Source organism: Nitrospira sp., from assembly GCA_029194535.1.
In the GTDB taxonomy this organism is placed as follows: domain Bacteria; phylum Nitrospirota; class Nitrospiria; order Nitrospirales; family Nitrospiraceae; genus Nitrospira_C.
The window spans coordinates 690,449-1,151,821 of record JARFXR010000001.1 but is presented as its reverse complement, the minus strand read 5'-3'; the positions used below and the strand labels follow the sequence as shown (position 1 = coordinate 1,151,821).

Below are 461,373 nucleotides of genomic sequence, written 5' to 3'. Positions count from 1 at the left end.
CCGTGGCCAGAGCGACCAAGTCCAGCAGAGATTCCAACGATATCCCGGCCGCTCCATAACGGGACTGGTATGCCTCGGCCACCTTGTAGGCCAAGGCAGCAGAGCAAAGCCCGCGAAACGGATATTGAGCGTCCACCCGATGCGGATTCATGACCGCGACGGCCGGCGGCATCCGCTCATCCGTCTGATGATGGTCCGTCACAATGACGTCCAGTCCCAGTTCCATTGCCAATGCAAGCTCTCGATGAGAGGTGGTACCGCAATCGGACGTGACAAGCAGCGAAATACCTCCGGCGTGCAACTGCCGTACTGCTTCCATATTGAGCCCATACCCCTCACGCAGGCGATGAGGTACATACGCGCGAACCCGGGCGCCCAAAGCGCCGAAGAACGAAAGATACAGGCTGGTGGCGGTCATCCCATCAACATCGTAATCCCCATAAAAGCAGATCTGCTCGTGATCGACCACCGCTCGCCGCAGACGTTCAACTGCCTGTTCCATGTCTGGGATGAGATACGGATCGTGGGAAGGCTGATGGGACATCCAGGAAGCGGCTTCGTCAGGGGTCGTCACTCCCCTCGCAACGAGCAGCGAGGCGGTCGCAGACGATATCGACAGAGCCTGTGCCAGGATCTCACGATGAATGGGATCGATTTCGCGGAAAACCCAGAGCTTGGACTTCATACCACCCTCGAGTAGGAGCCCGAGCCTAAGGAGACGTAACTGGTCGGATTTTAAGCGGATAGTATAAGGTCATCTCCGCTTTGTCAAACCGCAGACACGGAGTTCTGGACCAGTGTTGCGTCAGGGAGGAGGATTCTGGAAGCAGAATGAACGGCGGGAGAGGGAGGGCTTCGCAATCGCCCTCACTCCCCTCCCTTCTGTACGTAGTTCTTGACGAATTCTTCCGCGTTTTTCTCGAGGACGTCGTCGATCTCGTCGACCAACTTGTCGATGTCTTCCTTCAATTTCTTTCCCGCTTCGACGACTTTCGGATTGGCCTTGACCTCCTCCTTCGCCTGCGGGTCTCTCCGCTGCTCTTGCTTACGCTCTTGTTTCTCCATGCGAGCACCTCCCGTACAACTGGGGCCGTCTCGTGGATCCACCTCTGGTCCGCGTCTTCACCTTACTCCAGGCGATTTGAGCGCGTCAAGCCGAGTGCAAAAATGCGAAGGGCCTTGTGTCGGACATTCGTCCGCCCCGGTCCCGAGCAGCGCAGAGCAGACTACCGGACGATCAGCGAAACAATGAGCAGCGCCACGATGTTGATGACCTTGATCATCGGATTAATGGCCGGTCCAGCGGTATCCTTGTACGGATCTCCCACCGTATCGCCCGTGACCGCCGCCTTATGTGTATCGGTGCCTTTCTTTCCCTGCTCTTCGATGAACTTCTTCGCGTTGTCCCAGGCTCCGCCGCCGCTGGTCATGGAGATCGCGACGAACAACCCGGTCACGATGCTGCCGACGAGCACGCCGCCGAGCGCCTGCGGGCCCAGAATCACGCCGACGAGGATGGGGGACACAACCGGAATCAATCCCGGCACCATCATTTTCTTGATCGCCGCCTGAGTCACGATGTCCACGCAGGTGCCGTATTCCGGTTTTCCGGTGCCTTCCATGATCCCCTTGATCGTCCTGAACTGCCGGCGAACTTCCTCCACCACCAGACCAGCCGCTTGCCCGACGGCCTTCATGCAGAGCGATCCGAAGATGAACGGCAGCATCCCGCCCAGGAACAATCCGACCAGGACGGAAGGATCGGAGAGGTCGAAGGTGCTTGCTCCGCTCCCCTTTCCCGCTTCGCGCGCGTATTCGGCAAAGAGAACCACCGCCGCGAGACCGGCCGATCCGATCGCGTAGCCCTTCGTGACCGCCTTCGTCGTGTTGCCGACGGCGTCCAATGGATCCGTGATGTTCCGCACTTCTTTGCCGAGATGGGCCATTTCCGCGATCCCGCCCGCGTTGTCGGTGATCGGACCGAACGCATCGATCGCCACAACGATCCCGGCCATCGACAGCATCGATACGGCAGCCACGGCGACGCCGTACAACCCCCCCGAGGCCGCGCCGCCGCAAATCCAGTAGCTGCCCAAAATCGCCGCGCCGATGACGACGACGGGCCAGGCGGTGGCCTGCATCCCGACGGCCAGACCGGCAATGATGTTGGTCGCATGCCCTGTTTCGCTGGCCTTCGCGATATCCTTGACCGGCGCATAACTCTTGGACGTGTAGTAGTCGGTGATGAACACCAACGCCAGAGTGACGACCAAGCCCATCAAGGCTGCGAGGTAGTAATTGACGCCGCCGACTCCACCCACGCCGTCCATGATGCTCGAGGTGATGGGAAAGAACGCCACCGCTGCGATCCCGCCCGCGACGAAGAGCCCCTTGTAAAGAGCGGGCATGATCTCCCCACTCGATCCCACCCGCACGAAGAGAATGCCGATGATCGTGGCAAAGATCGTCACGCCGCCGAGCGCCAGCGGATAGAGGATCGGGGCGCTCTGCCCCTTGAACAGCGTGAACGCGAGGACCATGGCCGCCACTGTCGTGACGGCGTATGTTTCAAACAGATCCGCCGCCATCCCGGCGCAGTCCCCCACGTTGTCACCGACGTTGTCTGCAATGACCGCCGGATTCCTCGGGTCATCTTCCGGAATCCCCGCCTCCACCTTCCCTACAAGGTCCGCTCCCACATCCGCGGCTTTCGTATAGATACCTCCGCCGACGCGGGCGAAGACCGAGATCAAACTGCCGCCGAAGCCCAGGCTGAGCAGCGCATGGATCGCTTTTTCCTGACCGGCAATCGAATGTGCGATGGTATAGAAACCCGTGATGGCAAGCAGTCCCAATCCGATCAGCAGGAGGCCCGTAACGGCGCCGCCGCGAAACGCCACGGTCAAGGCCGCGTTCATCCCGTCGTGCGCGGCCTGCGCCGTGCGCACATTCGCCCGGACGGCGATGATCATGCCTACGTACCCGGCCAACGCCGACGCACCGGCCCCGACCAGAAATCCCATGGCCGTCAACAGACCGAATTTATCGGACACCGCTCCCGCTCCGGCCAGCACGACGAACAACACAGCCGCCACAACGGCGACCGTTCGGTACTGCCGGTTCATATAGGCGCCGGCGCCTTCCTGAATGGCTTTGGCGATCTCCTGCATCTTGGCGTTGCCGGCGTTCAGTTTGAAGACCCACATCGCAAGGTACAAGCCATAGGCGATGCCGGCCACCGCCGCAACTACTGCAAACGTTACAATCGCTGAATCGCTCACGGGATGCCTCCTGGTGGTTAAGCGACGCTTATATGTCACACGGTGACCCGTGGCTTCAACCCAACGAAAGTACGGAAATCAGAAGGGGAAACCGCGGAGTGGTGTGATACGCCCTTAGCGAAGCTGCGAGTCCGAAAAGTCGGGCCATTCTATAGACATGCGACAGAAGGATCAAGAGGGAATGGCGGGATCCGCCGGCTAGGCAATACGCGCGCAGTGTGATAGATACCCTCCAAAATTCCCGTGCTGCCGCACCGGACCAATGACGAGGATACGGCCCTACAGACTTGGCTTCTTCATTGCAGCCAGCCTCCTGGTCTTGACAGTGTCCGGTTGCCTCTCCCCTATTGCGCTCAACCGGGCCGTCGTCGCCTATGACGAGGCGGTCACTGACACGGTATCCAAGCAATTGCTGATCAACATCGCCCGAGCGCACCATCACCAACCCATCCATTTCACGGGCGTCTCCAACATCGCCGCCACTTTTGATTTTCGATTCAGTGCCGGCGCAACCCCGGCCCTCACGGGCGAGGCCAGCCGAGCCATCATGCCGGTCTTCGGAGGATCGGTCGCGGAAAACCCGACCATCAGCATCGCCCCGATCGAAGGCGAAGAGTTCACCAAGCGGCTGCTGACGCCCTTTCAAGAAAGCAAGTTCTTGCTCCTCCTGCGTCAAGGGGTGGATATCGACCTGCTCCTGAGGCTGATGGCCAAGGAACTCCGCGTGAAACAAGGGGGCGAGGATATCGCCTACCGCAATAACCCGACCGATCGGGCCGGTTATGAAATGTTCAGAAAAGCGGTCCTCCATCTGTCGGCTATTCAGGACGCCAATCGGCTCTATGCCGAATCCCTGGTCTTCGAACGGGTATGGACGATCCCGGCCGAGTCCGTGACGGCCGAAGGCTTCAAAGCGTTGGAGCAGGAATATCTCCTCACTTACCATGCGGATGAAAAAACCTATACCCTCCGCAAGCCGGTATCCGGGCGAGTCCTGATTACCAACTACGATCCGGATACGCTCTCCGCAGAGCAGCGGACGGCCTTTCATGAGACAGCCGAACAACACCTGTCGAATGACGTCTCATTCGACATACGACCGGGACACTTCGGCGGCGAGTGGCCGTTGCAGGGAGAGTTCCGCCTGCGGAGTTTCAACGCCATGTTGAATTTCCTCGGGGCGTCGGTGGAGGAAGAATTCGAATACCAGGTCGAACAAGACCCTCGCACCCCCGAGGTGGCGGAGAATCCTGTCAAAACCATGGATCTGCTCGTCCAAGAGGCTTCGCCCCAAGGCGCCGACCTGAGCGTCTATTCACATGGACGGCATTACGCCGTCAATGCCACAGGCCCTCAAGGCAGGTGGAACCGAGAAGCCTTCAAGTTGCTGTTTCAGCTGTTCCAGATGACGGTGACCGAAATACCACGCCGAGACTTGCCCATCACCATCGCCAAGTAGACGCGGTTCCGGGATACACCCTCACTCCCTAACGATAATCGTGACTTTCAATGGCTGATGTGGGGAAGGTCTCCAGCACAAGCAGACGACAAAAATTTCGGACCGGATGCCGGGCTCGAAGAAATTGTGCAACGAGTTCCTGAAAGAATGCGACCGTCATGGCTTCACTGCTGCGCGAGAAAACATCCTTTTGGGCACATCAAATGCGAAGCGCAGTTGAACCGCCCAATACTCCTGGATCAACGTGCCCGGTGTGTCCAATGGCATGTCCTGTTCGCGATAGACGCTGATTTCGTAGTTATCTTTGAACCGAAAGGCTAGGCCCACGATCCAATCCAATTCTGTGGGCCTGAGTTTGTTGCTCAATTCGCGGTCCGTAAAGAAGTTCGTATCGCCATACAGCACGACTTTGTTCTGGTACAAATCCAGGTCGACATGAGCCACATACCGGAACAGCGCCAGGCCGGTATTGTCGGGCCGGGCAAAGTAGTTGCTGTTGTGAAACAACCAGCCAAATCCCATGTATGCGTTCAATTTCTGGTTCGGGAAGTGCCGCCGCCACCAGGAGAAATCATCGACGGCGTGGAGATTACCGGTCGCTAACACATCGGCATAAATCTGCTTGAGGCCGCTCCTGTCCAGCGGGGCATCACGCTCATACTGGATACGCCAACCCCAGCGATCGATGAGGCCCGTCAGGGCATAGGTCATATCCCACTCCGTGAGGATGATCCAACCATTCTTGCGATCGGAAAAGAAATTCTGATCTGTATAAAAGGTGAGGTACTGCTTATAGAGGTCCATCTCAAGATGACCCATATACCGCATCCCAACAAGGCCTGTATTGTCGGGGCGGGCGGCAAATGTTGGGTTCACGACAAAAGGGGCGACGAGCAGGTACCCTCCGAATAAGGTTTCTTCAGCCTCGCGGACCTCCTTGCCTTCCTCGCCCTGTGTCTCCATGGAAGGCAGGGGACGACCGTATTTCTCCAGGGCATGAACGGAAAGAGCGCACAGCATCTCGGCAAGCAGCATCAACAAGAAACACCTCAGCTGCAGGCCACAGTCTGGGATTGTTCCGGAACGGGCGACAGGTGTCCGTCGACCGGATCGCGGGGAGTCGAGTATGTGAATCGAATGCGTCATGACGAGGCTCCTTCTCCCGGTCCCTTGCGGACCACTGGAGCCGTTGTCACGCGTCTAAAGCAAGCTCAGAGGGCGTATTGACAAGATTCCGATTGGGTCTCGCAGGTCGGTGATCAATGAGATCGGTTAATTGTCTACTACCGTCGCTCTCCATGTCTGGGCCTCTCAGTCTGATTGCGGCGGATTGTCTAGATGCATTCGTTGTTCGCGGCCTGGGGCTGCGCGATCACGACTCTGTTTCAGCTTGGCTTCTACCGAATGAGGAGCACTCTGTCAAGCGCCTTGGCTTCGCGCTTGGATCTACCGGAAACAGCTTTCAAAAATCGCCTCGCAATCATCGTCTTCGGTTCCCGCTTTTTGAGGAACTGTTCGGAATTCTACTCCCGTAACTTCCTCGTGCTCGATCAGCAGGCTGGCCCAGCAGCCGTGGTGCTCCCCGGACGTACTGCCCTTCAAAAATGGGCGCGACTCCTCGAACATGGGTGCTTCCTTGTAATAGCGCAGGATGACACCCTTGCCATATTGAGCCTGCCTAATCGGTATTCCCGCACATTGAAGAATGCTGGCTTGGGATTTCCCGATCAGGCGTTGTGCCATTGGATTGCTGCTCGGTTCCAGTGGCGTCGACGCGCATCCGCCTGAGAGCAGAAGAAAAAGAGCGCTTGCGTAGAGGATATACACAAGCCGTCAGCCTACAGCATCTACATCGGAGAGACAACGTCCCTGCCTCAGCGAGCAGGCTTTGCTGTGCTACAGGGGGAACTAGCACTCATGTTCGTTGCCGGATCGGAAGGACTTTGCTATAGTCTCGCCCGGAGGCAGATCAGTGGGGCTCGAACCCAATTACATCGTGGTCGATGGTCAGACCTTCAGCAAAGCGAAGCTGGGATTGGACAATCACGTCTACAAGAACTGCCAGATCGATGATTGCGACTTGTACTACAGCGGAGGACAATACGAACTGATCGACACCCACATCACGAATTCACGGTTGATTCTGAACCATCCTGCCAAGGGAATCTATCACGCACTCCAGATCTTTAAGATGAAATCGCCTGGGTCCCGCATCATCTTCGAATAGAACTATCCCGCTCAACATCTTCACCATTCGACCTCTCCAGCAGGTACCGATCCCTCGTCGACCTGCTCCAGTGGAGATTTCACCGCACGAACGACAACCCGCTCATACACAGGCCGGACCATCACGGACCGGGGAGCGAGGAATGAAACGAGCGGACCTGCTACTTGTTGATCGGAATGTTGTCAGTTCTCGTGACGATCTCGATCGGCTGAAAGACAGGGTCCGAGGGACCCTTGGAAGACTCGGCCTCGATTCGTTGAAGGAAGGGAGCCGGTCCGGTAACCGGCGCATAACTCAATGTTGTCTCGACGTCGAACGTCTTGGTTTCTTTCGGCGTGGGGAACGTAAAGGTTTCGACACGCAATTCTTCCGGCTTCAGCACGGTGTCCTCGACGACCTTCACGGCGTCGAAATCAAACTGGGTCTTTTCGCCCTTTACGTTCTGATAGACCCGACCATAGATCCGCTTGTCGGAAAAGACAGTCTTGAGGTTCTTCCCCTTGATGGCAAGATCGAGAACCACGCTCGCCCAAGCGGGATGAGTCGTCGGAAGGTTGTGGGGCACCAGACTCTGAACCTTCACGGTCACCGTCGTCTTGTCGCCCTCGACTTTCGTTTCCACATCCAGTTTCGCCGCTTCCTGCCGAAGCTTCCCGATCCTGCCGGGGAACGTATGGTTCGCCACGGTCCGCTTCTTCTCGCCGTTGGCCGATTCTCCGGTCTGCTCGGGCATGTGACAGGACTGGCATTCCTTCCCGGATTTGACGGCCTTGCTCTGATCCCAATTCCCCAGCAGATCGTTCGCTTTTCCGAGGTTGGCGGCCGACGGCACCGCCTGATGACAGTTCAGGCAAAGGTCTGATTTTCTGAACAGTCCCAGTTCCATGGATTGGTGCGCCAAGTTCGGCGCAAAGTCTTTGTATGGGCCGTAGAGGGTCTTACTGCCCGGTGCTTCATACTTCGGCTCCGGCGGATGCTTGGCGCGATCCACCTGTTTGATTAGATGGCACTGCGCGCACGCGACACCGTCCAGTTGCGGATCGCCCGATTTGACCTGATCGATGAAGAGCTGAGTGTGGTCCTGAAACTCACGGACGTGGGGGGCGTGGCACCGGAAACAGAGCGCCTTGTCTTTTCCCTCCGGTGAAGCGAGAAACGCATCGAGTGTGGCCCGGAAAGCAGGCGAATGGATGGATCGGGAGAGCGGTGATGTCTCCCATTCCTCGAACACGCGCTCATGGCAGCGTTTGCACTTGTTGGAATTCGGGAACGCTTTCTCGATCAGAGCCTGAGACTTCGCGTCCTGAGCGAGCGTACGGTCCTCCACAATTCCCAACCAGGCAGCGGCCAGCGCGACGAGCAAGACCGTCAGAGTCGCCTTCCCCCTCATCAAGGTGCGCAATGTCGTATGTATCCGTTGCCCGACCATTCTAGAGATTCTTGGCCCGATAGGTCAGCATGCGTGGCTGTGTATATTCATCGAGGATTTTCGTCGCTGTCTCCCGCTCCTTGTCCCCGCCAAGCGTGGCCAGGTATTTCGCTTTCAGTTCGGGTGGGGGGCTCGGAATCAATCCGTAGCTCAGCACCGCCTCGATCAAGGCCGGGCTTCCTCCTGTGGGTACTGCGAGGGAAAACGGCACCTTTCTGGTGTTCCCGCCCTTGATGAAGGGATCGGGGATGGGGCCGCGGAGGATTTTGTCGTAACTTAATCCGAACCGTTTCGTTTCCGTCGCCAACACCGCACCACGAGCGTCTTTCACGATAATCTCGAGAAGGAATTGCTTGAGGACCGGATCGCCGTCCGGAAAACTGTGGGGAAGACTTCCCACTTTGACCAACACCGTTCCTTCCACCGCGGCCGACGATTTGGCGGTTTCGATATCGATCCGCGGCATCCATTCTGCCTGCAGATTGCGGTTCTTCAACAGGATGCCGGGAATGACCACGCCACGGAACCAGTGACGGCCGATCGAACGCGTCATCGCCCCGCGTTTCGACGTGGAACTACCCGTCGAAGGCTCCATGTGGCAGTCCTGGCAAATCGTACCTTGAAGGATCTCTCCGGGAAGATTCTTCTGCGTGACGTCCTTGACCTTGTCGAAATGGCAAGACGCACAGAAATTCGCCCCTCGGTAGAGTTCCGATTGGATTGCCGGATGAACTAGGTTCTCCTCGGGATCCGCATAGGGACCGTACATGGTCTTGCCCGGTTCGATGGCGAACGTCGGAGGTGGCGAAGGGGTCGTTTGGACGGACTTGATGAGGTGGCAGGATGCGCAGCCTATGCCCTCAATCTGTGGTTTGCCGGCCAGAACCTGCGTCACCATTTTTTCCGCATGCTGAGGAAACACGGTGGTCGACGGCACATGGCACGACAAGCAACGCGTACGCTCCTCGGCCGTTGGATTTGTTTGAATCCATATGCCCAATACGGTACGGAACACCGGCGATTCAAGTGACGTCCCGTGCAGGAGAGCCGCATCCACCCGGCCGAAGGTTTTGAGGTCCGGCGTCTGCTCCCGCGCGCCCTTCCACTCTTCATAGTGGCGGTCATGGCACTGTTTGCAATCCTCGGACCGGATGAAGATTTTCTCGATCTCGGCAATCCAATCGCCGGAGACCTGCCCGTCCGCTTTCTGGGCGATGGCACGATCGTGAAAGAGACCGATCAGGCCGATCGCCAGGAACAAGAATCCCGCGGTGATGATCCGATGTCTGACTCGCACGGTCCGACCTTCCTAGTCTCTCTTGCAACCCACGAAGTGGAAGTTCACTCCCCAGCCGACCGGATCACCGGGATCCGCCGGCTCATACGTCCCTACCGTAAAGTTGCATTCCCTCATGGCCTTTTTGATCGCTCGCCCGAACTCCAGCATATTCTTGATCTCGGTCTTGTCGATCTCCTTGATGACCGACCGCACCTTGATTCCTGCATAATCGGCCCGCGAATTTCCGATGACCTCAAACACCGCGACGCCCTGGGGCCGCTGCAACTTCAATTCCTTCTGAATCTCTTCGTCGACTTCGCCGACCACGACCCCGAACTCTTCTCCGAGTTTGGCAGCCTCCTCCTCCGTCATGGGAGTCTGATCGATCGCGTGAACCGGCGACACCGCCAAACTTCCCATCAGCCCTCCCCACAACCCGGCACACAGAAAAAAGGCCCTCCAGGGACGAAGGGCCTTTGTACGCGCTTTCATACGGTTGCGGTCTCTCCCCTCAACAGCCGTTCACGGACGAATCCGTCCGGTTCGCCCCCTCAAAGATTCGCGACAGGATCGATCGACAACTGAAACCAGGGAGCCACTGCCTTCTGACCGTTCCGCTCCTTGTTCTCACCGTTCCACACCGCAAAGGAGACGGTCTGAACCCGCCCGGGAATCAATTTGGCTTCGTTCTCCTGTTCCTCACTCACCAGCGGTCTCCGCATGACGACGTGCCAGACTCCATCCTTCCAGAGGGCTTTGCCCTGCACGCGACCCTGCTTCTCCTTAGTGGTCAACGTACTGAACCCCCCTCCGATGAGATCCTCCACCGATGACACACGTCGCGGGATCACTTCGAACGTTCTGACTCCCTCTCGCTGCTTGTCCGGATTCCTGGCCGCTCGGCGATCGATATCGCTCTGCCAGTCGGCTTTCCAGTGCCAGATGTTGATGTAGTGATCGAGTTGGCCCATGCAGAAAAAGGCCGGCGCGTCTCCCAATGGAAGACCGATCGCCACGCCGTCACGGAAGGTGCCCGGTGTGAGTCGGTCATTTTTGGTGTTATCCTGCCATTCCAGAAGAAAGGCAAGGTCGGTGCCGTTATGGATGGCTCGAACCGTCAAAGCCCGGGCCGTCGGCTCAGGCCACACCGGCCTTGTGATGATCTGACCGCTCAGCGGCAACGTCATAGGGGAGACTTTTGCCCATGCGGCATCCTCGGGAGTCGAGGGGAGAGATCCCTGCGCATAATGCGCCCGGATGACCATCCCCTCGGAACTGACCAAGGGAATCCCCAGTCCTCCGAGGACCCCAGCCATGACGAGGATGGAAGAGAATATCGCCAGAAGAGAACGGGAAGGCGTCTTCGTCGTCATGCGTCCCATGAAAGGCCCTCGGATGACCGACGCAACCGGGCTCGACGATGCCACAATACCATACCTTTCCGACGAGACCAATCCGGATGCGTTCGGTCTTCCTAACGAAGCCGCACGCGACGAATCTTGTTTTCCCCGCGCTCACAGATATAGAGATGGCCGCGTGAATCCAGGGCGAGCCCAACGGGAGAATTCACGACCGCGTCCACGCCGAGGAGCCCGTCGCCGTGTTTCGGTCCCCCGGCCGCCTCCTTCGCCACGAACCGTGCGGCGCCGCAGCCACCCATGTTCTTGTCCTCGTACCCGCTGTCGCCGTTGCCGGCGACGGTGGTGATGACGCCGGTGGCCGCATCCACCCGGCGGACACGATGGTTCATGGTGTCGGAGACATACAGATTGTCCTGCTCATCCAGCACGACGGCCTCGGGAGCATGCAGCATCGCGCGCACCGCCGGCTTCTCGTCTCCGTCATAGCCGTACCGGCAGACGCCGGCCACGGTCGAAATGACGCCCGTCTGCCGGTCGATCTTCCGCACACGATTGCTTCCCTTGTCGACGATGATCACGTGCCCCCTGCTGTCAACGCTGATGCCGACCACGTCATAGAGACGCGCGTCCAAGGCCGGACGTCCGTCGTCCAGATACATGGACATATCCAACCCGTCTGAACACACGGGCATCAGCCATCCGTGATCGTCGCTGAAGTCGATTCCGATGGCGTCTCCGGACAGTACGACGAGATTCCTGGCGACCAACGGCTGCTCGCGCGCATCGTCCTCCGTCGTCCAGCTTCCCGCAATCGTGGTCACCATGCCCGAGGAGGGATCGTACCGGCGGATTCGGTGAGCCTGGGTATCCGCGATGTACAGGACATCGTCCTTGTCGAACGCGATGGCGGCCGGCCAGGTCAGATTCACATCCAAGGCCGGGCCGTCCCCGTTAAAGCCATGCTGTCCCGTTCCGATGATCGTCGTAATGATCCCCGTATCATGGGTGATTTTTCTGATGCGATTGCTGCCGGAGTCGCAGACGTAGAGGTCGTTGTGTGAATCGAACGCAACGTCAAGAGGCAAATACAGCCCCGCTTCTCCGCAGAGGCCTTCATCGCCACTGTAACAGGTTTCTCCGATTCCGGCGAAGTTGTGAAGGGTGCCTTCCTGGAGATCGACGCGCCGAATTCGGTCGGAACCGGATTCGGCGAAATAGAGCCAGCGCTCGTCCCGGTCCACGGCGGCGTGATGCGGCAGTGGAATACCGGCCTTCACCGCGCGCTTACCGTCTCCGGTGCTGCGAGCCTTCCCGTTGCCGGCAAACGTTTCGATATAGCCCGGTGTAAGCTGAACTTCCGCTTCCATCTTCAGTGCGGCGCCCCCTTTGTCCTACGCGTGGGAAACCGGCTGCGGAGCCGGTTGATCCGCCACGGGTGCCTGAGCAGGCGCCGACGGAATGGCTTGCTGTGAAGCCGCAGCCTGTTGCTGAGCCGCCTGAGCTTCCGCTTCAATCGCGTCCGCCTCGTGGACGGACTTCTTGAACCCCTTGATGGCTTTCCCGAGCCCTTCTCCCAACTGCGGGAGCTTTCCGGCACCGAAGATGATCAACACGATGCAGAGGATGAGGATCAACTCTGTGAAACCAAGACTCCCAAACATGGCGTGCTCCTCCGTATAGATGTGTCAGGACGGGCTGCTTTCCTTGCTCCGTTTTGCAAACCGCTCTTTCAAACGCTGGCGGGCCTGCTCAGCCTGCTCGAACATCTTACACTTATCGTACACGCTGATGAGATTGTAGTACGCCAGCGGCTCGTCGGCATTCTGCTCGACCGCATCCTCCATGACCTTGATGGCCAAATCAGATTTCTTGTGATTCAACGCCAGCTCCATCAGCTTGAAACTCGCCTCCAGATGTTTTGGGTCCAACTCAAGCGTGCGCAGATAACATTGAATGGCCATATCAATCGTATTGTAGTCAGACACTTGGGGATTATCGAGCTCCACATAAACCCCCGCCAGATTGTACCAGGCGATGGGGTCGTCGGGCGTGATCTCCACGAGGCGCTCGTAATACCCCTTGGCTTCCATGTACTTCTTCTTGTCCGCATAGACTCGCCCGAGATTGAAGAGCGCCAGCACATCATACTGGAACACGTCAAGGGCGTGCCTGAATTCGGTCTCCGCCTCGTCGGACATGTTCTTGGTCGCATAGATCGTTCCCAGATTCGAGTAATACATGGCCAGAGACCGATTCATTTCGGCGCGCAGCCCTTCCGCCATTTCGATGGATTTCTTGACCTCCACAAGCGCATCGTCGAGACGCCCCTTGCTGAAATACAGCTCACCTAGCCGGCACCGGGCCTGAAAATCGTCAGGCTCTGTGGTCAACAGCTTCTCGATTTCGGAGATTTCTTCGTCCGGGTTCAACGGCTGGTCGTTTGGCTCGACCGCCGCGCGGCTCTGCTGCGCCTGTGCACTCGTATCATCGCTCATGTGAAGTTCCCACCTGTCCTCAACCGTTCGTTAAATATGATCCCCCGCCAGCCGGTCAGGACTGCCCAGCATGGGCGCTCCGACCGAGGACGAGGCTTCCAGCGGCTCCCGTCGATACCGATCCATCGTCAACAACATGACACCAAGCACGACCATCAACGTCAGATTCGAATAGAGCAACGCATAACCCGCGATGAACATCAGTGCCAGACCATAGCCGGCAAGCCTTCCCATGGTCAACAGCCGGATCACGGTGTAGGACCAGCAGAGAAGCCCGGCCATATACAGTGCGAACGGCAGGTAAAAGGTGTATCCCATTCCAAACTGGAAAATCCACCCGATGCCGTCGGCACCCTTGCGGATGTTGCTGGCCATGACGGGATCGTATCGACTGAGAAGGTAATCCAAGAAGAGCATGCCCGTGAAAATGCATCCGGCTGTCCCCCAAAAACAGATGGCCCGACGACGTTGATGCTGGTTCCGAGAGCGAAAGGACAATCCGCGGCCGTAGGCTCCGTAGACCAGGATGCTGGCCAGCACCATCAGAGCCTCCCCGCCGCGGTGAAATTCGTAGACGAAGGGGGGAGCCGCTACGGTGCCAAGAAAACTGTAGAAGGTGGAGACCATCTGATAATACAGCCAGCCCGAAATTCCAAGCAGATACACCACCCCCAAGACCCGTTGAGACCAATCGTGATGGGTCATGAGGTACTCCGCCATCAACAACACGATCGCCGTCAACGCAATCAGATTGTAGATGGCCGACCCGATCATCGTCGGTGGAACAAACAGGAACCCCACCGTCAAGAGCAGGAGCAGCGCCACGCAGGGTACCGTCGCTTTGTTCAAACCGCTCCAGCCGCGACTGGCAAGCCGATTCGTCAGTCCGAGGATCAGCCCCAAGAACAAGAGAATCGCCACGGCATTCAGAAGCCACTGCCCGATCTCCGTCAGTGCCGTAAAGGTGGGAATGATCCATTGATGGTCGGCCGCCAACTTGCTGAGGTGCATGCCCAGACGGGACACCAGGCGATAGAGAATCAACTCCAGGAAGGACACCAAGAGCACGAGCTTGATCGTGTATTGAAAGAGAAGCGGTTGATCGCTCAGCTTCCCGGCCATGCGCTCCATAGTTCTCGTCGAAACCGTCACGACCACGCCCCGCGTCCAGCGTAAAAATTATACCGACTTGAAAAAACCCGGTCGGCGACGCCCGTCGCTACGAACGCGCGACCGTCGCCCGCTCCGTTTCCGATTTGGCCCGGGCGATATACAGAAGACCATCGGCCATCGAGTAGTTGAACGGCAACTCACACACGACTTCGCTGATTTTTTCGTACACGTGCTGATAGAGTCGCTCCGCTTGGTCCGGGGTCATGCCTTCCTGCACCTCATAGAAGAATCCCAGACTCAGGTCTTCCGCAGACGGCCGCATGATCCGTCGAATGCCGTATCCGCCGGGATCACTCATGATGGGAGCTTCTTTCTCAAGGTCGAAGAGACAAGGCTGACACGAGAACCCGTAGGAGTCGTGCAGCTTCTGGTTGTCGACGATGAAGTTCATCGTCTCCAGCGCTTCCTCCTCCTTCTCGGTCGGGAAACCCACGATGATGTAACAGTGGACGGCGATGCCGAGATCCACGCAGTCGTCCGTAATACGCCGGACCCATTCCTGCTGGATGCCTTTTTTCATGAAATCCATGATCCGCTGATTGAAGGACTCCAGTCCGAAGACGATCTTCAGGCAGCCCGCATCCCGCATGGAGGTCAAGAGTTCACGCGAGAGATGCTTTTCAAATCTCATCTCACACGTCCACTTGATCTCCAGCCGTCGGTCGATCATCTGTTGGCACAGCCGCTTGGTCGGCGACAAGGCGAAGCACTCATCGGTAAAAAAGAATCGCCGGACTCCATACCGCTGCTTAAGCCACTCCAACTCCTCAATCGTCCTGCCCGGGTCCTTTTGGCGGAAGTTCTGGTGATCGAGCGTGAGCGCGCAGAAGGCGCAATCCTTGTAGTAGCAGCCCCGTGAAAACTGGACGGGCAGCACCGGCTCGGGCGAAAGATATCGGCCGAGGGGAAATCCGTCGTAATTGGGAGCCGGCAGCTGATTGACATTTTCAGAATAGAACGGCTGGTTGACGATGACCCTGTCGTTCTGACGATAGATCAGGTTGGGCACCTTGCTGAAATCCTTCTTCCCGGCCATTTGATTGACCAATTCCAGCAGGGCCGTCTCGCCTTCGAAGACGACGATGTCGTCGGTGATCTCGAATAGGCTCGGACAACGGCGCAGATTGTCGACCAGTCGGGTGAAAATGCTCCCCCCGATTGTGACATGAATATCGGGAGCCGCTTCCTTAATTAAGCGGCAGAGCGTCAACCCGGGAATGATCTGCGACGTAGCGGTGATCGACACACCGACGAGCTCCGGATGGTCCCCCACAATCGACGGAATGAAGCGTTCCCGGAACAACGCGACGTACGGGTTCTGCTGTTCGTCACGGATGACCTTCATCAGGTCCTTTGATGAATAAATGGAATAGGTGCTGAATTGGTTGTCCACGACAGTAAGTCTGGTCGGAAAATACAGAGTGGAAAGCACTTCCAGCCACTTGTCGATCAGAAACAGGCTCTCCCGGTATTCCTCCAGGTCATAGAAGCCTTCGCCGCGGAGGGTCGCTTTTGCCGACTCGATGCGATCGACAATGTAGGGAAACCGATCGAGCGATTCCACGACTCTCGCCAGATGTTCCGCGCTGCCAGGACCCGTCTCTCCTTGGTGCTCACGCTCAAGCGCGTTTTTCTTATCGATCAGACCTTGATAGAGTTCCACGCCGTAGGCCTGCGTCACGATGTCATCGAGCAGCTCGATCCCGAGGTCACGCTGCGAGACATGTGGAACACCGGCTTGGGTCAGAAACCCGGTGAGTGAAGGGAGACTCAGATACGGTTGGGAGGGATGCCAAGTCGGAGGGAAAAGCAAAGAGACTTTCATAGGAAATCTCTACCCGACGTACTTGAAAAATAAGACGAATTTAGATGGAAATGATCGTATTTTATACACTCCGCCGCGGCCGAAAAGCAACCCTGATCACGTCGAGATTCCCGAGTCCGAGCCATGTGAGGCTCGCTCTACAATCCATCTCGGGAAAAGAAAGGCCCCGATTCAGATCACCATGGTGATCCCCGAACCGGGGCCTTCCTCTACTCTCGCCGCAGGTTCGGCCGAACTGCCGAATGCGGTGATCTTCTTACCTACAACTTACGGAAGCTTGAGCGTAAACCACGTGGAGAGCGCCTTCATGCCGTTACGCTCGATGTTGTTGCCGTCCCACACCGCGAACGCGATAGGAACGGACATGCCCGCCTTGAACTGGGTGTCGTTAGCATCACCCGTTTCCAGGGTGCGCTTCACCACGACACGCCAGGTTGGACCACTGTAGCCGCCGCCCTTGACGGATCCGGCCGGCTCCCACACGCCGTTTCCAATGACATCCTGATGGGCTTGCGTCGTCAGCGTGCTGAATCCGTTGGCGTTCAGGTCTTCCACCGAACTCACGCGCAACGTCGGATCGGACATGATGTTGCCCGACCAGATTCCGGGATTGAAGGGACCAAGGCTGCGCCCGATCCGATCCGGATAGGTCACACCGCCCGCCGGTTCTTCAAAGTAGTAATCCCAGAAGATCCCGGGGTATTGATCGTCCACGTCCCAAATACCCGCGCTGTCCTTCCCGAGATCCTTTTGCCATTCCGCATTCCACCGCCAGATGTTGGTGGTTCCACCGGACTGGCCCATGCACTGGAACGGCGGCGCGCCCGAGGTATTGACCGGGAACATGATCGCCACCTGATCGCGGAAATCCTGAGGACCGATCGTCGTGTCGTTCTTGGTCTGATCGTTCCACTCAACCCGCAATCCGAGCTCCTTACCGTTCGTCATGGACTTCACGAACACCGACTTGACGGAAATATTCGGATGCATCGGCGTCGTGATCAACTGCCCGCTCAACGGCACAATCACACCAGGCACGCTCTCCCACAACGGGTTCGCACCATCCATCGGGATGGGGCCCTTCACCGCCTTGGCCGGAATCGTAACCGGCTGGCTGACAGCCAAGGGTACCTGCCCAATCGTCAGCATCACGCCCACGATCAGGGCAGAGAGAAGAATGCCAAACACCACAGACTTGTTGTGTGTCTGCACTACTCTCATGGACTATGCCCTCCTCTCAAGTAAGTGATTAAAAACTGTGACCCAAATGACTCCCGAGAAACGGAAATAATAACACCGGACATGAATGCGGATATTACGCAGTCCCGACGGGTCCCCCCTCCTCTTTGTTTTTGTTCTTCTCCCCCTGATCCATGAAATCCTGTGCACCGGTCTCATTCAACAACAGGCTGAGCTCATTCCCCTGGTCTTGCGCGCCGCATTCGTACGTCTGCCCTTCCGGAGCGTTGAACGTCGCAGGCCGATAATCCGTTTCTGAATAGGGTTGAGGAGTCACGCCGAGAAAGGCGGATTCGAAATCCATCCAGTCCGCGGTCATATCGGCAACCAGCTTGAAGAGCCCGGAATCGGCTTTCTTGACCAACATCCGGCAAAACAACGGAACCCACCGTCCGATGTGGTTCTTGACGAACTTCTTCTGCGCCTCCACGACGATCTGAGTTTTATCCGTTCCATCGTGGCAACGCGAATAGGACTCCTTGTACGCCAGAAAATGCATAAACTCAAACTCAACGCTCAAATGGTCGAGTCGTTCGTGAATGTCCTTCGATAATTCCACGCCGAAAGCTTTGTAAAAGCCTGCGATGTCACCCATGACGTGGGACTGCGCAAACACGTGGTCGTTACCGAAAAGGGTCTCGTAGGGCGGGCAGTCCAAGGTGATCACATTGCTGAAGACTCGGCGATGCTCTGATTGCAGATCGGTCAGATGCCAATTCACACATTCCGACGCAACCAGCTTCTCCAGCTGATCAAACTGCTTTTTCAATGCATTCAACTTCTGCTTCGCGCGATCGCCGTCGATGCCGTCAAGCGCCTTCTCTAAGGCCTCGACAGCCGCTCGACCATCCTCGACAAATTCGCCGCATTGCACGTAGTCGAGAAATTCGTCGTCTTCCGGGTACAACAGGCTCCAGGAGACGAGAAGGTAAATCTTGCTGCGATTGAGAGCACGTTCGACGGCGGGAGAGTCTTTGATCGGCGTCGGGGTCGAGATGACGGCAGTTCCGGAGGCGGAAACATTTGGTACCGGCTGTTTACTCGTCATATGAGAATCAGCTCCTCGGTGTGACCTTGTACCGTGGCCTAGATTTTCCGGCATATGCGGTCAAACCCCTGGCACAAGCTCGGGTATGATAGGTAATGGCTCGGGTGATGTCAAGCACGTTCTCCTATTCACATGGACGAAACTTAACCATCTGAAATACCGAAATTTTCGCACAGGCTCCTTCGGTCGACCTCGTGCTCCCCTCCCCCTACGACAGGCTAGGAGTCTGTCCGAGTAATCCTTCGTGGCGAGGCGAAGGAGCTGCCGGCAGATGAGCGGCGCATGGCTCGAAAAAACCGAAAGCGTATTGGCTGGAATACGTTGAGGATTTTTTCGGGCCGAGAACGATGCAGATACCTGCAGATCGTTTACCGCAGTAGAATGGCATGACTCGGGCAGACTCCTATGCCTAGGTGCCGGACAGCAGCCTGAAGGGCGTCACTCGAATCGCAATGTGATCATTGACCGTTTTACAGACTTGCTCACAGAGACCACACCCGACACACCTCTCTTCTGAGACCAGCAACCGCTGTCCATCAAAGTCCATGGACAACGCCTCGGTGGGGCATTTCGAGGCGCACGCATGGCAGCCTTGCGCCGCGGTGCATAGACGATGGGCGACAACCGCCATCCCCATTTGTACATGGTCCCGATCAGGGACCGACACGAGGGCCTCCGTCCCACAGGCCGCGGTACAGGGGAAATCTTCGCAGAGGAAACAGGGCGTCTGGTCAGGAAAGATGATCGGCGTCCCATCCTCCTGATGAAAGACGATGGCGCCGTGCGGACAAGCTTTCGCACAATCGCCGCATTGTGTGCATCGATCCAGAAACAGCGGTTCAGCAACCGCTCCCGGCGGGCGCAACCAATCGGTTCTTGGAGCCGCGGCGGGTTTTTCGGGAAGGACCTCGGCATGCTTGGAGTACTCTCGCGCGGCCTTGGCGACGGACAGCACAGAGTCCTTGAGAAAGTCCCGACGACCATATTTGGGATCAGTAGCCATTGAAAAGCAGACTGAGGTTCATCTCGACCGGAGCCTCAGCCTTCTTTACATCACGCCGTCAGCCCGAAGCTTGTACACTTCTACGCACCGATCACAGGCGCCGAATTCGACGTCCCATCCCGGATGATTCTCTCGGATGAAATCCAACACGTAGGTTTCGATTTTACTTCCCAGATCCTCCACCCACGAATACGTCGGAAAACGACAGAGCGGACAAGGGAACCCGGGCATCAACATGACCTTGTTTTCGGTTTCCGGCACTTCCCCGCCTTCGACATCCACCGCACGATCCATCACCCGCAGAGTATCCGTCGCCATCTCGATCAGTTCGGAATGGGTGAAGAACCCTGTTTGCCACAAACCCTCGAACACAGATTTCAATTGAGGGGCCGGAATCTTTCGATACCAAGACCGGAATTCCTTGAAGCGATCCTCTTTCCGGAGCATCGGCTCCTTGCCCACCGCCATCAGCCGACTGTCGACGCTCAAGCTCCACAGCACACGATACCGCTGGAGAATCAACGTTTCCTCTCCGGGGTTCTGACCGACCTTCGTATCGGGGTCATAACTAAATTGCGGGCTCAGCATGTCCGAAATATGCATCAATTCATGCCGGCAGTAGCGGGTGAGCGCGGGATCGTAGAACCGACGGGGAATGAGCTTGATGCCGACCCCCTTCAACCCTTTCTCCTCAAACTGCTTGGCTAATTCGTGTTCGACGGAGCCCCACTTGCGAAGAATGTCGACGCCTTCCTGGTCCTCTTTGAGCACGCCCTTGACCAGGACGATCCCGACCTGATCCTTGAGAACCGGGTATTCATCGAAGGCGTCCCTGATGATGTCGGAAAAGCCCCACGTCCCGAACAAGTATTGATACAGCTTCTTGAATTCGCTCTCGCGATCGTCCAGCGTGAACTTCTCGTAGATCGGATCCGCCAGCTCATGGAATTCCTTATAATAGGTGGGATCTCCTTCCCGTTCGGTCTTCTCCACGAAGGAATCGATAACTTCCTGCAACAGGGCCGGCTGAAAGCGAAGTTCCATAGGGTTCCCCAATCTCGAAGTGAGCGTTGACCGCGGCTTGACTTGACGACCGGGCTTCTCTTACGATCGACAATGTTGAAAGGGAAATTATACTGACCTAAAACGACGATTTGCAATCGAGCCGGCCGCCGCCGGCCCACGAATCAACCCCATCACGATCGGGTATTCTCATGGCTGAACAAAGTCCTGTTTCGACGGTTCCGGCGCCGACATCACAGCATCCCAACATCGACTTCTTGGAATATTGGACCACGGGAGCCAGAGAGGTGAAAACCTTCCGGGGACACTCCCACGGAATTTGGTCCGTCGCCTTTGCCCCTGATGCACTCACGTTGGCCAGCGCCGGTGTGGACCGTCTCGTCCGCATCTGGGACATCGAAACCGGACGGCTCCTTCGTTCCCTGCGCGGCCACACCAATGACATCAGGGCCGTGGCCTTCACGCCGGACGGGCAGACATTGGCGACCGGAAGCGAAGACCGGACGATCAGACTGTGGAACCCCAAGACCGGTGAACCGCTGAAGCTCCTCTTCAGTCGATACGATCACAATGTCTGCAGTCTGTCCCTCTCGCCGGACGGCTTGATGCTGGCGCGCGGCAGCCATAACAAGGACATCAAGATTTGGGAAGTGACGACCGGAACCGAACTGATGACCCTGCTGGGTAAGGATCAGTTCGATCACCATTGGTCGGTCTGTGTGGCCTTTTCTCCCGACGGCATCCACCTGGCCAGCGGGACGGACATCGGCAAGATCAAGATTTGGGAAGTCTTGCCGAGCGGGGAGGAAAAAGTCCTGCATAACGGGCACTGGAAAGAGGACGAAGAAGACTGCACCGAAACACGCGGATACTTCATCGAAGATGATGGTGGATTTCAGAAACCGATGGACTACTGGATCGGGGCCATGACGTTCACTCCGGACGGCAAATATCTGATCACAGGCAGCCGGGACCAGACGATCAAGATATTCGAAGTTCCGCAGGGTCTCGAACGCCGGATACTCCGGGGACATACGAGCTGGGTGCGAACGCTGGTGGTGACGCCGGACGGTAAGGTGCTCATCAGCGGAGGCGACGACAATACGATCCGATTCTGGGATCTGGCGACGGGCCGTTGCTTCAGAACTATCAAGACACATACAGGCGCCGTTCGCTGCGTCGCCCTGTCTCCAGACGGGCTCAAGCTGGCCAGCGCGTCATGGGATCGGACGGTGAAGCTGTGGGAAGGCGGCGCGGAACCCCAGGAATAAGGTTCGCGGGTCCTGTCGCGCTGAACAGCCCTACCGTGCTCGCACCCACGCCCGGTGTGGGGTCCCCCGCTATGCGCGATGGGGCACCCCGTTCACTGCTCCACCCGCAGGATATTTCCTGAGTTGCGACCAGTCAGCCCGTCTTCCCTGATCTCCACCTGAAAGGAAAAAAGACGACAGGCCGTTTGAAAGCCTGTCGCCGTTCTGTTTCACCACAAATACAGCCGGGCATGCGTCTCAAGCAGAGACAGTCGATCCGTCCACTAGCTGAGAGACATCGGAAACCTTCTTTGCCACCGCATACCGCCATCGCCCATAAGTCCCATCCGCATTGACTGCAGTAACCCATCGCTCAGCCGCCGCCCGTTTGACCTCTTCGAGCGGATCGTACTCCTTGGTTTCCAAGATCAGATAGCTCACCGATTCGGCATTCAGTCGAACAATAAAGTCCGGCACATAATCGTGCATCTGGCCATTGTGCAGGTAGGGAATCGCAAAACCGAGGCCGGAATTCTTGACGAAGGCATCGACCGCTTTGCTCTTGTCCAGGTAAGAGGCGGCTGACTGTTCCATTGCTTCGTGTCGGCAACCACACAGTTGAGGTGGATTCCACAACCTCGAGCTGTTCGCCTGGACTAGGCCCCGCATACAGCCGGCGTGTGGCTATGCTACGTCTCCCCTTCGCCCTCTGCCTCACCTTTGCCGGAGGGAATCCCGTAGCGTCTGCATTTCTCCAAGAGGGCCTTACGGGAGAGACCGAGGATCTTTGACGCGGCGGTTCGGTTACCCTCGACACGCCCCAGCACGGACATAATGTGGCTCTTCTCGAACTCTTCCCGAGCGGCGGACAGGGACGTGAGCGGTGCATCTTTGGCCTTGCCCCCAGCCGATAGTCCTTCCTGACAGAAGCCGCAGGATTCCTGCGGCACCCCTCCTGTGAACGGACAAGACGGAAACTCGCAAAGATCGGCGGGTTGGATCATCTCATGGTCGCGACCGGATGCCACGCCCCGTTCAATGATCTTTTCCAGTTCCCGCACGTTGCCGGGAAATGAATACCGCAGCAGGAGATCGCGAGCTGAAGGTGAAAGGCCGTTACACTTCTTGTTCGTCCGGACCGAGCAGGCTTGGAGGAGGTGCTCCGCGATGACCATGATGTCCTCCGAACGCTGCCTCAGCGGAGGCAGGACGACCTGCGCCGCGCCGAGCCATCGATACAGATCCTCGCGGAAGCGCCCCTTCTCGACTTCCTGGGCCAGATCGACGCGCGTGGCTCCGACGAGACGGACGTCTACCTCGATCGACTCGCGGCCTCCCACACGTTCGAATTGTCGTTCCTGCAGCAGCCGAAGCAACTTGTCCTGAATACCGAGCGGGATCTCACCGATCTCGTCAAGAAACACTGTCCCTCTGTGCGCCAGTTCGAAACGTCCTCTTCGCTGCCGAGACGCTCCCGCGAACGCGCCTTTTTCATACCCGAAGAGCTCGGCCTCGAGCACGGCGTCCGACAACGCACCGCAACTGACCTTGATCAACGGATGATGATTGCGGGGGCTGTTCTGGTGAATAGCGTTGGCGAGCAATTCCTTTCCTGTTCCGCTTTCTCCCATAATCAGAATGGGCGAATTCGACCCCGCCGCCGTCCTGACCTGGTCCAATACCGCCCGCATCCGGCTGCTGGTCCCGAGGATTCCACCGAACCAGAACGTGTCATCGGGAATCTCTTTGAACTCCTCAGTTTCACGGCGAAGCCTGACGACCCGTCCAACCCGCTCGACGATGAGCAGCAGTTCATCCATCTGGAACGGCTTGGTGATGTAGTCGAACGCGCCGAGTTTCATGGCTCCTACGGCGGTTTCAACCGATCCATGCGCGGTGATGACAACGACTTCGGTCTCCGGCGCCGTTTCCTTTGTCGCCTTGAGAACCGCCAAGCCGTCGGCGCCTGGCAGTCGCAAGTCCGTGATGACGAGGTCAAATGTCTTCTGGCGGAGCACCTCGATCCCTTCCGTTCCTGTAGCGGCCGCGCGAACTTCGTACCCCACGGCCTCCATGGCATCCACCATCGAGAGACGCATGAGCGGCTCGTCGTCCACCAGCAAGATGGTCAACCCCTTCATAACGCCCTTTCCACGAGCGAGCGATCCCTCGACAAGGGCAGGCAGAGCGTGAAGGTCGTTCCCCTGCCCACTTCACTCTCTACGTGTATTTTTCCTCCGTGACGCTCGATGATGCCCAAACTGACGGATAATCCCAGTCCCGTACCCTCTCCCTCGCCTTTCGTCGTAAAGAAGGGGTCAAAGATGCGAGGCAGCACGCTCGGGGCGATTCCCGATCCCGTATCAGACACCTCGACCAGGCACACCCCTTCCGCGACGGAGGTGCGAATCGTCAACATCCCGCCGCCCTTCATCGCCTGGACGGCGTTGAGAACCAGATTCATGAGTACCTGCTCAATCATATGCCGGTCGATCATCAGATTCGGCAGCGCGGAACCGAGCACCGTTTCCAAGACGATGCGATTGGACGCGAACAGATGGTTCGTGAGCACCAGGACTCGTTCGACCACCTGATTGATGTCCGTCAAGCTGAATTCCGGGTCGTGCTGCTGGGAAAAATCGAGCAACTGCCGGACGATCTTCTGCACCCGTCGCACGCCGTCCTCCATCGACGCCCAGTATTCCTCCTGTCGGGCCGGCGAGAGCGCGCCTTTGCGCAGGTTGTACAGACAGTTCAGAATTCCGGCGAGAGGATTGTTGATTTCATGCGCCACTCCGGCCGCCAATTTTCCCACCGAAGCCAGCTTCTCAGAGTTACGGATCTGCTGTTCGAGACGCTTGGTTTCCGTCATATCTCGCGCGATGCCGAGCACGCCGAGAATTTCGCCGTCGGCCCCATGAAGCGGCGACACGCTGACCGTCACCGTGCGCGCCTCCCCCAAGCGGGTCACCACCTCGACTTCGTAGACTTGCTTCGCGCCGATGTCCAGTGTGTTCTTCAACCGACGTCCCCGATGTCGCCTCGAGAGCAGCGACAGGTAGGGCCGTCCCAGCAGATCGTCCTTCCGATACCCCCACACGGTGACCTTGCTGTTGACATATGTGAACCGTTGGTCCGTATCGAGCGTATAGATCACGTCGTTGGCATTCTCGAGCAGATTCTCCAAGTACTGTTTGGTCTGTTCGATCTCCCTGGTCCGCTCCTTGACCTTGATTTCGAGCTCTTCCCGATAGGTCTGCAGCTGCCGCTCAAGTTTCTTTCTGTCGGTTATATCCCGCAATTGCACCATGACCAACAGCTGATCGGGAGTTCCGACTTGAATCAGATCCATTTCTACCGGAGTTTCCACGCCGGCGGCGTTGTACACCGTGATCTCCTGGGTGGGAGCCTTTTGCTGACCCGTGTTGATGTCGTCCAGCCACAGTCGCAGAGGCTCTCGATAGGCCTCGAGTGCAACCTCCAAAATGCTGCGCCCGACGATGTACGGCTCCGCATACCCGAGCGCCTGCTCCTCGCGCTTGTTGACCGAGACGATCGTGCCGCTGGGGTCCACCATGAACACCGAGTCGGCGACGAGATCGAAGAGGGCCTTGTACCGGGCCTGAGAGGCAACCAGCTGCTTGGTGCGTTCGGTCACGGCCTGTTCGAGCTTCGACGTATATTGTTGAAGCTCCTGTTCAAGGCGGTGCCGTTCGGTGACGTCGCGCACGAACGCACGAGAATGCACGAGTCCGCCTCGCTCCTGATCGAACAAGGCGGTCGCATGGATCTCCACATCGATCGGACGTCCGTCCTTGGCCAACAAGACCGTTTCCATCGTCGTCTGCCCCTGCGAAACCAGCCGTTCGAGGTATTGTAACACTCGGGTAGCCTGCCCTTGCGGGACCAGATCCCAGAGCTTCATCGCCAGCATTTCATCCAAGTGATAACCCAACTTGTCCAATCCCGTCTTGTTGACGTGAACAAATTGTCCGCTCCGATCCAACTGATAGATCATCTCCGGTGAGTGCTCGATGAGGTCGCGATACTTTTCCTCCAGCCTGCGGACTTCCACTACCCGCTGCTCGACTTGACCGAATGACCGTTGTAGGTTCTCGGCCATCTCATTGAAGGCGCCGGCCAACCCTTCGATTTCGTCTCCCGTCTTCAGTACCAATCGCTGTTCCAGGCGGCCGCTGCCGAGTTCTCTCGCGCCCTCATGCAACAGCTTAATCGGCCTGGCGATCCGCCTGGCCACCACTAAGCCCGTTCCCCACAGCACCGCCAACACGACCAACCCGTACAGCAGAACCTTGGCGACAAGATCGGCGAGGGGGGCGAAGGTTTCTCTTGGGTCTTGGCGGATGACGGTAATCCACTGTTTCCCTCCGATGCTGCCGGGCGCGAGCCGATCACTGAACCGAACAGGAGCGAATCCGATCAAGGCATCGCGGCTCCCATGAGAATCATCGGACGCCACGGCCCAGCCGGCCTTGAGCATCTGGAGCGTCTGGATGAGTTCGGGTTTCACGGTATGCTCTTCCGGGGAGAGAATCGGGCAAATCAGCGGAACGCCGTCCGAACTGAACAACATGGCGTGCCCTGTCGCGCCGATGGAGACCTCGGCGATGGAATGGAACAGGGTATCCCGCCGCAACAAAATCGTAATGGCTCCGATGACCGTCCGTTGTTGATCGTCAATGATGGGAGCTGCGACGACGACGACATGAGTCCCGAAGGAAGGGTCGAAGGCAATGTCGCCGACGTAGGGTTGACGGGTCCCGCTTTTCACCAGGGCCTGCCACCAGCCGGTCTTGCCGTAAAAGTACTCCACCTGGGGAATGGAGCTGACGACCAGCGCCCCCTGCACGTCGGTGACCAGAATACCCACATAATCGGCTTTTCGGATGTCGTGCCACCGGATCAGATAGTTGGTCACGATTCGATTGATGAAGAGCGGAAATTCGCTCCGCTTGTCCCGCTGCTTCCACCGCTGCTGCCAATCCTTGATGACCTCCTGGATCTGTTGCGCGTCCTTTCCCTCGTACGTCCGATTGGCTTCCGCCACCGCCGTGCGCAGGAAGGGAGTCGTCGCCAGCTGTTGCGCCTCGTTCATGCCGCGGCTGACATGCATTTCAATCCGGCGGGCCGCTTCGACGGCGACTTCCTTGAAGCTGGTCCCGCTGGTCTCGCGCAGGGCGCGGCGTTCTTCCAGGTAGGTCAACACGAGCAGGATGGTGAGAGGCAGAAGTCCGACCATCACGATCGCCGTGATGATCTTATGCTGGAGACTGTGGGATCGACTCCAGAATTTCATGAACGTGTCTGCCTATGCGAGAGACCGCCCGACTCTGCCCGCAGGGCAGCCGGTTCACTATCGCTCAAACCTAGGCGCGTTTGAGTAAGCGCCCCGTCGTCCCCGGCCACAGGAGCAACAGGGGGCTGGCGACAAAGATCGACGAGTATGTTCCGAAGATCACCCCCCACAACAGCGCCAGGGAGAAATCGTGCAACACCTCTCCGCCGGCGACGGTCAGGGGAATCAGGACCAACACTACAGTGAGACTGGTCACGATCGTGCGGCTCAACACCTGGTTGATGGCATTGTTGATCATTACTTCTTCACTGTCCCGACGCCGCATCCGAAGATTCTCGCGAATGCGGTCGAAGACCACGACCGTGTCGGTCAGCGAATAGCCCGCCAAGGTCAAGAGGGCCGTCACGACCAACAGCGTGATCTCTTTGTCGAGCAGATAGAATGCCCCCAGAACGGCCAGCACGTCGTGGAACGTCGCCAGGGCCGCCGCCACCCCGAACCGCAGTTCAAAGCGGGCGGCAACGTAGAGGATAATGCCGGCAAACGACACGAGCACCGCGATCAACGCATCTTCCTGCAGCTTCTTGCCGATGGTGGGTCCGATTTCCGTGCTGGAATCCACCACAAAGGTGTTCCCTGGAAACTCCTTCGAAAAGACCGCCACGACGCGCTCCGCCGTTTTCTGTTCCAACGTCGTGGAAGCCTTCACCCGGATCAGCAACTTGTTGTCCTGGCCGAATTCTTGTAGCTCGGCATCTCCCAACCCATTCGTCTCCAGCGCGTTCCGGGCTTCGTCGATCTTGATCGGCTGCTGGAATTTCAGCTGCACCGCCGTGCCGCCGGCAAAGTCGATGCCCAGGTTGGCCGCACCGCGGCTGATTTGAATGATCGCCAGTATTCCCAGCACAACCATGATACCGGAGAACAGGAACGAGATGTTCCGCTTGCCCATGAAATCGAAGTTCGTCTTTCCCAAGATTTCCAGCATGCAGGCTCCTTCGACCTAAATACTCAACTGATCGACCTTGCGGCGTTGATTGACGATGTCAAAGATGACCTTGGTCCCGACCAAGGCCGTAAAGAGATTGATGGCGATGCCGAGACAGAGGGTGACGGCGAAGCCCTTGATCGGACCGGTGCCGAAAAGGAACAGTGCGACTCCCGTAATCAACGTCGTGACGTGGGAATCGACGATGGTGAGCAATGCCTTCTCGTAGCCGCCGTCGACTGCAAGCCGGACCGCTTTCCCCGATCGAAGTTCTTCGCGGATCCGCTCGAAGATCAACACATTCGAATCGACCCCCATCCCGATCGTGAGCACGATGCCGGCAATCCCCGGCAGCGTCAATGTGGCCGTCAATGCAGACAACGCCCCCATCAGGCAGATCAGGTTCAAGATCAACGCCACGTCCGCGATGAGACCGGACAGCCGGTAGTAGACGATCATGAAGATCATGACGATCGCCCCGGCCACCAACGTCGCCTTGATGCCCTTTTCGATCGAATCCCGGCCGAGTGACGGACCGACCGTCAGATCTTGAACGATCTTCAGCGGCGCCGGCAAGGCGCCGGCCCGAAGCACGATGGCGAGGTCATTGGCCTCTTGCGTCGAAAAAGTTCCGGTAATCTGCGCGCGCCCACCGGAGATCCGCTCCTGAATCACAGGAGCGGAATAGATGGTGTTGTCGAGCACCACCGCCATCCGCTTTTTCACATTGTCGCCTGTGATGCGCTCAAACTCACGCCCGCCCTTGGCATCGAACGTGATGGAGACGTACGGATCGTTGAATTGCCCGATCGACACACGCGCGTCGCTCAGCACGTCGCCCGTCAGCATGACCCGTTTCTTGACCAAATACGGAATGCGGTACTCCCGTCCCGTGTCCTTATCGATCGCCCGCTCAAAGAGGATCTGATCGCCCTCCGGCAACTTGCCCTCGAACTGTTTGAGCACCTCGGCTTCTTTATCCTTCGGCACCCTGGCAGGCAGATCCAATCTGATTTGGCTGTCCTCGTCCAACATCTTGAATTCGAGCAACGCGGTTTCCTTGATCAGATCCTTGGCGCGTTTCGGCTCCTTGACCCCGGGCAGTTGGACCACGATCTGCTTCAAGCCCTGCCGTTGCACGATCGGTTCGGCCACGCCGAATTGATCGATGCGATTGCGGATGGTCTCGAGGGCTTGATTGACCGCGGAATCCTTAATGCGCTTGATCTCCGACTCCCGAAGCTCCCACACCAGCGTGTTGGCCGACCCTGCCGAGTCCTTCTCCGCAAAGGTCGGAAAGTCGTCGATCAATTTTTGGATCTGAGCTTTCAGGTCGGCATTCTGGAATTGGATGGTGATGTCGGTCGGACTCGTACGCTTGACCGACTCCGCCGGAATTTTCTTGTCCACCAGAAGGTCCTGCAGCGACGTCAGCGACCGGTCGACCGCAATTTCGACCGCCCGATCCTCGTCGACTTCCATCACCATGTGGATACCGCCCTGGAGATCCAACCCGAGGGTGATGCCCTTGTTGGGCAACAGGGTTTTCAACCATCCCGGCAACCCTTGATACACATCCGGAACCGACGGCACGAACGCAACCACCGAAGCGATCACGACCAGCGCCAACAACGTCAACCGCCCGCTCACTTTCTTCATCGTGTCTCTTGTCCCCTTGATGCTTGAGCCTACGACTCTTTCTCGTCATCATCGGCGCGCAGCCGCGCAATGTGTTCCCGCTGAATCTTGACCTTGGTGTTGTCGGCAATTTGCAGTGTCACCGTCTCCTTGCTCAGATTCGCCACAACCCCCCAGACGCCGGAGGACGTGATGACCCGGTCGCCTTTCTTCAGGGCTTCCAACATGGCTCGTTGCTGCTTCTGTTTTTTCTGCTGCGGCAACACCAGCAGGAAATAAAAGATGACAAACACCAACACGAACGGAACGAGCGACAAGATGGTGCTCGCGCCGCTCCCCCCTCCGGCAGTCCCTTGAGCCCATGCAACGGATGCCATCAACATAAACGAGTCTGCTCCTCTCTGCGCCGAGCCCTCCCGGCCTCGTGGCCGCCGTTGGCCTCCGTCGCGCCGACGAATTCCGAGGGGGCCTCTGCCCGCATACGGTAAAACGTGTCCCGAAAATCCCTGAACGTTCCATTGGCGATGGACGCGCGCATCCGGCGCATGAAATCGGAAAAATACCAGAGGTTGTGCATCGTATTGAGACGCGAGGCCAACATCTCTTTGACGTTGTACAAATGATGCAGATAGGCGCGCGAATATCGTGCGCAGACCGGACAGGCGCAGTCGGAATCGATCGGCCGCTCATCCCGCGCGTATCTGGCTTGCTTGATGGATACGCGCCCGAACTCGGTGAACAGCCATCCGGTCCTCCCATGACGAGACGGAATGACGCAATCGAACAGATCGATACCACGCGCCACCCCTTCGATGAGATTTTCCGGCATGCCGACTCCCATCAAGTAGCGAGGCTTCCCGGAGGGAAGCTCGGGAGCCGATATGTCCAACATCCGATACATCTCTTCTTTGGGTTCACCGACGGACAGCCCTCCGATGGCATAGCCGTCGAAATCGAGTGCGACAATCTCACGCGCGGACTTCCGGCGAAGCTCGGAATCCAGCCCCCCTTGGATGATGCCGAAGAGGGCCTGGTCCGTTCTCCGTCGGCTGTTCTGACATCGTCCGGCCCACAGCGTGGTTCGCCGCACCGAGTCCGTCAAGGTGTCTCGGTCAGCGGGCAACGCCACACACTGATCGAAGGCCATGATGATGTCGGCCCCAAGATCCTCTTGAATTTCAATGGCGGATTCCGGAGTGATGCCATGCGTCGATCCGTCCAGGTGCGATCGAAAAGTCACGCCCTCGTCCGTGATCCGGCACAGCCCGGCCAAGCTGAAGATCTGAAAACCACCGCTGTCGGTTAGAATGGCTCCTGGCCAGCCGGTGAACCGGTGCAAGCCGCCGAGATCCGAAATCACCTTGTGTCCGGGCCGCAGGTACAGATGGTAGGCGTTGTTCAGAAACAATTGAAAGCCCAGTTGCCGCAGTTCTTGAGGATCGATCCCCTTGACCGGCCCCAATGTACCGACAGGCATGAAGGCAGGCGTCTCGATTCGGGCATGGGGAGTCGTCAGCACACCCAACCTTGCAAACCCGCTCTGAGCTGTCCGAATCAGTGTGAATTCCATGCTGTTGCCGGCCTGACTCTCAGTTACATATGGTCCGGCGCGGAGATTCCAAGCAGCGACAGGCCGTTCCGGAGCACTTGCTGTACGCCCGCCATCAAGGCCAGGCGCGCGGCCGTCCGTTCGGAGTCGACGAGCTCCCGTTGCGTTTCTTTTTCTGACGTCACGGCCACGGAATCGCCGTCCACAGCCTCTTTGTCGGCAGCCGGTGGAAGAATCCGATGCTTGTTATAGAATCCGTGAAGCAGGCCCGCCAGCTGCTGCAAATAATAGGTGAGCCGATGGGGTTCGTACGACAGGGCACTGGCGTGAACGACGGAAGGAAATGCCGAGAGCTTGCGGATCAATGCAAGTTCATCCGGGTCGGTCAACACTCCCAAGTCGGTCCGGCCCGGCAGGGGGCGATCGATGCCGCGCGCCTTGGATACCCGCCAGAGGCTGGAGATTCTGGCATGAGCGTATTGTACATAGTAGACGGGATTCTCGGCTGACCGTTGCTTGGCCAGTTCCAGGTCGAAATCGAGATGCGTCTTGGAATCCCGCATGAGGAAATAGAACTTCGCCGCATCGGTTCCCACTTCATCGATGACATCCCGAAGGGTGATGAACTCACCGGTGCGCTTCGACATCTTCACTTCCACGTCGCCGCGCAGAAGCTTGACGAGCTGCACGAGAACGACTTGGAGTCGCTCTTTCGGATGCCCGTAGGCTTGCATCACGGCCTGCATGCGGGAAATGTACCCATGGTGGTCCGCCCCCCACACATCGATCAACAAATCATATCCTCGCTGCAGCTTGTCCCAATGATAGGCGATGTCGGATGCAAGATAGGTATACTCTCCGTCTTGTTTCTTGACGACGCGGTCCTTCTCGTCTCCAAATCGAGAGGATCGAAACCACCAGGCTCCGTCCTGCTCGAACAACAGTTGTCGAGACTTCAGGTCATCCAACACCCGTTCGACGGCATTGGAGGACAGGAGAGATGCCTCACTGAACCACGACTGGAATTCGATACCGAACGCAAGCAGATCGTGTCGAATCACACTCAGCAGGTCATCGAGAGCGAAGCGGCGGCATCGCTCTCCTAGATCGTCGCCCCCCTGACTTTCGTCGGAGGACTCCCGGCGCTGCCGCAGTCGCTCCGCCACGGCGGTGATATAGGCACCGTGATACCCGTCGACCGGGAAGTCCGCCGGACGGCCGCTCAATTCTTGATAGCGGGCATAGACCGATTCGCCCAGGAGTTTTGTCTGACGACCCGCATCGTTGATGTAGTATTCGCTGACGACATCGTATCCGACGGCGTCCAGCAGATTGGCAACGGCTTGCCCAACCGCCGCTCCACGACCATGTCCGACGTGCAAGGGACCGGTCGGATTCGCGCTTACAAATTCGATGAGGATTCGTCGCCTGCCGCCTGAATTGCTTCGCCCATAGCCGTCACCCTGAGCTTCAATCTCGCGTAACACTTCCTGCCAAACGGCCGGCTTCACCGTGAGGTTGAGAAAACCCGGCTGGACGATTTCGACACGATCGAATAATCGGTCGTCCTGCGCCAATTCTTCGACAATGATCCGGGCGATATCGTGCGGGCTTCGTTGTTCAGAGGAGGCGAGCGACATGGCCACGGTCGAAGCGAGATCCCCCCACTCCGGACGCTTGGGCGCGTCCAGGCTTAGAACAGGCCAGGATTCCGTCCTCAGCAGCCCTTTTTTCTTCGCTCCGTTCAGAGCGCCAAGCAACGCGCTGGTGACTTTGTGCAGCACCACACCCTGAGACACCCAATCGCTCCTAAGTCCTTAGCATTGAAAGAGAAAATTAGCCTGTCACTCTATCACACGACCTGTTCGGAGACAAGGCGCTTCGTGAGGATTTTCGAGGGGTTGCGGCGAGCCAGCCGCTGCCGGCAGATATCCAATAGGGTACGCGGCGAGATGCCCAGACACGGTCGTTCGACACAGCGGCTGACTGCGTCCCAAGCACGACATCGACAGGCATCGGCCCTCACAGCGGTCACATGACTCCCGAGGGGGGACCATCGTTCCGTCATGGTGGGACCGAAGAGGGCTATAGTTTCCACTCCGAGCGATGCCGACAGATGGCTGACTCCGGAATCATGTCCCACGAGGAGATCGGTCGCCGCCAGCACACCGGCGAGCGATCCCAGACTCAGATCCCGCACTATCATGACTCGTTCCTTCAGGAGGCGCATCACTTCGACGACCGGTATGTGATCGGCCGGTCCCTCCAGCAAGGCAAGGCTCCATCCCTCCTGTCTCAGACTGTCAATCACCTCGGCAAGTATCTCCGGCTTGGCGCATTTCAACGGACTTCCGCTTCCGGGATGGAGCAGAATGATTTCTCGATCGGGATCTATGCCAGCCTCGCGAAACCGTGCGCGCCCAAGTTCGAGGAGACGGTGAGGTAACTGCAGCGCACCAGGCCGCGAATACTCTTTCGACGCTTCACCCAACGCTTCCAGAAATCGATCGCTCTGATGGGCCGAAGACAGTACATCGGAAAAGGGCGAGCAGACCGTGACGTTTCCCTGTACGTATCTCCTGAGAACTCCTTCCAGGATCCCTCCTTCATCGCCGACCCAGGCGACGGCCAGATCGCATCTCCTCAACCAACCCCAGATCTCGCTTCCCGCCTCGACGGAGCCGCCGAACAACTGGCCGAAGCGGAATCCCCGTGCCGACATCCATCCATCGATGACACCACAATCTCTCAGCAACTCCCCGATCTCATCGTTGGCACAGAGCAAGAATTCATGACCGGGGAATTTTCTGCGGAGGAAGCCGATGGCAGGCAAGGCGAGCAGCACGTCCCCCAAGGCTCCGGGATGAATCATGACGACGCTTCGTATCACGGTTGGCCAGGACGATTCCGAAGTCGGTCGGCCGCGAAGATCGACCTGGCCAATTCAAGATCGGCCGGCGTGTTGATGTTTAGGAACGCTCGCCCGTCGGGGTCGATCAACTTCAAGTCCTCCGAGGTGACTGTATGGGGTTTCAGCTCGGGATGTTCGAGCAGTCTGTGAATCCGCAGGTTTCTCGCTGCCATCATGGATTCCATGACCGGCAGGCACCGCCGCCCGTACAGCGCGTGCATGGGATGCCGCCCATTGTGCAGATTCGCCATCACGATGTCCGCCTCGCTCTTGAGATCGACAAAGTATCGGACGGTCTCCTGATTAAAAAAGGGCATGTCGCAAGCGACCACGAAAACCCGGCTCGTTCGGGCATGTCTCAATCCCGTGTAAAGTCCCCCGAGACTCCCGCAATCAGCCACGAGATCACGGGCGACTGGAACGATGGACCGAAGCTCGGGACTGTCTTGCGCAATCACGATCATGACGTCCTGAAAGACCGAACGGAGGATGTCGAGGCTTCGCTCCAGCAGGGTGCGTGTACCGATCTCGATAAACCGCTTGTCTTCTCCCATTCTCCGGCTTATTCCGCCGGCGAGCAGGATACCAGCGACATCGGTGATCATAGGAGGTCATCTCGGCAGGCTAAAAAACAAAGAGGGGGTGGGTCTCCCCACCCCCTCTAAACGTTGACCTCTCTCCAGCGATTAGAGGGTCTTCCCTTTCCTCTTGTTTGCCCGCCGCGTCATCACCCACCCTTCCAGCAGTACGATTCCAAACGCAATAACGGCTGGATAGATATAGGTCTCTCGCGGAATCGGAGGATTCAGGAACGTATAGAAGAAAGCCGAGACGGCCATCTTACGTCCTGCATCCCCATTGTGTCCGTCCCAGGCAAAAAACACCGTGGGAACATATTGGCCGACCTCAAAGAACGTATCCTCATCGTAGTCCTGATCCTTCTTATTACCCAGGGGACGTTGGATCATGACGTACCACCGACCATTTTTCCACTCAGCCTTGAGGACCTTAAGACTTTCCTCATAGGTATCGCGCTCTTCAAAATCCTTGTCCCACCCCGTTCCCTTGAACGCTCGGATAGACCCATCCGCTTCCCACTTGACGATATCGACCGGGAACTGGTCGTTCGTCCCGAACAGGTAGCGCGGCTTGATCGGAGCTGGCAGCTCCTTCCACTTCACCGGATGCTCAATCGCGATGGCATCGTTGTACACTTTGTAGTTATTCTGATTGGCTGCAATAGACCCTTCCTCACCAGTTTTGGGATCCTGCTCCTTAACATCGATGTTCACCTGCGTGGGAGCCCAAGGCAGCTTGCCTTCCGCAACGCTCTTGGTCCGATCGTCCCACTCCAGCAAATACACGAGTGACTTATCGTTGTACAGAGCCCGCACCCAAATATCGTCGATCCGATTGACGAAGTTCCGAGGCTTGTGGGTGATCTGTCCACCCATCGCGACATACCGGCGAGGGGCCTTCTGCCACGCTTCATTCTCAAGATCGGCCGGAATCTCCCCTTCGACGAGATTAGCAGGCACAACGAAATTGATCTTCGGCTTGTCGGTCAGAGGATCGATCGGGAGCGGATTGCCTTCGGCATCCCGCTCACATAACGAATTCACAAAATTCGCAATGTCCCACCGCTCATCGACCGTGGTGTTATCCGCGAATGACGGCATCGGAGTCCCGTTCACTCCGGTAGAGAAAGTTCGGAAAATGTTCTTCACGTTGTAGGGATCCTGCCGGCTGCCGCGGAAGTTCCAACACTTGTGCCAGTCCGCAGGCTGAATGGAAAAGCCCCAGTCGTCTTTCAGATTGAACGCGTTTCCGTCACCTCGTCCTTCCGTTCCGTGACATTCAATGCACTTCCTTTCGACAACCAGCTCGGAGCCACGCTTCACGCTCTCTGCGTTCGCCGGTTTGGCCTTCAGCTCAGTGAGCTGTAGGATCGTCTGCGTCTCCGACTGTTTGTCCGTGAACTTCCGATCCTTTACGAGTTGAGTTGTGACGAAGGAGAGCACCTGAAGTCGCTGTTCCTCGGTGAGGATACCTTCCCACGAGGGCATGGCCGAACCGGGGAGGCCGTGCGTGACGGTCTCAAACAAATCGTTTTGACCTGCTATGGGCTTCTTTGCGTCGAACAAGGGGAGCTCGCCGCTCGCCGTGTGACGAATCTTAAAGGTGCCTTGATTGAAATTGCGAGGACGAGGCCACAGACGGTCTGCACCAGGGCCATCACCCGCTCCATCGACTCCGTGACACCACACACACTTTGTAAAGTAGACCCGCTTTCCCGCTTCGATCATCTCGGCGGAGGGTTCTGGGGCGAGGTCCCCCTTCTTGAATCCCTCCGGTAGCCCTTCGGCCCCGACTACCGGAATGCCGATCTGCCCGGAAGTCAGGATGATGCCGAAGGCGGCAGCGGCAGCCACTCCTAGCTTCTGACTTGCACTCTTTCTCATGTTTATCCTCTTCATCTAAGTCCAGGTTATCGAAAAAGCCTTCGGCCTATTAGTCCCACGTACGGGGATAGTAACCGGTATGCCAATATTCGAAGAGAATGACCTTCCAAATTTCGTCGACGGTCAGGTGCTGCTCCCAGGGCGGCATGACGGATGCCCAGGGGAAGCCTTCGTTCGGCAACCCGATTCCGCCTTTTGATACACGCCAGAAAATGAAGGTCTCCTGGAGCTGGGCAATGGTGCCCGGATCTGTGAAATTGGCCGGAATTGGGTTGAAGGCAAAGGCATGAAGCCCGCGGCCGTTCAGATTATCCCCGTGACAGAAGTGACAATTTTGGAAGAAGATTTCTCCACCCTCGCGGACATACTTGAGGTAGCCTTGCGCGTTCTGGTCCCAAGGATTGGCGTTCGGCTTCATGAGCCGGCCCATACCCTGTTCCACGATGTTGGCATTGGTATATTCCTGATCGTACTTGCCTTCAGGATTCACTCGGTAGGGATTCTGAGAGGTCTGCAGTACATACGTCTTCCCGTGCACCTTGGTGCTGGCCGGAGGAGCCGGATGCACAGTCCGAAGCTCGATCGGCTCTTCGGATTTTGGCACCATGGCATTGTAGGAAAATCCGCCTATCAGGATCGGCAACAGAATCAGATAGGCATAGCGCAACAGCTTGTTCATACCCGTCTGCGCATCCATCACGTTCATGATCGGCTGTTTGAATTTCTTCCAGTCCTCCTCGTTCGACGACATCCACATGAACACCGCCACGAGCGACACGGTCCCGTACATGGCCCTCACGCTGAACGGAATGGGCGGATAGACTCGGAACTTCAGATACAGCAAAATAAACGCCCAGAAGGCGATTCCCTGCCAGAACCGCGGGATGCCCATCCCCATCGCACTGAGCATATAACTGAGTCCCGCGAAGCTGCCCACGAAGATCGCCAACTCCGTGATCATCTGCATGGGCATATAGCCCTCAACCAAGCGCACGGTGTTCGACGGGACGACGTCGAAAATCATCCCGACCAGCAGGAGGAGTCCGATGACCCCAACCAGCGCACCGACGGACATCAAAGCTTTCATGGGTTAACTCCCTCTTAGTCTTCGAACGATAAACCGCAACAATTAGGAAATCTTGGGTGGCGGTGCTCCCGCCTTCACCTGCGACAGGTAGTCGACAATCTTCTTCAGCGCCCCCGCGCTGAGCTTCTGGCCGAAAACCTTCGGCATCAGGTTGTCCGGGAATCCCTTCACCACGTAGGTGCTGGGCTCGACGATCGATTCCATGATGTACTCGGGAGTGCTGTGCGCGGCGCCCTTGTAGCCAGGATCTTTGATTCTGGTCGGTGCGTTCGTCCCCTCTTCAAGCTTGGGTCCCTGGGTACCGGTGGCACCGGGTATACCAGGAATCGTGTGACAGACGACGCACTGCGCCTTGGCAAAAATCTGGTCTACCGGTTCGGACCCGTCGGCCAATAACGCGCTTGCGGCCGCCGGCTTGTCCTCTTGCATTTTCGGACGCTCAGCTTCCGGAATGAACTTCTCATAGGACTTGGTGATTTCCTCAAAAGAAGGCGACTCACGTCCTTCACGGACATATAACCACGTATCCACGGCCGCCAGTTCAGGCAGCGAGAGCGAGATCGGTGGCTTGTGAATCTTGGGCATCGGGCTCTCTTTGTCGTTGGTTCCCTTCACACCGTACCCTGCAACGACATAGCAACTGGGGCATGAATGAGACTCGGCAATGTACTCCTGGCCATTCTCCGCTGTTCCCGATCCGGGAAAGGCTTCTTTATCCGCATACTCCCGCTTAGAAGGATTGCCCTTGGAATACTTCGGGTCTTCAAGTCGCTCTTTGCCCGCACGCTCCGGAAGACCGAGAAGGTTAGGCGCCCGTTCACCCAACATTCCCGCATGGAATGCATGGCACAGAGGACATTGTCCCTTACCGATCGCACCCTGGACCTTGTTCTGACCGATGCCTCCGAAAATGATCTTCTCGCCCTCGTCGGCCAACTGCTGAGGTGTCATCGAACTAAAGTCCAACTTCTCTTCCTTGGGAGGAAATCCTCCTTCTACTTGAGGCAACCAGTTTCCGTACCCGGAGAGGAAGGCCGCCACGAAGAACATGAATCCACCGATCTTCAGCAACGCAGCAAGATTGGTGAAATACAGAGCCATCACAAACGTCGTCGCCGTGATCATGACGAGGGAGACCGGCAACAACCGATTCTCTCCGTAAAAATTGTTCTTGTAATTCGCGATCGCGATGAACATTAAGAACGCGGCGACGATGCCGATAAAAGTCTTGAATACCGCCCGCTTCTTTGCCGCGGGATCGGGGATGGAGACCTGGAAGTAAATGAGCAGCCCGACGAGAATGGCCAGGACCATCCACCCCATCGAAAGGGCCTCGTTAATCAGATTACCCACAGTTGTAACCTCCTGCGGCTACACCGGAGGGAGGCAGCGGACGATGCGCTGCCCCCCTCAGCGAGCCTAAACTGAGTAAGATGGTTAGTGGCTGCCCGCCGGCTGCGGCGCGCTTCCCGGAACTCCAGCCTTGGCTTCAACCGGTACCTTCTTCGCCGCCAAGCTACCGAGCCAAAAGACGAAGAGGATACTGATCCAGAAAAACAGCACATTGAACGAAATCATGTTGGCGGCAAAACCCACCGTATGTGTATAGGCCCAAGGGGAGTTATCGCGCATAATCTCGTTGACGTGCCAGAAGAGGCGGACGGAAGAGCGGATGTAGCCCATCAGTCCCATCATCCAGGTGAACGCGGTTGCCAGCATGATCAACGCGTACTGGGATCGCGCAGAGATCTTGCCCCACTCGATCGGCCCCATCTGCTTGGCTCCCTTCATCATCACACTGTTCAGCGCGAACATGAAGAACAGACAGGACAACGTCGTGGCCACCTGAGGTACCGACAGGCCGACGCGCACGTTGGCCGGAATGTAGTACCCATAGATCGCCAACCAAACGATGTTGACGTACGCACACGCGAAGAACACGCCCATGAAAATGTTGCCGAACTTCGCCCAGGAAACCGTCGAAACTTTGTTGCCACGCATGTACCAGACGAAGCTCAAGACGGTCGTGGTGATGATGACATTGATACCACCGTTTTTCGCCGACATGACACCGTAGTTACCCAACACGGGATGCTGTTGACCACCCATCGCTTTAAGCTCCGCGGGCGTCATGACCATCGTGTGCGGAGTGATGAACACCAAAAACCCGACCGCGAGCAGAAATACGAGATACTTGATGTATCGCTGATATTTTTCGGCCCCTCGCATCCGACCCATCGCCTGCCACAGATAGTAGTTGGTGCTCAGGAATAGAATGCCGATCATGGTCGCCTGAATGATGAACAGCCACGCCAACAGGCCGCCCATGAGCGTAATGCCCATTTGCTGCCGATACGCATACACTTCGCGCATGAGCCAGTAGCCGGCGAAGGGCAGCGGGATCAGGAACGCCACGCCGAGGGCCATCGCGATATAACCCATCCAGTCATAGTGAGCGCGGTCTTCCTCGGTTTTGGCAGCCAGGAACTTATAGGCCGCGTAGGCCGCAACGACACCCCCGCCGAAAGCCATGTTGCCAAGAATTCGATGCACGTTAAGCGGGTTCCACAGAGCGGTATGGATCACGTGCCAGATGTTACCGAGGAAGCGACCCTGTTCGTCGACACCGGCAGGTGACATCATGAAGCCGATCCAAGAATTGGCCAGGAACATGAGCAATGTGCCGATAACGTTCAGAATGACGGACATGCTCAAGTGGATCCACTTGAGAAATCCTTCCTTCATCTTGTCCCAGCCATAATAGTAAATGTAGAGCGTTCCACTCTCGGCCACGAACATCAGTGCGTAGATGTGCATGACAGGACGGAAGATACTGGAGAGGTAACCGAAAAATGCCGGATAGAGAGTCAAGAACGTGAAGATCAAGATGCCGCCCAAAATCGCCGTCAACGAATAGGCCGTCAAACTGATCTTGATGAAGTCATAGGCAAGTTGATCGTAGCGCTTTGCAAGTGCCTTGTCCTTCGTCACCACCCCCATGAACTCGATGACCATACAGAAGATCGGAACAGCTAAGACGAAGCTGCCATAGTAGAGATGTTGCTGATTCGCGAACCAGAGCAACACGCGGCTTTCGAAATTGTACCGCGGATAGTCCTTCGGACCATCTGTCGTCTTGGGTGCCGGAGCGCCGACCACAATACCTTCGGTCTTGTAGTAGACATCGCGTCCCTTCTCGACCTTGTCCCCCTCCTTCTTTGCCCCGTCGGCCGCTGGAGCCTCTTCACCGGATGCCGGTGTCGGCAGCGACATGACGATGGGAAACAGGAGGAGGCCAACCATCGCGCACAGCGCCATGATTGAAAATACTTTCTTTCGGGTTGCAAGACCCATGGGATACCTCCTTGATGCAATACAACAAAGACTCATGGCAAAGTTCCAGACATTCACGGAATCGCAGTGAGAACCCTACTTGCGGAACAGATACCAGTAGTCCAAACCCTGCATGTCCATCAGAAAATGATCGACCAAGGTGAAATAGGCAACGCAGATGATTAACGAAATCACACCGTAAACGATTGCCTGACCCATTTGTTATCTCCTCCTCAACTCGAGAACGCGTTCAGGGATTGCTCACGTCGAATTGCCCTGGCTCAGCAGGGGCACTGGATACCGGCAAACCAGTAAAAGAACCACAAACCAACCGCACAGGTGACGTAGAAAATCATCTTGCCGATCTTCACCTTGATCTCGCTGTCCGCAGTTGCCGTTGCCATTGGTTCTCCTTCTCCAGACTAGAAATGGTAGGGTGAGTGCGTGCATTCAGGCATTATCTTGACACGAGCATATGCGTGTGTTATTCAAATTTTGTCGTTGGGCGCGAAAAAACAGGGAAAATCATGACGAAGAACTCGAAAGTGTTCGACATTATAGTTTTGGCAGGTATGGTTGTCAATATAATTTTGGCCGTCTTTCTGATCCTCTACTACTTCGATTTCCTTTAATTCTTTCCGCTAGTTCCATCATTTTTTCCAGCTGTTTTCTGGTCCGAAATCGCGCACCGAAATCCGATAGTCTCATCACGAAAGTCCGGCACCATCTTGCTTCGGCTGGTAATACGCAAGTCGTGGCCTGTGGTCGTATAGGCCCCCCCTCGCAAGACACGATAGGTGCCATATTCCGGGCTCCTGGGATTCTGCTGAGAAGAATCTTGGTAATACGTCTCCGCATACCAGTCCTCCACCCACTCCATCACGTTTCCGGCGCCGTCCATGACCCCATATGGGCTCTTGTCCAAGGAGAAGGATCCTACCCGTGCTGACACGTCATACCCGTCATTCACCCTTGCCCAGTTGGCTCCGTTCGGCTGCTCACGATCGCCCCATGGCCAGAGCCGTCCGTCGGTTCCCCGCATAGCCTTTTCCCATTCCGCTTCAGTCGGCAATCGCTTGCCCTTCCAACGACAATATTCGCCTGCATCATCCCAGGAGACGTACACGACCGGCTGATTGGTCCCGCGCATCTTGCCGATGCTCTTGGCATAACGCGAAGGCGGTCCAGCTTTACGATGACCCGTGGCCGCCACGAACTGCTGGTACTGATAGTTTGTAACTTCGTAGCGATCGATCTTGAAGCCATCCAGCGCGATCGTGCGCTGAGGCAACTCGTCAAATCCCCCGTCCGTCGTTCCTCTCAAGAACGGCCCGGCGGGAATTGCGACCATGTCTTCGCCGATGGGATCTTCCTTGGCATCGACCTCCAACGGCTCAGGAGTCGACTCAGTCTGAAGAGAGGAATCTTCTAACGGCGTTAGAGATGTCCCGCGAAGAATGCCCATAATGGGCAATGCAGCAAAGGCAATCACGGTGAGCAGGAAGGCGACCTTGAATTTGGTTTCGAGCATGTCCGGGGCTATGACGCCGACGAGTTTCCTCCGGCCTCGGCATCGCTGGCGCAACGAATACCGATCGTGATGTCGGTCCGCCAGTGTTTGGCGGCGAAGCGTTTCGACAATCTCGTATTATGTTCGGTTTCTCTCCATGACCCCCCACGGACGACTTTCAAATCTCCGCTTTCTGGCCCCTTGGGATCTCGATACGGGGATTTCTTGTAATACTTCTCATCATAGGTGTCGGCGACCCATTCCGCCACGTTGCCTGTCATATCGTGCAGACCATAGGGACTTCGGCCCGCATCAAACGAACCGGGCGGCGCCAAATACCGATACCCGTCTTCACTTCCGTCCACATTGGCCCGCCCCGTGACGAAGGCCTCTCCCCATGGATACTTTCGCTTACCTTCCCCGCGCCCTGCCTTCTCCCATTCCGCTTCGCTCGGCAACCGTTTCCCTGCCCATTTGCAGTACGCATAGGCGTCGTCCCAGGACACGCTCATCGCGGCGAACTCTGGTTTCAGCAGCTTCGACTGATCGTCTTCGAACACTTCGATCCTCGGCATCGGCCGTCTTGTCATTTTAGCGAAGCGGGCATATTCGTCTTGCGTGACCTCCTTGCGATCAAGGTAGAATCCCTTCAGGAACACCTGGTGCTCCGGAGCCTCGTCTGGATCTCCATCGTTACTCCCCATGGAAAACGGTCCCTCGGGGATGTGCACCATCTCCCGTCCTTCATCACCGATTCTCGTCTTGTACATGGAGTAGTCCTGTGTCGGGCCGGCGCTCTCAGTCGGCCGACTTTCAGTCTTAATAGACTGAGCCAGTTCTTTCATCTTATAGGCCTTATTCGACTCCCAGAGCATCATGCCGATCATGAGCGCGAAGGAGCCGAACACGAAAATGATCGATCCAATGAGCACGCCTCTGTTTTCCATGGTGCTTCGCTTCCCTTCGCTCGAGGTTTACGCTCATGTGGAGGGTTCGACAGGTTCAGGCACGCTCTTCCTGGCTGCGCGAATATCGAGGAGCATGGAGATTTGAACTCCGAGGAACCCGCCCATTGCCGCCCCTGCCCCAGCCCCAACCCAGATGCGGTCGGTACCGGCGACCACCCAGGCCAATGCGCCCCCCAACACGGTGCCGATTAGAATGCTGACGAGAAATCTGCGCCCGCCGAGAAACCCGATCACACTCCCGAGCGCGAGACCCAACCCAATGGCCACCGGCATTAGGCTACCCCCCATGATGAATCCGATCAGGGTCCCCACGGTTCCCATGACGGACATGCCGAATGCGATATCGAAAACCTTTTGGTTTGCCATCGGAATGCTCCGGCCGGTTTTCATCGCGGGTATCAGCGCGAAGACCTATTTTGCTACGCTGGCGGTCATTGGTCCGAAATCGATTTCGACCCCTGGACCTGCGATGACCGAAATTCCCCACGCCTTGGGGGCTGGTTCATGCTGGTGAATCCGCTTAAAATCATCATACACATTGACCTTCTCCTCGAACCACTGTCCGATATCCTTGGTCCCGCTTTGCACGACGATCTCCGATCCGCTGAACATCCCGCCTTCAGTCAGCGTCCCTTCCGCCTTTGTCGCACTCCACACATACTTCGTAAAGACGGGAATGAACAGGAGGTCCGTATCCAACGACGCATAAATGGCCGCCAACGGTTCCGCTCCGGTTGCAGCCTTATTCAAGCGCCAGCGCCAGGTAAGCACCGGGTACGCCTTGGGATCCCAGTCGATTTTCTTCTTCTTAATTCGCTGCCCCGCATCTTTGGCCGACAAATAAGTGGATCCATTTTCCGTTTGCACCTTATAGGCATCGCGACCTTTGGACTGGCTCCGCTGGCTTTCATGATCCCAATTCGAGGGGAACCCGTCGGCGTCCTTGGCCTGGAAATCCTCCAGTACCAATGTCTGGCCGAGCCCGACGGCGGAACCCTGCGCGATCACCAGACCGCCGAACAACAAAGCGAGCATCAACCTCATGCGGAACTTCCCTTCTGCCAGATGGTAGTCCATCGTCTCCATCACCCCTCCTGAGAAGGAATGGGAGCCAGTGTCGGCGATTTCTCTTCGTCAAACTCTTCTCCGAACGCTTCCCGTTGACCGCGCTGACACATCCAGAACAGGGCAAACACGGCCCCCCAAAACACCACCATGTTGAGCGTGACCATTTTCGCCGCAAACTCGAGATCCGGGGTGAACGCCCACGGTGACACATCGGCCATCACGTCGGTTACATGCCATGACAAGCGTCCTGATGAACGGATGTAGCCCATGAGGCCCATCACCCACGTGAACGCCGCTGCCAGCCCGAAGAGGCCGACCATGCCGCGGACCGGAATCTTGCCCCATTGAACCGGTCCATGGACGATCGCATGCTTGAGCATGGCGCGGTTGATCAACACGGACGCAAGAATCACGGTCAGGGTCGTCGCGGCCTGTGGGGCCGATAGACCAACGCGTATTTTCGCCGGCAGATAGAAGCCGTACAGTGAAAGCCAAATCACATTGATGAACCCCACCGCAAACAGCAGGCCAATCACGATATTTCCCGCATTGACCCAGGAAACGGTCATCGTACGATTGGCCCGTCGGTAGTACAGAAAGCTGAGCGTTGTAAGAAGAATCAGGACGTTGATCGCACCGTTCTTGGCCGACATGACGCCATAATTCCCGACAACGGGATGCTGGGCTCCTCCCATAGCCTTGAGTTCGCCCGCCGACATCAAGACGGTATGGGGCGTCAACCACACGAAAAGCGCGAGCGTCAGCGCACCGAGCAAAATCTGATAGTAGGGCTGATACCGCTCCCCTCCTTTGATCCGGGCCATGCCCTGCCAGATGTAGTAGTTCACACCCAGAAAGAGCGCGCCGATGAGGAGCGCCTGCACGACGAACAACCAGGTGAGCAACCCGCCCATCATCGTTACGCCCATACTTTGGCTGAAGGCATAGACGGAGCGCATCAGCCAGTAGCCGGCGATCGGCATGGGAAGCAAGGCGCAGACGGTGACGAAGAGAAAGATGTAGCCGACCCAATCGAAGTACGCCCGCTCTCCGTCGGTCTTGCTCGTGAAGAACCGATAGCACGCGTAGGCGAGCACGACGGCTCCTCCGGACATGATGTCCGCGAGGAATCGATGGACATTCAGAGGATTCCACAATGCGGAATGCAAGAGGTGCCAGCCATTGCCCAAGAACCGTCCCGCCGAATCGACCCCGGCCGGTGCCATCATGAATGCGGACCAGGCATTGGCCAGCAACAGCAGAGCGGTCCCGAATATATTCGTCAGAATGCCGATTGCCGCATGGACCCATTTCAACCCCGGCTCCGCCATCCGATTCCAACTGTAGTAATAGAGAATCAGCAACAGTGATTCGCCGAGGAAGACAATGGCATAGGCGGGCATGAAATCCTTGAAGGTTCCCCCCATGTACTTCATGAAACTCGGGTAGAACCAGATGAACAGGCCCAGCATGAGGCTTCCGACCACGGCCGTAACCGACAGGGCCAAGAGCGCGACCTTGGCCAAGTCCCTTGCCAACCCGTCGTACCGGAGCGACGAGGAAGGATTTTTCGTAATGAGTCCGATGAATTCGAGCAAGGCGCAGAACAAGGGCAGCGCGAGAACGAATCCTCCGAAATAGGTGTGCTGTTGCGTCACAAACCACACCAGCAATCGACTGTCCATCGAACCGATCCGTGAGTAGACCGTCTCGTGAGGCGTCGGAGCCGGCGGCCCTTGCGGCACACCCTCCGTCTTGAAATAGATATCGGCGCCGCCATCAGCCGCCGCCGGGGGAGTTATGCCCACCCACCCCCCTGCGACAGTGAGAAGACCGATGAAGAACAGCGGCATTACCACGCGTAGAAAGCTTGTCGTTGAACCAACCATCGCGTCAGACCTTTGATGTTGATGACGCGGCCAAACGGCCGCCCGCGCCGGACTTTCCCAATATGCCCATGACAAACGGACAGCGGAGCATCGCCGTACTGACCTCTGGAGCCAATTGATCCTCGATATGGCGCCGATGGCCCAAGTAATAACCGTACAAGCCCATGAGCGCGGCAACCATTCCACCACCCGCCGCCGCGTACCATGTTGGAACACCCGGCTCTCTCGCCACAAAGATGACGACGCCTGCGGCGACCAGATAGTAGGTAGAAGCGAAGGCCATACCGGGCCACCACCAGTACTTCAGCGACTCGCTGGCCTTGGTGGACAGCAAACCGGACGTCCATGGCACCTGCGGTCGCATTCCGCTGAAATAGGCGCACAACGCGATCGTCCCTCCGACAAGGGTCACTGCAGCCAACTGCACCATCACGACGGCCTGCTGCGTGTGCATAAGATGGCCGAGCGAGGCGCCGAGAGCACCGGCGATCAAACCTGTCGCAGCCCAGGATGCCCACGGTGCGGATCGGGAACCGACCAATTCCCGGAGAGAGGCCCCGTTCGGAAAGGTGGCGAAGGGACGCCCCATCAGCAACATGCTCCTGACATGACCGATCTCAAAAGCATCGCGAGCCACGGCGGTGGAGGGAATGATCATCGCCATCATCGCCGGTCCGTCCGGATGTTGCAGATAGTCGTATCCCACGAGCCAGAGCAACGCGAGGACCAAAAGGGACAGCTGTACGGCATAGACAAAGCCGATCCAACCGGCTATCCAACTCAGCAGAACTGCTCCGTCCTGTGCACTCATCCTCCGCCAGTCGCAGGCGCGGCCGACCCGATAGGCAATCAGGGCGGTCGCGAGTCCCAACAGGCCGCTGAGCAGGAGCAGTACCCATGGCTCGGACATCGGGAGGACGTGCTTAGCCAGTCGGTGGCACACGAAAGCGACCATCCCCGGCACAAACATCACGATCCGCTTTTTCTTGCGGATCGTGTCCTCCGTCACGGCAAGACTGAGACTGGGCAAAACCCGTAATGCCATCCGATGCAACATGATCTTCTTATCGAACGTCCTTTGCCGCGCCCATTCCAAAGTAGCGGGCTTTCACTTCTTCCATCAGCGCGACCGTGATACGGGTGGTCCCCCGTTCCGCTGCGGTCCGTTCCAACTCGATTCTCGCCATTGCGCGGACGGCGGACGGCACGTTTTCCAATCGACGTTCGGCCTCCGGCTCCCATTCAATCCGTTCACCGCTCAGTGGTCCCAACAGCCTGTCGTAGGTGACCACCCGTTCAGGACCGACACACAAACATCGCTCGACGTCATCCCGGATCAGCCCCGCCAGGTAAGGCGGCATGCGCTCCAACCGATGGAGCGCCTCGTCCGTCCACATCATCCGATCGACCAGGCCTCCGGACTCGCCCGCCGGCACCTCAATCCCGACCCTCAGACCACAACCCCGGCATTCCGAACGTACAAACCATTGTGGCGAGCCGTTGTCGCCGACCCGCTCCTCAATGCCCTCAGTATGCATCCAGCGCCCACAGCCGCAGGTCATCATGAACCGACTCCAGCGCTGAGTAATGCGTGCTGAGTCCTGAGAGCAGATGTGCACCGAAGACATTTCGTACCTTCACAAGAGTCAGTGCGCAAGGCTTGGATCTCGGCACGTTCTTCGATCAACTCAGCACTCAGCACCAAGGACCCCGCACTTCGTCGAATCATCCGATCTTCCCCGGATAGAGAATGTAGAGCATCGTGTAGGTGAAGCTGCCGGTCATGAACAAGATGCAATAGATGATCATCGTAAAGCGTCCGAGCGCGCGATGACGGCGTGCGCCGTTCGGCCAAATCCGTTGAATGGTTGTTTCAATGCCAAGCACAAGAGCCACGAGGATCAAGAACCCTAAGTACACCTCCAGCTTTCGCATGGAAAATCCGGCTGTGGCACCCCGTAGACCGAAAGCCAGCAACACCAGGATTGTCGTCGCTCCCATAATCGTCCCAATCCGTTTCCACGTCGTTACAAGCGGAGATTCGCTCAGTTGCCGTCGGTTTCCGGCAAACATCTGTGTACGGAACCCGAGAATGATCATGTAAATCGCCATGACGAGGCCGATGATCACCAAGATGATATGAACGACAAGAACCGGAATGAACACATGGTCGTACAACGCTTGCGAGCCGCCGAAGCCTTCCTTGCCCTCCACGGCCAAGACACCGAGTTGTCGGAAGAGGTAATAGGCAATGAAGAAGGACAACATGGCCACCATACCGCCCAGCATCAACCAATGATGCGCATCGGCTTGCCGCTTCTTCGCTTGAAACCACCCGATCACAAACAGTCCAGTGAACAGGGTCGCCATGAGTTGGCTCAAGTCCGCCCCGATGGTAGCGTGAGTGCCGAGAAAACCGGGATCTTTCAACCAATCCATGTGTGCCCTACCCGTGACCTTTCGTACCCAGCACGACGGCAGTCCGCTCCAACTCCGTCGCGGAGACAAACCCGGCGCGGGTCATCCAATCGATGGCATCGGCAACTCTATAGCAGCCGCCCTGCTGGGTATTGATGAGAATATGCACCGCGAAGGCGGTAGTCCAAGCCGGTCCCGTTCCCGTCTCGTTGAGGAAGCGATCTTTGATGATCAGACGCCCGCCCGGTGCCAAATGCCGGAGGACCTTGCTCACCAAGGCCTCATTCGTCTCGAACGATTGATAGTGGAGAATGTCGGACATCAGGACGACATCATACGGCCCGCCGAAGTCGTCCGAATTGAAATTGCCCGCGCGCAACGCAATCCTCGATTCGAGACCCGCCTCTTTGATGGTTTTTTCCGTCAGGCGCAACGTCGCCGGCAAATCGAAGACGGTGGCGGACACGTCCGGGTACACACGACAGAATGCGATGGCATTGGTCCCCGCTCCTCCTCCCAAATCAAGCAGGCGAATCGCACCCGTCAACTTCAAGCGCTTGGCAAAGTCAGGCCCACTTTGGCTGCCGATTCGATGGAGCACGGCCAGCACGTTGCCGCCGAGTTCCGGATCGGTTTCGAACAGGTGTCGGTCGACGGAACGCTGTCCGGTCCGGATCGTCTGTTCGAGCTTTCCCCAATTCTCCCATTCGGCATCATGGAGGAGCAGCAGATGCCCGACAAAGTCGGGCGAATGCCGAACAAGGTGTTTTGAGGTGACGTAAGAATTGCCGTAAAGTTCCCCCTCCTTGGTCAGCAATCTCATGGCTACCAGGGCGTTCAGCAAGAGCGAGAGCGTGGGTTCGTGGGCTTCGATGCGGGCAGCAATCTCACTGCCCGTTTTTTTCTTACCGTCCAACGCGGTAAAAAGGTCGAGGCGAACCGCCGTGAGCAGAATCTTGGTCTCCCAGTAGTAGCCGAGTTGAAAGATTTCCGCGAGCGAGAGTTCTCGTGACACACCAATCTCCTCCCTCAGCTTGCCCTTGCAGGATATTCAAAAGACAGGCCGCCGGATTCCACTGTCCTGCATGGAAAATACCGTTGGAAGACCGCATCTTACCTAGATCGAAAATGCAAACGCAAGGCAGGGATACCGCGACATACCGCGCGAATCGCGCAAAAACACGAAGGGCAGCGGAAACATCCGCTGCCCTTCACCATCGACGAGGTAGCCGTCGAGAACCCGTTCGAATTACTTGAGTTCGGCCTTCAGATTCGCCGTCCCGCCTTCCGGAACTTCGATCTCGAACTCCACCTTCTTGCCCTTACCGACGAACGGATGCCAGGCTGTGACTTTGTGCTTACCGGCCGGCACATCCTTGAGCTCAAACGAACCGTCTTCCTTCACCACGGCATAATGCGCATTCGACACGGGAAGGAAGAAGGACTGCATGAACTCATGTTGGTCGCACTGCAGCCGATAGTAGCCTTCCTTCTCGGCACCACCGCGGAAGGTCACCGGCTTGTCGAGTTTGTCGCCCTTCTTGGCAAGACCGATGTTGAAACCGGTCGCCGACGTCGAGCCCTTCACCGTGAAGCTATGGGGATTGTGCAGCACACCGGCCGTCGACTTGGGATCATCCGGATCCGCATCGGTATTTTCAACCTTGAAGGGGCGATTGTTCACAACCACGCCGCTGAACGGCAGAAATTCGCAGAAGGCCGCGGTGACTTCAGCTCCCGCGAACCCATCCATGAAGGCCTTGTCTTCAATATCGGTGACCGCCACGACGGCGTTCTTCAATCCGCCATCCTTGCCGACCTCGATGGTCTTCAGGAACCGCTTGTCCCCGTCCATCAAGGTCTTATTGGGATGCTTCGGACAGAACTTGGGGTTCGGGAACTTCGAGAAGAGAAACTCCTTCTGCTCGGATTTCCCGGCATAGGTGACCTTGCCGGCGATGGTGCCACCGGCAAATGAGGTGACAGGCGTCGCGATAAATGCGACGGCTGCCACACCGAACACGACTGATAACGCACTCTTCATGGGACTGCCTCCTTGTGATTAAGAATTCCGGGTTCCTGGCTCGCGTTTCCCTGTATCTTCCACCGGCCTACTGAGAGAAACGTGCTGACCGTTTCCTCCCTGGTTACCTCGATAGGTGAGATGCGGGCAAGGCTGGTCTTGGACCCACATGTATATAAAATTTTGCAGTACGCTGTCAATTGCCGCCAACCGGCTGAAAACCACCCTTCGGGGCCCGCGAACCTTGTAGCAATCGGAGGATGGCTCCTCCGGCGGTCGTTCGAACCGCTTCGTTCTGGTCCCGCAAGGCCTCCTTCATGAGAGGAAGCATCGAAGGGTCGCTGAGGCGTCCCAGCGATCGCATGGCCACAATTTTTGGCCCCGGCAGCGGATCCGCCGCCAAACTCTCAAGATACGATAACGCCCCGGCAGCATTGGGTTTCGTCGCCTTACCCAAGGCATGGGCAGCCGCAGCCCTCGCGCCTGTGTCGCTTTGCTGAACCAGCCCCCTCACTGTCGGCGCCACATTCTCAAATGGTTGGCCGAGTTGAAGCAGGGCGGCGGCGGCCGCGGCGCGCACGGAAAATGCCCCGTCCTGGAGCGCCTGATTGAGAGCCGGCACCGAAGCCTTGTCAGCCAGATCAGCCAGCGCGGATGCCGCCGCCTCGCGGACGGCTGATACTGGATCACGCAGGAGTCGTTGAATATCTTCGCGCGCCTCTCGCCGTCCCAGGTGCCCAAGCCCCCTGGCCGCCGCACCCCGGACAGACGGCTGCTTGTAGGTCAGGGACTCCACCATGATCGGCACCGCGCGGGGATCTTTCGCATCGGCCATCACCCGGATCGCTTCTGCCCGATCTTCCGGATTGACGGCGTCCGACGCTCGGCGCAAGGAGTCCCACGCGTCCTTGCGCCCGTGCCGCAGGAGAGCTCCGAATGCCGCAATCCTGACGGTGGGCAACTCGTCCTTCGAAGCCGTTTCCAGCAGCGGAACCACCGACGGATCTGTGCTGTGCCCGAGAGCCTTCACCACACGGGCCTTGACGAGCCCGGCCTGATCGTCAAGTGCCCTCCGCAATTTCTGCGAACTCCGCCCGGCTTCGGTCCGGCTCAATCCTTCCACGGCCAGCATGCGCACGGGCCCCGACCCGTCACTGAGCCCGTCCTCAAAGTACGGAATGACCTCCTCCGAGTCGACCTCCTTCAACGCTGTAAATGCGGCCCCGCGCATCTGCTCTCGCATGTCCTTCAACATCACGGTAATGAACCCCAAGGCGACATCCCGAAGGAGAGGAATCTCATCCTGGTTCGTGGACCGCTCCAGCCGGTCATACTCCTCCAACGCTTCCTTGGGATTGCTCAGTTTCAGCAGCGATCGAACTTTGAGCCGGCGAATGTCGGACGTCGCGGATGATGGGCCGTCCAACTTGGCGATCTCATCCAGCACTTTCTGGTATTCCCGCCTGTCGTACGATCGTTGGAGATCACTCGGGACAGCGGCGAGAACCGCAGGGTGATCCACCGTTGCCCCCGCCCCCATCGCGATCACGAGAGCGGTCGCCGCCCATATCCGATTCACCGTTTCGGTCATCTGATGCCTCCGGAATTCACACACCTGTCAACCCTGCCGCTTCGGCGCCGTACCGACGGTGCGCTTCCGATATCCCGGCGGCTCGTCGAAGTAGAAAGCGGGTTGCGGCGATAACCGGATCCGTTCATATTCAAACGACCAATCGCGATCTCGGCTCACCAATTTCAGGACGATGCCGGTTTCCACATCCACCCACTCGTAGAATCGTTCGGCCCGGCCGTCCCGTTCCGTTCGGATTTCATACAGCCGCGTCGGACGCCCTGCCGTGGTCGCATCGCCCACCAGCATTCGTTCCCGCTCCCCCACCAATTCAGATTGTACCGGGAGCACGTCATCAGAACTCAGTGGCATGACCAACAGCTCTTTTTGTTGCGCGAGAACGTACCAAGCCTCTCCCAAGTCGAGTCTAATGATCTCAATCGCCGCGTAGCCGTGGTCGGTGCGAACGGCGTACTTGTACTCCAACCGCAGCCGGTTCCCTTTTGAGAAGATCTGCGCCTGATGCCGTTTGCCGTTCACCTGCCTGATGAGACTTCCGGAAAAATCAGGAATACCGGGCGGGGGTTCTGGCTGGGCCGAACCGACCGGACCTGCAACACACAGAACCATCGTAAGCGCGAGGCCAGGGCATCTCCTCCTCCGTAGATACGCGCCCCGCGCGAGCACTGTCCGGCGAATCAGAGAAGTGGCCGTTCGGAGCGGCGTTCTGGCTCTGCCCGACAACCAGGCTCTCCATCGCGATCCGGCCGCGCGGCACTTCCCGCTGTCTTGCACGATCATCCGAGAGGGTCTACAAGCCCGAGGTTACCGATCAACAACGTGCCCCAATGCATCGATCCCGGCAGGTGAGCGTGGTCATTGAATCCGTCTCGGCTAGTGCTGGTGTTCGACAAGCGGGTTGATCTCCACGGAATAGCCGAGCGATTCCGGTCCGAAACGGGGGTTGTGCATGACCTTATAGGAAGTGCGATTCCCTTTGGGCGCCGGCAGGGACAGATGTTCAACGACCGTGCCGTCCGCTTGCACGGTCACCATCTTCGCGGTGCCGGGCCCCGTCTGCGGATGCCACACAACCAGTTGATACGTGCCGGGAGGAACGTCTCCGATCGTGAACTTCCCATTACCGTCCGTCAACGTGTAATAGGGATTGTTCACCGCCATGGCCCAACTCTCCATGTAGGCATGAAACCCACATTGCATGTAAAACGTCCTGCGCCCCCTGTTGAGATACACCGGTCCGACGAGAGACTTGCCGGGGGCATGATTGTGGATGGCATGGAGATCACCGCGACGGTGCTGGTGATTCATGACCAACGGCGTATTAAACAGGACTCGGGCCCCAGCCTCGATGGAGGTCTCGTATCCTTGAATGTCGTGCATCACTGGATCCATGTTGATCACTTCGACAGCATGCCCATTGCGCACGATCGTCATGAAGGGTTTGAACATGCAGTCGCGCGCCTCGATCAATGGTACGGAGACCTCAAAGGGTTTACCGGCCTCCACACCTTCCAGCAAGACAATCGCATCCTTCAGCCCGTTGTTCTCGCCCACGACGAAGTCGTACAGCAGCCGCCATCCCTGCCCGTTGGAGATGCGTCCGCAGTAGGCCGGGTCCGGAAAGGTGATGAGGTTGAACCCCTTCGGCTCGGGAACCGGTCCGTCGAGGACCACCGTGCCCTCGATGGTTCCCGCATGCTGCACGTCAACGACGTCATAGGAAAAGCCGAGGCCAGCAGGCCAACCGCACAGGACCCCCAAACTTGCGAACAGCACACCTGCGAATCGGTGTCGCATCATCATTCCCCTTTCTCCCTGGCGTCCGATCATTCAGGGGACCTGCAGCTCAAGCGTGGGCCGGATGTCGACCGCCTTCCCCAACGCTTGCAGCCCGAAGTGCGGGTTCTCCTCGATTTCGTGCGCGCTTCGCCGTCCCTTGGGGGATTCGAACAGAAAATCGGCCTGCACCGTCTCCTTCGCGGAAACTGTGATCTTCTTCTCCAATACGGTCCCGACGCCTGGATGCCATGCCGTCAGCACATACTCCCCGGCCGGCACGTCGGCCAATGAAAACGTGCCGTCTGTTCCAGTCACGTGATAATAGGGGTTCTCGATGGCCAGCCCCCAGCTTTCCATGTACGCATGGAATCCGCACTGCATGACGAAAAACTTCCGGCCTTTCGTCATGTGAATCGTCTCCTTCACCGGTTCACCGGCGAGATGCTCATGGGAATCGGCTCCAACCTTGCGCTTATGATGAGGATTCATGGGGAGCGGAGTGTTGAACAGCACACGGGGACCCAGATGAGACGTCTCGTAGGCCTGGATATCGTGCATCACCGGATCCATGTTCATGATGATCACATCCGCCCGATCCTGGACCACCGTCACAAACGGGAGAAACCGGCAATCTCTGGCCTCGATCGTTTGAGGTTCGAACTTGAACGGTTTCCCCTTTGCGACGTCAGACAGCCACACGACAACGTCCTTGAGCCCTCCGTCGGCCGCCACATCAAATTCCTTCAGAATACGCCAGCCCGTTCCGGTTGAAATCCGACCGCAATAGACGGGATCGGGAAATGTGATCAAGTTGAATCCCTTGGGCGTGGCTTTCCCCGCGGTAATCCGGATCTTCCCTGCGACGGTACCTCCATCGACGACCGGCACCTCTTCGTAAGCCCAAGCGAAGGAGGCCCCGATCGTCAGCCACCACCAGAGCCCTAGCAGCGCAACCCGTTTCATTCCAGCCTCCAGAAAGATGAGTCCTTTGACGCTGATGATACAGCGAGAGCCAGGTAACAACTTTTCCATCGTACCAAAAGGCCTCACCAAAGAAAAAGGGGGAGGCTCTACAGCCTCCCCCACATCCAACTGCAGAGGAACTGAACCACACGGGTCTTGCCTGAAAGGCAAGACCCGTGTGGGATTCGGTTCTTATTTCGTCGCGACCGGAATGGCGTGCGCTGCCTGTTCCAGCGATGCACTCTTCATCCCGGCACCGGCACCGGCCAACGGCAACAACCTCTGGTCGCCGGACGGCAACACGCGGAGGTAGCCCCACTGACCGGACTGGGAGTACGGCAACCGTTGGTTGCTGTACACGTAGTCCCCGGGCAGGCGATAGGGTCCGCCCGCCGACGACACGAACGCATCCAGCACTTCCGAACCGGAGAACTCGACCACGCTGATTTGGTCGGCGCCCCGCATGAAGGGCTCAATCGGCCATTCATGTTTCTCGATGCTGAACATGCCGTTCTGTTCGTTATTGGCTCCGATGACATGGATCCGAACAGGATCTCCGGCATGTGACTCGATGATCGGAGTCGCAGGATCTTCCGGCTTGTCCACTTTGCAGGGCTGGAAGACCTTGCCCAGGGAACAGCCTTGCTCCTCGCGATACTTATAGGGCTCCGACCGATAGTTGATGCCCGTGAGGCCCGCAACGTTCTGCACATACGGCATAAAGCTCGTGCCGATGATGTTGTCTTCGTCCTGGAAGAACAGGGCGACGTCGCGATAGTTTGCCCTCATCTCATTGCCCGGCACGGTACGATCAATGATCACGTCCGCCGCCCAGGCATTCTTGTTCGTCAGATCGGCGCCGGTCTTGGGATCCCGATACTTGGAACCCTTCGGACCGACTACGATCGCCCCGAACAGACCGTTGCGAGGATTGGTCATAACGTTGCCCCAGTCCCAGACCAGGGACGTGGTCTCGCCGTTGAACGGATCCGCGTAGTAGGTGTAGGTCCGCTCTCCGCCGGCGGCGATCGTCTGATCGCCGGGGTTGTTGCCGACATTGGCGCCCATCGAATCCTTCGGGTCAAAGACCAACCCGATGGCCGAGAAAGACGCCTTGCTGCCCTTCATCTTGTTCTTCAGATTGACCTTCACGCAATCGCCGACATTGACGCGGAGCGTCAGCGGCATCGGTTGCGCTTCTCCGGACACCTTGGCGACATCTTCCTCCAAGGCATAGATCTTAGCCTCGGGATTGGTGATCTGAATCTTTCGCTCGAAGTCTACCTCGATCGACTCGGGCGCCTTCGCGTTGAATTTCATGGACGGATAATCCATCGCCACGACGTTGAACGTCTTGACCGGCGCATCGGCCGGGCAAACCGGTAACGCCTTCGGAATCTCGCCCTTGACCGAGAAGCCGGCCGGCAGTTTCTTCAGATCAGCCTGCTCCTTGTCGTACACGCGAATGATGCCCCAACCGCCTTCGGAGAACTTCGAGGACCGGCCGTTAAAGTGAATGTAGTCTCCGGCCAGGTGCCGCGGGCCACCCGCTTCCGGCACGACCAGGTCGTACCGCTCGGCGATCCCGATATGGATCGAGTTCTTACGGTTCGCATCCGACGCATAACGCTCCGACCAGAAGGTGTGACCGGAGAGGGTCCAGGTCATCGTCTCGTTCATGAGCGTATGCAACAGCCTGAACACCATCGTATCTCCCGTATAGGCGCGCAGCAGCGGCGTATACGGATCCCCGTGAATCTGGCTGTTGAACGCCTGCGACACATCGGGGTTGGTCGCCAACCGCTGAGCGATCGGACCCGCACGGAAGTTCAAGCCGCTTCCCGTGGTGTGGGTTCCGCCGTTCAGGAACGGCATCGGCGTCATGTACAGTTTCTCCGGCATCATGAACGAGACGGTCTTGCCCGCCTCCAGCGCTACTTCGACCGGCTGACCCGGCGGATTGCCCGCCGTCACGATGTTCACGGTATGCGGCACCGTATCGTGCACTTGCACCATCAGTTCACGGAAGCTGTTATTCACACCGTGTCCCACCGGCTCGTTGGTATGGATGTCGGCAATCGGGCCGCTCCAGACAAGCTTCCCGGTCTTGGGATCGTGATACGTCGAGCCGACCGGCTCGGCGATAAACGTGCCGAATCCGCCGTGCGGCCACGTGGTCGCGCCGAACGCGTGATCATGCCAGAACACGGTCCCCACGTCCGCATCGACCCAGAACCGCTGCCGGACGAATTCCACCGTCACGATATCGTTCGCCGGATGATCGTTCTTGAGTCCCTTGGCCAGCGTAATGGTGTTGCCGTTGATGGCCTTGATGCGGGAAACCTCGTTGCCTTTCACATTGTCGGCGCCCACGAGAATCAGAATGCCCACATGGTACTGCTTAGCATTCTTCACCGTGAGGGTGGTCGTCCCCTTTTTGGCGGCGGCCGATAACACGGTGTTCATCGGGGCCGGAAGGCCCTTGGCGTTTTTCTTTTCCAGCATCGTGAACGGGCGCACGGACTGTTCATAGGAGAAGCCCGTGATCACGCCGTCCGATGCCTGGTTGTCGAACTGCAGAAAGTGCCAGTGAGTATTGATCTTCGAGGACTGGAAATTCGTGTAGTCGTCGTCGTCCCACTCGCTGGTCAACGTCCAGTCCACGCAATCGTAGATGTTGCCGCGAACGACCAGCGGATACTTCAAGTCGTCGTTCGCCCTGATTGCCGCTTCTTCTTCGTGGAGCACGTAGATCAACCCGTTCGGATCCACGACCGGCGGCTCCTTCCCCTGAGCCTTGGCGATCTTGATGGGCAGCTTAATGAAATGGACGTTGTAGTTCTTGCGTCCAGCGTTGACCGGACAGAGACTCCAGTTGCCATTTTCACCCGGCACCGCTTGATCGACACTTTCATCGCCGCCGGCATCCCGGCGGATCATCTCCAACCAGGGCGCCCCGACATGGTTCGGCGAGAACATGACGCGCTTGCCGAAATGGGGGGTCAGATGGGGCCACGCCACTTTTCCCGTCAGCGGTTCGAACATGATCGGATGCCGCTTGCCGGGATGGGTGGATTTATACTTTGGGTTATCGGTCGTGCTCTCCTTTTCGCTCATGGCACGAGTGCCTTCCCAGATCCAATCGAGCACGGTCGCATCGTAGGAGACGATCTGGCCCTTCTCGTCATCCTTGTGCCCGGGCTTCCCGGCCGTGGGGAGCTGCATTTCAACCCAATCCTTGATCGTAATCGTGGCCGGATTCCCCTTCCAGTTGCTCTTCCCCTTGTCCACGATCTTGAACTGACTGCCGAACCAATCGACGGTCTGGCCGATGAGCTTGTCGGACGAGATCGGAGTCTTGATGCGGCCCTTGCGATCGGGGAGTTCGCGCAAATCCGGCATGACATCGTTGCGCAAATCCCCCTGCTGGATCGTGTTGTACACACGCCAGTAACCCCACATCCCTGCCACATAATGATGTGCCACGTGACAATGGAAGAGGAAGTCGCCGGCGAGCTGCTGGCAGAGCCCTGATCCGCACTCCGTCTCCAGGTCAAGAGCCTCTGACGGGCCGATGACTTCGACATCGACGCGATCGGTCTTATGGCGGATCACCGGATACTTGACCGGTCCGTTGACGGCCGTGGCCCAAAGATTCATATCGTCGATCGCCCGCGGGCTGCGCGGCCACCGAATCGTTCCTCCGTGCGGGTGGTGGCTATGGAACACCTCCGAACCGCCGTGGACCAGCCGGAACTTCGCGGGATCGCCCATATAGGAGCGGGGAATCGTCGGGGATGGATCGCCGAAAGTGTAGGAGCTATACCCCATGGACTCGTCTTCGAAACCAAAATATTCGTGCTGCACATGCATGTTGTTGATGCCGAAGGGCTCGCTGCGATAGTTGATCGCCCGACCGCCCGGACGGTAGGCGTCGGTCAAGGGGTCGCGCTGAGGAAGGAAGTCGCCCTTCTTGTTGACCGGCCGAAACGCCTCGTCACCGACCTCGTGGTAGATCAGCACGAACTCGCGGAAGTCCGGCCCGGTGCCGTTTTGGATCATGACCTGCCAACCGCTGTTGGCAGGCGTCGCGTCTCCGGAGCCCAGCGCCTCGAGGTAGTTCGATCCTCTCGGCTCGACCACGAATGCGCCGAACATGCCCATGACGGTCAATTCGCGATCCTGGCTGAAGGTATGGAACTGGCGGACGCCTTCCTGTGTGCTGGGATGGATATACCACTCAAAATCGACGCTCTTCTTTTCATCGACGATCGTGTCGGGATTGGTCGTCGTCGCCGCGGCACCCGTGGCGCTCACGACCATGCTGGATCCGTGAATGTGCAGGCTGACCGGCCCCCCTCCCTCTTCCAGCTTGTTGGCCAACTTGATCTTGACACAGTCGCCCTGATTGCCGCGAATGACGAGCGGTTGAATCCATTGCGCCTGCACGCCAGGAATGACGGCGCCCGGATCGAAGCCCTCCTTTTCACGAGCTTCTTTGTTCTTGTTCTCTTCCGCCCGGACCTTGTCGAGATTCTCCTCCAGGACATACATATACCCAGGATAAAAATCGAGCCATTGGTTGAGCGTAATCTCGACGTTGATCGCTGACACGTTATACTGCTTGACCGGCGCAGTCGCGGGACACTTTCCACCTCCGGTCGTAGAAACCGGCTCCACTCGTGGATCGGAAACCAGGAGCATGTCCTGACCACCGGCTCCATACTGGTGCATCATGGACGTGGTATTGTACATGCCCGTGTTGATCCCCTGAATCTGCGGGTCTTGAGCCAGATGTTCCATGACGCGCTGATGCTGCTGCTCGACCATTGCGGCCCGATCTCCCTTCCCGGACATCGTGTCTTCGACAATGGTCTGTCCCTTCAGCTGCTCCGCCCACGCGGGAAGCTGATGATTCATCGCGACGTGCGACGGGGAACTCTCAGCGGACGCGAGCGGGACCCAGAGTAGGGTCGCGGCTGCCATTGCGCCGAGAATGCGGGTAGGAACACGAACCTCTTGTTGATGAGGAAACATGGACCGGCCTCCTTGGTGTTGAATGAGTGATGCAAAACGGGGAACTCATTGAGGAAGAACCAAACCTGCGTGTCACAATCAAACCAGATTCAATTTCGCGATAATCGTATCGTATGACCGCTATTGATAGCGAAATGTACTGAACTTGATAATCTCTGTCAACCCCTGCATTTTTCACATGAATCGTCGCACGTGACGGTCGATCTTCTTTCTGTCAAGACGACTTTGGTGACATGTGGCGAGTCCGCCGCGGCGATACACGAGTGCTCGCGCCCCGATGATGGTTTCCTTCGCCCGGCTCTGCGTTTATGAGATAATCACTCCATGATTCTCAAACGTTGGTTGGTGGGTGATCCGCTCAAGACAGCTCAGGCCGCTCACGAGCGTCTTTCCAAGACTATCGCCCTAGCGGTCTTCTCCTCCAACGCGATTTCCTCCGTCGCCTATGCGACGGAGGAAATTCTGTTGGTCCTGATTCTTGCCGGTTCCGCCGCACTGGTCTGGTCCATCCCCGTCAGTCTCGCAATTCTGTTCCTCGTGATCGTGCTCACGATTTCCTATCGTCAGATTATCTATGAATATCCCGAGGGAGGCGGCGCCTACATCGTCGCTCGATCCAATCTCGGTGATATGCCCGCCCTGATCGCCGCCGCAGCCCTCATGATCGACTACGTACTGACAGTCGCGGTCAGCGTGGCAGCCGGTGTCGCCGCTATCACGTCTGCGATTCCAAGCCTGTATGCCCATCGCGCCGCTCTGGGACTAACGGCGATCCTGTTCATCGTGGTGGTGAATCTCAGAGGAGTGCGAGAGTCGGGCAAGTTCTTTGCCGTCCCGACCTATTCCGCCATCGGGGCCTTGGGACTCTTGGTACTCATCGGCACCATCCAATCCTTGGCCGGCTCAGATCCCTCCAGATTGTCCGGCTCGACCCCCACGACCAGCGGGGGTAGCCTTGAGAATCTCACCGTCTTTCTAATCCTGCGCTCCTTTGCCGCAGGCTGCGCAGCGGTCACCGGAATGGAGGTGATCTCGAACGGAGTCAAAGCCTTCCGGCATCCTGAATCGAAGAATGCCGCGACGACCATGGTGTGGATGTCGGGCATTCTGGCGTCGCTCTTCATAGGTATCAGCTGGCTGGCCTACCATTACGGCATCACGGCGAATGATCACGAAACGGTCGTCTCGCAACTCGCTCGTCTGACATTCGGCACGGGAGTGATCTATTACACCATTCAAGTCGGTACCATGCTGCTCTTGGTGTTGGCCGCCAACAGCGCGTTTGCCGGGTTTCCTCATTTATCTTCAATCCTGGCGCGGGACGGCTTCATGCCCCATCAGATGGCAACCTTCGGCGATCGCTTGGTCTTCTCCAACGGGATCATCATCCTGGGATTCTTCGCGTGCCTCCTGCTCGTGATCTTTCAGGGTGACACTCACGCGCTGATCCCCCTGTATGCCATCGGGGTGTTCGTATCCTTCACCCTTTCTCAAGCCGGTATGGTCCGGCGATGGCTGATCAAGAAGGGCCACCACTGGCGCAAGAAATTGATCGTCAACGGGGTCGGCGCAGTTGCGACAGGCATCGCCACGGTCATCATCGCCAGCACAAAGTTCATACAAGGCGCATGGATCGTCTTTCTCCTCGTGGCCCTGCTGATCATGATGTTTCGGGGCATACGCTCCCATTACCAAGCCGTGGCCGACCAGGTGATGTTGTCCCGCGACGCACGGCCGCCTCGGCCGCGCCGCAACCTTGTCCTGATTCCCATCGGCGCGGTGAACAAGGCTGTGGTCCGCGCAGTCGACTATGCCAGGAGCCGGGGCGGTGAAGTCCGCGCCGTCTTGATCGATGTCGATAAGGAGGAGACGGCTCTCGTGGAAATCAAATGGGCCCAGTGGGGATGCGGCGTGCCGCTGGTCGTCCTGCCGTCGCCCTATCGGTCGATTCTCCGCGCGCTTCTGGACTATGTCGAAGAGAATCTTGACAAAGATCCCGACTGTTGGATTACCGTGGTGTTGCCGGAGATTCTTCCTGCCCGCTGGTGGCAGAACATCCTGCACAATCAGCGGGCGCTACTGCTCAAAGCCTCGCTTCTGTTCAGAGACCGCGTCATCTTGACCGACGTGCCCTTTCACCTGACGAGGTGACCATGAAACCTGAATCGCCGACCGCCGGCCGCGACAGGATCCGGCCCGTCCCCCTCACAGTCGTGGCAGCCCTCGCCTTCATCTTCGCGACAGACCCGGTCCATGCCTTCAAGATCAGGGAGCCGGCGGAAGGAACCAAATTGACGGCGGGACGGACCATCGTCGCCCACGTGGATCTGGGAAACGACATCGGCATCATCAAGGTGCGTTACTACTGGTATCGAGAACAAGATGAAACGTTGGTGCAGCAAGACGAGCTCGATTCGAGTTCCTCGAAATCCGGGGCGAAGATCTCGGTGGACAAGTTTCTTCAGAAGGATTCGGTGGTCGGCGGCGCGGTTGTGGCGGTACCGGTCCTCGTCTCGACAGGAGATCAGGACCCCGCATTTGGAGGAGCGCTGAAGGTCCCGCCTGAGGCGATCGGTCCCATGCGGCTGCTGGCGGTGGCCGAGATCTCGCGCGGACGCCTTGGCACGAGGTCGGTTTTCGATGAGATCATCGTCACTGTCGAGCCGGGAGCAGCCCTTCAGAATATCGATTTTGAGACCGAGAAGCCGCTGCTCCTCGGGCGAGAAGGTCAATTGGCAACCTATGGACAGGTGGACGTACTCGGCAAAATCTTCGAACTCCCGGTCGTGGGGGAGTTCGCCGACGGAATCACCAGACCCTTGAGTACGCCGACCAGCGGCACGACCTATCAGTCATCGAACGACAAGGTCATCCGGGTGGTGCAGGACGGCATGCTCAAGATCGTGGGGAACGGCAAGACCGTGCTCACGGTGAAGAACAGGGACAAGGAAGCCTCGCTCGATGTGACCGTCGCGGTCGGTGATGAACCGAACGAGCCGCCGGTGGCCGATGCGGGTGCGAACCGTACCGTCAAGTCGGGTGCCAAGATCGAATTGAACGGCTTGAGCAGCCGCGACCCCGAGGGAGAAGCGCTCTTCTATTCTTGGAGTCAGGTCCGTGGGGCAAAAGTCCCGCTCCTCGACCTCAATATGCCAAAAGCGTCGTTCGTCGCCCCGTTTGTCTCGGAGCCTAAACTCTTCCGCTTCCGGCTGCGCGTGACGGATAAGAAAGGGGCAGATAGTTTGCCGGCTTATGTGGACGTGACGGTGGAACCTTAGCGAGCAGCGCGGATGTGATGTCACAATGCGCAAATATGTTGCGGGACCTGTCGTCGATCATCGCTCGTCCTCGCACCCCGCCCGGTGTGGGGACCCCGCTGCGGGCGAGCGATTGATCGACACCACCCGCAACAAGAGATAAAAACTTGGCACCTTGTCCCCCGAGCCACCCACTAATTGACGCTCGTATCTTTCGGGCATTCCAAGCCATGCGTATCAGGGTATGTCGCCCGTGAATTCGCAAATCGCCAGCAGACTTGGAGTGAGAGCAAAGAAAGACAACTCCACTTCGCTGTCGGCTGTCGACCGCTCTGCGACATACAGAAAACCGCATGTCTCAGTCGCGAACTCCCTGCGGATTCGTTGGCTGACCTTTTTGAGCAGTCTGGAGCATAAGAAACTGTTCTGCCAATTTGCCTGATACTACCAGCTCGCCGGCTCTCAGCATATTGCTTCTTATAAAGCTCTCCCCTAAACCGATTTATTAAGCAACCTCTCTCTGTTACGCCCCTCCCTGAGAGATTTGAATCATGCCGTTGGGATCTCCAGAAAATCCTCCTAAGATTCAGGTTACTCCAAAAGAGATCGCGTTCGCCTTCATAGATTTCATAGTCAAGGGTGGCAACGCCAAGGTCGACCAAAATGAAGCACTAGCATCTCTGCCTGAAGGTGATCGGGAAAGTATCCGATATGAGTCGATGCTGCTCATAGGCTGGATCAATGAGTACGCAACCTGGGATTTGTTCCGTAACGAGCCTGAGCAGAATGCGATTCTTACTGTCTACTATTCTTTTATAGACGCCTTAGCTCAAAAGGACCCCACATGGCATACCTTTGACAGTGAACTACGGAAACGAATTCCTGTATATGCCGCGGCAGCAAGAGATGGTTTGCAGAAATCGCAATTTGAGCAAGTGGGCTGGGAGTTTGCACGTTTTTGCGGCCACCCTGACGACACTCTGTTCCAAGTAACTGGAACGATGGAGTTTGTGACCAATTGTGCCGCCACTCTTAAATTTCTAAGTGGCCTGAACGTCGCGGGATAACTACGTAGAGAAAGCTTTCATGCGTTTGGCTGTTACTGATCCGTTGAAGAATAACCTGGAGGAGACTGTTGCGCGTGAATTCTTGCTCGCTACTGGCAGCCCTTACAAAGTCCTTCGCGCTGGGCTTCCTCCTGAACCAGATCAACTGTGTGAACACCGGAAAACAGGCAGGCAAGTAGGCATTGAAGTTGTCTCAGTCTACTACGATCAGGATCACGCAAAATCTGTTTGGATGCAGGCCAGAGAGAGAAGCACCTTATCATACGCAATAAACCGAAAGGATTCCGTTGAAAATGTTCGTCTCCTGGCAGAATCACTCCGAAGAATTCGGGCCAAGAGCAAGAAACGCTACAGTGTCAACGGTCACCTCGTGCTTGTCGTGTTTACATACCGTCAACGCCTCTACCTTTGCACTGTAGAAAAAAGGCTTACAACGCTTCGTCTACCCTCAAATCATCCATTCGATGAGATTTGCATTATGTCACAGCACGCAGAGGTCTATCGTCTTTTCCCCAGCAACTGCTGGCTGCTCCGGTAACCGTTAAGCAAAGGAGCCGATCATGGCAATGCTCACGATCTCCCTTTCTGATGAAGAAGTGCGCCGACTGGAAGAAAGAATTGAGCAAACGTGAGGGTTTGGCCGTCGAATAGATGGTCCGCCTCGGCATCAGCGACTTCATCGGCCAACCCGACGAATCGTTCCGTTCTGCCGCTAAGCGGGTGATGGAGAAGAACGCTGAACTCTACCGTCGTCTCTCGTGACACAGAGAGAAACTGATTACAGCTGTAGCAGCCGTGCGCCGTGGATGAGCGTCACGATCGTCACGGTGTCTCCATCCACTCGGTACACCACCCTGTAGTTCCCGACGATGAGTTCCCGATAAATGCCGCGTTTATCTTCTGGAACTTTCCGGCCTGATTCGGGAAATTGTCCTAATTGTTCAACGCGCTGCTGGATGTGCAATCCGAAGGTTTGAGCGTAGCCTGGGGAATCCGCTTTGATGAAGGCCACCAACGCCCTGAGGTCGTCGCGCGCAACAGCTGACCAGACTATGCGAGCCATCCCGCCAGCTCGCGCATGACATCCTCATGCGGGATCACGTGCCCGCGATCCACAGCCTCTTGGCCGGCCTTGATTTTTTGAAGCACGTACAAGTGATACTGAATGTCTTCGAGAGTCGCTTCTTCCGGCAACTGTTCGAGGAGTTTGAGAACGGCCTCTTTCTCTCCCATGCGTCACCTTACCGCAAAATCGTACAGGTAGGTGTCGTGCTCGACACTGACATCGGCAAACCCGCTGGCTCCGATCCCTGCCAGGGACAAGAGAGCTTTTTTCTGACGCGCAACCAGCTTCTGCAAGCTTGGCCGCTGGGAGCGCCTGCTCCGTTTCACTGAGCGTTTCTGCTTGCCACGACGTATCATGATTCCCAACCGTAGGCTTTCAAGCCCACTCTACCATTACTGCCGCACTCACCGTCAATTCATATCTCTCGATTACCGCCTCGATAGAGCTTCCAAGGCAGGACGGTAACGCTCAATAAAGCGTTCAACCTGCCGAGCAAAAGTTTCTCCGATTTTCCCCTTCACCTTGTCCAATGAATCGTCGGTGGACATTCTTTGCTTACGCTTTTTCGCTTTGCTCTTCATTGTTTGCTAGCCGCTTGAGCATCGGTCCGTATCTTTTTCCGCAGCTCTTTGGCGATCAACTTGATCCGCCTGCATCCTACTCCAACCTTGGTTTTTGGTTTGTCTGATTTCTTCTTCATACTGGTGTAATCAGAGCGAGAACATCGCGCTTTACTCGACCGCACCGGACCGTTGGTGTGGCGGGCGTGGCGGAGTTTGTTGATGTGGCAGCAGATTTATACGGCCGGCCTCATTCGTTTGCCCTTCCCAAACCTTTTTAATATACTGAAATCAGCCTTGAGCGCCCAGTCCTCCATATGGAGTTGATCATGCCAACCGTAACAGTTTCTCTCTCGGACGAAGAAATGCGCCGGCTGGAGCATCTGAGCAAACGTGAGGGTTTGACCGTCGAACAGATGGTCCGCCTCGGCATCAATGACTTCATCGATCAACCCGACGATTCATTTCGCGCTGCCGCCAAACGGGTGATGGAAAAGAACGTCGAGCTTTACCGTCGCCTCTCGTGACCCGCTATCTTTCCTTCGCCGAAGTTTTAGATCTTCACAGGTCCGTGATTGATCGCTGGGGCGGCGCCACCGGAATTCGTCACCTCGGTGCGCTGGAATCTGCCTTGGCTCAACCACGTCAGAGCTTTGCCGGACAAGACCTGTATCCCGATATCATCACCAAAGCAGCAGCCCTTTGTTTCTCACTGGTCCTCAACCATCCTTTCATCGATGGCAACAAGAGAATCGGCCACGCGGCGATGGAAACATTCCTGATGATCAACGGCTATGAGCTTGGTGCCCCTGTCGACGAGCAAGAGCGCGTGATGTTGGACTTAGCTGCAGGCAACCTTTTGCGAAACGTCTTTGTGGAATGGGTGAGGCAACACACGGTGCCCACCGCAAAATAATCGTTTTCCCCAGACCCAATCTAAACCTTCCCCAATCGCACCGGGCCGTACGTTTGACGGGCTTGTTGAAGTTCTTTGATGTGTTTGCGAAGAGCCGGACCGAATCTTGATGTGAGCACTTCGTTCCGATGTCGAGCGATGCGTTGTTCAGCCTTGGTGAGTGCTTCTTCTAGTTGTCGCACGAGCCGGGCGCCGGAGCCGGTGAGCCACTTGAGATGCCGCCCGGCATAGTCGAGATCCTGCATCGAGTACCGGACCGACTCGATTTCTTCGAGGCAGCGGAATCGCGCGCGCATTAAATCACGTGCTGTCAATCCTGCCGCTCGCCACGCAGCCTCGCGCCTTTCACCGAATGTTGAGAGACGCTCGAACAGCACCGCACCCATCGTGAATGTGAATGTGGCGTGCAGGATCCCACGGATCGGCCGCAGGCTGCGCCGCCACGGCGAGTAGAAGATCTGCTGGTTGCGGTCGCCGCGGTACATGACGTGCTTGCGCAGCAATAGGTTTAGATGGTGATGGCTGTTTTCGTGAATCAGATCGTCGATCAAGTCCAGATTGTCGCGGTCGAAACAATTGATGAAGGACAGCCCCGGGCGGTGGCGATAGCTGAAGCTCACGACACCTTTGGCGTGTAGGGGGATCACCCGTGAGGTGAGCAAGGCCAGAACCGCGTGACCTTCCGGCCATGCGCGCCGGATTGTCTGCCAGGCTCGACCGATCCGCTTCACCTGACGAGGATATGTCAATCTCACTGCCTGAGGTTGACGCGCCCTGTCATAGCGCAACGTCGGGCCGACGATGGGAGGCCGTTGCCGCGCGTCGGTCGCCGTGACCGCCGCTCTTTTTGTCCAGTGCCACTCGACATGATCGTCCTGGAGCGTGCAGATGGGGAAACGTTTCCCCTTCTTGAGGACGACTCTTCCTTGGTCGACCTCGAATGTGACGGGCCGCGCGGCCCGGCGCACGGCGCGAACTGCGGAGGGAGGAGTGACCAATGCATCTCCCTCTGTGCCGTTCGGAACGGTCCACGCCGGCTCCGCCCGCTCAAAATGTTGATTCAAGGTTCCCTGCACCTCCCAGGGGTCCATTCTCTGTTGTCTGGTCCACTGAATCGCCCATCGAGGGTCGAAGAACAACGACTCCTGCGTCACCTCGCCCGCCAATCTCGCACAGAGCCATTGCAGTCTGATGCGTAATCGTTTCGGCTGCCTGTGTCCATGTGGAAACAGTTCGTCCAGATAGCTGTTTTCGAAAAACTTTAGTTCACATTCGGCAAAGAGTTGTTGGGCGAAGTCACGCGGATCTCGTTCCTTGCCGATTTGTTGAAGGAGGTCCAGAAAATACACCAGATCGTTGAGCGTCTCGATCCATCCCACGACTTTCCAGTTACAAAACGCGCGGTCTTCAAACGTATGGGCTACAAAATGGAAGTAGCCCACCGGCAGACCGAGCTGCTTTGACAGCCGAGCATAGTCGACGACGAGGTCTCGGCATAAATCCAAGAGCAGCCGTTTCATGGATCGCCGGAATTCACTCTGCAGACTGGAAAGTGCGACGGCGTCGAACAATGGCGTGGTCACGCGGAATCTCCGTAAGACAACGCGTGACTCTACCCAACCCTGGAACGATCGTGCAAGAACATGGGACTGGACGACAAGGGCAGGAAGGTGCCGCCCCCATCCCAGCTAAGCAGGCTGTTTAGCGGAGCGCAACATGATCGGCGAGAGATCCTTGTCCCTCAGCCAGGAATCCCGGATACCGTGATGCTGTTGAATCAGTTGATCGATGATGTTTCCGCACGACACGCAACGCCAACCCTTCATCCACATTGGAATACTGCTCTCCTGCATGTCGATCAAATCGTCAGGGACCATGAGTCCTTCACATCTCGTGCAATGCATAGCCTGCCTCCCTCATGGATGACCGATGTACACCAAGTTCCTCGTGCGGGCCATCGCCCGCACACCAGGGCACGACATCGCGCAGTACCATGAACCGTAAGCAATCAAGATGCCACGCACATACTCGACAAACTTGCCAGTTTTTCCGGCCGATCGTAGAGTGCCACATCTGAAGTTGTACCGATCAGTCTGTCGGGCAACCGATTTCGTCCCTTAGGGATCCTTGGCGAGAAAACGTCGACACGAGGGATTCCACATACGTCTGGGCCTGCGCGGCCGGATCTGACAAACTGAAGGATATTTCCTGCAGAATACACCGGCGATAGGCCACCATGTCCCTGACTGATCTAGAGATCACCCACGTCCTCGCAGAGATTGAGGCTGCCGTCGGCACGGGCTGGATCCAGCGGGTCTCCCAGCCGAGCGTCTCCACACTCGTGTTTGAAATCCGCGTGCCGGGGCGGACTCATCGGCTGTTGGTGTCTTGTCAACCGGAATGCGCGCGGCTTCATCTCGTCACGAGGCCGTTGCGAAATCCGCCGAGTCCGCCGGCATTTTGCCAGTACCTTCGGGCACATGTTCAGGGAGCCCGTATCGACGGATTCCGGCAGATTTCCGGCGACCGAATCGTTGAATGGCGGCTGACGACCAAGGCAGGGCCTCGCACGCTGCTGTGCGAGCTCACCGGACGGCGAGCCAATCTGTACCTGTTGGACCCCGAAGGCACGATTCTCAAGGACCTCTCTGGGGATCGCGTATTGATCGGCACACGCTATCGTCCGCCGGACAGACCTGACCGGACTGGGCATGATCAAGCTTCTCGGTTTCCTCTATACGACCCGACCGGGAACCGTTCTGTCTCCGCCGCCATCGAACGGCACTATCAGGATCGTGATTCCGCCGCGGTGCTGGACCAAGTCAAAGGCGCACGTCGGCGTGTGCTGAAGAAGACCATTCAGAAAACACAGCGCCGTAACGAAGCCTGGCAAGAAGACCTGGCCAAGGCGACCCGGTTCCGGGAGTACGCCCGCTACGGGGAATTGCTGAAGGCTAATCTGGGCATGATCAGGAAGGGAATGGACGAGATCCTGGTGATCGACTATTTCGACTCCACGATGCCGGAGATCTCCCTTCCGCTGGACGGGACGAAATCCGCCCAGGGGAATATGGAAGATTACTTCCGCAAGCACCGCAAGTATCTGACGGCGCAACAGGAGCTGCCGCCTCGCATTGCGCAGGCGGAACGAGACCTCGTGGTGTTGCGACGGGAACTTCTGGAGATCGAACAGGGAACCTGGTCTCCGCCGGTCGCCCCACCCATCCATGGAACGTTCCGCCCAAGCCGGCGTGACGGAACCGGGCAGACGGATCAACGTCGCGGGCCGTTCAGGCGGTTCATCTCGACCGACGGTCTCCCTATTCTGGTGGGACGGAACGCCCGGGAAAACGATGAGCTGACGTTCGGCTTGGCGAACAGCGATGACCTATGGCTGCACGCCCGTGGAGTTCCCGGCTCCCATGTAGTCGTGCGATTGGAGAAGGGGAAGGACGCCCCCCCCGCCACCGTACTGGACGCGGCAACATTGGCTCTCCTGTACAGCGACCTCAAGAAAAGCGCCAAAGGCGAGGTGATCTATACAAGACGGAAGTGGGTCAGGAAAGCAAAGAACCAGGCTCCCGGAGCGGTTTTCGTCACGCGAGAGCAGTCGCTGACGGTCCGCTTGGACCCAGCGAGACTTGCGAACCTGAAGGACCGGAGCCAGGAGAACGCCTAGCTCCAAATCCTCTTTTCGTAGGGTTTCCACATTCTCTGGGCTATCCTGAGCCGTACAGCCGCAGCGGGTCAGACCAGGGAGTTCACCATGCCCACCTTCGATGCCAAGAGACAGACCGCGCTCGTCGTTGACGATGACCCCGGCGTCCTCACCCTGTGCCGTACACTCTTGGAACAGGCAGGATTATCCGTCCTGCCGGCCGCAGGAAGCTCGGAAGCGTTGAAAATCTGCAAACACCATCCCGGTACCATCGACATCCTGGTGACCGATCTGGTGCTTCCGCCTCCGGAGTTCTCATTTGCGTCGGGAGCCAATGAGTTTCCTCATGTTCACGGCCATGAACTCGCCGTACGCGCCCTCAGCATGCGTGACAATCTCCGTATTGTCCTGATGTCGGGGAACATCGAAAAGGACCTGACCGGTTACGGCATCAGGAAAGGCTCCTTGCCCTTCATTTCCAAACCTTTCGACAATCTCGAGATGGTCGATCTGGTCCGCCGCACCCTGTTGGAAGCACCGCCGACCAGGGAATCGCTGTTGCACGAGAATCAGGACAAGGCCAAAGAAGCGGACGAATGGTTCGACTGATCAGGCGACGGACCCATCACTGAGTCGGTAGCGGTCGACGGACCATCGATTCAAGCCGGAGTTGCCGGGGAGGCGGGCGATCGTCTAACCGGACAAGCAAGAAGGGGGCTGCCGTCAAACGACAGCAGCCCCCTTCTCATCGACACGTACGATCGGTCTTATCGCTTACCAGCGATCGCGCTTTCCACCGCCACCGCTCCGGCCGCCTCCGAACCCACCACGACCTCCTCCACCTCCGCCGGCACGAGGCTCTTGAGGACGCGCTTCATTCACCGTCAGGGTCCGGCCTCCCATTTCTGATCCGTTGAGCGCAGTGATCGCGGCCTGGGCTTCCGAATCCGAGGACATCTCGACAAACCCGAACCCGCGGGACTGTCCCGTGAACTTGTCCGTAATGATCCGTGCCGAGGCCACGCCACCGTGCACCGCGAACAGATCGCTCAACTGCTGCTCGGTTGCCGAATAGGGCAACCCACCGACGTAAATCTTCGAACCCATGTGGGGTTCCTCCTTATGAAAATGATGACATTGTCTTGAACACGAGCAACGGGGAAGGAGCGGGCCGAAGGCGCGAAGATTGTGGCGACTTGGGTCTGACTTCCGACGAAATTCCCGGGCAAGGCAACATCAAAGTGGCGGGTCTCCTTCTATTGAACCCCCTTCACCGCGAGACCCGTACGAATGAAGTGGGGGCAACCCTAGCACAGGGTCTGGTGGATTACAACCAAGGACCGATCCAGACCTCCCCCGCAGTAGCCGGGACCGTGGGAACAAATCGGCCATCCCCAGGGGACTACTCCCCTATCCGGACCAAAGAGCCTTGAACCTTACAATAGGCAAAGGTCCTGTAAAATAGGATGATCATGCCCGCGAGCATGCCCGCATTGAGACCACAGGCCCAGATCAAGTTGGCCAGCGGAGAGCCTGAACCGCTCAATACCGCTCGCATGCCTTCGAACACGTGGGCCGCCGGATTGACCCAGGCTACGGCCTTGAGCCAGGCCGGCAGCACGTCGAGCGGGTAGAAGACGCAAGAAATCGGCTGGAAGAGAAAGACCATACTCCAGGCGAGCACCTCCGCCTCCTGCCCGAATCGCATGATCAATGAAGTCGTGAAGACTCCGATGCTCCATCCGGTCACGACCAGGTTGACGACAAACGGGAAGAGCCACAGCCCTATGACCATGACGTTGTAGTCGTAAAACAGCCAGGCGCAGATGCCCATGACGATGGACACGCAGGTGACCTTGAAGATGCTCATCGCGATCGTCGCCGCCAGAAACTCCGCTGGCGTCAGGGGGCTCGCAAAGAGATTCATGAGATTCCGAGCCCAGAGTTCCTCCAGAAACGAAATGGTGATCCCCTGTTGTGACCGGAACAGCATGTCCCAGAGAATCAGCGCGCCGAGGAAAAACGTCACGAAGCCAGGCACTTGAGGTTGGTATTTTGCCAAATATAGCGTGATGAACCCCCAGATCACCAAATCCAGGAACGGCCAATAAAAAATCTCCATGATGCGGGGTAAGCTTCGTCGGTACAGATACAGGTGGCGCGACACCAAGGCGCCGATCCGATGGAGTTTCATCATCCGCACCCTCCGGCATCGCCCGGTTCATGCTCATGACCGCACCCACCGCAGTCCCGATGTTCCGCCAGCAGTTCTTCCATGAGATGGCGCATGCCGGCGAGCATATGAGTCCCGGCACGCTGACCGTCCGGAGCCTTGCGAAGCCCAAGCCCAATGACGAGCAGCGGCATGGCCAGCAGCCCCGGAGCGAATGTCTGAGTTTCTTTGACGCCTCCTCTGCTCCACAACAGACCTGCGCCCAACAGCAACGGCAGCCCAACCACAAGGGCACTATTGGCGACGACACGCCAGGTACAGGTCCCGCGCGTCAGGCCGATCAATCCGATGACCAACCAGAAGAGCCCCCAACACAAACTTAACCCGAGCCCTCCGACCATCGTGCCGACGGCGAAATCTAGGACTGCGTCCACCACCTCGCTCCCCTCGCTGATTCAGCGCGACTCGCGCGCAATCTTCAGAAAGACTTCCTCGAGATCGGCTTCGCCGAACCGCGCCACGATTTCCTGAGCCGTCCCTTCCGCGACGATCTTTCCTCGCTGCAGAAAAATAATCCGGTCGGACATGTGCTCCATCTCACGCATATTGTGCGATGTATACAGGATGCTGAGACCGGATGATCGGCGCTCTTCCTTCAATAGCGCGCGGATCTTGTGGGCGATGTCGGGATCGAGGCTGGCCGTAGGTTCATCCAGAAACAGTATTTTCGGCTCGGTCAGGAACGCTTTGGCCAAGGTCAACCTGGTCATCTGTCCGGACGAGAGCTTCCGCGTCACTTTCCGGCGAATGTCTTCCATCTCGAATTTCTTCACGACGTCGTCCACCCGCCGTTCGATGTCGGTGAGGCCGTAGAGTCTGGCCACGACCCACAGATTCTCCTCAACCGTCAGGGCCAGCGGCATGGAAATATAGGTGGAGGAGAAGTTGACCTGCTGGAGGATCTGTTCGCGATGGGACGCCAATTCCATGCCGAACATGTGGATGAAGCCGGCCGTCGGTGTGATCAGCCCCAGCAACATCTGCATCGTAGTGGTTTTCCCCGCGCCGTTCGGACCGAGCAGGCCCAGGATTTCACCCGGCCTCATGCTGAAAGAGATGTCCTGCACGGCGGTGAACTCACCGAATTGCTTTCGGAGCCTGGTGACGCTCAGAACCGGCGGGATCATCATGCGCTGACGAATCCGTCTAAAATGAGAGGAAGGTCTTGAGCTTGTCCGGTAAGTGACATGTCTCGCACTTTCGATCCAGCACCTTGCCCTGATGATCGGCTTTGCCGTCGTGACATCGGAAACAGTCCTTGAGCGCCCGTGCTCGGAGATACGACCCTTCCGGATGGTCCGGAAGCCAGGGCTGACTGTCGGCCGACACGTGACCGCGAGGAACCACAATCGGGTACCCTTTGATCGGCCGTTCGTGGACGATCCCCGAGTGGCAAGTGGTACAGCCTTCTCCTCGGCCCTGGATCCGGAACGCCTCCATATGCTTCCGATGATTCATGACCAACCCGACGTCCTGGACCGGCGGGGGCAGATCCCGAGGCGCCACCTCCGATACCCGGAGAATGTTGCGATGGCACCCCAGACACACATCGGAATCGACCGAGGCCTTCAGATTGTGGGAATCGGTCGGCGTACCGAACGCAGAAATGAATAGATCCTTCGTTCCCGCCCAGGCCTTGTCGTGCATCCAGCCTTCTATCCCAGGCCGCACATGACAGGCCACGCAGGTGACCTCCCTATGGGATGATGCCACCCAACTGTCGTACGACGGCGCGATGTTGTGGCAACTTGCGCAAAATTTCGGATGGTTGGTCAGGGGAACGGCCACTCCGCCCAGCGCCAAGGCACCGACGACAAGTGCCAATATGATGACCGGCTTAGGCCTCCAGCTCATGCGCCGTGCGTGGTCGCCGCAAAGGGAACCGCTTTATGATGAGCGCAGCCACTCCGGAGATGTCGTTGAGATCAAAGGTGGGGACACCCACATCAACAGGCTTGTCGGAGACGACGGCGAGCAGGCCCTCCTGCGAAATGGGTATCTCTCCGATTTGCTCGCGGACGATCACGATTTTCGGATGCCCCTCGTGCTTCCATCCCTCGGCAAGGACGAGATCGTAGGACTCGTTCAGGAACCGCCCACGCACGTCCTCGACCGTCAATTGATCGGAGACATCGGCAAACATTGCCATACTCCCTTTCGACAAGATGATGACGCTGCTGGCCCCGGCCTGTTTGTGTCTCCAGCTGTCTTTCCCTTCCGTGTCGAGATCGAACCCATGGCCTGCATGCTTGACTGTCGCGATCTTGTACCCGGCCCGGACCAGTTCGGGGATGATCCGCTCGATGAACGTGGTCTTGCCGCTGTTCGATTTTCCGACGAAACATACGATAGGCGCGGCCATGGTGGAAAATCCTCTCAGCAACAGGACTGCCGGTGAGGACCGCCGGACGCGTACACGGCATGACCGGCCCAACCTTGATCGCTCAGCAGTTGCACGGATACGGGATCTCCCGGATTGAGTCGCTCCACATCCATCGGAACGTCGATCAGGCAATTGGCCTTGACCATGGAGGTCAGAATGCCGGATCCCTGGTCTCCCGTCGTCCAGACCTTGAAAACGCCGTCCTCATTCGTCAGCATCCCTCTGAGGAAATGACGTCGATCCGTTCGTTTGGAGAACTTCTCTTGGAACAAGGCCCGCACCATGGGACGTCCGTAGCTTCGATGGCCGCCCATTTTGAGCATCGCCGGGCGGACCAGTTGCTCGAACGTGACCATGGAAGACACCGGATTCCCCGGCAGCCCAAACGCGAGCTTACCCTGAATCTTTCCGAAGGCCAACGGCTGCCCCGGCTTGATCGCCAACTTCCAGAAATTCATCGCCGCGCCGAGGTCCTGGAACACGGCTTTGGTGAAATCATAGTCGCCCATCGACACACCGCCGGACAGCACCAGGATATCGGCCGTCAGCCCGTGGGAAATTTTTTCCTTCAGCGCGGCGGGGTTGTCCTTGGCGATCCCGAGCAGGAAGGGAATGCCTCCGGCGTCCTGCACCGCCGCGGCAATGCCGTAGCTGTTGGAATTGATAATCTTCTCTTCGCTGTACCGCTCGTCCAGGTCGGCCAGCTCGTCTCCGGTCGAGAGAATCGCCACCCTGGGCCGTTGATGGACGAAGACGAACGACTTGGCGAGGATGGCCAGCATACCCGCTTCGCCGGGCCGCACGGCGGTGCCTTTGGCGATGATCCGCTCGCCTTTCTTGACATCCTCCCCTTGCGGACGGATGTTCGAGCCCTTGGGCTCGGGTTTGAAGACCCTGACGGAATCGGGAGTATGTTCGGTGTCCTCCACCTTCAGCACCGTGTCGGCCCCTTTGGGGACCGGCGCGCCGGTCATAATGCGGATGGCTTGGCCCGGCCCGACCATCTTCGTCGGCATTTTCCCGGCCGGCACGTCTTCAATCACGTTCAGCGTCACGGGCTTGTCGATCGGATGCTCCCACTTGATGTCGTCCCAACGAACGGCGAATCCGTCCATCGCGCTGTTGTCCCACGGCGGATTGTCGCGCTCGACGATGATGTCTTCGCCCAACACGCGTCCCAACGTATCCAGCAGCGGAATCTTCTCCAATCCCAGCACCGGCGTGCTGTCCAGGACGATCTTTTGGGCTTCTTCGAGCGGCGTCAGTCCCTGCATGGCATCTGTGGCTTTCATGGGTGCGTCACGTCAATGGTGATGCCGCGGGGCGACGTTGACGAGCGAACCGCTCTTCTTGCAGAACGCTTCGACCTTGTTCGCGATTTCGTGATAGGCCTCAGCCGTCGGGGTATCCGAATAGAACATGGCAAATGGCTCCCCGGCATCCGACTGGGTGACCACGTCCGGGTCGAGTGGAATGCGCCCGAGAAACGGCACGCCCATATCCTGGGCCGAGGCCTCACCTCCGCCCTTCCGAAAAACCTCGATATGGTTGTGGCAGTGCGGACATTCGAGGCCGCTCATGTTCTCGACGATGCCGATGATCGGCACTTCGCTGTCCTTACAGAACGTGACGGACTTGCGCGAATCCAGCAACGCCACTTCCTGCGGAGTCGTGATAATCACCGCCCCGCTGACTTGGCCGAGAAGGTCGATCGTGGTCACGGATTCGTTGCCGGTACCGGGCGGTAGATCGATCAGGAGAAAGTTCAAATCCTGCCACTCCACCCCGCCGAGCAGCTGATTGATGAATTCGTATTTGTATGCGTCGCGCCAGATGATGGGATCGTCCGGATTCTGCAGCAGAAAAGACATCGAAGCGATTTTGAGATTGTAGGCTTGAAACGGAATGATACCACCCGAGGTGCTGATCTTGAGTTTCTGCCCTTCGGCCCCGACCATCTTCGGGATGTTCGGCCCGTGAATATCCATGTCGCAGATGCCCACATGCCAGCCTTTCAGCGCCAGGCTCACCGCGAGGTTGGTGGTACAGGTGCTTTTGCCGACCCCGCCCTTATTGCTCATGATGAGCACTTTGTATTCGATTCGCTCCATCCGCTTCGCGACGAGCCACCGACTGTGCCCTTCTTTGTCCTTCTGGCAGGACTCGTTTTCATCGCAAATCGCACAGGCCCACATGTAGGTACAGGCATCGCTTCCGCCCGATGTGGGTGTTTGAATGATGTTCAGTTCACGAGGCATAATCTGTCGCCCTCTCTCGCGTTGTTGCCGGTATCAATGCCGCCTACTTCCGGATGAAACCCCGACGTATTCGCCCCCTGACGCGCCGGACATGGCGGGAGCCATCGGTTTGCCGTGACCGGACCCCGCCGGCGCCGATACCGCCCCCGTCTCAGCCGGAGCCGATTTCTTCTTGTTGAAAAACCCCGCGCTCACAATCCCGACTTCGTAAAAGACGTACATCGGGAGCGCCATCAAACACTGATTGAACGGATCGGGCGTAGGGGTCAAGATGGCCGCCACGATGAAGGCGCCCAGCAGCGCCCATTTGCGGTAGCGCTTGAGGAACGGGGCGTCCACCCACCCCAACTTGGCCATGAGCGTGATCGCCAGCGGCACCTCGAAGATCAATCCGAACACCATCAAGAACCACAGCGCAAACCCCACATACTGGGCGATCGACAGTTGCGGAATGAACCCCGCGTTCACCCCGTACGACACCAAAAAATTCAGCGCGAACGGCAGAACGAAGAAAAACGAAAATCCGACCCCGGCAAAGAAGGCCAGCGTACTCAATACGGTAAACGGCCCCACAAAGCGCCGCTCCTGGGCATGGAGCCCCGGCACGACGAACTGCCAAACCTCGAACAGGATATAGGGGGTCGCGATCACCAGCGCGAAGAGACCCGCGACCTTCACGTTCTGCCACAGAGCCTCGGCCGGCGCCAGAAAGACGAACGGCACCATCGGCAGGTCAGTGGGCACCCAGGAGAGCGACCCGGGAACGAACATGTTCTGCAGCGGCACCCGAAGCCATTTCACGAGCGTGTCGGCGTAGAAAAACGTGCCGACGAACACCAGTGCAGTGACAAGGACCGCCCGCGTGAGCCGGACTTGGAGCTCAACCAGGTGCTCCATGACCGGCATCTTTTTGTCTTCCAGTGGCTTGAAAACGGAGTCTTGCAGCCACCGATTGAGATCGTTTAGCACACCGTCCTCAGCATACGCCGGAAGCCGTTCGCGGGCTCCTCGGAGGCCTCGCCGCTATTTCGGCGTTATTTCGGATTGACCGCAACGAACAGGTTGTTCCCCTGTCGGCTGAGGAGGAGGACGGCCAGCTCCTCCTTTTTGATCTTCTGCGCGGCCTTATGGTAGTCCTCAAGACTCTTGACCACCTCGTGATTTACCTCCTGAATCACATCGCCCCGCTGGATGCCCGCCGCCTCACCCGGGCCGCCCGGCTCGACGGAGGACACCACCACACCGGTGGTTTTGGCCGGAATGTTCAGCTGGTTCATCGTCGCGTTGTCCAGAGCCTGCACCCTCAGCGACGCGAGCACGTTGTCCGGCGGCTTGACGGTTTCGCCTTGCTCTTTCGGCGGAGCCGACTCCTTCTTGGCCAGCATCTCGTCCGACGGCCGTTCCGCCACCTTGACGGACAAGGTCTGCTCCTTCCCATCTCGAAGGATCTTGACCTGCGCATCCTTTCCAACGACGGTCCGCGCCACCAGATTCCGCAATTGACTGACGCTCTGCACTTCCTTGCCATTGAAGGCGATCACGACGTCGCCCCGTTTGACTCCGGCAGCATGCGAAGGTCCATTCTCGTTGACATCGCTGATGAGGACGCCCTTTCGCTGCTCCGGCAGCTTAAATGACTTGGCGAGAGCGGGAGTGATCTCCTGAATCGCCACACCCATCCACCCGCGCACGACCTTCCCGGTCTTCTGCAGACTCTCGACGATATCCAGCGCGATGCTGCTCGGAATGGCAAAGCCGATGCCTTCGGACCCGCCGGTCCGGGAGAAGATGGCGGTGTTGATGCCGATCAGATCTCCGTTCATGTTGACCAGCGCCCCGCCTGAGTTTCCGGGGTTGATGGCCGCATCGGTCTGGATGAAATCTTCGTAATCGGCGATGCCGACGTTGCCTCGCCCGAGCGCACTGATGATCCCAAGGGTCACCGTCGAGCTCAAACCGAAGGGGCTGCCGATTGCCAGCACCAGATCACCGACCTGCAACTTCTCGTACTCCGCCCATTTCAGCGAAGGAAGATCCTGCGCCTCGATCTTGACGACGGCCAAATCGGTCTTGGGATCGGTCCCTACGATCTTGGCGGAAAACTCCCGACGATCGCCGAGGGTCACCGTGATCTGAGTCGCCCCCTCGACCACGTGATTGTTCGTGACGATGTACCCGTTGGAATCGAGGATGACCCCGGACCCGGCGCTCTGGTCGGGCCGATGAGGACCACCGGGGGGCATCGGCGGAGGAGTCGGAAGCTCACCGCCCGGTTCATCACCACCGCCAGGAGGACCACCAGGAGGACCACCAAACGGTCCGGGCGGAAGCGGTCGCCGGCCGCGGCCCCCTTCGCTTCCCCCGGTCACGGCAATATTAACCACGGCCGGGGTCACTTTCTTCACAATGTCCGAAAATCCCTGGGCCATCGAGGGCGGCACCCCCGCGGCGAGGGCACCGGGCAGGGCGGAAGAAAGGATAACGACGCATGAGAGTACGGATACCATGCAGACCCTGCTCCACTTCACCATAACCAGGCTCCTCCAGAAGTTATAGGCGCGATTTAGTTGGCTGGACGACCTTATTGTAGTCTAAGTACGGAACGAGATGAAAGGGGCCGATCATCGGCAACGAGACGGCAGATACGCGGCTGAGCACGGTCTCGCGCACAACGAGTCGCTTTGCGGAAAGGCCGGGCGGCTTCAACAAGCCCTGCCATCTCGGCAAAGGCGCAACGCACGTCCTTCCGTCTCCGGCGTTCCTGATGCTGGAATCGTGACTCTTCCCACCCCGGCCCGATCAACCTGATCTCCGTACAGGTGCTATGAGGTTTCGTGCACCTCCGCACCGGCGGCCTCCAACGACGCGATCCATGCTTTCTGGAGATTGAGTGTCATCCGCTTCGAGGCTTGGTCGAAAGAGACGACTCTCAGCGTATTGGGCGCCTCTTCGTAGGTCGGAGGCCAAATGCGGCGTTCCGGATCTTGCGTGCGCAGGTAGATGACCGGATACCACTGATTGATCCCTGGAGCCGTAGGCGAGTCCAGCGTCGCCCACCCTCGCCCCTCGGCTTGGATAAGAACGCGGTTATTCTTCACATCCAGTAGCGCGATTTCCAGCAACGACCAGTTGTCGCGTCGAAATCCCGGCTGCGCGTATGTGGTCCACCCCAGAAAGAGCGTCACGGGATACTCCTGTTCCATACTGGAGAGGACGACCAAGACGAGATAGTCGAGCCCACGCTTCTTCGCTAACTCGGCGAACTGAGTCCAGTCTCCGTTCGGCTGAAGCGGAATGCTCTCAGGCGGGATCATCTCCTTGACCGACACGGGAATGGCTCGGCCGACTTCTTGTTTCAGGCTCTCACCCAATCGAAGAACGGCCTCGTCTGGCAAGGTCGGCGCTGCGCCGGCATGGGCGGTATCCGAGACCAGAAGCATCCCTGCCGGCACAGGCCTGGGCTTCAATCGGCCGAACACCCCCTCATCCACTTTCAGATCCGACGACAGATAGTCCCCGATGCGAGACGGCGGCACCGACGACGCGCAGGATGCGAGGAGCGCTGCACCGAGGACGGCGACTGAAATCCCTATTGCGCCGCACTGCGGCAATCCCCACCTCCGTCGCACGACTTCCGGACGCAGTTCTCCCCCGACGCAAACCATACGTTCGCTTCCGCATAGCCGAGCTGTCAAGTGCGCAGCCTGCCCCTTGTAATCGCCGCAAGGCTCGGGTACGGTACTTCGCATCGAGAGTGCCCGCCGTAGAAGACCCGGTGGCATGATGTTGTTCCCGCTTCTCGTGGAATCTATGCATCACTCGATCATCATCCCCGCCTATAACGAAGCCGGTCGAATCCTACCCTACCTCCGAAGAATTACGGACTATATGCGGGAGCGCGGGCGCCCCTATGAAGTGCTGGTGGTCGACGACGGGAGCACCGATGCAACCCCCTCGGTCGTCGAAGCCCTGTCGGTGTCCAGACCGGAAATCAGCCTGCTTCGGCTCCCCGATCGGCGAGGGAAAGGCGCCGCGGTCAGACGCGGCATGCAGGCCGCAACCGGACAGCTTCAATTGTTTGCCGACGCGGACGGGGCTACCCCTATTGAGGAGCTGCCCCGGCTGCAACAGGCCATCGAACAGGGAGCCGACCTGGCCATCGGGTCGCGGGCTCTCGCGTCCCGGCTCCCGGCATTTTCCGTCCGAGCGAAGTTGTACCGCACGATCCTCGGCAGCCTGTTCAATGCCGCCGTTCGACAGGGGGGCATTCGCGCCATTGCGGACACGCAATGCGGGTTCAAACTGTTCCGTCGCTCGGTGGCCCAAGACCTCTTCGCTGTGGGGACGATCGACGGCTATGGGTTGGATCTGGAGCTGCTCTATGTCGCGCAACGCCGAGGGTATCGGATTGCGGAGGTTCCGATCAACTGGGCCGATCAGCCGGGCTCGAAGGTCCGCGTCTGGCGCGACGGCTTCCTGATGATGCGGGACCTGGCTCGTGTCCGACAGAACGACCGGAAAGGGCTCTACCGCACCGCCTCCTTCGTCGAACCATTGACCTCAGACCACCCGCCCCGTTTCGGTCTACCTCTCAATTAGCGAACGGGTCGGCCGTCGGCCTATGGCATGACATAGACCGAGACTTTCCCGTCCTCGTAGACACGAACCCACTTCGGCTCACGGTGCAACGCGCGATCCAACGGCGTGTCGCGGCGCACTAGAGCCCAATCCACAGCGTACTTCTCAAGCACGGATAGATCGACCGGCTCACGCCGCGTGAGCGCGACGTAGTCCTGGAAGATGCGCCGGTCCCCGATCCTCCAGGCCGGCATGCGTCCATCGATGAAAATCTTATGTTCCGGCATCCACCAGAGCAGAAATCCGCCGTAGCCGTAATCATTGTAGAGGCTGGCACCAACTTGCGCAGGATGCGCCTGAATCCAGTCCACGGCCTCGATCGGATAAGAGGTCGTCTGAAAGTACCTGGCCGGCTCCGTTCCGGACTGGACCACGTGATGCAAATGGTCGGGCCCCTCCCACATCAGCACAATCGCCGCGACGACGGCTCCCGTCAACATGCCGCATCGTATGGCCGGCTCGCCCGCGCCAAGCGACCGGTACAATCGGTCGAATGCCGCGGCCGTCAGGTCGGCGGCAAGCGGCAGGCTGATGATGAGAAACACCGGTATGTTCCGCATGTGTCGCAGGGAAAACCAGAGGAAGACCAGCCACACCGCCCACTGGACCGGTTCATGCCGGCGGTACCAGCAGCACATTGCGACACCCAGTACGGCGAGGTAGAGGGCATACCCGCGACCGGCCGTCGTCGCCAACGACAGGGGCTGCCACTCTTGTAACTCATCCACCATAAACTGGTTAGCCAAGGAATCGACAATTTCTCCGTGCAGCCGCCATCCGTACGGATTCACCAGGGTCACGACGGCCGAGGCCGCCGTCAGCAGAACCAAACGACGCAGATCCGCCCGGGCGAAGCCGGATTCATCGATCGGCCCAAATCGGGATGTCCATTTGGCATGGAGTAGTCGCATGAGCCACAGAGCGAGCGCAACGACGCTCATCAGCGCAAGACCCAAGACAAATCCGCCGTGCAGATTCGCCCACAGCAGAAACAGGAGCGGGATCCATCGCCATGAGAACCTTGTGGGACGCGACAGAAGACGGAGCAGGACGGCGAGCCCGAGCCAAGAAACGAGCTGAGTACGCGCGCCCAGATAGGGAAGCGCAACCCAGACCGACAGGGTGGCGATGAACCAACGAGCGTACCGTGGAACCGACGCGGTACCGGCGGCGATCAGCCAGGCACCGGCAGCGATCGCCGCGAACAACGCAATCACTCCCAACCCTCCGGCCCAGGATGCGTACAGCGCACCGATGGTCACGTCGGTCAACCAAGCATGCTCCACCCAGGGCCAGTCCGGCATCGTATGGGAATAGGGATCCAAGGAGGGAAGCCTCAGTCCGCTATCGAGCAGATCGAGCCCGGTTCGCAAGTGCCAACCAAAATCCGGCTCGGTCAAGGGCTGAAGGCTGAAATTGAGGAGGAACAGCAACAACAGGGCGTTGAGTGCGAACGATGACTGGACGGCAACTGAATGTGCGTCCTGACCATCGGCAAGATCGGCCGCACGATCGGATTCCCGTGCGGAAGGATTCGCCATCTACCGCTCGGCGCCTGATGAAAAGCCGGCGGAACGGCCCGGCCGTCTGGCAAGGAGATTTCCCATCACCAACCACTCCACCTCCGTTCGCAGAAAGCACTGCACGGCATCCTCCGGCGTACAGACGATCGGCTCGTTCACATTGAACGACGTGTTCAGGAGCACAGGTACTCCCGTCAGCTTGGCAAAGGCCTCGAGCAGAAGACGATAGCGCGGATTCGCGTGCCCATCCACGGTTTGCACGCGTGCCGACCCGTCGATGTGCAAGACCGCGGGAATGAGGTCCCTCGCCGAGGGAAGGACCGGCGCCGTGAACAGCATGAAGGGAGAAGATCCGGGAAGGTCAAAGTATTCGCCCGCCCGCTCCTCCAGCACCGACGGCGCAAAAGGACGAAACGGCTCCCGGTGTTTCACCTTGGCGTTGATCAGTTCCCGCACATCCGCGCGGCGCGGATCGGCGAGGAGGCTTCGATTCCCCAATGCTCGCGGGCCGAATTCCATTCGATCTTGAAACCAGAACACCAATCGACCGCGCGCCAGTTCGCCCGCAACCGTGTCGCATAGCTGCGCATCCGGCAACGTGGTGACTTCCAAGCTCGCCGCTTCGAGCACGCTTCTGCAATCCCGATCCTCGTACCCGGGTCCCCACGCAGCCGTCCGCATCGCCGTTCGATGGGTGAGAAAACCGCGCCGATGCGTCAGCCACAGCGCCGCACCGAGCGCCGCGCCGGAATCTCCGGCCGCGGGCGGCACGTAGATCTCCTCGAATCCGGACTCCCGCCGGAGGCGACTGTTGGCCACGCAGTTATACGCGACACCTCCGGCCAGGCACAGTCGGGTCAGCCCCGTGATCCGTCTCAGATGCCGGGCCAGATGCAGCATCGTCTCTTCCAGCACGAGTTGCACGCTGGCCGCCATATCTCGATGACGGTCCGTGACGTCTCCGCCGGGCAGCCGGGCCGGGCCGAACAGTCCGAGAAATTCCGGAACGAAGATCCGCCGACGTGCCAAATGGAAATCCAGCAGGTTCGTATTGAGACGAAATCTCCCCTCCGGCAGCAGCGGCAGGATGCGGTCGCGAATGGACCGGGCATAACCCGGCTTTCCGTATCCCGCCATCCCCATAACGATGTACTCGTCCTGATCTGGAACAAACCCGAGATACGCGGTCATGGCCGCATAGAATTGTCCGAGCGAATCGGGAATCGGAATCCGGCCCAAGACATCAATGGTCCGCTCATCTGCCCGAGCGAAGGTGGTGGTGTGGGATTCCGACGCGCCGTCGACAATGAGGACCGCCGCTTCCTTGAAGGGCGAAACCAAGACGGCGCTGGCTGCGTGACAGAGGTGATGGTCGAGAAATACCGGATTGGGACAAGCCGTTCCGTCGATCTGCCGTGACAAGAGTCGTCGCAGGAAGATCAGTTCCTTCCATTCCTGACCGAGACGCTCGTAACTCCTCCTGGCCTTGACCCTGCGCAACTCCGACGACTGCAACATCCCGCGGAGTACCAGGGTTGCGCGACGTCCCACTTCCCAATATTTCCACGGCACCGCCACGGCATCGACGTCGCGAAGTCGTGCGCCCGCCGTTTGGAGGCAGGATCGAATGGCATGAACCGGAAGCGCCGTGACGTGTTTGACGCGGACAAACCGCTCCTCCTCAGCCGCCGCGAGGATCCGGCCGTCCTCCGTCAGCGCCGCAGCAGCATCCCGCATGTTCGAAAGACCGAGTACCAGCATTCCAAAGGCTCATCCAAATCGATACGCAGGCCTCGAATCCGCTGAAGCATATGCCGGAGCGACCGGCGCCCGCAAGAAGCCGGCTCCAGTTGCATTCACGGCAACATTTCGGTACGGTGCAGAATGTGCCATGACATGCGCGTACCTTCTTGAGTCATGAGCCCGCTTACCCGATGACCCCGGGGCGCTTGGTTTTCATCTCATCACGCCCGAATCTTGCCCGATGCGCCCTTGTCCTGGTCTGTCTCTGGGTCATGGGATTGTCCACGGGATGCGAGAAGTTCGCCTCGGCATTCCGGCGCACTCCGCTGCCAGACATGGGCCCACGCCTCAACAACTCCGTCAAACTGACTTTCGATCCCGCATTCAGCGACATGAAAGCCACGTACAAGAACGATTGCGGGAATTTGCGCGAAGTCTACATCGGCACCGAATTGGAATCGGTGATGATCGACGCGGCGGCACAGAATTTCCGAGCGGTGTCGGTCACCGGCGGGATCACCTCCTCCACCCCGCCCGACATGGAAATACTCGTGACGATGGAGAGATCCTCCTTCAGATTGATCCAAGATCACCTGTATGACCGAGTCCCCGCGGACTTGAAGATCGACGCCTTGGTCACATTCAAGGACATGTCGGGGCATGAACTTGGGCAACAGCCGATTGCCATCGACCGCAACCAGCGGTTGCTCCTGGAACCCACACAGAAGCGATGCGACTACGCCAACATGGACGAGTTTCTTTACGAGTCCGGCGTAGCTCTGTCGACCGAATTCATCCGGGTCTCGCGTCACCAGCTGGCGGGAGTCGGAGCGGCTCCGGTGGCCGCGGCGGCCGGCGCCGCCGCAAGACCGTCCGAGCCCGCACCGAAAGTCGGCCGTTCTCCCCTGTCGTTCAAAGCCATGGTGCTCGACGAGAACAGTAACCTGGTCCTGGAAGGTGGAGAACGGGTGCGCGTGCGCGTGGACCTGGTGAACGCGGGCGATCAGGAGCTTCAGCAGGTAGCCGCGACCATCTCCGGCCCACCGGCGATTCTAGCCCAATTTCCGACGACGACGCTGTCGGCCGGCCGCTTGCAGCCCGGCCAATCACGATCCCTCGAGTTTGCTGCCACACTCCCTCAGTCCGTGCAGGCACAGAAGGCACAGATTCGTGTGAACGTCTCGGATCCGAGCGTCGCTGCCGCCCCCGAGCAAGTCCTCTCCGTCACCGTGCAACCGACTGCCGTGAACGCGGACGACGTGGATCAAATCCCGGCCGGCGCCGCCGGGTTTAAACGCGCCAACACATTTCTCCTATCGATCGGTATCGGTTCCTATCGGGACTCACAATTGCCGGTCCGGAAATATGGGGCCTCCGATGCCGAAATGGTGGCGGCCTACCTACAGTCGCTCGGCGGGGTGCCGGCATCCAATGTCCGCCTGCTCCAGGACTGGAAAGCGTTGCGCCCCGATATCGACGAAGCGCTGCTCGACTGGTTACCTGCCCACGCAGGGAGAGATGCGGTTGTGATCGTCTATTTTGCGGGAGTGGCAACGGTGTCGCCGACCGGAGAGGTGTATCTCCTCCCCTACGATGGAAGCCTCGCTTCCGTCTCCCGCTCCTACCCGCTCAAAGATCTGGAAGCAGCGTTGGCCCGTGTGAAAGCGAGGCAGACGATCGTGCTGTTCGACGGAACCGTATCGCGGCTCGGATCAGGGACCGATGGTCGCGCAAAGGGTTCGGGTCCGCAGTGGGCCGCTTCCCGCAGCTCATCGGTTCATGTCGTGTCCGTAAGCAGCCTGGGACGATCCATTGAGGACGAAAAACACCGGCACGGACTGTTTACCTATTACTTCCTCCGCGCGCTGCGCGGAGACGCCGATACCAATCGGGACGGCGAGGTGACGTTAGGAGAAACTGCCGCTTATCTGGGGCAGAAGGTACCGTGGGCCTCTAAGAGTCAGTACGGACAAGAGCAGCGTCCGCTCGTCCTTCCCCCGTTGAAAGCTACGGATCCAGCCGGTGCAGTGGTCCTGACGAAACCGGCCGCGATCACCGCCGTCGAAGCACCCTGAGCAACATGCCTCCACAGACAAAAAAAGGGGTGGAGGGATCACCTCCACCCCAATCGAAACACGACGGCGGATCGACTACTCTTCGCCCTTGCAGAAGCTCCGCTCGTAATTGATGATCGTCCACGCTTCTTCTTCGGTGATCGCCGCAGGAATCAACGAAACCATACCGGTTCCCGGGCTGCCGTTCTTGATCACCCAAAACAGCTCGCCGTCCTTCCGCTTCTTGTGGAACTTGCAGTTTGTGAAGTTCCGCGGGCTGGGATTGAGGATCGCACCGGCAGGACCGTCGCCCTTGCCTTCCTTCCCATGGCAGTTGAAGCAGGTGCCCTTACCCTCGAACAACGCCTTTCCCTTGGCGATGTTCTCCGGGGAAGCCGCAACCGGGTTCTTCATCGCCTTGGCATCGGCCATCTGGTCGGCCGGAACGCGCGGCTTCAACGGATCCTTCTCTTCGGCTCCCGCCACGCTCGCGGACAACATCAGCACCGCAGCGCTGACTCCCAAAAACTTAGAAAAAGTCCCCATCAGAAATCCTCCTTTGTGTTGGACCTACCGCAGATCTGAGGCCGGCCATAAGGCCGTCGGCTCGTTGACCAAAAGGACGAAAAACGTTCGGGACTATAACAATGGCGTTCCGGCGATGTCAAGCAATTCGACTATGATTCCGCTCTGTTGCGGCCGGCCGCTCCTGGAACTTTTCAGCGGCACGTGCAACCTCGTTCCATCCGCCCCTGAGTCTGAAGGACCATCAAAGCTCATGCCACAACGTCCACAATCCAGGAACAGATATTTCGCTACGTTAGCGCAAGGCCGTTGCACACGACTTCAGGCTCCGGACACCTTTAGGCCCCACCTGTGACTTCCTGCCTCAGCAAGCTCGGTGGAGCCTGCTGCGCGGAACTGCCTGGGATAAATAGGGAGAACCGACGAGTGATCAGCGCTTGAGGACAATATCGCGGGCGACCTTGCCGCTTGGACCGAACGGCTTCTGTGGTTTGCCGTTCAACTCTGCTTTCACACCACCGGCGTTGCCGAGGGTCAACACGAACTGATCCTGCCCCTTCCACTTGGCCTTTTCGCCGGGCCGAAGCAACGCTTCCTGAGGACTGCCACCGTCGATTTGGATGACCACCCAGCTCAATTCCGTGGCTTCCAGATCCAGCACCAGCTGGTCCGTTGCGTCGGGAGCTGCTTCCAATGAGATGCCTCCGAGCGGGCCGTCTGATCCAATCGGCGCGGGGGGCGGAACGGCCAGGGGCACAGGTTGAGTGGCAGCGACGGCCGGGGCGGGGCTTGACGCACGTGGAGAGCTGGTCTCCGTCTTCGGTGGAGCAGGCGGCGGCGTATCGGCCGGTTTGGATTTGGAGGGCGGCGCGGAGGCCGGCAGTGGCTCGGGCTCGGTCTTGGGTGCCCCGTCGCGGGCCTCGGGAGCCGGGGCGCTTGTCCGCTTGCCGGCGGCAGGCGGGAGATCCATCGCCGGACGACGCACCAGCACGGTGGACTGTTCACGGCTCAACAAAAACACGAGCGTGATGATCGCGATACCGATGGCGACCGCGACGGCCTTGCGGTTGGCCTGTCGCTTTCGTTCTTCCTGAACCTGCCTGGCTTTTAGCCGTTCCTTTTCATCCTGTTTCTCATAGAACGCGCCGGCAGACTGGATGAAACGGTGGATGGCATCTTCTTCGTCGAGTCCCAACGACCGGGCGTAGGAGCGCACGAACCCTCTGGCAAATACCTGGTCGGGCAATTTAGCGAAGTTCCCTTCCTCGAGCGCCCTGACGAAATCGGAGCGGATTCTGGTTTTCGACGCCACCTCGTCGATCGTCAGACCTTTGGTTTCGCGAACCTGCTTGAAAAAATCGCCGATCGATTCCATGCCGTTCTCTCTCGCGCGTTATGGACAGGCTGGGCGTCCCCCACGCCCGAACGAATGACCCAAACAGCCTCGTCGTCTCGGGTCCGCACCATGCACACCCGGGATCAGGTTCGACAGGATCGGATCACGGTTTCAAACGAGCCAGCATCTCCCTGGCCGCCGCCCCGTACTCTCCGTTCTTGTCGATCAGGGTGACTTTCGTAAGGGTCTCGACGGCGCGCCGATCGAATCCCATCTTGTAGTAGATCCGCCCCAGTTCAAGATTTGACTGCGCAGGAGGCACATTCGGCGGGTTCACCGTCAGCGCATCCTCCAGCGCCTCCATGGCGCCCTGCAGATCGCCTTCATGGGCCAGCGCGCGCCCGAGATGGAAGCGGGCGAGGTCCGGCGTACTGTATAGCGGATTGGTCAGCGCCTTTCGAAACTCCGGAACCGCTTCGGCCCATCGGTCCTGACTGATCAACACCTGCCCCAGGTACGTATGCGCCTCCGAGTAGTCCTCGTCGATCTTGATCGCCGCCCGAAATTCCTGTTCGGCCTGAGCAAACTTGCCCTGGAGAGCAAGAATGTGACCCAGACCGTATCGAGCCTCTTTGTTGTCGGGATTCAGCTGAACGGCCTTTTGAAAGGACACGTAGGCTTTCTGACGATCCCGGTCGAGGCTGGCCAATCCTTCCTGATAGTACCCCTTGGACTTTTGCTTTGACTCGTCGGACGTTGCGCAGCCGGTCAATAGGCCCAGACCGATGACCGCCACAGCGGCGCAATACGACGACCGACGGCCGACAGCCGCCCTCGAAGGAGTCGTGGTCACGGAAGGTCCTCGAAATGGGTCAACTGCTTGAAGGCTCTGAAGCGTTCCTGGATCTCTTTGTAATCCAGGATGCGCAAGCGGTCAAGACTAAAGGCTTCTACGGTAAAGGAGGCCATGACGCTACCAAATATGATGGCTTGCTTGAATGCCTCGGGAGATCGGTTCCCGGTTGCGGCCAAATGCCCCAGAAAACCGCCAGCAAAGGTATCACCGGCTCCTGTCGGATCGCGTACATCGTCGAGCGGAAAGGCCGGGGCGCCGAACACCTGCTTTTCATTGAACATCAGCACGCCGTACTCGCCCCGTTTGATGATCAAATGCTTCGGCCCACGCGCCAGAACTTTCTGCGCCACCTTGACCAGATTGGAATCTTCACCCAACGCGCGCGCCTCTCCGTCGTTGATGATCAGAATGTCCACCTTCTCCAACACCCGCCACAGAGCGTCGCGCTTGCCGTTGATCCAGAAGTTCATGGTATCGCACGCGATGAGCGGAGGCCGCGGCAGTTTGTTCAGCACGTCCAATTGCAGTTCCGGGTCGATATTTCCAAGGAATAGGACGTCCGGAGCGCGATAGCGTTCCGGAATCTTCGGACGGAAGGTTTCAAAGACGTTGAGCTTGGTATCCAGCGTGTGCGCTTCGTTGAGCTGATGAGTGTATTCTCCCTTCCACCGGAACGTGGCGCCCGGCCGCCGTTCCAATCCAGCAAGATCGATCTTGCGGCTTTTCAGAAACATGAGATGTTGCGACGGAAAATCTTCGCCCACCACCGCGATCAGATTGACGTCCGCAAAATAGCTCGCCGAAGTGGAGAAGTAGGTGGCCGAACCGCCCAGCACCTCTTCCACCGCTCCGAACGGCGTCTTGACTGTGTCCAACGCGACCGACCCAACTACGAGCAATGTACCCATGCAATCACCGTTTTCCTTTCGCGGGAGCCAGGCGGTCAGTGAAGACCGCCAATGTGCGGCGAAGCGCAGCCCGGATTCGAGCGGGATCCGTCACGATGGCGTCGCGCAACGCCCGCTGGCAGAGGCACTCGTCGCCTGCCGCTGCCGACTGTACCGAAACCCGGAGGAGCCGCTTCGCCAACGCCACATTTTGCCGCAGTGTCGCCAAGATCGCCTCGACGGTCACCGGCTCTTCCGTCTCGTGCCAGCAATCATAGTCGGTCGCCAAGGCGACCGTGGCGTAACAGAGTTCTGCTTCCCGCGCGAGCTTGGCCTCCGGAAGATTCGTCATGCCGATGACGCTGACGCCCCACTGCCGATACAGGTGCGATTCGGCTTTGGTGGAGAACTGAGGGCCTTCGATGCAGACATATGTGCCGCCGTCATGAACCGTCGCCCCGACGGAACGGGCCGCGGCCGAGAGATGGGAAGCCAGAGAACGACAGATCGGCTCGCCGAAAGCCACATGCGCCACCGCACCGCCCTCGAAGAAGGTCGACGCTCTGCGTTTCGTCAGGTCGATGAACTGGTCCGGGAAGACGACGTGCCCCGGCTTGATCGACTCCTTCATACTCCCGACCGCGCTGACCGAGATAAGCCGTCGGACGCCCAGAGACTTCAGCGCATAGACGTTGGCCCGATAGTTGATCTCGGACGGACTGAACGTATGCCCCCGTCCGTGGCGTGACAGAAACGCGATGCGGATCCCGTCCAACTCCCCGAGGATGACGGCGTCGGACGGGGAACCGAACGGCGTTCGCACCGCCACCTCTTTGACATGCCCCAGTCCTTCCATATCGTATAACCCGCTTCCGCCGATGATGCCGATGTCCGCCCGCACCGCCGGTTCTCGTCGCTTCATAGTGTCATCGTCTCGCTTTCCCTCGGAGTCAAGGCGCCTCGTCTCGACCAGCTACAGCGAGGCCAGGAACCGGTCGATCCGTTCCGTGATCCGAGCCGCCGTGTGCTCCGGAGATTCCGACTCTTCGATGCCGAGCCAGTGGACGGCGGGGTCACGGCGAAACCATGTCAGCTGGCGCTTGGCGAAATGTCTGGTATCCCGCTTGAATCGCCTGACCATTTCGGCATACTCGCAGTCCCCGGCAAGAAAGTCCGCCGCGTGGCGGTAACCGAGCCCCTTCATCGCAGAACTCTCTCGATGATACCCTTGAGCCAGCAATCCCGCCGTTTCTTTGAGAAACCCATGCTCCAACTGCCAATCGATCCGCGCCTCGATCCGCCGGTACAACGCCTCCCGATTCCGATCGAGCCCGATCAACAGCGTGCGATACGGCTGGTCGCCGAAAGCGTGCGCCGCATGAAAGGCGGACATCGGCTTCCCGGACAACTGCTGAACTTCAAGCGCCCGAATCACCTTTGCGGTGTCGTGCGGATGCAATTTGGACGCGGAGACCGGGTCCACCGAGGCCAATCGGCTGTACAAGCTTCCAGCTCCGGACTCCTTCGCCTCTTCCTGCAACCGAGTACGGACCGAGGGCTGAGCCGGAGGAGCCGCACAGAGTCCCCTCACCAGAGTCCGCACGTACAATCCAGTCCCTCCGACGACCAACGGTATCAGGCGGAAGCGGTGTAACCGCTCGATCGCGTCCACCGCGTGGCGACGGTAGAGACCGGCATTGAAGGCTTGATCCGGCGGGACCAGATCGATCAAGCGATGAGGGATTCCCTGCCGTTCGGAAAGAGCCGGCTTATCGGTGCCCAGATCCATTCCGTAATACACTTGGCGGGAATCCGCGGTCAGCACCTCAGTGTTGAAATGCTTGGCCACCTCCACGGCGACGCGGCTCTTTCCTACCGCCGTCGGGCCGACAATCACGACCAGCGGCTTCAGCCGAACCTGCGCGTCAGTCAGAAGGGACATCGGAAGGAGTGCGCTCGGCGTCACGTCCACCCAACCCGCCCGAAGAGTTTGTCGAGTTCATCTCTCGACATCCTAAACGCCGTGCGTCGGCCGTGAGGGCAGGTCATGACGAGCCCCTCCTCGACCCAATCGCGCACCAATTGCCTGATCTCCGGCAGCGCCATATGCCGCCCGGCTCGGACCGCGCTGTGACAGGCTAGGGAGGCCAGTATGGGTGCGACGCGATCGTCGAGCGAAGAGATTCGGTCCCATTGCGCGACGTCGTCCAGCAGATCGCGCAGCAGTGCGGCGATATCCATATCACCGGTTCCGACCGGAACGGATCGCACGGCCACAGCCGTCGCTCCGAACGGCTCGATGGCCAGTCCCAGCGTTTCCAATGCTTCGAGATGCTTCGTCAAGAGGGCGAATTCCGCCGCCGACAACTCGACCGTTTCCGGAATCAACAGCGGCTGCGAAACCAGCTTCCGCCGCTGCCATGTTCGATGGATTCGTTGGAACAGGACGCGCTCATGGGCGGTATGTTGATCGATGACGTGCATTTCCTGCCCTACCTGTGCAATGACATAGCGGCGGAGCATTTGACCGAACGGCACGATGTCAGGCGACGGGCCATCCCCGTACGATGTCTCGAACTCCCGAACCCAGGTCAGTTGATTGTCGGAAACCGGTTCGGATGCCGGCCCTGCCGGCCGATGTGCGCCTGTTTCATGCTCGGTCCCTTCCACCGATATGCCGGCCGGCGACGCTTCATGAAGCCGAGCCCGCGGAAGATCGCTCGCAATGGCCGATGCCACCGTCCGCTCGGGACCGCTGAAAACGCGTCGGAGGGTCTGAACGACCAACTGATGAATCCGGTCGGTCTCGGCAAAGCGAATTTCCCGCTTCGCGGGGTGCACATTCACATCGAGCTTGTCAGGATCCGCTTCGAGATACAGGACGAACGTCGGATGACAGCCTTTCGCCAGAAGCGAGGCATATCCCCTCGTGACGGCATGAAACACGGTCGAACTGCGCACCGGTCGCCGGTTCACGAAAAGATCCTGCGGAGTCTTCGCCGTCCGTCCCTGGACCGGATCGACCACCACGCCACGGATTACGTAGCCCATGACGCGGCCCAGGACCTCGACGGTGGAGGTCAGGAATGTCCGGCCATAGACCTGCAGGATACGGTCTCGCTCCTCAGTGACGGCGGGATAATTCAGGATTTCGTGGCCGTTGTGGGTCAATCGAAAATGCACCGAGGACCAAGCCAACGCGGCCTGCTGCACGGCGTGACTGATATGGGAGAATTCCGTGCTCCTCGCTCTGAGAAATTTCTTCCGGGCCGGCTGATTGTAAAACAAATCGGACACCTCGAGCCTCGTCCCCTGAACGGGCGGCGCATCGGTCACCGCCCCGACCACACCTCCGACCAACGTCAGATGCGTGCCGACGGCCTCGCGTCCGGTGAACGTCGTGACGGCCACCTTGGACACCGAAGCGATGCTCGGCAAGGCTTCGCCGCGAAACCCCATCGTCGTGACAGCAGCCAAATCTTGGTCGGATGTGAGCTTGCTGGTGGCATGACGCTGAAAGGCGAGAGGAAGATCGATCCGACCAATCCCGGCCCCGTCGTCCGTCACGCGAATGAGGGACAGACCTCCGTCTTTGACCTCGATCGAGATCCGGCGGCTTCCCGCGTCAAGGCTGTTCTCCACCAATTCCTTGACGACGGCCGCCGGCCGCTCGATGACTTCTCCGGCGGCGATCCGGCTGACCACGTCGCCCGGCAGAATGTGGATGGTGGGAACGCAGCCGGCAACGGCCATCAAATCAGACTCCGGAGGAGCGCAGGAGGAGCGTCGGTGCATGGGAAACGGATGCGAGCGGGATCATCGGATTTCTGCCAGCTTGTTCTTGGCCAGTTTCGCCTCGTCGGATGTCGGGAATTCTTCGATCACCCGCCTGAGATTTTTCTTCGACTTGGCCAGGTCACCGGTTTCTCCCGCAGCCAGCCCGAGCTTGAAGAGCGAGGCGGGCACCTTCTCATTGCCCGGATATTCGGTGGACACATACTCAAACGATTGCATCGCCCGGACATAGTCCTTTTGCTGGTAGTAGGATTCACCGAGCCAGTAGTACGCGTTCGGGGTCAGCGACGTGCCGGGGAAATCCTTCACAAACCGTTGAAACCCTGAGACCGCCAGATCGTACTTGCCGTTGAGATAGTCGTTGTACGCCAAGTTGAATGCCGAGGTCGGTGTGATGGCCGGCACTCCCGGGATCGCCGGGGGTTCCACCGAACTGCCGGGCTTTTGGGCCTTGGATCGGGCCGGTTCGCTCGGCCCCGGCTCGATCCTGGCGAACGACGAGCCTGCGGCGTTCTCTTCGACTTTGGCCAACCGGCTCTCAAGCTTCTGAATCCGAGCAGATACTTCGTCGAACTTCGGCCTGGCGCCGTCACCGTCCTTGATTCGTTCCAACGTCTCCATCCGGCGCTGCAAGGCATCCAGTCGCTTTTGATCCTGCTCTTGAGATTTGGCCATCGTCGCCAAGTGCTCGCGCAACTCGATAAAATCAGCATGTTTTGCGCACCCGGACAGGAAGAGAAGCCCGGCTGCCGTCATCGTCGCTCCGCAAACCGATGTGAGTGTGCCCATCGCCGCTATCGGGTCTCCTTCAACTGAGCCAGTTTGTCGTATGCCTTACCGGCCTCTGTACTTTTCGGATACAAGGTCACCACTTGCTTGAACGCGGAGGATGCGCGTTTCTTGTCTTTCAATGCCAAGTAGGCGTAGCCTTTCTTGAGAATCGCCGCGGGAACTTTTTCGCTCTGCGGGTAATCCATCTCGACGCGATCATACGCGTCGATCGCCTGTTTGTAGTCCTTTTTGCCATAGTGGGATTCCCCGAGCCAATACCGGGCATTGGGCGCGAGATCCGAGTTGGGGTATTGGCTCAGGAAAGCGGTGAAGCCCCGTCGCGCTCCGTCCAGGTCGCCGTCCCGGAACAACCCAAGGACATGTTCATACTCCGCCTTGTCCGGCCGATCGGAATTCCGTCCAGCGACGGATTTCACGGCTTCCTCCGACTCGTCGGAAGCAGCCGGCCGATCGACGGCCATCGGGGTATGCTCCGGCACTTGCGTCGAGAGGGATGCCACGGCGGCGTCCTTCTCCTGCTTTGCGGCGCTCTCCTGGACTGACATGGGGGGGGCGGGAACCGGAGCGACTGCGGGCAGTTGGGTCGCCTGGGTGAGCTGTGATCGTTGCCCGTTCTTCGCCATCCCTAGAGCTTGCACCTCCTGCGACATGTGGTCCAGCGCCCTGGTCAGCGTATCGAGCCGTTGATCCTGTTCATCCACGCGGGTCGCGAGCTTTTGGGCGACCGAGGCGACGCCCTTGTTCACTTCAGTCGACATCCTGTTCACTTCATTCGACATATGATCCTGAGACCTGGTGAGCGTATCGAGCCGTTGATCCTGTTCATCCACACGGGCCGCGAGCTTTTGGGCGACGGAGGCGACGCCCTTGTTCATTTCGGTCGACATCTTGTTCACTTCATTCGGCATATGATCCAGCGACCTGGCGAGCGCATCGAGCCGCTTATCCTGTTCATCCAGACGGGTCGCGAGCTTTTGGGCGACGGAGGCGACGCTCTTGTTCACCTCATTCAGATGACCGGTCACCGCCTTGGTCGATTCGTTGATATGGGTCGTGGAGGCCTTGGCATCAGCTTCCACTTTCGAAGCCATGGCGCGATTGGCCTGCTCTTCCTGACCCACGCGCTCACTCAAGCCCGTCAGCGATTCCCGAAATCCGGTCAGGGCCTGACTAAACTGAGCGAACTTGTTCGCCAACTGCTCCGTGCGGGCTTGATTCTCCGTCACCGTTCTGCGCTGTTCGTCCAGTTTGCCATCCACATTTTTCGCCAACGCGGTATTGGATTTCTGCACTACCTCGATGATGTCTTTCCGCAACAGCTCCATCTGCCGGTTGATTTCATCGAGTCGATTGTTGACCTCGCTCCGTAACTGGTCCCGATCGGCCTTGCTCTTCGTATCCTGGGCATTGAGACTTTCCCGAAGTTGCGAGTGCCGCGCGGTATTCTCCGTCTCAAGATTCTTGGCCCACTGGTCCAACTTTTGGTCCAACTTCTTGGTCTGCTGTTCCAGCCCGACCGAGCGTTGCTTCAGGTCTTCCTGTTTGCCTTGGAGCTCCTGGGTCAGATGCTGCACACGATCAACGTCGCCCCGCAAACGAGGAATCTCCTGTCCTTTGAGTTCCTCCAACTCCTGCCGCTGCTGCGCGCCGCGCTGCGCCAGTTCTTCGTTCGACTGCTTGATGCTCTTCTGCAGCCGGCCCTCCGTGGTCTTCAGATCAGCCTGCTGCGCGACACAGCCACCCATGCTCAGTGCCCACAGCACGCCGCCCGCCGCTGTCCACATCCACATGATGTTCGCTTCAGGCTTCATCGCTACAGTCCCCTCTTCGAGTCGTCCACTTCCAGTCGGCGCGGGAATCCGGCAGGGCGTGACATCGGACTACTTGCCGGTCCGGACAACCAGGTGACCGCGCCTGTTCTGTTGGTAACATGACTCCGCATGGTCGTTACAAAACGGGCGTTCCTTCCCGTAGGACACGACGGACAGCCGATTGGCACCGATGCCCAGTTCGACCAGGTAGTTCCTCACCGCTTTGGCACGCTTCTCCCCCAGTACCAGATTGTACGCGGCAGTACCCCGCTCATCGCAATGGCCTTCCACCTTGATCATCGCGCTCGGATTGGACTTCATCCATTCGGCATCACGGCCGAGCGATTGCCGCCCCTCCTCTGAAATCGTCCAACTATCGTAGCCGAAAAAGACATCCCGCAGCCCGGCCGCCGCAGAAGCGGCCTGCTCCGCCCGAATCTCGTCGAGCTGGCGCCCGGCGCTTTCCGACGGATCCGCCTTGGCGAGCAGCGTACCGCTACCGGCGCTGGCGCCCGAACTGCCGCTCGGACCACCGCCGGGACCACTACCGGAACCGCTACGGGGAGAACCGACGGCACCACCAACCGGACCCCCGCCGGCACCGCCGCCAGAACCGCCTCCGGGACCGCCTCCGGGACCGCCGTCGGGACTACCGCCGAGACCACCGGCGAGGCGTTCTTCAGCAGGATTCTTATCCAGGCCCTTCAGACCACCGCTCCCGGATTGCATGCTCGTATCGGGAAAACTCCCCACTCCCGACTTCATGCTGCTCGAGGAGCCAGAACCGGATCCGGCGGTCGCGCTCTTTCCCGCGCTCTGCTGGGCGGTTTGGTCTCCCGCGGATTGAACGCCTTTCTTTGCACAACCGGCCGGGCCGACCAGAAGAGCGGTTGCGATCAAGGCGATCGGCAATATCTTAGGCATCGTACGCATGGGTGCAGTCTCCTCTTTGAAAGTTGGTGTTCAAGCAGTCGAAGTTCCCGACAACCTCAGGACGCAGGCGACCAAGACGGAGCGCTGTTATGCGTTCCTTCAAATGTCAGGCGCTCCATGTTCTTACCATCCGAATCGATCATGTAGACATGGCTCTTCCCGTCAGCCGCGGAGCTGAAGACCAAGTGCCGGCCGTCTGGAGACCAGGAAGGGGAATCGTCCACCCCAGGACCTGTAGTCAATTGCATACGCTTCTGCCCGTCAGGTGTAATGACGCAGAGCTTATATTCCTTTCGAGGCGTTCGACAAACGTAGGCGATCCAGTTCCCGCGCGGCGACCAGGATGGAGCCGCATTGTAATCCCCTTCGAACGTCAATCGACGCACATTCGATCCGTCGGCGCTCATTAGGAAGACTTGCGGTCCGCCCCCTCTATCGGACACAAAGGCAAGTTCCCTACCAGTCGGAGACCATGATGGAGACAAATCCCCCGAAGGATTCACCGTCAGACGCTGGTTGGTTTTGGTCCTGGTGTCCAAACGATAGATTTCTGAATTGCCTTCATGGCTGGAGGCGAACGCCAGAAAATTCCCGTCGGGCGACAGAGCCGGGGTAATATTCAGCCCTCCCTGTGAGAAGATCGTCCATCGCTTGCCGGTCGCCAGTTCAATCATGTCGATGTCCTGGGTGTTACGGTCCCGATAGGCCGTGAAGACGAGGAACCGGCGATCGGGCGACCATCGCGGCATGAGGTTGAGAAACCCGTCCGCCGTCAATTGGCGCGCATCGTAGCCGTCATAGTCCATTACGTATAGCTCGCGAGCGGCTCCTTGCGCCGCCACATAGGCGATCTTGGTCCTGGCGATCCCCGGCTCCCCCGTGTAGCGAAAGACTAGTTCGTCCGCAAATCGATGGGCCATCAATCGAACCACAGATGGTGAGCCGGCATAGCGCTTTCCGCCCACGACTTCGTCGCTGCCGCTGTCGTAGACAAACCCCTCCATCGTGACGTCCGCATCCTTCTCCCCTTCCTTCAAACCTGCTTTCCCCCAAACAAGCACCGACACTCCGCTCTCGGCGGCCTGCTTGAAGATGGACGCGGATCCGCTGCCCGTACCGTTTCCGACGTCGCGAACCTTGATCCCCAGACTAGGGAGATCCACCAACTCGAAGATCAGCGAGCGCTTCACATCCTTTTTCAAGACCTCTTCCAGCCGGCCGCCGAGCCATTCGGGACCGCCTCCGTTCTGGATGCCGACCACGCCCAGCGAAATCTTCTGAAAGTCGGGCCGTGTCGCTTCCAGGAAGACATCGGCCGCCCCGGACTCCAGAATCCCCACGACACCCGCCGCCAAGAGCAGGGCGACCAGGACTGTGCCGACCAGTTTCATGACAATCATCCCAATGCCTCTCCTACGCGAAAAACCATCTCGACATCCTGATAGGCCTCAGTCATCTCGGCCGGAAACGGGGGGAAGGTACCGGGCTTCTGTACGGCGCGCCGACCCGCGATATCGAAATATTCGTTCCCCGACGAGTGTCCGATCCCAATATCTTTGACCGTGCCGTTGCGGTAAAAGCGAAACTTCACCACGACACTGTACGTGCTGCCGCTGGCATCGATGGGAGGCGGCTCCCAGTGGCTCTTGATGATGGCCTCCACCCTCGCCCAGAACGGATTCGTGCCGGAGGTCCCGAAGGCCTTCAGCATCGTCTGCGGTGCCACCTTGACCACGGGCACAGAGGCTTCCTGTTGCGGAGGTACGGCCTTGGGTGGAACCTCCTTGGGAATCTCCAGCTTGGCGGCCGGTTGAAAGTGCTTAACCTTCTTCAGCTCCTCTTCCAACTCTCGGTTCTGGGCCTCGCTCAAGGATGTCTGCGATACCTGCTGTGGGGTCTTCACGACGTGATCGGGTACAGCATCGGGTATGGGCAAGTCCGGCAGCTTGACCTTGGCAGCCTGGGTGTGGGGCTGAGGCTGTCCGACCGTCTTGGCCGGAGTCAATTCGCCGAGTTTCGGGGCATCCGGCGGCAGTTGAAGATCGCGAAGAATGTCTTTGGCGATGCTTTGGCGAGCCGGGGCTGCGACCGGAGCAGGAGGAGCCGGTGTGGGAACCGACGGCATTTGAAGATCGCGAAGAATGTCTTTGGCGATGCTTTGGCGAGCCGGGGCTGCGACCGGAGCAGAAGGAGCCGGTGTGGGAACCGGCGCCAGTTGAAGATCGCGAAGAATGTCTTTGGCGATGCTTTGGCGAGCCGGGGCTGCGACCGGAGCAGGAGGAGTCGGTGTAGGGACCGGGGCGACCGGCACGGGAATCGGCGTAGCCTGCTTGGCCGGTGGACTCGGCGGGGCCTGCTCTACCGGGGGAGCTGGTGCGGGCTGTTTGACCGGCTGAGGTGAAGCGCGGCGCGGCACGGGTGTTTTGGGCTGTTCGACGGGCCTTTGGGTTTCCACACGCTGAACCGGAGTCGGCATACCGACAAGCGACACTTCCAGCGACGCCAGGGGACGCTCGCCGCGGTGCGGAAGACGGAGCCCCGCCACCACGAGGAAGAGGACGACATGCAAAAGGAACGAGACCACCAGTGCTCGGTTCAACTTCGAGAAAAACTTGCTCTGGTCTTCGACGTCGAACCACTGGAGCGGGTGGACGTGCGTTTGAGCCGACATACGACCTGGTGGACTCCTGGCTAATTCTTGCGAGCTGATGGTCCCGAAACTATTGGATCACTCACGTGCTCGGGGCCCGTGGGATCCGTGACCATCCCGATCTTCTCGATGCCCGCCTTTTTCACACCGTCCATGACCTGCACGACTACCCCATACGGCACGTCACGGTCGGCCCGCAAATACAATGATACGTCGGGGTGATCCTGTTTCAATAATTTTAGCTTTTGCTCCAACTGCGCCACCCCCACCGCGTCCTTGTCGAGATAGAGCCGCTGGTCTTTTTCGATGGTCAGGACCTTGCGCATCTCGGGCTTGATGCTGTTCGTGGCGGAAGTGGGCAACTTGATGTCCATGCCGCGATACAGCATCGGAGCGGTGACCATGAAAATCACGAGCAAGACCAACACGACGTCGACCAGCGGAATCACGTTGATCTCCGCCATGAAGCGCCGCTGTCGTGATTCAAACATCATCGCTGAGCCCCCACGGGAACCGGCGTGGACGTCGGAGCGGGAGACGGCACGGCACCCAACAACTCAATCGTTACGGTGTCGAGGCGAAAAGCCGTGCGCCTAATACGCGTCAGGAAATAGTTGTAGGCGATGACCGCGGGGATCGCGGTGAACAGTCCGGCCGCCGTCGCGATGAGGGCTTCCGATACCCCGGGCGCCACCGCGGCAATGCTGGCAGTTCCCTGCGATCCGATCTCACGAAAGGCATCGATGATGCCCATGACCGTTCCCAGCAATCCCACGAACGGGGTAATGTTGCCCGTAGTCGCGAGAAACGGCAGCGCCGATTCGAGCTTGGAGAGTTGACTTTGAGACAGATGCGCCGCGCTACGTTCGACCAGGTGCCGGTCGATGGGCGCGGACCCGTCTTGGCCGTCCGCGCGAGCACCGACCAAGCGATCCATCACCCCTTCGAAAACGGCCGCCGAAGGGCTGCCCGGTAAATGGCGAACCTGACGGTGGAGTTCGTTCAAGTCACGGGACTTGGCCAGAAGATTCATGAAGTGTTTGTCTCCGCGGTCCGCCGAACGAAACGCGCGCCACTTCGCGAAGATGATGGCCCATGAGATGACCGAAAACACGAACAACAGCAACAGGACGACTTTGGAGACTGTCCCGAGCGTGCCGACTAACCCTGTCAATCCCGCTTGAAACATGTGCCTATACCTTTCCTGAACCGCGGCCTATTCATCGACCCGCGCACGGATTGTAGCAGTTGCCGGGGATCACTCGGAGGCCGGAGGGATTGCACCGGATCAAACCCGACGAATCACCTGTCGCAGGTGCACCCTCCTCAACACACACAGGCTGACTCAAAAAAATGGCGGGGCCGACGGGATTTGAACCCGCGACCTCCAGATTGACAATCTGGCGTCCTAACCAGGCTGAACGACGGCCCCACGTGACTCTACTGATTGCGGAAGATCTGACTGACAAGACTATTTGTAGCGGTTGGTCCGATCAACAGTTTTTATTGTTCCTGTATCTTTCGTCTCATGTCTCACCCGCGACCGCCTCAATACTGGTAGGCGGAACAGGGATCGAACCTGTGACCTCTGCCTTGTAAGGGCAGCGCTCTTCCAACTGAGCTATCCGCCCGATTTTTCTAGCAAGCTGGCGGATGCTACCAAGTCCGTTGACTCTTGTCAACCACATCGCGCACTCTTCTTGCAGTCTCCTTATGACAGCCCCTGAGCCGTCCAAATCACGCGTTCCGAGAAATCTCTTGAAAGTCGTGCGGACTCCTCATCCCCGACGCGGGAAGTATCGTGTATGAACGGCCTTGAGCCGTTCCCGCTCCACGTGCGTGTAGATCTGGGTCGTCGCGATATTCGCATGCCCGAGAAATGCCTGAACGGCCCGCAGATCCGCGCCGCCTTCGAGCAAATGCGAGGCGAAGGAGTGCCGGAGGACATGCGGCGAGACCGCATGGAAAATGCCCGCCCGTCTCGCCCGGAGCTTCAGCATCTTCCAGAACGCCTGCCGGGTCATCGCCCCGCCGCGCCGCGACACGAACAGGTGACGGGACGTGCGCCTGTTGAGCAATCGTGGGCGCACATCCTCCACATACCGCTGCAGCAGCCGGCGCGCCGTCTCTCCTATCGGCACGAGCCGCTGTTTCGACCCTTTGCCCATCACCCGCAGACACCCCACCGCCAAATCGACCTGCGCCGCTTCGATCTTCATCAGTTCCGTCACACGGAGTCCGGTGGCATACAGCATTTCCGTCATCGTTCGATCGCGCGCATCTTCGAGACTGGGCTGCGGAGGCAAATCGAGCAGCACCGTCACCTCGTCGCGCGAGAGCGTTCGCGGCAAGCGCAGTCCGCGACGACCCACCGCGACGCCGGCGGCGGGATCATGTTCGATCAGTCGTTCCACTCGAAGAAACCGAAACCACCCCCGCACCGCCGAGAGACAGCGCGCCGACGACGAAGAGGAGAGCTTGGCGGCCCGGAGCGCCGCCAGGAACTTTCGCAGACTCGCCGAAGTCACGTGCTCCAACGACGGGACGCCCTCACGTTCGAGGTATAATTGAAATTTCGACAGGTCGCGCCGGTAGGCGTCGATCGTATTGCGCGCCAATCCTCCCTCGATCCGAAGATGATTCAGATATCGCTCGACCAATGGATCGGTCATCATAATAACGTTGACGTTGATGATAGCCAATGATCGGAACTTTTGACAGTGGGACCGACAGCGGACAACCTTGACACCCCACAGGGTTTCCGATAGTAGTCAGCTTTTACCGGAATCAGATCCCTGTACTCCGCAACTGACCGTGACTCTCCGACCTTTTCACGCATGGTTCTGTTCCCTCGTCGAGATGGTCGTCGCATTCGGCGGCGGAGCCCGACGGCTGTTCTGCTGCGCCGCGCTGCTGGCAAGTGTGTGCGTATCGACAACCGCCCTGCCTGCGCAATCCGGCAAGACGCCATCAGGAAAGACAGAATCCGTGAAGACCGAGCCCGGCAAGAATGCGCCGGCAAATCACCCGACCCTGAATCAGGCCAAGCGACTAATCGATCAAGGACAGGCGGAGGAAGCGGTCACGCTGCTTCGGCGGTTCCTCACCACCGGGCCCAAACCGGATCTCCTCGACGACACGTATCTCTTGCTCGCCGCCGCATTGTACGGCTCACAGCAATATGCCGAGAGCCTGAAGTACCTGCAGCAATTGCAGACGGAATTTCCCAATTCCGAGGTGAGCGATCGAGGAAAGCTGCTGCTCGCCAGGACCCACGCGGCCATGGGCAACCCCGACCTTGCGTTTCCGATTTTGACGGGAATCCGCGCCCTGTCGCAAGACGAGACCGCGAAACGCGAAGCGGTGCACATCAGCGGAGAACTGTATCTCCAGAAGAAAGAGTATTCCCGCGCCATCCAAGCCTGGCTGGAGGAGATGGCGCTGAGCACAAGCGAACAGGCGGAAGAAATCCGTGGCCAGATCCGCACCGTGATCAACGAGTCGTTCGACAAGAAGGCGCTCGAGCGGATCCGGGAAGCCTATCCGAAGAGTTTTCCCGGAGACCTGGCTTCGATTCGGCTGATCGAATTGTATCTGAGCCGTGGAGAGGACCATCAGGCCGCCCGGCAAATCCAGCAGTTCCTCGCCCATTTCCCCGCCCATCCCTATGGCGCGAAAGCCACCGACCAGCTCTCTTCGTTACAGACCAAGCTGAAATCGAATCAGTTCTTGATCGCCGCCGTCCTCCCGCTTTCCGGCAAGCTGGCCCCGTTCTCGAATGAGGTCTTGAGCGGGATCGAACTGGCGGTAGCATTGAACGGCGAGGGTGGAGGGGGACCGTCGGTGGGACTCTTGGTCAAAGATCCGGAGACCGAACGCGGATCATTCATCGACGATCTCGGCTCGGTACTGGCGGGCGACCGGCCGATCGCGATCATCGGGCCGCTCCTCTCGAAAAATCTTCCAGTCATGGCCGAGTTGGCGGAACGCGCGCACATCCCCCTATTGACCCCGACGGCCACGCTTCCGAATGTCCGGCGCCTCGGCAGCTATACGTTTAGCACGGCCCTCACGTACCAGCTACAGGCCAAGCGCATCGCCGCCTACGCGGTGGGGGAGCAGGGATTCCGCCGTTTCTGTATCTTGCATCCGGACACGACGTACGGGCGTGAGCTGGCCCGTTGGTTCGCCCAGGAGATCCACTCGCACGACGGCGAGATCATCGCCATCGAATCGTACAAAGAGGGCGAGAGCGACCTCGGCCAACAGCTCAAACGGATGAAGGCCGAGGACCTCAAGAAATACGGCCTCTCAGTTCCCGTGGACCAGGCAAAACTCGGCGGTAAGTCCACGAAAATGGATAAGAAAGTGCTCTATACACCGGGGTTCGACGCCATCTATATTCCAGGACGGGCTGCGGACGTGGGGCTCATCGCCGCACAATTGAATTTTCACGATATGAAGGTCCCGTTTCTCGGCAGCAACGGGTGGAACGTGCCGGACTTCGCCCGGACCGCCGATCAATCGATCGACGGATCCGTGTTTGTGGACGGTTTTTTTGTCGACAGCCCCAATCCGAACGTTCAGGTGTTCGTCTCGCACTACAGGAAGCGGTTTCAGACGAGCCCGACTCTCTTCGCCATGCAAGGATACGATGCAGCCCGGTTCGTACTCGAGGCGGTCAGAAAAGGCGCCGCCTCCGGCGAAGGGGTGAGGGATTTTCTGGTGTCGCAGCCGGACCTCCCCGCGCTGGGAGGGCCGGCTGCCTTTCTGGCCGACGGCTCGCTCAATCGACCGCTCTTTCTGATTCAAGTGAAGCGCGGGCGTTTTATTCAGGTGGACTAGAATAGAGTGCAGTAACGGCTGAACCATCGACATGAACGGCATCGGCCACATTCTTTATCAGATTTCGTACATGGGGCTCCCCTTGCTGTTCGCCATGGTCCTGCATGAGTATGCCCACGGATGGATGGCGGATAAATGCGGGGATCCGACGGCCAAGCTCCAAGGGAGGCTTACGCTGAATCCGCTGGCCCACATCGATCCCTTCGGGACGATCCTCATGCCGTTGCTCTGTCTGATGTTGCCCGGCAGCTTCCTGCTCGGATGGGCCAAGCCCGTCCCGATCGATCCGCGGAACATGACTCGTCCACGGCGCGACATGGCCCTCGTGGCGGCGGCCGGACCAGGAATGAATCTCGCGCTGGCCGTCGTCAGCGCGCTGGTCCTCGCCGCGATCATGACCATGGATCCCGATCTCTCGATCCGCGGTGCGGCCAGCGGTGCCGACGAACAGGACGCGTCTCTGAGTGCGATGTTCCTGCTGCCCATCGCGGTCATGGCCTTCTATTCGGTGCTCATCAACGTATTCCTCGGCCTGTTCAATTTGATTCCGATCCCCCCACTCGACGGGGGACGCATCCTTGTCAGTCTGCTGCCCTCTCAACCGGCCATGGTGCTGGCCCGCCTGGAGCCCTACGGCATGCTGATTCTGGTCGGGCTGCTGGTCTTCGACAAGGAGCTGCGCATCATTCATACGATTTCGAGCGTCTTCGCAACCGGCCTCTCAGGAACGTTGCTCTCAACCGCCCTGGGCTTCAGCACAGGAGGATCCGCTCAATGACCGGTAGGAAACGGGTGCTCAGCGGGATGCAGCCGAGCGGGTTGCTGCACCTGGGGAATTACCTCGGCGCCCTGGAGAACTGGAAAGCCTTGCAAGACCAACACGAATGTTATTTCTTCGTCGCGGACTGGCACGCCCTCTCGTCCAACTACGCAGACACCAGCCGAATCCGGGAATTCGTGCGTGAACTGCTGATCGATTGGCTCGCGGCCGGGATCGACCCGGTTCGCTCTACGGTCTTCATCCAGTCACGGATACCCGAGCACGCCGTGCTGCATCTCCTCCTCTCGATGATCATTCCAGTGTCCTGGCTCGAGCGGAATCCGACCTACAAGGAAAAGCAGGAAGAGATCAAGGAGAAGGATCTCAGCACCTACGGATTTCTCGGCTATCCGGTACTTCAGGCTGCCGATATCTTGTTGTACAAACCGGACTTCGTGCCGGTCGGCAAGGATCAGCTTCCCCATCTGGAGCTGACGCGCGAGTTGGCCAGGCGATTCAACAGTCTCTACCGTCCGGTGTTCCCGGAGCCGATGGAGCATCTGACGAAGTTTCCCAAAGTGCTGGGCACCGACGGCCGAAAGATGAGCAAGAGCTACGGCAACACCATCAATCTGTCCGACACCGAACCGGTTGTGCGGCAAAAATTGAAGACGATGATGACCGACCCGGCCCGTGTCCGGCGTCATGATCCGGGCAATCCCGACGTGTGCCCGGTCTACGACTTCCACAAGATCTTTTCGCCCCTTCCGGTCATCGAACAGATCAACCGGGAATGCCGGACGGCTGCGATCGGCTGCATTGATTGCAAGAAACTCGTGGCCGACCGGCTGGTCGAACGCATGATCCCCATCTGGGAAGCCCGTGCCGCCCTGACGAAAGAACCATCACGGCTCGAGGAGATCGTGGCAGAGGGAAGCCGCAAAGCCGGCGAGGTCGCCAAGGCCACGCTGCACGACGTGACCGAAGCCATGCGGATCTAGGCCATGACGCCGCCCACTCCGCCATCCAGTGCATGCTCGACCGCAGTCCTTCGGTCTCCGCGACGCTCGGCCGTTCAGGCCGTCGTGTTGGCCGGCCTGCTGAGCTGCATCGCGCACCGCGTCCAGGCGGCCGGTCCTCCTTGCGATCGATATCCCCCGGCCAAACAAGTCCGTTGCGCCGACATCTGGAAAGCGCTGAATCAGGAGGACGGGTCGTCCATCGCGCAATTCGGATTGGAGCAGCAACGACGCCGTGATGCGGGACAGATCACGGCGGAGCAACATTTGGCTCAGAATATGGAGTTCATCAAACACTCGACCGAGCGGCGACTGGAACGACTCAAGGAGCGGATGGCGAAGGAGTAACCGTCATAGGTCCTCGGGTTTTTGTGTTTCCACCATTCGGCCGGCCGAATCGAGCAGCTCCCGGCTGACGATGATCGGCGCGTTGAAGTGAATGGCGAGGGCGATTGAATCCGAGGATCGGCTGTCGAACACTTTCGTATCCCCTCTGACCGCCACCGTCAGCGCTCCGTAGTACGTACCCCCCTTCAAGGTGATGATTGTCTGAGTAACCGTCCCTCCGTAGGTTTCAAGGATCGTGTGCATCAGGTCATGTGTCAGGGGACGGGCCAGCTTCTCGTGGTTGAGCGCTCCCTGAATCGACAAGGCTACCGTCAGATCGACGAATATCGGAATCGCCTTCCCTTCGGCCCCCAACAGCACAACCGGACCGTGATCGGACAGGCGGACCTTGACGTCGGTAATCCTGACCGGCTCGGACGATTTCGCCGGCTCCTCCGCAAGACCAATGGACCAGCCGGCGACTCCCAATAAGAGGGCGAACAGACTGCCTCTGATCATTGGACACCTCCTCCAGCCGAGACTGAACATTCGTCAACTGATCCGTCGGCCGCCGACAGGACGAGACGCTTTCCCAGAATCGAGGTCGGCTCATGATCACACGCGACCCGTGAGGTGAGCCTCTATGCGCTTGGATTTCGCCCGCCCCTGGCGACCGGTCACCGACGGAAAAACTGGTTGGACTCTTTTTCCCAGCCGATTTCGGTCTCCGCCCCGTGCCCGGTCACCACGATGGTCCCTTCATCCAACGTATACAGCCGCTCACGGATGGACCGCTCGATGCTGTCGAAATCACCACCCCAGAGGTCCGTCCGTCCGATACTGCCGCGAAATAATGTGTCACCCGCCAGCACGATCTTCTGATCCGGCACATGAAAGCTCATGGATCCTGGCGTATGGCCGGGCGTGTGGAGGGCGACCATCGTCTCGGCGCCGAATGAGATCTTCTCCTCGTCGCGCAGCCAATGATCCGGCAGCGGAACGGCTATATAGGGGACCCCGAACATCCGGCATTGGACGTCGAGCATGGTCCACAGCTCACGATCGGCCGGGTGCAGACACAGAGCAGCGCCCGTGGCCTTCTTGATTTCGCCGGAAGCGAGAAAATGATCGAAGTGGGCATGTGTATGGAGGATCGCGGTGACCGATAATCCCAGCTGCCGGATCTCGTGCAGGATGTGCTCGGGAGCGCCGCCCGGGTCAACGACGAGGGCCTGCCCGGAGCCGGAATCCCCGAGGATGGAGCAATTGCATCCGAGGGGTGGCACAGGAAACGTTTTCCGGATGAAGTCGGTCATGACGGCGGTCCGGTCCACTCTACCTCGTGCTCTGATGAGGATAGCGCGCGCAAGACCGGAGGGTCAAACCGCGTCGATCGAGAATCCTCATGGACAACTGCCGGTGAAGCATGGATAATCGCCCCCCAAGGAGCACCGCGAGGAGCACGGACTGATGCGCGACCACCCTATCGTTCGACAGGTGTTGATGACCCTGCTCACCATCGGCCTCGTGACTGCGGCCGGCTGCAAACCGGACGATTCGCCGCTGCGGGCGGACAATGACCAACTCAAGAAGCAACTGGCCAGACAGGAATCGCTCGTGTCATCGTTGCAGGACGGGAATAAGGTCATGCAGCAGCAGATCGACCTGCTCAATCAAGAGCTCCGTGACGCAAAAAAGGCGGTGGAGAGCGCGAAAGCCGAAGCCAAGGCGGCCGCCGATCAACTGGACACGCAATTGATCCAAGCCAGAAAATTGACGGCGGACATCAAACGAACCGCGGTCGAGCAAGCCGCCCAGAGTATCCATGTCGATACGAAGGGCTCGCAGACGGAAGACACGCCGCATCCGTTGAGCACGGTCGCGAAAACGGTGGAGGAGGCCTTGGGCCGAAACGGGTATCAGGTCAAGGTCAGTATCAGGACGGAGCAGAAGGCCGTGTACGTCACTGAGCGCAAGATCTCCAATCCCGTGTCGCTGGAGGTGGCCGGCTTCCGGAACCAATACGTGGTGTCCCTGCAGGCTCAACCGACCAACCTCACGCGTCTGACCGTCAAGGCCGATTTCGAGAAACTGGCGCAAGGCGGGCGAATTCTGAGCGTGAGCCCCGAAGAAACCGCCGAGATCGAACGGCGCTTGATCGGTGAGATCGGCAAGACCCTGGCCGCTCCAAGCAAAACGTAATGCCCCCATTCCGGCCTGTCTTTCTCGCGGTTTTCCTTGTGCTATGCGCCCTTCCTACCACCGCCGCAACGCCTGTCCCCTCTGCGGAGTTATCCCGACACCTCGCCGCAATTGCGGCGCTGGCCGTGTCCTCGCCCACGATCGTGATTCCGGCCGGTCAGTTCCTGATTGGCAGCAAGCGGATCGACGACGATCCCTACGGACTCTGGACGCAATTCGACGACACGGAACTGCCCCAGCAGCGGGTGTGGCTCGATGCCTATGCGATGGACCGGGACGAGGTGAGCTTGGGCGAGTATCTCCTCTTCTTGCAACACCGCAAGCAGACGCCCTCCGAAGAATTACAGAAGCTGATCTGGCACGTCATCACGGTCCATTCCATCTCGGACCACACGTTGAGCCGCTGGCCGGCGCTCTACGTTTCGTGGTACGAGGCCAGAGACCTGTGCAGCTCCAAGGGGAAACGTCTGCCGACGGAGGCGGAATGGGAAAAGAGTGCGCGCGGCGAAGACGGCAACCTGTTCCCCTGGGGATCTCAGGCGCCCGACAACCGGCTTGCGATGTTCGGCCAGCATCACGTTCATGAAATTCCCATCCTCGCACCGGTTGATTCTCTTGAGAACGGTCGAAGCCCCTACGGCATCCACCATGCGGCCGGAAACGTCGCCGAATGGGTGCAGGACTGGTTCGGCTTCGACTATTACGCGTACATGCCGGAGCGCAATCCTCCGGGGCCTGTGAGCGGGCGATACAAGAGCGTCCGTGGCGGGTCATGGAAGAGCAAGGCGATCATGCTCCGCACCGCGACACGGGGCGGCGCGCCGCCGGACAATCGCTCACCCACCATCGGCTTTCGCTGCGCGGCCACCGTTTCACCTCCAGGGCGACCGCCCACCGAAAAGTGACGCTCTGCTTGGCGGACCGCGATCGCCGTGATAGCCTGGGCTCCGAGTCGACGCGGATCAACCGCGGCTGCTCTCCCTATGCGACACAAGGTTTTCATCGGCGGCTTCATCGTCGCCATCACGCTGGTCGGCTGCTCTTCCATGCAACGGGACCGAACCGGTGCCGCACCCGTGTCCAGCCAGGTCTGTTGCCGCTCGACGGAAGTCGCGCCCAGCCGATCGGCCATCGTCCGGAGCGCCGCCAGGCTCGTCGGCGCGCGCACCGTCGAAGTGAACGGCCACCGAATCCATTATGACTGCGCCGGTGTCACGCGCGCCGTGTTTCTCGAACACGGCATCGATCTCTACGAAAGCCGGATGGTGGACCGGCATGCCAATGGGGTCCGGCTCATTTATAACCACATCCGGGAATACGGCAGCGTCCACCAGGGACCGGCGGTCAGGCCCGGAGACCTGGTCTTCTTCGACAACACTTGGGACTCCAACGGCGACGGGAAAATGAACGATCCGCTCACGCACGTGGGTATCGTGGAGCGGCAGGAACGTGACGGCACCATCACCTTCATCAGCCGGGTCTCAGGAGCCGTGGAACGCTACCACATGAACCTCGGCCTGCCGCATGTCCACCGCGCCGCAGACGGGACAATTCTCAACGATCATCTCAGGCGCAAGGATACCGGCCTCGCGGACCAAGCCGGATACCTCACCGGCGAACTGTTCGCCGGATTCGGCACCCGACCCGGGCTTTAGCCGCCCGCTAAAACGCTGCTTGGCCGCCGCCGGACCCCGTGCGTGGCCGCTCTCCTTTGGTTCCCTGTTCATCCCCCCGTGCAGACCGACGCTGGTGTCTTGCCCGACGCGCGTTATACTTGGACCATACGTCCGGTACTAATTCGTGCGTATCTGCTGCGCGAACGCAACCATCCGGATTCAAACCAAGGAGGAACTATGGCAAAGACCGCGACCTATTGCAGCGATTGTTACAACAAGGTAGGACGGACGGAAGATGCGCAAATCCAGGCAGCAGAAAAGTCGGGACAGGTTCCGATGACCGGCCGAGGGACCTGCTGCAAATGCAGCAAGACCACCGTCGTCGTGTACTACGAGAGCTGAAGGGACTGCCGCCTTCACCTCAACCTGTCCGCTAGGCGTGTCCGCTGCCTTCCACCTCCTCAAATTCGTCGAGCAGTTGCTCTAACTCGTCGAGTTCTTTCTGGTCGACATGCTGAAATTCGACGCCGAACTGGTGCGGCTCAACCCAGCGGACCAGCGCCTCCGGAATCGAAACCGGCTCTTCGACCCCCGGAATCATCAGGCGGATCACGATCATTTTCCCCGGATGGACATCTAGGCTGCTTTCGATCTTTGCGCCTCCGAGCGACAGATCCACGGTCGTGCCCTCGACCTCGTGTGAGTTGCCGCGTAGCAGTCCCTTGAGTTGAGCCGGCACGCGCCGATACTTTCTACGTTCCATGAAACCTGTCCTCGCCGCCGGATCCCATCGGCGGAACCGTCACTGCTCCGACGACGTCCGCAGCATACTCGCTTTCCGCACCGAAATCATCCGCGCAGGACCGGGAGTCCCCTGGCGCAATATCTGCGCAATTTTCAGAGCCTGCTACACTTGTGACATGGCTCTCTCGTCGCAAACGACTGCTCTGGTTCCGGTCGATCCCCGCAGGCGCATGTTGCTGATGATTCGCGAACACCTCATGAGTCTTCACGGCGCGCTGATTATCGCCGAACAATCGACGTATGAGGGCGTCATCGGCCCCGTAGGATCGGTTGAAACGCTCCTGGATTTGCTGCAATGCAATCCCTGGTTCACTTGGCTGCACCCCTTTTCCGATCTCCTGGTTCGGATCGACCATCTACTCGACGACGACACATTCGAGATCAGCGACGAAAACCTCGGCCACCTGCTTGGAGAACTTGAGAACATGCTCCGGCCGTCGATCGCGGGCGACGGCTTCGCGCGCGCCTACTTTGAAGCGCTGCAGCGAGCTCCCGACGTGGTCCTCGCTCACTTTCGTCTGAAGCGCCTGCTCCCGGAAGCCGCATAGGTCTCACCGACGCTGTTCGCGGCGTCACGAGGTGTCGTCGCCGTATGAACTGTCCTCGCTTGCAGGCCGGTGCCACGGCATTTTTCCTATGACCTGTTAGAATAGACCCATGGCATTGTCGTCGCATCAGCGGTCAACGTCCTCATCGGTGGTCCTTCGGCAGATCCTGCTCGACGTCCGCCGCGGATTATTGGGACTGCACAAGGCGCTGATCATCGCGGAGCAGCTGACCTACGAGCGGATCAACGGTCGTGTGGCGTCAACCGGGCAACTGCTGCAACTGGTCTTGAACGATCCCTGGTTCACCTGGCTGCATCCTCTCTCCCAACTGGTCATCCGTGTGGATGAATTACTCGACGGAGAGAACGAGCTGACCGCCGTCGAGGTGGAAGAACTTCTCTCCGAAGTCCGGAGACTGACCAGGCCATCTGAAGAGGGTGATGGATTTGAACGGAGCTACTACGAAGCGCTTCAACGAGCTCCCGACGTCATCTTCGCGCACGTCGAGGTGAAGAAACTGCTCACCAAGGCCGCGGCCTAGCGTATCCCTCAACCCTATTCCCAAAGGGTATTCAAAATGGGCGTCCTCCAAGGCCGCAACGCCCTCTAAATAATCTGCGTACAAGGCCACGCGAATACGCGAAGAGCCGGTTTCTTCCAACCGGGATGCTTCGCCGCTTCCTCACACCAGACCGCGACCGAGTTTGTGACACGCGTCACACGGTCGTCGTCGAGCGACACCAGAATGACGGTGTTCGTTCCCGGGTAGAACGATAGTCCGTCGGCCGGGCCGGTCTGACCGTAACCGATCGTCTGGTTGACTTCGGTGAAGGCCCGAACGTCGCATTTGTGAAGCAGCTCGTGAACTCGTTCTTTGAGAGAGGAACGAAAGACCACCATCAGCATCTGCATAGGCATTCCTCCGAATGTGGGCCGTCCGTCCCGGCAGGCGAGATCGACAAACGCGAGGGATCATAATGACTTCAACCCTGAGAATCAACGCGGTGGAGTACCGCCAAGGGTGCCTCCGCGTAGTGTTCTCGGCGCAGGCACCAGTGAACCGCGACCAAACATTCCAATCCAAACGGGAAATAGCCCGCGTAGCCGAGCAGCGGCATTTCGAATATCTGGAAGCGATGCACGTACGGCACGGTGTACTGCCACTTCGCCAGACTGCCCCAATTCCATAGTTCCCACCAGATCCCACAGATCAACGCCGCCAGTCCGTAGTGCCACGCCAACCGCCAATCGCCTTGCGCGATCGGTGCGAAGATCGTCGGTTCGCCGTGGAGGGTTTGCATCGAGACAGCCAACAACAAGGGAGCGACCCAGACCGACCCGAACAGGTGTTCCGGCCAGAGGCCCACACCCAGCAGACCTGCACAGGACAACGCCAGGCCGGACCACGCAACAGGCGGTACATGCCGGACCGGGATCCTCCAGAAACGGTCCAATCCGGAGCTCAGGCGTCGGAAGGATGCCAGCAGATCGACCGTGGATACAACGGCTGGAAGCACAGTGGAAAATGCCACGGTGCCACGCAGTATATAGCTCAGCAGCGAGAGGTCATCGACCCCGACGTAATACCAGTTCTGCGCGAATCGATCGAGATACTCGAAGGTCCACCAAAAACCGGCGCTGACGGGAAACAGAGCGAGAAGGAACCGGGGACGATCCAGTATCAGACATCGACCGGTTCGGGATAACGTCCATGCATTGGCCGTCACGATGTAGCCGAGCCAAAGCGGGGTGAACGTGTGCTCCTGGATCGACGTCATCCGCGTGAATCTCGTCCAAGCGAGCACCCACCAGAGGAGAGTCCATGCGACGCCAGCCCATCCCCACCAAGGAAAACAACAGTGATGAGTTCTGAGTGCTGAGTCCTGAGCTGCGAGAGTCGAGTGCTGAAGACGGGAGTTTGAAGTGAGGATTCGTTGCAAGATCGGACCGACGGCCAGTGCCGTCAACAACGCGACGGCGAGAAACGCGATCCAGGAGAATGGTGCATGCACCGCATAATCGGTGCGGGGAGGGAACTCTAGGTAGGGCCACAGAGATTTGCCGGCAATCCAGACTCCCAGCAGCGGCAGGCCGAGCAGCAGCGCCATCACGACCGCAAGCACACCGGCTCTGCCCATGGCGATCGCCTTTACATCCGTTCCTCATCGAGTTCGATGACGTCCGCCCAGGTGGAAACCGACGGGAGCGCGCTCACCGTCACGCCCCGTTTCGCGGCGACTTCTTGCAGGCGGTTTTGGAACCGTTGGCGCGCCGCCTCATCTTTGGGTTCGGAAGCGAGCAGCCCCCGGCTCCACTGAACGACTTCGTCATGCGTCAGGTCTTTTCCGCGCGCCGCAACCCACGCGAGCAATTCCTCGTCGCTCCCACCTGCCAGGGCACGTTGTTCGAACGCCTTGGCATCGATGCCGAGAAAGTCGATCAGGTACTTATCGAACCCGACCGTCATGTAGTTGTAGTCCTGAATCAGACCGGCGTTCCGGAGACGAATCTTGTCGATAAAGCGTCCGAGATGGGCGATGCCGCCGAGAAGAATTTTTGGACTGCGGGGATATTTCTGTTGCGCCATAGTGTTACTGTGCACCGGCAGCTCTACCATACCTGCAATCCTCGAAAATGTGAACGGGCCGAACGGACCTACTCAACTCGTGTACTTCGACCGTGTTACGTCCAAGGCAGCGAAGCAGATCCGACTGCTCGCCGACCTACTTGCTCGACTCCCCGCCTTCCGGAACGACCGAGATGGGTCTGACCGAGTGGAACTCGAGCATTCAATCCGCCACGCCGTCTCTTCATGACAATCCGGTAGCCTGGACGCTTCTGACGCCGACCCGGGACGGCCTTACCCCACCTTGTATCCTTTCCCCTCCAAGCAAACACCATAGGCTCGGTTGAACGTTTGCTGAGCAGCCTGACGGTCGGCCGCCTGTTCCTCGACCTGGTGTTCATATTCCATCTCGGCCCGCCGCCGTCGCATCATGCCAGCACCACCTCCGACGGCAGCCCCGATCGCGGCACCCTTACCGGCATTGCCCCCGATGGCGCCCCCGACGGCGCCGAGCGCTGCGCCCCTCGCCGCTCCCCGTACGGCTTGTCCGCCTTCTGGCGGAGGGGGCGCAGCGGCGGTTTGCCGATAGGGGTCGATCCCGGTCTGTTCCTTGGCCCACTTGTAACAGGTGAATTGATCCAGCTCCTGCTGGTCCTTGGTTTGTCCCTTCTCGGGATAGACGAACATCTGGGCGCCGATGTCGCTTGAGAATCCGATCAGAGCGATAAGCACCGGCATCACGGCAACGAGTAATGCACGAATCATAAGAGCCTCCGAATGATTGGTGATGGCGGATGTGCCAGCTATCAATTCTTCTCCGGAATCCGATAGGTCAACGAAGGCCAGACGGCAACTCCCTCGCCTTCCTGCTCGACAGTCTCGAAGCCTGTAACGGTCGTCATCTGACGTACCAGTATGCGCGAAATCATTTCCCCTTCTCCGGTGGTGCCGGCAAATCTTCCCGTTCCCCCTTCGATCTTGAACGGGCCACGGCAACCTTCAAGATTCCCGGTGCAGGAAAAGCGCGCGTAGATGCGGTCGCCGTCCTCGGCCGTAAGAATGCATCGCCCCTGCCCTGTCTTTGTCATCGTCTTAAGATCACCTTCGGCGGTGGCGGGACAGACGATGGACGCGGCATGCAGGGCGCCTTTCCCGTCATCGACATAGAGCGTCCCGCTATACACGCCCACCAAATACGCTTGGTCCGGGCCGACCGGAAAGACGAACGAGCGCGACTTCCATGTGGCCGCCGCCCTCACCGTTCCTTCTTCTGCGGTGGCAACAGAACCGGAACCCACGAACAGTGCAAGAACCGCCAACACCACGATCCCCATTGATTTCATCTTCCTCCTCCTCTGTCCTCCAGTTGAACATGCCCCCCGTGTGAGACGGATTCCGAGAGTACCTACGTTGAGCAGGGCAGCACTCAGCGTCGCGCGTCAAGACTGTAAACATTGACAGTTATGAATCCCAGCGTTCTTTGACAAGACGATTTATAGACTGTACATTAACCATATGAAGACTCTGACCATTACGGCTGCGAGAAAGAATCTCAGCCGTTGGCTGGCGGCTGCGTCCCGCGGAGAGGACGTCGGGATTATCTGTGGGGCGGACATCATAGCACTGCGAAAGGTCGAAGTGGAATCCACTGACTACGCGCAGCGCGAATACGGAGCGACGCCTAAACAAGTCTCCGCTCTGGAGCAGGCCACAGACAGACAGTATCGGCGACTCCAACGTTCGGGAAAACTGATGAGCCTCACGGCCGAGCAACTGAGGAAGATGCTTGGCTAGAGCCCTCACGATCGATCCGGCTGTCCTGCGCCGGTTGCGGAAGCTCACACGCGCGGAAAAGATCGAGTGCTTGTTGGCGCTCTGTGAGCTGGCTGAAGGCTTTGGCCAGCCGCACACCCACAACGGTCTAGGCATCCGAAAACTGGGAGAGAAGCTGTTTGAGTGTCGGGGAAGTCTTGCGTGGCGTTTCATATTCCAAGACCGGCAGACCGATCTCTTCATCTCCTTCCTAGGAAACCACGATGACATCAAATCGTTGCTCCGGAGCGGCAAGTATCGCTGAACCGTAAGGTATCGCCATTCGCATTGAGTCAAGATCATGATCGTGGCGTCCTCGACCTGCCTTCGGACAAGGACAGTCCCCCGACCTGCTCTTAATCAGCCATGAGTTTCCGCGTGGAAGCTTCGTGCACGGCCTGCTCGGTCGCACTGCCGGCGGCTGTCGGCTCTTTCAATTCAATCGTGACGCTGTGGATCTTGCCGGTGAATTTGTTGTCTCGTTCCTTATAGGCTTTCGTGGCCAGCGTGACGTCGTCCGTTCTCACGTCGGCCGGTTCGCCCGCGGGAAACACGCAACCCCGCGCTGCAGCCAGAAACCGGAGCGACACCGGTACGTGGGCCGTAGACTATTCGCTGCAGGCCCTTGTTAGCCGGCGTGGCACAACCGCCCGCCCCCTTGGTTGCTTTGGCGCCTCTCCTTTATTGCGACAGAGTGATCGCGGCCTTGGCCCTCCGGATCTGCTCCTCATCGTCGGCGCTGAGCGGCGCGTCGGAGAGCCGGATGAGGACGCGGTTCAACTTGCCGCTGAACTTGAACGGCACCTTATACTCCTCGCTGACCGGCGTACCTGTGTCTTCGCCGATATCCAGCGTTTCGTCGAGCGAGACGCGGAACGCATAGGTGCGGTCGATGCGGCCCGTGGCTACCGGCTTGTCGTCCACGGTGATCGTGACCGTACCGCCCTTGCCGAAGCCGCCGCCGTCGTATTTGAAGTCCACGAGAATGACGTGCTTGCCCGGGTCCAGCTTCTCCGTGCCCGCGATGTTAAACCTCTGGACACCCGCAAGGTTGTAGTGGAACACGGGTTTGCCGTCGAGCAGATACAGGCCCCAGCCGTTGAAACGTCCGCCCTGCGTGGCGATCACGCCGTTTGCACCATCCTTGGGGACATCCACGTCGGCGCCGATTTTCCAGGACTTGTTCTTGAGGTCCGGCGCGCTCCCTTCGGGAATCCGCGTCATGCCGTCGAAGTAGGTAAACACGCTACGCCCTCGGGTGAGGCTGGGGCGCAGCCGGACGTCGAAGCGCGCGACCACGCTGTTGTCGAGCGGCAGCACGTTGTACTTGGCGGCCTCGACCCAGAACAGATCTTGTAGCTCGCGGAGCTTCGCGGGCTGCTTGTCAGCGAGGTTCACGGCCTGGCTGAAGTCCTCCGCGACGTTGTAGAGCTCCCATCTGTACTCATCGGCCTCGGGCAGTTGGCCCGCGACCACCCAAGGCACGCGGGCCGGTGCGGTAGCAGCCACCCAGCCGTCGTTGTAGATCGCGCGGTTCACCATCATCTCGAAATACTGGGTGCGGCGCCTCGACGGCCCCTTGGCATCATCGAAGGTGTAGACCATGCTCACACCTTCGATCGGCTTCTGGGCTACGCCGTTGAGCTGGGCGGGGAACGCCACGCCCGCGGCCTCGAGGATGGTGGGGGCGATGTCGATCACGTGGTGGAACTGGGTGCGGATGCCGCCCCGGTCCTTAATCCGCGCCGGCCAGGAGATGGCCATGCCGTTGCGCATGCCGCCGAAGTGCGACGCGATCTGCTTGGTCCACTGGAACGGCGTGTCCATGGCATGCGCCCAGCCGACCGGGAAATGGTTGAAGGTCGTGGGAGACCCGAGCTCGTCGATGCGCGCCAGGACCTGGCTGAAGTCCTCGGGGATGCCGTTCATGATCGACGCTTCGTTGAGCAGACCCTGCGGCGTGCCCTCGCCGCTCGCGCCGTTGTCGCCCATGATGTAGATGATCAGTGTATTGTCGAGATCGCCCATATCCTCGATGGCATCAATGACGCGGCCGATCTCATGGTCGGCATGTGAGAGCGCCGCCGCATAGACCTCCATCATCCGGGCAAAGACCTTCTTGTGGTCAGCATCGAACGAGTCCCACGCCGGGATCTCCTTGGGACGCGGCGTAAGCTGGGTGTTGGCTGGGATGATGCCGATCTGCTTCTGTCGCGCAAAGGTCTCCTCGCGTACCTTGTCCCAGCCCTGGTCGAACCGGCCCTTGAACTTGGCGATCCAATCCTTGGGCGCATGGTGCGGGGCGTGGGAGGTGCCGGGCGCGAAGTACTGCAGCCACGGTTTGTCCGGCGCCACCGCGTTCAGCAGCCGGATGCGGGCGATGGCCTTGTCGGCCATGTCCACGTCGAGGTGGTAGCTGGGATCGTCATGCGGCGGCTCGATGGGCTTGGTGCCTTCGAACAGGGCCGGTGCCCAGTTGTTAGTGTCGGCGCCGATGAACCCGTAGAAATACTCGAAGCCGAGCTCGGTAGGCCACAGGTCGTAGGGGCCGGCCTGGCTGGAGTGCCAGTCGGGCACGTTGTGGTTCTTGCCGTACCAGGCGGTGTTGTAGCCGTTCTGCTTGAGCACTTGGGCAAAGGTGCCGGTGCTCTTCGGCATGATCGAGTTGTAGCCGGGATAGCCGGTGCCCATCTCCATGACGACGCCGGTCGCGGCGGAATGGTGATTACGTCCCGAGAGCAGCGCCGCGCGCGTGGGCGAGCAGAGCGCCGTGGTGTGGAACTGCGTATAGCGCAGCCCAGCCTTGGCCACCCGGTCCAGCGCAGGCGTGGGAACCGGCCCGCCGAACGTCGTGGACACGCCGAAGCCGGCGTCGTCGATCAAGACGAGCAGCACATTCGGCGCGCCCTTTGGAGCCTGCACTTCCTTCGGGAAGTCCGGCGTGGAGTCCTTCGTCGTGCGCCCGATGTGGCCCTTGAAGGGCTGCTCCGGCCGAGGCAGAACGTCTTGGGCAGTCGCCCAGGTCGGCAACATGACGAGGAGGATCAGCGCAATGACTATCGTCGAACGTTGCATCTACAACTCTCCTTTCATCGGTGAGTCTACCCACAGGTTGGCGAACCGTCGGCTAAACCGCCTGAACCGCCTGCAAAGAGCTGTGCCCTCGGAAAACCAGATGGGGTCCGGTCGCCTTCAGCCGTTGGTTCGTCATGACCTCTCCACGGGCTGAGCACAATGGCGGCCGTAGATTCGCGTTTGCCGCGCGTCGGAAGCAACCGCGAATCGTACCCCACAAGGCAGCCCACGGATCCCCCCAAAGACACGTCATGCGCCGGCGCCCGGACAGACATCACGGCAAGTACTCGATGTGCACCCTATCTATACGACCATTGAAGGTGAAGGGAGCGCGGTCGAAGTACGCCTGGGACACCGGCGAGTAGCTGTCCGTGCCGACATCGAACGCGTCGTTTGCCGTGAAGGCGAGTGCGGCCGTGCGCGGAACGCGGCCCTTCGCCACCTCACGGCCGTCCACGCGGATCGTGACATCGGCGCCCCCCCTCGGCGCCGCAATACGCGTCTCGACTTCGATCTTCGTCTTTCCTTGAGGCAACGGGCTGGCCGTTTCGAGCCGCGTCCGCTCAATCTCGAACAGGTTGTACTCGAAGGACAACTTGTCCTTGTCCACCCACAGGGCGATCCCACCGGAAAACGCGCCGAGCGCGTAGAGCACGCCCTTCGATTCCGGACCGAGCTCGACCTCCAGTTGGACGAGGTTGCTTCGAGCGCCGACCTTGGGCGCGGCAAACTCTGGAACGCCGACCACGTCCTGCGTGTAGTCGAACTGCGTGGCGGGGTTGTGCGGCGCCAACTGTGGGCTCCAGACGATGGACCACAGGCCCCCGCCGACCGGATAGACCAGGTTGGCCTTCGCCTGCTCATCGAACAGCTTCTTCATCTCCGCGACCTTCTCAGGTTGTGCGGCGGCGAGGTCGGTGGCCTGGGAAACATCGTGCTTGAGATCGTAGAGTCTCCAGGTGTCCTGGTCGGGATTCCACTTGGCGATCCCGGGCGGTAGGCCGGGCACCCACGGCACGCGAGGACCCCACACCGATGCGAACCACCCGTCGGCGTAGATGCCCCGGTCACCCATCACCTCGAAGTACTGCGGTCCTTTGCGCTCTGGTGCTGCAGCGTCGGCGAAGGTGTACTGGAGGCTGATCCCGTCCATCGGCTGCTGGGTCACCCCGTCCACCGTGCGCGGCGCCGGGATTCCGAGCACCTCGTAGATCGTGGGTACGATGTCGTTGACGTGGTGAAACTGCGTCCGGATCGCCTTGTCGGGTTTGATCGACTTCGGCCAGCTCACCGCGAGCGGCGTGCGGGTTCCGCCGAAATGGCCCGCGTTCAACTTGACGCCCTGGAACGGGGTGGAACCCGCCCAGGCCCAACCCGCGTGGTACATGTTGTCGGTCTTGTTGCTCCCGAGCGCGGCGAGCCCTCCGACCTCGTCGAGTGCGCGGATGTGGTCGTTAATATGGGTGGGGATCCCGTTCTGCGCCAGCAACTCGCTGATGGTTCCGTTCTGGCCCTCGGCGCTGGAGCCGTTGTCGCCCCATACGTAGAATACCAACGTGTTGTCGCGCAGGCCGAGCCGTTCCAGCTCGTCGATGAGCCGGCCGGCCTGCCTGTCGGCGTGCTCGGTATAGCCAGCGAAGACCTCCATCAGCCGGAGCTGGAAGGCTCGTTCGCTCTCCGGAATGCTGTCCCAGGCGGGCAGGGTTGCGGGACGTGGCGTGAGCTTCGCATCGGCCGGAATCCAGTCCAACTTCTGCTGGCGCGCGAAGATCTCCTCGCGCACCGCATCCCACCCCTTGTCGAACCGGCCCTTGTACTTGTCGGCCCACTCCTTGAAGATGTGATGCGGCCCGTGCGAAGCGCCGGGAGCCCAGTACATGAAGAATGGTTGAGTGGGCGCGAGGGCGTGCTGGCGGCGGAGCCAGCCGACGGCCTTGTCGGTCATGTCTTCAGTGAAGTGATAACCCACCCGGTGCGGGGCCGGGAGGCGTACCGTGTTCTCAACGACGGCCGGCTCCCACTGGGATGACTCGCCGGCGAGAAACCCGTAGAAGTAGTCGAAGCCGACCAGGCGTCCCACCGGCCACCGATCATACGGTCCCTGGCTCGTGGTTTGTTCGGCGGGTGTGTTGTGCCACTTGCCGAACGCAGCCGCGTTGTAGCCGTAGTAGCCCAGAACCTTGGCGACGGATGCCGTTGTCGCGGGCCAGTGACCAGAGTATCCGTCCCAGTCGTTGGCGAGCTCGGCGATCTGCCCGAAGCCGACCCGATGATGGTTTCGGCCGGTGAGCAAGGCCGCGCGGGTCGGAGAGCACATCGCCGCGTTGTGGAACGCGTTGAAGGAGATCCCACTCGCGGCGATGCGATCCAGCGTCGGCGTGTGGATCGGGCCGCCGTAGGTGCCGGGCAGCGCTGGCCCGACATCGTCCAGCATGATGATCAGGATGTTCGGCGCGCCGGCCGGCAGATGGCTCTCCGGCTTGTGTGGCACGTACTCCGATTGAGCCACGGTCGGCCCTGCCTTACTACCAGACGGCGTGGGCGGAAAGGGCAGGCTCCCTTGAGCCAGGCCCAAGCTCGGCAGCAGCAGCGATGTGATGAAGCCCACTAACGTAAGCTGACGGCTCATTCTTGTCTCCTTCTCTGTGATGTCACGAGCGGCAGGACCTTGGCATCGCCTGGCAATGTACCGGTCGATCCACCTAGCCTCCTCTACTCAAAACCCGTCCACCAGAATACGAACCCCTGAGGTCCCCGACTCAACTCACACGGACCAAAGCGTGGGCGCGTCAATCCCCCTGCCCCCTGGAATCGCCTATCGCGCCAACTTGGAGAGGAGTGAGCTCAGCGAGTGCTCCAGGGTGTTCGCGTCCGGAACCTTTCCCCCTGGCGTCAGGTGATCGATTGCGGCCGGCAACAACCCTGCGAGGAGGGAGCCCGCTTCGGACGCCGGCACACCCGCCTTGCCGGCGAACTGCTCCACTGTTTCTTTGCCGAGCACATCGGTCACCTGCGCAGCCGAAATCTCCGGGTTGGGCCCCGTCGAGATCCACGCCGAGATCATGTCGCCCAAACCCTTGCTCTGGAACGCGCCAACCATCCCGGCCAGACCTCCGCTCCCGCCGATCGACGCGTCACGGGTGCTAAGAAGCCCGGTCAGTGCCGAGAGAATCTGCGGATTCTTGGACACCAGCGATACGATGTCGCCGAGGCCGCCGGTCTTATTCGACCCGCCCATTGCCTGCTTGAGTAGTCCGTCGAGGAAGCTCATGGGTTCTCCTCTCTTCGATATGTGAGGGTGAATCGCCTCATCGCAACCGGATCATCGTGCGTCCGCCGTACCTCCATCCATTCCCGAGGGGAAAGAAACAGGGACATTCAGAATTCTTGCCACAGGATGAGCCGCCGTCACCGGAAATTCAGAATGTCCCTGTTATTCCTACCGAAGCCTCATCAATGATCCACGCTGGCCATGCCTCGGCAGGTCCCCGTTCCTCCAGTGAGGACGTGTCAAAGTGGGGCAGCAGGTGCACCGCTCACTCGCATGAGGACAACCAATGATTCTGGAACTGCTTTTTCGCTAAGGATGGACAACTTTCAATCCGAGCATATCTTCAAATGGATCATCGTCGCGATCGTTATGAAGCAACCTGTGCCCCTCCATTGGACAGAACGATGCGATGAGAGCATCGATGGTCCTACGGACTGTGCGTTCAGCGGTGCGCAGCGTTCGATAGTTCAGAGCAGTTTGAATGGCCAGTTCAACGGTTCCCGTCTCAAAGACTTCAAATCTGAGAAGATCTTCCTGAACTGCATCGAATCGGCCATCCGTCGTGATACCCTGCAACACCTCGCACAGAATCAAGTCAGTGAGACCAAACCGCTCATCTGTGAGATTGGCTTCAAGCCAGTCCGTATGGGCCGTGCTGGTTCCCCGAAGATAGTCGACCCATCCCTTCCTGACCCTGTACCTTAACAAGCAACCGAAGCCCCTCTTCGACGACCGCCCTTTTGGTTGAAAGCCCCGTGGCCTACATCGCCTGTCGCATAGGGCTGTTATCGATCACGATGTTGGTGCACATAACCCCTCCGATAGGGAATGTGTACGCCTCGTCTGACAATACACATGTGCATAAGGGGGAAGCAAGCAAGGAGATAACGCGCTCAAGATCACAGGAGATTGAAAACGCTTAGGGATTACTTGAGGACCGCTGGCCTGGTCGAGCGAAATCTGTGTAGACAGCTCACAAGGTTCGCGCCGCGCACCCTTCTCGAATTCCTTCAGCTGCGATCATTCGATCGCAATGCTTCGGTCAGGTCCAGCTTTCCCTGCGCGCGATATCCAAAGAAAGCTTCTACTGCAATCGCGGGCACGCCGCTGTGACAAGCCAGCCTGGCAAGGCCACAGTTTCGTGACGAACCCTCCATGAATATTCTGAGCTGGCCAAGCCTCTGCGGGTTCCCGTTCCTCCGACAAGGTCGCGCGGAAGCAAGCCGGCGGTCTCTGTAGATCACTCGTCGTGACAAGACTCCCGGTACATTTTCCTGCCTTCAAGAAACTCAATCATGTGAGACCTAGCCGGGGGGTCGATGGGGAACCGAATGCCAGATCGCGCGCCCGCTCCATCGATCGCCGTCAAGTGGCCTCGCGCATCGGGCAGACTCACGATGCCGCAACCGGTTGGCTCGTCGTCCAGATATCGCGATGGAGCTTCCACTTCCCGTTGTCGTGCTTCCACACGACAAGGTACTTGCCCTGGTCGGCAACGGCGTCGCCGCCAGCGAGAAGCCGGTATCGACCAACCTCGATTGCCGTATCGCCGTGGGCCTCCAGCTCAGTTGTTTCCAAGCTCGCGCCCTTGAGACCCATGTCGATCACGCTCTGCCAAAACGTGCGGATGGCCGCCGTGCCGCGAACGAAGTCGCTATTTGCCGGGAGCAACTGGGCCGCGGGAGTATAGAGGTGAGCCAAGGCCATCGCGTCACCGCGCTTGAATGCACTCACGAATTGCGCGTTCACAGATTCGATCTGCTGCCGGATATCGCTGCTCATCGCTGTGCCTCCTGGTTGATCAGTGCTTGTGGGGTTTCGGGCTGCTGGAGTTCACCTATTCCAGGTCTTCCTCACGTCCCGATTCAACGGCGGCGAAGCGCCATCCGCTGCGATCGGTTGTTAGCTCGCCATGCCGACCGGGATCTGGCGGGCTGGTCATTCAGCCCGCGATCCTTGCCGCTCGAAACTTTGGAACGCGCTCGCTCGCGGACAACAACAGGTGGACGAAAAGGGGTCGGGAGTCTTAAAGGCTCACCGGCCGTCGAGAAAAGACTCCCGACCCCTTTGTTCCCCCCCCCGCAATGAGCGAGGTCTTGTCCTTCAATGCCCCTTGTCGTGCCACGAACAAGTTCTCAAGCAATCCACCCATCATGACGATCGCCGCGAGATGTGCACCCGCCTGAGCACAGACTTGGCATTCTCGCCATCGGCGATTGAGTATCTCCTTCATCTTGTCGTCAAATGCGAGTGGCGCAAACTCAGGGACCGGATCAATGAGCTTTCCCGCTGGACGATCCAGTCGCAGGAGAACCGGCTTGAACTCTTTATGGAGGAAATTGGTTCGTTCCCTCGCGGTGTGAGGAAGCTTCTTTTTTACGTAGCCCCAGAAATCTGAGATGTCTAAGTACAAACGGACTGCCTCAGGCAGAGCGTGGTAGATGTCGGCGTCCGAGTTGTCGATAATGTCTTGGCGCAGCGCTTTGTATTCTGTTCGGAATTTGGCTTTCACACCCCTTTCCGATTGGGTGGTAATTTGATTAGTCGCCCATTGGATCAACATGTCTCGAAGGTGCTGGACCTTTCGTCTAAGGTCTACGCTGCTCTGAGTTTGCACTTACAGCCTCCACACTTTTTTACGGCAATGTTCCGCGGACCACGCGGTACTCTTCACCGCAAATATGCCCGCTTCACGGTAAGGTGTGCCGGCTAACAGGGCGAGCGAAGTGGCGTGCCTCGGCGGCATCCGGTTGAGTGAAGTGTTAGGCTGAGGCTTGCTTGGCGCACTGCTCGACCTCTGCAGAGAGTTGTCGAAAGCCGACCGGTTTGATACCCAGACCCTGAAGCGATCGGAGCGTGATTGATTCCTGGCTCCGTTGATAGCCATCAAGCGCGGACGAAAAGGGGTCGGGAGTCTTAAAGGCTCACGGGCCGTCGAGAAAAGACTCCCGACCCCTTTGTTCCGCCCCCCAAATGCTGCGGAAAGAGAACATCGGATGTGGATTGAAGGATCGCTTCAAGGCTTCGGCGAAGCTTCGATCTTCCAGATTTCATCCTGGCACCTAACGTTCGGCTAAGCTGCCGGGGTCGCCTGCAACAACACTGATGCTTGCAAAACCAGGATGCCGGCCCCGGTCAGCTTCAGCCGTTGGTTAGCCCCGGCTTCCCCGCAGCAAACGGTTTGCGCAGGCTGGCCTTTGATTTCTTTACTAACGCTTGAAACTTCGGATTGGACGCCAGCAACTCATCTATCAACGTGTCGTCTTCCTGCGGCTCCAGCGTTTGGATTGCTAAGAGCCGTTGATCCGGCATCTCGACCACAACAGTCTCGCCAGACTCAGCGCACTCATTCAGCGTCTTTTTGAGGTCCGCTTCCAAGCGGCTCAACGGGATTGTCTTAATGGCCATGGAACTCCTCCCCCTCCACAATCAGTTTGTTGCCCATCTTACGGCCGACGATCAGAATAACGACTTCGTCACCTTCGACATTATACAGGGCTCGCAGGTCGCCCGCCCGCAGCTCGAATTCCGCGAGTGGATTCGGACGCAAACGCTTGATCGCTTTCGTCGGCTTGGTCGGTTCGTGCTCCAGACGGGACTGGATTGCGGCCTCCAGGATTCGCTGCTCGCGCACTGGCAACGATTGGTACTGACGATCGGCGTCATCCGTGATCGTAATCTTGAAAGGCATGGAGGCTCCTCACCCAGCTCACTCCCGCACTTCACTCACAGCGAACGACCTCGACCCAGCCTGTGTCTTTCGCCTTCTTGGTGCGCTATTGATCTTGCCTAAGACGTATCGCGAATTACCTTGGATGAGGGCGACAAGGTCATCGTAACTCGCTCCGGTTCTCAAGATGAAGTCGATACCGGAAATCCATCGCGTCTCCCGGTGCAGGAATGAAGGGGCTAACGTGTTGCTGTGCGGCGGGTCAGCACTGACCGTAGAAGCTGCGCGACGCTGGCGGCCCGTCCGGGTTAGCCCGGCCATTTCGATTACGGAAAGTCGTTCACTCCAGTTTTTTGCCGATAGCGCTCGAACAGCGTATGAAGGTCTTGCCGGGATAAAACAGCCGCTTTGTTCAGGCCCCACGGGTTTCGGCCACGCTGATACTTGAAGTCGAAGCACCGCTCAGTGGGTGAATCCTTCAGATGCGTTTCCCACATTATAGGCACATAGTCGTCGTATTGCAGCCAGACGATGTGAATGACGCGCAGGATGAGCTTGTCCTCTCTCGGGAACTCGTATGTAACTCGGAGAGTGGCCCTTCGGCATTTGCCACAGATCGGTGCGAGGAGTGATTGGTCCCAGTCGGAGGGCATCAGTTTGTCCGATACGAAACTGCCCATGCTCGCCGCACCGGTTACTTCCGGGAATTCGAAACGCTCAGCGCAACCTTCGCATTCCCACCAATATCCCGCCATGCGGTCTCCCTCTATAGGACGGCCTAACGCTCGCGATCACCTGCCGTCACCAGGCGGCGAAGCCGGCTGTTGACGGTCAGGTGCATCGCGTTGTTATGCCGCACCTATTGAACAGGAGGTTGCATAGAGACTCTCCCATCTTCGAGAATCGTCCAATACGGATTGAATGCTATCTCCCATTTGTGACCATCCGGATCTGCAAAATAGCCTGAGTAACCGCCCCAAAACACCTTCTCGGGTTCCTTCACAATGTTCGCACCATTTGCCTTCAGTTTGGCGAACAGCGCATCTACCTCCGCAGCGCTCCGAACGTTGTGGGCCAAGGCAAATCCTTGATATGAGGACTTGCCGGCCTTCTCGCCGAAATCTTTCGCAAGTTCAGAATCAGTGAATAGCGAGAAGACGACACCTCCAAGGTCGAAGAAGGCGATTTCAGGCGGGCTTGGGGCAGGCTGCCAGCCAACTACCTTCTCATAGAATGCTTTGGCTCGAGCCAAGTCTGCCACGCCGAGGGTGATGAGACTCAGTCGTTGTTCCACGATGTTCCTCCAAGTGTTGGGGCAATCACGTTGTGGGTTTTTTGTGCGGCATAACTATTGAGTATCCTGACCGGCATAGCGCGCACCGAAAGCCTGCGAGCTAGTGGGAGATTCTTCTGGTTATTCAATCCCTTGTCAACATTGTCCGTGGGGCGGCGGCGGCATGCTATGTCGACCAGCATCGTTCCGTTATCGCTGCGAGGGACCCAACCCTTGGACCAGCCCATCGGCTGGGCTCCGGACTCCTTTTCCGCCCCGATTCAGGACATGGGTGTAGATCATGGTCGTTCGCGCGTCGGTGTGACCCAGCAATTCCTGAACTGTCCGGATGGCATATCCGTCTTCCAGCAGGTGAGTGGCGAACGAATGCCGCAGCGTGTGGCAGCTCGCTGGCTTGACGATCCCAGCCTTCAGTCGTGCCTCCCTCACCGTCTTTTGCATGACTGATTCGTGAAGATGGTGACGGCGTTACTCTCTTGTCAGTGGAGCAATGTAATGGCTCGATGCCGGGAACACCCACTGCCAGCCCCATTCCTTGCCTGCGTTGGGGTATTTGCGGTCAAGCGCGTGAGGAAGCACGACGCGACCAAGGCCTTGCCGAAGATCTTCCTCATGTTGCCGTCTGACTGCGTTGAGATGCTGAACAAGTGGCGCTTTGATGGCCATAGGGAGCGTGGTGTAGCGATCCTTGTCGCCCTTGCCCCCTCGCACGACGATCTGGTTGTGTGCTGGATCGACGTCCTTGAGTTGAGGGCTTGGTTTTGTGTTGAGGCGCCGACATGAGACGCCGTCGCCAAGCCTGAGAGGAACGGGCCGATTTCCGGTTCGCCCATGTCGGCCAAGGGCCGCGGACCATGAAAGCGCATGAAGCGCTTGACCCACTGACAGTAGGCTCGCTCCGTAACGCGTACCATTCACTGCGCGAACCGCTGGATCGATCTCGACTGACTCTCCCAGAAAGAGGGCCAGCAGATGGCGAAGCACGGTGCCGGTATGCGGAACTGTCCAATACTTCTCGCCCTGGTGCCACCCTCGACCGGCCATCGTCTTGATCTTCGCCACATAGTCGGGAGAATACGGAAGCTGCACGATCAGCTTTCCCGACGCTCCCGGCCGAATCCGAATCGGATCGATCAGCTTACTCAACCCTTGGCTCCGCCTGGGCTCCGCATGTCTGCTTGCTGTCGCCAACTCTTCCATATGCTTGTGTGGGGAACGTATGACCCAGCGCGGCGCATTCTCCTCCGGTTTACCTCCTTGGTCAAGCAGATCCCTAGATGATCGCCCTGAGAAATACTCCCATTTCTTCGATCGGAGGATTGTTCGATCAGACGTGCGGCACGCTGCAACGAAGTGTCCACAGCGGAAGGAGACGGCTGAACACTGGGTGACCGGATCGTTTCAGGAACCGAATAAGACCTCAAGCGCGCACGCAGGGGCTCGGAGCGACTTTGCCTGAGGAGCGGGGGCCCGCCGAGGGTCAGCCGAGGAAAGAATGATTGGACATTGCGGGTGGCACGGCGAACGGGACACCCCGCCCCGCCCGGACCCGCTTTTCAAGTTAGGAGGGGCGACTCCTCTGAAGGGATGGGTGGGCTGAACGGTGCCAGGAATCGACTAAGGCTTCAACAGGGTGTGCCAGGGCTCGTCGAGGACGTTGCCGTAGGAGCGGGGTCCCACCGAGACTCAGCCGAGAAGGAACGCTGGAACTGACTGAAGCACTGCGATCAGCATGATCGCAGCTGAGGGAATTCCAGAAGGAGGCACAACGCGAACATTGTGAGCGCTATGTGCGCAAGTTCCGCTCGGCTGAGGCCGGAAGGGCGCACGATGCGAAGAATAATGAGCATCACGCTTGTGCGCGCCGCCGAGACGGTGGGGCGGCCGGACCCGCTCCGGGAGGCAAGGAAGCGATGCGCCCTGGCACACACAATCCAATATGGAAATTAGACGGGGACAGACACCCGCCGAAGGCTCGGCAAAGGCGGGAGCCGGTCTCCCCTACTTGACTGGCTGCTTGGCGGATTTTCCGGCTTGGAGATAGCGGTCGATCCCCGCGGCCATCTTGCGGCCTTCGGCGATGGCCCACACAATGAGCGAGGCGCCGCGCTTGGTGTCGCCGCCGGCAAAGACGCCGTCGAGGTTGGTCATGAAGTTGTCGTCCACCGATACCGCGCCACGCTGGTCATACGCCACGCCCAGGCTGTCGAGCAAGCCGTTCTTCACCGGACCGGTGAACCCCATGGCCAGCAGGACAAGGTCCGCGTCCATCTCGAACTCGGTGTTCGGCATGGGAACAAATTTCCCGCCTTCGAACTTGACGCGATGCCCGTGCAGTTTGGTGACGTGCCCGTTGTGCCCGGTGAATTTCGTGGTTGAGACACTCCACTGCCGGTCGCAGCCTTCTTCGTGCGCATGCGATGTCCGGAGTTGCATCGGCCAGAGAGGCCAGGGCGTTGAGTCGGCCCGCTGCGGCGGCGGCTCAGGGAGCAACTCAAACTGGTGCGCTTCCACGCAGCCCTGGCGATGCGCCGTCCCCAAACAGTCCGATCCCGTATCACCGCCTCCGATGATGACGACCCGCTTGCCCTTCGCCGTGAGCGGCTCCTCCGTGACGGGAATGCCGGCCGTCCGCTTGTTTTGCTGGGTCAGATACTCCATCGCCAAATGCACGCCTTTGAGTTCCCGACCGGGGATCGGCAACTCGCGCGCCTGTTCGGCTCCCATCGTGAGCCCCACCGCGTCGAACTGCTTGCGCAGCTGCTCGCCCGTCACGTCCTTGCCGACCGTCACGCCGGTTCTGAACTCCACCCCTTCGGCTTTCATCTGCTCCAGACGGCGGTCGATGACCCACTTCTCCATCTTGAAATCCGGAATGCCGTAACGGAGCAACCCGCCGATGCGGTCGGCCTTCTCGAACAGCGTCACGCTGTGGCCGGTGCGCGCCAGCTGTTGCGCCGCCGCCAATCCCGCCGGGCCCGATCCGATGATCGCCACGGTCTTGCCCGTCTTCATGACCGGCATGACGGGAAACACCAGCCCTTCGTTGAACCCGCGGTCGACGATATTCCACTCGATGATGCGAATGGAGACCGGATCTTCGTTGATGCCGAGCACGCAGGCTCCTTCGCAAGGAGCCGGACAGAGGCGACCGGTGAATTCGGGAAAGTTGTTGGTGCTGTGAAGGGCTTTCAACGCATCCTGCCAGCGCCCGCGATAGACCAAATCGTTCCATTCGGGAATCAAGTTCACGACGGGACAACCGGTGCCGCCCTGGCAGAATGGCACACCGCAATCCATGCAGCGCGCGCCCTGAATCTTCAGCTTGTCCTCGGAGATGGGCTCGTACATCTCCTTCCAATCGAGCACGCGCAGCTCGACGGGCTTCCGCCTCGGGCCCTCGCGAGCATATTTCATGAAACCTTTGGGGTCGCCCATGTTCCTGAGTCCTGAGCGCTGGGTGCTCAGCACTTCCTCAATGTACCGCGCTCGCCTTCCGTTTCCGTTCTTCAAGCACCCGCTTGTAATCGACCGGCATCACCTTCACGAATTTCGGCAGTGTGGCGTCGAACGTGTCCAACACCTGCTTCGCCCGCCGGCTGCCCGTGTACATGAAGTGCTTGGTAATCAGGTCGTGAAGCAACCGCCTGTCCTCTTTCGTCGCAACCGGCTCCAACTCGACCATACCGGTGTTGCATCGGCTTTGGAACTTGCCGAGATCATCCAGCACGAAGGCGACGCCGCCGGACATACCTGCGGCGAAATTACGGCCGGTGCGGCCGAGCACGACGACAACCCCGCCCGTCATATATTCGCAGCCGTGGTCCCCTGTGCCTTCGACGACCGCGCGCGCCCCGCTGTTCCTGACGGCAAACCGTTCGCCGGCCATGCCGTAGAAGTAGGCCTCGCCCTGGGTTGCGCCGTAGAGCGACGTATTGCCGATGAGGATCGTGTCCTCCGGCGTGAACAACACGTTCTTGGGTGGGAACACGATGATCTTGCCGCCTGACAGACCTTTGCCGATGTAATCGTTGGATTCGCCTTCCAGCGTGAGCGTGATGCCCCTGGCCAGGAACGCGCCGAACGATTGCCCGGCGGATCCAGTGAACTTGATCGAGATCGTATCTTCCGGCAAACCTTCCAGTCCGTACTTCTTCGCGATCTTGCTCGAGAGTACCGTGCCGGTCGTCCGGTTCACGTTCTTAATCGGCAGCTCAAAGGTCACCTTCTCGCCCTTCTCAATCGCCGGCTTGCACAACTCCACCAGCTTGTTGTCGAGAATATCGGCCAGGCCGTGATCCTGTGTTTGGACGCAGTAGCGCGGCACGTCCTGCCCCACATCCGGCATCGTGAGCAGTGGAGTGAGGTCCAGCCCCTTTGCCTTCCAATGATCGACCGCTTTGGTGATCTTGAGCTTGTCGACCCGGCCGACCATTTCATTGATCGTCCGGAACCCGAGCTTGGCCATCAACTGCCGGGCTTCTTCCGCAACGAAGAAGAGATAATTGACGATATGCTCCGGTTTGCCGTTGAACTTCTTGCGCAGTTCGGGATCCTGCGTGGCGATCCCGACCGGGCAGGTGTTCAGATGGCACTTGCGCATCATGATGCAGCCTTCGACGATCAGCGGCGCCGTCGCAAAGCCGTATTCTTCCGCGCCGAGCAGCGTCGCGATCACGACGTCGCGCCCGGTCTTCAACTGCCCGTCGGTCTCGACGCGAATGCGGCCGCGCAGATCATTGAGCACCAGCGTCTGGTGCGTCTCGGCCAGGCCCAGTTCCCAGGGAATGCCGCCGTACTTGATCGACGACAACGGCGACGCGCCGGTCCCACCGGAATCGCCGCTGATCAGCACCTTGTCCGCATGCGCTTTGGACACCCCGGCGGCCACCGTCCCGACCCCCACCTCCGCGACCAGTTTGACCGATACACCGGCATCCGGGTTGGAATTCTTCAGGTCGAAGATCAATTGAGCCAGGTCCTCGATCGAGTAGATATCGTGGTGCGGCGGCGGAGAAATCAGTTGCACGCCCGGCGTCGCATAACGAAACTTTGCGATGTTCTCATCGACTTTGTGGCCCGGCAGCTGCCCCCCCTCGCCCGGCTTGGCGCCCTGAGCCATCTTGATCTGCAGTTCGCGGGCGTTCACCAGGTAATGGGCCGTCACGCCGAATCGTGCCGAAGCCACCTGCTTGATGTAACTGTTCTTGGAATCGCCGTTCGGCAGGGGCGTGAAACGTTCCGGATCCTCGCCGCCCTCGCCGGTATTACTCTTGCCGCCGAGGCGGTTCATCGCGATCGCGAGCGTCTCGTGCGCCTCCTTGCTGATCGACCCGAACGACATGGCGCCGGTGTTGAAGCGTTTGACGATCTCTTTGGCCGGCTCGACTTCCTCGATCGGAATCGGGGTCTGCGCGAACTTGAAATCGAGCAAACCGCGCAAGTTCGACCGGCGCTTGCTCTCGTCGTTCACCAGTTGGGCGAACTCGGCGTAGGTTTTCGGGTCGTTCGACTTGCTGGCATGCTGCAACTTGTAGATGGTCTCCGGGTTCCAATTGTGGTGTTCGCCTTGGATGCGGTAGTGAATCTCCCCACCGAAATCGAGCTGCCGGATGGCGGCAGGCTCGTAGGCGACGCGATGTCGGCGCAGCGTTTCTTCTCCGATTTCACGAATCCCGACCCCTTCCACGCGCGAGGGTGTGCCGGTGAAATAGCGGTCGATCAATTCGTGGTTCAATCCGATCGCTTCGAAAATCTGTGCCCCGCAGTAGGACTGCACCGTCGAGATGCCCATCTTGGAGAAGATCTTGAGCAGACCCTTGTTGATGGCCTTGATGAACTTGCCCTCCGCCGTCTGGGCATCGAGTCCTTCCGGCAGATAGTTGTCGCGCTCCATGTCCACCAGGGACTCGAAGACCAGATAGGGATTGATCGTCCCGGCGCCGTAGCCGATCAGGCAGGCGAACTGGTGCACGTCGCGGGGCTCGCCGGTTTCGAGGATCAATCCGACCTCGGTTCTGCTGCATTCCCGCACCAGATGATGGTGCACCGCCGAGATGCCCAGCAGGCTCGGGATCGGCGCCCATTCGTCATTCACGCCGCGATCGCTCAGAATCAGGAACTTGTAGCCGTCCTTGATCGCCTGCGAGGCCTCTCGGCACAGTTCGTCGACCGCTGCGCCGAGTCCGTCGGGCCCTTCGGCGACCCGGAACAGCATGCGGAGCGTCTTGCTCTTGAAATTCGGATCCGAGATGCCTCGGATCTTCTGCAGATCGGCGTTCGTCAGAATCGGCTGCTGGACCTTGATGCGGCGGCAGGACTCGGGGGATTCGTCCATGAGATTCGGCTTCGGTCCAATGTTCGTCACCAGCGACATCACGAGCTGCTCGCGGATCGGATCGATGGGCGGATTCGTCACCTGCGCGAACAGTTGCTTGAAGTACTTGAAGAGCAGTTGCGGACGGTCGGAGAGCACCGCGAGAGGCGTGTCCGTGCCCATGGACGAGATCGCCTCTTCACCGGTCACGATCATGGGCGTAATGACCATCTTGAGCTCTTCGACCGTATAGCCGAAGGCCTGCTGCCGCTGGCGGATCGTCGGATGGTCCGGCTGCGGGACATTCAACGGCTCCGGCAGCTCGTCGAGCGAAACACCGTACTGGGTCACCCAGCTGCGATAGGGCTTGCGACCGACGATGTCCGCCTTGATCTCTTCGTCGTCGATGATCCGGCCCTTTGCCGTATCGACGAGGAACATGCGGCCCGGCATGAGCCGGCCTTTCATGCGGATGTCCTGAGCGTCGGCTGGAAGGACGCCGGCCTCTGAGGCCAGCACGACCATGCCGTCCGTCGTCACGTGATAGCGGCAGGGCCTCAGTCCGTTGCGGTCCAGTGTCGCGCCGATCATCTTGCCGTCGGTAAAACAGACCGCGGCCGGGCCGTCCCACGGCTCCATCATGGCGGCGTGATACTGGTAGAACCCGCGGCGATCGAGATCCATTTGCGGATTCGCGACCCAGGGTTCCGGAATCAGCATCATCATCGTGTGCGGCAACGAGCGGCCGCCCAGGAGCAGAAACTCGAGCGCGTTGTCGAGACAGGCCGAATCGCTCTGATTCTCCGAGACGATCGGGAAGAGCTTCTCCATGTCCTTGCCGAACAGCTCGGAATGGAGACGGCCCTGCCGCGCTTTCATCCAATTGACGTTGCCCTTCAACGTGTTGATCTCGCCGTTGTGGCACACGTAGCGATAGGGGTGGGCGAGCGGCCAGGTCGGGAAGGTGTTCGTGCTGAAACGGGAATGGACCAGGGCCAGCGCGCTGACCATGCGCTCGTCGTTGAGGTCTTGATAGTAGGCTGCCATCTGATGCGGCAGCAGCAAACCCTTGTAGACGATGGTGTTCGCCGAAAGGCTCGGCACGTAAAAGTATTCCCGCCCCTGAATCGCCGATTCCTTGATGGCCTTTTCGACCCGCCTCCGGACGACATACAGCTTGCGCTCGAACTGCGCTTCGTTCAGCACATCACGGGCGATGAAGACCTGGCGCATGAAGGGTTCGGTCTTCCGCGCCTGGACCCCGATGGCGTCGCTCTTCACCGCTACGTCGCGCCAGCCGAGTAGGCGGGCGCCTTCCTGCTTCACGATCTCGGCGAAGAGTCCTTCACACTGGCGGCGGGAATCGGCGTTCGGCGGCAGGAACAACTGGCCCACGCCGTATTCTCCGGCGCCGGGCAGCTTGACGCCGACGTCTCCAGCCGCGCGCAGCAGGAACTCATGTGGAACTTGAAGCAGAATTCCCGCGCCGTCGCCCGTGCAGGGATCGCAGCCTTGCGCACCCCGATGGGTCAGGTTTTCCAATACCAGCAGTCCCTTGCGGACGATATCGTGCGACTTCTGCCCTTTGATGTTGACGACGAACCCGATGCCGCACGAATCTTTTTCGTGCTGAGGGTCGTAGAGCCCTTGCTTCGGTGGAAGCCCTGGGAGTTCCATCATTCGTATCTCGTGAGAAAGGCAGGTTTTTTCCTGCTGGACGGAGGCCATGCCGAGAGGAACCTGGGATGCAGAAATCCCGTTTGTTCTGAAGCGATGTCCGTTCTAAATTGTGGTTCACCTTAATGGAAGGGTTATTCTTCTGTCAAGCCGACGACAGACGCGGTTTTGCGGGCGGTTCGCTTGACTTTGTTTCCTTCTCTGCCCTACCATCCGCCGCATGCCACAGGGTCCCGTCATCTCATCCATTCAGACCATGGCGGATGTCTGGGACGCCTACCGTCACGAGCTTGAGGGAGTCGAAGACCAGGTCCGGAAGAATCTCGACTCCAGCGTCACCCTCGTCAATACTGTCGCCGCCCATATCCTCAGCAGCGGAGGCAAGCGGATCCGGCCCCTGCTGTTGCTGCTCAGCGCCCGGCTGTGCGGCTATGTCGGCCGGGACCACCATCAGCTCGGAAGTCTTGTCGAATTCATCCATACGGCGACCCTACTCCACGACGACGTGGTGGACGATGCGGACCTTCGCCGGGGCCGAAGAACCGCCCGTAAAGTTTGGGGAAATCAAATCAGCATCTTGGTCGGGGATTATCTCTATTCCAAGGCCATGTGCCAAGTGGTCGAGTTCCGGAGCCAAGGCATCAATGAGGTCCTTGCCGAGGCCTGTAAGAAGATGGCGGAAGGTGAAGTTCTGCAGCTTCATTACAACGGGAACCCGGCCATGCCGGAGGCGGACTACCTGAAGGTCGTGGAACACAAGACCGCCGGCCTGATCGCCGCAGCCTGCCGGATGGGAGCCATCCTCGCCGACGCGCCGGAATCGCAACAGGATGCCTTGTATCGCTTCGGACAATATCTCGGCATTGCGTTTCAGGTGGCGGACGATACCCTGGACTACACGGCGAACGGAGAGTCCCTGGGCAAGACGCTCGGCCAGGATCTCCGGCAAGGGAAAGCGACGCTCCCGCTCCTGCATCTGCTGCAACATTGTTCGGAGAGCGACCGGCAGATGATCAAGGACCGGATGGAAACCCGTACGCTGAACGACGACGACCTGACCCGCTTCCTCCACCTCATGGAGGACTACGGGTCCATCACCTATGCACTGGACCGTGCGCAGGACTATATCGCCGCGGCCAAACGGGATCTCAGCTCGTTCGAAGACAGCACAGCCAAGCGAGCCCTTTCGGCGGCTGCCGACTACATGGTAACCCGCGACCGGTAACCGTTTTCCGCACGTGTTCCATCGCCTTCACCGGCTGGAACGGGCAACGTCGGACAAGCGGCCCAACCCCTCGAGTTTGCCCAGGCACCTCTACCATTTGTTCATTTCGCAGAAAAGGATGACGCATGGCACACATCATTCCCTTCCGAGGCACGCTGTACGATCAGGCAACCGTCGGTTCCATCCGCGATGTCGTCGCCCCACCGTACGACATCATCGACGCCGCCGGGCAGCAGGCTCTTCACGATCGACATGCGCACAACATCATCCGCTTGGAACTCGGCACGGACAAACCGGGAGACAGCGCCGCCGACAACCGGTACACGCGCGCCGCCGCCACCCTGCGTGATTGGTTGAAGACCGGCGCCATGAAACGGGATGCGCAGCCGGCCCTCTACTACCACACCATCGAATACCGCCCACCTGATTCCGCGGCCGACGCGCCAGGCAGAGTGCTGCGGGGGTTTCTCGTCACCACGAAATTGGAGCCCCTCGATTCCGGGCACATCTATCCCCATGAAAATACCCGAGCCGCCGCCAAGACCGACCGCCTGAACTTACTGGAGGCCTGCCGCGCAAACTTGAGCCCGATCTGGCTGCTCTATTCCGATCCACAGAACGCCGTTCTGGGTCTGTTGGAGGATGCGGTCAAGGGCGTACCGGCCCGCATCGACTTTCGAGACGACGCGGGATGCCGCCAGCAGCTGTGGGCCGTGACGGATCCCTCGGTGCTGAGGCAGATCGTCGAGGTGATGGCGAGCAAGCCGCTCTTCATCGCCGACGGACACCATCGGTACGAAACAGCGCTCAACTACCAACGCGCTCGCCGACAGCAAGCGAGAGGTGCTTCCTCCGGTCTCCACCCATATGACAGCGTGCTCATGCTGCTCGCGCCGCTGGAGGATCCAGGGTTGACGGTGCTGCCCACTCACCGCGTCACCACCACGCCGCTGCCTCCCTATGAACACCTCAAAGGCCTGTTGAGCGAGAAGTTCGCCGTCAAGGAATTTCCCTTCACCTCCAACAACAGGACGGCCGTACGGGCGCAGTTCATCGAGTCTCTCCGCCACCTCGGGCGCACGGCTCCGACGTTCGGACTGTCCGTGCGCGGCCTGCCGTCGTTCGTGACGTTGACCTTGCTGCCGGCCCATCGACCGGGCGCCGACGCCTCACCCCGAACCAAGCTCGACGTGTCGCTCTTGCAACAACTCGTGGTGCCGGTCCTCTGCCCCACGCAGCAGGAGCAGGAAGCGATCGTCTATACGAAGGACGAGGCGGAAGCGATGGCCTGGGCGCAGGAGGGACCAGGCACCGCAGCCCTACTGCTGAACGCCACCAAAGTCAGCGAGGTTCAGGCGGTGGCCGTAGCGGGCGAACGGATGCCTCACAAATCGACTTACTTCTACCCCAAACCGCTGACGGGGCTGGTGATCAACGTCATGGAAGGGTAGCACGACCATGAATCAACGTTACGCTCCGGCCGGCCCGGCCCGCGGCAGCCCTCCCCTAGGTGCAGGCGTCGTCTTTCGTACCTCACGCAGACCGCCTAACCGTCCAGAAAAGGAGGGGAAGCCAAGTCTATGAAAGCCAGGATCCTCATCGTCGACGACGACCCCGATATTGCCACGATGCTGGAGGATCGTCTTCAAGCGAGCGACTACAGCACCCTCGTCGCGGAAGACGGCCTACAGGCGCTTGAACTGATCGAACAGGAAGCCCCGCAGCTCATGCTGCTGGATCTGGACATGCCCCGCTTGACCGGCCTGGAAGTCCTGAGACGGCTTCCCAAGATCCGGTCGGCGGCGGATCTCCCGGTCATCGTCATGACCGCTCACGGCTCCATTGAGGCTGCCGTCGAGGCCATGAAGAGCGGCGCCTACGACTTCCTCACGAAACCTCTCGACAAGGATCATCTCCTGCTGGTCATTGAGAAAGCGCTGGAGCGCGACTTCCTGAAACGGCAGGTGGCCTGCCTGAAATCGGAGATCGATGGCCGCTACACCTCGGTCATCGGTACCAGCCCCAATATTCGTTCCGTTATGGAAGCGGCGCAGCGCGCGGCAAAATCCGATGCCAGCGTGCTCCTGCTGGGCGAGAGCGGTACCGGGAAAGAACTGTTCGCCCGATCCATTCACCAATGGAGCCCGCGGCATGTCAATCCCCTGGTCGTCATCAATTGCGTGGCTCTCACCGAGACGCTGCTTGAAAACGAGTTGTTCGGCCACGAGCGCGGGGCCTTTACCGGCGCCGACCGGCTGCAGAAGGGCAAGCTCGAGATGGCCGACTCAGGGACGGTCTTTCTGGACGAAATCGGCGACATGCCGTTGGCGTTGCAGTCGAAACTGTTGCGGGTGCTTCAAGACAGGGAATTTCACCGCGTGGGAGGAACCCGCCTGGTCTCCGTCAACATCCGGATCATCGCGGCGACGAACAAGGATCTCAAGCAGGCCGTCAAGAACGGGCATTTCCGGGAGGATCTCTACTTCCGGCTGAACGTGATCACGCTGACGCTTCCGCCGCTGCGGGACCGTCCGGACGACCTGCCGCTCCTGGCTAAGTTTTTCCTGAACCGGCACGCGAAGGAGGCCAAGCGTTACGGCATGATGTTCCATCCCGAAGCAATGGACGTCATGATGCAATACACCTGGCCCGGCAATATCCGCGAACTCGACAACGTCATCGCCCGGGCCGTGATCTTGAGCCCCACCGAAATCATCGAACCCGATCTGCTGGCGATGGATGCGGCAGGGCTCTCACGCTCCGACTCCCTGACGTATGTCTCGCTCCCCTACCACCGGTCGATGGAAGAACACAGCCGGCACATCATCGACCAGGCCTTGAAACAGGCAGAAGGCAACCAGACCAAAGCCGCCGAACGGCTGCGGCTGCAGCGCACGTACCTTGCCCGGCTGATCAAGCAACAGAAGTTGAGGCAGGAGGAGATTTAGCGTCAAACCGGACCGATCACCGAACCGGCTGGACTGTCGGCAGACGGCTCGACAGCTGAATCAGTCCCGTGGCGGCGTCGTGCTCCGCCTGCGCATAGCGCTGCGGCGTCCCGATGTCCGACCAGTAGCCCTGATGTTCGAAGCCCAGAATCGGCTCGCCCCGCTGGATCGCGGCGATGTAGGCGTCGATGATCGAAGAGGCCTGCCCTTTCGCGATGTCGCGCAGGAGGCGGGGATGCAGGAGGTGGAGTCCGGCAAACATCCGGGGATGCGTGAGGGTCGGCGACGAACGGCCCCGCCCGGTAATGCGGACGACTTGCTGATCGTCGTCGATCTCCACCAACCCCCATGACGCGGCGTCCGGATCGGTCCGAACGACCAACGTGGCCGCGGCATGCCGAGCCCGATGGAAGGCGATGACGGCCTCGAGGTCGATCTCCACAAGCGTATCGCCGTTCAAAACCAAGATCGGCTCGCCGTTGAAGTGTCCCTCGACCTGTTTGAGCGCCCCACCGGTGCCCAGCAGCACTCGCTCCCGTGAGTAGGAAATGCGCATGCCGTATTTCGATCCGTCGCCGAGCGCCTGCTCGATCATCGGCGCCAGATGGTGCAGGTTGATGATGACGTCGCGAATCCCGTGACGCTTCAACAAAAGCAGGTTCCAGACAATGAGCGGCGTGCCCCCCACCGGTAACAGCGGCTTGGGCATCGTGTTTGTCAGCGGTCTGAGCCTGGTGCCCAACCCCGCCGCCAAGATCATTGCCTTCATAAATGAATGTCGTCCAGTGAGTTGCACGCGCTCGTGGAGGGAAGCAGCCGAGGTTCGGCCTCGGCATCGGTCGGTACCGCTTCGGTCCCGATCATTGTAATTCCGTCACGTGCGCACTGAGCAGCTTGCGGAGCCTAAGGAGCTCGGGATACTTGTGCAAGTTGCGCTTCACGTAACCGAGCGTCCTGGGAATGTCGGTCAAGAACTTGGGATTGCCCTTCACTCGATCGATGTAGACGAATCGGCCTGCCGCCTTCAGATTCCGTTGAATGCTCGTAAAATCCAAGAGACGCCGAAATGCGTCACGGTTCGTCCAGAGATGCCGCCGTTCCTCCAGTCGATCGAGGAAATAATCGATCAGCCGGTCGATGAGCGCTTCATCGAGCGCGATGTACGCATCCCGCAGCAGCGAGGCCAGGTCATAGGTGGCCGGCCCCATCAGCGCATCCTGAAAATCGATGACGCCCAGCCGGCGGCCGTCGACCATCAGGTTTCTGGAGTGGTAATCGCGGTGGACGAACACGCGCGGTTGCCCCGCTAATTGCTCGGCGATCTTCCGAAATTCATCCCGAATCTCCGAGAGTTCACCGTCGGCCATCGGTCGACCCTGGCGCGCGGCGATGCCGTACTCGAGAAAATGGTCGAACTCCCACATCAGTAACGGAACGTCGAAGCTGCGATGAAACGCCAGGCACTGCGGATCGGCCGGCGAGGTCGCCTTGATCTGCATATCGACCAGGACATCGACCGCCTGCCGGTACAGGGCTTCGACTTCTTTCAGTTGAGCGTCCCGGCATGCCTCCGACAGCGTCAGGTCGCCGAAATCTTCCAAGTACAGCAAACCCGCCGTTTGATCATAGTAATACAACTCCGGAACCGGTACCCCGGCGTTCGCCAAATGTGTACGGACATTGAGAAATGGAAGCTCGGTGATCCGGTGCGAGGTCGCGCTGACGGCTTCCTCGGAATGCTTGAACGCCTCCGGCTCGGCCAACTGCATCAGAATCAGCGAGCAGGGTGAGGATTCAGCGAACTCAACGCGAAAATATTTCCGGTTGGAGGCATCGCCGGCCAGCGCGGTCAGCTTCTTCAACGTGCGAGGGGACGGAAGCCTGACTTTCAGCGCCTCGCCAATACGGGACTTGTCCGGAGAGCCGAGCGGCTTCTGAAGCGGCGCAGGGTCGGTTGTACCCATCAACGGCGCATTATACACGAATGCGTGGATTTGACGAATATTTCACACCTCCTGGACCGGCAACCGGCCACCGAGATCCTAGCCCGCATTATTCATGACCGCTTCTACTGCAACTGCCGATACGCCGCTGCGACAAGCTTGGCTGCACGTTTCACGCAGCCAAGCGGGCAGGCTCGCCCCTCGCGCCCTCGACATACTGTTTCAAGTATGCCTTGGCCTCTCGGGGCTCCGCGTGCCCGTCTCGCTTGGCGTCTTGGCAGTTTCGTGACGAACCGTCATCGGTCTGCAACATAGCTCCACGAAACAGAACCGATCGCCGCGCCGATCGTGTCGGCCACCCAATCCCATGAGCTTGCCTCGCGTGAGGGAACAAAGAATTGATGCAGTTCGTCCGTCATCGCGTACGCGGAAACCAGCGCGATCGAGAGCAGCACCGCCCGCCGCGCCGCCGCCGGTCCGGCCGCCCACCGGAAACCTCGATAGCACAACACCCCGAGCACGGCATACTCCACTGCATGCAGTAATTTGTCGCTAACCTCCTGCATGAGGAACTGCGGCAGCTGTTCTTCCGGATGCGACTGTGAGGAAAAGTAGAAGATCAGCGCGGCATATCCGATCACGGGTGCCCAATACCACAGCTGAGACGGCCACGCGTCTTGTCTCAACGGCTCCGACGAGGTCTCCATCCGCCTCCGTTCATTGCAAGCTCTACCTCCCTATGACATACTCTCCGAAACTTCGCAATTCTTTCCCCGAGACCCATGAAGACTGCGCGCATTTGTTTCGTGTGGCACATGCACCAGCCCTACTACACCGACCCGGTGTCGGCATCGGCCAGCATGCCCTGGGTCCGCCTGCATGCCACCAAGGCCTACTTCGACATGGCCTATCTGCTGGAGCGGTTTTCGGGCGTCAAGGCGACCTTTAATTTCACCCCATCGCTCCTCTTACAACTGCAGGAAATCGGAACGGGTCGGGTCCGCGATCTCTTCTTCGAACATGCCCAACGGCCGGCAGAAGCCCTCCGTCCTGAAGAGAAGGCGTTTCTGATCCGGCACTTCTTCTCCGCCAACTGGGCCACCATGGTGCGTCCGCATCCGCGTTACCACGAGTTGCTGGTCAAACGGGGTCTGGAGACGGACCAGTCCCAGCTCGAGCGGATCGCGCGCCAGTTTACCACTCAGGAATTTCTGGATCTTCAAGTGTGGTTCAATCTGGCATGGTTCGGCTATGGATCTCTGAGCCGCTTTCCGCGGCTGGCAGCCCTGCGGGCCAAGAATCGAGGGTTCACCGAAGCGGACAAGCAGGAAGTCCTGGCCCTGCAGCTGACGGCCGTTCAACAAATCATCCCGATGTACCGCGCCTTGGCCGAACGGGGTCAGATCGAGCTGACGACGACCCCCTTTTATCATCCGATTCTCCCGCTGGTCATCGATACCGACATCACCCAACGCGCCAGACCGGACCTGCCGCTCCCTTCGCGCTTCCGAGCCCCGGAGGACGCCGAGGCTCAGTTGCGGCTGGCGATCGAGTTCCACACAAGCGTGTTCGGCCGCCCTCCTGCCGGCCTCTGGCCCTCCGAGGGCTCGGTCTGTCCGGAATTGATTCCGCTGTTGCCGCGCGTGGGGCTCAAGTGGCTGGCGACCGACGAAGGCAATCTCGCCCGTTCGCTGCAGGCCTCCGGCCAGAACTGGCACCGGTCGTCGGATTTGTACCGCGCCTATCGGACCGGTCCGCCGGGCGGCGAGATGACGATCGTCTTTCGAGACCGGGATCTCTCAGATGCCTTCGGATTCATCTATCACAAGACCACACCGGACGTGGCGGCAGAAGACGTGCTCCGGCGGCTGCGTCAGATCGTGCGGGACGTCCCGCACGACAGGGTGCTGGTCCCGATCATTCTGGACGGGGAAAACCCGTGGGAACATTACCACGAAGGAGGCGAACCGTTCCTGTCCGCGCTCTACACGGCACTGGAGCGACAGGGTCTGCATGAGCCGGGCGCGGTCGAAACCGAGACGGCCACCGTCTCGGAGGCGCTGGCCTCGATGCCGCCGTTCATCCACTTGCACCACCTCCATTCAGGCTCCTGGATCAACCAAGATTTCAAGATTTGGATCGGACATGAGGAGGACAACCGAGGATGGACTCTCCTCAGCCATACCCGCTCGCACCTGATTGAACGGACACCTGCGCTTGCGCCGGAACGCGCCAAGGCCGCCTGGCACGAACTCTACGCGGCGGAAGGCAGCGATTGGTTTTGGTGGTACGGAGACGACTTCGATACCGCATACAAAGAAGAGTTCGACCGTCTGTTTCGCACACATCTGAGAAACGTGTGGACACTCGCCGGCACGACGCCCCCCGAAATGCTCAACCAACCGATCTGCGGCGTGCGGACCGGCTCGACAACAGACCGCCTCATCTATCCCGTGTCGTTCCTGCACCCGACCCTTGACGGGCAGGTGACCGATTTCTTCGAATGGCGGGGGGCCGGCACGATCAACACGCAGCCACCGCTCGGAGCCATGTGGAAAGCCGACGGATTGCTCGCCGGAATCTTCTTTGGATGGGACCTCGACCATTTGTTCTTCCGTCTCGATCCCGAAAAAGGCGAGCAGGCGCGCCGCCGGACGCTGCAGGTCGAAATACAGTTGCAGGGCCAGAGGCAGACCTTCTGCCTGACTTGGCCCATGAACGAAACCGAAACAACGGAGTATACGTTGGCCCGACGTATGCCGGACGGAACCTGGCAGGAGGTCGGGCCCTCGCGCCTGTTCTGCCGCAGGGCGATTACAGAGTTGGCGGTCCCCTTCAAGGAACTAGGAGTGGAGGCCGGCCAGTTCCTGCGGATCAGCGTCGTCGTTCTCGAACACGGACTCGAGATTGCGCGATATCCTCATCATCAACCGGCCGAGGTAACGGTTCCCGGACCGGATTACGAATCCGACTTGTGGCGCGTGTGAACAGCGATGACGTTGAATGAAGAATGAGCACCGTCCGATGCTAAAGTATTCTGCAATTTCACATTCAACATCCGACATTGAACAGTAGCCGGAGGCACCATGCCTGATCTCAGACGCGATCCGATCGTCGGCCGATGGGTGATCATTTCCACCGATCGGAGCGGCCGTCCGCATGAATTTTCGCAACTCTCGCCGACGCGGCCGATCTCGACGGCTCTGTGCCCGTTCTGCCCCGGACAGGAACGACTGACGCCCAAAGAGATCATGGCCTACCGTCCCCAACCGTCCGAGGCGAACACGCCGAATTGGAGCGTGCGGGTCGTTCCCAACAAGTTTCCTGCGTTGCATGTGGAGGGCGAGCTGGGCCGCGAAGGGGTGGGTCTCTACGACCGGATGAACGGCATCGGCGCGCACGAAGTCATCATCGAAACGTCCGGGCACAAGGACGGCCTGGGAGACCTGCCGGCCCAGAAGATCGAAGACGTGCTGTGGGCCTACCGCGACCGTATTCTCGATCTCAAGAAGGACCCCCGCTTCCGCTACATCCTGATTTTCAAGAACCACGGAGCCGCGGCCGGCGCGACGCTGGAACACACCCACTCGCAGTTGATCGCACTGCCCATCATTCCCACCAGCGTCAGCGAAGAAATCGAAGGCTGCCGCGCGCACTATCAACAGAAGGAACGGTGCATCTACTGCGACATTCTCCGTCAGGAATTGACTGACGGAGACCGCGTCGTGGCCGAGAACCCGGAATTCGTCTGCATCACCCCGTTTGCACCTCGTTTTCCGTTCGAAATGTGGGTGCTCCCCAAACGGCACGCCGGCTATTTCGAGGAAGGCCAAAAAGGTCAGTTCGAGTTCCTCGCGTCCATGCTTTCCGAGGTGCTACGGCGGATGGACAAGGTGTTGGCCAGGCCACCCTACAACTTCGTCCTCCACAGTTCCCCGCTCCACGAGCGAACCGGAGACTTCTATCACTGGCACCTGGAGATCATCCCCAAGCTCACGCAGGTGGCGGGCTTCGAGTGGGGAACCGGTTTCTACATCAATCCCGTGTCGCCCGAGGAGTCGGCCACGTTCCTGCGCGACACGCACCTCTGAGCGGACCCTTGCTCCCGGCGGCGAGCGGGCTTATCATCGCCCCATGCAAGTCCAGCTCAGCCACCCTTCCAGAACCGTCGACGTCAAAGGGCCCAAGAAGGTCAAAGACCTGCTCCGGGAACTGAATCTAGTCGTCGAAGCCCATTTGGTCATCCGCGGCGATGATCTCGTGACCGAGGACGAGATGCTCTACGACAAGGACCGCATCGAAATCAGGCCGGTGATCTCAGGCGGAAGCGGTCCTCAACCTGAACCCGGACCTTTCTTGGCATGAACTGCACCAAGTGTAAGACAAAAGCGGTCATCAAGCTGCCGCGACACCATGCCGCGTTCTGCAAGGGCTGCTTCAACGGCTTCGTGCACGATCAGGTCGCCAGGGCCATCAAGTCGCAGAGGATGTTCGGAAAAGATGACCGCATTCTGATCGCGGTCTCGGGAGGCAAGGACAGCCTGGCCTTGTGGGACATTCTGTTGAAGCTGGGCTACAAGGCCGATGCGCTCTATGTGAATCTTGGTATCGGGGACTATTCGCAGCGGTCGCATGAAAAGGTCCGGCGCTTCGCCGAAGTCGTTGCCGCTCCGCTCGGCGCGATGCTCCACACCCATACCGTCGAGCAGGAGGAAGGCGCCGGAATCAGGGAACTCTCGATGCTCGTGCATCGGCCGACCTGCAGTACCTGTGGAACTATCAAACGCTATCAATTCAATCGCGCGGCGATCGAGCAGGAATACGACGTCATGGCGACGGGCCACAACCTGGACGACGAGGCGGCGCGCCTGCTCGGCAACGTGCTCCATTGGCAGGAAGACTATCTCGACAAGCAAGGGCCGAGCTTGCCGGCTTCCGTCCAAGGGTTTGCGAAGAAGGTCAAGCCGCTCTATCGGTTGACGGAACGCGAACTGGCGGCCTATTGCGTGCTGAATAAGATCGACTACATCGTGGACGAATGCCCGATGGCTCAGGGCGCGAAGACGCTCCTCTATAAGGAGGTCCTGAACCGGCTTGAAACCGAATCCCCCGGCACGAAACACACGTTCTATTGGGGTTTTCTCGACCGGTCACGCAACGGGATCGGGAACCAGACCGCCATGGCGGACAAGGACCAGACCGCTCTGCATCCTTGCGCGACTTGTGGGCAACCGACGACCGCCGAGGTCTGCTCATACTGTAAGTTGATGGCACGGGCGAAGACCCCCTCCGTTTCCTGACCACCGGCAAGACGGCCATCGATCGTTCATGGGTGATCGCGACCATCGCCGCAGCCTCGTGACGGTTGTGCTTTCGCTCTCACTGTTCCTGCCCACTCCTCCGCTTGCCCATGCCGAAGAGATCTCGGCCCAGCGCCCCATCGGTACGCAGACTGTCGGAATTACCGCCGGACCGTTCTTTCCCATTCGCCTGACAGAAGATCAATCGACCAAGCTCTTCGGCGGGGCGACAGGGCTCTCGACCTCATTCACGCTCACCGATCCTATGGGATCCGGTTGGTACCAGGGCCAAATTTCGCTCGGCGCCGAGCTGATCGGGTTTTTCACCTCTGAACCGAGCGGCTCCTACGGAATCGGCCTGAGCCCGAAACTCGGCTACACCTTCATCGGAGCTGGGAGATTCCAACCCTATCTCGAAGGGGGCGGAGGACCGATGTGGACTGATCTAGGAGACCGCGTGCCTGAACAATCGAGCCAGTTCAATTTTCTGGTCTGGGCCGGCGCCGGCTGCTCCTTTCTGCTGAGCCCTCAATGGGCGGTCACGGTCGGCTATCGATTCATGCATATTTCGAACGCCGGGCTCAGCCAGCCCAATTCAGGACTCAATTTCGGCCTGCCGTACCTGGGACTGCAGTATTCGCTGTTCTGACGGCCTTCATGCCCTTGCCAAGCGCCCCGGCAACCCCGTAAGCTGGCCTCACGCCCTACGACCGATCGCAGCTGAAATCGAACGAGCCCGCTCTGAGCGCTGAGAACAAAGCCGGCGAACTTTTTCAACATCCTACTGGAGGAACGACCGTTGATCCTTCCATCATCGGCATTATCTCTGTAAATCATGGCGACGACCGCGCGCGACTACTATCAGACCCTCGGCATCGCCCGTTCCGCCTCGGCCGACGACATCAAGAAGGCCTTCAGGCGCCTCGCCCGCCAGTACCACCCGGACCTCCATACCGGCGCCAGGAAAGCCGAGATGGAGAAAAAGTTCAAGGAACTCAACGAAGCCCATGAAGTCTTGTCCGATCCGGACAAGCGGAGAAAGTACGATCAGTACGGCGCGCAATGGGAGCAGGCCGAGGCCTTTGAAAAGGCGCGGCAACAGACCGGGGCGCGCGGCTTCGGCGGTCAGGAATCAAGAGGCGGATTCTCAGGAGAAGGGTTCTCCGATATCTTTGAAAATCTGTTCGGGGGACGAACCCGCAGCGGAGGACGAGGCTTTGCCATGGCGGGCGAAGACCTGGAGACCGAGGTCGATTTGACGCTGCGAGAGGTTCTCGGCGGTGTCACCAAGCGGGTCAGCCTGCGGGAGCCGTCCACCTGTCCGGTGTGCCAGGGAAGCGGCGAATTCCGAGGGAGACCCTGTCCCACCTGCGAAGGCACCGGAGTGAAAACCGAGGCCAAGACCATCGAGGTCAAGATTCCCGCCGGCGTCCAGGACGGCACGAGAGTCCGTGTGGCGGGCAAGGGGCAGCCCGGCATGAATGGAGGGAAGCGCGGCGATCTCTATCTCCACGTCGTCATTCCTCCAGATCCGATCTTCCGCCGGCAGGGTAGCGACGTCCATGTCGCGCTGCCGGTCTACCCATGGGAAGCCGCCTTGGGCGCCGAGATCATGGCGCCGACCCTCACGGAACCGGTGAAGGTCAAAGTGCCTCCCGGCAGCAGGTCGGAGAGCAAGCTGCGGTTGAAGGGCAAGGGGCTTCCATCGGCCGCCGGTGGCCACGGCGATCTCTTTCTCACCCTGCAGATCGTCATGCCGACCTCGGTCACGGACGAAGAGCAGTCCCTCTATGAGCGGCTGGCGAAAGTGCGGCATCCCGACCCCCGCGCTGAACTCTTGACTCAAGCCCGACTGCGGTAGCGGGATGACGCTGACCGAATACGGCGTGCTGGCCTTCAGTTCCCTCTTCGTCATTGTGGATCCCATCGCGACGGTTCCGGCCTTCCTGTCGATGACCGCCCGAGATACGATTGCCCAGCGCCTGCGGATGGCCCGTGTGGCCTGTTTCGTCGCGGTCGGCATCCTTGCCGCGTTCGGACTGATCGGCCAAAGTCTCTTTGCGCTCCTCGGGATCACCCTCCCGGCTGTCCAAGTCGCGGGCGCGCTGGTCTTATTGCTGGTGGCCCTCGACATGCTGCGAGCACAGCGCTCGCCGGTGCAGGGCACCGATGCGGAGACGGCGGAAGGCGCCACGAAGGACGATATTGCCGTCACGCCGCTGGCCGTTCCGATGTTGGCGGGACCGGCCGCGATCTCGACCGTCATTCTGTTGGAGGCGCAGGCCGTCGACTGGACCTATCGAGCCCTGCTGCTCACTTGCGTTGGGCTGGTGGGTCTGGCAAGCTACTTCATTCTGGCGATCAGCACGTCGGGCGCCAAGTGGATCAGCCCCCTGGCGGAAAAAATCATCACACGCCTGATGGGCTTGCTCCTTGCCGCCTTGGCCGTTCAGTTCCTGTTCAACGGACTGAAAGGCGAAGGCGGCTTGTTTGTGCGATAATGATCCAATCGTTTCGTCTTATACGATCTTTTAACCGAAGGAGGACGGCATGAAGAAGGGAATCGGGAACGTCATGAGGCTCGGGGCGACCGCGGCATTCACGCTGGCGCTCGCAACCTCGGGAGCCTGGGCAAACGAACCGGGATACGGAAAGGACGGTCACGGCGGAGGGCAGTACGGCGGCATGCGGGGCCACGGCATGGGCATGATGCACAGCAGCGCCGGCCATTTGATACGCCACCTGCTCAAACACGAGTCGGAAATCGGCTTGTCGGCCGATCAGGTCGCCAAGCTGAAGGAGATCCAACTCAGTCTCGACAAGACCCGTATCAGGAGCGAAGCCGATATCCAGGTCGCCGAACGTGAGGTCAAAGCGCTCACCGACGATGAGAAGTCCGACCTCGGCGCCATCGAGGCCAAGTTGAAACAGAGCGAGGATCTGCAAGTCGCGCTCCGCATGACTTCCATCAAAACACGCCGCGAGGTTCTGGCTCTACTGACGCCGGTGCAGCGCCAGAAGGAAAAAGCCGAACACGAGAAAATGATGCAACGGCATAAAGAGGGCGGCAAGGGCGGCGCGAATCCGCATGGAGGCGGCATGGGCAATCCCCACGGAGGGATGATGCCGGGCCATTCGCCGAAAGCCGCGGATGCTCCGTCGGCCAACTAGCAGTGTGTTGACGAACTGTCTGCCCATGTCTAAAGGAGAGCGACATCTCAAATCACAGACGGAACCGGCATGCCCCGCAGGCTGTTCAGAAAGGCCGTCCAGCAAGGCCGCAGCACGCGAAGAGGGGAATCGTACTCTGTGCCGTACGCTGACCCTCTGAGCGTCGCGAGAACGCAGCTGGCGGACTTTGTCAACAGCCTGCTAGCAGTGTCCGACTTCAGAGAGGAGATACACCATGAGAACTCATCTACTCACCGCGATACTCACGATCGGCACGGTTGCCGGGCTCAGTGTTCCAGCCTGGAGCGGCAAGCATGTCGACCTGCTCAAGGACACGAAGGTGACGATCGACCAGGCGATCAAGACGGCGCTCGAAAAGGTTCCGGGCACCGCCGTCGAGGCCGAGATCGAAAAGAAGCACGGCAAAACCGTATGGGAGGTCGAGATCGTCGGCGCCGACGGCAAGGTGACCGAAGTGCACATCGACGCGGCCACCGGTGAGGTGATCGACACGGAAGCCAAGAAGGGCGGGAAGAAGGGAAAATAGTCCGTCATGAAACTGAAGAGCCACGAATTGCTGGTCGGTCCTGGGCGGGCTCCCGCCCGCGCCATGTTGAAAGCAGTCGGATTCACCGATGAGGATTTGTCCCGTCCGATCATCGGCGTCGCCAATACCTGGATCGAAGTGATGCCCTGCAACTTCCATCTGCGCCGGCTGTCGGAGCGCGTGAAGGCGGGCATCCGCGCCGCGGGCGGCACTCCGATCGAGTACAACACCATCGCGGTGTCGGACGGGATTTCGATGGGCACCGAGGGGATGAAGGCCTCCCTGATCAGCCGAGAGGTCATCGCCGATTCGATCGAGCTGGTGGCGCGCGGGCATCTCTTCGACGGCGTCGTGGCACTCTCCGGCTGCGACAAGACGATTCCCGGCACGGTAATGGCGCTGGCGCGGTTGAACCTCCCCTCGCTGATGCTGTACGGAGGCTCGATCATGCCGGGCCAGTTTCAAGGGCATGACGTCACGATTCAGGACGTCTTCGAGGCGGTCGGCAAACATGCCTCCGGCCGGATGACGAATGAGGAGCTGAAGGATCTGGAGGATCATGCCTGTCCAGGTCCGGGCGCCTGCGGCGGTCAGTTCACCGCCAACACGATGGCCATCGCCTTTGAATTCCTGGGCATCTCTCCGATGGGGCGCAACGGCGTCCCCGCGATGGACGAGCGCAAGGACGACGTCGCCTTTGACTGCGGCAAGATGGTGATGGATCTGCTGACGAAGGATCTCCGGCCCCGCCGGATCATCACCCGCAGGTCCTTGGAGAACGCAATCGCGGCCGTGGCCACCACCGGAGGCTCGACGAACGCCGTGTTGCACCTCCTCGCCATCGCGCGGGAGGCGAGCCTCAAGCTCACGATCGACGATTTCGACAGGATCAACCGAAAGGTGCCCCTGCTCGCCGACTTGAAACCGGGCGGCCGCTTTGCGGCTGCGGATCTCTATGCGGCAGGCGGGACCACCCTGGTGGCGAAGCGGCTGCTTGACGCCGGTCTCCTGCACGGTGACCAGCCCACGGTCACTGGCCGTACGATCGAGGAAGAAGCCCAGCGCGCCGTCGAAACACCGGGCCAACAGGTCCTGCGCCCACTCTCGAATCCCATCAAGCCGACCGGCGGGCTGGTGATCTTGAAAGGGAATCTTGCACCGGAAGGTTGCGTGGTGAAAGTGGCAGGCCACTCGATGACGCATTTTCGAGGACCTGCCAAAGTCTTCGATCGGGAGGAAGACGCCTTCGTGGCCGTGAAGGCCGGCCAGATCACATCCGGCGACGTGGTCGTGATTCGCTACGAAGGTCCTTCAGGGGGACCCGGGATGCGCGAAATGCTCGGCGTGACGGCGGCCATCGTGGGCGCCGGCCTCGGCGACAGCGTGGCCCTGCTCACGGACGGCCGGTTCTCCGGCGCGACACACGGACTCATGGCCGGACACGTCGCTCCCGAAGCGGTCAGAGGTGGGCCGATCGCCGCAGTGAAGAACGGCGACATCGTCGTGTTCGACCTCCCTAAGCGCCGTCTGGACGTGGAACTGAGTCAGAAGGACATCAAGGCGAGGATGAAAAAGGTCAAGACGCCGGCTCCACGCTACAACTCCGGCGTGATGGCCAAGTATGCCCGACACGTCTCATCGGCTTCGGAAGGGGCGGTGACGAGTTAGGCCTGGATCTTCCCCTCCCTTGGTGCGGTATCGAAACAAGCACGGACCGGTCGACAGGTTCTCCCTCCATTCTCCCAGTCGCCGAGGTTCGAACTTTCCAGAATTGGCTTGCCAACCTCTGAGAATCGGGCTACCGTTTCCGAAGGAATCCGCGAATCCGCGGTTGCTGAGTCGAGGGACCTCATTTCAACGGCAGGCTTATCTTTTGGGTGGTTAGCTCGCTTCCTCGTGCGCCAATTCAGAGTCGGTTGACCAATTCATCCATGGCACCACGAGTATTGATCACAGGTGGCGCAGGGTTTATTGGATCCCACTTGTCTGCCGCCCTGCAGCGACACAGGCCTGACACGAATATCTGGATTGTCGATAACCTCCATAGGCAAGTGCATGGGGACAATGCCGTGTTTCTGAGATCCACATCCCGGCTTGTCTTCGCTCAGATCGATATCCTCGACGCGGCATCGTTACGCCGCGTCATTCGGGAAGCTCAGCCGCACGTGATATATCACCTCGCCGCCGAGACGGGAACCGGTCAATCCCATGACGAGGTGGTCCGATACTGCCAAGTCAATGTGATCGGCACCGCCCATCTGATCGAAGCTCTGAGACAGGAATCCTCGACCGTGACGCAACGGGTTGTTCTTGCCGCGTCGCGGGCAGTGTACGGAGAAGGAGGCTATCGTGATGCAACGGGCAGAGAATTCGTGGGTCTGCCGCGAACGAGCGCGGCCATGTCACGAGGAGATTTTTCCGTGCGTGTGGCCGACGGCGCCCATGACCCGATACAGGCCATCCCGAGCCACGCCGCCCTTCCTCCTTCCCCCGCTTCGGTCTACGCATCCACCAAACTGATGCAGGAACACCTGCTTTGCCAGGCCGGGCATGGCGCCGGGTGGCGAACCACCATCTTAAGATTCCAGAACGTGTATGGGCCGGGACAATCGCTTCGCAATCCCTACACGGGCGTGCTGTCGGCCTTCGCGCAGCAACTCTTGTCCAGCCGGACGTTGGATATTTTCGAAGACGGTCTGATTTCGAGAGACTTTGTGTTCGTGGAGGATGTGGCCTCAGCACTTCTGGCCGCCGGGAACCGGGAGCTGCCGCACGGCACCATCATCGATATCGGATCCGGCCATGCCGTGACAATCCTCGATGCTGCGCGCATGTTAATCAGCGCGTTAGGATGCCGCAGAGAGGGCTGGTCCGTCACCGGACGGTTTCGACCGGGGGACGTTCGACATGCCTGCGCCGACGTTCGACTCGCGGAAAGACTTCTGCAGTGGACTCCGCGAACGCCCCTGGACAAAGGACTCGGCCTTTTCGCGGACTGGGCACGTCAAGAAGTTCTCCGCACGGAGGCTGCATAGGCCCGACGCAGAGACGATGCCATGACATCATTCATCCGCCAGTGGGTCCCCCGCAAATCCGCCAACGCCGGCCTGTACGATCTTATGTTGGCAGGTCATACCGGTCGGCGCAATATCCTCATCTTGACCGAACATCTGAACGCCACCTATTACATCAGTTTCGATATTCCGTTGCGCCGGCTTCACCTACGCGGCGCGATCAATTTCGCGGTCGTGTCCCAGCAACGAGCGGCGATGTCCGGAACGCAGTGCTGGATCCAGTGGGCTGAGACCTTCTGCCCCGACATCGTCGTCATGAGCCGGTATGGCCTGCCGTTTGGCATGGAGATCCTCGCGTACTTCAGACAACGAGCCATACCGGTTATTTATCATCTTGACGACGATCTGCTGGAGATTCCCGAATCCCTCGGCAGGGAGATCCAGGAGCGGCAGGGCAATCCTCAAACCGTGGAATGTCGGAGGCGGCTGATTCAAGAGAGCGACCTCGTCTATGCCTCCACCGCGTATCTCGCGGCATTGGTGCGAGAGCGCTTCCCGACCCAGTATGTGATACATGGGATTTACGCTCCATACCTCGGGGACGAGCTTCCCGCCAAGTCGACTCCTCCCGCAACGCATCCCGTGATCGGATACATGGGGTCCAAAGGTCACCAGGCAGATCTCGATCTGGCAGTGCCGGCCATCGCCCGCCTACTCGACGAGCGACCACATCTTGCTTTTGAAGTCTTCGGCACGATCCAGATACCGTCCCGGCTGCTTCGGTTCGAGGGTCGTGTCCGGCGTATCGAGGTCAGAACGTCGTACGTGGATTTTCTTCGGGCGCTCACCGACCTGGGCTGGGATATCGGCCTCGCTCCGCTTGCCGATATCCCCTTCAACCGGTGCAAGGCACCGACGAAGTTTATCGAGTACAGCGCCTGCGGCATTCCGATAGCTGCCTCAAACATGGCGGTGTACGGCGAAGTCGTGCCGAAAAACGGCGGTGAGTTGGTGGCAGCCGACTGGCATGGATCGCTCCGCCGCCTCCTCGATGATCCTGCCTATCGCAGGCGGGCTGTCGACATTGCACGCACATACTGCGCGTCGCAGTTTGCCGTCAGTACGCTCGAAGATCAGCTTGCGTCCATCTTCGATCGGACAATCAATGAGAGACGCTCCCATGCCTGTTGAAGCTGGTCAGCAGAGGCTTCAAGACCTATCGCCCGACTTTCCTTGGACACGTGTTTGAGTTTGCACCGGGAATCTTACGTCGAGGATTCTTCAACACTTGGAAGTGGAGGCCTTCGACGGAATGATGGGGGGACCGGGCTGGACAATACATCCTCATTCTGGGCGGAAGGGGACGTTCTATCAGCCCATTCTGGTGGCAAAGAAACGTCCAACGGTGTGAGGGCTCCGCATGCTGTTCGACTCATTCGTGTTCGCCGGCCTTTTCCTTCCGCTGTCCCTTATCCTGTTCTGGCTGGCCCCTTCGAACCGACTCAAACAACTCGTGTTGCTCTTCAGCAGTCTCCTGTTCTACGGCTACTGGAACATGGCCTACGTTCCCATGCTCATCGGCATGGTATTCATCGCATGGGTGTGCGCCCGGCATGCGGGCTCCACCTCCTCGACATGGCCCGTCTGGATTGCGGCGGCCTCCCTGCTCGGAATGCTGATTGTCTTCAAGTACACCTTGTTCATCGGAGATATTCTTACGGACCTGGGGTTCCTCGCATCCTACGACCGCAAGAGTCTTCACATCATCCTCCCACTCGGCATCAGCTTCATTACTTTCCAGGCACTCGGGTACGTCATCGACGTCCATAGAAAACAGACTCCTCCCGAGTCGAGCTTTTCCGTAGTCCTGCTGTTTAAAGCCTTCTTTCCTCAGCTCGTCGCCGGTCCGATCTGCCGGGCGCATCAGCTGATGCCTCAGGTCAAGGGGCCTTTTCAGTGCACCCGCACCCGTGTGCTCGCGGGCTTGGCGATTTTTACGATCGGGTTGTTCTTGAAGATGGTTTTTGCAGACGGTCTCGCCTCCCAGGTGAATACCCTCTTCGCTCGCCCATTCGGGCATACTCGTCTCGAGTCCTGGGCCGCCGCTTATGGGTTCGGCAGTCAAATCTACGCCGACTTTTGGGGCTACTCGACGATGGCCGTGGGGTTGGCGCACATGTACGGGATTGAACTGCCTATCAATTTCCAGCTGCCATATCTCGCCGGTTCCTTACGCGAGTTCTGGAGACGGTGGCATGTCACTCTGTCACAGTGGCTGCGCGACTACCTCTATAAGCCTCTTGGTGGGTCCCGTCAGGGGCCGGCGCGCACGGTCTTCGCATTGGTCATTACGATGTTCCTCGGCGGGCTTTGGCATGGCGCCAATTATACATTTATTCTTTGGGGCCTGTTGCACGGCATCGCGTTGTCTCTCGAACATATGATTCAGAAGATTCGTCGATACGACGATACTGAGCCGCTCGGTCTTCTGAACGTCCTCGGCCGTGCACTCGGATGGTGCTATACCATGTTCGTCATCCTGATCGGCTGGATTTTCTTCCGTGCGATGGATGTCGGGCAGGCGCTCTCGATCACCAGATCCTTTTTGATCGGTCAAGACTTCGGAGTCGTGACCCCGACGGTCATGCAGGTCACCTCCCTCGCGATCGCCCTGTTCATCTTGCAAGTTCCCATCCATGGGGCAATCCGAGCTCTCGTCGAGGACCGGATACCGGAGGGAGTCTCCTTCGCCTGCGCATTCTCTCTGCTTCTGGGTGCGGTCGTCCTGGGAGCGCCCGAGACACATCCGTTCATCTATTTCCAGTTTTGAGATGCCGAGACTCGCTTTCTCCATTCTCTTGTGCGCCTGTGTCCTGGCCGGCCTTGAGGGAGCACTGCGCGCCTCTCTGTTTCATCACGTTTCATATAGCAACAGTCAGAGCATCGATGCACAGCTCGTCGAACGCGATGCGTTTCCGTATTGGAACGTTCTATTCGCCGGCGATTCAGAGATCAGATGGGGCATTCATCCGCAGGAGATCGACAAGGCGTTCCGTCGCGTCGGCGTCGAAGCGCACGCCTTCAATCATGCGTTCGATGGATTCGGAGCATCCTGGTGGCCTGCCCTGCTGCCCCCGCTCTTAAGGCATCCCAGCCTGAACCATACTCGTATCGTCGTGCTCGGAGTCCAGATGATCGACGCCCATCAGATCATCGCGCATCCTCAGGCCCAATGCGCAGCGCTGCAGGAACCCGTCCTCACGTCGGCATTCGGCGAAGATCTGGGTCTCCGTTCATTGTGCAGACGAGACAGTTGGGATACGGCGCTGGGCTATCGGCTCTTCTCGTGGCTCTGGACCGTCCGGTACGCCTCAGCGGTGAAGAACTTGCTGATTCCCACGACTTTTCTCCCTGCGCAGCCTCTGAGATTCAACTCTCGAAAGTCCGGAGCAGCCTTTCACGGCTTCGAACCTCATTACGAGCTTGCGCATGATCGGGAAGGCTACGCAGAGGAATTGCGTCGATGGAAGGCGCAGTACAATCCGCCAAGGGATTTCCAACCTCTGGCCCCCGAGGCCTGGATCTCGCTGACACGAGACGGAGGGTTTTTCGATCATCTACTGGAGAGCGTCCGGCGGGAAGGACGAGAACTGGCTCTCTTCGCCTCGCCCACCAACCCGGTCGTCATTGACACGTTTGCTCGACGCCGCGACTATGAAATGAACTCGCTCTTGCTGCACCAGTGGGCGCATCGGAGGGGAGTTACCTTTGTCGACCTAGGGATCCTGGATGTTGAGAATCCCGATTGCTATTTTTCCGACATGCGGCATCTCAGCGGTGAGGGAGCCAGACTGTTTTCTCAACGACTGGGTGAGGCTCTGGTTCATTCACTATCCAAGCCGTCGATGGCCACCTTGGGAAGCCATGATCCGGATATGAATCGATAAAGGCCGTTCGACCATCCGATCGTCACCGCTCCTTCATTCGACCACGCATTTCGTTGATCATGTCGGTCAGTTCCGCTTCGGCTCTGGCTCGTTCACTGACCAGCTTGTCGAGATTGTAGGGGCGCGCGGGATCCGGTCTTGCCTGATCGGGCTTCGCCTGCTTGAGATCTGGCTTTGTCGGTTTGGTTGGGGTTTCCGCCGAGGAAGGTTGGACCGGCTTGGCAGGAGGCGGAAGGGACGGTGAAAGCATTTCTGATACGGCCTGTGTCTGAGTCGGCGGCGCCACGACCCCGACGTCCGAACGCCCGCCGATCCCCTGCTCACGGAGCCATTGCGCCGCGACATTGGACTTGAGCGAGAAGCTGATGCTTGTGATTGGCAGGCCGTCGGACGCCACGCGGGCGATGGCGGTATTCACCCCGATCATACGCCCACTGGTGTCCAGGAGTGGACCGCCGCTGTTGCCCCGATTCAGTCCTGTTTCTGTCTGAAAGACATTCTTGCCCTGCACACCGTTGAAGTTATCTACCTCGGCACTGATGACGCCGGTGGTCAACGTCCAGAGACCTCCCTGCTCCGGATGTCCGATGGCCGCCACCCGGTCGCCGATCCTTGTCCCCGTTGAGTCATCCAGCCCCACGGTCGGCAAGGGACCGCTCACCGAGTCAAGTTTCAACAGTGCGAGGTCCAACTGCTGAGAATAGCCGACGATTTTCGCCCGGATCATGCGCGAAAGATCCGACTGTGAGTTGCCGGTCACACGCGGGGGTTTCAAGAAAACCGACAGGCGCGGGAAGGGTCGTCCCGTCCGTTCGTCAATGACGACATGCGCGTTAGTGAGCACGTAGCCGTCCGACCGAATGATCGAACCAGTTCCCCCGCTCCCCTTCTCTCCGGTTCCGTCCGGATGCCCCATCACCATCACGACGGCCGGTGAAGCCTGTTCGTAGATTTCCCGCGGTGAGAGATCCTGGCCGGAGGCGAACCCCAGGCGCAATAGATTCAACGTGAGGACTATTCCGGCGACAAAGATTTTCATGCGATCGGCCAATGTCGTGCCGCACATGCGGGCGTCCAGACGGCAACCTCAGACAGTATACCGGATTCGCCCAGAAGGAACAGATACAGGGGAGGGACAGTCATCGCAAGAGCCCGAGCGCTTGAGACCGCAGCTCATCGCGGCGTCCTTCCAACAGCTCCCCATATAACGTTTCATATTGATGCACCATGTAGTCGATATGAAATTCGAGCGGAAGCGAATCCTCCCGTTGCTTTACATTGTCAAGCGACTCGCGACTCTGACGATACAGTCGCACGAGCGAGACCGACATGGCCTCCACATCTCCGTCATCGACCACCACGCTCGACCGGTGAGTCGCCATGGCCTCCTGCACTCCACCCACGTTGGTCGCCACGATGGGAAGTCCTGTGGCCCTGGCTTCGAGAACGACACGGGGCAGCCCTTCCCAACGAGAGGTCAGTACAAAGGCGTCCATCGCCTTCATGGACGCGGGAACATCCCTTCGCCATCCGGCCAGACGGACGCGATCTTCAAGACCATATCGGCCGATCAACGACTCCACCAGCTGACGCAATTCTCCGTCTCCAATGAGCAGAAACCTCGCCTGCGGGAGACGTTCGCACACGTTCTTGGCCACGGCCATGAAATGCTCCGGAGCTTTTTGAGGCTTGAGACACGCAACCGTGCCGACCAACCAGTGATCAGGACCGGCCCCAAACTCACCGCGCATGACCTCGCGGTCTCGTGGATCAGTCGGCAGCTGAAACGGTCTGGGATCGATTCCCGGCCTGATGAGCGACACGTTCCTCTCAAAGAGCCCCCAGCCCTTGCCCCTGTCGATATCGGCTCGCGCCACGGCGATCCAATGAGTCGTAATCCATCCCGTGATCCGTTCGAGCCAGGTGAACAACAGTCGGACCGGCGGCGACTGCCCAGGAGTGATGCCGAACCCGTGAATCGTATGCACGATAATCGGCACGCCGGCGAACCAGGCGGCCCATCGGCCAAGGATACCCGCCTTCGAACTGTGCGTATGGACGATCGTCGGACGCAGACGGCGAAACAGAACGATCAATTCGATCAGGGCCGCGACGTCCCCGAAGAGATGCACCGGACGCCCGAGCCAGGACAACAGGATGACCTCAAGCGCCCGGATCGACTTCGCGTCGTCATTGAGGAGGCCACCCGGACCGGTGGCAAGCACGGGGCGATACTTCGCGGGGTCAAGATGGGAGGCGAGATGCAGAGCGATCTCCTGCGCTCCACCCAGTTCGAGTTTCGTGATGACATGGCAAACCGTTTCCATGCGATAGGCTCACGCCGTCACTGGCTGCGCCAGTTGCCCTCTCAGCCGTTCCGCCAATTGCTTGCCTTGTCCGATCGCATCTTCCATCGAGGTGTGCTCCCAACGTCCATACCGGCCGATGGAATAGATTCCACGCCGTTCGAGTTCGGCAAGAATGGCGGGAATTGCACGGACACGATGGCGATCGAAGTAGACGTAGGCGTACCGCAAGTCCTTGACATCGGCCACGACGAGTTCGTCGTCCGGGCGCAAGATTCCGGTTTTCTCCAAACCAGAACGGGCCTGTTCGACCAACTGCTCTGCTGAATGCTGCTCCTCCGGTCGATGGGAGATTTCCACGTACATGGAACTGCACCCGATCCGGCCGAGCGACGAAGAAAAATTCATGGGAAAGCCGACACGGTAGAAGGGGTACCCCGGCTCAGGGAAATAGATCCAGTGCTTGTCGGAGACCTGTTCCCGAGATACGCCAAGATTGACGTTATACACCGACACCCAGCGAAGCCCCGCCGCGGCCTCTTTCAAACGCTGAGGAAAGTCCAGGCAGCGATGGATCAGCTCGGTCACGGGGATAGTTGAGACGAGGGATTCGTAGTGCTCGGTTCTGGTCTCTCCTCGCCGCCGGTCGTGAAAGAACGCTCGACGGCGCCTCGTATCCACCTCGATCAACTCACACTCGCGTTCCACTTGATCGATACCGGACAGGAACGACTCGGGCAGGACTCGGATCCCGTCGTTCGCCGGATAGAGGAATGAAGGGTTGTAGCCAAAGGCTTTGTCCTTGATGCCCAGCGCCCCATTGACGACGTCCTTGAGCTCCGGCTTAGGCACGAGCCAGGACACCCAGTCGGATGTCAGTTCTTCCAGCGACACCTGCCACAACTTCTCGTTGAACGGCACCATGAAATGCTTGGCCATGCCGTCCCCGAGGTTGTCGAGAATCCATTGTTTGAACGATCTGTTCCGAGACGCGATCGACACCACCGGCTTCGTCAGCGTCGCGATGAATCCCATCAGGCACTCTCGGATCACTTCAGGAGGCAGCCCGAACGTATTGACCTGAAACGGATATTCCGTGTAGGTCTGATGCGAATAGATGAACGACTTTCTCCCGTGTTGCTGCAGCTTGCCGGCAAGCAGCCTTTCCACCAGCGCTTTGATCTCCGGCTGCCGGAAGTGCAGCAGATGTCCCGTGTAGTCGAAGGTGAACCCGTCCTTGCGATAGGACCGACACAGTCCACCCACCTCCTGTTCCCGTTCGTAGATACGATAGTGAAGGCCCGACAGGTGATATGCGGTACTGAGACCGGCCAAACCGGCGCCGACGATGCCGATCATGCGGCGGTCCTTTCATCTTCCGGTTTCGTTACGGCGTAAGCCGGCTTCCGCACATCGACCTGCTTCAAGACCATCGTGGCGGCGAGCAGCAGGGCCACGGTGCCAAGGCAGAGGCTGATCGCGACCTGCTCGCTGACGCTCATCACAAGCAGTCCGACGGCTCCTACACAGGCCGTCGCCAGATAGCTGGCGACGACCACCTGCGGAACCGACATGCCCCAATGCCGCAGTCGGATCGCGATGTGGTCCGGGCTGCCCCAGAAGATCGGCAAGCCGCGCTGATACCTGACGTACATCACGAACAGGGTGTCGAAGATCGGGATGCCGAGAATGAACACCGGGGTCAGAAGCGAGAAGGGGTGGTCGCTCGGATATTTTTCGATCATCGTCATGGCGCCGAGGAGCAGTCCGATAAACATGGCGCCGGTATCGCCCATGTAGATCCGCGCCGGCTGCCAGTTGTACCGAAGAAACCCGACCAGGCTGCCGATCAATGCCGCCAGCATGAACGCGATCGTCTGGTCGCCTTGCACGAGGGCTACGACCAACAGACAACTCGCGCTCACGGCTCCCACGCCCGCAGAGAGTCCGTCCATGATGTCCAGCAAGTTGAACGCGTTGATCAACCCGACCATCCACACCACTGTTAAGACCAGATCGAGCCAATCGGGCACGGCCGCGATCTCGATTCTGATTCCGCTCTTAATCAGGACGAAGACAGTCAGCAGCTGTCCGGCCAGTTTCGTCCAAGGCGTAAGCACACCGAAATCGTCGATGAGTCCTAGCATCACGACGATCGTCCCGCTGAGTATGATCCCTAGTACGTCGTGGCGAAATTCGAACGTGAAGACGAGACTCACCAGAAACGCCAGGTAAATGGCGAGACCTCCGAAATAGGGAACCGCTTCCCGCTGATGTTTTAGTCTTCCATCCGGCGCATCGACAATCCCGTACTTCAATGCCGCTTGCCGAGCAAGCGGCACTCCATACAGAGCCAGTGAACAGGCCAGGATAAACGTTAGAAAAAGTGCCATTCGATCTCAGATTAGCTGAGAGGCGACACGAATCCTATGAATTTCAATGTTATAAACATCCTGCCTTCCTGGGTTGCCGCCTGTTCGTCTCGGCCGTGTTGACTGGTTAGGGAATCACCGACTGAGATATCGGACAGCCAGAGGAGGCCTGCTTTCCCTCGGCGACAATAGCCCGATATCGCTCAACCAATTGCGGTCCCCATTTTTTCAACGAATACCTTGCTTCCACTGTCCTTCTTGCTGAAGCCCCGATCCGTTTCCGAAGGGCGGAGTCATGACAGAGCAGGGCTAATTGGCGATACCAGTCATCTTCCGTCACAGCCAGCAATCCATTCTCTCCCTCCCGAATAATGTCACGGTTCACCCCTACAGGCGATGCGACCGCCGGCATCCCTACCGCCATGTACTGCAACAATTTCAGCCCACACTTTCCCCTGGCCCATTCCGTATCCGTAAGGGGCATCACCCCGATATCGCAACTCTGGAGATCTTGCACTTCACTCTCGAAGCTCCAACGCCTAAATTCCATCTTGACGCCGGGCAGGACTGGAGGAAGGGCGCTGATCACACGAATGATGATTCTGTACTCCTGCTGAAGCTTGAGGAACACCGGGACGAGCATTTCGAGACAGGGAAAGTTAAAGGCCAATCCGATCCATGCGATTCTGAGTTCTCGGCCATCATCCATTGCACGAGAGGATACCTTGTCTTTCTGAGGTCTAAACCTCTCTGTGTCCACCACGGTCGGCACTATATACACCCTCGACGTGTACGAGCTTGCATACTGTGCCAGTGCGGCATTCCCGACAATGGCTCCAGCCGATAGGCGCAAGAGAATCGGGATCTTCTGTCCGTGCGAACGCGTGAGATAGATCGCGTCGTCCAACTCAAGGATGAGTCGATAGCGACGCGCCAACGCCCTTTCAATAAGCGGAGCGCAATAGGGAAAGAGCGGCCCTTCTACGACGATGAGGTCAGCGGGTCCGATTGAGAACACGTCGATGGCTCGCTTCACGAAACGCAAGCTGGTGTAAAGAGACTTTCCGATGGCTTGTACCCACTTCACCCGCCATCTCAACAATCTGAAGTAGCCTGGGCCGAACAAAGGATATACGTGGGTCTCTACTCCCTGTGATTGCAGATAGGGCAGGTATTGATAAATACGGTAGCGGCTGCTGGGTCCGATCGAGGTGGCTTTCGCAAAATAGCAGAGTTTCATCGTCACGCGTTCAACCTCGGAATCGCGAACAGCAAAACAGGATCTGATTCAGACTCTGTCGTCGTCGCGAGGAGATGCTTCAGAGGTACAATCTCCGGGCCTTCCGAAGCAGCGTGGGGTGTGGCGACGTTGATTTGCGTGCCTCTTCGAAGGAGAACGTGTCGGTTTGCCACCGCCTACACATCCAAGCTCCAATCTTCTCGTCGTAGCGTAAGATTGGGGTTGTAGTAGGGGTCCCCATCGACAAGCAGCTTGCCCCACTGCCGGGCAAATCGCTTTTCATCACACGGCGAACGCCTCCCTTTTCTTGTCGCATTTTCATGGTGATAGAGTACCGCATCAGGGGAGTACACGATCCGATATCCTTCCCGATGAATCCTCAAGCATAAATCAACGTCATTGAACTCCACGGGAAGTTGTTCATCGAAACCGCGAACCATAGTAAACACGTGCTTCGGCACCATCATGCAGGCCGCTGTCACTGCGCTGCAGTTCCGCACCGTATCTGCAAGCCCGCAATAGGACCGCCCATCATCCGGCTGATGTCGAAATGCATGACCGGCGATCCCCTGGATGCCCACCACGACGCCTGCGTGCTGAATACTTCCGTCCGGATACAATAACTTGGCCCCTACAGCCCCGACTCCTCGTCGTTGCGCATGGGCAAGCATGCCTTTCAACCACTCTCCTGATCGCACTTCGATGTCGTCATTCATGAACAGAAGATATTCCCCTTTGGCATAACCGACGCCTGTATTGTTCATCGACGAAAAGTTAAAGCCCCCGGGACATCGGATCACACGCCATCGCTTTGTGAGGCCGCTCAGGTAGGCTAAGGTCCTGGAATCTGCGCTCCCATTGTCTAGAACAATAATTTCATAGTGTCTGTAGGTCGTCTTGCTTTCTAGGCTCTCGATGCACCGTCTGAACAGGTCACCGCCATCCCGAGTGGGGATAAGAATTGAAACGAGCGGCGTTCCGCTAGGTTGACGATCGATCTCAACCCTGCCGGGAGTTTTGCAGGTGACCGCCCCGCGTTCTCCTCGTCTCATCAAAGCTGCTTCAACAGTCGAGACATGCGCCGACAGCTCCTCACTTTCCGGGACAGCGTCCTGCATGGCAGGGGATGAGCGGCGCCGATGGTACAGTACCTCCGGAACATGTTCGATAACACCGTCCCGCTCCGCTATCTGAAGCAATAGTGAATATGCGACCCCCTGCAGCCTAAAAGGGCCTGACACCCCCATCGCCTCAAGAGTCGTTCTTCGGAAAAGACACAACGAGTCGATGTAATTCATCGAGAGGAGCAAATCCGGACTCCAGCCGGGTTTGAATTTCGGATCGCAGTGTCGTCCTTCTGGAGTAATCGAGTCTTGATCTGAGTACACAGCGTCAGCACGGGGACACTCGACAATACGTTTTGACATCACACAGAGCGCCTGAGGTGCCAATTCATCATGCTGACCCATCACAGCCACGAAGGACTCGCAAGAAGATCCGAGAATCGTACTCCACGCACCGCATCCAGCCCTGAGCGGCAGTTCCTGTTGATATGCGATTCTGTGGTCTCGCTCGGCAAAATCTCTGACGACTCGGTCGAGTACAGAGTCTAATTCTCCGGGAGACCAGAGAACCAACTTCCAATGAGGATATACTTGAGCACACAGAGACTGGAGCGCCATCGCTACCAGTCCTGCATCGGCGTGACTCAGCTTTATGAGGAGATCGATATGCGGCGGCCTTCCGGTGTCGACCAGTTCCTTCAGCATGTTCTCGAGCACAACGCCGGGCGTCGAGTGATGCCTATGCCATTGCTGGTATATGATATTGAGGTCCGTCGATTCAAAGGGCAGGAGCGCGGATTCACCTCGCAGTACCCTCTTGATTTTATTGCCTATCCGACGAAGTAGCGCGCCCATCCCCTCCTTCTGGACGACCAAAACCGCCCGATTGCGGAACCATCGGAAATGACCACCACCACGAATCGCATATGGATCCGATATTTCAGCCGAATGCCAGCGTTCGGACAGCTTCATCCCCAAACCTTCCGTTGAATCCGGACTTGTGCGAAGGACTTTCTCACAAAAGGCGTATCCCCATGGACCGACGTCGGAAAATGATCTGCAAGTCCGAACGCCGGTCGAGCAACTGGTCGACTGCCCTCTTACAGCCGGAGTACGATTCATAATCGTCAAATACCATGATTCCTCCCTTCGCAAGGAGGGGAAGGATTCTGGTGATACAGGTGTTGACGGAGTCGTACCAGTCGCAATCGATGTGCGCAAAGGCGATAGGCCGCGCGGGATAGAGCGTATCCTGGAACAGACCAGCGTGAACCTTGATATGGTGCTGCTCGCATGACAATCCCCAGCGTGCCAGGTTCGACAGCACCTTCTCCTGAAGCGAGCGGGCGTAGCCGTAGTAGAGATCGGGCCCTAGGCCCGGCGATGCTCCCGACCTGATGACCTCATAGCGACGATGGGCATCGTCCCCATCGTGGTCTCCAGGGGGAGGGATCATTCCAAACACATCGTAGAGATGTAGTGTCGCCTGCCGCGGCTTCAATAGGCCGAGCAAGACAGCAGAGCCTCCAAGGGCGACGCCGGCCTCGACAAAATCACCTTCGACGCATTCTTGCACCACCCGTTCGACCGCATCGCTGATGTTTTCTAACTTAGGTGGACCGCAGTAGGTAAGACGGGCAACACGGATCTCGTGAATCAGCTTGACCGAATCTTTCCTTGGGAGGTCCATTCGTTCTTACCTCGCCCCGCTCGTTTTCAGCACCACCTCAATCTCCGCGGCAGGCATGTGTGGCCTCCAGACTTTCTACAAACCGTTCCATCACCGGGTATGTTTCTCTCGCTCTTGCTCTTACAAGCTCAAAATCACAATCCCAGCTCCGATCCAAAGCGTCCGGCGCGAGCAAAGGAAATCCGAAATGTTCGGCAATCCCCACGGATCTGGCGTCTACAGGGACAAGGTAACTGCGCTTGTTTCTGCTCAGAAACAACAGGTGGGCGTGCAGGCGACTACCAACATGCACATCAACCCCCTCATAGAATCTTATACATTCGTCTGCTGACGACGGGATCACAATTTTGAATCCTTGCTGTCTTGCATAGAGCCGTAACGCCTCAACACGGTTCGCACAGGCGCCAGGGGCACGCCATGGGCTCAGGTGTCGAAATCCCTCTCCCATCCCTGGGGGAGAAAAGTTTTGGTGTGTCACGAAATACCGGCGCGCTCGTCGAAACCGTTTCGTAACCGCATCGATAACCCGGGTTTCGCGATTCCAGAACTCTTTTCGCTCCGTCGCGGTAACCGCGACGGCGTTCTCGGATGCATAGAATCGATCAGACTCGAGTAACGGACGATCGTAGAGAACCGGGCAGCCTGTCATGAGAAACTGCCCGGCTCTCTGGGGGAGCTCTCGACGCAGGAAGGCCACAGTTTGTGGGCACCGCCATGAAGAGTACTCTATCTGCTCATGCACAGCTTCCAGGATCAAACGAGTCTCGACCGTCATACGTTCCGTCCGTATGGGATCTCCGTGTAATCCGATGCCGAACGGCACGAGACGCAATCTTCTGTTTTTGATCCGTTCCGCGGTCAATCCTGGCCATATGGTGTAGCGGTCGTTCAACTGATTGGCTCCCGCGATGATAACGGCAGCACTGTGTTCAAGTACCTCCAAAGCCTCATCGTGAAGGGCAGCACGAGGAGAAAACATCCTTTTCGGCGAGAACCGTCCTACCCATCGCTCAATCGCGCGCAGAATAAAACCATCCCCAATGTTAACGACTTTCCTCCCCCGCAATGATTCAGGGATAAGATACGGGGTCAGCACCCCTAGCTCGCAATCCCCATTGGATGAGGAGATGCTCGGCCTCATTTCCGACCCGCCGCGACCAGGTACGGGTTAGGGTATCGACGAACGACTACTTCGTCGCTTATGGCGGTATATCCCTCGAAGAACACTTCCCGGACGGTCTGCTCGCTAAAGCGGTAAAAGTCGGCATTGTAGTTGACGCCGTGTCTCGCGTACGTAAGCGTCGTGTGTCGATAATCCGTAGGCAGCGTCATAAAGATAGGGACCCCGACGACGAACAACCCGCCTCTCTTCAAGATCCGCTTGATCTCGACGATGGATCGCCAAAACCTTTGATCATGCTCCATCACGGAACAACTCAACACGCAATCAAATGATTCGTCAGGGAATGCCATCGCATTACTGTTGCCGATGACGACATCCACCGGTTTCCCGGACCGGGAGCGCGCATTGAATCTGAGGTTGAGAGCTACCTTGCGGGCGCGTTCCAGCACTGGGAGAGAGAGCAGCGTCTGTGCTCCGGCCCCTATCTCAAGCACTGAGCGGGAGTCCGAGAACTGCATTCGCTTCGACAGGATTTCTGAGAATGTCGCAAATACGATCGGACTCATGGGCTTCTGTTCCTGAGTGAGGACGAAAACTCTAACCGGCCATGCCAGGGGAACCGGCCCCGAGCATCCGCGAACGACATGCAAAAAGCATCGTCCTTCGATCCGGTGCTATCGATCGGCTGACCGTCACAAATCCGTTGCGGTCGAGCACCGTCTCGATCTCAGCTTCGCTGAGGTGATTGCGCCACTTGAGTTTGTTGAGTTGTTCGCTCGTATAGCGGTCGTTTTGGCGAATGACATGACTGACGATCAGATAAGCCACGCGCTCTGCCAGTTTTCTCAATGTCTGCTCCAGGCACTCCAGATATTCGATAACCCCGAGCATCACCCCAAGATCATAGGCCTGGGGCAAATACTCCTTTTCCACATTCAGCTGCCGAACCTCGCGGCCTTGCGGGAACAGGTCATACCCATGATACTTGCATCGAATACCCGACGCTTTAATTACCGCTCGCAGCTTCTCATCACCGCAGCCGACATCTGCCAGTGAAAACCCCTCCTTGGACCGAGCCATGAGCGACGTCATGAGTTCCGCGCACAGATCAGCTCGCTGCTTCCACGTCGTTGTGGATTGGTCGTCACAATTGAACGGAAATGGCGTCAGTTGCCCTTCACCGACACCCACCCTCGCCTCCTTGGCCACAGCCGCAGCATCGTGTTTTAAGTCTCTTCGATCGCACCAAGCTCCTCGGACGATTCCGTTAGAGACAAGCCGACGATTTCATGACCGTTCAAGGCCCATTCATGAGGCTGCACAAAAAGACAATCCCGATTGCTCCCGACCCCTCTAACGATCAACCGGACGTCCTCGACCGTATCAAGGATGTCGTGCATGCCCCCCTTCGACACACTAACCTTCACATGGTAGGGGCCAGGCCGCAACACCACAATCGGCAGGTTGAGACGGAACTCCTGTCGCCCAGGGTTCAATTCCACCCACCCGATATCGCGGTACGAAGTGATGAAGAGCACGGTCTCACCGCTGTGAGGCACCGCATCACGAATGATGATGTTGACACTGACATCAGCCATCGGCTCCGCACAGTCGAGGATCACGGAAATGTGCCCGGGTCGGCCGCTTATGAGCGTATTAGAACGTTCTCCCTGTTCGGCTTGACAATGAATGTTCTTCACTCTAACACTTCGTGTTTTGGCGGGTCGGAAGTCCGGCACGGATGTCGTCGCAAACCCACTCGGCTGAATCGAGGAATTGAACATGACGTCAGCTTCGTATTCGTGGAGCACATCGGTAGGACTGCCCAGTGCGGCGACAATCCCATCCTTCAAGTACATGCATTGATCTGCAAGCGCCTGGATCAGGATTGCACTGTGCGAGACCAACAACATGGCTGTGCCATCCCGTCGTAAATCGTTGATTCGGTTTCGGCATTTGCGGCGAAAGCCGGCGTCTCCGACGGAAAGAACTTCGTCCACGATGAGCACCTGGGGACTCGTGTAAACGGCGCAAGCAAACCCCAGCCTGGCAACCATTCCCGAGCTGTACGTCCCGATTGGCGCATCGATAGCTTCCCCGATTTCGGCAAAGTCGATGATGGCCTCAAGACGGTCGGAAATCTCTTGATACGGAACCCCCAAGAGGGACAGATTCAGAAAGATGTTCTCCCGACCTGAAAGAACCGGCTTGAACCCCGCACCGAGTGCGAGCATCGGCGCAATGCGCCCATTGACACGAATATGGCCGCTGGTCGGCGCCAGCACTCCGGCAATCAACCGCATGAGCGTGGTCTTCCCGCTGCCGTTCGGACCCACCACACCCAACGAGCGGCCCCATTTCAACGCAAAGGTCACGTCTCTGAGCGCCCAAAACTCGCTCTCCCTCAACGAAGTCTGATCAGTTCTCCCGAGCAGCGCCAGGCCGAGATCATAGGCACCATAGACCATCGCCCGCTTCACTGAGCGGGAGAATTTCTTGGACACTCCGCTCATGGACAGACAGACATCAGGAGCAGATACCATCACCGTCCCCCCATCAGCATGCGCTCAACCAAGATCGGAGCAGCAACACGAACCATCAGCATGCCTGTACCGACAACGACGATCGATACTCCTAGAATGACCGCAAGGAATCCGGGTTGCGAAATCGCCAACCCTGCCGCAGCGTCACGCGCCGAATTCATCAACGGGGCAAGCGGTGAGCATTGAATGAGACGTGCGAAGAGGCTGGACCCCTCTGGAGCGTAGAAGGCCGGTGTAAGGAAGACCCCGTAGCTAAAAACAACCCTCACCCCATGCTGCAGGTCGCCGAAGAGGATCGTGAAGGGCATCAGCAGCGCGCCGATTCCCAGGCCGAGCCCGATCGCCCCTGCAAAGCACAACATGATGATGCCAGGAGTTCCCCATCCTCTCCCGCCAAACAGCGCCACCAGGACAATCAACAGCGTAAGGCGAACACTGGCGACGATCAGCGTTTCGTACAATTGCGCAAGCACGATGGCTTCATGAGCGCAATTGACCTTTGTCAGGTAGGAGCGAGCGCCATCGAAAGCCTTGTGTGAGACGTCCACTGCGTCCACGAACACCTGCCAGATGACGACCCCCACAAATACAAACAACGGATACGGCAATGGCGTTTGCTCCGGCCGGATGACTCCCGATTGAGAAGCGAGAGAGATCCCGCCGGTGATGGCAACGGCAGGGAGCACCATCCAGACGTACCCGAGAAAAGATCTCCGGTACTTGGCTCCGATTGTGCCGCGGAAAAGTTGCCAAGACAGTCTAAGGACCGACATGAGCGCGTTCATGCAGCACCCTGCGTCTGTTTCCTCATGGCTTGCGAGGTCCCCTGACGCTCCTGTTCCGCCTCGCGCGCGATCACTCGTCGTTCTCGCCACCCCATGAATCGTATCCAAGGCAACCGCGAATGCGCCGGTCGCAGCCACGCCCGCCAGAAAGGAGCCATCAAGCGCTTCCGCTGTCCTTTGAAATGCAGGACAACCTTGTCGGGGAGGCTGGTGCAAATGGCCCGGTAGTGGTTCCGTGGCGAAAAGTTGTACGTGTCACAAGGGAGGAGCAGCACTCGGCAGCCATCATGGTCTATGATGATCTGTTCACCCATATTCTCAATGCTGAGCCCCACGCAGTCACGAAGCGCCAACTGATCCCCAAACCAAGTTGCCTGTTGAGCATACTTGCTTTTGTAAATCGCCACATATCGTGTGAAGAAGGTTCTTGTCACATCTGGGCGCACGTTGTTCAGAAGAATCAGCCCGCCGTTGATCGGCATCTCCTGATTGGGACGCCAAGTGAGCGCCACATCGAAAGGTCGCCGAAACACGGCAGCAAGGGATCCGTTGAGTAGGATGTCGGAATCCAGCAAGACCATCGGCGTACTCATATCGCTGGCGAGCAGATATCGTTCCTGTGCGATCGCTCGTTCGAGCATTAAGTCCTTTGCATTGACCGGCCCAGTCACTCGCCTGCAATTCAGCGGCAGTCGAACATCCGACGTCTGGATGTTCGTCAGCAATGTCCTGATAGCACCAGGGCAGGAGTAGCGAACGGAGTTGAACATCATACGAATCAAATGCACCTGTTCCTCAAACCCCATCGATTGGTTCGGATGAACCGACTCGTACGAAGCAAGCCGAACATGAAATGTGATGAATTCCATGACATCACAGTCTGGATTTGATCAACAGATAGGATACGTTGACGAGGAACATCAATCCCAACCCTGCGAACAGTCCAACACGCAATCGTTCATTTTGATGGAAATGCACGCGTAGCGCTTGAATGGGCCGTTCGAAGTACCGGAATGAAAAGGTAGCGAGGAGAAACGACAAAGCGACATAGATGACTCCTGCCATCCATACGTCTTTCCCGATACACTTGAACGCAAACGTCGCCACAAAGTAATGAATCAGATAGAGCCCATAACATCGTTCTCCAGTAAAAGCCAAACAACGCGCTCGAAGCAGGGGTTGTCCGTGTATCGTGTAGTAGACAAGGGCTACGATCGCGAGGCTCACCCCGTACCAGATCCAGCGAAACTCCGACAGCGCAACTCCGGGTTGAGCAATCCACCATGTCAGGAATACGGCCCAGGTCCCGAGCAAGTACTTCATCCCCTGACGCCCGAACGCGATCAACACGCCCATCCCAAGATACTGCATGGCTCCGTGGGTTGTGACAGAGATGATCTTGACTCCTCCGGTCGGGAGCAAACCGCCTTCAATGCCCAATCCGGTCAGGACCATCAAGGAGGTTATCATCAGAAGGGCCTTCTCAGACAGCAGCCACACCGCCACTGGCCAGAACAGATAGTAGTGTTGCTCGATAGCCAGCGACCACATGACATCAGTACGGACGGGCGGGTGTATATCCATCGCATAGGCATAGTTGTTCACGAGAAGGAGGTTGTAAATCATCGACCGGGCATGGGTCGGCCAGATGAGGACGCTGGCGAACAAGGCCAGCAGCATCAACGGCCAGATTCTGAACAGGCGGTTAATGTAGAAGTGACTAAAATAATCTCCGTGGTGTCTGCTCTCCACCAGAATGCGAGTGATCAAATATCCGCTGATCACAAAGAAGAGAATGACGCCATGGTATCCATAGCCGGCAAACACTTTGGGCATCCAAATGGTCAATCCCGTTCCATGACACAGCAACACCCAAAGTATCGACAAGCCTCGAAGTTCGTCCAAACCCGGCACTTGCGCGCGAACAGGATGCGGCACCTCGACCGTCCGCTTCAGCATGGAGGACAAGTCGACTGGCCGATGAATCCGGGAGGTTTCACTTAGTGCCGGTGCAGGAAACATCGCCAACCATTCAACAGATCAGATGCCGTATCGGACAGAACACAACATCGGTTCTTCGACGTGATTCAGCAAACCAGGATTGCCGATATGTCTCACTTCCGCTCGACGCAGTTCATTTTTCCACCACAAAATAAAAGTCTTTGTGGTTGGGTGTGTACCAGACACGGAATGACCTGAAGCCAAGCTGCTTGACGGCTATCTCGAGCAACGCTCTCATATTCTCGAGTGTGTAAAAATGAACGTGGATGGACCGTTTTGCCTTCCAATACCAGGCTGGGTCCCTTCCGGGCGCCCGCGCGACTGCCCATCGCCGGTAGTGACTGAGCTGAGGCTGCACGATTCCTTCAGCGTACTCGTTGAGTAAGTCTATGATGGAACACGGTTCAAAGACATAGTCCTTGCTTCCTCCGACGTCAGGCACGATGCCGACGATCACTCCATTCTGACGGAGCTTGGCGTACCAGTGTTCAAGGTGACCAAGCGGATTCGCCAAATGCTCGAAGAGGTGGCTGGAGAAGATAAAGTCGAGAGATCCGTCCTCGGCTGGCAAGGGGAACGCCCGTCCGATCGTGTAGCGAGACCAAAGAGACTGATCAATCTCCAGGGTTCCTTTTTCGTTGTATAGTCTGTTCCATTCTTCTGGAGACGATTCCTCGACATAAGTCACGTCGCAAGAGCCCGTCGGCAGAATCTGGGGTTGCAGTCCTGGTCCTAGTTCGATTCCTCGTCCTTGGCACAAGCCGATGACTTCTGAGCGGTCCAAGACGCGATGTACGGCAAGGAACGCTCTGCTTCCAGTCCCGTCACAGAATGTCAATTCCAAGTCAGAGTCCCATGGATCCACACGTGATCGAAAAGGGAGCGGGAATCCTAGAGAACTCAAGCTCTTCGTCACGGCAATGGACTGCTCCGCTATGATGTCACCGGTTGTGCACCTCCTGAGTCTGATAGCCAACCTGCTGCCTTCTGCCCGGCGATCGAGCGCGGCTATATACCACCCAGTTGCATCTGGCCTGAGACAAAACGGGTACCATGCCAAGGGAGATTTCAAGACAAGCCGCGTACGCTCGCCCGCGGAAAGGTCAAACCCTCGATAGAGCACACCGTCGAAACATCGCTTGCTGGCAACGATATAGTTGCCCTTGAGATGTGACAGCAGCGCCTTAACGGGAAACCATTTCCCATTCCCGCAAGCGACAAGATCGGCTTCCAAAAGGAGGTTCTTGTCACCCCGCCTGGCCATGTCTACAAGATTCACGGCGCCATCACTCCATTTTCTCCTACGGAGTTTACCGTGAGTTCCGACGCGTTCTAGCAGCGGCTTGCGAAGATCAAGACTCGAGGCCCATTTCGCTCCTGCCTCCGTTCGGCGACGTCGACATTCCGAAATCCCGAGTCGCGAAGAAGCCGGACCAGATCCCCCTCACAGATCCATTTCGCATGGTCCGCCATGCCCGAGAATGGATCCTCCCTTCCTCCTTCTCTATATGGCAGATATCGATAGGACGTCCCTTTGGAAACATATGTTTCGCGGGCAGTCTCCTCAGACGCGACATGAGTATCCAACATGATACCTTTCCTCACCACACGGAGAATTTGTTGAAGATGGCGAATCGGATCCGCCAGGTGATACAACACTCCGACATGGTGCAGAATGTCGCACGTTGGGTCGTACCCATTCGGCATTCCTTCTTCCACATTCCACACGAACACTTCGGGAGATCTGCCGTATGCGGCGCATCGAACAATCGTTTTCACTATGTTTTCGATGCGGCTGTCGGCAGCCATTACCCGCCTTGCCAGGCCGGCCAAAGCCACGGTGTGGATACCTTCGAAACAGCCGACTTCCAAAACGACAAGATCCCGGAGAGGGAACCTGCGGTCGAGCTCGAGGATGCGGCGATCCGGAATCCGCTGAGGAGTTGCGCGTTTGCCGGTCGACCATGGTTTGCCAAATCGCCTACCCCGTTCGTCGAGCACGTAACAACTCCATGGAAGGAGGTCGTTGAGCCGGCGCACATCCTCATCGTTAAGAGATGCAAGAAATGTGGAATGCGTTCCTTCTTCGACGCGATCACTGTCAGGGACGTCGGCCGTCCGCTTCTTCTGCGGTATCGCACGTTCCTGTTCGAGCTGTCTAGGACTGAGGATCCAATCCCACCTAAGGATTCTTGTCAGTCGTCCTGAACGCATCCTGATCCTCTCCGTGCTGGATGAGACGTCAAGCGTGATGCGAACCGAATCCCTTATGCGGCCTGCTTGGCCTCCTCATGATCCGCTTGAAGTCGCCGCCGCTTGGCAAGATACACATCCCGATGCGGTCTGTACCGCTTCACCCTGTCAAGTAAGCTATGTACGATGTCCCATAACGGTAACAATCCCTTTGGCAAGGACGCTCGATACGAGATATCCCATAGAAGGGAAGGACGGAAGTATCCCAGAGCAATTTCCTGTTCAAGATCCTCCATCCTCAGCGCACCTTCATTCAACATGGAATGAACGGCGTCGAACCACAAAAACCCGTTCCTGTTCCAGGAGGACGTCCATGGCTGCGTCATGACATCGGTGTAATGAATCAGGCATGTATCCGGTCCGTAGTATTCAAGGCTATTCCATTCGAAAGGTACGCCGTACTTGATTTCCTCTTCTTTTAAGAGGCACATGTCGTACATCAACATCTCATAGCTATACTCGCCACGGTCAAAACCATCAATGATACGATCAATCTTCCAGTCCAAACGATCGCAATTGAGCAACATGACGGCGCATTGTTTCCGCCTTGAAGAAGGAGCGCCGAACTTCTTCGTCGTCACCTCTTGATGTTTCACCTCTTGCTGGATGACGACTTTGGCTCCATCGAATGGAATTTCCCACAGAGCCCGGATATCCTGGAAAACCAGCATATCCGCGTCCAGGTAAATGGCCTTACCCGCATGACAGGTCATCTCAGGAATACAGAATCTACTGAACGAAAACCCTGTCCGCTGGGTGTTCCTGACATCCTTCGGCGCCCGTATTGGAAGATCCACCATAGGAATGACCTGTATAGGCTGTGTAGAATGGCGCCTGATCGAATACTCCAGAACCTTGACGGCTAACGCCTGCGATCGGTCGGCACCCACAAAGACCCTGACAGGATTCTGCATTACACCACCTTCTCTAATTAGGCCGCAGGCCGCTCTTCGTCAGAATGAGTCGTCCGTTCGGCCAATGTCCGATTCGCTCTCAAGTCACCGGCAATCTTCTGGAGAATGTTGTGCGACCCAATCCCTTGATAGATCGTGCGTTCCACGAATTCCTTCGATCGCTCCGCCAGCATGCGGTGCCCGATCTCATCCCGAATGCCTTGAAGGAAGGCGTCCCATTCCCAACTGCTCCTAAGGACGGACAGCGGCCGATAGGCCGACAGGTCGAGGCCGTATCCGGCGACGGCAACCGGTTTTCCAGCCCTGGCGGCATCCAACGCGACTGTAGAAGGAGTGGTGATCACTCCGTCGAGCGAATTGATCAACTGAGACGCCGTGAATTGTTCCCATGCAGGGTCCACCGGGTCTGCAATGACTAGGTTTGGAGCGCTCGGGATGGTCCCGTTATATCGGGACGTGAGCCATTGTCCCGCATGGTGCGGCTTGACAAGAAACACGATGTCGGGGTGATTATTGGCCAGCGACTGAGTGTCCTGGACGAATTTCTCGGCATAGCCTCTGTCGTAGCGCTCCCAATGCAGGTTCTCAAATATGCCAATGACCCTTTCACCTTTGACTGACAGCGGCAGGGTGATGCTTTCAGAAGGAACGGTTTTGCAACATCCAACGGGAATGCATTTGTTTCGCGTGGTGGACGGTACCTTTGGATGCAAGAGCTCCCGGTGGCTCCAGGTGAAGATGACGTTCGAGGCAAAGGAAATCCGTTCGATGGGATACCTATCGTCTGTGTACGTGAGCCCGATATTCTCGAAACCGTGCTGCATTGTATAGGTCAGCAGTTTCGCCTCATTGGCCCAAGTGGCGATACGATGAGGAACTCGGTGCGGTGACTGATTCGTTTCCGCAACCGTGAGAACCGCATCGACTCCTCGAAATCCCATGGACCTTGTGTCTGCATCCATTTGGTCATCCAGCACGCGAAAATCTACACCGGCGGCACGCAATCCTTTCCAAACACGCGGAGATGCTTCCAAAAGCGACAACGAGACCCAAGCCTGACATCGGAGATCATGCCAGCGGTTGGCTTCTGTAAGGATCGGTAAGGCGAGATCAAGGTCCTGCATGAGATGAATAACCACGGCGACCGTCCAACCGGGTGCATCAGCAAAACGTTGATCGGCAAGCACCCTCGGTGCTTTCGCGCGGTCAAGCACGTCCTGCCACTGCTTGGCGATACGGTCTGATCCGAACTCTTTGCGCAAGACGCTTTGCGCTTTTTGGAGATGGTCCTGTACCAATCCCGGTTCGGTCAGATATCGAAACGAACCTTCAACCCAATCATCGAAACTGACACATCCTTCAAAAACCTCCATGGCCGGCGTCCGAGTGGCGACAACAGGAACGCCAAGACTCAAGGCAAGGACGGCTCGGTTAGCCGATTTACAGACAGCGAACGGATCTTTGGAGTTCGGGATAATCGTGACATCGCTCGATTTAATAAGCCCTCTTACCGACTCGCTATCCCACTCGACATAGTGGGTGTCTATCGGAATAGGCTGGACGAGCTTTTGATAGGCTTCTCGATTATTGCTCACCACGATCAATCTGATTCTGATGCGTCGAGCCAGCCGCTCTAATGAGGGCGCGATATCGACAAGATCTGAAAGGCCGAATTGTCCATAATCGCCCCCCGCATGGCCAAACCAAATCAGCGTCTTGACCGATGGCCTCCCTTCCGGACGCAATGCCGCTGTTACGCTCATATGTCCGTTCGATGTCGAACCCCTCTTTTCCCCTCCCCTGCTGGAAATGGAAACTCCGCTGGCCAACAGACCCCACAACAGCTTCCATCGGGTCGCCACTTTCGTTGGAAGTTTCGGCGCCACACGTATCCAGAAGCCTGTGCTCGTCAGCATCCTCCACAATTCCTTCATATGGGCGTGCTGAAGGATCCGCCGTCCAGTCGGACCGGCCGTTTCTTCCTCGATCCCATCGGAAACAATCATGATGGGCACAGGTACTTCGAGTGTCTTCTGCAACACGCCCATAAGTGCCGGACCCGTGGTAGTGATCACTGCCGCGTACCTAGACATCACCTGAATAATCTCGGCTGGATGCATGGGATACTTGATTGTGTAGTTGGGAACGAAGATATTGTCACAGAGGTCTAGCACGATGGGAATTCCAGCCTCGTAGGTCCTTTGTGCGAAGAGCAAGTCTTTGAGCGCAAAAGCTTTGACAAAGATGACCACATCCACCCCACAAAGTTGGTCGATGCCCAATGATTGGCAGACGGACGACCGATATCCGAAAGGAGCCAAAGCTTGAATCGGAAGCAATGCTCGATAGCGGACGCTGGCGATACCATGATCCAGGCTGTGTAGTTTCCAGAGAAGTTTTGTCACTTTCACTGTCAGCCGCTCCGAGAAAGAACCGATACCGGTCGCACTCCAGCCGAGTCTGATCCCACAGACCATCCATTTGCGCAGGCAGGCTGCAGGCTAGAAATCTCTCTGCTGAAACACAATGCAGGATGCGATCAATACAAAAGTGACATAAGCCATCCCATACGCAACGGTAGTCATCATGTACTCACCTGTGATGGGAACACCATATACAGCCTCTCCCTTGACATTGAACAACGCGAGGTTCGGAAGGAGATAATAGAGCGCCAACAGCAATTCCTTCAATGCACCGGACAATCTATCGCTCATCATCTGCAGATCAGGGGTTAATTCACCAATGACGTACACAGCCAATGTGAAGATTCCGCTCAACGTGGGAGTGGTGAAGGTGGAAAAGAACAAGGCAGCGGACAGGACAACAAGCTGCGCAACCGCGATGAGAGCAACAGCCTTCATGATGCCGCTGTCCGGCATCGCACCGCTAGTCACCAGGATCAGGCACAACGCGCCGAGCATGACGCTGGTATTCACCCACATAGTGAAAGCTAGCCCGCAGTAACGTCCCAGAAGGAATTGATATCGGTGGACGGGTTTGGCGACAATAGTATAGATCGTGCGCTTTTCAATCTCCTTACTGACGAGCCCGACTCCCACAAATATGGCTATTAACACTCCGAACAGGTCGATACTGGCTAATCCAATATCTTTAATTATTTTTACCTGCTCTCCAATAGTCAATGTCCCCAAGAGGACCGCGCTGCCGATCATGAGAAGAGCAAACACGAACAGGTTATAGAACACCTTGTCCCGCAATGTTTCTCTAAAGGTATTGAGCGCAATGGTACCGATGGCATTCATGATGACACCTCGAGCCCGGTTTCCCTGAGAAACAAATCTTCGAGTGAGCGCTTGTGCGGCACAAAGGAGACCAAGCGGTCGTTCCTCGATTGAACATAGCGGAGAACTTCATCAGCCTCTTGCTGATTCGAGACCTTGATTAACATCATCCCGCTCCGACGACTGATTGCTCCTCCAAGCTGATTCACTTTCTCCAGCAGTCCCGACGTCTCCCCTATCACTTGAATCTCCACCTCATTCACCGTTTCAGCTCCGACCAAGTCAGTAACCGATCCGGTGGCTTTGAGTCGCCCTTTCACGAGGATTCCAACCCGATCGCAAATCGTTTCTACATCGGACAGAATATGCGAACTGAAGAAGATCGTTTTGCCCTTCTCCTTCAGCTGAAGAATAATGTCACGAACGTCACGTCGACCAATTGGGTCGAGCCCTGACATCGGTTCGTCTAATATGACCAATTCCGGGTCATTGATGAGCGCTTGGGCAATTCCAGCCCGCTGGAGCATGCCTTTTGAAAATTTTCTCAAGGGAAGGCGCCGTGTGTCTTTCAGACCGACAAGGTCCAAGAGCGAGTCAATCTTGCGCCTCAGTTCACTACCAGATAGATGGAACAACCGGCCATAGAACTTCAAAAACTCCTCCGCTGTGAGGTAATCATAAAAATACGGTGCTTCCGGCAAGTATCCCACCAATCTCTTTACGTCTATGTCACGACAATCTCTCCCGAAAATAGCAATACTGCCCGCCGTCGGATGAGCCAAACCAAGAATCATTTTGATGGTTGTCGTTTTTCCTGATCCATTGTGCCCGAGGAAACCGAAAATTTCCCCCTTGCATACTTCTAAATCTAGCCGATCGACCGCCAGGAATTGTTTTGTCGGCCATCCGCGCTGATACGCCTTCGTCAACTTGCTTATCGTCAGTGGAATCATCGCTGCCTCCGATGTCCGCTCACTTGAAATCGCCGCTCTGCAGATGTGCTGTGCACGCTTTGGACACTGTGGTCATAGACATAGGTACCCCCCAATGGTTCAACTGGCAGCGCGGCCAGATATCCTGCAATCACCAATTCCTCCAGCTTCCGTGGAGGTTCCCCAAATTGGTGACGATATTGCTCGATTGCTGCCTCGAGAGATTGTATGTCCCGCTCAACAAGTGCCTCCTTTAACCGAAAGCCAAGGAACTCTCGTAATCGCGTATCGCTCGAGTGTTCGTAAGAGGTGGCAAGAACTTCGACTGCCTTTTGCGGGTCCTTCGCGGTCATGTAAAGACGAGAAGCGAACGAAGCGAGGTATTCTGGCCCTCCACCAACACTCGCTGCTATGGCGATATACTCTGCAGCTTTGGCGTCGTCTCCCAGCTCAAAATAGTAATTGATACCCAACATGAAAGGCAGTCTCCATTCCTCGGGGTTGTTCCGCATGCCTTTCTCAAGGATGCGATTGCTCTCCTCCGGCATGACGACAACCGTACACAGCGCAATCCCACCAGCTTCGTAAGCTGCTACAAACCTGGGATCAAGCGTCGTCACAATATCTATCGCACGGAAAATCCACATGCCGGCTTCCTTGGACACTTGGCGATCCCCAATGGCTTGAACCGATCGCAGCCACAGAAAGTCTGCAATAACGTTCTGGAAACCCAGCGTCATGGTCCTAAGTGTGCTTCCATCAGGAAGGAGCGCGAATCGTTGTAGCTTCGGCATCGCTGCCCGAGTCCGATCAGCTGCGAGGTGCATGTAATGGACGGCAAGCAGTAAGGTAGCAGCTACAAGCCAAGGAACTATACGTTTGAGCGCGGTCATGACCGTAGCATTTCCTTCAAAGCATCGAGATTGACATCCAGGAACTGATGTTCCATCGGGCTCCTCGCCCTCCCCTGATACTTCTCCATGATCGCCAGCAGTTCCGAATAGTCTCGATGAGCAGCATTGGCGTTGCCCAATTGCAGAGCCACTTCCATGCGCAGCGCACGCGCAGGCAAGTAATTGGGTTCGTATTCTATGGCTTTCGAGAATGACGCTTGCGCCTCTTGGAGTGAACCATGCACGCGTTGCAGTTTTCCCAAGGCAACGTAGCTCGCAGGAGAATATGGATCTCTTGTTGTCGCCACTTGGTATGAAGCCATAGCGCGGCTGAGCCATTCGATTCGTTCCTGTGGGTGACGTGCCAGCTCAGCCAGAAGCTGATACAGAGTACCTAGGCGATAGGGATAGCGGCCATCGAGCGCATTGAGCGACATACACAGCTTTATTTCTTTGACAGCGTCCAGGACCAGTCCCAGTTCCCCGAGAGTGTGAAACAGAGCGAGATCGGATGATGCGACCGCGTTGTGATACGCCGCGTTCCAGGGCTGAATGGTTGTCGCAACCTGATACCATTGTGAGGCCTCCGCTATTTTGCGAAAACTCGTTTGTGCGTTCCCTCGCTCAAACGCGTACCATGCCAAACCCGACTGTACTGTAAGCGATACAAATATTGACATGATGATGGCGGCAATCACCGACCGCCCTCTACTGAGGTGAATCGATCCTTTCGGCACCACGGGATCAGCGTCGGCTTGGATCCGGCCTAGGACAAGTACCATGCTGCCGGACAAAATCATCAACAAAACAAGAGCCGGCTCATGGAAGACCGAATCGATCGACGCATGAACCAAGACAGTCAGAACGATTCCGGCCAGCCCTGCTATTGCGCCGGATCGTAAGGATGTTTGTTCACCAAGCAGTATTCTTACCGCCTCTTTCATCCATAGTATTGTCCCGGCCAGGAAGATGAGCAGTCCGGTGATTCCAAGCTCAACTGCAATTTGCAAATATTCATTGTGAGCCGATTCTGCCCGCTTTCCAAATCGGGCGATTTCTCCGTCAACCGGGAATCGGAATTGAAATGACAGGTACTTGTACATCCCAAGACCAACTCCCCACGGATAATTGATAATACGGTCGATTGAATTCTTCCAAATATCGATCCTTGTGTACGAAAAAGGATCATGCGCAGCGACCTCAAGGCCTCGATCTCTTACGGGATTTGGAACAACCGCGAGAAGGAGAACACCCGTTAGAAGAAATGGCATGACCATTTTCCCAAAGCGCATGATTCCGATGAAGGCCACGACACATATGAGAGCGATCGAGGCCCCTCGAGAGCGGGCCAGAAGGAATGCGCTGACTGAAAGAATTCCGATTGAGATCAGAACTACTCTTTCTCCCTTCCCCAAGAGGCTCCCATCTGAATAACAGAGAAGAGCAAGGACCAGGCTGATCACGCAGACCTGATACGTCCCAAAAAAGTTCGGGTTGAAGAATGTTCCATAGGCTCGGTAACTGCCCAGTCCCCAGTATTGGATCACTCCGAGAACTGCCTGAAACGTTCCCATGCCAAGTATGATCATGATCAGTACGCGAATATCGCGTACTGATCTCACCCTCTGCCATATCAAGTGAAAAAACACCCCGTACATCGCAAATGTGACAACCCCCTGAATTGCAACATCCTTGTATGGCGCCCACAGGACGGAGACAAAGGCGAGCCCGCACAGGATCACCACCATCGGTGACAATTTACTCCAATGCAGAAAGAGCTCTCCGCCATGCTTCTTGCGGATCATCCAGCTCATCGCGAACAAGAATAGAGACATCCGCATGACAAATACCGGAAGGTGTGTTGTCCCGCCTTCAATCAATGGAGCAAGCCCTGTTATGCCTCCTAGCAGCAGAACCGCTGGAGAGTACAACGCCGGAACACCCCGTTGCTTCAAGGCACGGCAGATGGAACTGAAGAATGGTAACGAGAGGCTCGCCATTGGCCAGAGCACGGGATACATGGCAAAACTAACTAGTTGCTAAACCAGCTCCGATTAATAACTTCTTCCCGTGCCACTGTGATGTCACAGTATTCAGGTTTCGCTGAAGCGTCAAGAATTTTCGCCCTCTGAGACTTTTTAGATATGTCGACAATAGAGAAGGGGAGAAGCCATTGCGTGGCTTCTCCCCTTCTTACTAGGGGAACAATTCTCCAAGCAGGGGCTACACGTCGTTTTGCGTATTGTTCAAAGCACGTTGGTCATTGATGAACCAGTGATCGCAGGTGGGATCACCATCAATGTTGCCGCTTGCACCCGCCGTAAAACCACTCGGGCTGGCAGCCACGGCATTACCACCAGTGGTCGGTGAAGCCACACAGGTAGCCGGCACGCTAGGCATCGGGAACATAACAGCTGCTCCGGGACCAGCTGCCGGACCGGTGAGCGCGGCCGCATCCCACGCATACCAGAATGAGTATCTGGGCGTGCCGGACGGAGCCCACCCGATTGCCGAAAGAGTATTGGTGGCGGCAAGATATGTCTGAGGAACGGTTTCCGCCTGATAGGCGGTGGCGGACGTGAAGATCGCCCCAAGACTCACCTTCGCCTCAGCCTGTTTGGACTTCGACTGATACGCGATGAAGTTGGGAATCGCGATCGCCGCCAAGATTCCGATGATCGCCACGACGATCATCAACTCGATAAGGGTAAAACCCTTATGACTTTTCAACTGCTTACACATTGCTGCTCCTCCTTGTTGATGGTTCACCGACTTCCCCATGAATGATGGGTTGCTGCATCCAATCATCCTGTTTGTCATGCTGTCTGCATTCGTCCAACAAGCAGGTTCGATGCCGTGGGGGTAGCAACTTGGCTCGTCCAGAAGACTGCTGAATTGTCAATCTGTTATAAACTAATCTGCAGAACGACCCTGTCCCACCCGATGTACCCGCGTTTCCGAGATTCGCTAGCGCGTGCCAATAATTGTCTCGCAAGGCTATTTCTTAAGCGCATATCGCCTACATGACAGATTGAGGAAAATAGAGGGAGCAGGCCTTGCCGAGCACCGCGTTATAGCGGAGGGTCCTCAGCCATTGACGAACTTGAGTTATTCAGCCAACTTCAGGCCTTGAATCTAAAAAGGAGACTTTGGGAGGAAGAGTAAGGAGAAAGATATCTCATAAGGACGGCATTTTATGGAGAGGGCGCTTGTATCTTCTCTGATACACGGCGTTTAGCCTGTTGGATACGATCTTCTTGGGCAGGGTCTCCCATGCCTAGCTCGCGGAACCGTTCAATCAGCTTGCTGTTGGAAGGATCCAGTTCCAAGGCGTGCAACCAAGCTTCGCGCGCATCGGCCATTCGGTCTTGCTTGGCATAGATGTCACCGAGATGCTCAAAGATCACCGGATCGTCTCCAACGAGTGCCACAGCTCGCTTAATTTCTGTGAGCGCCTCGGCCAAAAGCCCAGACTTGAAAAATGCCCACCCCAGACTGTCCACGTAGTAGCCATTGTCTGGTTTCAATGCTACCGCCTGTTTGGTCAGAGAGAGCGCCTGATCGATCTTGACTCCACGCTCGGCATAACTGTACCCGAGATAGTTGAGGGCATCCGCATGGTGCGGATCCAGCTTGATCGCCGCCTCCATCACGCGAACGACGTCATCAAATCGATTCAGCTTGTCGTAGGCAGTTCCCAAGTTGAAATGTAAATCTGCGTTCTTCGGATTGTGATGAATACCTCTCTCGAATACCTCAGCTGACTTCTCAAATTGGTCCGTCTGCAAATATGCCAAACCGAGTACGATGTGCGCCTCAGGCTGCTTGGGATTTAATGCTGTCGCACGACTCAGATGTTCGATGGCTTCAGGAAACTGCTTGAGTCTGTAGTACAGTACTCCTAAGTGGAGATGCCCTTCATAGAAAGTAGGTTCGAGCTGAATGTTGAGGGTGTACGTTTCGATGGCTCGCTTTGTATCCTTTGACTCCTCATACAGATAGCCCAGGTAGTCTCTTACCTTCAGTTCCGCCGGGCGTGTCTTGAGAATCTGGTTTAGGCGGTCGATCGCTTTGGCATACTCCTTCTGCTCGCCATAGATCAAAGCAACCCTCAATTGCGCATCAAGATCTGATGGATCATCGGCAAGAAGAGTTTCCAACTCAACCATCGCGCCCTTGTAATCTTTGGATTCGACATAGAGACGTATGAGTTGATGTCGAATATCACGATTCTGCGGGTTCACCCCCTGCAGATATCGCCTCAGTATTTCGATCGCTTGATCTCGCTCCTGCCTGGATGCATAGATGGATGCCAAGGCCAAATAGGCCGGCTCGAACGAAGGACTCACCGCGATAGCACGTTCGAAACTCGCGGAGGCTTGCTCGGGTTTGCCAGATTCGAGCATGGCGCGCCCGAGATGGTAGTGGCCGACTGCCGAATCCGGCGATCTCATCAGTCCATCTTGGATCACCGACTCAGCCTCAGAAGGTCGTTTTAAACCCAGCAGCAAAAGACCTTTGGCAAAATAGGGATCACCGGCTGTCGGATCCTGAGCGATGGCCTTGTCGATAATTCCGATCGCTCGTTCAGTTTGACCGGCGCTTGCAAGGATGCCGGCCATTTGCGTCAGAACATGTCCGTCCTGATCTGGGCTGTCGACCACCTCTTGCGCGTACCTAAGAGCGTTTGGCATATCACCCAACGAGAAATACAGCCCTGCCAACCTGGTTTTGACTGAGCTGGAGGAAGGATCCGTGGCAAGGACGCTGTGATATTCTCTCAATGCGCGTTCCGTATCCTGCGCCAACTCGGCTTGGTACCCCAGCATAAAATGATAGGCAGCCGACGCATCGGGCTGATGCATGGGAGGATCAGGTTTATGAGGCATTTGAGACGTGGATGAACTGCTCGGCGATGTTGACGGCGTCGTACATGCCGGGAATAGGAATGCGGTCAGGACCAGCACGAATAAGGAATACAACGGGAAGATCCGTTTCGCCGGCGCAAAATTAGGAGGATAAGAACAACCAGCGAGCCACATGGTGGATAGACGATAACACAATGTTGCTAAAGATTATACGAAGCGAGGTGGGCGCGGTCAAACGGCTTCTCGATTGTCTAAGCTCTCGAACTTGGCGAATCGATCATGAAAGAACAGCTCCTTCTTTCCGATCGGACCGTTGCGGTGCTTGCTCACCAGGATTTCAGCGATGCCTTTGCGTTCAGAGTTTTGATCGTACACTTCCTCGCGATAGATGAACATGACGACATCCGCATCCTGTTCAATGGCTCCGCTCTCGCGAAGATCGGCCAGCATGGGAATTGGCGGTTTTCTCGCTTCAACGGCCCTGCTTAACTGGGAAAGCGCGACAACCGGAACGTTGAGTTCCTTTGCCAATGCCTTCAGTGAACGTGAAATGTCCGATATCTCCTGCTGCCGAGACTCGGCGTCACTCCGTCCCTGCATCAGTTGGAGGTAGTCCACAACCAACAACCCGAGACCCCGCTCAGCCTTGAGCCGCCGAGCCTTGCCACGCATCTGCTGTACCGTAATACCCCCGGTATCATCGATGTAGATCGGAGCCTGTTCTAGTCTGCCAGCCGCCTCAGCCAACCTCCACCAATCCTCCTTTTGGAGCTTCCCGGTCCGCAGCGCATGGGAGTCGACTCGCGCCTCGGAACTGAGCATGCGCAGAACGATCTGGGGCTTCGACATTTCGAGGCTAAATATACCGACCGGCGTCCCTGCATGAAGCGCGGCATGGGCGGCCATGCCCAAAACGAGGCTCGTTTTCCCCATGCTCGGTCTGCCGGCGATCACGACCAGGTCGGACGGCTGAAGACCGGCCGTCAAATCGTCGAGGTCATAGAACCCGGTTGGGACGCCCGTTACTTGCTCTTTGCGCTTGGATAATTTATCGACAAGATCGAGACTCTCTTTGATGATGTGATTGATCGGACTGAAGGATCGATCCAACTTACCTTGTGCAATGCTAAAGACCGACCGCTCAGCGAAATCCAGAAGGTCGTCGATCTGGGTTGCTCCTTCATACCCGCGGGTGAGCACTTCTGTGGAGGTATGGATGAGCTCTCGCAGCAGCGCTTTGTCGCGCACGATCTTGCTGTGATACCGGATGTTGGCCGCGCTGGGAACAATTTGAACCAACTCCGCCAGGTACGCTGCCCCGCCGACCGATCCCAGTTCACCCTGCGCCTTCAACCGTTCGGTAAGCGTGATCTGATCGATGACTTCGCCGACTTCCGACAGCTCCAGCATGGCATGGTAAATCTTACGGTGAGCAGTCCGATAAAAATCCTTCTCGACGATCAATTCCATTGCCTTGGCCATTGCCTGGTTGTCCAGCAACACCGCGCCCAATACGGATTGTTCCGCCTCAACATTCTGAGGAGGCAGCTTCGGTTGGGAAAGGTCGATCTCAGCCGCCGGCTTCATGACGCACCTTTTATGGTCGATGTACGTTTGATCGCCTCGACGAGGGCGGTAAGGCTTATCTCCTTCTGCACGGGTCTGGGTGAGCGCCTATTTCGCACAAGATCCGTCTCGCGTCCAAGCCGTTCAACCACCGTGAACTTATCACCTCGGTTCTGACCTGGCATTCCAACGACGACCACAGCTCCGGCTCCTTGTGCCCGACCTTGCTGAGCCGCGCTGGTCAGAAGTTGGCCGGTGCTCGTATTACTAATGGTTTGCTGGGCGACACGGAGCTGTCGGCGCCGCAACTGAGCCGCAACCTTACTCACACGCGACACCGCACGCTGAGGTCCTATCACGAGATAGTCGATGCGCGGCAACCCATCGGCCTCCTCCGGAAACGCCAGTGCACGGAACAGCCGGTCAACATCGAGTGCGAATCCGGTTGAAGGCAGGGCTGCACCGAATCGGCCAATCAGGTGATCGTATCGCCCACCTCCGCCCAATTCCGCCCCCACTCCCGGCGCGAAGACATCAAAGACAGCACCATCGTAATAATCGACCCCTCGGAACTCGCCAAGGTCCAACAGCAGTGCATCCTCATATCCGGCTGAACATAATAGATGATAGAGTTCTGCGAGTCGCTCCAATGGTTCAAGCAGAGTCGGGTCTCCAGCGGCCAGAACCTGCCCTCGATTCAAGACTTCTTTTCGACCGGTCAACTCAGGGGCTTCACGAATCGCCATGGCGGCCGATCTTGCGATGCGTTCGGTCTTCAGAATCTCTTCGAGACGAGGCAGATCTTTTCGAGCCGCGGCCTGTTCAGCTCGCTTCTGGGCTCGAACGGACAGGCCGGATCTTGTCATCAGGCCCTTGATGAATCCAACGTGCCCCAAGGCAATCGTGAAGGATCCAAGCCCAATCGACTGCAAACACTCGATCAACATGGTAATGACCTCGGCATCACCGCTCACATCTTTGAGACCAATAAGCTCGGCCCCGATCTGAAAAATCTCTCTGCCACGGCCGGCATGTTCAGGCTCGTACCGAAACACCGAGGTACGATACGTAAGCCTCTGAGGAAATATTCCACCGGTCAAGCCCATGGCCACTGTTCTGGCTACCTGGGCGGTCGCATCGGGGCGAAGCAGGAGAGTCCGACCGGTGGTGCGGTCGATAAATTGGTAACAGGTCTCGAGCAGCTCTGGCTCCAAGCCGGGCGCCAGCACGTCAAGGTACTCAAATGTGGGGAGAATAATTTCGTCGTATCCCCACCGCCCGATCTGAGCCAGGAGTTGGCCTTCGAGGCGACGAACCTGTCGAGCGGCATGAGGAAGGATTGTCGCCATCCCTATCGGAATCAGAGAGCGCTCACGATAGGCTAAGGCCTGCGCCGATACGCGGCGAGACTTCCGAGAAGGAGACACCATAGATGGCCGAATGGCTAGCAGAGTTTAGGAAAGGCTCGCAACCTTGACCGAGAGAATATTCTGATTCGACTTGATCGCATTCAATACCGAGCCGGGAAACACTTGGTCAGATCCAATAATCAGCAACGCATTTCCTCCGCGCTTTTCCAGGGCACACTGCATTCGAACGATATTGATGCTCTCGTCTCCGAGTACCTTGCCCACCATCCCGATGACACCGGGGCGATCGATGTTATGGATCAACAACATGTTTCCTTCGGGGACCACCTCGACCTTGAATTGATCGATTTCTACGACCCGAGGATCCTTCTTATGATAGAGAGTACCGGCGACTTGATGAGAAGCTTTCCCCGCCACAACACGCACCCGAATCAGGCTGGTAAAGTCTCCCGCATCGGAGCTACGAACCTCTTTGACTTCAATTCCACGTTCCTTTGCCACAATCGGCGCATTCACATAGTTGACAGGGGCCTCCATGACCGGAGTGAGCAGTCCCTTCAGCACGGCAATCGTCAAAGGGGCCACCGATAGCTCGGCAACCTCTCCGCTGTATTCAACGGTCAGATGCTCAAGCCCGCCCTCACACAACTGCGTCTGTAACTTCCCCAATTGCTCGGCCAGCGACAGGTAGGGTTGGAGCCTCGGGAGCAATTCAGGCGAAACTGACGGGATATTCACGGCTCCGCGCGCGATGCCCCTCTTGAAATAATCGGCGATTTGCTCTGCAATCCCGACGGCAACGTTCTCCTGTGCCTCCGTCGTCTGTGCCCCGATATGGGGAGTGCAAATAAAATTCTCAAGGGTCAGCAATGAATTCTCCGCTTTGACAGGCTCTTCCTCAAACACGTCAAATGCGGCCGCCGCCACGCGTTTGTTCTTCAACGCCTCGAACAAGTCCCCTTCGTGCACGATGCCTCCGCGCGCGCAATTCACGATCATCACCCCGGGCTTCATCATCGAGATCGTCTGTGCATTGATGATGCCCTTGGTTTCGGGAGTCAGCGGGGTGTGTACGGAAATGATGTCTGCGCGACGGAACAGATCGAGGAGATCTACCATCTCCACTCCCATTCGCTCGGCCCGATCGCTGGCCAAGAAGGGATCGTAGGCGATCACTCTCATTCCGATACCATGAGCCAATTTTGTCAGATGGCTGCCGATCTGCCCAACCCCCACGATGCCTAGCACCTTATTGTAGAGCTCGACGCCTATAAACTTGTCTTTTTCCCACTTCCCCGACTTCGTGGAGGCGGTGGCCTGAGGGATGCGTCGACTCATGGCGCAAATCATCGAGAGTGTGTGTTCGGCGGTCGTCACCGTATTGCCACCCGGCGTGTTCATGACGACGATCCCACGACGGGTAGCCGCCGGAGTATCGACATTGTCCAGACCGGAACCGGCCCGACCGACAACCTTGAGTTTATCCGCCGCAGCAAGCAGCTCTTCCGTCACCTTGGTGCCCGACCGCACGATCAATCCATCGGCATCCTTGATTTCCTTGAAGAGCTCATCTTTCGGCATCTTGGACTTCACAACCACCGTGAAGCCTGCTTTCTCCAGAAGCTCGACACCTTGCTTAGAGAGACTATCGCTGACCAGAATTTTCATAGATCTGCCTACTTCACCATCAAAATTTCTTGGGCTTTCCCAACACCGCTGCCTAGCTTCACGGAATGACCGAGGCCCTTCAAGACCATTTCAGTTGCTGCGACAGCCATGATGACGTCGAATCGATCCATATAGCCCATGTGCGAGAGCCGGAATATCTTTCCCTTTAGGTGATCTTGCCCGCCCGCCGCGGTGATCCCATATTGCACCCGAAGATTCTTATACACCGTCTGACCATCAATCCCCTCAGGCGCCGACACTGCCGTGAGAGCATCGCTGGGAGATTCCTTGGGGAAGAGCGCCAAACCGGCGGCCTTCATCCCCTCCCTCATCGCCATCGCAAGATTCGCTTGCCGTCCGAAGACCTGCTCCAGCCCTTCGGCTTTGAGCATCTTCAGGACCTCTTGGAGCCCGACGATGAGCGAGACTGCAGGCGTATATGCTGTCTGGTTCTTCTGTTGATTTTCTCGTTCCTTCTTCAAATTGAAGTAGAACGAAGCATTTTTGGCCTTCTCGGCCAATTGCCAAGCCTTTTCGCTGACGCTGACGAAGGCCAGACCGGGCGGCAGCATCAGGGCCTTTTGAGAGCCGGTCACTACAACGTCGACGCCCCAATCATCGGTCTTGATGTCGAACACGCCCAATGCCGTGATGGCATCCACCACGAGAATCGCATCGGCGTGGCCTTTGACAATTTGAGCGAGGGTTTTGACATCGTGGGCGACCCCAGTCGAGGTTTCACTGGCCTGGACATAGACGGCTTTGATTCCAGGGTCCTTCTTCAAGGAATCTGCAACCAACTGCGGATCAATGGCCCGTCCCCATTCGACTTTGAGTTCGGTCACCTGCGCCCCGTATGTCTTACAGAGCTTGCCCCAGCGCTCTCCGAACTTACCCCCATTAATGGTTAGCGCCTTGTCTCCGGGAGAAAGAAAGTTGGATACGGAAGCTTCCATCCCGCCGGTTCCTGAGGCGGCCAGCATGAGGACATCGCCCTTCGTTTGAAAAAGCCATTTCAATCCATCACGGACCTCCCCGAACAGCTTGTCGAATTCAGGCGCCCGATGATGGATTACCGGCTTCGCCATGGCCAGAAGCACCTCTGGCGGCACAGGCGTGGGCCCTGGAGCCAACAGATACCGCTTGATCATCGACCGTTCCTCCTGGAGTGGAATGCAGAAAGTGCCCAACGAGAGAAGCCGGACGATACCACTGCCTTCGGAAGAGTGTCAAGGTAACGGCCGGTGTAGATCCGTGTGTTTTCGTGCAGTTGGAGTCGACGGTTCACGAATAACCTCGCACCGAACTCTTCGCGATTTCTCTTGCGTTCAGTCTCACGCGTCTACAGCTCATGCTGAGAGACGGACCGCCCCAAAAGTATGGGGCTTCCCTCGGGTGATTTCTTGACAAGTTTTCCGTCGCTCGATACTCTAGGCTCACATCCTGACATCTCACATTGGAGTCTGGAACATATTCCATGTCTTCTCTTTGTGTCAGAAATCTTCTTAGGCGTAGCCTAGTCGGGCTGTCCATCCTTGCGGCTTCATGGACTTTTCCTCCGGTCATGACAGCCCAGGCGGAAGTCTCCACCATCGCGAGCGAAATCTTTCCCGCTCCTGAAGGGGTGGACGGACAGAGCACAGGACAAGAGGACGAGCCTGACCCAAACCTGGTCCCGGTGGAAACGGAGGTTCCGAATAACGGCCCTACCGCAGCGGAGGATCAATCGTCTGTGCCACGTACCGAGGAAATCCTCGAAATAGCGCCACCGCCCCATTCGGCGGCATCTCGGTTCGTGGACTCTTTCAATCCTCCTATCGAAACGCTCCAATCCCAAACTCACGAAGCTGGAGAACCCTCCATTTATAACGTCCCGATTGTGATGGACCCGTCAGTTCAATCCCATATTCGCTATTTCAACGTCGCGATTCGTGACCGATTTGAACAGTGGCTTCTCCGGCTCAGTCGGTACCAACCCTTGGTGGAGAATATTTTCGCGGAATTTCATCTGCCCAGCGACCTGGTGTACTTGTCGCTGGTTGAAAGTGGCTTCAATCCCTATGCCTACTCGCGCGCGAAAGCCACCGGCCCCTGGCAGTTCATGAAGGGCACGGCGAAGGTGTACGGCCTTCGCGTGGACTCCTATGTCGACGAGCGGCGAGACCCGATCAAATCTACCGTAGCCGCCGCTCGCTATTTGCGCGATCTCTACGACATGTTCGGTACCTGGCCGTTGGCAATGGCCGCGTACAATGCCGGCGAAGGCAAAGTGATGCGGGCCCTTCACCGAGCCCAAGCGGAAAGTTTCTCCGACATTTCAAAGACTCGCCTGATCAGGAGAGAGACAAAGGAATACGTGCCTCGGTTCATGGCCGCCACCATCATTGCCAAGAACCCGGTTCGCTATGGATTCTCCCAGAGTTCCACAGAACCGCATCAATTCGAGGAGATTATCGTAGACCGACCGCTTCATTTCCGGGCCATCGCAAACGTCACGGGCGTGTCATATGAAGACTTGCGACTTCTGAACCCGGAGCTGCGGCGCGATGCCACTCCCCCGGGCGAGGCCTATCATCTGAAAGTTCCCGTCGGTTTCAAACCGAAAGTGGAGCAATTGCTCCAACGCATTCCCAGTCACAAGTTCCCGCCGCTTCCCGCAACGCCTCAGTATACCTCGGCGAAAACGTCTCGCTGGTACAAGGTCCGCGTGGGGGACACACTGGAAAAGGTTTCAAAACGGTTCCGCATCCCGCTCAAGACCCTCAAGACCAGAAACAGCCTCACCAGCCCCGTCATCCGGCCAGGTGATTTCCTAGTCATCAGTCGTTAGCATTCCGGGGAGCGGACTAATTCCCTCTCGATCGTCCAACGGCATACCTGCTTCAGGATTCCGCCCGCTATTTCTTTTTCTTACCCGTTTCTGACGCAGAAGAGGTAGGTTTCGTCGACGCAGCCGGAGGAGTCGAGACCGATTCCGCCGGCCGCTTCGTATCAAGCATTTTCGTGCGGACCATGGCCTCGTTGGTATAGGGAGAAGCCGGATAGGACTTGATCAGTTCTTGATAGTGCGCAAGGGCACCTTCCGGTCTTGATTGAGCCTCTTCGAGCCGAGCCAGCTCGAACAGCGCTTGATCCTTATTGAGTGCCCCAGTGGACTCCACGATACTCATGAAAGTCTTCACCGCTTGATCACGATCGCCTTTCAACAGATACGTATAGGCCAGACGCTGCTGCGCCAACCCGACCAGTGTCGGCTGTGAACCGTAGAGCATAATAAATCGCTGATACGCTTCGATGGCTCCAGGATAATCATTCGCCTGCATCAGGGCGTTACCGAGGTGAAAGAGCGCCAACGGAGCCGACGGTGTTCTGGGATATTGGTCCACCACCTGCCGATACTTCTCGATCGCCTCCTTCAGAGTCGCATCGGATTTTGCGGGACCGGCGGTCGGCCGAGTCATGAAAAGCCTTGTCGCCTCCTGCTCAAGATCTTGAGCCTTGTGCGATGCCTGACGGTCGAACCAAAACACTCCCGCCACTACGACAACGGCAAGCACTAGGACCGACAATCCAACCAACAGCGGTTTTCGATAGTCCTGCACTCGATGCAGCGCGTGCTCGAGCCCGCTCACAAAATGAGCCTCGTCGACCTGAAGCGTCCTTGCTGGAACTTTGATGCGGTAACTCATGGCTGATCCGGCTGGTGCTAAGAGATCACTTCCTCCTCGACGTCCTCGCGCCTTATACTAAGGACTTCCTGACCTTGTCAATGAGGCAACGGGGTGGAAGCGCAGGCTCATGATCCGGGCGGCCTCTGTCCCATGGTAACGGACAGCCCATCATATGTTTGACAAATTGCTTGGCGATCTCGACGCGCAGCACCTGACACGACGCCTCACAGAAGTGGCAACCGGTGTCGCACCGGTTGTGAACATCGACGGACGAGAGATTCTACTCATGGCCTCGAACGATTATCTAGGACTTGCCGGACATCCCGATATGATTCATGCATCGACTGAGGCGACCCGCTGCTTTGGGGTCGGAGCCGGCGCGTCCCGCTTGGTTTCTGGAACGTTGACTCCGCATATGGAAATGGAACGAGCCCTTGCCCGCTTCAAGAGGACGGCCTCAGCGCTCACCTTCGGATCAGGATATCTCGCCAATCTTGGCGCAATCCCGGCATTGATCGGCCGAGGGGGACTTATTCTCGCAGATCGGCTGTGTCACGCGAGTCTCATCGACGCATGTCGTCTGAGCGGCGCCGACTTTCGGATTTATCGTCACAACGACCTGAGCCATCTTGAGACACTACTCTCGCACAGGAAGGCGGTCCGGCGGACGATGGTCGTCACCGACGGCGTGTTCAGCATGGATGGGGATCTGGCACCTCTTCCTGAGCTGTTCGACGTAACTCGGCAGTATGACGCCGACTTGTACGTGGATGATGCACATGGGACCGGCGTGATGGGAGAAACCGGCCGGGGTACGCTGGAGCATTTCCACCTCGAGGACGCCGTTCCCTTCCATATGGGCACGTTGAGCAAGGCCATCGGATGTATGGGCGGTTATATCGCCGGCACGGAAACCCTCATCACCTATCTGCTGAACACCAGTCGATCATTAATCTATACGACGGCTCCGCCTCCGGGTACCGCAGCGGCAGTAATCGCCGCATTGGACATCATGCAACGAGAGCCACAACGGCGGCAGCGACTGTGGGCTAATCGCGAGAAACTCTGCGATGGATTGAGACAACTCGGGTTTACCGTCGGAGCCAGTGCGAGCCCCATCATCCCCATCGTCATCGGCCGAGCTGACCGAGCCCTTGCCTTCGCCGAACACCTGCTCTCGAACGGCGTCCTCGCCCCGGCGATCCGCCCGCCCACCGTCCCCGAATCAACAAGCCGAATCCGCATCACCATCACATCGGAGCACACCTCCACACAGATCGACCACGCACTGACCGCATTCCGGCTGGCAGGCGAATCGATTCGACTGATCTGATCGAACACCGACGAGTCCGAGTCGACGATTTCTATCGATTTCCTTGATTTCGCAACGGCCTATGGCATGATGACGTTCGCGTTCTGTCTTCATCCATAGTCATCCTTTCGCATCGAGGAGCTCATTCATGGATATTTCCAAGCTACTGACGTTCTCCGCCAAGGAGGGGGCATCCGACTGCCACATCAGTGCTGGAGAGCCTCCGATGATTCGATTGCACGGCGACCTCAAGAAGCTGGATCATCCTCCCCTAACATCCGAGGAAACCCACGCGCTGATCTACGATATGATGAGCGACGCTCAGCGCAAGACGTTCGAGGAGAAGCGCGAGTGCGACTTCTCATTTGAGTTGGGCGACATCGCCCGATTCCGGGTGAATGTGTTCGTGCAGAATCGGGGCTTGGGCGCGGTGTTTCGAAACATTCCGACCGAAATCATCCCGATGGAAAAGTTGGGCATGCCCCCGATTCTTCGCCAGCTGTGCGACAAGGAAAAAGGGCTCATTCTCGTCACCGGCCCGACGGGCTCCGGAAAATCCACCACACTGGCGTCGATGGTCGATTACCTCAACAACACCTTCGAAGGTCACATCATCACGATCGAGGATCCCATTGAGTTCGTGCACAAGACGAAGAAGTGCCTGGTGAATCAGCGCGAGCTCGGGGTGCATACCCTCTCGTTCGCCAATGCGCTGAGATCGGCGCTTCGTGAAGATCCCGACATCGTCCTCGTCGGCGAAATGCGCGACCTTGAGACGATCCAATTGGCGCTCACCGCCGCCGAGACCGGCCACCTGGTGTTCGGCACACTGCACACGTCGAGCGCGCCGAAGACCATCGACCGCATCATCGACGCCTTTCCTCCCGCTCAACAAGCCCAGGTCCGTACGCAACTCTCCGAGGCCTTGGAAGCAGTCATCACGCAAACCCTCCTCAAGAAGAAAGCCGGAGGGCGCGTGGCGGCGCTGGAGATCATGGTCGCCACGACCGCCATCCGCAACCTGATCCGTGAAGCGAAGCTGCACCAGATTCCCGGCATTATGCAGGCCAGTCAAAAAGACGGCATGCAGACCATGGACATGGCCTTGGTCGATCTGGCAATGCGCGGATTGGTGACCAAGGGCGAAGCCCAGTCGCGCAGCATGAACCCCAACCTCTTCGGAGGTCCCGCCATCGGCGCGGCCTGACAGCCGGAACTCGGAACCGGGAGCTCTACCACATGGATGTGCGGACTTTGCTCAAGGTGATGGTCGATCAAGAAGCCTCCGATATGTACCTGACCGTTGACGCGCCTCCAACCTATCGCGTTCATGGCTCCACCAAGCCGGCCAACATGCCGCTGTTTACGAACGAGCAGCTCGAGGCGCTTGCTCTGGCATTGATGAGAGGTCAGCAGCGAGGTGAATTCGAAGAGAAGATGGAGATGAACCTGGCTCTCTACTACAAGGAACTCGGCCGGTTCCGGGTCAATATCTTCCGCCAACGCGGCAATGTTGGGCTCGTCTTCCGGCACATCAAGGCTGAGATCCAGACGGTGGAACAGTTGAGACTACCTCCGATCATCAAAGACATCGCCATGACGAAACGCGGACTCGTCTTGGTCGTGGGCGCAACCGGATCAGGAAAGTCGACCAGCCTCGCCGCCATGATCGATTTCCGCAACGAGGTGCATCCAGGTCATATCATCACCGTCGAGGATCCTATCGAATTCGTCCATAACCACAAGAAATCTTTGATCACTCAGCGCGAAGTCGGATTCGACACGCTCTCTTTTCAAAACGCCTTGAAGAACACGCTACGCCAAGCCCCGGACGTGATCCTGATCGGAGAAATCCGAGACACAGAAACGATGGAAGCCGCCATCACGTTTGCGGAAACTGGCCATCTCTGCATCGGCACCCTGCACTCCAACAACGCCAACCAGGCGATCGAGCGGATCATGAACTTTTTCCCGGTTGAGCGGCATGCCCAGATTTATCTGCAGCTTTCCCTCAACCTGCGCGCGATCATTTCGCAGCGGCTGGTGCCGTCCGTCGACGGCAAGCGGGTCCCGGCCCTCGAGATCATGATGGATACCCCGCGCATCAAGGACCTGGTCAAGAAGGCTGAAATCGATACCCTCAAGGAAGCCATGGAGCAAGGCATCGAGGAAGGGTGTCAGACCTTCGATCACGTGCTGCTTCAGCTGTATAAGGAGGAGAAGATCAGCCTAGAACAGGCCCTGATCAATGCCGACAGCGCCAACAACTTGCGGTTGAAGATCAAGCTTGAAGGACTCAAGGGCGATGATGCCATCAACGCCCTCTTGGACAAGGGGCCCAATGCCACCGGCGAAGGCGCGTCCTTCAAACTGCAAGGCAGCCCCGCGAGCAACGTCACCCCCCTCAGAAAACGCTGAATCCGGCGCGCTTGAATCTACTTGACCAACGCGCCGGTCTCCCCGGTCTGCTGTTCCAGATACGACACGATTTTCTCCAAGGCCGACGCGCTCAACTTGGCCCCGTACCAGGTGGGCATAGTGGCGGATGGATATCCAGGCACCACGAACACACCGGGGTCTAGGATAGACTCCACAATGTACTCGGGAATGGTCGTGGCCGAGCCGCGATAGGAAGGATCCTTCAAGCGGGCCTCGCCAGTGCGGGCAAGGATCAGCGGCGGGCCAACCCTGCCGGTGGCCCCAGTCACTCCCGGAATTGCGTGACAGACAGGACAGCCGGCGCGGGTAAAGATGACATCGACAGGCTCTTCACCTGTGACAAGCGGAACCATCTGTGAGGCCAACGTGACTTGAGCGGAATCCCCTTGCGGAGCAAAAGAGGGCGGGGGCGTACGGAAGAAGAGGGCCCACAACAGCCCCAGGCCGATGACTGCGACGATCAGAAGGCTGACAGTTCGGTCAGACATGCGGAAGGGTCGATCGACGACGACTTCTAGACCACGATAGTCCCTGCAGCAACGTGACGGACATGCGATCGTCCGTCATCATCGATTGCAGAGCCCATAGGACGACGCTTCATTTGTCCGCAGTCATGGCGCACCGGAACCCAATGGTGCGGTCTTCGAATTCCGGTTCCGCGGAAAACCGAGCGGTGACGCGAAGCGCCGGCGGCAAGTCGGCCCATGAGCCGCCTCGTATCACCCGCTTTTCTCCCTTGGATGGACCGGTTGGATTCTTCTCGGGACTCAGCTGATAGAATTCACGATCATACCAGTCCGCCACCCACTCTGCGGCGTTTCCCGCCATGTGGGCCAGTCCATAGGGACTCCGGCCTCCGGTCTTAAGACCGTGGCGTACGCTCATCCCTTCAAGCCCACTCGTGACGGAGACTAAAGTGACGGCCTCACTGACCCATACCCCACGATTATAGTTCGCAATGTCGACAAACGGCTGCATGTGTCCCCAAGGATACCGACGCCCGTCCGTGCCGCGTGCAGCCTTCTCCCACTCCGCTTCGGTCGGCAGCCGCTTGCCCACCCATTGGCAATAGGCTGCTGCATCGTCCCATTTCATTCCAACCGCGGGACGATCCCCGACAGTCGTCGCCGCTTCATCGTCCCATGTGGGCGGTGAATCGTGGTTGCCTGATTCCAGAAACTTCCTGTAGAGACTCAGGGTCACCTCGTATTGATCGATATAGTAGTTGTCCAGCAAAACCTGATGTTCGGGCCGCTCGTTTGGGAGTCCTTCATTACTACCCATCTTGAACGCACCCGCCGGGATCAGAATCATCGGAGCCCCGTCCTTTCCCGCTACCGCCTTGACGTCCACCGTCTGTCCGTCCTTCATCAGTTCCGGCGACGCAGCAGCGAGGGACAGCACTCCCGCCGTCATGGCCGCAAGGCAATAGCCCAACCTGTATCCATTTTCCATCGGCCCCTCCATCCGCGAGAGATCCGGTCCATGCCAAGGTCCCAAGTCTACTGAGACTGTCGGGCAAACTCAATTGAATCGCTCATCCCCTATCCTGCGAGGTTCCAATCCATTGTTCGCGCACTGTCACGTCTGTAGGCAACCGACTACAACCTATCCTCCCAAAAAGACAGCGATTAATCGACTGATCATCTGAATACCTACAGTTTCTTCATATGCCGGTATTCATCGGATGCGTTTCACCGCTGATTTGCAGGGTTTTCTGCCCTTCGTTTTCTCGTCGCGAGGCACACACATTGCGTAAGGCCCGCAATGACAATTCGAATAGCTACCTCCTGCGACTTCTTCACGGATCACGAGTTCGCCGATATTCCGGCACAGACTCCTGCCTCCTGTGAGAACCGCCTTCTGCGAGACAGTCCGCTGTCTCGTCGAAGAAGAGAGCAAAAGGAGTATCGACATGAAGTGGTTAAATGCGCTGGCAGGTGTTCTGATCCTGTGTTCAGGGACGGCAGAAGCGGCAACATTGACGTGGAACGCCAATACTGAGGCGGACCTCGCGGGATATCGTGTCTACCAATGCAGCGGGCCAACCTGCAGCAAATCCACTGGAAGCATCCTGACGACATTGGGAAAGGTGACGAGCTTCAATATCGGAACCCCCGTCGTCACACAATCGTATTTCGTCACGGCTTACGACTCGAAGAACAACGAGTCCGGCAGCAGCAATGTCGTGACGTACACGGCGTCCGGTTCAACACCACCGCCTCCCGCACCGCCTCCGATACAGACGGTCCAGCTGACGGTTGTCGGGAATCCATCCACAGGACCGTGGGGTGTTTCAGCCACGATTTCTGACACGCGAGATGTTATGGCGAAGGTGCATTTAGATGGCGCGCTATACACCACCGAAAACCTGGCACCTTATAGCTTCCCCACCGATAACGGTGTTTCCGTGACGCTGGCCAAATTCGGCACCGGCTCGCATAAGGTGGAGTTCATCTTCTATTTGCAGAACACGACGACAGAGATCGGCCGTGCGAGCATAACGGTACAGGAGGGAACCACGCCTTCCACACCACCGCCGGTGAAGGTCGTCACTCTGACCGTGGTCGGCAATCCATCCACCGGCCCATGGGGTGTCGCAGGGGAAATCAACGACTCACGAGACGTGATGGCCAAAATCTACCTGGATGGGACGTACCATCACACCGAAAACATATGGCCCTACGGCTTCCCAAGCGACAACGGCATCACGGCAACCAAGGCTGAGTTCGGTCGAGGCTCGCACACGGTACAGTTCGTCTTTTATCTGCAGAACACCACGACCGAGATTGGACGGGCCAGTGTGACGGTCAACGAGAGCTGACCGGCGCGGCAAGAGCTACGTCGCCTCGACGCTGAGAACTGACATTCGCAAGGTCTGTCCAGCCGGACGGGCAATGTGAGCGATGAGATAGTTGGGGTCCCTGGCCATTTCTTCGTGCCGATAGGGCTGAGGTCGTATTGTAGGCCTCAGCCCTTGTCATATCTCTCATTCCTTCCACTTCTTGTCAGCGCGCCATGCGTGATGTCCGATCCCGAACGCGACGGCCGCCTCTGTCAGCCTCCATTCCGAGGCGCATTGACAGCGTAGCTCCTCCTGAGGGAGAAGTATTAGGCTATGCCTATGCGCCGGAAGGAAAGGGGTGTCGTATGAAATCGTTTGTACTGCTTGTGGCTGGGCTCGCAAGCGCGTCCTGCATCGCAGAGCCGCGCACGGAGTTCTTGGGACCGAATGGCAAGATGGTCGCAGCGGTGAGCTGTAACGGATGGTTCCAAACGATGGACGATTGCCGACAACGTGCCGACGATGTATGCCCGGCAGGATACGAGCCGACTCGCCTTGTATCAGGGGCCGAGGCCGTTTCGAAACGAGGGGGCCTGGAAGATAGACCGTCGCAGAGAATGACGATTGCGTGCCGGTAGCGATTGCCGGGCCCTTCAGAGGTTCACAGATCTTTACCTTCTACACGAGAAGGAGAGGTGACCATGAGCAGAGGACGAACGCTGATCACCATGCTGCTGCTCGTCATGACAGGCTGTGAATCTCACACCTGGCCGTTGAGATACACCAATCCGTTGGTTGCCGACGCGAAACAAGGTCAGGATTGTAGGCACCTCGTATTCGGGTTGGGTGGCATGGCGGATGTGACCGGAGCAAAGGCCATGCGCCAGGGCGGGATTACCACGCTTCGGAGCGCTGAGTATCAAGTGAACACGATTCAAGGCCTGGGACGCGAATGCGTCATCGCGCATGGGGAATAGCGAGGATAGAATCGCCGGCTGAATCGAGATACTGGTGGGATAGCCCCCAAAGAGTGCCGTAGTTAAAAGGTCACCGAGCGTCGCTGCGACCTCTTACTCCTCGCTACACCCTCACTGTACACCGAGTACACCGTGCGTGGTGTCCCCAACGGGATTCGAACCCGTGTTGCCGGCTTGAAAGGCCGGCGTCCTAGGCCAGGCTAGACGATGGGGACTCTGAGGCAGGCTACTGAAACAGCTTTGACACATACCATACTCCACGTCAACCTGTCACTAGACGATCGGTTCAAGTCGCGTTTTACCGGGCATCTGGGGTAGGATGGGCGTCCGGTCTGCCGATCTTCGATGAAGGAGCATCCAATGACCTCTCGCCCGCGGCTCAGAGCATGGAACGTCGGACTGGTTCTGATGAGCAGCCTGTGGTTGAGCCACTGTGCGCATGACACGTATCAAGAGCGAGCCGACCTCATAAAGGAGCATACGGAAGCGTTCTACAGTCACTTGAAGGCCAATCGTATCGAGGCGGCTGTCCGTGAAAACGAGCAGATCGAAGCCATGGCGAGCCGAATGGGAGAGACGGTCAGAAAGCAGGCGGCGAAACAGGGAACGACGCACGTGGAGCGCGAATTCGCTCTGATGAAGACCGCGAACGAAACGGCCGCCACCAACTGGCTTGCACTGGGCCAGTACTTTGCCATCAAGAAGCAGTATCCCCAGGCCCGCGCCACCTACCAACGCGTTGTCGATACCTACACCAATTCGACCGATCGACCGTACCGGGAGCAAGCGGCTCGCGCCCTGATGGATCTGGATATTCTCAATCCTCCCATCGCATCCCCCACGAACCCGTGAACGAGCGGCCGTCCACTCACCGCCTCGGCTCCATCCTTGTCGGCCTCGCCCTGTTCTCGATCCCCGGCTGCATGCATAAGATTCACGTATCCCCATCCCCCCAGATGGAGGCGCAGGCAACGATTCCCGCTTCGACCCAGGTGGTGGTGTCGTTCCTTTCATTGGAGGGAGCCGATCACATGCCCGGCATCGGCTCGCTGGAATGGCCGGCTAAAGACCTTCGCGCGGCGGCAATCGATTATTTTACAAAACGGCGGACGTTCCATGCGGTTGGCAACGAACCCGGCAGCCTGACGCTCACGATCAAGGCCTGGCTGACGATGCGGTCTCGCGGTTCATACGTGTACAAACTCCGGCTCGAGTCGGAACTCGGACCGGCCGGCGAGCCTGCAATCGGTTCCTATCACTCGGAGAAGACTGCCATCGGATCGAACGTCCGCTGGGTGACGGCGTCGGACAGGGAGCCGATCCAACAGACGGTCCAGGAGGCATTGGACGATTTGGCTGGGCAAATCGAGGCCGATGCCAGGCTGTACGAGAACAAGAAGGGGAGGAACTAGCACCCGCATTTCAGCGGGGCTGTCGAGATCGGAACAGCAGCCAGGTTGCGACGCTGCCGATCAGCACACCGGACATCACTAACGCAATTGCAATCACCGGTGTGGCAGGCTGCCATGGAAACCGTTCGCGACGGCGAAGTTCGCGACTCAGGTTCGGCACGTGAGTCTCCGCACCCAGCCAGGTCTCCGATGATGATGCCTGTCGTGGTTTGGACAGACCGATCGGCTCGTTCATCTCATCCTTCATCATCCTTCAACCGATGCCTAGCAGGCTGTTGACAAAGTCCGCCAGCGGCGTTCTCGCGTCGCTCAGAGGCTCAACGTACGGCACAGAGTACGATTCGCCTCTTCGCTCGCTGCGGCCTTGCTGGACGGCCTTTCTGAACAGCCTGCGGGGCACGGTGGTGGCACCCGTAATCTCAGACACGACGCCATTTCCGAGGTCATCACATGGTTTGTCAACACACTGCTAGGACGCGAGGAGTCAGCTGGTCGCCGTCCGCTCTCCGGCGAAGAGAGCCCAGGCGTCGCGCGCCTGATCCGGAACCGCCGCCTCATACTCCCCGCAATCGAGTCTGAGCGACACGTCACCGAACGGCGCATTGATGTAGGAACAGTGGTGGGGCCGGTCCTGATCCGGGTACCGGTGCGGCTGGAAATATCGGCAGGATACGCACATGCGAGCCACCGAGATTTCCCCTTTGTCCTGCAAGGTCCGAATGACCTTGACAAGGGCCTTCAGCAGCGACGCCTGTTCTCCCGCCGGCAGCAAGCTGATCGCCGCGGCCAAGTGATCGGGCGCTCCAGCGACCGGGCCATAGGCTCGCAAGCCGCGAGCGGTCAGTTCGACGGTCACGACCCGGCCATCCTGCATCGTGCGACGGCGGCGAACCAATCGCTTGCGTTCGAGTGTGGCCACGGCCTCGGACGCGGTCGGGAGCCGCACCACGAGTTCGTTGGCGATCGCCGAAACCTGGGCGGTTCGCCCGGGTTTGGCGCGAAGGAGGGCGAGAATCTGCCGCTGCAGGGGGCCCAATCCGGGCCGTCCCTCCCGCCTCCAGCTACGGCTCTTCATCGCCAAACCGATTTTTTCGAATCCGGCCGTCAGTTGCATCACCCTCGCCTCGGAAGGTGCCATGGCGGCATCCGACGACGTACGGGCCACCGGCTCGATCATCTGCAATTCAGCCATAGAGAAGTCTCACAAATGGCACCATTCCGGGTGCAGTCTAGTGTGGAATCGAGGTACTCGTCAACGGTGTTGTCCTCGGCCAATTCCACCCTCACTCACAGCCGACGCGATACCCCTCCAGAATCGTCCCCTTGTCGTCGGCAAGAAAATGCAGCTGGCAATTGACGTTACCCCCGTACAAGGGAAGCAGGTCGTATTCATCCGCCTGACCCGGCATCCGGTCAATAGCGAAATCCCACACCATTTCGGTTCTGCCGTCGGGACGTTCGTGAGGATGGAGATTCGGAGGCCCCAATTCCAGATAGAGCTTCTGCCGATCCCCTCCGATCCATCGATTCACCACGTCGTCCCACGTCTGATACGGACCACTCACATCCCGCTTTGCTTTGCCGGTCCCACATCCGATCTGCAATACGATCAGGCATCCCGCTATGATCGCCCCCAGCGCCCCAGAGTGCCGTCTCAGCATGTCGCCTCAATCCTCATACGAGTATCCCGCGCAGGCGCCTCGGGCCAATGACGACCTGCGTGTCGTAAACCTGAGGAGACTCGGCCGCCTCATCGGGAGGAGGGGGAAGGCTCAAGCGAGACCCCACCGAGATCCCGATCGAGATCGACCAACACTTGCCGTGCCGCCTGGGAAAGCCCCGCCGCCAAGGCGTCGGGAGACCGACCGGCCAGCGGCACCTCCTGACGGTAGCTGCGTCGGAAGACCACCGCTTCGTCCTTTCGGTCGTCGATCAGCATCATCTCCATGCCGAGTACTGCGTGTGGAGAGCCGCCGGCCCGATAGTCACCGTAGAACTCCGTCACGGTCCCATCCAGTACGTGCGTCGGCTCGACGTGATTCATCCCGCTCAACACGAACCGGAACCGGTTCGACTTCGACAGCCATCCCTGAAACTGCTGCGTCAGCAACACGCTCGGCGGCACCAGCCACTCGTTGTAAAAATCGTTGTCGTACTGCAATTCCCCCACCCGATACACCATGGCCCGACCGGCGAACAGGGGAGAGACGCGGAACCGGCTGATCCTCAGCACAGCCGACGCATCGGCGGCGGGCGGTTGTTGACCCGAGCCCACGTCCAACACAAACGACCGCTTCTCCGGATAGCTCCTGCTGAGATTGAGGCAGCCGCTCAACACCAGCGGAAACATCGCGGCGCAGCACAATCCCATCTTCGCGGCCCGAGCGATCATCGCGTCACCGACTGAGGCCGCGGGGGCGGCTCCCCGAAGAGTACTTGGGAAGGATACTGTTCCGCCGCCTTCGTGAGGTAGCGCAACTCCTCGGACACCGAACGCAGGTTTTCAAAGAGATCGTCGACCTTTTCTCCCTGCCCGATCAGGAGCGCATCGACCCGACGCACGCTCTTGTTGAGCCGCGTCATGAGATCCGGGAGTTGCTCGGTCGCGAGACGGACCGTCTTGGCCGTGTGGCTGAGGTCGTCGGCGGTCCGACGGAAATCTTCGAAAGCCTTCGCCATGCGCGGGCTGTCGAGTACGCGTCGCGCATCTTGAACGGCGGCCCGCAACTCCGTCATCACCTGTTTGGCTTCGATCCCCAATTGCTCCGATTGCACATCCGTGACCAACCGCGTCACCGAGAGGATCATCGTATCCAGATCCTTAGTCACTTTTTCGAATTCGACTTGATCCAGCTTTCGCGCGATAGAGCGAAGATCGGCGCCCAACTCTGAAATCGTGCTCGGGGCGGACGGAATGTAGGGAGTCTTGGGCGTCCAGGAAATCTCCATGGGAGGATAGCGTTCGGGGTCGAGGAACTCCGACTCGATGTACAGAACCCCCGTGATGCCCTGCGACGCCAACCGAAAGCGGAATCCGGCATCGGCCGCGATCTTCATGATCGTCTTCTCGTCTTCTTCCGGCGAGCGTACCACGACGCTGGGACGGACGGACATCCTCACTACCACCACACCCTTGAAGGGGAACTTCCCCTGGGCCTTCATGGGAAGCCCGTATTCCTCACGAGCCAGGTGGATGGACTCGACCCGGCCCACCGGGACCCCGTGGATTCGCACCGGCGCGCCGACTTCCAGCCCCTGCACCGACTCGATGAAGTAGGTCTCGACCATCGTCTTGGTCTCAAACCATTTGCCCGCCCCTAAAACGACGACGGCAATGACGGCCAGGCTCACCGCCCCAATGACGAACAGCCCGATCTTAAAGTATCGCGCCTTCTGGTTCACGATATCCCGACCGACCTCCATGCCACCTGCTCAGCCCTGCACCGTGGCTTCGCGGTTGAAGAACTGACGGACCCATGGATTGTCCGAATGGTCGCGCAGCTCCTGCGGCTTGCCTTCAGCGATGATGCCTTTCGTCCGTTTGTCCAGCATGATGACGCGGTCGGCAATCGTTTCGACGCTGGCGAGTTCGTGCGTCACGACGACAAACGTAATGCCGAGCGCGCGCGCGAGACTGATGATCAACTGATCCAGTTCGGCAGACGTGATGGGATCCAGACCGGCCGAGGGCTCGTCCAGAAACAGGATGGGAGGATCCAGCGCCATGGCCCGCGCGATGGCGGCGCGCTTTCTCATCCCGCCGCTGATTTCGTCCGGCAACTGATACGCCGCCGATCCCAGGCCGACGAGTTGCAGTTTCATCAGGGCGATTCGATCGATGGCCTCATCCGGCAGGTCGGTGTACTCCTCCAGCGGCAAGCGGACGTTTTCGAGGAGGCTCATCGATCCGAACAAGGCGCCTTGCTGATACATCACGCCGATGCCGGTCAGGATCGCGAGCCGCTCAGCCGCTTCCGCAACCGCAATGTCCCGTCCTTGGATGAGGATCGATCCGTGCCTCGGCCGGTAAAGCCCGATCATGTGCTTCAGTAGCGTGCTCTTGCCGCTGCCGGACCCGCCCAGGATCACGAACACTTCACCTGGATACACGTCGAAGGTGAGGTCGTCGAGCAACACCACGTCGCCGTAACCCGCGGTCACATGCGTCACACGGATGATCGGCCCTCGGTCGAACATGTCCATACGCCGCCCTCAAATACCCAGGTAGTAAAACACCACTGCGAACACGCCGTCGACGATCGTAATCAACACGAGCCCGCTCACGACGGCCCTGGTCGTCGATTCTCCCACGGCGCTGGCTCCGCTTCGCGTCTGCAACCCGCGCAGACAGCCGATCGCGGCCACCACGATGCCGAACACGAACGCCTTGCAGAGCCCGCCGATCATATCGCTCACGGTCACGGCGGATTCCACCTGAATGACGTACGTCACGAACGGAAAACCCAGCGACCGCATGACGACCGCTCCGCCGACCAGGCCCAGAAAACCCGCCCAGATCGACAGGAGCGGCGTCATGGCCACGGCTGCGAGCAGTCGCGGCACGACCAAAAAGTCCACCGGCTCCAACCCCATGGTGACGAGGGCGTCGAGTTCCTCGCTGACTTTCATCGTGCCCAGTTCTGCGGCGAACGCCGACCCGGAACGTCCGGCCAAAATGATCGCCGTCAGCAGCGGGCCCAATTCGCGGAGCATCGAAAGGCCGATCAAATTGGCGACGTAGATATCCGCGCCGAACTCGCGCATGGGAATCGCGGACTGAAAGGCCATGATCAACCCCAAGAGAAAACCCAGCAGCGCGACGATTGGCAAGGCGTTGACACCCGCCAGCTCAGCCGTCAGGAACACGTCCTTCCATCGCACGAGGCCCGGATGCCGGGCGGCACGCCCAAGCGCCGCGCACAGCTCGCCCACGAACGCGATCAAGGCCACGACGTCGTGCCACAGCGCGACGGTGTCGCGACCGATCTGTTCCACGGACGACCAGCCCGGCGACGCCGGCGCGGGGCGAGGGCGATCGGAGCGACCGTAGAGATCGAGGAGCGACTGAGCGGCGGCATTGAGAGACCGAATCTCATACGAGCCGCGCCGATCCAGTTGGCGCCGCTGCAGTTCCAACAACAGGGCCGCCCCGGCTCCGTCGCAATAGGTCAATCGTGCGGCATCGACGATGACGCGCTTGGGGTTCGACTGTCCGAGAGCATGGAGCGCAGCCCGCCAGGCCTGTCCGGTGGTGCTGGTGTCGAGGGGGCCGTTGATGAAAAAAATGAGCCCGCCGTCGGCATCGGAATTCGCCTGGAGGACGGCCTGTGCGGTCTCGGCGGATGCCATCGCGCGCGCGTCTCCGATCATGAGGACAAAGAATTGTACGAGAGAGCGGCGCGGGGATTCAACCGTCGTCGTGGAATTCAAGCGATTTACCTAAGCACCACCTTGATGCGCTTGTCCGGGCGTGACCGGCTTGCAACCGGCGGCATTGACGGCGGAAGAACGGGCGGCTAGAGTGACGCCGCCGGGGGGAGGACGACCCGACACGCCGACACCATCGCCACGAACCGGATCAGACGCGTCATGAACGCCTTACGCCCGATGCATATCCCCCGATGGACCGTTCCCCTGCTCGCCGCGTTGATCGTGGCGCTTCCGGCATCGGTCTCCTCGACGCTGCCGACCGACTCGCTCGGGATCACGAACGGAAACAGCACGACGTCGGCCGGCTCGAAGTCTCCCTCCGAGTCAACTGGGACCCAGTCCCTCCTCGCGGATCTTCAGACCAAGCTTGCCGCGGCTCAAAAGGAACTCAAGGAGACCGAAGCGACCGCGAAACAGGGAAGCGCCCCGAACGGCGACATGCTCGAACGCCGGACGCTGCTCCAACGCCTGGTACGCGCGTACGAGCGCGAGATCGACCATCGGAAATCGCTTGAGCAGGCCCGAGAGCGGCGGCAGGAAGCCGAGCGGCGCGTCAGCGAATGGCAGGACTTCCCGACCCCTCCTCCCTATTCCATCCTGATGCTCGACGAACTTCGCGATGCCGCTCGCTCAACCGCGTTGATCATTGAAGGATTGCAGGCCAAGCTCGCACTCTCGGAGGGGTTCTCCGAGCGTGCGCAGCAAGCCCTCGCCGCCTCGGAGAAGGAACTGCGCCAAGCCTCCGAGCGACTGGAGGTCGCCCGAGACTCGGCCGAGAAAGCCAGGCTGAACCGGACCCGTGACCTTTCACGTCTCCGTAACCGTGTCGCCGCCGCCACGGCGACCATGACGGCCGCGAGCAAGAAGCAGATCGAGGAAGAAACGGCCGAGATGCGTCAGCGGGCGCTCCTGCTGGACCGGCAGATCCAGATGGCCGCCCAGCATACCCTGTTCAGCGAGCAGGACCTCGCCAAGATCAAGAAGCAACTCGATGCCGACCAGCTCGCGCTGGAGAACGAGGTCACGCGAGCGCTGGCGGAGATCCCTGCGCGTCAAGAGGCCATGACGTCCGCGACCGCCAAGGTCCGGACTGTGGAAGCCGCCCTCCCGCCGATCGGGTCGCGCACCGACAAGCAAGCCGGTGATCTCAAGGCGCTCGGGGACGCCGCCGAACTCAGACGTTTCCAGTTCGACAACGTGAATCTCCGCATCGACATGCTCAGACACTTGCTCGATGTCACGGAACGGGTCCGACGATTCTGGGAGATCCGGTTCGAGGCGGCGCAGACGACCGATCCCGTGCGCTCACGGGAGGCCTACGACAAGATCGCACCCACGCTCCAGACCCTTCATGCGTCACGCGATTATCTCCACCGGCAAGTCGACCTCCTGACCGGCCAAATCAGCGATGTCACCGCCCAATTGGAGCAACCGGCTTCCCCCTCGCATGCCGCCCATCTGCGGGCGATGATCGAGGCCTACAGGCAACGGGAACAGCTGTACCGGCGCATGCTGCCCCGTATCGATGGATTCGCGCAACTGATCGAGCGTTGGAAGATCGAATTCGCGGAACAACAGCGCGCGCTGCCGATCTCCGTCAGGGTTGAAGATTGGACGGTCGTGGGCGCCGATACGCTCCGCCGCTTCTGGGATTTCGAGCTGTTCGCGGCGGAGGACACCATCGAGGTGGACGGCCAGTCCATCACGGGCCGACGCAGCGTGACGATCGGCAAGGCGGTGCGGGCCTTGGCCATTCTCGTCGTGGGCTACTGGATCTGCCTCGTCCTCGCCCGCCTGGTCGAGCGCGCGGCGGTCAAGCGGCTGGGCATCGATCACAACCTGGCCAATATCCTTCGCCAGTGGATGATGGTCCTGCTGTTCGCGATTCTGCTTATCGTCAGCCTGATCTACGTCAAGATTCCGCTGACGGTCTTCGCATTCCTGGGAGGCGCACTGGCCATCGGCATCGGTTTCGGCACACAGACGTTGCTCAAGAATTTCATCAGCGGAATACTTTTATTGATCGAACGTCCGCTTCGCCTGGGAGACCTGATCGAGGTCGACGGGGTGCGCGGCCGTGTCACCCATATCGGCTTCCGCTCCTCGACCATCCGCGAGGGCAACGGCATGGAGATGTTCATCCCGAACAGCAATCTCCTGGAGAAAAACCTGAACAACTGGACCTATTCGACCGCCAAGACCCGCTTCACGTTGCGCGTGGGGGTTGCCTACGATTCGCCGACGGACCGGGTCCGCGACCTGCTCCTGGAAGAAGCCGATCGGCACGGGCTGGTGCTCAAACATCCCGCGCCGCAGGTCCTGTTCCGTGATTTCGGCGACAACACACTGTTGTTCGACTTGAGGTTCTGGCTCGACATCGCCGCCGACGTGGACGCGGATATGGTGGCGAGCGATCTGCGTTTCATGCTCGCCAAAGTATTCGGCGAGGCCGGCATCGTCTTCGCGTTCCCGCAGCGCGACGTTCACCTCAAGACCGCCCAGCCGTTGCCTGTACAGGTTGTGGAAGCCCCGCGCGAGGCCGGCAATGTGGGCCTTGGACGATGAGGCCGCGTGCCGGTCAGCATGGGTCGCGGACCTGAGCGGGCACGCGGAGAGGCTGCCGGCAGCGGGATGCATTGGCCTCACGCTCACGGTCGCCGCGGTGCTCTGGCTGCACGCTCCCGCCTTCGGCATCGACTGGGTTCCGACGGACGCGGAGATGGCCAGATACCGCGAGAGCTGGAATCCCCCGACGCACGGGACCACGTATACCGCCACGGCGGACGTGACGAGGCAAGGACAGTGGTACGTCCGAGCCTATGTGCAGGGACAAATCGGCTCCGGCCAATACGAGAACACTCCGACGTCGAACAGTACGGCCGCGCCGTTCAGTCCTGACGCCGTCGCGCCGGCCGCCATCCTCTATTACGGGCTGACCCGCCATGTCAGCGTGGCGCTGGGTCTCTCATGGATCTACTGGCGGGCGGATAACCCGGATACCGAGGGACGGACGTCGGGAGGGGGCATCGGCCCGACGAGTCTGATCTTCAAGTACCGCCCGATCGTCCAGAATCCGGATTCCTGGCGCCCGTCGATCGCGCTCTACACCAAACTGTCGCTGCCGACGAATCACTGGTTCGACACACCGGAAATTCCCGGCGGCTTTACGCCGCTCTCACGCGTGCCGTCGAGCCGGTTCGAGGCGGCCGCGGTCACGGAAGGGCTGCTGTTCCGGAAAAATCTCGAGCCCTTCCGCATCACCGGCAACCTGTACTATTCCTACAATCTGCCTGGACCGAGCTCGACATCGGGTATGACCGTCTACGGAGGGGATTTGATCAGCGCTCACTTGGCGCTGGAGCATGTTCTCGACGAACGAACCGGCTTCGGGTATCTCCTGGAGCTTGCGACGCTCAACCAACTCACCACCAGGCTGGACGGCCATCCCACCAATACGACGCCCGAAAGCTTCTGGCTCCTCGGGCTTCAACCCGGACTTGAATACACCTTTTCGCGCTACGAATCGGGGGCCAAGCTCGTCGGCGCCATCGGCGTCATGTTCACGATTGCGGGACAGGACGACATCCGTGCCATCTACCCAAATATCAGCTTCAAGTACTTCTTCGACCAGAACTAGGATCCCTTCCCACCCCCGACCCCGCCGAGGGATTGGAGCAAGCCAACAGCGTCTGCGGATGGTACAGGTCCCGAACGGACCCGATGGAGAAGGGAGGATCGGATCGCAGTATGCGCGGACGGTCAAGATACGGGAGGCGCTATCGGCTGCCCTCGCCGATGACTTCCTCCGGAACAAACGGAGTGTAATTGGCGTCCGTGAGGTTTTCCCAGACACCACCCTGGCCGGACTTCAAGCCCCATCCCCGCACATAGACCATCATCAGGACCGGTTCTTTGCCGGGCCCCAACCCGTTTGCGCGGCCGACGACCGTGATGTCCGCCCAGTGGCGGTACGAAGCCGGAAAACTCTGGTGGTTGCTGACCACGACCCAATACCATCCTGCTTCCGGATCATCCACCCTGGGGGGTAGTTGCGGACGGTAGTCCTGATCGAGCGGCCTGTTCTTCACGTGCAGCCACAAGTTGCCGTCCTTGGCTTCCTCCTCCAGAATCACGGCACCCATCACGACGAGCCGGTCGCGATAGACCTCAGGCGCCGCCGACAGCTTGGCAAGCGTGACGTTGGGAGCGGCCGCGCGCAAATACTTTCTTGGAATCGGACTGCAACCGAACGCGACACCCACGACCACGAGCAGGGACAGCCCGCCGACAAGCCGTCGGACGACGAATCTCCGCGGCATTCGTATCCGATTCAAACCAAACAAGGCCGCGCAGGTCCGCGCCGCCGGTCTCCTCGTCAGGGCAACCACGGCTTACAGCGCTCCTGCAGCCTGAGCGGCTTTCATGAACTGTTCGACGCACTCCGTAATGCCGCTCTTGATGAGCAGGCCGGTCTTCATCCAGTACTTCGGCTGCTGCTGGCTCGAACGACAGGACGACGTGAAGGAAGAACCGTTTTTCGCCGCCACGTAGAAGGTGGCCATAATCTGGAACAGTTGGTCCTGCTCGCCGACGTAATCCAGATAAAATTGCTCGATCTTGCCGGACACGATTCGCGCGGACGCCGGCTGCACCTCATACCCGGCGAAGGCCAGTTCGCCCCTGAGCGCGTTGGTAAAAAACACACCGATGTCCTGAGAGAGATAGAGCGCTTCGACGTCCTTCGAGCCCGACTCCACTTCCTTCATCTTGACGAGTCCGGTCGGATGACCCGAATAGGCGAATGCATCGACCTGGACCGGACCGTGGCCCTTCAGGGACGTGGACGGCTGGTAGTTGAGATAGAGAATGCGGGGACAGCCGACGGTCATCAGCGCGGCCGCCAGCACGACGGCCATTTTCCCCAGCGGCGTTCGGACCATCGACGATCTACATCCCACCTTGGATCAGCATGCGAGCGGCCCCGTGCGTGCGCCGAGAGACTACGGGGACGGCGGGCGCCTGTCAATAGCTAATGGACGTCACAGCGAACGGCGTGACAGGGATGTTACTGCGGCAGGGGCCCGGCCTCCGGACGTCTCGCGCGCAGCCGTGCGACGCGCAACCGCAGGCGATCCAGATACAAATAGATGACGGGCGTGGTGTACAGGGTCAGCAGTTGACTGACCAGCAGGCCGCCGACGATGGCGATGCCGAGCGGCCGGCGCAATTCCGACCCCACCCCCGTGCCGAGCGCCAACGGCAAGGCTCCGAAGAGGGCCGCCATCGTCGTCATCATGATGGGGCGGAAGCGAAGCAGACAGGCTTCAAAGATGGCCTCTTCCGGCTGCTTGCGCTCCTTCCGTTCCGCGTCCAGCGCAAAATCGATCATCATGATGGCGTTCTTTTTCACGATGCCGATCAGCAGCATGATGCCGATCAGCGCGATCATGCTGAGCTCGGTCTTGAACAGCAGCAATGCGAGCAAGGCGCCGACACCGGCCGAAGGCAGCGTCGAGAGAATCGTCAGCGGATGGATGTAGCTCTCATAGAGAATCCCCAACACGATGTACATCGTCAGCAGCGCCGCCAGGATGAGCACCGGCTGGTTCTCGACCGAAGCTTGAAAGGCTTTCGCCGCTCCCTGGAAACTGCCCCGGACGCCGGCCGGCAGGCCCAACTCGCCGATCGCTTGCTCGATCGCCCCCACGGCTTGCCCAAGCGACACGCCGGGCGCCATGTTGAACGACAGCGTGACGCCGGGGAATTGCCCGTGATGGTTCACCAGGAGCAAGGTGTTCGTCGGCTCAAACCGCGCGACGGCGCTCAGCGGAACCTGCGTGCCCGACGGAGATCGCACATGGATGTCGTGGAGCGTCGAGGGATCCTGCCAATACTGCGGTGCGACTTCCATCACCACGTGGTACTGATTGAGCGGAGTGTACAGGATGGACACCTGGCGCTGCCCGAACGCGTCATAGAGCGTGTCGTCGATCAACTGCGGGCTGAGCCCGAGCCTGGACGCGGTGCCCCGGTCGAAGACCACCAGCGATTGCAGGCCCTTGTCCTGTTGATCGCTGTTCACATCCACGATCTCGGTGAGCGTGCGCAATCGGTGCTCCACTCGAGGCGCCCAGGTGTTCAACTCCGCCAGATCGACGCTCTGGAGGGTGTACTGATACTGGGCGCTGCTGGCCCGCCCGCCGATCCTGAGATCCTGAATCGCCTGCAGCACCGTCGGCGCACCGGGCACGACGGCCAGTTTGGGCCGCAGCCGCGCGATCACCTGGTCCACGGCGATCCGCCGTTCATGGAGCGGCTTCAACCCGATGAACATCCGTCCCGCATTCGTGTTGCCGCCGCCTCCGCTGAATCCGGTCACAGTGTCGACCGCCGGATCGCTCTTGACGATGTCGACCACCTCGGTCAGCTTCTGGCGCATCGCCTGGAACGAAATATCCTGCGCGGCTTGGATGTTCCCGAACATACGCCCCGTGTCCTGCTGAGGGAAAAAGCCCTTCGGTACAACCGTGTAGAGGTAGACGCTCAGCGCCATGGTCGCCAGCGTGAGCACCAACATGCCGCGGGGGTGCCGGAGCACCCAGGCCAAGCTGCCGGCGTACCCGTCGCGCATGGCGTCGAAGGCCCGCTCAGCGAGCCGGTAGAAGCGCCCGTGCGACGCGCCGGCCTCCGGCCGCAAGATCCTGGCGGACATCATGGGGGTGGTCGTGAGGGACACCACCAGGGAGACGAGGATGGCGACGGTGAGTGTGACGGCAAATTCACGGAACAATCGTCCCATCATGCCGCCCATAAAGAGGATCGGCACGAAGACCGCGACCAGCGAGAGCGTCATCGACAGGACGGTGAAGGTGATCTCCCGCGCGCCGCGGATGGCCGCCTGAAAGGGCCGCATCCCCTGCTCGCGGTACCGGCTGATGTTCTCCAGCACGACGATCGCGTCGTCGACCACGAACCCGGTGGCGATGGTCAGGGCCATCAACGAGAGGTTGTCGAGGCTGTACCCGAACAGGTACATCACGGCGAAGGTCGTGATCAGCGACACCGGCACGACGACGCAGGGAATCAGCGTGGCGCGGATGTTCCGAAGGAAGAGGAACACGACCAGGATTACCAATGCCACTGAGATAAGGAGCGTCCGTTCGACGTCGTGCAGGGAAGCGCGGATTACCGGCGTGCGATCCACGACGACCGAGAGGGTCATGCTGCCGGGGACGGAGGCCTGCAGCTGCGGCATCATCGCGTTGATCCGGTCGACGGTTTCGATGATGTTGGCCCCCGGCTGCCGATTGATGATGATCAAGACCGCGGGAATGCCGTTCGCCACTCCGATGGTCCGCAGATCCTCGACCGACTGATCGACCGTGGCAACATCCGAAAGCCGGACGGCGCGCCCCGACCGATAGCTCACGATCAAGGGCAGATAATCTTCCGCGGCGTGCAGCTGGTCGTTCGTCCGGACTTCCCACGTTCTCGTGCCGTCCGAGAGCTGCCCTTTCGGCCGGTTCACGTTTGTGCTGCTCAGCAGCTGCCGGACATCGCCCAGGCCGATCCCATACTTATTCAAGGCCGTAGGATTCAGATCGACCCGCACGGCGGGGAGCGAGCCGCCGCCGACGTAGACCTGTCCCACGCCGTCGATCTGCGAGAGCTTCTGCTGCAGGATGCTGGAGGCCACGTCGTACATACGGCCCCGGCTCACGAGATCCGACGTCAGAGAAAGGATGAGGATCGGTGCGTCGGCCGGATTGATTTTTCGGTAGGTGGGCCGGCGCGGCAGATCGGGCGGCAGCTCGCTGCGGGCCGCCATGATCGCGGCCTGCACGTCCCGCGCGGCACCGTCGATGTCGCGGCTGAGTTCGAACTGCAGCGTGATGCTCGACGAGCCCAGCGTGCTCGTGGACGTCATCTCGGTCACACCCGCGATGCGGGTGAACTGATGCTCGAGCGGCGCCGCCACCGATGTGGCCATGGTCTCCGGACTGGCGCCCGGCAGGGTCGCCGACACATTGATCGTGGGAAACTCGACTACCGGCAATGCCGCGACCGGAAGAAACCGAAACGCCACGAGGCCCAGAAGCGTCGCTCCGACGGTCAGCAACGTCGTGGCGACGGGACGTTCGATGCAGACGGCGGAGAGGTTCATGGGGTCTCGGAGGTGACGGCCTCGGAGCGGGGTACCGCGGCGCGGCGGGATCGAACGCGGCGCGCCAGCCGGTCGAAGGCCAGATACACGACCGGCGTGGTGTACAGGGTCAGCGCTTGGCTCACAATCAACCCCCCGATGATCGCGATACCGAGAGGTCGCCGGAGCTCCGAACCGGCGCCCGATCCGACGGCCAGCGGTAACGCCCCCAACAGGGCGGCCATGGTCGTCATCATGATCGGCCGGAATCGCAGCAGACAGGCCTCGTAGATCGCCGTCGCGGGCGGCTTGCCGTCCGTTCGTTCCGCCTCCAACGCGAAGTCGATCATCATGATCGCATTCTTTTTCACGATGCCGATCAGCAGAATGATGCCGATCAGCGCGATGACGCTGAATTCCGTCCGGAACAGCATGAGCGCCAGCAGCGCGCCGACACCTGCGGACGGCAAGGTCGACAGGATGGTCAAGGGGTGGATGTAGCTTTCGTACAGGATGCCGAGCACGATATAGACGGTGACGAGCGCGGCCAGGATCAGCCAGGTCTGATTCGCTAAGGAGCTCTGGAACGCGCGGGCGGTTCCCTGAAAGCTTCCTTTGATGCTCCTCGGCAGGGCGATGGCCCGGGCCGTCTCTTCGATGGCGGTCACGGCCCCGCCCAGAGACGTATCCGGCGCCAGATTGAACGACAGGGTGACGGCGGGAAATTGCCCTTGCCGGCTGATGGCCAACGGCGTGGTGGTCTCCGAGACCTGGGTGAACACGCTCAGCGGGACCTGTCCGCCGGTCAGGGAGCGGATGTCGAGAAACTGAAGCGCCTGCGGACCGCTTTGAAATTCCGGCATGACCTCCAGCACGACCCGATGCTGATTCAACTGCGTATACATCGTGGACACCTGACGCTGCCCGAACGCGTCGTAGAGGGTATCGACGATCAGCTGCGGCGCGATGCCGAGACGGGACGCCGTGCTCCGGTCGATGACGATCAGGGAAGCAAGGCCTCCATCCTGCTGGTCGCTGCTCACGTCACGCAGTTCGGGCAACGTCTGCAACGCCTCCAACAACGTCGGAGCCCATTCGAGCAACTCCTCCGTGTCCGCGTCCTCCAACGTGTACTGGTATTGGGTGCGGCTCACCCGATCCTCGACCGTGAGGTCCTGAACAGGCTGCATGAATAGCGCCATGCCCTCGATGCCCGCCGTCTGCGCCTGTAGGCGGCGGATGACGTCCTGCGCAGAGAGCCGGCGTTCCGACAGCGGTTTCAAGTTGATATGGATCCGGCCGCTGTTGAGGGTCGTATTCGTGCCGTCCACGCCGATGAAGGACGAGAGGGCGGCAACCGCCGGATCCGAGAGGATGACCCTCGCCAGTTCCTGCTGTCGCTCCACCATCGCGCTGAAGGAGATCGACTGGGCCGCCTCGGAAATGCCGAGGATCACCCCGGTGTCCTGCACCGGAAAGAAACCCTTGGGCACGACGATGTACAACAGGACGGTGACGGCGAGCGTGCCGACTGCGACGGCCAAGGTGGCCGATTGACGGCTCAACACCCAGCGCAAGGTGCGCCCATAGGCCTCGATCGTTCGATCGAACAGCTCCTGCGACTTGCGGTAGAACGTGCTCTGTTCCGACTCGCGTTGGCGCCGGAGCAGTCTGGCGCACATCATCGGTGTCAGCGTGAGCGAGACGACGGCGGAGATGACGATCGTCATGCTCAGTGTGACGGCAAACTCCCGGAACAGCCGGCCGACTACGTCTCCCATGAACAGGAGCGGAATCAACACGGCGATGAGCGAAATCGACAGCGACAGAATCGTGAAGGCGATCTGCTGCGAGCCCTTCAGCGCCGCCTGAAGCGGCGAATCGCCCCGCTCGATGTAGCGGGAGATGTTTTCGATCATGACGATCGCGTCGTCGACGACGAATCCCGTCGAAATCGTGAGCGCCATCAAGGTCAGGTTGTTGAGACTGAATCCGAGGAGGTACATCGCCCCGAACGTGCCGACCAGCGACAACGGGACGGCCGCCGCGGGGATGACGGTGCCGGAGAGCGTCCGCAGAAACAAGAAGATGACGAGAATCACGAGCGCGACGGCGAGCATCAACTCGAACTGGACATCGTGCACCGAGGCCCGGATGGACACGGTCCGGTCGGTCAGGACGGTGACGTGAACGGAGGACGGCAGCGCGCTCTGGAGCTGGGGCAGCAGCTTCTTGATGCGGTCCGCCACCTCGATGACGTTCGCCCCGGGTTGGCGCTGGATGTTGACGAGAATGGCCGGGTTCTCGTTCAGCCACGCCGCCTGCTTGACGTCTTCCACACCGTCGATGACCTCCGCCACGTCGGAGAGATGAACCGGCGCGCCGTTGCGATAGGCGACGATCAGCGGGCGATACTCGCCGCTCGACAAAAGTTGGTCGGTCGCGTTGATGATGGAGGCCCGGCGCGGGCCGTCGAACGCTCCTTTCGCCTGATTGACGTTGGCCGCGGCGACCGTCTGGCGGAGATCTTCCAGGGTCAGCCCATAGGCCGACAGCGCCCTGGGGTTGGCCCGGATCCGCACGGCCGGCCGTTGGCCACCGCTGATGCTCACCAGTCCCACCCCGGACAGCTGCGAGATCTTCTGGGCGAACCGCGTTTCCGCCAGATCCTGCACCTGCGACAACGCCAACGTCGCCGACGTCATGGCCAACGTCAGGATCGGCGCATCGGCCGGATTCACTTTGCTGTACACCGGCGGATTCGGCAGATCGCGGGGGAGAAACGTGGAGGCCGCATTGATGGCAGCCTGGACCTGCTGCTCGGCGACGTCGAGCTCGAGATCCAGCGCGAACTGGAGCGTGATGACCGAACTCCCGCCGGAGCTCGTCGAGGTCATCTGATTCAGGCCGGGCATTTGCCCGAACTGTCGCTCGAGCGGTGCCGTCACCGAAGACGCCATGACGTCTGGACTGGCCCCCGGGTAAAACGTCAAGACCTGAATCGTCGGGTAGTCGATTTGAGGAAGGGCCGCAACCGGTAACTGGCGGTAGGCCAGGGCGCCTCCCAGCAAGATGGCGACCATGAGGAGGGCGGTGGCCACCGGCCGCAGGATGAAGAGGCGCGACGGATTCACGATTATCGTTCCCGCTGCGGCTTCTCCGGTCCGGACGGCGGCGAGACAGCAGCCGGCGGCTCGTTCCGGTTCCGCACCTCGACCTTGCTGCCTTCGCGGAGCTTTTCTGTACCGTCCACCACGACCAGCTCGTCGGGGGCCAGTCCGGAATCGATCGATGCGTCCTCACCGTAGGTCGTGCCGAGGGCCACCGTTCGAACCGCGACCGTCCGGTCTTCCTTCACCACATAGACGAACGTGCCCTTGGCGCCACGCTGGACCGCCACGGCCGGCACGATCGTGACTCCGTGTTTCACGTCCAGCAAGAGCCGCGCATTGACGAACTGATTGGGGAACAGGGAGCCGTCCTCGTTTGCGAACACCGCCTTCAGGCGCACCGTTCCCGTATTCGGGTCGATTTGATTGTCGACCGTGAGCAGGGTCCCAGACGCCAACTTCTTCTTCTGCTCCCGATCGAATGCGTCGACGGCAAGTTGCCGGCCGGCGTTGAGCCGTTCAAGGACCGGAGGAAGGCTGTCCTCCGGAATGGTAAAAACCACGGTGATCGGCGTGAGCTGCGTGATCACCAGCAGGCCGTTCGTGTCGTTGGCGCGCACCATGTTGCCCGGATCCACCAGCCGCAATCCTACGCGCCCGCTGATGGGCGCCGTGATGCGGCTGTAGGCCAGCTGGAGTTTGGCGTTGTCGATCTGGCTTTGATCGGCCTTGACGACGCCTTCCAGCTGCCGCACCATCGCTTCCTGCGTATCCAATTGCTGCTTCGGGATATAACCCTGCTTGACCAGGCCCTTGTACCGTTCCAGATCGAGCTTGGCGTTCTTCAACTGCGCCAGATCGCGCGCCATCTGCCCTTCGGCCTGGCTGAGTTGCACCTCGAAGGGACGAGGGTCGATTTGGGCCAGAAGCTCGCCCGACCGGACGAGCTGTCCCTCTCGAAAGAGCACCTGCATGAGCTGCCCATCGACGCGACTCTTGACGTTGACCGTATTCAGCGGCACCACAGACCCGAGCCCGTTGAGGTAGATGCCGATGTCGCCCGTGCGCGCCGGGACGACGAGCACGGGAAGCGTCCGCGCGGCACCGGGCATCTGGCCGGCGCGCGAGGGCTCTTCGCCGGACTTGGCCAGCAGCGCGTAGCCTCCCAGCGCCAGCAGGCAGGCCGCGGTCAGGCCGAGGAGCCAGCGCTTCAGCATCCTCGCAAATGGAATCGGTTCCGCCATGGTCGCCTTCTGCTCCGCAGCTCCGATGCGGCCACCCCGTCTTCCTCTACGGCGTGGGTACGGCTTGCTTCCGCGCCTGGACGTAGTTCCGTGACGTTTGCCAGCGCTGCTGCAACCCCGCGTACATGTGATCCAACCCGGCTTGCTGCTCGGGGGACAGCGTCGGTTTGATCTCCGCCATTCCTTTGGCCAGGATCTGTTCGACTTCGGACTGATGCGAGAATCGCAACTCCAAGACGGCCAGATGCGCCCGGCTCACGATGGGTTCAATCTCGAGCTGCTGCTGAGCTGTCAGCGACAGCTCTTGCGTCAGCCGCTTCATGATCCGCTCCTGTTGGGCCGCCGGGCCCCGGTCGCCCCGGTGCGTCCGATCAGCGTTTCCATAGAGCCACATGCCGACAACACCGGTCAGCACGCCGGCCGCAAAAAGGACCGCCAGCCCCGCCCACAGTTTCGGTCGCCACATCTTACGCGCTCCTTACGCTCCGCGCGCCCGGTTGAGCCCTGCGCTCATCCCGTCCCTGAAAACCGTCCGACGGTTGCGCTGCATGCGAATCAGTCTCCAAACAGCGGAGTCGCTTCGAATTCCTCCGCCAGCACCGTGCTCTCTCCGGTCGAAGTGCGCAACGCTTGAACCGTGACCACCGAAAAGGCCAGGACGACTGCCGCCGCAATGGTGGCGACGCGCCAGACAAGCTGATCGAGTAGACCGGAGGTGCTCCCTTGCCCTTGCGCGCCGGCGTCCGCCGACCGGCGTAACGTCCGCATGACCCGCCGCGTCATCTCGCCGTGATCGACCGGATGATCGACCGGAACGCGGAATGCGTCCGTCAACGCACGCTCCAGCTTCTTCAGCTCGCCGTCAGAATATCCCATCAGATACCCCCTCGCGAGCTCTTGTTCAGAATATCGCGAATCGCCCGCCTGGCCCGAAAGGCCCGGACCTTGACGTTGACCGTACTCCAGCCCAGCAGCTCCGCCGCCTCGCGTACGGAACGGCCTTCGAGGTGAACCAGAGTGAGGACGGCTCGATGCTCCGGCGACAGACGTCCCAAGGCCCAGCGCAGCACCTCTGCCGCTTCTCCTCTCCTTGCATGGTCCTTGAACTCCTCGTCGGAAGCGGCGGCGAGTGCCTGCTCGATCCAGCGGTGATGCGCGTCGGTCAGCGCGCTCACGGGCCATTCGCCCCGACGCCTCGATCGCCAGAAGTCGTAGCAGGTCCGGACCGCGATGCCCGCCAGCCAGTGATCGAACGAGACGGAGTCCGAAAACTGCGCGAGCCCGAAATAGGCCCGGACGAACACGTCGTGAACCGTCGTCTCGACCTCGTCAGCCGGCACCCGCCGGGTGACGATCCGGACGACGTGCTGCTGATATCGGCTGATCAGTTCCGCAAAACGCTCGGTGTCCCCCTCTCGGATCCGCCGCAGGAGGTCGCGGTCTTCCGGGGCAGTCTCGGAAACGGTCAACGACTCATCAGCCATCGGCAGGCGGAGTTCCGACCACGACAGCGCGGTGGTCGCAGGGAAACAGTCGCCCATCATAGCACCATACGGTCTTCCATGGACGCGAGAGTTATCCCGCGGACGGTCCGCCCATCGGCGCGCTCTCTTCGACCACCGAAGCCCCCGTCCCGCCTCCGATTCCCGATGAGAGGCTCGGAGGCTGATCCGCCTCTGCGCCTTGATGGCGGTGATGCCGGTACTGTTTCCACAAGGTTTTCTGTTTGGCCTGCTGCTCCGGCGTCAGGACGCCGATGAGTTCCCGTGCGGCCTTGATCCCTATGATCCGAGCGGCGGCCTTGTACGCCTCCCCTTCCTTGATCTTGGCCTCGATCGCCGGCAGCTGCGTTGTATCATCCCACATCATGGAACGAAGTTCCCGCTCACTGACCATCACATCGGCCTCCGCCCTGATCCGAGCCCGATCCGCATCCAGGGCGATCGTCCGCAGTTTCGCGACTTGCTCGTCGGTAAGCCGCAGTTCCTCCCTGTTCTTCAGGAGATGCTTGAACAGATGGGGCGCGAACCCTCCATGCCGATGGCCGCCCTGATGATAGGACATCTGATGAGTCTTGCCCGCGCAGCGGTCTCCCCCGTCGGCCCAGGCCACCGACGAACCGATCAGGGCGCTGCCCAATGCCAACCCCAGCATCAACGACGTAGCCGGTTTCATAGAGTCCTCCTCGTGGTGATGAATCTTTGTATGGACTGGACACAGTCGTGGTTCCGTCCCCTGCATCTACTAGTCGCGATGAACAGGTCCAAGGTTACAAAGGTTTCAGCTGGAAGTGTCATCTACGAGCGATCCCGCACAGTCCGCACTGTGCGAATGAGGCGGCGGCAAGCGAGCTGTCTGATTCGATCCTTGTGAACCGGTCGCAGGTTGAAACTTTTTCCTTATCGCACAACTACTTTCGCGCGACGCTTCCGAGCCTTCTCATCCGGTAAGGCGGATCAAGACTTGCACGCCGTCCAGCTCGACGACTCGGTTCAAACCCGTTCAGGAGGGAGAGAGCATGAAAGCGCTGCTCGGCAAATGCGGGGATCGAGGGTTGGCGTGGGTGCTGATCGGCCTCCTCGCGCTCTTCGTATTGGGTCTCAACCTGAACGGGTAGTTTCTTCCGGTTCCACCGCCGGGCGATTCAGCTTCGACCTCCTCCTGCGTCCATACATCACATCTCCCACGGATTTCTTCTCGATAACGTATTCTTCCAACAGAGCTGTTGACAGTACCGACGTCGCACCGTAGCCTGGCTTGGTCGGGAACGAGCCCGCCGCCGCTTAGGACTCCGCGACACAGATGACCGATCGTTCCGGAATCACCCGCCGAGACTTTTTGAATGGAGCCCTCCTCGCGCTGGGTTCTACGTTGTTGCCGCCGTTGGCGCTGGGGAATGACCTCGACCGATGGCTGGCGGACGACGACTATCCGCCCAGACGTACGGGACTGCGAGGCAACCATCCGGGAGCATTCGAAACGGCCCATGCACTCGCCTGGACCGGAAAGGGCGACTGGGGACCGGTGACGGAACCCGATGGAGCAGACTATGACCTGGTGATCGTCGGCGCGGGGATCAGCGGGCTTGCGGCGGCCTGGTTCTATCAGCAGCAACAGGGTCCGCAGGCCAGGATTCTCCTGCTCGAAAACCACGATGATTTCGGCGGACATGCCAAACGGAACGAGTTCGTCGTCGACGGACAGACCCGCCTCTCATACGGAGGCTCACAGACGATGCAGACCCCCGGCCGGTACAGCCGCACCGCCGTCTTCCTCCTGCGAGACCTCGGGGTGAAACTCGACCGGTTCGTGTCGGCATACGACATGACGTTTTTCCAGCGTCACGCCCTTCGCCCCGCCACCTTCTTCGAGGGCAAGACCTACGGCAAGGCGTCGGTGGTTCCCTTCACCTTGACCGATGTGAGTTGGGGAGTTCCCGGCATTGCGCGTTCCACACTGTCGCCAGAGCAGGCCGTCGAGCGGATGCCGCTGGCATCACGCGCGAAGGAGCAGCTCCTGCGGATCTTGACCGGCGGCGACGGGGCGTTGGACCGGATCACCGCGGAGGCCCGGTTCAGCTATGCCCGCGCCACGCCCTATTTCACGTTTCTTCGCGAGCAGCTCCTGGTGGACGATCCGGACGTGTTCCGTATGCTTCGCAGCCTGCCGGCCGAATACACCGGCCAAGGGGCCGATACGTTATCGACCCTGGAAGCGCTTGCGCTCGGGTTGCCCGGGATCACGGAGCGGGCGATCGCCGATCGGACGCCCACAAGATCAGGACCTGTCACGCCGGATGAGTCGGAGCCCTACATCCATCACTTCCCTGACGGCAACGCCTCGATCGCTCGGCTTCTGGTCCGACGATTGATTCCGCGCGTCGCCCCCGGCGCGACGATGGACGATGTGATTCTGGCTCCGTTCGACTACGGCCGGCTCGACCGCCCCGACTCCGCTGTCCGACTCCGATTGAACAGCACGGTCGTCCACGTCGCTCACGAAGGGACTCCGCATCAGGCGGACCGCGTGTTGGTCACCTATGTGCTCAAGAACCGCACCTATCGCGTCCGGACCAAACATTGCGTGCTGGCCTGCTACAACATCATGATTCCGCACCTGGTTCCGGAGCTGCCGCAGGAGCAGAAAGACGCGCTCCGGCAGGCCGCGAAGGCTCCCTTGGTGTACACCGCCGTCTCGCTCAGAAACTGGCGCGCCATCCGTGAACTGGGTCTCGGAGCGGCCGAGTGCCCGGGAAGCTTTCATCAGTCGGTGCTGCTGGATTATCCGATACGGATGGGCGGCTACGGATCGTCGGATGATCCGGCGCATCCGATGATCCTGACGATGATCCATGTGCCGCTCGCGGATCAATACGGCACTCCGCCGCGCGAGCAGTTCCGGCAAGGCCGCGTCAAACTCTTCAGCATGCCCTTCGCGCAATTCGAAACCGCCGTCAAGGAGCATCTCGACGGCATGTTGGGACCGGGCGGATTCGATGCGGACCGCGATATTCAGGCCATCACGGTGAACCGGTGGGCCCATGGCTATACGTACCAAGGCAGCGCACTCTACGACCCGGATGTGACGGGGGAACGCGGCCCGCACGTCGTGGGACGGCGCTCGCTGGGGCGCATCACGATCGCCAATTCGGACGCCGGAGCCAGAGCCTATATGGATGCGGCGATCGACCAGGCCTGGCGGGCGGTCCAGGAACTGCCCGGCTCCTCGTAAAGACCCTCAGCACGAAAGGACTCGCGATGATCGATCCCTGGATGTGGCCCAGCTCCCTCCGACAACGGCTGTCCCGTCGGGACGCGCTCACCCTGCTGGGGAACGGCGCGATCTGTCTGGTCGCGGCGAGTCTTCTGAGGCCTCGGCGCGCCGCGGCAAGCGGTTCCGATCCGCTCTGCGTCGTCCGGCCGACACAGACCGAGGGGCCGTATTTCGTCGATGAGCATCTGAACCGATCGGATATTCGCTCGGATCCGACGGACGGGACAATCAAGCCCGGGACCCCGTTGGCCCTGACGGTCATGGCTTCGCGCATCAGCGGCGACGCCTGTCGTCCTCTTGAAGGCGCGCACGTAGATATCTGGCATTGCGACGCCATGGGTTTGTACTCCGACGTGGAGGATCCGCGGTTCAACACGACCGGCCACAAGTTTCTCCGAGGCTATCAGATCACCGATGCAAAGGGAGAAGCCAGATTTCTGACCATCTATCCCGGCTGGTACGAAGGCCGAACGGTCCACATTCATGTGAAGGTCCGCACCGATCCTCGGGACCGGCGCGGCTTTGAATTCACCTCCCAGATGTATTTCGACGACGCCTTCACGGATCGCGTGTATGCCGTCGCACCCTACGCGTCCAGAGGTCCGCGCACAGCCCGTAATCAGGACGACCGCATCTTCCGGCGAGGCGGCGACCGACTCATGGTGGACCCGACTCCGACGGCTGCGGGATATGCTGCGACGTTTGCAGTGGGGCTGCAGCTGCCCTGAGCCACACGATAGCGGGTCGTTGGCCGGTATCCTCTTGCGTCATGTCCGCTGTGGCGGGCATCTACTCTTCTTCGATCAAAACTGAATGCTGAGGAGAAGCACTTGAACGGCACGAGTTTCTATCCGGAGATCACCATCACGTTCGGGGTCCCGTACCCGGCACGGCGCCATCACATTCCGCCGCTGATCGGCCCGTTCGGCTACACGACCTATCGCGGGAGCTGAGCACCATGCCCCCGAAACACGTCGTGATTGTCGGAGGCGGGTTCGGCGGCTTATCGGCCGCCCGGCGTCTCCGCCACGACCAGGTCGTGCTCATCGACCGGACCAACCACCATCTCTTTCAACCCCTACTCTATCAGGTGGCCACGGCCGCCTTGTCGCCGAGCGACATCGCCTGGCCCTTGCGCACCGTCTTTCGCTCCCAATCCAATGTGCGGGTGGTCATGGATGACGTGCTGTCGGTCGATCGAATCGGCCGAGTCGTGCATGTGCAACACAGCCCGCCGATAGCGTTTGAGGTGCTCATTCTGGCGCCCGGCACCCGGCATGCCTACTTTGATCATGACGAGTGGGAGGCATCGGCCCCGGGACTCAAGACCATGACCGACGCCGTGCTGCTGCGTCAGAACATGCTGCTGGCGTTCGAAGAAGCGGAGCGCCGAGCCGAGGCCGGCTCACGGGAGCGGTTGATCTTCGTGATCGTGGGCGGAGGACCGACGGGGGTGGAATTGGCCGGCGCGCTGGCGGAAATCGGACGCAAAGCGATGGGACCGGATTTTCCCGCCCTGCATCTCGACGATCTCTCAATCGTGTTGGTCGAGGGCGGCCCACGTCTGCTCCCGGCATTCAGTCCCGATCTCTCGGCGAAGGCCGCGGCGGCCTTGACCCGCATGGGCGTCACCGTGCGGCTGAACAGTCCGGTCCGGGCAGTGGACCGCGGCAGCGTGACCGTTGGAGCAGAGGTATTGCCCGCCGCTAACATCATCTGGGCCGCAGGCAACCGGGCCTCGCCCCTGCTCGGCACCGTCGGCGTCCCGTTGGATCCGTCAGGGCGGATCAAGGTGGAACCGGATCTGACGATTCCCGGAGATCCTTGGATATTCGCCATCGGCGATGCGGCCCATTGTCCGGGCACAGACGGGCGACCGCTGCCGGGGCTCGCCCCCGTAGCGATGCAGCAGGGTCGCTATGTGGCTGAACTGATCACGGGCGGGATGCCTCCCGAACGGCGCCGGCCCTTTGTCTATCGGGACCGCGGCATGCTGGCCACCATCGGCCGTGCCAGGGCGGTGGCGCAACTCGGCCCGGTCCATGCCGCCGGCGTCCTTGCCTGGCTGCTCTGGTGCCTGGTTCACATTTTCTTTCTGGTGGGATTCCGGAACCGTGTGCGCGTGATGTCGGAGTGGATGTGGTTCTACCTGACTTTCAAACCGGGGGCCCGACTCCTGTTCGAACAGCCACACCGGCGCGAACAGACGCGCCAGACACCGCCCCATGAGCGACCTCCGTAACCGTGGCGGGGGTCGGAGCGACGGACGGAGCCGCGCGACGTCCTACGCGAAAGCGTCAATTGGGTCGGAAGAGATCAGGATGTTCGGCCTCCCGGTCCGAGTGCATGCCCACGCCGACCAAAGGCTGAAAGGGGGCATTCAGGGAGGCGCGTTCCGCCTCGCTTCCACGGGTAACCTCCAATAAGAGACTCTGTTGGGCGCGAAGCAGGCTCTGCAGGCGCACGACCCGCGCAGCCACACGCGCGAGATCTTCTTCTTCCGCCCGTAGCTGCTCGACCAGTTGCGCGTGCGATCGTGCCAGTTCACGGCGAAACGACTGCTTCGTTTCAGAAAGCTGGGGGAAATGGAAGTCTCCGTAGAGATCAAAGCGCCCCAGAGAAAATCCCGAGGTCGGTACATGATTGGAGCGCTTCACCGCCCGCCGCCGAAACCGTTGAACCATCCTGCGAGCGAGATCCTGTGCCAACGCGAGTCCGCGTTGTCCGGCTACGGCCAAACCCTGTCCCACCCAGGCCGCTCCGCGCGCGCCCGTCTCTTTCAGCATGATCCCGCACCGTCTCATTCGCGCCCCAAGCTCGATGCGCCGGAGGCCGTTGAGGGAAGCCTGCCAGGCGGTCCGGCTTTGCCGGCCGAGCCAGGCCGCGAAGGCATAACATCCGCTTTCGCACGCCCGAACGGCTTGCCAACTCCAGGTCCTCAGAGGGGACGGACGCAACGAAGAGGGATACTTGACCTGCAATCCTCCCGGCCTGATTTGGAGCTGTTTGACGGGTTGAGGTCTGGAGCCGACCCGATGGTTCATGCGGCACCTCCAAAATAATAGATCGTCAGCGTGAGAAACCAACCTTCGAGTGATGTAGGTGCGCCGGCGGGCCCGCCTGGACTAAGGAGAAACCGCCCGGAGGTCGGCGCGTGGCTCAACCCTGACGATCTCAATCCACCTGCTACGAGAATCGAAAGCGAGGCGTGGGCCTCACCGAAGAACGGACATCAACGGAACGGATGCTCCCAGGGAGGATCGCATCCATGTCGATAGGCTGGATACATGAGTAGACCTGGCGAGACCGCTTGACATCCCGCAAGTTGCGGCAACGCCGTCCGACCTCCTAGGGACATAGGAGTATGTCTACCGATCACGGATGAAATAGTCAATGGGGCTGAGGTCCTCGGTAATGGGTCAGTTTCCTCTTGCGTCATGCCCGCGAAGGCGTGCATCCACGCCTCGATCAAGCCTAACTGCTGAGGAGAAGGCCTTGACTGGATTCCCGCTTCCGCGGGAATGACAGACTTCAGTGCGTCTGGATGGCAAACTGACCCACTACCGAGGTCCTCACCAGAGGCGGAGCATGCCGGGCGCTGTGGTGGACAGGGGTCGTCCGAGGCACTGAGCCACGGGAAAATGAGCGGCTTCGCGCGCCGAGCACTGTGCAGGACCGCAGCACCTGCAGTTCCCCTTGGGGTACGGGCGCCGATCCCGTAGCGCAAATCGCTTATTTCCCCAGGATTCGCAACGTCTCGTCGCACGCAACGACATCCCAAGCCGCCCATGAGACGGGAACGGGACTTGCTCCGCCGTCAGACTCATGAGTTCACGCGGCCCTCGTACTCAACCACAGGATCGAACGCCCCTCTTCAACGAGCAGGAGGACCCAATGCAGGCCACACAAGTAGCCGTTGACCAGATCCTCGAAGCCGTGAGCGAACATCCCGATTGCACGTTGGATGAGTTGGTCCAACGTCTCCCGGACTTTCACTGGTCGCACATCTTTCTCGAAGTCGATCAGCTCAGTCGTACGGGTCGGCTGCGTCTGACCAGAACGGGGTCGGGATTCGTCACGACGCTCCGTGTGTCGAGGCCGCAGCCCGCGTAGGCACGTTGGCGAACCTGCGCGCCTAAATGAGATGGAAACAGGTGGAGGCGCTGGCGGCAGTTGCCCCTGTCGACCAGCATTGATCTCTCCGCTCTTCCTGGGAGGGACCTCCACCCCATTCTCACCCTCTCCTTTTTATCTTTTCAGCGCTCGTCGCGTGCTTCCGTAGCGGGAGACTGTAGACCAGGGTCCCTGTCCACATCACCAGAATGCCAGTCGCGCACCGCGTCCGGTCGGCCTGCTGCTCGGACTTCACCTGGAAGAATGAGGCTTGAGCTTTTTCCCATGAGCAGGTACCATCCCCGCCGAGCGGCTTTACTTATCCACGCAGCAGGGAGGAAACGGGCATGCGCATTCCAGAACAGAGGGCCGTTGTTTTTGTAGCATTGTTGGGGTTGATGGCCGGGGGGTGTGCGAGTGAAGGGACTATGGGAGCCGGGAACGGATCCGCGACAGGTTCGGCTGCTCCGGCTTCCGGCGCCGGAACCGCATCCACGGCGCCGAAGTTCGCTACGGCCGAAGCGGCAGCCAAGTCGGTCCAGACCGATACCTTGCGCACTTGTCTAGCCATGATTCCGTCGAATGCGTCGCCCGGGGCCAAACAGGTGGCGGAGGAAAGCTGCAAACGAGACGAAGCCGCGCGGGCCAGCGTCGGGGGTACGGCCGCCACTAAGAGCAATGACAGGGTGGCATCCGGGACTCAGGGCGACACATTGGAAGCCTGCATGGCCCGCATTCCGAAGGATGCCAGCGTCGGACAGCGGATGTTGGCCGAGCAAAGCTGCCAGCGCGACCAGGCAAACCGCTGAATCCGGGTTTCTCTTCTGTCGGTGTCTGGGAAGTTCGCCTCAGGACTTCTCAGGCACCTCGCTGCTGAACGAGTCTTCCGCCCGCACCCGACGTGAACGGACGTCGACGTACCGGCAATCTGCGCGGTGGTTCTACGCCACAATCGTGACCATCATGTCGAAGAAGGCGGACACACCCCAGAGCGCCTGGCGAGAGAATGCTCTCGACTTGCGCATGGGTTGCATCAGGACGAAGAACAGGTTCATCGGGGAGAACAGCGGAGCAAGCGGACGATCGGAGAACCAGCCGGACTTGGCGTATCGGCCGATTGCTTCCCGTGCGCTCAGTGCGAGGTCTCGGTAAGCTTCCGCCAAGCCGATGAAACGCCTGACGCCGTAGCAGAGAAGGAACACATTGGCAAGCGCGAACGTCGCGGGGATCCAGCGTCCACCGAGCCCGTGATAGAGCGAGAGGCCCGCGCTCACCATGATCATGGTCAATTGCAGGATGAGATCCAACCCGGAGGTTCTCGTGCGCCCGGAGATCTTGGGCGTGCGCCTGAAGGGAATCTTCGTGCCCGCCACCAGTTGCCGGATGGACGTCACGGCGCCCGTGAGGTGGACCGGGATCAGCAGGAGGTTGAGCGCATAGGCGCGCATGAGATCACGGAACGGACGATAGCCGGCTAAGGCCAGGTCCCGGGCATACAAGACGAAGTACGGAAACGCGGCCAGAGGCATGGCTGGTGTCATCAAGTCCGGGGAGAATGGAATCGACAGCAAGAGCACCACACTGAGCGGAGTCAGCGCGAGCGACGTCAAATAGTGCGCCTGCAACAGCGCCTGTGCCGCAGTGGCCGGCCGCTTGGGGGCTCGCCACAGAAACTCCAGAAGCTTCGGCAGGATGATCAAACCGCCGTTGGCCCAGCGAGCCCGTTGGATCACCAACGAGCCGAAATCCGGCGGGGTCGCGCTGTAGGCCAGCCGTTCCGGGTGGTTGTACAGGGTCCACCCCTTCGCCATCAGATCTACCGTGGATTCCGTATCTTCGATCACCGTCCGGTCCTGAATGTAGCGACGAACGGTGATGTGCCCGATCCGTTCAACCTGGCAGATGTCCTCCAACGCAGACTTCCGCAACAGCGCATTGGCTCCCACCCAGAACGTCGCGGCGAACCGTGTGAATCCTTGATGCACGAAATACTGCACATCGGTGGTCGCCCCGGCCGTCCGTTCCAGCGCGCCCGGCGCATTCGGAAAGGCGCTGTACGGGGTCTGGGCCACCGCCATGCGCGTCTGGTCGGGCTGCTCCATGATCCGGACCAACGTGCCGGCATAGTCGGGCTTCAGCAGACTGTCGGCATCCAGCGTGATGACATAGGGCGAGTCGGGGATCAGGCGGCTCCCGATCAGCGCCGCGGTATCTTCCAGGTGAACCCCGTCCGCGCGCAGGACGGGCTTGACCCGTTTCCCCATCACGGCCAGGTAACTGTTCAGGTTCATCGCCTTGTTGGGCTCGTGCGAGAGATTGCAGTATTGCTTTCGTTCGAAGACATCGAACTGCACCACAAAGCGAGCGGCGAGACGTTCGTAGACGGCGTCGATTTCGGTCGCGAGGTCGGCGGGCACGACGTCCGATTGCTGCCGTCCTCTCGCGAACCATTGCCCGGCTGCATCGCGCAGCTCATCCGCCGGGACCGTCAGCACTTCACGGACGAACCAGACATCCGTGTGCGACTGGATCGGACAGTGTTTGGCCTGCGCCTCAAACCACTCAGCCGCCCGCAAGAAACAGTCGGAGAGCCGAACACATTCGGTTTCCCAGCAGGCCTCGGAGGAGGGGCGGTTCCGGAATTCGCGGCGAGCCTGAGCGATGAACTCAGCCGGCTCGTCCATGCGCGTCTGCAGTTCAAAGGGAACCGACCGAGCAGCCCAGAGCGCCGCCCGATCAGGATGGGTCTTGGGCGACGGCGGATCATCCAACAGCAGCACGACCCGCTTGTTCGGATAATCCTGCAATGCCGCCGAGAGCAGCGTTTGGCGGATAACGGGAATTTCCTCTTTATAGGAAGGAACCAGAATGGTGAGGGCGGGAGCCGTGGCAGCGGAACACGAATCAGCCGAGTCGGCCGATAGATCGGCCACGCCGCTGCTTCTCGTCAACCGGCCGAGCCGCGCCAGCTCGTAGCACAGATTGCCGTAAACCAGGTACCCGGCGATCGCGGCGAATATCACCGCCTCGACCACTCGGTCGACTCGCCGCTCCCCGATCGCAGTCCAGACCACGGCCCCGACCGACCATACAAGCATGGCCGCCGCAAGAGCCGTGATTGCCAGGGAGACTTGGGTGAGTCGTAACTCGACCGCTTGCCGCTTCGGTGACATCGGGATTCAAAAAACCTCTGCCCGCCAAAGCAATCGCGATGCCATTGGATTCGGCATGGGCAAAGCGACGGAAGTCCAATATTTCACGATGTCGATTCCGCATTTTCCTTAGAGATTCGTACCGGTTGCAGACCATATCGCCTCAGCGTGAGGCTCAATTGCTGATTAAGATAGGTTCACTGGCCGGTAGATACGTGTATCGGCTAGAACCTATCTCACAATGGGTGTTCCGGTCAGAACTGGTCATGCCCGCGAAAGCGGGCATCCAGAATGACCTGAAAAGACTGGATTCCCGCCTGCGCGGGAATGACAACAACAGATGCCATCCCATCATGAATGAAATTTGAGATAGGTTCTAATTGGCTTTTGTGATGAGCGGGCCTTACAATCGCGCGGGCCGGAGACGCCCTTCCTTCGTTCCTAAATAGGCGGCTGTGTTCATGACAGCATGGTTTCGCTTTAGAGTTCCGATAGTGGTCAAGGCGCTCGTCGTTGTCAGCGTGTTTGCTTCTGTGTCGATGGCGCAAGGTACGCCGCCGGCTGGAGGCACGACAGCTTCCGGTGGGTCCGTCCCACAATCGGGCAACTGTCCTGCCGGGCGACAAGCAGACGGGCATTGCCTGCCGGGAAGTCCGGGAAGCCCTCCAGGATCGAATAGCACCTCAACGCCGCCGGTGACACCGCCAATCCAACCGCCAATGCCGCCGGTCACACCTCCGGTTGCCCCACCGACGACACTCCCGATCACGCCGCCGTCAGGAAGACCGCCGGCCACACGACCGCAGGATCCAGAGTTGCCCCTCTTTGTCACCGGTGCGGCCAATGCCACATTCCACATTCACGACGACGATCGCGACATCGTCTATACCTCGGGCGACGTGCCGCTGACATTCGTTAAGCGTGTTAACCAGGATATGCCCGGCAACACCCAATATATCTTGGTTCCGAATCGATTCAACATTCCACCAGGTCCTCAGGAAGAGCCGTTGTTCAAAACGCAGGTGATCTGGATGGTTGAGGGGAGAGAGTTCGAATGCACGGTCAAAGGGAAAGCGGTCGTCACGTTGCCCACTGCCCCAGGAGGGGCAATGTACTTGGATCCGACTGAACCTCCAACCAGGAGCCCGACCGGAGATTTGGTCGGAAATATCACCGAGCCCGCCTATGGCTACCTGAACGTGGTCGGGCCGGATGGAGGCGACTTTCATAGTGTGGTGATCAAAGCCTTTAATCCTGATGCGAGACTCAAGAAGACCTGCCCAGGCAATCCACCGGTGGTCACGGAGGAGAATTTCCAGGCCGGTTTTCTCCTACACATTCTGTCGCAACCTAATACACGCGAGGATAGCCGTGTCATCTTCCAGGGGCACCAGGAATACGACCAAGGTAACCCACTCGATTTCCTGAATCTGCTCCCGCCAGGCGCGGCCATTCCGGAAGAGGCACGCCGAGCACTCCAGGCGTCTGGCTCCGGCACCAGCTTCCGCTACACCTGGACGTGGAAGTTGCTTCCAGTATTCCAATCAGCGCAGTGACGCTCAGTTACTCCGCGGTGATGGCGCTCATCGCAGCCCCGTCAAGCTGCGACTGTCGATCGCACGCGTTCGACTACCAGGTGAAAGTGCCTGTAATAGGAGCAGGCGCGGGTGAGAGACGAAGAGGGTTGGGAGTCTTTTCCGTGGGCACCTGCCAAACTCCTGTGAATCCCATCAAGTCGCACTGATACTCTGCAGATTTTCCCGTCGGGTCCTGTCTGGTCATCGTGACAGGGTCCAGAAATTTGTCGACCGTAATCGGAACGATCACGCGTGCCGTCGTCACGAGCTGGCCCGCCGACACCGGCAGTTCAACCTGGGCACCGATTCCCTGTTTGACCTTGGAGTCCTTGCCCTTGCGCATCGGAAACGCGTCACTGGTTATGCTACACCTGACCATCACCTTCGTGATGTCCGATGCCAACCTGGTTAGGTTGAGCGGCACCTCGAAGGTGACGTCGCCGGGGATGCTCTTCCATTGAACCACAGCATCGCCATCAGAGCGGCCCGCTTGCGCTGCGTCCGCGGGGTGCCACCCCGCAGCGGTTGCGAGAACGACCAAGGCGACTACCACGTTTCGCATAACGACCCTCCTTCCGATCGATTATTTGCACTGGTTGATCGCAACGTCGTACTCTGCGACCTGTCTGCTAACCCGCATTATTCATGGCGCTTCTACTGCAATCGCCGATCCGCTGCTGCGACAAGCCTGCGTGCGGAGTTTCGCCACGCAGGCCGGCGGGCTCGCCGCTCAGTCGGTCGACATACTGCACGAGTATGCCTTCCTCCCTCACGGCTCCGCGCGCCGGTCTCGCGACGCAGCTCCGCGATTTCGCGACGAACCGTCATGAATAATGCGGGCTAAGGGGTTTTCAGATCTCCCGATCCGGTCCATCCAGGCAACTTGATGGAGCGTGGCACAATGAGGGTAGCGGTGCCCACAGCGGTGAAACCGCTCAACTGAATCTTCCGTGGAACGATGACTGGCGCCGAGCCGGCCGCCGTGAATCCAGCCAACCTGATCGTGCGCGGACCGCCACCAGATAAGCTCAGGCTGGCGGCCGAAAGCCGGTACGGTTGTCCATAGGACATGAAGTCCCAATTTGTCCATTTCTGGGACAAGATCTTATTACGCTCGCTCCCGATGAAGGTCTCCTGCTTCGGCTGCAGAGCCACCGTGACTCGGCCGCCCGTTTCCAGCGTGACGGCTCCGGCGTGAACCGCGGCCACGCAGATCGCGGAGGAAGCGGTATAGATATCTGTACCCCACACGTACCAATCTGCAGTGCCTTTTGGAGGGCAGACCACCGTGATAGGTGCATGGAAGTCGTCAGGCACGCGGTCGAGAGTCGTGAACCAGTCAATTTGCCCCGGCTCGCCGCTTTTGATGAAGGAATATGTGGAATCTCCGGGACCGTAGCTGGAACTCTTTACGCCATTGCGCCCCGTTCCTTCAAACAACTTGGCGCCTTGTCCGATGACGATCGTGACCTGGCCGGATATGCCAGGCGTGAACAGCCCGGCGTGAGCCGCCGCAGTACAGACGGGAGAGTCAACGTGATAGACGTCCGTCCCCCAGATTTCTCGGTTTGTGAGGATGTTCGCGGGACAGATGAACGTGACGACCCTACCGACTTGAGACCGGAAGGCCACCGCGCTCGTGCTTTCCTCCGCCACGAGCAAATGCTGTTGAGCGAGCGCGAGGCTCGGCGCAAGAAGGAGGAGGGAGGAAGCGCACCATTGAATCAGTTGTCGCATCGACGGCATCATCTTCCATGTCGTCGCCGGCGAGGTCATCGATTGTCGCAATCCGTCTGCTTGGTCAGCTCGCCAAGCTTCTCCAACTCGGCCTTATGAGTGCGATAGAAGGTGACGTTCGCCATTTTCACACCAGGCGGCAACGTGCCTCCAGGCTCCGCAAGCGCCCAAGACGCCATGCCGTTCTGGAAGAGCGAGAAGGAGAACAGGAGATACTCGCGCGATGTCAACCCGGCTGCTTTTAGCGCCGACTTCACTGCCGGGACTCCGTCCAGGCGCGCCGCCAGCTCATCGAGCGACTTCGCGCCCTCCTCGCTATCGCACTCGTGCGGCATTTGTTCCGCCAACGGCTCCAGCTTCCGTACGGCCTGCTTATACTTGGCCAACGCCGCGTCGGTCAGCACGTAATCGGCGACTTCCTTCGTGTCGCGGTCGGTCAGACTCTGGGCCACTGCCGGCGCCAGCAGCGCGAGCGCGACCGTTACCAAGAACGAAGCCTTGAACGTCTTGATCATGCTATACCTCATGAAATCGAGTCAGCTCAGAAACCGAGCGCCTTCTCCAGATCTTCTTGCCCTTTCTTGAACTGCTTCTTTTCAGCCGCGTCTTTCTTTTTGGTCAACGCTTCGAACTCGGCCGCCTTTTTCTTCAGGGCCTCACTTTCGGCCTTGTTGGCCAATTCTTCTTTTTCCTCGGCAAGCGAGGTGGCCTGAGCGGCTTTCAGCGCGCTGTCCGGTACCGTCGTCCAGGCCAATCGATAGCCCGGCCGCTTGAACGCCAACTCCTGGTAGACCACGACATACCTTGTCGGATAGCTGCGCTGGCCGATCTGCCGTTCCTCTAAGACATACACAGTCGGGGTGCCGTAGAGATTCGCCTGGTAGGAGTCAAAATACATCCTCCCCGTACTTCCTTGCATCGACACCGATTGCATTCGTTGTGTGTACTCGAGAAAAGCTTGCATATTGGCAGGATCGGGAGGCTTCTCGTTCTCCAGCTGCTTTGCCGCGGCCTGCTGCACCTGATTGAGCGCTTCTTCCTCATCTTGCAACTGGTAACGGTACTGCTCTTTGAATTGGTCCCATTGATACGGACCCTTTTTCGCCTTGGATTTGTAGAATTGAGCAGGGTCGCTTTTACCTCTTGTCACATAGGAGAGACGACCCTTCGTCGCATCGCTGGAGTCGAAAAGATACACGCTGTCCGGCGCCACCGGCATGGAAAACTTCGCGGCATCTTCACGCTTTTCAACGGCTCGGCCATTACGCAGCGGCACGGTCCGCTGTTTCAGTAAGCTGATGGCTTTCCCCTTCCCTTGGGTGAGCATGTTGGACACCGCATGTCTCACATCCGGCACCGGATCGTTGGTGAAAGGCGCGAGTTTATCGACATCGCTGTCTTGCGGTCCGATCATGCCGATCGCATCTGCGGCGGCAATGCGCAACTCAACCTCAGGTCTCTTTCGAAAAAATCGAACAATATCAGGGATGTACTTGCGATCAGCGGTGGAACCCAACGTCCACAAATCTTCCTTCAAGATCGCGACGAAATCGTTCCCCAGTTTGTCGCAACTGGCATTCTTCGGCGCCTTGCTTCCACAGTCCCGTAGATAGCTCGCCACTGTTCGATCTTCTGGGTCATCAGCCGATGCGGCAGCCGTCGCTGGCTGCTGGCCCGCAGCCGGTGGCGATGCCGCCCAAAGCGGGGGAGAGTGCGAAGGGATCCCGAGTGCTATGACTAAACCTGTCATGATGACGGAACGGGCTTGACCTGGCCTCATACGCATCCTCCTTACAATCTACTCGTCCAGCTACAAGACCTGTACTATCTCGCCTCACATCATCTACCGCTGGATTTCAAAGTCTTCCCCGTCAGTATCTTGAGCGACCTCGCCGGTGACTCCTGCACCGCTCTTAATGTGGCGATGTGCCTTTTTATCTCTCTCACGTTTCGCCGCCAGCTTCTTGAGATAATTCCCATTCTCGATATCTCTAATGCTGTTCGCTTCCGTCGGGCAGGCCGCTTTCAATGCCGGCAGTTTCTCCTTGATGTATTCCTGAGCCGTCCTGAAGTCCTTTCCCATTTCTTTCTGTAGGTAGTCATGGAAGTCTGCCCTTGCCACTTGCTCGTAGAACTCCTTCATGAGTTCCGCGCATGATTTCGGCGCCGCTGGACTCGCTGGAGGCCATAAGAGCATGTTGATGGACAGTGAGACCGCAGAGAGAAGCATCCGCAAACTTGCCATAGTTCCTCCTATACTCAGTCAACGTGATGCAGTATAAGGTTGCTCGTGGTTACGAATCTCCGCACGTTTCTGCCGCTCATCACGCTCTGCGCTGCGGCAGCGACAACCTATGCTGGAGCATTCCGCGGCGGGTTTCATTACGACGATTCCCTCTCGATTCTCCAAAACTCCCATCTCGACAGCTGGCAGACCTTCATGGGCCACCTTGATCACATGGTTAGGCCTGTGTTGTACGCGACGTTTCTGTTCGATCGCTCCCTCTACGGAGGGAATCCCATCGGCTACCATCTACTGAATCTCCTGCTGCACCTTGGTTCAGGGCTTCTGATCTATCGCATTCTCAGCAGCGCGATAACGGATGAACACTCTTCCGTCCCGTTCTGGACCGCGCTGCTTTTTCTGCTCCACCCGATTGCTACCGAATCCGTCACGTATATTTCCGGGCGCGCGTCGAGCCTCATGGCCTTCTTCTATCTCTTGGCCCTCTTCCTCTACATCACCGCGCCGCAAGAGACCCGACCTAGAAAACCGCACGGGCTCTACCTGTCAGTCTCGGTCGCGTCATTTGTCTTGGCGATCGGATCCAAGGAAACAGCGGTGACGCTTCCGGTCGTGCTGCTGCTCTGGGACATTTCGATCCGCCGGCTGAGAGGTCCCCAGCTCCGCACGGCACTCCTCTCCTCCCACTCACCGTTCTGGATCGTGCTTCTCCTTGCTGCCGGATGGGCTTGGAGCCACCCGCGCTACGCCGCCCTTGCACAATTCAGTTTCGACATCCGCCCCTTCCGAGACCATGTGTTCAGCCAAGTTCATACCGCCGCCTATGCCATCGCGTTATGCTTCACCCCCTGGAACCAAAACTTCGATCACGATCTCCCGCTATTCCGTTCGCTCACCCAATGGCCGCTGCCACTCGATCTGCTTTTCCTCTCAGCCATGGCAGCCGGCGCATTCGTCGCCCGGCGACAAGTCCCACTGGCGACCTTCGGCGTGGCGTGGTTTCTTGTCCAGTTCCTGCCGACGAGCCTGATCCCGCGCAATGATCTCTTGAGCGAACGCAATCTCTACCTGCCCGCGATTGGCCTTCTGCTCGCCGGCGTCGCGCTTGTTTCGTACTTGATTCACCGAATTCAGTTGACCATGGAGCGACCGGCGCTCGTTCGGGTCGGCTCGTCCATTCTCGCCACAGCCATGATCGCCAGTCTCGGCCTCCTCACCTACCAGCGCAACCTGCTCTATCATGACCGGCTCTTGCTCTGGTCCGACGCGGTTGCGAAATCTCCCAACAAAGCGAGACCGCACAATAACCTCGGCTATGCCTATGCGCTTCGAGACGACTGGGACCGTGCCATCGAGGAATTTCGCAAGGCGGCCAGGCTCGATCCCGATTTCCTCATCGCGCAACAGAACCTTCGCGATGCCTATCTTCACCACGTCGGGCGGCAATAGGGACAGGTTCCGGCGCAGCCGACGCTTGTCCCTGGCTTCGAAGGGGACGGCCACCAAACGAAAAGGCGGCTGCCCATAGGCATGTGCGTCACCCGCTCGCTCCCCCCAGGACAGCGTGACCATAGCGAAGCAGCCGGGAAGCCTGTTCCCATCGATCCGCGAGATTCAAGGCCACAAGCAGCAAGCGGCGCCCGTCCTTGAACATGCTGGCGATAAGACAGCGGCCCGCTTTGCTCGTGTAGCCGGTCTTCACCCCGTTCACGTCCGGATCGACTAACAGCTCGTTCGTGCTGCGCAACACAATTGTCCTGGTGCCGTCCACTGTAGAGATGTCCCGCATGAGCGTTCGAACCATCATGGAGAAGAACGGCTGCTGCAGCGCCTCCTCGGTCAATTTCGCGAGGTCGGCGGCCGTCGAATAGTGCCCAGGGGCGTCGAAACCGCAGGGGTTGGCAAAATGGGTGTTTGTCAATCCCAGTTTGTCGGCCCGCTCGTTCATCATGGCGACAAACCGCTTGTCATCCCTCCCGATATGCCAAGCAACCGCTTCGCAGGCATCATTGGCGCTCGCCACCAGCATGGCCGTGATCAGATCTCGCAAGAGGAATTCTTCGCCGGGCCGAAAGTTGTAGGCCGAATGATGTACCAGCGCGCGACGATCGATCTTGACGATTTGTTGAAGCGGCGCAGACTCCAAGGCGACCAGCGCCGTCATGATCTTGGTGAGGCTGGCGGGCGGCAGCCGGCGGGTCGCATTCTTTTCCAGCAGGACCCGGTCGGATTGAAGTTCGATCAGGTAGACTGCCGCCGCCTTAATAACCGGCCGATCCGGAATGGCGAACGGCTGATCCGCCGCAACAAGATTGTTCGGCAAGACCGACAAGATCGTCAGCGAGAGGGCCACGATCCGCCGGTGGCTGCGCAGCGAACCGTCCATGCCGCGCCTAGTATAGCGTCCTACAAATTGCGTTCATACCCGTTCTCCCAGAACCCGTCGAAGGGTTCGCACTGAATTCCGTTCATGGTTGGACAGGCTTACCACAAACGAATTTCTGGGACAGGACGCTAGCGACCGAACAGGCCCTTCATGAAATTGCCTGCCTTATCAGCGGTCGACTCCTCGGCCGGCGCTTCGGGTTCAGGAGCCGGCTGAGTCTCTTGCGGTGTCACAACCTCGGGCCTGCTGCCCGGTCTTCGAGTGCTCGGTGGCGGCGTCCCGCTCATATCCGGCCGACCCATCGACTGTCCCATCTCCTGGCGTCCCATGCCGCTCATACCCATCATGCCGCCCATATCGAATTTCGTGAACCCTTCCGGGATCTCGAAGAGCTTCGGATCCTGCCTGCCGATCTGGACGTTCGTGAGCTCGGTGAACATCCGCTTCGTTTCCTTACCTTCCTTGTAGAGGAGATCCTGTTTGATGGAAATTCCCTCGCTCGTCCGCCAGGAAAAACCCCCGTACTTTTTGCCGTCCGTGCTCGTCGCAATCGTCTTGTACTTTGTCACCCTCACGCCGCTCAGCGTCTCCTCGCCCATCGCCGTATCTTCATACGTCCATTGGGACGGATCATTCCCCTGTCCCCGGCCGCCTGAGATTGAATGTTCCATGTACATTTTTTCCGAGGGCATGACTTGCCACATCACCCTGGTGTCGTACCGGAAGATCTGAACCGCTCCCTCGCCGGCGCCGGTCAGAAGTTCCTTACGCTCCTTGGTCGGCGTCACGTAGACTCGTTGCCGGATCGTGCCCTCCTCATTCTGAATCGTCTCATCGGCCGAATATTCCGCCTGAGGACGGCTCATTTGGGCCGCGTTGGCCGGCGATACGCCGATCAGACTGACGAGGACCATGACGATGAAGAAGAGACGTGACATGGCAAGCTCCTTCCCAAGATTAGTCGCGGGATCTCCTGACCCGTTCAATTCGCTCTGGGACGACACGCAAGTGGATGATTGCAGAGAATGATGGAATTGGGGTTGAAGGGTAGCGCGCGGACGGCAAAAAGTAAAGCGAGGAATCCCGTAGGTAGTGGGTCAGTTTGCCATCCAGACGCACTGAAGTCTGTCATTCCCGCGGAAGCGGGAATCCAGTCAAGGCCTTCTCTTCAGCAGTTAGGCTTGATCGAGGCATGGATGCTCGCCGAAGCCTGCCCTCGACTGCGATCGGGGGTGGGCATGACGCAAGAGGAAACTGACCCATTACCATCCCGTAGGCAGATCACGCTACGTTGTGCTATTCCCCCGACTGCTGAATCAGCTTCGCGACAAGCCCCGTCCATCCGGTCTGGTGACTGGCTCCAAGCCCGGCCCCATTGTCGCCATGGAAATATTCATGAAATAAGACGTGGTCCTGCCAGAAGGGATCCTCCTGAAACACATTCATCATCCCTAACACCGGACGCCTGCCCGCCCGGTCCTTCAGAAAGAGATGGGTCAAGCGGCGCGACAGTTCGCCGGCGATCTGCCACAGAGTCGCCTGGTTGCCGGACCCGGTCGGATATTCCACCTTGAACTGATCGCCCAGATAGTAATGAAACTTTTGCAACGACTCGATCAGCAGATAGTTCACCGGGAACCAGACCGGCCCTCGCCAGTTGGAGTTGCCCCCGAACAGGTCGGTGCTCGATTCGGCCGGCTCATAGTCCACGCGATGCTCGTGGCCCATCACGGAGAGGATATAAGGATGGTCCTTGTGATAGCGGGACAAGGCGCGGATGCCGTACGGGGATAGAAACTCCTGCTCATCGAGCATGTAGCGCAGCACCGATCTCAGGCGTTTCCGGTGGACGAGCGAGAGAAACCGTCGCACGCCTCCGTCGTACGTTTGCGTCTCGACATGCTGGGCAAACTCAGGACGATTCTCGATAAACCACTGCATGCGATGTTTGAACCGCGGAAGCCGGTCGACCAGTTCGGAATCCAATGTCTCCACCGCGAAGAGGGGGATGAGGCCCACCATCGAGCGTACTTTCAAATGGCGCGTTTCGCCGTTCGGCAGGTGAAGCACGTCGTAGAAGAATCCGTCCTCGCGGTCCCACAACTCGATGTTCGCTCCGCCGATGTTGTTCATCGCGCGGCAGATGTAGACGAAGTGCTCGAAAAACTTGCTGGCGACGTCTTCATACGCGACGTTGTCTCTCGCCAGTTCCAGCGCGATCGCCAGCATGTTCAGACAGTACATGCCCATCCAACTCGTCGCATCGGATTGTTCGATGTGGCCGCCGGTCGGAACCGGCGCGCTTCGGTCGAACACCCCGATGTTGTCGAGCCCCAGGAATCCGCCTTGGAAGATGTTCTTGCCTTCGGTGTCCTTGCGGTTGACCCACCAGGTAAAGTTCAGCAGCAGCTTGTGAAACACCCGCTCCAGGAACCGGCGGTCGCCGACCCCCGTCCGCTTCTTGTCGATCTTGTAGACGCGCCAGGTCGCCCAGGCATGCACCGGGGGATTCGCGTCTCCCAGCGCCCATTCATACGCGGGGATCTGCCCGTTCGGATGCATGTACCACTCGCGCAGCATCAGGACGAGTTGCTCTTTCGCAAACGCCGGATCGACGAGCGCAAGCGGGATACAGTGGAACGCCGAATCCCACGCCGCATACCAGGGATACTCCCATTTATCCGGCATGGAGACGACATCGGCGTTATACAGATGCGTCCACTCCGAGTTGCGGCCGTGAAGCCGCTCTTTCGGCGGCTCAGGACCAACCGGATCGCCCTTCAGCCAGCGTTTCACTTCGTAGTGATAAAATTGCTTGTTCCACAGCATCCCGGCAAAGGCCTGCCGTTGCACGCGCCGGGCGTCCTCCGAAAGACCGGCGGGGGCAAGGCTCTCGTAGAATTCATTCGCTTCCCCGACACGCTGCAGAAAGACCGCCTCGAAGGTTCGCTCGGAAAATTCGACTATCCGCGCTTCGTTCGTGAAGCGTAGTCGGATGGTGTGGGTCGCGCCGGGCCCGAGTGTGAGGATGTAATGCGCGGCGGCTTTGCTGCCGATCCGGTCGGGATTGACGGCATCCTTGTCGCCCCGCACGATATAATCATGGAAACTATCCTTGGCGTAGCGCGCGCCCTCTTGATCCGCAAAGAGAAGGCGACTGTTGGTCTCGTTTTCCGCGAACAGCAGCGACGGGCGATTGTCGCAAAGGAGCCTGCGAAGGCCATAGTAGTCGTGGTTCGTTTCGATAGCGCTCAGGCGATCGTTCCCCTCCGCCTGAGTCAGACGAGGACGCCGCACGTCCGATCCCCAGGACCAGGTGTTGCGGTACCAGAGCGTGGGTAACACCGTCAGCTCCGCCGGGTCCGGCCCTCGATTCACGACCTGAATGCGGATACAGAGGTCCTCCGGCGCCGCCTTGGCATATTCGACGAAGACGTCGAAGTAGCGTCGGCCGTCGAAGACGCCCGTATCGACCAGCTCGAACTCAGGGTCCCGGCGCCCGCGCCGGCGATTCTCCTCGACGAGCCGCTCGTAGGGAAACGGGGCCTGAGGGTACTTGTACAGAAATTTCATGTAGGAATGCGTCGGCGTCGAATCGAGGTAGAAGTAATATTCCTTCACGTCCTCGCCGTGATTGCCCTCATGCCCGCTCAGACCGAACAGCCGCTCCTTCAAAATGGGATCGCGGCCGTTCCAAAGAGCGAGAGCGAAGCAAAGGTACTGGTGTCGATCGCAGATGCCGGCGAGACCGTCCTCGTTCCAGCGGTAGGCGCGGGATCTGGCGTGGTCGTGCGGGAAGGATTCCCATGGAGTGCCGGCGGCGCTGTAGTCTTCCCGGACGGTTCCCCACGCTCGTTCGCTCAGGTAGGGCCCCCACCGCTTCCAATGAGCCAAGCGTTGCGCGTCTTGGACAAGACGCTGCTGCTCGGCGAGTTGCGCGGAAGGCGACGGGGAGCGTGAACGAGCCATAGGACTCCTGCGGCCGGCCGCCCTATCGGAGACCGATAGCCGGACGGCTGCAGGCTAACAGGGCGCCGGACAGAAAACCAGTCCCGCGGAATTGCCGCGGGACTGTGATCGCGCGGAGACCTCAGCGTACGGCCACCGCGCGGAGAGACCTCGACCTTCCGACGAAATGCGGTCGGCCACCAAGGGAACGTCTTCGGCGCCTTGACGCGCGGCCGGCCTTCGGCGTTCAGCGACCGGAGAAAGTCGACGGCCTCCCCCCTTGGCGGTCTCCGCCGCCCGGTCATGGCCCATGCGAACACCGACAATACTCCGCCGGCAAGCGCGGCACGATCCGCTCTGATCAACGATCGCTGCTTCCTCCCCGCACCGTCAGATTCTGGTTATTGAATCTGCCCGTGCGGGACCTGGCGACGGTAGTCGATGGCCAGCTGTTCTGCCTGCTCCACCTCGGCCCAAAGTTGGCGGGCCTGGACCCGTCGCCGAGTCGCCTCTTGATCGTTCACACCGAATCGGGCCTCGTACCACTGAGCCTCCCACTCGATACGATCGGCCAGACAGCGAAGATCTGCAGCCTGCTTCCGGTATTGCGCCGTCAACTGACGAGCTTGATCTTGTGAGACCAACCACGGGCTGACCGGTTGGCCCGATGCGGCGGACGTATCGGTGATCTCACCGGCACAACCGGCAAGAAGCATCATGGCTGCAAACACCTCGGCATAGGCTATACCGACATGTGTGGTATTCATCGTGGCCGCTCCTCTCTCCTGTACCCGACGCTTCCATCCGCTGTCCTCCCGACCAGGCCTACGATACGCACCGCCGAACGAGTAGTCCAATAGTCCGGCGGCGCTGGAGGTGATGTCTCTACTTAATCTTGACAGTTCGACTGGTCGGCGCGTACCCTTTGCCCGCCACAGAAAGGGCGTCCGAATGGTTTGCATAACCACCCTCTGCCGGCGATTCTCGAAGGATGCTCGTGGAACCGGCCGGCACAAGGAGTGAATCCATGCTTCGGCCGTTCACCTGGGTAGTGAGCGGGTTCCTCCTTCGCATCGTCCTTCCTTTTCTTCTCTTCCCGATCCACGCCAAGGCCGGCATCACGATCGACGGCCGCGATGCGGCCGCATATGTCACGGAGCAAACCGGCGCGGCCTGGGCCGTCGTCATCGGCATAGATGGATACCAATATGCCCCGAAGCTACGCTATGCCGTTTCCGATGCCAAGGCAGTGGCGCATGCGCTCGAGACGCAGGGCTTCCAGACCACCGTACTCTACGACGCTCAGGCCACCCGTCGCGCCATCGTCAGCGAATTGGGCGGTAAACTCGTCAAGCGGGTGTCCCCGCGGGATCGTGTCCTGATCTACTATGCCGGGCATGGGGTCGAGCAGAAAGTTGAGGGTGGAAAGGTCATGGGGTACCTCCTTCCGGTGGACGGCGAGATGGATGACTTTGCCGGAACGAGTATCAGCATGGGACTGATCAAAGAGCTGGCCGATGCGCTGCCGTCCAAGCATGTCCTGTTCGTCGTCGATTCCTGTTATGGGGGCATCGCCGGACAATCCTTTCGAAGCGCGAGCCTGTCGAAAACGACCGAAGACTATGTCCGACTGATCACCAGGGAGCGGGGACGGCAGGTCATTACAGCAGGTGGCGCGGATCAGGAGGCCTTGGAGTCACCTGAATGGGGGCACAGCGTCTTCACGCACTACTTCTTGAACGGCATCGAAGAAGGTTTGGCGGATCTCAACAACGACGGCATCATCCCGGCCTCCGAACTCTATACCTATCTGGACAGCCGGGTCTACGCCGCTGCCCAGCTCAAAGGGCATACGCAGAGACCCGAGTTATGGTCGTTGGCGGCAGAAAAGGGAGAGTTTGTGTTCACCCACAGAAGCAAGGTGTCCCGCCTTGCCGGTGAACCGGCTTCCGATCTGAAACAGTCGGCAGAGCAGACCGGCCTCGCCGACCGGCCGGGCCGAGCGACGACCGTGGAGCAGGATTCCCGCGCGGGAGCCGCTCAGTACGCCATGAGGCCGAAAGTCAACCGATTGGAACCAAAACATTCCGGTTCCGCCTCCGCTCACCTTTCGGAGGTTCTGGTTCTCGATCGTGATCCGGCCGGCTGTACCTGGGTGAGTTCAACGGCGCGGGTCCCGTTCGGAGAACACAACACCAGGCACCAGGCGCAGGCGCAAGCGATCTCACAGGCGAGAGCGAAAGCCATGCGCCACTTTCTCGGCATCAAGGTACAAAACAGTTTTGTGGACTTCATGCAGGCGAACGATCTCAAGGGGCAGGCTGCACTCACCGACCAACTGTTGAGGATGACTCAGGAAGGGCACATTCTTAAGGAAGAGATCATCTCATCCCGCGTGGAGAACGGGGACCGGTGCCAGAGTTGCGAGTACGAGGTGAAGCTGAAAGATTGCCTCCTCCCGTTCACCGACCGTGGCGATCGGGACTTCAGGGTTTCGCTCGCGATGAATCGAAGCACCTTCCTTGACGGAGACGAAGGCATCGTCTATGTGAGCGCGACCAAAGATGCCTATGTGCATATCTACAGTATTGACCGGGACCAGAATGCGAGTCTTCTGTTTCCGAATGACTATGCGAAGGAGAACCTGATTCGCGCGGAACGGCAATTCATCTTTCCCAGCGAGGATCTGCGCCAAAAAGGCCTGAAGCTGAAAGCCCGCCTTCCGGCAGGGTCCGCCAGCGCCGCCGAGATGATCAAGGTCATCGCAACCAAAACACCCGTCTCGCCGTCGCTCCTCGATCCGGCTCAGGATGACCGTGACCGTTCTGATGCTTCAACCGGAAAGGATCAACCGGGACAGGGCACCTACTTCCATCTCGTCGCAAAACTTCATCGTGCGAAGGTCTCATGGGTGGAGGACGGCCAGGCCTTCACCATTCATGAGCACTGAAGAGTTGCCGTGAGATGGTCAGTCTGTATAGTGGCGAAGATCGTCGTCGCGAGGCTCGCGTGAAGAAGGAAGCAGACATGAAACCCTGTCGGATGGAAAGGGCTTGGCTGGCCCTTATGTTTCTGGCCTTGGCGACAGGCATCCAAGCCTGCGCGCCGACCAAGCTCCCGTTGAACACCTCAGTTCCTTCGATGAAGATGAAGAAGTTTCCGGTCAGCGCCGCGCTGGTGGTTCCCGACCAGCTTCGGAATCAGGTCTCCACGTACGACGTATCTTGCGCAGGGAATTACGAGATTCCCATCGGAAACGAGCTCGAAACAGGAATGGCGGAGACCCTCTCGCCCTTGTTCGAAACCGTCGATGTCGTCAACGACAAGGGGCTGGCCGTCGGCCACTATGACGTGGTGGTCGAGCCCAAAGCTCTGGAGCTGGCGGCGGATGGACATTGCTTGTCCAGAAGGTTCCTCTACCTCCTCGGCCCGTTCTACATATTCACCAGTCCGACCGACAGTTTTGAAGGGCGCGCCGCAGTGCCGGTGACCGTGATGGACCGGCAGGGTCAAGCGATCATCACGGAAACCTTCAAATCCAAGACCCATAACCAAGACGCCCTGTTCCAAACCAGCGCGGACAAGGACCGCGCGGTCACGATCGCTCTGCGTGAATCGATCATCGACGCCCTGCAACAGATGGGGCGGGGGCTCGCCAACTCGCCGCAGTTGGTTGCGTACGCGCGAAACGTTCCCCAAAAACCGGCCGATCGAGCGACGACCACTGTGACTCGCGCGGAACGATCAAGCGATGTGGACATTCTTCCGCCGGGGGCGGGAAAACGACAAAGCACGCGCTACGCCGTCATCATCGGGATCGAGCAATATCGCCAGAGCCTGCCGGCTGTCGAATTCGCCTCGCACGACGCGTACATTCTGAGGGAATATCTGACGAAGTCTCTGGGCTACCCTGACGAGAACGTCGTGATGGTCGTCAATGAACGGGCCGCCAAGAGCGATTTGGAAAAGTATATCGAGCGCTGGCTCCCCAACCGTGTGGACAAGGATAGCAGCCTGCTGATCTACTACTCCGGTCACGGCGCTCCGAATCCGGCAACTCAAGAGGGATTCCTGGTTCCGTATGACGGCGACCCGACTTTTCTGGAAATTACCGGGTACCCGCTGAAACGGCTCTACGAACAATTGGCAAAATTGCCGGCCCGAGAGATCCTGGTCGTGCTCGATTCCTGCTTCTCCGGCTCCGGAGGACGATCGGTGATTGCGAAGGGCGCTCGGCCGCTCGTGATCAGTATGGAGAACCCGGTCCTGACCGGCGACAAGATCGTAGTGCTGACGGCCAGCTCCGCGTCACAGATTTCCAGCACCTATGATCAAAAAAATCACGGCCTGTTTACCTATTTCTTCCTCAAGGGTCTGCAGGGTGCGGCTGATACGAATAAAGACGGCAGGATCGAGATCTCGGAACTCTACGGCTATGTGAAACCGGAAGTCGAACGGGTGGCACGACGAGAATACAACAACGATCAGGTGCCGCAGTTGATCGGCAGCCCCGACGTGCTCAAGCGAGGGGTGCAGCTACTGGACCGAGTCAGCCAGTGAGAAAAGTAATTGAGCTGCTCCAATATGTAATTAGAACCTATCTCAAATTTCATTCATGATGGGATGGGATCTGTGGTCGTCATTCCCGCGCAGGCGGGAATCCAGCCTTTTCAGGTCATTCTGGATGCCCGCTTTCGCGGGCATGACCAGTTCTGACCGGAACACCCATTGTGAGATAGGTTCTAGTTACGGGCAAGGCGCCTGAGTGCAGACGAGACCATCGGGGACACCCTTGGGCCCTCTGATTGAAACGATGTAAATGTATTTGCTGAATGACTCCGTATCTCCAAAACAGCCATCCACCCAGAATCTCACATTAAAATAGGGCCAGTTGCTTCCGAGCTTCTTCTCCTGAAAATATGCTCCTCCCCGCTTAAAGCGGGTCGGCGTGAGGAACACCTCGTCGAGAACCCAGTCATTTGCCAGCCTCGCATTGGTGAAAAATTCATCGTTCCCCTTGTAACCGACGAAGGGATTGTCATTCCCGTGCCGTATTTCCTGATGGCCGAGATTACTATTCCCACCGATGATCTTGTAATCAGCTCCCGGCTGCCCGATGTTCCTATCTTGTGTATAGATGATCGTCCTAAAATCTACCGCCGGTTCAAAATGAAACGGCGTGAGCGAGGACTTGGTCTTGTCCGGATTTCTTACCACGTACACGAAGCCGTTGTAGGCTCGTAACTTGTCTTCGTCCGGCACATGGACCAGGATTTGGTTGTCGTACCACCAAGCCTGGCCTGTATAGGTAACATCTTTATTCGGACCGAGGATGAAATGCACCTCTCCCCCGTTGGTGCCAAATCCGCTCCCGTTAATGATGACCTGATCACTCGGTTGACCAAGTCCACCCACACTCAACGAGTTGATTGTCGGATTGGGCATCACCTGCTGCGGAGGCGGACCGGATCCGGCCGAACCGAGTGCCTGTTGCGAACTGACAGGCTCTTGCATCGCGGACATCACCGGGGGCCGTACACCGATTGCAGCTTCCTTTAAGCCACCAGCGGGTTTGAGCGCACGAGTCCCAATTTCGTCAGTGACATCGCTCGCGGGATCGTCGGCTGCTGGACTGGTCCCCTCAACACCCCGATGCCGCACTTGCCCACCCATCGGATTCTGTAGTTGACTAAGCTGGGGTTGGATCTGCGCGATCATGGCTGCCCGTCGACTTGCCAGCTGCTGTTGAAACTGCACTTTACGCTGTTGGAATGCCTGATCCGCCTGAGCTATTGCTTGCGCCTCTACCTGTTGTGCCTGTGCTTGTTGCTGGGCCGCTTGCTGTTGCACGGCCTGTTGCTGGGCGGCCAACGCTGATCGGACCTGCGATGAATTAGCTGGCGGATGCTGGACATTCACGGTTCCCGTAGCCCGGCCTCCCTGCTGCGGTGGCATCGGTTGAGCCAGGCGAATCTGTATGGCCCAAAAGAGATTCCGTTGGACGTCTTGCGAGGTGACGTTGTAGGTCATCCGGAGACTACCCGTAGCCTGCTTCGTGATCGACTGGCCGCCAGGGGATTCCAATGTCACGAGAACCGGCGCGCCCTGACCTTGGACTTCGACAATAATCGACCCAGGCTGCGTCACGGCGAAGCCGAACGAGTCCGATTCCGGTCCTTGCACTTCGAACTTTTGCGGGAAGGTCGGCAATTGTGCGTTGGCTTGGCCGATCCCGCTCGATGGCGGTTGCATCCCCGCCTTCCCTGGCCTCTGCATCTGACCAACCCCTCTGCTCTCGATGCCGCCTTCGCCCGTTTGCGAGACATTCTCAGCCGATGAGCAGGCTGCCAGCATACCGACCGCTGCGAGCATCGCACAGGTCCAACCTATTCTCTTCCGTTCACCCTTGCATAGGCTTTTCATCGGTCACCCCCCTGTGAACCGCTCATGTCTTCATACCCCTTCACTCATCCAGCCTGTGAATAATTTCACGTAGATTTGTGTGAACGTTCCTTTCTGTCCTGACACATTTCTCTCCCGTTCCCTATCGTACCGGCGTGGCCGGCTTCATACCGGGCATCACCCGATCCTTATCCTGTACAGAAGGAAGCTTCCTTTGCGTAGCGTCGAATTCTTGCTGCGTCTTATCGAACTTCTGCTGTGTGGCGTCCGGTTTCATCCGGGCTCCCGGTCTGGACATGCCCTCCGGCGGCATCGGTGATGGCGACGAGGAGGCCAGCGCGGTCTGAACGTCCACACCGACCGAGACGCTCAACAGGGCAAGCGCCGCTGCCAGCCGGCGTGACTGTTCCTGTCCGGACTCCGCCCTCTTCTTCCGATCCATGATTGCCTCCTTGTCGAATGTTAGACGGCTTCCATCCAGGCTACGATAGCCTGGATGTGCAGCGCCAACTTCTGTTCCACCTGTGTCGGCCCGATCAGCCCGTTCTGCTCGCAATACCGGCCGACGACCAGGTCCATATCCAGCCAGTCGGGAATGTCTTTCCCATCGCTGCTTGCCAACTGGCTCATGACATCACCAACCTCGCGCTGAGATCCGCCGGCGCCGCCTGTTTTGGCGACCAAGGCGGCGGCCATGCGCGCGACCAGCTCGATGTACCGGTCGACCGCTTCGATGAACGGGTGCGCTCCTTGCCGCGACAGGAACGCGTCGACCGTTCCGCTCGTCCCGTATTCCCCTTCGGTCTGTGGATGAGGGATCAGCTCATGAAACCGCTCCGCTCCCTCTGCCGTCACCCGTCGTCCCAGCGGATAGAGTCGGCAGACCAAGGGGCGATCGGCGTGCACGGCGCATCCCTGAGGAGCCAGAAACACGCAAGCACCCTCCTCGTCCCGTCGGAGCGACGTGCCGTTGGATTCCGTGTGGCGGGACAGAAACTCGGTCGTCGTGATCCCTCGGTTCATGGCCAGCCGGCCGACTTCATACGGATTGAGGTGAATGATCTTATCGTGGCAACAGCGGCAGCAGGCGCGACAGGCGTAGGAAAACGCGCTCTGCCGGTCGTACCGGGCTTCTATCGGCCCGACAAGAGGAAGGTTACGCAGCGGCGACTTCAAGAATGACCTGCCTTGCGTATCGACGGTAACCGGCCTCCCGATCGCTAGCGGTCCATGACGGGTGGATCGGTCAGCTCAGATGGTTGTGACTGCGCCGCCGCCCCGCCGCCTGTCAACTTCTTTTTCTTCTTCTTTGAAAAAAGCCCGCGCGACTGGACCTCTTTGCCGTCGGCCTTGCCGGCTGCCTTCTCTTGAAAGGATGACTCCGCGCCCGACTTTTGAGGTGCCGATGACGGATGTCTCCCTGTCGGAGATGCTCCGGCGACCCCGCCGAGCGGCGCCGCCAACATCGCCACTAACACGATCCAGGTCATTCCTGCGAGTCGCATGGTACGATCCGTTCGCTTCATAGCCTGTTACGGCACCACGATCCCATCCGATACGCCTTCTAGGCCGACGCTGTCGATCAAGAAGGCCTACGAGGTCAACGCGTCCTGCGTGCAGGCACCCACCGACGTTGCCACACGCATGGTGTTGGGTTTCGCATAGGTCTCTCCTTTGCACACTCGCTCGTTAGTCGTCCGGCCAGTCGGAAGGTTCAACACAGTTCCTAATGCGGATTGGCCTCAATCGGGTACCCATTCAGGATCGCGCCCTTGGTCGGGTGGTCGCGGTCCGTGACCACGAAACTGACCTGGTTCACGCGCCCGTCGTCGTATTCCAGCACGAGTGTCCAATGTTCGAGCCGGTAGCGTCCGGAACCAGGAGCTACGCGAGCCTCGTGGGCGTCCTTCCTGTCGCCCGCTCGCTCCGGCAACATAATCCACATCAGCTTTTCATCACGGAAGGTGCCGTCCGTCAGAAACGTGCAGCCCGGCACGGTGCCGATGCCACTCGTATTCCCCGGCGCCGGCCAATGGTCCTTGCGCCGTACCTCGCCGTCGAGCTGCATCCCATCCAGGCTGGGGCGTGCAAGAAACCGCTCGCCCGTCCGCTCCTTGCCACCTTCCGTGTAACGATGCTCAAGCGCTCCATCCGGGAGCACAACATACTGGCGTGCTTCTTTGCCACGGGTGATTGTGAGCCGCTTATTATTGAGCTGGTAGGTCCCCCAACGCTCGGGCCACTGCGCGCGGTGCGCCGCGCGATCGAAACCGAGCAGCCCCTCGCCCGGCATCCCCCACAGCGCCGCGCCGTCGGCAAACAGGATCAGTTCCGAGACCACGGGTTTGTTGGCAAGCCCACCAAGCCCGTAGCGCAGTTCATGGGTCGTCGCGGTCCAGACTCCGGCCATGCGGCCGGTGCCCGGTGTCCCGAGCGGGCTAGGCTGGCCAAAGACGGGCGTCTTGTCACGCGTCCGCGCTGTAGCACTTGTGACAGGGCGGGGGCGTACCGAGTTGAGAATCGCGTCGATCGCCGTCTGGTTCCGCTCGACTGCGCCCGGCGTCCCGAGCACAAGAAATCCCTCCATGCGGCCATTCATTTCGACAACGCTCAACACGAGCAGATAGACGACGCCTCCCTCTTCGATTGCCGCCGAGTCGATGGTCCAGGTCCGTCCCTCGTCATCCTTGTCCTGTTGCGTCGGATTGGCCTGAACCACATGACGACTGCCCAAGGCGCTGGCCCAGAGCTGCCGATGTGCGTCCACTCGCGTGACTGTCGCCCCGACAACCATGCCGGTCCCCACCGGCGCAATGGCCAACTCGTTCGCGGCGCCGACGGGATGGATCAGCCAGCGCTCACCGTCGATCTGCGAGGTCCACCCGGCTGGCACCTCAAGGCTGTAGCGCGGTAACTGCAGTCGTTCTTGCGCAACCGCGACGGATCCGGCAAGCAACAGAATCAACAGAAGTAAATTCTTTGTGCAAGCCAGCACGAGGTCTCTGCCCTGCCTCCCCACCCGCCAGGCTCGATCGCATCGAACTTTAACGGCACGCCATTCACGGGACACTGCACTGTTCCTCGCCGCCACTTTCGACGACGCCGTCGCCTGTTCTTGCGCCCAGTCGGCTGAGGAGCAAGCACCCGGTGCAGCAGCGGGCGATCAGCAAGCCGCTCACTGGAAACGAGCCTCTCTTTGCCAGCAGGGTCGCCGTTATCAATAATCAGAACACGGGGCCTGCTTGCAGACGATGCCGTCTGGTACGCCTCTCGGTCCAATGATCGTGACTGTAAAAGTGTACGCAACTGAAGAAAATGTGTTTCTCCACCAGCGTACGTTGACATAAGGAGAATCGCTGCCGGCACGATCAGCCCATGTATAGGCGCCGGACGTGCCATATTTATAGGTCTGCTTCACGTCGACAAGACTGACGACCCACCCGTTACTAAGTTTCGTGCTCAGATAGAACTCGTCATTGCCTTTGGCACCGAACCAATCACCTGCGCCATTTTGCTCAACGCATGGGACCAAAAAAGTATACTGATGCTCACCTTGAATCCTGCGGTCCGGGGTGACGGGACTGCAACCGATATCCCTGTGCCTCAACGTAGGCTCAAATCGGAAGCCGACAAGATTGCTCATCTTCGCGTCAGCTGTACGTTTTACATACACTGTTCCATTGAATCCGAGCAGGCCGGTTGCCTCCGACCCATCGGGCACGGACGTAAAGATCTGCCCGTCACTCCAGATCGTGACCGGCGCCTTCACGTCTTTCCCATTCGCGATGACAAAATGGATCTCCCCGAGACCTGGTCCAAAATTACTCCCGTTGATCATGACCGGATCGCCCGGCTGACCTTGCGTCACGCTGAGCGACGTAATCACCGGCGTCGTCGACCCAGGCTGTTGTGGTGGAGCCATTGTCCCGCTTCCCGTCGATGAGCTTCCTTGTGTGGGCGTTGAGGCGCCGGAGTTCGGCGGAGCTTGCTGAAGCGTCGGGTTCATTGCGTTCTTTGGGTCGACAGCCATCTTGGTCCCTGATTGACCTGCTGGAGGTTGATTCGGTGTTGAGGAGCCGGACCCGGGCGCCAGATATGATGAACCTAACAAAGCAGGATTGACCGGTACGACAGTCATCTCTATGGGTTGTGAGGATGCCGGAGGTGTGTATGGTGGCTGTGACGGCGGGGTTCTCTCCGCGGGCGGTGTAGAGGAAGCTGTTGTTGCCGGGGGGGGCGTTCCCGGCGGCACATAGGGGTTCAACGGCCCGGTGACCGCGATTCCATCGGGCACGCCACGCGGCCCGACGATATAAAGCGTGAACCAATAGCGAGCCCCCACGAAGGGCCCGTGTCCCCACCGGACATTGAAAAAGGGCAATGGGGTCCCGACGCGGCTATCTGCGACAAAGGCCCCTCGACAGTCGGGATAGGAGCAGGGATCGATCTTTAGCCTAATGTCTTTGACTATCCAGCCGTTGCTGAGTTGTTTCGAGGGGAAAAAGATGTCGTTGCCTTGCGATCCATTCAATCCGCCGAATGAATTGTTGGGGTGTTCGATTTTCGAGCCGGTCAGGATGCTTGGATCTGCAAGGGAGACATCTTGGCCCTGCGCAAAGCGGATTTCACGCGGCTCTTCGACCGCGATGAACTTGAACGGCACGGCGTTGCTGAGCGATGCTCCCACCTTGATTGCCACTGTGCCCTGATAGGGCAGCAGTCCTGAAGTGGCGGGATGGATCTTGGCGACCACGACCGTATCAGCCCAAGCTTCCACAATGCCCGTCCCCACAATATTGGGACCGAGCTGGAAAACGACCTCGCCTCCTGGGCCGAAGTTCGTGCCTTCGATGATCACTTGGGTGTCCGGCTGGCCTTCACTCTTGTTGATCTTGGTAATCACCGGATTGAGACCGCGCGACCGGATCATGCCTCCGGGTTTGGCTTGCAGCCGGTTGAGGAGTGTTTGATTCTGCGCGCGCTCAGCCGTCAGTCGCTGCTGGTACTGTTGCTCGATCCCGGCCTTGAATGCTTGGAACTCGGCCCGGCTCTGCGCCTCCACTTGCGCCGCCGCGCGCTCCCCGCTGGCGCGTTCCTGCTCGGCCACGGCGGCGGTCTGCGCTTGAACGATCGCAGGATCGGCCGGGGGATGTTGCACATTGATAGTGCCGCTCACTGGAGGACCGGTTTGGGCCAGTCTCACTCGCACGAACCACAAGGCACTTTTCGCAATGTCCTGCAGCGTAACGTCATAGTTCAGACGGACTTGCCCGCTGCCCGACTGAGACAAAGGAGCCGAGGGTAGATGCTGAAGGGTGACGACGACCGCTGGGCCTTGCGACTGTACCTCGACCACTATCGGCCCCGGCTGCGTCACGGCAAAGCCGAACGAGTCGCTCTCCGGACCTTGCACGGTGAACTGCTGCGGAAACGTCGGCATTTGTGCAGCAGGTTGTCCGCCCGGACCCGCCTTGCCTCTCATTTGCGGCATCGCTCGCGTGCCGATCTCCCCTTCCGTCGTGCCCTGATCTTGTTCCGGTGATTCGTCCAATCCTCTCGATCTGACCGGTGAGGTTATACCTACTCGCGCGCGAAGTTGGTCCACTTGTGGTTGAATCTTCGCATACAGCGCCGCACGTCGCTGCTGCTGGAGTTGTTCAAAGTGCGCTTTGCGTTGCTGAAAGGTCTGGTCCATCTGCGCCGCCGCTCGGGCCCCCGCCGATTGGATCTCTTGGGGGGACGGCTGCTTCTGTTGGGCGACCATGGCTTGAACCGCCTTCTGCACAGCCGCCTGGTCCACCGGCGGATGCTGTACCATGACAGACCCGGTCGACCGCGGCCGTTTCCCGGCCGTGAGGCAATCCTCTTCACACCAAGCTTTAATTTGGACCTGCCAAAGGAAGCTCCGTTGCACATCTTGCGGCGTCGCCGTGTAGAAAATCTTGAGGAGACCAGTGCCTCGCTGGATGATCGGTTGACCGCCGGCCGATTGGAGCGTCACGACGACCGGAGTGCCCTGCGCTTGCACCTCAACGGCAATCGGACCGGGCTGCGTGACCGCAAATCCATATGAGTCAGATTCCGGGCCCTGCACATCGAATTTCTGCGGGAATGTCGGCAGCTTGACAGTTTGGCCGGCGGTTCCCGGTTTCGGCTGACGCTGGCCTGCTTGACGATCCGCTGACATGACCAATCCAGGCAGAAGCCAGGGGACCGCAACGATGGCACATATCAACACACTGCGAGTCCATTGACGTTGGAAGTTCTGTCTCATAGCTTCTCTCCTTTTTGACACGGTGCCGATAGGTGACGTGCTTGAAGCAAGGGACGGACAGTTCATCATGACCACCTTGACTGCGGTGGAACCGTTCCATTCGTCCGAAGCGGTTTCATGATTTCTTGATGCATCCGACTCCCAGCGCACGAAGCTCATCTCCGACCTTGGTCGAATAACGTCCGGTCGCCAGATGGTCATAGGGTCCCTGCGCATGGGGCATGGTGCCGAATCGACAGATCGCCGCGCCAGGGTTCGACTGCTTGAAGTTGTCATACGTCTCGAAATCGATGCGAGCGGGCTGCGCCATATGGCAGAGACGGCAATACTTCCCTACGAAATCACGATAGAGATCCTCGTGGCCGCGCCAGCCTGCGGGAACATAATGGACGGCCGCCGCATTCGCCATCCCGCTCGGCGCCCGATACATGCCGTCGATCATGCGAGCGATCGGACGGTTTGGATTCTCCTTGCTAGGACTCGTTTCAGCCACCAGGAGATTGAGGTCGCGAAACTTCACTTCCTGATCCACGCGGCGAAATCCCGGAATCTCATGGTAGAGAAAGTTGTAGACGTCAAATGGCAGGAACGAGGCGCCGCGCACCGTGTGGGTCGGCTCATCGTAGGTGCCGCCGTGGCAGGCGAGGCACATGTGGGGCGCGAATTTGGGCCCTTCTCGGTCCAGCGCCACGTTGGGAACGAGTCCACCGTTTTGGTCGTAGACGTAGAACGTCACCTGCCGATGGACCGTGATCGACACCACAAATGACCCCACTCCGTTTCCCGGCCGATCGTCGTTGACACGAAGATACAAGCGCCCACCGGCGGCGCGAATCGTGTGGGTATGGCGGTCGCCGATGAAAAAATACGGAGGGCGAGGTTTGCACGGAGGGGTCTGGCCGTACTCATCGTACGTGACGACGCAGTCGACGTCCTGATAGGCTCCGGCGTCGTTCGGCTGACCGATCCGTGCGATCAAACCGAAGGGCGACGCATTCCTGATCGGCAGTTTAGGATTGTCCGGCCTCGGCCCCCATCCGGAAGGACCGTTGTTGCCGGTCAGACATTCACCGCCCCAGATGGATCCACTTGCCGAGAATTCGATCACGTCGCCCGGAATGACATCGATACCCGTGTCCACATCCTGACGGCTGGGAGGTCCCTCACTCCGGCTGCCGACGCAGACTTCGGGATTCGGCTGCGTAAACAACCCGTCACGCTCCCGGACGACCACGGTCTTGAGCGGGGGCGCCGGATGGTATTCCATCGCCACCGTCGCCAACGGCTTCGGCGATGCCGGTGCTGAACCGGTTCCGGTCGAAGGACGAGCGTTTTTCAAGGTACCGGGCGCACTGAGGGCGCCGGTCGCCGGCTGTTGGAGAGAGCCGGGCGTGACGAGACCTCCAGCGGCTTGGACGGCTTCTATCAGCGCGGCATGAGGGTCCGGATAGGCGGGATTCGCTCCTCCATTGAGAAATGCCGGTGGCCCATAGTTGGAGACATAACAGGCGACCCCGCCCATGTTCCGACGGCAATGCATATCACGGCCGATCCGCAGGTCGATGTTGTTGAAGTACGTAGCCCTGACTTCTCCCTGTCCGGCCGAAAAACCGTTGCGGACCTTGAATTGATTCAGCGAGTCGGTGAATTGTTCGACGCATGAAAGCCAGCGATCGCTGCATTTGGCAAGCCCGAGGTTGCGAAAATATTCGAAGGATTCATCGAGCGACCCAGCCCCGCGACGACTGAGCCAGCAGAACGGCCGGCCCTCGCAGGGGACCGGCATGGCGAATCGTTCCGATAGGAACTCCGGGACGACGAGGACCGGTGAAACGGTGGGGGGTGGAGGCGGAGGCGGGGTGACCGGCGTGAGTTGCGGTCCTGATGGAGGGCTCGAAGGAAGCGGTGTGAATCGATCCTTCGGCGGGAGAATCGGACGGTCGGGATTTTGGACGCCGCGCGATTCGATGCCCTCGATTTCCGAAGCTGCTCCGTCCGTGCCTGGAGCAGCCACGCTGCCGGCAGCGGTCTGTTGCGCGACGCCGTCTTCCGGTTTCTCCGCTCGATCGCTCGCGGTACAGGCGACCGACAGCGAGCAGCCCAGGACGAGCAAGGCATCACGAACTGCGATTCTCATACTCAATCCGGGTTCTGCCATTTGGATGGCCGCCGCTTCGCATGGAACGCCTCGCGGGCATTGAATTCATACCTCACGGTTCATCTTCAATACACCACAAAGTCATTTTCCAGATTCTCCCGCCTCACCGTCGGGTTCTGGCCGCCCTGGGTGAGGGTCCGCACCTGCTCGATGAGATAGGCCTGCAACTCGCTGACAGTGATCGTCCGGTCCTTATTGGCATCGGCGCCGTGGTTTTTCAAGCCGTTCAATAGCGCATACGTAAACACGCCGTTCTTCCACTGCTCCCCTTCCAGGCTGTATTCATTGCCGCTGGAACTGGAAATGACCGCCGCGCCGATCAGGAATACGGCGAACATCAATATGACGTTTCTCATCGCTAACCAATCAGCCCTGCTGGCGAAATTCTCCGGGAAAACGAACGCTGCGAATCATCGCTAAGCGCCATGTTGCCTACCTCGATCACGCCGATGGGTCGACGCCACTACAAGGAAACATTCCAGCTACAAGTGAACGTCGCGTCACCCAGCGGGTTGTTCCAAATCCATGTGGCCCCGGTCGCCTGTCTTGTTGAGCCGTTCGACGCCGCAACGACGAACGAGGTGCCCGATGAAAACAAATGCTGTGGCTGCGCGAATGCGCTCACCGTCGCCCACATCCTCGGATCGGGCCGCAATGGATTCAGCAGGTGTCCTGTATAGGGCACGGTGGTAGAGAATGACGGCGTCGTGGTTAGCCGAAACGCGGGCTGTCCCGTCGCAGGGTTTGTGACCACGGGCGCTTGCCAAGTCTCCATGCGCGTGGCCGTCCCGCCCCACGTGCCACGCCACTGTCCGCCCGCGCCTGTCTGATCCATGAATCCGCTGACGCTCATCGTGTATTGAAACTGATAAGTCTTCATCGTCGGCGTCGACGAGATCGTCGCCACTTTCTTCCAGCGGTGCAACTCGACGCCGTTGTAAGTTCCCGCAGCGCCTCCCGTCGTCATGTAGGTTCCTTGCGCCTTGACAAGACACTGGCCTCCATCCGTGGGCGCGGGCGGCGGCGCGCCAGTGAGCGAAAGGCTGTTAGCCCATTCCCCGCCGCATACCTCGTTCGGATTGCCCGCGCATCCGAGGTTGCAACTTCTAGGCGGAGAGGCCGAGGCGGCTTCGCCGTACTTTCCGAAAGTGTTGCCGCAGAAACAGGAGCTGCCGTACTGCGTCGCGGCAAAGGCGAATCCATACTGTGCGCACGAGCTGCGGCAGGCTTGATTCGTCATGCGCGTGTAATCGATGACCCACGAACCAGCGAGATCGCGACTCGCCGCGTCGGCCATGCAGGCGAACGCGCCACCGGTGATTGCCGGTTGTTGAACGAGCGACGGCGGTGGCGCCACCATAGGAATATGGCCGCGACCTAGACGCTCTTCGAGCGTATCGGGCCGTGCGGGATCCCTGGGAGGTTTCAGGGCGCGCGGCTGGACGTCTTCGTGCGGAGCGGCGTCGGAGGGAGTGGGTGTTCTGTCATCGGCGGACATTGCCGCCGCCTCAGCAGTGTCTGGTGCGAGCGCGCCGGTGACGACGGCCAGATACACGATCGCAACCGTAAGTAATCCTCCGAAAGCTAGCCCCACTATCCATGGGCACCTTACGTGTCTCATATTGGTCCTCCTCTAACCCATCAGTCGATCCATCGACGAAAAGGTTCAATGGATCGGGCTCCTGCCCGTTCAATACACGACGAAATCATGCTCCAGATTCTCCCGCCGCACGGTCGGATTCTGGCCTCCTTCCGTGAGCTTGCGCACTTGTTCGATCACGTAGGCTTGCAGTTCGCTCACGGTGATGGTTCGGTCCTTATTGGCATCGGCGCCGTGGTTCTTCAGGCCGTTCATTAGGGCATAGGTAAACACGCCGTTCTTCCATTGTTCCCCTTCCAGGCTGTATTCGTTGCCGCTGGAACTGGAAATGACCGCTGCGCCGGTGCCGCGCCGCAGATCGGCGAACCAATCCTGTTGAAACTTCACCATGTCTGTGGGGAGCCGCGGTTCAGTCGGTGTGTTCCCCTGCCCATCGCCCACGTCCGCAACCAGACTGACGCCCCGCGCTGCCTTAAACGACCGCATGGTGACCGTGCCGGAACCACCCGCGTCGGCTTTGGCCACCAACACCGCCTGATCCTTGTCAATTTCGCCGGAGAAACAGGTATCGAGCAGTAAGACTTTCTGGAGCGCGGGAATGCCGTCGAGCAGGAGTTCAAATTCCTCATAGGGCAGGCCGTTCGCGGCAGGCTGTTTGGGATCGATGTCGTGCGTGCCGAAATAGTAGTTGGACTGTTCATCGGTCATCCCGTGCCCCGCGGCGAAGACGATCACCAGATCGTTGCCCCTGGATCGCTTGAGCCAATCCTTGGCCTTCAGGATTTCCGGTCTGGTCGCTTTCTCGTTCGTCAGGTCCAACAGATGGACTTTCCCCTTCACGCCGGGACGCTCCTCGACCGATTTGTACAGGGCCAGCAGGTCGTTCGCATCCTTGGCCGCATACCGCAGATTGTAGGCTCGGTTCTTGTACTCGCTGACACCGATGCCCACCAGATAGACGTCCGGAGGCGCCATCTCCGCCATGGATGTCGTATAGACCGTTTCGCGCAGCGACTCGGTTCCTCGCTGATTCAGCACGGAGACTTGGATCTTATTGCGTCCCGACACGAGAGGCACCTCGATCTCCCGCTCATAGGTCTGTGCCGTCCGGTTCAGGATCGGCACACCGGACGTGCCGTACACTGGCACGTCGTTGACATAGACCTGGAGGCGATCGAGCGGGTACTTGGTATCGGTGGCTTTGACGCGGAGCGGCAGGATGCCGCGGGTGACCGACACCGGGACGTCGCCGCCCCGGATGTGAATTTCCGGCAGGTGAAAGTCGATGCCGAGCGCCTGGTCGCTGAGCCCCATTTTCTTGAGCCGTTTTTCGTAGGCGAGCCGATAGCTCCTGACGAGATCCTGGGATGCCATGCCCAAACGTTCCAGCACGATATCAGGCCGATTGAATCGCAAATCAAACTGCTCGAAGGGGTACAGCTGATCTTTGACACGAAAGGCGACGCCTTTGATCCGGCTCTTGGATGCCCGATAGTACTGATCCGGCGTCACCGCGACGAAATCCTCTCGTCCGAGCGCGATGAGCGAGGCGACTTCCTTGCCCGAGCGCAGGTTCCAGAGGCGAATCGCGCCGTCTCCGCCGGCGCTTACGATGAACCGGCCGTCAGGGCTGAAGACCAGGGAGCTGACCGCTCCCGTATGCCCGACCAGTTGGAGGACATCCTGGCCGGTCGAGACATTCCACACCTTGATGATTTGTCCGTGGCCTCGCGCCGCCCATCGGCCATCCGGGCTGAACGCCGCGCCTCTTCCGCCGATGTTCAGTTCCATGTTTTCGGTGAGGCTCAATGGATCGAACTGAGACTCCGGCATCTTCTTTCTTGACGGGCGCACCTTCTTCCCCGTTGCGACCTCCCACACGGCCTTGCCTTTCACGCCGTCGGTCACGAGGAACGTCCCGTCGGGACTGAAGGCCAGGCTCGTCGCGCCCTGCATCTCGTCACCGAGTCCGTCGAACAGTTCCGAGGGGTCGTCCAGCGTCACGATCTCGCCCTGCGGCATCGCCATCGATCGAGACGGCGCTCCCAGGCCGAAGGGCAACAGCGATTTGAGGCTCCCGGCCTCGTCAAGCATCAGTTGATTCTCTTCGTCTCGCAGCCGTTGCTGCTGCGCTCTGTCTTGCAATCGGCTCACATCGCGGAGTTCACGGACCAGCTTGCCGGTCCGTACATCCCACAGGCTCGTGCTTTCGGACCTTCCGATGGCGACCAGCTGCCCGTTTGGATGGACGGCAAGGGTTCGAACCCATTGGGCGGACTCTTTCATCTGTTCAAGGGTTTCCCGATCGATGGAGGGTTGCTTCGAGGGGTTCTCCAGATACGCGAGCGCCTTGACCGATTCATTCGGCAGGACTATCCGACGAAGTTCATTTCCGGAGGAGAGATCCGCGACGACCAGTTGATTGCCTCGACCGACGACGATCGTCCGGTCGTCTCGCGCGATGCGGAGATAAACCGGCGTGAACTGATCCGGCGGAAGCGGCTGCGCCAGCCTGTTCAATCGTTTGCCGCTGATGAGATCCCACAGCCATGCCGAACCGTTCACACAACCGGTGGCCAACCGGGAACCGACGCGGTTGACGGCGACGGAAGAAACCGCCATCCCGTCGGGGCAGTCGAAGGTGCGGACCAGTTGCCCGGTGGGAAGATCCCAGAGCTTGGCGCTTCCCCCGTGCATGCCGGCCACGATCGATTGTCCGTCGGCCGTCATGGCCAGATCGGACACTTCGCTCGCGCCGCCGGCCAATCGCGTCTCCTTCCCGCCGGCCGCCTCTTGCAGATAGGGCGCCCCACCGCTCGCCGCACCGATCACCCAGGTTGTACCGTCGGGACTGAAGTTGAGCGACGTGGCCTCGAACTCCCGCACCGTCCGACCGGAGGGGAACTCGAACAACTTGGCGGTGCCGTCGCCTCTTCCAATCGCGAGAAACTTTCCATCCGGACTAAACGCGAGGGAATGGGTCATGCCCATTCCCTTCATCCCGACCTCTCCTAACGAGATGGCCACGGTGGGCTTGCCCGTCTCCAGATCCAGCACGCGAAGCGATCGCTCGACATGCTGTTCCATCGCAAGATAGCGTCCGTCCGGGCTCAGCGCTCCGCCGATGCCGTCCGACGCCGGCGTAAAGGGCCACGAACGCCGCAGCTTCTTTGCCGGCACATCCCAGACGAGCAATTCTTGCTTGATGGTCGGGATGGAGGGCTCGCTGAAGAAACCACCCAGGCCGGTCATCGCCCCGAGCGACGAGCCGATGGTCCCGATCACGCTCTGGGAGGACATTTCTGTGTCGGTCCGGACCGTGATCAATGTCCGGCCGTCTCTGCTGAACACGAGCGGCTGCTGCATGGCTGAGTCAGGGATCGTCCATATCGTTCGACCGGTCCCGAGATCGACGACCGACAACGGCCGAGCCCCGCCGAGTGACGGCCGGTCGTTGAATTTGACTTCGGCCGTCTCGCTCACCGCCGCAATGCGAGCGTCCCCGCTCACGGCCCCTCTGCCGTCCAGGCCCGACCCTCCCGCGCGGATCTCCCGCCCTGACGCCACGTCGAAGACTTTGACCGCTCCGCTCATCTCATGGGTCACCACATGCGCGCTGTCTTCGCTGAACGCGACAAGGTCGGCCCCCTGACCGAATCCGCCGAATCCCGTAAAATTCCGAACCTCCTGTCCGCTCGTGACATCCCAGATCTTGACGGTCCCGTCCTGGCTGCCGCTCGACGCGATATACCGCCCGTTCGGGCTGACCGCCACGGCCTGGATCGCGCCCGCATGGCCGGTCTGAAAGACCACCTGTACACCGTCGGTGCTGACCGCCGTCTGGCGGGTCGGGGCCTGGCCCATCATCTGCTTCATCATCCGCTGCATGTCCGCCTCGCTCGGAGCTTGAACGTCGTCCCTGCTCGGTCCGCTCCGCCCGAAGGAAGGCGCTACGGCGCACCCGGCGACCATCAGCAGCATGGAGGCGATCATGAACCTGCTGCCGAGGCTGACGGCGTCCCGACACCGCTTGGTCCGGAACTTAGGCCGGGCCTGCGGCGCAGCCATCGCAGGCTCAAGGTCTGAAGGGTTCATCCGGCGGCTGTTGAGGGACACGAGTTGAAGGAAGGAGGAGCTGACGAAGCCGTGGTCGCAGCGCCGCATGGCACCTTCTGGGATCAGCTCAATGCGTGTGGCACTGAATGTCGGCCAGAGGGTACGCCCAATCGAACCCAAACCGAAATGACCCTAAAGTATGGTGAGGCCGTGAGGCGGAACATCGAGGTCTGGTGGGTCTGTTTGTCGTCAGAGGCACTGAAGTGTGTCATTCCCACGGAAGCGGGAATCCAGTCAAGGCCTTCTCCTCAACATTCAGTCTTGATCGGGGCGTGGATGCCCGCCGACGCCTGCGCTCGACTGCGATCGGGGGCGGGCATGACGCAGGAGGAAACCGACTCACTACCCGGAGGAGTATCTACTTATACGGGATGGCGGGCCTGGTGAGATCGTTATGGACCCAGTTGTTGTCCGCATTGACGTCGATACCGCCGGCCGGCGACGGCTTGGAGAGGTTGACGTATTGAAACGTCCCGAACGGCTGAATCTGCTCATCGGTCGGCAGTTGCTTGCGATTCCAACCTCCGCCGAGGGCGCGGTGGAGCGCCACCGAAGATCGCAGCAATTCGGCCTTGATCTGCACGGCTTCGATGCGCGCGATGAGGGTTTGGACCTGCGCATAAATAAGTTCCAAGCTTGACGCCAACCCGCCCTGATAGAGTTCCATCGTCAAGTCTTGCGTCTTGTAGTAAGCGCCGACGGCGGCGTCCTGCCGATTGGCCGCGAGGGTCAACCGATTCGTCAGGCTCAAATTGTTCTCGACCTCCCGGAAGGCGTTGAGCACCGTCGAGCGGTAGCGATCTTCCGTCTCGCGATAAGCCGACCAGGACCGCTGCAGTTGGGCGCGGCGATAGCCGCCCTGAAAGATCGGCAGGGACGCGGACGCGCCATAGGACCACATGGCGGCGGTCAGCTTGGCGATATCGAAGCCGGCGCTCACGATCCCTCCGTCGGCTGCAAACGTGACATTGGGGAAAAAGGCGGCCCGGGCGATGCCGATGGCGCGGTTCGCCTCCGCCATCCGTCGCTCCATGCCGGCGACGTCGGGCCGGCGCTCGAGCAGGGTCGATGGCATGGTTTGTGGGATTTTGAAATTCGCCACGCGAAGCTCATCGACCGGCTTGACCGAGAAATTGGCCGGCGCCATGTTGACCAGGATGGCGATCGCCTGTTCCGTCACCTGGCGTCGGCCTTGAATCTGGGCGAGTTTCGTTTCCGTGCTGAACAGTAGCGATTCCACGCGGGCGACATCGAGCGCCGACGCGATGGCGCCGGCGAACTGGGACTTGACGAGAGCCAACGATCGTTTGTAGAGGGCGATCGATTCGGTATAGATCGCCGTCTGCGCATCGAGCCCGCGCAGGGTGAAATAGTCCGCCCCAATTTCCGCCTGCAGGCTGAGCCGAGCAAGGCCCCAGTCGGCGGCCCGCTCCTCAGCGCGGTAGATCTCAACGCGTGTCGCGTTTCGGATGGCCGACCAGAAGTCCGGCTCCCACGAGGCGAGCCCCGCAGCGGCCCCGACCGGCCCCGAAAGCGTCACATCGCCGGGGATGGCCAACGGATCAACATGGTTATGACTGTCCGCGGCTTTTCCGCCTACGCCGACGTGAGGGATCCGCTGAGAGCGGACTTGCATCATGACATCGCGGGCTTGGACGAATCGCTCGGCGGCGGCCTGCAGGTCCGGGTTGGCCGCCATGGCCTGCTCTTCGAGCCTGTTGAGGACCGGATCGTCGTAGACCTGCCACCAATCGGGACGCAGCTCGTCATCCGACGGCTTCGCTTCGACGAAAGGACTCGCTCCATGCCATGAAGCAGGGACGACATATTCAGGCGGTTGATACGCAGGCGCCAGATCGGCATGCGGCAACCAATCGCTATTGCAGGCCGAGAGATTGATTGCGAGAAGGAGCAGGCCGTTGCGCCATCGACGTGAGAGGGCGCTCGGTGACCCCGCCGGCTTCGTGAGCGTGCGGAAGTCGGTCATGGCACCTGCGAGGCCGGCGTGGCCGTCTGTTGTTCTTTAGCCGATTGTCCGTGTTGTGGAACGTCCTTCGGGGACGACGGTGGCATCGACCCGGGCGAGTCCGTGTTGTTGAGGAGATCATAGCCCGATGCCGGCGTGACGACACGCACCTTGTCGCCGTCAAGCAACGCGGCGCTGGGGTTGTTCACGATGCGATCGTCGTCGGAGAGCCCGCTCGCCACTTCGACGACGCTGTCCATGAGTTTGCTCACGGTGATGGGTCGCAAGCGCACGCGGTCGTCCTCCGTCACCACGGCCACTTGCGTGCCGTGCTCTTGGAACACCAACGCGGTGGACGGAATCATGTGTACTTGTCTGTCGACGGGCGCGGTGATCTCAACTTGGGCGTAGGAGCCTGGCCAGAGAGCATGGTCTTCATTGTCGATCGTGAAGACGGTGACCGCCGTCCGTGTACCGACATCGAACCCACGAGCGCTGGTCAGGAACTTGGCGTGGAAGTGACGATTGGGCAATTGCGGAACCGTCACGTCGGCCGTCAAGCCCGGCTGGAGGAAGGGCCCGAACGCCTCAGGCACGTTGACGAAGAGACGCAACATATCGACCACGGCCACCGTGTACAGGTTGGTTTTCGCATTGGGGGTGCTGAGAGTGCCCTCCTTACTGACCAAATCCCCGACGTTGATGTTCCGCTGGATCACCACGCCGGCAAAGGGGGCGACGATCGTTTTGAACCGGATGAACGCCTCGATGTTCCTGACCTTTTGTTCCGCCGCCTTGACCTTCGCTGCCTCGGCTTTCAGGTTCTGTTCCTGCACCGTGATCGACTGCTCGGAGACGGCATGATTGGGGCGGAGCGCGATCCAACGTTTTGCGGTCACCTCGGCAAGCTTGTACCGGGCGCGCTCCGTGTCCAGATCCGCCTTGGACTGCGCATATTCCGCGTCGAGATCCGGCGCGTTGATCTCCGCGAGGATGTCGCCTCGGTTCACCGTGTCTCCGTAGTCCTTGTACCACATCTTCACATAGCCCGTGACGCGCGCATAGATCGGAGCCTCGTACCACCCCACGAGATTTCCGGGAAGCGTGATGCTCTCGGTCGCCGGTCTCGGCTTCGGCTTGACGACGGCGACGGTCGGGACGGCGTCTGCGAGCGTCCTCTCGCGCAGCAGAGCGGCGTCGCTTCTGCTTTCGTAAACTCGGTAGCCGATATAGAGCGCGCACAGCAGGATCGCTGAAACGACGAGGCCTTTTCTATTGAGCGTCTTCATGATGAGGTCCGTCCCTTTTGTCGAGCCGTTTGCCTGGTATAGAGGATCGCATACACGCAGGGCACGAAGAGCAGCGTGAACAACGTGGCGACCAATAAACCGCCGATGACGGCCCGACCCAGCGGCGCGTTCGTGGAAGAGCCTGTCGCCATGGGAACCATCCCAAGGATCATCGCCGAGGCGGTCATGAGCACCGGGCGAAGGCGGGTCTTCCCGGCCTCGATCGCGGCCAACAGGGCGTCGCCGTGTTCTTGAATCCGCTCGCGAGCGTAGGATACGACCAGGATGGAATTCGCGGTGGCCGTGCCCATGGTCATGATGGCCCCGGTCAGCGCCGGCTCCGAAAGGCGGGTATGGCTCAGGAACAACGACCACGCGATGCCGGCCAATGCTCCCGGCAAGGCCGTAATGATGATGAACGGATCGAGCCAGGATTGGAAGTTGACGACGATCAACAGATAGACCAGCGCGATGGCGGCAACCAACCCAAAGATCAGTTGGAAGTAGGCCTCGTGCATCAGCGAGGCCTGGCCATGAATTTCGACCTCGGCGCTCCGAGGCTTCTCGTGCTCCATACCCTTGACGACCTGCTCCACGTCCGTCAGCACGCCGCCGAGGTCTCGCCCTTCGGCCGAGACATAGATGTTGAACAGCGGCATGATGTTCCCGTGCGTGATCACGCCCGGCGTCCCTTCCGCCGTAATCTCGGCCAAGTTGCCGAGCAGCTGCACTTCACGCTCGGTCGAGGCGTTGTCCGAGGAATCGACCGGGACGGTCTTGAGACTATTGACGCTGTTGATCTGAGCTTGCGGGGTGTACACATTGATCAGGTATGACATGCCGGTCGAGGGATCGAGCCAATAGATCTGGTCGACCTGTTGGCTTCCGGCGGTGGTCATGAGCAGATTGTCGGCCATGTCCTTCAGGGTCCTATTGACGCCGAGTCCGAAGGTGCGGTCGCCTTCGACCATGAGGGTCGGCGTGCGCATCGTCTGCTGGATCACCACGTCCACTGCGCCCGGGATGTCGCGAAACTTTCCGACCAATTTACGGGCGAACTCATAGTTGGGATACATGTCGGGGCCGTTGACCTGTACATCGATGGGCGCGGGCGCCCCGAAGTTGAGAATCTTTGCAGTGAGATCCGACGGCTGAAATGTGAACTCGGTTCCCGGATAGCGCTCCGTCAGGCCCTTGCGCAAGGTGCGCCGGTAGTCCCACACCGGGGACTTTTCATTTTCCAGGAGGATCGTCAGATCGCAATCCTGAGAGCCGATCGTCGGCGTCGGAATGAAGGCCAGATTGTGCGGCCCGACCGGCAGGCCGCAGTTGCTGACGATGTTTTCCACCTGACCCGGCAGCAGTTCTTCGATGCTGCTGGAAACCAGCGTGGCTAGACGTCCCGACACCTCGATGCGTGTCCCGAGGGGCGCCCGCATGTGCATCTGGATGACCCCCGACGGAATTTCTGGGAAGTAGTCGCGTCCGAGGAAGAAGAAGAGAGACAGAGAGGCCAGCGCGACCGCCAGCAAGACGCCGACGAAGGGATTGCGATGCGCAATCGCCCATTCGAGCCACCGGCCATAACCATCGCGAAATTGATCGAACCGGCGCTCGAACCCCTTCTGAAAGCGGACAAAGATGTTCCGCGACGGTTCCGCGTCAGAGTGTCCGTGCTGTTCAGGCGGTTGCGACATGGTGACTCTTCAAGAGATATTTGGCCATGGTCGGCACCAGTGTGCGCGACAGGATGAAGGAGGCGATCATCGCGATGATGACCGCCTCCGCCATGGGCTTGAACAGGTAGCCGGCGACCCCGCCGAGTTCGAAGAGCGGGAGCCAGACGATCGCGATGCAGAGCGTCGCGACGAGCGTCGGCACGACGATTTGATTGGCGGCGTCGATGATGGCCGTTTCAAGCGGCTTGCCCATTTCGAGATGGCGATCGATATTCTCAATCATCACGGTCGCATCGTCGACCAAGATGCCGACGGCCAGCGCCAACCCACCCAAGGTCATCACATTGATCGTCTCCTCGAGCCAATGAAGCCCGATAATGGCGGTCAGGATCGACAGCGGAATCGACGTCCAGACGATGACCGTCGCCCGCCAGGAGCCGAGGAGCAGGAGAACAATGACCCCGACCAGCGCGCCGGCGGTCGCCATTTCGTGCACGACGTCGAAGATCGAATCCTTGACGAAGGTCGAGGCGTCGTCGAGAAGCCGAATCTTCACACCTTCCGGAGAGATTTGCTCGGCGCGTGGGATCATCTGCTTGATCCCGTTGACGACATCCAAGGTCGAGGCTTCCGTGCTCTTCATCACGACGACGATGACGGTCTGTTTGCCCTTCACCAGCACCGCGTTCTGTTGCACCCGGCCCATGAGGCGGACCGTGGCGACGTCGCGCAGATAGACGTACGCGTTGCCTTCCCGCTTGATCGGGATATCGCTGAAATGGTCGATATGCAACGGCGACGCGTTCGTCAAGACGATCCAGTCGGTCGGTTTGATCTTGATGTCCCCGGACGGCAGCACGAGGTATTGCTGCATGAGGACCTTATGAACATCCGACGGCGTAAGATGCCGCGCGAGCAATTTCTGCTGATCGAGGTTGACCATGACCTGCATGGCCTGGCCGCCGTAGGGCGCCGGCAGGATCGCCCCGTTCACCGTCACGAGCAGGGTACGGATGCGCATGTAGGCGAGATTATAAAGTTCCGCCGGCGTCAGGTGGTCTGAGCTGATTTCGAGCATGGCCACCGGGATGGACGACGGCGCAAGCCGCATCACCATGGGAGGCGAAATATCCGGCGGCAGCGCCTTCACGACGTTCTGCGCAATGCCCACGATATCCGCTTCGGCCCGGCCCACGTCGATTCCGTCCTGCAGATAAATATTGGTGATGCTGATGCCGTAGTAGGAGTGGCTGTGGATGTACTTAATGCCTTCCACCGTCGAGGTCAGGAAGCGCTCGAACAGATAGGTGATGCGCCCTTCCACCTGCTGCGGCAGCAGACCGGAGTAGAGCCAGACCACGGAGGTGACAGGAATCGTGATGTTCGGAAACACGTCGGTCGGCATGTGGAGCAACGTGAGGCTCCCCATTACGAAGATAAGGATGGACATGACCACGAAGGTGTACGGTCGGCGGAGGGCGATGAGGACGATCTGGTTCATATGCGAAGTCCGGCCTAACCATGCAGATCTAGCAAAACCCCTACCCGTTCTTGCGCATCCGCCATATCCAGCGTGAACCAGAGTCAAGCTGCAGGGTTTATCAGCGGCGGAGGGTAATCTGTAGAGTTTGTTGACTAGGGAAGCGGGACGGACTCTGACCGTTGTGCAGCTACGCACAGAACCTATTGTGCGGAACCTCACATGTTCGAAGACGCGTGGATCGTGCAGATGGATCGAGGTCCAAACGATGACCCTGGGTCTTCCCCGAGTCGAGCGGCAACAGCTCGCTGAGGCCCTCAGAAACGTTCGGCTTGGGATGCAAGATCTCATTCGGCCGGATGGCGCCGCGACGCAGGCTCGTCGCCGCGATGCCGGTGTCCGGAGGGGCATAGACGCAAGCGCCTCTTTCCTTATGTGCACCACGGCTGCCACGGATCCTAGCCCTTAACCGGCGACGGCTCATTTTTCAAAAGGACCTGCAGCTCAGCATCCAGGTGACCATCCAGCCGACCATTCGGCTGACCATTCGGCTCCCCATCTTGCGAGCCGATCGGCGCGGTTGCGACATGGTGACTCTTCAAGAGATATTTGGCCATGGTCGGCACCAGTGTGCGCGACAGGATGAAGGAGGCGATCATCGCGATGATGACCGCCTCCGCCATGGGCTTGAACAGGTAGCCGGCGACCCCGCCGAGTTCGAAGAGCGGGAGCCAGACGATCGCGATGCAGAGCGTCGCGACGAGCGTCGGCACGACGATTTGATTGGCGGCGTCGATGATGGCCGTTTCAAGCGGCTTGCCCATTTCGAGATGGCGATCGATATTCTCAATCATCACGGTCGCATCGTCGACCAAGATGCCGACGGCCAGCGCCAACCCACCCAAGGTCATCACATTGATCGTCTCCTCGAGCCAATGAAGCCCGATAATGGCGGTCAGGATCGACAGCGGAATCGACGTCCAGACGATGACCGTCGCCCGCCAGGAGCCGAGGAGCAGGAGAACAATGACCCCGACCAGCGCGCCGGCGGTCGCCATTTCGTGCACGACGTCGAAGATCGAATCCTTGACGAAGGTCGAGGCGTCGTCGAGAAGCCGGATCTTCACACCTTCCGGAGAGATTTGCTCGGCGCGCGGGATCATCTGCTTGATCCCGTTGACGACATCCAAGGTCGAGGCTTCCGTGCTCTTCATCGCGACGATGATGACGGTCTGTTTGCCCTTCACCAGCACCGCGTTCTGTTGCACCCGGCCCATGAGCTGCACCGTTGCGACGTCGCGCAGATAGACGTACGCGTTGCCTTCCCGCTTGATCGGAATATCGGCGAAATGCTCGATGTTCAACGGTGAGGCGTTCGTCTGGACGATCCAGTCGGTCGATTTGATTTTGACGTCCCCGGACGGCAGCACGAGGTATTGCTGCATGAGGATATCGTGAATATTCTTCGGCGTAAGATGGCGCGCGAGCAATTTCTGCTGATCGAGGTTGACCATGACCTGCATGTCCTGACCGCCGTAAGGGTGCGGCAGCACGATTCCCGGCACGGTCACGAGCAGGGGGCGGATGCGCATGTAGGCGAGATTATAAAGTTCCGCCGGCGTCAGGTTTTCTGAACTGATTTGGATCATGGCCACCGGGATGGACGACGGCGCAAGCCGCATCACCATCGGAGGCGAAATATCCGGCGGCAGCGCCTTCACGACGTTCTGCGCAATGCCCACGATATCCGCTTCGGCCCGGCCCACGTCGACCCCGTCCTGGAGAAAAATATTGGTGATGCTGCTACCGTAGTAGGAGTGGCTGTGGATGTACTTAATGCCTTCCACCGTCGAGGTCAGGAAGCGCTCGAACAGATAGGTGATGCGCCCTTCCACCTGCTGCGGCAGCAGACCGGAGTAGATCCAGACCACGGAGGTGACAGGAATCGTGATGTTCGGAAACACGTCGGTCGGCATGTGAAGCAACGTCTTGACGCCCCACAGCACGATAAGAATCGACATGACCACGAAGGTGTACGGTCGGCGGAGAGCGATGAGGACGATCTGGTTCATATGCGAGGTCTGCTTGAAGCGAGCTGATTGTCCGTCATTTAGCCACCACTTGTCTAGCTTGTCCAGCCGGTCGGTCCAGGGATCTTCCTAGGGTATATAGCAAGCAGCTTACCTGCTTTCGTCGTCGGTCGAAGGAGCGTCTCATCGAGGCGCTCGTTCCGATAGCCGCAGGATATGGCCCAATAATCAGCGTAGTCCGGCAGTCGGTCCTATCAAGTACCATCTTCGTCGCGAGACCCGAAGACTGAATTTGTGATATTACGCACTGGGCGCATTGTGCGAAAACTCACATTTTGCCCGGTCGGCCCGGTTATGGCGAAGCGAAGTCACCACCGAATTGTTCTCGAAATGAACAGAGTTTGATGGACTTCCTCCATTCATCTCCGGAAACCGTTCATTGGTATTGATCTTGCGACGAATTCCTACCGTCAGCGGCCGGTCATGGGACACGTGCGGCAATCGGACTCGACGGAGGACAGCATGGGGCCAAGAAATTGGACAGGCGGCTTGGCGATCGCGATTCTGACCACACTCGCCGGTGTCGGCAACACCGCAAGTCCCGCTGGAGCCGAAACGGCCGCGGCAACTCAAGCGGAAGCCAAGTCTCTGACTGTCGCAGCAGCCCACAGTTTGAAGCCGGTATTTCACGAAATTCTGCCGATATTCGAGAAGGAGCATGGGGTAACCGTTCAGGTTCAATATGGACCGTCGCAAACGTTGCGCCAGCAGATCGAGAAGGGAGCGCCGATCGACGTGTTTCTTCCCGAAGGAGTGGAAGACGTCAGGAAACTGCAGAAGAAAGGTCTGACGCTCAACGGTGGAGCTCGTATCTTTGCACAGACCTCCCTCGTGCTCGTCATGCCCACCAATTCACCGGCCGCCTCGATTTCCTTTCGGGAAGCCCTTCCCAATCAAGCCATTCGCGTCGCTCTCGTCGACCCCAAAACCTCGGCAATGGGAGAGGTGACGGCCAGGGTGTTGGCCAAGCTCGATCCTGCTTCCAGAAACCGCTCTCGGCTTCTTCATGCGCAACACAGTGACGATGTCGTGAATTTGGTCGGCATCGGAAGCGCCGAAGTGGGTCTCGTCTACCGTGTTGATGCGATCAACAGCAGCCAAGTCCGAATTATCGATGAGGCCCCGGCTGGCACACATCTCCCCGTTCAATTCGGTCAGGCAGTCGTCTGGACTTGCCGCGACTCATCCCTGGACGCCGCGGAACAGTTCTTTGATTTCATCATGAGTCCCCGCGTCCAAAGGCTCCTGCTCAAATACGGTTTCGACTCCGTTCATGCCGAGGAGTGAGACCGATCCGTTCCCGTCGGTGGTCCAACCATTGTCGTGCTCGCCAAACCGAACCTCCCGTTGGTAAACATCTCAGCCCTTCTACGCCGACATGGTAGGAGGAGGAAGAACTAGGACGATCCCGAGCCCATGGAGAGACCGTGGGGATCCATCTCAACGTCAAGCCCAACATCAGGTTGATCGGAACGACGCTTCTCCTTGTCCATGCCGCCCACGGCGGCCATGGCCTTGAGGATGACCCGACTGAGCAGCTCACTGGAAGTTTCGTTCTTCTGCAGACAAGCTTGCGCACCGTTGACTACCGCAATGCCGAGGAGGGCCTGATTCGCAAGCCGAGTAAGGACAATGACGGGGAATTCCGGGCAGCGCGGTCGTGGGACCAGCTTCAGCAAGACTTCAAATCCGGAAATGTCCGGCAAGTCCAGTTCGAGCACGACGCAGTCGAACAGGCGAGCCCGGGAGCGAGCGAGACCTGTTTTCCCGTCCGCCGCTTGGAAGACTTCGTAGTCCGGTGAACTCAACTTGAGCCCGTGTGCGTAATATTCCCGCTCTTGATGGTTGCCGTCGATGATGAGAATAGATGCCGACCCGTCGATGGTCATGTATTGCGGGAAAAGCAATGAACTGCTGAACTACTTTAGCGGGTATTGTGTTGCTGATCGACTGGGACGAACCCTAAGGGTGCCATGAGAGCGACCATCCTCTCCCCCAAGATAGTATTGCGGATGTGGCTCATCGATGCGTGATGGGTGGTCGTGCGCAAAGCAGACTCCCCCAGGGCTTAAGGAGAAGGGGCTTAAGGAGAAGGATTGGTTGGAGCGGTCCTTTGTTGTTCCGGCGGAATGGAAGTTTGAATGGGCCGAGGAAACCAATCTCGCAGAAGAAACCACGCTACCAGCAGCATGAAGAGTACGACAACCAGTCTGGACCACCAGACCGACCAACGATCGTCAATCAAGCCCATACCCGATATTCACCCATAGGTCTCTCCAACAAGTGAACTAGGGAAGACCCCAGCCGCTCATTTCTCTTCTCGGATGGCGTCTTGATTGTTCACCGCCTGAAAGTCGTTCGCAAACGCCGTCACCAGATCTTCCACCACTTTGGCGGCATCAGGTAAGCTCTTAGCACCGGGCGTCCCGATCACGCCCTGTTCCCAGGTACTCGCAAACATTTTTCGCTGCGGCCGATGTGCCAATAGGACCGACTGCTTGAGCGCAACCGTGACCACGTACACATACTGGTCTGACTGAATCTTGTACGTGCCCACCCGCACATACAGAGAAGGTTTGGACGGGGTCGTCGCCTGTTCCGCCGGCGTCAAGATCCTCATGCCACGTGATTGCAACGGACGTTCTGCGGCGGCGCGAATCAGCTCCTCCGACAAGCCGTCCGTTTGAGCATCCGGCGGAACTTCCTCGATGATCACCGCAACCCCGGGAAGATCCCGCAAGGATTCACGTTGAATCGGGGATGTTGCGTGGGCCAAACCGGACTCCAGGGCCAGAAACACGATCGCGATCAGCCATGTGAAAGATTGCATAGGATCACCATGATGAATGGTTAGGGGAAAATGTACGATACCGTGAATCCATGCTGCTGACAACTCCTTCTGGTCGGCAGTGGGGTCGGTGCGCCAGCAAAAGCCGTGAAGTGGTCATTCCCGTGGAAGCGGGAATCTCGTCGAGGGGCGTTCTCCTCAGCCTTGCGTCTTGATCGAAGACTAGGACAGACTCCTAGTGACAGAACTTCAGTCGAGCTTCATCGTCAAAGTCAGCAAGGTGCTCATGGTCAACGTACGTTTGCACATACGCGGACGGGATATACGTGGTGATGTCTGCGACCTCAATCGGCACCAGCGCGCCGCCGGCAGGACAGTCCTCAATCTCTCGAATTCCGATCGGTTGGTCGCTCCGTAGCTGAACATAGCTCGAAATCAGCGAAAAGACGCTCACGGGATAGGCCCGAGTCTGCTTATCCACCAGGGCACCATCCTTGTCGTAGATGCTGGTCATTTTTCCCGTTCGAAACGCCAGCCACCCTTCCTGGGACGCATCGCGCAGGTGTTGGTGATACAGCGTCTGAGTCCCCGTTCGCCTGCAGTCCCGTGGAGCGACATCGAGCTTCTGGCCGTCCGGCATCCGGATCTCTATTCCTTCCGGAAGGATGAACAGGGCCCCGCTCCCCTCCGCTTCAGCCAGGTGAAACCTCCGGAGAAACCCGGAACAGATTTCGGAAATCACAGTGACGGGTTGGTCTGAGTCTAGACTTGTCCAGATCTTCCTACCCCGGTCGAATCCCCGAGCGCCGGGTCTCGTAAATCCCAGCACCGTCTTGGTGGCGAGTGCCTGCGCGACTTGCTGCCAGGTCGGAGCGCGCGGTGACAGTTCCACCACTCGCTGCTGCAGCGTGTTCACGTGGTAGGGCAGGGTCGCAACGCCGCCCAGACCGGGAATCCCGGAATCGCTCTCAATGAGATGTTCACCGTAGTCGAGAACGACCTTTTTGCTCATGCGCGGGCTCAGTTCTGCTATAGGCTCCCCGTCGATCGTGATGCGGCAACCCAAGGGAGACATGCAGCGCAGCAGAATCTTCCCTTGCGGTGAAGCTACCGGATGGTCCGCCGGCTTTTTTGCGGGACGAGTGTTCTCTTTTGCTGTGGCCCGCGGGAGGTGGAAAGCAGCCCTGAAACTGGACGAAGCAAAACGCGGCGCTTGTTCTGCTCCCGTGTGTCCGTCGCCCACATAATAGCTGGACAGCAACCACGCCGTGACAGCCGAAAGAAATATCGAAGTCCAGCGCATGTTCGTCAGTTCGTTCGATCAGCTGCGATCAACATCGATGTGTGATCGTCGGTACCGGCAATCCTGAGCCACAGGACTATTTATACCAGTTATACCAGGAAATACTCCCTCAGAGCTGGAACGTAATATGTCCCCTCCTCGTATACCTTGCGCCTCTCAGAATCTGGAGGGACGGCTTGGGCATATTTGGATGAAGGTTGTCGAAACCGAGAAGGAACGTACTACGCCTACACCTGGCAGCGAGTGAACCGGCACCGTGCATTCTCTGATTTCGATACGGATACTCGCGGCGATTCGATCTCAAGCGCTTACAGACGGCTGTTGTACAGAGGAGGGTATAAGAGCGACACGTAGGAGATGTTCTGAGTCCAGAACCAGAAGCTCACCATGCCCACGACCACGATGGTCGGGAGTATCAGTAGAGCGAGCCCGGCTACATCGTAAGGCGTCAACGCGTGGGTCATCAGCGCGCAGGTGCCTTCCTCTCCTGCCTTGACGGTGCGAAGCAATAGGGCCGTATTCACCGCATTGCTTTTGAAATAAAAAGAATAGGCGTCTCCTATGAAGGGAACAGCGCCAAGTAGTCCGTTCTTCAATTGGTTAAACGCCATGAAGGCGACGAGGCGCCATGGCACGTGGAGTTGCCGCGCCACGACCAGAATGGCCGCACCGAGCAAAGTGGCAATGGCATCGCCGACAATCGGAATCAGTCCGATCAGGGGGTCGGCTCCGATTCGTATGCGCGGGAACGGCAGTCTGATGAAATCGTCAAGCACATGAGCGATCGCCTCAGCTTGCCGCTCTTTTGCGCGAGCCACGGCCATTCGTCCACCTTACTCGCCTCCTACCCGGCAGTTCAAATGACCCAGGCCTCGTCCGTTCCACATTCGGCAGCACCCCGAACAGCTGAGCTGGTCCGAGCCGCCGAACCCCACGGACTTCCTCGGGTTGCGCCGAGACGAGATAGCCAAAGCATCCGCGCCCTATAGCCATTCACGATCGGCCGCAGTCGCTCATGGGATCTTTCCGCAACAGCGCCATCTGCCGGTTGACTTCATCCAGCCGATTGTTGACCTCGGTGCGAAGTCGGTCGCGTCCCGCCTTGCTCCTTGCATCCTGAGCAGGGATACTCTCCCGTAGTCGGGCGTAGCGCTCAGCATCGTCTACTTCCATCTTGCCTGCCGACTGGTCTGGATCAGCGGGTTGTTGAGTGAGTGCCGTCGTCCGACGGCCGTGTTATTTAGCAGGCTGTTGACAAAGTCCGCCAGCTGCGTTCTCGCGACGCTCCGAGGCTCAACGTACGGCACAGATTACGCTTCGCCTCTTCGCTTGCTGCGGCCTTGCTGGACGGCCTTTCTGAACAGCCTGCGGGGCATGCCGGTACTGGGATCTTCAGGTCGATCGACTGGCTTTCGCCTTCCTCTGAGCGTTTCGTTGGCGTTGTATAATGGCCTATGCGCTTCTGGCAAATAGTCTGCCTCGTAGCTCTCTTTCAGGCCGGCTGCGCAACGGAAGCAGAACTCATTTCAGAGCCGTCCGGCACACCGGCGACAGTGTCGATGGCGCGTGCGATCGCCGTCATCACCGGGGAACGAGGCCGGAAATATCCGCCGGCCATTCGCTCGCTCGAACTCCTGAACCGTGATACGAACGAGCGGTTTCTCGTGGAAACTGAGTCGGACGATAGTCGCTTCATGGTCTCGTTACCGCCGGGAAAGTACGAACTCAATCGAGTGCACATCACCGAAGGTCCGTTTATGTCCATGGCCCAGCTGAATGCACAGTTCTCGATCAGCGATACGCCGATCACCTATCTGGGAACCTGGCGCTTTGGCATCGATTCCCCCAAGTATGGTCGGATGGTGGCGGTGTCAATCATCGAGGATGACGACGAGCGAGCGGATGCCGTTCGAGCGCTTGAGCATTTGTATCCGGATATGACCGACGCCTCGATCGTCACCATACTCCCGGAACCCAGTGAGCAGCAGGTGCGGCTATACGAAGTCGCCCCGTACCCTCGGATTCCACGGTATTTCCGTCGCCATTGGTGGTAACGCCCGTCAGGGAAGCCGTGACGTGCCCGCTTTCGTATCGTCACGCTACTCGGCTCACGCATCGCGGGATTTCTCATCCATAGACGCCTCGTTGGGAGGGACATATTCCAAGAGGACCGGTCCCAACAGACAAGCGGGACCGCAGGGACAATTCGTGCATTTCGCATCGACTCACTCGCTTCATCTCGCCGCTCGCTCAAAAGACGAAAGAAGTTTGAGGCGGCTTTCTACTCTGCTAAGTATGACTCAATGTCACGGTGAGCAGGGTGATGCTGCCCATGGAGCCATCCAACGGGATCGAGGCGATCACAGGGAAATTGATTCGTGCGAGGCGTCTGCGAATGCAGAAGGCCCTCCAGCTCTTCGTCTACAGCGGGGTCATTCGACTGGCCGCGTCAGAGCCCCCGCATCTGAGAATCGAGGCCGCCGTTCCTCCTGAGCCGGCTGACCACACCCACTCGACCCCGTCACCGTAGTATCTCATCGTTCCGTCTTCTCCTAGTCGGTTGGTCCGACCGTAGCCCCTAACGGGGTACACCCTGCCGCTCCTGACAGCCCATACGGGGAAAAACTCGCTGGAGCCTCTTGAGGAAGGCGTGGGGTCCTCATAGACTACAGCGTCATGCCGCTCTCACCCCTCATTCGCTTTGGTACCTCCACGTGGACCTACGAGGGCTGGCAAGGGCAGGTCTATAAGAAGGCCTACGCCAAGAGTCGATTTGCTCGGGAATGCCTCGGGGAATATTGCCAGTATCTCTACAACGGCGAGCCGCTTTTCCGCACGGTCGGCAATGATTCGACGTTCTACCGCCCACCCACGGCCAACCAACTCCGGCACTATCTGACGCAGATCCCCGAAGACTTTGAGATGTGCTTCAAGGTTTGGGAGGAGTTGACCATTCCGGTCTTTGCGAAGCAGCCGCGGTACGGCAGTCGAGCAGGCCAACCCAATCCGCGGTTTCTCGACGCGAAGCTCTTCAACGAGCTGGTCCTCGCGCCGTACCGAGAGGCCAAGTTCCAGCCGCACAGCGGCCCGTTCCTGTTCGAGTTCCAGCGGCACGGGATTCCGCCGGAAGAATTCTGCGGCAAGCTCGATGCGTTCTTCCGTCACCTGCCGAAGGACTTCCGGTATGCCGTGGAGATCCGCAACGCCGGGCTACTCGGTCCGACGTATCGCCAGGTGCTCGACACCCACGGCGTGGCCCATGTCTACAATCACTGGTCCTACATGCCGCCGTTGGCCGAGCAGCATCGGAAGATGGGCCGCTTCACGGCGCCGTTCACGGTCGTGCGACTCCTGACCCCGCTGAAAATGAGCTATGAAGCCGCAAAGAAACGGGCGGAGCCTTACACCAAGATTGTCGAGGAACTGCCCGAGATGCGGAGGGACACGGTAGAGTTGGTTAGGGATGCGGCAGCGGAGAATCGGTGGGTCTACGCGCTCATCAACAACCGATCAGAAGGGAACGCCCCCCTCACGGTACAGGCCCTCACAGACCTTTTGAGAATTCCCCGCCGCTAGGAGTCTGTCCAAGTAATGCCATTCTACTGCGGCAAACGATCTGCGGGCATCTGCATCGTTCTCGGCCCGAAACAATCCTCAACGTATTACACCGAATACGCTTCCGGTTTTTTCGAGCCTGTGGCCTTGCATCTGCCTGCACCTCCTTCGCCTCGCCACGAAGGATTACTCGGACAGACTCCCAGGAAGCGCCATGACCCCGGACGAAATCGCCTTCTGTGAATGGGTGCTGCACAAGTGGGAGCACGAGTGGGATGAAACGCTTGAAACCCATATCGAGCGCGTCGCGGAGGAAATGGGCTGCACATGCCGGGTCCTGGTGATGGACTGCCAGGACCTGTTGCTCCAGGAACCGGATCGGATTATGGGTAGGATATCAGTGATTGAGATCTCCTGCCACGCCTCGGGGACCCTCTCGACCCCTGCCTAACCATGAAGGTCTCGATCGGGGAACTCTTGTAACCCGATGTAGACCTCGTCAGTCAGCTCAATCTGATTCTGCTCGGCAAACGTCTCCGCGTCCTGGTAGGTCAGAAACTTGGCGGCTTTGCGCCGAAGCTCAGTGGGGGTTCCCTCGTCGGACAGATAGCGTGCGCTTGGAAGTCCAAGTCGCTCAGGGCCGCAGAAGATCACAAACCGGGTATTTTTCATGCTCATCGGATGAGCCGTCACGACTAAAGCCGGTCAGCGTTGCGTTTTCGTGTTCGCGCACTCCGAATGGCCGCACGGACATCGGGCTCCTGGTGGAGGGGCCAAGGCTTTTTCACAGGCCTCACTGCAATAGGAACTGTGCTCCTGAGCCTGACAGCTGCACGCCTGATGTCCACAGTTCTTGGGGTAGTTGATGGTGGGCTTCATATTCGATCGGTCGGCTATTCATCCAGGAGAAAACTCGTCTTTTCGCCTACGCCAATAACCCCTTCCGTTCCCGTTCGTTCCACGCGTACTGATCATGACCAAGTGTAAGCTTTCCCGTCAAGGAGACACTCCGGGAGGAAACCTTTTGACTTCTGATGTTGGTCCCCTCTCGAGACAACTCTTCAGCGGGAACGTACGACTTGGATCGTGAGCCTGTGGTCCAGCCTGCTAGCGGATCGCTTTGGCCATGCGGGAGCCAACCTCCCAGATCGGCCCGGGAAAACGATGGACTGCTGAGAGTACCTGTTCAAAGGCCGAAATGAATCTGTCCGCATCGGCCTTGCTGAAAACAAGCGGCGGGATGAGCTTGATGATATCCCTCCCATGGCCGCAGACCTGGGCCAGAATATGATGGTCCATGATCAGAGGCATCAGAACGGACTGGCAGAAGAGATCGTTGTTGATCCTGTGAATCATATGCCAGGCCAGCTTCAATGCTCGCGAACGCGGAGGCCCAAATTCGACAGCGATCATCAGGCCGCGGCCCCGCACCTCTCGGATGAGCTCATACCTCGTCGCCAGGTCGCTGAGCTGACGTAGAAGGTACGCCCCCATGTCGTCGCTGTTCTGAACGAGATCTTCGTCATGGATCGCTTCCAGAGTCGCCAAGCCGCAGACTGCGGCCAGGTCGTTCTGTCCAAAAGTCGTGGAGCGCACCATGCACCGATCCATTGAACTGAAGACCCGATCATAAATCCCGCGGGGGTACAAAATAGCCCCGATCGGGCAGTATCCTCCCGAGAGAGACTTCGACAAGGTGATGATGTCGGGCACTACGCCCCAGTGTTCGTAGCCAAAGAGCTTTCCCGTGCGGCCCAGGCCGGTCTGGACCTCGTCAGCGATGAGAAGAGTACCATGGCGAGTGCAGGCTTCGCGTGCCCGGGGCAGAAAATCATCGGGCGGCATGAAAACGCCGTGGCCGATTATGGGTTCCACCACAAACGCCGCGACATCACCACGGGCAATCTCGGCCTCATGCGCGCCACGTCACCATAGGGAATTTCGGTCCCGCCAGACAAGAGGCCTTCCTAGTCGGAGCGGAACTCCTTGCATCCGTTCACTGCAAGAGTCCCAAGGGTCAGACCGTGGTAGCCGTGGTCGCAGTAGAGAAACCTCTTTCTGCGGGTAAAGACATGAGCAAATTTCAGAGCCCCGTCCACCGCCTCGGCGCCCGAGTTGCAGAAGAAGACCGTGTCGAGCCCTTGTGGGGCACAGTCTCTGATCAGTTTTTCAGCCAGAAGCCCGGCCAAAAGCTGGGTTCCCATCTCCACGAGATTCGGGCTGTCCAGATCCAGATACTGTCCGATGGCTTCCTTGACCTTGGGGTGGGACCGACCGACGGCAAACACGCCAAACCCGGCGAGCATGTCGAGGTAGTCGTTGCCGCGATTGTCCCAGAGGTGAGATCCCTGTCCGCGGACGTACACGGGGTCAAACCCAATGGTCTTGAGAACTTTGGCCATCTGGGGATTGATGTACTCCGAAAGCAGGGAATATGGCCGGCCCTGATTTCGTTCAATCAATCCGCGCAGATCAAAGGGCATGAGAATCTCCTAGACGGTCAGCAAAATCGAAGGGCCTCCCAGACACGCGCGCCGATATCACAAGCGAAAACGCTCCCGGTAGACGGCATACCTCTTCTCTTCCTCCTGAAGATCCAAACCAAAGTCGTGGAGGTGATACCGGTGGTTCCCGTAACGGTTCTTCGGGTTCCTGCTGACGGATTCCCGAACCTGTTCCCGAAGTCCGTCGGGCAAGGGCAGATCAAAATGTCCGTAGACTCTTTCCACAGCTGCCACCGGGTCAGCAACCAGGTCAGTGTAGTAGAGATCGAGGAAGCGCTCCGAGGGAACGCAGCCACGGTCGCGCGAACGCAGAGCCCTGCTGACAGCTTCGGCCCATCTTCGACTGCACTCTCGTCCCACTTCAATAGGATCAACATCGTCGCTGAAGGCGGATCTGAGAGTTGCCGTCAGACTGGCGTGGGAGGCCGTCACCTCTATGGGGTCGCGGTGGGTCATCACGACACAGGCGTCAGGGTAGGCCTCGAACATCGCCTCGAAATCGAACATGTGAGCCGGCGCCTTCAAAACCCAACGCTCCCCCGGACACCGCCATTGCAAGTGCTGCAGGAACCTGCGGTGTATCTCGTATGAGGGGCGGAGGTCCTGAGATTCAAGCCAGTCAAGATAGGACGGCAGACGGTGGGTCGACGCGAACTGGTAGCTCATGAAAGAATGGCTGAAGATCACGAGACATTCCTCGGGAAGCCGCGCATCGACGGGGTGAATACGGTTGAAGTCCTGAACCATTCGATGGAACCAGCGGATCTGACGATCAACCAGGGCAATGCGCCGGTCAACGTGGTACGTCTCTGCCTCTGGCGGCGGGCTGGGGTACACGGTTTCCCAGGTGCGTGGAATCCGGTTGGCCGGGTCAAGAGCCAGCAGGCCATGGAGAAACGTCGTCCCGGTGCGGGGCAGGCCCGTTACGATGATCGGTTGTCGAATTTGCTGCTCAACGATACCGGGATGACGCCTGCGATCTTCCTGCAGCCGCAAGCGGTTGACCAGGAGCCTGGTCAGTTCGTGACGGGCGGCCAGTCGCCCTAACGGGTGAAGATGTGCTTCCGTCTGAAGAGCCGAAACGAGGCGGCGGAGGGGTTCTCGAAAGGATCCATCGCCAAAGTCGTCATGACCGGTTCGGCGGCATGCCGCCTTTATAAGTTCATCTTCCTCAAGGCTTGCCAATGTTGCCGGACTGACAATGCCGCCCAGCGCGTTGATTGTGTGGACGAGGAAGGAGCGTCTCACCATCCAGCGCTGTCGGCCCGCGTTATTCATGAAGACGTCTCCTGTAACTGAGCAGGCTAACTTTTAGTCCAACTTTTATCACGTTCGCCAAGGAGGTTCCCAGGGTTTGCGAGCCCCCGTTACTCAAGCCGCACTTTGAGCAGCACGATCAATGACGGCAGAAAGAGAAGCGTTGAAAGAATGAGGAACGCGAGACAGATGCTCAGGAGTATACCGATGCTCGCAATCCCCTGGTGTGGAGAGAAGGCGAGGCTTGCAGTACTGATCATCGTGGCCAGATTGCTGAACAGCGTGGCGCGGGCCATACTGGACTTCAGAAGGTTGTCCTTCCGTCTCGGGTCTTTCCAGTCTCGGACGATGAATATGACGCCGCTGTGGACCCCGATCCCGAGAATCAGAGGCACCACGATGACGTTGGCGAAATTGAGAGGCACACCGAGCAACACCGACGCGGCGGCTGTGAGCAGGAAGGCGAGCACCATAGGGGTGAGTATCAGAAGCGTCTTGGAGCTGCTTCTGAGACCGACGAGCACAAAGGCGCAGATTATGATCACCGCGTAAAGCGACGCCTCCCTGAAAGAGGCCGCTATGGCCCTGCCTGCTTCGTAAACCATCACAGGTGTGTCGGTAGCGTCTGGCGCCACCGACCTGACTGCACGGACAAATCCTTCCAGACTTGCCAGGTTCGTGATGTCGTCCCGCGGGAACACCTGCACACGGAAGCGGCCGTCTGAGGATACGTACTGGCTCCGCAATTCTCGAGGAAGGGAGGATGGTCCCTCCACCAGGCTTGGCTGCAGCGATGGCCCGAGTCTCTCGAGGAGCATGGGAAGCCCAGGCGTCAAACTCTCGTCGAGCAGGGCAAGGGCGGACAGGCCGCGCTGGTTGTCTTCAAGAAGAGCCGTGAATCTTCTGATGCTGACATACAGCTTCTGCGCCGACTCTCTGGTGGAATGCCGAAGTCCGTTGAGATGGCTCTCGAGAGACCGCTCAAGGCGTGCAAGCGCTTGAATGTTCTGCTCATAGGTGGGGCGCGTGACGTGAGGCCGCTCGAGCTCGGGTGACATGAAAAGAGCGATGTCGGAAATAAGATTGATCTTGTCCTGCTGATTGCCCGGTATGAAATCATGTATCGTTATGGCCGTTCTGACTTCGTTAAGGCGCTTCAGCTGCTCCGCGAGACGAAGGGCCCTGTCCTCACCGTCCGCAAGCACCGAAGCGGTCCATGGCTGGCCTTTAGGGTCATTGAAGAGTTCTTTCATGGTTGCCACAGACTCTGAGGACTGGTCGTGGAGGTTGAGCGGGTTGTAGTCGAAGAAGACTCGTGGAAGGGTCAAGAGAGAGGCCAACGCCCATAGCGCACCGACGGCGACGACACCGCGCGGATACCTGTAAGGCAGGTTGACGAGCCACGGCCAGGAGGGTTCCCACCCCCGGCTCTCCTTCACGGGGAGGATGGTCAGTAAAGCGGGCAACACGGTCAAGTTTCCGAAGAAGCTGATGAACATACTTGACCCTGAGATGAAGCCCAGTTCAGCCACTCCTGCATAGGCAGTGGGAACGAAGGCGTAGAAGCCGAGTGCCGTAGTTGCAGCGCTGAAGAAGAGACTTCTGCCGACACTGGTGGCCGTCGAAGTGATGCTATGCTGCTGATGGCCGCTTTGCACAAGCAGCTCCCGATATCTGAGGCAGAACTGTATGCTGTAGTCGATGCCCAGTCCGATGAACAGCACCGCGAATGTGACGGAGATCATGTTGAGACTACCCACGGTGGCAAGAGCGAATGCGGTGGACCAGATGAGCCCCGTGATCAATGTGACAAGGCTGCAAAAGATGAGGCGCCATGAGAAGTAGAGACCCACGGAAAGGATCAGCGCCACAAGCAGGAGAGACGCAACGGTCGCAATTCCTGTGCTGTTGCGGACTTCTAGGAGGGTTTCGTAAGCGAGTGCGAAATCTCCCGTGATCCGCACTCGCGCGGTTCCGGTCTGATTGTAGCCAAACTGCCTGACAATCCCGCGAATGGTCTCGATGTGGACGCGTCCCGCAGCCAGGGATGAATCCGCAACTCGTGGCTTCAGTAGGATGAACTGGCGGTATTGCCTCGCGGTCTGCTCTCCACCGAGCGCCAGGCCCTCCCATGACATCTGGTAGACCGTTCCGTGAACCGCGCTATCGAAGGCGTTGCTCATCCCATCGAGGAGTAGGGCAAGAGCGCGGTCTTGGGCCTGACTGAGATCTTCTTGCTCCAAGGCCTTTTCAACGACCTCGAAAAGTCCGCGGATGCTGAGGTCCTTGGACAGACGCGCTAGAAAGGGTTGGGCTGCCGAGAGTCGGTCTCCGAGTCTCTCCAGTTCTTCAGTGTTCAGGTACAGGAGGCCGTTCTTTTGAAAGAACGCTCCGGCCCCTGGTTCATAGACGTCGGCAAAGATCGCCTGTTCTTTCCTCAGTTGCTCGGCGATGGTTTTCCGCGCTGCCTCTGCCTGTTCCGTGGTGGTGCCATCGATGACCACGACGACGGTGTCGCTCAGTTGTGGAAAGGCCTTGGAGAACTCCTTGTACAATCCGCGGTAGGACAGCTTGTCGGACATCATGCCGCGGATGTCGGCGTTGATCTTGAAATTGGCGGCGGAGTAATAGAGGGTCCCAAACGTCAGCAGGACACCGGCCACGAGTACGGCGACTGCATGATGCTGAACGAGGAGAACCCATGTGCTCAGCAGGCGCTGTGTGCGCGTAAGGGGAGGCTCGGTGAACATGGTTGGTTCGGGTCGGTGTAAGTGTTGGCTCTTCAGATTATTTCAGTCATTCAGCCGGGTGTATCACCCCTCTGTCTGTCTCCCGAACCGGATCTGATCGAGGTTCCGCCCAACGGTCTGCCTTCCTCACAGCTCCGCGTGCAAGACACCGCCGTCTCACCGGCTCGACGGCGTCCACAAGCGTGGCGCTCATTATTCTTCCGCCGTGGACCGCGCATGGTGTCCTGGCGGGTTCGTCCCTCGACTGGGCTCGGGACCCTGAGCAAGTCGAAGGGTCACGAACCGTCATGAATAGTGTGGGTTAGCAGGCTGCGGAAACACTCGCCCGTTCATCTATCTGAGTGTGGGCAGACCGCCTGTCCTGGTCGAACTCGATGCAGTTTTCGAGGAAGTCAGAGGTCACATGCCAGCCGTGACGTGGGCCTTGGCTCATTGCCCATCGCTCCGGGAGAAGTCCCGAATCTTTTGCTTGATCGACGCAACGAGCTCGTCAAAACCCTTTTGATCAACGACGCTCACAAATTGAGCGCGCGTATTGGCAAGCTGACTCACGCCAGCAATGCGTATGTCCACAATACGCCAGGCATCCTCCGTCAGTCGCAGACGGTAGTCGAACTCCGTTGCTTTGCCTTGAGAGTTCAGAAATTTGCTCATGATCGCCGCGCCGCCTGCCGTCTGGGACTGTTTCGTGATCTCGAAGCGCTCTCCTGCGTATGAGTGAAAATTCTTCGCATAGCTCGCAATCAACCATTCGGCATAGATTTCTTCAAACTGCCGCTGCTGCTCCTGCGTGAGGGTTTTCCAGTGTCTGCCTAGAGAGACACTCGCCATGTAAGGAGGCAAGAAGGTCTCTGTCACGACTGGCTCAAGCAGTCGGTAGCGGCCGCTGAACCCCAACTGCTTGCCACCCCTCATTGCTTCGATCAGTGCCCCGTTGAAGCGTGAGATGACTTGGGCGGCCCCTGGCGTCTCACCCCTGATGGGCATAGGCAGAACCAGAACCGCGCAGAACATCAGAAGAGAGAAGCCGGCGAAGGCACGCTTCTTGAGACACACGAGCAGTCCTCCTTGCCAGACATGTCTCGATATACTCAGACGGCGGGATGTCCCACGACTCCAGGATAGTACATCGACCCCATCGAGGTCTTCAATGTTTCCCCACACAGTCTGACAATTGATGATGCCGCCGTCAGCCTCCCTTGCCGGATGGGCGAAACCACGAATCTCCCAGCCCTTCAAGCTGGTGACCTTGGCAAGGTCGCGTTTCATGCGACCACAGACGCGAGGTCGCCGGCAGCGAGGCGAGGGCGGCGGGGCAGGCCCACCACATAAGCCAAGCGATTGATTTTTTGCTCAACGGAACCTATTATCCCTTTCCGCTTTCTGCGGGCAAGCGATAAAGAGGCCTTATAGTCAGAGGGAAATGGCCAATCAGCTTTCGAACGCAGTCTTCGTGGTGGGAGCTGGCGGCATCGGATGCGCCCTGGGCTACGCGTTGCGCGCGGGCGGGATCGATGCGATCTTTGTCGAGGCCGACCCAGCCAAAGTGCACTGGGGGCGCTCTCATGGCGTGGGTCTTGATGGACATCCCTTGCTTCCGGCAAAGTTCGTCCATTTTGCGGAGTGGCAGCCGCCGCAAGAGGGCATTATCCTTCTTTGTACGAAATGCTATGACAACAAGGCGGTGCTGAATCGACTGCCCCCGACAGTGACCGTCATTCCAGTTCAGAACGGCTTTGATCCCGACCTGATCGAGCACAGTCATATCGAAGGCATTGCCTCGTTCGTCTCCGAGTGTTTTCCTCAAAAAACGCACACGCGAATCACCCGAGGGGGGAGTCTGCATATTGGGCACACTGCCTTGAGCGAACACCGCCGCGAATCTACCTCTGTGGAATCGCTGATCGAAGTACTGCGGCGACACGGCCGCTTTCGGGTCCGGAAGGTCGCAGAGATCCTGCCCTACAAGTATGCAAAATTGATGTATAACTCCGCCATCAGCCCGCTCGCGGCGGCTGCGGGACTTGATAACAGCCAGCTGCTGATCAATCGCAGGGCGCGGCAGCTGTTCTTCGCCATGTTGCGCGAGAATTACCGGATCCTCAAAGATGCCCAGGTGCCTTTGGGTAAGGTCGGACCATTTCACCCTGACGCAGTCGACCGTATCCTGCGATTCCGACCGCTCGCCTGGATGCTCGCATGGCCGTTTTCCGTGAGCTTGCGCAACACGTATTGTTCCATGTCAGGAGACGTTCCCAAAGGTCGCACCGAGATCGACAACTATAACGGACATCTTCTGCACCTGGCGGGCGATCGTCCCTGTCCCCTCAATCGTCGCGCCTACGCGCTGCTCAAACGCATGGAAAAAGAATCTCTCCAACCGGCTCTGCAGAGGCTGGACGAGCTGATCCTATGAAGCCACGCAGGGTTCTAGTCACGGGCGGCGCGGGATTCATCGGCTCGCATCTGGTGGGGCAGCTCGTCGCTGCGAGTCATGCGGTGCGTGTGCTAGAGAAGCCGGGAGTTTCGGTCTCGCACTTGCCGCAAGACCGGATCGAGATCGTCTTCGCCGACATCCGCGATGGAGCAGCCGTGGCGCGGGCAACCGGCGACTGTGATGTTGTGCTGCACTTGGCGGCCAATCCCAACCTGTGGGCGCGCAACCCGGATGACTTCGAGCAAGTCAACCACCAAGGGACGCGCCATGTGCTCGAAGCCGCCCAGAACGCCGGCGCACGCCGCATCGTCCACGTCTCCACAGAATCAATTCTCGCGGCGGCGCGTGGTCAGGAAGTGATCACGGAAGAAACCCGAACCTCACTGTGCGACATGATCGGGCTGTACTGTCGCAGCAAGTGGCTCGCCGAACAGGCTGCCCAGGAAGCCGTGGAAGCCGGACAACCGGTGGTGATCGTTCGGCCCACCATCGCTGTTGGTCCCGGCGACGTTAACCAGGGGCCACCATCCCGTTTGATCTGTGATTTTTGCAACGGCCGGATCAAAGGCTATCTGGACGGCGGTCTCAATCTCATCGACGTTCGCGACGCCGCCGCCGGAATCTGGGCTGCTGCCGAGCACGGCGAGATTGGACGTCGCTATCTGCTGGCCGCTGAAGACTGGAGCATCCTTGACATCTTGCGTTTGTTGGCCAAGCTGACCGGTCGACCCGTGCCCCGATGGCGAATTCCCTACGCGCTTGCCCTCGCCTTTGCTCATCTCGAAGAACGGGTTTGCAGCCACTTCACCGGAGCTATACCCATGGCAACGGTCACGGGGGTTCGACTGACGCAGAGGCACTTTCGCTTCGACGGACGTCAGTCGGCGCTGGAATTGAGACTGAAACCGATGCGCGACTGCTCCGTCGCTGTGGCAGAAGCCCTGGGCTGGTTTCGGGCTGCCGGTTTGATCGCGCCATAGGCCCGCGGCCGGCTGTCGAGTCCGGTGGAGTCCAAGGCGGTCCAGCGACCCCTGTGCCCGATCGTGCCGAAGCCGGACCATCCGTGGCGGAAACGGCTGTTGCCGGAACGGGACTCACACGAGGCGGCGGCCGGAACATAAGACGGACATTTAGGCTTGACCATCCTAGAACAAACTTGAGATAGCAAGATGGGAAACTTCGACTGGAAAGGACAATAAGCTGATGGATCAAGGAGTGACTATATGGATTACGGGTTTGTCAGGAGCGGGTAAGACGACGATTGCACGGTTGGTTGAGGCGGAGCTCCGCGCATTGGGCCAAAAGGTGGAGGTTCTGGATGGCGATATTGTCCGAACAAATTTGTGTAAAGATCTGGGTTTCTCAAAAGAAGATCGTGAGCGAAACATTGAACGCATTGGTTTTGTGTGTCAATTGTTATCGCGAAATGGAATAGTTTCTATTGTTGCGGCAATTTCCCCTTACCGCGCAGCTCGTGAGAAAGTACGAGAGAAGATCGGTCATTTCATTGAGGTGTACTGCAAGTGTTCCCTGGAAGTGCTCATTTGTAGGGATACGAAAGGCCTCTATCGAAAGGCCTTGGACGGAAAAGTTTTGAACTTCACAGGCATCTCAGATCCTTATGAAGAACCGTTGTCCCCGGAAGTCGTCTTAGAGACTGATATGGACACTCCTGAGCGTTGTGTGGAGAAGGTTTTAGAGAAGGTGGAACAGGCAGGATACTTGTCGCTTTATCGGAATGGTTTGAGAGCATCTTGACCTTCCCCCGTTTATTACACCAGAGCTGAGGAAGTTGCCTCCTGTGTCAGCTGGGCCCCGTTTTGATAGTGAGTAATGAACTTCTGGGGTGTCACATCCCCAATCGCGCTGTGCGTCCGCTCCTCGTTGTATTCCCGCCGCCACGCTTCGATCACGAGCTGCGCTTCCTGCAGGGTCAGAAACCAGTGCTCGTTGAGGCATTCATCCCGAAACTTGCCGTTGAAGCTCTCGATAAAGGCATTCTGCACGGGCTTTCCAGGCTGAATGAAGTGGAGATGGACCCCATGCTGAGCCGCCCACGCATCCAGCGCCGTCCCGGCGAATTCGGGCCCGTTATCCAGGATCAGGGTCTCTGGCAATGGGCGAGTGAGAATCAGCCGATCGAGAATTCTACACACCCGCGCCCCGCCAAGGGAGACAGCGACTTCAATCACCGAGGCTTCTTGCGAACAGGGATGCGTCATCGTCAAACACTTGTACCGTCGCCCCGTCACCAAACGGTCATGTGCAAAATCCATCGCGTAATAGAGTCCGGGCCGGGTTGGCCCCGGGAGGGCGACGCGAGGGACCGCGGCCGCCTTTCTCCGGCGTCGCCGGCGGAGGGAGAGCTGCTCCTCTCGATAATAGAGGCGCTCTACCTTCTTATGATTCACCGGCTACCCTTTCCGTCGCAACCAGACATAAATCCGCGGACAGCCATAGCGGCGCTTGCGCTCGGCCATCTCGCGGATCCGCGTCCGCAGGGCGGCATCGTTCGGGCGTCGGCTGCGATACCGGAGCGTGTTCCGATCGAGTGCCAGGACGCGGCACACCCGCCGCTGACTGAGCCCAAAGCACGCCGTGACCCACTGTGCGCTCGCTTCGCCTTGGGCCCTACCAGTTTTTTGCGTTAATGGCTTTCAGCGCTTGGATGTCCAGCGCTTGGTCCGCCACCATCTGCTTGAGCCGTCAGTTTTCGTCTTCCAGTTGGCGGAGTTTCTTCACGTCGCTGACCTCGAGGCCGGCATATTTCGCCCGCCACTTATAAAAGGTGGCGTCCGAGATGCCGTGCTTGCGGCAGAGCTCTTGGACCCCGATGCCCGCGTGGGCATCCTTGAGCACTGCGATAATCTGTTCCTCCGTGTGCCGTTTGCGCGTCATGGCCCCCTTCTGTGGGCCCATCTCAGCACAGCCGAACTGCCTTGCCAATGGTCTAGTTTTCGGGGGGAAGGTCAATCAGGCGATGGGACCGCCGGTCGTTTGAGCAATGCGCTGGTGCGAGGCCAGGCGTACAGACCTCGTCGAACCCGCTGAATCCGACCCTCACGCACCAACCGCGAGAGCGCTTGATCTACAGCAGCCCGAGACCCTAATTCGGTGAGGTCCCTCACGGAAACGACCGCCCCAGCCGATGATTCAAGCCTGGCTAACAACTTACGGGCAATGGGGTGAGAGACTTTCATGGCGGATTAATGTCAGAAAAAGCGATCGTTTTTTCTGACAATAGGCTGCTCACCTATTTAATTGCAATAGAGGCTGCGCAAGCCACCACACTCAGGATTGACGCGCAGAGCCGCGCTCGACTGCAGAATGTCGAGCCTTTCTCTTGTCGTCCAGGCTGAGATGATGATCGTTGATGCGCTCACCTGTGAAGACCTTGAACCAGGGGGCGCTTTCTACGTCAGTCTCGCGATCCTTGTTCCCTTGATGTTGATAGAGGCCGAGCGGGTCGATCGTGCGTTCGGCGCTGACAGTGGTGGCTTTGGCTGAGAGGAGAGGAATAAACATCATTTGGCACTCTGCATTATTCTGCGAAGTGCGTCGTTGATCTGGACGCAACGGGACAGTTCACGGAAAAACTCTTCGCCAAGGCTGTCCAAACGCTTGATCCGTTCCAAGCTAGCTTCGCGGCGTTCCTTATGCGTTTTACTCTGATCGCTCAAGATCGCCCAGTACCCTTGCAGCAGAGCATAGGCCTCTTTCAATGCGGGCTGGAATGACTTAAATAGGGCGGCGTCAGGCTCACAAATGGCAGCGAGGCGGACGACGAACTCGTCATAAGAGGTAATCCCTCTACAGGCATCACGAATCTCAGACAGAAGATCAAAACTCCCATCTCGTGCCGGCCCCAGGTCGTACCAGGGCCTTTTCTGACTAGCACGTTGCTGCAGGATGGATGCTGCAACTAGAAAACCTGCCAAGGACAATTCCCAGGTTTTAAAGGCCTGCTGATTTGTGAATTTCAGTAGTCCGTAATCACGGAGTACGTGAGCAGCAAACCGAGTGTTTGTGAAACAGCGAGTTACACCTGTCTTAGTCTTTTTGAAGTCGAGAAATGTTAGTTCACCACGCATCTGCTCTACGAACAGCCTGATGATGTCGAGAACCTGATACCGCTCCTTATGATTTAGCAACAAAAACAAAAGAAGAGGCGCCTGCAGTTGGATCGGACTTGTCCCTGAACCTACATTTTGGAATAGCGGTGGAGCGGAGATAATCAGTTGGTTGTCCCAGATGCTTACTGTCGATTGCATGTACTCTTCAAAGCTGATTTCATCGTTGTCACCACCACGTTCAAACTTCAATTGTTCCGATACGAAGCACAGAAATTGGATTTTGTGATCAAGGCCCTCAGTGCCAGACAAGCCCTCAAGTCTCACCAATCGTTCCACTAGATTTTCTAAAAGTTCACGTTCACTTTGTTTGAACATAAATCTACAGTCCGGCGTGGTTCTGACCAGAGTGCTTAAATAACAGGCTGAGGAATTCCCGGTTTCCTCGAGCAGCCAACCAGTTAATAAGTTCAGTAGCTGCCTCCCTGACATGTTGATCAGATGAAGCCACACCAGCAGAGAGTATTTCACGTACGTGCTCTTGTTCACCAAGCAAAAGCCAACCTTCCTTATCTCCCTCAATGAGAAGCCGCAAACATTCGATTACCTTGCCCGGCATGGCCTCACGGATCGAAACCAACCGTTCAATGACTAAGTGATCCGGTTCCGCCTTGCCTGTACGCTTGAGAACATCCAGGAGCTGAGAAATGGACCAGTCGAGGTCCAGGTGACCTGAAGCGAACCATCCTCCAAACTCTGAAAGTTCCCTGGCGTGGTGCTTTGATTTGCCAGTCGTTGTTATCTGCGTATAGCGCCAAATCCAGAAGGCTTTAAGCCTGTCAATTGCCTCTATGGGCAATTCGTTATTATCGCGCAAACATCGGCCAAGGAAATCCATCGCGTGAGCAGACAATTCTGGCGAGGCCTTCTCATAAAATCGCGCCATCAATCCCTGGTGTTCTTCTATAGACAGCTCTCCCCACCAATACAGTGCCATGAGGTGCTCGGCCAGACGCTCATCTCGATCAGCTGAAAGTTGCTGTTCTGGGAGATCCGCACCTATTCGCTCAACCGCAGCTCTATACTCATCCTTTAGCAGCTGATAGAGCTTCTTGTACGGGTTAGTGAAACCTATAAAAGCGTCCCACGCAGCTAAATGGAGTCGGAATCCAACGGCATCTGGAGGGAAGATGGTCTTTATATTCGACGCAACCCATGAAGGATCGAGCCAATGCAGATTGGATAGCGATTGTCCGTAAATGGAACGGATCGCTGCTGATGGATCATTTGCAGGATCGAGGTGATAGTCTAGAACCTGCCTGACCTCCGGCATTGCTTGGAAGCTGTGATTGTTCGGTAACGCTTCCCCAGCGGATTTATCGAGGCACTCTTGAACCCAGACTGCATAACGGATTAGCGCATGCAGTGCATTACCACGCGTGGTATTGATAGGTAACGTCGTCGGTTCCCATTTATTACCCTCATTCTCGGCTTCATCCTCTGGGGTGGGATCTGGATCTTTTGTCAATGGCTCCAGTATCCCCCAAAGTATTTCCCGAAGGTTGAACTGTGGCATTAGGGTATCGTGGTTAAATCCAGACGAGAGTAGCCGCGCAATCGATTTCCGCGTCCATCCCCAATCTGGATCAGCATCCCGGTCTGAAATGACTCGCCCGGGTAGGCTAATCGGCTGCTCTATAACCCAGCCACAGAGATCGAGAACGGGCTGCCAGAGAAAGGAGCGATTGTGACCAAGCGCCTGAACAAAGCCATCAAGGATTGAACGAACGTAGGTAGGATCCAGCCCACGGAACTCCAATGCCGATTCTGCATACCGACTTGGCTCTTCGCTTATCAGCGTCGTAAGCGTTCGCCCTAAACCTTCCGGGGTTGGAGCAAAGCCACGCCAATCTTTTCCTGGCCTCCAAGTATCCAGGAAACTTCTCAATGCGGTTACCGATAATGACTGAAGTTCCTGTTTGTCTTTTGGACTAGTTGGCCCCCTCCAGGTTACTGTGTACGAAGAAAATTCAGGATGTTCCGGTTCCCCAACCTCTCGGAGAAGGGCCTGGTAATAATCTTGCCATGTTTGATTGAGGTCCTTGTGAATTAAGGCAAGTTTCTTTAGCTGCCAAGTCTTCTTGTAGTTCTGCTCTTGCTCCGGAGAGGGTCGCTCTCCCTTTTCCTTTTCCCACCACGAGCTTCGCTCCTCGATGTCCGTAGGGCCTGCTTCAATCCATCCCAAAATCATGTTCTGTGCTTCGATGCCAATCCTAGTCCACATGGCCTGAAGAAGGAGTCGATACTCATGAACTGCTTCCTCAAACTGGTCGTAATCGGTAAGGCGGGCCGTGATCACATCAAGAACTGCATCTGGGTGCTGCCGCATCAGATGTAGTGCCAGGCGGTGAAACACTTTCCATGGCCGGGCTTCTAGGATGCTAATCACCTCCCCCACACATTGAGGGTGTAACACGGCTACTTGCTGCCCCGAATCGCGCACAGCGGTGACCAAGAGCTCTTTTACTCCATGATGGACATTCTGCTCATGATCCTCGATAGCTCGCCTCCAGATATACGAATAGTCTTCAGGCCCGGTGTCGTCTTTTGAATAACGAGAGAAGGCTATTGCCTGCTCAAGAAGATCGCATAACCAAGTAAATGATTCCTTCCAGGAAGCAGCTATTAAATCTGGAATATTCCGCGTGAGAATGCGCTGATACTCCCACTCTTCAAACTGGGATCGAGGTGTGGGAGATAGTCGATACTTCTTCTCTTCCTCAGTACCCGCCTCTTCTGATTTAGGGTCTGGCAACACCACAATAAGCCATTTTGCAAGTTGCAAGGCCGCAGGAAATTGCCCTCCCTTGGCAAGATGAGAAACCAACTGGCCCATTTTTTCCGGCAGGAGAAGTTGAATGGGCGATTGAAACCACCGCTCAGCGAGCGGGACAAACTTAGCGGCGAGGGGGGGTGGCAATTTGAAAGCGATCTCAGCCAGATCCTCCCACACTCGAACATTACTGGTATCAGAGATCCGCAAGGCTACGTGCGCCACTTCATTCGGTGACAATTCAGCCATCCGAACGAGATACCGGGAGGCAGGCCATATCGGGAACCGGATATACTGCTCGTCACGTATCGGCGGATAGGGATTGTCAAAAAACCCCTCCTGAAACAGCGGCATAATCCAAGCAGGAGAGATCAAGTTATCGAAAAAGTAGTCGAAATCTGCACTTCGCTTTATTGCTGCTTTAGCTTTCTGCACTGCTTCCTGGTTAACCATTGGCTTCACCTTCACCAATGATAGTGTCCAGCCTTGAAAAATCGTCAAACGTTCTTGGAATTAATCGATCGATTAGATACCCCTCAAAACCCTCGACCCACTTTAGGAACTCTTCGAGGTTTTCCATGATTTGATGATGCGACACCAGTTCAAAATGGTCGCGGTAACTATCCCATTCTTTAACGTGTAAGCTCTCTATCGTTTCTGGAAGCAGTTTCTTTAATGGGTCGAGTCCCCTTACCACAATAGCTGCCTGCTGCTTTCTTGTGGGCCGACTGGACGCGAGCCAGGTAAAAAACGCTTCCGCCTCGTCCAAGAACCTCCGAAGAGATGTATCAATGGTATCGGAGCGCGGATTAGCATTTAAGCCTGACGACTCGCTCTTCGCCTTGCTCCACGCTTTCTCTAGCGGCCTAATCTTGTCCATCATACTTGGCGGTTTAGCTGGAAGGGGGATGTCGAGAATGCGCGGGAGTTTCTCGAGCAACTCTCTTAGACTATGCGCGGTTTGGGCAATACGGTCTGGATTTGATGTAACTTCTAAAACCCAAAGGGCGCCGAGGTACATGGAAGCCAATTGAGGATCCTTCTTCCCTAAAGCCTGAAACAATGCTCTCTGGCGCCCTGTCAGGACCGGTTCATCCGGCAACCCGTCGGTCTTCGATCTGTCAGCGATAGCCGTCACGCATTTCACCCATAATACAATCAGTCCAGCTCGACAACTTCTGTACTGTCGGTATAAAGGCCCGCCGCTGATTGTGGGGTCTTTCTCTTCGAGCTTCTTTTTGTTTTCGGGATAGCAACAGCAGCGGCTTGTTCGGCCTTCGCCCGGTCGTGGTTGAGGGCGAGGAGTCGGCGGAGGACTTCTTTGCGGGCGGTGGGGCTGATTGTGTAGCGGACGCGGTCGTTTTCGGGGAGGGTTTCGACTTCATAGAAGTCGTGGTCGAGCTTGAGGTCTTGCCAGCCGATGGTTGAACGAAGCGCCCCGGTTGTCATTTCTCGGCACCTGAATTTCTCATCGGTTTCTCGAACCGTGTGTCCGGTGAGCCCAAGTAAGGTCTCGATTTGGCCGGCGGCATGCATCACGTGGTACAGATCGATGTCATCGATCGTCGTATGTTGCGAGACATAATCCGAGAGGTATTGCTCTGACTTGCAGGATACGCCGTTTCGAGCACACACGAGGTACGCTAGTGATTCGGCCTCGAGTTCGCGCTGGCTATGGCTCATTCGGGGTCGATCTGACACACCAAGCGCTTTGTCGGGGCCAAGATGGCCAAGAAAGAGGTGGCCTAGCTCATGCGCTAAAGTAGCAAATTTTATCGGAGGATCGTGATTGCGATTGATCTGGATTCGATAATGTGAGTGCTCACTTGGAGTACGCCCGCGGGATACCACTCGGATCAATCCTGCGTTGCGGTCCCCGGCGTCTACGGGAAGCCACTCAATCCTCTTCCTCCACAGGATGGATGGATAAGATTCAATCTGTTCCTTGGATATCGAACCCCGCGCAAAGAAAGACGCAATACCCGGAGGGATATCTTTTCCTTCCGTATCTTGTATGTCGTACACAAGAGCGACGGGGCCAAAGGGCCAGAGGATCAAGAGTGGACGTGCGCCTTCTCTTGGCCAACGATCAAACCGAGTCTTCCAGTCATGAGCGGACGCCGCGTAGCTCAGCCCAGGCTTCTGTAATTGAAGAAGCATGGCGTTGAACGGAGCGAAGTTTCTGAGCTTGACCACGAAGTCGAGGAGGTTCTTGTAGGCTTGACTGTGCTTGTACAGGTGAGAGTCAATCAGCAGCTGATCCAGCAACGATCTGGCCGCATTTGCTTCATCTGTCACATTGCCACCGTGATGCTTTCTTTAGAGCCTCAACCACCCAGAGTTACAGATCTTCCTTGCGCGTATACTCAATCCTCACCGTGGCGGGGTGTGAAGTGGCGTCCGGATCCCCGGGTACGGGACATCCGGCCATGGCCGCCCTCTTCCATGCTCAATGAGGAGCGTCACGAGAAGAGGCAACAGCTCCTCCAAAATAAGAATCCCTGGGACAAGCGCATCTTTGTTTCTTCGTGTGTCGGCCGATGCACTGCCATGCACGATCTGATTACGGAGAGCGATGAGGCGATTGAATAGCAGCTCAAGCGCTTGGCCTGCTTGGTGATTTCGAAATGCCCGTTCAAGACCCTCGGACTGATGTTTAATGGCGCCCGCGAGCGCATCCGTCTTACCTTCCCAATATTCCACATAGAGGAATTGGTTCTCCACCAGGTGTCTGATACGGCCTTGAACATGCCGCTTGCCGATCCACCTCTTGAGTTCAGCGCCCGCTCTGTTAATCTGCGCCAGTGAGTGCACAAATTCCTGGAAGTCTTTGTAGTCTTTTCCTTTGGTTTCGCTTCCTATTCCGTAATATCGTTGACCATATAAGGCATTGAGCGCGATCCAGAGATCGACATAACGTGGTGGTCGATCTTCATGGGACACCGCGGCTGCGCGATTCATCCAGGAGAGGGCTCTTCGAATGCGATCGCTGAGCGACTGCTGTCCTTTTGTCGGGGTGCGAGGAAAGGCGGCCAAGTAGAGTACTGTCAGATCGGAAACTGTCCCAGCAAAGGAGTCCTGTCTAGGCGGCATACCTCTTCCCTGCAAGTCAGATTGTCGTCTACTTCATCCCCTCAGAGGTTGTGACATCTGCATACCTGAGCGTGACATCCACACGGGAAAACCGCCCATTATCCTCTCTTGGCCGAAGCCACGATGGCTTCTCCCTTCCATGCACCGCTTTCCAAACGAGGCTGATGGTCTCGCATGTCAAATCAACGGTCTTTTGAACAGCAGCGAGGCTGACATCGTGGAATCGTTCCTCTTTGATGTACCCCCACTGCGTGGGATTCGGCCCCGGCTCACAATGCACGAATGAATCCCGACGCTGCTTGCATTCGTTAAACAGAGGTCCGATGGGCGAACTCGATTCGTCGAGCGCGGTTTGGTTCCCGCTAATGAGAGGCGTTATCGCAAGCAGTCGTTTTCGTAGTGACAGCCTCTTATCGTTCAGTGTGTCTCGCACCTTGTCGACCAGCGCTGATTCGTCGTGCTGACGTTCCATCAACCACGCAGTTGCCAGGCCACTGACAAAAGATTCGAGTAAATTAAAACATGCTAAAATCACGCTCCTGCCCAGCGACTGACTAGACTCTGAAGTATGAAATTGTTGCTGACGCTCAGCCTCATCCATAATCGCGCACGCATCAAGAAAGAGGTTATAAAGCAGAGCCAAGTCTGAAGCGAGATGATACTCGGGATGACGAATGGCTGAGCCGTGAAACCCTTGAAGCAATACCTCTGCATAGGGCGGACAATCTATAGCTCGCCGGTGCATCAATGGTCCAATCGCTGCTTCTACCTCATAGACCCTGCCGAGACTATAGATCTGCCTACCCGACTTGTGCCACGCATCAAACTGTTCTGAAAGCCACCGTATAACTGAAGACAGAGATGCTTTTCTCCAATGCAGCAGAATGTTTTTGGCTATTTGACCGAAATCCTTTTCCAAATCGTCAATGTGCAACTTGAGCCGTTTGTTATTCCAAGAAGCATAATTTGGGATGGTTAGCTCCGCCGCTCCTAGCCGATCGCCCGCGCCGAATAGTGCTGCTCCGACTAACCACGCCTTCTTTAGCCTCAGAGCTTTTTGTGCCAGGGCTGTATGTCTATCTACCTTCATATCCTATGAATCGTGGTGGTAAGCTTGGAACCTCCACTAAGTCGGGCCATTTTGTCAGGCACTGCTTTCGCCCTCTGGCACAGTCAAATCGTCTCCCTGATACAACGTTGAGTTGCCACGGTTCTTGGATTTTCGACCTTTTCGAGATGTGCTTTTCGGCGATGCCGCTACCTGAGACGTCTGAGCCTCTGCTTCCATCTTCGCGCGGGCGTGGTTGAGAGCGAGGAGGCGGCGGAGGACTTCTTTGCGGGCGGTGGGGCTGATTGTGTAGCGGACGCGGTCGTTTTCGGGGAGGGTTTCGACTTCATAGAAGTCGTGGTCGAGCTTGAGGTCTTGCCAGCCGTAGGCGTCGCGGACGGCGTCGTCGAGCTTTTGATGCAATTGGCGCAGCTTGAGAAGACCACGATAACCTGCCTCCGCCTCTTCAGCGGACTTCTTACTGACCTTGCCAACTACCTCAGGTGTGAGATCACGGGTGTGGAAGAGATTGTAAATATCGGTCAAGCCCAACCAGAGCTGGCGCATGAGGACACGGCGGTGCTCGTGGTAGCGCTCGCCGATATCTGCCAGCTCCGGATTCGCCGTCCGCCACAAGCCTTCGGGGAAGGGAAAAGTCTCGAAGCAGTCGGAAGGCGAATAGCGAAGCCTCGTTTCAAGCGCACCACTATATTTGCGCGCCCAGACTTCGTGGAGGGTAGATTGGACCACCGAGAAAATGTCCCAACGGCTTGTCACGAAGACATAGAGGGCATGAGAGAAAACATAGGTAGTCGGGGTAGCAGAGAAGTTGAGATGCTTAGTCGTTGCCGCAGCAACAAAACATTGGTCAAGAGACCGGAGAGCTCTGTTCAGCCCCGGACGATGCTCGGCATAGATCCACCATATGTCACGGTTACGTTTTCGCTTTTGCCTAGCCCGAAAGGGGTTGACCTTCTCCTCTATTATGCGAAAAGGCTCCGCATATTCCTGAGCTCTATCAATTCCCCAATCGAAGAAGTTGATAATGGATCTCCCGGGCGCCTGTATAGGACTATTATTTACCTCTTCGCCGTTAATCGTGCGAAAGATCACATCCCTATTACGTGAATAAGCCTGGGTCAGTCGATCAGCTTCCTCATGTGACAGTAAGAAGCCATCACCGAGAAAGATGGACCCCTGAAAAACTCGGTCCTCATTCTCAGAAAGTGGCATCGGCTCGCCTATGTCGAGGCTATCCTCGAAGTAAGCGCTGATGACTGAAACTTCTTTTCCGTCGAGCACTCTCTTACCGTGCCAGTCGCCCTTGTGGATCGCCACCAAAGACACTACAAGATTGGCCCGCCCCGGCCATTTAGTACCGCGGATAGCGAAGTTGATCCCACCGTTACTCGCCAGTATTTGTTCGAGTCCGTCTTTCCGGATATCGCCGTCTTTAATCGAATTGGTTGTGATAAATGCCGTAAGCCCGCCTGACCGTAAGAGGCTGAAGATTCGCCGCACGAAATACACTACCAATTCGCTCAAACCAGCCGGCGAATATTGCCATTTGACGTACTGGCAAAAGGGATGGCCGTAAGTGCCACTGAGAGCTTGGCCGCCAAGATAAGGCGGGTTGCCCAGTATGCAATCAAACCCTCCACGCTCAATGATCTCTGGAAATTCCAAGAACCAATGAAAGAATCGTTTCTGTATCGATGTCACCCAGGCCGCTGCCGTCGCTTGGCCCTGTGGATGGCGCTGGCCTGACCAGTACAGGCGAAACTCTGCGTCTGATATCAGTTTAGAATGATTCTGCTGTGTTTTCGGAAGATAGAACTGGGCGATCGGAATGCAGGCGATCTGATTCAGCAGCCAGGCATCTTGGCTCTTGGTAAAGTCCTTATACCGTTGTTTCTTGGCCGCAATCTGGTTAGGCGTCGCCTCGGGCAGTACTGACAGTTCTCGCCAGCGCTCTAGAATTTGGTCGAGTTGTCTCTGAATCTCCGGCGCGAGATTCAACGGAGTTTGGTCTTGGGCCTTTCGTTCAGCTTTATTTTGCTTTCGGAATTCGGCCGCGACTTTCTTGTCGTCCCCAGGCATAGTGGCGAAGGCCTCGTCAGGGACTCCCTTATCCAACTCCTCTCGCCTCACATACCCAACGATGGCGTTCCCGCACTTGATGTGATGATCGAGAAAGTTCAGTGGCTGGCCGGGATTATGGGCTTCGAGCCAGAAGGCCACCTTGCACAGTTCGACCGCCAGAGGGTTATAGTCCACGCCGTAGATGCACTCGCGGATGACATCCCGGACAGCCGTGCGAAACGCGCCAGGTGACGGCTGCTCTTCGCCTGTTCGGACAATCGCTAGTTCTGTGGCGATCCGTCGGGCCGCAGCGAGCAAGATATGGCCGGAGCCGCAGGCGATATCGGCCACGCGCAATGAGAGCAGCGCCTTTTCCTTATCCGTCTCCTTGAGCTTCTCTGCGATGAGATAATCGAGCGAATGTTTGAGGAGCGGTTGGACCAATTCGTCCGGAGTGTAATGAGATCCCGTAGCAGCTCGTTCCTCTCCCTTTGAAAAGGTAAATTCAGCTTGGTTGCCGGTGGTGTGAAAGACCGGCTCGTATTCCAGCAATCCCTCATAGACCGACCCAAACTCCTCAACATTCAGGGCCGCATAGTTGACCCGGATGACCTGTTTGGTATCGGGATGCTGATAGAGGCCCAGGGACCTTAGGCAGCCAAGCAGCACCTCGTTCGTCAACATGCATCGGTTCAGTGGCCCGATGGCATCAGCCCCAAACAAATCTCCCGCTAACGGCGCCAGACCGAGCTTACTTCCCGGCCCATCGGCCTCAAATAGTCGGAAGGTGGCGAGGAGGCTCAACCACAGATCATGGTGCCGGTGATCCGCGAGATACCGCTTCTCAGACAGTCGTCGGAGCCGTTGCAGGCTGTAGTATCGGTCGTACACCTGTCGCTTTGCGCTCGGCACTGAAGCAGGATAGACCAGATCACGCTCCTCAATAACCAAGAGGAACAGGAGCCGGTAGATCAGGCGGAGCAGGTACTGATAGTAGGCATCCGGCTTGATCTCGCTGGTATTGACCGCTTGTCGCAACGTCTCATTGTTGGGATGCGTGAGAAATCCGTTGGCGAACGACAGGATGGCCTGTTCAACGGCCTTGCTGAGCCCATCTCGAATGCGGGCCCCTGATTCGAGTGAGTCTTGATGGTAGCGCTCGATCAGGCTCTCGGCCGTCGCGTCAGGTGACGCGGGCAACCGAGAGACGTGGAGCAGCCGGTAGAGGACGGCAAAATCGGCAAACAAACCATCGGTGAAGATCCGATCCAGATCAAACTCCAGATAGGTGAGCTTGACAAGACGGGAGCTATCACGCAGAAGCCTGAGCAGGCGTCCATTGGTGACTCCCCCATAGACCTGGTCACTCAGATTCAGGTATTCCTGCACCAATGCGTGGGCCGACATTCGCACCGTGGTCCGATCCGGTTTCTTGTCCAGCCCGGCAGCTTCGCGGTATCCGATGATATGGAGCGCGGTCTGTCCGCGATTGACGACCCTGTGAGAGATGGGATAGTTCTTGCCGTTTAGTTCTACCCCCCTCGCCTGATACTCAAGCTGATAGCCGAGCAACCCGAGAAGGGGCACGATCCAGAGATTGCGAGTCTCTGTGGTGGCGGGGGAATCGGCTTTCAGGGTTTCGAGCTTGCGTTGGAAGATCCGCCAATAGTCCTGCGCGTCGGCCCAGGCCCGGGCGATCTCGTCCTTCACCTTGACCGACCCGTCGAATGCAAAATCGCTGGGACGCTGTCCGGCGATGTCGTCGAGCCGATCAAGGAGGTCTGGTGAAAGGATCGCTCCTTCGATGCGGATGCTGGGATAGTTCATGGAGCCTGCATATCCCCTCGATTAGGCCGATGCTCCGTCGGGCAAGAGGATGTACATGCCGAGGAGATCCATGGGCAGGACCGGATACACGACCTGAAACCGCTGGGCATCCATGAGCGAGCTGAACCGCTCGTGAGCCTGCACCAGTTTCTTCGACTGCTGTTCTGCGACCGTAGAAAAGTCCGCCTGCAGCGTCTCCAGCAACTTCAATTCATTTTCGAGAAAACCCGCCCGAGCCTGGACCGTGAGTTCCGATGTGGCCCTCGCCGCGGCGAGTAGCGCTTTGGCCTGGCCATGGTCGAGGAATTCCTTTTGCTGCGGTGTTCCGCGCCAGCCCCAGAGGAGCATCTCTTCCGCGACGATTTGATGCCGGCCTTTCTGTTGCTCGATCACGTTCCGACAGCGGAACAGCAAGAGCGTCGTTTTCGTCTCAACCTGGTTCGTTCGGATGACGGCCGCCCGCGCCGCCCGTTTATCCATTCGCGACAACGTGTTGCCCATCACCAACTGGCACAATTGCTCGACAAAGCGGTTGTTGCGGCCTAGGTAGCGATAGCCTTCCGGGGTCGGCGACTCGAAACTTACTTTGACCGGATCGCCGGTGGGCAACGCTTCCCGAAGCTGAGGCGGCATGTTCCCCATCACAATGCGGTAACCCTTCGCATCCTTGATCACCTGCACGCCTAGGAGATTGTCCAACGTAGCGGTCACGAATTCCTCGACTGCTTTGGGATCCCCGATCGCTTCGTCCACCTCTCGCAGGTCCGTTTCGATCTCTTCGGCCTTGATGGCGTTTTGTGCAAAGATGCTGCGGGAGACCTTTTCGCGCTCAGCAGCTTCGTCGACCTTGCGGGTCACCTGTGCTTTTGACTTGGCGGCTTCGTCGAACTCGTCGAAACTGAACTCAATCTGATTCTTATCGCGGTGGCGGGCAATCTTCCGGTCCGGATTGAGCAGGAGGGCTTGGGTGATCGTATCAATGATACTTTGCGAATCCTCCGGGAAGGGGACGTTGATACCGGTTGCGCGCTTGATCTCTCGGACCTTTCTCAGCAACACATCCAATACGATGCCATCGATGGGATTATCTGCCCCGTACAGTAGACAGGCTTTTACTTCCTTTGCCGTCTGGCCGAATCGATCGACGCGTCCTTCTCGCTGTTCCAGCCGATTGGGGTTCCAGGGCAAATCGTAGTGCAGGACCCCGGTAAAATGTTGCTGGAGGTTGATCCCCTCGCTCAGGCAGTCTGTGGCAATCAGCACACGAAGGCTGGATTTGCCCATCTCTTCGATTCGTTGCTTGCGCAGATCGTCCGGTAGTTCACTGGTGATGACTTGCAGATCGAGCTTGGGGAATTTCGCCTTCACCGCAGGGGCCAGTTTCTCCCCCACATAGTCCGCCGTCTTAATGTAGCGGCAGAAGACGACCGGGCTGATCCCCTTTCCCAGCCATTCGCCTAGAATGAGTTCTGCCGACGCGAGCTTCTGGTCATCTTTCAAATTCGAGAGCCCGCTAAGCTGGTCTGAAAAGGCGCGCAGTTGTTGCCGCTGAGTGGCGGTCCACTCATTGTGCTCCACGACTTGTTGCGGGGTGCTGTCTCCATCAGACCCAAATTCCGTGTCGCGGACTGGGTTCTCCCCGGAGGCGTAATCGAGAAGACTGACTGTCTTAGCCTCGTCTCCTGCTCCAGGTCCAAGATCGTCGAGACGGGTATTCAGCATTTCGATGCCGGCGGCCGGGCTCGACATGACCCCGCGGAGGAGAGCCAGTGCCGTCCAATATTGCACTCGACGCTTTCCATCTTTGTCCTCATCAGGCGAGACCAGCTTCTTGGCAAAGTCGAGGATCTGCTCAAAGAACCGACTGTATCCCCGAGAGAGATCGTAGGGCCATTCGAACGCTTCCCGCTTCGGAAACGGCGTGTTCTCGCCCATCCATCTCTCAACGTCGGCCCGCTTCCGCTGGACAAAATATTTCGCGAGATCTCGCCGTTGTGTCTGGGTCGAAGCGGGAAGATCGATCTCTTCGAATTCAGGCTTCAAGAGGCCGAGGAGCGAATGAAACTCCTCCGGTTTTCCACTGTGGGGGGTCGCCGTGAGCAGAATCAGTTGTTGCTTCGGCTTTCTGGCGATCCGACTGACGAGATGGTAGCGCTGTTGCTGACTTGCCGAAGCGCCGGCAGGTCGTGCGCAGGTGTGGGCTTCATCGACGATGACAAGTTCAGGGCATTGTTCGATGAACACATCCCGTCTGGTGTCTGACTTGATAAAGTCGATGCTGATGACCTGGTAGGGGTAATAGTCATAGACGCTCATGTCGCCTTGGATCTGCCGGTCCAGTCGTGCCTGCGTGTTCGAACGGATAATCACCGCTTCGAGATCCAGCTTGTCGCGGATTTCGGCCTGCCATTGGTCGCACAGGTGCGGTAAGCAGACGACGGCAAAGCGTGTGATCTTCCGACGTTCGAGGAGTTCCTTTACCACCACGAGCGCTTCGACTGTCTTCCCGACACCCACGTCATCGGCCACCATCAGCCGCACTGATTCCTGCCGGAGGGCCATGATGAGGGGAACCATCTGATACGAACGTGGTCGGAAGGAGAGCTTGGCCAGGGAGCGAAATGGGCCAGCTCCGTTGCGGAAGGCCAGGCGAGCGGAGTCATACAGCAACCGCGCGGTGCTGATATCCCCGAGATCTTCCTTGGCCGGTGGGCGGAACGTGGCATCCGCTGGTCGGTCGCTTTCGACGCCCAAGGGCAAATAAATTCCTGCAATCTCCTCTTCGGATCCCCCGAGCGGTTTCACGACCAGGAGATCGGGGTCTTCCGATGGGAGGACGATCCAGGTGCGTCCACGGAGCGTAATCAATTTTCCCGGTTGAAACGCGACTGTCATCGTACTTTCTTGAAGATATCCGGACGAGCGGCCACCTTCTCAGCCAAATTGTCCTTGTAGTAGTAGACCCAGACTTCATCACCCTTCGCGATAATCGCCTGGCGCTGTTCTTCATCCCTGGCTTTCACATCCGGTTCATCATGGGGAGTCCCGTCGCAGAAGATCCAGATACGCGGCTCATAGTAGAAATCCGGCTGAACATAGATCCCGTCGACTCGCCTCTGGGCCGCGTCGGGCAACCGGAGCCCGTTCGTATACAGATGCTCCAGGAACTTCCGTTCGGTTGTTGAGCTCGGGTCGAACGCCCGGAGGAGTGCCTGGTAGTGGTCTTCATAGTTCCTATAGTTCAGATTGGCCTGAATCTCGATGGTGCAGATCAGGAGCTTGTGCAGCGCATCCTTGATGAGATGCCGGTCGATGATCTTGTGGTCACGCTGGTTGTAGTAGCTGAGCAGATCGCTATAGGACGCGGGCCCCTTATACGCGGGATCATGATACCGGCAGAGGGCAATCGCTTCACGGATCACCCTATGGAAAACGTTCACATCTTCCACAAATTGCGACAGGATTCCGAGACTGCCTTCCGATGCTTCGTAGAGGAGAATATTCGGAGCATCAGGATCACCAACCGTGACGACACCCACTTCCCGCGATTCGACCTGGAAGACCGATTCGATCGCGCGCTTGAGCGCATGCTGCAGGGTAATGACCCCTTCTGCCTTGAGGCCCAGTGGCTGGATCGGTTCAATATGCAAGGCATCGGCGAGATTGGAGGTCCAGAGCTTGACCGACTTGAAGTTTTCATTGGTATTGCTGTTGTTGGCCGGTATCGAGCTCCGCCAGTCTCCAGATACGAGGCCGATCGGAAATCCATCCGAAGTCTGGGAACGCCATTTGTAATTCACATGAACGAGCCGGGCCGCCGGGATGTATCGGAGGTTCAGTAAATTGGTCTCGCTCGATTGCGCGACGGCTTTCTTGACCCGTTCGAGATGTCCTGCATCGACCGAAAAATAGGTTTCGATCTCATAGCCTCTGGATAGCCGCTCCTCTTCTTCACATGAGATTCGGTCGATTTCTTCTGCGCGGGACTCAGTCATCTCTAGGAGATGATGCAGGTGGGTCTTGTTGGCATTATCCCCAAGATTGAGACCCGAGAATGGACAAATCTCCAAATCTTTTTGATCCATCGTGAGAAAATACCCGGCCTTGGTACTGAGCTTCGCTTCGGTCAGCGCCGATTCTGCATCCTGCACCACGAGCTGACACACTCGATACTTGCGGCCGTTGTGATAGATGATGTTCTGGGGCCCGAACTCCCTGAGCGCGATTGGGCGCGGACGAGACACAAATTCGCCTGACGAATCGCTGGTCGGCAGGAAGACGCGCAGGGGCAACCGAGTGAAATTGTAGCCGGGGAGAAATCCCTCCGAGGCCAAATAGCGATAGGGGTAGAACTCGGAGAGTTCGGACGCTTTCCCGGAAAGATCATTCCGAAGAAGGTCTAACTGGCGCGTGGCCTGATCGAGATTGCGTTTGTATTTGCGGTACTCCTCACTGGCGATGGTCAGCGTCCCGCTTTCGAGTTTTTGGGTCGCACGCGTGAGTATGGTCCGAGCCGAACGATAGAGCGCGCGCCATCGATCCAGCGACTTGTCGAGATGGTCTGCTATCTTTGCGAGGTTTTGCTCTATCCACTGGTCCGTGTACCAGGTCGTCTCCTTCAGAGGTCCTTCTAACTCTCCAATCGCTCGCTTAAAGCCATTCTTGAGACGGTCGAATGTGGCCGGTGAAACGGTCAGACCAGCCCGGACACCGGGCGACAATGGCATCCTGTCATTATCATCTGTGACCAGACGCATCAGAGAGGGATTGGTGTCTCCCGTTGAGTCAAGACCGGGCAATCCGATTTCGGATACCACCAAGGCATTCAGGTGTGACTCCAGAAGTTCCCGATTACATAGGTCGAGGCGTGGTGCCAGGACCTCTCCTGCCACAAGCGCTTCCTGCTCATTGAAATAATGCCGATCGTGCGGCGAGTAGGTGGAGCAATAGGTGAATATCAAGGCGGCCTGCCCACTTCGCCCCGCTCGCCCAGAACGTTGCGCATAATTCGATGGGTTAGGCGGTGCATTGCGCATATGCACGACGTTCAAGTTACGAATATCAATCCCCAGCTCCATCGTGGGGGAACAAAAGAGGGCACTGATCTTCCCCTCTCTGAACAGTCCCTCACGCTCGATTCGAAGATCCGTGCCGAGCTGGCCCGTGTGATCTTCTCCTCGAAGTCGCTTCACCGTGGCAAAATCACGCTGATAGAGCGCCCGGAAGAATTTGTTCGGCTTAGGCGCTTGATCTTTATAGGCCCGCTGCTTAATCACGTCGCTTTTGACCGTGCCGTCGCCTCGCTTCCAGATGATCTTCTCCAATCGGAGACGATAGATAGGGACATCCTCGTTGTTCTCGGATTTGGCGATTTGCGACTTCAGATAATCCGCCTGTTCCAGCTTGCCCATGATCTGAAGAATCGCATCTCGATACTGCTGCCCCTTGAGGGGAATATGGAGCGCCTTCTGCTTCACATAGAGCTTGATGAATTTTCCGAGTGAGCTTGCCGGCCCCATGCTTTTTGAAAAGACCCTGGCGCTTCTGTGAAGCGGATCGAGACGGATTGCGAATGGCTCACGAAGCTGCTCGTTACGATCTAACGTCCACGGTGGGCGCAATAGCTCACGGAACTGCTTTTCGTTTTCCTTGATGCGCGATTGGGTCAGATAATTCTCGCTCTGGATGGCAAACTCCAACCGGAAGAAATCGAGGACCGTCGCCACGAGTTCTTTGCGATCCTCTGTCTTCACGTCGCCCAATAAGGGTGTGTCTTTCCAAAACTCTTCGGTAGCTGCTATTTCATCGAGATCGGCGTACTCGACATTGAGGAGGCCACATTGCTCCAGATTGGGGAGCACAATTCGCCAGCTTCGACGCAGATCTGCAATGGCTCGGTACAACAAATAATCTTGGAAGGACTGTTCATAGTTTCGCCGCACAGGTGCGAGCACCGGCTCCTCATTCTTGTTGGCAAAATCAACAAAAGGTAATCCCAATGCCTTGCGAACAGCTTCACCGATGTTCGCGTAGTTGAGCGATCCGGACGGGGCTTGGACAAGGGCCTTATGGATACCGGCTCGCAGGCGAACGACTTGCACAAAGTCATTGAAATGACCAGCTTGCAACGCGGCGTCTTGGCGATTGTCCGTGAAGCTCAAAAGTTTTTGGTCTTCTGGTCGTATGTCGGCGTCTGCCAGCCGGTTCAGAATTGAAAAGGCGGTGATTGCTGTTGACGTACTTCGGCCCTCGCTTCCGAGCTTGGTGAGCTTCGTCCCTTCATTCGTCTTTGTGTCGTAGAAGACCCCTGCGGTCGGATCAAAGAGCAATGGGGCCTTCATGAACCACCCCTCCCATTTCAGCGGGGTGGTATCAGAGCAATTGCCAAATTCATCAAAATAGATCTTGCTGGGGAAATACGGCTTCTTCTTTGTATCCGGGACGGGCCCCGACTTGGTTAACCGAAGCCAGGATTCCGGCAAGAAGTCGATGTCCTCTGCGGGATCCCATAGGCCTTCTCCCGGAATCACATACCCGTCGTTTCCCTGGTCGTCATCTTCGGAACTTTCGCGGAATTCTCGCGGTTCTAGGCGGTTGCCCGTATGTGATACACAAATGAAGGGATGACCACTCGCACGGCTGAAGACGAGAGGGAATATGGGCTTCTTGTCGTCCTCGTCCTGTTTATAGATGCCTGGCTCCAGCGTGATGAATCGGTTTTCGTCCTGATCCAAGGTCGTATACACAGACCCAGTCTGGGAGATGAATTGGTGCAGCTTGAATGGCAACAACGTATAGATGATCCCAGCATCTCGGAGTCGCTTATTGGCTGCGCTGATCGATTGCAGGAGCTGTTCGAGAAATCGGCGACAGGAGTCCACAGGAACTCCTGATTCCTGAGAAAGCAACACGACAATCTCGGAGATTCGACGTGGCTTCCCCCGCACTAACTCTCCGTCTTGCACATCCAGAGCCATTCGGTTTTCAAGCCAGATGGCTACCGGATTGTCTTTCAGCCCTTGCAGATCGGTTTCGGATGGAAGGATCGCCTGAAGAGCTGCGGCCAATTCTCTTGAGCCTGGTACCGTTCCGTTGAACGAGCAAGACCTATCCAGTGTTTCAATGACAATCTGCTCAGAGGTAAATGGTTTCCCGAAGAGCTTCGTGGCAACTGTTGCCACCTCGGCTCGTTTTGCGGCTGGGGTTCCAGCAGACACCATGGTTGCAGATGTTCCGATGCACACGACTGGCCTGCTGCAGTGGGACCGAATCCGCCGAATGAGGAGAGCCACATCCGATCCCTGGCGGCCGCGATAGGTGTGCAGTTCATCGAAGACTAAGAACCGGAGATTCTGATAGATGCCGTCTCGGATCGAACGCTCCCGCACGCGAGTCAAGAGAAGTTCCAACATCATGTAGTTGGTCAGCAGAATTTGCGGCGGTTCTTCCCGCATCTTTGTGCGGGCGTCTTCCTTCTCTTGGCCCGTGTATTGGCCGAACGAGATGGGAAATTGTTTCCCGGTTGCTTCCTCGAAATTCTTTTGGTAACGCGTGAACTCCTCAAACTGTGAATTGATGAGGGCGTTCATCGGATAGACAACGACTGCCGCGACCCCCTTAGTCCCGGGGGTGGAGAGGATGTAGTTGAAGATTGAGCCAATGTACGTGAGCGATTTACCAGATCCTGTCCCCGATGTAACGACGAAGTCTTTTCCCGCTAAGCCCAGTCGCATCGCGTCAATCTGGTGACGATAGAGCTTGAAGTTGCTGAAGATGTGACGGATATCGGGATGAAGCCCCTCGGTCCCCGCAATATGATCGATGTTGCCGACGATTTCGAAGGAGGGATTGAACTGGAGTAACGGCTCGGGCCAGAGCTTGCCGCGGACTAACTCTGCCTCGACGACTCTTTGTATGTCCGGATCGGAAATCTTGATGAAGCTGCTGATGTAGCTGGCATAGTCAGAAACGATGCTGGAATGGGTTTGGAAGATGTTCATCGACTACTCTAGCCTTCAAGACTTCGGGTCATCTTGGCGGAAAGGAATACCTATGTCTCTTGAAGAAAGCAATCCTTTCGGAAGGGGAGATCTACCGGAAGCGATAGCGAGGCAGCCAGAATAGGACATGTTTTTACTGGCTCTTTCATCCAGGTACACTCATGGCCGGGCCTCTGAATACTCGGCTAATTTGCAGAACAGATTGATCAACATCATTTCATCCAGCGAGCTTGGGATAGCACGAGCAATCCGAGGATCGGCCACAACGACAGCCATGCACTGGGCGCGCGATATGGCAACATTGACTCTGTTACGATCTAGAATGAAACCCAATCCTCTGGAGCCGTATTCGCCGTAACTCGAACAGAGCGACAGGATGCAGACCGGCGCTTCCTGCCCCTGGAATTTGTCCACACTCCCCACCCGTGCGCCTTGCGGAAGGGTGGTCTTGAGCGCCCGGACCTGGGCGTTGTAGGGCGCGATGAAGAGAAAATCTTCAAGAGCCAACGACCTAGTTTTGCCTTCTTTATCGGTATACGAACGACCGAGCAGCTCGTTGAAGATCGCCTTCACGCGCGCGAGTTCCTCATCACTCTGCTGGGTGTTCCCATCATGCTCGACCGGGCTGAAGACAATGCCGTTCTCTTTCTTGATGAGGCGCTCATTGCCTGGCCGCAATTCGATCCGCTGACGAGAACAGTCGGGATGGGAGTAGAGGCGTCCCTCGTACATGCTTTCAGAGATGAAGCGGCAGACGGAGGGGTGCATGCGGCGAGATTCACCCAAGAACAGGCCGTAATCCGGAGGCACCACGGCATGGAACACAGGGGAGTCTGGTCCGCTGGCTACTGTGTCTTTGAGGGCATACTGCAGCACGGACAGGCCGGCATCACCGGGATGTGCACCCTGGATCGGTTGCTCTAACTGCATCTGATCACCCAGCAGGACGAGGTTCTTGGCGCATCTCGCCATCGCGATGGCATTGGCCAGCGCCACCTGCCCCGCTTCGTCGATGAAGAGAAAGTCCAGAACACCCTCCCATTCCGGCCGACTAAACAGCCACGCTGTTCCGCCTACGACACCTCCTGTATATGCCGATCGCGCGTCATTAGAGCTGCCGACATAATCTATACGCGGATTGGCTTCCAAGAAGCGCAGATCTTGGTCACCGCCGACTTTGATCCCTTGGATATCTCGTCTCCTCTCGCGTTCCGCCTGGCCGCACTCCTCCATCAAATTGACGATCGCCTTGTGGCTGTTCGACGCAATGCCAACTTTCCTATTGGTGGCAAGCAGCGCACTGATCACCCTGGCGGCTGCATACGTCTTTCCTGTTCCTGGCGGACCTTGTATGACCAGACAGCCTCCCGACATCAAGCCAGCGACCCGAATAGCGGCATCGATGGTTGGCTCCCCGGCCACTTGCATCGACCTGGCCGGTGGGCGACGGTCTAACAGCGCAGCGACTGGTGGATGGAGGTGCCCCGACAAGTGCCCAGCCGCGACGGCTGTCAGCGCATCTGGAATTCCAGCCGGTGAGACGAATTCATCCGCAAGCAAAGCACCTTGCGCGGGGAACGTTCCGGCACATTTGGCATCCAAGCTCTTCCTGCCAATTTTCAACCTCAGTCGCCCCGCCGAGGCATCGATCTCTGAGAGCGTAAAGGTGGCGTCAAGATTGTGTGTGAATCGGACCTTGTCGTCACCGGCCAACTTGCACTCCTGGGATGGATCAAAGCTGTAAGTTTGGATGAGTGATTGCTTCTCATTCTCACACGATCCCTGCGCTGTAATCCCTTCGATACAACCCGGATCATCTCGTCGTTCTTCCGGCATGGCAGCGGCTCGATCGAACATTCGCCACCACATCGGCTTCTGCTCGCGTCGGTGAAAATCGATCACATCACCGAGCACCACCGATGCGCTGTCCCCGCTATTCCGAAGTTGTTTGGACGTAGCTAGCCGGGCTATGACTTCCGGTGGCAATTCGCGTTCTTCCGTCTGCGGTGCGACCGAATGCTGAAGCGCTGCGTCAATCTGGTGTTCCTTCGCGACGGTTCTCAACCAGCGAGCCAACTGCGCCGTGGACTGACAATCAACCTCGTTATAGTCCCTGATGCCTTTGAGGATAGGACTCTTGTTCCAGTCTCGTGATTCTTGACTCTCCATCCAACGGTAGTATTGAACGATTGAATCTGCCGCGGTGGCCACCCTCGTCTCCCGCTTTGACCGATACAACAGCTCAACCGATTTGATGGAGTAACTATCTTCCCCAATGATCAGCCCTTGCCGGACGATCCGGAAGAGATCCACAAAGACTTCGTTCCGCAACAACTCGTCCACCTCGTCTTGGCGTGTGTCGTGGCGCGTGCTGAGCCGTCTCACCGCACTCACTTCATAATCGGCGTAATGGTAGATATGCATGCGCGGATGGCTCTTCCATTGGGCATAGACCCAATCGATAAGCCCTTCGAAGGCCCTCTTTTCTTCGTCCCTGTCATGCGCCCACCAGTCCTTAAATTTGTCTGAGCGCGTTGAGGGATTCCACTGGCAGACGCCGAAGAGGTATTCCAGCCCACCAGCTGCCAACGGATATCCCTCCATATCGAAAAACACATCGGCAGGATCGTCTGCTGGAAGCGCCGCAAGCCCGACGAGCTCTCCGTTGTTTCTTATGTGCGACAATACCTCATATCGGGGCGGAGCATCGGCGCTCGTGGTGCGATCAGCCATCGTCCCGCATTGGAGGCGCGCTTGAGCGACCAGCTTTTCGAAAGTATCTTGGTTGAGCCTTGGAATCGTGAGCCCGGTCGCCTGTGCCAATTGGGCCATCGTCGTGATGCCGGCTTTGTTCAGCTTCTTGATCTGGCCCGTCGTGATGTTCGCGATCCGGACGAGATGATCGGACTCCTCGAAAAACTTCTCGGCATGAGTCGTCCATTGGTAGTGATCTGCGCGGGGGAGCGGTTCCGGACGGTCCGCCAGACGGCCAGTGAAAGCTTCCTGCATCTCGAGGAACGATCTTTTGATGTGCCGATAATAGTGGACGAAGTCTTCAAGCCGATGTTCAAGCCGTTCCTTTGTCCCAAGAATGATTCCGAACCGGTCGGAGACCGGTGCTTGAATCACATCGGCGAGCATCTCTGCATAACAGCACAGTTGAATGGCGTAATAGGGTCTCGGAGACTTCGCCAGCTTGGTATCCCAAACTTGGTACCGTCCGCCTGCGTCCAGCATAAGGAAGTCGGCATAGCCGGCGAACTGGCCGCTATGTAAGGCAGCCTGATAAATCACCGCGGATTTGGATTCAATCGCGGAGAGTGTTTCCTGGCGTGCGGTCGCTGAGTTCTTCGTCGAAATTTCGACGACTCCGGCAGGGGCGCTTTTCAATTCCGCAAGAACCGTCCGCTCATGTTCTTGTCCAGTTTGTGCAATCAGCCGGCCCTCCTCACTATCTTCATCGGGCGTGACGGCGTCTGGATTCTCAAGGTAATAGCGATCCATCCAGGAAGCGAAGGGCGAGGCGAGGTAGCGGACGAGATCGCTCGGAGAGTACACCCGTTGGCCATTGACGGTCTTTTTCATGTTGCCCCTGCTTATTCAGAGGTCAGGGAAGGCTCGTCGGATCGGCTGTTGGTCCCCTAGGTCGTGCCCACACTCAACATCTTATTCTTTCCTGATATTCCGGCACACCAACTCAGATAGGCTTTTCCCAACGCCGAGACCGTTTCGTCGAAACACCTGCCGGGAAGGACACCACCCATCAACTATAAAGGGTCGCATACGCGTTCTCCGCTGTCTTTCCAGCGGGCCTGCGAACCAATCTTCCATGCCATCATCGCTTACTTACCCTCGATGCTCCACCCCTTGCCATAAGGATTATTTGGGGAATCAGCCCGATACGGATTCCCCGCGCCGAATTGATTGTTCATGGAGTCAGGAGAAAAGGGAGACCCGTACTGACCAAATGGATTACTCGTGGAATCCGGATCAAACGGGTTCGCGCTCAGCTTGCCGTGGTAATTCCCTTCCCGGTCATAGAGCCGGGGCGAGTCGGTGGCGAAGGGATTGGTCGCTGATTGGTTGCTGAATGGACTGCCATAGGGTCCAAAGGGATTGTTGACGCTGTCGGGATCGAAGGGGTTGCCGGCGCCGAAGGGGTTTGCAGTCGAGTCCGGATCGAAGGGGTCGGCCGAGAGATTACCGAGATATTCGGCCTCCACCCCGCGGGGAACAAGAAGCAGGACGATCAAGAAGAGGATCCTCATGAAGCGACCCCGGCATGATAACCAAGTCTAATCCTACCGGCGGAGAATCAAGATGGCCACTCTCCTCCTGCCGAAAGGCTTATTTTTTCCCTCCAGCCCCGACGGCAAGCAAGTCAATGCGGTTCTTCACGCCCCTGCTGACCGATGCATGGATCGACGCGGGGAACCCCTGGGGTAATGCGCTTTCGACTTTTTGCAGAGCCTTCTCCGCCGAATCCGCTATCTCCGCGAGCACCGCACGGACAACAGATTCCGCCAGGCCTGCCGCCTTCCCGGTCTGCACGAAATGTCGTCCGCGGATCTCACTGATTCTGTAGTGGCAATTTGTGCCAACCGACATGGAGAGCTTCATCTGTTTCCGATCGATCTGTCCCGCATCGAGACTTGGTTGTGCGGTCAGCACGTCGTAGAGCGGCGTCAGGTGATATGTCCCCCCCGGGCCTAGAAAAATACTGAAGTTCTTCGCATGCCCGTCCGTGGCGCCGATCAGCCAGAAGAACATCTGTGCTTTAAAGACGGTCGCCCGGTCGGCAACTGGAGTATCACTGCCTTTCAATAATTCCAGGATCTTCACCAACCCAGGCCCGCCTTCGCTTTGATATTTCCTCGTCGGCGGCACAGATAGCGCCTGGCAGCAATCCTCCTGCGGCAGGCGCAGCAGGCGCCCGTCCTTTGTCCACCGCCGGTCGAACCGCTCAATGACTAGAGCTCGGGTCTCGTTGTAGTCGTGAATCTCCGCCTTGTTGACCGGCAGCCCGAAAGCCGCTCCCAGCTTCAGGCAGTAGAATTCATTCTCGACGCTGTCCGACAGGTTAAGGCCGTTCGGCAATAGACCGATCTGTTTCTTGAAAATATGTGTGGTCGGCGTGGTGCCTGAAGGCTTCCACCACCGGCCCTTGTGCCGAAGCAGCGCGGTTTTTTCCTGCACGCCAGCCACCGAAATACGGAAATCCTCGGCCCGACTCAAGCCGAGCGGCGCCTGTGCCAGCCCCTGCAGCAACCGCTCAATGGCTGCTTCATTGACAGATTCTCCCTTGATGGCACCGTCGCCCTCATATTCATCCTCAACTCCGATGAATTGCAGTGCCCCGACGCAATCCCTACCGATGGCGGCTAGAAGACTATACGCATCCGTTCCGTCTGCACCAACTCGTTCGGCCACGCGCCGGCGCAGCGCATCGGAATCCGGCAGCAGATTATCGAACGCGGCCGTGACTGCTTCGCCTCTGTAGGGATCTTCCCGCAACGGCAGCGACAACGAAACCGGCAGCGCATGCTCCCATGCTAGCCATTCTGGCTCATACCGGAAATCGATCGCGCCAGTGGCCGCCTTGCTCAACTCGCCGACCCGCCGGTTATTGAGGAGTACGAGCAGAGGCGCATGGGTGCGGCGGCGCGGCATCAGAAGATCTCCTCAATATCGGAAGCCCGACTTTTGGATCGCGGCATTGCCCTAAACTCCAGGTCAAGCGCGGCCAGCACGCTCAAGATCGTCTCCAGTGTCGTCGACGGATTCCCTGTCTCGATCAGCGAAATCGTCTCCTGCCGCAGTCCGGCTAGCCTACCGAGTTGCGTTTGACTCCAACCTTGCTTCTTCCGGGCTCGTCGGATCAGGTTTCCAATTTGTCTCGGATCTCGCGCTAGATCAGCCATCAGCACTTCTCCTCTCCAGTTCTCTCATTATGCGCTATTGCAAATAAATCTTCAATATCGTAGATGGCACATATTTCCACTTTATGATCCATTTCTCATATCATTTCTTTATCACTCTTAGCGCATATCTTGTCCACCCGCGTCATGGCGTGGCCCACGTTTATAATCACTGGTTCTATTATGTGACCGTTAGCCGAGCAGCACGAGAAGGTGGGAGGCTTCACGGCGCCCTTCACCGTCCTTCGTCTGCTCACACCGTTGAAGATGCCGTATGAGATGGCAAAGAAGCGAGCACACCCCTATGACCGCGACCTACTCACACGAGAGCCCAGCTCGGGATCACAAGCTGCGCCAGGCTGTCCAACTCCTCCACCAGGAGTTCAAAATGGTCGATGGTTTGGTCGATGAACAGAAGGCGGTCGCGGTGAGAAATCCTCACCACTTGAAAAGTGGTGAGCCGCCTGGGACTCGAACCCAGGGCCCTCGCCTTAAAAGGGCGATGCTCTACCGTCTGAGCTAGCGGCTCACCTATGGCAGGATGTTGAAAAAGACCGTCTGCTTCGTTCTCACATCACTCGGAGGCTCCACGTACGAGAAAAAGTACGCGTCACCCCCTCGCTCGTTGCGGCCTCGCCGAACGGCCTTTTTGAACATCCTGCGAAGCCGTCTTTCTCTTTCTGATTCATGGGCTACTATATTGCCGTGTCTTCCACTCGTTCTGCAACGCCCGCCGACGGTCGTACGACCGGCTCCGGAATAGAACGGCCTAACGAGACCGTTTCCGCGCCGACTGCTTCATCGGGTTCTTCAAAATAATCGTGGCATCCCGCTTGGAGCCGGTGGAGATCATGTCGATCGGACATTCGGCCTGCTCGGCGATGTATTCGAGGTAGCGCTTGGCTTCGGCCGGAAGTCGTGTGAACGCGGTCAATCCGGTTGTCGAGGCCGACCACCCTTTGAACCGCTTGTAGACCGGTTCAGCCTCCTGTAGGGCTTGGAGATCGGCCGGCATATCCTTATAAAGACGCCCTTGATACCGGTAGGCGGTACAGACCTTCAACTCCTTGCAGCCGTCCAGCACATCCAGCTTGGTCAGGGCCACGGATGAAAGCCCGTTCACCTTCGTGGCATGTCGCATGACCACCGCATCGAACCAGCCACAGCGCCGCGGGCGGCCGGTTGTGGAGCCGAATTCTTTCCCACGCTCTTGAAGACCGGCGCCCACTTCATCGGATAGCTCGGTCGGGAATGGCCCGCTGCCCACGCGGGTCGTATAGGCCTTGGCCACGCCGAGAACGGCGTCGATCTTTGTCGGTCCCACTCCACTACCGGTCGCGGCACCGCCCGCCGTCGCACTCGACGAGGTCACATAGGGATAGGTGCCGAGGTCCACGTCCAGGTGGGTGCCTTGGGCGCCTTCGAACAAGACAGTCTTTCGATTATCGATCATCCTATTGACCAGTGTCACCGCATCGACAATGTGACTCTTGAGCCGTTCCGCATAGCCCATATATTGCTGGAAGACTTTTTCGACCTCGAAGCGCTCCACCTTATAGAGCTGCTCCAAGAACCAGTTGATCTCGACCAGGTTCTCTTCGAGTTTCGTGCGAAACGTCGCAGGATTGAGCAGGTCGCCCGCACGGATGCCGATCCGGGACATCTTGTCCGCATAAGACGGACCGATCCCCCGGCCCGTCGTGCCGATGCGGCGGGACCCCTTGGACTGTTCCGAGGCCTTGTCGATGGCTTTGTGGTACGGAAGAATGAGATGGGCACGCTGGCTGATGACGAAATTCTTGCCGATGTGGACTCCCTGCCCACCCAAATGATCCATCTCTTCGATCAGGGCCGCCGGGTCCACCACCACGCCGTTCCCGATGACGCATAAGGTTCCCCGGTAGAGAATGCCTGAGGGAATGAGGTGGAAAATGAACGTGCCGTTCTGATTAATGACGGTATGACCGGCATTGGAGCCGCCCTGATAGCGGACGACCACATCGGCATCGCGGGCCAGGATGTCGACGATCTTCCCCTTACCCTCATCTCCCCACTGTGCACCGATGACGACGAGATTGCTCATTGGCTTCCTGGGTTTTTGGATATGCGCGCGTCCGACTTTCGACGGCGGCGCCGTCCGACTCCTTGCTTGATTGCTCCGATCCGCGTCCCGCAACGGATGCGGTATCGTAGGCGATCAGAACCGGGGCATGGTATGGACCCCTCTAATGTTTGTCAAGGAGCGAAGGGGATTTGTTGACGGGCCGCCGCCTAGGGTGTTAGCATGCGACTTTGTCTGAACACCGCATTTCGATTGAACATTGTTGACAATCTGACGTGTGGGGCTGTGGCGCAGCTGGGAGCGCGCGTGAATGGCATTCACGAGGTCGCGGGTTCAATCCCCGCCAGCTCCACCAAACCAAGCTTGCTCGTGCCGGTCGCTCTTTTGGGCCGTATCGTGATTGCTGCGACCGGATAGAGACTTCAACCCTTGTGGGTTTGTTTGAAATACCAAGCTTGCTCGTACCGTCGGCGATTCATCGGGTTATCGTCATTGACGCCGACGGATAAACACCTCAAGCATCGGGTTCTCAACGTGTTCAACCGGTCTGCGAGTAGCCACACACTCATGAATTCGTTTCCGGTCATGCGCCTCCCTCCCCTACTTCACTTAAGCTGATTCCTTTTCTGAGCGTCTGTTTAACCACCCTAATCGGGTACCGGCATGCTGCAAATTGAGTCTGTCCATAAGCAATTCTCCACCAAGGTGCTGTTCAACGACGCGTCGGCCCATCTGCGTCCTCATAGCCGCGTCGGACTCGTCGGTCCGAATGGAACGGGCAAGACCACGCTCTTCAAGATGATTCTCGGAGAGGAATCTCCGGACGAGGGAGCGATCCGGAAACGGCCGCGATTGCAGATCGGCTACCTGCCTCAGGAGCTCGAAACAATCGTGGGCAAGACGGCGCTGGACGCGGCCCACAGGGACCAGTACCCCGAGCACGAAGCCAAACGAATCCTCTCCGGCCTCGGATTCGGCGAAGCCGACTTCGCCAGGCCGGTCGAGAACCTCTCAGGCGGCTACCGGATGCGTGTGGCGCTGGCGCACCTGCTGCTGTCCAACCCGGACGTGCTCATGCTGGACGAGCCCACCAACCATTTGGACAAGCCCACGCAACGATGGTTCGAGGACTTCCTGCTGAATTCGAAGTTGACCCTGCTGGTCATCAGCCACGATACCGCCTTTCTCGATCGCACCGTGACGCACATCTGGGAATTGCGGGACCGGAGCATCCAGGAATACCGCGGCAACTACACGAAGTTCCGGGAGCTACGGGCCGAGCGCGACGCCCAACTGCAGGCGGCGGCCAACCGGCAGGCCAAGGAAGTGGCGCGGGTCCAGCAGTTCGTCGATCGGTTTCGCTATCAGGCCAACAAAGCTCGTCAGGTTCAGTCACGCATCAAGCAATTGGAGAAGGTCAAGCTGATCGAGCTGCAGCGCGACGCCAAACGCGTGAAGTTCAGGTTCCCGCTACCCTCCACCAGCGGCCGCCACGTGCTGGACCTGGCCGGAGTCGCCAAGCGCTACGGCGAGAAGATCGTCTATGAGTCTCTGGATTTCTCGGTCGAGCGCGGGCAGCGGATCGCGCTGGTCGGCGAAAACGGCGCGGGCAAGAGCACGCTGCTGAAGATGCTGGCCGGCGTACTGCCCTCCGACAAGGGCACGCGTACGGTCGGGCACGGCGTCAGCCTCCATTACTTCGCCCAACATCAGGCCGAAACCCTCAATCCCGAGCATACGATTCTGGAATCCCTGGGCGAAGTCTCCAGTACGGCGGAGACCAATTTTCTCCGGGGACTCGCCGGCGCCTTCTTATTTTCCGGTCCGGATCAAAAAAAGCCGATCAAGGCGCTGAGCGGAGGCGAGCGGAACCGGGTGGCGCTGGCTCGGATGCTGGTCGAGCCGGCGAATACGCTCCTCTTGGACGAGCCGACGAACCACCTGGATCCGGCGTCCGTCGACGTGCTCACCGACGCGTTGACCGAATTTCCGGGCACGATCATCTTTATCTCGCATGATCCTACGTTCCTGACACGCATCTCGACGCGCATCGTCGAAATCGAGGAGGGCAAGGCCAGGAACTTCTTCGGCGACTATGAATACTATTTGTGGAAGAAGGCGCAGGAGCTGGACTCGATCAAAGAGAACAGCGAGGAGTTGGAAGACGCCAAATCCGGCCGGAGCGGGGGGAAGGCCGCTCAGGCAGGTGGGCCGGCTCCGACCAAGGCCATGACCTCCCAATCACAGCCGAAATCCTCGGCCGGAGATCGGCGCGACCTGAACAAGACGCAGGCCCGACTGGAGAAGCAGGTCGCGCGCGCGGAGTCCGACATTGCGGCGCAGGAAGGGCGCATCAAGGAACGCGACCAGGTTCTCGCGGATCCTGCGCTCTACCAGGATTTCGCCAAATGGAACGATTTACACCAGGAGCAGGAGTCCTGGAAGAAGGAATTGGAGCGACTCACCGCTCGATGGGAATCGTTGTCTGCCGAACTCAGCGACGTGAAACAGAAGCTCGAAGCCTTTGCCTAGCGACACAGGGCGGAACGCGGTTGCATCGGCCTGCCGCCTCGGATGACACCTTGTCGTGATGGTTTGTTCGGGAAGCAGCGAAACCGACGCGAGCGCCGCGAGTCAGGTGGGTCAGGACGAGGACTTGATCGTCTCTTCCAGATAATAATACAGCCAGCGGTTCTTCTCTTTCGTGACGACCTCATCCCAGACGACCCCGATCAAGTAGCCCTTTTCCCAAGGCTTGACCCAAGCGACCGCTCCGTCCAGCTTTTCCTGCTGTTCCATACGATCGGAGTCGAGAAACGCCAGGGATACCGTGACCCGCTCACCCATGCCCAGTTTTTCCTTGGCATGGAAGCCGGCTCCGACCTTGTTGACATTGTCTAAGACGGCCGTAATGGCCTTGGAACCGCTTTTGGGAGAGACCAAAGCGGAGCCGACCAGGGTCGCGCGGACGAGCTTGCGTCGTTCGCTGCCGGTGGCTGCGGTCGGAGTTGATTTGGATTCCGACTTTTTCATCGACTACGTATAAGTATAACCGATGGGAAATCTTTGTCCATCGAGAAGATGGCCCTATCGGTCTTTAGGGCGGAAGTAACGGCGGCCCCGGAGGGGCTCGGGCAGATGCGTCTGGTTCGCCGCTGCACCGGGATCGTCATGGACATATCGATAGCCTTTTCCATACCCGTGATCCCGCATCAGCGAGGTGACTGCATTGCGCAAATGAAGCGGAACACCGAGATTTCCCAAGGCTCTCGCGTCGTTCATCGCTTCGAGGAGACCGATGTAGGACGCATTGTCCTTCGCTCTGGTGGCCAGATAAGTCGTGCCCTGCGCGAGGTTGATCTGCGCTTCCGGCAATCCGACGAACTGGACCGCTTGGGCCACGGCCGTGGCCACCAATAGACCGGTCGGGTCGGCATTCCCCACATCTTCGGAAGCGAAGATGACGAGCCTCCTGGCGACGAACTTGGGATCTTCCCCGGCTTCCAACATCCTGGCCAACCAATAGAGCGCTCCATCCGGATCGGAATCCCTTAGACTCTTAATGTAGGCGGAAATCAGATTGTAGTGCTCCTCACCCGCCTTGTCGTAGCGGAGGGTCTTCCTGAGCAGCGACGCCTCCATCACCGCGTCATCGACTCGTCCGACGCCCGTCTCATCCTGGGCGGCCTGTCCCGCGACGAATTCCAGCGCGGTCAACAGCGAGCGGGCGTCGCCGTTCGCGTAGTTCAGGAGCCGCCGCTTCGCCTCGTCGGTCAGTTCCAAATGAAACGCGCCCAGCCCCGATTCAACATCATGGAGCGCGCGGGTCAGGATTCGCTCGAGCGCCTCTTCAGTCAACGGCTGCAGGGCGACGACCAGCGACCGGGACAAGAGCGGCGCGATGACTTCGAAGGACGGATTTTCGGTCGTTGCGCCGACCAGAATGATCGTGCCCCGTTCGACATGGGGAAGAAATGCGTCCTGCTGCGCCTTATTGAAGCGATGGATTTCATCGACGAAGAGCACTGTGCGCCGGCCGCTCGTCGCCGATCGGTGTTCCGACGTCTTGACGATCTCTCGGAGTTCGGGAATGCCGCTGGTCACCGCCGAGAAGGAGACGAAATGCGCCTTCGTGTGCCGGGCGATCAAGGAGGCGAGCGTCGTCTTGCCGCAGCCGGGCGGTCCCCAAAAAATCAGCGACGCCAGACGGTCCGACTCGATCGCCTTGCGCAGGGGACGATCGACGCCGACGACGTCTTCCTGTCCGACCAACTCGTCGAAGGAACGGGGGCGGAGCCGTTCGGCGAGCGGAGCCGCGCCGGCACCCTTGTCCCGACTCTGATCCGCGAAGAGGTCCAGTCGATCGCCTTCGTCACGCGGCATGGAGGATTCTATACGGCTCCTTCAAAGGACTGCAAATCCCGGTAGTGGGTCAGCGTCCGCTTGCGTCTTGCCCACGAAGGCGGGCATCCACTGCTCGATCATGACTCACTGCTGAGGAGAAGGTCTTGGAAGCACTTGACGGCATCGAGCCGAAGTTGCTAGGAGACGGAGGTTGCCGGAGGCCACCGTGATTCAGGAGGTGAACGGAATACGATTGGGCTACACCGACCGGGGGGCGGGGCTTCCGCTCGTGTTCCTCCATGCCTTCCCGTTCAATCGGACGATGTGGGCCCGACAGGAAGCGCTGGCGTCCCGGTTCCGGATCATCACCGTTGACCTTCGAGGACATGGGGAATCCGACGCGCCGGCCTGGCGCTATAGCCTGGGTCAATATGCCGCCGACGTGCAGAGACTTCTGGACCGGCTCGGCGTGTCGCGCGCGGTGTTTGTCGGATTGTCCATGGGCGGCTACCTGGAGTTCGCCCTGTACCGACATTGTCCGGATCTGATACTGGCCTTGGTCTTCGCCGACACGAGAGCGGAAGCGGACCGGGCGGAGCAGGTCAAGTGGCGGTTCGATCTGGCGCAACGAACTGCGGCCGTGGGCCCCTCCGCGGTCATCGACGACATGCTGCCGAAGCTGCTGTCTCCGAACGCCTATGGGCGGCGTGCCGACCTGGTCGAAGAAGTCCGTGCGATCATCGCTGCGGCGCCGGTCCACGGAATCGTCGGAGACTTGATGGCGATGGCGGAGCGACCCGACTCGAGCGAATTGCTCTCAACGATCGCGCGGCCGGTCCTGGTGATCGTCGGTGAGGACGACGTGCTGACTCCACCGGCCGATGCCCGGCGGATCGCGCAGGGGATTCCTGGAGCCCGGCTGGTCACGATTCCCGATGCGGGGCACTTGAGCAACATGGAACAGCCGGACCTGTTCAACCATGCGCTGACGGAATTCGCAGGCAGACTCTCCGCCGAGAGCCGCTAGCCCAAATCTCCCACCCCGTTCCGGCTGATCAACTTGAGAAATTCCGCGCGGGTCTGCTGTTGGGTCCTGAACGCGCCGAGCATCGAGCTGGTGACGGCGATGGTGTTCTGTTTCTCGACTCCGCGCATCATCATGCAGAGATGCTGAGCTTCCATGACGACACCGACACCGTGCGCGTTCAGCTGCTGCTTCAACGTTTCAGCGATTTGCGTCGTCAGTCGTTCCTGTACTTGTAAACGGCGGCTGAACACGTCCACGACGCGAGGGATCTTGCTGAGGCCCACGACTTTCTTGTTCGGCAGATAGCCCACATGACACTTCCCGAAGAACGGAAGCATGTGGTGCTCGCACAGGCTGAAGAAATCGATGTCCTTGACGATGACCATTTCATCGTATTCGATCGGAAACATTGCGCCGTTGAGGAGCTGATCGATGTTGTGATGATACCCCTTGGTCATGAACTGCAGCGCCTTGGCGACGCGTTCGGGCGTCTTGAGCAGACCGTTGCGGCTCGATGTCTCTCCCAACGCGTCGAGCAGTTGCGCGACTAAGGATTGGATCCGCTCCTCACTCGCCGGCCGCTTGATGGACGGGAGGTCTTCGGTGCGCTGCAAGACACGACGACGTGATATAGCCATGGAGAGTCCTATCCTTCGCGGATGCGTTCAGCGAGGTACCGCCGGGGCCGCGTACTCGAAATAGTTGTCCCGCGTTTCAATGACGCCCACTTTTTCCAGCCGTCCGACCGGCAGCTTGGGCGCCAGCAGGCTCCAGATGAGCTTGACCAGATTCTCGCCGGTTGTGGTGAGCGCGGAAAATTCCGAATCTCGATTCAGATCCTGATGATCGAACCGTTCGACGATCGTCTCCTCGACGATCCGATCCAAGCGCTCAAGCGGAACGGCGTCGCCGCCGGGGCCGCTTCGGACCGTGACCAGCACGACGTAATTATGGCCATGGCCGTTCGGATTGTTGCACTTGCCGAACGCCGTCCGGTTTTCTTCGGGCGTCAAATGGTCCGTATGCAGCCGGTGCGCGGCGCAGAACCGATACCGTCTGGTCATGCTGAGTTGCGGCATGCTTGTCGGTGGATCCGGGGTCCTCGCGAAAAACGAAAAGCCAGGACCGCCCGTTCGACCGAGCGACCCTGGCTTCCTTCGTCACTCCCTATCGTCGGCGCTCGTACGGCAAGCCCGTAAGCCGTTAGGCGCTGAATGAGCTGCCGCACCCGCAGGTCGTCTTGGCTTGCGGATTCTTGATGGAGAATCCGGAACCCTGTACGCTGTCGACGTAATCCACTTCCGCGCCCTGGAGGAGCGGTGCGCTCTGGGAATCCATAATGACCTTGACGTCGCCCTTTTCAATCACGGTATCATCCTCGGCCATCTTGGACTCGAACGCCATGCCGTACTGATAGCCGTGACAGCCGCCGCCGCGGACGTAGATCCGCAGTCCGACCACGTCCTTTTCTTCCTTCATCAATTCTTGAATCTTCTGTTCCGCCACCGCTGTGATCGTCACCATCGTGGGCCTCCTTACTCGTCAGCCAGACCTTCCGGGCCTGCCTGGATTCGCTTTAGTGTAACACCTCTCTACCGAATATCAACACCCCGCGCCTCGGATTGTCCAGTGGTCGGCGCCGTCCACTTGGTTTCCGGTACTTTCACCACAACGTCGCCCAGGATCTTAGCCTGACACCCGAGCCGATGCCAAGGCTCGCTGAGCGCTTCGCGGTCCAACAGATCCTGTTCTTCGAAATCGATCTCCGACAGATGCTCTCCCCCGCTCTGAACCTCGACACGGCAGGTCGTGCAGGAGGCGTTGCCGCCGCAGTCGTGGTTCAACGGAAACCCCAACTCCTTCGCGGCGTCGAGCAGGGTGGTATTCCGCACCACCGTGCCGCTCGTGCCCTTCGGATGAAGAAACGTCACGTGAGGCATCCACCCCTCGTCAATGGACCGTCGTGTCGACCGGCGCGGCCGGGAACGGACATCGCCGCAAGCGAATGTGCTCTTCGAACTCATGCCGGAACAGCTTCAGGCTGCTCTGCACCAACACAGAGGCACCGGTCACGAGCGTGCAATACCCCGTCCCCTTCACAAAACCACAGAGCTGGAGCAAGCTGTCCAGATCCTGCTGAGTCCCCTCGCCGGCTTCGATCTTGGTCATCAGGTTCGCGAGGTTGATGGTGCCCATCCGGCAAGGCGGGCACTGGCCGCAACTCTCGCCTTTGAAAAAATTCGAGAACTTCAGGGTCTGACGGACCATGCAGGTCGCGTCGTCGACCACGATCACGCCGGCCGATCCGAGTCCGGTGCCCGCCTTCTTCAGCGAATCGAAATCCATCGCCAGATCCAATTGGTCGGCGGTGACCATTGAGAATGCGGGACCGCCCGGAAACACCGCTTTGATCTTTCGTCCGCCCGGCACGCCGCCGCCGCAGGTTTCGATCAAATCCCGAATCGTGATCCCCATCGGCATTTCATAGACGCCGGGACGGTTGACCGCCCCGCTCAGCGAGAACATCATCGTCCCCGGGCATTTGTCGGTGCCTACCTGCGCAAACCACTGGGCACCCTTGGACAGAATGCGCGGGATGTTGCACAGCGTCTCGACGTTATTGACGAGCGTCGGCTTGCCGTAGAGGCCGAAGTCGGTCGGATAGAACGGCGGCTTTTGGCGCGGCATCGCGGGCCGCCCTTGCATGGATTCCAGCATCGCCGTCTCTTCGCCGGCCACGTAGCTGCCGTGCCCTTCGAACACTTGGAGATCGATGTCGATGCCGCTGCCGAGAATGTTCTTGCCGACGAAGCCTCGTTCCTTGGCCTGGGCCAATGCGCGCTTCAGATTCTCGCGCTCCTCCTCGTACTCGTGATTCACATAGATGAAGGAGGCCTTGGCCTGGGCGGTGCGGGCAGCGATGAGACAGCCCTCGATCAGCTGGTGAGGAGCGGTCTTCAGTAGATGGCGGTCTTTGAATGTCCCGGGCTCATGCTCCCCGGCATTGCAGACGAAATAATGCTCTTTCACCCGGTGATTTAAGACCTTGTCCCATTTGACGCCGGTGGGAAATCCGGCCCCGCCGCGGCCCCGGAGACCGGAGGCTTTGAGCTCCTGGACTACCTGCTCCGGAGAGAGTTCTCGGACACATTTCTTCCAGGCCTCATATCCTCCGACCTTGAGATAGGCGTCGATGTCCCAGGGCGGACCGTCGAGCTTTTGAAGGACACGAGGCTCCGTCAACGTCACCATAGTGCGGGTACTATACGGGGGACGGGCCGGCCCGTCAAGGCAAGGCGAAGAGAATAGGCCTGAATCTCAACAGGTTAGGACCACAGCCCTAGGGTGGACTGGGTATATTGGTCTGGGAAGCCGGTAGATGTACGAGGCCGGTCCCGCGAACTGGGCCGGCCTCGTATTATCGACTACTTGAAGTGGCTGCCTGCGCCCATGAAGAACAGCATGGGAATGGACAGGAGGAAATTGACGCGGGAGGCCAGCAACGCCGTACGACCCCACTGGGCCATTTCGGCCGGAGCCGGCGTACCCTGTGCCGCCGCCGTCACCGCCGCGATGATTTTCTTTTGGTTCGGCCAGATGACGGCATGCACGTTCGCCATCATGATGATCCCCAACAGGCCGCCGATAGCGAGGGCGTAGGCGCCGGTCCCGCCGTTCATGTACAGCTTCCCGTACAGCAGGATGCCGGCGAGCACCGTCACCGTCGCGCCGTGACGAAACCAGTTCAAGGCCGACGGCATCAGTTTCGGGATCACGGCGTTCTTCGTCGGACCATCCAGGCTTTTCAGGAACGCGGCATTGATCAAGTTGAAGAAATACAGCAACCCGATCCAGGTGATCCCCGCCAGGAAGTGGATCCAGCGCAACAGAATTCCGGTCCAATCCGCGTCGCCGGCGCCCACGCCCGAGAGGCCGAGAAAGACAATAATCAACACGACGGCGAGCGCAAAACCGGCTCCCATCGTTTGCATCGGATCTTCAAGAAATTTCATAGGGTCTCCTCATTCAGTGCGGTGCTGGAACGTGTTCTCTACTGTAGCCTCTCTTCGCTTGTCAAGCGAGGCGGGATTGCCACCCTTCCGATCGGTGGCTGTCCGGCTCACGGTCGACGAGTCGCGTTTCTCAGGCCATCAGGCGATCGACCGTCTGACACAGCTCCCGCACCGCCTCCGCCGAGGCGGAGAGCGCGCGGCGTTCCTCGGCGGTCAACTCGTACTCGACCACCTGCTCGGCCCCGCCCCTGCCGATCTTCACCGGCACGCCGACGACGACGTTGTTGAGTCCGTACTCGCCGTCGCACAGCACCGCGCAAGGCAACACCCGCTTTTGATCTCGGTGGATGGCCTCCACCATGTCCACAGCGGCGGCGGACGGCGCGTAGAACGCGCTGCCGGTTTTCAGCAGTCCGACGATTTCCGCCCCGCCGTCTCTGGTGCGCTTCACGATGGCATCCAACCGCTCCTTCGCCAATAGCTCCGACACCGGACGGCCTTTGACCGTCGTATACCGTGGCAGCGGCACCATGGTGTCGCCGTGTCCGCCCAACACCATCGCTTCCACCTCGGGGCCCGGCACGTTCAGCTCGGCGGCGATGAAAGTGCGCATCCGCGCGGAATCGAGCACGCCGGCCATGCCGATGATCCGGGCTTTCGGCAAACCGCTCACCCGGAGCGCCACGTGCACCATGGCGTCCAACGGATTGGTGACCAGAATCAGAATGATGCCCGGAGAACGCGAAACCAGCTCGCTCACCACCGACTTCACGATCCGGGCATTGGTGGTCAGGAGTTCGTCACGACTCATACCGGGCTTGCGCGGTATGCCGGACGTGATGACTGCGACCGACGAACCGGCCGTCGCCTCATAGCCGTTGCTTCCGACCACCTGCGTGCTGTAGCCGCAGACCGGGCCGGCCTGCGAGATGTCGAGCGCCTTCCCCTGGGGGACGCCCTCGATGATATCCACGAGCACGACGTCATAGGCGTCCTTTTCCGCCAATCGTTGCGCCGTGGTGCCGCCGACGTTTCCCGCGCCGACTACGGTGATCTTGTGTCGCTTCATACTTCCTCCGGTCAGTCCTGAGTGCTGAGTCCTGAGTGTTGAGCAAAGAGCAGGGTCGTCCCGTCCCAGAGCGTCTCAGCACTGAGCACGTTCCGCTCAGCACTGCTCATCAGTGTTCGTGCTCCGTCCATCCGGCCACCTTGAAATTGATCGTACACACGAAATTTTCCCCGTCGTAGAAATTGACCTTGATCTTTTTCTTGCCGTACGTCCGGGCCAGAAAATCCTCCGGATTGTCGACCAGTTCCTGATAGCCCCCGGCCGGGTATTCACCGAGATCGTGAAAGACCACGATCATACCCACTTTGACTTCCTGCAGGACCTTGATCGAACACCGAGGGTAGACCTCCCAGAACTTGGCTTCGATCATGTCCTTCGTCGGCTCGGGACGGTCTTCGCCCGGTTTGATCGGCTGCGCAAACTTCGCCAAGCGCCGCACGTAGGGATACTGGTGGCCCGTGAAGAGTTTATAGAGCCACGGCGGCACGGTCGGTTTCCCTGAGACGTTCGTCATCAATCCTTCCCGCCTCGATCTCGTTCCCCCTCTATCCGGTCGCCCCCTTTATCCCCTCGAAGCCATCAGCCTCTGATAAATCCGCGGCAGCTTCGCCGGAAGCGCCTCGACACGATCGATCACCGCATAACCCACGTCCCCGTACATTCGTCGGAGATACGTATCCGATTCCCGGTCGATGGTCACGCAAAAGGGAATGATGCCGCGCCGCTTCGCTTCCTGCAACGCCGCCTTCGTGTCCTCCAGCGCATAGTCGTCTTTGTATTCCCCGTCCAGCGGCCTCCCGTCGCTCAGCAGCAGCAAGAGGCGTGTTTTCGCGTCGTGAGCCAGCAGCTTCGCCGATGCATGGCGGATCGCGGCGCCGTCCCGGTTCTGCTGTCGCGGACGAAGCCCGCCCACTCGATGAGCGGTGACGCTGCCCAGCCGCTCGTCGAAGTCCTTGACGGTCAAGAACTCGACCGACGCGCGGCCTTGCCCGGAATAGGCGTACAGAGCATAGCGATCGCCCAGGGCATCCATGGCTTCACAGAGCAACACGAGGCTTTCTTTCTCGACATCGATCACCCGCCGCGCCCCATTCACCTGCTTGCCGGTGGACCCGCTCACATCGACCAGGAATGCCGCCGCCACGTCGCGCTCACGCTTCTCTCGTCTGAGGTAGACCCGATCGCCCCCTTCAGCCCCTGCCAGAAGATCGGCGAACCGCCGCACGACCGCATCGAGGTCGATATCCTCCCCGTCAATTTGCCCCGATACGCGCCGCCATGCCGGAGGGCGCAGGCATTCGAACGCCCGCCGCAGCGACACTATCGCGCTACGATGCGACGTCAGCACCGAGGACACGCACTCGTCCGACCCGGCCTCGGCCTGCCGCTCGATCACCCGACACCAATTCACCCTGTAATCCTGAATGACGCTGTCCCATTCGGGGTAATACACGGCTCGTGCCCCATCGGTTCGCGTGACGGGCGTCGGCTGGGCATCCACGTCGAGCGCCAGCAGCTCTTCTACCACTGACGGGAGTGATCGGCCGCCGCCCAGAACGTCCCCCGCCGATTCTCGGTCTCCCTGTTGGGACTGCTCCCCCTCGGACGGTTGGGCCGTCGGCTGCTCATCCGGATGCGCCGATCGCCCGACGGCGTCGTTCGGCTGCGCCGTCTCGTCGCCGTCCCCTGTCACGAACTCGGGATTCATCTCGCCGCGATAGGCCCAATTCGTCACCGGCCGGTAGCGGTCACCGCCGTGCTCGGCGGAGGCCGGTCCCATGCCGACCTCCTGCTCCTCATCCCGCCGGTCGCCGGCGATCATTTCGGTCCGCGGCGCCAACAGCTCTTCCATCTGGACGTATACCTCGTGCGCGCAACGGACCGAGTCTTCGGCCGTCGATGTTCCCTCGAGCACCGACCGGCACAGTGTCCAGAGGATCGCCACTTCATTGCGCACTCCATGGGGAACGGCGGTGTCCGCTGATTCTCCGGTCGTGAGCCGCAGAAGACAATCCACGATCAATTCCTTCGCGGTCAAGCCCTGGGCCGGATCGCGCGGCGTCACGGCCTCTTCGGCCAGCCGGGCCAGGTCCTCGCGTAAACCGGGATACTCTTCACGCAGTAACCGCTCGACCCGGGCGTCTTCCAACAGCATCCATAGGTCTCGCATTAAGCCGGGATGCGGATAAAGACGAAACAGCTCCCCCAGCGACCCGAGCGGCGGATCGATGGCGCGGTCATATCGCTGTGAAACGGTGCCGCAGAGGTCGGATAGAGACTCGAGCTTCAGACGATAGGTTCCGAATTGCAGATGACCCGCTTCATGGGCGGCCATGACAAGATACAGCCGCTCGTTCCGGTCGGCGGTCGGATAGCGGCGCAGCAGGGCGGGCAGGAAGATCGTCCGACCGTCGGCGCTGACGGTTGCGCGGGCCGTGGTCGAGACGTCGGAATCGGAACGAGCCGCCATCGCGACGTCGGTACCGCAGAGCCCTTGCACGAACAACTTCAGCCGGCGAGCGACCCGTCTGAGCGGCACTCCGCTCAAGGCCTGTTCGACCGACGCGAGGGCCTTGTGGGTCTCCGTCGCGAAGTAGGCGCGCGCGCCTTCGGCATTGTACGCCAGTACCTCCATGCCCGATTTGAACCACTCTTCAAAACGGGACCCGGCCTCAGGACCGTCGCCGATCAGGGCGACGACGTCCGGGGCGCGCCGGAGATAGGCCAGGGCCGATTCGGCATCTTGCTCCGCCACCAGGAGACCATACTGGAGGACCTTTAGCCGCAGCTCGGTCGACGGCAATGAGCGCAAGAGGCGGGGAGATTCCGCCAACCACTCGATGCCGGCCTGCGGCGCGCGCCCGGCCAGGAGGGCGCCCAAGGCCACGACCTTGGATCGAAGTGGGCTCGGTTCGACGTCCCGCAGAATCGCGGGACTGGTCCGGAGAAATTCGATCGTAGCGACGTAATCCGGCTTCCCCAAGCTGTTCGGCGTGATCAACATCATGCCGAACGAGAGCCACCGACGCACCTCATCCAGCGGCAGCACGGGAACGAGGGCCGGAATCTGTCGGATATATTCGAGCCCGACCACCACATCCACGGCCGTCAGCTCGACTCCGACATCGAGCCAGCCACGCAGGTGCTCGCCGGGCAGAGAGGACACGAGCTGGGGAGACGTCCGTAGATACTCGAAGGCGACGTTGGGATCCTGATCGGCCAGTTCGAGGCAGATGGCAAGGACGTCCGCCCGCGACGCGGGCGGCTCGATGACGCCCAGGATCAGGGGACTATCCCTGAAATATCGAAGCGCCGTCGCGCCGGAGGTCTCGGACAGTGCGATACCCAGATCGAGCCACGCGAGCACCGAAGACAACGCGGAGCGACGATCCAGCTCCGGCAGCGCCTCGATCGCCGCCCGAGCCGCCTTCGCAGACACGGAGTCCAACTCCTCTAAGAGCGTCAGCACGGCGGCCGGCGGGACCGATTCGTCGGCCAGACGCCGCCCCACTCGTCCGCCCGCGGCCGGACCGAGTTCCGTCGCAAGACGGCTGAGGAGCTGCTGTTGTGCTGGTACGCCGGTCATGATTTCCGTTTCGGTCCATGCAGGGGCTCGGATTGTAAAGGAGCCCCTGCCGCTTGTAAACTAGCTTTCGGTCCTCTTTCATCCTTCAGAATCAGCATAGGAGCGCCGCCGTGGCAGAACCGACGCAGGAGAGCCTCGACAAGATGCGGAAATATGTAAAGGGCTTTGCCGAGAAAAGCGGCACGACCATGCATCCCAATCCTGCCGTGACCGAAGCGGTGGTCAAGGGTCTGGCCATGCACGTGGACGAACTTGGGAAGCCGCTGTGCCCCTGCAATTTCTACAAAGACAAGCAGGCCGAAGCCAAACTGCGTCGCTGGATGTGCGCCTGCGACGAGATGCAGATCTACAAATATTGCCACTGCCTGCTGTTCGTGCGAGAGGACGGAATGCCGATCACCGAGTATCTACCGGAAGGTCACGAAGGGCGGGAAGTCTACGGAATCGTCACCGATCCCACGCCGGACAAAGGCCGGGCGCTGAAACACAAAGCGGTTCAATCCTCTCTCACGCCTGCTGCGGAGAAACCTTGATCGGATGAAATTCCTTCGTGCGACTCTTGCCGAAGCTCGGGTGAATGAACGAGCGGGTGACGTTGACCTGGGCGCCCGTCCGCCCGCAGCGGGAGCCCCACCCGGCTAGTCCCAGCCCGTCACCTCATACCCCTTCTCGATCAGACAGTGCACCACCGCGTCCGCATAGGGCGGGTCCGGTTCAAGCGGACGATAGGCCCCTCCCAACGATCCGATGATCAGACCGAGCCCAGCCCCGGCTGCGGCGCCGATGGCAACGCCGGTCGGACCGCCGGCGATACCGCTGGTCGCCCCGACGGCTGCGCCAGCGATCAATCCGAGCCCGGCGCCGGCCGCGACATTGCCGCTCCGTGCCTCTGTTCCCGGTTTCAACCCGGCCGCCTCCGCCTTCCGCTGACATTCCGCAACGTCCAGTTTTGCTCCCTCGCGTCCTTGAAGTTGGTAGGTCGCATTCGCCCGCAACAGCGGCTGAGGCCCTGCGCAGGCGGCGGTCGCGACGGCCATCAGGAGGAGCGCGAGCACGGGCTTTCCACTCCGCGATCCTCCCGTGCGCGGCAGCAGACCTGGCGGTTGGGAGGCCGGGACCATGAGCCGAGTCCCCTGTCTCGCCGCGGCGAACCGCTTGTCCTGCGACTGATCTAATTCCATCCCGTGACCTCGTAGCCTTTCTCCTGCAAACAGCGGTTCACAAAATTGGTGTATGCAGGATTGCCCTGTGACTTGGAGGTGAACAGCCCCATGAGGAATCCCCATGTGGCTCCGCTCGCTGCGCCGATGGCGGCCCCCAGGCCGGGCGAACCGGTGATGGCGCCTCCGACGGCGCCGCTGGCGGCGCCGATGCCGGCGCCCACGGCTGTGCTCTTTGCGACACCTCCCGCCTTCCCTGTTGCCTCGTCGGCACCGGCTGACTCGGCCATTTGCCTGCAGTCCTTGATATCGGCTTCCGCAGCTTCCGTCCCGACCGACTGCAGATGTGCGTTGGGATACAAGATGGGCTTGGGACCGGCGCAAGCCACAAGTGCGGCGGCACTGACCGCCACAATGACCTGCCTTGTGTTCATGACCACCAACTGTAGCGGGCCAGATGGGCCTCAAGCTGCCGGGCGGACACACCGCGGATCAGCAGCCGCTTGCGCCGCGCGGTGACGCCCGATTCGATGCAGATCGCACGCAAGGGAACGTCGAACTCGTCGGCCAAAAATGCAATGAGCGCATCGTTGGCCTCCCCATTCGCGGGAGCGGCGGCCACACGGATTTTCAGCGCGTTTCCGTGTTTGCCCGCCCAGGCTGTGTGTGATGATTTCGGCTGCAGATGGATGGTCAGGACCGCACCGTCTTTCCCGTCGCACAGTAGCGGGGTCGTCATCCAACAGCTCGAGTACGAGGGGCGCGCTAGAAGATCGCTTTGACCAGTTCCAGGATGCTGCGCTGCATGTCCGGATCGTCGGTCACCGGTCTAGCCACGGCCACGTCGCAGGCCTGGCCGACCGGAATGCCTTCCCGAATCAGCGTCGCGGCATAGATTAAGAGCCTGGTGCTGACGCCTTCTTCCAACCCGTGATTCTTGAGATTGCGGACTTTGGCCCCCAACTTGACCAGTTTCCCGGCGACCTCCGAGTCGACGCCCGCTTCTCGCCGGACGATCTCCATCTCCACCTCGGCAGCGGGATAATCAAACTCAATGGCCATGAACCGCTGCTTGGTGCTCGGCTTGAGATCCTTGAGCACGCTTTGATAGCCGGGATTGTAGGAAATGACGAGCAGGAATTCCTCCGCGGCCTCGATGACCTGGCCTTTCTTCTCAATCGGCAGAAGCCGCCGATCGTCGCTGAGCGGATGGATGATGACCGTGGTGTCCTTTCGTGCCTCGACCACCTCGTCAAGATAGACGATGGCCCCGTGCTTGACCCCGAGCGTGAGCGGACCGTCCACCCAGACGGTCTCCTGTCCTTTCAGCAGATAGCGACCCACCAGATCGGAGGCGGTGAGATCCTCATGACAGGCCACCGTGATGAGAGGCCGATTCAACCGGTAGGCCATGTGCTGGACGAACCGCGTCTTGCCGCATCCGGTCGGTCCTTTGAGCATGACGGGCATGCGGCACTTGGCGGCCGTCAGAAAGAGCTGCACCTCGCCTCGGACGTTCGCGTAGTACGGTTCCTGGGCGACGCGGTAGCGCCCAATGTCGATCTCATGCGCCGGTTCGGTCACGCCGTTCCCCATTGAATCCTTGACGGGCACGATAAACGGAACCGCGGCTGAAGATCAAGGGAAGAAGGCGCGCCGCGAACGGAGGTGCGGTCACGCATTCACGCCGTCGAGGACCTCCCGCACCTTCCTGGCCAAGCCGACCGGGGTAAAGGGCTTGGGAAGGAAGGACGTTTCGCGCGAGACCCCGCCTTGCTCGAACACCGGATGATCGGGATATCCGGACATATAGAGCACTTTGGTTTCCGGACGAAGGCCGCGAAGCTTTTCGGCGACTTCCGGTCCGCTCATCTGAGGCATGACCACATCCGTCAACAACAAATGGATGGGACCCGTGTGTTTAGCGACGGTCATCAGCGCTTCGATGCCGTGACGAGCCTCGAGCACCGTGTAGCCGTGCAGGCGGAGGGTTTCATGGACCAGGCCACGGACCGCCGGCTCATCTTCGACCAATAAGATGGTCTCCCGGCCGTGTGCCGGATCGACGGTCTCGCCGGATCCGCTTGCTCCCGGCCGGTCCTCCGCGACCAGAGGAAAGTAGATCTTGAACACGGTGCCTTGTCCGGGCACGCTCTCCACGGCGATGGTCCCGTTGCTCTGTCTGACGATGCCGTACACCGTCGACAATCCCAGCCCTGTGCCCTTGCCCTTTTCCTTGGTGGTAAAGAAGGGCTCAAACAAGTGTGAGCGGGTTTCGGCGTCCATGCCGTGCCCCGTATCGCGTACCGTCAACTGAACATAGGCGCCCGGCTCCACGCCGACGGCATTCTTGCGCGACCCTTTCCCGATCGTGACGTTGCACGTCTCGATGGTCAGCCGGCCGCCCTTCGGCATGGCATCCCTCGCGTTGACCGCGAGGTTCATGATGACCTGCTCCATCTGCCCGGGATCGGCCCGGATCGCGCCGATGTTCGGCGCAAGCTCGGCGCAGAGATCGATGATGTCCTCACCGAGCAAGCGGCGCAGCATGCCGTCCATGTTGGCGACGAGCGCGTTCAGATCGACGAGCTTGGGAGCGATGAACTGCCGGCGGCTGAACGCCAGCAACTGCCGCGTCAATCCCGAGGCGCGATCGGCCGCCTTCTTCACTTCTTCCATGTCTTTGCGCATGGAATCACCCGGCCGCAGACGCGCGAGCAGCAATTCGCTGTAACCTCGGATGACGGTCAGGAGATTGTTGAAGTCGTGCGCCACCCCTCCTGCCAACCGTCCGACGGCTTCCATTTTTTGCGCCTGCTGCAATTGCGCCTCGGTCTGGCGCAACGCGTCCTCCGTCCTCGTCCGCTCGCCGAGCTGGCCGATCTTCAGACAGATGTCGTCGATCATTTTCAGCAGTTCGTCGTCCGGCGGCCGAACCTGTCGGCTGAACAGTTCAATGACCCCTTCGACCTCGGTTCCGACGCGGACCGGAAAACCGAAGGCGCCGTGGAGTCCGGCCGCCCGCGCCTGCTCGGCGTACGGCGATTGCTCGTCCACCGTGACGTCGGTGACCCAAGCCGGCCGTTCGGTGGCCCAGATGCGTCCCGGAAGCCCCTCTCCGGACTTGACGAGACTCGTCCAGGTGACCGCCGAAAACGCCTCGAACCCGATCGACGGGTGCGGCCATTGATCGATGCATCGCAACGCCCCCTCCGCCTTGTCGACCCGCCAGAAAACCCCGTAGTCCCATTCCAGATTCTGCCCCACCGCCTGAACGATCTTGGGCACGGCTTCTTCCAACGTGCGGGATTCCGCGAGCACCCTCGTGACTGAATACTGGACCGTCAGACGCTCTTCCGCACGTTTCCTCATGGTGATATCGGAGAATGAAACGACCGCGAGGGCGGGCGCTCCCTGTCCCTTCAATCCTACCGGCCGGGAATTCACCTCCAGCCATCTCACCTCTCCGTCGGCCTTGTAGAAACCCATGACTACGCCGGAACAGGACGCTCCGCTCCGCAGCGTCACCGCCACGGGGTGGTGCTCAGGAGGAAACGGCCGTCCGTCTTCGTAGATGGTCTTCCACATCGGATCGTCAAGCGGCCGCTTCATGAGTTCTGCCAAGGGCATGCCCAGGATCCGCTCCGCGCTGGCATTCCCTGTGCGGAGCACACCTTGATCGTCGATGACGAGCACGCCTTCATCCAGCGCATTCACGACCGACCGGTAGCGGACTTCGCTCTCCCGAAGCTTCGTCTCCGCTTCTCGACGCTCGGTGATGTCCCGGGCGAAGGCGCTGAAGAAGAACGTATCCCCGATCCGTACCGGAGAGATCGACAGCTCGACCGGGAACTCTCGACCCGAACGATGGAGCGCCAGCACCTCGACACGCTTATTGAGGATGTGGCTTTCACCGCTGGCCAAATAGTGGCGGAGTCCGCGCTCGTGGGCCTCGCGATCCCGCGGCGGAATGATCACTTCGCCCAGGAGACGCCCCAGCGCTTCGTCGCGTCCCCATCCGAAAATCGCGGCCGCTTGCGCGTTCCAGTCGGTGACGATGCCGCGTGAATCGATCGTCACGACGCCGTCCAGCGCCGTATCCACGATGGCGCGGTTCCGTTCCTGGCTCTGCAACAGGGCCGCCTCGGCCGCCCGCGCCCAGGCGCTTTCCTGCTGCGCCTGCTGATACTCTTTGCGCAATTTGGACGTCGACCAGAGGACCATAAACAGCATGGGCAGCCACACGGCGGCGCCGGAGATCCCGACCTTCCATAGGATCGATCGGATCGGATCGAAAATCCGATCCTGCTCCATGCGCACCAACACATGCCAGCCCAGTGCGGGGATGTCGCCGAACCCCTTGGTCTGCGCATAGCCCGTCACCACGGGGACGCCACGGTACTCTTCTTCCACAAAGCCCGGGCCGCCTGCCTTGCTGGCGGCCGTGGATGGCGGACGAATCTGGCCGAGATCTTGGGGACTCTTGTGCAGGAGATCGGAATCAGCAAACACCACTCCGCTGCCCGTCACCATCTGGTAGGACACGGGACCTGCAAATTCCTGCCGCGTTTCGAGCGACCGTGCGGTCCGCATCGTCACTTCTTCAAGAACGGGAACCGCGACCCGCGTCGTCACGGCCCCCAGGAACGCGCCTTCGGAATCCAGAATCGGAGCGGTGAACGCGACGGTTTCAATCCCCTGGTCCGCTTCGTGCACTGCGACGTCCTGGATCAACAATTTCTTCGTGGCCCGGACTTCTTGGAACCATGCGGTCGACGCCTGGCTCTTTCCGCGCAGGGCAGGATCCGTCGACGCCACAACGACTCCCTGGTCGTCCGTGACGCCCATCCAGTGGTAGACCGGGGCGTAGGTCGACTTCATCCATCCCAGATAGCCGGTGAGGTAGGCAGAATCGAACGGACTGAGCGAAAACGCCCGGGCCAGCAGTTGGACGTCACCACGCCGTTCGAACAACAGGCGATCGAGCTTATCGGAGGCTTCGGCGGCGGCCACCATCAGATCTTCACCGGCCGCCGCGACAAGACGATGTTCCACATGGCGCAGCAGCACGACACCCACTCCCGACGCCACAAACGTGAGCAGGACGATGGACAGCGGCAGCCATCGATAGCGTTGCGAGATGAGCGGTGTTTGAAAATTCGGCATCGTCAGCTACGACGGTCCTCGAGAAGCCTGTACTGTCGGACCCGCATGATCGGGTGATACGAGTCCTTGGATCGACTCAATCCCGACAGGCCGGCCCCGTCCATGGTGTTGATGAATCCCGCCCCGCGGGCCACCGCCTCACGGCAGGTCTCTCGAAACAGGTACTGGGCGAGACCGGAAATCGCGCGGTCCGCGACTTCCAGCAGCACGCACCAGGTGGCGGGCGTCAGCCAGCAGCCGAATGTATAGGCCCGGATCTCCCCCTCGACGCGCACCACGGTTCCGCTTAAGCCCAAGTCCGAGAAATGAGACCAGGCGATCTCGTGCGTTGAGGCGGCGTCTTCCAGCAACAGCCGCCCGAATGGGTCGAGTACACCCGCCTGTTTCTGTTCTCGCCATCGCTGGAGCAACCGGCGGCATTCCGTGCGGTCCCGAAGCGCATACGGAGCCACCCGCACCTGGCCCGACCGCTCGACCTTGTTGCAGAGCGCGCGTTGCGATTTGAACCGGTCACCGGAAAGCGCGGCCAGATCTCCCGCCCGGTACAGATAATCACCGTCTCCAGCTTCGAGTCGATACCCCAAGACTTCCAGTCGAGCAGCCAGCGCAGGGGAAACGTTGTCGATCCGGTGGACCGGTGAGTCGGCCCCGTTTCTGCGGCGCATCAGATCGAAGGCTGCGCCGATCGACTCCTGGATCGATCCGCCCCCCAGAGGAGGAAGGGGCATGAACCAGCCGTCCGCCGATTCGGCGAAGAGACAGAAGGCGCCGTACAGTTCCGCCCACCAATAACTCAGCAGAGTCGTGCACAGGTAGACGGAGGGCACGGAGTGCGCGGCCAGGCCCTGCGCGTCGGTGAGTCCGGAAGCGTCCAATGCTTCCGTCACTCTCGGGACATCCTCGAGGGTGAGCCGGTGCAACGCCACCGTCCCCCAGCGCGCCTGTACGGCGTGAGTCAACGCCGGCAGCCTCGACAATTCTACGACATCCGGCTGGAAGCGCCCGATCAGCCTGGGATGATCCACGACTGTCTTGAGCAGGTCCGGGTCATTGAGTCGGGCCGTCGTCTGATCGGCATGTCGCCGAATGGAGTCCGGAACCTGCTCTCGCATGAAGGGACACTTGCTGTCCCATCCCAGCACCACTTGGTCGTGCCCTTCACTCCACATCAACGCCAGGGGATAGAGTCGGCAATCAAAGGGTCTCTGGTCGTAAATGAGACAGCGGGCACTGGCGGAGTCGAAGGCGGGGCAGTGGAATCCATCGCCCTCCTCGTCGGGGACCAGGGTGATCTGACTTCCCTGCTGGGAGGGAAACCGGCCGGCATCCACACCTCCGGCCACCGCCCGGGTGACTTCTTCGGCCGTAAAGTACGGCCGGAGCGGGCTGTCCGGGTCAGGAAACCGACAGCACACGTCGCATCGGAGGCAGGTGCTGCTGGGAACCAACTGCGGAACGGAGCGGGTCGGCTTGGAAGGAGACAGGCTCTGCGCGGTCGGCACCGCCATCGAGGAACTCCTTGATTTTTCGCTCATTCTAGCACCGTTCTTGAGGAGCGACTACAAGGATATGGGTTTCGAAGCGCAGCCGCATGAAAAACCGACAATTCCTTGACCTCTGTGCCATCGGTGGGATACTGCAGCAGAATCCAATCGTTCTGCCGCCGCTCAACATCATGGCCGAATCACCCACTCCACCTCAATACGATTCACAGCTGTTGCTCAACTCGCACCCCTTTATTGTGACGGTGATTGACCCGCTCACCCATACAGTCGTGTTTCAGAACGATCGTTCGCGGACCAAGTTCGGAGACATCTCGAATGCAAGCTGCCACGAAAAGATCGCCGGCTGTGCCACACCATGCAGCTTCTGCCGGATGCCGGAAGCAGTCGAAACCGGACGGTTGTCCTCCAGTGAAGTGCCGCTGCCGAACGATGAACATCTCCTGATGCAATGGGCCAGAGTCGAAACGACGTCCGGAGCGACCCATATCATCGAAACGATCACCGACATCACCGCCCTCAAGCGGCAGCAGCAGGAGACCGAACGTCTCGTCACGAAACTGTCGGCGACCAATCGGGATCTGATCCAGGCAAATCAGCTCCTGCAAGATCAGTCCGTGCGAGACAGCCTCACCGGCCTGTACAACCATTCGCACTTCGAACAGACGCTGGTTCATTTGTGCGCGCTCGCGCTCCGGTCGATGCGTCCCCTCTCGCTGCTGTTCGTCGATCTCGACAATTTTAAACAGATCAACGACATGTATGGACACACCACGGGCGACCAAGTACTCCGGGAAATCGGCTGGCTGTTGGACAGTCAACAGGGCACCAGCCGTGGAATCGCGCGCGCCAGCGACTTCGCGGCGCGGTACGGCGGCGAAGAGTTCGCCCTGATTCTTCCCGACACGTCGATGGACGGAGCGCTCACCGCGGCCGAACGACTCCGCCATCGCGTGACCACGCTCACGATGTTGCCGGAACTCTCCGCCCTGACGGCACCCTCGTTTTCTCTCACCTGCAGCGTCGGTGTCGCATCCTTTCCCGTTCATGCGGACATCCCCACCGACCTCGTCAACGCCGCGGACGCCGCCGTGTACGCGGCCAAGCGGGCGGGCAAGAACTGCGTGCGCATGGCGACCCCCGCGTCCCCGCCCACGATCGTTCCCGGTCCCCTTGTACGATCATAGGGCGCGTGCTACGATCATTGACGTTGGTCGATTGTTACGAACATCGCTCCTGTTCATTTGACTACCTCCAATCTCCTGTATCGCTGTTCCGCCATTCGGGATGCACTGGTGGACGCGGGGTTGTTCACCGCGACTGCCGGAACCTCGACTGCGGCGGTACCTGACACCGCGGTGAACTCCTGGCGGATCGGGACGACTCCGTTCCTCCTGTCGGCCGAACAGACAGTCTTCTTCCACCGCTTGGGTCTCCATCTGCTGTCGTTCTATCGCGCGCTCAACCGACTGTACACGGAGAGTGTCCGAGGCCTGCAGCCCTCCTGGGTCGCCGAAGCCTTGGACCACGGAAAACCCGAAGGGCTCGTCACTTACAGTCGCATGAAGCGGTTTCGCAACCTGCTGCCCGCCGTGATCCGCCCGGATGTGATTCCGACCTCCGACGGGATGGTCATTACCGAGCTCGATTCGGTGCCGGGCGGCATCGGGCTCACCGCCGCTCTGAGCCATGTCTATACGGATATCCCCTCTTCCGCGCCGCCCCTGGCCCCGAGTCAAATAATCGGCGGACGAGAGGGGATGATCAGCGGTTTTGCCGCGATGCTGGCGCATCTTCGCGGTTCCCGTGAAGGATGCACGGCCATCGTGGTGTCGGATGAAGCCAAGGACTATCGGCCGGAAATGGCCTGGATGGCGGCGCAACTCTCCGGCCGTGGGGTCGAGACTCACTGCGTGGAACCGCGTGACGTCCGGTTCACGGAAGGGGGGCTCCGCCTCCTCGACGGCGACCGCGAAAAACCGATCGCCCTGATTTATCGGTTCTTCGAGCTGTTCGACCTGCCCAATATTCCCAAGTCGGAGCTACTACAGTACGCCGTGAAAAAGGATTGGGTGGCCGTCACGCCTCCGTACAAGCCGGCGCTGGAGGAGAAGTCGGCCTTCGCGCTGCTCCACCATCCGGTGCTCCGCCCTTTCTGGCGTCGGGAATTGGGCGAGGACACGTGGCTACACCTGACGGCGATCATGCCGCGAACGTGGCTGCTCGATCCGGCTCCGGTTCCGCCGTCGGCAACCATCCCTGGCCTGTCAATCGGCGATCGGGCTCTTGCAAACTGGCGGGATCTCGCATCGGCCACCCAGAAGGAGCGGCACTTCGTCATCAAGCCTTCCGGCTTCTCGGAGTTGGCGTGGGGAAGCCGGGGTGTATCGGTCGGACACGATCTACCTCAGAGCGAATGGGCGGGTGCGATCGACGGAGCCTTGGCCGCGTTTCCGCATACGCCCCACGTCCTGCAAGAGTTTCACAGGGGCCGGCAATATCACATGGAGTACTTCGATGCGGCCGGCGGCGAGATCCGCCAGATGGCGGGTCGGGCCAGGTTGTCCCCGTATTATTTCGTGACTGGCGAAAAGGTGGAGCTGGCTGGTATTCTGGCAACCGTCTGCCCGGCCGACAAGAAAGTCATCCACGGGATGAAGGATGCGATCCTGACTCCCTGCGCCGCTGCGGCGGGGGACACGGCTCCAGCACCAAGTGCTGAGCGATGAGTCCTGAAGCATACGGAAAATTGATGCGCGGTCTTTCGCATTCCCAACTCAGCACTCAGCACTCAGCACCCAGAGCTTGACGTCATGGCTCTGACGCTCTATCACGTCGATTGGTGTCCGGAGTGTGAAGCGGTGCGTCGCAAGCTCGACGAGGTGGGCCTGCCCTACGAGAGCGTCATTGTTCCCGATGTCCGGCCGTTCCGCAAACAGGTCTTCGAGGTGTCCGGGCAACACTATGTCCCGGTCTTGAAGGACGGCGACAAGGTGCTGACGGAAACCGATGAGATCCTGACGTACATCGAGCGCAAGGCTGAGGCGAATCATCCGACCCAGCGCTGAGCCGCCCGTCGGCCCCCGCACCGGCGTGACGAAATCGGGCAAACGCGGGGACGGAGCCGGCCTCGTCAATCACCAGCAAACGAGGGAGTGAGTCGATGGAGGAATGGAGACGGATCCTCGCCGACAGCATCGTCAAGCCGAAGGATCTCGCCGATCGCCTGGGCCTCGATGCCAAGGAGATCGAAGATATCGTCGGCCCCTATCCCATGCGGATCACGCCCACGGTGTTGAACACCATCCGGGCGAAAGACGACGCGATCTGGAAGCAGGTCATCCCGGATGTCGCCGAACTGGCCGACATCGACGCGGAGGATGACCCGCTCGAGGAAGACCTCATGAGCCCGGTGCCCCACCTGGTGCACCGGTATCCGGACCGTGTGCTCCTCATGGTGACCAATCAATGCCCGATCTACTGCCGGTTCTGCACGCGCAAGCGTCTGGTCGGCAAACCCGGGTTTCTCAAGAAAGGCGAACTGGATCGCGCCGTCGCCTACCTGCGCGCTCATTCAGAAGTGCGGGATGTCATCCTCTCCGGCGGCGATCCGTTGCTGTTGCCGGACCACCTGCTCGAACGCATCTTGAAGGCGCTCCGGACGATCCCGCATCTGGAGTTGATCCGCATCGGCTCCCGGGTGCCCGGCACGCTTCCTGAGCGGATCACGCCGGCTCTGTGCGAGATCGTGAAGCGATATCATCCGATCTACATGAATCTGCACTTCAACCATCCCGACGAGTTGACCTCGGCGGTCAAGGCGGCCTGCGGACGTCTGGCCGATGCGGGGGTTCCTCTGGGCGCCCAAACCGTGCTCCTCAAGGACGTCAACGACGATCCGGAAACCATGCGTCGCCTTGTCCATCAATTACTGCTGGCGCGGGTGAAACCGTACTATCTCTACCAGGCGGACCTGACCAAAGGCACAAATCATTTCCGCACCACGGTCGAGACGGGGTTGAACATCATCAAGGCGCTTCAAGGCCACACCAGCGGCATGGCCGTGCCGCACTTCGTGATCGACGCACCGGGCGGCGGCGGCAAGATTCCATTGCTCCCGGACGACTATCTGGTCCGCTTGAACGACGACGAGGCCGTACTCCGCAACTACGAGAACAAGCGCTTCCGCTACCCGCAGCCGAAAGAGGCGAGCGGCTCCTTCGACATGGCTCAGGAGAGACGTGAGTTGCCGATGGTCGGCGCGCGCGCCTCCTATCAGGACGAGGCCGACGGCTTCGCCCCCTGCGGCGACAGCTATCCCGATCGCGACGGCTATGCCGCGTGGGGCAACAGCTGCGGCGGCGATATGGACGACTGATGACCGTGGCTCCGGCTCAGGGCATCCTGCCCTACCAACAGATCACGCGATTGATCACCGGGGGCGGCATCACCGCGCCCCTTCCGATCGAGGACCGGCAGATCCAACCGGCCAGCCTCGACCTCCGCCTGGGCAGGAAAGCCTATCGATTGATCAGCAGTTTCCTGCCCGAGCTTTCGCCCATTTCCAGCCGCCTCGACGTGATGGACTTCTACCACTCCGACCTTGTGATGTATGAGATTGACCTGAGCGAGGGCGCGATCCTCGAGAAAGGCCATGTCTATCTCGTGCCGCTGCTGGAAGCTCTCAAGCTGCCGAAGACGCTGCGGGCGCGGGCCAACCCCAAGAGCACCACCGGCCGGCTCGACGTGTTCACCCGCGTCGTCACCGACCTCAATACCGGCTTCGACGAGATCCGCGCCGGTTATCACGGCCCCTTGTTCCTCGAAGTCGTGCCCCGTTCGTTCGCCGTCAAAGTCAAGACCGGGCAGAGCCTCAACCAGATTCGTTTCATCCGCGGCGAGGCGACGGCGCCCGATACGATGCTTCAGCGTCTGCACCGGCAGGAACCGTTGCTCTATCACAACATGCCCAGGCGCAAGGCCGTGGCCGCGAGGGAATTCCGCACCGATCACGGCCTGTTCCTCCGCATCGACCTCAAGGGAGAGGAGCGAGCGGGCGACGCCGTCATCGGCTATCGGGCGAAAAAGAACAGCCACGTCATCGACCTCTCCAAGGTCGGCTACTATGCGGCCGCCGATTTCTGGGAGCCTCTGTACCGGCACCGCCAGGGCAGCCTGCTGCTGGAGCCGGAGGAGTTTTATATTCTGGCCTCCAAAGAACGCATCTGTGTCCCGCCGGATTACGCGGCCGAAATGGTGGCCTACGAGGCGGCTTGCGGTGAACTGCGCACCCATTACGCCGGGTTCTTCGATCCGGGCTTCGGATACGGAACCGACGGTGAAATTGCCGGCACGCAGGTCGTGTTGGAGGTGCGCCCCCATGACGTCCCGTTCCTAATCCACGACGGACAAACCTTTTTCAAAGTCATCTATGATCGCATGATCGACGTGCCGAACCGCCTCTACGGCGTCGGGCTGGGCTCGTCCTATCAGCAGCAGGCCCTCACCCTCAGCAAACATTTCAAGGTATAGTGCAAGGTAGCGCCATGGCACCGACCGATCTTCCGACACCTCAATCAGACGACCAGCCGCCCCGTCCCGACAACAGACGCCGGAGCGAGCAGGACGGCGGCAGCGAGACGCAAATGCACGTGGTCGGCGTCATGGTCGGCACGGCGCTCATGTTCATCGGATTCCTGAACGTGTTCCTGTCGATCAGCGGCGGCTTCGAGATCAACGTGGTGCCGCTGCTGATCTACTTCGGAGGACTGGCCGTGTGGGCCAACGCTGCGATCGAGCTTCCCATGCTCCGGTACGGCGTGATCGCCTGCGCCCTCGCCTTGGCGTTCGCCTTCTTCCACTATGGAGAGGTGCTGTTCTGGCACAAGCAGGTCGTGTTCTGGGCCACGGTGGTGATCGTCATGTATTTCATGTTCAATGAGCCGAAAAAGCCCGCGTAAGCGCGGTGCGCCCTCCGACGTGCCTCCGGACCCGTCCCCGTCCATTTCGGTCATCATCCCGACTCTCAACGAAGCCGGGACGATCCGCGATACGTTACTCGCCACGGCCGGTCTCGGTTTCAGGGAGATCATCGTCGTCGATGGCGGCAGCACCGATCGCACGAGAGACATCGCGGCCGAGACGGCATCCGATCTTCGCCGAACGGGGACGTCTCCGTTGCTCCTTCTGACCGGCAAGTCGGGACGCGCCGTTCAGCTCAATACCGGCGCGCAGGCGGCCGGCGGCGAGATCCTGCTGTTTCTCCACGCGGACACCCACCTTCCGTCACAGGCCAAGTTCTCCATCGAAACGGCTCTGGCCGACCCTCCGGCCGTCGGCGGCCGGTTCGACGTGCAATTTGACATCCCCTCGGTTTGGGGCTATGTGATCACCGCACTGATGAACCTGCGCTCGCGCCTGAGCCATATCTCCACCGGCGATCAGGCTCTGTTCGTGCGCAAGGCGGTATTCGAAGAGTTGGGCGGCTTTCCCGAAATCCCCCTGATGGAGGACATCGAATTCAGCGCCAGATTGAAGCGTCGCGGACGAATCGTCGCGTTGCGCGACGTCGTCACCACGTCGGACCGGCGGTGGCGTCAACGCGGCCCGCTGAGAACGATCGCGCTGATGTGGAGCCTCCGATTCCTGTATCGGATCGGCGTGAGCCCACACCGTCTCGCGCGATTGTATCCAGCAGTGCGATGATTGGCAGGGAGGAAGTGCTGAGTCCTGAGTGCTGAGTAGTGAATTATGAGAAAGCCGTCGGACATCCGTCCCGGGTCACAGGTTGTGCAAGCCGAGAACGCCCTGATTATTTTCGCTAAAGCTCCCATCGCCGGGGAGGTCAAGACCCGCCTCTGTCCGCCGCTGACGCATGACGAGGCGGCGACGCTGCACGGCAGCTTCGTACTGGACATGCTGGAACGAACGAAGCTCGCCATGGACAAATGGAAGCTCCCGTTCGATCGCTATCTCGCCTGCGCCCCATCGTCCCAACACGTCTTCTTCAAGATTCTGGAAGCGCGGCACCGCGTACGCCTGATCGACCAGCTCGGCGCCGATCTCGGCGCGCGCATGCGTGAGGCCTGCAGCAAGACGTTCGGCTGCGGACACAAGCGTCTCGTCCTGGTGGGAACCGACGTACCCACCGTGCCGCTGGAACATTACCGGAAGGCGGCGGCCCTGCTGGAGGAGCATGACGTGGTGCTGGGTCCCGCGCAGGACGGCGGATACTATCTGCTGGGGCTGGCCAAGCGGGTAGACGGACTGTTCGACGACATCCCCTGGTCCACCGGTCAAGTCTTCCGGCGGACCTGCGAGAGAGCCGAAGCCCTGGGCCTTCGCGTCGCCTGGCTGCCGGAATGGCGCGACGTCGATACGATCGACGATCTGATTGTGCTCATCGAAGCCGGCGCCCGCGACATGACCCTGCCGAAGGCGGAGCGACAGTTCTCCGCCCGCACAGCCGGAACGCTGCAACTGCTCGCCAAACGGATTCGATCACGGGCATAATAGGATCGGTATGACTCATCGGGTCGCTCTCATCACCGGCGGGGCGAAGGGCATCGGGCGCGGGATCGCGCTGGACCTTGCCGCGCAACAGTGGCATGTCGCCATCTGCTATCGCACGAGCGCGGCGGAAGCGGAGGAGACGGCCGGGGCCATCGAAGCACGGGGCGGCAGGGCCTTGATCCGTCGCTGCGACGTGTCCGATCCCGCAGCGGCCCGGGAGTTCGCCGCCACGGTCGAAAAGGAATGGGGACGCATCGATGCGCTGATCAACGGCGCCGGTCCCTACCATCGCGTGAACCTGTTCGAGGAGACGGTCGAGGGCTGGAACGAGATGTTCGACGGTAATCTCCATCCCATCTTCTACCTCGCGCAGGCGGTCGCTCCCGGTATGAAAGCCAGGAAGTACGGTCGCATCATCACCTTCAGCATGGCGAACACGGAGCAGATGGTCTCGCAACCGGACGTCACCGCCCACTATATCGCCAAGGCAGGAGTGCTCATGCTGACCAGGACGCTGGCAAAACTCTTGGCGCCGCACGGCATCACGGTCAATGCCATCTCGCCCGGCTTCATCGACTCCGGCAGTGCGCCACCCGAAGAACTGGCGGGCATGGCCAAACGGATTCCGGCGGGATATATCGGGACCGTCGGCGACGTCGTGGCCGCCGCCCGTTTTCTGCTGAGCGAGGAAGCCCGGTACGTCAACGGAGCCAACATTCAGATCAGCGGGGCTTGGGGAATTTAGGAGGGAAGCGTACATGAAGACAGAGCAGGAGCGATCGAGCCACCGCCGGTTTGTGCAGGCGCTGCAACACGAACATCTGACTTGTGCCCGTCCGGACTGCGGAGGCCCGATGGACGTGACCGATCTGACCTCGCACAATGCCGGGGTGAAGACGTATCAAGCCGAATGCGAACGGTGCCATATCGTAGAGTCCATCACCGGCGAGCCGGGGACCTCTCCCTCCTGGGACGTCGCCTCGATCACCATGATGGCGGAGATGCATCTGCTGCACGATCAACCGACCTGCCCCTTCGACGATACCCCCATCACCTTCACCTCCATGCCCAACCCTCGCCGCAAAGCGCGCTACCGCCTCTCCTGCTTTTATTGCGGTAGACACACGGAAATGAACTGGCCCCCTCCTGAAGCCAAACGGTAAAACCGCCACGTTCTCTCCCTGAACTGTCTACCCGTCCATGGAACGTACACTTCCCATTTGGTAATGGACTCATGTTTGGAAACTCCGTCATCCCCGCGAACGCGGGAATCCAGGCCCACCTTCATACAGATGGAAAGCCTCAAATACCAAAACTCAAATCACAAAAACCGAAATGCCAATGAAGGGATTCGACCAGCACAGGCAGGAAAAGTCGGGTCGGTCAGAGAAAGGTGTCAGGAACCATTCTCTTGACTCAGCATAGTCGATTGATGAACTAAATCCGTTGGTCATGCGCGGACGAGGAGGGAAAGGTTCCTGACACCTTTCTCTTCCTCCAAAAGTTCTACTAGCCGGTACCTTTGTTTTTGGCGGCCGGTGCTCACGGAAAGAACCCGCAAAGGCACCAGATGCCGGATGGCCGGTTCTACATCAGAGGGGCGATCGGTTTTGGAGTTGTGAGCTGGCTGCATAAATTCCAGTCCTCCATCAGTTCGTCTCGATGAGCGGTTGCCAGCCACTGATTGCCCTGATGATCACAGTATCGCGAAGGGTCAACATATCTATTCCTCTTCAAACCCATGACTGGTGAACTTCAACGTCCGGCTGTTTTCCGTGACTGTACGCACGACGTTGTCCGGAGCACCATTTGGAATCTCAGCCTCGATCTCCAACGTCACTTTGACATCCGATCCCATCAGTCCAACTAAGTGTGCGATGACTTCGTCACCAATACGGCCGGCGTCACGGCCCACGCGGGTGGGATCGAGGCTGACAGTCCCGTGAAATCGTTTCGGTGGTCGTGGCCCTTTGGGTGGTGCCACACCGTCTTTGCCGGCTCCAACTGTCCCTCCAGCAGGTCCGGTTTCTGGCTCCGTCCCCGTCGGCCCAACTGGGGCAGGCGCCGCCTTTGTCTCGGCCTCCTGTTGCTGGAAGGCGGCTTCCGGTTGGACGAGCAGGCCCGGGTCGGTACTGGTGATCAGCACCGGTTGTCCACAGCGCAGACCCCTATAGCGGCCGGCGGCTTCATCAAAGCTATCCGCATAGGCAAACGATTCCTGATGCCACAACAGGAGGCCGAGGCCGCTTCGAATGGCTTCGAGCAAGACCTCGGGGCTCTTGAGTCGCGGCAGATACAGATACCGCGCGAAATCTTCGACAAGCTGTCTCACCGGGACATGGGCCTTGCCCCGCCAGAGCGGAATGCGATCCATCTCTAATCGAAGCACCGTCGGCCCATAGACACTCAATAGCCCATCTTTGCCGAGCTTCTTGCTCGCACGCACCGCGAGTGGGTCTGACCCGGACAACCGGATGGCCTGCCATTCCACCGCCGCCTGCGGGTTCGCCTGCCCAGGCGCCAGGAGCCATTGATACGTCTCGGGTAGCCGAGCCGAGACCACCCCGTCGGCTGCCCGCAACTGATTCTCCGCCTGCTTGACCTGGTGTGGGTCGAGATTGAGCGCCTCTTTCTCGGCGAGGATGGCATCCCACGCGAGATAGCGACGCACCGCCTCATCCAGATCTTGGAGCCTCACCTGGTCAGCCGCCAAAAAGACGAGCGTATTGCGGAAGAGCCTCGGCTGGCTGCCTCGTGATTCCAGGATCGCCTTCGCGGCAACCTCGGCCTGGTTGTCCGCTTGCTTGCTGTACGGGTGGTCGACGCCGAGGACAACCAGTCGTGCATCCAGATCGTCCGGCACATCCTGTCCTGACTCGGGCATGGGATGCACACGGACGAAGTCACCTGTCTTACGGAGATCTTCGCGAAGCCGTCGGTCGAGTTCCTGTGCGACCTTATCGGGATTGCGTTTGAGCTGCTCGGCCCGGTCCTCCGCGAGTTTTGTCACCGTCGGCTGGGTCGAGTACCAATACCGAGCACCATCTTGATACAGGTAGGTCGCCGCGCTGCCTAATCGACGTAGCGCATCGCCGAAGATCGTCGGCGATTCTCCCGGCATCACACAGCCGAGTTTCACCCGGCGATCCTCGATACCGCGATTGGCCGCTGTCGCAGTCGGAGCCGACCCGAGGTAGATCGTCCTCGCCACCCGCCGCCCGGCTGCATACTTACCCAGATTCGGCACCTCTCCATCCAGCCGAAGCGGAAGCGCGTTCGGTCCATCCACATCCTTTTCAATGACCGGCACCCAGTTATCCGCCAGATAGCGGGTCAGTTCGAATTGCACCCGCGGATCGTCGATCGGAATGTTCGCGGGAAGGATCAACGGATTCCGGTCGCCCTTTTCCCAGAGACTATGAATGACCGCGGCCATCAAGCGCAGGACGCCGCGCGTCCGTTGAAACTTCACCAGCGTGGACCAGTCGGTATAGAGCCGATCGAAAATCTCCGGGTGAATAGGATATGCGGCCTTCAGCCGCTTCTCATAGTCAGAGTTGCGGCATTCAGGGGGAAATTCTGCGGCTTGGGTGGAATACACATCGAAGAAGGCCTTGGCAACGGTATCGCGCGCCACATACTGATGCTTCTCCACCAGCGGCTCGAACAATCGACGGCGAACGATTTCAAATCCTTCCTCAGCGCTGGCCGGCCGCCAGGAGGACTCGACTCGCCCCACCACGTTGCGCAACCGATCCAAGGCTTCTCGCCCTCGCTGTCCCCCAACCTCCACATCATCGGCCTGCGTATGGGGTGAACCGGAGGTGTCGGAAGCCGGAAGGCTGATGACCAGCAGGCAGTGCTGCGCGAGCTTGGCGGACTCGGTGAGGACCTGAGCGAAGGTGAATTGGGTCTCGAAACTGCCGCCCGGCAGATCGGCGGCATCGTGTAACTGCCGAGCGTAGGCGACCCATTCGTCGATCAGAATGAGGCAAGGTCCGTATTCGTTGAAGAGTGCTCGCAGGACATCGCCGGGACTGGTGGCTCGTTCATCGTCGGCCTGAATACGTTTGAACGCCGTCTTCGCCTCTTTCACTCCTCCAGCCGCATAGCCCAATTGCCAGGCCATTTCACCCCAGAGGGTCCGAATCACCGTGCCATCCGATTTGACGACCGGATTGCCCGGCGAGATGCGGTTTCCCACCAAGACCACCCGCCTGACGCGCGGCAGCTTCGTGGCTTCGGCATCCTTGAGCACCGCATCGATGCCCGGCAGTTCGCTCGGCGCAGTCTCGGACAGGAGGTGATAGAGCGCCAACATCGAATGGGTCTTCCCGCCGCCGAAGTTCGTCTGGAGCTGGACGACAGGATCGCCTCCCTTCCCGACCAGCCGTTGAACCGCTCCCACCAGGAGTCGTCTCAGGCTGTCCGTCAGGTAGGTACGGCGAAAGAATTCCACCGGATTCTTGTACTCGTCCGACCCTTCTCCGATATGCACTTGCCAGAGATCCGCGGCGAACTCGGCTTGTTGATAGCGCCCGCTCGCCACGTCCTTGTGCGGATTGACGACCTCACGCCAGGGCGTCAGCCCGCCTGTCGCCCGACTGTCGATCGCGGTGCCGGCGCTCTTCCGCTTCTCGGTGCGCACCTGCTCATCGAAGCGCACGCGCAGAAGCTCCATCTTCATCTTCTCAACCTCATCGGCTTGAGCAGCAGAGACGGCGGTCAACAGCCGCGCCGCGGAGTCGAGGGCCCGATAGGCATCATCGCCGGAGAACGGATTCTGATGCGCCCATCGATTGCGCACATCGCGCAGCTCGCTCACGAGCGACCGCTCCGCCTGCCCCAGCGGCTTCCGAAAGACGAGCTGCCACTGATTCCACATCACGCCCAACAGCGCCGCGACATCCCAGCGGGGTTTGTCTTCCGTGCCGAAGAGGTTGGACTGTGTCTCTCCAACCGACGCCCTCACCTGTTCAAACCATTGTTGCGCGTGCTGCGCCTTCATCTCCCGTTCGACAAAAGGCTGGAGCCCCTCCTTGAGGAGGTCCAGCGCCTTGCCGACACGTTCGTGGTTGGTGATGGCCATGGGTGTTGCTCCTCTTCAATCCTGTTCCGCAACGTGATCGGCCAGCAGCCACTCGTACACAGGCTGTGCCTCGATCCCGGCCTCCTTCACCTGAGCGAGCGCCTCGCGATCGAGCACCAGCAGCCGCCGTGCGGCCTGCGGGTGCTCCTTCGCCGCCGCCGTCATGGCGCGCACTTCGCGTGCGCGCGTCTCCGGCGCCGACAGATCCGCGCACACCTGGAGCAGTGCTTCCCCTCCACCCAGATAGCGCGCCAAGAAATCCACCTCCAGCCCGTCGGTCGTCTTCACATACCCCACCTCGGCCTTGCGTCGCTCCAGCTCGTTCAACACCACCGTCTCCAGCGCATGCCCCTGGTTCGTCCTACCGCTGGCGTCAAACGCCTTGATGAGTCCGGGATCCGCCGGATAGAGCTTGCGCGGGTTGGAGTTGCGCTGACGCTCCGAATCGGTGGCCAGCGGCACGGCACTGAGCAGAAAGGCGTCCAGCAGATGGCCGAGCATGGCATGCACGGCATCCTTGGCCACGCCGTGACCTTGAGCCTGTAAGTCCTGGTGCAACCGGTGGGCGCTGAAGCTCCCGGCCGGGTTGCGCAGACATTGCCGCACGAGCCACCGCAACGCCGCCACCTGCGACACCCCATAGCGTTCCACCACATCGCGGAACAAGACGGTATCCACGTAGCCCTGCAACAACTCGATCCTGGATACAGGCGACAATCCCTGCGCCTCGGGAAAGCCGCCTCCCGACAGAAATTCACGAAACCGCTTCTCGATCAGCGAGCGTTCCGCCGGCTTCCAGCGCCGAGCATCCCCGCCCGGCTCTTCGTCACGGTGACGCAGAAACTCACGGAAGCTGAAGGGCCGGATCACGGTCGCCATGCCGCGGCCGCGGAGCGACGTGTGCACCTCGCGCGAGAGCATCCGCGCCGACGACCCGGACACGACGACCTCGACCTTCTCGCTGTCCAGCACGCGCCGCACAAACCGTTCCCATCCGGGCACGAGCTGAATCTCGTCGAGGAGCCAGCGCACGGTCGTGCGCCCGCGCAACGCCGGCGCCCGCCGATAATACTCCTCGAGCAAATTCCCGAGTTGGTCCGCGCCGAGCCCGGCCAGCCTGTCGTCGTCGAAGCTCAGATAGATCGCCTGCTCCGGCGCCGCCGTCGCCCGGCGCTCCTGCAGCAACTGCCGCAGAAAGGTGGTCTTGCCGGCCCGGCGCATCCCGATCACCGCATGCACCTTGCCGGGCACGGCGGGCAGGCGCGCATCGCGCCGGGTGAACACCGGCATGGCTTCCGCCGCCATGGCGGCGCTCAGTTTTTCGGCCAGAACGGGGTGCAGGCTCATGGCATCAGCATGACCCGCAGGTGTCCTCCAGTCAAGGACACATTCAGTCCCATCGATATTTGATGGAAGGACACCTTGTCGTTCACTCAAACAAGTCGCCCGTTGCACCAGTCCCGGCCTGCTCCGTTCGCCCCTCCCGCGCGAGCCGCGTGATCTCCGGCCAGCTTTGGACGAGGGCGTTGTAGGACAATGCCTCGGCTGCTCGCTTCTTTCGCTCGCAGAGCGCATAGAGGCGATAGCAGAGTTCGCGGGCAGTCTCAGCCTTGCTGCCCAGCTTCGCAACCAACTGCGCTGCTGTTCCTTCGCCGCCTGATTCGAGGACGCGAATGAGGTGGTGCACCATCTCCCAGTTCGTCAGGCGCTGATCACTGGTGGGGTCCCAGTCTTTCGGCAATTCGTCCGGCTTGAGGAGACGCACCTTTCCTGCCTTCGAGGACAGAATGCCTGCGTCGACCAACCCCGAGACACTCGTGTTCTTCGCCTTCGAGAGCGTCTCGGCCACGCCATAGTCCCCAGGAGCGAAGCCGGATTGTTCAAACCAGGCCAAGGCCCAGCGGCTGTCGGCGTCGAAGTCGCCCTCCTGTTCGGCTAAGACCTCATCGAGTGTTTGATTGATGAGAGCCAGCGCCTCACGCACGGAAAGTGGCTTGCCCTCGGCGTCGAGCACCTTGGCGTAGCGCGTGTAGACCGCCATGCCTGGGCCGATGGCCGCCTGTGCGAGATCCACCGGGGCGATGTTGCCTTCCTGCAATCGGCGCAGCGCCTGCGGCAGTTCGGCCTTCAGCGCGGCGACAAACTCACGGCGGGTGGCGGTGGGCATATCTGCTGCTCGCGGACGGCAGACGAGCACGATGCTGGAGGCGAGCGCGTTCGTGCCAGAGCTAATCATCCGATTGCTCAGTTCCGTGCGCATCGGCCAGGTACCGCTAATCCCGAAACCGGCATGGATCACCGCATCGAGAAAGGTTTCCCAGCCGGTGCTAGACGTACCTTCGATACTCTCTGTCTCCGACTGTTTGAAGGCGTAGTAAATCGTGACCGGAAACGCTGGGTGCGCCTGCTCCACCAGCCGATGCATCGCCTGAGTCATGCCTTCCAAGAAGAAGGTTTCTGCCTTCTCCTTGTTCCCATGGCGGTATGGCGTGGCGACCAGTTCCTCGGCTTTCGGCACGGCGACCGTGGCAAATAGGTCGGGGAAGATCGGCTGCAGGCAGCGGCGCAACCAGACGTAGAAGAAGTCGGACAGGTCAGCGTAGCCGATGTTGTCGTAGTAGGGTGGGTCGGTAGAAACCAATCGATCGGTGCTTGTCGTTTGACCTGAAGCATCCGCCTGTTCAGCGGAACTAATACCGTTGCTGGGGAGTTTGTCTAATACCTTAGTTACAAGTTCGATGGCACTTACATAGTTTCCAGACGCTGCGCCAAGAGGATTCGACTCAGCGAAGTCCCAGGTCATGGGAAGCGCTTGCCGGCTGAAGGTGTTAATAATCCCGCTCTGAGTCGGCGTTGGGTCCCACCTGCCGATTGAAGATCCACGATCGACGACTTTGTCCAACGCAAAAACCAGATACACCCCCACCGCCTCTGCATACGCCTCCGCGCCGGTGCCGCCGCCGCGCAGGGGCTTGTTCGCCTGTCCTGAGCCTGTCGAAGGATCGGGCAGGCCTGCGCCAAGCGCGTCGCGGCGGACTTGCTGCATTGCCTCGCCCACGAGGTCGGAAAAGGTCGTCAGCGCCACCAACTGCCGCTGGGTGAAGAGATCGCCCCAAGTCACCAAGCCATATGGCACGCAAGTACCGCCCGTGAGTCGTGCGGGCACGTCGCCTTCCGGCTTCCACTCCGGCTTAGCCTTGAGCGCCACCTCCTCGTGCATCGGCAATGGCGCGAGGTACAGGCGCCCACGCTGGCCTTCCGCCACAATGGCCATCAGTCGCGCGCCCATCCGCCCGGCCTTGCCCTCGGCCTTGATGTAGTCGCCCGCAATCGGCGTCCCCGACATCACACACTCGAAGTTCGCGCCGCGCGAGAGCTTGGTCCCGTTCTTCGCCCGCTCTGCGTGCTTCGGCTTCCCCACCTTCACCGTGAATCGGTAGCTCTTGTCATCAACCACCGGCTCGACGTAGGCCTCTTTACCAGGCTTGGTCGAGAGCATGAAGGTGGAGGCGAGCGGCACGTCCACCTTCGCGAATGCCGGGTTCGGGCTCTTCACCGTGCGCGCCCAGAGCCACGCGATCACGGTGAGCTTGTGGCCGATGTAGGGCTTGAGGTCGGGCCGATCTTTCGCCATCTCCTTGGTCACTTCGATCTTGGGATACAGATGGCCGATGCGCTTCTCGGCCTCGTCCCGCATCCATTTCCCGTAGTAGCGAACATCTTCGGCCAATCCTTGCGCGCCATGCCATTCCCTTTTGAACAGCGTCTTGTCATTTTGCGATTCAGGATTCACCGGTGGCTTGCCGGAAAACTTTGGCGGGATCTCGATCATCGCCTTGTTGATCAGCACAGCGACTGGATTCAGGTCGCTCGCGTAGGCTTCGAGGCCAAGCCGTTGGGCCTCCAACGGCAAGGCTCCGCCGCCTGCGAAGGGATCGTGAAAGGCCGGGAGCTTGTTGCGATTGAACAGGTCCTTGGCCCGTGGATGGTCGGCATGGTCGGCGCAGGCTCGCCGCCAGCTCTGCCAGATTTCATCGCGCGCCGCCTGCAAGACTTTTTCGTTCGTGGTGTTTTCCCACTGCACGAGGTCTTCGATGATCTTGAAGAGCCGTTGCCGTTCCTTCTCCTGCTTCTTCTCCGTGGGGAACAGGTCTGGCCGGCTCGACGGGTCATCCACCATCTGCGCAAAGATCACCGCGCGCGCCGCTGCCAACGGCCGCCTGGCCCACCAGAGGTGCAGCGTGCTCGGATGCCCATGACGGATGGACTTCTCCCGCGCCGAAGCCTTGTTAATCGCCTCCAGCGGCAGCGCCACTTCGATGAGTTTCTTTTGATATGGTGGTTTCAATCTCTTCCTTTTCTCGGCTTGAGCTTCTCGCGCCCCATGTGTTCAATCAAACCAGCCGCTTTCATCACACAATCAAGACTGATTGGAGGTGTCTCTTCATTTGTTTTCATAAATCCGGCCAGGTATTCCTCGGATGGATTATCGATTCCCAGTCGGGCACAGACGAGATAGCAGATTGATTCAGCTTCGAACTCTTCTACTTCATAGGGCAAGCCTCGTCGATCGGGCCAAAACCTCTCATAGGGTGTTCCAAGGTGACCGCAGTACAGGTGTCCCAACTCATGAACGAGGGTGGCGTATTTCGTAGCCTTTGAATGTTCAGTATTCAGCAGCAGTTCATAACGAAGTGGGATGTCGAGGAACTCCGGCCTTGGTCTTTCTTTGACTTGGACAGCCAAGGTTCGGCCCGGCTTGGCACGCTGAATAAGGCCCGCGCTCTGCGAGCCGGCCATGCGCTCGCTCACTTCCACGCCGTCGCGACGAGAATTCATGATCGTCCGGTCCAGTTCATCCGATACCTTGCCTTGTCTGACTTCGAACGGTTCTACGACTTCCCGTGGAAGCGCCGGTGCTCCTTCCTCAGGAACCGTGTCTGACACATCAAACACAAACATGACAGGTCCCATCGGCTGCAGGATGACAAGCGGTCGTCCCCCTGGTTTGATCCGCCGGCGATAATCCCGAAGCCACCGGCTTGGTGAGGCGACGAATCGGGCACCATCCATCTGCACATGGACCAACATTGCGTTAAACGGAGAATAGAAACGAAATCGAGCGACGAACTGTATCAGCTCACCAAACGCCTTGCTCGACTTGTACTGGCGAGTAAGGCTGAAGAGCTCGTCCAATCCGCGGCGGGTCGATTCCTCGTTCCATGCTGCTGCTGGGGATACCTCCCCTTCGAAGCATTCCTCTGAATCCGTTGTGACCATGACATTCAGTGCGGTTTCTCTGCCCTTTTAATCAGCTCGTTCATTTCGTAGTTCACGCTGGTCACGCCAAAGTCCGGTTCGCGCTGAAATGGCCGGCGCACATAGTGGACGCGGTGCGAATCGTTATCCAAAAACTCAACGATCGCGAGAATGAAATCGTCGGGTTTATTCAACGAGTACAAGATCTCGTTCTTGGTGATGGTGATCGTATCCGCTCCGGTGACTCTGCCTTTGACTTCAATGAAGCGCAGCTTTCCTGTCCCTGGGACTCGGCTTTCGATGTCATAGCCGAGCTTGTCGTTCTCGCGATCCGTTGGATCGAAGCCGAGGGTCCGTTCCACTTCCATCACAACGGCGCGGGCACGGGCCGCAGAGGCTTGGGTATCTGGAGACGATGCCGTTGCCGCTGTCGTCCGACCATGAATTGCGGCCAGAAGTCCCAGAGGGACGACCATTAAGCCACCAATGATGACGGGCGGCAAGGGTGAGAGCTGACGTTCTTGCTTCAGCTCCTCCAATCGCTTTTCAAGCCGGGCTTGCAATGCATCAGCACGCTTCCGTGCCTCGCCTGAATTGAGTCGCGCGTTGGCCTTGCCTGCCTGCTCTTGGAGTTTCAATTGCTCGGCTCGATGGTCCCAATAACTGATCTCTTTTGTCAGCCTTTCCTTCACAGCCGCTTCCGTCTTGGTGATGAGGTCGAGTTTTCGCGCGCGCACCTCTTCGAGATGTTCAGGCACTACGCGGGCAACGGCATGGGCTTGCGCCTGATGCTCCAATTCCCGTGTCATCCATACGCACTCTGGTCGAGCCAGGATTGCTTCGATGGTCGGCTCATCGGCCCTGAGCGGCCGATAGTCGAGATAGGGAGCATAGTGCAGATGGCGCGCAGTTCCAGATTCATCGATCTCGACGTACAGCAGACGTTTCGAGACCACTCGTCGTTCACCCGATCGGGTGAGTCCGGCATCTTGGATGGCATGTTCCAAGTAGAACAGCACGCGCGGCGTCGTTCCCATATCTCGTTCATCAACGAGGACGGTCCCTCGTTTGAGCAGATCCCGATTCCGCTCAAGCGTGAGATCAATGGTTGCATCCAGTAGCGGATGCCCCGGACAGACAAACGCGGCCAGTGCCTGACCCTGAGTGGCCACCAGCGATTTCTCGAACGCGATGCGCTCGTAACGCGGGAGGATGGGTTCGCCAACGCCAATGAGACGATCTCGATTCCGGACGGGTGCCGGCACATGGGTGATTTCGTAACGCCGCGGCTCTCGCTGCTTGGGTGACCCGCCGAGCCGTTGAAAGGCTTCGAGGAAAAAGGACTCGATGTAGTGGGGCTGGAGACGCCTCGCCTCAGCCCGCTCCATGTCCTCTCGAATGCGATAGACCCGGCTTGCGTCCATGGCATCGTGTGCGAGCGCCCGTTCTTCAAGCAAGTCTTGGAGCTTTGTCCGATCAAACGCATCGGCCACGACACGGGAGAGACGAGCTTGAACATCAGGACGCTCCCCATATCGAATGGCTTCGATAAGCAGATCGCGGAGGGGTTTGCCATCAAACTGCAATTTGCCGAGCACATCGAAGACCTGACCGCCCAGCGCGGTCCTCGCTTCCTCTAACTTCTCTAATAGCCTGCGATAGACATCACCTTCTCTCGTTTCTTCTGCGACGAGGTTCCAGAGGTGGCAGACTTCCGTTTGGCCGATACGGTGGATGCGCCCGAATCGCTGTTCAATCCGATTGGGATTCCACGGAAGGTCGTAATTCACCATGAGATGGGCCCGTTGCAGATTGATACCCTCTCCGGCCGCATCCGTAGCCAGCAACACCTGGACTTCGGGATCGTGTTTGAATGATTCCTGAGCCTTCATCCGATCCTCACGGCCCATTCCACCATGGATGATCACGAGGGCTTGCTTCCGTCCGAGCAGCGTCTCAATACGATTGTGCAGGTAGTTGAGTGTGTCGCGGTGTTCAGTAAAGATGACTAACTTTTGGCGGGCCGATGCAGCCGGCTGGGGGATCCCACCCTTCCCATATGGGGGAGATGCTTCTGCCACATGCTCGGCAAGGGCAGCAGGGGTAAATATCTCGCCGAACAGGCTCGCCAGCTCGCGCCATTTCGTGTCCGCACCGCTTCTGCGAACCGACAGGGCGAGTTCCTCTAAGTTCTTGAGCGTGGTAATTTCTGCCTTGAGCTCTGCGATGGTTCGTGCGGCCGTCGCCTGATCGAGAATCTGCTCCTCGGCGTCTTCCATCTCATTATCAGGCGCATCTTCCAGATCTTGCACGTCCTCCTTGTCAAGCACAGGTCCGACGGGGGCAATGGCCGTGGCAGATTGTGCCCCACGCTGCAGCAATTCAAGCTCTCGCAGCCGACTCTCAAGCCGTTCACGCCGGCGCCTCAGCGATTGATAGATGGCCTCTGGAGAGGAGGCCAGGCGGCGTTGCAAAATCGTGAGGGCGAAGCCGACCGTCCCGGCTCGTTTATCGTTCTGCAGCGCTTCTGCCCGATTAAATTCGTCGCGGACATAGTCAGTGACCGCTTTGTAGAGTTGAGTTTCGGCCGGTGACAGCTTATAGGGGACAGTGTAGGCCATTCGTTCTGGGAAGAGCGGTGTCGCGTCGAATTTGAGAAGACTCTCCTTCACCATGCGGCGCATGAGGTCCGACACATCCACCTGGTGGACCCCGTCACGGAAACGCCCTTCAAAGCGATCGCCGTCGAGCAGCGCCATGAAGAGCTGGAAATCTTCTTCCTTCCCATTATGCGGCGTGGCCGTCATCAAGAGAAAATGCCGCGTCAGCGTGGACAGAAGTTGCGCCAACCGATACCGTTTGGTGTACGTGATCTCACCGCCGAAATAGGTGGCGGAGAGTTTGTGCGCTTCATCGCAGACGATGAGATCCCAGCGACAATCGGGGGCTTGGAGTTTGTGCTGTACATCCTCGTTGCGGGAGAGCTTATCGAGACGAGCGATCACGAGGTTTGTTTCCAAAAACCAGTTGCCGGTTCGGGCAGCCTGCAGCTTATCGTTTGTCAGAATCTCGAAGGGAAGCTGGAACCGCCGGTAGAGCTCATCCTGCCATTGCTCGGCGAGACTGCCGGGACAGACCACAAGACAGCGTTGAAGGTCACCGCGCGCGATCAGCTCCTTCATCAGCAGACCGGCCATGATAGTTTTGCCGGCGCCGGGATCGTCGGCTAATAGGAACCGCAGTGGTTGCCGGGGAAGCATCGCGTCATACACGGCTGTGATCTGGTGCGGGAGCGGCTCCAGGAGCGAAGTGTGCACAGCCAGGACCGGATCAAAGAGATGAGCGAGTCGAATACGATGCGCTTCGGAGACGAGCCTGAAGAGGGCCCCATCGCCATCAAAACTCCATGGCCGCCCGGCTTCGACAACTTCGAGGCGGGGTTCGTCATGGCGGTAGAGCAACTGGTTGGCGACTCGCCCACCAAGGTCTTTGTAGGTCAGCTCGATGGCTTCCGAACCGAACCATTGCACGCTGACGACTGTCACGAGGGCGTCAGGAAGGATACCGCGGACGGCGGCGTTGGGCTGGAGGTCTTCGAGCTTCATGGGCTTCTATGAATTGTGCAGAGGCTTTACCTACCTTTCCCAAAGAATGCAATCATCCCTTACGGTGGGCCTATCTCCAACATCACCGGAGCGAGCGAGACTTGCTGCAGCGCTCCTCTTATATGGAAGCAGCGGTGAATCGTCCCGGCGAGGTTGCGGGCAAGCCGTGCTGATGTGCCGGCCGGGAAACCGGGCGAGGTCCGTCTTCACCACCAACAGAACAGCAGTCGGACGGACCCGGCGCCATTACCGGCAAGGGCGGGACACAACTCGCCGCAGCTCGCACCGTTGCTCTTCGCGTCGCAACGGCGTGGCCTGTACTGTTCGAGTCGTTTCGACGAGTTTACAGGCCACGAACGGACGAGGTTTAGCTGGGTACGCGCGGAGGTGGAGAGCGGCGAGGATCGTGACGACGCTGCTCTTGTCTTCTCATCCTCCCCTCTCCCCGCTGCTGAAATCTACCGGGCGAGCAGCCGGGCGGAATCGTCCGCCGCCTTGCTGGAGAGGCCGGGACACAACTCGGCGAAGCGAGAGGCGCTTGCTCTTCCATAGCAAGCGCGAAGACTGCACTGTTTGAGCCAGCCGCTGGCGAGTTTGCAGGATTCAGCAAGCGAGACCTAGTTGGGTGGCCTCTCAGGTGGGCGGCGGAGATTCCGCCTGGGCTGCTTACCGCCCGAACGCCTTCTTCAGCAGCGGCTCCATCTCGCCCTTGGCGGCCATCGGATCGAGGATGTCCGTGTCGCCGTAAAATTGCCCGTCGATGAAGACCTTGGGCAGGGTGGGCCAGTTGGTCATTTTCGTCAAGGCCTCGCGCTTGGCCGGCTGTGAGAGCACGTCGATCAGTTCGTAGGGATAGCCGTATTTGTCGAAGAACTGCATGGTCTCCCTTGTAAACCCGCACATCGGCATGGTCTTCGTTCCCTTGCCGTAGATCAGTATCTTGTTCGCCGCGATTTCCTTTTGGATCTCGTCCTGGATCGGGTCCCCCATGGCTGCCTCCTTATGCTTCATCCTTCGTGCGGGCCGTCAGCTCCAGTGCATGAATGCGTCCGTCCTTCATTGGAGCATCAAGCGCTTGATAAATCAGGCGGTGCCGATCGAGCAGATTCTTGTCCCGAAAGGCCTCTGACACCACCACCACCTTCAAGTGATCCAGAGTGCCGGTGCGGTCGATCATCGTCACGGCTGCGTCCGGCATCGCTCGCTTAATGTAGTCGGTCAAGATTTCGGCTGTAATCAACGTAGTCTCCTTAATTGATATAGGCAGAGAATACCGTAGCAGCTTCCAGAAAGGCAATTTCCCCGGCAGCCCGGTACTGAGTCAGTTTGCTCTTGCGTCATGCCCACCCCCGATCGCAGTCGAGGGCAGGCTTCGGCGAGCATCCACTCCTCGACCAAGATTCAATGCTCAGGAGAAGGCCTTGACTGGATTCCCGCTTTCGCGGGAATGACAACTTCAGTGCTTCTGATGACAAACTGCCCCACGACCGGCAACTCCGTTGGATCGACCGTGCGGCCGGCTCGCGTCCATAACGGATTCACCGTGAATCGGTTTTGATCCGCTACGACCGTGAGACCGTTCTGCATGATGGGCAATCCGGATCCAAATCATTCGCAAAATCGGCGGATTTCGCGTAATGCCGGTCCCCATGCGATTGGTACGAATCTTGGGAGAGCTTGCCATGGACCCTCATTGATTCGAGGAGGTATTCGTATGGGCCATATCATGACACTCACCGCTGCCGGAGTGTTGCTGAGTTCCTTGTTGCTCCTGCGACGGATCTGGTGACCTGTGTCGATCGCGGCAGTCACAACCGGAACGAGAACAATAAGGGTGGTGGTGGATATCAACTCATGGCGGTGGATATGAACCAGTCTCAAAAGGCTATCCGAAACCGGTTGCGGACTAAGCCCGCAAGAATCAGCGATTCTGTACGATTTCTGCAATGGCACACCAGTTGCTCACCTCCCTAAGTGAGGAATCGCTCAGACCTCGGCGGAGGACAAGGTGGACGACAGGAACGCATCACCAATTATCTACAAGGAGGGCATCATGGGAGGAGAGTTTACATCCGGATTCTTCATGCCGGACCAAAAGACCAACGGACGCGTGCTCGTCGTCGATGATGAAGCCGACATTCGGAAGGTGGTGCGCATGACGCTGCAGAAGGCCGGGTACGACGTCCTCGAGGCCGAGAACGGCGAGAAAGCGATCGAGACCATCAACACCGGGGAAAATCGGCTGCTTCTTGACGTCGTGATCTGCGACATCCGGATGCCGAAGATCAACGGGGTCGAAGCGGTCGCCTACTTCCGCGCCAACTACCCGCGTGTGCCGCTCATCGTCCTGACCGGTTTCCCGGACACGGACATGGCCACGTCAATGTTGCGTCAAGGCGTCGTCGACTATCTTGTGAAGCCGGTTGAGGGGGAGAAGCTTCGTGAGGCAGTCGCACGAGCGATGGATCAGCGCGAGCTCGCCCATCTATAAATGGCCTGCCGAACGATGTTGCCAAGGGGAGGGTCGCTCAGCGACCCTCCCCTCCGCTCCGGGAGGAACGCCCCGTGCAAAACTTGACCGATAGCGCGGTGGTGGCGACCATTGCGCCGACCAAAGTGGTGATTCTCGGCGCCGGCCGCGGAGGAATCGCCCTCCTCGATTTGCTGTACCAGATTCCGTCGATCGAGATCATCGGGATCACCGACTGCGACCGCCAAGCCCCGGGACTTCAACGGGCCCGAGATCTTCGAATCCCTGTCGCGGACCGGGCCGAAGAACTGATCGCCAATCACGGCATCAATCTGATCGTGGACGTTACCGGTGATCCCCAGATGGAGCGAACGATCCAACTCCATCGGCGGCCGGGCGCGGACGTCCTAAGCGGAACCGCCTCGCGCGTACTCTGGGAACTGGTCCGCCATGAGGCCAAGCTCCAGGCCGAACTGTTTCACGCAGAGAAGCTGGCAGGGATCGGCTCCTTCGCCGCCGGCATCGCCCACGACATCAACAATCCGCTCCAGTTGATCCTTGGACTGGCGGAAAATCTGGCGGACGAGACCGATCTCACGACGATCCACGAGCAGGCCAAAGACATCGTCGAGGCCGTGAAACGGACCAGCGCGATCTGCCGGGATCTGATGCATTATGCACGCAAGTCGTCGTCCCGGGACGACTGTATGGTGAATCTCAACGGACGGCTGGACGAGGCCCTTAAGATCGCCCGGTATGCGGCCAGCTTTCACGACATCATCGTGGTCAAACAGTATGAGGCCGGGATCGGTGTAAGAGGTAATCCGGATGAGCTGTTGCATGCGTTCGTGAACCTCATCACGAACGCCGTCCAGGCCATGGACCAGGGAGGCGGCACGTTGACCTTAACGACGCGCAAAGTCGGCGATCAGGTCATCGCCGGCATTGCCGACACGGGCTGCGGCATGTCGCCGGAGGTGCTGAAACGGGTGTTCGAGCCGTTCTTTACGACGAAGGGGCCGGGGAAAGGCACGGGACTCGGCCTGTATAACGTGAAGACCATCCTCAACGGCCTACGCGCAACGATCGACGTGCAGAGCCTTGTAGATGAGGGCACGACGATCACGCTCACCTTTCCTCCCTCCGACGAGGTTGCATCGTGACCCCCCGAGGCAGCGGGCCGGCGCCGTCGACTCGCGGATGGAGACTCCATACCAAATTGATCGTTTCGATGCTCCTGGTGGGGGTGGTCCCTCTCCTCGTCGGCCTCGGAATGGCCTTCTGGCAAGGGTCCAAAGAAATCCACGAGGTCAGCGGAGAAAGTTTCAAGGCCTTGGCTACTGAAGCGGCCAGAAAACTCGACCTCCTGGTGGGTGAAGAGATCGCGAGAAATTCGCGGATCACCTCGGACCCGATGGTGATCCGGGAGCTGGAACGGCGCCGCGATACCATCCAAGCTCGCACGTCGTCGATGCCGGATCCGCTTCTGGAGGAGCAGCGGGCGAAATGGGAATCCAAAGACCCGGCCGCCATCAAGGCCGTGACCGAGAATTCCATCGCCATTTTGTTGCGCGAGTTTTACACCGGGGCGAGAAGCGAGCCGGATCAATTGATTCCCCAAGTCGTCCGCGGCGCCACCAAGATGCTGTTCCTCACGGACATTCAAGGATCTCTTGTGGCGGCCCTCACACAGAGGCCGCGTTTTTCGAACGGCGAATCGGCGTGGTGGAAGGGCACCTACAAGAAGGGGATCGGCCAACTCTATATAGAAGACGTCTACTACGACGACCTGGCCGGCACCTACGCCTTTTCGATCTCTCTCCCGATTATGGACAGTCTGGGGTATGAGGTGGTCGGCGTCCTCCACCGGGTGATCGACGCCAAGGAATTCTTCTCCCCTTCAACCCATCCGATCCGATTCGGCAAGACCGGGCACGTCATGCTCATCGACCATCGCGGGATCGTGATGAGTTGCCCCATCCTACCCACCGGAGTGAGTCTGTCCGACGCCGGGATCGTGCCGCTCGTGACGGGGCCCTACCCTGGATGGACCAGCGCGCCGAGCGACGGCCATGGAGGCCGTTCCTCCTCCATCATCGGATTTTCTCCGCTTCCCGAAACCAGCCGGCTCACCAACGGCGCGATCGACGTCGGGTCATGGAATACGTTCGTCTGGCAGTCCTCAGATGAATTGTTCGGGCCCATCAGGCACCTGCTGACCTGGATGACCGTGTTCGGCTCCATCGCGGTCGCGCTGCTCGCGACGCTTGGGTATCTGGCGGCCACCCGGATCGTCACGCCGATCCGGGAATTGCAGCAGGCCGCGCAATCCATCGGGCGCGGAGAGTTGCGGCAATCCATCCACATCAAGACCGGCGATGAGCTTGAAGCCCTGGCCGAGGAGTTCAATCGCATGAACCGGCAACTCGAAGCCGCCTTCGCCGGTTTGACCGATCAGGTCAACCTGAAGACCCAGGAAGTCCAATACCTCCAGGAATCCACCGATCAGATTCTGGACGCCGTTCCCACGCCGATCATCATCATCGACGAGCAGGAAGCGGTGCAATATGTCAATCGAACCGGTCGCGAGGCCTTTCATTTCTCCAACGGCAGCGCGACCGCGGCGAAGCTCTTCGAAATCCTCCCGGTCGAGTCGACCCAGCAGGGGCGTCTGCGGCAGGAGCTTGAGGAGCAGACCGCGCGGGTCTCCGCCCTGTCCATCTCGGGCGCCGGAGCGGCCGCCGGCTCCAAAATGGCGCTGCGCGACCCCTTAGCTCCCCTCCTCGGGTCAGGAACCGACGATGGGCGGGCTGAGATCCGGCTCGGCCTCCGCCTCTATCAGTATCAATGGTTCCGCGTCATCGGGCGACCCGGAGAATCCGATCGCGTCGGACTCGTGCTGCGCGACACCACAGACGAGAGCCGCATGCAGGACAATCTCATTCAGGCGGAGAAATCCGGCAGCCTCGGCCTCCTCACGGCCGGCATCGGCCACGAACTCAACAACCCGCTGTTCGGCATCCTCGGTCTGGGAGAAGCGATCCAGGAAGAAGGCGATCTTGGACGCGTGAAATCATACGCCCAGGACATCGTGCAACACGGCAGACGCATGGCGTCCATCATCCGGGACTTCACCGGCGTGACCACGCGCGAGTCCTCCGACCAGCGGCAATCCGTGACCCTTGAGCGGGAAATCGATCGAACCTTGGCCACGCTCACTCTGACCCTAGATGTGTCCGCCCTGAAGATCGAGCGGGATTACGTGGGTGAAACCCCGGTCGTCGTGTCGCCCGATCAGCTCAGGCAGGCGTTGAACAACGTCATGGCGAACGCCGTCCAGGCGATGAAGGGGCGGGGAACCTTGCGTCTCGCGACCGCGCTGGTGGATCAATCCGTCGTTGCCACGATTGCCGACTCAGGGCCGGGGATCCCCAAACAGCACCTCTCAAGAATCTTCGATCCATTCTTCACGACGAAGGGACAGGGAGAAGGGTCGGGTCTCGGTCTCACCGTCGCACGCCGAATCATCAGGAAGTTCGGCGGTGATATTCGGTTGGAAAGCGTGGAAGGGCAAGGTACCTCTTGCATCATCACCCTTCCGGCGGCGCCCCGGTCCCCCTCGTCAAAGGAGGCTCCATGTACCGTCTCCGACTCCCGCATTCCGCCGCAACCGTCGCATTCCTAATTCTCTGCAGTTGGAGCGGATCCACGGCATTTTCGGCCAAAGAGGCGCCGCAGCCGGCCGGCATCCCGCCTGAAAAGGTGGCCGGCTATGTCCATGCCGTGCTGCAGGCAGACCGCACGATTTACACGAAACAGGTCGTCAATCGCATGCAGGAGAAGGGCGTGGTCAACGCGGCGGAACATTGGGAACAGGACAACGCCTTGCCGCTCCCGGCGCAATTTCTCCAACATTCCGGAAGACTGGTCGCCGAGAGTGGCCAAGGCATCCGCTACCGACTGATCGGGCTGTCCCCCATCTACCAGCGCAACGCCCCCGCAACGGACTTCGAGCGCAAGGCTTTGGAATCCCTGAACAGGTCCTCCGACGCGCCCGTGACCGGCATCGTGGCGAGCGGGCGGAAGCAGTATTTCCAGGCCATCTATCCGGACCGAGCCGTGTCCGCCGCCTGCGTGAGCTGTCACAACAGCCACCCGCTCAGTCCCAAGCGAGACTTCAAGCTCAACGACATCATGGGGGGCATCGCCATCACGATTCCGTTGGAATAGCCCTGCTCCGAAAATCTGTATATCTCGATAGAAAGGGACCGCTCGCGGGTGACGCCGTCCTGGGCGCCCGAGCCGCGCGGAACGCGAAGGCCCAGACGTGCGCCACAGACTTTGAGGTCCAGCCGACGATCTTTGGCCGAGCCCCTTCGCAGTGAGCACGGCTGGGCGGCGGCAGGACCCGCGTGCAACACCTCAAGTAGTTTCATGGCCGAATGATCTTCGGATCAGGACCAGGAGTAGCACCTGGCTCCGTTTGAGGCCCGGTCGTGGCGCACCACCGAGCAGGGTGTGTCCGGACGGAGCAAAGAAGGGGTGCAATCTGCGATCAGCGACGGGACACGACTAGGGGGCGGACACGGTCTGGTGGTACTCTTCGCGATAAATCTGCAGCGCGGTGATGAAGAGACTGACCAGAACCGGTCCGATGAAGAGACCGATCAGGCCGTACAGCGCCAGACCGCCGAGCACGCTGAAGACGAGAAACAGGACGGGGATCTGCACCTCTTTGCCGATCAGCCAGGGGCGAAGGAACTGATCCACCATTGAGACGACACCCACCCCCCATGCCAACATCACAACCGCCTTCCAGATCACCCCGGTCCAGAAGAGATACGCCACGACCGGCCCCCAGACGAGCGCGGTGCCTCCAAACGGGATCGGCGCGAGAATGATCGTCAGCGCGGTGAGCACGACGGGAAACGGCACGCCGAGCAGCAGGTATGCCAGGCCGGCCAGAAGACCCTGCACCGTCGCCGTAACGAGCATGCCCTTGACCACGGCCCGAACCGCCTGATCGAGGCGGGTCAGAATCTTGCGCTTGTGCGAGCCGTCCATGGGAATCAGTTCGTAGAGCACCTCGGTCCATTCCCTGCCCTCTTTATAGAGGAAAAACAGCACCAGCAGCATGATGAAAAAATCCGAGACGAGCAGCAACGTGTTCTTCAACAGGCCGCCCATTTGATCGACGAAGAACTGGCTGAGAAATTTGGCGCCGGTGATGACCGACTGTTCCACCGAGATTTCCTGGAGATTTTGCCCGGTGACGAGGGTGCGGAGCCATTCACCGATCATCGGCACGGCCGCGACCTGCTCGGGCAGGCGATCCAGCCCCCCTTCGGCAATCCAGGAGCGGATCGCCTTTTCCGCGTCCCTGGTCTCACGAACGAGCAGGATGCCGACGATGATCAACGGCACGACGACGACAGCCAGAACCCCGATCGTCAACATCGAGGCGGAGAGCGTATCCCGTCCGCCGCAAAGCCTGGTCAACCGTTCATGGAGCGGATAGGTCGCGTGCACGAGGAGCGCCGCCCAGAGAGCCGGAAACACGAACGGCTGGAGGATGAGTCCGATTTGATAGAGAAGAAAGAGAAGAAGCCCGAAAAAGACAACCGTAAACGGCTGCGGTCTGGTCATGCGTGCCTGGACCCCGTTGACCAGTCCACTATCGCTAGGCGTTCGACTCCTTGTCAAGGACGACGACGTGTTTGGTTCGATGGGTGGAGATCTCGTGTACGGTACCGGGGAGCTTGGGCACTTCGTCCGGCCACGACGTGACTCCCATGTCTGCGGCGCCTTGCAGTTTCGCGCCTTCCTCCATCATCAAGACCGGAGCATGGATTTCGCCGATCAAGACGGCGGTCTTGAGCAGCTGCACCCGTTCGCTGGCCGTGACGACGGCCTTGATGCGACCACTGCTGACCACCACGCCCGCATCGATGGTCCCTTGCACGAGTCCCTCCTCGCCGATGATCACCTGCCCGCTGGTGTGAATGTCTCCTTCGAGGCGCCCGTCGATCCGGACCGTGCCCTCGACGCGAATCTCGCCTCTCAACTGGACCCCCCTTGCCAGGAGGGTGATGTTGTCGTCGCCGGAGAATCCATTTTTCTTCATCACGACCCTCCTCACGCAATGTCACGCCAGATTACACCATCCGTCCTGAATGGCCTAGCAGATAATCGAAACCCCGACCGCCGACACCGTCTACGAGAGGCCGAACGAGCGCCGCAATCGCTCCCACATCCCTCCGCCATGAACCTCGCAATAGACGCTCGGCTCAGTGCCGTCGATAAAGACCTCCGCCACCTGCTCCGGACATTGAGAGGTTGCGAGCTGCCCGGTCCTCGGATCGACGCGGCGCGTCACGATGCCCGTTGGAATCTGAAACCGCGGGGCGCCTTCCGGCACGACGCGCCTCGCGATGTCTATCCAGATCGGAAGCGCCGCCTGGCTCCCGGTGAGACGAAGCGGCTGCTCATCGTCGAATCCCACCCACACGCCGATCGTGAGGTCGGCCGTATAGCCGACGAACCAAGCATCACGATAGCCATCGGTCGTTCCCGTTTTCCCTGCCATCGCACCGGCGAAACCGAGCGATTTGGCTTTGGTCGCGGTACCCCGCTGAATGACGCCGTCCAGGAGCGACGTCACCACGTAGGCCGCCTGGGCCGATACGGCCTGCTTGCGATCGGGCGTGGCGGTCCAGAGAAACGCGCCCTCGCTATCGGCGATCGACCGGACCACGGTCGGACGAACCCGAATCCCCCCGTTCGCAACCGAGCCGTACGCACCGGTGATCTCCAGCAGCGAGACGGACGAACTCCCCAGCGCGATCGAGAGGTCCTCGGCCAAGGGGCTCGTTACCCCAAGCTGCTTGAGCAGATCCGTCACAGCTCGGGTGCCCACCGCTTGAGCAACCCGGACCGCAGGCACGTTGAGCGACTGCTCCAAGGCGCTGCGCACGGTCACGCGGCCGCGGAACTGGCGGTCATAGTTCCTGGGCGACCAGGCTCCGGTCTCGGACTCGAACGTGACCGGTTCATCCGCCAGTAGACTGGCAGCCGTCAGGTTCGGCCCTTTCCCTTCCCGAGACGCTTCGAAGGCGGCCAGATAGACGAACGGCTTGAAGAGTGACCCGGCTTGCCGGCGGGCCTGGACGGCCCGGTTGAACTGGCTGAGCCGATAATCCCGTCCTCCCACGAGGGCCAGGATGGAACCGGTCGTCTGCTCCAGGATGATGACCGAGGCTTGAACCGGCTGGCCCGCTGCGGCAAGCGCCGGCACGGTCCGCTCCAGCTGCTTCAACCCCTGTTCCACCGCGTCGGTCGAGACCTGCTGGAGAATCGGATCGAGCGTGCTGTCGATCCGCAGTCCTTCCGGCAGCGGCGTCCCGACCGTCTCTTCCACGTGCCGCAACGCGGCATCCACGAAGTAGGGCGCGTCCGCCAACACATCGTCGGGCGGCACGACACGAAGCGGCTCGTTCACGGACGTCTTCCATGCTGCTTCCGTGAGCCGCCCCCGTTCCCGCAGCATGCGAAGCACCACGTCCCGGCGTTCGACGGCCGCCTCCGGATGCTTCGTCGGCGCATAGGTGTTGGGGCCCTTGATCAAACCGGCGACCAGCGCCGTCTCCGCGACGGTGAGTTGCGACAGCGATTTCCCGAAATAGCGATGCGCCGCCTCGCTGATCCCGTAGATCGAGACGAAGCCCGCCTGGCCCAGGTAAATTTCGTTGAGGTAACTCTCCAGAATGTCTTGCTTGCGATACTTCACTTCCAGCACGACGGCGGCCAGCGCCTCTTTCAGCTTCCGGACGAATGTCCGCTGGGGCGAATAGAAGAGATTCTTCGCGAGCTGCTGGGTGATGGTGCTGCCGCCCTGCACGACCAGGCCGCTCGTCAGGTTCCGCCAGACGGCCCGGCCGATCGCGACCGGATCAATGCCGACATGCGAGAAGAAGCGGCGATCCTCGACGGACAGCACCGCGTCCACGATGAACGGCGGCATATCCGCAAGAGGGACCCATTCGCGCACCTGTCTGGACCCGCCCCGCAACCCGCTGATCAACTCGGGCTCCAGATAGACGGGGAACACGGGAGTCCGATCCGGCATCGACAGAACTTCCACGATCGTTCCCCGATCCAACGTCAGGTGGATCAGGCGGGCTTTCAGGAGACTCTCGGGCTGCGCGCGCAGATAGATCGTCAACGCCTCGGCGCTCAGGCGATAGTCTCCCGGAGTCGCGACTTCGCCGGTCACGGCCTGGTAGCCGAGCCGCTGCAGCCGCTCGAGCAACCGCGACTCTTTGATCGTCAGGTCGGATTTCAACTGGAACGGCGCAGCATAGAGCCGCAACGGCGGATGGTCCTCGCGTTTCGGCAATTCGAGGAACGTCGCGAGGTAGGCTCCGTAGGCGCCCACCGCGAGCAGCAGGAGCAGGGCTCCGCCTGCCGCGGCCACAGTGCCTCGGATGAGCCAAGGGGAACGCCCGACTGTCCGCATCCATGCACGCATGGCGGTTACCACGACGGGATTTTAGTCGGATGGGACCTCGCGAGCCGCATTCGACCGGCCGGAGAGCAGATGCGCCTTGGAGCCGACGAGCATGCCGACTCCGGCCATCAGCAGCCCCAGGAGCTGCGGCGGCCAGACCGGCTGCTCGGGGCTGAGCACTTCCCCCGCGATCCAGGTCAAGAGACCCAAGCCGATCGCCCACAGAGCGCCCGTGACCGTGGCGTCGCGCCAATAGAGACCTGCCGCCAGCGGAACGAACGCCGCCACCAGCGTGACTTTGTAGGTGTTGACCACCAACTGATAGATGCTGGCGTCCGACCTGAAGGCGATCGCCAGCACGACGGCGGCGAATCCCACCAACACAATCCGCATCATCCTGAGAAAGCCTCGTTCATCCAACGCCGGCATCAGCCCCTTGATGACGTTTTCACTCAATGCGACCGAGGGAGCGAGCAGCGTGGCGCTCGCACAGCTCATCACGGCAGACAGAACGGCGCCGAAGAATAGAATCTGCGCCAGGGCCGGCGTGTGTTCGACGATCAGCGTCGGCAGCACCAATTGAGAATCCTGCCGGAGCAGCGTCCCAAACTTGTCCGGATCCACGAGCAGCGCCGCGTAGGCCAAGAACATCGGAACGAAACAGAACGAGAAATAGAGCGCCGCGCCGGCCAACGACCCTCGGACCGCCGTCCGCTCGTCCTTAGCCGACGTAATCCGCTGAAACACGTCCTGCTGCGGGATAGAGCCCAACATCATCGTCACGCCGGCGCCGACGAACGGGATCCAGGCGTCGAGCGACGCCGGAGGGAAGAACTCCAGCTTGCCGGCCTGCGCCGCGTGGCTGATGACGGCGCCCGCCCCGCCGGCCAGGCCGCTGACGACCGATACAATGTACAACAGTCCGCCGATGATCACCGAGAGCTGCACGAAGTCGAGAATCGCCACGGAGAACATACCGCCGAAGGTAGTATAGGTCAGCACGATCATCGCGCCGATGACCATCCCCGCCTGTTGGCTCACCGCGCCTTCGGTGACCACGTTCAGAACGAGCCCCAGCACTTTGAACTGCGCGGCCACCCATCCGATGTACGACGCCACAATGCAGAGCGTGCAGAGGACTTCCACCCGGCGGTCGTAGCGCAACCGGTAATAATCCCCGACGGTGAGCAGATTCAGCCGGTAGAAGCGCGGCGCGAAAAACAGCCCGGCAAGCACCAGACAGAGTGTCGAGCCGAACGGATCGGCCACGACGCCGCGCAGCCCTTCTTTGACGAAGGTTGCCGACATGCCCATGAGGGCCTCGGCGCCGAACCAGGTCGCAAAGACGGTCGCGGCCGCGATCGGAAGAGGTAGCGAACGACCGGCGACCGCGAAGTCCTTGGCGTCGTGCACGCGCCTGGCGGCATAGAGCCCGACCCCGACCGAGACCGCCAGATAGAGAATAACGAAGGTAAGAATCATGCAGGCTTGCCTGCGCACCAGGCTGGAGGCGCAGTGTACCGTTGCATCGAGCCCGGCGCAACTATTCCGGCAGATCGTCGCCGGAGCTGCAAGCCGGCGGTTGTCGGGGGCCTTCGGCTATCGGAGAAAAGTATTGAGCTTGCTCCTCAGGTAGCATATGGTGTGATGGTTTGGCCTTACTTCTTATCAGAAAGGATCTCTCATGCGCCCAGTGACGATCGTGATTGTGCTGCTGAGCCTGATGCTGTCGGCCATGCCGGCCGGCGCCGCGGATCCCTCCACCGATGATCAGAAAACTTTCTATGCCTTGGGACTCTTGATCAGCCAGTCGCTGACCCCGTTCGCGCTCACGGAATCCGAACTCGACTTCGTGCGAGCCGGCATGACCGACGGCGTCCTCAAGAAGACCCCGAAGGTCGACCTGCAAGCGTTCGGACCCAAGGTCAACCAAGTGCAGCAGACCCGCGCCGCCGCCGTCGCCGACACCGAAAAGAAGGCTGGAGCGGCCTTCCTGGCGAAAGCGGCGGCCGAATCCGGAGCCAAGAAGACCGACTCCGGAGCCATCGTGACGACCATCAAGGAAGGCAAGGGCGCGACGCCCACGGCCACCGACACGGTCAAAGTCCACTATCACGGGACGCTGATCGACGGCACCGTCTTCGACAGCTCCGTCAAGCGCGGCGAACCGGCGACGTTTCCTCTGAACCAGGTGATCAAGTGCTGGACGGAAGGCGTGCAACTGATCAAGGTGGGCGGCAAGAGTAAGCTGGTCTGTCCCTCGGCCATCGCCTACGGCGACCGAGGCTCACCCCCGACCATCAAGCCGGGCGCGACGCTCATCTTCGAGGTGGAGCTGCTGGAGATCGTCAAGAAGTAGGAAGAGTCGGCTGATCGGCGCGCCCTTTCCGGTCTGGTGGAAGATCGGCTGACGCAAAGAAAAGGGGTCGGGAGTCTTTGTTCACGTACCCTTCGGTCGGCCCCGTGGGCGCAGCGTGGATTCCATCCCGAAGCGCTTCGCCATCCGTCGCACCCAACTCTCGTCGCCAAACGGCCGTCCGCGTTGCACACTCGTCCGAATCGCGTCCAACTCCGCGACGCCTTGCGCGCGATTCACCCGTGCGATCCAATCGCGCGGGACATCAATCGGCCAGTCGCTCAGCCACGCACTGAGTGTTCGATCGCTTTGTGCGCGACGCCAGAGACTCCCCCACTGCCACTCTTGAGCTCGGTCTACCAACTTGGCACGGAGCGCATTGCGCTCCACATAACGGGCGACTGTGAGAAAGTGCTCGTCCGTTTGCACCGGAAACGACTTAAAGCGGCCTTGATAGACCGGCCCTGTTCCAGCCGTCTTGTGATGGGCATGCCAGCGTTGGGTGTGTGTCACGGTGATCCACCGAAGGACTTCGGAGAGCTCTCCATCTCGTCGGGGCCACACCAGCAGATGCCAATGATTCGGCATCAGGCAATAGGCTGAAATGCGCAGGCGAGTGGCCGCATGGGCGTCGGCCAAAATCTTCTCGAACGCAGCATAGTCGGCGGGCTTCTGGAACAACGACAAGCGTCCGACACGGCGATTCAACACATGATAGGCAAGATCACCAGCAGCAAGACGAGGGCGGCGCGGCATGCGGAGTTATACTGTACGCCGACACTCATGTCAAGAAAAGACTCCCGACCCCTTTTATCCTTTCCTAAGGTGACTATTGTGCCAGAAAGTTCTCCTTATGGACTGTCTACTTTTTCGGGGAGCTTACGATCCGATCATATCTATCAGCGAATGGGTCGGAAGGCGCCCGGTTAAGATTCGCTTGGGCGGCGATGGGCAATCCGAGAGGACTCACGAGCAGCGACAAAAGCACCCACCATCCTACGAATTGAATCGTCTTCATCTCAACTGTCCATGCATCCGTCTCCACTTGTTATGGATTGTCCGTTTAATCTTTCTTCAAGATCATCTTGTACAGAGTTTCTGGGTCAATTGAAAGTTCTACGATCCGGCCACAACTAGCACATACGATTGCGCGAATGCCGTACACGCCCGAAGAGAACATTTTTTTGACGTCAGCAAGCGATTGAAACGAAACTCCTTCTAGAACCTATCTCAAAATTGAATAACCGGCATTCCGAAGGATGTTACGTATGCACGTTCAGGATGTTAACCGTGGTATTTCCAAGGATTCCACAAGTTGCTCGTGCCTCATACCGGTAGAGAGAAGCTGTTCCCTCATCGACAAACGTTTTGAGATAGGTCCTAGTGTGCCTTCAACCAGTCTTCCCCTGGCAATGGGGGCAACTCATGTTGTCTTTTCCTCTTTTCAGAACTTACCCCCAAGAAGAATCCATGCATACAAGCTCACACATATGATGGTGATTGGAATATAGAAGAGTAAATACTTTCTATACTTCTTATTGAGCCTAGCCACAAGATCTTGTTGGACGTTGGAATTCGATTCCGTTAAAGCCTGCGTCTTTTCCCGCATGTAGTTTATAAGGATCACGAATAGGCCTAAAGGAACAAAGAGCGTGATGTATATCAACTTCTCCGAGGATGAAGCACTACTGGCACGAAAGGCCAGTAAAACAGGACCGAGGCTAATGGCTAAAACGGCGATAGCTAAGTACCAATAGCCTTCATACCTCGAATTAGGCCTTTCCATGGTTACGGTGCTCCTATTTGTCCACCGATGGTCGAAAGTACTAATGGAAATCCAACAGCCCCGGCACTCCCCAACCCGGAGCCAAGTGCATTCGCAATCGATGTTGGCACAGCATTACCAAGCCCATTTCGAATTGCTGCTTGAGCTGCTGCTCTGAAAGCACCTCCGGCACCCCCTCCGATGAATGCGCCTACGACCGAGCCCACATTTATGGGTTTCCGTCCTGTGATCCACTGTGCGACTAAATTGTTCAATCCTGCAATGTGCGAACCAAGAATTGCGGGAGGAGGAGCTAGCGGGCCAAGACTGAGAATGAATCCTTGTGCAGCTCCAGTAGATGCTCCAACCCCAGTTATAACAGCAAAAGCTAAAGGATCGGATCCAGGAGTTATGCCTTGTGCAATGGCACCTGTTGCGGCACCGACGCCACCGAAGAAGGCACCCCCAAGAGTAGCAACAGCTTGTGGAGATAGTAGTCCAGAAGGATCAGAGTATGAAACAGGATCATTCAGAGTATACACATATCGGTTTAAAGTTTCTGGGATCAAGTAACTCCCCGAGAACGAATCCTCCCTACTGAAGCGGTGATTTATGGGACTGTAAAATCTTGTCCGGTAATAGTAGAGCCCCGTATCGTCGTTTTCTCTGCCCGTGAATTGGAATGGATTCTTGAAAGATGGATTAGAGGACTGCGTCTTGCCGAACGGTTCGTAGGAGTATTGAACGGCGGAGGTACCAGATTGGTTCGTAATGTTCAGCGTACTGCCTAAGCCGTCGTAGATGGAAAAGTAGACACCATCCTGCCGCAGGATTCCAAACGGCTCATCGATGTTCAATGATCGCAGGTAGCTTGCGGTCGCTGCTCCGCCTTGGAACTCGGTGACGATGTCATTGCCGTCATAGAGAAACTGCGTGGTCGTGCCCCCGAGGGTCTTACTAGCTCTTCGACCCAGTGGATCGTAACTAAAGCTCGCAGTCACCCCCCCGCTGATGCCGATCAGTAGATTCCTGGCATCCCAGGTGTAGGTGTTCGTCCCATCGTTCGTCAGGTTGCCATTGGCATCGAACGTGTGCGTGGCACCGGCAAACGCCGTTTGCTGATTCGCCGCGTCGTAGGTTGCTGACGCGATTGCAGTCGGCAGCAGGCTCGCAGTGCCATTTGCACGTATCAGTGAAGTTCGATTCCCCGCCGCATCATAGGTATACGTCAGGCTTTCGATCACTCCACTTGGTCCGTTATGCGTGATGCTCAAGAGACGAGACGCATTGTCATACGTGTAACTGGTGCCGGTGCCGTTTGGATACGTCAAACTGGTTCTTCGTCCTGCCGCGTCGTAGCCAATTCCCACAACCAACGAACCCTGCACCACCTGGGTCAACCGGGAGGTCGCATCATAGCCGTATGTCACCGGCGCCTGACCGGCCACAGTCATCGTCGTTCTTCTGCCAATCGCATCGTATTCATAGGCCACGGCGCCTAGCGGAGAGACTTCCAAGACGAGCCGGTCCAGGTTGTCATAAAAAAAGTCGATCGCTCCAGAAACGGAATCTGTCGCTCGCGTCAGCCGCCCGACAGCATCATATGTGAAGGTCGTGAAGGAGCTGTCGGCATAGTCCGCCCGCATTCTTCGGTTGAGCGCGTCGTATTGAAAGGTCGCGGGTTGGCTCTTGCGGTCGGTGAACTGCGTCAGATTCCCTGCCAAGTCGTACTGGTAGCTTTCGGTTCTATTTAGGGCGTCTTTTCTGGTCCCCAGCTGGTCCATGCTGTCGTAGGTATACGTCGTCGGCTGCAGCTTGGCGTCTTGGACCAACAGTAAGTTCCCGTTCGGATCGTAATTGAATCGCGTGATGCCCTGCCGGGCATCGGCAATCTCGGTGACGCGGTTCAGATTGTCGTAGCGGAACTGGGTCTGGAGTTGCCGGGGGTCAGTGAGGCTGGTCAATCGACTCACCGCGTCGTAGGCCCGCTGCGTGGCGTTCCCCAGAGGATCCGTCGTGGTGATGAGATTGCCGTTGGCATCATAGGCAAAGGTCGTCGTGTGGTTCAGCGGATCGGTGACCGTCAGCGGTTGGCCAAAGGCATTGTAGGTGATCGTCGTCGTATGATTCAGCGGATCTTTCACCGTGAGCAGATTGCCCGTGGCCGCATCATAGCCGAATTCCGTCACGTGGTTCAGGGGATTACTTGTGGCGAGGAGGTCACCGTGGTCGCTCAGCGATCATCAGAAATCCAGCCCGTTCCTATTTTCTTTCTCTGTCTTATTGTTTCCGCTATTAGTTTCCGCATTTTCAAGAAGTTGTACGACTTCCTAGTCTCCAGCACTTTCCTGAAACGCAAGTTCTATTAGCGCGTCGTCGAAACCCTCTCGCGTTAAATATTGATGCGCAGGAGAGTTGTGGTTGATTAAGCCTTCTACTAATCCCACACATCTCTCCCATCCCTCAGAGGCCAGTGCCCATTCAAAGGCAAGGCTGTCAGGATTGTATCTCTCAAGAGCCTTCTCTCGATTACTCGCTGGCGGAACGCGCTTCAGAATCAATGATTCGACGCCTTTTAAAGTGAACAAATCACTTGTGGAGATATCAATTTCTTTATCAGTCAGAGTCAAACGAGACAAGAGTTCTTTGACTTTTACAAGTTCTTCCATGGACTTAGTGTCTATTCGAATAGTTGGCCCATAGGCCCCGTCGTAGTAGTCAACCAAGATTTTGATTGTGCGATTTGTCGGTTCAGCCATATGACCTCTCACGGCAGCATTCATTTGATGGCGATTCAACTGCACATAGGATCTTGGACACAGCGTTTCTGCCAATCCGGTATGGGCGGAAGAGATGGATCTTTCCTATTTCCAGTCCCCTGATTTGCTCCATTTCCACCTTGCCCATTTCCACTTTGCGAACCTGATGGTATCAGTGGGACTGGCGTTACGGGGGGAACGACTCCAGGCGGAATGTTCTGCCATGGACTGTTCCAGTTATTCCAAGGGTTATGGTCCCAGTGGCCATTCGGATGCCATTTGTCGGGCGCATGCCAGCGCCACTCTCCCCCATTTGGATCAAACCAGCGAGGTTCGCCTTTTGTAGCCGGGTATCGCCACTCCCAATTTGGAGTCCACCCTGGAGGCTTGGGTTGCGTAACAGGCGGAGGAGGGACGCGTGGGAATATTGGCCTCATTGCCATCAGACCCAAGGGGTCCTTCCATGCGAGAGGATTATTCTCTGTGTATGAGAAGATGTTTATGCCTCCCGCAAACCCGATCGGATCTTCAGCAATAAATCTCTGCAATCGCGGCTGGTAATAGCGCGCTCGATAGTAGTACACCCCTGACCCATCATTCTCCCGGCCCGTGTATTGAAACGCATTCGCGCTGCTCCCTGTCACCGTCGTTTTTCCAAACGGCTCATAGGTATACATCGTCCCTGAAGCGCCCTGTGTATTGCTCAAGGCGAGACTACTGCCCAGCGCATCCGTGTGGTAGAACTCGTTTCCGGTGCCTGTCTGCCGGATAAACGGCTCATCGATGTTCAGACTGCGTAGGTAATTTGCCCCCACTGCTCCGCTCCCGATCTCCGCCGCGATATTGTTCCCATCATAGAGAAAGCTGGTCGTGACGCCATTGATCGTTTTGCTCGTTCGTCGTCCAAGCGCATCATAATTGAAACTCGCCGTCGTGCCACCGCTGATCGATACCAACCGATTCCGTGCGTCCCAGACATAGGTGTTCGTCCCATCGTTGGTCAAATTCCCGTTGGCATCGAACGTGTGCGTGGCACCGGCAAACGCCGTCTGTTGATTCGCCGCATCGTAGGTGGCTGAGGCGACAGCGGCTGGTAAGAGCGATGCGGCACTATTCGCTCTGGTCAGGCTCGTGCGATTCCCCGCTGCATCGTAGGTGTAGACCAAATCCTCGATCGTTGTACTGCCTGGCCCCTGGTGCAGAATCCGCATCAGGCGGCTGGCATTGTCATATGTGTAACTGGTGCTGGTGCCGTTCGGGTAGGTGAGGGTGGTCCGCCGGCCTGCGGCGTCATAGCCAAGGCCAATGCTCAACGAACCCTGCGCCACCTGCGTCAGCCGGCTCGCCGCATCATACTGGTACGTGACCGGGGCTTGACCAGCCACCGTCATTTTCGTCCGACGACCGATCGCATCGTACTCATAGGCCACCGCACCCTGCGGAGAGAGTTCCAAAACAAGCCGATCCAGATTGTCATAGAAGAAGTCGATGGCACCGGAGGTCGAATCCGTCGCCCGGGTGAGCCGCCCCACCACATCGTACGTGAACGTCGTGAAACTGCTGTCCGCATAATCCGCTCGCGTGCGGCGGTTCAGCGCATCGTATTGGAAGATGGCGGGTTGCGCTTTGCGATCCGTAAAGGTCGTCAAGTTGCCGGCGGGATCGTACTGGTAGCTTTCACTTCTGTTCAGCGCATCCTTCCGTGTGAACAGCCGATCCATCGAATCATAGATGTAATTCGTCGTCTGCGCCTTTGCATCCTGCACCGAGAGCAAGTTGCCATTTTGATCATAGCCAAACCGCGTGATTCCCTGCCGGGCATCGGCAATCTCGGTCACTCGATTCAACCCATCGTAGCGGAACTGAGTCTGCAATTGCCGCGGATCGGTCAGACTCGTGAGCCGTGACACCGCGTCGTAGGCCCGCTGCGTGGCGTTCCCCAGGGGATCCGTCGTGGTGATGAGATTGCCATTGGCATCATAGGCAAACGTGGTCTGGTGAGTCAGCGGATCGGTGACCGTCAGCGGCTGGCCAAACGCATTGTAGGTGAGGGTGGTCGTGTGAGTGAGCGGATCTTTCACCGTCAGCAGATTCCCGTTGGCCGCATCATAGCCGAATTCCGTCACGTGGTTCAACGCATCCGTGATCGTCGTCACGCGATTAAACTGCGCGTCCTACGTGAAGCGGGTTTCGTGCAGCGCCGGATCGATAACCTTCGTCACGTTCCCCGCCGCATCGTACTCGAATTGGGTCGTGCGGTCCAAGGCATCGGTCGTAGCGAGGACCTGGTTGGTGGCCACGTCACGGAGCGACCGGGTCGTCTGCCCCTGGCCGTCGGTGCGGTCCAGCGTATAGCCCTGGCCGTTAAACCGGCTGGTCGTGACATGTCCCCGAGGATCCGTGACGGTGGTCTGCGTGATGACTCCGCTGCTCGTCTGGTAGGCGAATTGCCAGAGGCCGCCGTCCGCCTGGGTCTGTCGGCTCACCCGGCCCGCGCCGTCGTACTCGTTCGTCAGAAACGTGAAGCCCCGCGCATCGGTCAGCGTGAGCATGCGTCCCTGCGCGTCGTAGGTGTAGCGGGTGACGCCGCCTTCGGGATCCATGACCGTGGCGAGGCGGCCGCTGTTGTCATAGGCATAGGTCACGCGGCGCCCGAGGGGATCGAGGATCTCCGTGACGCGATCGTTGATATAGGTGAATTGCACCTGCCGGCCCACTGCGTCGGTAATCGTGGTGAGCGTACCGGTGGAGCCCGTGCGAGTGAAGGCGAGCTGGTTGCCGTTGCGGTCGGCTTGGGCGATGAGGAACGACACGTTGAGAGAGGGCGAGCCGAAGGTCCAGACAGTTCCATCCTTGAACCGGAGACTGTGCCCGCCGCCGCCTTCCGTGAGGACTGCGCCGCGGTAGGCCGGATCCGTCAGATTGCGGAACGTCCCGTCGGGTTGCTTGGGAAAGGCCACCCGGGCGCCGCCGGGCAACAGCAGCCGCCGCAGGTCTCCGTCCTGCCGCAGGATGACGTCGTAGGTATGGCTGGTGCCGAGGCCGAATGGACCCAGATTCGTCCCCAATGTCCGGTAGGTGCGCGTGATCGTCACCGGCAACCGCCCCGGTAGCACCAGGTCCGTCTTCTTGAGCACGAAGATTCCTGTGCCGAGGTCGACGGGATCGCCCCCTGCTTCTCCTTCACCTCCCGCCGCCACTGCCGGGCCGCCGACGAGCCCTGACACGAAATCCAACAGCTCCCGCAACCACGCGGGCATCACGGACCCGCAACAGAATCGCGGCTGGCCGAAGGGCTTCCCGGTGGCGGGATCGATGTCCGGTACGATCTGGCTGCCGTTGGCGGACACGGTGCCGGTGCCGTACTGCGCCATCTGGTTGGGCCGCGAGCCGTCCGGCGCCTCATCGTAATACCACAGCTCCACCTGTGTGCCGGGCGGCGCCCCGAGATCGTTGGGAAAGGTGATCGGGATTGGCTCGGACGGGGTGCCGCCCCCCGGTTTGTCGAAGTAGTCCATATAGCTGCTGACTCCGACACGGTCTCCGGGCAGCGGCGGGATGGGGGTGCGATCCAACGGCACCTGCCGGACGGAGATCCGCGTATTCGGCTGGTTGTCCCATCCGGTGATGACGGCGCCGGCGGGGATCGTCATTTGGAAACCGGGCAGTTCGGGATCGGTCACAAGCCGTTCGACGCTGCTATTGGAAATATCCACCAGGCCGGTGGTCTTTTGGAAATGCAGATGCGGCACGAAACTCAGTGCGTTGGCCTGCCCCGCAACGATTGTCACTTTGTAGGGAATCACCGGCAGACTGTGCTGCGGCGTGGAGGCCGGCCCGCCGTCGATGAGCAGCAGTTGCTCTGCGCCGACCGGCGGGTTCTGCATCGCAAAGTTGCCGCCGTCATCGGTGCTGACCTGCATCTCGCCCAGCGTGACGAGCGCGCCGTTGACCGGCTGATCGTCTTCATCCAGCACCAATCCCACGAGCATGGTCACGCCCGAGGCCAGCACCTGGGCGGTAACCGGCACCGAGCGTGTCGTCGACACACCGTTCACCAGTCCTGTCGCCGTCACGGTCAGCGATATCGGGCCGGCAGGAATGGCGCCGTTTGTCGTGACGGTCAGTCTCGTACTCTGTCCCGCCGTCAGTGTGGCGTTGCGGAACGACGCCGTCATCCCGCCGGGCAGACCCGTCGCGGCCAGGGTCGCCGCGTTGGTGAATCCGCCGCTGCCGGTAAGCGCGACGGCGAAGGAGGCCTCGCCGGATGATGGGATCGTGATTGTGGCAGGGAGGACGCTCAGCTGCATGTCTTGCGTCGGGATCACGACGAAATGGCCGGTCGAGGTCGCAGCCCCGCCGGTCGTGGCGACCGCCAGCGGGCCGGTCGTCGCGGTGGACGGCACGACTGCGGTCAGCGTCGTGGTGTTCTGGATTGTGACGTTCGTCGCGGCGGTGCCGTTGAAGGTGACGGATTGAACGTTCACGAAGTTCGTGCCGGTGACGGTCACCGTGACGCCTGCGCGGCCCGTCGCTGGCGAAAACCCGGTGATGGCCGGTGCCGCGAGCACGGTGAAGTTCGTGGCGCTGGTGGCTGTGCCGGCTGCCGTCGTGACAGTGATGGGGCCGGTCGTGGCACCAGGGGGAACCGTAGCGACAATGGTTGTCGCCGCTGCGGAGGTTACGACGGCGGTAACACCATTGAATTGAACCGTATTATTGGCTGGCACCGAATCGAAATTGGTTCCCGTGATCGTGACAGAGGTCCCGGCAGGGCCTTCCGTGGGCGTAAAGTTCGTGATAGTCGGCGTTTGTTGCGTCACGAGCGTGGCATCGAACCGAGCCTGGCGGCTCACAGCATCGAAGTACAGCCGCAGGCCGACGGCGTTGTTGTGGCCGGGGCACTTGGTGTCGTTGGGGTTCGTTCCGATGCGGGTGGAGATCTTGATCGCGAGCTGATCCGTCGTGCCGTCGAACGGGGTGGAGGGCACGGAGCCGAAGGCGACGGTGGCTTCCTTGGCTTGGTTGGCATTGCGCACAATCCCGGTGATGCAGCGGGTGAGGCCCGTCGCGATCACGGCGCCGTTCTTGAGCACCTCAGCCCGGAGATCGAATTGCGTGCCTTGATCGTCGCTGTTCTTCAAACCCAGCCAGACATGGAGATCACTCAGGGCGGTAAGCGTACCGGTCGTCAGGGATGACGCTGCCGGCCAGGTCCCGATATCCTTCCACAGGTTGCCGCCGTTGAAGTTCACCCCGGCTGAATCGCGGAACTTCGCGGTGGCGGCCGCCGGCGCGTTCGTATTCAGAAATAGGGTCGGCGGGTTGTTATCGGGTCCGGTGCCATGCAGAAAGAAGTCGGTGCCGGTTTGTGCCCGGACCACGGGGCTGGCCGCGAGTACGGCCAGCAGGCCGATCAGGAGGCCGCTCGATGCGTACCGCCTCGTCACCTCGCCGCCTCCTTCGATCCCTGCGTCCGAGCCTGAAGCTCGTGAAGAGCGGCGGCCACTTTCACCTGATCGTCGTACGACAACCGCGAGACCGGGATTTCTTTCCCCGACTTGGTCACGAGCGTGAGCGATGAGGACTCACCGAAGCCCGCCGCGATCAAGACCTGCTCAGCCGGCTCCCCGTCGATGATCGGCGCGAGTGCCGCCGTCAGTGTAAAGCCGGCGAAGACCTGGAGCGCACTGATCCACCCGTTAGGGAAGGTGACGTTGGCCGTGGCTGTCGACATCGCGAAGGAGCCGCTGCTGTTCACCGTCGTCGATACAGGCGCGGCGAACTGCGGAATCATCTTGACGGTATAGGACGTCGGCACCGGCGTATTCGTCGCCGTGAGAGTCACTGGCACAGGATTGGTCGCGGTCCCCGGCAGAATCACATCCGCGGTCGTGTAGGAGCCGCCAGGGGTCGGCGGCGGTGCCACTCCACCGACTGACGTGATGGTGAGCGTGGGAAGATTGATCAGTGCAGGAACGCTGTTTGCGGTGATGGGACCGAGGACATTGACGATGGACGCCGTCGGATTCGTCGGGGCGATGGGACCGGGCACGACGGTTTCAATTCGAATACGACCGGGGCCGCTGGGGATGCACGCGCCCAAGCCGAGGGCCTGGATCGTACCAGGGGCCGTCACTTCCGGAGCCACGAGACGGATGGCTCCTCCACTCCCATTTCCAATGCCACTCGGAGCGCAAAAATTTTGACCGCCGCCATTCGCCGTAATGGAGCCTGTGACCGTGATCTTGGTCGTGGACGAGAGCACGATCGCTCCGCCGCCGCCACCGCCGGAGCCGCCGGTAAAGGGACCGGGAGGACTTCCACCGATTCCTCCGTTCGTCCCACCTCCGCCGGAGCCACCAAAGAGTGGAATAAGCGAAACGAATGTCGCCGGTGCGCCGTAGGTTCCTCCCTGTACGGTCGTTCCATCGACGCCGGGATTGCCACCGCCGGGACCCTGACCACCGGATGCCGCATTGTTGGTCAGGCCCTTCATACCGCTTTGGCCGCCCCGAAACCCTCCCGGCCCCCCTGAGCCCCCAGGATTGACGGGCGGCGCCGATGGGGTAAAGTCCTGTAACATCCCGCTGACACCGTTCAGGTTCAGCACGCCGGCAATGACGACGTCACCGGTTGCAAGCATTGAACGCAAAGAAAAGGGGTCGGGAGTCTTTGTTCACGTACCCTTCGGTCGGCCCCGTGGGCGCAGCGTGGATTCCATCCCGAAGCGCTTCGCCATCCGTCGCACCCAACTCTCGTCGCCAAACGGCCGTCCGCGTTGCACACTCGTCCGAATCGCGTCCAACTCCGCGACGCCTTGCGCGCGATTCACCCGTGCGATCCAATCGCGCGGGACATCAATCGGCCAGTCGCTCAGCCACGCACTGAGTGTTCGATCGCTTTGTGCGCGACGCCAGAGACTCCCCCACTGCCACTCTTGAGCTCGGTCTACCAACTTGGCACGGAGCGCATTGCGCTCCACATAACGGGCGACTGTGAGAAAGTGCTCGTCCGTTTGCACCGGAAACGACTTAAAGCGGCCTTGATAGACCGGCCCTGTTCCAGCCGTCTTGTGATGGGCATGCCAGCGTTGGGTGTGTGTCACGGTGATCCACCGAAGGACTTCGGAGAGCTCTCCATCTCGTCGGGGCCACACCAGCAGATGCCAATGATTCGGCATCAGGCAATAGGCTGAAATGCGCAGGCGAGTGGCCGCATGGGCGTCGGCCAAAATCTTCTCGAACGCAGCATAGTCGGCGGGCTTCTGGAACAACGACAAGCGTCCGACACGGCGATTCAACACATGATAGGCAAGATCACCAGCAGCAAGACGAGGGCGGCGCGGCATGCGGAGTTATACTGTACGCCGACACTCATGTCAAGAAAAGACTCCCGACCCCTTTTATCCGACCCATGTGCAATCGAATCGCGTCCTCCGGAGATCGCACGCGATCGTAAGGAAGCCTTCGTATACACCGGGACAGAATGGATGGCAAGAAATATCTGTACGGAAATACGTGTATTTCCAGTCTGGCCGTATCCCCGTGTCGGATCAGGTTGCGCCGACGACTGTCTGACGCGTGGCACGGCCGCGCCTCCTTGAGCGTCGGTCGGTGGATAGATCGGGTGGGTCGTTGCTTGGTCAGGCTGGATGAGAGACGCGAGGGGTTTCTTCCCTCGATCCCGGCTGCGCCGGAGCCTTCGCCGGCGGGTCGAACCATCGGTCTTTCGGCACGACTTTCGGAGAATCCGGATCGCCGTCGTAGGCGGGAGTCATGAGCTGGATGCCGTGTTCGTTGAAGAGGTCCAGAATATTCTGGTGCAACGTCGTGTACACCAACCCCCTCGCCTGCGGGTTGTCGCAGTAGACGTTCAGTTCGTAGGTCACGGCGAAATCGCCCAGCGCTTTTTGGAGTACGAAGGGTGGCGGGGCTTTGAGCAGGCCTGGGGTGCGCTCCGCCGCCATGCGCAGGATCGCTTCGACCTGTCGCCAGGGGACTTCGTACCCGATGCCCACGGTCGTGTGCAGGATCAGTCCGTGCGACTTGGCGAGGGTGTTGTAGTTGATCACATGACTGTTCAGGATCAAGGAGTTCGGCACGACGATTTCTTCGTTCTTGGGCGTCCGCAAATGCGTGACCATCAGCCGCATCTCCACCACCTCTCCCTCAATATCTCCGACTTTGATCTTGTCCCCGAGCCGGTACGCCCGCCGGTAGGTCATCGTATAGCCGGCGATCATGTTGGCGATGAACGATGAAGAGCCGAGCGACACGATGACGCCCAGAAAGATCGAGATGCCTTTGAAGGCTTCGGACTGTGACCCGGGAATGTAGGGATAGGCAACCACAAGGACAAAGATGATCATCAGCAGCCGGACGATTCGATAGGTCGGCATGGCCCATTCGCGCTCGAACCCCGAAAGAGTCACGGTGCCGTGGTCGACGCCGGTGAAGAACAGCCTCACCACCTTGAGTCCGTAGCGGAATACGGCGATCAAAATGGCGAGGAAGATCAGGTTCGGCAACGTGTCGACGAAGGCCGCCCCCATGGTCCGGAGCGGTTCCAGCAAGATGGCAAAGAGCCGCAGCGCCAGGGGCCTCGTCCAGGGATATAACCCGAGGACAAGGTTCAAATACACATAGCCGAGGACGACTAACGTTCCGATGCGGACCGCATCGACCGCCCTGTGCAGGAGGGTGCGCACGCGCCTGGCCTGCACGAGCTGGAACGATTGGGCCTCCAGCCCTTCGATCCGAGCCCGGAAGCGGCGTTCTGCCGCCGCGTCGAACCATCGGAATCCCCGGCGGAGGGCCAGCACGACGCCGACGAGGATGATCGTCGCCACCCCGGCGTACGCGGTGTCGATCAGTAGGACCCGAGAGCTCCGTTCATGCCGATACGCGACGACGGCGTCGGCGACTCGGGCGCGAATATTCTCCGCAAGGATCTGCCGTGCGACGCCTTCGAGCTTCGCATCGCCGTCGAAGACACTCATCACGAAGCGGTCTCCGGCAAGAATCGTCGAGCGGTCTTCCGTCTCTTCGATGTGGATCGCATGGGGCTGAATCAAAGGATCCGCCGCGATCGCATGCATGCGGGCCATGATGTTGTGGGCGCGGCGATCGGCCGGGTACGCGGTCACCCCGTGGACGCGGAACAGGACTTCCCCGTCCATTGAGACTGTCGAGACCGTCTGCGCCGGGGTGGCATCGAGATCGAATGCGGCGGAAGGATGGGAAACGTTGGATGTGGCCGGCGTCGCCAAAGTTGGACAGGCGAGCAGGGCGACGCAGGCGAAGCGCGCAGCTCTCACAGTCATAGTCGGTCTACTCCCCTAATTCTGAGGCGCCGACCCAAGCGGCAACTCGACTTCTCCTTTCTCGTCGAACGGCAATTTGAAGCTGCTTGGAGAGTCGACGAAGGCGGTCCCCTTGAGCCGGTAGGTGAACTTGTTCTCGGCTGAACCTCCAGCACTCCCAAGGTTCTGGACCTGGCGCAAAAAGCTTCCCAGGCTTGTAATGACTTCGACGTTGACGACTTCGGACCCGAACCGCGGCACCGTGACGCGCTCACCCGACATGCCGTTGCCGAACTCCTTGCCGTTGAGTTCGATGTCACACCGCAGTCCGTTGATGCCCAGCTCTTTGTCGTTGGGGTTCTGAATCCGCAGCTGGACATCGAACCGCTGCTCAAAGAGGGCGAGGTCCTTGGGCGCGATGTTGGCGATGCTGATTTTGGGAGGCTCGATGTCGCGCGGCACCGTGGCGCAGCCCGACGCCAGGAGCGACGTGAGCAACCAGCACATGAGCCATCCGGTTCGCATTCGTGCCATGTGGCGACTCCTCTCGTGTCGCTCCGCAGTATGAGAAGCCCGGCGGCGCGGACAAGCCGGTACCGCCGGGCTTTACGCGTTCGGCATCACTTCATCATGCTGGTCAAGAAGCCCTGAGCCTGTTCGCCTCCCGCCGAGCCGACAAAGTCGGACAACACTTTCGAGAACTTTCCCACCTTGTCCCAACTCATACCGAGCTTGGAGTACGCGGCCTCCAAGCCGGCCCGATCGTTGATCGGCCCGGTGACGGCCCCGAGATCCTTGGCCGCCTTCATGTAGGTCTCTGTTCCGGGGACATACTTGGTCAACGTCTCGAAGTCCGGAGCCGTGAGCTTTTCTTTCGCCAGCGTCAGGGTGGATCCCAGCCCTCCCTTGGCTTGATTGGCCGTCACATCCAATTGGTGCGTGAGGATCTTCACCAATGGGTCCGTGACTCCTTTCGTCTCTATGCCGGAGCAGCCGGATCCGACGAGAAACGCACAGACCAAGAATCCCGTGAGAACGATGGAACGGTGCATACGATGCCTCCTTTCACATTTGCCGGCCATACCCTCAATGTCGGAGATGCCGGCGACGATGATATGACCTCTTAACTCTGCTGCGAGTCCGACCCCTGCCGCCCGCCCGTCGCGACGACCTATGTCGTCACCTTCGCCTGTGTCGGCGAGGGAACCGGCCCGGCCGAGGGCTCCGGCTCCTTACGCGTCACCCCCACGACCAAGCCGTTCTCAAGCCATTCCCGTTCGGACAGATGTCCGAACATGAAAATCAAGGCTCCCGCCAGACCTGACCAGCCGGTCTGATGACTGGCCCCGAGCCCCGCGCCATTGTCGCCGTGGAAATACTCATAAAACAAGACGTGATCCCGCCAATGCGGATCGGTCTGGAACGCCTTCGATCCTCCATAGACCGGACGGCGGCCCTGTGTGTCCCGCAAGAAGATGGCCGTGAGGCGCTTCGCCAATTCACACGCCACCTCGAACAGATTCATCTGCTTGCCGGATCCGGTCGGACACTCGACTTTGAAGTCGTCTCCGTAGAACAGATGAGACATCAGCAGGGCGCGAATGATCAGGAGATTGACCGGCATCCAAATGGGACCGCGCCAATTCGAGTTGCCCCCGAACATCCCCGTGTTGGATTCAGCCGGCAAGTACTGTACGCGGTACTCTTCGCCGTGCACCTGAAAGATAAACGGATGCTCGAGATGATGGCGGGACAGCGAGCGAATCCCGTAAGGACTCAAGAACCGATCCTCATCGAGCATCCGGGTCAACACCCGGCGCAACTTCGTTTCGTTCAGGATGGCGAGCAGTCGTCGATCTTTGACGCCGCGTTTGTCCGGCGGGGCGATTGTTTTGGTCAGCTGGGCATTGCGACTGACAAAACGCCGGGCATACGCGGTGGCATTCGGGAACCGAACAATGCATTCGTCGGGGATGATGGTCGTCGCGCACAGCGGCAGCAGTCCTACGAGCGACCGGACCTTGAGCCGCATCGCGTCGCCGTCAGGGAGGCGCAGCAGGTCGTAGAAGAAGCCGTCCTCTTCATCCCACATCTCATCCTGATTATCGCCGACTCGGTCCATGGAGGACGCGATTCTGAAGAAATGCTCGACGAATTTTCCGATCATCCCCTCGTACACGGGATCATGGGAGGCCAGTTCAAGGGTGATCTGCAGCATGTTCTGGCTGAACAGGGCCATCCAGGCGGTACCGTCGGCCTGCTCCAAACTCCCACCGGTCGGCAGCGGGGCACTGCGGTCGAACACGCCGATGTTGTCCAGCCCAAGAAACCCCCCTTCAAAGACGTTGCGCCCGCTTGGATCCTTGCGGTTGACCCACCACGTAAAGTTCAGCAAGAGCTTCTGGAACGCTTCCTTCAGAAACGCGATGTCGCCTTCGCCGCGCCGCTGCTTCTCAAGCGTATAGACGAACATGGTGGCCCAGGCGTGGACGGGCGGGTTGACGTCGCCGAAGTTCCATTCGTAGGCAGGAATCTGGCCGTTCGGATGCAGATACACTTCGTGCAGCATCAACTCGAGCTGTCTCTTCGCGAAATCGACGTCGACGATGGCCAAGGCGACCGTGTGGAAGGCCAAGTCCCATGCCGCATACCACGGGTACTCCCACTTGTCGGGCATGGAAATGACGTCGTCGTTGACCATATGGATCCATTGGCGATTGCGTAGGTGCAACGCTTTGACCGCTGCTCCCGCGTTCGCTTCATGCTCCTTGATCCATTGGTCCAGGTCGAAATAATAGTACTGTTTGCTCCAGAGCATCCCTGCCAATGCCTGGCGCATGACCCGTGCGGCGTCCTCGCCGGCCGTAGGAGGAGTGATCGAGGCGTAGAACTCGTCCGCTTCACGCCGGCGCTCGCTTATCACGCGGTCGAAGGCGTTTCCGAATAGGTCCTTGCGAGCGTCGCTGCTCTCTTCGAGAGGCGCCGACATGGTCAAGCGCAACCGGATGGTCTGGCTCTCCCCCCCGGGAATGGTCAGGCGGTAATGCGCCGCGGCCTTCGTTCCCGTGCGCATCGGGTTGACCGCCTGCTGCCGCCCTTGCACCACGTACTGATTGATCCCGTCTTTGACGTAGGGGCTCGCGTTGGGCTGATTGAACAAGCGTTCGGTGTTGGTGTCGTTCTCGGTAAACAACAGAGGAATGTCGCCTTCGCACCAAAGGTACCGGCGGCCCAATTCCGGATGCTCGGCGGTGATGACCGCCATCCCCTTCGGCTCGAGGCCTTGGCTCAGGCTCGGCTTGTCTTGGCCGGGAGCGTGGTGCCAGGTATTCCGGAACCACAGCGTCGGCAACAGGTGCAGGGAGGCGGCCTCCTTGCCCCGGTTGTGCGCCGTGACGGCGATCAAGATGTCTTCAGGCGAGGCCTTGGCATACTCGACAAAAATATCGAAATACCGGTCTTGGTCGAAGACGCCCGTGTCCAAGAGTTCGTACTCCTGCTCTTCTCTTGTGCGTGCGCGGTTCGTCTTGACCAAATCTTCGTAGGGATAGGCCGCCTGCGGGTACTTGTAGAGGTATTTCATGTACGAATGGGTCGGCGTGCTGTCGAGGTAGAAGTAGTATTCCTTGACGTCTTCGCCGTGGTTGCCTTCGCTGTTGGTCAGGCCGAACAAGCGTTCTTTGAGGATCGAGTCGCGACCGTTCCAGAACGCCAGGGCGAAGCAGAGCCGCTGCTTGTCGTCGGAGATTCCCCCCAGGCCGTCTTCTCCCCAGCGGTAGGCCCGGGAGCGCGCCTGGTCGTGGGTGAAATAGTCCCAGGCGTTCCCGTTTTCGCTGTAGTCCTCGCGAACCGTCCCCCATTGCCGCTCGCTCAGGTACGGACCCCACCGTCGCCAGACAACCGTATCCTTGCGAGCCGCCTCCAGACGACCGTGTTCCTCCGTCATGGCATCCTCCACATCGCATCCTCCACGCGATCGGACACATCCCTCAGGACCGGCGCTGCCGGCCGGGCCGATGGCCCAGCCACGTTATACAGCGAACGATTACGACGGCCTACTGTCAAATTTGACAGTAGTCACGAACAGAAGGATTCAACAGGGAATATCGACGGCGGGATCGCAGAGCAGTGGAGGAATCGTCTGCGGACGTATGAAGGAGGCGGGCGTGTCGCCCCCGCCCGGTGTGCTGTTGACCGGAGGCCCGCCGGGAAACCCGGGCAAACCGCGCCCGACCGTGCCGAACGACTTGCCGATGCTGGAACTCACGGCGGTGTTGGTCCCAGGCGCAACTTGGGCCGGCGTGGTCCCGCCGGCAGCTCCTGCCGCGGCCGCGGGCTCGGACAATGTCGCCGCCTGTTGAGACAGCGGGACGATGCTCTGCGTGCCGTTCAAAGACGGGGAGGTGCTCTGTGCCGTACCGATGGCCGGCAGGCTGAGCAGCAGACCTATCAGCACCAGCAGCCGGTTGATCAAACGCGGCATGCGGTCACCGAACCCACGGAGGTGCGGATGTCGGTGGGGGGGTCATCCGCTCGAGCGTGCCCGGCACCCGCTTCGGCGGTTCCGCCGGAAGCGGGAAACTTTCCGTGCCCACATCGCGCTTGAGGCGGACAACGAGGGCGCCCATAACGTCCCAGCGCTGAAAGTTCCTGCGCGACGAACGAGGATGCCGATTGTGGCAATCGACGCAGGACTGGACCAAGGCCAAGTCGGCCGAGAGGGCTTTGAACTGGTCGCCGTCCACGAAACCGACGAATCGCCGCTCCCGGTTCTTCTCCAACTGAATCAACGCATCCGCCTCCGCAGCCGTCTTGGGGCGGTTGGCGGGATTCAACGGTGCCAAGCCGATGAGCCCGATCTCGAATCCGTCGACTTGATCCGCCGCCCCTTTTACGAATTGGGCCGGAAGAGGTAGGAGATGGGCATTCTTCTCCCAGTCCTCCTGCGGCGTAAGGCCGCTCCCCTTCGTATGTTCGACGACTTGGAGCACGTAGGCGGTGCGGAAGGCCTTGACGACATCCAGAATGTAGCGGGCGGTGGTTTCAAAGGAGGGTTCCGCGGCACTCAGGGTCCAACCAAGTACCGTCAGCAGCCCGGCCAGACTGAACCCCGCACCCCAGCGCAGCTGTCGCATGCTGAAATTCCCAGGATCGACGAACCACGGATATCGGTAGGTCTGAACCAATCATGAAGCCTACCCGATCCGATTGTGGCCCGTCAACGCGCCGGACTTGGAACGTTCCTCGGCGCTATCGACGACTCGTCGGAGGGTGGTCCCCCCGTCGCTCACCGACTCCCAGATGCATGGCGGCAACGTCCAGTTCCTGCTCCAAGTGGTGGAGAATATCGTCGCTGATCGTCCCGTCGTTTCGCAGCGCGATCAGAGCCATCCGCTCCGCCGTCAGCACTTCATGGTGAAGGCGCTGAAACACTTCGTTCGAATCGCCTGCACCCGCTGCTCTTGACGCACCGATTCGGGACAATCCTTCCAACCGCCGGGTGTACTGATGACGCAATCGTTCGACTTGGTCCTCCGGGATTCCCTCCTCTCCGATCAATTGGTCGAGTCGACTCAACGCCGCGGTCGCCGCATGTTCACGCGCCAAACTTTCTTCCTGCTCCAAACCATGATCGGCCTGGAGCCTCAAGAGACGGATAAACGGCGGAAGGGAAAGACCCTGGACCACCAGCGTCGCAAGAATCACAATGAAGCTGATCAGAATAATTTCCGTTCTGAAGGGGAACGGCGCCCCGGCGGCTGTCGTCACCGGCAGCGCCAGGGCGGCGGCCAGCGTGACGATCCCTCTCATGCCGGTCCAAGCAATCAGAAAGAGGCTCGACCGGGGGGGCATGGGATCGCGGGCGCGCAAGGCGGCACTCAACCATCGAGGCACAACGGCTCCCAAGGGGACCCACACAATGCGCACCACGATCGCGGTGAGACTGACCCACGCTCCGGCCAGCAGGACCGGTCCGAACCGTCCTGCAGGCAACGCTTCCCGCAAGGCTCCGAGTTCCAATCCGATCAGGATAAAGATGACACCATTCAAAAGGAAGACCAACAGATTCCAGACAGCCTTGGCCTGGATCCGAGTCGAGGGCGCCACGGCATTGCTGAACTGCTGCCGCATGTAAATGCCCCCCGCGACACAGGCCAGCACAGCCGAGGCATGAACCGATTCGCCCAAGATCCAGGCGATATAGGGCGACAGCAACGTGATGGCAATGTGCGTATAGGCGTCTTCCGTGGCGCAGATGGACCAGCGGGCGAGCAATGCGACGCCGACCCCGATGGCCACCCCGGCGGTGGCCGCGAAGAAAAACTCCAGAACGGCGTGCCCCATCAGAAACGACCCGCTGACCGCCGCGCCGACGGCGGCCCGATACAGCACCAATGCCGTGGCGTCGTTCACGAGGCTCTCGCCCTCCAGAATCGTGACGACCCGGCGAGGAATGCGCAGCCTCCTGCTGATGGCTGTGGCGGAGACGGCATCCGGCGGAGACACGATGGCGCCCAACGCGATCGCCTCGGCCCACCCGATTCCGGGCAGCAGAGCACGGGCGACCATTGCCACCGCTCCGGTTGTCGCCAGCACCAATCCGACGGCCAACAGTAAAATCGGACGCAAATTGAGTCGAAAATCCCGCAGCGACGTAAAGTAGGCAGCGGCCCACAAGATCGGCGGCAAGAAGACGAGAAATACAAGATCGGGATCGATCGATACGGTGGGAAGGCCCGGGGTGACGCCCAACGCGAGACCACCGATTACAAGCAGAATCGGATACGGGATCTTGATCGTTTCGGCGATCGTCGTCAGCGCGAGGACCGCAGCGAGCAACAGGATGATGACTTCGAGTTGATGGAGACTCTGCATGCACGACCTCTGACGTAGGGTCGATGAGGTGGACGAGCCGGTGGAGAGACCAAGATACGCTGCTATAGCAAGGAAGACGAGAGGAAACAAGTTCCGAAGGAACTGAGCAGTCCGTGCCGTCGGACGGATCCTTACCTGACCGGCCGTGTGGGGACTAGAGATGGAATGAGGCGCGGATGCGACGCACCAGCTGCTCGGGCGGATCGGCAGCATCGAGGAGAAGGGCATCGCACGGCTCTTCAAGGGTCTGCAGCTGACTTTCGAGCAGCGTGTCCTTCATGAAATGACCTGAGCGATGGAGTAGACGCTCGTGGAGCAACGCGGGGGAGGCTTTCAGATACACCAACTGGACCAGCTGCCGACGGCCGTCCAGGACAAAATCCCGATAGGCGGCTTTGAGCAACGAGCAGGCCAAGACGACCGATTTTCCCTCGGCTATCCAACCGTCGATCGCGGTGCATATCCGCTCAAGCCAAGGATACCGATCAGAGTCGGTCAGCGGCCGACCGACAGACATCTTCTCGATGTTGGAACGGGAATGAAAGGAATCGCCGTCGATGAAGGTCCAATTGAGTTCCTGCGCGAGTCGAAGACCGATGGTGGTCTTCCCGGCTCCCGACACACCCATCAAGATAATGACGCGCGTCTCCGCCGGCATCCTCGATGATACGTTAATCGCCCCGAGCCATGTACAGTGCAGGCCCATCGGTATCGATGCACCGATCGGAATCCGACCGCTTCGCCGCGGTGCATCACCGCCTGCGTGTGCGCCATCGGGAAGCGAGAAAGCACCGCGCAGTGTGGTCGTTGACCATACCGATCGCCTGCATATACGCATAGATGATCGTACTGCCGACGAAGCGGAAGCCCCTCCGCTTGAGATCCCTGGACAGTGCATCGCTTTCGGCGGTCGATGTCGGGACCTTGCGGAGCGAGGTTCGCCGGCCCCGCGTGGAGACGCCTCCAACGAAGCGCCAGACGTAGGCATCGAACGACCCGAACTCCCGCTGGACGGCCAAGAGTGCGCGAGCGTTCGTGACAGCCGAATCGATTTTCAGCCGATTGCGGATGATGCCGGCATCTTTCAGAAGCGCCGCCCGCTTCTGAGCGTCGAACTGCGCCACTTTGGCGGGATTGAACCGAGCAAATGCTCGCCGATAGCCCTCGCGGCGGAGCAGGATGGTTTCCCAGGACAGGCCGGCTTGAGCCCCCTCCAATAGCAACATCTCGAAGTGGATTCGGTCATCGTGAACCGGCCTGCCCCACTCTTCGTCGTGATAGCGAATCAGGTGCGGTTTCTCACCGACCCATTCGCAGCGCACCCGTCGATCCATCAACGCGTCAGTCGACGATTTCAACCTTCTTCCCCATCGACTTGGCGCGCTTGAGACAGTCCGCGTCTGTCACGGAGCAGCGAAGCGTCTCCAGTTCCGATTCCTCCACGATTTCGACTTTCTTGCCCTGTGTCTGTGCCTGTTTGAGACAGCTCGTATCGGTCGCCACACACTTCACGGAATCGGCCGGCGGGGCCGTGACCACGTTCACTTGCTTTCCCTGTTCCTTGGCCCGCTTCAGACATTCCTGATCCGTCGCCACGCACTGGGCCGTCTCCTCTGTCTTATTGAGCCCCTTATCGATCGTCTGGTCGATGCGCTGGTTCACGCGGTCCCGCGCCTTGCGTTCTGCGCTGCCCTTTGCCTTGTCAAAAAGCCCTTCAAAGATGCCCTCAGCCTGCGCGACGGATGCCCCGCACAACAGACCGCACAGCATGAGGATCCTCAGTCGACGGCTTGCCATCATCTTCCCTCCTTCTGCTCCCGGCGTGAATGGAGGAATTTGTGCCGGCAGCGTCACTCTACCATATCGTTTTGGCGTAGCAATAGGCAGGACCTCGGGTGTCGCTCTGACCGAACCCACCGGGATCCTGTCGATGGGACCGGGTGTCCGATTCGCAACATCCGGATTTTTGCGTCGTCGGGGCTCCGAATCGGATTGCGCGTTCTCGTGTTCGGTAAGGGCGGGCAATGCTGGACCGGTTCGGCACCGGAGATCAGCTAAAATTGGACGTAATGATAGGGGCCAAACGTGCGTCGGCAACCGACCAGAAAATAATCGCCGACCGATGGGACCTGAACGGGCTTGACCCAACGGACGTCAAAGACCAACAGCGTCTTTCGCCCGAGCCCCTGGGATGTATGCACTTCCAGCATCTTGGTCGGCATCGGAGCGCGGTCCATAAGGAGGAGGATTCCCTCCTGACTGTGATCAAGCGCGACGGTTTCTCCCACTTGAGTGGTCGGAGAGAATTCGTCCGGTGACTCACTGGCCTCGTAGGAACAGGGCTTCCACTGTTCCACGCGCGGCTCCCGACGACGTTCCCCTTCGTCCTTCGGGGCCGCACTGACGCGCACCGAGCTGTGCCGTAATCCGGGCTGGCGGACCACCTGCTCGATGCGTACTCGATGCTGGTCAAAAAAATCACTGATCACGGGGTCGCTACCGTCTTTAGGCGGGATATTATGCCGCATTCATACCGGTCAAGCAACCCTCACCAACGCGGGGATCAACCGACCACCTCACCCTCTCGGCGAGTGTTATTGGTACCAAACTATCCTCTGGGCAAATCAACCGTGCAGTGAAGATTCGGTCTCGTCGCCCCGGCTCGCGGACTCGCGGGGAGGCATCATTTGTGGTAGCGTCACCGCAAGCCTGCACGCTGCGACACAGGGGTTGACCCGACCAATCGATCGTCGTCCTACCATGAACCTGACACAGAGGAACGCGCGAATATCGGAACGACGACGCGGCGCGGCATCGAGCGCCGATGTTGGATAGCGCGCACGCCTTTGAAAGGAGGAGATCCACATGACCCAACTGACCGCTCAACAGGTGATCGACTCACAAAGACAGGGCTGGAATCGTGTGGCCTCCGGGTGGGAAAAATGGGACCAATTCTTCGAGGAGCAAATGGCCTACGTGAACCATCGCCTGATCGGTGATGCCCGCATCAAACACGGACAGCGCGTGCTGGATCTCGGATCCGGCACCGGTTATCCGGCACTATTGGCGGCTGAAATGGTGGGGACTGCCGGAAATGTAACCGGCATGGACGTGGCCGAGCAGATGCTCGAGGTGGCCGGCCGTAAAGCAACACGGTTGGGTCTCACCAATGTCACGTTCCAACCGGGCGATGTCACACATCTCCCATTCGACGCCGACATATTCGATGCCATTACCAGTCGATTTTGCCTGATGTTTCTCCCGGAGATTCCTAAAGCCGCAGCAGAAATCAGCCGGGTCTTAAAGCCCGGTGGATGGGTCGCGGCAGCCGTCTGGTCGACGGCCGACAAGAATCCCTCTATTCGCCTCGCGATGGAGACAATCAAAGACTTCGTTCCCGTTCCACCGCCTGATCCGTCCGCTCCTGGATTTTTCCGGCTGGCCAAACCGAGCGAGCTGGCGGACATGTTTCAGCACGCCGGATTGGTCGATGTGGCGGACCAGGAATTCCTCGGTGAGTGGTCCTATACCTCGGAAGCTCAGTATGTCAGAAGCCTGCTGGAGCTTGCCGCGCCGATCCAGAATCTCATGGCGTCCCTCTCCCCGACGCAGGTGGAGGAAACCACGCGGCGGTTGAACCGTGCGGTCGCGGCATACCGGCGCGGCGATCGACTCACCTTCCCGATCGCGGTCCGGATAGTAGCGGGGCGAAAACCGTCATGAGCCGTACCTGGTCGTTGCCGATGCCGATGGTGCCGGCGCTGGACACAATTCGCCGCGATACGTCCGTCCCCGACTCTGCGCCCACCGTCGCCTCATACAGCAGGGTCGGGGTCGTGATGGACGCGAAGGTACACCGAAGGGTCTGTTTGCTGGCCGGCTGGACCCTGTGCCTGCTTGTAGCGACGGCTTGGGCAGCGAACGATCCAGCGGTGCCGCTGCTCTGGCGCGAGATGCGCGACCAGGCCTCGCAAGGGCGGCCCTTTCCACCCAAGAAGCCCTGGGTCATCCGCGAACGGGAAATCGTCTTCGACCCTCAGCTCTTAGCACTCCTGAAAAACGCCGCCGCGCGGCCAATTCCTCCGATCGCGATCGACTTGTTTCACGACGGCACCTATGAGATCGCCGTCAGTTCCAGCCTGGCACGTCTGTCGGACATATCAACAGTGCGAGGCTCGCTGAAGCATGCGCCGAAGGCGAGTTGGTCGTTGATCATCACCGGAAACGTGGTGAACGGCACGGTGCAGGTCGGAGACCGGCTCTACAAGATTGAGCATGTGTTCAATGGACGACATCGCCTTCTGGAGGTCGACCCGGCCAAGATGCCGCCGGACTAGCCCCAAGCCGGAGCGGTCACCTGACGCTGCCATCGGCTATTGATCGCAGACGCCCTGTTGTCGCGGAGATAGACCGTGCGTCACATCCTGTCGGAGATCCATGTCCAACCGCATCGGCTGACAACTGTTGCGAGACTCGAATCCGGGAACGTGACGTGCCCTGACTTGTCCGATTCCGCAGAGCCCCCTGTCCTCTTCGAGATCCCCCCGGCAAGCGCGACGCTCCGGCTTGAGCCGGCCTGTGCACAGTTCCATCGTGCGCCCTCGCTCCACCTACGGCACGACGGAAGCGGACTCTTCCTGCAGCGGAGCAATCACCGGATGAGAGCCGTCGCTCGACAGACCTTCGTGGCTTGCTCAGGCGACGGCATGTCTGCTAAGGTGGCCCGCGACAGTGACGCGACAATTCCCGTTGAATGCCTCGGATGGTGTGGGACCCCAAAGATCCTTGGAGCAAGAGAAGCGACCCGCTTGAGGATGTCCTTCGGCAGGCGCAGTCTCAATTCAGGAATTTCCTGCCCTCCGGAGGCGTTCGGAACATTCTCCTCGCGGGGTTGCTGATCTTCCTCGTCTGGCAGAGCGCCTTCATCGTCGGGCCTGATGAAGAAGGTGTCGTGAAGCGTTTCGGCATTCCCGTGCGAACCCTTGGCCCCGGCCCTCACCTGAAAATTCCTCTGATCGAAACGGTGCTCCAACCGAAAGTCGCCAAGCTCCATCGCGTGGAAATCGGATTCCGGACCGATCGGCAGGCTCGCCAGCAGATGGTTCCCCAGGAAGCCCTCATGCTGACGGGAGACATGAACATCCTCGCCATCGAATTCATCGTGCAGTACAAGATAAAGGAAGCCGCCAATTATCTTTTCAACGTGGCGGATATCCATGACACCATCGGCAAGGCAGCGGAAGCGTCGATGCGCGAAGTGATCGGCAAGAGCAAGATCGACGAAGCCCTGACAACGGGCAAGGCTCAGATTCAGCAGGACACTCAAGATCTGTTGCAGCGGATTCTGGACCAATACCAAGCCGGTGTGCAGATTGCGGCAATCCAACTCCAAGATGTGGACCCCCCAGAGGCGGTGGCGGCGGCCTTCAAGGATGTGACAAACGCCAAGGAAGACCGGGAGAAACTCATAAATCAGGCAGTGGGCTATCGGAACGATATTCTGCCCAGGGCAAAAGGTGAAGCGGCCCAAACAGTCAACCAAGCCAAAGGCTACGCCCAGGCCCGCCTGAACCGCGCTCAAGGTGAGACAAACCGTTTCCTCGCCACGCTAAAGGAATACAACCAGGCCAAAGACACGATCAGTAAGCGGATCTATATCGAGACCATGGAAGAGATTCTTCCCAAAATCGAGAAAATCATCATCGATGGGAAAGCCGGGGAGCGGATGCTTCCCTATCTGCCGCTCGACCGTCAATCCAAGAAGACTTCGCCCTCGCCGGAAGGAGTCAAACCGTGAGCAAGCAAGGCTTAACCATCGCGATGCTCGCCGTGCTGTTCGCGTTGTTTGTGCTGGGCGCTTCCCCCTTGTTCGTAGTCGACGTTACCCAGACTGCCATCGTCGTGCAGCTTGGGAAACCCATCCGTACCGTGACGGAACCAGGCTTATATGTGAAGGTGCCTTTCGCGCAGGAAGTCACCTACTTTGACAAACGGTTGCTGGATTATGATTCCGACGCGCAAGACGTGATCACCCAAGACAAGAAAACGTTGCTTTTGGACAATTTCGCCAAATGGCACATCACCGACCCCCTGAAGGTGTATCAGAATTTCCAAAGTCAGCGCGGAGCGCTGCAACGGCTGCATGACATCATTTATTCGGAGCTTCGGGTGGAGTTGGGCAGGCACGATCTACTCGAGATCGTCTCAACCGCTCGCGCCGAGCTCATGCGAGTCGTGACGCAACGGGCAAACGAAAAGGCGTCGGGCTACGGCATTGCGATCCAGGATGTGAGGATCAAACGGGCGGACCTTCCGCAGGAAAATGAAAAGACCGTCTTCCAGCGCATGCAAGCGGAACGGGAACAACAGGCCAAGCAGTACCGGGCGGAAGGGGCCGAAGAGGCCCAAAAAATCCGGTCCGACGCGGAGAAGGACAAGGAGATTCTACTCGCCCAAGCGTATAAAGAATCGGAAGAACTGCGCGGAGAGGGAGACGCCAAGGCCTTTCGCATCTACGCGGACGCCTATCGACAAGATCCGAAATTCTTTGATTTTACCCGATCGATGGAAGCGTACAAGAAATCCTTGGAGGACAAGACCACCTTGGTTCTAAGCCCCGACTCAGAGTTCTTCCACTATCTCAAACAACGCTGACGACGACTAAGAAAGCCCGATGATCGCCCCGCTCCCATCGTCGACATCGATCCGTTCTCCAGCGGGATTCTTGGGCAATCCCGGCATCAGCTGAATTCCCGAACAGACCGCCGTCAAGAACCCCGCGCCGGCGAGTAACCGCAGCTCCTTGATCGGCAGAGTGAAGCCGGTCGGTCGCCCTTTCAACGCAGGATCATGAGAGAGGGACAACGGAGTCTTGGCCATGCAGATGGGGAGCTGACCGTATCCGAGGCTGGCTGCGAGCTCAATCTGTTGCTCAGCCGCAGCCTCATAGGACACGGCACCCGCCCCATACATTGCAGCGGCGATTCTCTCGATCTTTTTCTTGATCGGCCAAGCGAGTTCGTACAGGTGTGCAAACGATGTGGGCTGATTTGCGGCAGCGATCACTGCATGAGCCAGAGCTTCAGCCCCCTTTCCCCCGTCAAACCAGTGGGTTGAGACGGCTGCGTTGGTCGCTCCAACGCTCTTGGCTCGTTCTCGGACCCATTCCAGCTCCTCTTGAGAATCGCCGCTGAAGGCATTCACCGCCACGACGGCCGGAACTCCGTGCGTTCTCACGTTGGCGATATGCTGCTCCAAGTTGGCAAACCCCTTTTCGAGCGCCTCCATATTGGGACCGGTCAACGACGATGGTAACGGCTGCCCAGACTTGATGCTCTCGCCGGTGCCATGCAGCTTGAGCGCCCGTAACGTCGCCACGACGACCGCCGCCGCCGGCTTGTGACCGGAGACCCGACATTTGATGTTGAAGAACTTTTCTGCGCCGAGTTCGCTCCCGAATCCCGCTTCCGTCACCACATACTCGGCGCAACGCAATGCGATCGCATCGGAGAGAATCGAGCAATTTCCATGGGCGATGTTTCCGAAGGGTCCTGTGTGAACGAACGCAGGAGTGCCCTCCAACGTTTGCACCACGTTCGGTAACAACGCGTCCTTGAGCAGCGCCATCATGGATCCCACACAATTCAGATCCTTCGAAGTCACAGACTTCCCGTCCTTCGTCAGACCCACAGTTACTCGGCTGAGCCGATGCCGCAGATCCTCGCGACCAGTGGCAAGAGCAAGAATCGCCATGACTTCAGAAGCTTCCGAGATTACAAACTGACCCTTTGGGGCTCGAATCACTGTGCCCAATATCAACTCTCGTAGCGCGCGGTCGCTGATTCCCGACGTGCGCGGCCATGAAATGCGCTCAGGATCGATACGAAGTGCATTGCCGTGAAAGATGTGATTATCGACGAACGCGGAGAGCAGATTGTGCGCGGCAGATACGGCATGAGCATCGCCGGTAAAATGAAGATTGATCTGCTCCATGGGGACGACCTGTGCACGGCCGCCACCCGTCCCACCTCCCTTAATCCCGAACACAGGACCGAGAGAAGGCTCGCGAAGGGTCACAACCGCGCGACGCCCAAGACGGCACAGCCCCATCGTCAATCCTATGGAAGTCGTCGTCTTTCCCTCCCCCAGAGGTGTGGGGTTTATGGCTGTGACCAGCACGTAGCGAGCTTGAGGTCGATGTTTAAGCCGTTCCAAAGCCGCGAGAGAAACTTTCCCCATGTGTCGTCCGTGCGGATGGATCTCATCCGGAGAAAGACCTAGAAGTTTGCCGATTTCTTGAATGGGACGAGGTTTGGCCACTCGGGCAATATCACTGTCGCTCATGAGATGCTATCCGCTGTTCTTTGGACCGCGACACCCTGACTCCTTCGAACTCGATCGCCTTTGCCAAAAAATGAGCGCGCTACGAATATTGGAAATTCGTAGCGCGCTATAGAGCAGGGCAGTCTGCAGCCTTTGCTCTGGTCGTCCTAGTCGAGAATATATCTTGTGGGATCGAAGGTTTGACCGTTTACTTTGACCATATAATGGAGGTGCGGGCCGGTGGCTAAGCCCGTGCTGCCGACTAAACCCACCACATCACCTCGTTTAACACGTTGTCCCTCCTTAACGAGGGCCTTCGCAAGGTGACCATAGAGCGTCTCGATTCCAAACCCATGATCCAGCTTCACAAGATTCCCAAGCTTCGAGTCAAATGCGACGGTTGTAACTCGTCCCTGAGCGGGGGCCTGGACCGGCGCGTTCGCTGCCGCCCCAATATCAAGACCGTCATGCCAAGCCGGCTTCTCGGTAAATGGAGAAACACGAGGCCCGAAGCCGGATGTAACCCACCCCCTGACAGGCCAGATCGAGGGAGTGGCGGCCCATCGAGATGATTTTTGCTCAGCGGCCAGCGACAGCTCCTGAAGGGCGTGCTCTTGGACCGTGGCCTCACGTGACAACCAATCGATGCCCTGTCTTACCACCGCGAGGAGTTCGTGTTCATCGAGTTCGGACTGGGCCGCAAGGCTTCTGGCTTGATTGAGCACCCCACTCTTGTCCGTATCCGAGAGCTGAACACCGGCATCACCCTTGAGGGAAGCCGATGGGGAAAGCGAATCCCCGTCCGGAAGCGGTCCATCCTCACCACCTCGACCGTTCACCACATCTCCGGTTTTCGGCATCTCAATGCCGAGCATGACTCGGAGCCGCTGATTCACCTCTTTCATGCTACTCAGTCGCTTTTTTAAATCATCAATGGCGGTGGAGAAGGCAGCGGTTTGCTGACGCGCACTCATCGCCTCGGAACGGAAGGCTGAAAGCTCCCAGACCTCGCCTGTTCTAATAACGTAGTGCGATAGAACCAACAGGTCGGCAATAATGAATACGCCGCACACTATCAATAGCTTACGAACGAATTTCCGCGGAAAGCTGAACCGCAACGGCTTCGCTGTAGACCCTCGAAAGATCACAACCGTATAGGAATCGCTCTTCTCTGCACCAGTCGTTTGTGCCATAAGCATCACCCCTGTTTCGGGGGTCGTCCCTGAACCTTAATAACTGTGTTCGAGTGTACCCATGCGAGCCGCTTCGGTCAACCATCAATTTTGTTTCAATCGATTCACCTGAGCAAAAATCCATGCCAGATACGGAGGAAATCCATTTTTCAAAGGAAGGCCAATAATTTCAGGCACTTCATATGTATGAAGCGTCTTGACTGTCCTTTCCAACATCCGATACCGAGAAGCCGTAGTCTTCATGATAATCAGCACTTCGCTGTCTTGAATCATTTTCCCCTTCCACTCGTAAAAGGACTTGGCCTTGTCTACGATGGTTGCACAGGCCACAAGCTTCTTCCTTACCAGAACTTTGGCCATTTTGGCTGCAAGCTTACGATCTGGAACTGTCGTTAAAACAAGCAGATAGGCTATAGATCGTTTGGTCATGAAAAATTTGAACTTCCGCGATGTTTCAAATGGAATCCATAAGGGGATGCAATGGATGTCAATCGGACCGATGAAACGATGATCTATTATTACATTAGTTAATACATATGCTTACAAGATACATCCAGCTCTAGATCTATAGGACACGTGTGTTTATCAAGCCTCAACATACAGAGGGGTAATCGTGCGCCGTCCGTGAGTATGGGGTACTCTACGTCGTAGTTCCAATTCTCTCCCTCACAGTGTGAATTCTGACGATCTAGCGCTGCACTGGATTGACAGACGATTTATACATTCCATATGATCCCATTACTCAGCATGACGAGGAGGTCGTCACATCAATGAATTTCACAATCACACCACAAGAATTGAAGTCTCGCCTGGAAAAGAAGGATCCGTTGGTGTTGCTGGATGTACGTGAGCAGTGGGAGTATGATCTGGCCAAAATCGACGGTTCAATGCTGATTCCGCTCTCCGCTCTGCCCCATTCCCTGTCACGGCTGAATCAAGACTCGGAAATCGTTGCAATCTGCCATCATGGAATGCGAAGCGCCGATGCGACAGGTTTTCTTGCGCAGCAGGGATTCACCAAGGTCAAGAATCTCGTCGGAGGCATCGATGCGTGGTCGGCGCAAGTCGATGGAACCGTTCCTCGCTACTGAACCGTACCGTCGCCGATGGAATGATCCATTCTATCTCAACCCATTCGCTCCCTGAAATAGCCAACCGTTCGCTTGAGGCCGTCACTCAAGCTCATCCTCGGTTCCCACGAGAGTTCATGACGAAGCTTTGACGCATCGATGACGCTCCGCGCCTGTTCTCCTTTTTTGGCGGGCCCGTGCAGTTCTTTACAGGTGGAGCCTGTGTGCTGCACCAGAATCCGGAATAGGTCGTTGATGGACGTTTCGACACCGGTCCCCACATTGTAGGTACCCGCCGTTTCCTGACCCATTACCGCCAAATTGGCCTCCACGACGTCCTCCACAAAGACGAAGTCCCTTGTTTGTCGCCCATTCCCGTTGATCACAGGCTGCTCATTATTCAAGAGTTTCTGGATAAAGATGGCTACGACCCCCGCTTCTCCTTCAGGATCCTGTCGAGGCCCATACACATTGGCATAGCGAAGGTTCACCACTTGGACCCCGCCCACACGTTCGTAGTACGACAAGTATTGCTCCCCGCAGAGTTTGCTGAGGCCGTATGGTGATAACGGCTTGGTCGCATGCGACTCCGGCGCAGGGAAAACATCTTGCTCCCCGTAGATGGCTCCCCCTGATGACGAAAAGACAACCTTCCTCACCCCGTGCTTTATCGCCTGCTGGAGAATGTTGAGCGTTCCCAGCACATTGACTTGTGCGTCAAAAACGGGATCCTCGACGGACTTACGGACATCCATTTGCGCAGCCAAATGCATAACGACATTGGGACGCTCGTTCCGGAACACACGCTCCAGACGCCACCCCTGGATGTCGGTCTTGAAAAATCGTGCCGCCCGGTTGAGGTTGCGCCGCTTCCCGGTCGACAAATTGTCGACGACAACCACTTCATGACCCTCCTGAACGAGTCGATCGACTATGTGAGACCCGATAAAACCCGCCCCTCCGGTCACCAGCACCTTCATGCATCCTCCCCTCGTCCACGCGCATGATCGTCCGATCGAGCGCTCATCTTACTACGATACTCAAAGGCCACAAGAATTTCTCGATTTCCTTTGCGGCCTTTCACCGTCGACTCCTGCACGCCAAGAGCGAGAAGTCCCAGGCCTGCCGCACAGTCGATCACTTTTCTCATCACGTCTGCGCGCTGCCCATCGTCCCGAACAATTCCTCCGGATCCGACCTTGCCCTTCCCTACCTCAAACTGCGGTTTGACCAGGGCGACGACGCGTGCCCCGTCTTGAAGAAATCGCACGACGCTCGGAAGCACGAGATTCAGGGAGATGAAGGAAACGTCGATCACCGCCAGTTGGATCACCTCCGGTACCAGCAATGGGTCGAGGTATCTGATGTTGGTCCGCTCCAGGAGAACAAGTCGCGTGTCCTGTCTCAACTTCCAAGCGAGCTGCCCATATCCGACGTCTACCGCGTAGACTTTGGCGGCGCCATTTTGTAACAGACAGTCGGTAAACCCTCCGGTCGAACAGCCGACGTCGAGGCAGATCGCCCCACCTGGATCGATCGAAAACGCCTCCAAGGCAGGAGCCAACTTTTCTCCGGCACGGCTGACGAAGGGGGCCTGCTTGCAGACTTCGATGCGGGCGTCACGAGCGATCAGCTTCGCTGGCTTGTCAACGACGCTTCCGTCGACAAGAACGCCTCCGGCCAGCACGGTCCTGACCGCATTTTCGCGACTGGGAGCCAATCCCTGGGAAACCAGCAAGGTGTCTAACCGTTCGCGAGGAGAATGCGTAGAAGAAGCCATTGAACGGCGGGCACACACAGAAAGACCTGAAGCCGCTATTGACCTTTGGATCTTAAAGACGACGAACTATCCTCGACGTCTTGGACAAAGGCATGAAGTCGTTTCTTTCCATTCTGCTCCTGGACCAACACCTCAACCTTGCGCTCCGCATCCTCAAGAATCTTGAGACAGTTCTTGGAGAGACGGATCCCTTCTTCGAAAATTTTCAGAGATTCGTCAAGAGGAAGCTCGCCTTTCTCCAGTTCCCCGACGATCGCTTCCAAACGAGCGATTGCCTGTTCAAACTTCACACTCTCAACCCCCTTGTTCACCACACGATGCCGCCATTATAGCACTCCCCTCAAGATTTCAAACTGTTCCGTTCGTCAGCACGTCCTTGACCAAACAGTTCAACTTCCCGTCCACCAAACGGACCACGATGCCCTCGCCAACTCGTGCGTCCTGAGTCCGTTTCAGTATAGATCCATCCGACATTCTCGTCAGCAGGCCGTACCCGCGTCCGAGAACGGCCAAGGGGCTCAAACTGTTCAGCCGCGCGACCGTCGATTCGATGCGTCGCCTTCTTTGCGCCGCCAACACGCACAGCTGACGTTCCAGTCGCTTGACCAGAAGCGGCATCATGGCAAGGTTGCGCTTCACGGTGAGGAACGGGCTCAGCTTGCCCAACTCACGATCCATTTGGCGCACCCGAGCACCTTCCGCCAAGACTCTAGATCGAACCTTCTCGATGAGACAGTCCGTCATGTCGTCCATCTGCTGAGTCTTTTCTCGGATACGAAACTGAATACAGGACAATCCTTTGGAGCTGGAGTCCAACCGCCGATGCTCCGACGAACAGTGCCTACCCATGGCCCTCTCAAGCCTTACCGAAAGGCCCCCGAGATTTTCTAACACCTCAGAGAAGACCGGTACGACCATTTCTGCCGCAACAGAAGGGGTCGGAGCGCGGAGATCTGCGGCGGCATCCGTCAGCGTCATATCGATTTCATGACCAACCGCCGAGACAACGGGGATTCTGGAGGCGGCGACGGCTCGTACTACGACTTCCTCATTGAACGTCCACAGATCCTCCAGCCCCCCTCCGCCTCGTCCCAGGATAATGACCTCTACCGCGCCCTGGGCGTTCAGCAGATCCAAGGCTTCGGCGATCTGCCGGGCCGCCGGTTCACCCTGAACCTGTACTGGAGCGATGACGATATGTAGAGTCGGCCACCGTCGGCTGAGCACGGACAAGATATCCTGGAGCGCCGCCCCACCGAGCGAGGTGACGACACCTACCGTTCGCGGGAATCTTGGAAGCGGTTTCTTCCGCAGAGGATCGAAGAGACCTTCAGCGGATAGGCGTGTCCTCAATTGATCGAACGCCAGCCGAAGTGCACCGACACCCTTAGGCTCGACCGCCTCGATGAGTATCTGGTACTCCCCTCTCGGTTCGTAGACGGTCAGACGACCTCGCACAATGACGTGCATCCCGTTTTGGAGAGCAAAGCGCATGCGCACCGCACTTGAGCGAAACAATACCGCGCGTATCTGACTCCTCCCATCCTTCAGAGTACAATACACATGACCCGATGCAGGCGTACGCAAGTTCGAGATTTCACCCTCCAGGCACACATCTTGATAGACGCCCTCGAGCGAAGCGCGGATGAGGCTCGTAAACTCCGAAACGGTGAGGATGGATCCCGAAGAAAGGATGCTTGATTTGTAGAGTATCGTCGTCACTATCCGTCAATCGAGGATTCGAATCCGTTCAATCGAAAGCGCCTTTCCGATACGCGCGTCCACGTCGATCAGTGCGGCACAGAAGACAACAGGTCCGGCGGCCACCTCAAAGCGCCGCGGCATGCCGGTCAAAAACTTCTCGATCGCGAGTTCTTTCTTCACTCCGATGACTCCGTGAAGCGGCCCCGTCATGCCGATATCGGTGAGATAGGCCGTACCCCGAGGTAAGATCTGCTCATCGGCAGTCTGCACATGCGTGTGGGTCCCGACCACGGCCGTCGCCTCACCGTCCAGGAAATGTCCCATGGCCATCTTCTCGGACGTGGCCTCGGCATGCATATCCACAACGACAGCCGCAACTCGTTTCCTGAGCTTGGTCATCTCTCGCCTGGCTACCTGAAACGGACAATCCAACGTCGGCATGTACGCGCGCCCCATCAGCTGCAATATGCCCAACTCCTCACCACCTGACGTTTGGACGACCACGCTGCCCTGCCCCGGCACACCATCGGGATAGTTGGCCGGGCGCAAGAGACGCCGCTCCCGCGGGAAATAGTCAAGAATCTCCCGCTTATCCCACGCATGATTCCCCGTGGTGATGGCGGAAAGGCCCGCTTTAAACAGCTCTTCCGCCAACTCAGGGGTAATCCCAAATCCGCCCGCCGCGTTTTCTCCATTACCGATGACCACGTCGATCTGTCGCTGCGCGACGAGCCGAGGCGTGAGACGGGCGACGGCGCGGCGTCCAGGCTCTCCCATGATGTCGCCGATGTACAGGATCTTCACTTGGCGTACTCGATGTACCGGCTTTCTCGGATCACGGTCACCTTGATCTGACCGGGATAGGTCAGCTCTTGCTCAATCTTTTTCGCCAGATCGCGCGACAACTGGAACGACTCATTATCGGTGACATCCTCTTGGCGAACGATCACTCGGATCTCTCGACCTGCCTGTATGGCATAGGCCTTTTGCACACCTTTCTGAGCATGAGCCAAGGATTCCAGCTTCTCCAGTCGCTTGACATAAGACTCCAGCGCTTCGCGTCTCGCCCCAGGTCTTGCCGCGGAAAGCGCCTCGGCGGCCGCCACCAGGACCGATTCCGGACAAATCGGCTCCACCTGCTCGTGGTGAGCGGCGATCGCATTGACGATCTTCTCGCTCTCGCCGTACTTCTTCGCGATTTCCGCCCCCAACATGGCATGCGGTCCTTCTTCCTCGTGACTGACCGCTTTGCCGATGTCGTGGAGCAGCGCCCCCCGCCTCGCCAAACGGACGTCCAAGCCGAGTTCAGAGGCCATCATGCCGCAAATGTACGCCGCCTCGCGCGCGTGGTATAAATTGTTCTGCCCGTAGCTGGTGCGGTATTTGAGTCGTCCAAGGACTTTGATCAGCTCGGGATGAAAGTCCGCCAGGCCAAGTTCGAAGATGATTTTTTCGGCTTCCTCGTACATCAACTTGTCGATCTCGACCTTGACCTTTTCGACGATCTCCTCGATCCTCGTCGGATGGATTCTCCCGTCCTGCATCAAACGTTCCAACGACACCTTAGCGATTTCTCGGCGCAACGGATCGAACCCTGAGATGATCACCGCTTCGGGGGTTTCGTCGATGATCAGATCAATCCCCGTCGCGGCCTCGATCGCCCGAATGTTCCGGCCTTCACGCCCGATGATCCGCCCCTTCATGGCATCGTTGGGAATCGGCACGACGGAAATCGTAGATTCCGACACGTAGTCGCGAACGACCCGCTGGATTGAACCCGTGATGATCTCGCGGGCCTCCCGTTCCGCATTTTCCCTGGCTTCCTCGAGCGTCCTCTTGGCTGTGCCGGCCGCCTCCAGTCTGACCTGGCTTTCCATCTCAAGGAACAATTGCTTCCTGGCCTCATCGGCCGTCAGACCAGCCACCCGCTCCAGCGCCTCTCGGTGATCTTTTTCTGCTTGAGCACAGGCTACCTCCTTGGCGCCGAGCTTTTCTTCGCGTCTCGCGAGATCCAGCTCGCGCTTCTGCGCCTCGCTGTCCCGCTTATCGATCGCGGCGCTCCGTTTGTCGATCGTCTCTTCTCGCTGGACCAGGCGCCTTTCTGTCGCAGAGAGCTCGGCCAATCGAGCTTTTTGCTCCTTTTCGAGCTCGGCCTTTGACTGAAAAATCAAGTCCTTGGCTTCAAGCTTGGCTTCACGGACGATGTTCTCAGCCTCGCGCTGCGCATTCTGCGTCAGATGACGAGCTTGGTCCTCCTGCTGGGCTCTCTTGGCTCCATCAGACATTCTGCGAATCAGCCCATAGACCCCGATTCCTGCTCCTGCGCCCACCACAGCTATCAGGATGTACATGACCAGTGACGTAGACATGGGACTAGCCCCTTTCCAGTCGAGGGCAAGCGCGGTCGCTGCCTCGCATCGTACGTAGATCACGGCCGGAACTGAAGGAGGTCGTAACTAAGAGGTGCCTACGAGCAGAGAATGAGCGCGAACGAAACGATGGGTTGCTTAATCATTCGAGGAATGGATACCATAAGGATGGACGCGTTGCTGGGTTGATTCGGACACCTCGTTCCCGAGAGGGAATCCCCTCGCACTACCATCATATCGGATGGTCTTCCTGACCGGGCGCGCGGCGCGCTCCCGAAGCGGCAGGGGAATCAAATTGACCCCATGGCTGACCGCACCAACCGACACGACGAACTCTATGATTCGAGCGAGTATGGCCAGAACATCGGCCAAAAAAGGAACGAGGCCCCGCACACTAAGACTCTTCCTCAACTCCGCCAGCATGACAATTCTGACGTCCATTCCTGCAGTATCGATTCGTATCCCCGAGTACTCCACCGGTTCGAAGTTCGCCTCAGTCAATACTCCTAGCCCTCTATTGCCTCCCAACAGTCAACCTCACGATAACAAAGGGTTACGCATTTTTGCAAGCTGATTCATCGGAACAGCGATGAAGGAACCTGCTCTTCAATCGACTCCATCAGCGACATCATGCGCCGCTCCACGACCGCCTCTCCTTCCGTCCGCTTCTTCTCCGCCTCGAACAGTTGGTGGGCGAGATTCACCGCGGTCAACACGGCCAATTTCGAGGGGGTGGTCGTATTTAACCCCTCGGCCAAATGACGCATTTGTCCGTCGACGAAGCTTGCCAAACGACGAATGTAGTCTTCATCGGCCTCTCCTCGTATCGCATACCGCTGGCCATAGATCTCGACATACGTGGTCTTAGTCAAGGGCCACCTCCTTGCGGTCTTCCATGCATTCCAGCAACTCGATTTCCCCTAATACCTTCTCCACTCGTGCTTTGATGTCCAAGCGTTCGCGTTCCCACCGCTTATTTGAATCGCTTTGTTCGGCCAGTCGTTCACGCAGAGATTTGAGTTCATCTTCGAGAGATGTGTTCTTTCTCTTTAATTCATGAACGAGTCTGACGAGATCCTTGACGCGAGTCTCAAGCGCATCGAGTCGATCCAGTGCCATCGGTTTAGTACCCCCTGAAACCACAATAGGTTGCGGGGCACTATAGAAACTTGTCTAGATCTTGTCAAGAAACCCGCTCCAGGTCCGGAGCCTCAGTGATGCTGGCCAGGCGAATGTATTCCCGATAACTCCGCAGCACGCGCTTCACATACTGCCTGGTCTCCTGGTAAGGAATCATTTCGACAAATTCGTCTTGACTGTGAGTTCCATGTTGATCGCGCCAGGAATTGACGACCACCGGTCCGGCATTGTAGGCGGCAATTGTATAGACCAGATTGCCGGAAAATTGATCAAGCAGCTGTTCGACGTACCGAACGCCGATTCGAATGTTCGTTTCTTGATCGAACAGGTCTTCACGTCCGACCGGAGGAAGACCGATCCGTTGGGCCACGGTGTTGGCGGTGGCCGGCATCACCTGCATGAGACCGATCGCACCGACCCGCGATACAGCTTTCAAATCGTATTGACTTTCCTCGCGAATGATGGCCGCGATTAGAAAGGGATCGACCCCTTTTGCACCTTGGAGTTTTATCATTGGGAGCAATCCGGTGGGATAGGCCACGCTCCAGAGTGCGGGGGAGAGTACGCCGCCTGTCCGCTCCAGCTTGTCCCGAAAGCGGCCGCGAGCCAACCGTAGAGCATGGTGGTAGGCGCCGACCTCGTTCAACATGGTAGACAGCAGAACGAGCGCATCCGGGTCCTTGCCGTACCGGTCCGTCAATGCAGCGACTTCTCGGGCAGCATCCGCGTCGAGTCCCAATGTCTTGAGCTCAAGGGCACGTCGATAGGCGTTCTGCTGCCCGATCTCGCCCCGGTTCGGCGGCGACGAGGGAGACTCTTCGCTGTTCGCCGGCGGGGTATTGTCTCCGACCTCCGCCGGCACGATCGGATCTGTAGTAGGAACGGCTACACGCTGTCGAGCCAGCTGGCAATAGTACGTGTAGACATACCGCTGGCACAGCTGCCGGTACAGCTCAGCCGCTTGGGACGGGCCGCCCTGTTCCGCCGCACGCGCCATCCAATAGAGGGCCTGTGGTTCGAACTCCCCGTCATGCCGCTCCACGATGGACTGTAGGGTCTCTGAGGCTTCACGATACTGACCAGTCCTGTAATGAACCCATCCGATTCGCCAGCGGGCTTCGGCCCGTTGTGTCGCCGGCTCTCCGGCTTTTGCAACCGCGCGATATCGGGCGATTGCTTCTTCGAACTGCTTTTGGTCCTCCAGCCAGATTCCGACCAACAATCCGACCTGACCCTTCTGTTCCGAGGACAGGGAACTCCCCTGAACCGCCCTGGCCAATTCCTGCAGTTTGTCTCCCAAACCTTGGCGTAGGTATACACGGGCCAGCCAGACGGTCGCCTCCTGGGTTTCCGGCCCACCCTCTTTCAGCAAAGCGCGGAAACTTTCTCGGGCCTGATCATATTGTTTGAGTCGCACCTGCGCGATGCCGATCTTGAGCTTCGCTTCGGTTCGCCGAGACGATTGAGGATCCAGTGCAAGAAACTTCTTGAGTTCTTCGATGGCCTCGACATGAAAGGCCTGGGCAAGGAACGCCTGCGCCCGGGCAAACCGATCCGCGGACTGCGGCACCCACAGTTCCCCGCCGGGATTGGTCGCCAGCAGCCCGCCAGCTTCCTTGGCTTCTGGACTTGCCGGATAGCGCACCCATAACTGCCTGAGAGTTTCTCGACCTTCCGTCACATTACCATCCCGCATTTGACAGGCTGCGCGGCGAAGAAACGCAAGCGGAGCATTCGGTTCCTTGTCGCTAAGGGCGACGGCCTTGGCAAACCATTCAGCGGCTCTCTGACAATCGGATGCCTGATACCAGGCTTCTCCGGATCGATAGGCCGCCTTCGACAGGATGTTCGAGTCGGGAGCCGCAAGGGGAATGCTTTCGAACATGGTGGCCGCAGCCGTGCTATCGCCCAGATTCAACGAGGCCTCCCCCAGCCAAAGCCGAATGTAATCGTCGAGCACGGCGAAGTCTCGCTGTCCCCCGCGCAAAAACTGGATCGACACGGCCGGATTCCGTTCGACGAGCAGCACTCCGGACAGCAGCCCGGCGCGCTTGGCCCATATCGTCGACGGAAATCGCTCCATCAATCGACGCAACCGTTCGAGCTTGAGCGACAATACCTGTTCTCTCGTGAAGTTTTTCCCAAGACGCTCCTTAGGCAGGGCACCGGATAGAAAACAGGCTTCCGGGGTGTCGCAGGCCTCGTTCTGTCCTGAATCGGCAAGGGAGCCACCGTCCGCACGAATCTGTGGGGCGAGGGCTAACCCTACAAGGATGGTGCAGATCGCAGGCAGAATGAGACAGAGGCGCACATCCGGTCGAATACAATCGTACACGTTGCAATCCCCGCATCTCACGGTGCTTGTACTATATATCAGCGTCCTCACCGTCTTACCAGCAATGGGGCCTTGGGAGCGGACAGCCTTAGCCTTGTTCCGGTTTTTCCCCCTATGTTAGCCTGAGCCATGACTCGCGAATCGAACCTCATCCCGACGAATCTCCTGTCCTTGGACGAGCAGGGCATGACACGACTGGTCGGGAAATTGACCTGGCCTGAATACCGTGCCGGACAAATCCTGCGTTGGCTGTACCAGCGGCGGGCGACGTCGGTGGACCAGATGACCGATCTCAGCCGGGCGGATCGGTCCATCCTGAAATCGGCAACGACCATCCGACGGGCCGCTGCCTGTACGTCATTTCGCTCCGTCGATGACACCAGAAAACTGGTGCTGACGCTGGAGGACGGACTCCAGGTCGAGACGGTGTTGATACCCGATGAAGCTCGACTGACCCTCTGCGTCTCGACCCAGGTGGGATGCACGCTGGATTGCGGTTTCTGCCTGACGGGAACGATGGGCCTGCAACGAAACCTGAAGGTCGACGAGATACTCGACCAAGTTCTGACGGCGCAGGATCAGCTTGGAGCGAGCGAACGAATCACGAATCTCGTCTTCATGGGCATGGGAGAACCCCTGGCGAACTTCGACAGTCTGGCCGATGCCCTTGCGCGACTGACCAATCGAACATGGGGATTGGGATTTTCGCCAAGACGGATTACGGTTTCGACCGCCGGACTCGCCTCGCGCCTCAAAGACATGGCGCCCCTCGGCGTCAACCTGGCCATATCCTTGAATGCCAGCACGGAGGGGCAACGCAACCGGTTGATGCCCGCAGCAAATGGTATCGCGTCCCTTCGGTCACTCCTGGCGGCCTGTCGCCGCTATCCATTACGTCCTGGCCGCGTACTGACGTTTGAGTATGTGCTGCTGGCCGGGGTCAATGACCAGATTGAGGATGCCCGGCGACTCACGAAGCTGCTCCGCGGCCTGCGCCACAAGATCAACCTGATCCCGTTCAACGAATTTCCTGGGAGCGCATTCCGCCGACCGGTCGACGGCGCGGTGCTGGAATTTCAGTCCGTCCTGAAGCAGGGAGGAGTCGACGTCTTCATCCGCAAGAGTCGAGGCCGCGACGTGCTCGGCGCATGCGGCCAACTCGGCAATGTCTGGCCCCCTGACAGGGAGCCCGCCTTGACACAAATTGAATCGCGTTGTTAGCATGCAGAGGTTCGTTCCGCTCGCCAAATCATGATCGTCCAACTTTCCCAGCATCTCACAACATGGTTGCTGCTCGTGGTGGTTGCCTTCGTGGCGGTGCCGCCTGCTCAGGCCAGCGATCCCCTTGAATTTCTCCTCTCGAACGGGATGAAAGTCCTGATCGTCGAAGTTCCCAAAGCTCCGGTCGCGACCGTGCAGGTCTGGTACAAGGTCGGCTCACGCAACGAGGTCATGGGACGGGCGGGATTGTCTCACATGCTCGAACACATGATGTTCAAGGGCACCAACAAGTACCCCAACGGATCGTTTTCCCGTCTGATCCGAAAGAATGGCGGAATGGACAACGCCTTCACCAGCCAAGACTTTACCGCCTACTTCGAAAATCTCGCAGCCGACCGTGTGGGCCTTGCGCTAGAGCTGGAAGCGGACCGGATGCAGGGCCTTGTTCTGGATCAGAACGAATTGAAAACCGAACGCGAGGTCGTAAAAGAAGAGCGCCGGCTCCGTACCGAAGACGACCCGCAGGGCGCGCTGGTTGAAGCCCTCTTCGCCCAAGCTTATATGAGTCATCCCTACCACTGGCCGGTGATCGGCTGGTTCGGTGATCTGGATGCCATGACCCTCGAAGATCTACAGCGACATTATGACACCTATTACTCGCCCAACAACGCCACGTTGCTGGTGGTCGGCGACGTGAAAGCCGAAAGCCTCCTCCCCACGATCAAGCAATTGTTTGAGCCTATTCCCCGTGGGCCCGAGCCCAAGCCGGTTCTGACCATGGAAGGAGAGCAGCGCGGCGAGCGCCGGTTTCTGCTCAAGCGCGAGGCGCAGGTGCCTTTCGTCATGATGGGGTTCCGCGTTCCGAATTTCGCCAGTGAGGATTCGTACGCGTTGGACATCCTGGAATCGATTCTCTCCCGCGGGAAGAGTTCGCGACTCTACCAAAGCCTCGTATACGACCAAAAACTCGCGATTGCCGTCGGAGCGGAATACAGTTTGATGCAGACGGATCCTGGTCTCTTCTATTTTTATTCGCTGGTCAGTCCCGGGCAGAAAGTGGAACAGGCTGAGGACGCGCTGAACAGGGAAATTCGCCGACTCCAGAACGAGCCTCCCACCGACCAGGAACTACAACGGGCCAAGAACCAGGTTGAAGCGATGCACGTATTCGAACAGGATTCGAACTTCCGTCACGCGATGCTGTTGGGCCAGTCCGAATCGATAGGCGCAGGGTGGAAACGAGTCGATCAATTCCTGGAGCGCATCGCCGCCGTCACGGCCAAGGATGTGCAGCGAGTCGCTCGGCAGTATTTGATAGACGATGCCCGAACCGTCGGCACACTGATTCCCGTGCCTCCGAAACAACCTGAACCGGCCCCAGCTGCCGCGCAGCCGGGAAAATCTTGAGCACAGCGGGCGGAGCACTACCGATGGGGATGAAGCATTGGATCGGGCTCGGACTTTGGGGTTGCCTGGTCGTCTTCGCTCCTTCCTCCCTATCGGCGGCCGACATCGTTCCGATGAGATTTGTCGCACCGAACGGCATGACCGTGCTGGTCCTCGAACAACATTTTCTGCCGATCGTTGAAATCCATTCGCTGATCAAGACCGGATCGGCGCAGGATCCGCCGGACAAAGCGGGGCTGGCCAATCTCGTGGCAAGTCTGCTCGACGAGGGCACGACCAGCCGTACCTCGAAACAGATCGCCGAACAGATCGACTTCGTCGGCGGATCGTTGGAGGTGAGGGCCTCCGAGGATTTCACGACGGCCTCAGCAAGGATCCTGAAGAAGGACGTGGATCTAGGGTTCACCTTGCTCGCCGACATGCTCCAACATCCGGCGTTCCATAAGCAGGAGTTCGAACGCATTCGCACCCAGATTCTCGGGGAGATGGCCAGCGACAACGACGACCCCGGCCATGTCGCGATGAAAGCGTTCAACCAATTGGTCTTCCACGGACATCCGTACCGTTGGCCGCTGAACGGAACGGAGGAGACTCTCGGCAAGATCACCGTTGCGGATGTCGCCGCCTTCTATGCCAAAGAGTATGTTCCGGGACAAGTCATCCTCACCGTCGTTGGAGATGTCACCGTCGACCAGGTCACGGGACTGGTGCAAACCTATTTCGGAGGTTGGAAAAAGTCGCCGGGGCCTGCTCGGAACATCCGAAAGCCCGGTGTCCTTGATAAAAAAACCGTGCAGCTGATTGAGAAGGATCTCACACAGTCGAGCATCGTGTTGGGACACAGCGGGATCAACCGTACGAATCCGGACTTCTATGCCGTCAGCGTCATGAACTACATCCTCGGAGCCGGGGGCTTCTCCTCCCGCCTGATGGATTCGATCCGGGACAAGCAGGGATTGGCCTACGGAATCATGAGCCATTTCGATGCGCGGCTCATGCCGGGCTCCTTCTGGATCAGCCTCCAGACGCGAAGTGAAACCACCAACCAGGCCATCACAGGAGTCCTTGCGGAAATGAGGGGCATTCGTGACGCTCCTGTCTCCGATCAAGAGCTGGCCGAGGCTAAATCGTTTCTCGCCGGCAGCTTCCCTCTTCGCCTGGATTCCACCGCCAAGCTGGCGCAGGTGCTGGCGCAGGTGGAATTCTACGGTTTGGGCTTCGAGTATTTCTCGCAGTATCCCAGGTGGATCGAGCGCGTGACCAAGGAGGACGTCCAGCGGGTCGCCAAACAGTACTTGGATCCGCAACGATATGCCCTGGTGGTCGTCGGCAATCTCGCCAAGTCCAAAGTGAAACATTGATTCGACCCGGCCACGGTTGCCCGGCGATCCCCAACGTGAACGACCATGACACCGGATACTCTTACCAGCAAGCTTGCCCGCCTCCGCAGCGTCCTGTCGGACATGCAGTCCGTTCTCGTGGCATTCTCGGGAGGAATCGACAGCACGCTTGTGTTGAAAGTCGGAAACGACGAACTGGGGAGTCGGGCGCTCGGCGTCACGGCTGTCTCTCCGACTTTTCCCCTTCTCGAACTTGAAACCGCCACTCGGGTGGCCCGAGAGATCGGAGCGCGTCACGAAATTGTCCGCACCGACCAATTGACCATTCCGGCTTTCGTGCAGAACGACTCGGCCCGCTGCTTTCATTGCAAGACCGACTTGTACCGGCTGATGGACGGCCTGAAGGAGCTGCGCGCCTCGCGTTGGGTCGCGGATGGAACAAATCTCGACGACCTGGGAGACGATCGACCCGGGCTTACAGCCGCCCGCCAATGGCAGGTTCGCAGCCCGCTTGTCGAGGCGGAACTTTCCAAAGCCGACGTCCGAGCCCTCGCTCAACGTCTAGGGCTCTCGACCTGGGATAAACCGGCGGCGGCCTGCCTTTCCTCGAGAATTCCTCGCGGCACTCACATTACGGTCGAGAAACTCGCCCGCGTCGAGCGGGCCGAAGCCATTCTTTCAGCGGAGGGGTTTCGGAAGGTTCGCGTCCGGGATCATGGCGAGATCGCCCGTCTTGAAGTGGGAGCGGAAGAATTCGCGAGATTCCTTGATCTGGAGCTTCGCACGCGTATCGGCGCCCGCTTGCGAGAGACCGGCTTTCGGTTTATCTGTCTGGATGTGGAAGGATATCGATCGGGGGGAGTGAGCCTCGGCTGACCTCCGATCGAGCTATTTCGCAGCAGCCTTGGCAAGGGCGTCCAAGGCTTCATCCGCCAGACGCCGATGGTCGGTGTCATTGAGGCTTCGCTGGACAACCTTTTCAGCCACCATTAACGCGATATCGGTCGTTTGCGTTCGGATCTCCTGAATCGCCTTTCGGCGTTCGTGTTCGATTTCGCGAGTCGCATCGCCCTTGATCCGCTCGGCCTCCTGCATCAGCCGCTGCTCGTTTTCATCGAGCAACCGCTGCGCCCGCTCCTTTGCCATAGCGAGAATACCTTCGGCTTCTTTGGAGGCCGCGCCGAGCTTAGCCTCATAGTCCTTGAGCTTCCGCTCGGCCTCCGCGCGATGCCGTTCCGCCTGGTCCAGGCTGTCACGGATCTTCTTCTCTCGTTCCTCCAACACCGCAAGGATGCCGGGAAAGGCGAACTTGTACAAAATGAAGAAGAGGATCGCGAAAGAGACGACCTCCCAGAAAATCAGCGACGAGAAGAAATGAGACTCAAACTGCGGCATGTTCTAACCCACGTGCTATGCGCTGAGTCCTGAGTGCTGAGTAGGCTTCTCAGCACTGAGCACTCGTTCCTCAGCACTGTTATTTGCGCAGACCCATTATGATGAAGGCGATGACGAGGCCGTACAGGGCGATGGCCTCGACCAACGCGAATCCGATCCACATGTACTTTCCGACGCGGCCTTCTGCTTCGGGTTGGCGCGCGACGGCTTCGATCATCTTGCCGAAAATGTACCCAATGCCCACGCCCGCCCCGGCGAACCCGGCGGCGGCGAGTCCCATACCCAACAATGCTGCAGCTGCTGAATCCATTGTGTCCCGATCCTCCCTTGTCTGTGGCCACACGCGTCAGTGCGCATGATCCTCACTTCCGTGCAAATGAAACGCATCCCCCAGGTAGACGCAGGTCAATACGGTGAAAATGTAGGCCTGGATGAACGCAATGCCGACCTCCAACCCATTCATCGCGATGGTAAACGCAAAGGGCAGCCAACCGATGAGCAATCCTCCGCTGATCGCCAACCCGAACAAGACCCCGAGAATCGTGTGGCCCGCCGTCATGTTGGCAAACAACCGCACGGCCAGAGACACCGGCCTTGCGACCTGGCTGACGAACTCGATGGGAACCATCAAAGGGATGAGCCACCATGGCGTTCCTGGAGGGACGAGAATTGCGGGAATGAACTTGACGCCGTGAATGAGCAATCCCATCAAGATGCTGAGAACGTACACGGTGATGGCGAACACCGCCGTGACGACGATCTGGCTGGTGACGGTATAGGTGCCCGGAATCAGCCCGAGCAGATTGCAGAACAGGATGAACAGAAACAAGGTGGCGATGAGGGGGAAGAACTTCATCCCCTCTTTTCCCATCGTATCGAGAATGATGCCGCGGATAAAATCCACGAGCATTTCTCCAAGACTCTGCAACTTGCCCGGCACGAGTTGCCTGGCGGAACCGGCCAAGATCATCAAGATGGAAACCAGGCCCACCACCATCCACATCATGATGACGGCCTTGTTGATCGAAATATCCATCCCCCCAAACTGGACCGGAATGAAATTGTGGAGCTCGAAAGGATGCAGCGGACTTTCTTCCATGGAATCTACTTGTACCTCTCCTATGAAACGTTCATGTCTTGGGCCATCGCTGCGCGGAGCGATAGGCATTTCGAATTCCGCCGATGACGCCCAGAATCAACCCACACACCACACCCCAGGGGCTCGCCCCCCATAGATAGGTATCGGCCGCCCACCCAAGCCCTCCTCCGACGATCAGCGCAGCGAGCAGTTCCGTTCCGATACGAACGGCCTGGCCGAGCCCCGCATAAAACGGATCCTGTGAAGGGGGCATGGTTCGCCTAGGCTGACCCACTGAGGCGAGTACTCAACCAGCTGTCTGAGTAAGGACTCTCCCGATGGCGGGCGCGCAATTCAAGCAGAATATCCGTGAACTTGTCAAGCCGACCGGTGCTGTGAAAGCCCCGGATGGCTGAGGTATAGTGAGGACGCTGACCCGATCGCCAGACCGCCAGCACGATGATCAGACTTTCCCTGCCCTCAAAATCCGCGTTCCTGGACGGCCATCCACAGCCGTTGGTGCTGACACTCGCGCCGTCCCGGCCGGTTCAGCCGGTAGACCTCTACGCCCGCCTGGCCGCGACGACCGGGCCTTCGTTCCTGCTCGACAGCGGAGACCCGCCGCACGGTTCCGGACGGTTCTCCTATCTTGGAAGCAGTCCTGTGACCGTCTTCTCCAGTCACCAGACCGGGGGTTGCGCCCCACAGGAGGATCCTTTTCATCTCTTGCGGCAGGAACTCGCCGGAGCACACGTCGCGAGGACGCCGCAACTGCCTCCATTTTTTGGCGGCGCGGTCGGGTATCTGAGCTATGACTTTGCCCGCCGTCTGGAGCGGTTGCCGGGCACGGCTCCGTCCGGCCTCCTCATCCCCGACCTGCAGTTCGCCCTGTATGACTTGGTGACCGCGCTCGATCATGACGAGAACCAAATCCACATCATATTCTGCCCGTCGGCGGAGCGGTTTCTCGGCGAGGACCGGAGCAAGCTCCTTCGCGAAGGATTGGACAGGATCGCGGCTTGCGAAGCGGATTACACCGCACCGCAGCCGGAGACGCTGCCGGATCCGGTCATTGCGACCATCTCCTTCGTCCCCGAGCAACCCCGGGATGCCTATCTTGACCGCGTGGAACGCTGCCAGCGTTACATCGCCGCAGGAGACATCTACCAGGCCAATCTATCCCATCGGTTCAACTTTCACATTCCTGATCGCCACCGGGCACCATTGGAGCGGCTCCGGTATGAGCAAGCCTTGTATCGACGGCTCTCGCTCGTGAACCCCTCTCCCTTCTCAGGCCTACTGCGTTTCGAGGACCTGGCCTTGATCAGCGCCTCACCCGAACGTCTCGTTCGAATCCGCGACGGGCGGGCCGACACCAGGCCTATCGCCGGCACAAGACCTCGCGGGCGGGATCCGGAGGAAGATCGCCGGCTCGTCGACGAGCTGCTCCGCACCGAGAAAGAACGGGCTGAGCATGTGATGCTCGTCGATCTTGAGCGAAACGATCTCGGTCGCGTCTGCGAATTCGGGAGCGTCCACGTGGACGAGTTCATGGGAGTGGAGCAATATTCCCATGTGAGTCATATTGTGTCGAACATCAGCGGCCGGATTCGACAGGATGTCTCGCCGTTCGACGTGATCAGGGCCGTCTTCCCTGGCGGTACCATCACCGGTGTCCCGAAAATCCGCTGCATGGAAATAATCGACGAGCTGGAACCCGTCCGCCGCGGGCCGTACACCGGGTCGTTCGGCTACATTGGTTGGGACGGAGCCGTGGACCTCAACATTATCATCCGCACGTTGGTCCTGTCCAAAGACATGGGATATCTGCAGGTCGGCGCCGGCATCGTCGCGGATTCGAATCCCGCGCTGGAATATGATGAAACATTGCACAAAGCGGAAGCCTTTTTTGCTGCATTGGAACGGGGACAGTGATGTGGATCTATTTGAATGATCGATTCGTCGAAGCTGCGAATGCGGTGATCTCGGTCTTCGATCACGGACTGTTGTATGGTGACGGTGTATACGAAACCATCCGGTCATACAAACACAAGATCTTCATGCGCGATCAGCACCTCGCTCGATTGCGACGTTCTGCCGACGCAATCGGATTGCGCGTACCGGTGCCCGAGAGCGATTGGCCCTCGCTGTTGAACGAGGCAATGCAACGCAATGGCGTCGGAAACGAGAAAACCGATGCCTATATTCGGATCACGATCTCGCGCGGCGTGGGGGATATCGGATTGGATCCAGCCCTTTGTCCTGCGCCAACCGTCATCGTCATGACCAAGCCGCTCTCACCCCCCCCTCCTCACAAATATCAAGAGGGTGTCGATTTGATCGTGGCCAAGACCCGGCGCAACTACCCGGGCGCGCTCGACCCACAGATCAAATCCACAAGCTTTCTTAACAACATTCTGGCCAAGCGTGAAGCCATCGCTGCAGGGGCGTTCGACAGCCTCTTGCTGAACTGGGAATCCCAGATTGCAGAATGTACGGTGAGCAACCTCTTTTTCGTCACGAACGGCCGTCTCCGCACGCCGTCGCTCGCGTGCGGCATCCTTGACGGCATTACACGTCGCATTGTTCTGTCCTTGGCGCAAGAGGAGGGGATTCAGGTTGAGGAAGGAACCTATGCCGTCGATCAGCTGTTTCAATCCGATGAATGTTTCCTGACCAATACCACCATGGAAGTGATGCCGGTCACCAGCTTGAATCGACGCCCGCTGGGAACGGGAAAACCGGGTCTCCTCACCCACCGACTGCATCAACTTTTTGTCGCCAATCGACCGCGATTCTTGGAAGCGTAATCGCGGGTCATGCCCTATCCTCTTGTTCCGTCTGCCGAACCGGCCGACATTCCCAGGCATGCGTTCTGCATTTTCTTGACAGACAAGTCGAGGCTGCTATCGTTTATGGGCATACCATGAATCACTCCGATCACGAACAGTCCAGAAACCCCAGGCGGTTCCGGATCGCCGGGACGGTACTGGCCGGCTGCGCTTCGGTGGCACTGCTGGCTCCAAGCCACGCCTCCGCCGAAATCTATCAATACGTCAGTCCCAATGGGTCCATCTCGCTCACCAACGTCCCATCGGACTCCCGCTACCGTCGGGTGGAGATCGATTCGGCACAGTTTCACACCGCGCTCTCTGAACGCGATCTGGAACCGCTCATTCGGCGCCACTCATCTCAGCATCACCTACATCCTGCACTGATCCGGGCGGTCATCAAGGCGGAGTCGAATTTCGATCCCCGGGCAGTGTCTCGGGCGGGAGCCGTCGGGCTCATGCAATTGATGCCTCAAACCGCCGTACGGCTGGACGTCCGAGACCTCTACGATCCTGAAGAGAATGTCGCAGGAGGCACCAAGTATCTTCGGCAACTACTCGACCGGTTTCACGGAGACCTTCCCCTTGCGCTAGCCGCCTACAATGCGGGCGAGAGCGTCGTGGAACGGTATCAGGCACTGCCCCCGATCGACGAAACCAGACAATATGTTCGAAAGGTGCTGAGGTATTATCGAACGTTTCTTGTGCGCGACGGCGTCATCACGGAACGCCCGATCCACCGGTCCTCCCCACTGAGCTCAGCAGCAGACCCCGCGACTTTCGAGCCTGCTTCCCGCTGATTCCCTCAGTAATCGACAGGCAGCTGTGCTGTTGCCAGCCGGCTCGCCTCGCCTGGGAAAAATCTGACCGGTAGTGGGCTCCGATGCTGTTTTCCCTCCACAGCGCCGCTTCGGCGATACACTGGGCGACCTGGACCATATTTTTCACTTCCAATGAAGCCCGGCTCCCCAACGGTTGTCCCATCATCTGGGCCCATCGCGACAGTTGGGCACAAGCTCGGATGAGAGATTCTCCCGAGCGGATCACCCCGACTTGTCCCCACATTGTTCTCCTGAGCGAACTGCGAAGCTTCTCGGCGTCCTCGACCGATCCGTAGTGCTCAGTTTTCAGTGCGGTGTCATGGGCGCTCAGAGACGGGATGTTGTGCCGATCGCCGTAACTCACGGCGGCCGTTGCGGCACGTGCGCCGAATACCAACCCCTCAAGCAATGAATTACTGGCTAGGCGATTGGCCCCGTGAACTCCGCTGCAGGCGACTTCACCCGCGGCAAAAAGTCCCGGCACCGAAGTGGCGCCGTTCGCATCGGTCCAAACCCCTCCCATCATATAGTGCGCGCTTGGAGAGACGGGTATCCATTCCTCGGTGATGTCGATGTCATGCCGAAGACAGGTCGCGTATATCGTGGGGAAACGACGCCGGATAAAGTCCGCGCCCAACTGGGTGACGTCCAGATAGACATGCCGGGCCTTTGTCGCAGCCATCTCCGCCCAAATAGCGCGGGACACGATGTCCCTGGGCGCCAATGCTCCCATTGGATGATAGCGATGCATGAAGAGTTCACCCTTCGTGTTGCGCAGCAGGCCGCCTTCTCCGCGCATGGCTTCCGACAGCAAGAACGGAGGGCTGGAAGGAAGGTACAGGGCCGTCGGATGGAATTGCACAAATTCCATGTCCTGTAGGACTGCACCCGCACGCAGGGCCATGGCCATCCCGTCACCGGTTGCATTGGGCGGATTGGTCGTACGGGCATAGACCTGACCGGCCCCGCCGGTCGTCAACACAACCGCCCTAGCCGGCATGAGGAGCCGACGCCCCGAATGCTCGTCCAGCACCAGCGCACCGCAACACCGACCGTCTTCGATCACCAGATCCACGGTAAAGTGATAGTCCAGCCGACAAATCCGCGGATGCCTGACGGACTCGGCCATCAGGACCCGCACCATTTCGTTGCCGGTCGCGTCCCCCTGAGCGCGTAGAATCCGATTCCGGCTGTGAGCCGCTTCCCGGGCAAATGCGAACTTCTCTCCCGTCTTATCGAAGTTCGCCCCCCATTCGATGAGTTCCTGAATTCGATGCGGGCCTTCCTCAACCAGCACGCGCACCGCCTCTTTTCGGCAGAGACCGTGGCCGGCCTTCAGCGTGTCGGTCAGATGGATGGAGACATCGTCCTCCTCGCTCATGGCGACAGCCACCCCTCCTTGTGCGTGGATCGAGCTGCTTTGGAGGGGATGGCCTTTCGTCAGCATCAGAACACGACCGGCTCGGCTCAATTCCAAGGCCGCGCGAAGGCCGGCGACTCCGCTGCCAATGACGAGAAAATCAGCTGATGGTGATGGAGTGGGCGCCGGGCGTCGCATGCGTCACTTCTTCGATGGTACGGCGGATTCTGCGCCGGCTTGACGCTGGCTCATGCCGAACGGAGAATCGCCCTGAACGCCCCGAAGAAGCACGGCTTTCGTCCCGACCCATTGCAGACGAGTGTGACCCCGCTGTCGCTGTCCGGGATCTTCGGCATTTCTTTTCCACACCCCCTGCCAATGGACATGGACGTCGATATCATCTCCTTCGATCATGATCCGCTCCACTCTGAACTCCAGGAAGATACTGTGAAACGTTTCAAAATCATTCTCTGCTTCCCGTTGGAGCAGCTCCAATTGATCGGTCGGCACCATCAACGAGGCCATCGCCGAGCTGTCCTTTTTCACGTAGGCCACGCGAAGCGATTCTATAGCTTTGTCAATGCGAAGGTACCGCTCATGGTCCTCCGGATATTGCATCGATTTGCCGCCGCATCCGCCCCCCACAAGAACCGATGCCAGAGCAAATACCGCCACACGTCGAATGTTTCGAGCCACCGTCATCGTGCATGCAGTATAGAAATCGGTCGCACAAGCGGTCAAGCCGATGACTCAACAGCTTGCATTTTCGGACCAAAGCCCTTAGACTCCGCCGCGGAGGAGAGGAACCGCATGGCTAGTGTGCTCAAGAAACGCCGAAAGAAAATGCGCAAGCACAAGTACAAGAAACTGCGCCGGCGTCAAAAATTCCTTCGTCGCAAGAGCTAACCCCACCCAACGGGCCGGGAGGAGGACGGCGTGCCGGAAGGCAAGAAAGTTCGCATCCGCGTTCGCACGGTCACCTGTGTGTACGTCGGGGACTTTCTCATTCCCCCGATGCGGCATCGGGTTTCCGATGCGATCAACGAAGAGCAGCGCCTCTTTATCAATCTCACCGATGTCGTCATCAACGACAAGGATCGCTCTGAATTTGTGGCCGTCAATAAGAATCTCATCGAATCCATCGCACAAATCTGACGTTCAGCTTCTCGTATTCGTCGGCACGTCCATGTCCGCCCATTGCGGCGGACGCTCCACACCCGTAGTGTCCCGTCACTGAGACCCGGCGACGCCATGCCTACGTTCGGCAGACTGTTCCCCTTCCTCAAACCGTACATCTCTCGCATGATCGCCGCAGGCCTGCTGGTCATGGTCGTAGCCGCGATCAATCTGGCCTTGCTCCGGCTGGCCGGAAACCTCTGGGACGTGATTACCGTCCGCCACGACTCTTCGCGCATGACGGAATTGATCGGGGCGTTTCTGGGGCTTGTGCTCATCCAAGGGTTCTGTTCAATGGGGCACAGCTATTTGACTGCGTGGGTGTCTCAACGGATCGTAGCCGACTTTCGGATCCATGTCTTCGCACACCTTCAGACGCTTTCCGTTGCGTTCTTCGCCCGTCGCCGAACCGGCGAACTCTTGTCGCGGCTCATGAACGACGTCACGCTCATGCAATCCATCGCCACAGAAACGCCCATCGACACCGCCAAACAGTTCGTCACCTTTGTGGGTGGCATCGTCTTCCTCCTCGTGATGAACTGGCGACTGTGTTTGTTGATCTTGATCCTCCTGCCGCTGCTGGTCTTCGCGGCACGGTTCTTCGGCCGCAAGCTCAAATCGCTTTCTATGTCGATCCAAGATCATACCGCGGCCTTGAGTACGCTGACGGAAGAAGTCATCTCCGGCATCCGCATCGTGAAGTCCTTCGTACAGACCGACAGGGAGGAGCGACGATTCTCTGCGCAAATTGAACGAAATCTGTCCCTTGGTATGCGGCGCGCGGGCATCATGGCCGTCTTCATTCCGGTCATCAGCCTCCTTACCTTCTCCGCAGCGGCCGCCGTGCTGTGGTACGGAGGCAGACAGGTGATCGACGGATCGGTGTCTCCGGGTGAACTGTTTGCCTTCGTCCTGTTCGCAGGTATCCTGATCGGCCCGTTCAGCTCGGCCGCCAGAGTCTTCGGACAAATTCGTGAAGCGCAGGGCGCCACGCAACGCGTCTTTGAAATTCTGGATGCGCGTCCGGACATTGACGATGCACCGGCCGCACGTCCCATCGATTCCGTCTCAGGACATCTCCGTATCGAGCAGGTTGGATTTTCTTATGATGTTCGGCAGCCGGTATTAACAGATTTGTCCTTCGAGGCCCAGCCCGGACAATTGATTGCGATCGTCGGACCCACAGGGGCGGGAAAGACCACCCTCATCAACCTGATCCATCGGTTCTACGATCCGGCCGAAGGTCGGATCACAGTCGATGGACAGGACCTCCGGGACATCACATTGGAGAGCTGGTATCGGCAGGTGTCCTTAGTCCCGCAGGAAACGGTCCTGTTCGGAGGGACGATCCTCGACAATATCCGCTATGGCAATCCGCAAGCCGACGACGAGTCCGTCCAGGCCGCCAGTCGCGCCGCCCATGCCCATGATTTCATCGTCGGCCTTCCGGACTCGTATCAGACCCAGGTCGGCGAGAAAGGCGTCAACCTATCAGGCGGGCAACGGCAGCGGATCGCCATCGCGAGGGCGATTCTCAAAAACCCTCGTGTACTGCTGCTGGATGAAGCGACATCATCCCTCGACAGCGAATCCGAACGCTTGGTCCAGGAAGCGCTGGAACGGCTGATGACGGGCCGCACGACGTTCGTCGTCGCGCACCGCCTGACCACGGTCCAACGGGCTGATCGTATTGTGGTGCTCAACAAAGGGGCCCTGGTCGAAACCGGCACCCATCACGAATTGATGGAGCGCAAGGGACTCTATCAATACCTCTATTCGCTGCGTCTGACCGAAGTTCCCCTCTAGTCTCGTAAATATCCAGAAAGCCGTCAGCTTCATGCGGATTACCGGCGGCCGATGTACAAAAGCCGGGAACGTCGTGTGAGGAACCGAGGCGTGCGAATCCAGGTTGAGCGGGCAGATCTTGACACAACAATGTCTCGGCCTGTTGATCTTACGTCGTCCATTCACGCGATCGTGTCGAGAACCTTTGATATAATGAGTTGCCTGCCGAGGAGCAACGTGAATGGGAACCATGGATGTATCGACACTCGTCGTGACCAAGGGGACCTGCTACGCCATCTTTGCCTACGACATCGGCGCTTCCATCAACCTAGAGGAAGCCGATCGTCGCATTACAGCCAGCACCGAGCGCGGGCGCCTGCGCCACAAGGCCAGAGCGCCGCAATACTTTGAATATCGTCCGGCTCCTTTGCGGCTGATGCAGGAAGCCGGTTCCTTGACCGTCGCCACCTATTCATCGAGCCCGACGGTCGAAGTCATGGCCTACGATTTCGGAGCCGTCACGATTACCTATCGATTCGCCTTGGACGGGCCGCTCGACAACTTGCTCGAACTGAGCGAGACGCTCTACGAGCATGAGCAACTGTTGATGGAGTCCCGAGCGCGGGTCGAACAACTCATTCAGACCATTCACGCATCCGTCGAACGGCCGAAGATCGCCGCCGAAGTGGAAGACTATCTTATCTTCGAAATCAATTCGTGCACCCCTTGCCAGGACATTCCCTTATGGGTGCGCGGGGAAGCTGAATTGGCCCACATCCTTCGCGGAGAGCGCACCCCTCTGTCGGATCAGGAGATTCGCGATGCCGTGTCCTGCTGCATCTCATTCGGAACCGACGACGCCGCGCTGATCGATTGGCATGCGGCCGTGCTGTTCGGAAAGGATATGGACGACGTGCGAGCCGTGTTGGAGTTCGCGAATGTCGAGTTGCTGGAGATGCGGATACTGGACGAACAGCTCGACCAGTCTCTCGATCAGGGGTACGAGGCGCTTTCCCGCAAGCCGAGAATCTTGTCCCTCCCGGGATCCTACGACAAGGACACCACCCTCATCGCCCAGCTTCAGGTCGACGGGGCCCTCCTCTTCGAGCGCGTCACCAATACCCTGAAGTTGCTGGGGGACCAGTATCTCGCGCGGGTCTATCGCCTGGCCTCTCAGCGCTTCCACTTGGAAGACTGGGACAAGAGCATCCTGCGGAAACTGGACACGCTGGAAAGCATCTACGGCAAGATGTCGGATCGAGCCGGCACGCGGCGAATGGAATTGCTGGAATGGATCATCATCGTGCTGATCGCCGTTTCCATCGCGGTGTCGTTCGTTCCCATCAGCAAACCTTGATGTGCACCTGATCTTTGTCCGCTCCACAAGAAGACTAATCGATGACCATCTCTCAGATATGCCCCCGCTCCGTCATGCACTGCCGCGCATCGCAATCGCCTGCCTGCTCCTTGTTGGAGGATGTGCGGGAGACTCTTCCGGGCGACACAAGCAGACAAGCGACATCGAGATCGGCACGACCACCAAAGCCGACGTGCTCAAACGGTACGGAGGACCGGATTTTGAGCAACTATTGCCCGACGGAGAAATCGCGACGTATCGACCGAGCGCTTCGCCTCCGCCGAAACCGACGGTCAGTGTGCCGACCGTTCAAACCGGACCGCTGGAGACGATGACGACTCAGAGTCAGACGGTCGATCCGAGGTTCGGCAAAGGCACCGGCCCACACCATCGTCCGCAAACGGAATTGCAGATCCGATACGACCAACAAGGCATCGTGCGGGAGCTGATCCAATGACGATTGGGCCGCGGCATGAGCCAACCCCGCTCCTCATGAGCTTCCCAGTTCTCTGAGCATCCGTTCCGCGTCAGGCTTGTACTTGCGCTCCCAAGTATAGCGGTAGTGCGGCCGGTCGAAGTGTACGACGGTCTCCAGCTGCTTTTTCGCCTCTTCCCGCCGACCCTGCTTGAGGTACAATTTCGCCAGCATGATGCGCGCATTGGCGAAATTCCCGTCGGCCGCCACCGACCGTTCCAGATAGTCTTGGGCCTTCTTGTCGCTTCCCCCCAGTACCCAAGGAATTTCCATCAACAGCCCGCCCATCATCTGTAACGCTTGAGAATGCTGAGGCTCGAGCTCAATGGCGCGCTGCGCGCAATACTTGATCTCTTTCACGGCAAAGGCCGCGTTCGTCACGCCTCGGAGACGTGCAGCGCTCCCGATGTTCAAGGCATGAAAAAAATGTGCATCCGCGAGTCGATCGTCCATCTCAAAGGCCTGCTTGGCCGCATCGGCACCGGCGTCATAGGCCGCCAGACGCTTTGCCTCATCCGTCAGCAAATCGTCCGCGAGATCGAAATATGCTTCCGCCAGCTTCACAAGCAACGAGGGGGACGGCTTGCCTTCGCGCACCCGTTCGAGCAGCACCTGAAGATCCCGCTCAAGCGTCTGCGGATAACCAGCCGGCATTTCATTCCGTTGCGCGCCCGCCTGTCCGGCAGCCACCAATACCCAACACAGCAGGAGTCCGATGACGATCGACTCGATCCGGGTCATACGCCCCTTATACACTTCCCGGGCGCGACTCAGTCAAGCAGCTTCCGGCCCGCTCCGATCGGCCGACCTCGCGGCGAGGCTTCCACGGAATTGCGCGATTGTCCCGCCGTCCGGAATGTCATGCCGATCGATGCATTGGAACGAGGAGGAAGCAGGCAAGCCAATTATGGGCAGGGCTCTGCAGCGACCAACTCCCGAACTTCGTCCAGCTCACGTCGCCCCAGGTCAAAAGTCTCGCGGCGCAATTCCCTGCCGTTGCGCGCGCGATGGACCAATTCGTCCGTCTGAAAATCATACTCGGGGATATCCTGATTTTCCCACCGCTTGGTAAAGTATTGATAAAACAGCGTATAGAGTCCATGGTGATCCATCTTGTGCTGGAACACGTATTCGGGCATCCATCGGACGTCGAGTCCTGTGTGATAGTGCTGGAGCCACAAGTAATCGCCGAGAATGATCATCCGAAGGTGCGGCCGATCCGAATAGAGCTTCAGACGGATGACTTTCCCGTTCGCGCGAAATCGCTTGATCAGCGCGATTGTTTCCGTCAGTTCATCCCGAAATCGCACCGGCGTAACGTCCAGATGCGGGAGTGACCGGGCGCGACGCGAGGCCTCCTCGGAAAACGGATTCAGCAGAATCAGTTTTGCTTCCAGACAGGTCTCGAGCACGGCGTGAATCTCCGCCTTGTCGTCGATCACCGTACCGTGGCCGGTCACGCCGATCGCCAACGCGGTTCTTCCCAAGCTCTGCTGCCTCTTGAGCTTCCAGATCGCGCGGGCGGCAGCGGGATCGTGCAGCGGAAAGAACGAGACGAGACCCGCTCCCCTGGCCATCACCGCCTGACGCCGGTCTTGAACAGCCTGCCAAAGATAGCTGGACACGGCGATCAGGAACAGCGCCACGCCGACCTCGACAATCAACAGCAGCACCTGCTCGTGTTCGACGCGCGACCAGAACGTCAAGAACTGCCGCGCAATGTTCGGCAGCGACCAAGCAATGCCGGCACTCAGTACCACGACCAGCCCGTGAAGCCCCAGCAGGCCCGCCTCCCGCCCTAAAACTTTCAGTTTCGAGATCAGTCCGTTCTCCATTCTCCTCCTTCTTGTCCCACCGAGTCTGGCCGAGGTAGTTCACCGTTCGTATATGACAAGCGTCGCACACGAGGGTTACATCCGAGTAAAGCCTGGGCCAACGGAAGGTTAATTGATCCGTAGCGATGGGCGTCCTAATTGCAGTTCCACCCAGAAACCTGAGTACTTTCCTCACGCAGGATGCCTACGGTTCAGGATCCGGCTCCAGGACCTCCAGATAACAGATTGACCCTCGATGATATACGCTTGCGTAATTGACGCACCATCACGCGGCAACAGTCTCGAGCTATACCTCAGGCCAATCACATGATCAATCATCATGGTCACCAAGGAGGCACTCAACGATGGTGCCCGTCGGACAGTTGATGAAACAGGATCTCGCCACCGTTGACACGGGCACCTCTGTCGTTGAATCGGCCAAGCTGATAAAGGCCTGCAACGCGGGTAGCGTTCTCGTCTCTCACAGAGTTCGGATCGTCGGCATCGTGACCGAATCGGACATCGTAAGGAAGTTCCTCGGGTCCGAGCGGATTGCATACTTCACTCCGGTCGAATCGATCGTGAGCAGTCCTGTGCTGGGCATTGAGGCGCGCCAGCCGATTACGGAGGCAGCGGAGGTGATGAACAAGCACCGCACCCGCCATCTGGGCCTGACGAAGGCAGGTGCCATCGTCGGTGTGGTGTCCGTACGAGATTTCCTTCAGCCGGTGGCCATCGACGTCTTCTGAATCCATTCCGGCCGGCCGGTCTTGATCTGGGATGCTTCTCGTTGATTGGTTTCAGAACCCCTGCGCATCGGGGATCAATGGAAACCCCGCCGCGTCTGGGCTAGCGAGACGAAGAGTCGAAAGCGATCGTTCTCGGAGTCCTATCGGACTCGATGTGGTCCGAGAAGTAGGTAGTACCCCGGGGCATCGCAGGAAAGCATCGGACGCCGAGGGGGCTTGCGATGGATCTGAAGTACCCGGCTGAACCGGCAGGCCCGAACTACTTGACCTTGGAGAAGTCCGCGTTGATTTTCGCTTCTTTGCCGTCTTGAAGATTGACGACGAACACCGAAGCGGCAGTGGGATCAAAACTCTCGTAAGAAAACACCGCGGTGAACCGTGCCCGATAGGCCGGCCCGTTGCCTTCGTTCTTTCTCCCGCGATCGGCCTTGCCGACCGGAAGAACGGGCTTAATCCGTTTGGAGCCCTGCTGAAGTTCAATGGTCGCGTCTTCGGCGAAGTACTCGTCATCGCCGCATAGCTGCACTTCGACTTCCATATTCGGCATGTCGACGACCTTCTTGATGAACTCCTCCGGCATGCGGATCTCCGTTTTTCGCTTCTTCGATTCCGATGCCTCTTGGCGGCCGAACGCTTCCAGCCGATACCGCTTCGTCCGAAGCACCGCGCTTGCCCCGCAGGGGTCCTTTTCCGGATCGGCCCCGACCCGTGTCGCTGTTGACGCCTGCTGGAGTACTTTCTTGACTTCCTCAGGGGAGTTCGCCTTGTCCATGGGTGTGCGGCCCGCTTCGAGAGCCCTTTGAGCCTCCTCCATCGAGAGTTTCACGTCGATGGACCAGGCCGGTGCGGCGCCGACCAGGATCATGCAGGCGAAAGCGGTCAGTTTCAGTCCCTCTCCCCATCCTCGAGCTGCCATGAGACCCTCCACAAACTATAGCGAATAAGAGCCGGCATTGTACGGAAAGCCTTCTGCCTTTGCAATCCGGGCGCAACACATAGGCGCAGTCGTCCACCTACTCGGGCGACATCTTCGCCCAGTTTTCGTAAGGCTTCTGCCGATACACTTGCTCGATCTCCGCTGGGACAAACACGCCGGCCTGCGTCAATAGACGGTGGAGCAGGCGCAGCGGAAGCCCAACCACCGTAGTGAAATCGCCGTTGAGCGATTCGATCAGATCTCTGCCCGCGCCCTGAATGGAATAGGCGCCGGCCTTGCCCAAACTGTCGCCTGTGGCCAGATACCGGTCATGCGCCCGCGCATCGTATGGTTTCATGTGGATCTGTGCTGTGGCGAGCCGCGTCTTGTCGAACGCTCGCCTCAGAGCTACGACCGCCACGGCGGTGTGCACCTGATGCCTGCGTCCCGCCAAAGTACGCAGTGTGCGGCGCGCATCGTCCAAGTCTACCGGCTTGCCGAGTACCGTCCCCTCCAACTCGATCAGCGTATCGCTCCCGATGACGACGGCTTCCGGATCGACCGCGGCAACGGAGTGCGCCTTCTGCTGCGCGAAGGAGGAGGCCAGCTCCTGCGCCGTTCGGCCGGCGATGATTCGCTCGTCGCAGACGGGATGTCGAACCTCGAAGGTCAGGCCCAACACGGCAAGCAACGTGCGGCGTCTGGGTGAGGTGGATGCGAGGACTACCCGCATCGGGAAGCCAGAGAAGCCGGGTCTTCGACCGCGGTCTCGTCGGCGAGAACGTCAAGACTGCAGGACCGAGCGGCAAGGGTTCGAGCGTGATAGGCCGCGAGGGCAGCTTCGACATCGGCGACGGAAGAGACTTGGAACATGGCGGCTCTGAGCGCGGCGGCGCGGGGAAACCCCTTACAATACCACCCGAGATGTTTGCGCATTCGTCGGAAGCGATCTGTGCCCCACCGCCGTTCGAAGCATCTGGCATGCTCGAGCATGATGTCGAACCGCACAGGGAGAGCGGGAGTCCACGGCTGCTGCGCGGACTCAGGATCGGCGTCGATCGCGCGGCTTGCGCGACGGGCCGCCTCCTTCTCGCAGAAGAACCACGGCGCTCCCAAGGCGGCCCGGCCGATCAGCACCCCGTCCACTCCCGTCTCCCGAATCCGACGTACCGCCTCCGCGAGACTCTGCACATCGCCGTTTCCGAACAGCAGCGTATCGGTGCCCCGCACCACGTCGGCAGCCCGTGCAATGGCATGCCAGTCGGCCTCTCCCCGATACATCTGTTGCAACGTCCGTCCGTGCAGCGAGATCACGGCCGGACGCTCGAGCAGCAGATGCTCGATCCAACTGTCCACAATGACGGCGTCATAGCCGAGTCGTGTCTTGACGGATAAGGGAATGGGTCGGCGTTCGATTGTGGAAGCGGTCCGACGCCGGTCGTTTAGTCGATGAATGGCCTCGGCCCGCGCCAGCCTGATCCCGGCAGATTCCAAGGACTGACCGGCCGCCCAATCCTCGATGCCTCGGCGGGCCGCGCGCATCACGCTGTGGGCGAGATCAGGAGTCTTGATCAGCCCGGCGCCGGAACCGGACGACGCGACATTGCGCGACGGGCACCCCATGTTGATGTCCAATCCGTCGAACCCCAGCTCGCAGACGACATGGGCCGCCTGATAGAACAGGTCCGGATCCTTGCCGTAGAGTTGCGCCACAATCGGCCGTTCCAGCTCGCCGTATATCAACGAATCGAGCAGGAATTCCGGCCCTCGGCAGACGTCATGGATGTGCGTAAACTCGGTATAGAAGACATCCGGCCTCCCATGTGCCGCGACCACGTGACGAAAGACAGCATCGGTCACGCCGTCCATCGGAGAAAGTCCCAGAATCGGGCGCGGCAAGGCCCGCCAAAAACTCATCGACTCATCTCCCCATTCGTCTCGACGGACGGCGACCGATGTTCGTTCGCATCTGCATAGGCCGACCGCAGCTCCTTGGCTTCCCGATCGGCGAGCGGCCACAGCTGCGGAGCGCGCTCGCGCACGAATTCGAGGAACCGCGCGATCTTGAGGAGAAAGAAATCGTACGGCTCAGCGACGACCCGGACGTCGCGAAACCACCAGGGCACGAATTCGTCAAGCGCGGTGCCGCGCTGCGCAAGTTTCCGGCAAGTGTCCGGGAACATGGCCGTCAGTTCACCGCCCCATCGAAGAATTTCATTTGGCAGATAGCTGGTTACGTATCGCGCCAATCCGGTGCCGTCCTCCTGCACCGCCTGCCACTCCGCCCCGGAGGGGCTCACCTGGCCAGAAGCGATTTTCGCGTAGCGAACATATTGCGTCTGCAATCCATCTCGTTCCTGTTGCGTCACGCCGGGTGGAGAAACGGTCCGATCCGCCGGTCTGCCGACCTGCCCCGGCGAGCGAGGGCCCTGAGCCGTCAGACGCGCGATCTCATGATGGAATCGACGATCGGCCCGGCGAAACTCGTCCGCAATTACGGCCACGGCCTTGTTGTCCACTTCCAAGGCGACAGCTCGAAGGTGGCGGAGCTTAGGATGGGCCAGTGTCTGTTCGAGCAGGTCCCACAGCACTGGCGGGATCGGCGCGTCGTGGGCATCGATCCACGCAGGATGCGCCACGGCCGCGTTGCCGAGGGTATCCGCGTCCTGTTCCGCCAATCCGGCTACATGGATTTCCACCACCCGCTCGAGTGGAAACTCGTTGAGAAATTGTTGGACGAATTGTTCCAGCGACAGATGCCGCCCGTCTCTTCCATAGTGGTACACCGTCCAGAGATGCCCGATGTCGAGCACGAGACCGCATGCGACACTGTCCGTCACCCTCCGAAAGAATTGTGGAACTCCCAGGTCGCCGGCACAAAAGTAGGTCAGGGGAGCCATCTCCAGCAGAAACATAGGGGGGTCTTCCGAGGACGTCTGCCAATTCAGATCCAGCTCGCGCTGTACCAGGGTGATGTTGTCCGCCACCACGTCGGCGCTCGTCGCCGTATATAGAGGTGGGAGATAGGTCCCGAAGGCGACCCCTCCCATCTCCTTGGCGGCACATTCGTGGTTCAGCCAGTGGCTCCGAATGCTGCGGAGTTGCCGGACGGTCTCGTCCAGTCTTGCCCCGAGATGCGGAGATTCGGGAAAATCCGGTTGCGTGACCCAGAGCCCTTCACCGTGATAGGCCAACGGCATGGCCGGCAACCGGCGTCGAACCGATTCGAGCCTGCCGGTCGTGGCCTGGAACAGTTCGAGGTAGGCCGGCCGGAGATCACAACAGGCCAGGGCATCAAGAAGCGCAAAGAGATCGGGGCTGTAGCAATCCACCGACAAACCGAGACCCAGACCCGGAATCCGATCGACGCGGCGTTCGAATTCTCTCTGTGGGAAATACGTGGAAACCATCGGGGCGGTCTTGCCAGCAGGACAAATTTTGTCCTAGTCTAGTCTCTGAAGCGATGGTTTGACAAGGCAAGTCCATGGATCCGATGGGGAGAACCCGTCTGCTATACTTGGCCTACGCCGACGGGTAGACGCCCTCACGAATCGCGCAGGACGGCTCAAGAGAGGGTGGTGGGCGATGCCCGGCCCCGAAGAACAACCTCCGAAACAACTATCAACCCAACCAATCGTGGTCGCGCATATGATGACACCAGGAGTCGTGCAAGTTCCAGGCGATGTGTCCGTGAGCGAGGCGGCATTGATGCTGGAACGGGAGCAGGCTCCCTGTCTCCTCGTCAAGGATACGGATGCCCGATTCGGCGTCATGACGCCGCACGACATCGTCAAGAAAGTCGTGGCCCAAGGGCTCGAGCCGCATGAGATCGAAGTGCGAACCATCATGACCCGTCCGGTTCAGTTCATTGAATATGACGAGGCGCTCGATGAGGCCGCAACCATCATGGTCGCAACCGGAGCGTCGGTGCTCATCGTGACGAAGCAGAACCAGCCGGTGGGAGTGCTGACCGCTCACAACTTGATGCTCACGCCCCCCCGCCGAGCGACGCAGATCCCGACGGTCATCACCATAATGGGAGACGATCCCACCGTCCAGCACGCGCACAATGCCGTCATTTCGCAATTGAGCCATCTCGGCTCATCGGTGCGCTCGAAGACGCACATCGCGGCAAAGAGCCGAGTGGTGCTCGCGTTTTCCTTGCCGGGTCAGAACACTCCGCTGACCATTCACGGAAAGGTGCTGAGCAGCGGCGTGGGTCCCGTCGGGTCGGCTCAGCCTTCCGAGGAAGGTATGAATACCTCCGAGATCCAGTTCGTCGATCCTTCAGACGCCAACCTCGCCCGCCTGAAAGCGTGGGCACTCCAAGCATTGCCCGCCTCCTCCGAATCCGAGTAGCATCGCGAAAACCTCTCTGCTTTGACCAATCACCGATCAGTTGATAGAATTTTGCACTGAACGGTCACGCATCGTACTCCAAGAAATGGAGAAGCCCGTGAAAACCACTACCAGCCGTTCCCGCACGATTCTCTCGAACGACGAGATGCTGCGTCAGGTTCGGACCATCCTGGAGAGTCCGGAGGACGATCTCCAGGCCGGCCTCGTCAAGGAACTGCTGAGCGGCGTGCTTCGGTTGCACGATTCCCATCTGGAAGCCCTGGACCTCAAGATCGTCAACCGCACCATCAAGGAACTGCGTCACGCATTTCGGGTGTTCCACGACTATCGCGATCGACGAAAAATCAGCGTCTTTGGATCGGCTCGTACCCTTCCGGACGATCCGAACTACGGCCTTGCGGCTGAATTCGCCGCGCGAATCGTCCGGGAAGGATTCATGGTCATCACCGGCGGCGCGGACGGCATCATGCGCGCGGCCCAGGAGGGAGCCGGCCGGGAAAACAGTTTCGGCGTCAATATCATGCTGCCGTTCGAGCAAGGCCCGAACGCCACCATCGCCGACGATCCCAAACTGGTCACCTTCAAGTATTTCTTCACCCGAAAGCTGATCTTTCAAAAAGAAGCCAACGCGATCGCCCTGTTCCCCGGTGGATTCGGCACGCACGACGAAGGATTTGAGATCCTGACGCTCGCGCAAACAGGCAAGAGCAATCCGCAACCGATCGTCTGCCTTCAGGCTCCCGGATGCGACTACTGGGACGAATGGCAGGGGTTCATCACCAGACAGCTGTTGTCGCGCCAGCTCATCAACCCGGAGGATCTGTGCCTCTACAAGATCGTCACCTCGGCCGAGGCGGCGGTCGAGGAGATCAGGGCTTTTTATCGGCGATTCCATTCCATCCGCTACGTCGGCCGGCAACTGGTGATCCGGATGACCAGCCCGCTCTCTCAGGAGCAGGTTGAAGCGCTGCACGACCGGTTCAGCGATTTGTTGTCGGAAGGCACATTCGAGCTGCACGGACACCTTCCGGAGGAGATCGATGAACCGGAATTGACCAGCCTCCCTCGCTTGATATTCATCTCGAACCGTAAGAGCGCAAGCAGGCTGCGCCAGCTGATCGACCATCTGAACCGCCTGTAGCCCGACGTGTGAATTGCGCTTTAGTCCCGTGGAGCGCCGTGGTATGCTCCGCCTCGCCATGGCCGGATCGATCTCGACACCTCGCGCCTCCTTCGTTCCCACCATCGTCCTCTATCACGCTGAATGCGCCGACGGCTTTGGCGCCGCATGGGCGCTGTGGCGCGAGTTTCCGTCAGCCCGCTATCTTCCGGTCAAACACGGGAATCCTCCCCCGGACGGCCTGACCGGCCAGCGCGTTGTCATCGTCGATTTCAGCTACGGCCGTAACCAGCTTGAGACCGTGGCCGACACGACCGACTCCCTTCTCGTCCTGGACCATCATGTGACAGCGGAGAAGGCTCTTGAGGGCTTGCCGTATGCATATTTTGATCTCAAGAAGTCCGGAGCGGTGCTCGCCTGGGAATGGGCCAGCCCGAACCCGGTTCCTTGGCTATTGGAGTACATCCAGGACAAGGACCTGTGGACCTGGACTCTGCCCGGCAGCCGTGAAATCAACGCCGCAATCGCCTCCCATCCGTTCGACTTCGAGACATGGAATCGTTTCTCTCGTAAGGACCTGGAGCATGAGGGCCGCGCCATCCTGCGATACGAGGGCGAGATCGTCGGCAAACTCTCAGCGCAAGCCGTAATGGTCGAGTTTCTCGGCGAGACGGTCCCATCCGTCCACAGCGCCGTGCTGACGAGCCAAATCGGGGAACGATTGTCGGCAGACCATGCCTTCTGCCTGATCTGGCATGATCGGGACGGCCGCCGCTATTACAGCATGCGGTCGAGGGAAGACGGGACGGACGTGGGATCGATCGCCGCCTCGTTCGGCGGCGGAGGCCATACCCATGCCGCAGGATTTTCCGTTCCTCTGGGGGCTGACGGGTCTCTGCCGGACAACTCACCCCTGCCTCGGCCGGTCTCGAATCGCCGGCGCGGGGCGTCGTAATGCCTCCTTGCGATGATTCCGCTGCACGACGATAACCCGATCGACAGCACTCCGATCATCACCGTCGTCCTGATCGTCTCCTGCATGCTCGTCTTCCTCTATCAGACCAGCCTCCCCGGCGAACCAGGGGAACGGTTCGTCTTTGAGTTCGGCGCCATTCCGGCAATAGTCTTTGGAACAGGCCCGGTCTCCGCTGTCGTCATTCCTCCCTACGCCACCCTCGTGACCAGCATGTTTCTGCACGGCGGATGGATGCATCTCATCGGAAACATGCTCTACCTTTGGATCTTCGGCAACAACGTTGAGGACGTCATGGGGCATATCCGATTCATCCTGTTCTATCTCATATGCGGCGTATTGGCCGCACTCAGCCATGCCCTCACCGATCCATCCTCCACCGTCCCAATGGTCGGAGCGAGCGGCGCCATTTCGGGAGTGCTGGGAGCCTATGTGCTGCTCTTTCCCCGCGCCCACGTACTGGTGTTCATTCCCGGTATCGGAACTGCGCGGGTGGCAGCCGGAGTCGTCCTGGGCATGTGGTTCGCCACACAGCTGTTGAGCGGAGGAATGAGCGCAGGCTCACCGGGCGGGGGCGTCGCGTTTTTCGCTCATATCGGAGGTTTCGTAGCGGGAATGCTACTGATCGGTCTGTTCAAACGCGCCGACGTTCCCTTTTTCGCACCGGCACGGCCACGTCGTTGGGACCTGTAAGGAACATCGCGTCGCCTCAGCCACCGGCTACGTGTCGATCAGTTCTCGAACTTTTTCGACCAGACCGGCTTGCCGATACGGTCGCCGTAACAGAAAGCGCCGGTTGATTCGATGTGACAGGATCGCCTCGTCGTCGTAGCCGGAGACGAAGAGCGCTTTCATGGTCGGAAACTGTCTCAGCAACCGTCTGGCCAGCTCTCTGCCGGAGATCTCAGGCATGATGAGATCGCTCACGGCGACGTGCAGGCTGCCCCGGTGCTGATGTGCCAGCATTAACGCTTCGACCGGCGAGCTGGCCTCCAGGACGCGGTACCGGTGGCGGAGCAAGGTCGATAGGGCGAGCTTTCGCTCGATTTCGTGAGGTTCGACCAAGAGAACTGTTTCTTCGCCCCGGGCGGATAGCGCCGTGGCTAGAGCCTCCGTGCGAGATCCGGCGGCCTCGACCTCAGGCATCGAGATACACACCGTGGTCCCATGACCCGGCTGGCTCACCACGTCGACCTGTCCGCCGTGTTGTTTGATGATCCCGTACACTGCAGTGAGCCCCAATCCTACGTTCGTCTCCTTCGTCGAAAAGAGCGGCTCGAACATCCGGGATTGCGTATCGCGGGTCATGCCGCTGCCGCTGTCGCTGACCTGAATCACGGCAAGGCCGCCTCCCCGTTTCGTCTCGCGGCCGTTCTGTTCTTTCGCCGCCTGCCCCCGCATCACGTCGATCCTCAGACGACCGGTGCCCGTCATGGCATCCCGGGCATTCACCACCACGTTGAGCAACGCCTGTTCAAACCCCTCCCGGTCAATCTCCACATGCGGAGCATCGGCGGCAATCGCAATCTGGCACTCGATCCGATTCGGCAACAGATCGCGGATCACGCCGGAAAGCTGCTCAACCACGGTCTCAATTGACAGGACATGGCGGACATGTCTGTTTTCGATGTCGAGCGATGCCAGCTGGGCGGTCAACGCAGCTGCCTGCTCCCCGCGCCGAAAAATCTCGTCGACGGGCGCGTACAGCGGATCGTCCGACCGAAGACGCGACAGGACGATACCCGTCTGCTTTCCGATCACTGAAAACAGATGACTGAACTCGTTGGCGATCCCCCTGGTCAGCCGTCCGACCGCTTCCATTTTCTGCGCGTCCGTCAGTTGCCGTTCAAGCTCCTGTCGCTCGACATGGCCCTGCCGGACATGGGCGTTGGCTTTGGACAAGTCCTCCTTGAGGCCCGCGATCCTGGTTTCCAGCTGGGCCAGCGAAGCCTGCAGCGTGCTTTCCGTCCGCTGCAGCTGTTCGATGTTCTCCAACAAGTGCGCCTTCTGCTGCTGCTCCTTGCCGATTGTCTCCATCGCCATGCCATAGAACGTGGCCATCACCAACAGCACCGGCACCCCGAGCAGATGCCCGACGGAGATGGTCCCTGTTTGTGCGATTCCTTGATAGAGCAGGAAGCCGTAGCCAGCACAGAGTAGCGATGAGAAGGCCATGACGAGTGAGAACTTCCTGACCGATGCAGCAATCAGCATCAACACAAAATACGACAGATACAAATCCGACCTGGCGTTTCCGGAGAGATAGATCGTAGTCGTGACCAGGGCCGTGTCGATTCCAACCAGAAGGCCGCTGAACCATGCGACATGGAGCACAGACCGTGGCACAATGAACAGCCCTCCGAGCAGACCGGCCAAGCAGGCCATGACGAACATACTGGCCGCCGGTGCGGCGGCTGGTTCCGGACCGAACAGCAGCTCATAGGTCAACATGATTCCGACGAGGGTTTGGAGAACGAGGTACCTGTTTCGAGAGATCTGGGGATGGTCAGCCGTCTTGAGAGGGGGTTCGTCGACACCGTCCAACGGATCACCTGCCATGAGAAAGGCCTCCGGATCGCCAAAGGCATAACGCTCCAGCAAGTCCCGTACCGACGGACCCGTTCGGTACATGGCTGTTTTCTCTGACTCCCCGAAAGATGCAACCGTCCTCGACGAGGGGAATCACCTAAGTTAGGTCACAAAAACGAACGAGGAAAGGGCAGCCGAAAAATGTCTCTAGATGTGGAGCGATCCGCTAGGTGATTGCGGCTTTGGCCAGACAGGCCTGTAGGTGGAGGGCCCGCTCGATCGCGACCTCTTGCTGGGACGCCAGAAACGTCACGTGCCCCATCTTGCGGCGTGGACGCACGTTTCGCTTGCCGTACAGATGGAGCACGGATCCCGGCACCGCCAACAGCACGGGACAGTCGCCTTGCGTGACACAAGTCACCTCGTCTCCGATGAGATTCACCATGACGGCGGGGCCGGTGAGGCGAGCCTCGCCTAAGGGGAGGCCGCAGATCGAACGAACCTGCTGCTCGAATTGCGACACACTGCAGGCATCCAACGTGTAATGGCCCGAATTGTGCGGTCGAGGAGCGATTTCGTTGATGAGAATCTGCTCGCCCGGCAATTCAAACAGCTCGAGACAAAAGACCCCGATTCCGTCCAGCTGTTCGACAGTCCGTCTGGCCAACTCTCCGATACGCATTGCAAGCGACGACGAAATCCGGGCCGGGACGACGGTCGTTCTGAGAATGCCGTCATCATGCTCGTTCTCCGCGATCGGATACACCACGGTCGTGCCGTCCATCCCTCGGGCCGCCAACACGGACAATTCGCGTTTGAACGGAACGAAGGATTCGACGATCCACCGTGTCCCCTGCTGGCATACGGCACGAACGGCCTCGCCAACCTCCGACAGGTCGGATTGGCTCCGGATTCTCCATTGTCCTTTGCCGTCATAGCCGGCCGTCGCCGTCTTGCAAACCGCCGGCAAACCGATGGTTGCGACGGCCTCGAACAACTGCTCCCGCGACGAAACCGCCGCATAGCGTGGGACAGGAAAATCGCGCGCGCGCAGGTAGCCCTTTTGAACGATGCGATCCTGAATGATCTTCAGGACGGCACTCGATGGACGAAGCGGCTTCCGCTTCTCGATCTCCCGACAGAGGGTCCAGGGAACGTTTTCCCATTCGTAGGTGACGACGCTGACGAGGTCGGTGAAGGCTTCAAACGCGCGGCGGTCGGTGAACGATTGTGCGAAGGAATGTCGAACTATGCGGTGGGCTGGCGCGTCAGGATCCGGGTCCCACACGGCCGTCTCGTACCCGAGCCGCTGAGCTGCCTCGGCAAACATGGAACCCAGCTGTCCGCCGCCCAACACTCCGAGGACTGCCCCCGCCGCAATCACCGCCCGTTTCTCGACCGCCGATGAGGGCGGCTGCCCCATGAGACGCCGTCCACCAGGCCCTGCGCTTCCGGACTATTGAGCACACTCTCCGTCTGGGTTCTGCGGAAATCCTTGACCCGGGCGGCAACGTCCGGGTAGCGGCCGGCAAGAATCTGCGCCGCCAGCAAGCCGGCGTTTTCGGCTCCTCCGATGGCCACCGTGGCCACCGGAATTCCGCGAGGCATTTGGACGATCGACAGGAGGGAATCCAGCCCCCGAAGATGTTCGGTGGGAATGGGAACCCCGATGACCGGCAGATGGGTCTTGGCGGCGAGCATCCCGGGCAAATGCGCGGCGCCGCCGGCCCCGGCGACGATCACCTCGATTCCACGCGCCGCGGCCTGTTCCGCATAGGCAAACAAGCGATCCGGCGTCCGGTGCGCGGATACGACCAGCAGCTCATGGGGCACACCAAGTTCACCGAGCAGGGCCGTCGTCTTCTCCAAGATCGGAAAATCGGACTTGCTGCCTCCCAGCACCCCTACGAGCGGTTGCGCGGCGCGCGGACCGGTGCGGCGCTGGCCTGGTGCTCTCCTGGGCCGTAACGAGGTCTTGAGCTTCACGCCTCACCTTAGCGATTCTCCCCCCGGTGGTCAAGGACACTCGCGGCGCAAGCGCGTCTTCGTCGAGAAATTGACCACTTGAGCCGGTTTCCTCTATGATAGATACGTATTCTCCGACCTATCCGAGTCCTCGCGAGGCCTCCGTGGCAGGTATCGCACAAACCCTTCGGCGTAAGGTCCGCTCGATCGTCAATCAGCCGTCCGGTCTCGATGAAATAGCGGTCGATGACCTCGCGGCATCCAACAAGCTGCGAGCCTGGGAAGCAGTGCAGATTCCCGAACGGTTGAAGTTCTCCTCGAAACTCGCTCTGACGCTCATTCTGCTTTTCATGCTGATCATCGCGTTTTTGCCGTGGACTCAGACCATTACCGTCACGGGCCAGTTATCCGCCTACACTCCGTTTGAGCGACCGCAGGATATCGAAGCGCAGATTACGGGCCGCATCAGGAAATGGCACATCTTCGAGGGGGTCCGCGTCAGGCAAGGAGACCTCATCCTTGAGCTGGACGATTACGATCCGAACTTCATGTCCCCCGATCTCCTGGTGCTCTTGGAGCAACGCCGGGTTGCCCTGACCGAAACCCGCAAGGCGGCCCTCGCACGCGCCGGACAATTGGACAAGCGGATCGGGGAGATGCAGAACATCGTGAAAGCCGCCGTCCCGTCGGCTCAAGCGCGTGTGATCGAGGCGGAAAACAAAGTGCGGGAAGCGTACCAGAAGGTCGAGGCCGCCAAGATCGCGGTCTCGACCGCAGAGTTGAACGTCGATCGGCATAAGCAACTGGCCGAACAGGGACTCGTCTCCCAACGGGAACTGGAAGTCGCCATCCTCTCGGCCATTGCGTCGAAGGCGGACCTCACCGGCGCGCAAGCCAACGTCAAGGCGGCCGAGCAAGGAATGAAGGCGCTGAGCTTCGGCCGGGACCAAGTCAATGCGGAAGTCCTCCAGCGGTTGCTCGACGCCGAAGCGGCCAGAGACGCATCGATCGCGGAAGCCGCAAAAGCGGCCGATCAACTTGCCGAAGTGTCCCTCCGTATGTCGAATGCCGAACAACGCCGGAACGCGAGCCGCATCCTCGCTCCCATCGACGGCACCGTCGTCAAGATGATGCAGGCCGGCGCCGGCGAAACCGTCCGGCAGGGGGACAAGATCGTCCGCATTTCTCCGACCAGCGCCGACAAAGCCATTGAGATGACGGCCGATGGGCTCGACGCCCCGCTTTTGAACGTGGGCAGAAAGGTCAGGATCCTGTTCTATGGTATTCCGGCTATTCCCCTGCCGGCCTGGCCGGACCTGATGGCCGGAACCTTCGGAGGGCTAGTCAAGGTGATTGACCAAGTCGACGACGGTAAGGGCAATTTCCGTTTCTGGGTCGTGCCGGATCCCGACGACCGTGCGTGGCCTCCTCAAGAACACGTGCGTCAGGGCACGAAGGCCATGGGCTGGGTGATTCTCAACCGTGTCCCACTGTGGTACGAACTCTGGCGCCGCTTCAACCTGTTCCCGCCGGACTATCAGGAACGTCCTCCAAGCCTCATCGACACCCTCTTGCCCAAGGCAGGACGGGGTGCCAAGTAAAGATTGCGCAGACGATTCGATCTCGTTCCGTTCATGTGCATGCGGCGTCGGTGGCGCTGCGCCGCTCCGGGTTCGTCGGCCTTAGGTCATTTACTTGAGGAAAGGAGTTCTCCATGTCTGTTCGATGCCTGCTCGCGCTGATCCCGACCTTCGTCTTCTTCAGCCTGCTCTCGGCTCTCGCTGCGTCAGAACCCGCCGTGTCCGACAAGACTCTCCCTCCCATTCCATTGAGCGTGGATGAAGTCCACGCCTGGATCGATCGCACCCACCCGCTCCTGAAGGGAGCCGGAACCGAGAAGGTCATGGCCCGAGGAAAGATGCTGAAAGCGCTGGGAGCCTTCGAGCCCGTCCTCGTGAACGACACGGAACTCGAACGGTTCATCTCCAGTTCCAGCCCCCAGCTGGGCACCCAGTCCAAGGGATACAACGATACATTGATCGAAGCGCGGCACCCCTGGGGATTCCGCGGAACCGCCGGCATCAGAGAGGTGATCAACGGGCCGGCCAATATTCCGGATCTGGGCTTCGGCGGAGGAACCGGTCAAGTCATTCTCGGTGGATTCTTCCCGCTCCTCAAAGGGCTGCTGATCAATCCGGATAGCGCCGAGTTGCAGCGTTCGGAATTGGCGGATCCGCGCGCCGACATCAGGATCGCTCAGACGAGGCAGGACTTGTTCCTTGCTGCAGCCACCCAGTTCTGGGATTGGGTGGCCGCCGTTCGGTTTGCCGAGATGCAGCGGAAAGCCGTGACCGTGGCCGAAGGGAGATTCAAACAGATCGAAGGGCGGGCAAAGGCCGGAGCAGCGGCTCCCCTCGATGTCGTGGAGGCAAACCAAGAAGTCCAGCGCCGGCGCGAAGTGGCCATCGGCACGCAGCGACTGGTGGAGCAGGAGCAACTGAAGCTCTCCATGTTTCTCTGGGAGAACGGCGCTCCGTCGGTGCCTGCCTTGGACCGAGCTCCGGGATTTCCCTCGCAGACGCTCATTCCCAACCCCGAGGACGTCAAGGCTCATAAGCTGCAGGCCAAGACCGAGCGCCCGGAAGTCAAGGAGATCGGCATTGAGGCGCGATTGAACAATATCGATCTCGAACTGGCGAAGAACAATCTGTTGCCCAGCCTCGATGCGGAAGCCGCCCCGGCGCGGCAGCCGGAAAAGTTCGTGCTGGGCCTCGGCTATCGCTTCGGCATTGAGCTGAGGATGCCGATTCTTCAACGAAAAGGCCGAGGTGAAGTGCTGGAGGCGCAGGGGAAGGCCGATCGCTTCGTCCTGACCCAGCGGTTCCGCGAGCAGCAAGTGGTCATCGACGTGGACAACGCCTTGTCGGCGATCGAGCGGGCAAAGGAGCGGATCTCCACCGCAGTCGAGTCGCTTCGTCTCGCAAAGGCCGTCGAGGAGGGGGAGCGGTTCCGATTCAGCCTCGGTGCGACGAGCGTCTTGTTTGTCAATCTAAGGGAGCGGAATTCCGTGGACTCGGAGGCTCAAGTCATCCGCGCGAAAGCCGACTACCAGAAGGCTCTGGCGCTGTACCAATGGGCGATCGGCGCATGGGGTAAGTCCGATCCTTCGGCCATTCCGGTCAACTATCGAGCCAGGGACTGATCCTGGAAGAAGTGGTTTTTTCCCTTGTGGTTTGATAGTTTTAGCCTGTTGTCTCGTCACCTCTACGCCGGCGTCGAATCCGACCGTGGTTTCGACGGCGGTACGTGTTTCTGACGGAGAGGCGGGATTCTGTGCACACAGCCGCAGCCAGCCGACCGAACCTGATTCAAGCAGTCCTCGGCTACATCGGCATCATCTTCCGTCTCGAGCGGCGGCTTCTGGCGCTGGTCTTCTCCTACTCGCTCGCGATCGGACTCTTCTCCTTGATCGTCCCGTTGACCGTGCAGGAACTGGTCAACACCTTTGCGTTCGCGATTCAGCCAGTCACGATCGTCACCCTCGCCGGCGTCATGGTCGCGGCCCTCCTGTTCGTCGGCGCGTTCAAGGCCCTCCAGTACTATGCCGTGGAGATGCTGGAACGGCGGTTTTTTGCCCGTGTCGCCATCGGCATGGCCCAGCAACTGCCCCGCCTGCAATTCCTGGGTTTCAAACCGCGCTACGCCAACTACTTCATGGAAACCGTGTTTATGCAGCGGGCGATGTCCGTGCTCCTGGTTGATCTGATCGACGTAGTGGTGGGAGGCGCGGTGGGACTGACCATTCTCGTGTTTTACCATCCCTATTTCCTGCTCTATGCGGGACTCCTGCTGGCCGGATTCAACGTGGTCTTCTTTCTCTTGGCGCACGGAGGTCTCACGGCCACCCTCGAGATGTCCCACGCCAAGTACGAAACCCTCCATTGGATGCAGGAGATTTCGTACAACCTGCTGCACTTCAAGTCCACGGACAGCCAAGCCCTGCTCATGCAGCGAACCGACGACCTCGTCGACCGATATCTGGAGTCCCGTCAGACCCGCTTCGGCATCCTGATCCGGCAATACCTGGGATCGGTGGGTTGGCAAGCGGTGGCTCAGGGCGGTCTCATTGCCACCGCGGGGTGGCTGGTTTCGATCGGCCAGCTGACGCTCGGACAATTGGTCGCAGCGGAGGTCGTCGTCAGCGGCCTTATCGCGAGTTTTGACGGTGTAGTAAAGCGTATGGGCCACATTTACTATTTCCTGACCGGACTGGCGGAGTTGGATTTCGTGTTCTCATTGGCCAAGGACAAGACCGCGACCACGCTTTCGGTCCCGCTCCCGGACCCGACTATTCACGGTATTCGCGTGACCTGCAAAGATTTGACTGTTCAACACCCGGAGTTGCCTCCGATTTTCAGCAAGTTCGATCTTGAGGTGATGCCGGGTGAAAAGATTGGAGTCTATGCCAGCACGACCATCGCCAAGACGGCGCTGGCTCGTGTCCTGGGCGGCATCGAAACGCCCACCTCGGGCGTCATCCGTTACAACGGCATCGATCTCCGCCATATCAACCTGATCACCATCAACCGTTGCCGCGGCTTTATGATCGACTCTCAGTTGTCGCTCTTCGAAGGCACGATCGAAGACAATATCGTCCTGGGGCGCTCCTATATCCCATACACCGACGTCCGATGGGCGTTGCGCTTCGTGGAGCTGGAAGAGGACGTGGACGCCCTGCCGCAGGGGTTGAAGACGAACGTACGCGCCCCTGGAAAGATCCTCGCCCCGACCCATATCATCCGTATCCTGCTTGCCAGGGCCATCCTGAGCCGGCCTCAAATCCTGATCTTCGACGGCATTCTTCACAATCTGCAGCCGGCTCTGCGCGAAACCGTCCTCCGCCGCATCTGCTCCAAGGACGAGCCCTGGTCGGTCGTGTTCGTCTCCAATGACCCCAATTTGACATCGCATGTCGATCGGCGATTGATCCTGGACTGACAGAGGAACGTCGTGCATCCTGTTCAATGGATTTTCTCGTTCAAACCTCGCGTCGCGCAGGTGGTCGTCAGCATCTTGATCGCCGGGCTGGGCTGGCTCAGCGGGCAGGCATTGAGCCGCGTCGACCAGGATCTCCGCATCATGTACACGGAATACACGCTCGGCGCAGCCGATCTCGCGCATATCTCGGCCGACGTGATGCGCTATCGCAATACGATCATCCGGGCCTTGGAAGCGGACAGTCAGAAGGAGTTCGAGCGCATCACCGAATCGTTGCCGACTCAGCGTGCGCGGATTCAGCAGGCGGTCGACCGCTATGCCGCGGCAGGACTGCGAGTTTCGCGGAGCGGGCGGAGCGAGCCGGAGGACATCGAAGCGGTACGGAGAAGCCTCGATCAGTACTTTTCCGTCGCCAGCACGACCGTTCAACTGCTGACTCAAGAGTGGACGGCGGGGTCCCAGTCCGAGCGAGAGGTCCTGCGGCGTAAAGCGGAAGAACATGCCGCAGACAACGGCGGCCCCAAAATGATTCAGGTCAGTCTGGCGCTGGACCGTTTGCTGGACACGGTCGCCGATGTGGCGAAAGACATGCGGGAGGAAGGCACCAGAGCGATCCAAGATACCAGTCTGCTGCTCGTGGTGGGCAGTTTCTTTATCGCATTTCTGAATCTGTTCTTGGCGAGACGACGCCACACGGACACACTGGATGACTTGGTGGAATCCTCCCACACCTCGTCTTCCTCCTCCCCGGTTCTCCGTTCAGGCGATCACCCGAATCCTCTCTTACGATCCGAATAGACTCGGCGTTCGAGTCATCCTCCGGAATCACTGCCTCGCCCCACGGCACGGAACAGCTCGCTGCGTTCCTTCGGCGTCAAGGGCATCCATCGCCCCTTCGCCAAACCCGCGATGGTGATATGCATGATGCGGACACGATGGAGATCGGTGACCCGAAAGCCGAGTGCGCGGCACATCCTTCTGATCTGCCGGTTGCGTCCCTCGGTCAGAATGATCCGAAACCGCCTGGGTCCCAACCGTTCCAGCCGGCAGGGCTTCGTGCGGCTGCCGAGAATCACCACGCCCGACGCCATGCCGTCCAGAAAGCTGCGGTCGAATGGGTGATCAACGGTCACCTCGTATTCGCGCTCATGTCCGTGCTCCGTTCGGAGAATGGCATTGACGATGTCGCCGTCGTTGGTCAAGAGAATCAGACCGGACGAGTCCTTGTCCAAACGCCCGATCGGAAAGACGCGTTCCGGATGTCCGATCTCCGCGATGATATTCCTCGTTACATGGGATTCACTCGTCGTGGTGACTCCCACAGGCTTGTGGTACTTGATATAGATCGATTCCTGTCCCCATGGGATGACTTGGCCGTCCCGCGCGATGACGTCGCCGAAGCAAACGCGGTCCCCCAGCTTCGCCACCTTCTGATTGATGGTCACGTGCCCTGTCTCGATCAGGCGATCGGCTTCACGGCGTGAGCAGATCCCGTGGTGGGTAAAAAACTTGTTGATGCGGATCGTGTTGGTCACAAGACGGCGCGGGAGAAGACAGTTATGAGTTGTGAGTTATGAGTTCTAAATTCTGGATTATGGATTCGGTAGGTGAACCGGAAACTCACAACTCAAAACCTAGAACTCGGAACTATCCCCTGTCAGTGGACGCGCCGGCCGGCCCTGATGCGTCCCAGCATGCGATAGATCAGTCGGGCGACGCAAAACTGAGGAGCCACGAAGCCTTCGATCGGCGCGATTTCGCTGATGTCCATCCCGAGAATCCCGGGGCCGTTGGCCAAGGCCGTCACCAGATTGAGCGTATCGTACCAACCCAGCCCGCCCGGCTCAGGTGTTCCGAGAGCCGGCACCAACGAGGCGTCCAGTCCATCGCAGTCAAACGTCAAATAGACCGGGCCGGTGCAGGCTTTCACGATGTCTGGAATCCATCGCAATGCTTTCCCTTCGTAGGGGCCCGATGGATCGAGCAACGAAGCGGCAAAAAACGTCGCGATCGACTTGGCGTGCCTGATCCGTTCGATCTCTTCGGGGCAGATCGAGCGGATACCGACTTGGACCAAGGGCAGACCGTCGTCGACGACGCGCGCCATGACGCTGGCATGGCTGTACAGATTCCCTTGATAGGCGTTGCGGAGATCCCCGTGTGCGTCAATTTGCACGACGCAGAGGTGAGGATACTTTTTCGCATGCGCCCTGATCGCTCCCAGCGCGCCGGTATGCTCGCCTGTCAGGGTGATGAGGAACCGCCCTGTTCCAACGTGCGGACGCACAAATGCCTCGATCGCATCAACCGCCGCTTGGTCGACCCTGCCGGCCAGATCCAACGATTGTGTGGTGGCGATGCCGCCCCATTCCCGGTACGGCTCGCACCGGAGCACTTCATCGTAAAATTCGACCTGACGGGATGCTTCGATGATGGCGGAAGGTCCTTTGTCGGATCCGGGGATATAGCTTGAGGTATGCTCGTAGGGAGCAGGCAGAATGTAGATACCGGCCTGGTCCGGATGACACCAGGGCTCTTCAAGTCCGAGGAAATTGCGATCGCAGTCCTCCCAGCCGGCGGGAAGTGTCATGAATGTGCGCTCACAGGGCGGGAGTCGACCCGCGTCGATTCCATGTGATGATCCTCGCCGAGGGTCAGCGACGGGATCGTTTCGGAAGATTTTCCAGCGGGATAAAGACCGCCAGTGCGACGACGGTGGTCCATTTTCCCGGCTTGCCGATGGCCGACTGCGTGATATTCAAGGTTCTCACGATCTTGCCGCCCATCTTGAAGACCTGCTCGCGTTCCTTCCAGGCGATGTTCGGATCGAACTCCACGCCCAGTGTCGTCGCCAACATTTGCGCCGCCAGATCCTCGGTATATTCTCCGGTCTCTTCGTCGGTTTCTCCGTGAGCATGATGTTCGGAAAGGTACCCGTAGGTGCGCCGATCGGTGGGAATGGCCAAGCCGATCGAAGCCGAGACCAACCGGTTCCGCTCGTTGGTCTCTGACCGCGCCATGACGCAATGGGTGATCTCACCGGGATTGAGGAGTTTTTCGCCGCGTTTTCTGGGAATGATTTTGCAGTTCGGAGGAAGAATCGAGGACACGCTGACAAGATTGCAATAGGCCACGCCGGCGCTCCGCAACGCTTGCTCGAAGGAAGCCAGCTTCTCTCGATGGACGCCGACTCCTCTCGTGAGAAACATGTGCGTAGGTACCATCGTCTCATCCCCTTTGCTTCGGCCGCCCTCTCGCGGACCCGTCCTCGCCCACCGGCAAGCCTCGCGCCGCACGAACCGGCGCACAGGGCCGCTGTTGTATCAAGAATGTGGCCTGTTCGCAATATCCAGGAGGCCTTCTCGACCCAGAATCCGGCTCAGGATACTCTCAGATTCAAGACCAGCAGACGCGGTTCGGTCATCTCCTCGATCGTGGAAGCGACGCCTTCGCGGCCCAAGCCGGAATCCTTCACACCGCCGTAGGGCATGTGCTCCGCCCGGAACGTGGGAATCTCGTTCGCCAATACCGCTCCCACTTTCAGCCGTCGGAAGGCCTGAAAGACCCGATCCACGTTCTGGGTGAAGACACCCGCCTGCAGCCCATAGTCCGACCGGTTCAGGGCGTCGACGGCTTCTTCAAATTCCCGGTAGGGCGTCACCGTGACGACCGGCCCGAAGACTTCCTGACAGGACACCTTCATGGCGGCCGTGACGTTACCCAAGACGGTGGCTTCGACGACGGAGCCGAGCCGCTTCCCCCCGAGAAGTACGCGGGCTCCTTGCGACACGGCCTCGGTAATCCACGCCTCGACGCGGTTCGCAGCGCCTTGATCGATCAAAGGGCCGACGACCGTCCCGCTGTCGCCGGGGTCTCCGGCCTTCAAACGCGCCACTTGCAGCAGCAGCTTGGTCGTAAAGAGATCGGCAATGGAGTGATGAACAAAAATCCGCTGGACCGAGATGCAGGTTTGGCCGGCATACGAAAACCCTCCGGCGGCGCAACGTTGAGTCGCCAATTCCAGATCGGCGTCAGGCTCGATGATCACACCCGCGTTGCCACCGAGTTCCAGCACGACCTTTTTCTTCCCGCAAAGAGCCTTCAGTTTCCAGCCGACCGCGGCGCTGCCGGTAAAGCTGAGCAGCTTGAACCGCTCATCCGTCACGAGTTGCTCCGCCACGGTGTTGTCGCAAGGCAGGATGTTCAGGCCGCCGGGGGGCACCCCCGCCTCCATCGCCACCTCTCCCAGCAAGAGCGCGGTGAGCGGGGTCTGGGGAGCCGGTTTGATCAGGATGGAGTTGCCGGCAGCCAATGCCGGAGCCACCTTGTGGGCCACCAGATTGAGCGGAAAATTGAACGGCGTAATGCCGAGCACGGGTCCGATGGGAACGCGTCGAAGAATGCCGAGGTGCGAGTCGGTCCCCGGCGTCCAGTCGAGAGGAATCACGTCCCCCGGGATCCTCCTCGCCTCTTCCGCCGCCACCGTGAAAGTCTGCACGGCTCGACTGACTTCGCGCTTGGCGTCGGTGATCGGCTTGCCCGCCTCGCCGGTCATCAGCTGGGCGAATTCATCCCGCCGGTCATAGAGGGCTCCGGCGATCTTCTGTAACAGGTGATACCGGGCGTGCGAGGGAAGCGCCTCCATCTGCCGGGCGGCTTCACTAGTCGACTGAGCCGCGTCAGCCGCATCGGCGAGACTGGCCTGCGCCGCCTCCGCCAACACTTTTCCCGTAAAGGGATCGTGCACAGGGAGGACCGTCTTGCCCTGTCGCCAATTGCCGCCGATAAGAAATGGACGTGGTCCCTGCAACGAGACGCTCCACAGATGGAAGGGAACGTGCGCAGATGCTGTGTTCGCGCGCAGCCGTCGCCTCAGCTCCCCACGACATCCGCCGACTAGATCGCAGACTCGATCGAGGAGGTGGAAGCCGCTTCGGCCGTCGCGGCGGGGGCCGCCGCTGCAGCCTGCTCTCCGGCGACCGCCTTGCCGATCAGATCTTCCGTGCCCCAATCACGAATCGCTTCGAGAGAAAAGGCTTCGTAGGTCGAGACGCCGTGGCAGGACGGACAATCCGGCATCGGGACCTTGCGGTAAAA

At 59.0% G+C, this 461,373-nt stretch carries 393 protein-coding genes, 5 tRNA genes and 3 pseudogenes (2 of these 401 only partly in view); 116 read left to right on the top strand and 285 right to left on the bottom strand.

Features of this window, described 5'->3' with window-relative positions:
* The 3 genes from recJ to P0111_05220 form a co-directional block, all read right to left on the bottom strand.
* On the bottom strand, positions 1 to 685 hold the 5' portion of the coding sequence (gene recJ, locus P0111_05230; GenBank protein MDF0643409.1) for a single-stranded-DNA-specific exonuclease RecJ. Its footprint begins 1,019 nt before the window's first position; the window shows 685 of its 1,704 coding nt (coding positions 1-685); it begins with the start codon at positions 683 to 685; its stop codon lies beyond the left edge, outside the window.
* Positions 686 to 867: 182 nt separating this feature from the next.
* Complete coding sequence (locus P0111_05225; protein MDF0643408.1) at positions 868 to 1,065, bottom strand: ubiquitin-like protein Pup; 198 nt, start codon at positions 1,063 to 1,065, stop codon at positions 868 to 870.
* A gap of 161 nt (positions 1,066 to 1,226) precedes the next feature.
* Positions 1,227 to 3,281 (bottom strand): sodium-translocating pyrophosphatase, encoded by a 2,055-nt coding sequence (locus P0111_05220; protein MDF0643407.1) that lies wholly within the window; start codon positions 3,279 to 3,281, stop codon positions 1,227 to 1,229.
* Between the two features lie 262 nt (positions 3,282 to 3,543).
* Between P0111_05220 and P0111_05215 the strand changes: the two genes are divergently transcribed.
* Positions 3,544 to 4,740, top strand: a complete 1,197-nt coding sequence (locus P0111_05215) for a hypothetical protein (GenBank protein MDF0643406.1) — start codon at positions 3,544 to 3,546, stop codon at positions 4,738 to 4,740.
* Between the two features lie 156 nt (positions 4,741 to 4,896).
* On the opposite strand, the gene P0111_05210 is transcribed toward P0111_05215, so the two are convergent.
* Together P0111_05210 and P0111_05205 are read right to left on the bottom strand one after the other, a co-directional pair.
* The gene (locus P0111_05210; GenBank protein ID MDF0643405.1) at positions 4,897 to 5,781 is read right to left on the bottom strand and encodes a hypothetical protein; all 885 of its coding nucleotides are present in this window, start codon (positions 5,779 to 5,781) and stop codon (positions 4,897 to 4,899) included.
* A gap of 405 nt (positions 5,782 to 6,186) precedes the next feature.
* Positions 6,187 to 6,483, bottom strand: coding sequence for a hypothetical protein (locus P0111_05205; protein ID MDF0643404.1), 297 nt, complete (start codon positions 6,481 to 6,483; stop codon positions 6,187 to 6,189).
* 229 nt (positions 6,484 to 6,712) lie between these two features.
* Here P0111_05205 and P0111_05200 point away from each other — a divergent pair, with 229 nt between their 5' ends.
* A complete protein-coding gene (locus P0111_05200; GenBank protein MDF0643403.1) occupies positions 6,713 to 6,967 on the top strand; it encodes a hypothetical protein in 255 nt (84 codons plus the stop codon).
* Between the two features lie 160 nt (positions 6,968 to 7,127).
* Here the strand turns inward: P0111_05200 and P0111_05195 are convergent, their stop codons facing one another.
* From P0111_05195 to P0111_05135, 13 genes are all read right to left on the bottom strand, one after another.
* Complete coding sequence (locus P0111_05195; GenBank protein ID MDF0643402.1) at positions 7,128 to 8,396, bottom strand: multiheme c-type cytochrome; 1,269 nt, start codon at positions 8,394 to 8,396, stop codon at positions 7,128 to 7,130.
* Position 8,397: 1 nt separating this feature from the next.
* Positions 8,398 to 9,693, bottom strand: coding sequence for a multiheme c-type cytochrome (locus tag P0111_05190; protein MDF0643401.1), 1,296 nt, complete (start codon positions 9,691 to 9,693; stop codon positions 8,398 to 8,400).
* Positions 9,694 to 9,705: 12 nt separating this feature from the next.
* Positions 9,706 to 10,167: a PDZ domain-containing protein gene (locus P0111_05185; protein ID MDF0643400.1), complete on the bottom strand. Its 462-nt coding sequence runs from the start codon at positions 10,165 to 10,167 to the stop codon at positions 9,706 to 9,708.
* Positions 10,168 to 10,226: 59 nt separating this feature from the next.
* Positions 10,227 to 11,057, bottom strand: a complete 831-nt coding sequence (locus P0111_05180; GenBank protein MDF0643399.1) for an ethylbenzene dehydrogenase-related protein — start codon at positions 11,055 to 11,057, stop codon at positions 10,227 to 10,229.
* A gap of 92 nt (positions 11,058 to 11,149) precedes the next feature.
* Positions 11,150 to 12,403: a hypothetical protein gene (locus P0111_05175; protein ID MDF0643398.1), complete on the bottom strand. Its 1,254-nt coding sequence runs from the start codon at positions 12,401 to 12,403 to the stop codon at positions 11,150 to 11,152.
* 24 nt (positions 12,404 to 12,427) lie between these two features.
* Positions 12,428 to 12,697, bottom strand: coding sequence for a twin-arginine translocase TatA/TatE family subunit (gene tatA / locus P0111_05170; GenBank protein MDF0643397.1), 270 nt, complete (start codon positions 12,695 to 12,697; stop codon positions 12,428 to 12,430).
* A 24-nt stretch (positions 12,698 to 12,721) separates the two neighbouring features.
* Positions 12,722 to 13,531, bottom strand: a complete 810-nt coding sequence (locus P0111_05165; protein MDF0643396.1) for a tetratricopeptide repeat protein — start codon at positions 13,529 to 13,531, stop codon at positions 12,722 to 12,724.
* Between the two features lie 30 nt (positions 13,532 to 13,561).
* A complete protein-coding gene (locus P0111_05160) occupies positions 13,562 to 14,653 on the bottom strand; it encodes a hypothetical protein (GenBank protein MDF0643395.1) in 1,092 nt (363 codons plus the stop codon).
* A gap of 97 nt (positions 14,654 to 14,750) precedes the next feature.
* The gene (locus P0111_05155) at positions 14,751 to 16,529 is read right to left on the bottom strand and encodes a radical SAM protein (protein MDF0643394.1); all 1,779 of its coding nucleotides are present in this window, start codon (positions 16,527 to 16,529) and stop codon (positions 14,751 to 14,753) included.
* A 267-nt stretch (positions 16,530 to 16,796) separates the two neighbouring features.
* Complete coding sequence (locus tag P0111_05150; GenBank protein ID MDF0643393.1) at positions 16,797 to 17,750, bottom strand: ethylbenzene dehydrogenase-related protein; 954 nt, start codon at positions 17,748 to 17,750, stop codon at positions 16,797 to 16,799.
* Between the two features lie 94 nt (positions 17,751 to 17,844).
* Positions 17,845 to 18,816: a molecular chaperone TorD family protein gene (locus P0111_05145; protein MDF0643392.1), complete on the bottom strand. Its 972-nt coding sequence runs from the start codon at positions 18,814 to 18,816 to the stop codon at positions 17,845 to 17,847.
* A gap of 409 nt (positions 18,817 to 19,225) precedes the next feature.
* A complete protein-coding gene (locus P0111_05140) occupies positions 19,226 to 19,819 on the bottom strand; it encodes a 4Fe-4S dicluster domain-containing protein (protein ID MDF0643391.1) in 594 nt (197 codons plus the stop codon).
* Between the two features lie 45 nt (positions 19,820 to 19,864).
* Complete coding sequence (locus tag P0111_05135) at positions 19,865 to 20,863, bottom strand: hypothetical protein (protein MDF0643390.1); 999 nt, start codon at positions 20,861 to 20,863, stop codon at positions 19,865 to 19,867.
* A 170-nt stretch (positions 20,864 to 21,033) separates the two neighbouring features.
* Between P0111_05135 and P0111_05130 the strand changes: the two genes are divergently transcribed.
* Complete coding sequence (locus P0111_05130) at positions 21,034 to 22,113, top strand: WD40 repeat domain-containing protein (GenBank protein ID MDF0643389.1); 1,080 nt, start codon at positions 21,034 to 21,036, stop codon at positions 22,111 to 22,113.
* A 237-nt stretch (positions 22,114 to 22,350) separates the two neighbouring features.
* Here the strand turns inward: P0111_05130 and P0111_05125 are convergent, their stop codons facing one another.
* The 30 genes from P0111_05125 to P0111_04980 form a co-directional block, all read right to left on the bottom strand.
* On the bottom strand, positions 22,351 to 22,686 hold the full coding sequence (locus P0111_05125; GenBank protein MDF0643388.1) for a hypothetical protein: 336 nt from the start codon (positions 22,684 to 22,686) through the stop codon (positions 22,351 to 22,353).
* A 95-nt stretch (positions 22,687 to 22,781) separates the two neighbouring features.
* Positions 22,782 to 24,233, bottom strand: a complete 1,452-nt coding sequence (locus P0111_05120) for a sigma-54 dependent transcriptional regulator (GenBank protein MDF0643387.1) — start codon at positions 24,231 to 24,233, stop codon at positions 22,782 to 22,784.
* Positions 24,230 to 27,409, bottom strand: a complete 3,180-nt coding sequence (locus P0111_05115) for a PAS domain S-box protein (protein ID MDF0643386.1) — start codon at positions 27,407 to 27,409, stop codon at positions 24,230 to 24,232. The genes P0111_05120 and P0111_05115 overlap by 4 nt, the downstream gene beginning before the upstream one ends.
* A 70-nt stretch (positions 27,410 to 27,479) precedes the next feature.
* Positions 27,480 to 28,397: a protein translocase subunit SecF gene (secF, locus tag P0111_05110; protein ID MDF0643385.1), complete on the bottom strand. Its 918-nt coding sequence runs from the start codon at positions 28,395 to 28,397 to the stop codon at positions 27,480 to 27,482.
* A gap of 15 nt (positions 28,398 to 28,412) precedes the next feature.
* On the bottom strand, positions 28,413 to 30,056 hold the full coding sequence (secD, locus tag P0111_05105) for a protein translocase subunit SecD (GenBank protein ID MDF0643384.1): 1,644 nt from the start codon (positions 30,054 to 30,056) through the stop codon (positions 28,413 to 28,415).
* 29 nt (positions 30,057 to 30,085) lie between these two features.
* On the bottom strand, positions 30,086 to 30,418 hold the full coding sequence (yajC, locus tag P0111_05100) for a preprotein translocase subunit YajC (protein MDF0643383.1): 333 nt from the start codon (positions 30,416 to 30,418) through the stop codon (positions 30,086 to 30,088).
* Positions 30,412 to 31,605, bottom strand: coding sequence for a tRNA guanosine(34) transglycosylase Tgt (gene tgt / locus P0111_05095; protein ID MDF0643382.1), 1,194 nt, complete (start codon positions 31,603 to 31,605; stop codon positions 30,412 to 30,414). The genes yajC and tgt overlap by 7 nt, the downstream gene beginning before the upstream one ends.
* Before the next feature lie 23 nt (positions 31,606 to 31,628).
* The gene (gene argS, locus P0111_05090) at positions 31,629 to 33,383 is read right to left on the bottom strand and encodes an arginine--tRNA ligase (protein MDF0643381.1); all 1,755 of its coding nucleotides are present in this window, start codon (positions 33,381 to 33,383) and stop codon (positions 31,629 to 31,631) included.
* A 53-nt stretch (positions 33,384 to 33,436) separates the two neighbouring features.
* A complete protein-coding gene (locus P0111_05085; protein MDF0643380.1) occupies positions 33,437 to 34,456 on the bottom strand; it encodes a glycosyltransferase family 9 protein in 1,020 nt (339 codons plus the stop codon).
* A 14-nt stretch (positions 34,457 to 34,470) separates the two neighbouring features.
* Positions 34,471 to 35,100, bottom strand: a complete 630-nt coding sequence (locus tag P0111_05080; GenBank protein ID MDF0643379.1) for a molybdenum cofactor guanylyltransferase — start codon at positions 35,098 to 35,100, stop codon at positions 34,471 to 34,473.
* A gap of 81 nt (positions 35,101 to 35,181) precedes the next feature.
* Positions 35,182 to 36,957: a c-type cytochrome gene (locus tag P0111_05075; protein ID MDF0643378.1), complete on the bottom strand. Its 1,776-nt coding sequence runs from the start codon at positions 36,955 to 36,957 to the stop codon at positions 35,182 to 35,184.
* Between the two features lie 49 nt (positions 36,958 to 37,006).
* A complete protein-coding gene (locus tag P0111_05070) occupies positions 37,007 to 38,044 on the bottom strand; it encodes a cytochrome c (protein ID MDF0643377.1) in 1,038 nt (345 codons plus the stop codon).
* Between the two features lie 42 nt (positions 38,045 to 38,086).
* Positions 38,087 to 39,397 (bottom strand): nitric oxide reductase, encoded by a 1,311-nt coding sequence (locus tag P0111_05065; GenBank protein ID MDF0643376.1) that lies wholly within the window; start codon positions 39,395 to 39,397, stop codon positions 38,087 to 38,089.
* A gap of 84 nt (positions 39,398 to 39,481) precedes the next feature.
* Positions 39,482 to 41,398 (bottom strand): cytochrome ubiquinol oxidase subunit I, encoded by a 1,917-nt coding sequence (locus P0111_05060; protein MDF0643375.1) that lies wholly within the window; start codon positions 41,396 to 41,398, stop codon positions 39,482 to 39,484.
* Between the two features lie 260 nt (positions 41,399 to 41,658).
* A complete protein-coding gene (locus P0111_05055) occupies positions 41,659 to 41,781 on the bottom strand; it encodes a hypothetical protein (protein MDF0643374.1) in 123 nt (40 codons plus the stop codon).
* Between the two features lie 224 nt (positions 41,782 to 42,005).
* Positions 42,006 to 42,908: an SUMF1/EgtB/PvdO family nonheme iron enzyme gene (locus P0111_05050; protein MDF0643373.1), complete on the bottom strand. Its 903-nt coding sequence runs from the start codon at positions 42,906 to 42,908 to the stop codon at positions 42,006 to 42,008.
* Positions 42,909 to 42,916: 8 nt separating this feature from the next.
* Positions 42,917 to 43,834: an SUMF1/EgtB/PvdO family nonheme iron enzyme gene (locus P0111_05045; GenBank protein MDF0643372.1), complete on the bottom strand. Its 918-nt coding sequence runs from the start codon at positions 43,832 to 43,834 to the stop codon at positions 42,917 to 42,919.
* A gap of 33 nt (positions 43,835 to 43,867) precedes the next feature.
* The gene (locus P0111_05040; GenBank protein MDF0643371.1) at positions 43,868 to 44,221 is read right to left on the bottom strand and encodes a hypothetical protein; all 354 of its coding nucleotides are present in this window, start codon (positions 44,219 to 44,221) and stop codon (positions 43,868 to 43,870) included.
* Between the two features lie 45 nt (positions 44,222 to 44,266).
* A complete protein-coding gene (locus tag P0111_05035; protein MDF0643370.1) occupies positions 44,267 to 44,941 on the bottom strand; it encodes a DUF3047 domain-containing protein in 675 nt (224 codons plus the stop codon).
* On the bottom strand, positions 44,941 to 46,812 hold the full coding sequence (locus P0111_05030) for a cytochrome ubiquinol oxidase subunit I (GenBank protein ID MDF0643369.1): 1,872 nt from the start codon (positions 46,810 to 46,812) through the stop codon (positions 44,941 to 44,943). The genes P0111_05035 and P0111_05030 overlap by 1 nt, the downstream gene beginning before the upstream one ends.
* 4 nt (positions 46,813 to 46,816) lie before the next feature.
* On the bottom strand, positions 46,817 to 47,869 hold the full coding sequence (locus tag P0111_05025; GenBank protein MDF0643368.1) for a hypothetical protein: 1,053 nt from the start codon (positions 47,867 to 47,869) through the stop codon (positions 46,817 to 46,819).
* A 7-nt stretch (positions 47,870 to 47,876) separates the two neighbouring features.
* Positions 47,877 to 48,377, bottom strand: a complete 501-nt coding sequence (locus P0111_05020) for a PCP reductase family protein (protein ID MDF0643367.1) — start codon at positions 48,375 to 48,377, stop codon at positions 47,877 to 47,879.
* Positions 48,378 to 48,537: 160 nt separating this feature from the next.
* Positions 48,538 to 49,251 (bottom strand): DUF420 domain-containing protein, encoded by a 714-nt coding sequence (locus tag P0111_05015; GenBank protein ID MDF0643366.1) that lies wholly within the window; start codon positions 49,249 to 49,251, stop codon positions 48,538 to 48,540.
* A 7-nt stretch (positions 49,252 to 49,258) separates the two neighbouring features.
* Positions 49,259 to 50,245, bottom strand: a complete 987-nt coding sequence (locus P0111_05010; protein MDF0643365.1) for a methyltransferase — start codon at positions 50,243 to 50,245, stop codon at positions 49,259 to 49,261.
* A 234-nt stretch (positions 50,246 to 50,479) separates the two neighbouring features.
* Complete coding sequence (locus P0111_05005; protein MDF0643364.1) at positions 50,480 to 51,274, bottom strand: hypothetical protein; 795 nt, start codon at positions 51,272 to 51,274, stop codon at positions 50,480 to 50,482.
* Between the two features lie 175 nt (positions 51,275 to 51,449).
* The gene (locus P0111_05000) at positions 51,450 to 52,844 is read right to left on the bottom strand and encodes a HEAT repeat domain-containing protein (protein ID MDF0643363.1); all 1,395 of its coding nucleotides are present in this window, start codon (positions 52,842 to 52,844) and stop codon (positions 51,450 to 51,452) included.
* Between the two features lie 27 nt (positions 52,845 to 52,871).
* The gene (locus P0111_04995) at positions 52,872 to 53,453 is read right to left on the bottom strand and encodes a hypothetical protein (GenBank protein ID MDF0643362.1); all 582 of its coding nucleotides are present in this window, start codon (positions 53,451 to 53,453) and stop codon (positions 52,872 to 52,874) included.
* 264 nt (positions 53,454 to 53,717) lie between these two features.
* A complete protein-coding gene (locus P0111_04990; protein MDF0643361.1) occupies positions 53,718 to 54,647 on the bottom strand; it encodes a carboxypeptidase-like regulatory domain-containing protein in 930 nt (309 codons plus the stop codon).
* Positions 54,648 to 54,674: 27 nt separating this feature from the next.
* The gene (locus P0111_04985) at positions 54,675 to 55,655 is read right to left on the bottom strand and encodes a carboxypeptidase-like regulatory domain-containing protein (GenBank protein ID MDF0643360.1); all 981 of its coding nucleotides are present in this window, start codon (positions 55,653 to 55,655) and stop codon (positions 54,675 to 54,677) included.
* 123 nt (positions 55,656 to 55,778) lie between these two features.
* On the bottom strand, positions 55,779 to 60,623 hold the full coding sequence (locus tag P0111_04980) for a multicopper oxidase domain-containing protein (GenBank protein ID MDF0643359.1): 4,845 nt from the start codon (positions 60,621 to 60,623) through the stop codon (positions 55,779 to 55,781).
* A gap of 324 nt (positions 60,624 to 60,947) precedes the next feature.
* Between P0111_04980 and P0111_04975 the strand changes: the two genes are divergently transcribed.
* From P0111_04975 to P0111_04965, 3 genes are all read left to right on the top strand, one after another.
* Complete coding sequence (locus tag P0111_04975; protein ID MDF0643358.1) at positions 60,948 to 62,774, top strand: APC family permease; 1,827 nt, start codon at positions 60,948 to 60,950, stop codon at positions 62,772 to 62,774.
* A 2-nt stretch (positions 62,775 to 62,776) separates the two neighbouring features.
* Positions 62,777 to 63,901 carry a hypothetical protein gene (locus P0111_04970; protein ID MDF0643357.1) on the top strand — a complete coding sequence of 375 codons (1,125 nt, stop codon included), beginning with the start codon at positions 62,777 to 62,779 and terminating at the stop codon, positions 63,899 to 63,901.
* A gap of 530 nt (positions 63,902 to 64,431) precedes the next feature.
* Positions 64,432 to 64,947: a hypothetical protein gene (locus tag P0111_04965; protein ID MDF0643356.1), complete on the top strand. Its 516-nt coding sequence runs from the start codon at positions 64,432 to 64,434 to the stop codon at positions 64,945 to 64,947.
* 778 nt (positions 64,948 to 65,725) lie between these two features.
* Here the strand turns inward: P0111_04965 and P0111_04960 are convergent.
* Both P0111_04960 and P0111_04955 read right to left on the bottom strand, forming a co-directional pair.
* Positions 65,726 to 66,010 (bottom strand): type II toxin-antitoxin system RelE/ParE family toxin, encoded by a 285-nt coding sequence (locus P0111_04960; protein MDF0643355.1) that lies wholly within the window; start codon positions 66,008 to 66,010, stop codon positions 65,726 to 65,728.
* Complete coding sequence (locus P0111_04955; protein ID MDF0643354.1) at positions 65,998 to 66,180, bottom strand: hypothetical protein; 183 nt, start codon at positions 66,178 to 66,180, stop codon at positions 65,998 to 66,000. The genes P0111_04960 and P0111_04955 overlap by 13 nt, the downstream gene beginning before the upstream one ends.
* Positions 66,181 to 66,902: 722 nt before the next feature.
* Here P0111_04955 and P0111_04950 point away from each other — a divergent pair.
* Together P0111_04950 and P0111_04945 are read left to right on the top strand one after the other, a co-directional pair.
* Positions 66,903 to 67,100, top strand: coding sequence for a ribbon-helix-helix protein, CopG family (locus tag P0111_04950; GenBank protein ID MDF0643353.1), 198 nt, complete (start codon positions 66,903 to 66,905; stop codon positions 67,098 to 67,100).
* A complete protein-coding gene (locus tag P0111_04945) occupies positions 67,097 to 67,489 on the top strand; it encodes a type II toxin-antitoxin system death-on-curing family toxin (protein MDF0643352.1) in 393 nt (130 codons plus the stop codon). The genes P0111_04950 and P0111_04945 overlap by 4 nt, the downstream gene beginning before the upstream one ends.
* A gap of 20 nt (positions 67,490 to 67,509) precedes the next feature.
* On the opposite strand, the gene P0111_04940 is transcribed toward P0111_04945, so the two are convergent.
* Complete coding sequence (locus tag P0111_04940) at positions 67,510 to 69,072, bottom strand: HEXXH motif-containing putative peptide modification protein (protein MDF0643351.1); 1,563 nt, start codon at positions 69,070 to 69,072, stop codon at positions 67,510 to 67,512.
* A 105-nt stretch (positions 69,073 to 69,177) separates the two neighbouring features.
* A complete protein-coding gene (locus tag P0111_04935) occupies positions 69,178 to 69,366 on the bottom strand; it encodes a hypothetical protein (protein ID MDF0643350.1) in 189 nt (62 codons plus the stop codon).
* 359 nt (positions 69,367 to 69,725) lie between these two features.
* Here P0111_04935 and P0111_04930 point away from each other — a divergent pair, with 359 nt between their 5' ends.
* Positions 69,726 to 71,168: an NFACT family protein gene (locus P0111_04930; protein MDF0643349.1), complete on the top strand. Its 1,443-nt coding sequence runs from the start codon at positions 69,726 to 69,728 to the stop codon at positions 71,166 to 71,168.
* An 87-nt stretch (positions 71,169 to 71,255) separates the two neighbouring features.
* Positions 71,256 to 71,756, top strand: coding sequence for a response regulator (locus P0111_04925; GenBank protein ID MDF0643348.1), 501 nt, complete (start codon positions 71,256 to 71,258; stop codon positions 71,754 to 71,756).
* A 165-nt stretch (positions 71,757 to 71,921) separates the two neighbouring features.
* Here P0111_04925 and P0111_04920 read toward each other — a convergent pair whose 3' ends face one another.
* From P0111_04920 to P0111_04870, 11 genes are all read right to left on the bottom strand, one after another.
* Complete coding sequence (locus P0111_04920) at positions 71,922 to 72,254, bottom strand: RNA-binding protein (GenBank protein ID MDF0643347.1); 333 nt, start codon at positions 72,252 to 72,254, stop codon at positions 71,922 to 71,924.
* Positions 72,255 to 72,549: 295 nt separating this feature from the next.
* Positions 72,550 to 73,344 (bottom strand): ABC transporter permease, encoded by a 795-nt coding sequence (locus P0111_04915; protein MDF0643346.1) that lies wholly within the window; start codon positions 73,342 to 73,344, stop codon positions 72,550 to 72,552.
* Complete coding sequence (locus tag P0111_04910) at positions 73,341 to 73,754, bottom strand: hypothetical protein (protein MDF0643345.1); 414 nt, start codon at positions 73,752 to 73,754, stop codon at positions 73,341 to 73,343. The genes P0111_04915 and P0111_04910 overlap by 4 nt, the downstream gene beginning before the upstream one ends.
* A 21-nt stretch (positions 73,755 to 73,775) precedes the next feature.
* Positions 73,776 to 74,510 carry an ABC transporter ATP-binding protein gene (locus P0111_04905; GenBank protein MDF0643344.1) on the bottom strand — a complete coding sequence of 245 codons (735 nt, stop codon included), beginning with the start codon at positions 74,508 to 74,510 and terminating at the stop codon, positions 73,776 to 73,778.
* 16 nt (positions 74,511 to 74,526) lie between these two features.
* The gene (locus tag P0111_04900; GenBank protein MDF0643343.1) at positions 74,527 to 75,234 is read right to left on the bottom strand and encodes a NapC/NirT family cytochrome c; all 708 of its coding nucleotides are present in this window, start codon (positions 75,232 to 75,234) and stop codon (positions 74,527 to 74,529) included.
* On the bottom strand, positions 75,218 to 75,742 hold the full coding sequence (gene mobB / locus P0111_04895; GenBank protein ID MDF0643342.1) for a molybdopterin-guanine dinucleotide biosynthesis protein B: 525 nt from the start codon (positions 75,740 to 75,742) through the stop codon (positions 75,218 to 75,220). The genes P0111_04900 and mobB overlap by 17 nt, the downstream gene beginning before the upstream one ends.
* Before the next feature lie 14 nt (positions 75,743 to 75,756).
* Positions 75,757 to 77,055 (bottom strand): molybdopterin molybdotransferase MoeA, encoded by a 1,299-nt coding sequence (locus tag P0111_04890; GenBank protein MDF0643341.1) that lies wholly within the window; start codon positions 77,053 to 77,055, stop codon positions 75,757 to 75,759.
* Positions 77,056 to 77,067: 12 nt separating this feature from the next.
* A complete protein-coding gene (locus P0111_04885; protein MDF0643340.1) occupies positions 77,068 to 78,021 on the bottom strand; it encodes an Mrp/NBP35 family ATP-binding protein in 954 nt (317 codons plus the stop codon).
* Positions 78,022 to 78,054: 33 nt separating this feature from the next.
* A complete protein-coding gene (tatC, locus tag P0111_04880; GenBank protein MDF0643339.1) occupies positions 78,055 to 78,990 on the bottom strand; it encodes a twin-arginine translocase subunit TatC in 936 nt (311 codons plus the stop codon).
* Between the two features lie 65 nt (positions 78,991 to 79,055).
* A complete protein-coding gene (locus tag P0111_04875; GenBank protein ID MDF0643338.1) occupies positions 79,056 to 80,552 on the bottom strand; it encodes a Do family serine endopeptidase in 1,497 nt (498 codons plus the stop codon).
* Positions 80,553 to 80,843: 291 nt separating this feature from the next.
* A complete protein-coding gene (locus P0111_04870) occupies positions 80,844 to 81,686 on the bottom strand; it encodes a hypothetical protein (protein MDF0643337.1) in 843 nt (280 codons plus the stop codon).
* A 115-nt stretch (positions 81,687 to 81,801) separates the two neighbouring features.
* Here P0111_04870 and P0111_04865 point away from each other — a divergent pair, with 115 nt between their 5' ends.
* The gene (locus tag P0111_04865) at positions 81,802 to 82,620 is read left to right on the top strand and encodes a glycosyltransferase family 2 protein (GenBank protein ID MDF0643336.1); all 819 of its coding nucleotides are present in this window, start codon (positions 81,802 to 81,804) and stop codon (positions 82,618 to 82,620) included.
* Positions 82,621 to 82,640: 20 nt separating this feature from the next.
* Here P0111_04865 and P0111_04860 read toward each other — a convergent pair whose 3' ends face one another.
* Together P0111_04860 and P0111_04855 are read right to left on the bottom strand one after the other, a co-directional pair.
* Positions 82,641 to 84,200 (bottom strand): hypothetical protein, encoded by a 1,560-nt coding sequence (locus tag P0111_04860; protein ID MDF0643335.1) that lies wholly within the window; start codon positions 84,198 to 84,200, stop codon positions 82,641 to 82,643.
* Positions 84,201 to 85,943 carry a carbamoyltransferase C-terminal domain-containing protein gene (locus tag P0111_04855; GenBank protein MDF0643334.1) on the bottom strand — a complete coding sequence of 581 codons (1,743 nt, stop codon included), beginning with the start codon at positions 85,941 to 85,943 and terminating at the stop codon, positions 84,201 to 84,203. It lies immediately after the preceding gene.
* Positions 85,944 to 86,116: 173 nt separating this feature from the next.
* Here P0111_04855 and P0111_04850 point away from each other — a divergent pair, with 173 nt between their 5' ends.
* Positions 86,117 to 88,000, top strand: coding sequence for a caspase family protein (locus tag P0111_04850; protein ID MDF0643333.1), 1,884 nt, complete (start codon positions 86,117 to 86,119; stop codon positions 87,998 to 88,000).
* A gap of 75 nt (positions 88,001 to 88,075) precedes the next feature.
* Here P0111_04850 and P0111_04845 read toward each other — a convergent pair whose 3' ends face one another.
* The 17 genes from P0111_04845 to xerD all read right to left on the bottom strand — a co-directional run bounded on the left by P0111_04845 (position 88,076) and on the right by xerD (position 104,239).
* Positions 88,076 to 88,525 (bottom strand): cytochrome c, encoded by a 450-nt coding sequence (locus P0111_04845; GenBank protein MDF0643332.1) that lies wholly within the window; start codon positions 88,523 to 88,525, stop codon positions 88,076 to 88,078.
* A gap of 409 nt (positions 88,526 to 88,934) precedes the next feature.
* Positions 88,935 to 89,879 (bottom strand): DUF4115 domain-containing protein, encoded by a 945-nt coding sequence (locus P0111_04840; GenBank protein ID MDF0643331.1) that lies wholly within the window; start codon positions 89,877 to 89,879, stop codon positions 88,935 to 88,937.
* Between the two features lie 124 nt (positions 89,880 to 90,003).
* A complete protein-coding gene (locus P0111_04835; GenBank protein MDF0643330.1) occupies positions 90,004 to 90,693 on the bottom strand; it encodes a tetratricopeptide repeat protein in 690 nt (229 codons plus the stop codon).
* Complete coding sequence (locus tag P0111_04830) at positions 90,690 to 91,604, bottom strand: PfkB family carbohydrate kinase (GenBank protein MDF0643329.1); 915 nt, start codon at positions 91,602 to 91,604, stop codon at positions 90,690 to 90,692. The genes P0111_04835 and P0111_04830 overlap by 4 nt, the downstream gene beginning before the upstream one ends.
* Before the next feature lie 4 nt (positions 91,605 to 91,608).
* The gene (gene mtnP, locus P0111_04825) at positions 91,609 to 92,505 is read right to left on the bottom strand and encodes an S-methyl-5'-thioadenosine phosphorylase (protein ID MDF0643328.1); all 897 of its coding nucleotides are present in this window, start codon (positions 92,503 to 92,505) and stop codon (positions 91,609 to 91,611) included.
* A 51-nt stretch (positions 92,506 to 92,556) separates the two neighbouring features.
* Positions 92,557 to 93,525 carry a tRNA (adenosine(37)-N6)-dimethylallyltransferase MiaA gene (miaA, locus tag P0111_04820; protein ID MDF0643327.1) on the bottom strand — a complete coding sequence of 323 codons (969 nt, stop codon included), beginning with the start codon at positions 93,523 to 93,525 and terminating at the stop codon, positions 92,557 to 92,559.
* Between the two features lie 20 nt (positions 93,526 to 93,545).
* Entirely contained in the window at positions 93,546 to 95,336 is a 1,791-nt protein-coding gene (mutL, locus tag P0111_04815) for a DNA mismatch repair endonuclease MutL (GenBank protein MDF0643326.1), read from the bottom strand.
* A 63-nt stretch (positions 95,337 to 95,399) separates the two neighbouring features.
* Positions 95,400 to 96,167, bottom strand: coding sequence for a tol-pal system protein YbgF (gene ybgF, locus P0111_04810; protein MDF0643325.1), 768 nt, complete (start codon positions 96,165 to 96,167; stop codon positions 95,400 to 95,402).
* Between the two features lie 5 nt (positions 96,168 to 96,172).
* Entirely contained in the window at positions 96,173 to 97,981 is a 1,809-nt protein-coding gene (gene ybgF, locus P0111_04805) for a tol-pal system protein YbgF (GenBank protein ID MDF0643324.1), read from the bottom strand.
* A 69-nt stretch (positions 97,982 to 98,050) separates the two neighbouring features.
* A complete protein-coding gene (gene pal / locus P0111_04800) occupies positions 98,051 to 98,914 on the bottom strand; it encodes a peptidoglycan-associated lipoprotein Pal (protein MDF0643323.1) in 864 nt (287 codons plus the stop codon).
* Between the two features lie 56 nt (positions 98,915 to 98,970).
* Entirely contained in the window at positions 98,971 to 100,314 is a 1,344-nt protein-coding gene (tolB, locus tag P0111_04795) for a Tol-Pal system beta propeller repeat protein TolB (protein ID MDF0643322.1), read from the bottom strand.
* On the bottom strand, positions 100,311 to 101,585 hold the full coding sequence (locus P0111_04790; GenBank protein ID MDF0643321.1) for a TonB family protein: 1,275 nt from the start codon (positions 101,583 to 101,585) through the stop codon (positions 100,311 to 100,313). Before P0111_04790 ends, tolB begins: the two co-directional genes overlap by 4 nt.
* 20 nt (positions 101,586 to 101,605) lie before the next feature.
* Positions 101,606 to 102,058 carry a biopolymer transporter ExbD gene (locus tag P0111_04785; GenBank protein ID MDF0643320.1) on the bottom strand — a complete coding sequence of 151 codons (453 nt, stop codon included), beginning with the start codon at positions 102,056 to 102,058 and terminating at the stop codon, positions 101,606 to 101,608.
* Positions 102,055 to 102,753, bottom strand: coding sequence for a MotA/TolQ/ExbB proton channel family protein (locus P0111_04780; GenBank protein MDF0643319.1), 699 nt, complete (start codon positions 102,751 to 102,753; stop codon positions 102,055 to 102,057). Before P0111_04780 ends, P0111_04785 begins: the two co-directional genes overlap by 4 nt.
* A 165-nt stretch (positions 102,754 to 102,918) precedes the next feature.
* Positions 102,919 to 102,996 (bottom strand) — tRNA-Asp (locus P0111_04775).
* Between the two features lie 123 nt (positions 102,997 to 103,119).
* Positions 103,120 to 103,195: transfer RNA gene (locus P0111_04770), tRNA-Val, on the bottom strand.
* Between the two features lie 147 nt (positions 103,196 to 103,342).
* Positions 103,343 to 104,239 carry a site-specific tyrosine recombinase XerD gene (gene xerD, locus P0111_04765; GenBank protein MDF0643318.1) on the bottom strand — a complete coding sequence of 299 codons (897 nt, stop codon included), beginning with the start codon at positions 104,237 to 104,239 and terminating at the stop codon, positions 103,343 to 103,345.
* A 139-nt stretch (positions 104,240 to 104,378) separates the two neighbouring features.
* Between xerD and P0111_04760 the strand changes: the two genes are divergently transcribed.
* Genes P0111_04760 through P0111_04745 form a run of 4 tightly spaced genes read left to right on the top strand, consistent with a single transcriptional unit; the run spans position 104,379 to position 108,536 of the window.
* The gene (locus tag P0111_04760; GenBank protein ID MDF0643317.1) at positions 104,379 to 106,409 is read left to right on the top strand and encodes a penicillin-binding protein activator; all 2,031 of its coding nucleotides are present in this window, start codon (positions 104,379 to 104,381) and stop codon (positions 106,407 to 106,409) included.
* 31 nt (positions 106,410 to 106,440) lie between these two features.
* Positions 106,441 to 107,187, top strand: coding sequence for a site-2 protease family protein (locus tag P0111_04755; GenBank protein ID MDF0643316.1), 747 nt, complete (start codon positions 106,441 to 106,443; stop codon positions 107,185 to 107,187).
* Positions 107,184 to 108,170 carry a tryptophan--tRNA ligase gene (trpS, locus tag P0111_04750; protein ID MDF0643315.1) on the top strand — a complete coding sequence of 329 codons (987 nt, stop codon included), beginning with the start codon at positions 107,184 to 107,186 and terminating at the stop codon, positions 108,168 to 108,170. Before P0111_04755 ends, trpS begins: the two co-directional genes overlap by 4 nt.
* Positions 108,171 to 108,173: 3 nt before the next feature.
* A complete protein-coding gene (locus P0111_04745; GenBank protein ID MDF0643314.1) occupies positions 108,174 to 108,536 on the top strand; it encodes a hypothetical protein in 363 nt (120 codons plus the stop codon).
* A 3-nt stretch (positions 108,537 to 108,539) separates the two neighbouring features.
* On the opposite strand, the gene P0111_04740 is transcribed toward P0111_04745, so the two are convergent.
* Together P0111_04740 and P0111_04735 are read right to left on the bottom strand one after the other, a co-directional pair.
* A complete protein-coding gene (locus P0111_04740) occupies positions 108,540 to 109,034 on the bottom strand; it encodes a bifunctional nuclease family protein (GenBank protein MDF0643313.1) in 495 nt (164 codons plus the stop codon).
* A gap of 158 nt (positions 109,035 to 109,192) precedes the next feature.
* Positions 109,193 to 109,831, bottom strand: coding sequence for an MBL fold metallo-hydrolase (locus P0111_04735; GenBank protein MDF0643312.1), 639 nt, complete (start codon positions 109,829 to 109,831; stop codon positions 109,193 to 109,195).
* Between the two features lie 154 nt (positions 109,832 to 109,985).
* Here P0111_04735 and P0111_04730 point away from each other — a divergent pair, with 154 nt between their 5' ends.
* From P0111_04730 to P0111_04715, 4 genes are all read left to right on the top strand, one after another.
* A complete protein-coding gene (locus P0111_04730) occupies positions 109,986 to 110,717 on the top strand; it encodes a hypothetical protein (GenBank protein MDF0643311.1) in 732 nt (243 codons plus the stop codon).
* Positions 110,718 to 110,842: 125 nt separating this feature from the next.
* Positions 110,843 to 111,622, top strand: a complete 780-nt coding sequence (locus P0111_04725; protein ID MDF0643310.1) for an SUMF1/EgtB/PvdO family nonheme iron enzyme — start codon at positions 110,843 to 110,845, stop codon at positions 111,620 to 111,622.
* Positions 111,623 to 111,700: 78 nt separating this feature from the next.
* Positions 111,701 to 112,372 carry a CHAP domain-containing protein gene (locus P0111_04720; protein MDF0643309.1) on the top strand — a complete coding sequence of 224 codons (672 nt, stop codon included), beginning with the start codon at positions 111,701 to 111,703 and terminating at the stop codon, positions 112,370 to 112,372.
* Positions 112,373 to 112,570: 198 nt separating this feature from the next.
* Complete coding sequence (locus tag P0111_04715) at positions 112,571 to 112,735, top strand: hypothetical protein (GenBank protein MDF0643308.1); 165 nt, start codon at positions 112,571 to 112,573, stop codon at positions 112,733 to 112,735.
* Positions 112,736 to 112,766: 31 nt separating this feature from the next.
* Here P0111_04715 and P0111_04710 read toward each other — a convergent pair whose 3' ends face one another.
* Positions 112,767 to 113,096 (bottom strand): PilZ domain-containing protein, encoded by a 330-nt coding sequence (locus P0111_04710; protein MDF0643307.1) that lies wholly within the window; start codon positions 113,094 to 113,096, stop codon positions 112,767 to 112,769.
* A gap of 220 nt (positions 113,097 to 113,316) precedes the next feature.
* On the opposite strand from P0111_04710, the gene P0111_04705 reads away from it, so the two are divergent.
* Positions 113,317 to 113,685 (top strand): hypothetical protein, encoded by a 369-nt coding sequence (locus tag P0111_04705; protein MDF0643306.1) that lies wholly within the window; start codon positions 113,317 to 113,319, stop codon positions 113,683 to 113,685.
* A 109-nt stretch (positions 113,686 to 113,794) separates the two neighbouring features.
* Positions 113,795 to 114,226: a hypothetical protein gene (locus P0111_04700; protein ID MDF0643305.1), complete on the top strand. Its 432-nt coding sequence runs from the start codon at positions 113,795 to 113,797 to the stop codon at positions 114,224 to 114,226.
* A 65-nt stretch (positions 114,227 to 114,291) separates the two neighbouring features.
* Here P0111_04700 and P0111_04695 read toward each other — a convergent pair whose 3' ends face one another.
* The 5 genes from P0111_04695 to P0111_04675 all read right to left on the bottom strand — a co-directional run bounded on the left by P0111_04695 (position 114,292) and on the right by P0111_04675 (position 117,594).
* Entirely contained in the window at positions 114,292 to 114,597 is a 306-nt protein-coding gene (locus P0111_04695; protein MDF0643304.1) for a hypothetical protein, read from the bottom strand.
* Positions 114,598 to 114,668: 71 nt separating this feature from the next.
* Positions 114,669 to 115,823: a hypothetical protein gene (locus tag P0111_04690; GenBank protein MDF0643303.1), complete on the bottom strand. Its 1,155-nt coding sequence runs from the start codon at positions 115,821 to 115,823 to the stop codon at positions 114,669 to 114,671.
* Positions 115,824 to 115,834: 11 nt separating this feature from the next.
* On the bottom strand, positions 115,835 to 116,302 hold the full coding sequence (locus tag P0111_04685) for a DUF5069 domain-containing protein (GenBank protein ID MDF0643302.1): 468 nt from the start codon (positions 116,300 to 116,302) through the stop codon (positions 115,835 to 115,837).
* Positions 116,303 to 116,545: 243 nt separating this feature from the next.
* Positions 116,546 to 117,016 (bottom strand): YMGG-like glycine zipper-containing protein, encoded by a 471-nt coding sequence (locus tag P0111_04680; GenBank protein ID MDF0643301.1) that lies wholly within the window; start codon positions 117,014 to 117,016, stop codon positions 116,546 to 116,548.
* 41 nt (positions 117,017 to 117,057) lie between these two features.
* Complete coding sequence (locus P0111_04675; protein MDF0643300.1) at positions 117,058 to 117,594, bottom strand: hypothetical protein; 537 nt, start codon at positions 117,592 to 117,594, stop codon at positions 117,058 to 117,060.
* A 172-nt stretch (positions 117,595 to 117,766) separates the two neighbouring features.
* On the opposite strand from P0111_04675, the gene P0111_04670 reads away from it, so the two are divergent.
* Together P0111_04670 and P0111_04665 are read left to right on the top strand one after the other, a co-directional pair.
* Positions 117,767 to 118,045: a hypothetical protein gene (locus P0111_04670; GenBank protein ID MDF0643299.1), complete on the top strand. Its 279-nt coding sequence runs from the start codon at positions 117,767 to 117,769 to the stop codon at positions 118,043 to 118,045.
* A complete protein-coding gene (locus tag P0111_04665) occupies positions 118,038 to 118,328 on the top strand; it encodes a hypothetical protein (protein MDF0643298.1) in 291 nt (96 codons plus the stop codon). Before P0111_04670 ends, P0111_04665 begins: the two co-directional genes overlap by 8 nt.
* Positions 118,329 to 118,419: 91 nt before the next feature.
* Here the strand turns inward: P0111_04665 and P0111_04660 are convergent, their stop codons facing one another.
* From P0111_04660 to P0111_04645, 4 genes are all read right to left on the bottom strand, one after another.
* Positions 118,420 to 118,653 (bottom strand): hypothetical protein, encoded by a 234-nt coding sequence (locus P0111_04660; protein ID MDF0643297.1) that lies wholly within the window; start codon positions 118,651 to 118,653, stop codon positions 118,420 to 118,422.
* A 91-nt stretch (positions 118,654 to 118,744) separates the two neighbouring features.
* Positions 118,745 to 121,138, bottom strand: a complete 2,394-nt coding sequence (locus P0111_04655) for an arylsulfatase (GenBank protein ID MDF0643296.1) — start codon at positions 121,136 to 121,138, stop codon at positions 118,745 to 118,747.
* A gap of 274 nt (positions 121,139 to 121,412) precedes the next feature.
* The gene (locus P0111_04650) at positions 121,413 to 123,767 is read right to left on the bottom strand and encodes an arylsulfatase (GenBank protein MDF0643295.1); all 2,355 of its coding nucleotides are present in this window, start codon (positions 123,765 to 123,767) and stop codon (positions 121,413 to 121,415) included.
* A gap of 186 nt (positions 123,768 to 123,953) precedes the next feature.
* A complete protein-coding gene (locus P0111_04645) occupies positions 123,954 to 124,409 on the bottom strand; it encodes a YidB family protein (GenBank protein MDF0643294.1) in 456 nt (151 codons plus the stop codon).
* A gap of 273 nt (positions 124,410 to 124,682) precedes the next feature.
* Here P0111_04645 and P0111_04640 point away from each other — a divergent pair, with 273 nt between their 5' ends.
* Positions 124,683 to 125,114: a hypothetical protein gene (locus P0111_04640; protein MDF0643293.1), complete on the top strand. Its 432-nt coding sequence runs from the start codon at positions 124,683 to 124,685 to the stop codon at positions 125,112 to 125,114.
* A gap of 687 nt (positions 125,115 to 125,801) precedes the next feature.
* Here the strand turns inward: P0111_04640 and P0111_04635 are convergent.
* The 10 genes and pseudogenes from P0111_04635 to gltB all read right to left on the bottom strand — a co-directional run bounded on the left by P0111_04635 (position 125,802) and on the right by gltB (position 137,369).
* Positions 125,802 to 126,191: an SgcJ/EcaC family oxidoreductase gene (locus tag P0111_04635; GenBank protein MDF0643292.1), complete on the bottom strand. Its 390-nt coding sequence runs from the start codon at positions 126,189 to 126,191 to the stop codon at positions 125,802 to 125,804.
* A gap of 244 nt (positions 126,192 to 126,435) precedes the next feature.
* A complete protein-coding gene (locus P0111_04630; protein ID MDF0643291.1) occupies positions 126,436 to 126,921 on the bottom strand; it encodes a hypothetical protein in 486 nt (161 codons plus the stop codon).
* A 629-nt stretch (positions 126,922 to 127,550) separates the two neighbouring features.
* Entirely contained in the window at positions 127,551 to 127,817 is a 267-nt protein-coding gene (locus tag P0111_04625) for a hypothetical protein (protein MDF0643290.1), read from the bottom strand.
* Positions 127,807 to 128,100: a hypothetical protein gene (locus tag P0111_04620; protein ID MDF0643289.1), complete on the bottom strand. Its 294-nt coding sequence runs from the start codon at positions 128,098 to 128,100 to the stop codon at positions 127,807 to 127,809. The genes P0111_04625 and P0111_04620 overlap by 11 nt, the downstream gene beginning before the upstream one ends.
* 305 nt (positions 128,101 to 128,405) lie before the next feature.
* Positions 128,406 to 128,834 carry a hypothetical protein gene (locus P0111_04615; protein MDF0643288.1) on the bottom strand — a complete coding sequence of 143 codons (429 nt, stop codon included), beginning with the start codon at positions 128,832 to 128,834 and terminating at the stop codon, positions 128,406 to 128,408.
* Positions 128,835 to 128,938: 104 nt separating this feature from the next.
* Complete coding sequence (locus P0111_04610) at positions 128,939 to 129,373, bottom strand: VOC family protein (protein ID MDF0643287.1); 435 nt, start codon at positions 129,371 to 129,373, stop codon at positions 128,939 to 128,941.
* Positions 129,374 to 129,562: 189 nt separating this feature from the next.
* Positions 129,563 to 129,826, bottom strand: a pseudogene (locus tag P0111_04605) (tyrosine-type recombinase/integrase).
* A gap of 15 nt (positions 129,827 to 129,841) precedes the next feature.
* Positions 129,842 to 130,519, bottom strand: a complete 678-nt coding sequence (locus P0111_04600; GenBank protein ID MDF0643286.1) for a hypothetical protein — start codon at positions 130,517 to 130,519, stop codon at positions 129,842 to 129,844.
* Between the two features lie 855 nt (positions 130,520 to 131,374).
* On the bottom strand, positions 131,375 to 132,811 hold the full coding sequence (locus tag P0111_04595; GenBank protein ID MDF0643285.1) for a glutamate synthase subunit beta: 1,437 nt from the start codon (positions 132,809 to 132,811) through the stop codon (positions 131,375 to 131,377).
* Between the two features lie 37 nt (positions 132,812 to 132,848).
* The gene (gltB, locus tag P0111_04590; protein ID MDF0643284.1) at positions 132,849 to 137,369 is read right to left on the bottom strand and encodes a glutamate synthase large subunit; all 4,521 of its coding nucleotides are present in this window, start codon (positions 137,367 to 137,369) and stop codon (positions 132,849 to 132,851) included.
* 217 nt (positions 137,370 to 137,586) lie between these two features.
* Here gltB and P0111_04585 point away from each other — a divergent pair, with 217 nt between their 5' ends.
* The 3 genes from P0111_04585 (at position 137,587) to P0111_04575 (ending at position 141,539) form a co-directional block, all read left to right on the top strand.
* Positions 137,587 to 138,591 carry a polyprenyl synthetase family protein gene (locus P0111_04585; GenBank protein ID MDF0643283.1) on the top strand — a complete coding sequence of 335 codons (1,005 nt, stop codon included), beginning with the start codon at positions 137,587 to 137,589 and terminating at the stop codon, positions 138,589 to 138,591.
* 125 nt (positions 138,592 to 138,716) lie between these two features.
* Positions 138,717 to 140,042: a DUF1015 family protein gene (locus P0111_04580; GenBank protein ID MDF0643282.1), complete on the top strand. Its 1,326-nt coding sequence runs from the start codon at positions 138,717 to 138,719 to the stop codon at positions 140,040 to 140,042.
* A gap of 129 nt (positions 140,043 to 140,171) precedes the next feature.
* On the top strand, positions 140,172 to 141,539 hold the full coding sequence (locus P0111_04575) for a sigma-54 dependent transcriptional regulator (protein MDF0643281.1): 1,368 nt from the start codon (positions 140,172 to 140,174) through the stop codon (positions 141,537 to 141,539).
* 16 nt (positions 141,540 to 141,555) lie between these two features.
* Here the strand turns inward: P0111_04575 and P0111_04570 are convergent, their stop codons facing one another.
* The 3 genes from P0111_04570 to P0111_04560 form a co-directional block, all read right to left on the bottom strand.
* On the bottom strand, positions 141,556 to 142,308 hold the full coding sequence (locus P0111_04570; protein ID MDF0643280.1) for an NDP-sugar synthase: 753 nt from the start codon (positions 142,306 to 142,308) through the stop codon (positions 141,556 to 141,558).
* A gap of 91 nt (positions 142,309 to 142,399) precedes the next feature.
* Complete coding sequence (locus P0111_04565) at positions 142,400 to 143,503, bottom strand: phosphotransferase (GenBank protein MDF0643279.1); 1,104 nt, start codon at positions 143,501 to 143,503, stop codon at positions 142,400 to 142,402.
* Positions 143,504 to 143,778: 275 nt separating this feature from the next.
* A complete protein-coding gene (locus tag P0111_04560; GenBank protein ID MDF0643278.1) occupies positions 143,779 to 144,189 on the bottom strand; it encodes a VanZ family protein in 411 nt (136 codons plus the stop codon).
* Between the two features lie 75 nt (positions 144,190 to 144,264).
* On the opposite strand from P0111_04560, the gene P0111_04555 reads away from it, so the two are divergent.
* The 14 genes from P0111_04555 to P0111_04490 all read left to right on the top strand — a co-directional run bounded on the left by P0111_04555 (position 144,265) and on the right by P0111_04490 (position 159,461).
* Positions 144,265 to 146,469, top strand: a complete 2,205-nt coding sequence (locus P0111_04555; GenBank protein MDF0643277.1) for a glycoside hydrolase family 57 protein — start codon at positions 144,265 to 144,267, stop codon at positions 146,467 to 146,469.
* A gap of 99 nt (positions 146,470 to 146,568) precedes the next feature.
* Positions 146,569 to 147,573, top strand: coding sequence for a galactose-1-phosphate uridylyltransferase (gene galT, locus P0111_04550; GenBank protein MDF0643276.1), 1,005 nt, complete (start codon positions 146,569 to 146,571; stop codon positions 147,571 to 147,573).
* Between the two features lie 43 nt (positions 147,574 to 147,616).
* Positions 147,617 to 147,847 carry a MoaD/ThiS family protein gene (locus tag P0111_04545; protein MDF0643275.1) on the top strand — a complete coding sequence of 77 codons (231 nt, stop codon included), beginning with the start codon at positions 147,617 to 147,619 and terminating at the stop codon, positions 147,845 to 147,847.
* Positions 147,844 to 148,782, top strand: a complete 939-nt coding sequence (locus P0111_04540) for an ATP-binding protein (protein MDF0643274.1) — start codon at positions 147,844 to 147,846, stop codon at positions 148,780 to 148,782. The genes P0111_04545 and P0111_04540 overlap by 4 nt, the downstream gene beginning before the upstream one ends.
* A gap of 28 nt (positions 148,783 to 148,810) precedes the next feature.
* Positions 148,811 to 149,431, top strand: coding sequence for an acyloxyacyl hydrolase (locus P0111_04535; protein ID MDF0643273.1), 621 nt, complete (start codon positions 148,811 to 148,813; stop codon positions 149,429 to 149,431).
* Between the two features lie 186 nt (positions 149,432 to 149,617).
* Positions 149,618 to 150,643, top strand: coding sequence for a DnaJ C-terminal domain-containing protein (locus tag P0111_04530; protein MDF0643272.1), 1,026 nt, complete (start codon positions 149,618 to 149,620; stop codon positions 150,641 to 150,643).
* A 4-nt stretch (positions 150,644 to 150,647) separates the two neighbouring features.
* Entirely contained in the window at positions 150,648 to 151,283 is a 636-nt protein-coding gene (locus tag P0111_04525; protein ID MDF0643271.1) for a MarC family protein, read from the top strand.
* 49 nt (positions 151,284 to 151,332) lie between these two features.
* Positions 151,333 to 151,953, top strand: a complete 621-nt coding sequence (locus P0111_04520) for a hypothetical protein (protein MDF0643270.1) — start codon at positions 151,333 to 151,335, stop codon at positions 151,951 to 151,953.
* 235 nt (positions 151,954 to 152,188) lie between these two features.
* Complete coding sequence (locus P0111_04515; GenBank protein MDF0643269.1) at positions 152,189 to 152,500, top strand: PepSY domain-containing protein; 312 nt, start codon at positions 152,189 to 152,191, stop codon at positions 152,498 to 152,500.
* 6 nt (positions 152,501 to 152,506) lie between these two features.
* On the top strand, positions 152,507 to 154,168 hold the full coding sequence (gene ilvD, locus P0111_04510; GenBank protein MDF0643268.1) for a dihydroxy-acid dehydratase: 1,662 nt from the start codon (positions 152,507 to 152,509) through the stop codon (positions 154,166 to 154,168).
* A gap of 263 nt (positions 154,169 to 154,431) precedes the next feature.
* On the top strand, positions 154,432 to 155,535 hold the full coding sequence (locus P0111_04505) for an NAD-dependent epimerase/dehydratase family protein (GenBank protein MDF0643267.1): 1,104 nt from the start codon (positions 154,432 to 154,434) through the stop codon (positions 155,533 to 155,535).
* Positions 155,536 to 155,556: 21 nt separating this feature from the next.
* Positions 155,557 to 156,705, top strand: coding sequence for a hypothetical protein (locus P0111_04500; GenBank protein ID MDF0643266.1), 1,149 nt, complete (start codon positions 155,557 to 155,559; stop codon positions 156,703 to 156,705).
* Between the two features lie 229 nt (positions 156,706 to 156,934).
* Positions 156,935 to 158,344, top strand: a complete 1,410-nt coding sequence (locus P0111_04495; GenBank protein MDF0643265.1) for a hypothetical protein — start codon at positions 156,935 to 156,937, stop codon at positions 158,342 to 158,344.
* Position 158,345: 1 nt separating this feature from the next.
* Positions 158,346 to 159,461 carry a hypothetical protein gene (locus P0111_04490; protein ID MDF0643264.1) on the top strand — a complete coding sequence of 372 codons (1,116 nt, stop codon included), beginning with the start codon at positions 158,346 to 158,348 and terminating at the stop codon, positions 159,459 to 159,461.
* Between the two features lie 22 nt (positions 159,462 to 159,483).
* On the opposite strand, the gene P0111_04485 is transcribed toward P0111_04490, so the two are convergent.
* From P0111_04485 to P0111_04355, 27 genes are all read right to left on the bottom strand, one after another.
* Positions 159,484 to 160,527 carry a trypsin-like peptidase domain-containing protein gene (locus P0111_04485; GenBank protein ID MDF0643263.1) on the bottom strand — a complete coding sequence of 348 codons (1,044 nt, stop codon included), beginning with the start codon at positions 160,525 to 160,527 and terminating at the stop codon, positions 159,484 to 159,486.
* A gap of 73 nt (positions 160,528 to 160,600) precedes the next feature.
* On the bottom strand, positions 160,601 to 161,788 hold the full coding sequence (locus P0111_04480; protein ID MDF0643262.1) for a glycosyltransferase family 4 protein: 1,188 nt from the start codon (positions 161,786 to 161,788) through the stop codon (positions 160,601 to 160,603).
* Between the two features lie 9 nt (positions 161,789 to 161,797).
* Positions 161,798 to 163,126: an FAD-dependent oxidoreductase gene (locus P0111_04475; protein ID MDF0643261.1), complete on the bottom strand. Its 1,329-nt coding sequence runs from the start codon at positions 163,124 to 163,126 to the stop codon at positions 161,798 to 161,800.
* Entirely contained in the window at positions 163,123 to 164,160 is a 1,038-nt protein-coding gene (locus tag P0111_04470) for an MraY family glycosyltransferase (protein ID MDF0643260.1), read from the bottom strand. The genes P0111_04475 and P0111_04470 overlap by 4 nt, the downstream gene beginning before the upstream one ends.
* A 106-nt stretch (positions 164,161 to 164,266) precedes the next feature.
* Positions 164,267 to 165,379, bottom strand: a complete 1,113-nt coding sequence (locus P0111_04465) for a glycosyltransferase family 4 protein (GenBank protein MDF0643259.1) — start codon at positions 165,377 to 165,379, stop codon at positions 164,267 to 164,269.
* 176 nt (positions 165,380 to 165,555) lie between these two features.
* Positions 165,556 to 167,415 (bottom strand): glycosyltransferase family 2 protein, encoded by a 1,860-nt coding sequence (locus P0111_04460; protein ID MDF0643258.1) that lies wholly within the window; start codon positions 167,413 to 167,415, stop codon positions 165,556 to 165,558.
* A 43-nt stretch (positions 167,416 to 167,458) separates the two neighbouring features.
* Positions 167,459 to 168,133: a macrocin O-methyltransferase gene (locus P0111_04455; GenBank protein MDF0643257.1), complete on the bottom strand. Its 675-nt coding sequence runs from the start codon at positions 168,131 to 168,133 to the stop codon at positions 167,459 to 167,461.
* Positions 168,134 to 168,170: 37 nt separating this feature from the next.
* Positions 168,171 to 169,229, bottom strand: coding sequence for a hypothetical protein (locus P0111_04450; GenBank protein ID MDF0643256.1), 1,059 nt, complete (start codon positions 169,227 to 169,229; stop codon positions 168,171 to 168,173).
* A 41-nt stretch (positions 169,230 to 169,270) separates the two neighbouring features.
* Positions 169,271 to 169,822 carry a class I SAM-dependent methyltransferase gene (locus tag P0111_04445; protein MDF0643255.1) on the bottom strand — a complete coding sequence of 184 codons (552 nt, stop codon included), beginning with the start codon at positions 169,820 to 169,822 and terminating at the stop codon, positions 169,271 to 169,273.
* Positions 169,823 to 169,853: 31 nt separating this feature from the next.
* Positions 169,854 to 170,465, bottom strand: coding sequence for a methyltransferase domain-containing protein (locus P0111_04440; GenBank protein ID MDF0643254.1), 612 nt, complete (start codon positions 170,463 to 170,465; stop codon positions 169,854 to 169,856).
* 17 nt (positions 170,466 to 170,482) lie between these two features.
* Positions 170,483 to 171,769 carry an ABC transporter ATP-binding protein gene (locus P0111_04435; GenBank protein ID MDF0643253.1) on the bottom strand — a complete coding sequence of 429 codons (1,287 nt, stop codon included), beginning with the start codon at positions 171,767 to 171,769 and terminating at the stop codon, positions 170,483 to 170,485.
* Between the two features lie 29 nt (positions 171,770 to 171,798).
* Positions 171,799 to 172,572: a hypothetical protein gene (locus tag P0111_04430; protein ID MDF0643252.1), complete on the bottom strand. Its 774-nt coding sequence runs from the start codon at positions 172,570 to 172,572 to the stop codon at positions 171,799 to 171,801.
* Positions 172,573 to 172,580: 8 nt separating this feature from the next.
* Positions 172,581 to 173,453 (bottom strand): hypothetical protein, encoded by an 873-nt coding sequence (locus P0111_04425; protein MDF0643251.1) that lies wholly within the window; start codon positions 173,451 to 173,453, stop codon positions 172,581 to 172,583.
* A gap of 4 nt (positions 173,454 to 173,457) precedes the next feature.
* Positions 173,458 to 174,543, bottom strand: a complete 1,086-nt coding sequence (locus P0111_04420) for an acyltransferase (protein ID MDF0643250.1) — start codon at positions 174,541 to 174,543, stop codon at positions 173,458 to 173,460.
* A gap of 175 nt (positions 174,544 to 174,718) precedes the next feature.
* Complete coding sequence (locus P0111_04415) at positions 174,719 to 175,273, bottom strand: methyltransferase domain-containing protein (GenBank protein ID MDF0643249.1); 555 nt, start codon at positions 175,271 to 175,273, stop codon at positions 174,719 to 174,721.
* Between the two features lie 1,579 nt (positions 175,274 to 176,852).
* Positions 176,853 to 177,752, bottom strand: a complete 900-nt coding sequence (locus P0111_04410) for a glycosyltransferase (GenBank protein ID MDF0643248.1) — start codon at positions 177,750 to 177,752, stop codon at positions 176,853 to 176,855.
* A 17-nt stretch (positions 177,753 to 177,769) separates the two neighbouring features.
* Positions 177,770 to 180,163, bottom strand: a complete 2,394-nt coding sequence (locus P0111_04405; GenBank protein MDF0643247.1) for a hypothetical protein — start codon at positions 180,161 to 180,163, stop codon at positions 177,770 to 177,772.
* Between the two features lie 90 nt (positions 180,164 to 180,253).
* Entirely contained in the window at positions 180,254 to 181,015 is a 762-nt protein-coding gene (locus tag P0111_04400) for an ABC transporter permease subunit (protein ID MDF0643246.1), read from the bottom strand.
* Positions 181,012 to 181,947 (bottom strand): ABC transporter ATP-binding protein, encoded by a 936-nt coding sequence (locus tag P0111_04395; protein ID MDF0643245.1) that lies wholly within the window; start codon positions 181,945 to 181,947, stop codon positions 181,012 to 181,014. Before P0111_04395 ends, P0111_04400 begins: the two co-directional genes overlap by 4 nt.
* Positions 181,944 to 182,819 (bottom strand): hypothetical protein, encoded by an 876-nt coding sequence (locus P0111_04390; protein ID MDF0643244.1) that lies wholly within the window; start codon positions 182,817 to 182,819, stop codon positions 181,944 to 181,946. The genes P0111_04395 and P0111_04390 overlap by 4 nt, the downstream gene beginning before the upstream one ends.
* Positions 182,816 to 184,624, bottom strand: coding sequence for an O-antigen ligase family protein (locus tag P0111_04385; GenBank protein ID MDF0643243.1), 1,809 nt, complete (start codon positions 184,622 to 184,624; stop codon positions 182,816 to 182,818). The genes P0111_04390 and P0111_04385 overlap by 4 nt, the downstream gene beginning before the upstream one ends.
* A gap of 418 nt (positions 184,625 to 185,042) precedes the next feature.
* Entirely contained in the window at positions 185,043 to 185,561 is a 519-nt protein-coding gene (locus P0111_04380) for a type II secretion system protein (GenBank protein ID MDF0643242.1), read from the bottom strand.
* A gap of 452 nt (positions 185,562 to 186,013) precedes the next feature.
* Positions 186,014 to 187,684, bottom strand: coding sequence for a tetratricopeptide repeat protein (locus P0111_04375; GenBank protein ID MDF0643241.1), 1,671 nt, complete (start codon positions 187,682 to 187,684; stop codon positions 186,014 to 186,016).
* A 234-nt stretch (positions 187,685 to 187,918) separates the two neighbouring features.
* On the bottom strand, positions 187,919 to 189,274 hold the full coding sequence (gene dnaB, locus P0111_04370; protein MDF0643240.1) for a replicative DNA helicase: 1,356 nt from the start codon (positions 189,272 to 189,274) through the stop codon (positions 187,919 to 187,921).
* Complete coding sequence (hisZ, locus tag P0111_04365) at positions 189,271 to 190,602, bottom strand: ATP phosphoribosyltransferase regulatory subunit (GenBank protein MDF0643239.1); 1,332 nt, start codon at positions 190,600 to 190,602, stop codon at positions 189,271 to 189,273. The genes dnaB and hisZ overlap by 4 nt, the downstream gene beginning before the upstream one ends.
* A gap of 105 nt (positions 190,603 to 190,707) precedes the next feature.
* Positions 190,708 to 192,291, bottom strand: coding sequence for a phosphoglycerate dehydrogenase (gene serA / locus P0111_04360; GenBank protein MDF0643238.1), 1,584 nt, complete (start codon positions 192,289 to 192,291; stop codon positions 190,708 to 190,710).
* Between the two features lie 8 nt (positions 192,292 to 192,299).
* Positions 192,300 to 193,442: an alanine--glyoxylate aminotransferase family protein gene (locus P0111_04355; GenBank protein MDF0643237.1), complete on the bottom strand. Its 1,143-nt coding sequence runs from the start codon at positions 193,440 to 193,442 to the stop codon at positions 192,300 to 192,302.
* 413 nt (positions 193,443 to 193,855) lie between these two features.
* On the opposite strand from P0111_04355, the gene P0111_04350 reads away from it, so the two are divergent.
* On the top strand, positions 193,856 to 195,121 hold the full coding sequence (locus P0111_04350; GenBank protein MDF0643236.1) for a transglycosylase SLT domain-containing protein: 1,266 nt from the start codon (positions 193,856 to 193,858) through the stop codon (positions 195,119 to 195,121).
* Between the two features lie 67 nt (positions 195,122 to 195,188).
* Here P0111_04350 and P0111_04345 read toward each other — a convergent pair whose 3' ends face one another.
* Positions 195,189 to 195,980 carry a tetratricopeptide repeat protein gene (locus tag P0111_04345; GenBank protein ID MDF0643235.1) on the bottom strand — a complete coding sequence of 264 codons (792 nt, stop codon included), beginning with the start codon at positions 195,978 to 195,980 and terminating at the stop codon, positions 195,189 to 195,191.
* A gap of 154 nt (positions 195,981 to 196,134) precedes the next feature.
* On the opposite strand from P0111_04345, the gene bioF reads away from it, so the two are divergent.
* From bioF to P0111_04330, 3 genes are all read left to right on the top strand, one after another.
* Positions 196,135 to 197,295: an 8-amino-7-oxononanoate synthase gene (gene bioF / locus P0111_04340; protein MDF0643234.1), complete on the top strand. Its 1,161-nt coding sequence runs from the start codon at positions 196,135 to 196,137 to the stop codon at positions 197,293 to 197,295.
* A 127-nt stretch (positions 197,296 to 197,422) separates the two neighbouring features.
* Complete coding sequence (locus P0111_04335) at positions 197,423 to 198,481, top strand: type IV pilus twitching motility protein PilT (GenBank protein MDF0643233.1); 1,059 nt, start codon at positions 197,423 to 197,425, stop codon at positions 198,479 to 198,481.
* A gap of 32 nt (positions 198,482 to 198,513) precedes the next feature.
* Complete coding sequence (locus P0111_04330) at positions 198,514 to 199,692, top strand: PilT/PilU family type 4a pilus ATPase (protein MDF0643232.1); 1,179 nt, start codon at positions 198,514 to 198,516, stop codon at positions 199,690 to 199,692.
* A 17-nt stretch (positions 199,693 to 199,709) separates the two neighbouring features.
* Here the strand turns inward: P0111_04330 and P0111_04325 are convergent, their stop codons facing one another.
* Both P0111_04325 and P0111_04320 read right to left on the bottom strand, forming a co-directional pair.
* Positions 199,710 to 200,201 (bottom strand): hypothetical protein, encoded by a 492-nt coding sequence (locus P0111_04325; GenBank protein ID MDF0643231.1) that lies wholly within the window; start codon positions 200,199 to 200,201, stop codon positions 199,710 to 199,712.
* Positions 200,202 to 200,310: 109 nt separating this feature from the next.
* Positions 200,311 to 201,168, bottom strand: a complete 858-nt coding sequence (locus tag P0111_04320) for an SUMF1/EgtB/PvdO family nonheme iron enzyme (protein ID MDF0643230.1) — start codon at positions 201,166 to 201,168, stop codon at positions 200,311 to 200,313.
* A gap of 460 nt (positions 201,169 to 201,628) precedes the next feature.
* On the opposite strand from P0111_04320, the gene P0111_04315 reads away from it, so the two are divergent.
* Both P0111_04315 and P0111_04310 read left to right on the top strand, forming a co-directional pair.
* Positions 201,629 to 202,537, top strand: coding sequence for a hypothetical protein (locus P0111_04315; protein ID MDF0643229.1), 909 nt, complete (start codon positions 201,629 to 201,631; stop codon positions 202,535 to 202,537).
* 662 nt (positions 202,538 to 203,199) lie between these two features.
* Positions 203,200 to 203,475, top strand: a complete 276-nt coding sequence (locus P0111_04310) for a TRL domain-containing protein (GenBank protein MDF0643228.1) — start codon at positions 203,200 to 203,202, stop codon at positions 203,473 to 203,475.
* A 137-nt stretch (positions 203,476 to 203,612) separates the two neighbouring features.
* On the opposite strand, the gene P0111_04305 is transcribed toward P0111_04310, so the two are convergent.
* A tRNA-Glu gene (locus P0111_04305) sits at positions 203,613 to 203,690 on the bottom strand.
* 145 nt (positions 203,691 to 203,835) lie between these two features.
* Here P0111_04305 and P0111_04300 point away from each other — a divergent pair.
* Together P0111_04300 and P0111_04295 are read left to right on the top strand one after the other, a co-directional pair.
* On the top strand, positions 203,836 to 204,327 hold the full coding sequence (locus tag P0111_04300) for a hypothetical protein (GenBank protein ID MDF0643227.1): 492 nt from the start codon (positions 203,836 to 203,838) through the stop codon (positions 204,325 to 204,327).
* On the top strand, positions 204,324 to 204,887 hold the full coding sequence (locus P0111_04295; protein MDF0643226.1) for a hypothetical protein: 564 nt from the start codon (positions 204,324 to 204,326) through the stop codon (positions 204,885 to 204,887). Before P0111_04300 ends, P0111_04295 begins: the two co-directional genes overlap by 4 nt.
* A 10-nt stretch (positions 204,888 to 204,897) precedes the next feature.
* Here the strand turns inward: P0111_04295 and P0111_04290 are convergent, their stop codons facing one another.
* From P0111_04290 to P0111_04260, 7 genes are all read right to left on the bottom strand, one after another.
* On the bottom strand, positions 204,898 to 205,122 hold the full coding sequence (locus tag P0111_04290) for a hypothetical protein (protein ID MDF0643225.1): 225 nt from the start codon (positions 205,120 to 205,122) through the stop codon (positions 204,898 to 204,900).
* Between the two features lie 249 nt (positions 205,123 to 205,371).
* Positions 205,372 to 206,079: a MarR family winged helix-turn-helix transcriptional regulator gene (locus P0111_04285; protein MDF0643224.1), complete on the bottom strand. Its 708-nt coding sequence runs from the start codon at positions 206,077 to 206,079 to the stop codon at positions 205,372 to 205,374.
* A 91-nt stretch (positions 206,080 to 206,170) separates the two neighbouring features.
* Positions 206,171 to 206,548 (bottom strand): hypothetical protein, encoded by a 378-nt coding sequence (locus tag P0111_04280; protein ID MDF0643223.1) that lies wholly within the window; start codon positions 206,546 to 206,548, stop codon positions 206,171 to 206,173.
* A gap of 89 nt (positions 206,549 to 206,637) precedes the next feature.
* The gene (locus P0111_04275) at positions 206,638 to 207,279 is read right to left on the bottom strand and encodes an ABC-type transport auxiliary lipoprotein family protein (GenBank protein MDF0643222.1); all 642 of its coding nucleotides are present in this window, start codon (positions 207,277 to 207,279) and stop codon (positions 206,638 to 206,640) included.
* On the bottom strand, positions 207,276 to 208,310 hold the full coding sequence (locus P0111_04270) for an MlaD family protein (protein MDF0643221.1): 1,035 nt from the start codon (positions 208,308 to 208,310) through the stop codon (positions 207,276 to 207,278). Before P0111_04270 ends, P0111_04275 begins: the two co-directional genes overlap by 4 nt.
* A gap of 9 nt (positions 208,311 to 208,319) precedes the next feature.
* The gene (locus tag P0111_04265) at positions 208,320 to 209,090 is read right to left on the bottom strand and encodes an ATP-binding cassette domain-containing protein (protein MDF0643220.1); all 771 of its coding nucleotides are present in this window, start codon (positions 209,088 to 209,090) and stop codon (positions 208,320 to 208,322) included.
* Between the two features lie 9 nt (positions 209,091 to 209,099).
* Entirely contained in the window at positions 209,100 to 210,236 is a 1,137-nt protein-coding gene (locus tag P0111_04260) for an MlaE family lipid ABC transporter permease subunit (GenBank protein MDF0643219.1), read from the bottom strand.
* A 240-nt stretch (positions 210,237 to 210,476) separates the two neighbouring features.
* Here P0111_04260 and P0111_04255 point away from each other — a divergent pair, with 240 nt between their 5' ends.
* Positions 210,477 to 212,882: a mechanosensitive ion channel gene (locus tag P0111_04255; GenBank protein ID MDF0643218.1), complete on the top strand. Its 2,406-nt coding sequence runs from the start codon at positions 210,477 to 210,479 to the stop codon at positions 212,880 to 212,882.
* Entirely contained in the window at positions 212,863 to 213,954 is a 1,092-nt protein-coding gene (locus P0111_04250) for a hypothetical protein (protein ID MDF0643217.1), read from the top strand. The genes P0111_04255 and P0111_04250 overlap by 20 nt, the downstream gene beginning before the upstream one ends.
* 139 nt (positions 213,955 to 214,093) lie before the next feature.
* Here P0111_04250 and P0111_04245 read toward each other — a convergent pair whose 3' ends face one another.
* The 9 genes from P0111_04245 to P0111_04205 form a co-directional block, all read right to left on the bottom strand.
* Positions 214,094 to 214,636: a Slp family lipoprotein gene (locus P0111_04245; protein ID MDF0643216.1), complete on the bottom strand. Its 543-nt coding sequence runs from the start codon at positions 214,634 to 214,636 to the stop codon at positions 214,094 to 214,096.
* A 72-nt stretch (positions 214,637 to 214,708) separates the two neighbouring features.
* Entirely contained in the window at positions 214,709 to 215,257 is a 549-nt protein-coding gene (locus P0111_04240) for a hypothetical protein (GenBank protein MDF0643215.1), read from the bottom strand.
* Between the two features lie 125 nt (positions 215,258 to 215,382).
* Positions 215,383 to 218,481 carry a multidrug efflux RND transporter permease subunit gene (locus P0111_04235; GenBank protein ID MDF0643214.1) on the bottom strand — a complete coding sequence of 1,033 codons (3,099 nt, stop codon included), beginning with the start codon at positions 218,479 to 218,481 and terminating at the stop codon, positions 215,383 to 215,385.
* Positions 218,478 to 221,594 carry an MdtB/MuxB family multidrug efflux RND transporter permease subunit gene (locus P0111_04230; GenBank protein MDF0643213.1) on the bottom strand — a complete coding sequence of 1,039 codons (3,117 nt, stop codon included), beginning with the start codon at positions 221,592 to 221,594 and terminating at the stop codon, positions 218,478 to 218,480. The genes P0111_04235 and P0111_04230 overlap by 4 nt, the downstream gene beginning before the upstream one ends.
* Before the next feature lie 2 nt (positions 221,595 to 221,596).
* The gene (locus P0111_04225) at positions 221,597 to 222,814 is read right to left on the bottom strand and encodes an MdtA/MuxA family multidrug efflux RND transporter periplasmic adaptor subunit (GenBank protein MDF0643212.1); all 1,218 of its coding nucleotides are present in this window, start codon (positions 222,812 to 222,814) and stop codon (positions 221,597 to 221,599) included.
* A 46-nt stretch (positions 222,815 to 222,860) separates the two neighbouring features.
* Positions 222,861 to 223,280 carry a hypothetical protein gene (locus P0111_04220; GenBank protein ID MDF0643211.1) on the bottom strand — a complete coding sequence of 140 codons (420 nt, stop codon included), beginning with the start codon at positions 223,278 to 223,280 and terminating at the stop codon, positions 222,861 to 222,863.
* 89 nt (positions 223,281 to 223,369) lie between these two features.
* Positions 223,370 to 223,690, bottom strand: coding sequence for a hypothetical protein (locus P0111_04215; GenBank protein MDF0643210.1), 321 nt, complete (start codon positions 223,688 to 223,690; stop codon positions 223,370 to 223,372).
* Complete coding sequence (locus P0111_04210; protein ID MDF0643209.1) at positions 223,690 to 224,358, bottom strand: RNA polymerase sigma factor; 669 nt, start codon at positions 224,356 to 224,358, stop codon at positions 223,690 to 223,692. The genes P0111_04215 and P0111_04210 overlap by 1 nt, the downstream gene beginning before the upstream one ends.
* A gap of 31 nt (positions 224,359 to 224,389) precedes the next feature.
* Complete coding sequence (locus P0111_04205; protein MDF0643208.1) at positions 224,390 to 224,989, bottom strand: Spy/CpxP family protein refolding chaperone; 600 nt, start codon at positions 224,987 to 224,989, stop codon at positions 224,390 to 224,392.
* A gap of 627 nt (positions 224,990 to 225,616) precedes the next feature.
* Here P0111_04205 and P0111_04200 point away from each other — a divergent pair.
* From P0111_04200 to P0111_04185, 4 genes are all read left to right on the top strand, one after another.
* Positions 225,617 to 227,545: an NAD(P)/FAD-dependent oxidoreductase gene (locus P0111_04200; GenBank protein MDF0643207.1), complete on the top strand. Its 1,929-nt coding sequence runs from the start codon at positions 225,617 to 225,619 to the stop codon at positions 227,543 to 227,545.
* 26 nt (positions 227,546 to 227,571) lie between these two features.
* On the top strand, positions 227,572 to 228,315 hold the full coding sequence (locus P0111_04195; protein MDF0643206.1) for an intradiol ring-cleavage dioxygenase: 744 nt from the start codon (positions 227,572 to 227,574) through the stop codon (positions 228,313 to 228,315).
* 102 nt (positions 228,316 to 228,417) lie between these two features.
* Positions 228,418 to 228,540, top strand: a complete 123-nt coding sequence (locus P0111_04190) for a hydroxyisourate hydrolase (protein ID MDF0643205.1) — start codon at positions 228,418 to 228,420, stop codon at positions 228,538 to 228,540.
* A 5-nt stretch (positions 228,541 to 228,545) separates the two neighbouring features.
* A complete protein-coding gene (locus tag P0111_04185; GenBank protein ID MDF0643204.1) occupies positions 228,546 to 229,829 on the top strand; it encodes an NAD(P)/FAD-dependent oxidoreductase in 1,284 nt (427 codons plus the stop codon).
* Positions 229,830 to 229,884: 55 nt separating this feature from the next.
* Here P0111_04185 and P0111_04180 read toward each other — a convergent pair whose 3' ends face one another.
* A complete protein-coding gene (locus P0111_04180; GenBank protein MDF0643203.1) occupies positions 229,885 to 230,631 on the bottom strand; it encodes a hypothetical protein in 747 nt (248 codons plus the stop codon).
* Positions 230,632 to 231,481: 850 nt separating this feature from the next.
* On the opposite strand from P0111_04180, the gene P0111_04175 reads away from it, so the two are divergent.
* A complete protein-coding gene (locus P0111_04175) occupies positions 231,482 to 231,700 on the top strand; it encodes a hypothetical protein (GenBank protein ID MDF0643202.1) in 219 nt (72 codons plus the stop codon).
* A gap of 347 nt (positions 231,701 to 232,047) precedes the next feature.
* A complete protein-coding gene (locus P0111_04170; GenBank protein MDF0643201.1) occupies positions 232,048 to 232,509 on the top strand; it encodes a hypothetical protein in 462 nt (153 codons plus the stop codon).
* 132 nt (positions 232,510 to 232,641) lie between these two features.
* On the opposite strand, the gene P0111_04165 is transcribed toward P0111_04170, so the two are convergent.
* On the bottom strand, positions 232,642 to 234,873 hold the full coding sequence (locus P0111_04165) for a glycosyltransferase family 2 protein (protein MDF0643200.1): 2,232 nt from the start codon (positions 234,871 to 234,873) through the stop codon (positions 232,642 to 232,644).
* Positions 234,874 to 235,667: 794 nt separating this feature from the next.
* Here P0111_04165 and P0111_04160 point away from each other — a divergent pair.
* The gene (locus P0111_04160) at positions 235,668 to 236,408 is read left to right on the top strand and encodes a hypothetical protein (protein ID MDF0643199.1); all 741 of its coding nucleotides are present in this window, start codon (positions 235,668 to 235,670) and stop codon (positions 236,406 to 236,408) included.
* Positions 236,409 to 236,481: 73 nt separating this feature from the next.
* Here the strand turns inward: P0111_04160 and P0111_04155 are convergent, their stop codons facing one another.
* From P0111_04155 to P0111_04135, 5 genes are all read right to left on the bottom strand, one after another.
* Complete coding sequence (locus tag P0111_04155) at positions 236,482 to 236,991, bottom strand: hypothetical protein (GenBank protein MDF0643198.1); 510 nt, start codon at positions 236,989 to 236,991, stop codon at positions 236,482 to 236,484.
* A 278-nt stretch (positions 236,992 to 237,269) separates the two neighbouring features.
* Positions 237,270 to 238,166: an LCCL domain-containing protein gene (locus P0111_04150; protein MDF0643197.1), complete on the bottom strand. Its 897-nt coding sequence runs from the start codon at positions 238,164 to 238,166 to the stop codon at positions 237,270 to 237,272.
* 35 nt (positions 238,167 to 238,201) lie between these two features.
* Complete coding sequence (locus tag P0111_04145; GenBank protein MDF0643196.1) at positions 238,202 to 238,681, bottom strand: hypothetical protein; 480 nt, start codon at positions 238,679 to 238,681, stop codon at positions 238,202 to 238,204.
* Between the two features lie 26 nt (positions 238,682 to 238,707).
* Complete coding sequence (locus P0111_04140) at positions 238,708 to 239,787, bottom strand: hypothetical protein (protein ID MDF0643195.1); 1,080 nt, start codon at positions 239,785 to 239,787, stop codon at positions 238,708 to 238,710.
* A gap of 222 nt (positions 239,788 to 240,009) precedes the next feature.
* Complete coding sequence (locus tag P0111_04135) at positions 240,010 to 240,309, bottom strand: hypothetical protein (GenBank protein ID MDF0643194.1); 300 nt, start codon at positions 240,307 to 240,309, stop codon at positions 240,010 to 240,012.
* A gap of 147 nt (positions 240,310 to 240,456) precedes the next feature.
* Between P0111_04135 and P0111_04130 the strand changes: the two genes are divergently transcribed.
* Positions 240,457 to 241,860, top strand: coding sequence for a tetratricopeptide repeat protein (locus tag P0111_04130; protein MDF0643193.1), 1,404 nt, complete (start codon positions 240,457 to 240,459; stop codon positions 241,858 to 241,860).
* Between the two features lie 88 nt (positions 241,861 to 241,948).
* On the opposite strand, the gene P0111_04125 is transcribed toward P0111_04130, so the two are convergent.
* The 4 genes from P0111_04125 to P0111_04110 form a co-directional block, all read right to left on the bottom strand.
* The gene (locus P0111_04125) at positions 241,949 to 242,797 is read right to left on the bottom strand and encodes a D-alanyl-D-alanine carboxypeptidase (GenBank protein MDF0643192.1); all 849 of its coding nucleotides are present in this window, start codon (positions 242,795 to 242,797) and stop codon (positions 241,949 to 241,951) included.
* Positions 242,798 to 242,925: 128 nt separating this feature from the next.
* Positions 242,926 to 243,735: a hypothetical protein gene (locus P0111_04120; GenBank protein ID MDF0643191.1), complete on the bottom strand. Its 810-nt coding sequence runs from the start codon at positions 243,733 to 243,735 to the stop codon at positions 242,926 to 242,928.
* Between the two features lie 358 nt (positions 243,736 to 244,093).
* The gene (locus P0111_04115; protein ID MDF0643190.1) at positions 244,094 to 246,766 is read right to left on the bottom strand and encodes a glucosidase; all 2,673 of its coding nucleotides are present in this window, start codon (positions 246,764 to 246,766) and stop codon (positions 244,094 to 244,096) included.
* A gap of 380 nt (positions 246,767 to 247,146) precedes the next feature.
* Positions 247,147 to 247,512, bottom strand: coding sequence for a hypothetical protein (locus tag P0111_04110; GenBank protein MDF0643189.1), 366 nt, complete (start codon positions 247,510 to 247,512; stop codon positions 247,147 to 247,149).
* Positions 247,513 to 247,772: 260 nt separating this feature from the next.
* Between P0111_04110 and P0111_04105 the strand changes: the two genes are divergently transcribed.
* Entirely contained in the window at positions 247,773 to 249,695 is a 1,923-nt protein-coding gene (locus tag P0111_04105; protein ID MDF0643188.1) for a caspase family protein, read from the top strand.
* A 77-nt stretch (positions 249,696 to 249,772) separates the two neighbouring features.
* Positions 249,773 to 251,305, top strand: a complete 1,533-nt coding sequence (locus P0111_04100) for a caspase family protein (GenBank protein ID MDF0643187.1) — start codon at positions 249,773 to 249,775, stop codon at positions 251,303 to 251,305.
* A gap of 186 nt (positions 251,306 to 251,491) precedes the next feature.
* Here P0111_04100 and P0111_04095 read toward each other — a convergent pair whose 3' ends face one another.
* The 4 genes from P0111_04095 to P0111_04080 form a co-directional block, all read right to left on the bottom strand.
* On the bottom strand, positions 251,492 to 252,997 hold the full coding sequence (locus P0111_04095) for a hypothetical protein (protein ID MDF0643186.1): 1,506 nt from the start codon (positions 252,995 to 252,997) through the stop codon (positions 251,492 to 251,494).
* Between the two features lie 292 nt (positions 252,998 to 253,289).
* Positions 253,290 to 253,589, bottom strand: coding sequence for a hypothetical protein (locus P0111_04090; GenBank protein MDF0643185.1), 300 nt, complete (start codon positions 253,587 to 253,589; stop codon positions 253,290 to 253,292).
* Between the two features lie 20 nt (positions 253,590 to 253,609).
* Entirely contained in the window at positions 253,610 to 254,323 is a 714-nt protein-coding gene (locus P0111_04085) for a YkgJ family cysteine cluster protein (protein ID MDF0643184.1), read from the bottom strand.
* 44 nt (positions 254,324 to 254,367) lie between these two features.
* Positions 254,368 to 254,652 carry a hypothetical protein gene (locus P0111_04080; protein MDF0643183.1) on the bottom strand — a complete coding sequence of 95 codons (285 nt, stop codon included), beginning with the start codon at positions 254,650 to 254,652 and terminating at the stop codon, positions 254,368 to 254,370.
* Here P0111_04080 and P0111_04075 point away from each other — a divergent pair.
* Positions 254,651 to 254,812: a hypothetical protein gene (locus P0111_04075; GenBank protein MDF0643182.1), complete on the top strand. Its 162-nt coding sequence runs from the start codon at positions 254,651 to 254,653 to the stop codon at positions 254,810 to 254,812. The two genes, P0111_04080 and P0111_04075, sit on opposite strands and share 2 nt — an antisense overlap.
* Positions 254,813 to 254,873: 61 nt before the next feature.
* Here P0111_04075 and P0111_04070 read toward each other — a convergent pair whose 3' ends face one another.
* From P0111_04070 to P0111_04020, 11 genes are all read right to left on the bottom strand, one after another.
* Positions 254,874 to 256,217 (bottom strand): hypothetical protein, encoded by a 1,344-nt coding sequence (locus tag P0111_04070; GenBank protein ID MDF0643181.1) that lies wholly within the window; start codon positions 256,215 to 256,217, stop codon positions 254,874 to 254,876.
* 147 nt (positions 256,218 to 256,364) lie between these two features.
* On the bottom strand, positions 256,365 to 259,334 hold the full coding sequence (locus P0111_04065; GenBank protein MDF0643180.1) for a hypothetical protein: 2,970 nt from the start codon (positions 259,332 to 259,334) through the stop codon (positions 256,365 to 256,367).
* A gap of 202 nt (positions 259,335 to 259,536) precedes the next feature.
* Positions 259,537 to 261,558 (bottom strand): hypothetical protein, encoded by a 2,022-nt coding sequence (locus P0111_04060; protein MDF0643179.1) that lies wholly within the window; start codon positions 261,556 to 261,558, stop codon positions 259,537 to 259,539.
* An 86-nt stretch (positions 261,559 to 261,644) separates the two neighbouring features.
* On the bottom strand, positions 261,645 to 261,935 hold the full coding sequence (locus P0111_04055) for a hypothetical protein (protein MDF0643178.1): 291 nt from the start codon (positions 261,933 to 261,935) through the stop codon (positions 261,645 to 261,647).
* 107 nt (positions 261,936 to 262,042) lie between these two features.
* Complete coding sequence (locus P0111_04050; protein ID MDF0643177.1) at positions 262,043 to 263,200, bottom strand: WSC domain-containing protein; 1,158 nt, start codon at positions 263,198 to 263,200, stop codon at positions 262,043 to 262,045.
* A 69-nt stretch (positions 263,201 to 263,269) separates the two neighbouring features.
* The gene (locus tag P0111_04045; GenBank protein ID MDF0643176.1) at positions 263,270 to 267,247 is read right to left on the bottom strand and encodes a caspase family protein; all 3,978 of its coding nucleotides are present in this window, start codon (positions 267,245 to 267,247) and stop codon (positions 263,270 to 263,272) included.
* A gap of 406 nt (positions 267,248 to 267,653) precedes the next feature.
* Entirely contained in the window at positions 267,654 to 269,282 is a 1,629-nt protein-coding gene (locus P0111_04040) for an efflux transporter outer membrane subunit (GenBank protein ID MDF0643175.1), read from the bottom strand.
* Positions 269,279 to 270,550 (bottom strand): efflux RND transporter periplasmic adaptor subunit, encoded by a 1,272-nt coding sequence (locus P0111_04035; GenBank protein MDF0643174.1) that lies wholly within the window; start codon positions 270,548 to 270,550, stop codon positions 269,279 to 269,281. Before P0111_04035 ends, P0111_04040 begins: the two co-directional genes overlap by 4 nt.
* Positions 270,547 to 272,247, bottom strand: coding sequence for an efflux RND transporter permease subunit (locus P0111_04030; GenBank protein ID MDF0643173.1), 1,701 nt, complete (start codon positions 272,245 to 272,247; stop codon positions 270,547 to 270,549). Before P0111_04030 ends, P0111_04035 begins: the two co-directional genes overlap by 4 nt.
* Positions 272,231 to 273,730 (bottom strand): efflux RND transporter permease subunit, encoded by a 1,500-nt coding sequence (locus P0111_04025; GenBank protein ID MDF0643172.1) that lies wholly within the window; start codon positions 273,728 to 273,730, stop codon positions 272,231 to 272,233. Before P0111_04025 ends, P0111_04030 begins: the two co-directional genes overlap by 17 nt.
* Before the next feature lie 437 nt (positions 273,731 to 274,167).
* A complete protein-coding gene (locus P0111_04020) occupies positions 274,168 to 275,781 on the bottom strand; it encodes an efflux RND transporter permease subunit (protein ID MDF0643171.1) in 1,614 nt (537 codons plus the stop codon).
* A gap of 480 nt (positions 275,782 to 276,261) precedes the next feature.
* On the opposite strand from P0111_04020, the gene modA reads away from it, so the two are divergent.
* Positions 276,262 to 277,086 (top strand): molybdate ABC transporter substrate-binding protein, encoded by an 825-nt coding sequence (gene modA, locus P0111_04015; protein ID MDF0643170.1) that lies wholly within the window; start codon positions 276,262 to 276,264, stop codon positions 277,084 to 277,086.
* A gap of 110 nt (positions 277,087 to 277,196) precedes the next feature.
* Here the strand turns inward: modA and P0111_04010 are convergent, their stop codons facing one another.
* The 5 genes from P0111_04010 to P0111_03990 form a co-directional block, all read right to left on the bottom strand.
* On the bottom strand, positions 277,197 to 277,688 hold the full coding sequence (locus P0111_04010) for a response regulator (GenBank protein ID MDF0643169.1): 492 nt from the start codon (positions 277,686 to 277,688) through the stop codon (positions 277,197 to 277,199).
* Between the two features lie 419 nt (positions 277,689 to 278,107).
* Positions 278,108 to 278,629, bottom strand: coding sequence for a hypothetical protein (locus P0111_04005; protein MDF0643168.1), 522 nt, complete (start codon positions 278,627 to 278,629; stop codon positions 278,108 to 278,110).
* A gap of 193 nt (positions 278,630 to 278,822) precedes the next feature.
* Positions 278,823 to 279,599 (bottom strand): hypothetical protein, encoded by a 777-nt coding sequence (locus tag P0111_04000; protein ID MDF0643167.1) that lies wholly within the window; start codon positions 279,597 to 279,599, stop codon positions 278,823 to 278,825.
* Between the two features lie 599 nt (positions 279,600 to 280,198).
* Positions 280,199 to 280,714, bottom strand: coding sequence for a DUF4112 domain-containing protein (locus P0111_03995; GenBank protein MDF0643166.1), 516 nt, complete (start codon positions 280,712 to 280,714; stop codon positions 280,199 to 280,201).
* 169 nt (positions 280,715 to 280,883) lie between these two features.
* A complete protein-coding gene (locus P0111_03990; GenBank protein ID MDF0643165.1) occupies positions 280,884 to 281,063 on the bottom strand; it encodes a hypothetical protein in 180 nt (59 codons plus the stop codon).
* A 386-nt stretch (positions 281,064 to 281,449) separates the two neighbouring features.
* Here P0111_03990 and P0111_03985 point away from each other — a divergent pair, with 386 nt between their 5' ends.
* The 4 genes from P0111_03985 to P0111_03970 all read left to right on the top strand — a co-directional run bounded on the left by P0111_03985 (position 281,450) and on the right by P0111_03970 (position 283,896).
* Complete coding sequence (locus P0111_03985; GenBank protein ID MDF0643164.1) at positions 281,450 to 281,944, top strand: hypothetical protein; 495 nt, start codon at positions 281,450 to 281,452, stop codon at positions 281,942 to 281,944.
* Positions 281,945 to 282,222: 278 nt separating this feature from the next.
* Entirely contained in the window at positions 282,223 to 282,420 is a 198-nt protein-coding gene (locus P0111_03980; GenBank protein ID MDF0643163.1) for a hypothetical protein, read from the top strand.
* Between the two features lie 146 nt (positions 282,421 to 282,566).
* The gene (locus P0111_03975; protein ID MDF0643162.1) at positions 282,567 to 283,466 is read left to right on the top strand and encodes a DUF72 domain-containing protein; all 900 of its coding nucleotides are present in this window, start codon (positions 282,567 to 282,569) and stop codon (positions 283,464 to 283,466) included.
* Positions 283,467 to 283,659: 193 nt separating this feature from the next.
* Positions 283,660 to 283,896: a hypothetical protein gene (locus P0111_03970; GenBank protein ID MDF0643161.1), complete on the top strand. Its 237-nt coding sequence runs from the start codon at positions 283,660 to 283,662 to the stop codon at positions 283,894 to 283,896.
* Here the strand turns inward: P0111_03970 and P0111_03965 are convergent.
* From P0111_03965 to P0111_03940, 6 genes are all read right to left on the bottom strand, one after another.
* On the bottom strand, positions 283,893 to 284,123 hold the full coding sequence (locus P0111_03965) for a hypothetical protein (GenBank protein MDF0643160.1): 231 nt from the start codon (positions 284,121 to 284,123) through the stop codon (positions 283,893 to 283,895). The two genes, P0111_03970 and P0111_03965, sit on opposite strands and share 4 nt — an antisense overlap.
* A 429-nt stretch (positions 284,124 to 284,552) precedes the next feature.
* On the bottom strand, positions 284,553 to 285,290 hold the full coding sequence (locus P0111_03960; GenBank protein ID MDF0643159.1) for an aminotransferase class III-fold pyridoxal phosphate-dependent enzyme: 738 nt from the start codon (positions 285,288 to 285,290) through the stop codon (positions 284,553 to 284,555).
* Positions 285,291 to 285,412: 122 nt separating this feature from the next.
* Entirely contained in the window at positions 285,413 to 285,928 is a 516-nt protein-coding gene (locus tag P0111_03955; protein MDF0643158.1) for an aminotransferase class III-fold pyridoxal phosphate-dependent enzyme, read from the bottom strand.
* A gap of 57 nt (positions 285,929 to 285,985) precedes the next feature.
* Positions 285,986 to 287,200 (bottom strand): sulfotransferase, encoded by a 1,215-nt coding sequence (locus tag P0111_03950; GenBank protein MDF0643157.1) that lies wholly within the window; start codon positions 287,198 to 287,200, stop codon positions 285,986 to 285,988.
* A gap of 116 nt (positions 287,201 to 287,316) precedes the next feature.
* On the bottom strand, positions 287,317 to 289,956 hold the full coding sequence (locus tag P0111_03945) for an MMPL family transporter (protein ID MDF0643156.1): 2,640 nt from the start codon (positions 289,954 to 289,956) through the stop codon (positions 287,317 to 287,319).
* Positions 289,957 to 290,385: 429 nt separating this feature from the next.
* Positions 290,386 to 291,012 carry an ABC transporter substrate-binding protein gene (locus P0111_03940; protein MDF0643155.1) on the bottom strand — a complete coding sequence of 209 codons (627 nt, stop codon included), beginning with the start codon at positions 291,010 to 291,012 and terminating at the stop codon, positions 290,386 to 290,388.
* Between the two features lie 367 nt (positions 291,013 to 291,379).
* Between P0111_03940 and P0111_03935 the strand changes: the two genes are divergently transcribed.
* The 3 genes from P0111_03935 (at position 291,380) to cysC (ending at position 294,151) form a co-directional block, all read left to right on the top strand.
* Positions 291,380 to 292,372: a ketopantoate reductase C-terminal domain-containing protein gene (locus P0111_03935; protein ID MDF0643154.1), complete on the top strand. Its 993-nt coding sequence runs from the start codon at positions 291,380 to 291,382 to the stop codon at positions 292,370 to 292,372.
* Positions 292,369 to 293,373, top strand: a complete 1,005-nt coding sequence (locus P0111_03930; protein MDF0643153.1) for an NAD-dependent epimerase/dehydratase family protein — start codon at positions 292,369 to 292,371, stop codon at positions 293,371 to 293,373. Before P0111_03935 ends, P0111_03930 begins: the two co-directional genes overlap by 4 nt.
* A gap of 220 nt (positions 293,374 to 293,593) precedes the next feature.
* Positions 293,594 to 294,151, top strand: coding sequence for an adenylyl-sulfate kinase (cysC, locus tag P0111_03925; GenBank protein ID MDF0643152.1), 558 nt, complete (start codon positions 293,594 to 293,596; stop codon positions 294,149 to 294,151).
* Positions 294,152 to 294,165: 14 nt separating this feature from the next.
* Here cysC and P0111_03920 read toward each other — a convergent pair.
* The 16 genes and pseudogenes from P0111_03920 to P0111_03845 form a co-directional block, all read right to left on the bottom strand.
* Positions 294,166 to 295,291: pseudogene (locus P0111_03920) on the bottom strand (IS3 family transposase).
* Between the two features lie 393 nt (positions 295,292 to 295,684).
* Positions 295,685 to 295,921, bottom strand: coding sequence for a hypothetical protein (locus P0111_03915; GenBank protein MDF0643151.1), 237 nt, complete (start codon positions 295,919 to 295,921; stop codon positions 295,685 to 295,687).
* A complete protein-coding gene (locus P0111_03910) occupies positions 295,918 to 296,841 on the bottom strand; it encodes a hypothetical protein (GenBank protein ID MDF0643150.1) in 924 nt (307 codons plus the stop codon). The genes P0111_03915 and P0111_03910 overlap by 4 nt, the downstream gene beginning before the upstream one ends.
* 4 nt (positions 296,842 to 296,845) lie before the next feature.
* Positions 296,846 to 299,749, bottom strand: a complete 2,904-nt coding sequence (locus P0111_03905; protein ID MDF0643149.1) for a hypothetical protein — start codon at positions 299,747 to 299,749, stop codon at positions 296,846 to 296,848.
* Positions 299,742 to 300,434: a hypothetical protein gene (locus P0111_03900; GenBank protein MDF0643148.1), complete on the bottom strand. Its 693-nt coding sequence runs from the start codon at positions 300,432 to 300,434 to the stop codon at positions 299,742 to 299,744. Before P0111_03900 ends, P0111_03905 begins: the two co-directional genes overlap by 8 nt.
* A gap of 20 nt (positions 300,435 to 300,454) precedes the next feature.
* Positions 300,455 to 301,594 carry an ImmA/IrrE family metallo-endopeptidase gene (locus tag P0111_03895; protein ID MDF0643147.1) on the bottom strand — a complete coding sequence of 380 codons (1,140 nt, stop codon included), beginning with the start codon at positions 301,592 to 301,594 and terminating at the stop codon, positions 300,455 to 300,457.
* A gap of 75 nt (positions 301,595 to 301,669) precedes the next feature.
* The gene (locus P0111_03890) at positions 301,670 to 302,389 is read right to left on the bottom strand and encodes a HEPN domain-containing protein (GenBank protein MDF0643146.1); all 720 of its coding nucleotides are present in this window, start codon (positions 302,387 to 302,389) and stop codon (positions 301,670 to 301,672) included.
* A gap of 28 nt (positions 302,390 to 302,417) precedes the next feature.
* The gene (locus P0111_03885; protein ID MDF0643145.1) at positions 302,418 to 303,479 is read right to left on the bottom strand and encodes a hypothetical protein; all 1,062 of its coding nucleotides are present in this window, start codon (positions 303,477 to 303,479) and stop codon (positions 302,418 to 302,420) included.
* A 54-nt stretch (positions 303,480 to 303,533) separates the two neighbouring features.
* Positions 303,534 to 307,091 carry a hypothetical protein gene (locus tag P0111_03880; GenBank protein MDF0643144.1) on the bottom strand — a complete coding sequence of 1,186 codons (3,558 nt, stop codon included), beginning with the start codon at positions 307,089 to 307,091 and terminating at the stop codon, positions 303,534 to 303,536.
* Positions 307,092 to 307,367: 276 nt separating this feature from the next.
* The gene (locus P0111_03875; protein MDF0643143.1) at positions 307,368 to 310,241 is read right to left on the bottom strand and encodes a helicase-related protein; all 2,874 of its coding nucleotides are present in this window, start codon (positions 310,239 to 310,241) and stop codon (positions 307,368 to 307,370) included.
* On the bottom strand, positions 310,238 to 315,346 hold the full coding sequence (locus P0111_03870) for a DEAD/DEAH box helicase (GenBank protein ID MDF0643142.1): 5,109 nt from the start codon (positions 315,344 to 315,346) through the stop codon (positions 310,238 to 310,240). Before P0111_03870 ends, P0111_03875 begins: the two co-directional genes overlap by 4 nt.
* A 159-nt stretch (positions 315,347 to 315,505) precedes the next feature.
* On the bottom strand, positions 315,506 to 318,931 hold the full coding sequence (locus tag P0111_03865; protein MDF0643141.1) for a TM0106 family RecB-like putative nuclease: 3,426 nt from the start codon (positions 318,929 to 318,931) through the stop codon (positions 315,506 to 315,508).
* 257 nt (positions 318,932 to 319,188) lie between these two features.
* Entirely contained in the window at positions 319,189 to 319,599 is a 411-nt protein-coding gene (locus P0111_03860) for a hypothetical protein (protein MDF0643140.1), read from the bottom strand.
* Positions 319,600 to 319,693: 94 nt separating this feature from the next.
* Positions 319,694 to 321,016 (bottom strand): type II toxin-antitoxin system HipA family toxin, encoded by a 1,323-nt coding sequence (locus tag P0111_03855; GenBank protein MDF0643139.1) that lies wholly within the window; start codon positions 321,014 to 321,016, stop codon positions 319,694 to 319,696.
* A 701-nt stretch (positions 321,017 to 321,717) separates the two neighbouring features.
* A tRNA-Lys gene (locus P0111_03850) sits at positions 321,718 to 321,793 on the bottom strand.
* 240 nt (positions 321,794 to 322,033) lie between these two features.
* A complete protein-coding gene (locus P0111_03845; GenBank protein MDF0643138.1) occupies positions 322,034 to 323,347 on the bottom strand; it encodes an adenylosuccinate synthase in 1,314 nt (437 codons plus the stop codon).
* Between the two features lie 258 nt (positions 323,348 to 323,605).
* Here P0111_03845 and P0111_03840 point away from each other — a divergent pair.
* Positions 323,606 to 323,681, top strand: a tRNA-Ala gene (locus P0111_03840).
* Between the two features lie 308 nt (positions 323,682 to 323,989).
* Complete coding sequence (locus P0111_03835) at positions 323,990 to 325,858, top strand: ABC-F family ATP-binding cassette domain-containing protein (GenBank protein ID MDF0643137.1); 1,869 nt, start codon at positions 323,990 to 323,992, stop codon at positions 325,856 to 325,858.
* Positions 325,859 to 325,969: 111 nt separating this feature from the next.
* On the opposite strand, the gene P0111_03830 is transcribed toward P0111_03835, so the two are convergent.
* The gene (locus P0111_03830; GenBank protein MDF0643136.1) at positions 325,970 to 326,359 is read right to left on the bottom strand and encodes a PilZ domain-containing protein; all 390 of its coding nucleotides are present in this window, start codon (positions 326,357 to 326,359) and stop codon (positions 325,970 to 325,972) included.
* 54 nt (positions 326,360 to 326,413) lie between these two features.
* Positions 326,414 to 327,709, bottom strand: a complete 1,296-nt coding sequence (locus tag P0111_03825; GenBank protein MDF0643135.1) for a replication-associated recombination protein A — start codon at positions 327,707 to 327,709, stop codon at positions 326,414 to 326,416.
* Positions 327,710 to 327,881: 172 nt separating this feature from the next.
* Between P0111_03825 and P0111_03820 the strand changes: the two genes are divergently transcribed.
* Positions 327,882 to 328,697 (top strand): alpha/beta fold hydrolase, encoded by an 816-nt coding sequence (locus P0111_03820; GenBank protein ID MDF0643134.1) that lies wholly within the window; start codon positions 327,882 to 327,884, stop codon positions 328,695 to 328,697.
* On the opposite strand, the gene folE is transcribed toward P0111_03820, so the two are convergent.
* The 9 genes from folE to P0111_03775 all read right to left on the bottom strand — a co-directional run bounded on the left by folE (position 328,694) and on the right by P0111_03775 (position 337,365).
* Positions 328,694 to 329,335, bottom strand: coding sequence for a GTP cyclohydrolase I FolE (gene folE / locus P0111_03815; GenBank protein MDF0643133.1), 642 nt, complete (start codon positions 329,333 to 329,335; stop codon positions 328,694 to 328,696). The two genes, P0111_03820 and folE, sit on opposite strands and share 4 nt — an antisense overlap.
* Before the next feature lie 27 nt (positions 329,336 to 329,362).
* The gene (locus P0111_03810; protein MDF0643132.1) at positions 329,363 to 329,776 is read right to left on the bottom strand and encodes a 6-carboxytetrahydropterin synthase; all 414 of its coding nucleotides are present in this window, start codon (positions 329,774 to 329,776) and stop codon (positions 329,363 to 329,365) included.
* 124 nt (positions 329,777 to 329,900) lie between these two features.
* Positions 329,901 to 330,221, bottom strand: a complete 321-nt coding sequence (erpA, locus tag P0111_03805; GenBank protein ID MDF0643131.1) for an iron-sulfur cluster insertion protein ErpA — start codon at positions 330,219 to 330,221, stop codon at positions 329,901 to 329,903.
* 68 nt (positions 330,222 to 330,289) lie between these two features.
* A complete protein-coding gene (locus tag P0111_03800; GenBank protein MDF0643130.1) occupies positions 330,290 to 330,637 on the bottom strand; it encodes a 2Fe-2S iron-sulfur cluster-binding protein in 348 nt (115 codons plus the stop codon).
* A gap of 10 nt (positions 330,638 to 330,647) precedes the next feature.
* Positions 330,648 to 331,949, bottom strand: a complete 1,302-nt coding sequence (nuoF, locus tag P0111_03795) for an NADH-quinone oxidoreductase subunit NuoF (protein MDF0643129.1) — start codon at positions 331,947 to 331,949, stop codon at positions 330,648 to 330,650.
* A 173-nt stretch (positions 331,950 to 332,122) separates the two neighbouring features.
* Positions 332,123 to 332,710 carry a urate hydroxylase PuuD gene (locus P0111_03790; GenBank protein MDF0643128.1) on the bottom strand — a complete coding sequence of 196 codons (588 nt, stop codon included), beginning with the start codon at positions 332,708 to 332,710 and terminating at the stop codon, positions 332,123 to 332,125.
* Positions 332,711 to 332,840: 130 nt separating this feature from the next.
* Positions 332,841 to 333,779: a malate dehydrogenase gene (mdh, locus tag P0111_03785; protein ID MDF0643127.1), complete on the bottom strand. Its 939-nt coding sequence runs from the start codon at positions 333,777 to 333,779 to the stop codon at positions 332,841 to 332,843.
* Between the two features lie 109 nt (positions 333,780 to 333,888).
* Positions 333,889 to 334,293 carry a hypothetical protein gene (locus P0111_03780; protein ID MDF0643126.1) on the bottom strand — a complete coding sequence of 135 codons (405 nt, stop codon included), beginning with the start codon at positions 334,291 to 334,293 and terminating at the stop codon, positions 333,889 to 333,891.
* A 48-nt stretch (positions 334,294 to 334,341) separates the two neighbouring features.
* Complete coding sequence (locus tag P0111_03775; GenBank protein MDF0643125.1) at positions 334,342 to 337,365, bottom strand: VWA domain-containing protein; 3,024 nt, start codon at positions 337,363 to 337,365, stop codon at positions 334,342 to 334,344.
* Between the two features lie 110 nt (positions 337,366 to 337,475).
* Here P0111_03775 and P0111_03770 point away from each other — a divergent pair, with 110 nt between their 5' ends.
* Positions 337,476 to 337,898, top strand: coding sequence for a ferredoxin-thioredoxin reductase catalytic domain-containing protein (locus tag P0111_03770; GenBank protein ID MDF0643124.1), 423 nt, complete (start codon positions 337,476 to 337,478; stop codon positions 337,896 to 337,898).
* Between the two features lie 207 nt (positions 337,899 to 338,105).
* On the opposite strand, the pseudogene P0111_03765 reads toward P0111_03770, so the two are convergent.
* From P0111_03765 to P0111_03740, 6 genes and pseudogenes are all read right to left on the bottom strand, one after another.
* A pseudogene (locus tag P0111_03765) lies at positions 338,106 to 338,207 on the bottom strand (microcin H47).
* Between the two features lie 329 nt (positions 338,208 to 338,536).
* Complete coding sequence (locus P0111_03760) at positions 338,537 to 338,959, bottom strand: glycine zipper family protein (GenBank protein MDF0643123.1); 423 nt, start codon at positions 338,957 to 338,959, stop codon at positions 338,537 to 338,539.
* Positions 338,956 to 339,264, bottom strand: coding sequence for a DUF167 domain-containing protein (locus tag P0111_03755; protein ID MDF0643122.1), 309 nt, complete (start codon positions 339,262 to 339,264; stop codon positions 338,956 to 338,958). The genes P0111_03760 and P0111_03755 overlap by 4 nt, the downstream gene beginning before the upstream one ends.
* Before the next feature lie 26 nt (positions 339,265 to 339,290).
* Positions 339,291 to 340,121 (bottom strand): CbbQ/NirQ/NorQ/GpvN family protein, encoded by an 831-nt coding sequence (locus P0111_03750; protein ID MDF0643121.1) that lies wholly within the window; start codon positions 340,119 to 340,121, stop codon positions 339,291 to 339,293.
* A 78-nt stretch (positions 340,122 to 340,199) separates the two neighbouring features.
* Complete coding sequence (locus P0111_03745; GenBank protein ID MDF0643120.1) at positions 340,200 to 343,691, bottom strand: PAS domain S-box protein; 3,492 nt, start codon at positions 343,689 to 343,691, stop codon at positions 340,200 to 340,202.
* Between the two features lie 2 nt (positions 343,692 to 343,693).
* Positions 343,694 to 345,199: a phosphatidylglycerol lysyltransferase domain-containing protein gene (locus tag P0111_03740; GenBank protein MDF0643119.1), complete on the bottom strand. Its 1,506-nt coding sequence runs from the start codon at positions 345,197 to 345,199 to the stop codon at positions 343,694 to 343,696.
* A gap of 83 nt (positions 345,200 to 345,282) precedes the next feature.
* Between P0111_03740 and P0111_03735 the strand changes: the two genes are divergently transcribed.
* The 10 genes from P0111_03735 (at position 345,283) to P0111_03690 (ending at position 353,868) form a co-directional block, all read left to right on the top strand.
* Entirely contained in the window at positions 345,283 to 346,380 is a 1,098-nt protein-coding gene (locus P0111_03735; protein MDF0643118.1) for a GGDEF domain-containing protein, read from the top strand.
* A 108-nt stretch (positions 346,381 to 346,488) separates the two neighbouring features.
* Positions 346,489 to 347,922, top strand: a complete 1,434-nt coding sequence (locus P0111_03730; GenBank protein ID MDF0643117.1) for a hypothetical protein — start codon at positions 346,489 to 346,491, stop codon at positions 347,920 to 347,922.
* A gap of 84 nt (positions 347,923 to 348,006) precedes the next feature.
* Positions 348,007 to 348,261 carry a glutathione S-transferase N-terminal domain-containing protein gene (locus tag P0111_03725; GenBank protein ID MDF0643116.1) on the top strand — a complete coding sequence of 85 codons (255 nt, stop codon included), beginning with the start codon at positions 348,007 to 348,009 and terminating at the stop codon, positions 348,259 to 348,261.
* Positions 348,262 to 348,356: 95 nt separating this feature from the next.
* Positions 348,357 to 349,571 carry a KamA family radical SAM protein gene (locus P0111_03720; protein MDF0643115.1) on the top strand — a complete coding sequence of 405 codons (1,215 nt, stop codon included), beginning with the start codon at positions 348,357 to 348,359 and terminating at the stop codon, positions 349,569 to 349,571.
* Positions 349,571 to 350,725: a 2'-deoxycytidine 5'-triphosphate deaminase gene (locus P0111_03715; protein ID MDF0643114.1), complete on the top strand. Its 1,155-nt coding sequence runs from the start codon at positions 349,571 to 349,573 to the stop codon at positions 350,723 to 350,725. Before P0111_03720 ends, P0111_03715 begins: the two co-directional genes overlap by 1 nt.
* A 14-nt stretch (positions 350,726 to 350,739) precedes the next feature.
* Complete coding sequence (locus tag P0111_03710; GenBank protein MDF0643113.1) at positions 350,740 to 351,153, top strand: hypothetical protein; 414 nt, start codon at positions 350,740 to 350,742, stop codon at positions 351,151 to 351,153.
* Positions 351,154 to 351,172: 19 nt separating this feature from the next.
* Positions 351,173 to 351,898, top strand: coding sequence for a TIGR04283 family arsenosugar biosynthesis glycosyltransferase (locus P0111_03705; GenBank protein MDF0643112.1), 726 nt, complete (start codon positions 351,173 to 351,175; stop codon positions 351,896 to 351,898).
* Between the two features lie 45 nt (positions 351,899 to 351,943).
* Positions 351,944 to 352,705 carry a TIGR04282 family arsenosugar biosynthesis glycosyltransferase gene (locus P0111_03700; protein MDF0643111.1) on the top strand — a complete coding sequence of 254 codons (762 nt, stop codon included), beginning with the start codon at positions 351,944 to 351,946 and terminating at the stop codon, positions 352,703 to 352,705.
* A 10-nt stretch (positions 352,706 to 352,715) separates the two neighbouring features.
* The gene (locus P0111_03695; protein MDF0643110.1) at positions 352,716 to 353,450 is read left to right on the top strand and encodes an SDR family oxidoreductase; all 735 of its coding nucleotides are present in this window, start codon (positions 352,716 to 352,718) and stop codon (positions 353,448 to 353,450) included.
* 13 nt (positions 353,451 to 353,463) lie between these two features.
* On the top strand, positions 353,464 to 353,868 hold the full coding sequence (locus P0111_03690; GenBank protein ID MDF0643109.1) for a hypothetical protein: 405 nt from the start codon (positions 353,464 to 353,466) through the stop codon (positions 353,866 to 353,868).
* 560 nt (positions 353,869 to 354,428) lie between these two features.
* On the opposite strand, the gene P0111_03685 is transcribed toward P0111_03690, so the two are convergent.
* From P0111_03685 to P0111_03655, 7 genes are all read right to left on the bottom strand, one after another.
* The gene (locus P0111_03685) at positions 354,429 to 357,794 is read right to left on the bottom strand and encodes a Swt1 family HEPN domain-containing protein (protein MDF0643108.1); all 3,366 of its coding nucleotides are present in this window, start codon (positions 357,792 to 357,794) and stop codon (positions 354,429 to 354,431) included.
* A 15-nt stretch (positions 357,795 to 357,809) separates the two neighbouring features.
* Complete coding sequence (locus P0111_03680) at positions 357,810 to 359,141, bottom strand: ATP-binding protein (GenBank protein ID MDF0643107.1); 1,332 nt, start codon at positions 359,139 to 359,141, stop codon at positions 357,810 to 357,812.
* 82 nt (positions 359,142 to 359,223) lie between these two features.
* A complete protein-coding gene (locus P0111_03675; GenBank protein MDF0643106.1) occupies positions 359,224 to 362,142 on the bottom strand; it encodes a DUF1156 domain-containing protein in 2,919 nt (972 codons plus the stop codon).
* A complete protein-coding gene (locus tag P0111_03670) occupies positions 362,139 to 362,756 on the bottom strand; it encodes a hypothetical protein (GenBank protein ID MDF0643105.1) in 618 nt (205 codons plus the stop codon). The genes P0111_03675 and P0111_03670 overlap by 4 nt, the downstream gene beginning before the upstream one ends.
* 323 nt (positions 362,757 to 363,079) lie before the next feature.
* The gene (locus tag P0111_03665; protein ID MDF0643104.1) at positions 363,080 to 366,658 is read right to left on the bottom strand and encodes a helicase-related protein; all 3,579 of its coding nucleotides are present in this window, start codon (positions 366,656 to 366,658) and stop codon (positions 363,080 to 363,082) included.
* A 666-nt stretch (positions 366,659 to 367,324) separates the two neighbouring features.
* Positions 367,325 to 367,648, bottom strand: coding sequence for a glutaredoxin domain-containing protein (locus tag P0111_03660; protein MDF0643103.1), 324 nt, complete (start codon positions 367,646 to 367,648; stop codon positions 367,325 to 367,327).
* 10 nt (positions 367,649 to 367,658) lie between these two features.
* Complete coding sequence (locus P0111_03655; GenBank protein MDF0643102.1) at positions 367,659 to 367,898, bottom strand: BolA family transcriptional regulator; 240 nt, start codon at positions 367,896 to 367,898, stop codon at positions 367,659 to 367,661.
* 813 nt (positions 367,899 to 368,711) lie between these two features.
* Between P0111_03655 and P0111_03650 the strand changes: the two genes are divergently transcribed.
* From P0111_03650 to P0111_03635, 4 genes are all read left to right on the top strand, one after another.
* Positions 368,712 to 369,149 carry a response regulator gene (locus tag P0111_03650; protein ID MDF0643101.1) on the top strand — a complete coding sequence of 146 codons (438 nt, stop codon included), beginning with the start codon at positions 368,712 to 368,714 and terminating at the stop codon, positions 369,147 to 369,149.
* A gap of 74 nt (positions 369,150 to 369,223) precedes the next feature.
* Complete coding sequence (locus tag P0111_03645) at positions 369,224 to 370,291, top strand: ATP-binding protein (GenBank protein MDF0643100.1); 1,068 nt, start codon at positions 369,224 to 369,226, stop codon at positions 370,289 to 370,291.
* On the top strand, positions 370,288 to 372,813 hold the full coding sequence (locus P0111_03640) for an ATP-binding protein (GenBank protein ID MDF0643099.1): 2,526 nt from the start codon (positions 370,288 to 370,290) through the stop codon (positions 372,811 to 372,813). The genes P0111_03645 and P0111_03640 overlap by 4 nt, the downstream gene beginning before the upstream one ends.
* Positions 372,765 to 373,358: a DUF3365 domain-containing protein gene (locus tag P0111_03635; GenBank protein MDF0643098.1), complete on the top strand. Its 594-nt coding sequence runs from the start codon at positions 372,765 to 372,767 to the stop codon at positions 373,356 to 373,358. The genes P0111_03640 and P0111_03635 overlap by 49 nt, the downstream gene beginning before the upstream one ends.
* A 342-nt stretch (positions 373,359 to 373,700) precedes the next feature.
* On the opposite strand, the gene P0111_03630 is transcribed toward P0111_03635, so the two are convergent.
* The 4 genes from P0111_03630 to P0111_03615 form a co-directional block, all read right to left on the bottom strand.
* The gene (locus tag P0111_03630; GenBank protein MDF0643097.1) at positions 373,701 to 374,774 is read right to left on the bottom strand and encodes an AI-2E family transporter; all 1,074 of its coding nucleotides are present in this window, start codon (positions 374,772 to 374,774) and stop codon (positions 373,701 to 373,703) included.
* 34 nt (positions 374,775 to 374,808) lie between these two features.
* Entirely contained in the window at positions 374,809 to 375,252 is a 444-nt protein-coding gene (locus P0111_03625; GenBank protein MDF0643096.1) for a polymer-forming cytoskeletal protein, read from the bottom strand.
* Between the two features lie 90 nt (positions 375,253 to 375,342).
* A complete protein-coding gene (locus P0111_03620; protein ID MDF0643095.1) occupies positions 375,343 to 377,655 on the bottom strand; it encodes a PBP1A family penicillin-binding protein in 2,313 nt (770 codons plus the stop codon).
* Between the two features lie 21 nt (positions 377,656 to 377,676).
* Positions 377,677 to 379,116, bottom strand: coding sequence for a sodium:solute symporter family protein (locus tag P0111_03615; GenBank protein MDF0643094.1), 1,440 nt, complete (start codon positions 379,114 to 379,116; stop codon positions 377,677 to 377,679).
* 202 nt (positions 379,117 to 379,318) lie between these two features.
* On the opposite strand from P0111_03615, the gene P0111_03610 reads away from it, so the two are divergent.
* Positions 379,319 to 379,993 (top strand): FKBP-type peptidyl-prolyl cis-trans isomerase, encoded by a 675-nt coding sequence (locus P0111_03610; GenBank protein MDF0643093.1) that lies wholly within the window; start codon positions 379,319 to 379,321, stop codon positions 379,991 to 379,993.
* Between the two features lie 81 nt (positions 379,994 to 380,074).
* Here P0111_03610 and P0111_03605 read toward each other — a convergent pair whose 3' ends face one another.
* The 18 genes from P0111_03605 to P0111_03520 all read right to left on the bottom strand — a co-directional run bounded on the left by P0111_03605 (position 380,075) and on the right by P0111_03520 (position 403,183).
* Positions 380,075 to 380,746, bottom strand: a complete 672-nt coding sequence (locus tag P0111_03605; GenBank protein MDF0643092.1) for a transposase — start codon at positions 380,744 to 380,746, stop codon at positions 380,075 to 380,077.
* A 1,032-nt stretch (positions 380,747 to 381,778) separates the two neighbouring features.
* On the bottom strand, positions 381,779 to 383,944 hold the full coding sequence (locus tag P0111_03600; GenBank protein MDF0643091.1) for a hypothetical protein: 2,166 nt from the start codon (positions 383,942 to 383,944) through the stop codon (positions 381,779 to 381,781).
* Positions 383,945 to 384,085: 141 nt separating this feature from the next.
* Positions 384,086 to 384,514: a hypothetical protein gene (locus tag P0111_03595; protein ID MDF0643090.1), complete on the bottom strand. Its 429-nt coding sequence runs from the start codon at positions 384,512 to 384,514 to the stop codon at positions 384,086 to 384,088.
* 35 nt (positions 384,515 to 384,549) lie between these two features.
* Positions 384,550 to 386,670 (bottom strand): hypothetical protein, encoded by a 2,121-nt coding sequence (locus P0111_03590; protein ID MDF0643089.1) that lies wholly within the window; start codon positions 386,668 to 386,670, stop codon positions 384,550 to 384,552.
* A gap of 18 nt (positions 386,671 to 386,688) precedes the next feature.
* A complete protein-coding gene (locus P0111_03585; GenBank protein MDF0643088.1) occupies positions 386,689 to 389,964 on the bottom strand; it encodes an IPT/TIG domain-containing protein in 3,276 nt (1,091 codons plus the stop codon).
* The gene (locus P0111_03580) at positions 389,961 to 391,160 is read right to left on the bottom strand and encodes a hypothetical protein (GenBank protein MDF0643087.1); all 1,200 of its coding nucleotides are present in this window, start codon (positions 391,158 to 391,160) and stop codon (positions 389,961 to 389,963) included. The genes P0111_03585 and P0111_03580 overlap by 4 nt, the downstream gene beginning before the upstream one ends.
* 33 nt (positions 391,161 to 391,193) lie before the next feature.
* Positions 391,194 to 391,865 carry a transposase gene (locus P0111_03575; protein MDF0643086.1) on the bottom strand — a complete coding sequence of 224 codons (672 nt, stop codon included), beginning with the start codon at positions 391,863 to 391,865 and terminating at the stop codon, positions 391,194 to 391,196.
* A 294-nt stretch (positions 391,866 to 392,159) separates the two neighbouring features.
* Positions 392,160 to 393,839 carry a mechanosensitive ion channel family protein gene (locus tag P0111_03570; protein MDF0643085.1) on the bottom strand — a complete coding sequence of 560 codons (1,680 nt, stop codon included), beginning with the start codon at positions 393,837 to 393,839 and terminating at the stop codon, positions 392,160 to 392,162.
* Positions 393,840 to 393,854: 15 nt separating this feature from the next.
* Positions 393,855 to 394,352 carry an LEA type 2 family protein gene (locus P0111_03565; GenBank protein ID MDF0643084.1) on the bottom strand — a complete coding sequence of 166 codons (498 nt, stop codon included), beginning with the start codon at positions 394,350 to 394,352 and terminating at the stop codon, positions 393,855 to 393,857.
* 86 nt (positions 394,353 to 394,438) lie between these two features.
* The gene (locus P0111_03560) at positions 394,439 to 394,870 is read right to left on the bottom strand and encodes a DUF2780 domain-containing protein (GenBank protein MDF0643083.1); all 432 of its coding nucleotides are present in this window, start codon (positions 394,868 to 394,870) and stop codon (positions 394,439 to 394,441) included.
* Between the two features lie 119 nt (positions 394,871 to 394,989).
* Positions 394,990 to 397,764 carry a glucosidase gene (locus P0111_03555; protein ID MDF0643082.1) on the bottom strand — a complete coding sequence of 925 codons (2,775 nt, stop codon included), beginning with the start codon at positions 397,762 to 397,764 and terminating at the stop codon, positions 394,990 to 394,992.
* 147 nt (positions 397,765 to 397,911) lie between these two features.
* The gene (locus P0111_03550; protein ID MDF0643081.1) at positions 397,912 to 398,301 is read right to left on the bottom strand and encodes a hypothetical protein; all 390 of its coding nucleotides are present in this window, start codon (positions 398,299 to 398,301) and stop codon (positions 397,912 to 397,914) included.
* Positions 398,302 to 398,305: 4 nt separating this feature from the next.
* Positions 398,306 to 398,953, bottom strand: coding sequence for a DUF3365 domain-containing protein (locus P0111_03545; protein MDF0643080.1), 648 nt, complete (start codon positions 398,951 to 398,953; stop codon positions 398,306 to 398,308).
* 115 nt (positions 398,954 to 399,068) lie between these two features.
* The gene (locus P0111_03540) at positions 399,069 to 400,694 is read right to left on the bottom strand and encodes a Na+/H+ antiporter (protein ID MDF0643079.1); all 1,626 of its coding nucleotides are present in this window, start codon (positions 400,692 to 400,694) and stop codon (positions 399,069 to 399,071) included.
* A 154-nt stretch (positions 400,695 to 400,848) separates the two neighbouring features.
* A complete protein-coding gene (locus P0111_03535) occupies positions 400,849 to 401,352 on the bottom strand; it encodes a gluconokinase (protein MDF0643078.1) in 504 nt (167 codons plus the stop codon).
* Positions 401,353 to 401,446: 94 nt separating this feature from the next.
* Positions 401,447 to 402,052, bottom strand: coding sequence for a DNA-3-methyladenine glycosylase I (locus tag P0111_03530; GenBank protein ID MDF0643077.1), 606 nt, complete (start codon positions 402,050 to 402,052; stop codon positions 401,447 to 401,449).
* Complete coding sequence (locus P0111_03525; protein ID MDF0643076.1) at positions 402,036 to 402,494, bottom strand: hypothetical protein; 459 nt, start codon at positions 402,492 to 402,494, stop codon at positions 402,036 to 402,038. Before P0111_03525 ends, P0111_03530 begins: the two co-directional genes overlap by 17 nt.
* A gap of 254 nt (positions 402,495 to 402,748) precedes the next feature.
* Complete coding sequence (locus P0111_03520; GenBank protein MDF0643075.1) at positions 402,749 to 403,183, bottom strand: hypothetical protein; 435 nt, start codon at positions 403,181 to 403,183, stop codon at positions 402,749 to 402,751.
* A gap of 376 nt (positions 403,184 to 403,559) precedes the next feature.
* On the opposite strand from P0111_03520, the gene P0111_03515 reads away from it, so the two are divergent.
* The 4 genes from P0111_03515 to hflC all read left to right on the top strand — a co-directional run bounded on the left by P0111_03515 (position 403,560) and on the right by hflC (position 407,348).
* Positions 403,560 to 404,417, top strand: coding sequence for a class I SAM-dependent methyltransferase (locus tag P0111_03515; protein MDF0643074.1), 858 nt, complete (start codon positions 403,560 to 403,562; stop codon positions 404,415 to 404,417).
* Positions 404,414 to 405,031, top strand: coding sequence for a hypothetical protein (locus P0111_03510; protein MDF0643073.1), 618 nt, complete (start codon positions 404,414 to 404,416; stop codon positions 405,029 to 405,031). Before P0111_03515 ends, P0111_03510 begins: the two co-directional genes overlap by 4 nt.
* Before the next feature lie 416 nt (positions 405,032 to 405,447).
* Entirely contained in the window at positions 405,448 to 406,491 is a 1,044-nt protein-coding gene (hflK, locus tag P0111_03505; protein ID MDF0643072.1) for an FtsH protease activity modulator HflK, read from the top strand.
* Positions 406,488 to 407,348 (top strand): protease modulator HflC, encoded by an 861-nt coding sequence (gene hflC / locus P0111_03500; protein ID MDF0643071.1) that lies wholly within the window; start codon positions 406,488 to 406,490, stop codon positions 407,346 to 407,348. Before hflK ends, hflC begins: the two co-directional genes overlap by 4 nt.
* A gap of 6 nt (positions 407,349 to 407,354) precedes the next feature.
* Here hflC and P0111_03495 read toward each other — a convergent pair whose 3' ends face one another.
* From P0111_03495 to P0111_03485, 3 genes are all read right to left on the bottom strand, one after another.
* Positions 407,355 to 409,037 carry a formate--tetrahydrofolate ligase gene (locus P0111_03495; GenBank protein MDF0643070.1) on the bottom strand — a complete coding sequence of 561 codons (1,683 nt, stop codon included), beginning with the start codon at positions 409,035 to 409,037 and terminating at the stop codon, positions 407,355 to 407,357.
* 146 nt (positions 409,038 to 409,183) lie between these two features.
* On the bottom strand, positions 409,184 to 410,209 hold the full coding sequence (locus P0111_03490) for a M23 family metallopeptidase (GenBank protein MDF0643069.1): 1,026 nt from the start codon (positions 410,207 to 410,209) through the stop codon (positions 409,184 to 409,186).
* 84 nt (positions 410,210 to 410,293) lie between these two features.
* Complete coding sequence (locus tag P0111_03485) at positions 410,294 to 410,638, bottom strand: divalent-cation tolerance protein CutA (GenBank protein MDF0643068.1); 345 nt, start codon at positions 410,636 to 410,638, stop codon at positions 410,294 to 410,296.
* Positions 410,639 to 410,979: 341 nt separating this feature from the next.
* Between P0111_03485 and P0111_03480 the strand changes: the two genes are divergently transcribed.
* Positions 410,980 to 411,300, top strand: a complete 321-nt coding sequence (locus P0111_03480) for a rhodanese-like domain-containing protein (protein MDF0643067.1) — start codon at positions 410,980 to 410,982, stop codon at positions 411,298 to 411,300.
* A gap of 35 nt (positions 411,301 to 411,335) precedes the next feature.
* Here the strand turns inward: P0111_03480 and P0111_03475 are convergent, their stop codons facing one another.
* The 9 genes from P0111_03475 to P0111_03435 all read right to left on the bottom strand — a co-directional run bounded on the left by P0111_03475 (position 411,336) and on the right by P0111_03435 (position 420,607).
* Positions 411,336 to 412,259 carry a GDP-mannose 4,6-dehydratase gene (locus P0111_03475; protein MDF0643066.1) on the bottom strand — a complete coding sequence of 308 codons (924 nt, stop codon included), beginning with the start codon at positions 412,257 to 412,259 and terminating at the stop codon, positions 411,336 to 411,338.
* Positions 412,256 to 413,059 carry a TlyA family RNA methyltransferase gene (locus P0111_03470; GenBank protein MDF0643065.1) on the bottom strand — a complete coding sequence of 268 codons (804 nt, stop codon included), beginning with the start codon at positions 413,057 to 413,059 and terminating at the stop codon, positions 412,256 to 412,258. Before P0111_03470 ends, P0111_03475 begins: the two co-directional genes overlap by 4 nt.
* A 35-nt stretch (positions 413,060 to 413,094) precedes the next feature.
* On the bottom strand, positions 413,095 to 413,349 hold the full coding sequence (gene xseB / locus P0111_03465) for an exodeoxyribonuclease VII small subunit (GenBank protein MDF0643064.1): 255 nt from the start codon (positions 413,347 to 413,349) through the stop codon (positions 413,095 to 413,097).
* A gap of 58 nt (positions 413,350 to 413,407) precedes the next feature.
* A complete protein-coding gene (gene xseA, locus P0111_03460; protein ID MDF0643063.1) occupies positions 413,408 to 414,781 on the bottom strand; it encodes an exodeoxyribonuclease VII large subunit in 1,374 nt (457 codons plus the stop codon).
* A 6-nt stretch (positions 414,782 to 414,787) separates the two neighbouring features.
* On the bottom strand, positions 414,788 to 415,567 hold the full coding sequence (locus P0111_03455; protein ID MDF0643062.1) for a TIGR00282 family metallophosphoesterase: 780 nt from the start codon (positions 415,565 to 415,567) through the stop codon (positions 414,788 to 414,790).
* A complete protein-coding gene (rny, locus tag P0111_03450) occupies positions 415,564 to 417,132 on the bottom strand; it encodes a ribonuclease Y (protein MDF0643061.1) in 1,569 nt (522 codons plus the stop codon). Before rny ends, P0111_03455 begins: the two co-directional genes overlap by 4 nt.
* A gap of 575 nt (positions 417,133 to 417,707) precedes the next feature.
* Entirely contained in the window at positions 417,708 to 418,004 is a 297-nt protein-coding gene (locus P0111_03445; protein ID MDF0643060.1) for a cell division protein ZapA, read from the bottom strand.
* A complete protein-coding gene (zapB, locus tag P0111_03440) occupies positions 417,997 to 418,251 on the bottom strand; it encodes a cell division protein ZapB (protein ID MDF0643059.1) in 255 nt (84 codons plus the stop codon). The genes P0111_03445 and zapB overlap by 8 nt, the downstream gene beginning before the upstream one ends.
* Before the next feature lie 64 nt (positions 418,252 to 418,315).
* Entirely contained in the window at positions 418,316 to 420,607 is a 2,292-nt protein-coding gene (locus P0111_03435) for a transglycosylase SLT domain-containing protein (protein MDF0643058.1), read from the bottom strand.
* Between the two features lie 129 nt (positions 420,608 to 420,736).
* Here P0111_03435 and rlmN point away from each other — a divergent pair, with 129 nt between their 5' ends.
* Genes rlmN through larE form a run of 4 tightly spaced genes read left to right on the top strand, consistent with a single transcriptional unit; the run spans position 420,737 to position 425,451 of the window.
* Positions 420,737 to 421,828, top strand: coding sequence for a 23S rRNA (adenine(2503)-C(2))-methyltransferase RlmN (rlmN, locus tag P0111_03430; GenBank protein MDF0643057.1), 1,092 nt, complete (start codon positions 420,737 to 420,739; stop codon positions 421,826 to 421,828).
* A 30-nt stretch (positions 421,829 to 421,858) separates the two neighbouring features.
* Complete coding sequence (locus P0111_03425) at positions 421,859 to 423,235, top strand: pitrilysin family protein (protein MDF0643056.1); 1,377 nt, start codon at positions 421,859 to 421,861, stop codon at positions 423,233 to 423,235.
* Positions 423,236 to 423,264: 29 nt separating this feature from the next.
* On the top strand, positions 423,265 to 424,596 hold the full coding sequence (locus P0111_03420; GenBank protein ID MDF0643055.1) for a pitrilysin family protein: 1,332 nt from the start codon (positions 423,265 to 423,267) through the stop codon (positions 424,594 to 424,596).
* A 45-nt stretch (positions 424,597 to 424,641) separates the two neighbouring features.
* Positions 424,642 to 425,451 carry an ATP-dependent sacrificial sulfur transferase LarE gene (gene larE / locus P0111_03415; protein MDF0643054.1) on the top strand — a complete coding sequence of 270 codons (810 nt, stop codon included), beginning with the start codon at positions 424,642 to 424,644 and terminating at the stop codon, positions 425,449 to 425,451.
* Positions 425,452 to 425,463: 12 nt separating this feature from the next.
* Here the strand turns inward: larE and atpF are convergent, their stop codons facing one another.
* The 4 genes from atpF to P0111_03395 form a co-directional block, all read right to left on the bottom strand.
* On the bottom strand, positions 425,464 to 425,970 hold the full coding sequence (atpF, locus tag P0111_03410) for a F0F1 ATP synthase subunit B (protein ID MDF0643053.1): 507 nt from the start codon (positions 425,968 to 425,970) through the stop codon (positions 425,464 to 425,466).
* A gap of 79 nt (positions 425,971 to 426,049) precedes the next feature.
* Entirely contained in the window at positions 426,050 to 426,280 is a 231-nt protein-coding gene (atpE, locus tag P0111_03405) for an ATP synthase F0 subunit C (GenBank protein ID MDF0643052.1), read from the bottom strand.
* A gap of 36 nt (positions 426,281 to 426,316) precedes the next feature.
* Positions 426,317 to 427,069 carry a F0F1 ATP synthase subunit A gene (locus P0111_03400; protein MDF0643051.1) on the bottom strand — a complete coding sequence of 251 codons (753 nt, stop codon included), beginning with the start codon at positions 427,067 to 427,069 and terminating at the stop codon, positions 426,317 to 426,319.
* A gap of 31 nt (positions 427,070 to 427,100) precedes the next feature.
* Entirely contained in the window at positions 427,101 to 427,322 is a 222-nt protein-coding gene (locus P0111_03395) for an AtpZ/AtpI family protein (GenBank protein ID MDF0643050.1), read from the bottom strand.
* A gap of 185 nt (positions 427,323 to 427,507) precedes the next feature.
* Between P0111_03395 and P0111_03390 the strand changes: the two genes are divergently transcribed.
* From P0111_03390 to P0111_03380, 3 genes are all read left to right on the top strand, one after another.
* A complete protein-coding gene (locus tag P0111_03390; protein MDF0643049.1) occupies positions 427,508 to 428,983 on the top strand; it encodes an anthranilate synthase component I family protein in 1,476 nt (491 codons plus the stop codon).
* A complete protein-coding gene (locus tag P0111_03385) occupies positions 428,983 to 429,858 on the top strand; it encodes an aminotransferase class IV (GenBank protein ID MDF0643048.1) in 876 nt (291 codons plus the stop codon). Before P0111_03390 ends, P0111_03385 begins: the two co-directional genes overlap by 1 nt.
* A 116-nt stretch (positions 429,859 to 429,974) precedes the next feature.
* Complete coding sequence (locus P0111_03380; protein ID MDF0643047.1) at positions 429,975 to 430,679, top strand: lytic transglycosylase domain-containing protein; 705 nt, start codon at positions 429,975 to 429,977, stop codon at positions 430,677 to 430,679.
* Here the strand turns inward: P0111_03380 and nadB are convergent.
* Together nadB and P0111_03370 are read right to left on the bottom strand one after the other, a co-directional pair.
* Positions 430,600 to 432,258 (bottom strand): L-aspartate oxidase, encoded by a 1,659-nt coding sequence (nadB, locus tag P0111_03375; GenBank protein ID MDF0643046.1) that lies wholly within the window; start codon positions 432,256 to 432,258, stop codon positions 430,600 to 430,602. The two genes, P0111_03380 and nadB, sit on opposite strands and share 80 nt — an antisense overlap.
* 3 nt (positions 432,259 to 432,261) lie before the next feature.
* The gene (locus P0111_03370) at positions 432,262 to 432,762 is read right to left on the bottom strand and encodes a hypothetical protein (protein MDF0643045.1); all 501 of its coding nucleotides are present in this window, start codon (positions 432,760 to 432,762) and stop codon (positions 432,262 to 432,264) included.
* Positions 432,763 to 432,870: 108 nt separating this feature from the next.
* On the opposite strand from P0111_03370, the gene P0111_03365 reads away from it, so the two are divergent.
* From P0111_03365 to P0111_03345, 5 genes are all read left to right on the top strand, one after another.
* A complete protein-coding gene (locus P0111_03365) occupies positions 432,871 to 432,966 on the top strand; it encodes an AURKAIP1/COX24 domain-containing protein (GenBank protein ID MDF0643044.1) in 96 nt (31 codons plus the stop codon).
* Between the two features lie 30 nt (positions 432,967 to 432,996).
* Positions 432,997 to 433,215: a hypothetical protein gene (locus P0111_03360; protein MDF0643043.1), complete on the top strand. Its 219-nt coding sequence runs from the start codon at positions 432,997 to 432,999 to the stop codon at positions 433,213 to 433,215.
* A gap of 96 nt (positions 433,216 to 433,311) precedes the next feature.
* The gene (locus P0111_03355; protein ID MDF0643042.1) at positions 433,312 to 435,042 is read left to right on the top strand and encodes an ABC transporter ATP-binding protein; all 1,731 of its coding nucleotides are present in this window, start codon (positions 433,312 to 433,314) and stop codon (positions 435,040 to 435,042) included.
* A 220-nt stretch (positions 435,043 to 435,262) separates the two neighbouring features.
* Complete coding sequence (locus P0111_03350) at positions 435,263 to 436,378, top strand: hypothetical protein (protein MDF0643041.1); 1,116 nt, start codon at positions 435,263 to 435,265, stop codon at positions 436,376 to 436,378.
* A gap of 58 nt (positions 436,379 to 436,436) precedes the next feature.
* Positions 436,437 to 436,835, top strand: coding sequence for a hypothetical protein (locus P0111_03345; GenBank protein ID MDF0643040.1), 399 nt, complete (start codon positions 436,437 to 436,439; stop codon positions 436,833 to 436,835).
* Between the two features lie 33 nt (positions 436,836 to 436,868).
* Here P0111_03345 and P0111_03340 read toward each other — a convergent pair whose 3' ends face one another.
* Positions 436,869 to 437,594, bottom strand: coding sequence for a tetratricopeptide repeat protein (locus tag P0111_03340; GenBank protein MDF0643039.1), 726 nt, complete (start codon positions 437,592 to 437,594; stop codon positions 436,869 to 436,871).
* Positions 437,595 to 437,758: 164 nt separating this feature from the next.
* Positions 437,759 to 438,688, bottom strand: a complete 930-nt coding sequence (locus tag P0111_03335) for a hypothetical protein (GenBank protein ID MDF0643038.1) — start codon at positions 438,686 to 438,688, stop codon at positions 437,759 to 437,761.
* A 344-nt stretch (positions 438,689 to 439,032) separates the two neighbouring features.
* Between P0111_03335 and P0111_03330 the strand changes: the two genes are divergently transcribed.
* A complete protein-coding gene (locus P0111_03330; protein ID MDF0643037.1) occupies positions 439,033 to 439,416 on the top strand; it encodes a CBS domain-containing protein in 384 nt (127 codons plus the stop codon).
* Between the two features lie 259 nt (positions 439,417 to 439,675).
* On the opposite strand, the gene P0111_03325 is transcribed toward P0111_03330, so the two are convergent.
* The 4 genes from P0111_03325 to P0111_03310 form a co-directional block, all read right to left on the bottom strand.
* The gene (locus P0111_03325; GenBank protein ID MDF0643036.1) at positions 439,676 to 440,332 is read right to left on the bottom strand and encodes a hypothetical protein; all 657 of its coding nucleotides are present in this window, start codon (positions 440,330 to 440,332) and stop codon (positions 439,676 to 439,678) included.
* A gap of 97 nt (positions 440,333 to 440,429) precedes the next feature.
* Positions 440,430 to 441,065, bottom strand: coding sequence for a Maf family protein (locus P0111_03320; protein ID MDF0643035.1), 636 nt, complete (start codon positions 441,063 to 441,065; stop codon positions 440,430 to 440,432).
* Positions 441,056 to 442,249 carry a tRNA-dihydrouridine synthase gene (locus P0111_03315; GenBank protein MDF0643034.1) on the bottom strand — a complete coding sequence of 398 codons (1,194 nt, stop codon included), beginning with the start codon at positions 442,247 to 442,249 and terminating at the stop codon, positions 441,056 to 441,058. Before P0111_03315 ends, P0111_03320 begins: the two co-directional genes overlap by 10 nt.
* Positions 442,246 to 443,742, bottom strand: coding sequence for a DUF692 family protein (locus tag P0111_03310; protein ID MDF0643033.1), 1,497 nt, complete (start codon positions 443,740 to 443,742; stop codon positions 442,246 to 442,248). The genes P0111_03315 and P0111_03310 overlap by 4 nt, the downstream gene beginning before the upstream one ends.
* A 238-nt stretch (positions 443,743 to 443,980) precedes the next feature.
* On the opposite strand from P0111_03310, the gene P0111_03305 reads away from it, so the two are divergent.
* The 4 genes from P0111_03305 to P0111_03290 all read left to right on the top strand — a co-directional run bounded on the left by P0111_03305 (position 443,981) and on the right by P0111_03290 (position 447,477).
* Positions 443,981 to 444,691 (top strand): CBS domain-containing protein, encoded by a 711-nt coding sequence (locus P0111_03305; GenBank protein MDF0643032.1) that lies wholly within the window; start codon positions 443,981 to 443,983, stop codon positions 444,689 to 444,691.
* A gap of 97 nt (positions 444,692 to 444,788) precedes the next feature.
* Complete coding sequence (locus tag P0111_03300) at positions 444,789 to 445,832, top strand: LOG family protein (protein MDF0643031.1); 1,044 nt, start codon at positions 444,789 to 444,791, stop codon at positions 445,830 to 445,832.
* Positions 445,833 to 445,875: 43 nt separating this feature from the next.
* On the top strand, positions 445,876 to 446,766 hold the full coding sequence (locus P0111_03295; GenBank protein MDF0643030.1) for a DHHA1 domain-containing protein: 891 nt from the start codon (positions 445,876 to 445,878) through the stop codon (positions 446,764 to 446,766).
* A gap of 12 nt (positions 446,767 to 446,778) precedes the next feature.
* Positions 446,779 to 447,477: a rhomboid family intramembrane serine protease gene (locus P0111_03290; GenBank protein ID MDF0643029.1), complete on the top strand. Its 699-nt coding sequence runs from the start codon at positions 446,779 to 446,781 to the stop codon at positions 447,475 to 447,477.
* A 27-nt stretch (positions 447,478 to 447,504) separates the two neighbouring features.
* On the opposite strand, the gene P0111_03285 is transcribed toward P0111_03290, so the two are convergent.
* The 3 genes from P0111_03285 to purE form a co-directional block, all read right to left on the bottom strand.
* Positions 447,505 to 449,415, bottom strand: coding sequence for an ATP-binding protein (locus tag P0111_03285; GenBank protein ID MDF0643028.1), 1,911 nt, complete (start codon positions 449,413 to 449,415; stop codon positions 447,505 to 447,507).
* 124 nt (positions 449,416 to 449,539) lie between these two features.
* Positions 449,540 to 450,736: a 5-(carboxyamino)imidazole ribonucleotide synthase gene (locus P0111_03280; protein MDF0643027.1), complete on the bottom strand. Its 1,197-nt coding sequence runs from the start codon at positions 450,734 to 450,736 to the stop codon at positions 449,540 to 449,542.
* A complete protein-coding gene (gene purE, locus P0111_03275) occupies positions 450,694 to 451,215 on the bottom strand; it encodes a 5-(carboxyamino)imidazole ribonucleotide mutase (GenBank protein MDF0643026.1) in 522 nt (173 codons plus the stop codon). Before purE ends, P0111_03280 begins: the two co-directional genes overlap by 43 nt.
* A 179-nt stretch (positions 451,216 to 451,394) precedes the next feature.
* On the opposite strand from purE, the gene P0111_03270 reads away from it, so the two are divergent.
* The 4 genes from P0111_03270 (at position 451,395) to P0111_03255 (ending at position 457,074) form a co-directional block, all read left to right on the top strand.
* Positions 451,395 to 452,879, top strand: a complete 1,485-nt coding sequence (locus tag P0111_03270; GenBank protein MDF0643025.1) for an HlyD family efflux transporter periplasmic adaptor subunit — start codon at positions 451,395 to 451,397, stop codon at positions 452,877 to 452,879.
* Positions 452,880 to 452,992: 113 nt separating this feature from the next.
* Positions 452,993 to 454,480, top strand: coding sequence for a TolC family protein (locus P0111_03265; protein MDF0643024.1), 1,488 nt, complete (start codon positions 452,993 to 452,995; stop codon positions 454,478 to 454,480).
* A 131-nt stretch (positions 454,481 to 454,611) separates the two neighbouring features.
* Complete coding sequence (locus tag P0111_03260; protein ID MDF0643023.1) at positions 454,612 to 456,276, top strand: ATP-binding cassette domain-containing protein; 1,665 nt, start codon at positions 454,612 to 454,614, stop codon at positions 456,274 to 456,276.
* A gap of 12 nt (positions 456,277 to 456,288) precedes the next feature.
* Positions 456,289 to 457,074: an MCP four helix bundle domain-containing protein gene (locus tag P0111_03255; protein MDF0643022.1), complete on the top strand. Its 786-nt coding sequence runs from the start codon at positions 456,289 to 456,291 to the stop codon at positions 457,072 to 457,074.
* A 14-nt stretch (positions 457,075 to 457,088) separates the two neighbouring features.
* Here P0111_03255 and P0111_03250 read toward each other — a convergent pair whose 3' ends face one another.
* From P0111_03250 to P0111_03230, 5 genes are all read right to left on the bottom strand, one after another.
* Entirely contained in the window at positions 457,089 to 457,811 is a 723-nt protein-coding gene (locus P0111_03250; GenBank protein ID MDF0643021.1) for a pseudouridine synthase, read from the bottom strand.
* A 122-nt stretch (positions 457,812 to 457,933) separates the two neighbouring features.
* Entirely contained in the window at positions 457,934 to 458,866 is a 933-nt protein-coding gene (speB, locus tag P0111_03245) for an agmatinase (GenBank protein ID MDF0643020.1), read from the bottom strand.
* A gap of 64 nt (positions 458,867 to 458,930) precedes the next feature.
* On the bottom strand, positions 458,931 to 459,500 hold the full coding sequence (locus P0111_03240) for an arginine decarboxylase, pyruvoyl-dependent (protein MDF0643019.1): 570 nt from the start codon (positions 459,498 to 459,500) through the stop codon (positions 458,931 to 458,933).
* A gap of 155 nt (positions 459,501 to 459,655) precedes the next feature.
* Positions 459,656 to 461,086: an aldehyde dehydrogenase family protein gene (locus P0111_03235; GenBank protein ID MDF0643018.1), complete on the bottom strand. Its 1,431-nt coding sequence runs from the start codon at positions 461,084 to 461,086 to the stop codon at positions 459,656 to 459,658.
* A gap of 86 nt (positions 461,087 to 461,172) precedes the next feature.
* On the bottom strand, positions 461,173 to 461,373 hold the 3' portion of the coding sequence (locus P0111_03230) for a hypothetical protein (GenBank protein ID MDF0643017.1). Its footprint extends 87 nt past the window's final position; only the last 201 of its 288 coding nucleotides appear in the window; the start codon falls outside the window, past its right edge — the gene reads right to left on this strand; its stop codon occupies positions 461,173 to 461,175.

What these genes read in the sequence shown, in the direction of transcription:
- P0111_04655 (MDF0643296.1), bottom strand. Translation starts at nt 121,138, where the DNA reads ATGCAACGTTCGACGATAGTCATTGCGCTGATCCTCCTCGTCATGTTG.
- P0111_05075 (MDF0643378.1), bottom strand. Translation starts at nt 36,957, where the DNA reads ATGAGAAAGAGTGCAAGTCAGAAGCTAGGAGTGGCTGCCGCTGCCGCC.
- P0111_03350 (MDF0643041.1), top strand. Translation starts at nt 435,263, where the DNA reads ATGGGAACCATGGATGTATCGACACTCGTCGTGACCAAGGGGACCTGC.
- P0111_04585 (MDF0643283.1), top strand. Translation starts at nt 137,587, where the DNA reads ATGCCACAGGGTCCCGTCATCTCATCCATTCAGACCATGGCGGATGTC.
- P0111_04240 (MDF0643215.1), bottom strand. Translation starts at nt 215,257, where the DNA reads ATGGTCCGAACGCCGCTGGGGAAAATGGCCGTCGTGCTGGCGGCCGCG.
- hflK (MDF0643072.1), top strand. Translation starts at nt 405,448, where the DNA reads ATGCCTCGGATGGTGTGGGACCCCAAAGATCCTTGGAGCAAGAGAAGC.
- P0111_03295 (MDF0643030.1), top strand. Translation starts at nt 445,876, where the DNA reads ATGCTCCGCCTCGCCATGGCCGGATCGATCTCGACACCTCGCGCCTCC.
- P0111_04755 (MDF0643316.1), top strand. Translation starts at nt 106,441, where the DNA reads ATGAACGGCATCGGCCACATTCTTTATCAGATTTCGTACATGGGGCTC.
- P0111_03890 (MDF0643146.1), bottom strand. Translation starts at nt 302,389, where the DNA reads ATGCCGCCTAGACAGGACTCCTTTGCTGGGACAGTTTCCGATCTGACA.
- P0111_04170 (MDF0643201.1), top strand. Translation starts at nt 232,048, where the DNA reads ATGCGCATTCCAGAACAGAGGGCCGTTGTTTTTGTAGCATTGTTGGGG.
- P0111_04265 (MDF0643220.1), bottom strand. Translation starts at nt 209,090, where the DNA reads ATGGACATGTTCGACCGAGGGCCGATCATCCGTGTGACGCATGTGACC.
- P0111_05040 (MDF0643371.1), bottom strand. Translation starts at nt 44,221, where the DNA reads ATGGCAAACCAAAAGGTTTTCGATATCGCATTCGGCATGTCCGTCATG.
- P0111_04315 (MDF0643229.1), top strand. Translation starts at nt 201,629, where the DNA reads ATGAAGTGGTTAAATGCGCTGGCAGGTGTTCTGATCCTGTGTTCAGGG.
- P0111_04850 (MDF0643333.1), top strand. Translation starts at nt 86,117, where the DNA reads ATGACCCCGGGGCGCTTGGTTTTCATCTCATCACGCCCGAATCTTGCC.
- P0111_03915 (MDF0643151.1), bottom strand. Translation starts at nt 295,921, where the DNA reads ATGATGTTTATTCCTCTCCTCTCAGCCAAAGCCACCACTGTCAGCGCC.
- P0111_03825 (MDF0643135.1), bottom strand. Translation starts at nt 327,709, where the DNA reads ATGCCGCGTGACGAAGGCGATCGACTGGACCTCTTCGCGGATCAGAGT.
- P0111_03995 (MDF0643166.1), bottom strand. Translation starts at nt 280,714, where the DNA reads ATGGCCGTGGCTCGCGCAAAAGAGCGGCAAGCTGAGGCGATCGCTCAT.
- P0111_04830 (MDF0643329.1), bottom strand. Translation starts at nt 91,604, where the DNA reads ATGGGTACATTGCTCGTAGTTGGGTCGGTCGCGTTGGACACAGTCAAG.
- zapB (MDF0643059.1), bottom strand. Translation starts at nt 418,251, where the DNA reads ATGGCACTGGATCGACTCGATGCGCTTGAGACTCGCGTCAAGGATCTC.
- mdh (MDF0643127.1), bottom strand. Translation starts at nt 333,779, where the DNA reads ATGAAGCGACACAAGATCACCGTAGTCGGCGCGGGAAACGTCGGCGGC.
- P0111_04495 (MDF0643265.1), top strand. Translation starts at nt 156,935, where the DNA reads ATGCTGTTCGACTCATTCGTGTTCGCCGGCCTTTTCCTTCCGCTGTCC.
- P0111_03325 (MDF0643036.1), bottom strand. Translation starts at nt 440,332, where the DNA reads ATGGCAGCTCGAGGATGGGGAGAGGGACTGAAACTGACCGCTTTCGCC.
- mutL (MDF0643326.1), bottom strand. Translation starts at nt 95,336, where the DNA reads ATGGCCGTTGCCGGCTGCGTTCCCACCATCCACATTCTGCCGGGCGAC.
- P0111_04975 (MDF0643358.1), top strand. Translation starts at nt 60,948, where the DNA reads ATGATTCTCAAACGTTGGTTGGTGGGTGATCCGCTCAAGACAGCTCAG.
- P0111_03515 (MDF0643074.1), top strand. Translation starts at nt 403,560, where the DNA reads ATGACCCAACTGACCGCTCAACAGGTGATCGACTCACAAAGACAGGGC.
- P0111_03305 (MDF0643032.1), top strand. Translation starts at nt 443,981, where the DNA reads ATGATGACACCAGGAGTCGTGCAAGTTCCAGGCGATGTGTCCGTGAGC.
- P0111_04330 (MDF0643232.1), top strand. Translation starts at nt 198,514, where the DNA reads ATGGATGTGCGGACTTTGCTCAAGGTGATGGTCGATCAAGAAGCCTCC.
- P0111_04100 (MDF0643187.1), top strand. Translation starts at nt 249,773, where the DNA reads ATGAAACCCTGTCGGATGGAAAGGGCTTGGCTGGCCCTTATGTTTCTG.
- P0111_03285 (MDF0643028.1), bottom strand. Translation starts at nt 449,415, where the DNA reads ATGTACCGAACGGGTCCGTCGGTACGGGACTTGCTGGAGCGTTATGCC.
- P0111_05085 (MDF0643380.1), bottom strand. Translation starts at nt 34,456, where the DNA reads ATGATTCATCCCGGAGCCTTGGGGGACGTGCTGCTCGCCTTGCCTGCC.
- P0111_04935 (MDF0643350.1), bottom strand. Translation starts at nt 69,366, where the DNA reads ATGGTCCCTGACGATTTGATCGACATGCAGGAGAGCAGTATTCCAATG.
- P0111_04790 (MDF0643321.1), bottom strand. Translation starts at nt 101,585, where the DNA reads ATGTCGGCTCAAACGCACGTCCACCCGCTCCAGTGGTTCGACGTCGAA.
- miaA (MDF0643327.1), bottom strand. Translation starts at nt 93,525, where the DNA reads ATGTCCCTTCTGACTGACGCGCAGGTTCGGCTGAAGCCGCTGGTCGTG.
- P0111_04780 (MDF0643319.1), bottom strand. Translation starts at nt 102,753, where the DNA reads ATGTTTCAAGCGGGATTGACAGGGTTAGTCGGCACGCTCGGGACAGTC.
- P0111_04030 (MDF0643173.1), bottom strand. Translation starts at nt 272,247, where the DNA reads ATGTCGCAACCGCCTGAACAGCACGGACACTCTGACGCGGAACCGTCG.
- P0111_03865 (MDF0643141.1), bottom strand. Translation starts at nt 318,931, where the DNA reads ATGAAAAAGACCGTCAATGGCCAACGGGTGTACTCTCCGAGCGATCTC.
- P0111_04375 (MDF0643241.1), bottom strand. Translation starts at nt 187,684, where the DNA reads ATGCATCAGCCCGATGCGTCGGCTGCCTATCATTTTATGCTGGGGTAC.
- P0111_03550 (MDF0643081.1), bottom strand. Translation starts at nt 398,301, where the DNA reads ATGCCGCGTTTGATCAACCGGCTGCTGGTGCTGATAGGTCTGCTGCTC.
- nuoF (MDF0643129.1), bottom strand. Translation starts at nt 331,949, where the DNA reads ATGGTGACGTTGACGGAGCCTCGTGTCCTTCAAAAGCTCGACGGTCCG.
- P0111_03315 (MDF0643034.1), bottom strand. Translation starts at nt 442,249, where the DNA reads ATGAGTTTTTGGCGGGCCTTGCCGCGCCCGATTCTGGGACTTTCTCCG.
- modA (MDF0643170.1), top strand. Translation starts at nt 276,262, where the DNA reads ATGGGGCCAAGAAATTGGACAGGCGGCTTGGCGATCGCGATTCTGACC.
- P0111_03615 (MDF0643094.1), bottom strand. Translation starts at nt 379,116, where the DNA reads ATGATTCTTACCTTCGTTATTCTCTATCTGGCGGTCTCGGTCGGGGTC.
- P0111_04875 (MDF0643338.1), bottom strand. Translation starts at nt 80,552, where the DNA reads ATGGTGAAGTGGAGCAGGGTCTGCATGGTATCCGTACTCTCATGCGTC.
- P0111_04025 (MDF0643172.1), bottom strand. Translation starts at nt 273,730, where the DNA reads ATGAACCAGATCGTCCTCATCGCCCTCCGCCGACCGTACACCTTCGTG.
- P0111_03735 (MDF0643118.1), top strand. Translation starts at nt 345,283, where the DNA reads ATGAAAAACCGACAATTCCTTGACCTCTGTGCCATCGGTGGGATACTG.
- P0111_03545 (MDF0643080.1), bottom strand. Translation starts at nt 398,953, where the DNA reads ATGCGACAGCTGCGCTGGGGTGCGGGGTTCAGTCTGGCCGGGCTGCTG.
- P0111_04695 (MDF0643304.1), bottom strand. Translation starts at nt 114,597, where the DNA reads ATGCAGATGCTGATGGTGGTCTTTCGTTCCTCTCTCAAAGAACGAGTT.
- galT (MDF0643276.1), top strand. Translation starts at nt 146,569, where the DNA reads ATGCCTGATCTCAGACGCGATCCGATCGTCGGCCGATGGGTGATCATT.
- P0111_04145 (MDF0643196.1), bottom strand. Translation starts at nt 238,681, where the DNA reads ATGATCAAGACGTTCAAGGCTTCGTTCTTGGTAACGGTCGCGCTCGCG.
- P0111_04010 (MDF0643169.1), bottom strand. Translation starts at nt 277,688, where the DNA reads ATGACCATCGACGGGTCGGCATCTATTCTCATCATCGACGGCAACCAT.
- P0111_03845 (MDF0643138.1), bottom strand. Translation starts at nt 323,347, where the DNA reads ATGAGCAATCTCGTCGTCATCGGTGCACAGTGGGGAGATGAGGGTAAG.
- P0111_04575 (MDF0643281.1), top strand. Translation starts at nt 140,172, where the DNA reads ATGAAAGCCAGGATCCTCATCGTCGACGACGACCCCGATATTGCCACG.
- P0111_03495 (MDF0643070.1), bottom strand. Translation starts at nt 409,037, where the DNA reads ATGAGCGACAGTGATATTGCCCGAGTGGCCAAACCTCGTCCCATTCAA.
- P0111_05185 (MDF0643400.1), bottom strand. Translation starts at nt 10,167, where the DNA reads ATGAAAGCGCGTACAAAGGCCCTTCGTCCCTGGAGGGCCTTTTTTCTG.
- P0111_05150 (MDF0643393.1), bottom strand. Translation starts at nt 17,750, where the DNA reads ATGAGAGTAGTGCAGACACACAACAAGTCTGTGGTGTTTGGCATTCTT.
- P0111_04955 (MDF0643354.1), bottom strand. Translation starts at nt 66,180, where the DNA reads ATGGGAGAGAAAGAGGCCGTTCTCAAACTCCTCGAACAGTTGCCGGAA.
- P0111_04505 (MDF0643267.1), top strand. Translation starts at nt 154,432, where the DNA reads ATGGCACCACGAGTATTGATCACAGGTGGCGCAGGGTTTATTGGATCC.
- P0111_04215 (MDF0643210.1), bottom strand. Translation starts at nt 223,690, where the DNA reads ATGGGATATTCTGACGGCGAGCTGAAGAAGCTGGAGCGTGCGTTGACG.
- P0111_03875 (MDF0643143.1), bottom strand. Translation starts at nt 310,241, where the DNA reads ATGACAGTCGCGTTTCAACCGGGAAAATTGATTACGCTCCGTGGACGC.
- P0111_04150 (MDF0643197.1), bottom strand. Translation starts at nt 238,166, where the DNA reads ATGCGACAACTGATTCAATGGTGCGCTTCCTCCCTCCTCCTTCTTGCG.
- P0111_03680 (MDF0643107.1), bottom strand. Translation starts at nt 359,141, where the DNA reads ATGAGCCTGCACCCCGTTCTGGCCGAAAAACTGAGCGCCGCCATGGCG.
- secD (MDF0643384.1), bottom strand. Translation starts at nt 30,056, where the DNA reads ATGAAGAAAGTGAGCGGGCGGTTGACGTTGTTGGCGCTGGTCGTGATC.
- P0111_05180 (MDF0643399.1), bottom strand. Translation starts at nt 11,057, where the DNA reads ATGGGACGCATGACGACGAAGACGCCTTCCCGTTCTCTTCTGGCGATA.
- P0111_04115 (MDF0643190.1), bottom strand. Translation starts at nt 246,766, where the DNA reads ATGGCTCGTTCACGCTCCCCGTCGCCTTCCGCGCAACTCGCCGAGCAG.
- P0111_03660 (MDF0643103.1), bottom strand. Translation starts at nt 367,648, where the DNA reads ATGGGGGACCCGATCCAGGACGAGATCCAAAAGGAAATCGCGGCGAAC.
- serA (MDF0643238.1), bottom strand. Translation starts at nt 192,291, where the DNA reads ATGAAAATTCTGGTCAGCGATAGTCTCTCTAAGCAAGGTGTCGAGCTT.
- P0111_05205 (MDF0643404.1), bottom strand. Translation starts at nt 6,483, where the DNA reads ATGGCACAACGCCTGATCGGGAAATCCCAAGCCAGCATTCTTCAATGT.
- P0111_03670 (MDF0643105.1), bottom strand. Translation starts at nt 362,756, where the DNA reads ATGTTTGTGTTTGATGTGTCAGACACGGTTCCTGAGGAAGGAGCACCG.
- P0111_03935 (MDF0643154.1), top strand. Translation starts at nt 291,380, where the DNA reads ATGGCCAATCAGCTTTCGAACGCAGTCTTCGTGGTGGGAGCTGGCGGC.
- P0111_04210 (MDF0643209.1), bottom strand. Translation starts at nt 224,358, where the DNA reads ATGATGGGCGACTGTTTCCCTGCGACCACCGCGCTGTCGTGGTCGGAA.
- P0111_04020 (MDF0643171.1), bottom strand. Translation starts at nt 275,781, where the DNA reads ATGAACCAGATCGTCCTCATCGCTCTCCGCCGACCGTACACCTTCGTG.
- P0111_04385 (MDF0643243.1), bottom strand. Translation starts at nt 184,624, where the DNA reads ATGATCCGCAAGAAGCATGGCGGAGAGCTCTTTCTGCATTGGAGTAAA.
- P0111_03540 (MDF0643079.1), bottom strand. Translation starts at nt 400,694, where the DNA reads ATGCAGAGTCTCCATCAACTCGAAGTCATCATCCTGTTGCTCGCTGCG.
- P0111_05070 (MDF0643377.1), bottom strand. Translation starts at nt 38,044, where the DNA reads ATGAAAGCTTTGATGTCCGTCGGTGCGCTGGTTGGGGTCATCGGACTC.
- P0111_03725 (MDF0643116.1), top strand. Translation starts at nt 348,007, where the DNA reads ATGGCTCTGACGCTCTATCACGTCGATTGGTGTCCGGAGTGTGAAGCG.
- bioF (MDF0643234.1), top strand. Translation starts at nt 196,135, where the DNA reads ATGTTTGACAAATTGCTTGGCGATCTCGACGCGCAGCACCTGACACGA.
- P0111_03365 (MDF0643044.1), top strand. Translation starts at nt 432,871, where the DNA reads ATGGCTAGTGTGCTCAAGAAACGCCGAAAGAAAATGCGCAAGCACAAG.
- P0111_03650 (MDF0643101.1), top strand. Translation starts at nt 368,712, where the DNA reads ATGGGAGGAGAGTTTACATCCGGATTCTTCATGCCGGACCAAAAGACC.
- P0111_04380 (MDF0643242.1), bottom strand. Translation starts at nt 185,561, where the DNA reads ATGTGTAAGCAGTTGAAAAGTCATAAGGGTTTTACCCTTATCGAGTTG.
- P0111_04620 (MDF0643289.1), bottom strand. Translation starts at nt 128,100, where the DNA reads ATGCCTTTCAAGATTACGATCACGGATGACGCCGATCGTCAGTACCAA.
- P0111_04445 (MDF0643255.1), bottom strand. Translation starts at nt 169,822, where the DNA reads ATGAGTCCGATCGTATTTGCGACATTCTCAGAAATCCTGTCGAAGCGA.
- P0111_03595 (MDF0643090.1), bottom strand. Translation starts at nt 384,514, where the DNA reads ATGGCTGAACCGACAAATCGCACAATCAAAATCTTGGTTGACTACTAC.
- P0111_03610 (MDF0643093.1), top strand. Translation starts at nt 379,319, where the DNA reads ATGCGCCCAGTGACGATCGTGATTGTGCTGCTGAGCCTGATGCTGTCG.
- P0111_03400 (MDF0643051.1), bottom strand. Translation starts at nt 427,069, where the DNA reads ATGGAAGAAAGTCCGCTGCATCCTTTCGAGCTCCACAATTTCATTCCG.
- atpF (MDF0643053.1), bottom strand. Translation starts at nt 425,970, where the DNA reads ATGCCGCAGTTTGAGTCTCATTTCTTCTCGTCGCTGATTTTCTGGGAG.
- P0111_04870 (MDF0643337.1), bottom strand. Translation starts at nt 81,686, where the DNA reads ATGGTTTGCGTCGGGGGAGAACTGCGTCCGGAAGTCGTGCGACGGAGG.
- P0111_04970 (MDF0643357.1), top strand. Translation starts at nt 62,777, where the DNA reads ATGAAACCTGAATCGCCGACCGCCGGCCGCGACAGGATCCGGCCCGTC.
- P0111_05130 (MDF0643389.1), top strand. Translation starts at nt 21,034, where the DNA reads ATGGCTGAACAAAGTCCTGTTTCGACGGTTCCGGCGCCGACATCACAG.
- P0111_04675 (MDF0643300.1), bottom strand. Translation starts at nt 117,594, where the DNA reads ATGAAATCAATGGGGATCGTGGTGTTGGCGGTTCTTGCACTGTTCGTG.
- P0111_03685 (MDF0643108.1), bottom strand. Translation starts at nt 357,794, where the DNA reads ATGGCCATCACCAACCACGAACGTGTCGGCAAGGCGCTGGACCTCCTC.
- P0111_04410 (MDF0643248.1), bottom strand. Translation starts at nt 177,752, where the DNA reads ATGCAGAATCCTGTCAGGGTCTTTGTGGGTGCCGACCGATCGCAGGCG.
- P0111_03625 (MDF0643096.1), bottom strand. Translation starts at nt 375,252, where the DNA reads ATGAAGAAAAATGGATTCTCCGGCGACGACAACATCACCCTCCTGGCA.
- P0111_04250 (MDF0643217.1), top strand. Translation starts at nt 212,863, where the DNA reads ATGTGGGCCTTGGACGATGAGGCCGCGTGCCGGTCAGCATGGGTCGCG.
- P0111_05055 (MDF0643374.1), bottom strand. Translation starts at nt 41,781, where the DNA reads ATGGCAACGGCAACTGCGGACAGCGAGATCAAGGTGAAGATCGGCAAG.
- P0111_03695 (MDF0643110.1), top strand. Translation starts at nt 352,716, where the DNA reads ATGACTCATCGGGTCGCTCTCATCACCGGCGGGGCGAAGGGCATCGGG.
- P0111_04685 (MDF0643302.1), bottom strand. Translation starts at nt 116,302, where the DNA reads ATGGTAGAGCTGCCGGTGCACAGTAACACTATGGCGCAACAGAAATAT.
- P0111_04465 (MDF0643259.1), bottom strand. Translation starts at nt 165,379, where the DNA reads ATGAAACTCTGCTATTTTGCGAAAGCCACCTCGATCGGACCCAGCAGC.
- P0111_05155 (MDF0643394.1), bottom strand. Translation starts at nt 16,529, where the DNA reads ATGAAAGTCTCTTTGCTTTTCCCTCCGACTTGGCATCCCTCCCAACCG.
- P0111_04420 (MDF0643250.1), bottom strand. Translation starts at nt 174,543, where the DNA reads ATGCTGAAGCGGACGGTCGAGGTGCCGCATCCTGTTCGCGCGCAAGTG.
- P0111_04040 (MDF0643175.1), bottom strand. Translation starts at nt 269,282, where the DNA reads ATGACCGACTTCCGCACGCTCACGAAGCCGGCGGGGTCACCGAGCGCC.
- dnaB (MDF0643240.1), bottom strand. Translation starts at nt 189,274, where the DNA reads ATGAAGCCGGCGGCTGAGATCGACCTTTCCCAACCGAAGCTGCCTCCT.
- P0111_04175 (MDF0643202.1), top strand. Translation starts at nt 231,482, where the DNA reads ATGCAGGCCACACAAGTAGCCGTTGACCAGATCCTCGAAGCCGTGAGC.
- P0111_04335 (MDF0643233.1), top strand. Translation starts at nt 197,423, where the DNA reads ATGGATATTTCCAAGCTACTGACGTTCTCCGCCAAGGAGGGGGCATCC.
- hisZ (MDF0643239.1), bottom strand. Translation starts at nt 190,602, where the DNA reads ATGGCGACAATCCTTCCTCATGCCGCTCGACAGGTTCGTCGCCTCGAA.
- P0111_03740 (MDF0643119.1), bottom strand. Translation starts at nt 345,199, where the DNA reads ATGGCGGTGCCGACCGCGCAGAGCCTGTCTCCTTCCAAGCCGACCCGC.
- P0111_04900 (MDF0643343.1), bottom strand. Translation starts at nt 75,234, where the DNA reads ATGAGCTGGAGGCCTAAGCCGGTCATCATATTGGCACTTGTCGTCGGT.
- P0111_04300 (MDF0643227.1), top strand. Translation starts at nt 203,836, where the DNA reads ATGACCTCTCGCCCGCGGCTCAGAGCATGGAACGTCGGACTGGTTCTG.
- P0111_04285 (MDF0643224.1), bottom strand. Translation starts at nt 206,079, where the DNA reads ATGGCTGAATTGCAGATGATCGAGCCGGTGGCCCGTACGTCGTCGGAT.
- P0111_05160 (MDF0643395.1), bottom strand. Translation starts at nt 14,653, where the DNA reads ATGGCCGGGAAGCTGAGCGATCAACCGCTTCTCTTTCAATACACGATC.
- P0111_04995 (MDF0643362.1), bottom strand. Translation starts at nt 53,453, where the DNA reads ATGGTTCTGTGTGTTGCAGGTCCGGTCGGTTCGGCCCAGCCAGAACCC.
- pal (MDF0643323.1), bottom strand. Translation starts at nt 98,914, where the DNA reads ATGCGTACGATGCCTAAGATATTGCCGATCGCCTTGATCGCAACCGCT.
- P0111_03635 (MDF0643098.1), top strand. Translation starts at nt 372,765, where the DNA reads ATGTACCGTCTCCGACTCCCGCATTCCGCCGCAACCGTCGCATTCCTA.
- yajC (MDF0643383.1), bottom strand. Translation starts at nt 30,418, where the DNA reads ATGTTGATGGCATCCGTTGCATGGGCTCAAGGGACTGCCGGAGGGGGG.
- P0111_04565 (MDF0643279.1), bottom strand. Translation starts at nt 143,503, where the DNA reads ATGGGTACAACCGACCCTGCGCCGCTTCAGAAGCCGCTCGGCTCTCCG.
- P0111_05005 (MDF0643364.1), bottom strand. Translation starts at nt 51,274, where the DNA reads ATGAAGAGTGCGTTATCAGTCGTGTTCGGTGTGGCAGCCGTCGCATTT.
- P0111_03710 (MDF0643113.1), top strand. Translation starts at nt 350,740, where the DNA reads ATGGCACCGACCGATCTTCCGACACCTCAATCAGACGACCAGCCGCCC.
- P0111_03630 (MDF0643097.1), bottom strand. Translation starts at nt 374,774, where the DNA reads ATGACCAGACCGCAGCCGTTTACGGTTGTCTTTTTCGGGCTTCTTCTC.
- P0111_04925 (MDF0643348.1), top strand. Translation starts at nt 71,256, where the DNA reads ATGCCCACCTTCGATGCCAAGAGACAGACCGCGCTCGTCGTTGACGAT.
- rny (MDF0643061.1), bottom strand. Translation starts at nt 417,132, where the DNA reads ATGTCTACGTCACTGGTCATGTACATCCTGATAGCTGTGGTGGGCGCA.
- P0111_03720 (MDF0643115.1), top strand. Translation starts at nt 348,357, where the DNA reads ATGGAGGAATGGAGACGGATCCTCGCCGACAGCATCGTCAAGCCGAAG.
- P0111_04095 (MDF0643186.1), bottom strand. Translation starts at nt 252,997, where the DNA reads ATGCAACCGCCATCGAGCGGGATCGGCCAAGCCAACGCACAATTGCCG.
- ilvD (MDF0643268.1), top strand. Translation starts at nt 152,507, where the DNA reads ATGAAACTGAAGAGCCACGAATTGCTGGTCGGTCCTGGGCGGGCTCCC.
- P0111_04075 (MDF0643182.1), top strand. Translation starts at nt 254,651, where the DNA reads ATGGTACGATCCGTTCGCTTCATAGCCTGTTACGGCACCACGATCCCA.
- P0111_04220 (MDF0643211.1), bottom strand. Translation starts at nt 223,280, where the DNA reads ATGTGGCGACCGAAACTGTGGGCGGGGCTGGCGGTCCTTTTTGCGGCC.
- P0111_04690 (MDF0643303.1), bottom strand. Translation starts at nt 115,823, where the DNA reads ATGGGCAGAGCCGGTGTGCTTGCGGTCGTGATGGCGCTGCTGCTCGGC.
- P0111_04485 (MDF0643263.1), bottom strand. Translation starts at nt 160,527, where the DNA reads ATGTGCGGCACGACATTGGCCGATCGCATGAAAATCTTTGTCGCCGGA.
- P0111_03240 (MDF0643019.1), bottom strand. Translation starts at nt 459,500, where the DNA reads ATGGTACCTACGCACATGTTTCTCACGAGAGGAGTCGGCGTCCATCGA.
- P0111_03665 (MDF0643104.1), bottom strand. Translation starts at nt 366,658, where the DNA reads ATGAAGCTCGAAGACCTCCAGCCCAACGCCGCCGTCCGCGGTATCCTT.
- xerD (MDF0643318.1), bottom strand. Translation starts at nt 104,239, where the DNA reads ATGATGACCGATCCATTGGTCGAGCGATATCTGAATCATCTTCGGATC.
- P0111_05195 (MDF0643402.1), bottom strand. Translation starts at nt 8,396, where the DNA reads ATGGTCGGGCAACGGATACATACGACATTGCGCACCTTGATGAGGGGG.
- ybgF (MDF0643325.1), bottom strand. Translation starts at nt 96,167, where the DNA reads ATGGGCACACTCACATCGGTTTGCGGAGCGACGATGACGGCAGCCGGG.
- P0111_04650 (MDF0643295.1), bottom strand. Translation starts at nt 123,767, where the DNA reads ATGAGCCGTCAGCTTACGTTAGTGGGCTTCATCACATCGCTGCTGCTG.
- P0111_03340 (MDF0643039.1), bottom strand. Translation starts at nt 437,594, where the DNA reads ATGACCCGGATCGAGTCGATCGTCATCGGACTCCTGCTGTGTTGGGTA.
- P0111_04065 (MDF0643180.1), bottom strand. Translation starts at nt 259,334, where the DNA reads ATGTCAGCGGATCGTCAAGCAGGCCAGCGTCAGCCGAAACCGGGAACC.
- P0111_04645 (MDF0643294.1), bottom strand. Translation starts at nt 124,409, where the DNA reads ATGAGCTTCCTCGACGGACTACTCAAGCAGGCAATGGGCGGGTCGAAT.
- P0111_05140 (MDF0643391.1), bottom strand. Translation starts at nt 19,819, where the DNA reads ATGGCTACTGATCCCAAATATGGTCGTCGGGACTTTCTCAAGGACTCT.
- P0111_04625 (MDF0643290.1), bottom strand. Translation starts at nt 127,817, where the DNA reads ATGGCCATTAAGACAATCCCGTTGAGCCGCTTGGAAGCGGACCTCAAA.
- P0111_03945 (MDF0643156.1), bottom strand. Translation starts at nt 289,956, where the DNA reads ATGTTCACCGAGCCTCCCCTTACGCGCACACAGCGCCTGCTGAGCACA.
- P0111_03390 (MDF0643049.1), top strand. Translation starts at nt 427,508, where the DNA reads ATGATCAGACTTTCCCTGCCCTCAAAATCCGCGTTCCTGGACGGCCAT.
- P0111_03775 (MDF0643125.1), bottom strand. Translation starts at nt 337,365, where the DNA reads ATGACCGGCGTACCAGCACAACAGCAGCTCCTCAGCCGTCTTGCGACG.
- P0111_03330 (MDF0643037.1), top strand. Translation starts at nt 439,033, where the DNA reads ATGGTGCCCGTCGGACAGTTGATGAAACAGGATCTCGCCACCGTTGAC.
- P0111_03560 (MDF0643083.1), bottom strand. Translation starts at nt 394,870, where the DNA reads ATGCACCGTTCCATCGTTCTCACGGGATTCTTGGTCTGTGCGTTTCTC.
- P0111_04700 (MDF0643305.1), top strand. Translation starts at nt 113,795, where the DNA reads ATGGCATTGTCGTCGCATCAGCGGTCAACGTCCTCATCGGTGGTCCTT.
- P0111_03575 (MDF0643086.1), bottom strand. Translation starts at nt 391,865, where the DNA reads ATGCCGCGCCGCCCTCGTCTTGCTGCTGGTGATCTTGCCTATCATGTG.
- P0111_04270 (MDF0643221.1), bottom strand. Translation starts at nt 208,310, where the DNA reads ATGGAGGTCGGTCGGGATATCGTGAACCAGAAGGCGCGATACTTTAAG.
- P0111_03970 (MDF0643161.1), top strand. Translation starts at nt 283,660, where the DNA reads ATGACCCCGGACGAAATCGCCTTCTGTGAATGGGTGCTGCACAAGTGG.
- P0111_03835 (MDF0643137.1), top strand. Translation starts at nt 323,990, where the DNA reads ATGCTGCAAATTGAGTCTGTCCATAAGCAATTCTCCACCAAGGTGCTG.
- P0111_04705 (MDF0643306.1), top strand. Translation starts at nt 113,317, where the DNA reads ATGATTCGCGAACACCTCATGAGTCTTCACGGCGCGCTGATTATCGCC.
- P0111_03870 (MDF0643142.1), bottom strand. Translation starts at nt 315,346, where the DNA reads ATGAACATCTTCCAAACCCATTCCAGCATCGTTTCTGACTATGCCAGC.
- P0111_03790 (MDF0643128.1), bottom strand. Translation starts at nt 332,710, where the DNA reads ATGAAATTTCTTGAAGATCCGATGCAAACGATGGGAGCCGGTTTTGCG.
- P0111_03855 (MDF0643139.1), bottom strand. Translation starts at nt 321,016, where the DNA reads ATGCCGCGCCGCCGCACCCATGCGCCTCTGCTCGTACTCCTCAATAAC.
- P0111_04580 (MDF0643282.1), top strand. Translation starts at nt 138,717, where the DNA reads ATGGCACACATCATTCCCTTCCGAGGCACGCTGTACGATCAGGCAACC.
- P0111_05115 (MDF0643386.1), bottom strand. Translation starts at nt 27,409, where the DNA reads ATGAAATTCTGGAGTCGATCCCACAGTCTCCAGCATAAGATCATCACG.
- P0111_03480 (MDF0643067.1), top strand. Translation starts at nt 410,980, where the DNA reads ATGAATTTCACAATCACACCACAAGAATTGAAGTCTCGCCTGGAAAAG.
- ybgF (MDF0643324.1), bottom strand. Translation starts at nt 97,981, where the DNA reads ATGAAGCCTGAAGCGAACATCATGTGGATGTGGACAGCGGCGGGCGGC.
- tatA (MDF0643397.1), bottom strand. Translation starts at nt 12,697, where the DNA reads ATGTTTGGGAGTCTTGGTTTCACAGAGTTGATCCTCATCCTCTGCATC.
- tolB (MDF0643322.1), bottom strand. Translation starts at nt 100,314, where the DNA reads ATGATTGTCATGAAACTGGTCGGCACAGTCCTGGTCGCCCTGCTCTTG.
- P0111_04105 (MDF0643188.1), top strand. Translation starts at nt 247,773, where the DNA reads ATGCTTCGGCCGTTCACCTGGGTAGTGAGCGGGTTCCTCCTTCGCATC.
- P0111_03510 (MDF0643073.1), top strand. Translation starts at nt 404,414, where the DNA reads ATGAGCCGTACCTGGTCGTTGCCGATGCCGATGGTGCCGGCGCTGGAC.
- P0111_03385 (MDF0643048.1), top strand. Translation starts at nt 428,983, where the DNA reads ATGTGGATCTATTTGAATGATCGATTCGTCGAAGCTGCGAATGCGGTG.
- P0111_03475 (MDF0643066.1), bottom strand. Translation starts at nt 412,259, where the DNA reads ATGAAGGTGCTGGTGACCGGAGGGGCGGGTTTTATCGGGTCTCACATA.
- P0111_03320 (MDF0643035.1), bottom strand. Translation starts at nt 441,065, where the DNA reads ATGCGGGTAGTCCTCGCATCCACCTCACCCAGACGCCGCACGTTGCTT.
- P0111_04345 (MDF0643235.1), bottom strand. Translation starts at nt 195,980, where the DNA reads ATGAGTTACCGCATCAAAGTTCCAGCAAGGACGCTTCAGGTCGACGAG.
- P0111_05120 (MDF0643387.1), bottom strand. Translation starts at nt 24,233, where the DNA reads ATGAAGGGGTTGACCATCTTGCTGGTGGACGACGAGCCGCTCATGCGT.
- P0111_04400 (MDF0643246.1), bottom strand. Translation starts at nt 181,015, where the DNA reads ATGAATGCCATCGGTACCATTGCGCTCAATACCTTTAGAGAAACATTG.
- P0111_03910 (MDF0643150.1), bottom strand. Translation starts at nt 296,841, where the DNA reads ATGTTCAAACAAAGTGAACGTGAACTTTTAGAAAATCTAGTGGAACGA.
- P0111_04200 (MDF0643207.1), top strand. Translation starts at nt 225,617, where the DNA reads ATGACCGATCGTTCCGGAATCACCCGCCGAGACTTTTTGAATGGAGCC.
- P0111_04260 (MDF0643219.1), bottom strand. Translation starts at nt 210,236, where the DNA reads ATGGCATCCGCCGAGACCGCACAGGCCGTCCTCCAGGCGAATTCCGAT.
- P0111_04055 (MDF0643178.1), bottom strand. Translation starts at nt 261,935, where the DNA reads ATGAGAAACGTCATATTGATGTTCGCCGTATTCCTGATCGGCGCGGCG.
- P0111_04205 (MDF0643208.1), bottom strand. Translation starts at nt 224,989, where the DNA reads ATGAAACCGGCTACGTCGTTGATGCTGGGGTTGGCATTGGGCAGCGCC.
- P0111_04640 (MDF0643293.1), top strand. Translation starts at nt 124,683, where the DNA reads ATGAGGACAACCAATGATTCTGGAACTGCTTTTTCGCTAAGGATGGAC.
- P0111_04455 (MDF0643257.1), bottom strand. Translation starts at nt 168,133, where the DNA reads ATGGACCTCCCAAGGAAAGATTCGGTCAAGCTGATTCACGAGATCCGT.
- P0111_03535 (MDF0643078.1), bottom strand. Translation starts at nt 401,352, where the DNA reads ATGCCGGCGGAGACGCGCGTCATTATCTTGATGGGTGTGTCGGGAGCC.
- P0111_03830 (MDF0643136.1), bottom strand. Translation starts at nt 326,359, where the DNA reads ATGAAAAAGTCGGAATCCAAATCAACTCCGACCGCAGCCACCGGCAGC.
- P0111_03760 (MDF0643123.1), bottom strand. Translation starts at nt 338,959, where the DNA reads ATGAACACAAGGCAGGTCATTGTGGCGGTCAGTGCCGCCGCACTTGTG.
- P0111_04535 (MDF0643273.1), top strand. Translation starts at nt 148,811, where the DNA reads ATGGGTGATCGCGACCATCGCCGCAGCCTCGTGACGGTTGTGCTTTCG.
- P0111_05080 (MDF0643379.1), bottom strand. Translation starts at nt 35,100, where the DNA reads ATGATCACCGATGTCGCTGGTATCCTGCTCGCCGGCGGAATAAGCCGG.
- P0111_04680 (MDF0643301.1), bottom strand. Translation starts at nt 117,016, where the DNA reads ATGATTCGTGCATTACTCGTTGCCGTGATGCCGGTGCTTATCGCTCTG.
- P0111_03960 (MDF0643159.1), bottom strand. Translation starts at nt 285,290, where the DNA reads ATGCCGCCCGATGATTTTCTGCCCCGGGCACGCGAAGCCTGCACTCGC.
- P0111_04635 (MDF0643292.1), bottom strand. Translation starts at nt 126,191, where the DNA reads ATGAGCAGCGATATCCGGCAGCAGATCGAATCTGTGAACGCGCAATTC.
- P0111_04735 (MDF0643312.1), bottom strand. Translation starts at nt 109,831, where the DNA reads ATGACCGACTTCATCCGGAAAACGTTTCCTGTGCCACCCCTCGGATGC.
- P0111_05215 (MDF0643406.1), top strand. Translation starts at nt 3,544, where the DNA reads ATGACGAGGATACGGCCCTACAGACTTGGCTTCTTCATTGCAGCCAGC.
- P0111_04985 (MDF0643360.1), bottom strand. Translation starts at nt 55,655, where the DNA reads ATGGAAAAGTTGTTACCTGGCTCTCGCTGTATCATCAGCGTCAAAGGA.
- P0111_03420 (MDF0643055.1), top strand. Translation starts at nt 423,265, where the DNA reads ATGAAGCATTGGATCGGGCTCGGACTTTGGGGTTGCCTGGTCGTCTTC.
- P0111_04930 (MDF0643349.1), top strand. Translation starts at nt 69,726, where the DNA reads ATGTCCCTGACTGATCTAGAGATCACCCACGTCCTCGCAGAGATTGAG.
- P0111_04185 (MDF0643204.1), top strand. Translation starts at nt 228,546, where the DNA reads ATGCCCCCGAAACACGTCGTGATTGTCGGAGGCGGGTTCGGCGGCTTA.
- P0111_04490 (MDF0643264.1), top strand. Translation starts at nt 158,346, where the DNA reads ATGCCGAGACTCGCTTTCTCCATTCTCTTGTGCGCCTGTGTCCTGGCC.
- P0111_03555 (MDF0643082.1), bottom strand. Translation starts at nt 397,764, where the DNA reads ATGACGGAGGAACACGGTCGTCTGGAGGCGGCTCGCAAGGATACGGTT.
- P0111_03565 (MDF0643084.1), bottom strand. Translation starts at nt 394,352, where the DNA reads ATGGCACGAATGCGAACCGGATGGCTCATGTGCTGGTTGCTCACGTCG.
- P0111_03905 (MDF0643149.1), bottom strand. Translation starts at nt 299,749, where the DNA reads ATGGTTAACCAGGAAGCAGTGCAGAAAGCTAAAGCAGCAATAAAGCGA.
- P0111_04865 (MDF0643336.1), top strand. Translation starts at nt 81,802, where the DNA reads ATGATGTTGTTCCCGCTTCTCGTGGAATCTATGCATCACTCGATCATC.
- P0111_04730 (MDF0643311.1), top strand. Translation starts at nt 109,986, where the DNA reads ATGCGCGACCACCCTATCGTTCGACAGGTGTTGATGACCCTGCTCACC.
- P0111_04125 (MDF0643192.1), bottom strand. Translation starts at nt 242,797, where the DNA reads ATGGACGGTTCGCTGCGCAGCCACCGGCGGATCGTGGCCCTCTCGCTG.
- P0111_04320 (MDF0643230.1), bottom strand. Translation starts at nt 201,168, where the DNA reads ATGGAAAATGGATACAGGTTGGGCTATTGCCTTGCGGCCATGACGGCG.
- P0111_03700 (MDF0643111.1), top strand. Translation starts at nt 351,944, where the DNA reads ATGAGAAAGCCGTCGGACATCCGTCCCGGGTCACAGGTTGTGCAAGCC.
- P0111_04745 (MDF0643314.1), top strand. Translation starts at nt 108,174, where the DNA reads ATGACGCCGCCCACTCCGCCATCCAGTGCATGCTCGACCGCAGTCCTT.
- P0111_04275 (MDF0643222.1), bottom strand. Translation starts at nt 207,279, where the DNA reads ATGATCGCTCGGGCCGCGAAGATGGGATTGTGCTGCGCCGCGATGTTT.
- P0111_04310 (MDF0643228.1), top strand. Translation starts at nt 203,200, where the DNA reads ATGAGCAGAGGACGAACGCTGATCACCATGCTGCTGCTCGTCATGACA.
- P0111_04290 (MDF0643225.1), bottom strand. Translation starts at nt 205,122, where the DNA reads ATGAACGAGCCGATCGGTCTGTCCAAACCACGACAGGCATCATCATCG.
- P0111_04165 (MDF0643200.1), bottom strand. Translation starts at nt 234,873, where the DNA reads ATGTCACCGAAGCGGCAAGCGGTCGAGTTACGACTCACCCAAGTCTCC.
- P0111_04480 (MDF0643262.1), bottom strand. Translation starts at nt 161,788, where the DNA reads ATGGAAACGGTTTGCCATGTCATCACGAAACTCGAACTGGGTGGAGCG.
- P0111_05030 (MDF0643369.1), bottom strand. Translation starts at nt 46,812, where the DNA reads ATGGTTGGTTCAACGACAAGCTTTCTACGCGTGGTAATGCCGCTGTTC.
- P0111_04225 (MDF0643212.1), bottom strand. Translation starts at nt 222,814, where the DNA reads ATGGCGGAACCGATTCCATTTGCGAGGATGCTGAAGCGCTGGCTCCTC.
- P0111_04990 (MDF0643361.1), bottom strand. Translation starts at nt 54,647, where the DNA reads ATGATGATGCGACACCGATTCGCAGGTGTGCTGTTCGCAAGTTTGGGG.
- P0111_04965 (MDF0643356.1), top strand. Translation starts at nt 64,432, where the DNA reads ATGCCGTTGGGATCTCCAGAAAATCCTCCTAAGATTCAGGTTACTCCA.
- P0111_04500 (MDF0643266.1), top strand. Translation starts at nt 155,557, where the DNA reads ATGACATCATTCATCCGCCAGTGGGTCCCCCGCAAATCCGCCAACGCC.
- P0111_03690 (MDF0643109.1), top strand. Translation starts at nt 353,464, where the DNA reads ATGAAGACAGAGCAGGAGCGATCGAGCCACCGCCGGTTTGTGCAGGCG.
- folE (MDF0643133.1), bottom strand. Translation starts at nt 329,335, where the DNA reads ATGGCTATATCACGTCGTCGTGTCTTGCAGCGCACCGAAGACCTCCCG.
- P0111_03950 (MDF0643157.1), bottom strand. Translation starts at nt 287,200, where the DNA reads ATGGTGAGACGCTCCTTCCTCGTCCACACAATCAACGCGCTGGGCGGC.
- P0111_03990 (MDF0643165.1), bottom strand. Translation starts at nt 281,063, where the DNA reads ATGGAAGTAGACGATGCTGAGCGCTACGCCCGACTACGGGAGAGTATC.
- P0111_04035 (MDF0643174.1), bottom strand. Translation starts at nt 270,550, where the DNA reads ATGAAGACGCTCAATAGAAAAGGCCTCGTCGTTTCAGCGATCCTGCTG.
- P0111_04255 (MDF0643218.1), top strand. Translation starts at nt 210,477, where the DNA reads ATGAACGCCTTACGCCCGATGCATATCCCCCGATGGACCGTTCCCCTG.
- gltB (MDF0643284.1), bottom strand. Translation starts at nt 137,369, where the DNA reads ATGATGGAACTCCCAGGGCTTCCACCGAAGCAAGGGCTCTACGACCCT.
- P0111_03265 (MDF0643024.1), top strand. Translation starts at nt 452,993, where the DNA reads ATGTCTGTTCGATGCCTGCTCGCGCTGATCCCGACCTTCGTCTTCTTC.
- mtnP (MDF0643328.1), bottom strand. Translation starts at nt 92,505, where the DNA reads ATGAAGCGACGAGAACCGGCGGTGCGGGCGGACATCGGCATCATCGGC.
- P0111_05025 (MDF0643368.1), bottom strand. Translation starts at nt 47,869, where the DNA reads ATGTTGCATCGGATGGCATTACGGGTTTTGCCCAGTCTCAGTCTTGCC.
- P0111_05000 (MDF0643363.1), bottom strand. Translation starts at nt 52,844, where the DNA reads ATGACCGAAACGGTGAATCGGATATGGGCGGCGACCGCTCTCGTGATC.
- P0111_03985 (MDF0643164.1), top strand. Translation starts at nt 281,450, where the DNA reads ATGGCGCGTGCGATCGCCGTCATCACCGGGGAACGAGGCCGGAAATAT.
- P0111_04390 (MDF0643244.1), bottom strand. Translation starts at nt 182,819, where the DNA reads ATGACCGCGCTCAAACGTATAGTTCCTTGGCTTGTAGCTGCTACCTTA.
- P0111_04710 (MDF0643307.1), bottom strand. Translation starts at nt 113,096, where the DNA reads ATGGAACGTAGAAAGTATCGGCGCGTGCCGGCTCAACTCAAGGGACTG.
- P0111_04720 (MDF0643309.1), top strand. Translation starts at nt 111,701, where the DNA reads ATGCGACACAAGGTTTTCATCGGCGGCTTCATCGTCGCCATCACGCTG.
- P0111_03755 (MDF0643122.1), bottom strand. Translation starts at nt 339,264, where the DNA reads ATGACGACCCCGCTACTGTGCGACGGGAAAGACGGTGCGGTCCTGACC.
- P0111_03335 (MDF0643038.1), bottom strand. Translation starts at nt 438,688, where the DNA reads ATGGAGAACGGACTGATCTCGAAACTGAAAGTTTTAGGGCGGGAGGCG.
- P0111_04470 (MDF0643260.1), bottom strand. Translation starts at nt 164,160, where the DNA reads ATGGCACTTTTTCTAACGTTTATCCTGGCCTGTTCACTGGCTCTGTAT.
- P0111_04920 (MDF0643347.1), bottom strand. Translation starts at nt 72,254, where the DNA reads ATGGGTTCGAAGATTTACGTCGGTGGGTTGCCCTATTCGGCAACCGAG.
- P0111_04595 (MDF0643285.1), bottom strand. Translation starts at nt 132,811, where the DNA reads ATGGGCGACCCCAAAGGTTTCATGAAATATGCTCGCGAGGGCCCGAGG.
- P0111_03355 (MDF0643042.1), top strand. Translation starts at nt 433,312, where the DNA reads ATGCCTACGTTCGGCAGACTGTTCCCCTTCCTCAAACCGTACATCTCT.
- P0111_03780 (MDF0643126.1), bottom strand. Translation starts at nt 334,293, where the DNA reads ATGACGAACGTCTCAGGGAAACCGACCGTGCCGCCGTGGCTCTATAAA.
- nadB (MDF0643046.1), bottom strand. Translation starts at nt 432,258, where the DNA reads ATGCGACGCCCGGCGCCCACTCCATCACCATCAGCTGATTTTCTCGTC.
- P0111_03485 (MDF0643068.1), bottom strand. Translation starts at nt 410,638, where the DNA reads ATGACCAAACGATCTATAGCCTATCTGCTTGTTTTAACGACAGTTCCA.
- P0111_04180 (MDF0643203.1), bottom strand. Translation starts at nt 230,631, where the DNA reads ATGAACCATCGGGTCGGCTCCAGACCTCAACCCGTCAAACAGCTCCAA.
- P0111_03605 (MDF0643092.1), bottom strand. Translation starts at nt 380,746, where the DNA reads ATGCCGCGCCGCCCTCGTCTTGCTGCTGGTGATCTTGCCTATCATGTG.
- P0111_05045 (MDF0643372.1), bottom strand. Translation starts at nt 43,834, where the DNA reads ATGGAAAACAGAGGCGTGCTCATTGGATCGATCATTTTCGTGTTCGGC.
- P0111_04395 (MDF0643245.1), bottom strand. Translation starts at nt 181,947, where the DNA reads ATGATTCCACTGACGATAAGCAAGTTGACGAAGGCGTATCAGCGCGGA.
- P0111_04425 (MDF0643251.1), bottom strand. Translation starts at nt 173,453, where the DNA reads ATGGAATTCATCACATTTCATGTTCGGCTTGCTTCGTACGAGTCGGTT.
- P0111_03395 (MDF0643050.1), bottom strand. Translation starts at nt 427,322, where the DNA reads ATGCCCCCTTCACAGGATCCGTTTTATGCGGGGCTCGGCCAGGCCGTT.
- P0111_04110 (MDF0643189.1), bottom strand. Translation starts at nt 247,512, where the DNA reads ATGAATACCACACATGTCGGTATAGCCTATGCCGAGGTGTTTGCAGCC.
- P0111_04980 (MDF0643359.1), bottom strand. Translation starts at nt 60,623, where the DNA reads ATGTTTCCTCATCAACAAGAGGTTCGTGTTCCTACCCGCATTCTCGGC.
- P0111_03570 (MDF0643085.1), bottom strand. Translation starts at nt 393,839, where the DNA reads ATGACTGTGAGAGCTGCGCGCTTCGCCTGCGTCGCCCTGCTCGCCTGT.
- P0111_04005 (MDF0643168.1), bottom strand. Translation starts at nt 278,629, where the DNA reads ATGCAATCTTTCACATGGCTGATCGCGATCGTGTTTCTGGCCCTGGAG.
- P0111_03580 (MDF0643087.1), bottom strand. Translation starts at nt 391,160, where the DNA reads ATGCTTGCAACCGGTGACGTCGTCATTGCCGGCGTGCTGAACCTGAAC.
- P0111_03800 (MDF0643130.1), bottom strand. Translation starts at nt 330,637, where the DNA reads ATGCCTCACGTGACGTTTCTTCATCCGAAGGGCACGAGCGGCACGGTG.
- P0111_03745 (MDF0643120.1), bottom strand. Translation starts at nt 343,691, where the DNA reads ATGCCGAATTTTCAAACACCGCTCATCTCGCAACGCTATCGATGGCTG.
- P0111_04045 (MDF0643176.1), bottom strand. Translation starts at nt 267,247, where the DNA reads ATGGCTGCGCCGCAGGCCCGGCCTAAGTTCCGGACCAAGCGGTGTCGG.
- P0111_04740 (MDF0643313.1), bottom strand. Translation starts at nt 109,034, where the DNA reads ATGATCAGAGGCAGTCTGTTCGCCCTCTTATTGGGAGTCGCCGGCTGG.
- P0111_04325 (MDF0643231.1), bottom strand. Translation starts at nt 200,201, where the DNA reads ATGTCTGACCGAACTGTCAGCCTTCTGATCGTCGCAGTCATCGGCCTG.
- P0111_03620 (MDF0643095.1), bottom strand. Translation starts at nt 377,655, where the DNA reads ATGCGTGCATGGATGCGGACAGTCGGGCGTTCCCCTTGGCTCATCCGA.
- P0111_04785 (MDF0643320.1), bottom strand. Translation starts at nt 102,058, where the DNA reads ATGATGTTTGAATCACGACAGCGGCGCTTCATGGCGGAGATCAACGTG.
- P0111_04845 (MDF0643332.1), bottom strand. Translation starts at nt 88,525, where the DNA reads ATGGGGACTTTTTCTAAGTTTTTGGGAGTCAGCGCTGCGGTGCTGATG.
- P0111_04135 (MDF0643194.1), bottom strand. Translation starts at nt 240,309, where the DNA reads ATGAAGGAGTTCTACGAGCAAGTGGCAAGGGCAGACTTCCATGACTAC.
- speB (MDF0643020.1), bottom strand. Translation starts at nt 458,866, where the DNA reads ATGACACTTCCCGCCGGCTGGGAGGACTGCGATCGCAATTTCCTCGGA.
- mobB (MDF0643342.1), bottom strand. Translation starts at nt 75,742, where the DNA reads ATGGCCGCGCCTATCGTATGTTTCGTCGGAAAATCGAACAGCGGCAAG.
- P0111_03470 (MDF0643065.1), bottom strand. Translation starts at nt 413,059, where the DNA reads ATGGCTTCTTCTACGCATTCTCCTCGCGAACGGTTAGACACCTTGCTG.
- tgt (MDF0643382.1), bottom strand. Translation starts at nt 31,605, where the DNA reads ATGGAATTCACACTGATTCGGACAGCTCAGAGCGGGTTTGCAAGGTTG.
- P0111_04960 (MDF0643355.1), bottom strand. Translation starts at nt 66,010, where the DNA reads ATGGCTCGCATAGTCTGGTCAGCTGTTGCGCGCGACGACCTCAGGGCG.
- P0111_04560 (MDF0643278.1), bottom strand. Translation starts at nt 144,189, where the DNA reads ATGGAGACCTCGTCGGAGCCGTTGAGACAAGACGCGTGGCCGTCTCAG.
- atpE (MDF0643052.1), bottom strand. Translation starts at nt 426,280, where the DNA reads ATGGATTCAGCAGCTGCAGCATTGTTGGGTATGGGACTCGCCGCCGCC.
- P0111_03715 (MDF0643114.1), top strand. Translation starts at nt 349,571, where the DNA reads ATGACCGTGGCTCCGGCTCAGGGCATCCTGCCCTACCAACAGATCACG.
- P0111_05035 (MDF0643370.1), bottom strand. Translation starts at nt 44,941, where the DNA reads ATGGAGACGATGGACTACCATCTGGCAGAAGGGAAGTTCCGCATGAGG.
- P0111_03750 (MDF0643121.1), bottom strand. Translation starts at nt 340,121, where the DNA reads ATGGGGAACGGCGTGACCGAACCGGCGCATGAGATCGACATTGGGCGC.
- P0111_04840 (MDF0643331.1), bottom strand. Translation starts at nt 89,879, where the DNA reads ATGGAATCGATCGGCGATTTTTTCAAGCAGGTTCGCGAAACCAAAGGT.
- P0111_04715 (MDF0643308.1), top strand. Translation starts at nt 112,571, where the DNA reads ATGGCAAAGACCGCGACCTATTGCAGCGATTGTTACAACAAGGTAGGA.
- P0111_03965 (MDF0643160.1), bottom strand. Translation starts at nt 284,123, where the DNA reads ATGAGCATGAAAAATACCCGGTTTGTGATCTTCTGCGGCCCTGAGCGA.
- P0111_04430 (MDF0643252.1), bottom strand. Translation starts at nt 172,572, where the DNA reads ATGTCGGTCCTTAGACTGTCTTGGCAACTTTTCCGCGGCACAATCGGA.
- P0111_04350 (MDF0643236.1), top strand. Translation starts at nt 193,856, where the DNA reads ATGACAGCCCAGGCGGAAGTCTCCACCATCGCGAGCGAAATCTTTCCC.
- P0111_04950 (MDF0643353.1), top strand. Translation starts at nt 66,903, where the DNA reads ATGCCAACCGTAACAGTTTCTCTCTCGGACGAAGAAATGCGCCGGCTG.
- P0111_05135 (MDF0643390.1), bottom strand. Translation starts at nt 20,863, where the DNA reads ATGGAACTTCGCTTTCAGCCGGCCCTGTTGCAGGAAGTTATCGATTCC.
- P0111_04475 (MDF0643261.1), bottom strand. Translation starts at nt 163,126, where the DNA reads ATGATCGGCATCGTCGGCGCCGGTTTGGCCGGTCTCAGTACCGCATAT.
- P0111_04905 (MDF0643344.1), bottom strand. Translation starts at nt 74,510, where the DNA reads ATGATGATCCCGCCGGTTCTGAGCGTCACCAGGCTCCGAAAGCAATTC.
- P0111_04515 (MDF0643269.1), top strand. Translation starts at nt 152,189, where the DNA reads ATGAGAACTCATCTACTCACCGCGATACTCACGATCGGCACGGTTGCC.
- P0111_03290 (MDF0643029.1), top strand. Translation starts at nt 446,779, where the DNA reads ATGATTCCGCTGCACGACGATAACCCGATCGACAGCACTCCGATCATC.
- P0111_04525 (MDF0643271.1), top strand. Translation starts at nt 150,648, where the DNA reads ATGACGCTGACCGAATACGGCGTGCTGGCCTTCAGTTCCCTCTTCGTC.
- P0111_04235 (MDF0643214.1), bottom strand. Translation starts at nt 218,481, where the DNA reads ATGAACCTCTCCGCCGTCTGCATCGAACGTCCCGTCGCCACGACGTTG.
- P0111_03975 (MDF0643162.1), top strand. Translation starts at nt 282,567, where the DNA reads ATGCCGCTCTCACCCCTCATTCGCTTTGGTACCTCCACGTGGACCTAC.
- P0111_05145 (MDF0643392.1), bottom strand. Translation starts at nt 18,816, where the DNA reads ATGACGAGTAAACAGCCGGTACCAAATGTTTCCGCCTCCGGAACTGCC.
- P0111_04860 (MDF0643335.1), bottom strand. Translation starts at nt 84,200, where the DNA reads ATGGCGAATCCTTCCGCACGGGAATCCGATCGTGCGGCCGATCTTGCC.
- P0111_04855 (MDF0643334.1), bottom strand. Translation starts at nt 85,943, where the DNA reads ATGCTGGTACTCGGTCTTTCGAACATGCGGGATGCTGCTGCGGCGCTG.
- P0111_05020 (MDF0643367.1), bottom strand. Translation starts at nt 48,377, where the DNA reads ATGATGACCTGCGGCTGTGGGCGCTGGATGCATACTGAGGGCATTGAG.
- larE (MDF0643054.1), top strand. Translation starts at nt 424,642, where the DNA reads ATGACACCGGATACTCTTACCAGCAAGCTTGCCCGCCTCCGCAGCGTC.
- P0111_04915 (MDF0643346.1), bottom strand. Translation starts at nt 73,344, where the DNA reads ATGATGAAACTCCATCGGATCGGCGCCTTGGTGTCGCGCCACCTGTAT.
- P0111_05060 (MDF0643375.1), bottom strand. Translation starts at nt 41,398, where the DNA reads ATGGGTCTTGCAACCCGAAAGAAAGTATTTTCAATCATGGCGCTGTGC.
- erpA (MDF0643131.1), bottom strand. Translation starts at nt 330,221, where the DNA reads ATGGTGACGATCACAGCGGTGGCGGAACAGAAGATTCAAGAATTGATG.
- P0111_04670 (MDF0643299.1), top strand. Translation starts at nt 117,767, where the DNA reads ATGAAGACTCTGACCATTACGGCTGCGAGAAAGAATCTCAGCCGTTGG.
- P0111_04355 (MDF0643237.1), bottom strand. Translation starts at nt 193,442, where the DNA reads ATGATCAAGCGGTATCTGTTGGCTCCAGGGCCCACGCCTGTGCCGCCA.
- P0111_04195 (MDF0643206.1), top strand. Translation starts at nt 227,572, where the DNA reads ATGATCGATCCCTGGATGTGGCCCAGCTCCCTCCGACAACGGCTGTCC.
- P0111_03955 (MDF0643158.1), bottom strand. Translation starts at nt 285,928, where the DNA reads ATGCCCTTTGATCTGCGCGGATTGATTGAACGAAATCAGGGCCGGCCA.
- P0111_03345 (MDF0643040.1), top strand. Translation starts at nt 436,437, where the DNA reads ATGCCCCCGCTCCGTCATGCACTGCCGCGCATCGCAATCGCCTGCCTG.
- P0111_04545 (MDF0643275.1), top strand. Translation starts at nt 147,617, where the DNA reads ATGCAAGTCCAGCTCAGCCACCCTTCCAGAACCGTCGACGTCAAAGGG.
- P0111_04540 (MDF0643274.1), top strand. Translation starts at nt 147,844, where the DNA reads ATGAACTGCACCAAGTGTAAGACAAAAGCGGTCATCAAGCTGCCGCGA.
- P0111_03810 (MDF0643132.1), bottom strand. Translation starts at nt 329,776, where the DNA reads ATGCCGCAACTCAGCATGACCAGACGGTATCGGTTCTGCGCCGCGCAC.
- secF (MDF0643385.1), bottom strand. Translation starts at nt 28,397, where the DNA reads ATGCTGGAAATCTTGGGAAAGACGAACTTCGATTTCATGGGCAAGCGG.
- P0111_04435 (MDF0643253.1), bottom strand. Translation starts at nt 171,769, where the DNA reads ATGAGCGGAGTGTCCAAGAAATTCTCCCGCTCAGTGAAGCGGGCGATG.
- P0111_03280 (MDF0643027.1), bottom strand. Translation starts at nt 450,736, where the DNA reads ATGGGGCAGCCGCCCTCATCGGCGGTCGAGAAACGGGCGGTGATTGCG.
- P0111_05225 (MDF0643408.1), bottom strand. Translation starts at nt 1,065, where the DNA reads ATGGAGAAACAAGAGCGTAAGCAAGAGCAGCGGAGAGACCCGCAGGCG.
- P0111_03370 (MDF0643045.1), bottom strand. Translation starts at nt 432,762, where the DNA reads ATGACGGTGGCTCGAAACATTCGACGTGTGGCGGTATTTGCTCTGGCA.
- P0111_05175 (MDF0643398.1), bottom strand. Translation starts at nt 12,403, where the DNA reads ATGGAAGCGGAAGTTCAGCTTACACCGGGCTATATCGAAACGTTTGCC.
- P0111_04060 (MDF0643179.1), bottom strand. Translation starts at nt 261,558, where the DNA reads ATGAGAATCGCAGTTCGTGATGCCTTGCTCGTCCTGGGCTGCTCGCTG.
- P0111_03930 (MDF0643153.1), top strand. Translation starts at nt 292,369, where the DNA reads ATGAAGCCACGCAGGGTTCTAGTCACGGGCGGCGCGGGATTCATCGGC.
- P0111_04555 (MDF0643277.1), top strand. Translation starts at nt 144,265, where the DNA reads ATGAAGACTGCGCGCATTTGTTTCGTGTGGCACATGCACCAGCCCTAC.
- P0111_03525 (MDF0643076.1), bottom strand. Translation starts at nt 402,494, where the DNA reads ATGATGGCAAGCCGTCGACTGAGGATCCTCATGCTGTGCGGTCTGTTG.
- P0111_04090 (MDF0643185.1), bottom strand. Translation starts at nt 253,589, where the DNA reads ATGGATCGGAAGAAGAGGGCGGAGTCCGGACAGGAACAGTCACGCCGG.
- P0111_04530 (MDF0643272.1), top strand. Translation starts at nt 149,618, where the DNA reads ATGGCGACGACCGCGCGCGACTACTATCAGACCCTCGGCATCGCCCGT.
- P0111_04280 (MDF0643223.1), bottom strand. Translation starts at nt 206,548, where the DNA reads ATGCTGAGACGGCACTCTGGGGCGCTGGGGGCGATCATAGCGGGATGC.
- P0111_03310 (MDF0643033.1), bottom strand. Translation starts at nt 443,742, where the DNA reads ATGGTTTCCACGTATTTCCCACAGAGAGAATTCGAACGCCGCGTCGAT.
- P0111_04000 (MDF0643167.1), bottom strand. Translation starts at nt 279,599, where the DNA reads ATGAGCAAAAAGGTCGTTCTCGACTACGGTGAACATCTCATTGAGAGC.
- P0111_04245 (MDF0643216.1), bottom strand. Translation starts at nt 214,636, where the DNA reads ATGCCGCGGAGATTCGTCGTCCGACGGCTTGTCGGCGGGCTGTCCCTG.
- P0111_04615 (MDF0643288.1), bottom strand. Translation starts at nt 128,834, where the DNA reads ATGGCGGGATATTGGTGGGAATGCGAAGGTTGCGCTGAGCGTTTCGAA.
- P0111_03270 (MDF0643025.1), top strand. Translation starts at nt 451,395, where the DNA reads ATGATAGATACGTATTCTCCGACCTATCCGAGTCCTCGCGAGGCCTCC.
- P0111_04050 (MDF0643177.1), bottom strand. Translation starts at nt 263,200, where the DNA reads ATGAGACACGTAAGGTGCCCATGGATAGTGGGGCTAGCTTTCGGAGGA.
- P0111_04520 (MDF0643270.1), top strand. Translation starts at nt 151,333, where the DNA reads ATGAAGAAGGGAATCGGGAACGTCATGAGGCTCGGGGCGACCGCGGCA.
- P0111_04890 (MDF0643341.1), bottom strand. Translation starts at nt 77,055, where the DNA reads ATGAAAGCCACAGATGCCATGCAGGGACTGACGCCGCTCGAAGAAGCC.
- P0111_05015 (MDF0643366.1), bottom strand. Translation starts at nt 49,251, where the DNA reads ATGGATTGGTTGAAAGATCCCGGTTTTCTCGGCACTCACGCTACCATC.
- P0111_03980 (MDF0643163.1), top strand. Translation starts at nt 282,223, where the DNA reads ATGGAGCCATCCAACGGGATCGAGGCGATCACAGGGAAATTGATTCGT.
- rlmN (MDF0643057.1), top strand. Translation starts at nt 420,737, where the DNA reads ATGACTCGCGAATCGAACCTCATCCCGACGAATCTCCTGTCCTTGGAC.
- P0111_05125 (MDF0643388.1), bottom strand. Translation starts at nt 22,686, where the DNA reads ATGGAACAGTCAGCCGCCTCTTACCTGGACAAGAGCAAAGCGGTCGAT.
- P0111_04155 (MDF0643198.1), bottom strand. Translation starts at nt 236,991, where the DNA reads ATGCGAAACGTGGTAGTCGCCTTGGTCGTTCTCGCAACCGCTGCGGGG.
- P0111_03490 (MDF0643069.1), bottom strand. Translation starts at nt 410,209, where the DNA reads ATGGCACAAACGACTGGTGCAGAGAAGAGCGATTCCTATACGGTTGTG.
- P0111_05050 (MDF0643373.1), bottom strand. Translation starts at nt 42,908, where the DNA reads ATGCTCGAAACCAAATTCAAGGTCGCCTTCCTGCTCACCGTGATTGCC.
- P0111_05165 (MDF0643396.1), bottom strand. Translation starts at nt 13,531, where the DNA reads ATGAGCGATGATACGAGTGCACAGGCGCAGCAGAGCCGCGCGGCGGTC.
- P0111_04080 (MDF0643183.1), bottom strand. Translation starts at nt 254,652, where the DNA reads ATGCGACTCGCAGGAATGACCTGGATCGTGTTAGTGGCGATGTTGGCG.
- P0111_04460 (MDF0643258.1), bottom strand. Translation starts at nt 167,415, where the DNA reads ATGAAGCTGTCCGAACGCTGGCATTCGGCTGAAATATCGGATCCATAT.
- trpS (MDF0643315.1), top strand. Translation starts at nt 107,184, where the DNA reads ATGACCGGTAGGAAACGGGTGCTCAGCGGGATGCAGCCGAGCGGGTTG.
- P0111_04120 (MDF0643191.1), bottom strand. Translation starts at nt 243,735, where the DNA reads ATGTCACGTCTCTTCTTCATCGTCATGGTCCTCGTCAGTCTGATCGGC.
- P0111_03885 (MDF0643145.1), bottom strand. Translation starts at nt 303,479, where the DNA reads ATGAAGGTAGATAGACATACAGCCCTGGCACAAAAAGCTCTGAGGCTA.
- P0111_03380 (MDF0643047.1), top strand. Translation starts at nt 429,975, where the DNA reads ATGAATCACTCCGATCACGAACAGTCCAGAAACCCCAGGCGGTTCCGG.
- P0111_03425 (MDF0643056.1), top strand. Translation starts at nt 421,859, where the DNA reads ATGATCGTCCAACTTTCCCAGCATCTCACAACATGGTTGCTGCTCGTG.
- P0111_04570 (MDF0643280.1), bottom strand. Translation starts at nt 142,308, where the DNA reads ATGAAGGCAATGATCTTGGCGGCGGGGTTGGGCACCAGGCTCAGACCG.
- P0111_04885 (MDF0643340.1), bottom strand. Translation starts at nt 78,021, where the DNA reads ATGCCTCGTGAACTGAACATCATTCAAACACCCACATCGGGCGGAAGC.